358 protein-coding genes, 9 tRNA genes, 1 rRNA gene, 4 pseudogenes, 1 CRISPR repeat array and 3 riboswitches (2 of these 376 only partly in view) are annotated in these 420,000 nt (G+C 49.2%); of the genes and pseudogenes, 67 read left to right on the plus strand and 305 right to left on the minus strand.

What is annotated here, in order from left to right:
• Nucleotides 1-424 carry the 5' portion of a DUF5711 family protein gene (locus tag NQ534_RS07835; RefSeq protein WP_006864405.1) on the minus strand. 845 nt of this gene lie to the left of the window's left edge, so only the first 424 of its 1,269 coding nucleotides appear in the window; the start codon lies at nt 422-424; its stop codon lies off the left edge, out of view.
• Nucleotides 425-546: 122 nt separating this feature from the next.
• The gene (locus tag NQ534_RS07840) at nt 547-1,770 is read right to left on the minus strand and encodes a LysM peptidoglycan-binding domain-containing protein (protein ID WP_040785405.1); all 1,224 of its coding nucleotides are present in this window, start codon (nt 1,768-1,770) and stop codon (nt 547-549) included.
• A 294-nt stretch (nt 1,771-2,064) separates the two neighbouring features.
• Between NQ534_RS07840 and yyaC the strand changes: the two genes are divergently transcribed.
• The gene (gene yyaC, locus NQ534_RS07845) at nt 2,065-2,622 is read left to right on the plus strand and encodes a spore protease YyaC (protein ID WP_006864403.1); all 558 of its coding nucleotides are present in this window, start codon (nt 2,065-2,067) and stop codon (nt 2,620-2,622) included.
• Here yyaC and NQ534_RS07850 read toward each other — a convergent pair.
• The 6 genes from NQ534_RS07850 to NQ534_RS07875 form a co-directional block, all read right to left on the minus strand.
• Nucleotides 2,606-3,544 (minus strand): transketolase family protein, encoded by a 939-nt coding sequence (locus tag NQ534_RS07850; RefSeq protein WP_006864402.1) that lies wholly within the window; start codon nt 3,542-3,544, stop codon nt 2,606-2,608. The two genes, yyaC and NQ534_RS07850, sit on opposite strands and share 17 nt — an antisense overlap.
• The gene (locus NQ534_RS07855; protein ID WP_040785403.1) at nt 3,532-4,371 is read right to left on the minus strand and encodes a transketolase; all 840 of its coding nucleotides are present in this window, start codon (nt 4,369-4,371) and stop codon (nt 3,532-3,534) included. The genes NQ534_RS07850 and NQ534_RS07855 overlap by 13 nt, the downstream gene beginning before the upstream one ends.
• Before the next feature lie 175 nt (nt 4,372-4,546).
• The gene (gene recR, locus NQ534_RS07860) at nt 4,547-5,143 is read right to left on the minus strand and encodes a recombination mediator RecR (RefSeq protein WP_006864400.1); all 597 of its coding nucleotides are present in this window, start codon (nt 5,141-5,143) and stop codon (nt 4,547-4,549) included.
• The gene (locus NQ534_RS07865) at nt 5,143-5,487 is read right to left on the minus strand and encodes a YbaB/EbfC family nucleoid-associated protein (protein ID WP_006864399.1); all 345 of its coding nucleotides are present in this window, start codon (nt 5,485-5,487) and stop codon (nt 5,143-5,145) included. The genes recR and NQ534_RS07865 overlap by 1 nt, the downstream gene beginning before the upstream one ends.
• Nucleotides 5,488-5,584: 97 nt before the next feature.
• On the minus strand, nt 5,585-7,210 hold the full coding sequence (dnaX, locus tag NQ534_RS07870) for a DNA polymerase III subunit gamma/tau (protein ID WP_006864398.1): 1,626 nt from the start codon (nt 7,208-7,210) through the stop codon (nt 5,585-5,587).
• Nucleotides 7,211-7,221: 11 nt separating this feature from the next.
• Nucleotides 7,222-8,295, minus strand: a complete 1,074-nt coding sequence (locus NQ534_RS07875; RefSeq protein WP_006864397.1) for a 6-phosphofructokinase — start codon at nt 8,293-8,295, stop codon at nt 7,222-7,224.
• Between the two features lie 164 nt (nt 8,296-8,459).
• Here NQ534_RS07875 and NQ534_RS07880 point away from each other — a divergent pair.
• A tRNA-Ser gene (locus NQ534_RS07880) sits at nt 8,460-8,545 on the plus strand.
• 168 nt (nt 8,546-8,713) lie between these two features.
• On the opposite strand, the gene NQ534_RS07885 is transcribed toward NQ534_RS07880, so the two are convergent.
• The 4 genes from NQ534_RS07885 to NQ534_RS07900 all read right to left on the minus strand — a co-directional run bounded on the left by NQ534_RS07885 (nt 8,714) and on the right by NQ534_RS07900 (nt 14,779).
• Nucleotides 8,714-10,039 carry an MATE family efflux transporter gene (locus tag NQ534_RS07885; protein ID WP_242655426.1) on the minus strand — a complete coding sequence of 442 codons (1,326 nt, stop codon included), beginning with the start codon at nt 10,037-10,039 and terminating at the stop codon, nt 8,714-8,716.
• A 176-nt stretch (nt 10,040-10,215) separates the two neighbouring features.
• A complete protein-coding gene (gene metG, locus NQ534_RS07890; protein ID WP_040785400.1) occupies nt 10,216-12,177 on the minus strand; it encodes a methionine--tRNA ligase in 1,962 nt (653 codons plus the stop codon).
• A 620-nt stretch (nt 12,178-12,797) separates the two neighbouring features.
• Nucleotides 12,798-13,397, minus strand: coding sequence for a cytidylate kinase-like family protein (locus NQ534_RS07895; protein WP_006864393.1), 600 nt, complete (start codon nt 13,395-13,397; stop codon nt 12,798-12,800).
• 8 nt (nt 13,398-13,405) lie between these two features.
• On the minus strand, nt 13,406-14,779 hold the full coding sequence (locus tag NQ534_RS07900; protein WP_006864392.1) for an MATE family efflux transporter: 1,374 nt from the start codon (nt 14,777-14,779) through the stop codon (nt 13,406-13,408).
• Nucleotides 14,780-15,056: 277 nt separating this feature from the next.
• Here NQ534_RS07900 and NQ534_RS07905 point away from each other — a divergent pair, with 277 nt between their 5' ends.
• The 6 genes from NQ534_RS07905 to NQ534_RS07930 all read left to right on the plus strand — a co-directional run bounded on the left by NQ534_RS07905 (nt 15,057) and on the right by NQ534_RS07930 (nt 20,077).
• Nucleotides 15,057-15,938 (plus strand): LysR family transcriptional regulator, encoded by an 882-nt coding sequence (locus tag NQ534_RS07905; RefSeq protein ID WP_006864391.1) that lies wholly within the window; start codon nt 15,057-15,059, stop codon nt 15,936-15,938.
• A 27-nt stretch (nt 15,939-15,965) separates the two neighbouring features.
• Entirely contained in the window at nt 15,966-16,802 is an 837-nt protein-coding gene (locus tag NQ534_RS07910; protein ID WP_006864390.1) for an alpha/beta hydrolase, read from the plus strand.
• Between the two features lie 251 nt (nt 16,803-17,053).
• Complete coding sequence (locus tag NQ534_RS07915) at nt 17,054-17,509, plus strand: MarR family winged helix-turn-helix transcriptional regulator (RefSeq protein ID WP_006864389.1); 456 nt, start codon at nt 17,054-17,056, stop codon at nt 17,507-17,509.
• 2 nt (nt 17,510-17,511) lie between these two features.
• Nucleotides 17,512-18,843 (plus strand): MATE family efflux transporter, encoded by a 1,332-nt coding sequence (locus tag NQ534_RS07920; protein WP_006864387.1) that lies wholly within the window; start codon nt 17,512-17,514, stop codon nt 18,841-18,843.
• Nucleotides 18,844-19,031: 188 nt separating this feature from the next.
• Nucleotides 19,032-19,388, plus strand: coding sequence for a CidA/LrgA family protein (locus NQ534_RS07925; RefSeq protein WP_040785398.1), 357 nt, complete (start codon nt 19,032-19,034; stop codon nt 19,386-19,388).
• Nucleotides 19,385-20,077: an LrgB family protein gene (locus NQ534_RS07930; protein ID WP_006864385.1), complete on the plus strand. Its 693-nt coding sequence runs from the start codon at nt 19,385-19,387 to the stop codon at nt 20,075-20,077. Before NQ534_RS07925 ends, NQ534_RS07930 begins: the two co-directional genes overlap by 4 nt.
• A gap of 547 nt (nt 20,078-20,624) precedes the next feature.
• On the opposite strand, the gene rpsR is transcribed toward NQ534_RS07930, so the two are convergent.
• The 62 genes from rpsR to NQ534_RS08240 form a co-directional block, all read right to left on the minus strand.
• Entirely contained in the window at nt 20,625-20,888 is a 264-nt protein-coding gene (gene rpsR, locus NQ534_RS07935) for a 30S ribosomal protein S18 (RefSeq protein ID WP_006864384.1), read from the minus strand.
• Between the two features lie 36 nt (nt 20,889-20,924).
• Entirely contained in the window at nt 20,925-21,392 is a 468-nt protein-coding gene (locus NQ534_RS07940; RefSeq protein ID WP_006864383.1) for a single-stranded DNA-binding protein, read from the minus strand.
• A 20-nt stretch (nt 21,393-21,412) separates the two neighbouring features.
• Nucleotides 21,413-21,700: a 30S ribosomal protein S6 gene (gene rpsF / locus NQ534_RS07945; protein ID WP_006864382.1), complete on the minus strand. Its 288-nt coding sequence runs from the start codon at nt 21,698-21,700 to the stop codon at nt 21,413-21,415.
• 100 nt (nt 21,701-21,800) lie between these two features.
• Complete coding sequence (locus NQ534_RS07950; RefSeq protein ID WP_006864381.1) at nt 21,801-21,992, minus strand: DUF951 domain-containing protein; 192 nt, start codon at nt 21,990-21,992, stop codon at nt 21,801-21,803.
• Nucleotides 21,993-22,108: 116 nt separating this feature from the next.
• On the minus strand, nt 22,109-22,834 hold the full coding sequence (locus NQ534_RS07955) for an NAD-dependent protein deacylase (protein WP_006864380.1): 726 nt from the start codon (nt 22,832-22,834) through the stop codon (nt 22,109-22,111).
• Between the two features lie 118 nt (nt 22,835-22,952).
• Nucleotides 22,953-23,873 (minus strand): class B sortase, encoded by a 921-nt coding sequence (gene srtB / locus NQ534_RS07960; protein WP_006864379.1) that lies wholly within the window; start codon nt 23,871-23,873, stop codon nt 22,953-22,955.
• A gap of 5 nt (nt 23,874-23,878) precedes the next feature.
• A complete protein-coding gene (locus tag NQ534_RS07965; protein WP_006864378.1) occupies nt 23,879-25,078 on the minus strand; it encodes a sensor histidine kinase in 1,200 nt (399 codons plus the stop codon).
• Entirely contained in the window at nt 25,068-25,763 is a 696-nt protein-coding gene (gene vanR, locus NQ534_RS07970) for a VanR-ABDEGLN family response regulator transcription factor (RefSeq protein ID WP_006864377.1), read from the minus strand. The genes NQ534_RS07965 and vanR overlap by 11 nt, the downstream gene beginning before the upstream one ends.
• 140 nt (nt 25,764-25,903) lie before the next feature.
• Nucleotides 25,904-27,295 carry an asparagine--tRNA ligase gene (gene asnS / locus NQ534_RS07975; RefSeq protein ID WP_006864376.1) on the minus strand — a complete coding sequence of 464 codons (1,392 nt, stop codon included), beginning with the start codon at nt 27,293-27,295 and terminating at the stop codon, nt 25,904-25,906.
• A 196-nt stretch (nt 27,296-27,491) separates the two neighbouring features.
• Nucleotides 27,492-28,622, minus strand: coding sequence for an aldo/keto reductase (locus NQ534_RS07980; RefSeq protein WP_006864374.1), 1,131 nt, complete (start codon nt 28,620-28,622; stop codon nt 27,492-27,494).
• A gap of 192 nt (nt 28,623-28,814) precedes the next feature.
• Entirely contained in the window at nt 28,815-30,098 is a 1,284-nt protein-coding gene (ltrA, locus tag NQ534_RS07985; protein WP_157200741.1) for a group II intron reverse transcriptase/maturase, read from the minus strand.
• 532 nt (nt 30,099-30,630) lie between these two features.
• On the minus strand, nt 30,631-31,494 hold the full coding sequence (locus NQ534_RS07990) for a hypothetical protein (RefSeq protein WP_006860765.1): 864 nt from the start codon (nt 31,492-31,494) through the stop codon (nt 30,631-30,633).
• A gap of 2 nt (nt 31,495-31,496) precedes the next feature.
• Complete coding sequence (locus NQ534_RS07995; protein WP_006860764.1) at nt 31,497-32,633, minus strand: DNA cytosine methyltransferase; 1,137 nt, start codon at nt 32,631-32,633, stop codon at nt 31,497-31,499.
• A gap of 299 nt (nt 32,634-32,932) precedes the next feature.
• Nucleotides 32,933-33,142 (minus strand): DUF1858 domain-containing protein, encoded by a 210-nt coding sequence (locus tag NQ534_RS08000; protein WP_006860763.1) that lies wholly within the window; start codon nt 33,140-33,142, stop codon nt 32,933-32,935.
• Nucleotides 33,143-33,256: 114 nt separating this feature from the next.
• Nucleotides 33,257-34,198 carry a Gfo/Idh/MocA family protein gene (locus NQ534_RS08005; protein WP_040782058.1) on the minus strand — a complete coding sequence of 314 codons (942 nt, stop codon included), beginning with the start codon at nt 34,196-34,198 and terminating at the stop codon, nt 33,257-33,259.
• Nucleotides 34,199-34,208: 10 nt separating this feature from the next.
• Nucleotides 34,209-35,177, minus strand: a complete 969-nt coding sequence (locus tag NQ534_RS08010; protein WP_006860761.1) for a Gfo/Idh/MocA family protein — start codon at nt 35,175-35,177, stop codon at nt 34,209-34,211.
• Between the two features lie 16 nt (nt 35,178-35,193).
• Nucleotides 35,194-36,021: a carbohydrate ABC transporter permease gene (locus NQ534_RS08015; RefSeq protein WP_040782056.1), complete on the minus strand. Its 828-nt coding sequence runs from the start codon at nt 36,019-36,021 to the stop codon at nt 35,194-35,196.
• A gap of 11 nt (nt 36,022-36,032) precedes the next feature.
• The gene (locus tag NQ534_RS08020; RefSeq protein ID WP_006860759.1) at nt 36,033-36,920 is read right to left on the minus strand and encodes a carbohydrate ABC transporter permease; all 888 of its coding nucleotides are present in this window, start codon (nt 36,918-36,920) and stop codon (nt 36,033-36,035) included.
• 37 nt (nt 36,921-36,957) lie between these two features.
• Nucleotides 36,958-38,223, minus strand: coding sequence for an ABC transporter substrate-binding protein (locus NQ534_RS08025; protein ID WP_006860758.1), 1,266 nt, complete (start codon nt 38,221-38,223; stop codon nt 36,958-36,960).
• Between the two features lie 20 nt (nt 38,224-38,243).
• Nucleotides 38,244-39,431: a mandelate racemase/muconate lactonizing enzyme family protein gene (locus NQ534_RS08030; RefSeq protein WP_006860757.1), complete on the minus strand. Its 1,188-nt coding sequence runs from the start codon at nt 39,429-39,431 to the stop codon at nt 38,244-38,246.
• 260 nt (nt 39,432-39,691) lie between these two features.
• Complete coding sequence (locus tag NQ534_RS08035) at nt 39,692-40,471, minus strand: helix-turn-helix transcriptional regulator (RefSeq protein ID WP_006860755.1); 780 nt, start codon at nt 40,469-40,471, stop codon at nt 39,692-39,694.
• Nucleotides 40,472-40,832: 361 nt separating this feature from the next.
• Nucleotides 40,833-41,069 (minus strand): hypothetical protein, encoded by a 237-nt coding sequence (locus NQ534_RS08040; RefSeq protein ID WP_006860753.1) that lies wholly within the window; start codon nt 41,067-41,069, stop codon nt 40,833-40,835.
• Nucleotides 41,070-41,127: 58 nt separating this feature from the next.
• A complete protein-coding gene (locus tag NQ534_RS08045; RefSeq protein ID WP_006860752.1) occupies nt 41,128-42,390 on the minus strand; it encodes an alpha/beta hydrolase family protein in 1,263 nt (420 codons plus the stop codon).
• A gap of 54 nt (nt 42,391-42,444) precedes the next feature.
• The gene (locus NQ534_RS08050) at nt 42,445-43,308 is read right to left on the minus strand and encodes a DAPG hydrolase family protein (protein WP_006860751.1); all 864 of its coding nucleotides are present in this window, start codon (nt 43,306-43,308) and stop codon (nt 42,445-42,447) included.
• A gap of 34 nt (nt 43,309-43,342) precedes the next feature.
• Entirely contained in the window at nt 43,343-44,146 is an 804-nt protein-coding gene (locus tag NQ534_RS08055; RefSeq protein ID WP_040782053.1) for an SDR family NAD(P)-dependent oxidoreductase, read from the minus strand.
• Between the two features lie 92 nt (nt 44,147-44,238).
• Nucleotides 44,239-45,114: a DAPG hydrolase family protein gene (locus NQ534_RS08060; RefSeq protein WP_006860749.1), complete on the minus strand. Its 876-nt coding sequence runs from the start codon at nt 45,112-45,114 to the stop codon at nt 44,239-44,241.
• Between the two features lie 60 nt (nt 45,115-45,174).
• A complete protein-coding gene (locus tag NQ534_RS08065; RefSeq protein ID WP_006860748.1) occupies nt 45,175-46,596 on the minus strand; it encodes an MATE family efflux transporter in 1,422 nt (473 codons plus the stop codon).
• Nucleotides 46,597-46,625: 29 nt separating this feature from the next.
• Nucleotides 46,626-47,210: a hypothetical protein gene (locus NQ534_RS08070; protein ID WP_006860747.1), complete on the minus strand. Its 585-nt coding sequence runs from the start codon at nt 47,208-47,210 to the stop codon at nt 46,626-46,628.
• 14 nt (nt 47,211-47,224) lie between these two features.
• On the minus strand, nt 47,225-48,181 hold the full coding sequence (locus tag NQ534_RS08075; RefSeq protein ID WP_006860746.1) for an ABC transporter ATP-binding protein: 957 nt from the start codon (nt 48,179-48,181) through the stop codon (nt 47,225-47,227).
• Between the two features lie 3 nt (nt 48,182-48,184).
• Nucleotides 48,185-49,165: an ABC transporter ATP-binding protein gene (locus NQ534_RS08080; RefSeq protein ID WP_006860745.1), complete on the minus strand. Its 981-nt coding sequence runs from the start codon at nt 49,163-49,165 to the stop codon at nt 48,185-48,187.
• 14 nt (nt 49,166-49,179) lie between these two features.
• Nucleotides 49,180-50,196, minus strand: a complete 1,017-nt coding sequence (locus NQ534_RS08085; RefSeq protein WP_006860744.1) for an ABC transporter permease — start codon at nt 50,194-50,196, stop codon at nt 49,180-49,182.
• The gene (locus tag NQ534_RS08090) at nt 50,196-51,152 is read right to left on the minus strand and encodes an ABC transporter permease (protein WP_006860743.1); all 957 of its coding nucleotides are present in this window, start codon (nt 51,150-51,152) and stop codon (nt 50,196-50,198) included. Before NQ534_RS08090 ends, NQ534_RS08085 begins: the two co-directional genes overlap by 1 nt.
• Before the next feature lie 122 nt (nt 51,153-51,274).
• Nucleotides 51,275-52,864: an ABC transporter substrate-binding protein gene (locus NQ534_RS08095; RefSeq protein WP_006860742.1), complete on the minus strand. Its 1,590-nt coding sequence runs from the start codon at nt 52,862-52,864 to the stop codon at nt 51,275-51,277.
• Nucleotides 52,865-53,018: 154 nt separating this feature from the next.
• Entirely contained in the window at nt 53,019-53,843 is an 825-nt protein-coding gene (nifH, locus tag NQ534_RS08100; RefSeq protein WP_006860741.1) for a nitrogenase iron protein, read from the minus strand.
• The gene (locus NQ534_RS08105) at nt 53,840-55,249 is read right to left on the minus strand and encodes a nitrogenase component 1 (protein WP_006860740.1); all 1,410 of its coding nucleotides are present in this window, start codon (nt 55,247-55,249) and stop codon (nt 53,840-53,842) included. The genes nifH and NQ534_RS08105 overlap by 4 nt, the downstream gene beginning before the upstream one ends.
• 16 nt (nt 55,250-55,265) lie before the next feature.
• The gene (locus NQ534_RS08110) at nt 55,266-55,832 is read right to left on the minus strand and encodes a hypothetical protein (RefSeq protein ID WP_040782049.1); all 567 of its coding nucleotides are present in this window, start codon (nt 55,830-55,832) and stop codon (nt 55,266-55,268) included.
• Nucleotides 55,833-56,150: 318 nt separating this feature from the next.
• On the minus strand, nt 56,151-57,566 hold the full coding sequence (locus NQ534_RS08115; protein ID WP_006860735.1) for an alpha/beta hydrolase-fold protein: 1,416 nt from the start codon (nt 57,564-57,566) through the stop codon (nt 56,151-56,153).
• A gap of 210 nt (nt 57,567-57,776) precedes the next feature.
• Entirely contained in the window at nt 57,777-58,664 is an 888-nt protein-coding gene (locus tag NQ534_RS08120) for a LysR family transcriptional regulator (protein ID WP_006860734.1), read from the minus strand.
• Nucleotides 58,665-58,796: 132 nt separating this feature from the next.
• Nucleotides 58,797-59,942 carry an AI-2E family transporter gene (locus NQ534_RS08125; protein WP_006860733.1) on the minus strand — a complete coding sequence of 382 codons (1,146 nt, stop codon included), beginning with the start codon at nt 59,940-59,942 and terminating at the stop codon, nt 58,797-58,799.
• A 30-nt stretch (nt 59,943-59,972) separates the two neighbouring features.
• Nucleotides 59,973-61,439 (minus strand): cation-translocating P-type ATPase, encoded by a 1,467-nt coding sequence (locus NQ534_RS08130; RefSeq protein ID WP_322790995.1) that lies wholly within the window; start codon nt 61,437-61,439, stop codon nt 59,973-59,975.
• The gene (locus NQ534_RS21400; protein ID WP_006860731.1) at nt 61,339-62,151 is read right to left on the minus strand and encodes an HAD-IC family P-type ATPase; all 813 of its coding nucleotides are present in this window, start codon (nt 62,149-62,151) and stop codon (nt 61,339-61,341) included. Before NQ534_RS21400 ends, NQ534_RS08130 begins: the two co-directional genes overlap by 101 nt.
• A gap of 314 nt (nt 62,152-62,465) precedes the next feature.
• Entirely contained in the window at nt 62,466-62,999 is a 534-nt protein-coding gene (locus NQ534_RS08135; protein WP_006860729.1) for an HdeD family acid-resistance protein, read from the minus strand.
• Nucleotides 62,996-64,825 carry an ATP-dependent zinc metalloprotease FtsH gene (gene ftsH / locus NQ534_RS08140; RefSeq protein WP_006860728.1) on the minus strand — a complete coding sequence of 610 codons (1,830 nt, stop codon included), beginning with the start codon at nt 64,823-64,825 and terminating at the stop codon, nt 62,996-62,998. Before ftsH (NQ534_RS08140) ends, NQ534_RS08135 begins: the two co-directional genes overlap by 4 nt.
• On the minus strand, nt 64,822-65,244 hold the full coding sequence (locus NQ534_RS08145) for a hypothetical protein (RefSeq protein ID WP_074679938.1): 423 nt from the start codon (nt 65,242-65,244) through the stop codon (nt 64,822-64,824). Before NQ534_RS08145 ends, ftsH (NQ534_RS08140) begins: the two co-directional genes overlap by 4 nt.
• Before the next feature lie 154 nt (nt 65,245-65,398).
• Nucleotides 65,399-65,929, minus strand: a complete 531-nt coding sequence (locus NQ534_RS08150; RefSeq protein ID WP_006860726.1) for a TetR/AcrR family transcriptional regulator — start codon at nt 65,927-65,929, stop codon at nt 65,399-65,401.
• 117 nt (nt 65,930-66,046) lie between these two features.
• A complete protein-coding gene (locus NQ534_RS21405; protein WP_050778275.1) occupies nt 66,047-67,837 on the minus strand; it encodes an ammonium transporter in 1,791 nt (596 codons plus the stop codon).
• 225 nt (nt 67,838-68,062) lie between these two features.
• Nucleotides 68,063-70,108 carry a DUF2264 domain-containing protein gene (locus tag NQ534_RS08165; RefSeq protein ID WP_006860723.1) on the minus strand — a complete coding sequence of 682 codons (2,046 nt, stop codon included), beginning with the start codon at nt 70,106-70,108 and terminating at the stop codon, nt 68,063-68,065.
• Between the two features lie 10 nt (nt 70,109-70,118).
• The gene (locus tag NQ534_RS08170) at nt 70,119-71,318 is read right to left on the minus strand and encodes a glycoside hydrolase family 88 protein (protein ID WP_006860722.1); all 1,200 of its coding nucleotides are present in this window, start codon (nt 71,316-71,318) and stop codon (nt 70,119-70,121) included.
• An 18-nt stretch (nt 71,319-71,336) separates the two neighbouring features.
• Nucleotides 71,337-73,124: a beta-glucuronidase gene (uidA, locus tag NQ534_RS08175; protein ID WP_040782043.1), complete on the minus strand. Its 1,788-nt coding sequence runs from the start codon at nt 73,122-73,124 to the stop codon at nt 71,337-71,339.
• Between the two features lie 17 nt (nt 73,125-73,141).
• On the minus strand, nt 73,142-73,981 hold the full coding sequence (locus NQ534_RS08180; RefSeq protein WP_006860720.1) for a carbohydrate ABC transporter permease: 840 nt from the start codon (nt 73,979-73,981) through the stop codon (nt 73,142-73,144).
• Nucleotides 73,982-73,984: 3 nt separating this feature from the next.
• Nucleotides 73,985-74,890, minus strand: a complete 906-nt coding sequence (locus tag NQ534_RS08185) for a carbohydrate ABC transporter permease (protein WP_006860719.1) — start codon at nt 74,888-74,890, stop codon at nt 73,985-73,987.
• Nucleotides 74,891-75,032: 142 nt separating this feature from the next.
• Entirely contained in the window at nt 75,033-76,295 is a 1,263-nt protein-coding gene (locus tag NQ534_RS08190) for an ABC transporter substrate-binding protein (protein WP_006860718.1), read from the minus strand.
• A gap of 207 nt (nt 76,296-76,502) precedes the next feature.
• A complete protein-coding gene (locus NQ534_RS08195) occupies nt 76,503-78,263 on the minus strand; it encodes a response regulator transcription factor (protein ID WP_006860717.1) in 1,761 nt (586 codons plus the stop codon).
• Nucleotides 78,256-80,046 (minus strand): sensor histidine kinase, encoded by a 1,791-nt coding sequence (locus NQ534_RS08200; protein ID WP_050778274.1) that lies wholly within the window; start codon nt 80,044-80,046, stop codon nt 78,256-78,258. The genes NQ534_RS08195 and NQ534_RS08200 overlap by 8 nt, the downstream gene beginning before the upstream one ends.
• A 109-nt stretch (nt 80,047-80,155) precedes the next feature.
• Nucleotides 80,156-82,267 (minus strand): glutamine synthetase III family protein, encoded by a 2,112-nt coding sequence (locus NQ534_RS08205; RefSeq protein WP_006860715.1) that lies wholly within the window; start codon nt 82,265-82,267, stop codon nt 80,156-80,158.
• Nucleotides 82,268-82,346: 79 nt separating this feature from the next.
• Entirely contained in the window at nt 82,347-84,077 is a 1,731-nt protein-coding gene (locus NQ534_RS08210; RefSeq protein ID WP_040782036.1) for an AAA family ATPase, read from the minus strand.
• A gap of 369 nt (nt 84,078-84,446) precedes the next feature.
• Nucleotides 84,447-85,376 carry an alpha/beta hydrolase family protein gene (locus NQ534_RS08215; protein WP_242655311.1) on the minus strand — a complete coding sequence of 310 codons (930 nt, stop codon included), beginning with the start codon at nt 85,374-85,376 and terminating at the stop codon, nt 84,447-84,449.
• Nucleotides 85,377-85,409: 33 nt separating this feature from the next.
• On the minus strand, nt 85,410-86,117 hold the full coding sequence (locus NQ534_RS08220) for a RibD family protein (protein WP_006860712.1): 708 nt from the start codon (nt 86,115-86,117) through the stop codon (nt 85,410-85,412).
• A gap of 102 nt (nt 86,118-86,219) precedes the next feature.
• On the minus strand, nt 86,220-86,981 hold the full coding sequence (locus NQ534_RS08225; protein ID WP_006860711.1) for a carboxymuconolactone decarboxylase family protein: 762 nt from the start codon (nt 86,979-86,981) through the stop codon (nt 86,220-86,222).
• Nucleotides 86,982-87,084: 103 nt separating this feature from the next.
• A complete protein-coding gene (locus NQ534_RS08230; RefSeq protein ID WP_006860710.1) occupies nt 87,085-87,558 on the minus strand; it encodes a site-specific integrase in 474 nt (157 codons plus the stop codon).
• Nucleotides 87,555-87,758: a hypothetical protein gene (locus tag NQ534_RS08235; RefSeq protein ID WP_006860709.1), complete on the minus strand. Its 204-nt coding sequence runs from the start codon at nt 87,756-87,758 to the stop codon at nt 87,555-87,557. Before NQ534_RS08235 ends, NQ534_RS08230 begins: the two co-directional genes overlap by 4 nt.
• Before the next feature lie 103 nt (nt 87,759-87,861).
• Nucleotides 87,862-89,091 (minus strand): RNA-binding domain-containing protein, encoded by a 1,230-nt coding sequence (locus tag NQ534_RS08240; protein WP_006860708.1) that lies wholly within the window; start codon nt 89,089-89,091, stop codon nt 87,862-87,864.
• A gap of 495 nt (nt 89,092-89,586) precedes the next feature.
• Between NQ534_RS08240 and NQ534_RS08245 the strand changes: the two genes are divergently transcribed.
• The 3 genes from NQ534_RS08245 (at nt 89,587) to NQ534_RS08255 (ending at nt 90,427) form a co-directional block, all read left to right on the plus strand.
• A complete protein-coding gene (locus NQ534_RS08245; RefSeq protein ID WP_040782033.1) occupies nt 89,587-89,814 on the plus strand; it encodes a helix-turn-helix transcriptional regulator in 228 nt (75 codons plus the stop codon).
• Nucleotides 89,811-90,128 carry a hypothetical protein gene (locus tag NQ534_RS08250; RefSeq protein WP_006860705.1) on the plus strand — a complete coding sequence of 106 codons (318 nt, stop codon included), beginning with the start codon at nt 89,811-89,813 and terminating at the stop codon, nt 90,126-90,128. Before NQ534_RS08245 ends, NQ534_RS08250 begins: the two co-directional genes overlap by 4 nt.
• Before the next feature lie 158 nt (nt 90,129-90,286).
• Nucleotides 90,287-90,427, plus strand: a complete 141-nt coding sequence (locus NQ534_RS08255; RefSeq protein ID WP_006860704.1) for a hypothetical protein — start codon at nt 90,287-90,289, stop codon at nt 90,425-90,427.
• 69 nt (nt 90,428-90,496) lie between these two features.
• On the opposite strand, the gene NQ534_RS08260 is transcribed toward NQ534_RS08255, so the two are convergent.
• The 6 genes from NQ534_RS08260 to ftsH (NQ534_RS08285) form a co-directional block, all read right to left on the minus strand.
• Nucleotides 90,497-92,038 carry a C40 family peptidase gene (locus NQ534_RS08260; RefSeq protein WP_006860703.1) on the minus strand — a complete coding sequence of 514 codons (1,542 nt, stop codon included), beginning with the start codon at nt 92,036-92,038 and terminating at the stop codon, nt 90,497-90,499.
• 209 nt (nt 92,039-92,247) lie between these two features.
• Nucleotides 92,248-94,014: a cobaltochelatase CobT-related protein gene (locus NQ534_RS08265; protein WP_006860702.1), complete on the minus strand. Its 1,767-nt coding sequence runs from the start codon at nt 94,012-94,014 to the stop codon at nt 92,248-92,250.
• 66 nt (nt 94,015-94,080) lie between these two features.
• Nucleotides 94,081-95,028: an AAA family ATPase gene (locus NQ534_RS08270; RefSeq protein ID WP_006860701.1), complete on the minus strand. Its 948-nt coding sequence runs from the start codon at nt 95,026-95,028 to the stop codon at nt 94,081-94,083.
• An 85-nt stretch (nt 95,029-95,113) separates the two neighbouring features.
• Nucleotides 95,114-95,341: a hypothetical protein gene (locus NQ534_RS08275; RefSeq protein WP_006860700.1), complete on the minus strand. Its 228-nt coding sequence runs from the start codon at nt 95,339-95,341 to the stop codon at nt 95,114-95,116.
• A gap of 180 nt (nt 95,342-95,521) precedes the next feature.
• Entirely contained in the window at nt 95,522-96,808 is a 1,287-nt protein-coding gene (locus NQ534_RS08280) for a cation:proton antiporter (RefSeq protein ID WP_040782029.1), read from the minus strand.
• A gap of 338 nt (nt 96,809-97,146) precedes the next feature.
• Nucleotides 97,147-99,201: an ATP-dependent zinc metalloprotease FtsH gene (gene ftsH, locus NQ534_RS08285; RefSeq protein ID WP_081455565.1), complete on the minus strand. Its 2,055-nt coding sequence runs from the start codon at nt 99,199-99,201 to the stop codon at nt 97,147-97,149.
• Nucleotides 99,202-99,572: 371 nt separating this feature from the next.
• Here ftsH (NQ534_RS08285) and NQ534_RS08290 point away from each other — a divergent pair, with 371 nt between their 5' ends.
• Complete coding sequence (locus NQ534_RS08290) at nt 99,573-101,057, plus strand: DUF1846 domain-containing protein (RefSeq protein WP_040782027.1); 1,485 nt, start codon at nt 99,573-99,575, stop codon at nt 101,055-101,057.
• A gap of 202 nt (nt 101,058-101,259) precedes the next feature.
• Nucleotides 101,260-102,867 (plus strand): CTP synthase, encoded by a 1,608-nt coding sequence (gene pyrG, locus NQ534_RS08295; protein ID WP_006860693.1) that lies wholly within the window; start codon nt 101,260-101,262, stop codon nt 102,865-102,867.
• Nucleotides 102,868-103,113: 246 nt separating this feature from the next.
• On the opposite strand, the gene NQ534_RS08300 is transcribed toward pyrG, so the two are convergent.
• A complete protein-coding gene (locus tag NQ534_RS08300; protein WP_006860692.1) occupies nt 103,114-103,782 on the minus strand; it encodes a class I SAM-dependent methyltransferase in 669 nt (222 codons plus the stop codon).
• Nucleotides 103,783-103,931: 149 nt separating this feature from the next.
• Here NQ534_RS08300 and mnmM point away from each other — a divergent pair, with 149 nt between their 5' ends.
• Together mnmM and NQ534_RS08310 are read left to right on the plus strand one after the other, a co-directional pair.
• Nucleotides 103,932-104,504 carry a tRNA 5-(aminomethyl)-2-thiouridylate-methyltransferase MnmM gene (gene mnmM / locus NQ534_RS08305; RefSeq protein ID WP_040782143.1) on the plus strand — a complete coding sequence of 191 codons (573 nt, stop codon included), beginning with the start codon at nt 103,932-103,934 and terminating at the stop codon, nt 104,502-104,504.
• A 159-nt stretch (nt 104,505-104,663) separates the two neighbouring features.
• Nucleotides 104,664-105,119, plus strand: coding sequence for a GNAT family N-acetyltransferase (locus tag NQ534_RS08310; RefSeq protein ID WP_006860690.1), 456 nt, complete (start codon nt 104,664-104,666; stop codon nt 105,117-105,119).
• Nucleotides 105,120-105,174: 55 nt separating this feature from the next.
• Here NQ534_RS08310 and NQ534_RS08315 read toward each other — a convergent pair whose 3' ends face one another.
• The 11 genes from NQ534_RS08315 to NQ534_RS08365 form a co-directional block, all read right to left on the minus strand.
• Nucleotides 105,175-106,053, minus strand: coding sequence for a sensor histidine kinase (locus NQ534_RS08315; protein ID WP_006860689.1), 879 nt, complete (start codon nt 106,051-106,053; stop codon nt 105,175-105,177).
• Nucleotides 106,053-106,880: an ABC transporter permease gene (locus tag NQ534_RS08320; protein WP_006860688.1), complete on the minus strand. Its 828-nt coding sequence runs from the start codon at nt 106,878-106,880 to the stop codon at nt 106,053-106,055. The genes NQ534_RS08315 and NQ534_RS08320 overlap by 1 nt, the downstream gene beginning before the upstream one ends.
• A complete protein-coding gene (locus tag NQ534_RS08325) occupies nt 106,858-107,787 on the minus strand; it encodes an ATP-binding cassette domain-containing protein (RefSeq protein WP_006860687.1) in 930 nt (309 codons plus the stop codon). The genes NQ534_RS08320 and NQ534_RS08325 overlap by 23 nt, the downstream gene beginning before the upstream one ends.
• Before the next feature lie 89 nt (nt 107,788-107,876).
• The gene (locus tag NQ534_RS08330; RefSeq protein ID WP_006860686.1) at nt 107,877-108,698 is read right to left on the minus strand and encodes a response regulator transcription factor; all 822 of its coding nucleotides are present in this window, start codon (nt 108,696-108,698) and stop codon (nt 107,877-107,879) included.
• 443 nt (nt 108,699-109,141) lie between these two features.
• The gene (locus NQ534_RS08335) at nt 109,142-110,485 is read right to left on the minus strand and encodes a polysaccharide deacetylase family protein (protein WP_006860684.1); all 1,344 of its coding nucleotides are present in this window, start codon (nt 110,483-110,485) and stop codon (nt 109,142-109,144) included.
• A 282-nt stretch (nt 110,486-110,767) separates the two neighbouring features.
• Nucleotides 110,768-111,634 carry a DegV family protein gene (locus NQ534_RS08340; RefSeq protein WP_006860683.1) on the minus strand — a complete coding sequence of 289 codons (867 nt, stop codon included), beginning with the start codon at nt 111,632-111,634 and terminating at the stop codon, nt 110,768-110,770.
• 259 nt (nt 111,635-111,893) lie between these two features.
• The gene (locus tag NQ534_RS08345; protein ID WP_006860682.1) at nt 111,894-113,036 is read right to left on the minus strand and encodes a hypothetical protein; all 1,143 of its coding nucleotides are present in this window, start codon (nt 113,034-113,036) and stop codon (nt 111,894-111,896) included.
• A 176-nt stretch (nt 113,037-113,212) separates the two neighbouring features.
• Nucleotides 113,213-113,971: a 4-hydroxy-tetrahydrodipicolinate reductase gene (gene dapB, locus NQ534_RS08350; protein ID WP_040782132.1), complete on the minus strand. Its 759-nt coding sequence runs from the start codon at nt 113,969-113,971 to the stop codon at nt 113,213-113,215.
• Nucleotides 113,972-114,031: 60 nt separating this feature from the next.
• Nucleotides 114,032-114,922, minus strand: coding sequence for a 4-hydroxy-tetrahydrodipicolinate synthase (dapA, locus tag NQ534_RS08355; RefSeq protein WP_006860680.1), 891 nt, complete (start codon nt 114,920-114,922; stop codon nt 114,032-114,034).
• Between the two features lie 159 nt (nt 114,923-115,081).
• Nucleotides 115,082-115,256, minus strand: a riboswitch (Lysine riboswitch).
• A gap of 50 nt (nt 115,257-115,306) precedes the next feature.
• Nucleotides 115,307-116,155, minus strand: a complete 849-nt coding sequence (locus NQ534_RS08360; RefSeq protein WP_242655310.1) for a cob(I)yrinic acid a,c-diamide adenosyltransferase — start codon at nt 116,153-116,155, stop codon at nt 115,307-115,309.
• A 21-nt stretch (nt 116,156-116,176) separates the two neighbouring features.
• A complete protein-coding gene (locus NQ534_RS08365) occupies nt 116,177-116,815 on the minus strand; it encodes a single-stranded DNA-binding protein (protein ID WP_040782126.1) in 639 nt (212 codons plus the stop codon).
• A gap of 437 nt (nt 116,816-117,252) precedes the next feature.
• On the opposite strand from NQ534_RS08365, the gene NQ534_RS08370 reads away from it, so the two are divergent.
• The 4 genes from NQ534_RS08370 (at nt 117,253) to NQ534_RS08385 (ending at nt 122,011) form a co-directional block, all read left to right on the plus strand.
• Entirely contained in the window at nt 117,253-118,491 is a 1,239-nt protein-coding gene (locus NQ534_RS08370; RefSeq protein WP_006860674.1) for an ABC transporter substrate-binding protein, read from the plus strand.
• 67 nt (nt 118,492-118,558) lie between these two features.
• A complete protein-coding gene (locus tag NQ534_RS08375) occupies nt 118,559-119,440 on the plus strand; it encodes a carbohydrate ABC transporter permease (RefSeq protein ID WP_006860673.1) in 882 nt (293 codons plus the stop codon).
• 1 nt (nt 119,441) lies between these two features.
• Complete coding sequence (locus NQ534_RS08380) at nt 119,442-120,266, plus strand: carbohydrate ABC transporter permease (RefSeq protein ID WP_006860672.1); 825 nt, start codon at nt 119,442-119,444, stop codon at nt 120,264-120,266.
• 44 nt (nt 120,267-120,310) lie between these two features.
• Nucleotides 120,311-122,011 carry a DUF4091 domain-containing protein gene (locus NQ534_RS08385; protein WP_006860671.1) on the plus strand — a complete coding sequence of 567 codons (1,701 nt, stop codon included), beginning with the start codon at nt 120,311-120,313 and terminating at the stop codon, nt 122,009-122,011.
• Here the strand turns inward: NQ534_RS08385 and NQ534_RS08390 are convergent.
• The 8 genes from NQ534_RS08390 to NQ534_RS08425 all read right to left on the minus strand — a co-directional run bounded on the left by NQ534_RS08390 (nt 121,974) and on the right by NQ534_RS08425 (nt 131,383).
• Nucleotides 121,974-122,897 (minus strand): helix-turn-helix domain-containing protein, encoded by a 924-nt coding sequence (locus NQ534_RS08390; RefSeq protein WP_040782022.1) that lies wholly within the window; start codon nt 122,895-122,897, stop codon nt 121,974-121,976. The two genes, NQ534_RS08385 and NQ534_RS08390, sit on opposite strands and share 38 nt — an antisense overlap.
• A gap of 150 nt (nt 122,898-123,047) precedes the next feature.
• Nucleotides 123,048-123,323: a hypothetical protein gene (locus NQ534_RS08395; protein ID WP_006860669.1), complete on the minus strand. Its 276-nt coding sequence runs from the start codon at nt 123,321-123,323 to the stop codon at nt 123,048-123,050.
• Nucleotides 123,320-124,342: an ABC transporter ATP-binding protein gene (locus NQ534_RS08400; protein ID WP_006860668.1), complete on the minus strand. Its 1,023-nt coding sequence runs from the start codon at nt 124,340-124,342 to the stop codon at nt 123,320-123,322. Before NQ534_RS08400 ends, NQ534_RS08395 begins: the two co-directional genes overlap by 4 nt.
• On the minus strand, nt 124,339-125,493 hold the full coding sequence (locus NQ534_RS08405; RefSeq protein WP_006860667.1) for an ABC transporter ATP-binding protein: 1,155 nt from the start codon (nt 125,491-125,493) through the stop codon (nt 124,339-124,341). Before NQ534_RS08405 ends, NQ534_RS08400 begins: the two co-directional genes overlap by 4 nt.
• Nucleotides 125,494-125,509: 16 nt before the next feature.
• The gene (locus NQ534_RS08410; RefSeq protein WP_006860666.1) at nt 125,510-127,051 is read right to left on the minus strand and encodes an ABC transporter permease; all 1,542 of its coding nucleotides are present in this window, start codon (nt 127,049-127,051) and stop codon (nt 125,510-125,512) included.
• Between the two features lie 15 nt (nt 127,052-127,066).
• Entirely contained in the window at nt 127,067-128,053 is a 987-nt protein-coding gene (locus NQ534_RS08415) for an ABC transporter permease (RefSeq protein ID WP_006860665.1), read from the minus strand.
• A 413-nt stretch (nt 128,054-128,466) separates the two neighbouring features.
• Nucleotides 128,467-130,779, minus strand: a complete 2,313-nt coding sequence (locus tag NQ534_RS08420) for an ABC transporter substrate-binding protein (protein ID WP_006860664.1) — start codon at nt 130,777-130,779, stop codon at nt 128,467-128,469.
• A 34-nt stretch (nt 130,780-130,813) separates the two neighbouring features.
• Entirely contained in the window at nt 130,814-131,383 is a 570-nt protein-coding gene (locus tag NQ534_RS08425) for a hypothetical protein (RefSeq protein ID WP_143115748.1), read from the minus strand.
• Nucleotides 131,384-131,647: 264 nt separating this feature from the next.
• Here NQ534_RS08425 and typA point away from each other — a divergent pair, with 264 nt between their 5' ends.
• The gene (typA, locus tag NQ534_RS08430) at nt 131,648-133,483 is read left to right on the plus strand and encodes a translational GTPase TypA (protein ID WP_040782019.1); all 1,836 of its coding nucleotides are present in this window, start codon (nt 131,648-131,650) and stop codon (nt 133,481-133,483) included.
• Nucleotides 133,484-133,771: 288 nt separating this feature from the next.
• Here the strand turns inward: typA and NQ534_RS08435 are convergent, their stop codons facing one another.
• The 7 genes from NQ534_RS08435 to NQ534_RS08465 all read right to left on the minus strand — a co-directional run bounded on the left by NQ534_RS08435 (nt 133,772) and on the right by NQ534_RS08465 (nt 144,943).
• On the minus strand, nt 133,772-136,639 hold the full coding sequence (locus tag NQ534_RS08435; protein WP_006860660.1) for a hypothetical protein: 2,868 nt from the start codon (nt 136,637-136,639) through the stop codon (nt 133,772-133,774).
• A 59-nt stretch (nt 136,640-136,698) separates the two neighbouring features.
• Nucleotides 136,699-137,538: a carbohydrate ABC transporter permease gene (locus NQ534_RS08440; protein ID WP_006860659.1), complete on the minus strand. Its 840-nt coding sequence runs from the start codon at nt 137,536-137,538 to the stop codon at nt 136,699-136,701.
• A gap of 2 nt (nt 137,539-137,540) precedes the next feature.
• The gene (locus tag NQ534_RS08445) at nt 137,541-138,446 is read right to left on the minus strand and encodes a carbohydrate ABC transporter permease (protein ID WP_322790990.1); all 906 of its coding nucleotides are present in this window, start codon (nt 138,444-138,446) and stop codon (nt 137,541-137,543) included.
• Nucleotides 138,447-138,547: 101 nt separating this feature from the next.
• Nucleotides 138,548-139,912: an ABC transporter substrate-binding protein gene (locus NQ534_RS08450; protein WP_006860657.1), complete on the minus strand. Its 1,365-nt coding sequence runs from the start codon at nt 139,910-139,912 to the stop codon at nt 138,548-138,550.
• 130 nt (nt 139,913-140,042) lie between these two features.
• Nucleotides 140,043-141,848: a sensor histidine kinase gene (locus NQ534_RS08455; RefSeq protein WP_006860656.1), complete on the minus strand. Its 1,806-nt coding sequence runs from the start codon at nt 141,846-141,848 to the stop codon at nt 140,043-140,045.
• 7 nt (nt 141,849-141,855) lie between these two features.
• Complete coding sequence (locus tag NQ534_RS08460; RefSeq protein ID WP_006860654.1) at nt 141,856-143,409, minus strand: response regulator transcription factor; 1,554 nt, start codon at nt 143,407-143,409, stop codon at nt 141,856-141,858.
• 226 nt (nt 143,410-143,635) lie between these two features.
• Nucleotides 143,636-144,943 (minus strand): AAA family ATPase, encoded by a 1,308-nt coding sequence (locus NQ534_RS08465; RefSeq protein ID WP_081455563.1) that lies wholly within the window; start codon nt 144,941-144,943, stop codon nt 143,636-143,638.
• 454 nt (nt 144,944-145,397) lie between these two features.
• Here NQ534_RS08465 and NQ534_RS08470 point away from each other — a divergent pair, with 454 nt between their 5' ends.
• Entirely contained in the window at nt 145,398-145,766 is a 369-nt protein-coding gene (locus tag NQ534_RS08470; RefSeq protein ID WP_040782013.1) for a hypothetical protein, read from the plus strand.
• 11 nt (nt 145,767-145,777) lie between these two features.
• On the opposite strand, the gene NQ534_RS08475 is transcribed toward NQ534_RS08470, so the two are convergent.
• The 12 genes from NQ534_RS08475 to NQ534_RS08530 form a co-directional block, all read right to left on the minus strand.
• Nucleotides 145,778-147,475, minus strand: coding sequence for a sulfatase family protein (locus tag NQ534_RS08475; RefSeq protein WP_006860651.1), 1,698 nt, complete (start codon nt 147,473-147,475; stop codon nt 145,778-145,780).
• A 4-nt stretch (nt 147,476-147,479) separates the two neighbouring features.
• Nucleotides 147,480-148,979, minus strand: coding sequence for a sulfatase (locus NQ534_RS08480; RefSeq protein WP_006860650.1), 1,500 nt, complete (start codon nt 148,977-148,979; stop codon nt 147,480-147,482).
• A 59-nt stretch (nt 148,980-149,038) separates the two neighbouring features.
• Complete coding sequence (locus tag NQ534_RS08485; RefSeq protein ID WP_006860649.1) at nt 149,039-150,064, minus strand: ABC transporter permease subunit; 1,026 nt, start codon at nt 150,062-150,064, stop codon at nt 149,039-149,041.
• A gap of 23 nt (nt 150,065-150,087) precedes the next feature.
• Nucleotides 150,088-151,341: an S-layer protein gene (locus NQ534_RS08490; RefSeq protein WP_242655308.1), complete on the minus strand. Its 1,254-nt coding sequence runs from the start codon at nt 151,339-151,341 to the stop codon at nt 150,088-150,090.
• Between the two features lie 94 nt (nt 151,342-151,435).
• Nucleotides 151,436-152,437, minus strand: a complete 1,002-nt coding sequence (locus NQ534_RS08495) for an ABC transporter permease (RefSeq protein WP_006860647.1) — start codon at nt 152,435-152,437, stop codon at nt 151,436-151,438.
• 12 nt (nt 152,438-152,449) lie between these two features.
• Nucleotides 152,450-153,958 carry a sugar ABC transporter ATP-binding protein gene (locus tag NQ534_RS08500; protein WP_006860646.1) on the minus strand — a complete coding sequence of 503 codons (1,509 nt, stop codon included), beginning with the start codon at nt 153,956-153,958 and terminating at the stop codon, nt 152,450-152,452.
• 207 nt (nt 153,959-154,165) lie between these two features.
• Nucleotides 154,166-155,737 (minus strand): response regulator transcription factor, encoded by a 1,572-nt coding sequence (locus NQ534_RS08505; protein WP_040782010.1) that lies wholly within the window; start codon nt 155,735-155,737, stop codon nt 154,166-154,168.
• Complete coding sequence (locus tag NQ534_RS08510) at nt 155,715-157,415, minus strand: sensor histidine kinase (RefSeq protein WP_050778272.1); 1,701 nt, start codon at nt 157,413-157,415, stop codon at nt 155,715-155,717. The genes NQ534_RS08505 and NQ534_RS08510 overlap by 23 nt, the downstream gene beginning before the upstream one ends.
• 199 nt (nt 157,416-157,614) lie before the next feature.
• Nucleotides 157,615-158,550: a glycosyltransferase family 2 protein gene (locus NQ534_RS08515; protein ID WP_006860641.1), complete on the minus strand. Its 936-nt coding sequence runs from the start codon at nt 158,548-158,550 to the stop codon at nt 157,615-157,617.
• An 87-nt stretch (nt 158,551-158,637) separates the two neighbouring features.
• Nucleotides 158,638-158,985, minus strand: a complete 348-nt coding sequence (locus NQ534_RS08520) for an EamA family transporter (RefSeq protein WP_006860640.1) — start codon at nt 158,983-158,985, stop codon at nt 158,638-158,640.
• Nucleotides 158,978-159,340 (minus strand): DMT family transporter, encoded by a 363-nt coding sequence (locus NQ534_RS08525; protein WP_006860639.1) that lies wholly within the window; start codon nt 159,338-159,340, stop codon nt 158,978-158,980. Before NQ534_RS08525 ends, NQ534_RS08520 begins: the two co-directional genes overlap by 8 nt.
• Nucleotides 159,333-160,526, minus strand: coding sequence for an ATP-grasp domain-containing protein (locus tag NQ534_RS08530; protein ID WP_040782006.1), 1,194 nt, complete (start codon nt 160,524-160,526; stop codon nt 159,333-159,335). Before NQ534_RS08530 ends, NQ534_RS08525 begins: the two co-directional genes overlap by 8 nt.
• Before the next feature lie 273 nt (nt 160,527-160,799).
• Between NQ534_RS08530 and NQ534_RS08535 the strand changes: the two genes are divergently transcribed.
• A complete protein-coding gene (locus tag NQ534_RS08535) occupies nt 160,800-161,492 on the plus strand; it encodes a WbqC family protein (protein ID WP_006860636.1) in 693 nt (230 codons plus the stop codon).
• 56 nt (nt 161,493-161,548) lie between these two features.
• On the opposite strand, the gene NQ534_RS08540 is transcribed toward NQ534_RS08535, so the two are convergent.
• The 4 genes from NQ534_RS08540 to NQ534_RS08555 form a co-directional block, all read right to left on the minus strand.
• Nucleotides 161,549-162,283: an SIR2 family NAD-dependent protein deacylase gene (locus NQ534_RS08540; protein WP_006860635.1), complete on the minus strand. Its 735-nt coding sequence runs from the start codon at nt 162,281-162,283 to the stop codon at nt 161,549-161,551.
• Nucleotides 162,284-162,375: 92 nt separating this feature from the next.
• The gene (locus NQ534_RS08545; RefSeq protein WP_006860634.1) at nt 162,376-162,600 is read right to left on the minus strand and encodes a hypothetical protein; all 225 of its coding nucleotides are present in this window, start codon (nt 162,598-162,600) and stop codon (nt 162,376-162,378) included.
• A 67-nt stretch (nt 162,601-162,667) separates the two neighbouring features.
• Complete coding sequence (locus NQ534_RS08550; protein ID WP_143115747.1) at nt 162,668-163,303, minus strand: hypothetical protein; 636 nt, start codon at nt 163,301-163,303, stop codon at nt 162,668-162,670.
• A gap of 8 nt (nt 163,304-163,311) precedes the next feature.
• Nucleotides 163,312-163,881: an HD domain-containing protein gene (locus NQ534_RS08555; RefSeq protein ID WP_040782116.1), complete on the minus strand. Its 570-nt coding sequence runs from the start codon at nt 163,879-163,881 to the stop codon at nt 163,312-163,314.
• 244 nt (nt 163,882-164,125) lie between these two features.
• On the opposite strand from NQ534_RS08555, the gene NQ534_RS08560 reads away from it, so the two are divergent.
• The 3 genes and pseudogenes from NQ534_RS08560 (at nt 164,126) to NQ534_RS21875 (ending at nt 165,486) form a co-directional block, all read left to right on the plus strand.
• Complete coding sequence (locus NQ534_RS08560; RefSeq protein ID WP_040782004.1) at nt 164,126-164,677, plus strand: chromate transporter; 552 nt, start codon at nt 164,126-164,128, stop codon at nt 164,675-164,677.
• The gene (locus NQ534_RS08565; RefSeq protein ID WP_006860630.1) at nt 164,674-165,240 is read left to right on the plus strand and encodes a chromate transporter; all 567 of its coding nucleotides are present in this window, start codon (nt 164,674-164,676) and stop codon (nt 165,238-165,240) included. Before NQ534_RS08560 ends, NQ534_RS08565 begins: the two co-directional genes overlap by 4 nt.
• Before the next feature lie 53 nt (nt 165,241-165,293).
• Nucleotides 165,294-165,486, plus strand: a pseudogene (locus NQ534_RS21875) (hypothetical protein).
• Nucleotides 165,487-165,544: 58 nt separating this feature from the next.
• Here the strand turns inward: NQ534_RS21875 and yfcE are convergent.
• From yfcE to NQ534_RS08645, 16 genes are all read right to left on the minus strand, one after another.
• Nucleotides 165,545-166,090, minus strand: a complete 546-nt coding sequence (yfcE, locus tag NQ534_RS08570; protein ID WP_006860629.1) for a phosphodiesterase — start codon at nt 166,088-166,090, stop codon at nt 165,545-165,547.
• A gap of 78 nt (nt 166,091-166,168) precedes the next feature.
• Nucleotides 166,169-166,858: a response regulator transcription factor gene (locus NQ534_RS08575; RefSeq protein ID WP_006860628.1), complete on the minus strand. Its 690-nt coding sequence runs from the start codon at nt 166,856-166,858 to the stop codon at nt 166,169-166,171.
• 28 nt (nt 166,859-166,886) lie between these two features.
• Nucleotides 166,887-168,074 carry a sensor histidine kinase gene (locus NQ534_RS08580; protein ID WP_006860627.1) on the minus strand — a complete coding sequence of 396 codons (1,188 nt, stop codon included), beginning with the start codon at nt 168,072-168,074 and terminating at the stop codon, nt 166,887-166,889.
• A 152-nt stretch (nt 168,075-168,226) separates the two neighbouring features.
• The gene (gene metK / locus NQ534_RS08585; RefSeq protein ID WP_040782001.1) at nt 168,227-169,414 is read right to left on the minus strand and encodes a methionine adenosyltransferase; all 1,188 of its coding nucleotides are present in this window, start codon (nt 169,412-169,414) and stop codon (nt 168,227-168,229) included.
• A 74-nt stretch (nt 169,415-169,488) separates the two neighbouring features.
• Nucleotides 169,489-169,589, minus strand: a riboswitch (SAM riboswitch).
• A gap of 30 nt (nt 169,590-169,619) precedes the next feature.
• Nucleotides 169,620-170,909 (minus strand): UDP-N-acetylglucosamine 1-carboxyvinyltransferase, encoded by a 1,290-nt coding sequence (murA, locus tag NQ534_RS08590; protein WP_006860625.1) that lies wholly within the window; start codon nt 170,907-170,909, stop codon nt 169,620-169,622.
• Between the two features lie 405 nt (nt 170,910-171,314).
• Nucleotides 171,315-171,953, minus strand: a complete 639-nt coding sequence (locus tag NQ534_RS08595; RefSeq protein ID WP_040781997.1) for a flavin reductase family protein — start codon at nt 171,951-171,953, stop codon at nt 171,315-171,317.
• 143 nt (nt 171,954-172,096) lie between these two features.
• Nucleotides 172,097-173,749, minus strand: coding sequence for a putative manganese-dependent inorganic diphosphatase (locus tag NQ534_RS08600; RefSeq protein ID WP_006860621.1), 1,653 nt, complete (start codon nt 173,747-173,749; stop codon nt 172,097-172,099).
• Nucleotides 173,750-174,288: 539 nt separating this feature from the next.
• Complete coding sequence (locus tag NQ534_RS08605; protein WP_006860619.1) at nt 174,289-175,353, minus strand: S1 RNA-binding domain-containing protein; 1,065 nt, start codon at nt 175,351-175,353, stop codon at nt 174,289-174,291.
• 74 nt (nt 175,354-175,427) lie between these two features.
• Nucleotides 175,428-177,575 (minus strand): beta-propeller domain-containing protein, encoded by a 2,148-nt coding sequence (locus tag NQ534_RS08610; protein WP_006860618.1) that lies wholly within the window; start codon nt 177,573-177,575, stop codon nt 175,428-175,430.
• Between the two features lie 16 nt (nt 177,576-177,591).
• Entirely contained in the window at nt 177,592-178,092 is a 501-nt protein-coding gene (locus NQ534_RS08615; protein ID WP_006860617.1) for an RNA polymerase sigma factor, read from the minus strand.
• Nucleotides 178,093-178,159: 67 nt separating this feature from the next.
• Nucleotides 178,160-178,459: a hypothetical protein gene (locus NQ534_RS08620; protein WP_006860616.1), complete on the minus strand. Its 300-nt coding sequence runs from the start codon at nt 178,457-178,459 to the stop codon at nt 178,160-178,162.
• A 22-nt stretch (nt 178,460-178,481) separates the two neighbouring features.
• Nucleotides 178,482-179,786, minus strand: coding sequence for a hypothetical protein (locus tag NQ534_RS08625; protein WP_040781993.1), 1,305 nt, complete (start codon nt 179,784-179,786; stop codon nt 178,482-178,484).
• A 127-nt stretch (nt 179,787-179,913) separates the two neighbouring features.
• On the minus strand, nt 179,914-182,046 hold the full coding sequence (gene glgB / locus NQ534_RS08630; protein ID WP_006860614.1) for a 1,4-alpha-glucan branching protein GlgB: 2,133 nt from the start codon (nt 182,044-182,046) through the stop codon (nt 179,914-179,916).
• Between the two features lie 29 nt (nt 182,047-182,075).
• Nucleotides 182,076-183,446 carry an alpha-amylase family glycosyl hydrolase gene (locus NQ534_RS08635; protein WP_006860613.1) on the minus strand — a complete coding sequence of 457 codons (1,371 nt, stop codon included), beginning with the start codon at nt 183,444-183,446 and terminating at the stop codon, nt 182,076-182,078.
• Between the two features lie 30 nt (nt 183,447-183,476).
• Nucleotides 183,477-184,058: a TetR/AcrR family transcriptional regulator gene (locus NQ534_RS08640; protein ID WP_006860612.1), complete on the minus strand. Its 582-nt coding sequence runs from the start codon at nt 184,056-184,058 to the stop codon at nt 183,477-183,479.
• Between the two features lie 224 nt (nt 184,059-184,282).
• On the minus strand, nt 184,283-186,781 hold the full coding sequence (locus NQ534_RS08645) for a hypothetical protein (RefSeq protein ID WP_143115746.1): 2,499 nt from the start codon (nt 186,779-186,781) through the stop codon (nt 184,283-184,285).
• A 276-nt stretch (nt 186,782-187,057) separates the two neighbouring features.
• Nucleotides 187,058-187,218, plus strand: a riboswitch (cobalamin riboswitch).
• Between the two features lie 123 nt (nt 187,219-187,341).
• On the opposite strand from NQ534_RS08645, the gene NQ534_RS08650 reads away from it, so the two are divergent.
• The 5 genes from NQ534_RS08650 to NQ534_RS08670 all read left to right on the plus strand — a co-directional run bounded on the left by NQ534_RS08650 (nt 187,342) and on the right by NQ534_RS08670 (nt 192,459).
• Nucleotides 187,342-188,913 carry an ABC transporter substrate-binding protein gene (locus tag NQ534_RS08650; RefSeq protein WP_040781989.1) on the plus strand — a complete coding sequence of 524 codons (1,572 nt, stop codon included), beginning with the start codon at nt 187,342-187,344 and terminating at the stop codon, nt 188,911-188,913.
• A gap of 75 nt (nt 188,914-188,988) precedes the next feature.
• The gene (locus NQ534_RS08655) at nt 188,989-189,939 is read left to right on the plus strand and encodes an ABC transporter permease (RefSeq protein WP_006860607.1); all 951 of its coding nucleotides are present in this window, start codon (nt 188,989-188,991) and stop codon (nt 189,937-189,939) included.
• The gene (locus NQ534_RS08660) at nt 189,936-190,751 is read left to right on the plus strand and encodes an ABC transporter permease (protein ID WP_006860606.1); all 816 of its coding nucleotides are present in this window, start codon (nt 189,936-189,938) and stop codon (nt 190,749-190,751) included. The genes NQ534_RS08655 and NQ534_RS08660 overlap by 4 nt, the downstream gene beginning before the upstream one ends.
• A gap of 9 nt (nt 190,752-190,760) precedes the next feature.
• Entirely contained in the window at nt 190,761-191,714 is a 954-nt protein-coding gene (locus NQ534_RS08665) for an ABC transporter ATP-binding protein (RefSeq protein WP_006860605.1), read from the plus strand.
• Nucleotides 191,698-192,459, plus strand: coding sequence for an ABC transporter ATP-binding protein (locus tag NQ534_RS08670; RefSeq protein ID WP_006860604.1), 762 nt, complete (start codon nt 191,698-191,700; stop codon nt 192,457-192,459). The genes NQ534_RS08665 and NQ534_RS08670 overlap by 17 nt, the downstream gene beginning before the upstream one ends.
• Before the next feature lie 64 nt (nt 192,460-192,523).
• Here NQ534_RS08670 and NQ534_RS08675 read toward each other — a convergent pair whose 3' ends face one another.
• The gene (locus tag NQ534_RS08675; protein WP_006860603.1) at nt 192,524-193,072 is read right to left on the minus strand and encodes a spore maturation protein; all 549 of its coding nucleotides are present in this window, start codon (nt 193,070-193,072) and stop codon (nt 192,524-192,526) included.
• 46 nt (nt 193,073-193,118) lie between these two features.
• Nucleotides 193,119-196,574, minus strand: a complete 3,456-nt coding sequence (locus tag NQ534_RS21370) for a SpaA isopeptide-forming pilin-related protein (RefSeq protein WP_143115745.1) — start codon at nt 196,572-196,574, stop codon at nt 193,119-193,121.
• A gap of 323 nt (nt 196,575-196,897) precedes the next feature.
• On the opposite strand from NQ534_RS21370, the gene NQ534_RS08685 reads away from it, so the two are divergent.
• Entirely contained in the window at nt 196,898-197,584 is a 687-nt protein-coding gene (locus tag NQ534_RS08685; RefSeq protein WP_006860600.1) for a phosphatase PAP2 family protein, read from the plus strand.
• A gap of 196 nt (nt 197,585-197,780) precedes the next feature.
• Here NQ534_RS08685 and fba read toward each other — a convergent pair whose 3' ends face one another.
• From fba to NQ534_RS08745, 12 genes are all read right to left on the minus strand, one after another.
• On the minus strand, nt 197,781-198,749 hold the full coding sequence (fba, locus tag NQ534_RS08690) for a class II fructose-1,6-bisphosphate aldolase (RefSeq protein WP_040781987.1): 969 nt from the start codon (nt 198,747-198,749) through the stop codon (nt 197,781-197,783).
• Between the two features lie 111 nt (nt 198,750-198,860).
• Nucleotides 198,861-199,232, minus strand: a complete 372-nt coding sequence (locus tag NQ534_RS08695) for a hypothetical protein (RefSeq protein WP_006860596.1) — start codon at nt 199,230-199,232, stop codon at nt 198,861-198,863.
• The gene (locus NQ534_RS08700; protein ID WP_143115744.1) at nt 199,213-199,566 is read right to left on the minus strand and encodes a hypothetical protein; all 354 of its coding nucleotides are present in this window, start codon (nt 199,564-199,566) and stop codon (nt 199,213-199,215) included. Before NQ534_RS08700 ends, NQ534_RS08695 begins: the two co-directional genes overlap by 20 nt.
• A 317-nt stretch (nt 199,567-199,883) precedes the next feature.
• Nucleotides 199,884-201,686 carry an oligoendopeptidase F gene (gene pepF / locus NQ534_RS08705; RefSeq protein ID WP_006860593.1) on the minus strand — a complete coding sequence of 601 codons (1,803 nt, stop codon included), beginning with the start codon at nt 201,684-201,686 and terminating at the stop codon, nt 199,884-199,886.
• Nucleotides 201,687-201,707: 21 nt separating this feature from the next.
• Nucleotides 201,708-202,736, minus strand: coding sequence for a type II TA system antitoxin MqsA family protein (locus NQ534_RS08710; protein WP_143115743.1), 1,029 nt, complete (start codon nt 202,734-202,736; stop codon nt 201,708-201,710).
• Nucleotides 202,727-203,188 (minus strand): hypothetical protein, encoded by a 462-nt coding sequence (locus tag NQ534_RS08715; RefSeq protein WP_242655307.1) that lies wholly within the window; start codon nt 203,186-203,188, stop codon nt 202,727-202,729. The genes NQ534_RS08710 and NQ534_RS08715 overlap by 10 nt, the downstream gene beginning before the upstream one ends.
• A 75-nt stretch (nt 203,189-203,263) precedes the next feature.
• Nucleotides 203,264-204,859, minus strand: a complete 1,596-nt coding sequence (locus NQ534_RS08720; RefSeq protein ID WP_006860590.1) for a response regulator transcription factor — start codon at nt 204,857-204,859, stop codon at nt 203,264-203,266.
• Nucleotides 204,852-206,666, minus strand: coding sequence for a sensor histidine kinase (locus tag NQ534_RS08725; protein WP_006860589.1), 1,815 nt, complete (start codon nt 206,664-206,666; stop codon nt 204,852-204,854). The genes NQ534_RS08720 and NQ534_RS08725 overlap by 8 nt, the downstream gene beginning before the upstream one ends.
• Nucleotides 206,667-206,786: 120 nt before the next feature.
• Nucleotides 206,787-207,635, minus strand: a complete 849-nt coding sequence (locus tag NQ534_RS08730) for a carbohydrate ABC transporter permease (RefSeq protein WP_006860588.1) — start codon at nt 207,633-207,635, stop codon at nt 206,787-206,789.
• The gene (locus NQ534_RS08735) at nt 207,636-208,532 is read right to left on the minus strand and encodes a carbohydrate ABC transporter permease (protein WP_006860587.1); all 897 of its coding nucleotides are present in this window, start codon (nt 208,530-208,532) and stop codon (nt 207,636-207,638) included. It abuts the gene before it with no gap.
• A gap of 118 nt (nt 208,533-208,650) precedes the next feature.
• Nucleotides 208,651-209,937: an extracellular solute-binding protein gene (locus NQ534_RS08740; protein WP_040781985.1), complete on the minus strand. Its 1,287-nt coding sequence runs from the start codon at nt 209,935-209,937 to the stop codon at nt 208,651-208,653.
• 288 nt (nt 209,938-210,225) lie between these two features.
• Nucleotides 210,226-212,229, minus strand: coding sequence for a right-handed parallel beta-helix repeat-containing protein (locus tag NQ534_RS08745; RefSeq protein ID WP_040782101.1), 2,004 nt, complete (start codon nt 212,227-212,229; stop codon nt 210,226-210,228).
• 174 nt (nt 212,230-212,403) lie between these two features.
• Here NQ534_RS08745 and NQ534_RS08750 point away from each other — a divergent pair, with 174 nt between their 5' ends.
• A complete protein-coding gene (locus tag NQ534_RS08750) occupies nt 212,404-213,186 on the plus strand; it encodes an AraC family transcriptional regulator (protein WP_006860585.1) in 783 nt (260 codons plus the stop codon).
• Between the two features lie 412 nt (nt 213,187-213,598).
• Nucleotides 213,599-214,774 carry a PD-(D/E)XK nuclease family transposase gene (locus tag NQ534_RS08755; protein ID WP_006860581.1) on the plus strand — a complete coding sequence of 392 codons (1,176 nt, stop codon included), beginning with the start codon at nt 213,599-213,601 and terminating at the stop codon, nt 214,772-214,774.
• Nucleotides 214,775-214,963: 189 nt separating this feature from the next.
• On the opposite strand, the gene NQ534_RS08760 is transcribed toward NQ534_RS08755, so the two are convergent.
• The 5 genes from NQ534_RS08760 to NQ534_RS08780 all read right to left on the minus strand — a co-directional run bounded on the left by NQ534_RS08760 (nt 214,964) and on the right by NQ534_RS08780 (nt 220,199).
• Nucleotides 214,964-216,454: a YARHG domain-containing protein gene (locus NQ534_RS08760; RefSeq protein ID WP_006860580.1), complete on the minus strand. Its 1,491-nt coding sequence runs from the start codon at nt 216,452-216,454 to the stop codon at nt 214,964-214,966.
• Between the two features lie 8 nt (nt 216,455-216,462).
• Nucleotides 216,463-218,358 (minus strand): M56 family metallopeptidase, encoded by a 1,896-nt coding sequence (locus NQ534_RS08765; RefSeq protein ID WP_006860579.1) that lies wholly within the window; start codon nt 218,356-218,358, stop codon nt 216,463-216,465.
• Nucleotides 218,359-218,368: 10 nt separating this feature from the next.
• Nucleotides 218,369-218,725, minus strand: coding sequence for a BlaI/MecI/CopY family transcriptional regulator (locus NQ534_RS08770; RefSeq protein ID WP_006860578.1), 357 nt, complete (start codon nt 218,723-218,725; stop codon nt 218,369-218,371).
• A gap of 138 nt (nt 218,726-218,863) precedes the next feature.
• A complete protein-coding gene (locus NQ534_RS08775; RefSeq protein WP_006860577.1) occupies nt 218,864-219,439 on the minus strand; it encodes a M48 family metallopeptidase in 576 nt (191 codons plus the stop codon).
• A gap of 1 nt (nt 219,440) precedes the next feature.
• Nucleotides 219,441-220,199 (minus strand): exodeoxyribonuclease III, encoded by a 759-nt coding sequence (locus tag NQ534_RS08780; RefSeq protein WP_040782092.1) that lies wholly within the window; start codon nt 220,197-220,199, stop codon nt 219,441-219,443.
• Between the two features lie 223 nt (nt 220,200-220,422).
• Here NQ534_RS08780 and NQ534_RS08785 point away from each other — a divergent pair, with 223 nt between their 5' ends.
• On the plus strand, nt 220,423-221,838 hold the full coding sequence (locus NQ534_RS08785; protein ID WP_040781979.1) for a family 4 glycosyl hydrolase: 1,416 nt from the start codon (nt 220,423-220,425) through the stop codon (nt 221,836-221,838).
• Nucleotides 221,839-221,957: 119 nt separating this feature from the next.
• Here NQ534_RS08785 and NQ534_RS08790 read toward each other — a convergent pair whose 3' ends face one another.
• The 8 genes from NQ534_RS08790 to NQ534_RS08825 all read right to left on the minus strand — a co-directional run bounded on the left by NQ534_RS08790 (nt 221,958) and on the right by NQ534_RS08825 (nt 228,838).
• Nucleotides 221,958-222,401: a hypothetical protein gene (locus NQ534_RS08790; protein WP_006860574.1), complete on the minus strand. Its 444-nt coding sequence runs from the start codon at nt 222,399-222,401 to the stop codon at nt 221,958-221,960.
• Complete coding sequence (locus NQ534_RS08795; protein WP_143115742.1) at nt 222,379-222,852, minus strand: DUF3990 domain-containing protein; 474 nt, start codon at nt 222,850-222,852, stop codon at nt 222,379-222,381. Before NQ534_RS08795 ends, NQ534_RS08790 begins: the two co-directional genes overlap by 23 nt.
• Before the next feature lie 332 nt (nt 222,853-223,184).
• Nucleotides 223,185-223,257: transfer RNA gene (locus tag NQ534_RS08800), tRNA-Lys, on the minus strand.
• Nucleotides 223,258-223,543: 286 nt separating this feature from the next.
• The gene (locus tag NQ534_RS08805) at nt 223,544-224,851 is read right to left on the minus strand and encodes a glycoside hydrolase family 27 protein (RefSeq protein WP_006860570.1); all 1,308 of its coding nucleotides are present in this window, start codon (nt 224,849-224,851) and stop codon (nt 223,544-223,546) included.
• A gap of 113 nt (nt 224,852-224,964) precedes the next feature.
• Nucleotides 224,965-225,621, minus strand: a complete 657-nt coding sequence (locus tag NQ534_RS08810; protein ID WP_006860569.1) for a YesL family protein — start codon at nt 225,619-225,621, stop codon at nt 224,965-224,967.
• Between the two features lie 109 nt (nt 225,622-225,730).
• Nucleotides 225,731-226,573 carry a carbohydrate ABC transporter permease gene (locus NQ534_RS08815; protein ID WP_006860568.1) on the minus strand — a complete coding sequence of 281 codons (843 nt, stop codon included), beginning with the start codon at nt 226,571-226,573 and terminating at the stop codon, nt 225,731-225,733.
• Entirely contained in the window at nt 226,573-227,445 is an 873-nt protein-coding gene (locus NQ534_RS08820) for a carbohydrate ABC transporter permease (protein ID WP_006860567.1), read from the minus strand. The genes NQ534_RS08815 and NQ534_RS08820 overlap by 1 nt, the downstream gene beginning before the upstream one ends.
• 106 nt (nt 227,446-227,551) lie before the next feature.
• Entirely contained in the window at nt 227,552-228,838 is a 1,287-nt protein-coding gene (locus NQ534_RS08825) for an ABC transporter substrate-binding protein (protein WP_006860566.1), read from the minus strand.
• Between the two features lie 207 nt (nt 228,839-229,045).
• Here NQ534_RS08825 and NQ534_RS08830 point away from each other — a divergent pair, with 207 nt between their 5' ends.
• On the plus strand, nt 229,046-229,408 hold the full coding sequence (locus NQ534_RS08830; protein WP_006860565.1) for a cupin domain-containing protein: 363 nt from the start codon (nt 229,046-229,048) through the stop codon (nt 229,406-229,408).
• A 1-nt stretch (nt 229,409) separates the two neighbouring features.
• A complete protein-coding gene (locus NQ534_RS08835; RefSeq protein ID WP_143115741.1) occupies nt 229,410-229,883 on the plus strand; it encodes a helix-turn-helix transcriptional regulator in 474 nt (157 codons plus the stop codon).
• 13 nt (nt 229,884-229,896) lie between these two features.
• Here the strand turns inward: NQ534_RS08835 and NQ534_RS08840 are convergent, their stop codons facing one another.
• Nucleotides 229,897-231,360, minus strand: coding sequence for an alpha-glucosidase/alpha-galactosidase (locus tag NQ534_RS08840; protein WP_006860563.1), 1,464 nt, complete (start codon nt 231,358-231,360; stop codon nt 229,897-229,899).
• A 280-nt stretch (nt 231,361-231,640) separates the two neighbouring features.
• On the opposite strand from NQ534_RS08840, the gene NQ534_RS08845 reads away from it, so the two are divergent.
• The gene (locus NQ534_RS08845) at nt 231,641-232,552 is read left to right on the plus strand and encodes an AraC family transcriptional regulator (protein WP_006860561.1); all 912 of its coding nucleotides are present in this window, start codon (nt 231,641-231,643) and stop codon (nt 232,550-232,552) included.
• Nucleotides 232,553-232,669: 117 nt separating this feature from the next.
• A complete protein-coding gene (locus NQ534_RS08850) occupies nt 232,670-234,094 on the plus strand; it encodes a deoxyguanosinetriphosphate triphosphohydrolase (protein WP_006860560.1) in 1,425 nt (474 codons plus the stop codon).
• 74 nt (nt 234,095-234,168) lie between these two features.
• Here NQ534_RS08850 and NQ534_RS08855 read toward each other — a convergent pair whose 3' ends face one another.
• From NQ534_RS08855 to NQ534_RS08870, 4 genes are all read right to left on the minus strand, one after another.
• Nucleotides 234,169-234,744, minus strand: a complete 576-nt coding sequence (locus NQ534_RS08855) for a thymidine kinase (protein ID WP_040782085.1) — start codon at nt 234,742-234,744, stop codon at nt 234,169-234,171.
• A 30-nt stretch (nt 234,745-234,774) separates the two neighbouring features.
• Nucleotides 234,775-237,033 carry an AAA family ATPase gene (locus NQ534_RS08860; RefSeq protein ID WP_006860558.1) on the minus strand — a complete coding sequence of 753 codons (2,259 nt, stop codon included), beginning with the start codon at nt 237,031-237,033 and terminating at the stop codon, nt 234,775-234,777.
• Entirely contained in the window at nt 237,030-238,163 is a 1,134-nt protein-coding gene (locus tag NQ534_RS08865; protein WP_040782083.1) for an exonuclease SbcCD subunit D, read from the minus strand. Before NQ534_RS08865 ends, NQ534_RS08860 begins: the two co-directional genes overlap by 4 nt.
• Nucleotides 238,164-238,362: 199 nt before the next feature.
• Nucleotides 238,363-240,045, minus strand: a complete 1,683-nt coding sequence (locus NQ534_RS08870) for a M3 family oligoendopeptidase (protein WP_006860556.1) — start codon at nt 240,043-240,045, stop codon at nt 238,363-238,365.
• Nucleotides 240,046-240,262: 217 nt separating this feature from the next.
• Here NQ534_RS08870 and NQ534_RS08875 point away from each other — a divergent pair, with 217 nt between their 5' ends.
• From NQ534_RS08875 to NQ534_RS08885, 3 genes are all read left to right on the plus strand, one after another.
• Nucleotides 240,263-240,787, plus strand: coding sequence for a shikimate kinase (locus tag NQ534_RS08875; protein WP_040782081.1), 525 nt, complete (start codon nt 240,263-240,265; stop codon nt 240,785-240,787).
• A 597-nt stretch (nt 240,788-241,384) separates the two neighbouring features.
• The gene (locus NQ534_RS08880) at nt 241,385-241,942 is read left to right on the plus strand and encodes a manganese efflux pump MntP (RefSeq protein ID WP_040781976.1); all 558 of its coding nucleotides are present in this window, start codon (nt 241,385-241,387) and stop codon (nt 241,940-241,942) included.
• Nucleotides 241,943-242,262: 320 nt separating this feature from the next.
• On the plus strand, nt 242,263-242,937 hold the full coding sequence (locus NQ534_RS08885) for a hypothetical protein (RefSeq protein ID WP_050778270.1): 675 nt from the start codon (nt 242,263-242,265) through the stop codon (nt 242,935-242,937).
• Nucleotides 242,938-243,002: 65 nt separating this feature from the next.
• Here NQ534_RS08885 and NQ534_RS08890 read toward each other — a convergent pair whose 3' ends face one another.
• The 11 genes from NQ534_RS08890 to NQ534_RS08940 form a co-directional block, all read right to left on the minus strand.
• Nucleotides 243,003-243,605 carry a TIGR04100 family radical SAM protein gene (locus NQ534_RS08890; RefSeq protein WP_074679935.1) on the minus strand — a complete coding sequence of 201 codons (603 nt, stop codon included), beginning with the start codon at nt 243,603-243,605 and terminating at the stop codon, nt 243,003-243,005.
• Between the two features lie 159 nt (nt 243,606-243,764).
• Nucleotides 243,765-244,595, minus strand: coding sequence for a pyridoxamine kinase (locus NQ534_RS08895; protein ID WP_006860546.1), 831 nt, complete (start codon nt 244,593-244,595; stop codon nt 243,765-243,767).
• A gap of 254 nt (nt 244,596-244,849) precedes the next feature.
• Nucleotides 244,850-246,178, minus strand: coding sequence for a sensor histidine kinase (locus NQ534_RS08900; protein ID WP_006860544.1), 1,329 nt, complete (start codon nt 246,176-246,178; stop codon nt 244,850-244,852).
• Nucleotides 246,175-246,846, minus strand: coding sequence for a response regulator transcription factor (locus tag NQ534_RS08905; protein ID WP_006860543.1), 672 nt, complete (start codon nt 246,844-246,846; stop codon nt 246,175-246,177). The genes NQ534_RS08900 and NQ534_RS08905 overlap by 4 nt, the downstream gene beginning before the upstream one ends.
• A gap of 192 nt (nt 246,847-247,038) precedes the next feature.
• A complete protein-coding gene (locus tag NQ534_RS08910) occupies nt 247,039-248,802 on the minus strand; it encodes a Na/Pi cotransporter family protein (RefSeq protein WP_006860542.1) in 1,764 nt (587 codons plus the stop codon).
• 158 nt (nt 248,803-248,960) lie between these two features.
• Nucleotides 248,961-249,260, minus strand: coding sequence for a thioredoxin (trxA, locus tag NQ534_RS08915; protein ID WP_006860541.1), 300 nt, complete (start codon nt 249,258-249,260; stop codon nt 248,961-248,963).
• Between the two features lie 160 nt (nt 249,261-249,420).
• Nucleotides 249,421-250,485: an acyltransferase family protein gene (locus NQ534_RS08920; protein WP_006860540.1), complete on the minus strand. Its 1,065-nt coding sequence runs from the start codon at nt 250,483-250,485 to the stop codon at nt 249,421-249,423.
• Nucleotides 250,486-250,652: 167 nt separating this feature from the next.
• Nucleotides 250,653-253,175, minus strand: a complete 2,523-nt coding sequence (locus NQ534_RS08925) for a hypothetical protein (protein WP_040781970.1) — start codon at nt 253,173-253,175, stop codon at nt 250,653-250,655.
• A 343-nt stretch (nt 253,176-253,518) separates the two neighbouring features.
• Nucleotides 253,519-253,884, minus strand: a complete 366-nt coding sequence (locus NQ534_RS08930; RefSeq protein ID WP_006860538.1) for a helix-turn-helix domain-containing protein — start codon at nt 253,882-253,884, stop codon at nt 253,519-253,521.
• Between the two features lie 15 nt (nt 253,885-253,899).
• Entirely contained in the window at nt 253,900-254,970 is a 1,071-nt protein-coding gene (locus NQ534_RS08935) for an acyltransferase family protein (protein ID WP_006860536.1), read from the minus strand.
• 173 nt (nt 254,971-255,143) lie between these two features.
• A complete protein-coding gene (locus NQ534_RS08940; protein ID WP_242655306.1) occupies nt 255,144-257,681 on the minus strand; it encodes a hypothetical protein in 2,538 nt (845 codons plus the stop codon).
• 688 nt (nt 257,682-258,369) lie between these two features.
• Here NQ534_RS08940 and NQ534_RS08945 point away from each other — a divergent pair.
• Entirely contained in the window at nt 258,370-258,573 is a 204-nt protein-coding gene (locus NQ534_RS08945; RefSeq protein WP_040781968.1) for a hypothetical protein, read from the plus strand.
• 61 nt (nt 258,574-258,634) lie between these two features.
• Here the strand turns inward: NQ534_RS08945 and NQ534_RS08950 are convergent, their stop codons facing one another.
• The 9 genes from NQ534_RS08950 to NQ534_RS08990 form a co-directional block, all read right to left on the minus strand.
• Nucleotides 258,635-259,009: a helix-turn-helix domain-containing protein gene (locus tag NQ534_RS08950; RefSeq protein WP_006860531.1), complete on the minus strand. Its 375-nt coding sequence runs from the start codon at nt 259,007-259,009 to the stop codon at nt 258,635-258,637.
• A gap of 9 nt (nt 259,010-259,018) precedes the next feature.
• A complete protein-coding gene (locus NQ534_RS08955) occupies nt 259,019-260,089 on the minus strand; it encodes an acyltransferase family protein (RefSeq protein WP_006860530.1) in 1,071 nt (356 codons plus the stop codon).
• Between the two features lie 116 nt (nt 260,090-260,205).
• Nucleotides 260,206-262,647 (minus strand): PspC-like choline-binding domain-containing protein, encoded by a 2,442-nt coding sequence (locus tag NQ534_RS08960; protein WP_040781964.1) that lies wholly within the window; start codon nt 262,645-262,647, stop codon nt 260,206-260,208.
• A gap of 801 nt (nt 262,648-263,448) precedes the next feature.
• Nucleotides 263,449-264,021 (minus strand): hypothetical protein, encoded by a 573-nt coding sequence (locus tag NQ534_RS08965; RefSeq protein WP_006860527.1) that lies wholly within the window; start codon nt 264,019-264,021, stop codon nt 263,449-263,451.
• Between the two features lie 391 nt (nt 264,022-264,412).
• Nucleotides 264,413-265,666 carry an ATP-binding protein gene (locus tag NQ534_RS08970; RefSeq protein WP_006860525.1) on the minus strand — a complete coding sequence of 418 codons (1,254 nt, stop codon included), beginning with the start codon at nt 265,664-265,666 and terminating at the stop codon, nt 264,413-264,415.
• A 253-nt stretch (nt 265,667-265,919) separates the two neighbouring features.
• Nucleotides 265,920-267,605, minus strand: a complete 1,686-nt coding sequence (locus NQ534_RS08975) for an AAA family ATPase (RefSeq protein WP_040781962.1) — start codon at nt 267,603-267,605, stop codon at nt 265,920-265,922.
• Nucleotides 267,606-267,745: 140 nt separating this feature from the next.
• Complete coding sequence (locus NQ534_RS08980; protein ID WP_006860522.1) at nt 267,746-268,939, minus strand: BREX system ATP-binding domain-containing protein; 1,194 nt, start codon at nt 268,937-268,939, stop codon at nt 267,746-267,748.
• Nucleotides 268,932-270,173 (minus strand): BREX system ATP-binding domain-containing protein, encoded by a 1,242-nt coding sequence (locus NQ534_RS08985; protein ID WP_006860521.1) that lies wholly within the window; start codon nt 270,171-270,173, stop codon nt 268,932-268,934. Before NQ534_RS08985 ends, NQ534_RS08980 begins: the two co-directional genes overlap by 8 nt.
• Nucleotides 270,170-270,958, minus strand: a complete 789-nt coding sequence (locus NQ534_RS08990; protein WP_006860520.1) for a hypothetical protein — start codon at nt 270,956-270,958, stop codon at nt 270,170-270,172. The genes NQ534_RS08985 and NQ534_RS08990 overlap by 4 nt, the downstream gene beginning before the upstream one ends.
• A gap of 190 nt (nt 270,959-271,148) precedes the next feature.
• Here NQ534_RS08990 and NQ534_RS08995 point away from each other — a divergent pair, with 190 nt between their 5' ends.
• Nucleotides 271,149-272,780 carry a DEAD/DEAH box helicase gene (locus tag NQ534_RS08995; RefSeq protein ID WP_040781961.1) on the plus strand — a complete coding sequence of 544 codons (1,632 nt, stop codon included), beginning with the start codon at nt 271,149-271,151 and terminating at the stop codon, nt 272,778-272,780.
• A gap of 123 nt (nt 272,781-272,903) precedes the next feature.
• Here NQ534_RS08995 and NQ534_RS09000 read toward each other — a convergent pair whose 3' ends face one another.
• The 38 genes and pseudogenes from NQ534_RS09000 to NQ534_RS09185 form a co-directional block, all read right to left on the minus strand.
• On the minus strand, nt 272,904-273,899 hold the full coding sequence (locus NQ534_RS09000) for a LacI family DNA-binding transcriptional regulator (protein ID WP_242655305.1): 996 nt from the start codon (nt 273,897-273,899) through the stop codon (nt 272,904-272,906).
• Nucleotides 273,900-273,994: 95 nt separating this feature from the next.
• Complete coding sequence (arfA, locus tag NQ534_RS09005) at nt 273,995-275,524, minus strand: arabinosylfuranosidase ArfA (RefSeq protein WP_006860515.1); 1,530 nt, start codon at nt 275,522-275,524, stop codon at nt 273,995-273,997.
• Nucleotides 275,525-275,545: 21 nt separating this feature from the next.
• On the minus strand, nt 275,546-276,382 hold the full coding sequence (locus tag NQ534_RS09010; RefSeq protein ID WP_006860514.1) for a carbohydrate ABC transporter permease: 837 nt from the start codon (nt 276,380-276,382) through the stop codon (nt 275,546-275,548).
• Complete coding sequence (locus tag NQ534_RS09015; RefSeq protein WP_006860513.1) at nt 276,379-277,269, minus strand: carbohydrate ABC transporter permease; 891 nt, start codon at nt 277,267-277,269, stop codon at nt 276,379-276,381. The genes NQ534_RS09010 and NQ534_RS09015 overlap by 4 nt, the downstream gene beginning before the upstream one ends.
• A gap of 61 nt (nt 277,270-277,330) precedes the next feature.
• The gene (locus NQ534_RS09020; RefSeq protein ID WP_006860512.1) at nt 277,331-278,584 is read right to left on the minus strand and encodes an ABC transporter substrate-binding protein; all 1,254 of its coding nucleotides are present in this window, start codon (nt 278,582-278,584) and stop codon (nt 277,331-277,333) included.
• A 497-nt stretch (nt 278,585-279,081) separates the two neighbouring features.
• A CRISPR array of direct repeats spans nt 279,082-280,557; the repeat unit is 32 nt; unit sequence ATTTCAATCCACGCTCCCGCGAGGGGAGCGAC.
• 177 nt (nt 280,558-280,734) lie between these two features.
• Nucleotides 280,735-281,025 (minus strand): CRISPR-associated endonuclease Cas2, encoded by a 291-nt coding sequence (gene cas2, locus NQ534_RS09025; protein WP_040781924.1) that lies wholly within the window; start codon nt 281,023-281,025, stop codon nt 280,735-280,737.
• Between the two features lie 11 nt (nt 281,026-281,036).
• Nucleotides 281,037-282,068, minus strand: coding sequence for a type I-C CRISPR-associated endonuclease Cas1c (gene cas1c, locus NQ534_RS09030; RefSeq protein ID WP_006860507.1), 1,032 nt, complete (start codon nt 282,066-282,068; stop codon nt 281,037-281,039).
• The gene (cas4, locus tag NQ534_RS09035; RefSeq protein ID WP_006860506.1) at nt 282,065-282,727 is read right to left on the minus strand and encodes a CRISPR-associated protein Cas4; all 663 of its coding nucleotides are present in this window, start codon (nt 282,725-282,727) and stop codon (nt 282,065-282,067) included. Before cas4 ends, cas1c begins: the two co-directional genes overlap by 4 nt.
• Nucleotides 282,727-283,617 carry a type I-C CRISPR-associated protein Cas7/Csd2 gene (gene cas7c / locus NQ534_RS09040; protein ID WP_006860505.1) on the minus strand — a complete coding sequence of 297 codons (891 nt, stop codon included), beginning with the start codon at nt 283,615-283,617 and terminating at the stop codon, nt 282,727-282,729. Before cas7c ends, cas4 begins: the two co-directional genes overlap by 1 nt.
• On the minus strand, nt 283,618-285,348 hold the full coding sequence (gene cas8c, locus NQ534_RS09045; RefSeq protein ID WP_006860504.1) for a type I-C CRISPR-associated protein Cas8c/Csd1: 1,731 nt from the start codon (nt 285,346-285,348) through the stop codon (nt 283,618-283,620).
• Complete coding sequence (gene cas5c / locus NQ534_RS09050) at nt 285,345-286,007, minus strand: type I-C CRISPR-associated protein Cas5c (RefSeq protein ID WP_006860503.1); 663 nt, start codon at nt 286,005-286,007, stop codon at nt 285,345-285,347. The genes cas8c and cas5c overlap by 4 nt, the downstream gene beginning before the upstream one ends.
• A gap of 19 nt (nt 286,008-286,026) precedes the next feature.
• Entirely contained in the window at nt 286,027-286,152 is a 126-nt protein-coding gene (locus NQ534_RS09055) for a hypothetical protein (protein WP_006860502.1), read from the minus strand.
• A gap of 228 nt (nt 286,153-286,380) precedes the next feature.
• Nucleotides 286,381-288,528, minus strand: a complete 2,148-nt coding sequence (locus NQ534_RS09060) for a CRISPR-associated helicase/endonuclease Cas3 (RefSeq protein ID WP_006860501.1) — start codon at nt 288,526-288,528, stop codon at nt 286,381-286,383.
• Complete coding sequence (locus NQ534_RS09065; protein WP_006860500.1) at nt 288,525-289,559, minus strand: hypothetical protein; 1,035 nt, start codon at nt 289,557-289,559, stop codon at nt 288,525-288,527. Before NQ534_RS09065 ends, NQ534_RS09060 begins: the two co-directional genes overlap by 4 nt.
• A gap of 306 nt (nt 289,560-289,865) precedes the next feature.
• Nucleotides 289,866-290,324: pseudogene (locus NQ534_RS09070) on the minus strand (nucleoside recognition protein); the annotation flags it as partial.
• Nucleotides 290,325-290,401: 77 nt separating this feature from the next.
• Nucleotides 290,402-292,141, minus strand: a complete 1,740-nt coding sequence (locus NQ534_RS09075) for a DUF8451 domain-containing protein (protein ID WP_040781920.1) — start codon at nt 292,139-292,141, stop codon at nt 290,402-290,404.
• A gap of 158 nt (nt 292,142-292,299) precedes the next feature.
• Entirely contained in the window at nt 292,300-293,046 is a 747-nt protein-coding gene (locus NQ534_RS09080) for a hypothetical protein (RefSeq protein WP_006860497.1), read from the minus strand.
• Nucleotides 293,047-293,114: 68 nt separating this feature from the next.
• Nucleotides 293,115-294,377: a Wadjet anti-phage system protein JetD domain-containing protein gene (locus tag NQ534_RS09085; protein WP_006860496.1), complete on the minus strand. Its 1,263-nt coding sequence runs from the start codon at nt 294,375-294,377 to the stop codon at nt 293,115-293,117.
• Entirely contained in the window at nt 294,352-297,699 is a 3,348-nt protein-coding gene (locus NQ534_RS09090) for an SbcC/MukB-like Walker B domain-containing protein (protein WP_006860495.1), read from the minus strand. The genes NQ534_RS09085 and NQ534_RS09090 overlap by 26 nt, the downstream gene beginning before the upstream one ends.
• A complete protein-coding gene (locus tag NQ534_RS09095; protein WP_006860494.1) occupies nt 297,696-298,346 on the minus strand; it encodes a DUF4194 domain-containing protein in 651 nt (216 codons plus the stop codon). The genes NQ534_RS09090 and NQ534_RS09095 overlap by 4 nt, the downstream gene beginning before the upstream one ends.
• Entirely contained in the window at nt 298,343-299,770 is a 1,428-nt protein-coding gene (locus NQ534_RS09100; RefSeq protein WP_006860493.1) for a Wadjet anti-phage system protein JetA family protein, read from the minus strand. The genes NQ534_RS09095 and NQ534_RS09100 overlap by 4 nt, the downstream gene beginning before the upstream one ends.
• 114 nt (nt 299,771-299,884) lie before the next feature.
• Nucleotides 299,885-301,033 (minus strand): acyltransferase family protein, encoded by a 1,149-nt coding sequence (locus NQ534_RS09105; protein WP_006860491.1) that lies wholly within the window; start codon nt 301,031-301,033, stop codon nt 299,885-299,887.
• Between the two features lie 38 nt (nt 301,034-301,071).
• Nucleotides 301,072-301,914: a 16S rRNA (cytidine(1402)-2'-O)-methyltransferase gene (gene rsmI, locus NQ534_RS09110; RefSeq protein WP_040781917.1), complete on the minus strand. Its 843-nt coding sequence runs from the start codon at nt 301,912-301,914 to the stop codon at nt 301,072-301,074.
• Between the two features lies 1 nt (nt 301,915).
• Nucleotides 301,916-302,038, minus strand: a complete 123-nt coding sequence (locus tag NQ534_RS09115) for a hypothetical protein (RefSeq protein ID WP_260043675.1) — start codon at nt 302,036-302,038, stop codon at nt 301,916-301,918.
• Nucleotides 302,039-302,142: 104 nt separating this feature from the next.
• Nucleotides 302,143-302,880 carry a tRNA1(Val) (adenine(37)-N6)-methyltransferase gene (locus NQ534_RS09120; protein ID WP_006860489.1) on the minus strand — a complete coding sequence of 246 codons (738 nt, stop codon included), beginning with the start codon at nt 302,878-302,880 and terminating at the stop codon, nt 302,143-302,145.
• Nucleotides 302,870-303,805 (minus strand): PSP1 domain-containing protein, encoded by a 936-nt coding sequence (locus NQ534_RS09125; protein WP_040781914.1) that lies wholly within the window; start codon nt 303,803-303,805, stop codon nt 302,870-302,872. Before NQ534_RS09125 ends, NQ534_RS09120 begins: the two co-directional genes overlap by 11 nt.
• A 1-nt stretch (nt 303,806) precedes the next feature.
• A complete protein-coding gene (holB, locus tag NQ534_RS09130) occupies nt 303,807-304,802 on the minus strand; it encodes a DNA polymerase III subunit delta' (protein ID WP_006860487.1) in 996 nt (331 codons plus the stop codon).
• Entirely contained in the window at nt 304,799-305,407 is a 609-nt protein-coding gene (locus tag NQ534_RS09135; RefSeq protein WP_040782060.1) for a nucleoside/nucleotide kinase family protein, read from the minus strand. The genes holB and NQ534_RS09135 overlap by 4 nt, the downstream gene beginning before the upstream one ends.
• 171 nt (nt 305,408-305,578) lie before the next feature.
• Entirely contained in the window at nt 305,579-306,700 is a 1,122-nt protein-coding gene (locus NQ534_RS09140; protein WP_006860388.1) for an ISAs1 family transposase, read from the minus strand.
• Nucleotides 306,701-306,848: 148 nt separating this feature from the next.
• A complete protein-coding gene (locus NQ534_RS09145) occupies nt 306,849-308,105 on the minus strand; it encodes a saccharopine dehydrogenase family protein (protein WP_074680083.1) in 1,257 nt (418 codons plus the stop codon).
• Between the two features lie 107 nt (nt 308,106-308,212).
• Nucleotides 308,213-309,940, minus strand: coding sequence for an ABC transporter substrate-binding protein (locus tag NQ534_RS09150; protein ID WP_006863152.1), 1,728 nt, complete (start codon nt 309,938-309,940; stop codon nt 308,213-308,215).
• Nucleotides 309,940-310,749, minus strand: a complete 810-nt coding sequence (locus NQ534_RS09155; RefSeq protein ID WP_006863151.1) for an ABC transporter permease — start codon at nt 310,747-310,749, stop codon at nt 309,940-309,942. Before NQ534_RS09155 ends, NQ534_RS09150 begins: the two co-directional genes overlap by 1 nt.
• A complete protein-coding gene (locus tag NQ534_RS09160; protein ID WP_006863150.1) occupies nt 310,746-311,543 on the minus strand; it encodes an ABC transporter permease in 798 nt (265 codons plus the stop codon). The genes NQ534_RS09155 and NQ534_RS09160 overlap by 4 nt, the downstream gene beginning before the upstream one ends.
• 11 nt (nt 311,544-311,554) lie before the next feature.
• Nucleotides 311,555-312,994, minus strand: coding sequence for an ABC transporter ATP-binding protein (locus NQ534_RS09165; RefSeq protein ID WP_006863149.1), 1,440 nt, complete (start codon nt 312,992-312,994; stop codon nt 311,555-311,557).
• 237 nt (nt 312,995-313,231) lie between these two features.
• Nucleotides 313,232-313,789, minus strand: coding sequence for a type II toxin-antitoxin system RelB family anti-toxin (gene relB, locus NQ534_RS09170; RefSeq protein WP_006863147.1), 558 nt, complete (start codon nt 313,787-313,789; stop codon nt 313,232-313,234).
• A gap of 273 nt (nt 313,790-314,062) precedes the next feature.
• Complete coding sequence (locus tag NQ534_RS09175; protein WP_006863146.1) at nt 314,063-315,175, minus strand: YibE/F family protein; 1,113 nt, start codon at nt 315,173-315,175, stop codon at nt 314,063-314,065.
• A gap of 14 nt (nt 315,176-315,189) precedes the next feature.
• Nucleotides 315,190-316,782: a purple acid phosphatase family protein gene (locus NQ534_RS09180; RefSeq protein WP_006863145.1), complete on the minus strand. Its 1,593-nt coding sequence runs from the start codon at nt 316,780-316,782 to the stop codon at nt 315,190-315,192.
• A 160-nt stretch (nt 316,783-316,942) separates the two neighbouring features.
• Complete coding sequence (locus NQ534_RS09185; protein ID WP_006863144.1) at nt 316,943-318,544, minus strand: aminotransferase class I/II-fold pyridoxal phosphate-dependent enzyme; 1,602 nt, start codon at nt 318,542-318,544, stop codon at nt 316,943-316,945.
• A gap of 277 nt (nt 318,545-318,821) precedes the next feature.
• On the opposite strand from NQ534_RS09185, the gene NQ534_RS09190 reads away from it, so the two are divergent.
• On the plus strand, nt 318,822-319,601 hold the full coding sequence (locus NQ534_RS09190) for a histidine phosphatase family protein (RefSeq protein ID WP_006863142.1): 780 nt from the start codon (nt 318,822-318,824) through the stop codon (nt 319,599-319,601).
• Nucleotides 319,602-319,971: 370 nt separating this feature from the next.
• Nucleotides 319,972-321,330: an MATE family efflux transporter gene (locus tag NQ534_RS09195; RefSeq protein ID WP_006863141.1), complete on the plus strand. Its 1,359-nt coding sequence runs from the start codon at nt 319,972-319,974 to the stop codon at nt 321,328-321,330.
• 115 nt (nt 321,331-321,445) lie between these two features.
• Here NQ534_RS09195 and NQ534_RS09200 read toward each other — a convergent pair whose 3' ends face one another.
• The 9 genes from NQ534_RS09200 to NQ534_RS09240 all read right to left on the minus strand — a co-directional run bounded on the left by NQ534_RS09200 (nt 321,446) and on the right by NQ534_RS09240 (nt 329,904).
• A complete protein-coding gene (locus NQ534_RS09200) occupies nt 321,446-322,678 on the minus strand; it encodes a YibE/F family protein (protein ID WP_198140202.1) in 1,233 nt (410 codons plus the stop codon).
• Between the two features lie 4 nt (nt 322,679-322,682).
• A complete protein-coding gene (locus NQ534_RS09205; protein WP_006863138.1) occupies nt 322,683-324,185 on the minus strand; it encodes an alkaline phosphatase in 1,503 nt (500 codons plus the stop codon).
• 348 nt (nt 324,186-324,533) lie between these two features.
• Complete coding sequence (locus NQ534_RS09210; RefSeq protein ID WP_050778344.1) at nt 324,534-325,676, minus strand: hypothetical protein; 1,143 nt, start codon at nt 325,674-325,676, stop codon at nt 324,534-324,536.
• Nucleotides 325,645-326,367: an ATP-binding cassette domain-containing protein gene (locus NQ534_RS09215; RefSeq protein WP_006863136.1), complete on the minus strand. Its 723-nt coding sequence runs from the start codon at nt 326,365-326,367 to the stop codon at nt 325,645-325,647. Before NQ534_RS09215 ends, NQ534_RS09210 begins: the two co-directional genes overlap by 32 nt.
• Nucleotides 326,368-326,378: 11 nt before the next feature.
• Entirely contained in the window at nt 326,379-326,543 is a 165-nt protein-coding gene (locus NQ534_RS09220) for a hypothetical protein (protein WP_176944198.1), read from the minus strand.
• A gap of 289 nt (nt 326,544-326,832) precedes the next feature.
• Nucleotides 326,833-328,119 (minus strand): sensor histidine kinase, encoded by a 1,287-nt coding sequence (locus tag NQ534_RS09225; protein WP_006863134.1) that lies wholly within the window; start codon nt 328,117-328,119, stop codon nt 326,833-326,835.
• Nucleotides 328,116-328,835: a LytR/AlgR family response regulator transcription factor gene (locus NQ534_RS09230; protein ID WP_040784312.1), complete on the minus strand. Its 720-nt coding sequence runs from the start codon at nt 328,833-328,835 to the stop codon at nt 328,116-328,118. Before NQ534_RS09230 ends, NQ534_RS09225 begins: the two co-directional genes overlap by 4 nt.
• A 245-nt stretch (nt 328,836-329,080) precedes the next feature.
• Nucleotides 329,081-329,707: a hypothetical protein gene (locus tag NQ534_RS09235; protein WP_006863131.1), complete on the minus strand. Its 627-nt coding sequence runs from the start codon at nt 329,705-329,707 to the stop codon at nt 329,081-329,083.
• Complete coding sequence (locus NQ534_RS09240; protein WP_006863130.1) at nt 329,707-329,904, minus strand: hypothetical protein; 198 nt, start codon at nt 329,902-329,904, stop codon at nt 329,707-329,709. The genes NQ534_RS09235 and NQ534_RS09240 overlap by 1 nt, the downstream gene beginning before the upstream one ends.
• A gap of 247 nt (nt 329,905-330,151) precedes the next feature.
• Between NQ534_RS09240 and NQ534_RS09245 the strand changes: the two genes are divergently transcribed.
• The 4 genes from NQ534_RS09245 to NQ534_RS09260 all read left to right on the plus strand — a co-directional run bounded on the left by NQ534_RS09245 (nt 330,152) and on the right by NQ534_RS09260 (nt 333,083).
• A complete protein-coding gene (locus NQ534_RS09245; protein ID WP_040784309.1) occupies nt 330,152-330,841 on the plus strand; it encodes a response regulator transcription factor in 690 nt (229 codons plus the stop codon).
• Nucleotides 330,838-332,229: a sensor histidine kinase gene (locus tag NQ534_RS09250; RefSeq protein ID WP_006863128.1), complete on the plus strand. Its 1,392-nt coding sequence runs from the start codon at nt 330,838-330,840 to the stop codon at nt 332,227-332,229. Before NQ534_RS09245 ends, NQ534_RS09250 begins: the two co-directional genes overlap by 4 nt.
• Nucleotides 332,230-332,406: 177 nt before the next feature.
• On the plus strand, nt 332,407-332,685 hold the full coding sequence (locus tag NQ534_RS09255) for an AbrB/MazE/SpoVT family DNA-binding domain-containing protein (protein WP_006863126.1): 279 nt from the start codon (nt 332,407-332,409) through the stop codon (nt 332,683-332,685).
• Between the two features lie 5 nt (nt 332,686-332,690).
• Nucleotides 332,691-333,083, plus strand: coding sequence for a putative toxin-antitoxin system toxin component, PIN family (locus NQ534_RS09260; protein ID WP_006863125.1), 393 nt, complete (start codon nt 332,691-332,693; stop codon nt 333,081-333,083).
• Nucleotides 333,084-333,240: 157 nt separating this feature from the next.
• On the opposite strand, the gene NQ534_RS09265 is transcribed toward NQ534_RS09260, so the two are convergent.
• The 12 genes from NQ534_RS09265 to NQ534_RS09320 form a co-directional block, all read right to left on the minus strand.
• Nucleotides 333,241-333,717 carry a YbaK/EbsC family protein gene (locus tag NQ534_RS09265; protein ID WP_006863123.1) on the minus strand — a complete coding sequence of 159 codons (477 nt, stop codon included), beginning with the start codon at nt 333,715-333,717 and terminating at the stop codon, nt 333,241-333,243.
• Nucleotides 333,718-333,941: 224 nt separating this feature from the next.
• Nucleotides 333,942-335,642 (minus strand): bifunctional metallophosphatase/5'-nucleotidase, encoded by a 1,701-nt coding sequence (locus tag NQ534_RS09270; RefSeq protein ID WP_006863121.1) that lies wholly within the window; start codon nt 335,640-335,642, stop codon nt 333,942-333,944.
• 4 nt (nt 335,643-335,646) lie between these two features.
• Complete coding sequence (phnE, locus tag NQ534_RS09275; protein ID WP_006863120.1) at nt 335,647-336,456, minus strand: phosphonate ABC transporter, permease protein PhnE; 810 nt, start codon at nt 336,454-336,456, stop codon at nt 335,647-335,649.
• 10 nt (nt 336,457-336,466) lie between these two features.
• Nucleotides 336,467-337,291, minus strand: a complete 825-nt coding sequence (gene phnE, locus NQ534_RS09280) for a phosphonate ABC transporter, permease protein PhnE (protein WP_006863119.1) — start codon at nt 337,289-337,291, stop codon at nt 336,467-336,469.
• Nucleotides 337,288-338,040, minus strand: coding sequence for a phosphonate ABC transporter ATP-binding protein (gene phnC / locus NQ534_RS09285; protein WP_006863118.1), 753 nt, complete (start codon nt 338,038-338,040; stop codon nt 337,288-337,290). Before phnC ends, phnE (NQ534_RS09280) begins: the two co-directional genes overlap by 4 nt.
• A 16-nt stretch (nt 338,041-338,056) precedes the next feature.
• Nucleotides 338,057-339,091 carry a phosphate/phosphite/phosphonate ABC transporter substrate-binding protein gene (locus NQ534_RS09290; protein ID WP_006863117.1) on the minus strand — a complete coding sequence of 345 codons (1,035 nt, stop codon included), beginning with the start codon at nt 339,089-339,091 and terminating at the stop codon, nt 338,057-338,059.
• Nucleotides 339,092-339,254: 163 nt separating this feature from the next.
• Nucleotides 339,255-340,232 (minus strand): LacI family DNA-binding transcriptional regulator, encoded by a 978-nt coding sequence (locus NQ534_RS09295; RefSeq protein ID WP_006863116.1) that lies wholly within the window; start codon nt 340,230-340,232, stop codon nt 339,255-339,257.
• A 193-nt stretch (nt 340,233-340,425) separates the two neighbouring features.
• Nucleotides 340,426-340,647: a hypothetical protein gene (locus NQ534_RS09300; protein WP_143115804.1), complete on the minus strand. Its 222-nt coding sequence runs from the start codon at nt 340,645-340,647 to the stop codon at nt 340,426-340,428.
• 54 nt (nt 340,648-340,701) lie between these two features.
• A complete protein-coding gene (gene phoU / locus NQ534_RS09305; RefSeq protein WP_040784354.1) occupies nt 340,702-341,355 on the minus strand; it encodes a phosphate signaling complex protein PhoU in 654 nt (217 codons plus the stop codon).
• 231 nt (nt 341,356-341,586) lie between these two features.
• The gene (locus NQ534_RS09310) at nt 341,587-343,248 is read right to left on the minus strand and encodes an RsmB/NOP family class I SAM-dependent RNA methyltransferase (RefSeq protein WP_040784302.1); all 1,662 of its coding nucleotides are present in this window, start codon (nt 343,246-343,248) and stop codon (nt 341,587-341,589) included.
• A gap of 133 nt (nt 343,249-343,381) precedes the next feature.
• On the minus strand, nt 343,382-347,653 hold the full coding sequence (locus NQ534_RS09315; RefSeq protein ID WP_006863111.1) for an ABC transporter permease: 4,272 nt from the start codon (nt 347,651-347,653) through the stop codon (nt 343,382-343,384).
• Between the two features lie 86 nt (nt 347,654-347,739).
• Nucleotides 347,740-348,444: an ABC transporter ATP-binding protein gene (locus tag NQ534_RS09320; protein WP_040784300.1), complete on the minus strand. Its 705-nt coding sequence runs from the start codon at nt 348,442-348,444 to the stop codon at nt 347,740-347,742.
• Between the two features lie 258 nt (nt 348,445-348,702).
• On the opposite strand from NQ534_RS09320, the gene NQ534_RS09325 reads away from it, so the two are divergent.
• Both NQ534_RS09325 and ybaK read left to right on the plus strand, forming a co-directional pair.
• A complete protein-coding gene (locus NQ534_RS09325) occupies nt 348,703-349,116 on the plus strand; it encodes an EamA family transporter (protein ID WP_040784350.1) in 414 nt (137 codons plus the stop codon).
• An 80-nt stretch (nt 349,117-349,196) separates the two neighbouring features.
• A complete protein-coding gene (ybaK, locus tag NQ534_RS09330) occupies nt 349,197-349,670 on the plus strand; it encodes a Cys-tRNA(Pro) deacylase (RefSeq protein ID WP_006863107.1) in 474 nt (157 codons plus the stop codon).
• 268 nt (nt 349,671-349,938) lie between these two features.
• Here ybaK and NQ534_RS09335 read toward each other — a convergent pair whose 3' ends face one another.
• The 5 genes from NQ534_RS09335 to NQ534_RS09355 form a co-directional block, all read right to left on the minus strand.
• Nucleotides 349,939-350,724, minus strand: a complete 786-nt coding sequence (locus tag NQ534_RS09335; RefSeq protein ID WP_040784295.1) for a DUF2705 family protein — start codon at nt 350,722-350,724, stop codon at nt 349,939-349,941.
• A gap of 64 nt (nt 350,725-350,788) precedes the next feature.
• Nucleotides 350,789-351,673 (minus strand): ABC transporter ATP-binding protein, encoded by an 885-nt coding sequence (locus tag NQ534_RS09340; protein ID WP_006863105.1) that lies wholly within the window; start codon nt 351,671-351,673, stop codon nt 350,789-350,791.
• Between the two features lie 157 nt (nt 351,674-351,830).
• Entirely contained in the window at nt 351,831-352,988 is a 1,158-nt protein-coding gene (locus NQ534_RS09345; RefSeq protein WP_006863104.1) for an ABC transporter permease, read from the minus strand.
• On the minus strand, nt 352,975-354,081 hold the full coding sequence (locus NQ534_RS09350) for an ABC transporter permease (protein ID WP_050778343.1): 1,107 nt from the start codon (nt 354,079-354,081) through the stop codon (nt 352,975-352,977). Before NQ534_RS09350 ends, NQ534_RS09345 begins: the two co-directional genes overlap by 14 nt.
• A gap of 10 nt (nt 354,082-354,091) precedes the next feature.
• On the minus strand, nt 354,092-355,024 hold the full coding sequence (locus NQ534_RS09355; protein ID WP_040784292.1) for an ABC transporter ATP-binding protein: 933 nt from the start codon (nt 355,022-355,024) through the stop codon (nt 354,092-354,094).
• Nucleotides 355,025-355,237: 213 nt separating this feature from the next.
• Here NQ534_RS09355 and NQ534_RS09360 point away from each other — a divergent pair, with 213 nt between their 5' ends.
• The 4 genes from NQ534_RS09360 to NQ534_RS09375 all read left to right on the plus strand — a co-directional run bounded on the left by NQ534_RS09360 (nt 355,238) and on the right by NQ534_RS09375 (nt 359,816).
• Nucleotides 355,238-356,518: a sensor histidine kinase gene (locus tag NQ534_RS09360; RefSeq protein WP_006863100.1), complete on the plus strand. Its 1,281-nt coding sequence runs from the start codon at nt 355,238-355,240 to the stop codon at nt 356,516-356,518.
• 15 nt (nt 356,519-356,533) lie between these two features.
• On the plus strand, nt 356,534-357,154 hold the full coding sequence (locus NQ534_RS09365) for a response regulator transcription factor (protein ID WP_006863099.1): 621 nt from the start codon (nt 356,534-356,536) through the stop codon (nt 357,152-357,154).
• Nucleotides 357,155-357,169: 15 nt separating this feature from the next.
• Nucleotides 357,170-359,050 carry an ABC-ATPase domain-containing protein gene (locus NQ534_RS09370; RefSeq protein WP_006863098.1) on the plus strand — a complete coding sequence of 627 codons (1,881 nt, stop codon included), beginning with the start codon at nt 357,170-357,172 and terminating at the stop codon, nt 359,048-359,050.
• A gap of 178 nt (nt 359,051-359,228) precedes the next feature.
• Entirely contained in the window at nt 359,229-359,816 is a 588-nt protein-coding gene (locus tag NQ534_RS09375; RefSeq protein ID WP_040784343.1) for a helix-turn-helix domain-containing protein, read from the plus strand.
• A 188-nt stretch (nt 359,817-360,004) separates the two neighbouring features.
• On the opposite strand, the gene NQ534_RS09380 is transcribed toward NQ534_RS09375, so the two are convergent.
• On the minus strand, nt 360,005-361,177 hold the full coding sequence (locus NQ534_RS09380; RefSeq protein WP_006863096.1) for an SAM-dependent methyltransferase: 1,173 nt from the start codon (nt 361,175-361,177) through the stop codon (nt 360,005-360,007).
• Between the two features lie 257 nt (nt 361,178-361,434).
• On the opposite strand from NQ534_RS09380, the gene NQ534_RS09385 reads away from it, so the two are divergent.
• Nucleotides 361,435-362,664 (plus strand): AI-2E family transporter, encoded by a 1,230-nt coding sequence (locus tag NQ534_RS09385; RefSeq protein WP_006863095.1) that lies wholly within the window; start codon nt 361,435-361,437, stop codon nt 362,662-362,664.
• A 273-nt stretch (nt 362,665-362,937) separates the two neighbouring features.
• Here the strand turns inward: NQ534_RS09385 and trmB are convergent, their stop codons facing one another.
• From trmB to NQ534_RS09420, 7 genes are all read right to left on the minus strand, one after another.
• Entirely contained in the window at nt 362,938-363,639 is a 702-nt protein-coding gene (gene trmB / locus NQ534_RS09390) for a tRNA (guanosine(46)-N7)-methyltransferase TrmB (RefSeq protein WP_081455618.1), read from the minus strand.
• A gap of 673 nt (nt 363,640-364,312) precedes the next feature.
• Nucleotides 364,313-366,424 (minus strand): glutamine synthetase III family protein, encoded by a 2,112-nt coding sequence (locus tag NQ534_RS09395; protein ID WP_040784289.1) that lies wholly within the window; start codon nt 366,422-366,424, stop codon nt 364,313-364,315.
• Between the two features lie 302 nt (nt 366,425-366,726).
• Nucleotides 366,727-367,611 carry a diacylglycerol/lipid kinase family protein gene (locus tag NQ534_RS09400; protein WP_006863090.1) on the minus strand — a complete coding sequence of 295 codons (885 nt, stop codon included), beginning with the start codon at nt 367,609-367,611 and terminating at the stop codon, nt 366,727-366,729.
• A 3-nt stretch (nt 367,612-367,614) separates the two neighbouring features.
• Complete coding sequence (locus tag NQ534_RS09405) at nt 367,615-369,219, minus strand: MBL fold metallo-hydrolase RNA specificity domain-containing protein (protein ID WP_040784286.1); 1,605 nt, start codon at nt 369,217-369,219, stop codon at nt 367,615-367,617.
• A gap of 148 nt (nt 369,220-369,367) precedes the next feature.
• Nucleotides 369,368-370,267 (minus strand): hypothetical protein, encoded by a 900-nt coding sequence (locus NQ534_RS09410; RefSeq protein WP_040784283.1) that lies wholly within the window; start codon nt 370,265-370,267, stop codon nt 369,368-369,370.
• Between the two features lie 377 nt (nt 370,268-370,644).
• Entirely contained in the window at nt 370,645-371,046 is a 402-nt protein-coding gene (locus NQ534_RS09415) for a DUF6147 family protein (RefSeq protein WP_143115802.1), read from the minus strand.
• A 155-nt stretch (nt 371,047-371,201) separates the two neighbouring features.
• Nucleotides 371,202-371,906: a DUF4367 domain-containing protein gene (locus NQ534_RS09420; protein WP_157200745.1), complete on the minus strand. Its 705-nt coding sequence runs from the start codon at nt 371,904-371,906 to the stop codon at nt 371,202-371,204.
• Nucleotides 371,907-372,142: 236 nt separating this feature from the next.
• On the opposite strand from NQ534_RS09420, the gene murG reads away from it, so the two are divergent.
• The gene (murG, locus tag NQ534_RS09425; protein WP_006863084.1) at nt 372,143-373,213 is read left to right on the plus strand and encodes an undecaprenyldiphospho-muramoylpentapeptide beta-N-acetylglucosaminyltransferase; all 1,071 of its coding nucleotides are present in this window, start codon (nt 372,143-372,145) and stop codon (nt 373,211-373,213) included.
• A 21-nt stretch (nt 373,214-373,234) separates the two neighbouring features.
• Here the strand turns inward: murG and NQ534_RS09430 are convergent, their stop codons facing one another.
• Together NQ534_RS09430 and NQ534_RS09435 are read right to left on the minus strand one after the other, a co-directional pair.
• Nucleotides 373,235-373,747 carry an RNA polymerase sigma factor gene (locus NQ534_RS09430; protein ID WP_006863083.1) on the minus strand — a complete coding sequence of 171 codons (513 nt, stop codon included), beginning with the start codon at nt 373,745-373,747 and terminating at the stop codon, nt 373,235-373,237.
• A gap of 8 nt (nt 373,748-373,755) precedes the next feature.
• The gene (locus NQ534_RS09435; RefSeq protein WP_006863082.1) at nt 373,756-374,166 is read right to left on the minus strand and encodes an HIT family protein; all 411 of its coding nucleotides are present in this window, start codon (nt 374,164-374,166) and stop codon (nt 373,756-373,758) included.
• Between the two features lie 92 nt (nt 374,167-374,258).
• Between NQ534_RS09435 and NQ534_RS09440 the strand changes: the two genes are divergently transcribed.
• The gene (locus NQ534_RS09440; protein ID WP_006863081.1) at nt 374,259-374,999 is read left to right on the plus strand and encodes a sensor histidine kinase; all 741 of its coding nucleotides are present in this window, start codon (nt 374,259-374,261) and stop codon (nt 374,997-374,999) included.
• On the opposite strand, the gene NQ534_RS09445 is transcribed toward NQ534_RS09440, so the two are convergent.
• Nucleotides 374,932-375,507, minus strand: a complete 576-nt coding sequence (locus tag NQ534_RS09445) for a rhomboid family intramembrane serine protease (RefSeq protein WP_040784336.1) — start codon at nt 375,505-375,507, stop codon at nt 374,932-374,934. The genes NQ534_RS09440 and NQ534_RS09445 overlap by 68 nt on opposite strands.
• Nucleotides 375,508-375,646: 139 nt before the next feature.
• Between NQ534_RS09445 and fdxA the strand changes: the two genes are divergently transcribed.
• On the plus strand, nt 375,647-375,817 hold the full coding sequence (gene fdxA / locus NQ534_RS09450) for a 4Fe-4S ferredoxin (protein ID WP_006863079.1): 171 nt from the start codon (nt 375,647-375,649) through the stop codon (nt 375,815-375,817).
• A 133-nt stretch (nt 375,818-375,950) separates the two neighbouring features.
• Here the strand turns inward: fdxA and NQ534_RS09455 are convergent, their stop codons facing one another.
• The 11 genes from NQ534_RS09455 to crcB all read right to left on the minus strand — a co-directional run bounded on the left by NQ534_RS09455 (nt 375,951) and on the right by crcB (nt 388,263).
• Nucleotides 375,951-376,523 carry a helix-turn-helix domain-containing protein gene (locus NQ534_RS09455; RefSeq protein ID WP_006863078.1) on the minus strand — a complete coding sequence of 191 codons (573 nt, stop codon included), beginning with the start codon at nt 376,521-376,523 and terminating at the stop codon, nt 375,951-375,953.
• 320 nt (nt 376,524-376,843) lie between these two features.
• Nucleotides 376,844-377,695: a hypothetical protein gene (locus tag NQ534_RS09460; protein ID WP_040784281.1), complete on the minus strand. Its 852-nt coding sequence runs from the start codon at nt 377,693-377,695 to the stop codon at nt 376,844-376,846.
• Between the two features lie 179 nt (nt 377,696-377,874).
• Nucleotides 377,875-380,994 carry an alpha-mannosidase gene (locus NQ534_RS09465; RefSeq protein WP_006863074.1) on the minus strand — a complete coding sequence of 1,040 codons (3,120 nt, stop codon included), beginning with the start codon at nt 380,992-380,994 and terminating at the stop codon, nt 377,875-377,877.
• A gap of 10 nt (nt 380,995-381,004) precedes the next feature.
• Nucleotides 381,005-382,339 carry a glycoside hydrolase family 125 protein gene (locus NQ534_RS09470; protein ID WP_040784333.1) on the minus strand — a complete coding sequence of 445 codons (1,335 nt, stop codon included), beginning with the start codon at nt 382,337-382,339 and terminating at the stop codon, nt 381,005-381,007.
• 106 nt (nt 382,340-382,445) lie between these two features.
• Nucleotides 382,446-383,243 (minus strand): discoidin domain-containing protein, encoded by a 798-nt coding sequence (locus NQ534_RS09475; RefSeq protein ID WP_006863072.1) that lies wholly within the window; start codon nt 383,241-383,243, stop codon nt 382,446-382,448.
• A gap of 142 nt (nt 383,244-383,385) precedes the next feature.
• Entirely contained in the window at nt 383,386-384,834 is a 1,449-nt protein-coding gene (locus tag NQ534_RS09480; RefSeq protein ID WP_006863071.1) for an endo-beta-N-acetylglucosaminidase, read from the minus strand.
• 177 nt (nt 384,835-385,011) lie between these two features.
• Nucleotides 385,012-385,599, minus strand: a complete 588-nt coding sequence (locus NQ534_RS09485; RefSeq protein ID WP_006863070.1) for a class I SAM-dependent methyltransferase — start codon at nt 385,597-385,599, stop codon at nt 385,012-385,014.
• 28 nt (nt 385,600-385,627) lie between these two features.
• Nucleotides 385,628-385,900, minus strand: a complete 273-nt coding sequence (locus NQ534_RS09490; protein ID WP_006863069.1) for a hypothetical protein — start codon at nt 385,898-385,900, stop codon at nt 385,628-385,630.
• A 52-nt stretch (nt 385,901-385,952) separates the two neighbouring features.
• A complete protein-coding gene (locus NQ534_RS09495) occupies nt 385,953-386,942 on the minus strand; it encodes a helix-turn-helix transcriptional regulator (protein WP_040784259.1) in 990 nt (329 codons plus the stop codon).
• Between the two features lie 414 nt (nt 386,943-387,356).
• Nucleotides 387,357-387,794, minus strand: coding sequence for a YunG family protein (locus NQ534_RS09500; protein ID WP_006863066.1), 438 nt, complete (start codon nt 387,792-387,794; stop codon nt 387,357-387,359).
• A 1-nt stretch (nt 387,795) separates the two neighbouring features.
• A complete protein-coding gene (gene crcB / locus NQ534_RS09505) occupies nt 387,796-388,263 on the minus strand; it encodes a fluoride efflux transporter CrcB (protein WP_006863065.1) in 468 nt (155 codons plus the stop codon).
• 374 nt (nt 388,264-388,637) lie between these two features.
• Between crcB and NQ534_RS09510 the strand changes: the two genes are divergently transcribed.
• Complete coding sequence (locus NQ534_RS09510) at nt 388,638-390,209, plus strand: AAA family ATPase (protein ID WP_006863063.1); 1,572 nt, start codon at nt 388,638-388,640, stop codon at nt 390,207-390,209.
• An 83-nt stretch (nt 390,210-390,292) separates the two neighbouring features.
• On the opposite strand, the gene NQ534_RS09515 is transcribed toward NQ534_RS09510, so the two are convergent.
• The 6 genes from NQ534_RS09515 to NQ534_RS09540 all read right to left on the minus strand — a co-directional run bounded on the left by NQ534_RS09515 (nt 390,293) and on the right by NQ534_RS09540 (nt 395,172).
• Nucleotides 390,293-390,835 carry a hypothetical protein gene (locus tag NQ534_RS09515; protein WP_006863062.1) on the minus strand — a complete coding sequence of 181 codons (543 nt, stop codon included), beginning with the start codon at nt 390,833-390,835 and terminating at the stop codon, nt 390,293-390,295.
• An 18-nt stretch (nt 390,836-390,853) separates the two neighbouring features.
• A complete protein-coding gene (locus NQ534_RS09520; protein WP_006863061.1) occupies nt 390,854-391,372 on the minus strand; it encodes a hypothetical protein in 519 nt (172 codons plus the stop codon).
• 9 nt (nt 391,373-391,381) lie between these two features.
• A complete protein-coding gene (locus NQ534_RS09525; protein WP_006863060.1) occupies nt 391,382-393,319 on the minus strand; it encodes a hypothetical protein in 1,938 nt (645 codons plus the stop codon).
• A 9-nt stretch (nt 393,320-393,328) separates the two neighbouring features.
• On the minus strand, nt 393,329-394,042 hold the full coding sequence (locus NQ534_RS09530) for a hypothetical protein (RefSeq protein WP_143115801.1): 714 nt from the start codon (nt 394,040-394,042) through the stop codon (nt 393,329-393,331).
• A 10-nt stretch (nt 394,043-394,052) separates the two neighbouring features.
• The gene (locus tag NQ534_RS09535; protein WP_006863058.1) at nt 394,053-394,502 is read right to left on the minus strand and encodes a hypothetical protein; all 450 of its coding nucleotides are present in this window, start codon (nt 394,500-394,502) and stop codon (nt 394,053-394,055) included.
• Nucleotides 394,503-394,584: 82 nt separating this feature from the next.
• Nucleotides 394,585-395,172 carry a hypothetical protein gene (locus tag NQ534_RS09540; protein WP_006863057.1) on the minus strand — a complete coding sequence of 196 codons (588 nt, stop codon included), beginning with the start codon at nt 395,170-395,172 and terminating at the stop codon, nt 394,585-394,587.
• 164 nt (nt 395,173-395,336) lie between these two features.
• Here NQ534_RS09540 and NQ534_RS09545 point away from each other — a divergent pair, with 164 nt between their 5' ends.
• From NQ534_RS09545 to NQ534_RS21710, 3 genes and pseudogenes are all read left to right on the plus strand, one after another.
• Nucleotides 395,337-396,098 (plus strand): LytR/AlgR family response regulator transcription factor, encoded by a 762-nt coding sequence (locus tag NQ534_RS09545; RefSeq protein ID WP_006863056.1) that lies wholly within the window; start codon nt 395,337-395,339, stop codon nt 396,096-396,098.
• Nucleotides 396,079-397,461 (plus strand): sensor histidine kinase, encoded by a 1,383-nt coding sequence (locus tag NQ534_RS09550; RefSeq protein ID WP_006863055.1) that lies wholly within the window; start codon nt 396,079-396,081, stop codon nt 397,459-397,461. The genes NQ534_RS09545 and NQ534_RS09550 overlap by 20 nt, the downstream gene beginning before the upstream one ends.
• Nucleotides 397,462-397,528: 67 nt before the next feature.
• A pseudogene (locus NQ534_RS21710) lies at nt 397,529-397,732 on the plus strand (PD-(D/E)XK nuclease domain-containing protein); the annotation flags it as partial.
• Between the two features lie 136 nt (nt 397,733-397,868).
• On the opposite strand, the gene NQ534_RS09560 reads toward NQ534_RS21710, so the two are convergent.
• The 10 genes from NQ534_RS09560 to NQ534_RS09605 all read right to left on the minus strand — a co-directional run bounded on the left by NQ534_RS09560 (nt 397,869) and on the right by NQ534_RS09605 (nt 407,625).
• Nucleotides 397,869-399,743, minus strand: a complete 1,875-nt coding sequence (locus tag NQ534_RS09560) for a carbohydrate-binding domain-containing protein (protein ID WP_006863053.1) — start codon at nt 399,741-399,743, stop codon at nt 397,869-397,871.
• Complete coding sequence (locus NQ534_RS09565; RefSeq protein WP_006863052.1) at nt 399,740-400,429, minus strand: DUF4956 domain-containing protein; 690 nt, start codon at nt 400,427-400,429, stop codon at nt 399,740-399,742. Before NQ534_RS09565 ends, NQ534_RS09560 begins: the two co-directional genes overlap by 4 nt.
• Complete coding sequence (locus NQ534_RS09570) at nt 400,413-401,129, minus strand: polyphosphate polymerase domain-containing protein (protein WP_040784253.1); 717 nt, start codon at nt 401,127-401,129, stop codon at nt 400,413-400,415. The genes NQ534_RS09565 and NQ534_RS09570 overlap by 17 nt, the downstream gene beginning before the upstream one ends.
• Nucleotides 401,130-401,524: 395 nt before the next feature.
• Nucleotides 401,525-402,274, minus strand: a complete 750-nt coding sequence (locus NQ534_RS09575) for a ZIP family metal transporter (RefSeq protein WP_006863049.1) — start codon at nt 402,272-402,274, stop codon at nt 401,525-401,527.
• A 123-nt stretch (nt 402,275-402,397) separates the two neighbouring features.
• A complete protein-coding gene (locus NQ534_RS09580) occupies nt 402,398-403,726 on the minus strand; it encodes an ABC transporter permease (protein WP_006863048.1) in 1,329 nt (442 codons plus the stop codon).
• Nucleotide 403,727: 1 nt separating this feature from the next.
• Nucleotides 403,728-405,071 carry an ABC transporter permease gene (locus NQ534_RS09585; protein ID WP_040784248.1) on the minus strand — a complete coding sequence of 448 codons (1,344 nt, stop codon included), beginning with the start codon at nt 405,069-405,071 and terminating at the stop codon, nt 403,728-403,730.
• The gene (locus NQ534_RS09590; RefSeq protein ID WP_006863046.1) at nt 405,028-406,062 is read right to left on the minus strand and encodes an ABC transporter ATP-binding protein; all 1,035 of its coding nucleotides are present in this window, start codon (nt 406,060-406,062) and stop codon (nt 405,028-405,030) included. Before NQ534_RS09590 ends, NQ534_RS09585 begins: the two co-directional genes overlap by 44 nt.
• The gene (locus NQ534_RS09595; protein ID WP_260043733.1) at nt 406,059-406,193 is read right to left on the minus strand and encodes a hypothetical protein; all 135 of its coding nucleotides are present in this window, start codon (nt 406,191-406,193) and stop codon (nt 406,059-406,061) included. The genes NQ534_RS09590 and NQ534_RS09595 overlap by 4 nt, the downstream gene beginning before the upstream one ends.
• Before the next feature lie 75 nt (nt 406,194-406,268).
• The gene (locus tag NQ534_RS09600) at nt 406,269-407,318 is read right to left on the minus strand and encodes a DUF2812 domain-containing protein (protein WP_006863044.1); all 1,050 of its coding nucleotides are present in this window, start codon (nt 407,316-407,318) and stop codon (nt 406,269-406,271) included.
• Nucleotides 407,293-407,625 (minus strand): PadR family transcriptional regulator, encoded by a 333-nt coding sequence (locus tag NQ534_RS09605; RefSeq protein WP_040784242.1) that lies wholly within the window; start codon nt 407,623-407,625, stop codon nt 407,293-407,295. The genes NQ534_RS09600 and NQ534_RS09605 overlap by 26 nt, the downstream gene beginning before the upstream one ends.
• Nucleotides 407,626-407,912: 287 nt before the next feature.
• Here NQ534_RS09605 and NQ534_RS09610 point away from each other — a divergent pair, with 287 nt between their 5' ends.
• From NQ534_RS09610 to NQ534_RS09625, 4 genes and pseudogenes are all read left to right on the plus strand, one after another.
• Nucleotides 407,913-408,587 carry a response regulator transcription factor gene (locus NQ534_RS09610; RefSeq protein ID WP_006863041.1) on the plus strand — a complete coding sequence of 225 codons (675 nt, stop codon included), beginning with the start codon at nt 407,913-407,915 and terminating at the stop codon, nt 408,585-408,587.
• A gap of 34 nt (nt 408,588-408,621) precedes the next feature.
• Complete coding sequence (locus NQ534_RS09615) at nt 408,622-409,521, plus strand: sensor histidine kinase (protein WP_006863040.1); 900 nt, start codon at nt 408,622-408,624, stop codon at nt 409,519-409,521.
• A gap of 152 nt (nt 409,522-409,673) precedes the next feature.
• Nucleotides 409,674-410,330: pseudogene (locus NQ534_RS09620) on the plus strand (ABC transporter ATP-binding protein); the annotation flags it as partial.
• Nucleotides 410,331-410,569: 239 nt separating this feature from the next.
• A complete protein-coding gene (locus NQ534_RS09625; protein WP_006863038.1) occupies nt 410,570-413,071 on the plus strand; it encodes an ABC transporter permease in 2,502 nt (833 codons plus the stop codon).
• A gap of 93 nt (nt 413,072-413,164) precedes the next feature.
• Here the strand turns inward: NQ534_RS09625 and NQ534_RS09630 are convergent, their stop codons facing one another.
• The 12 genes from NQ534_RS09630 to NQ534_RS09685 all read right to left on the minus strand — a co-directional run.
• Nucleotides 413,165-413,287 (minus strand): hypothetical protein, encoded by a 123-nt coding sequence (locus NQ534_RS09630; RefSeq protein WP_006863037.1) that lies wholly within the window; start codon nt 413,285-413,287, stop codon nt 413,165-413,167.
• A gap of 83 nt (nt 413,288-413,370) precedes the next feature.
• Nucleotides 413,371-414,750, minus strand: coding sequence for an MATE family efflux transporter (locus tag NQ534_RS09635; RefSeq protein ID WP_006863036.1), 1,380 nt, complete (start codon nt 414,748-414,750; stop codon nt 413,371-413,373).
• 15 nt (nt 414,751-414,765) lie between these two features.
• The gene (locus tag NQ534_RS09640; protein WP_006863035.1) at nt 414,766-416,823 is read right to left on the minus strand and encodes a beta-galactosidase; all 2,058 of its coding nucleotides are present in this window, start codon (nt 416,821-416,823) and stop codon (nt 414,766-414,768) included.
• Between the two features lie 69 nt (nt 416,824-416,892).
• Nucleotides 416,893-417,969: an acyltransferase gene (locus NQ534_RS09645; RefSeq protein ID WP_074680076.1), complete on the minus strand. Its 1,077-nt coding sequence runs from the start codon at nt 417,967-417,969 to the stop codon at nt 416,893-416,895.
• A gap of 64 nt (nt 417,970-418,033) precedes the next feature.
• Nucleotides 418,034-418,106 (minus strand) — tRNA-Lys (locus NQ534_RS09650).
• Nucleotides 418,107-418,176: 70 nt separating this feature from the next.
• Nucleotides 418,177-418,249 (minus strand) — tRNA-Phe (locus tag NQ534_RS09655).
• A 209-nt stretch (nt 418,250-418,458) separates the two neighbouring features.
• Nucleotides 418,459-418,532: transfer RNA gene (locus tag NQ534_RS09660), tRNA-Met, on the minus strand.
• 20 nt (nt 418,533-418,552) lie between these two features.
• Nucleotides 418,553-418,625, minus strand: a tRNA-Thr gene (locus tag NQ534_RS09665).
• 74 nt (nt 418,626-418,699) lie between these two features.
• Nucleotides 418,700-418,781 (minus strand) — tRNA-Tyr (locus NQ534_RS09670).
• Between the two features lie 21 nt (nt 418,782-418,802).
• Nucleotides 418,803-418,875 (minus strand) — tRNA-Val (locus NQ534_RS09675).
• A gap of 31 nt (nt 418,876-418,906) precedes the next feature.
• Nucleotides 418,907-418,980 (minus strand) — tRNA-Asp (locus tag NQ534_RS09680).
• Nucleotides 418,981-419,062: 82 nt separating this feature from the next.
• Nucleotides 419,063-420,000: ribosomal RNA gene (locus tag NQ534_RS09685) — 23S ribosomal RNA — on the minus strand (it continues 1,946 nt past the right edge of the window).

Here is a 420,000-nt window from a genome sequence, read left to right on the forward strand (position 1 = left end):
AGACGTCCACAACCGGACTCTGCAGGGTAAAGGTGACGTTCCACTGCACGTCGCCGGAATCGTTGACGCACGTCACCCCGTTTGGATTGCATTTGAGCGTCCGGCTGCCGATGCGCACATAGCTGGTGGCAGTATCGTCAGAGCGCTCCACACTTGAGAGCACGCGGTAGTGCCGGAACACTCTGACGCGGCTGTATACAAACGCCCCTCCTACCACCAGCAGCACCACCGCTGCCAGCAGCACTGTCCGCAGATGCACCTTATCCCGGTGCAGCCTCAGCTTTTCGGAGAGACTCATCATCTCGTCGCTCTGCATATCCGCCTGCGCTTTTTCTTTTTTTCTTTCTGTTATCTTCTTTATGGTTTCTTTCCATTTCCCCGCAAAAGAAGGACGGGGAAATTTTATATTTTTTATATTCCACATAAATCGGTACTCCGTTTTAAGCTCTTCATTCGCAGCAGTTCAGCCATGCCATCCTGTTACCCGCTTTCTTTTATGTCTTATGGCTGCTGTGCCATGCGTCCATCGTAACACGATTTTCCCGTTTATGGAAGCAAAATTTTCTGTCCCGGAAGAATCGTGTTTTCATCGTCAATGCCATTCAGGGTGCAGATTTCCGCCACCTTATCCAGACTTCCATAGTACATCTCGCTGATTCCGGCAAGCGTATCGCCCGCCTTCACGGTGTAGGAAGCCCGCGCAACCGCCGTCGTCTGCACCGTCGTGTCCGCATCCTCTGTGCTCTCCGTCTGTGCTTCTGTCTGCGTTATACCCTCTTCCTGCACCGCATTATTGTCCTGCATGATCTGCGCCGCCGGGGAATCCTCTGCTTCCGCGCTGCTTCCTGCTGTCTGCGGCGTGACCGTCTCCGTCAGCAGCTCTGTTTCCTCTGTCTCTTCCGTCTGCCGCCCGGCAGAAATCCCGTTCTGCAGCGCCGCATCATCCTCCATATGTAACATTACCTGCGCCGCCTCCGCGTCCTCCTCCAGATAGCTGCTCTGGCTGTCTACATTACTCGTAAGCCGCGCAAGGTTCTGTTCCACCTCTTTCATTTTGTCGTAATTATACACCATCGTGACGCCGAGCGCCAGCACTGTCACCACCAGAAGTCCTCCCGTCAGATAAACCAGCCGTCCCTTTGCCGGAATGGCAATCTGCGGCATCTTTTTCTTTTCTTTAATGATTTTGCGGAACCGCTTAATGGCGTCATCTTTCACCGGCTCCTCCTTTTCCACTGATTTTCCGCCGCTCTGCGCAATCATGTACTCCTGCATCGCCGGATTTTTGTCGTAATAAATATAAAAACCCGGCTGCATTACCGGTTCATCCCCCTCCATTCTGAAAACAGAGGTTTCCTCCTCCTGGGCGTCCCGCACAATCAGCACCTGGTCCTCGCCCGGAAATTCCTTCTGAAAGATTTCCTTCATTTCCGGCACCTTGCAGACCGGCGATTCCTCCGCCGTCATAAACCAGCCGACAACACTTTTTCCGGCGAAGCAGCGCTGTATTTTTTCCTGCAGCGCCCCTCTCTCCCCCTCATCCATAGAAAGGCTGTCTGCCTCTATGGCGCCGCTCACAAAAATGCAGGGATACTGCTCCGGCTCGTGTACCTCCCCCAGCAGCACAGCTTTTTTCTGTGCATCCTCCGCCGAAATTTTTTCCAGAAAGGTTATCACATAGTCTTCCACATAAACCTTTCTCTCTCCGCCTCCATCGCCAATCTGCCGGATATTTTTCGGCATTTTCCATTCTTTGCTTATTTCTGGCATATTTATACTCACTCCTTTTTGGAACCAGACTAACACATATTTTTTGCAAATTTTAGCGAAACAGAAACCGCGGACAGGCAATTTCTTCGACAAATGATGCGCCGGAAACAGCGGTATAAAATCCGTCCGGCGGGACAGACTAAAAAATGTCCACCGGGCGTTTTGTCGTATGCATGGTAACTGAAAAAAGAGCCATATGCCCGCACAAATGCGGCTACCCGGCCCGTTGCCCGCGGGAATAAACGGGACCGCTGCGCAATACATTAATTTACAGGAATAAAAGGATAACGAGCTATGAAAACAATTTCTTCGAAGGTTCATTACATTAACGGAAAAGAAAAAACTGCCCCGGAGCTGCTTGCTGCGCAGCTGGGACAGTTGATTTCTGTTGTTTGCCCGCCGGGAGTTCCGCCGGTTTTCGTCTGTATCGGGAGCGACCGCGTGACTGGCGACAGCCTCGGCCCGCTGGTGGGCACAAGGCTGCAGTACGCCGATAATTTTACACTGCCCGTCTATGGAACACTGGATTTCCCGATTCATGCCCTGAATCTGAAGGACGCTATGCGTTCTGTAAAATATTTTCATCCGGGCAGTCCGGTCATCGCCGTCGACGCCTCGCTGGGCGCAAGACGCCACCAGCATTATATCACCGTATCCCACGGCAGTCTCTGCCCCGGCTCCGGTGTGGATAAAAAGCTGATGGAGGTCGGCGACATCGCCATCACCGGCATCATCAATACCACCGGCGAATTTTCACAGTTAATCCTCCAGACAACGCGCCTGTCCACTGTGATGTCACTGGCGGAGTGCATTTTCCAGGGGATTCTGCTGGCGGTTACGCCCATTCTTTAATCTTGTTGTAGATGCCTTCCGCATCCAGTCCGTATTTATGAAGCAGGGCAACTGCCGCACCGGACTCGCCGAATTTATCATTCATGCCGATTTTCAGGACCTTCGTCGGCGCATTTGCGCACAGGCAGTCGCATACAGCGCTGCCAAGACCGCCGATAACGGAGTGCTCCTCCACGGTCACTACTTTGCCGGTTTCCTTTGCCGCCGCGATGATCAGCTCCTCGTCCAGCGGTTTGATGGTGTGGATGTTGATAACCTTTGCGTCGATGCCGTCTTTCGCCAGCATGTCCGCTGCTGCCAGGCACTCAGCTACCGGAAGACCGGTCGCAACGATGGTGAGGTCCTTGCCCTCGCGGAGCACAACGCCCTTTCCAAGCTCAAATTTATAGTCCGGGCGGTCGTTGATTACCGGAACTGCCAGACGTCCGAAACGCAGATATACCGGTCCCTCATGCTCTACCGCCGCCTTTACGGCTGCCTTTGCTTCCACATCATCAGACGGGCATACGACAACCATGCCCGGAATCGTTCTCATAAGAGCAATATCCTCGTTGCACTGATGGCTCGCGCCGTCCTCGCCCACAGAAATGCCGGCGTGAGTTGCACCGATCTTTACATTCAGATGCGGATAACCGATGGAATTGCGCACCTGCTCAAAGTTACGTCCTGCTGCAAACATTGCGAAAGAGCTGATAAACGGAATCTTTCCGGTGGTTGCAAGACCTGCCGCCACGCCTGTCATGTTGCACTCTGCGATACCGCAGTCAATGTGACGCTCCGGGAATACTTTCTTAAAGGTACCTGTCTTGGTAGCTGCCGCAAGGTCAGCGTCCAGAACGACTACGTTCGGATTTTCCTTTCCCACCTCTACGAGCGCGTTGCCGTAGCTTTCTCTGGTTGCAATCTTCTTTACATCTGACATAATGCTTCACCTGCCTTTTCTAAGTCTGCCATAGCAATCGCGTACTGCTCGTCGTTCGGAGCCGTGCCGTGCCAGGATACCTGATTTTCCATGAAGGATACGCCTTTTCCTTTTACGGTCTTCATAACGATTGCCGTCGGCATACCCTTTGTGGCCCTCGCCTCGTCGAACGCCGCTTTTAACTGGTCGAAATCGTTGCCGTCCGCCACGTTGATAACGTGGAAATTGAACGCTTCGAATTTTTTGTCAATCGGGTACGGATTACATACATCCTCGATTCTGCCGTCGATCTGCAGACCGTTGTTATCTACGATAACTACCAGGTTGTCCAGCTTTCTGGCACCGGCAAACATCGCCGCCTCCCAGACCTGTCCTTCCTGGATCTCACCGTCGCCGAGCAGCGTATATACGCGGTAGTCCTCATTGCTCATCTTTGCGGAAAGCGCCATGCCGCATGCCGCGGAAATGCCCTGTCCGAGAGAACCGCTGGACATATCTACGCCCGGAATGTACTGCATACTCGGATGCCCCTGCAGGTAGGAGCCCAGCTTACGCAGCGTTTTCAGATCCTCCACCGGGAAATAGCCTCTGTGCGCCAGCGCGGAATAAAGCCCCGGAGCCGTGTGTCCCTTTGAGAGAACGAAACGGTCGCGGTCCGGTTTTTTCGGGTCCTTCGGGTCGATGTTCATTTCTTCAAAATAAAGATATGTAAACACCTCTGCTGCAGACAGGGAACCGCCCGGATGCCCTGCTTTTGCACTGTGAACTGCCGTAACGATGCCTTTACGGATTTCGTTAGCAGTCTTTTGTAACTCTAACTTGTTCATGTTGTCCTCCTGTATTGATTTAATATCCTTAGTGTACCATAAACGGCGCCAAAAGTACATGACTTTGACGCCGTAAGTTTATATTTTTTATGAAGTGCGCAATTTTTGCAACATCAGCAACAAAAGCTCTCGCAGAAGGCGACCTGTAGTCTGCCTGACCGGGTCGATGCAGGAACTACAGCTCCGTCCTGCCCTCCAGCGCGCGCAGAAGCGTGACCTGGTCGATATATTCCAGGTCGCCGCCCACGGGGACGCCGCTTGCAATCCGCGTCACCTTTATGCCGGTCGGTTTTATCAGCTTACTGATGTACATGGCGGTCGTCTCGCCCTCCAGGCTGGAATTGGTCGCAATAATGACTTCATTGACGTCGCCCTGCAGGCGCTGCATGAGCTCCTTCAGGCGGATGTCGTTCGGTCCGATTCCCAGCATCGGGGAGATTGCGCCGTGCAGTACATGGTACACGCCCTCATATTTTCCGGTTTTTTCATACGCCGCCAGATCTCTGGTGTTCTCCACAACCATAATCGTCTTTGCATCCCGTTTCGGATTGCTGCAGATGGGACAGAGCTCGCTGTCCGTCAGCGTAAAGCACTGCTTACAGTAACGGACGTTTTCTTTGGCGTCCAGAATCGCCTGTGCAAGAGCCTTTACCTCCTCCTCTGGACGATTGATGATATGAAACGCCATGCGCTGCGCAGACTTTGCGCCGATTCCGGGAAGCTTGGAAAACTCTTCAATCAGGCGGCTGATCTGTCTGCTGTAATATTCCATCAGAACGAAAAGCCTCCGCCCAGACCACCGGTCAGCTTCGACATAACCGCACTGGATTCCTCTTCCACCTTGCGCAGCGCCTCATTCGTCGCCGCCATGATCAGGTCCTCCAGCATCTCGATATCGTCCGGATCGACCACCTCTTCCTTCAGGCTGACCTTCAAGACTTCACGTTTGCCGGAAATCGTCACCTCCACAGCGCCGCCGCCTGCCGCCGCTGTAAATTCCTTCTCCTCCAGCGCCTTCTGGTTCTCCTCCATCTGCTTCTGCATCTTCTGCGCCTGCTTCATCAGATTGTTCATATTACCGGGCATTCCGCCCGGAAAGCCTCCGCGTTTCGCCATACTTATGTCCTCCTTCTTCCTATATCCGTTATCTTATCCATTTACTAAAAATACGACGTTCCCCGCCCCTCCGGTGCCGTCAATTCACCAGGTACTATTAAAACACATCTACAGGGGAATCGTCTACCTCAATTTCTATATTATGAATCTTTTCCCGCAGTTTTTCATCCACGGACACAGCATAAAGCTTCTGGCTGCCATTTTTCATATCGTCCGCCAGAACCATTTTTATTTCCATCTTTTTGCCGATCTTTGATTCAATAATATTCTCAAGCAGCGTTTTTTTCTCCGCGTCGTGGATATACTTTTCGCCCTGGAAATCCTGGAACACAACGTACAGGCAGCTTTTATCCTCCGACGGGTCGTAGCGCGGCTCCGCCTTCGTCTGCAGCACCATGCCAAATCTTCCGCCCGCCTCGCCGGCAATGCTCTTCCACATGGATACCACTCTCTGCACATCCTCCGGCGCCGCCTTTTGGGGCATCTCCTCCGGAAGCGGGGAATCCGCCTTTGCGGGAGCGCTTATGTGGCCGCCCGCGTCGCCGCCTGCCTGCTGCGTAATTACCACGCCCTCCGCAAGCTGCCGCTCCAGATTGCGGACGCGTTCCAGAATAGACGTATAATCCGTCTCCATCTGCGGACGGCAAAGCTTGATCAGCGCCACCTCCAGCACGATCCGCTTTGACGATTCATAGCGCATACGGTTGGACAGCTCAGAAAAAATACGGATGTAGCGCATCAGCGTATCCTCCCGGACCATGCCCGCCTCTTCCTGCAGAAGCTTTAGATTTTCCGCGGAAACATCCAGCACCTCTTCCATATCGTCTGAGGATTTCAGCAGCAGAAGATTGCGCAGGTACCAGGTAAAGTCAGTGACAAACTGCCCCAGCTCGCGTCCCTGCATGACCAGCTCCTCCAGCTCTTCCATCAGTCCGCGCACATCCTGTTTTAATACCTTGCGCAGGATACGGCTGAACACCTCCGTGTCCACCGCTCCAAGCACATCCAGCGTCTGCTCATAGGTAAGCTTCTGCCCCGGAAAAAAGGCAATACACTGGTCCAGAAGACTTAACGCGTCGCGCAGCGCACCGTCCGCCTTGCGGGCAATGTAGCGCACCGCCTTGTCCTCCGCCTCCAGTTTTTCCGCCGCAAGAAGCTCCTGCAGACGTTCCTCAATGGTCGCCACCGGAATACGCTTAAAGTCGTAGCGCTGGCACCGGGAAAGGATCGTCACCGGGAGCTTATTCGCCTCCGTGGTCGCAAGAATAAAAATAACGTAGGAGGGCGGTTCCTCCAACGTTTTTAAAAGCGCATTAAATGCGCCGATGGAAAGCATATGAACTTCATCAATAATATAAACCTTATAGCGTCCCTCCGTCGGCGAATAAGAAACCTCCTCGCGGATCTCGCGGATATTATCCACGCCGTTGTTGGACGCCGCGTCAATTTCTATGACATTCAGCGAGCTCCCCGCCGCTATCGCGCGGCAGGTCGCACACTCGTTGCACGGACTGCCGTCCACCGGGTGTTCACAGTTTACCGCCTTCGCCATGATTTTGGCAATGGTGGTTTTTCCGGTGCCCCTTGTTCCGCAGAACAGGTAGGCATGTCCGACGCGTCCTGATTTTATCTGATTTTTCAGTGTCTGCACAACTGCGTCCTGCCCCTTCACATCCGCGAAGGTGTCAGGACGGAATTTGCGGTATAATGCAGTGTATGACATGCAATCTACTCCTAGTCACCAAAACTGATACCGATTAATTTTGCTTCTTTTACGATCTGGTCGTCCGGAGAGACGGTTTTCAGCTTGCCCGCCACTTCTCCGAGCGGCACCTTTTTCGTTTTGCCGTTGACAATACCAATCATATAGCCGTAATCGCCGTTCAGGATTGCCTTTGCGCACGCCGCGCCCAGTCTCGTGGAGAGCACACGGTCATACGGACACGGACTGCCGCCGCGCTGGGTATGTCCCGGAACCGTCACGCGCACCTCTGTGCCGGAGCGTTCCTCAATCTCCGCCGCGATTTCGTAGGAAACCGCCGGGTGCTTGTTATCCTTCATGTATTCCTTCAGCTCTTTCTTGCCCATCGCCGCCTTTTCCTTGGAAATGGCGCCTTCCGCAACCGCAATGACGGTAAAGCCCTTGCCCTGCTTCGTTCTGTGGTCGATCGCCTCGATTACCTTGTCGATATCGTAAGGGATTTCCGGAATCAGAATGATATCTGCGCCGCCTGCAATGCCAGCGTACAGACAGAGCTGTCCCACCTTATGTCCCATAATTTCCACGATAAATACACGGTTGTGAGAAGAAGCCGTCGTGTGGATGCAGTCGATAGCCTCCGTGGCAATATTTACCGCACTGTAAAAACCGAAGGTCATATCCGTTCCATAGATATCGTTATCGATGGTCTTCGGCATATGAATGATATTCAGCCCTTCCTCGCGGAGCAGGTTCGCCGTCTTCTGCGTACCGTTTCCGCCGAGAATTACCAGGCAGTCCAGGCGCAGCTTGTAGTAATTCTGTTTCATCGCCTCTACCTTGTCCAGACCCTTTTCGTCCGGTACACGCATCATTTTAAACGGCTGTCTGGACGAACCGATAATCGTGCCGCCCTTTGTCAGGATACCGGAAAAATCCTGTGCTGTCAGCAGGCGGTAATCACCGTAAATAAGACCTTTATAACCATTGAGGAAGCCGTAGACCTCCAGCTCTTCCACATTGGATGATAATCCCTTTACAATGCCGCGCATGGTCGCGTTCAGCGCCTGGCAGTCTCCGCCGCTCGTCAATAATCCAACTCGTAACATAATTCTTACCCTCTTTCCCTTATATAGTGGTCATATATATTTTTACTATACTACATTTTTTTATCTATCTCAATTAATTTTTGTCACGACTTTGCGAAATTTCTTTGACATATGACAAAAACTCTGCTATAATCAGCGTTGCATCCACTTATTGGAGCGCATATGGAGAGTTGTCCGAGTGGTTTAAGGTGCGGCTCTCGAAAAGCCGTGTGGCTAATACCCACCGAGGGTTCGAATCCCTTGCTCTCCGCTTACAAAAACGTCCACCGGACATTTTTATTGCAGCATGGCAAAAAGCCGGGGAAAAATTCAGTTATCTCAGGATGCTGAATTTTTCCCCGGTTCTTTTTTATATATCCGGATACTACATTTTCTCCAGTCTTCTTATATATCCGGATACCACATTTCCCCGGTCTTCTTATGTATCCTGCTGCTCTTCCTTCGCCAGCCTTTTGATTTCCTTCCACCGCTTACTTCTGAAGAACAGAAGCATCGCGCACATTCCAAACAGGAAGCTTGCCGGAAAACATGCCATCATGTATCTTCCGTCAAAGAAGCGTGCAATAAGGTGAGCGCAGGGAATCCTTACCGCCCACAGTGCAAGGATGCTTACAATCATCGGATACCGCACTTCTCCAAGACCATTGGCGAAACAGATAAATCCGTTAAATATGGCATACGCCCAGAAATAGGGCAAAGTTACCCGCAGATAGATGAGTGCCATATCCAGGACCTCAGCATCTGAGGTAAAAAGTCCCAGAATCTCCCGTCCAAAAAACAGGACAATCATTCCCCCTGCAAAACTGAACGCCCCCGAAACCAGCGGTATCTTCAGACTGCTTTTGCAAAGCCGTACATATTTTCCGGCGCCCAGATTCTGTCCGGAAAAGGTGGTGGCGGCCGATGAGAAGGAATTAATCGTTACATTGGCAATGCTGGTTACCTTACTTGCCACGGCACAGGCGGCCATAAAAGCGGCGCCCTGCATATTAATCAGGGATTGCAGCAGCACATGTCCAATAGAATAAATAGAATTAATCAGACCCAGCGGCAGCCCGATCCGTATAATTTCCAGCAGAATCTCTTTTTTCATCCGCCTGGGCAGGATAGTAAACGCAAGCTCCGGATATTTTTTCCGGATATAGAGAATGCTGAACAGCCAGGAAGAAAACATGGCAATGATGGTGGCAAGAGCAGCTCCTGCCACATCCATGCCAAGTCCGGCTACAAAAATAAAATCCAGTACAATATTAATGATACAGGAGATAACCAGAAATAAAAGTGAAGACCGGCTGTCCCCCAGGCCTCTGAGGATTCCGGCATTCATATTATAACCCAGATTTCCCAGTACCCCCAGAAAAATAATTCTCATATAGCGCACAGAAAGCTCCCAGGTGCTCTCCGGCACCTGCATAACCTTCAGAATATCCGCTCCCGCCAGCAATCCCAGAATCGTAACAGGAATGGCGCAAAGATACAGAAACGACACGGCTGTGGAAACCACTTCTTTTAAATTCTCAATATTTCCGTTCCCTGTGTGCTGGGCCGCCAGAATAGAAACCCCGTTTCCCAGTCCCACAAAGACACACAACAGGATTTCCACCGGCTGTGAACTGGTGCCCACCGCAGCAAGCGATACGGAGCTGCAATAATTTCCAATCACAAACGTATCTACCGTATTGTAAAGCTGCTGCAGAATATTTCCCACGCACATCGGAAGTGCGAACAAAAAAATCAGTTTCATGACAGGTCCTTCTGTCATGTCAATCTTTTTTGCCGAGAACATGATTTAGCACTTTCTTTTATATAAATTATTTGAGGTCGCCGTATCAGGCATCCGCCTTTATCATAAATGCACCTCATCGAATGGCATTATACTGCCGCATGGCATAAATTGCAATAAACAAATTGCCAATATTTTCAGCAGATTTCCGCGCCCGACGGCATTTCTTTTTCCGGTACCATCAGTGCCAGCTCTCCGTTTTCATCCTCCGCGCAGAGCAGCATTCCCTCTGAGAGCACGCCCGCCAGCTTCGCAGGTTTTAAGTTCACCAGAACCATCACCTTTTTGCCGACCATTTCCTCAGGGCTGTAGTGCGCCTTGATGCCGGACACGATCTGCTTTACCTGGCTGCCGATCTTCACCTGGCTGCACAAAAGCTTTTTCGATTTTTTCACGGCTTCGCAGGCAATAATCTCACCCACCTGGAACTGCATTTTTCCGAATTCCTCAAAGGTAATCTCTTCCTTCGGCTCGATGTCGATTACTGTTTCTTCCTTCACCGGTTCTTCTGCCTGCTCCGCAACCGGCGGATGAAGCTCTTCTACCTTTTTCATCACTTCGTTGATATCCAGACGCGCGAACAGGATCTCCGGCTTCTCCGTCACCTTTGTGCCGGATTTGTAAAGCCCGTACTGCTCCATTGCCTCCATGCCTCTCTTCTGTGCGTTAAGCTGGGCGAGCACCTTCTCTGCTGTATCCGGCATAAACGGCTCCAGCAGCTCTGCTCCGATGGAAATGCACTCTACCAGATTGTAAAGCACGGTTGCCAGGCGGTCCTGCTTCGTCTCATCCTTTGCCAGCGCCCACGGCATCGTCTCGTCAATGTATTTGTTGCAGCGCTTGAAGAGCACAAAGATATCGCTGATCGCGTCCGCCACGCGCAGCTTTTCCATCTTTTCCGTCACTTTCTTCGGCGTCTCCAGCGCAACTGCTTCCAGCTCCGCATCCACCGGCTCCGTCACACCCTTGTCGGCAACCACGCCGCCAAAATATTTGTTAGACATAGAGATCGTGCGGTTCACCAGGTTGCCGAGTGTATTCGCAAGATCCGAATTCAGACGCTCCACCAGCAGCTCCCAGGTGATCACACCGTCGTTGTCAAACGGCATCTCATGCAGTACAAAGTAACGCACCGCATCCACACCAAAGAAGTCCACCAGTTCATCCGCATACAGCACATTGCCTTTCGATTTGCTCATCTTGCCATCGCCCTGCAGCAGCCACGGATGCCCGAACACCTGCTTCGGCAGCGGAAGATCCAGCGCCATCAAGAAAATCGGCCAGTAAATCGTGTGGAAGCGGATGATGTCCTTTCCGATCAGATGCAGATCCGCCGGCCAGTTTTTCTTAAACTGCTCCGTGCTCTCACCATCGCAGTCATAGCCAATGCCCGTGATGTAGTTGGTGAGCGCATCCAGCCATACGTATACCACATGCTTATCATCAAAATCCACCGGAATGCCCCATTTGAAGGAGGTTCTGGAAACACAGAGGTCCTGCAGGCCCGGAAGCAGGAAGTTGTTCATCATTTCATTTTTTCTGGACACCGGCTGGATAAACTCCGGATGTGTGTTAATATGCTCGATCAGACGGTCGGCATATTTACTCATTCTGAAGAAGTATGCTTCCTCCTTCGCCGGTTTTACCTCGCGTCCGCAGTCAGGACACTTGCCGTCCACAAGCTGCGACTCCGTCCAGAAGGATTCGCACGGCGTACAGTACATTCCTTCATAGGAACCTTTGTAGATATCGCCCTGCTCGTACAGCTTCTTAAAAATCTTCTGCACCTGCTTTTCGTGGTAGTCGTCCGTAGTGCGGATAAATTTATCATAGGACGCATTCACCAGATCCCAGATACGCTTTACCTCGCCTGCCACCTTATCCACATATTCCTTTGGCGTAACGCCTGCCTCGGCTGCCTTCAGCTCAATCTTCTGCCCGTGCTCGTCCGTTCCTGTCTGGAAAAACACATCATAGCCCTGCGCCCTCTTAAAACGCGCAATGGCGTCCGCCAGGATAATCTCATAGGTATTGCCGATGTGCGGTTTGCCCGATGTGTAGGCAATCGCCGTTGTCATATAAAATTTTTTCTTTTCCATAATATCTCCTTTCTCCTTCCGCAAAGACAAAAAAGCCCATCTTCCCTATTCTGAGAAGACAGGCTGTTCACCCGTGTTACCACTTCACTTCGTCCGCACCTCGCAGTGCAGACCTCATCAGGTGCGTACACACCCTGCCGCTATAACAGGCGGTTCCCGTTGCAGCCTTGCTGTGAGCACTTGGCGAGGTATTTTCGAGCCTAGTGCGAACGCACACCCGGACACTTGGTGAGGTCCTTTCGAACCTAGTGTCCGCGGTGTTTCCCTGCTCTGGCACTTGGCGAGGTATTTTCGAGCCTAGTGCGAACGCACACCCGGACACTTGGTGAGGTCCTTTCGAGCCTAGTGTCCGCGGTGTTTCCCTGCTCTGGCACTTGGCGAGGTATTTTTCGCCCCTCTTATTTCACAGTTCGGTGCACCACTCAGAAGCCATTTTCCACCTACCCCTGCACATTCCTCTCAGCGTCCGGCGCCGCCGGAAGTCTTCCCGGATACGGCGCACATGGAATTTCTCTGTAATACAGCAGATACATGTACTCTCTTCGTCTTTGCGTTTTCCTAATAACAAATCTAGCACAAAACCAATACCCTCGTCAAGACAGTTTTTTTCTTAGCTGCGGCTACACCTGCCGAAGCTGCCGGATACATGTCTCCAGATAATCAACGGCACCATCGATTCCAAATCTTCCGCTGTCAATACAGAGGTGATAGCTCTCAGCACTCCCCCATATTTTTTCGGTATAGCAGTTATAATAAGCCGCCCGGTGCTTATCGGTATTCTTAATTCTTTTCTTAGCCTCCTCCAGGCTGATTTGATTCCGCGCGGAAACGCGGTCTGCCCTGCGTTCCCTGTCCGCATGAATAAAAACAGAGAGCACATCCTTCCGCTCACGAAGAACATAATCCGCACAGCGCCCTACGATAACCGCTGACCCGGACTGTCCAATCTTCCGGATTACCTCAAACTGTGCCAGTACGACCCTGAGTGCGAGCGGCAGGTGGTCTGCGCTGCCCGTTCCGCTTCCGGATGCCAGACCCGCCATCCACTTGTCTCTGAGCTGTTCGTCATACCGCATAATCAGCTCTCTGGAGATTCCGCTCTCCTTCGCGGTCTTTTCCAGAATCATCGTATCATAGTATGCGTAGTCCAGCCGTTTTGCCAGCTTTTCACCAATCTCACGTCCGCCGCTTCCATACTGCCGTCCAATCGTAATAATCATATTTTTCCCTATTTCCTTTCTTTAAAAATACGCTTCCAGAGTGCCAGAACAACAATGACCGCCGTAACGCACGCCAGTGTGTCCGAGATAGCCGCTCCCCACAGAACACCGTCCAGCCCAAGAATCGGGGCAAGAATCAGCATAGCCGGAACAAAGTACAGTACCTGCCGTGTCAGAGAGAGAATCGCCGCAACGCCCGCCTTGCCGACAGACTGGAAGAAAATACTGGTTGCCACGCAAATTCCCACCAGAGGAATGGCAAGCAGGAAAATATCGAAGCATTTGACAGCAAAGGTCACATAAAGTTCCGATTCCTGTCCGAACAGTCCGATGATTTCCTCCGGGAACAGGGAGAACAGAATACGCGCTATTGTCAAAATGATTGTATTGACAACCAGAGTGATTTTGTATGTCTTCTTGACTCTCCCATACTGTGAAGCTCCGTAGTTATAGCTCATAACAGGCTGGACACCGGTTGACACACCCATTACAATGGAAGCCGCCAGCCCGTTAATCTTTACGATAATCCCCAGCACAGCAAGCGGAATGTCAGAACCAAATTCCGACGCAGCGCCATAAATGCGCACCAGATTATTTACTATCGTCATGACGATAACACTGGAAATCTGCGTAATAAAGTTGGAAATTCCCAGGGTCGCTACCCGGCGGACAACCTTCCACTGCGGTCTGAAATAACTCTTTTTGAGCTGGATGGTAGTAAAATGAAAACAACACCGGATAAAATACAGCGCTGTCAGGAGCTGTCCGATAATCGTAGCCCAGGCTGCGCCCTCCACTCCCCAGTGGAACACAAAAATAAAAAGCGGGTCTAAAATCAGGTTTGCCACGCAGCCGATAAGCAGACCTGCCATGCTCTGTTTCGGACGGCAGTCGGCACGGATAATATCACCAAAGCCACAGCCGATGGCTGCCACCGGAAATCCCAGAACAATAATGCGTCCATATGCTGTTGCATACGGCAATACATTATCTGTACAGCCAAAGAAACGGCACATGGGCTCCATAAATATTTCCAGCAGGACGGCGCATACGATACCGATCAGTACCGTGACCGTCATCGAATTACAGACTCCGACAGCCGCTTTCTCCGGTTCCTTTTTCCCCAGATGAAGGCTCATGTAGGTCGCCGCACCTGCACCCATCATTACGGTCAGAGCCAGCAGAATCGTCGTCATGGGGCTTATGATATTTGTCCCGGCGTTTCCCAGATAGCCCACGCCCTGTCCGATAAAAACCTGGTCAACCATATTATAGATTGAATTCACGACGAGAGAAATCACACTGGGAATGGAATATTGGAGCATCAGACGTCCAATCCGTTCTGTTCCCAGCGGATTCTCATGTTGTGTTACTGTTTCCATATAGAATTCCTCCTTGCATATAAAAATGTCCGGTGCAAAAGCCCCGCGCCGTTTATGTTTCCGTATACGGTTTTTCTGTAAAATTCATCTCCCGGCATGGCTTTTGTCCCCGAAGAATATTATAAGTCCGGCGAGCAGCACAATCAATGGATGAGTGCTAAATTATTATTCTTAATTTATTATATGCAATAAGTTTTTGTTATAAATCAAAGTTGCAATACACCCATTTGTATGGTATTCTTTTCGTAGAACCATTCAAAAACGGAGGGATAATGCTTTGAACACCTTTCAGCTTTCCTGTTTTTTAGCGGTAGCAAATACCCTGAGCTTCGCCCAGGCTGCAAAGCAGGTAAATATCTCCCAGCCAGCCATCACCAACCAGATCCGGTCGCTGGAGAGCGAGCTCGGCGCGCAGCTCTTTCACCGTACCACTCGGATAGTAGAATTAACGGCAGAGGGACAGGCATTTGTTGAAGACGCCAAAAATATCATCACCATTGCGGAACGGGCACGCCATCGCTTCAGCAGCACAGGACATGATAAGATGGACAGCATATCCATCGCCTGCAGCAGCTTTGCCATGTTCGACCTCCTCCCCGCTATTCTGCAGGAGCTCGCCGCCTGCTGCACAAACCTTCATCCCAGACTGTACACAGTGCCCCACAACCAACTGTTAAAGCTGCTGGAAACCGAAGCGGCGGATGTTCTTTTTGATATGAGCATGGGCGCCGAAGTCACAAAAAAGTTTACCTTCCAGGAGTTAAAGCAAAGCGAGCTGGTCTGCGTCTGTCCGAAAGACCATCCGCTGGCAAAGCAGACAAGTATCTCAAAAACAGATCTGGAAAATGAAACGTTGATTTTCTGCAATCCAATGAATCTTTCCCCGGACATCGCCAGTCTGCAATGGCAGTTTGCCAGAGAAAAAAGCCCGGTCAGCTCCCACTATTGCGATTCCGCAGAGGCCGCCGTTTTATTGACAGCCTCCCGTCTGGGCATTGCCATTCTCCCGGAGCTGGCGGTCACAAAAGACGAACGGGTGGTAAAGGTCCAAATGGAAAACGCGCCGAAGCTGTCTTTCGGACTGTTCTGCCGCTCCCGCCCCGGCTCCGGAACCGTACAGAAATTTATCCAGATCACAAAACAGCATTTTTCAGAATAAAAATATTTTCTATCAGGAGGACACATTATGTTACATAAAAAAATTGCAATCCAGACGGAAGGCTCTCTGCCGGACGCCAGTCTGACCCTGTATCTCTGGGATTATTCAGAGGAAATTCCTATCCGGAAAAGACCGCTGATTCTGATTCTTCCGGGCGGCGGTTATCATTTTCTGTCCGACCGTGAGAGCGAACCGATTGCTCTGCGCTTTATGGCGATGGGATTTCACACGGCTATTCTGCGCTATTCCGTAGCTCCCGCCAGATTTCCGGTTTCCCTGAAGGAAACCGCGCTCGCCGTTTCTTATCTGTACGAACATGCAGACGAGTATCAGATTGACAGCGACAGTATCTTTGTGATGGGATTTTCCGCCGGCGGACATCTCGCCGCCAGCTATGGCGCTTACTGGAACAGCGCCTTCCTCAGCCAGGAAAGCGGCTGCCGGACAGAGACGCTGCGCCCCGCCGGGCTCCTTCTCTGCTATCCTGTTATCTCCAGCGACCCGGCAATCCGCCACGAGGGCAGTATCCGGGAGCTGCTGGGAGACGACTGGCAGGACGAAGAGCTGCTCAGAAAAGTTTCTATTGATAAGCAGGTACATCCGCAGATGCCGCCCGCATTTCTCTGGAACACCATGCAGGACGACACCGTTCCGCCGGAAAACTCTCTGGTACTTGTACAGGCCTATATGAAACAGGGTATCCCCATCGAATACCATCTGTACGAAAAAGGCGGACACGGTCTTTCCCTGGCAAGCGCCCTCACCGACAACATGCAGCACCAGTGCATAGAGGAAAGCTGCCAGAACTGGATCTATCTGGCGGAGAAATGGCTGAACCGCAGTGAATGCAAATTCCTGACCTGAACAGCAACGGCAGAGCACCTGCCGTTCTGTTTTTTCGTATTCTTCTCTTGACAAAAGTCCGAAAGCGGATTATTCTATATTAATCCGCTTTCGGACTTTTTTTAATATCACAGACCAGGCAGCAAATCAAATCCGCATCTGCAGGCACGGCACCTGGCTTCCTGCCTGCGGAGATAACATAAAGTGCGAAACGCGGAAAAACCGACGGGCTCCTTTGCCGGACGCCCCAAATCACGTAGGAGGACGATATCATGGAAGAAAACCACGCATGGCAGATTCTTGCCCAATATAACAGCATTTTCAGGGAAAGCGACCAGATTTACCGCACCGCTGCAAAATCCTTCGGTCTCTCCGACTGCGCTTTCTGGATTCTGTATTCTCTGCGGGAAGCCAGCACGCCGCTGACCCAGAGTGATATCTGCAATCAGATTTATCTGCCAAAGCAGACTGTCAACTCCGCTCTGAAAAAGCTGGAAGCAGACGGAATAATCGTCATGGAGGAAATGACGGACCGCCGCAGCAAGCGCCTTGCGCTCACACAGAAAGGCCAGACCCTTGCCGCCCGGACAGCAGACCGGGTGCTGGCGGCGGAGCACGACGCGTTTCTTGGGTTATCCGCACAGGAACAGGAGGAATTTATCCGCCTCTTCCGCAAATACACAGATATTCTGAAACAAAATATGACTTTCCAAAAGGAGGAGCTATAGCGATGGCAATACAGTTATCCGACCATTTTACCTACAAAAAGCTGCTGCGGTTCTGCACTGCGCCAATCATTATGATGGTTTTCACTTCCATCTACGGCGTGGTTGACGGATTGTTCGTTTCTAATTTTGTCGGAAAGGTTCCTTTCGCGGCAATCAACCTTGTCATGCCGTTTATTATGATTCTCGGCGGCTTTGGTTTTATGATTGGTACAGGCGGCAGCGCGCTCGTGGCAAAAACGCTGGGTGAGGGAAATAAAACGGAAGCAAACCGCTACTTTACCATGATGATTCTGCTGACAATAATCAGCGGCATTGCGCTCTCCGTCATCGGTATTCTTCTCATGCGGCCGATTTCCCGGCTGCTCGGCGCCACTGACGCCATGATGGAAGATTGTGTGACATATGGCAGAGTCGTTCTGCTCTTTAATACCGCCTACATGCTGCAGAATGTGTTTCAGACCTTTTTTACGACTGCAGAAAAGCCGAAGCTCGGTCTTTTCGCCACAGTCGCTGCCGGTGTTACAAATATGGTTCTGGACGCGCTTTTTATCGCCGTCTTTCGCTGGGGCGTTGCAGGGGCGGCGCTTGCCACCGGCATCAGCCAGTGCATCGGCGGGCTTTTGCCGCTGCTTTATTTCCTGCGCCCGAACGGCAGCCTTCTCCGGCTCACAAAAACGAAGCTGGAAGCGCGCGTCCTGTGCAAAGCCTGTGCAAACGGCTCCTCCGAGCTGATGTCAAATATCTCCGGCTCACTGGTAAGTATGCTGTACAATTTCCAGCTAATGCGCTTTGCCGGTGAAAACGGCGTCGCCGCTTACGGGGTTCTGATGTACATCCAGTTTATTTTTATTGCCATTTTCATCGGATACACCATCGGTACCGCGCCCATTATCGGATATCATTACGGCGCCGGAAACCGCGGGGAGCTGAAAAATATGCTCCGCAAAAGCTTTCTGCTGATGGCCGCTGCCGGTATCTGCATGATGCTGGCTGCCAAAATCCTCGCCGCCCCACTGGCAGCTATCTTCGTCGGATACGACCAGGAGCTTCTGGAAATGACACGCCATGCTTTTTCCGTTTTTTCATACTCCTTCATCCTGGCAGGGCTGAATATTTTTACTTCTTCATATTTTACCGCGCTGAACAACGGGGTCGTCTCCGCGATTATCTCCTTCTCGCGTACCCTCGTCTTCCAGACGCTCTCCGTCCTGATTCTGCCAATTTTCCTGGGGCTGGACGGTATCTGGTGGGCAATCACGGTCGCAGAGGTGCTCGCCTTCGTGGTGTCCTTTTTCTTCCTGCGCCGGAAAAAACTCAATCCCGCGCTGGCTTAATAAGGCCCATGCGTTTGCCAGAATATACCTTTGCCGAAAACTAAACCTTGACTTTGCACAGCGGGGACACTATGATAATGCTGATATTACATGATGCCAGGATTGTGAGAATGCGCAGCACCCCGCAATCTGTCGGCATCATAGTTGGGAGCTTTTTTCCCAACATCATTACATTGGAGGAGAGAATTATGAAGTTCTTACGGCAATTCGGTATTATTTTGTTTATTTCGTTTCTGGGAGAGGCGCTGCGTATGCTGATTCCTCTTCCTATTCCGGCAAGCGTTTACGGGCTGATACTCATGCTTGCAGCGTTATGCAGCGGCGTGCTGAAATTAGAACAGGTAAAGGATGCGGCGGATTTTCTGATTGAGATTATGCCTGTCATGTTTATCCCGGCGGCTGTCGGGCTGCTGGATTCCTGGACCGCCCTGCAGCCGGTCTGGGCGCCTGTGCTGATCATCACTGTTTTGACGACCATCCTTGTAATGGCTGTAACCGGTCGCGTCACACAGTTTATTATCCGGAAAGGGGGAAAGAAAAAATGAAGGATTTTCTTGTGGATTCTGTATTTTTCGGCGCTTTCATCAGCCTCGCCGCCTACGAAGCCGGTCTGATGCTGAAAAGAAAATTTAAGCTCGCTATCTTAAACCCCCTGCTGATCGGGACGATTCTGGTGATGCTGGCGCTCGTTCTTCTGGATGTTGAATATAAACACTATAACGAAGGCGCCCGGTACATCAGCTATCTTCTGACGCCTGCTACCGTCTGCCTGGCGGTTCCTCTTTACCAGCAGCTCACTTTGCTGAAAAAGAATCTGAAGGCGGTAGCCGCAGGTATCCTTGCCGGAGTGCTGACAAGCCTGGTAAGCGTCCTTCTCCTGGCAAAGCTTTTTGGTCTGACACATGAACAGTATGTCACACTGCTGCCGAAATCCATCACAACAGCGATCGGTCTTGGCGTTTCACAGGAACTCGGCGGCATCGAAACCATAACGGTCGCTGTTATCATCGTCACAGGAATTCTCGGCAACGTACTGGCAGATTTGCTTTGCAAGGTCTTCCGCATTGAAGAACCAGTTGCAAAGGGGCTTGCCATCGGCACCGCCTCCCACGCTATCGGAACCGCAAAGGCAATGGAGCTCGGACAGGTAGAGGGCGCCATGAGCAGCCTCGCCATCGCCGTCGCCGGTCTTCTGACGGTTGTCGGAGCTTCCATCTTTGCAGAATTTATGTGAAAGTCCGCTGACCATTTCACACTTTTTGCTTTGTAACTCTGCCGGCGCTTAAAATCCGCGAACCGTCGCACAGGAAGTAACATCCCAAACATAAATATAAAATCTGCCGCATAAGGGTACTCCCCTTGCTACGGCAGTTTATTATACCACCCCTTTTCGCAGGTCACGTATTATATTTCCCAGAAGTAACCGCATTTTTTGTGACCATTATATCAAAAGCGAAAACGAGTGGCAACTATTTATACAGCGCTCTGTTCAAAGGATTTTCCCATAGTTGTTACTGCTCAGGTGTTGGACACATCCATAATAAGAAAGCAATATCCAAATCTCATGGAAAGCGTTCCTCTGCATGATTCATTTTTCTACAATCTATGATATAATGCTCAGACGTTCGATTAACGCTCGTTCTTTTCTATTACTTCAAAATCACAATTTCCTATAAGATAAAAAACCTCCAAAAACCGGAAAACCGGTATTTGAAGGCTTTCTTTTTCGCTTGTCCCGCAAGCAGGAAATATTATCTTACCGCCAAAACAGACTACGGTAATTAATCCTGCACGTACGGCATCATTGCCAGATGTCTTGCACGCTTGATTGCTACTGTGAGCGATCTCTGGTGCTTTGCACAGGTTCCTGTGATTCTTCTGGGAAGGATCTTTCCTCTCTCAGAAACATATTTCTTTAATTTTGCAACGTCCTTGTAATCAATTTCGTTGTTTTCTTTGCCGCAGAATACGCAGACTTTCTTTCTTCTGCGTCCGCCTCTTCTCTTCATCGGAGAATCTGCTCTATCGCCTTTTGTATAAGCCATAATCGTTTTCCCTCCTTAAACAATGATAAGGGTGCTCTAGTTAAACGGAAGCTCCTCATCGATACCATCCGGTATATTCATAAAGCCGTCACCAGATGCCGCACTCGGAGCCGGTCTGCCCGGAGCAGGAGCGGAACGCTGATAGCTCTGATAACCGCCGTCTGATGCTCCCTGGGAAGCATTCTTGCTCTCTGCGAATTCCTGGTCTTCCACTACAACATCTGTCGTATATACTTTCACACCATCTTTATTTGTGTAGCTGCCGGTCTGGATACGTCCGGTAACTACTATCTTCAGACCCTGACGGAAATACTTTTCTGCAAATTCAGCGCTTCTGCCAAATGCAACGCATCCGATAAAATCTGCTGTCTGGTCGCTTCCCTCTCTGCGGAATCTGCGGTCTACTGCCAGAGTGTATCTGGCAACTGCCGTTGCATTTTCTCCTGCGGAGTAGCGTACCTCCGGGTCTCTGGTCAAGCGTCCCATTAAAATAACCTTATTCATTCTAATCTCCTCTTAGTTATCTATGCGTCCTGTCTAACACACAAATATCTGAGAACATTTTCCATGATACGAACGTGTCTTTCGAGTTCAATCGGGCATTCTGCGTCTGCCTCAAACTGAATGAAGTAGTAATACCCTTCGCTCATCTTCTGAATCTCGTATGCAAGTTTTTTCTTGCCCCACTCATCCACATTCGTGATGGTTCCGTTGTAACGGGTAATGTATTCTTTTACCTTCTCAACGGTAGCAGTTCTTGCGTCGTCCTCAATCTTTGCGTTGACAACAACGGCCAATTCATACTTGTTCATGCGTTTTGCACCTCCTTATGGACTCTGGCTCCTATACGTAATAGGAACAAGGAATTAAATATATCACGAAACCATATTTTAGCATACGGTTCGTTTTTTTTCAAGCTTTTTTCCGCAATTCTCTCGTGTTTTTTTCGACAAGCCTGCGGGCAACCATAATCTGATGACCGCAGCCTTCGCACTTCAGCCGGAAGTCCGCGCCCACGCGCAGGATCTCCCACTCGCTGCTGCCGCAGGGATGCGGTTTTTTCAGCCGCACAATATCGCCCACCTCATAATTCAGCCGTTCCATGCCTGTGGCTCCTTTCCATGTCCTCACTTTTTCATGCCCCGTCCCGCTCTGCCTAAAGAGCTTCTCCGGACCGGCTTATCCGCATTCTGCCCGGTCTGCAATCTGACCGCACCGCTCTAATCAATATGAATACTTTCAAAGACCTTTCCGATACTGTCGTCAATTACCAGGTCGGCATTTTTATCGCGGGAGGTCGTACTCCTGTTAATCACGACCAGCTTGCTGCCGCGGAAATAGTCAATCAGCCCCGCCGCCGGATAGACCACCAGAGAGGTGCCGCCGATAATCAGCACATCCGCGGACGCAATGTGGCGGATAGACTTCATCATGATGTCATTGTCCAGCCCCTCTTCGTAGAGCACCACGTCCGGCTTGATAATACCGCCGCAGCTGCAGCGCGGAATCCCTTCCGCCGCTTTTATATATTCCGCATCATAAAATTTCCGGCATTTCTGACAGTAATTGCGATGCACACTGCCGTGCAGCTCCAATACCTCTTTGCTTCCCGCCATCTGATGCAGTCCATCGATGTTCTGGGTGATAACAGCGCGCACGTGACCGCTCTTTTCCCACTCTGCCAGGCGGATGTGCGCCATGTTTGGCTTTGCATCCAGCACCAGCATTTTCTTTTTATAAAACCGGTAAAATTCCTCCGTCCGGTTCAGGAAAAACGTGTGGCTGATAATCGTCTCCGGCGGATAATCATATTCCTGGTTATATAAGCCGTCCACACTGCGGAAATCCGGTATCCCACTCTCCGTCGACACCCCGGCGCCGCCGAAAAACACTACATTATTGCTTTCTGCAATCCACTTCTGTAAAGTCTCGCTCTTATCCTGCATGATAAATCCCCCTCTCCTTTTCCCGTCTGTCCTCTTCTTGTTTTTTCTGCTGTCTTCCGCCCTGTCCGCAGCAGCATTTTTTCTGCCTTCCGCCCCGTCCGCAGCAGCATTTTTCTGTTTATTCCTCCGTCTCTTCGTAGCCGCCCGCCTTCGGCACGGACTGATAGGTACGCACACGTTTGCCCTGCACGATAAAGCGCGTCTCGCTGTCGCCGGTGCAGGTGGAAAGCGTAACAACGGTATCTCCGTATTTCACGTCCACGCCGGTGTCGATGTAGGACTGCGATTTTGCGAGGTTAATAAAGTTCATAAAATCCTCTTCCCCGGAAAATACGGTTTTATAGCAGTCGCTGTACGCCCCGACAACGCCGCAGGCAAAGATTTCATATTTATAGATTTTATCCGGCGTGTAGATCCAGAAATACGGGCTCTTATCGTAGGTTTCCTGCTCCCCGTACTGCTTCAGCGTTCCGAACATCGAGCCGTTCTTCATGTTATGACCGTAAACGATGCTGTTCCGGTTGTAAAAATCCGGATTGTTTACATAATCCAGGAATATCGAGCCGGCAAAATTCTCCTGGTTGCGGAAGGTTCTGTGCAGATAATATTCGTTATCCTCACCCTGCACAATCGGATAAGTAATATCCAGCGCTTCCATTTCCAGCCAGCCGATAATATCCCCGTTGATGGCAAGCAGACTGTCGAAATCAATCGGATTTTCCATTTCCTGCAGCTTCTTCGTGCCAGCCGTGGCATCCGTCTCTGTCTCTCCGTCTTCCGCCATCGTCTCGTTTTCCACCATATTTTCGCCGTCGAAGCTCTCCGTCTCCCTGTCAGAATTTACATATCCCTCCAGTTCGCTGTATTCATCCGTCCCTGCCTTGTACGCAAAATAAATCGTCACGAGCTGATATCCCGCATAGCAGAATACCCCCAGCGCAATGATAATCACCAGCGTGCTGATAAAATTCCCGATGCCGCGCTTCCTGCGCCGTTTTTGTCCTGTCCCTCTTCTGTCTCTCTGTCTGTTTCCTGCCATAATTTTTACGCCTGCCTCCCCATTCTGGCTCCGGCTGTATCCCGGTGCCTTGCTGCGTGTCCCCGCTTCTGCGTTCCTTCCGGCACATACGCCGGCAGGGTCACGGTAAATGTCGTATAGTAGCGGTCGCTTACCGCCTCGATCTTCCCGCCGTGCAGCTCTACGATCTGCTTTGCAATCGACAGCCCCAGCCCAGAACCGCCCGTCTGGCTGCTGCGCGCATTGTCCACGCGGTAAAACTTCTCAAAAATCGCCTTCAGCTTCTGCTCCGGAATCTGATGCCCCTGGTTTGTAAAGGTGATGATGATATCATCCTCTTTTCTGCGCGCCTCAATCGCAATCTCCGTATCGCTGTAACTATACGCAATCGCATTGCGCAGCAGATTCTCAAACACGCGCGCCAGCTTGTCCGGGTCGCCGTCCACAATCATATTTTCATCCGCATCCACCCGGCAGGTCATGTATTTTGCCGCCAGCACGGCATAGCTTTCGTCCGCAAGCTGCTCCAGCATTACCGACAGATCAAGCTGCACCTTTTCCAGCACAATATCCTGCAGATTGAACCGGGTAATCTCGAAAAATTCGTTGATCAGCTCGCCCAGCCGGTTCGCTTTCTCCAGCGAAACATGGATATATTTCTGACGGTCCTCCTCCGGCATATTCTTCTGCCCGTCCAGCATCGTCAGATAGGCAATGATGGAGGTGAGCGGTGTTTTTAAGTCATGCGCAAGGTAAACTACCAGATCATTCTTTTTCTGCTCGCTCTCAATCGTTGCCCGTTCTTTGCGCTTCAGCGTCATTTTCAACCCGGTGAGCTTATCGGAAATGGGCTGCAGCTCCGGCGGCAGCTTCACCGGCTCCTCGTTGTCCTCGCGGACATCGTCAATCGCCTTCTCCACACGTCCCAGATATCCCAGAATGTTCTTGATGGCAAGATTGTAAAAAATAAGGAACAGCAGGATAAACCCGATTGCCAGGAACAGGATTTTATTATCCATGAAGATTTTTCCGTAAAGCTCATCCGCCGTATTCCAGTCCAGATGGAGGTTCGTAAAAAACCACATCATTAAATCCGTAAAGACATCCTGGAAGATTCCGTCAATCAAAAAGTGGACAATCCCATAGCCCACAACCAGCGTCAGCGCCGCCACCAGACTGGTTCTGATGAGAATTGTCCTCTTTAGTTTTTTATAGCTATTTTTCAACCTTGTACCCTACTCCCCAGACTGTTTTGATAAACTCTGTTTTTCCCATCGGACCGCCCATTTTCTCGCGAAGATGACGGATGTGCACCATAACTGTGTTGTTGCTCTGTTTGTAATATTTCTCATGCCATACCTGCTCAAAAAGCTGCTCCGAGCTGATTACCTGTCCGCGGTTTTCACAGAGAATCCAGAGAATATCAAATTCAATCGGCGTAAGCGTCAGCTCGCGCTCGTTAAATGTACATTCATGCGTGCTGCGGTTCATCAGCAGCCCGCCAAAATCAATAATATCCTCCTGCGGCTTTCCGCCGTCGTTGTACTTTGTGTAACGGCGGAGCTGCGCTTTCACACGTGCTATCAGCTCCAGCGGATTAAACGGCTTTTCAATATAATCGTCCGCCCCCAGCGTCAGCCCGTTGATTTTGTCCATATATTCTGTCTTTGCCGTCAGCATGATAACCGGAAACGTGTAGGTTTCGCGGATTTTCTGCAGAATCGTAAAGCCGTCGATGTCCGGCAGCATGACGTCCAGAATCGCCAGGTCCGGCTTTTCTTCGTTTACTGCTGCCAGCGCATCTTTTCCGTTGTAGCACTTGACCGCCTCAAAATTTTCGTTTTTCAGGTAAAGTCCGATAACGTCCGCAATCTCACGTTCGTCATCCACAATCAGTATTTTACCGGGCATGGCTGCCCCTCCTTCTGTATATGATGATGTACCTGGCGCCTGTTTTTGCGCTCCCGCACCTGTTTTTATCTGTGCAGGTGCGGGACCTGCAGACAAAATTTCTGAAAAATATAGCGTCCAGTTAATCTGGAAACACCGTATCAGCCCTCGCAGTTTCCGACAGTGCGCGGGAACGGGATGACGTCACGGATGTTGCTTACACCCGTAAGATACATCACGCAGCGCTCAAAGCCAAGGCCGAAGCCCGCATGACGGGTGGAACCGTATTTGCGCAGGTCGAGATAGGCACGGTAATCCTCTTCCTTTAAGCCAAGCTCATGCATACGCTGCAAAAGCTTTTCATAGCTGTCCTCTCTCTGGCTTCCGCCAATGATTTCCCCGATACCCGGAACAAGGCAGTCCATCGCCGCAACGGTCTTTCCGTCGTCATTCAGCTTCATGTAAAACGCCTTGATTTCCTTCGGGTAGTCAGTCACAAATACCGGACGCTTAAACACCTGCTCCGTAAGATACCGCTCATGCTCGGTCTGCAGATCGCAGCCCCAGCTTACCTTATATTCAAATTTATCGTTATTCTTTTCCAGAATTTCAATGGCTTCTGTGTAGGTCACATGACCGAACTGCGAATTTACCACGCTGTTCAGACGCTCCATCAGTCCCTTATCCACAAAGGAATTGAAGAAAGCAAGCTCCTCCGGCGCATTTTCCATGACGTAGCGGATGACGTATTTCAGCATGTCCTCCGCAAGAATCATATCATCCTTTAAATCCGCAAAGGCAATTTCCGGCTCAATCATCCAGAACTCCGCCGCATGGCGTGTCGTGTTGGAATTTTCCGCGCGGAAGGTCGGTCCGAAGGTGTAAATGTTGCGGAATGCCTGCGCATACATTTCTCCATTGAGCTGTCCGCTTACCGTCAGATTCGTCTGCTTTCCGAAAAAGTCTTTCGTGTAATCCACTTTTCCGTCCGCAGTTTTCGGCGGATTTTCCAGATCCAGCGTCGTCACCTGGAACATCTCTCCAGCGCCCTCACAGTCGCTTCCGGTAATGAGCGGCGTGTGTACATACACAAAGTCACGCTCCTGGAAAAATTTATGGATAGCGTATGCCGTCAGCGAGCGCACGCGGAAAGTCGCCTGGAACATATTGGTGCGCGGGCGCAGGTGCGAGATCGTGCGCAGGAATTCCACGCTGTGGCGCTTTTTCTGCAGCGGATAATCCGGCGCGGAGCCGCCCTCCACTGTCACCTCATCCGCCTGAATCTCAAACGGCTGCTTCGCCTGCGGCGTTGCAACCAGCGTTCCCTTTACAATCACTGCCGCACCGACATTCAGCTTACAGATTTCCTGGAAGTTATCCATTTTATCATGAAATACTATCTGCAGGGTCTCAAAAAAGGTACCGTCGTGAAGCACCAGAAAGCCGAAGGTTTTGGAGTCGCGCACGCTTCTCACCCAGCCGCCCACGGTAATCTCCTTATCCAGATATGCCTCTCTGTTTCTGTATATTTCTCTTACTGTTACTAAATCCATGTCTATGTTCTCCTATATCCTTATTAGTAGCTGATACACTCTTGTTTTATTATACTAAAAAGGCGCGGAGGTGTAAAGCCCATTCCGATTTTAAACCGTTTTCCGAATTCCGATTTTAAACCATTTTCCAAAAATAACAGGAAGCGGTATAAAACTCCTTATAATGCCGATGTTTTCGTAATTCCGCCGGACGTCTTTATACCTCAAATACAGAAGCGGCTTCCTCCAGATATTCTGTCACCGGCAGATGCTGCGGGCAGACACCCTCGCACTGTCCGCAATGTACGCAGACAGACGCCGCACCGCCGTCTCCCACGGCATTTTTATAATTTGCCGATGCCTTTTCGCTCTTTCCGTAGAGACGCACCTGGTTCAAGCATTTAAAGATATCCGGTATTTTGATCTGCTGCGGACATCCTTCCACACAATACCGGCAGGCGGTACAGCTGATAGTCGGCACCGAACGGATTACCTTTACGGTCTCCTGCACAGCCTCTTTTTCCACGTCAGAGAGCGGCTCAAAATCATTCATTGTCTGCAGGTTATCCTCCATCTGGCTCTGATCGGACATACCGCTGAGAACTGCCATCACATTATCCAGCGACGCACAGAACCGGATGCCCCAGGAAGCCAGCGACGCCTGCGGTCTGCATTTTTTCAGAATCGCTTCCGGCTTTTCCGGCAGGGATGCCAGCGTGCCGCCCTTCACCGGCTCCATGACAACGACCGGTATACCGTGCTTCACTGCCACCTCATAGCATTTGCGCGACTGGACCTTTTCATCCTCCCAGTCCATGTAATTAATCTGAAGCTGCACAAATTCTACCTCCGGATGCTTATCCAGCAGCTCATCCAGCATCTCTGCGGAATCGTGGAAGGAAAAGCCAAAATGACGAATCAGCCCCTGCTTCTTCATTTCCTGCGCCCAGCTCCAGCAATCATACTGGTCGAAAACCGGAATATTCGATTTTTGCACAGCATGCAGCAGATAATAGTCAAAATAACCTGCGCCGGTGCGTGCAAGCTGCTCGTCAAAAATGCGCTGCACATCCTCCCTGCACTTCAGATTCCATGCCGGAAGCTTCGTCGCCAGCGTAAAGCTCTCCCTCGGATGCCGGTTTACCAGCGCTTCCTTCACTGCCGTCTCCGAGGTGCCCTCATGATACACATATGCCGTGTCAAAATACGTAAAGCCTTTCTCCAGAAACGCATCCACCATCTGACAGACCGCCGGAATATCAATTTTTCCATCCGCCGTCTGCGGCAGGCGCATCAGCCCGAAGCCCAGCTTCTTTTTGGGTCTTATACTTGTCTTTTGCATGTTCATATCCTCCTTTTTGTCGTATGTTCCGGACGGTTTTCCGCCCTGTTTCTGTTTATATTATCATATCCTGAATAGCCGGTTTCGTAAAGCGGTAAATGCCCGCAAAAATCGAGTAGGAGGAATTTCTCTTAAATGAGAAATTCCGACCTCTCACACCACCGTGCGTACCGTTCGGTACACGGCGGTTCAATCAACTTAACAAGTGACACACCTCTCGGTGTAGTAATCCAGCATTGAGACTAATCCAAATGAGGTTAGTCTCTTTGTACTTATAGCTTTCTGTATCCAGCCATTGTGTGCGAGACGAGCGTATTTATCGCCACAATAAGCGATATTGTATGCCGCCCATCTTGGTACATCAAGTTTCATCAGATTCTTTGCTCTGTTCTGGGGAGTTTTCCAGTGTTTCCATATACACATGCGCAATCTATATCTGATGTTTCCGTCCAGTTCTCTACAGAGCGTTTTCATGCTTCCTATCCTGAAGTAGTTTATCCATCCTCTGATGAGTTGGTTGAGTTTCTCCACCTTATAGCTGTTGCTAACGCCCCAGCTACGGCAGGTGAGTTCTTTCATCTTCTTCTTAAATTTCTCAGCTGATTTTGCATGTGGTTTAGCCTTGTATTGGTGTGCCATTGGGTCATAGTAGAATCCGAATCCAAGGTATTTTAACCCTTGTGGTCTGTCTGCTTTGCTCTTGGTCATGTTGACCTTGAGTCCCAGTTTCTCTTCGATGAAACGTGATATATTTCTCATCACCCGCTTTGCAGACATTTCGCTTCCTACCATGATAATGCAGTCATCCGCATATCTTACAAAGTTCAACCCTCGCTTTTCCATTTCCTTATCGAGTTCATTGAGCATGATGTTTGCTAACAGCGGAGAAAGATTTCCTCCTTGTGGTGTTCCCACAACTGATTCCCTGTACTCATCATCTATCATGATTCCGCTTACAAGATATTTCCTTACAATAGAGATAACATCTCCATCTTTGATTGTTCTGCCAATTAAAGTCATTAACTTGTCATGGTTTACTGTGTCAAAGAACTTTTCCAGGTCAATATCTACAATCCAGTCATTTCCGTCATTCATCATGTCGAGTGCCGCAAGGATTGCCTGCTGTGCACATCTGTTTGGTCTAAATCCATAACTGTGGTCATGAAACTGTTCTTCATAGATTGGTGTTAACACTTGTGCTATGGCTTGTTGTACAAATCTGTCTGTTACTGTTGGTACTCCCAGATTTCTGACACCGCCATCCGTCTTTGGTATCTCCACTCTTCGTACTGGCTGAGGCTTATATTTCCTTGTCCTCAGCTGTTCCTTGATGATTTCGCCGTTCTTTGCAAGGTGCTCCTTAAGTTCCGTGTACTTCATTCCGTCCACTCCCTCTGCACCTTTGTTTCGTACGACTTGCAGGTACGCTCTGTTGAGATTATCTCTGGATAATATCTGCTCCATTAGACTACTTGTGTCCATGCGTTCTTTCCTTTCCGTCTCGCTTGATTTGACCATCTTTTCCCCGATTGGTTACGGCGGATGTCTGTCTCTTCTGCAACACGAGACCTACTCAAACTGATTGATTGTTCGCCCCTTCGCTCCATCTCCATTACTGAGACTTCCTCACTACTATGGACTCTGCTGACTTCTCACAGTTCGTTGTTACTAGGCTGATGGAACCTCTGTGAGACCTCCACGCTTAAGGTGCACGCTCTTTCTCTCCATATATCCGCCGCATTTACTCTGCTACTACTAACGTGATAGTTATTAGACTTCGTTGCTTTCTGCCAGCTTATCTCTCGTAGCCTAGCCTTATATGCGATTTCTGTCCGTCGGACCAGAGATTTGCCTACAGCTTCCTTCAGATTCCACCTCACGATGGACACCCTTGCTGTTCAGCTATACATTTTCCACTATCCGGGCATGTTCGGGACTTGCACCCGTTAGAGCGCGCCCATGACGCGCAAACAGAAAAGCAGCACCCCGACCGGCACTGCCTTCCAAAATATATTTAATTTATATATTGGTTCAAAAACTGTATTGCTTTTGTTTTATTGGTACACTTCATCATATATTCATCCCCGCTGCTGTATCTGACAGAAATTTCGTACCTTAAAACAGGTGCCATTGACGCTTCATCATAATCCGCAATAAATTTCACTGCGTCATCGACTGATTCCAGAATCCGGGTAATTCCATGAACCGGTGTAACAACCACCTCCGAAACAGTGGTATCCAGCGCCTCGCACAATGCGTCTGCAAGCTTTTTCAGCCTGTCCTGATATGTTGTAAAGAAATTCTGAAGCAATCTGTTTTTTTGTTCTTCCTTTAACGCACGGAAAGAATCCACGATATTCTGAAGTTCGGATTCGCTCGTATTTTCTTCCCAATGGATAGACAGACCAGTCGACTCAAACAGGCTGCAAATTTCTGAATAACTAAAATAAAGCACGTAAAATCCCTGGGACCTTAATTGTGAAAGCGCATTTTCCGTAAATTCCCCCGCGAGAACAGCCGCATAAAATGGCATATTTTTTGCATATTTTTCAACCAGCGGAAGAATTGCTCCGGCAATTTCCTGCACTTTATTTTTTGAATGCTTTACATATCTTCTCCATGCCATTTCTATAAATGCTTTTGGTATGCCCGCTTCCGTTTCTGAGCCGCCCTTTTCTATAACAATATCAAGCTTATGTTTGTTGCCATTAAGGTCCGTCCCTATGACTTCCCGTCTGTTTCCCCTTGCCGGACGCGGGTGTCTGTAATCCAGATAATATCCTTTCCGTGAAATTACCGGTCTCAGATAATTAATGATTGCTGATTCAAAAAAATCACCGATCGCCTCTCCCAACTGATGCGACGGTGAAGTAGCCATATCTATTTCTCCTTTTCAAACTGTGGTATCATGTTTTCTTTTATATGCTTTGCAAAAGCATATGCCAATAGCGGAGGAACCGCATTTCCCACCTGGTCATCCTGCGTCAGCCATTTTGCTTTTCTTGTAAGATTTCCAAAAAAACAATAATCATCGTCAAAGGACTGCAGCCTTGCAGCTTCTCTGACTGTTAATCCCCGGTTCATAACCGGATGTATCAAATCTGTCCGGAAATTGCAAGTCACAGTTCTCCCCGGAAGCGACAGATCAAGTTTATATGCATTCTGCTTCTTTGTCCTGATTTCCGGCGGGAGGATCGAATTGTTACACCCCTGCGGTATCATTGCATATCGTTCCTGAATTGCTTTGGAATGCCTTGTTGCACGATGATTATAAATAACTCCGGGATTCCGTTCGCCCACGCATTTTTTCTGAAAATCATTGTCATAATGATTTCTCATTTTCATTTTTTCCGCTCCCTCTCCCTGATTCACAACAGGAAGATTGGAAAATGCATCGTTTACCGTAACATATGGGAGCAATTCACGTTTAAACAGATTCATCTGACCCGATTCTTCATTCTTTCCATGCGTTGGCTGCGGAAATGTAATCTTCTTATCAAATCCTCTGATACCAATAAGCACAAACCGGGGACGGGCCTGCGGGACACCATAATCTGCCGCATTTACTAAATTATATTTGCACTGATATCCAATCTTTTCAAATTCCGTTACAATAGCTTTCAGCACTCTTCCGTTCTGCATATTCATAATGCCGTGTACATTTTCAAAAAAAAGAACTCTGGGACGGATATCTGCTGCAATCCTTACATATTCCCGGAACAGTGTATTTCTCGGATCATCTGATAAACGCTGTCCTGCCAGACTGAATCCCTGACAGGGCGGACCTCCGGTTATTACATCAATTTCCGCCGCCGTACAGTTTGCCGCTGCCAGTAATTCAGCAGCAGTCACCTCCCGCACGTCTTTCAGAACAAACGGTACTGTCGGATGATTATATGTAAATGTATGTTTTGCTTCCTCGTCAATATCATTCGCACATACACAGACATAGCCTGCTTTGCGGAACCCCTCCGTAATCCCGCCGGCGCCCGCAAATAAATCAATCGTTTTTAACATATCACCTTATCCTTCTCATTACTTGCCCATATTATAAGGAAGCCCTCCCTGTTTGTCAATAAAATTCAGAAGGTACAAAACACGGTCGTTCCTGTGATTCCATCGTTTTTCGCGCTAAGAGCTACAGAAAAACAGAACAGTGCAGCATCACAGCCCCACTGTTCCAAACATACTTTATAAACCTGTTCTGCCAACGAAAAATCGTTGGCGGGTGTGCCCTCTCCCGCATCTCTTCTGACCCAAAGATGCGTAGCAGCACATTCTCTGCCTTAATAATTCTCCAGAATTTATAATGTTCCCTATTTACCAACGCTCTCAAGGTAAGCATTCAGTCTTGCTACCAGCAGATCTGTCGGAATGCCATGAACCATCGCGGCTTCCTCAAGGGACTCCATCTGTGAGGACGGGCATCCTACGCAGTGCATACCGCTCCCCATCAATACTGCCGCCATATTCGGATCTAACTGAAGAATCTCTCCAATCAGCATTTCTTTCGTAACGTTTGCCATGATCGTAACCTCCTATTGTTCATTATCACTTACTGATAACTCATTATAAGACCAAACGCAGGGAACGTCAAGCAAAAAACACCTCTAGTGCAACAGGTCAGTCTGACTGAACTGTTACTTTCCGCAGCATTTTTCAAAAATATCCAGACACTGCAGTGTCGCGGCGTGCGGCATCAGATTGCTTTCCAGTTTTCCGCTTTTAATGCAATCCACCACTTCCTGTATTTCGAATTCAAATCCATTGTCAATTGGATATGTGAAGGATTCTGCCAGGCGGAACTCCCCGTCATACAGCTCGCACCGCTCACACCTGTGCGTCTGTGTCATCTGGATATATCCGTCAGAACCGTACAATCCGGACGGAGACGGTACTCTGGAATAAGCCGTTGTCTGCAGCGAAGCCCTGCAGGTCTCATACTGTAATAGGATGCTATTGGTCACATCGACCCCCGTTTCTCCCATTACAATATCCGCCCGCACATCTACCAGCTTTTGCGGAATCAGACTATTCACAATTTCAATCGGATACACCGTCAGATCATACAGCGCTCCGCCGCCTAATTCCGGATTAAAAATCCTGTGCTCCGGCTGCGCATGAATTCCCCCGGTATAATTTGCCAGATAAACGGTCCCTATGCGCCCCGTGCGTATCCACTCCCGCGCCTTTTTTATCGTTGGAAGAAATACGGACCACATCGCTTCCATCACAAACACCTTTTTTTCTTTTGCCCTTTTAAAAAGCTCCTCTGCCTCTTTTTTCTTTAATACCATGCTTTTTTCACAAAGCACCGCTTTCCCATATTCAATACACAGCAGACAGTTCTCATAATGAAAATTGCAGGTTGTAGCAACATATACCGCATCAATATCTGCCTGCTCCAGCATTTCCCGATAGCTTCCGTAATACTCCGGCACCTTATTTGCAGCGGCAAAGGTCTTTGCACGCTCCAGGGACTTGCTTGCAACCGCCCGCACTTCCGCTTCTTCCACCCGTCCGGCCGCTTCGCAGAACTTCACAGCGATTCCGCCCGCACCGATAATCCCAAATCGTATCATAGCCATATCCTCACTTTGCACAGCGCAGAATCGCGTCCATAACTCCGGCGTTCCGGATGCTCTCTTCTACAGAAAACGCCGGTTCCCGGTTTTCCAGAACCGCTGCGCAAAATTCCTTTATTTCTTCTTCGTACTGCCTGCACGGTTCCAGAAGATACTCTGTGTCAGAGCCATCATTTAACACCACCTGTATCGGCGTATCCACTCCGTCCTGATCAATAAAGGAATCTCTCACAATGATACTCCCCACTGTGCCATCTATCTCCGTAACCTGGGCAGAATGTGAATCAAACCCGGAATGGACAGATGCCATAACGCCATTGGAATATTGCAGAACCGCACTGAGGCTGAAATCTACTCCCTGCATTTTTGTCTGCAATGCACAGATTTTCTCAGGTGTTTCATTTAAAAGCATTCCTGTCATATTGATCGGATAGCATCCCACATCTCTGATGGAACCGCCGCCCAGTTTCTCATTTACTCTGACATTATTCATATCCTCCAGAACAAACCGGTGAGAAGAATTAATATGCCGGATTTCCCCAATTATTCCCGCATCCACCAGTTCTTTCAGTTTCCTGCTGCGGGAGGAAAACCGATACATAAACGCCTCCATCAGCTTCACGCCATTCTCCCGGCAGGCATCTGCCATCTCCTGTGCATCCTGCTTTGTCAATGCCAGAGGCTTTTCGCAGAGCACATGTTTCCCCGCTGCAGCCGCTTTCAAAACCCACTCTTTATGAAGCGCATTCGGCAGCGGAATATACACCGCATCAACATCCGGATCATTCAGAAGCGCGTCATATGTACCATACAATTTCTGAAACCCAAATGCTTCCTTTGCCTGGGCCAGTTTTTCTTCACTTCTGCTTGCGATCGCATAAGGAACCGCCGTATCCACCCGGAGCATTGCCGGCAGCACCTTTTTCCGGGCAATCCCCGCATAGCCAAGCACGCCCCAGTTTATTACTTTTTCCATAATTCTATTTTCTCCTTTATTCTTTTAATGCACCACCTACGGCACTTGTAATAAACACATCCTGAATTGTCAGAAACAGCAGTAAAATCGGAACCGCCATCATGACAGATGATGCAAGTATCGACGCCCAGTCCGTTTTAAACTCCGAAGAAAACATCTGCAGACCCACAGATATTGTCCGCGAATATTTACTGGTCGTAAACGTCATCGAGTACATAAACTCTTCCCAGGAAATCATAAACGCATACATCGCCGTTGCAAAAATCCCCGGTGCCGAGATCGGCAGAACAATACGGAACAAAATTCCAATTTTACTGCAGCCGTCAATCATCGCCGCCTCCTCCAGCGTTCTCGGAAGAGTACTTATGAATCCGCGGATCATAATAACAGAAAACGGCAGCATACATAAAAGATGTGTAAAAGAAAGCGCCAGTTTGTTATCTACGAGCCCTGTGCTGTTTAACGTGCGGTATAACGGCACCAGCGTTGACGCCTGCGGCACCATATTACACAGCAAAATCAGCAGCATCAGAAAATTTTTTCCCCGGTAATGATGTCTTGCGAAGGAATACCCTGCCGGAACCGCAATCACAATGCACAGAAGCGTTGCCGTTCCCGCGACAATAATGGTATTCAGAAAATATCTCGGAATATCCGTTGTGGTAAGTACCGACACGAAGGCCTGCAGCGTCGGCTCCGCGGGCAAAAGCTGCGGCGGCGAAGTCATTAACTGATCCGGTGTGCGCAAAGAGCAGGAAACCAGCCAGAAAAAAGGAAATAAAAAAATACATGCAAGCACGCACAGGATTCCATATAAACATATTTTTTTTAATGTTCGTCCCATCTTATTTCCTCCTAAACCAGTGTACTCTCTTTTTTCTCTGTTACGACAATATACACTGCAGCAATAGCCATAACGATCAGGAAAAATATGTTTGCCGCAGCAGCCGAATACTCGAAATTAAACTGCTCTATACCTGTCTTGTAAATAAAAATCTGCGCAATTTCTGACGCTCTCGCCGGTCCGCCTCCCGATATGCTGTAAACATACACAAAGGAATTCAGCGACCAGATAACCGATACCAGAATAATAGACCTCATAACCGGAAACAGCAGCGGAATTGTGATAGATGATATCTGCCGGAACCAGTTTGCCCCATCCAGCTTTGCGGCTTCGTATATATCGGCTGAGATCGACTGCAGACCGCTCAGATACATAATCAACACAAACGGCGTAATTTTCCATACATAAACGGCCGCCACACAGATAAGTGCCTGCTTTGGGCTTGACACCCAAAGCTGATACTTATCAATGATTCCTAACTGATATAAAAGATAATTCAAAACACCGTAATCCGCATTGTAAATCCATTTCCAGACGATACACACCACAATAGATGGAATGACCCACGGAACGATAAACAACGTTCTCCAGAATTTCCGGAACCGGATATTGGAATTTAATAATACGGCTATCAGAAGCCCGAATAACATTTCAAACGGCACGGTATACAGCAGCCACACAAACGTATTTTTCAGGTCATTTAAAAACACCTTGTCCTTGAATAATCTCTGATACTGATCCAGCACCGGAAATACTCCATTATTCGTAAAGCTTCTGACAATATTATTGAACATCGGAACTCCAACCAGCCCGATTAAGACAATAAAGGTCGGCGCAAGATAGATAAAAGGATATTCCCTGCTGCTTTTTAATTTTACTTTTCGATTCACTTTTTTCATCCCTTCTCTTCTATGAGCACCGTTCCGGCGCTATGCGTTACAATATTGCATCCAATGCTGCTTTTGCCGTTTCCATAGCCTCCTCCGGAGTCGCGGTTCCGCTCAGCATGGACTGCACTGCATCCAGAATAATCTGCTGCGCTGCAGGTGTATCATCAAGCGGCTGGAAATTCTTTGTGTGACTTAACTGTTCCGCAAAAATCTGGTTTGTCTCATCGCTTAAACATTCTGCTTTTCTTGCTTCCAGATTTGCCGGGAACGCATGCGGGAACCATTCCTGTACTTCCTCCGAAAGAAAATATTCAAGAAACGTCCATGCGTCATCCGGGTTCGGTGCATTCTTCGGCATTGCAACATAATATCCGCCAAGCCCGGCATTCAGAGGACCGTCTTTCCCTGGCCACAGTGCGACTCCGACCTCCAGATCCGGCGCATCATTTTTAATGTTCATAACTGCAGACTGTCCGTCTACATACATTCCAATTTTATTGTTATTGAACAATGTACGCACTTCTGCAGCCCCATTGCTTACAGAGCTCTCCGGCGCAACGTGATATTTTGTCAACAGTTCCGAATAATACGTCGCCGCCTCAATTGCTTCCGGACTATTCAGCATGCTTTCTGACATATCCTCATTTGCAACTTCTCCGCCGGCACTCCAAAGCTCCGGTATAAAACGAAACCAGGTATTTCCCGTAAGATTTCCTACCAAACCATAGCCATACTGGTCAACGTTTCCATCTCCATCCGTATCTTTTGTTAATGCCTGCGCATATTCCAGCACTTCTTCCCAGTTCTGCGGCGGTGCTTCCGGGTCCAGTCCGGCGTCGCGGAAAAGTCCTTTATTATACACAAGACACATTGCTTCTGTGCTCCACGCAAGACCATATACTTCTCCGTCTACCGTTCCAAGCTCAAGCGCCGTCTGGTCAAAATCTTCCAGATTGATCGCATCCGATTTTTCCAGATAAGGGCTGAAAGACTGCAGCAGCCCCTGTTTTGCAAAGCTGTTTGTCCATGCATAGCTCTGCCACATCAGATCGGGTCCTTCCTTTGCCTGGCATGCAACCATTTCTTTTGTTACAAGATCTGCATAGGGAACAATTTCAAACTGAAGGTCAATGTCCGGATGCAGCGCCTCAAACTCCGGCTCCAGTCTGCTCACCGTATCTTCCTCGGTTCCGTCATACCAGATTGTTACCACTCTTTTTTCATCAGACGCAGATACTCCTGCCGCGCTTCCCGCTGCCACTGCTGCCGCCATCACAAGTGTAATACTCTTCTTCCATGTATTTCTTTTCATTTGTAAAGCCCTCCTTTTCTTTAAATCAGAATATTCCTTTCATCATAATCCTTTACCACATACTTTTCCAGTTTCGCCTGATCAATTTCAATGCCAAGCCCCGGTTCTCCTGATGGAATAATATAACCTTCCTCCCAGACAAACGGTTTCTTCATTACCTTATCAAATCCTCCAAAGCTTCCCATTGTCTCAATTGCTTCCTGAATCAGAAAATTCGGGCAGCATGCATCCAACTGAAGCTGTGCCGCAAAATTAACCGGTCCCGCCCAGAAATGCGTCGTTATCTGGCTGTGAAAAGCGTCCGCCATTGCCGCTATGTACCTTGCTTCACGAAGCCCACCGACGCCCGCAACATCAATCTGATAAATATCGCAGCTCTTATCTGTCATCAGCTTTACGTATTCATAGCGGGTCGCCAGTCTTTCTCCGGTAGCGATCGGGATAGTCGTTGCCCGGGACACTTTTTTCAAGATCTCCTGATTCTCGGGCGGTGTCGGTTCCTCAAACCAGAGAGGATCATATTCTTCCAGCATTTTTGCCACGCGGATTGCCCCTGCTGCAGTAAACTGTCCATGTGTTCCAATGATAATATCGACATTTTCTCCCACTGCTTCCCGGATATTTGCAATCGTTCTTTTCGCCCGCAGCATCGCTTCCCGCGACGGCATGTGAACGGCATAGGTATCCAGATAGGGCGCCATCGGGTCCAGCTTAACTGCTGTAAAACCCATGTCCGCATATTCCTTTGCCCGCTTTGCACATGCATCCGGCAGCTGCCAGAAATCTTCGCAGAAAATCCTGTCTTCTTTTTCATAAAGATATGTATACGTGCGGATTCTGTCATTTACTCTGCCGCCCATCAGATTATAGACCGGCTGCCCGGTTTCTTTTCCGATAATATCCCAGAGGGCAATTTCAAATCCGCTGATAAGACCCATAGAAGACAAATCTGTGTGGAGCTTACTGTGGATAGCAAAAATCTTGCCAAACACTTTTTCCATATCGAAAGGATCCGCTCCGATAATGTAATTTTCTGCCATATCCATGACCATCTTTTCCAGTGTAGCAGGATTATATGCATTCCATATGATTTCTCCCCATCCCTCTACACCCGAATCTGTAACCAGTTTCAGCAGGAACCAGTACACACCTCCTTTTGCGTTTGACCTGATTTTTACCGGATAAAAAAATACATCTTTAATCTTCATTTTTTTCCTCGTTGTCACATTTTTCTTATAGCTTCGCCCTTTAAAGTGCACTTTTTAGCATTTTTGCATAAATTACCAGTATTTTCCTCTCTGGTTTTTATCGCTTTTGCTATATGTCAATCATAACAAAAACCCTTTTTCATAAACATAGCATATTATGACAAAGGGATGTACTTTTTTGATCTCTTTTTGCAAAAAAGAAACGGGTATGCTTTTTTGCACATCCGTTTCTTTTTCATAAGCCGCCTGACAAACAGGTCTCATTTTATATTTTTCTTACGATACTCCGACGGAGAGCACCCCGTCAGCTTTTTAAAACTCTTCGAAAAGTAAAAAGGGTCTGTATAAAATAATCCCGCTGATATCTCCTTGATTGTAAGATTCTGGCTCTCCAAAAGCCTTTTTGCCTCCGCAATCCGCAGTTCATTCATATATTGAATCAGATTTTCCCCGGTATCTTTTTTAAATTTCCGGCTCAGATGCTCCGGCGAAATACTGAATCTGTCAGCCACTGCCTTTACAGACAGACGCTGCCGGAAAATATTTTCGCTGATGTATTTCAGTACCTGTTCCGTCAAATCATGCGTATCATCCAGTTGTCTGCGCGTATTCAATATCACTCCGTCTCTCATGTGATATAGAACAGCCTTCAGATAAAGATTAATCAATTCAGCCTTCTCCATTCCGGAAGCCATATATGTCTTATAAATCTGCGAACACAGAAACTGCACTTCTCCGTCATAATCATGCAGCTTTATAATTTTATCCGTAAAAGGATGCTGGTCCTTCATCCCAAACCAGATTACATAGTTATCAAATGTTGCATATTTTGATTCATATAACAAATGAGTAACCATCGGCGGAATCAGAATGAAATCATAAGATTCATACTCAAATACACTCTCGTTCAATCTCATCTTTGTTTTACCACGGGTCATAAAATTCAGCTCATAATGCTTATGCCTGTGCCCCATAACATTTCTGGTAACGTCACTGTAGCGCGATCCCAAAAATTCCGCATTCTGATAATCAAACTCCATATCTGTTTTCCCGTCCCACTCTGTTTATTCCAGTTCTTCTCCTGGCTACATTATACAAAGCCCATAAAACAAAGTCAAACCGATTCTTTACGTCTGCCATTTTCATGACCTCATCGCACAATCAAGCAGGAAAACACATTCTTTTTTTCATGTTAAAACAACAAAAAATCACACCAGCCGGAGCGTGTCACCGGGATTATCATTGTGAGACCGGACACCTCCGATACGGGCGAACCGCACTCCTCCCGGAACTGGTGTGATACAGATATTATAGTACCGCCCATCGGAAAATGCAAGGACGGCTTTCTTTTCTCGCCGGCTTTCTTGCCTTTCTTGCCGGCTTTCTTGCCGGCTCTGCCTTTTATTCCGCCGGCACCAGGTACTCCCGGAGCCGGCTGTAGTCCTCCGCATTGTAGCAGACGATTTCAAACGCCTCAATGTCCGGGTTGCTGAATACCCTGGTCAGCCCGATGTATTGCGTCAGCTTGGATGCCAGATTCAGGACATCCTTCTCATCGGTAATCAGCTCCACTCTTCCTTTGCACTTTCTGATTGCTTTATAGAAACCGTCAATGTTCTGTATCGCTTTCACTCTCATAGATCATCTCTCCTTTTTCGTAAACTGCCGCACGGCCCCGGCGAATCCGCCATGCATCTTAGAATCTTCCGGCGCTGAGCCACTCATCCACAAAATCATGCAGTGTTTTCATGGTGTCCCCGAACTGTCCCGGAAATTTTTCCAGATGTTTTGCCGGGGTAAACTTATGGGTCGCGCCCTCCACAAACGCAATGGTTTTGTCCTCGCTGGCTGCCATGTTATAAATAGTTTCCGACGCCAGGAACTCCCAGCCGGCGGTCATGCCCATGACCAGCAGCGGAGATTTTATGTGCGCCACATTGCCCGGCGGGCAGTTGTAAGTGGATTCCCACTCCACGCCCCATATATGGTCTTCATCGAACCCGTAATCATCCGAAGTGCGCACGGCGTAGGAATTCAGATAAGTCTTTACGGAGAGAAACCTTGCGCCTTCCCAGAAAGAAGGAGTAAGCGAAACCGGATTTTCCGGTCCTCTGAGGCTGCGGATAATCTCCTCTGTTCTGCTTCCATCCGGGTGCAGCAGCAGATACGGCTTCTGCGTATGGGCCATCAGACGGGTATCCTGGGCGTACAGCTTATTATTTAAAAATACCTGCGCACTTCCCGGAATGATAAGCGGTTCGTCGTCTGTATAATTTCCTCCGCCCGCTTCAATCTTCATCAGACGGCTCAGCGCATATTCCAGAATATAAATATTCCGCAGACTCTGCGCCTTCTGAAATTTTCTGATAAACGCATCCGAATAAACAGACCCCTTTTCATCAAACCCGTTCGCCGGATTGAAAAGATTCAGTTCCTCATTGATCAGCATGCCGCTGTTTTCGTCCTCCACCGCCGGGTCAAGGCTGAGAAGCTGCATGACCGCATTTCCCCAGTTGGAATCCAGCAGCATCAGACCGTCCGCGGGCGGCAGCTCTTCACTGTCCGGGTACGGAAATATTTTTTCGGGTCCCCGGAAAACCTGCGGTCCGTTTTCCGCAACCGCCTGATATGCCGACATCAATGTACCGCCGCCGCTGTGCCCCATCAGTACAATCTTCTCTACCTGGGGAAGCGAACGCAGATACTCTACCGCAGCCTTCACACTCCTGGTTTTTTCTATCTGGCTGAAGATAATCCCTTCCTTGCTCATGACATTCGCATTCAGAACCGTATACCCTCTTTTTGCCAGTTCGGGACCTGTCGGCCAGAGCAGATAATCTTCATCCGAATGCATAACCAGTACCGCAATTCTCTGTTTCTCATTTTTCTGTACCGGCTCATATAACACGCCCGGAGAACGCTTTGCCACATTCACAAACGATGTCTTAATTGCTTCCATGTCTGCCTCCTTGCAGTAGTTGTTATTGTTTCGTGCGCTCACAGCCGCAGCCGGTCAGTCCTTATCCACCGGCAGAGCGCTGTAAGCCTCATATAAATCCGGCAGGACCTCATACAGATGCTGGCGCTCGATCGTATTGTGCGTCAGAACATTCTTCAGATAGGTATTATCCACCGGCGTATCCTCATCGCGGATAATCTTTCCGTCCTTCGCGTAAAAGCCCATCCACTCACAGTTGATGCTCTCTCTTCCGCCAAGCGGACACGGACGGCTGAAGCGCAGCACCAGATGATGCCCCGGATGACCTTCAAATTCTTCCCAGCAGGCATCCGCCCGGCAGTTGGCATCCAGCAGCTTCTGGTAGCGTTCTTCGGAAAGCCCGTAATCGCGCAGATCAATATTATGTGAAATTGCCGGGATTCCCTTAGACGGATCTCCTGTCGCGCCAAGGTCCAGCGTTTCCAGTGACCAGACGCCGTCCTTATCGTTTTCTCCGTTTACAAATCTGTGGTCCCAGTGGTCCAGCGGATTCCAGATTTTATAGCGCAGGTTTCCCTGCCCCTGTACCATGCTCTTTGAATGCTGATTATACCATTTTCCGTACCAGCGTCTCCATTTTCCCTGCCAGGTAACCGGCGATACGGAATACTCGATATAAAAGCCATATCCCTCCGGCATCATCGTGTAGCCGTAGCATACCTTCGGATAGCCTTTTATCTGAAGATGATCCAGCCAGTGTTCAATCGGAATGGCGTCCTCCACCGCCATCGGACCGGCATCCAGAATCTGCTGCTGCAGAGGATTCGGCGGATAAAGCTTATAATCCGTGTAAAACCGGGAAGCCGGCATCGCCTTCTCCTCTTCTGTCAGCTCCGGCACCTCATAATATGGCATACCGTCATTATATATCAGTCCCATGCTTCCTCTCCTCCTTCTTTCTATCTGCCCCTGTTTATCCTACAATCAGACCGCCGTTGACGTCTATCCTTGCGCCGTTTACGAAGCTTGCTTCTTCGCTTGCCAGGAAGCAGAACGCCCCCACCACATCCTGCGGAACCATCATGCGGCCCACCGGGATCCGGGCAAGCATTCTGGCGCGTTCCTCGTCGCTCAGCGTGGTTTCCTCCGGAACATCCTCTTCACAGTGCCCGATTAAAATGCAGTTAGAGGTAATTCCCTTCGGTCCGAATTCCCGCGCCATTTCGTAGGTCAGCGCCTCCAGACCGCCGCGCGCCGCCGCAAAGGACGGGTCGAGGAAATAGCCGCCGTTTCTGGCATCCCAGGTGGTAATGTTGATAATTCTGGGCGCTTTGCTCTGCAGCAGATACGGCATCGCATTCTTGGCATTTACAAACGCCGATTCCACGACCTCCATAGAATGACGCCAGATGGTCTTGTCGGTGTGTTCGAAATCATAACGGATATGTCCGCCCTTTGCGTTCACCACCACATCCACGCTGCCGAAGCGCTCGTACACATAATCAATCATATCCTTCATGTGGGTGCGCGTCTCGTAGATTTCCGGAGCTGCTTCCATATTTTCTTCCCATTTCGCCTTCGGGTTCTGGGCGATTCCGATCACATGATCGTGATATTTCGGATTGATTTTTTCTTTAATCGCCTTCTGCGCCTTAGTATGTAATCCGCTCAGCATCGCGACATTCATGCCCGCCTCCAGCGCGGCATTTACAATCGCAGAACCATTATTTCCTGCTCCGCCGGTAATCACCATTGTTCTTCCTTTTAATGTAAACATTCTCTCACTCCTGTTCTGCCAAATTCCTTACCTTCATTTCCTGATATAAATCTGTAACCGTCCTTTCGTCCGCATAAGTCTCCGGCGGCTGCTCAGTCCGCATCCATCGGCTGGTCGTGATACTCCGCATACAGCTCCGGCAGGAAGGTATACAGATGCTCCCACTCAATCAGCGTATGGATAACCACCTTTTTCAGATACGCTTCATCACACTTTGTGCTCGGATCTCTCACCAGCTTTCCGTTTACCGGACGCCAGCCGATCCACTCCCTGCTTCTGGTCTCGATGCCTCCCTGCGGGCACGGACGGGAATAGGCAAGGCACAGATGCGTGCCCGGCTCGTCAAAGGTCTCGTAGGAGCCCTTTCCGGTAAGCTGGCAGCCGGCGTCCTTCAGCTCCTGCAGACGCTCATCTGTCAGCCCGAAATCCTTCAGATCAAACTGGTGACGGATGGTATCATACATGCGGTCGCCGGCTCCCAGGTCAAGGCTCTCCGTGGTATGAATGCCGTCGGAGCCATCCTGCCAGTTTACATAATAATGGTCAAAATGGTCCGCATAATTCCAGATTTTATATCTCAGATTGCCGTGCCCCGGCACCATGCTTTTCGATTTCAGATTTCTCCAGTTGCGGTACCAGCGCTCCATCTCCGCGGTAATGTGCGGCGGTCTCACGCGGTAGGTCGCCACGTAGCCGGAGCCGTCCTCAAACATACAGTACCCAAGCTCCACTTTGTCATATCCATACGGTTTTAAAAGGTCCATGAAGTTTTCCGGACGGATCGCGTCCTCCACCTTCATCGGCTTCTTTATAATCTGCATTTCCAGCGGGGAGGGCATATGCAGCGGATATTTGTAAAAATACTTTGCCAGCGGCATCTTTTCCTCCTCCGGGAACAATTTCTGACGCACCTTTACGATATTATCGTCATCGGTATCGATGATTTCTTTATCAACTTCAATAAACATTCTGACTCTCCTTTCTGTTTCCGGGAACAGTCCTGGCGGACTGCCCTTTTACGTTTACTGTTATGAATGCTGCTCTGCTTTTCTTCTGTGCGAATGCTTATGTACATCTGTTTCCACTTTTCCTTCCTGTGCCAGACGGATGACCTTCAGCCCATAGAAGAACATCGGAATAATCACCACCGCGCTGAGCAGATCCGCCAGCGCCTGCGTCGCCGCCACACCGTTTACGCCCCAGATTCTGGGCGCGATCAGAAGAACCGGATAGAAGCAGTAACCCTGTCTTGCAAAGTTTGCCACCAGCGCCAGCTTTGCATTACCAATCCCGGCAAAGAACATATTTACCTGGGAGCTGAGCGCGTGCATGATCAGACCGAAGCACTGCAGCCGCACACAGAGCATTCCAAGCTCCATCACCTCCATATCCGCCTGACTGTTAAAAATACGGATCAGCGGCGATGCGAAGATGAAAATGATAATCCCCATTACGATGGAGCCGCCGACCGCCATCGCGCAGCCATAGGTGTAGCTGTCCTTTACGCGCTTCCACACCTTCGCGCCCCAGTTGAATCCGACCACCGGCTGATAGCCCTGCCCGAATCCGAGAATAAACGCAAATGGGAATTCCATGATACGGTTCGCCACGGAAAGCGCCGCCAGGGATGCTGTGGAATAGCTTCCCGCCACACGGTTGATGGCAATGGATGCCACCACGGTAAGCACCGAGCGGAAGAAGGAGCTGGAGCCGATTGCCACAACCTCCTTCACATCATTCCACACCAGCGAAAACTTCCGGATGGAGATTTCCACAATCGTCGTTTTCCTCGCATATGGCCAGCACAGAATCACAAAGCTGATGCATTTTGAAATTGCGGTCGCCATAGAAGCGCCCGCCACGCCCAGACCAAATTTGTAAATAAACAGCGGGTCCAGAAAGCAGTTCAGAATGCCGCCAAAGCCGATGCCGATCATCGAATAGGTGGCGCTGCCCTCGCTTCGCAGGCACATGTTTAAAATAAAGCTGCCAATCATAAACGGCGCCGCGTACAGCACATAGGTCCCGTACTGTATGGAATACTCCGCGCACTCCTCCGTTGCGCCCAGCCAGTAAACGATATCGCCGAGCATCAGCTTGCCGAAAATCATAAACAGAATTCCCAGCCCGATGCCGGTAAATATCGACGTCGACAGTATCCGGTTCGCGTGTTCTTCCTTCTTCGCTCCGAGAAGTCTGGAAATGTAGCTGCAGGCGCCCGCTCCGATCAGCGAACCGATTACCGTAATCATACGCTCCAGAGAGCTGTTTACACCCACCGCCGCCGTCGCGTTGGTTCCCAGTGTACTGACAAAATAGGTATCCACCAGATTGTAAATTGTGGTGATCAACTGGGCGGTAATCGTCGGCACCGCCATTTTCGGCAGCAGCGTCATGATGTTTTCATTCAGCATCATCTGCTTTTTTTCTTCTTTAACATTGTTTCTCATGCAATATGCCTCTCTATCCTAGAATTAATTCACATACAGATAAACTTTTTTGATTTATCGTCCCACGCCTTATTTTCCTGTTTTTCATAAGGCAGCGCCCGGTAGAAGAACGTAATTAGAAAAGAACATATCCCCGAAAAGAAGTAAAACAGCGGTACCATCCCCACCCCTGCGGGAAGTCCATTCCGGATTATGATAATAACGCAGGATATTGCCGCGCAGAGCAGAACAACCGCATTCGCGCCTGGCGCAAGCCTCAGGATCATATTCATCTGCTCAAAATTCTGGCTTGTGAGCTTGTCCTTTGAAAAGACAAACTGCAGCACGCCGAACCACTCAAACAGAAACAGCGCCAGTGAAAAACCGGAAAATAATACCGGGAAGGAACGGTAATTCAGCTCGCACCTCTGCAGGGCAGCCAGCGCAAAGAACAGCGTTCCCAGCGCGCACAGCATTGCAAATATCCGCTTATAGCGCTGCTTTTCTGCTTTTTCCAGTCTGAATACATACCATTTTCCAACATATTCATACCGGATACAGAAGCCCCGCTTATTTGCGCACGGTTTTTCATATGCCATATAGTTTTCTTCAAAAGAATCCCGGAATGTCTTCATGTACAACCCCTTCTCTATAACTGGTTAATCTCTTTTGCCTTGTTACAAACTACAACGTGTCCCGGACGGACTTCCTGGCTCTTTACGCCCTGCCTGCATCCCTCATCCGCATATGGACAGCGCGACGCAAAGCGGCAGCCGGGTCCCGGATTAATCGGGGACTTAATCTCGCCCTTCAGAATGATGCGCTCCCTGCGGTTGTGGATATCCGTCGTCGGGATCGCTGAGAGCAGCGCCTTCGTGTAGGGATGCAGCGGATAGGCAAACAGCTCTTTTCTGTCGCACACCTCCACCATCTGTCCGAGATACATCACGCAGATCTGGTTGGAAATATGCTTTACGACCGACATGTCGTGCGTGATAAACAGATACGTAAGCTTCAGATCTCGCTGCAGATCCATCAGAAGATTTAAAATCTGTGCCTGAATCGACACATCCAGCGCGGAGACCGGCTCGTCGCAGACGATGAATTTGGGATTCAGCGCCAACGCTCTGGCAATTCCCACCCTCTGGCGGCGCCCGCCGTCCAGCTCGTGCGGATAAGACATCCGCAGACGCTTCTCGATTCCCACCGTATCCATCAGCTCACGCGTACGGTTTTTAATCTCCTCCTGGCTGAAGCTTCCATCCAGCTTCAGCGGCTCCATAATGATGTCGGATACTGTCTGGCGCGGATCCAGGGAAGAATACGGGTCCTGGAAAATCATCTGGACATCCTTGCGGAACTTCACCATTTCTTTTGGCTTCAGCTTTGTGACATCCCTCCCCTGGAACAGAATTTTTCCGTCCGTGCTTTCATTTAAATGAATCAGTGTCCTGCCAAGCGTCGATTTTCCGCAGCCGGATTCTCCCACCAGCCCTACGGTCTCGCCTTCCTCGATCCTGAAGGTGATATCATCCACAGCATGCACCATTCCGGCGCCGCTCTTAAAGTATTTTTTTAAGTTCTGTGTTTCCACCAATGCCGCCATATATCACCCCTCCTCGTTCGCTTTCCAGCATCTGACCTTATGACCCGGCGTCATTTCAATCATGTGGTTATTAAACTTCTTACATTTTCCGCAGGCATACGGACACCGCTCCAGGAAATCACAGTGTTCGCGGAGCACGGACGGATCCGGCGGCAGCCCCTCAATCGGCGAGAGCCTCTCCACATCCTTATCCAGATCCGGCAGGGCGCCGAAGAGCCCGCAGGTATACGGATGCGTCGGATTATCGTAGATATCCTCCAGCGTTCCCTCCTCAATAATTCTGCCCGCGTAAATAACCGCTACCTTATCGCATACTCCCGCCACAACGCCCAGATCGTGCGTAATCAGTATCATAGCAGTTCCCAGCTTGTCCCGCAGGTCTCTTATTAAATCGAGTACCTGCGCCTGAATCGTCACATCCAACGCAGTCGTCGGCTCATCCGCCAGCAGAAGCTGCGGCGAGCACGCAAGCGCCAGCGCGATTACCACACGCTGCTTCATGCCGCCGGAAAACTGGTGCGGATACTCCTCCGCACGGTCGGCGCCGATGCCGACCATTTCCAGCATTTCAACCGCCCGCTTATTTGCCTCCGCCTTCGAGCAGTTCTGATGCTGCCGGTAGCCTTCTGCAATCTGCGATACAACCGTCTTTACCGGGTTGAGCGCCGTCATCGGGTCCTGGAAAATCATCGAAATGGATTTTCCCCGCAGCGCCTGCAGCTCCTTGTCATCCATATCGGGAATCTGCTTTCCCTCAAACCAGATATCGCCTTCCACGCTCTCCACAGAATTTTCCGGAAGAATACGCAGAATCGATTTTGCAATCGTTGTCTTTCCGGCTCCCGTCTCGCCCACCAGTCCAAGCGTTTCTCCCGCTTTCAGCTCCAGAGAAACATCATTGACTGCGTGGATAATCGAATTTCCCGAATGATATTTCACCGTAAGATGACGGATTCCAAAAAAATTCTCTCTTGTCTTTGCCATTTCCTATCCCTCCATCAGTCTTTAAGATTCGGGTCCAGCGCGTCACGGAAAGCGTCGCCCAACAGGTTGAAGCTCAGTACGGTAAGCACGATGAAGATACCCGGAATAATCACCATATACGGGAAATCACGGATATAGTTTCGTGTTGCCGCCAGCATCTGTCCCCATTCCGGCTTCGGCTCCTGCACGCCAAGTCCCAGGAAGCTTAAGGACGAAGACGCCAGACCGTTCCGGCTGATGCTCATTGCGATCTCTACGATAATCGGAGAAATTGCGTTCGGCACGATATGCCGGGCGATAATCTTCCAGGTCGGACAATTGATGGTCGTTGCCGCTTCAATATACTCCATGTTACGGATGCGCAGGATGTTTGCTCTCATCAGACGGGCAAATCCGGGGATTCCCGTGATACCAAGAGCAAGAATACATTTGTCCACGCCGGTTCCGAATACCGCGCAGAATGCCATTGCCAACACCAGCGACGGGAATGCCTGAAACAGATCCAGGAAACGCATCAGGCAGGAATCCACCACGCCGCCGAAATATCCGGCAACCGCTCCCATAATGATTCCGAGGATTGCGGAAAGCACCGTAGAGAGGATACCGATAACAAGGGTATATCTTGCGCCGTACAGAACCCTGGAGAGAATGTCGCGTCCCAGGTCATCCGTTCCGAATAAGTGGTCGGCGGACGGCCAGGATTTCATTGCCGCAAAATCTGTTGCCGAGTAGTCGTACCGGCAGATATACGGGGACAGCAGCGAAAGAATAATAATCAGAGCGATAAATATCATTCCGAACTGCGCGCCTCTGTTGCGGGAAATGCTTGCCCATATATATTTTGCCGAACCCGGCTTGATGCTGGCGTCGATGTGGCGGCGCTTCTTCGCCTTTTTCCCACGACCGTGCCCGCCGTGTCCATGATGTCCGTCATTGCCGCGATGTCCGTCATCGCCGTGATGTCCGTCATCGCCGTGATGTCCGTCGCCGCCGCGATGTCCGGCTGTTTTGTTTTTTAATTCCTCTGCCATTATTTCACCTTCTTTTTATTTGAGGATACATACTGTGCCTTGATGCGCGGGTCTACAAAAGCGTACAGCAAATCTGTCAGCAGCATGACCAGCGCGAAAGTAAACGCGATAAATATAATTCCGCCGGTACATGCGTTGTAGTCCCGGTTATTGATGCTGTTTACCAGATACTGTCCGATGCCGGGGATGGAAAATACGACCTCGATGATGGTCGCGCCGCCCAGCATGGAGCCAAACCGCATACCAATTACGGTAAGAATCGGAATCAGCGCGTTCGGAAGCGCATGTCCGTAGATAACGTCTCTTTCCGGAAGCCCCTTTGCCCTTGCGGTGGTCACGTAATCCGACTGCACGACCTCCAGCATACTGGCACGTACCTGTCTGGTAAAGCCGGCGAGACCGCCCAGCGAGTTGGCTATCGTCGGCAGGACAAAATATATCAGTGATTTTGCCCCCGAAGACGGGAACCATTTCAGCTTCAGCGAGAAGAGCAGCACCAGCATCAGCGCCGTCCAGAAGCTCGGCATACAGTCAAACAGCAAGGTTATAAACAGCGAGATCCGGTCGCCTGCGGAGTTCGCATGTACCGCTGTATAAATGCCCAGCGGCAGGCCCACCACGACGGTCAGTATAATACTGAAAATCGCTATCTTGGCGGTGTGCGGGAATCGTTTCATCAGCTCCCATTTAATATCTGTGCCGTCAATCAGAGACTTGCCGAAATCAAACTTTGTAAAAATATTCGTTACGTACTCGCCCAGTCTGACCACAAACGGTCTGTCAAGACCAAGCGCTACACGTTTCGCCTCTATCTCCGCCTCGGTATGTACACCCGACCCCAGAGCAAGCTGTGCGGGGTCGCCCGGAACGAAGTTCATCAGAGTAAACATAATAATACCAACCGCGAGCAGCGTCGGAATCATTATCAGCAGTCGCTTTACAACATATCGTGTCATGAACTCATTTCCTTTCGTTTATCGGGGAATGGAAAGGCGGCACTGCACTATGTGAAACTATTCAATAATACAGTGCCGCCCTTATCATTCACTTGATCTTCAAGCAGTTATTTCCGGATTTCCTAACCTTCTACGGATACATAATCCTCTGTGAATGTCATGGCATTCAGCACCGGATTCAGCTTCTGGATGCAGACATCCGTAAGACCGGCTGTTGTAACAATAGACCTTACCTCTGTGTAGCAGCCAACGATATAAGCCTGCTCCATCACATAGTCGTGGAATGCATCCAGATTTTCCTCACTTCTGTCTGCGATTGCCGTTGCGAGAAGCTCCTGCAGTTTTTCATCCTGTACGAAGCACTGGTTGCTGTCGCCGCCGAAGAGGTCGTTCCAGAATGTCGTTGTGAAGTCTACGATAGAGTTTGAATATTCGGGCATATCCCATGCCGTCGGGTCATTCTGGATAGCCTGTCTTGCCGCACGGTCCTGGCTGTCGATAATCATGTTAATATTTGCCTCTGCGAACATTGCCTGCAGTGCAACGTACGGCTGCTGCGGAGCCTGGGAGCTGTTCAGGAAGCTGAATTCCAGCGGGTTGCTCTCATCATAACCTGCCGCTGCCAGATATTCTTTTGCCTTCTCAATGTCGTATGTGAAGTATTCTTCCTCATCCCATGCATCTACATAGTCTGTAGCAAGGTTCGGAGCTACGTCATGGCTCAGAACAACCTCGCCTGCGGAGAGAGACATATTGTATGCATCAAATGCATGAGCAACACCCTGACGTACATTTACATCATCAAAGATGCTTCCTTCGCTGCAGTTGAAGATGAGGTACTGTGTCATACCGTTGAGATATTTTGTTACATTGTAATCTTCATTGTCCTCAAAGCGTCCTACTTCGTCAGAGGAAACCTCAGCCATATCAACTTCGCCGTTCTCAAGAGCGATCGTTCTGGAGGAAGCCTCTGTGATACAGCGGAGCTCGATTTCCTTTACGTTTGTAAACTCAACGTCTGCTCTGTCCTCTGTTTTCCAGTAGTCATCCTTTGCTTCCAGTGTCACGCCGGAGCCGGTAACCATATCGGTTACGATGTAAGCGCCTGTGGTAGCCGGATTGGAGTTAACTTCATCTTCAGAAGCACCTGTGTACCAAGCCTCATTTGCGATGGAGCAGCCGCACAGAACCGCTTCGATAGCACCCTCGCTGGTATCTTTCAGTTTGATGGTCAGTGTGTAGTCGCCGGTTGCTTCTGCGCTGTCATAATACAGGGAAATCTCGGATACGAAGCCCAGCTCAGCCAGGTTGTTGTAGCTGAACACTACGTCGGAAGCGGTAATCGCATTGCCCTGGCTGTCGACGATGTTGTCGAAGAGCTCTACCTCATAAGTTGCATCGTCTACCTTTGTAACAGACTTTGCAGCGTTCATCTGAAGCTCGCCGTTTTCCAGCATAGCGCCTACAAACGGACGGTGACAGAGGTGCGCCCAGATCGTGTTCTCTGTCCAGTCACGCACTGCGGAATCGCTTCCCCACGGTCCGATCGTGAAGGAGTCGTCATCTACCGCTACGACTACCTTGCCCGCCTGGGTTGCCGCTTCTGTCGGAACAGCGGAATCAATCTGTACCTCTGATGCGAATGCGGTAGCGCATGTGCCGAATGCCATTGCGGATGCCATAAGTAACGCCATAATAGTTTTTCTTTTCATCGTTTGTAATCCTCCGTTTTACGTTTTATTTGGTTTTTTCACCTGGTACCTGGATTGTACAAAATAACGGACGCAGAATCAATTCCGTTTGATTTTTGAAAGATTCCATTTTGGAAATTATACAATTTTCGCTTCCTTTGCTCTGTTCTTTTCATCAATTTTCATAATTCATATATTTTTCCAGCAGTACCTCCAGCTCCTCCGGCTGCAGCGGTGTCGGAATACTGTATGTTGTATTTGTCTCTATTTTTTCCGCCAGCGCCCGGTATTCGCACGCCTGTCCGCATTCCGGGTCGTATTCAATAACCGTCATTCGTTTACATTCCGCACGCTGTACGATATTATTTCTCGGCAGGAAATATATAAGCTGCGTGTTCAGCTTCGCTGCAAATTCCTGCACGAGAGCCCGCTCGTTATCCACCAGGCGGGAATTGCAGATTAATCCGCCCAGCTTTGTTTTGCCGGAAGCAGCATACCGCCGGATTCCTTTACAAATATTATTTGCCGCATACAGAGACATCATTTCCCCGGAGCAGACAATATAGATTTCCTGCGCCTTTCCTTCCCGGATAGGCATCGCAAAGCCTCCGCAGACTACATCGCCCAGAACATCATAAAATACATAATCCAGCTCTTCTTCGTAAGCTCCAAGATTCTCCAGCATGTTGATCGCCGTGACGATCCCCCGTCCGGCGCAGCCCACGCCCGGCTCCGGTCCTCCCGATTCTACCGCCCGGATTCCTCCAAATCCCACACTCATCAGGTCTTCTATTGTGATATCTTCCTCTTCCTTCTCCCGCATGGTGTCCAGCACCGTTGCCTTCGCCAAACCGCCCAGGATCAGCCGTGTGGAATCCGCTTTCGGGTCGCATCCGATCAGCATCAGCTTTTTTCCGCGCTCCGCCAGCGCCGCCGCCAGATTCTGGGTTGTGGTCGATTTTCCGATTCCGCCCTTGCCGTAAATTGCTATCTGTCTCATATATTTTCCTCCGTTTTCCTCAACTGTTCATCCAGCCATTTATTCAGGTGTTCTCCAAAAAAGAGCGGAAGCGCCGGGTGCTCCCCGTAGAGCTGGAAGGCCCTGTGCGGAAGATCTATCCACCTGCTGCCCTCCGGCGCAAAACAGCGAAGCAGCGGGTCTGCGATAATCGTATGGAAGCCACCTTCTTTCAAAAGCTTTTCCGCCTCCTGTTCGCTTCTTAAGCGCCCGTCTCCCGGCTGCTCCAGCGACTTCTCCATCATATAAAACGTATATACCCGGACATTTTCCATTCCATAATCGCAAAGCAGCGTTTCCCGGATTGCGTTTCCCATAAACTGCTCGCAAATAATCAGAACCTCCGGTTCCATATTTTCTGCCTGCATGCTGCACTCCGGCTCCTGTTCTGCGACCCGCCTGCTGCATTCCGGCTCCTGTTCTGTGACCCGCCTTCCGCATTCCGGCTCTCCGGACCGTCCGCCGGATTCCGGTTTCTGTCCCGCTGTTCCCTGCTCCGGCTGCCTGCCGCTTTCAAGCGCCTCCAGTACGCGCTCCGTCCAGCTTTTTCCAAAGGGCGCCGCCGCAATATAAGGCGTTCCATATCTGCTTTTTAAATATTTCGCCGCCGCCAGACCGGAAACCGTTACCACAAGATTTACCTGCGCCTCCGCAGCTCTCGCAATATTTTCCGCCCGCTCTGCCCCGCCAAAGTCCGCCGTTACTAAAAAACGTCCACTGGACGTTTTTGTCGTATGCATGGCAACTAAAAAACCTTCACCGGACGTTTTTGTCGTATGCATGGCAACTAAAAAACGTTCACCGGATGTTTTTGTCGTATGCATGGCAGCAGAAAAATCCTGGCTTTCCAGCCAGCCGCGCAGCGCCCCGGCATTTTCCTCCTGCCAGTCCAGCGCCGTCACGCCCAGAATATTAACACTGCCCGGACAGATATTTCCCGGCTTTGTCAGCAGCTTTGCCATAGCAAGCAATGTCTCTGATATCCCCGTATCATATGCTTTATGTCCCGAAAGCTTTACGGCAGCCGCCTTTATCCCGCTGCTCTGCCCGATAGTTTCCGCAATTTCTTCCAGGTCCGTTCCAATCATCGCGGAGCAGGGTCCCGCACTCAGCAGAACAAATTCCGGGGTCAAATCCCTTCTGCCATCTTCAAATGCGTCCAGCACCTTCTGTCTTGTGCCGGATACCACATCCTCCGGACCAATTTCCGTATGCACAACGCGCATCTGCGCCTCCCCGTTCTCCCGGTGTCTCCGCCGGCGCTCTGCACTTGTCCTGTACTCCGAGCAGTCATCAATGATTCCCATTCCGTCCGTTTTATTCAGCACCTCAATAAATCCAAAATTATCCGCCATCGGAGGCGGCAGCTTTTTCCATAATTTTGCCATCTGTTATCACTCCCTCCTACTCTGTCGCATCCGGGTCGTAGCCCGTAAGGTGACATCCCTTATGAAAACGCACCTCTGTTCCCAGCTCCTGCGTCAGCTTTTGTACAAGCGCCTCATAGTCCGTGGACAAAAGCTCAATCTGGCATCCTCCAAACAGGACCAGATGCTGCGGATGCAGCTCTTCGTTGATTTCCCTGGCGGCTTCCTCTATCTGCTCCAGATATCCGCCCGTAATCCAGTCAACCTCCTCCAGCACCAGAAACGTCAGCTTTCCCTCCCGCTGCAGCTCCAGCTTCACCGTTCCCTTGTGCCGGGTGCAGGAGCGCGAACCGATAAAGAGCAGATGCGTCCCCGGCGTTTTTACCAGCGCACGATAGCCCGCTCTCTCCGGTCTTTTTCCCCGGTGTTCTCCACGGCGCTCTCCATGCGGTTCTCCGCGGTGCTCTCCATGCGATTCTCCCCGGTGTTCTTCCCGGTACTCTCCACGGCGCTCTCCACGGTGTTCTCCACGGCGCTCTTCCCAGCGCTCTCCACGGCGCCGCTCATGTCTTCCCCGCTCATATTTTTCCTGTCTGTCTTCCAAAACCTTCTCCTCCTCTCCGATAATCCCCGGATTTTTAGTCAGATTCTGACTAAAACGCACCTGTGTAAAAAATCATCTGGCGATATTTCGCACAGCAAATACATTGCATAAACAAGAAATCCCGAAGATTTTCCTGTGAAACGTTTTACGCTCCGTTCACAGGTAACGCTCCGTGTGCACAAACAAAAACTCCGTGGGATTTTCCTTTGAAACTAAAAAACGTCCACTGGACGTTTTTGTCGTATGCATGGCAACAGCGAAAGCCGCCCGCGCATCCCGCAGGGCAGCTTCCCCATAAATAAAGCTTGCCGTACCAGCTTACTTTGTCTGTGCGAACAGCCACTCCTTCACGCCCGGCAAATCATAGCCAAGTCTCCAGGTCATTCTGTGGCTTCCGTTCAGCGCATTGCCCTCCAGGTCCATGCTTCCGGTGCCTGTCGCAATCTTCAGATAGCAGATATTGGCATCCGAGGAAAGAGCCTCGTCGATGACCGCCGCCTGCTCTTCCGGAGAGGCAATTCCCTCAAAGGTTGCTCTTGCGACAACGCCGCCTTCCTCTTCCCATTTTGCAACATTCTTATCCAGTCTTTCACATGCCGGGTCGTCCTCGGAAACGAGAAGCAGAAGGTTCTGGTCCTTGATATCCTTTACCTGCTCCGGGTCCCACTGTCCCGCCATAATATACGCCGCCGTAAACAGCTCCGGGTCCTTCTCCATCATTACCATAGAAGCCATGCAGCCCATCGACTGACCGGTCGTGTAAACTCTTCCGGTATCAATCGGGTATTTTTCTTCAAGGTCGCGTATCAGATTCATGGTTCCGAACATATAATCCTCATAATATTCCCAGTAATCGTTGATGTATTTATCTGCATAAATCATCGTAACCACGAAGCACGGATTTTCTGCCTGCCACTCTTCGGAGGTCCATACGGTACCGCCGTTGCCCTGCTGCAGGATGTATTCCCAGCTGTCGCCAACCGCGCTTGCATCCGGGATAAAGAGAACCAACGGATAGGTTTCTCCGGATTCCGCATACCCTTCCGGTTTGAAGAAGTTGTAATGCAGAACCGTGTGGCTGTCCGGGTCATTGTAATAATGATTATCATCAAATTTATCCATATCCGGCGTAATTACCGCATCGTTGCCCATGATGCCGCCGTCCCCGGCTGATGTGGAATGCTCCTCCTCGCTTCCCGCAATAACCGTTCCGTCGATTGCCGTGACATCCTGATGCTGGATAACGGTTGCGCTGTCGATTACTGTCATTCCCTGGATTCTGCCGTCTGTCGCATACTTATCGTCAAGAATCGGGCTCTGGATTTCCAAATCGAGTACCACATAATTTCCTTCCGCATTTTCTTCGGTGACTTCGCGCTCACTGTTTGTGTGAACTGCAGTAATCGTTCTGTCCTTCACTTCGTAGGTATCTGTTGAAAGACTGTCCGCCGCAATCGCCGTATTGTACTCGATGATGACATTGGATACCTTCTGTCCGTCGCCGTAAATATGGTTCACCGTATATACCTTGCGGATACCCGGCTCACCATTTGTATCCTCCACCTTTTCCTCCGCAACGAGTACCTGTGCCGCTCTTTCCGGTTCTGTCGCAACGGTTTCCTCTGCGACCTCCGTCTCCGCTGGCGCTGCCTCCTCCGCTGCTACTCCTGCTGCCATCGAGGCAACCATTGCCGCCGAACATAATGCTGCAATCCACTTGTTTCCTGCTTTCATTGTAATGCTCCTTTCCTTTGTGTGTTTTTTGTCACTTTTTCAAGTTGTGCACATTGTAGCAAATATTTTTCTTTTTAATCAATTCGATTGTGCGCTTTGCAATTTCCAATTTGGAAATATCTTTGTGCAAAGAAAAAAAATGCACAAGCTCCGTTCTCCGGTTCCTGTGCATCTCTTTCTATATGTTTTGATTTTATGCAACCTGCAATTCTATTCGTTGATTTTTTCTATTACAAAGTGAAGAAAATCTGTCGCCGCAGAACATGACAGCTTTCTTCTATACATAAGATAAATATAAGAACGCACCGTGGGATATATATCGACCACCGCACAGTGATCACGGACGTCCGAGGGAATGTGAAGCCTGTTTAAGACCGCTATGCCGCTGCCTCCCAGCACATAGCGGACCATCGTGGAAGTAAACTGGGATTCCGCCGCGATATCCGGCTTAAAATGCTTGCTCTCACACAGCTCCAGGAATTTCTGCGTTTCCTCATGCGGAAGGCTGGTGACGCTGGCATGAAGGATAAATTTCTCGCCCGCCAGCTCCTCCAACGTCACATTCTGCCTGTCCGCATATCTGTGATTCAGGGGAAGCACCACCGCCAGATGGTCCGTCTTATAAATCATCTTGTTAAAATTGTTATCCGTCGCCTCATTTTCTCCCAGAAAAGCAAAGTCACATTTTTTGGTTTTCAGAAGCTCAAGGGGCTGATACGTCTCAATGGCACGCATATTTTCCTCCGGATACTTCTTCGTAAAATCCGTAATGAGGTCAATCAGACCATACTGCCCCAGCACCGGCGCATATGCCACCGCAAATTCGTTCTGTGAATCCTCCAATAACTCCTGCAGAGCAACAATCGCATCCTGATGAATCTCCACGATATGCTTTGCGTACGGGTACAGGGTCTTGCCGTACTCATTCACCTTAATCGCCCTTGCCGAGCGGTCAAACAATAAATTCCCAAGCTCCGACTCCAGCTTCTGGATATGCTTCGTAAGCGCAGACTGAGAAACATTCATCGTAAATGCCGTTTCCTGGAAGCTGCTGGTTTCCACCAGAGAGACAAATTCACTCAAAATACTGATGTCCATTTAATTTCCTCCATCCGTCTCTTCTTGGTAAAATATTATAGCATTTATCTTTTAAATTGTCCAGCTTTCGGCATTTTTCACAGCTTTATTTCACTGAATTTCCTGCAGATACTTCATTTTACCCTCCTCTGCCTACTGCATTCTGCGCTCCCGTTTATCGGTCGCTTCCTTCAATAATTTATATGCTGACGCAACCGTAGGAACCCCCAGAAGCATTCCAATCGGACCGCCAAGGCTGCCGCCAATCGTGATTGCCGCCAGCACCCACATGCTCGGCAAATTTACTTTTGCCCCGACTACCCTCGGATATATCAGATTTCCTTCCACCTGCTGCAGTGCTATGAAGAAAATGACAAACACCACCGCCTTGACCGGGCTTTCAGTCAGAATCAAAAAAGCCCCGATAAAAGCGGCAATAAATCCTCCGACGTACGGGATCAGAGCGGTGACGCTCACAAGCGCCCCGACCATCGGCGCGTAAGGCATACGGAGAATCAGCATCCCTATCGTACAGAGTGTGCCCAGAATGATTGCCTCTGTTGTCTGTCCTGCAATAAAAAGATGAAAAACGCCGCCGCAGACAGAAGCCACATGTATAATTCCCGCTCCCACTTTTTCCGGCAGCCAGACACGGATTAATCTGCGCACCTGTCTGCTGAGCTTTTCCTTGTTTGCCAGAATATAAATGGCAAACACAAAGCCGACAATGCCGTTGACCACAGAGGAAACAGCAATGCTGATTGCTCCGCCGGCTTTATTGAGAATGGAATTGCCAAGCTGCTTTAAAACGTTCTCCAAATCTCCCCGCAGACGTATCCAGTCAATATCGATGCGGGAAAGATACTCGCCAAACGGTATTTCCGAAAAGTCGGCGCTGTTCTCCAGTGCCGCCAGCTCATCCAGCAGCTCGACCACCGCAGAGGACACTGCCGCTACTGCATTGACCAGCTCCGGTATCACCAGAACCGCGACGCTGATAAATATCCCCAGTACCAGAATCAGGGAAAGCACGATTGCCAGCGGACGCCTTGCCCGCTCCTTCCGGGGCGTCGGATTCTTTCTGAATAAGTGCCGCTCGATGAAGCACAGCGGAACATTCAGAACCAGCGCTGCGATCATGCCTGCCAGCAGCGGCTCCAGTAAATCAAGCATCCAGGAAACAGCGTAAGCGATTTCTGAAATATAACGGACGCCGAGAAAAATAAGAATACAGGCGGCCACAGTGCCGATAACCCATTTCGAAAGCTGCTTGCGCTGCTCACTGTTATCAAAAAACATATCCTGGCATTTCCTCCTTATCTTCAGTAATTATTCTTTTACCAGTCCGACCGCCTTTGACAGCTCCATCACCAGCAGCGGTACAAAAATCAGACCGGCAGCCTGCAGATACAGCTTCCCCGGAAGCAGAACCAGTCCGAAGGCCGTGCGCAGCGGTGTAAACAGAACCAGACAGACCAGTGCAGCGGAAATCAGCACTGCACGGTTAAGGTTATGGTTGGTAAACACCCCGGTCTTAAACAGGGAATGATGCGAGCGCATATTAAACGCATGGATTACCTGCGAGAACGCCAGCACCATAAACGCCATTGTCTGTCCGCCTGCCACGGACGCGGTCTGCGTCTCTCCCAGCCAGTAAGCAATTAAGGAAAGCGTACCGAACATAATGCCCTGCAATACTACGCGGATTCCAAGCCCGTGCGAAAACAGGCTCTCGTTTTTCGGTCTGGGCTTACGGTTCATGACATCCGGCTCCACCGCCTCCATACCGAGGGCGATCGCGGGCAGGCTGTCCGTCACCAGGTTAATCCATAAAAGCTGCATACTCATCAGCGGCGATTTGTGCCAGAGCAGCATCGCCACAAATACCAGCACCACCTCGCCGATATTGGTTCCAAGCAGAAAGCCTGTTACCTTGCGGATATTGGCATAGATGCCGCGCCCCTCCCGGACAGCCTCCACAATCGTGGCAAAGTTATCGTCCGTCAGCGTCATATCCGCCGCACCCTTGGCAACGTCCGTTCCAGTGATGCCCATCGCGCAGCCGATGTCCGCCGCTTTAAGCGCCGGCGCGTCGTTTACACCGTCACCTGTCATGGAAACAATCTGCCCCTTCCTCTGCCACGCCTTCACAATACGGATTTTGTTTTCCGGCGAAACGCGGGCGTAAACGGCAATCTTCTCCACCTTTTCATCCAGCTCCCACTCCGGCATCGCATCCAGCTCCGGACCGGTGATCGCCAGCTCTCCTTCTTTCTGGATCCCCAGCTCCTTTGCGATTGCCGACGCGGTGGCGATATGGTCGCCGGTAATCATTACCGGGCGGATGCCCGCCTTCCGGCAGACTGCCACAGCCTCCTTCGCCTCCGGTCTTGGCGGGTCTATCATGCCAGCCAGCCCCAGAAACTGAAGTCTGTTTTCCAGCTCCTCGCTCTCAGGTTTTTCCGGAACCCGGTCTATCTCCTTATACGCGATCGCAAGCACGCGCAGCGCGCTTTCACTCATGCTCTCCACAATCTGTCCGGCTCTTTCCAGGTTTCCGCCGACGCAGCGGTCAGAGAGCACATCAAAGGCGCCCTTGACGATCACAATATTTTTCCCGTTCATCCGGTTGACGGTCGTCATCAGCTTCCGGTCGGAATCAAACGGAATTTCCGCCAGTCTCGGATACGCCATATTAAGCTGCTCCTTCGGCATCCCGTTGTTGTAAGCCGCCAGTACGATGGCGGTCTCCGTCGGGTCCCCGATGTGCTGTTCCTTTGTCCCGTGGAATATCACCGAGCCGTCGCTGCAGAGCGTGCCCAGCTCCAGCAGTGTGCGGATTTTCATCCATTCCGGTGGCTGTGACAACAGCAGTTGCCGTACCGTAGGTAATGGAGCAGCCGGAGAACACCATATTCACGCGGTCTCCCAGGGGCGCCTTTTCCTCTATGATAGCCTCCGCATCTTTTTCGGCAGGAACCGACTCTCCGGTAAGGGCGGATTCCTCACTTTTCAGGCTCACGCTATGCAGCAGCCTGGCGTCAGCCGGGACAAAATCCCCCGCCTCCAGCCGGATAATATCGCCGGGCACAAGCTCTGCCGCATTGATCACCGCTTCCTCACCGCCGCGGATTACCCGCGCGTGCGGCGCCGACAGACCCTTCAGCGCTTCCAGTGCTTTTTCCGCCCTGCTCTCCTGAACGACGCCCATAATGGCATTTAAAACCACAATCAGCAGAATCAGGACCGGTTCAAAAAAGCCTTCGGCATCGCCCTCCAGACAGGCGACGACGAAGGAAACTGCTGCTGCCGCCAGCAGAATCAGTATCATGACGTCCTTAAACTGCGCAAAAAACCGCTGCAGATTGGTCTTTTTCTTTTTTTCGCGCAGCTTGTTTTCTCCATACAAAGCGTACTTTTCCGCAGCCTGCTCCTGGCTTAATCCGTGTAGCTGGTCGGAGTTCAGCTCCTGTACTACTTCCTCCCGTGTTTTTGCGTGTGCTGTCAATATAATTCCTCCTTAAAAAGTATATTTTTCTCAGCATACCAGATGCGGGTTTTACTTTCACTGGACATTTTTGCTTTTTGTCAGATTTTTCCCCAGATTGCCCGAAATATTACATTTTGGGACATCCGGTGCAATCTGTCCGGACAAAAATGTGCTTCGCACGTCCCCGCACCCCTCAGGCGCCTCCGGAAAGCATATGTTTGCCACGCCGGTAATATATAAAAGAATCCCGGCAAAGGACTGCTTTCTCTGCCGGGATGCCGCCGGAAAACTATTACTGCCCATACCATTCACAGTAACGCAGAATTTCCGCTTTAATAATATTCGTTTTCGTTTAATGCCGTCACGATGCTGTCAATTCCCTGGATAATCATGTAGATTCCAATCAGGACGCCTGCCGAAAACAGCAGGATTGAGGGCCATATGATCATCATGCATCCCAGAACGATACCGATGATATTCATTACCAGTGAAAAATGGTAATAGCTGCGGTTGATAACATAGCGGACCGTATTAAGATGCGCCACCCTGGATACGCAGTGCGCGATAAACCAGATGGGAATCAGCATGATCAGCACCCACTTTCCCGCGTCCGGGTATACCAGAAGCATGACGCCCGCCATGATACTGAAAATACCGGAAATCAGGGAAACCACCGGACCGAAGCCGGTATAGCGCTCCGCTTTTACATAGTATACGATATCCGAAATACCGGTAATTACTGCAAGCACGCCGTAGAGAATGATAACCCATCTCAGTGTCCTGCCCGGATTGATAAGCATATAAACTCCAAATATCACCAGCAGAATGCCGATAATCAGCTGTAACCAGTCTATCCTTCTTCTCACTTTTCCACACCTCCCGTCCGATTCAGAATTTCCATAAATTCCTCGCCGGTGATGGTTTCTTTTTCATAAAGGAACATCGCCAGTTCATCCAGCTTCTGCCTGTTTTCCAGAAGAATATTGATGGCTTTTTCATGCTGCTTCTTTACAAGCTCCACAACCTTTTTATCTATCTCCTTCTGGGTATCCGCGGAGCAGGACAGAGAGGTGTCGCCGCCCAGGTACTGGTTCGTCACCGTTTCCATCGCGACCATGTCAAACTCCTCGCTCATGCCGTATCTGGTGATCATGGCGCGCGCCAGCTTTGTCGCCTGCTCGATGTCATTGGAAGCGCCGGTGGTAATCTCGCCGAACACGACCTCCTCCGCCGCACGCCCGCCGGTAAAGGTGGCAATCTTATTTTCGATTTCCTGCTTTGTCATCAGGTACTTATCGCCTTCCTCCACCTGCATGGTATATCCGAGCGCACCGGAGGTACGCGGAATAATCGTAATTTTCTGCACCGGAGCGGAATGGCTCTGCATCGCCGCGACAAGCGCGTGACCGATTTCGTGGTACGATACCACTTTCTTTTCGTGGTCTGAGAGCACCGTATTCTTTTTCTGGTATCCGGCGATAACGACCTCGATACTCTCCTCCAGATCCGACTGGTTTACCACCTTGCGCCCGCTGCGCACTGCCCGCAGCGCCGCTTCGTTTACAATATTCGCCAGCTCCGCGCCGGAAGCGCCGGAAGCCATTCTTGCAATGGTATGGAAATCCACATCGTCGGCAAGCTTGATTTTCTTTGCGTGAACCTTGAGGATTTCCTCTCTTCCCTTCAGATCGGGGAGCTCCACCGGAACGCGCCGGTCGAAACGTCCGGGTCTTGTCAGCGCCGGGTCAAGGGATTCCGGACGGTTAGTCGCCGCCAGAATAATAACGCCGTTGTTTCCTTCAAAACCGTCCATCTCCGTGAGGAGCTGGTTCAGCGTCTGTTCTCTTTCATCGTTGCCGCCCAACTGTCCGTCACGCTTTTTGCCGATGGCATCAATCTCATCGATAAAGACGATACAGGGCGCTTTTTCCTTCGCCTGCTTAAACAAATCGCGCACCTTGGAGGCGCCCATACCGACGAACATTTCCACAAATTCCGAACCGGAAATCGAGAAGAACGGCACATTCGCTTCTCCTGCCACCGCCTTTGCCAGCATGGTCTTACCGGTTCCGGGAGGGCCGACAAGCAGAAGTCCCTTGGGCATGGACGCGCCGACTTCCGTATATTTCTGCGGGTTGTGCAGGTAATCCACGATTTCCGTCAGACTCTCCTTTGCTTCGTCCTCACCGGCTACATCCGAAAAATGGATGCCCTCCGTGGACTGCACATAGACCTTCGCGTTGCTCTTGCCCATGCCGAAGCTCATGGCATTCTTGCCGCCCATCTGCGACATGATCTTCTTGGTCATATACTGCCCCAGACCGATAAAGATGACCAGCGGCAGCACAAAGGTAAGCAGAAAGCTCATAAGCGGCGAGGTGGTCTGTTCCATATCCTGGCTGAACTTCGCGCCGGATTCATACAGACGCTGCACCAGCGTCGGGTCGTTCATGGCGCCGGTTTCATACAGCACCGTATTGTCCTTGTCCGTGAAAAGAATCCGGGAGCTGTCCACTTCCACATTTCCGATATTCTTCTCTTCAATCATGCTCATGAAGGTTCCGTAATCCACCTCCGTGATCTGGCGCTGCATCAGCAGCGGCGTGACGATCAGATTAAACAGAAACAGTACGAGCAATACAATTCCATAATAATAAATCAAAGGTTTTTTGGGATTTTTTACTTCTTTCATAATTGTTCCTCCTGCTGGGACATATAGGCGTCCAGGGCCTCCATAGAGACAAGCAGCGCGTGATTTACCGCCTGCATGGCAAAATCCAGTGCGTATTCTGCAAACATTATCTTCTCATCTGCCGGAAAGCTCTCTTCCGGCTCTTTGCCGTCGGCATTCTCCATTCTGGCGACCGCCGTTTTAATCGACTTTTCAATCTCGCCGTAAGATTCGGCAAGCACAGCGACACTGCTGTTTCTTGAATGCCGCAGCCGGTTGCGCAGCTCCGTCTCGCTCTCCGCGCATTCTCTCTGCAGCTCCGCCTTCTCTGCGCGGATTCTGTCGTGGTCCGCCGATTCGCTCATCTGAATGCGGCTCTGCAGCCGGCTGATTTTCTTATCCAGTTCATACATCTTTATAGAAAGTATTTCATATGCCATCCAGCTCATATCCTCCTTCCCGTTTTATACCCTTATTATATCCGCGCCGCCTGCTCCTTTCAACTGGCATTCTTTTCCGTGTGTACTTACAAAAATGCCGGAGTGTAAAAACAAACACTCCGGCATAAGCTTTTTGAATGATAAATCCGTCCGTTCAAGGGGATACCTTTCCCATCATTAACAGATATATTTCGTGAACGATTCTGTCCAGATTTTTCGTATCCTCGTCCGTCCAGTCCTCCAGGATTCCCAAAAGCGCGCTGCAGTGATAGCGCACGATCCACTTCAGCTGGAACCTGCTGCAGTCCTGGTACAGATTTTTATCTTCTATAATCTGTTCAAACATTTTACAGATATGGCGCTTCAGAAGAGCCTCCAGCTCGTCTTTGTAATTGGACGCCATCACCTTTTTCAGACCGCCCCGCGCATTAATCGCCATCAGAAAGAAATAGCGCAGATCCGCTTCCTCGTCGTTTCCTCCGTGCTCCTCCTTCATCAGCTCCTCTGTCTTCCTTTCCAGAATCCAGCGGAAAAGCTCCGGAATATTCTCAAAGTAGTAGTAAAAGGTCTGGCGCGTGATGTGGCATTCCTCCACGATATCCTTTACCGTCAGTTTTTTCACGCCCTTCTCTATCAGAAGTACACGCGCCGCCTCCGCTATTTCTTTTTTCATATCTTCTGCCATTCCCGGTTCCCCCACATGCAGGCTTTCGCCCGGCTCTTAGTGTCGTCTGCTGTTAATGACAGGATTATAACATAATTTCTCCCGCATGAGAAGCATTTTCGAACGTTCTTACCTTCTTTACTCTACATCCTGCAGCGCTGCAAAATCTTCCTCACCTGTGCGGATCTTGACAACCTTATCCACATTGTATACGAAAATCTTACCATCACCGATATGTCCGGTGTAAAGTGCTTTCTTTGCAGATTCAATCACAGATTCCACAGAAATCTGGCTGACTACAACCTCCAGTTTTACCTTCGGAAGCAGGGTAGCATCGACCTCAACACCACGATACATCTCGCCTGCGCCCTTCTGCACACCGCAGCCCATAACCTGTGTAACAGTCATACCGGTTACGCCGAGGTCGTTCATTGCTTTCTTTACCTTCTCGTAGCGTGACAGCTTCGAGATAATAACCACCTTGTAAATGCCGGTCGGCTCCACATCCGGTGCTTTCGCCACCTGTACCGCCGCCGCTTTCTGTACCGGAGAAGCTGCCTCGTAATCCGATGTTCCAAGATTTGTATTTTCGTTTACTTCCATCGTCATGGTGTTTGAAATATCCATGATGGAGAAGCCTGCATATGCAGACGGAAGACCATGCTCGCAGGAATCCAGTCCGACGATTTCCTCTTCCTCTGTTACACGAAGACCAAAGATTGCCTTAATTGCCAGGAACGTAATAGTAATCGTAACTGCCGTCCATGCCGCTGTAGAGAGCATTCCGACAAACTGGATACCAAGCTGCTGGAAGCCGCCGCCATAGAAAAGTCCTTTTCCGGCAATCTGGTTTGCACCAAAGGCAACGCCGTCGCCGAATCCTCTTGCAAATGCCGGAGCTGTATCGGTTGCAAACAGACCAACCGCCAGGGTTCCCCAGATACCGTTCAGGCAGTGTACCGCAACTGCACCTACCGGGTCGTCTATACGAAGCACATTATCCAGAAGCCATACGCCGAATACTACCAGTACACCGGAAACCGCACCGATAATGATAGAACCGGTTGCATCGCATACATCACAGCCAGCGGTGATTGCTACCAGACCTGCCAGGGATGCGTTCAGACACATGGAAACATCCGGCTTGCCATATTTAATCCAGGTGAATATCATACATACGACCGTTGCAATAGCAGGAGCAATCGTGGTCGTTACAAAAATGGATGCCAGCTCATCTACCGTGGTAGCCGCCGCACCGTTGAAACCATACCAGCCGAGCCACAGAATAAACACGCCCAGGCAGCCAATCGGAAGGTTATGACCCGGAAAAGCGTTTACCTTTGTAATCTTTCCTGCTTTATCTCTCGTGAATTTTCCGATACGCGGACCAAGAAGCGCTGCACCGATCAGTGCGCTGATACCGCCTACCATATGGATACAGTTGGAACCTGCAAAATCGTGGAAGCCCATCTGCGCGAGCCAGCCGCCGCCCCAGGTCCAGTGCGCTTCTATCGGGTAGATGACTGCGGAGATAACTGCGGAGTATACGCAGTAGGAAAGGAATTTTGTTCTCTCTGCCATCGCACCGGATACGATCGTTGCGGTCGTCGCACAGAATACCAGGTTGAATACGAAGTTTGACCAGTCAAAATTTGCAAAATCCGTAAAAATGTCCAGTCCCGGTTTTCCAATCAGCCCTGCGACATCCTCTCCCAGGAGCAGTCCGAAGCCAATCACAATAAATACCACCGTACCGATACAGAAGTCCATCAGGTTCTTCATCAGAATGTTGCCTGTGTTTTTTGCTCTGGTAAAGCCAGCCTCCACCATAGCGAACCCTGCCTGCATCCAGAACACCAGAGCTGCGCCAATGAGGAACCAGACGGCAAAGACTTCACCGCTTACCGCACTCATAATTTCATCCATCATAATTTTTCCTCCTCTTTCGCCCAATGAAAAAGGGAGATACTCACCGCTCCTCATCAGTGATTATCTCCCTTGATAATCGGGTAATTAAATGAACTTAAAAAGGCGCCCCTGTTTTCACAGGAACGCCTTCGTTCTTACAACGTCTATTATAATGCTTTCTTTAGATTTGTCAAATGAATTTTATAAATTCTTTATATTTAAGCTTTGAATCAGCCATGCGAAGCACTATATCAGAAGTCTTCCCTCCATCGCGTCAAAGTCCACGGTTTTTCTGCTTCCGTCCACCATCGTCACGCATACAGGTCCGTAGCCTCCGCAGCCCTGCGGGTCCGCACAGGTAAGCTGCCGAACTGAGAAGATTTCCTCCTCCGTAAAGTCCTCATGCGACTCGCGCGTGATAACCTGGCTTACCATGATAAACGGTTCGTAGCCGTACAGCTTTTCCCGGTTCAGCTCTGCCGATACAAACAGGCTCTTCGCCGCGTCGGCGTTCGTCTCCGTGCTGTGCACAAGTTGCAGCCCCTCCCAGGCGGCAAACACGGTCATCGCCATCTGCTTTTCCCGTCCCTGGGAATCGAAGCCCTTCAGCACAATCGCTTTCGCCCCGTCCTTTTCCAGCTCGCGCACCTGCACATTTCCGGTATCCGGAAAGCCGTAGGAGCCCAGCGTCAGCCGGATGCCCTCCCGGTAAAACCGCAGGCGGTCCACCCGGACGATGCCCTCCGCCACCGGAAAATCCGCCAGGTCCACGCCGTGCATCCAGTGCATTTCCACATTGCTGCTGTAATTGAAAAAGCATCTGCGGTAAAGCACGCCGTCCCGGTATCCGCCCCACAGAAGCGCATTCGGGAGCTGTATATTGCCGTTCCTTTTATCCGTCAGTATATACATCTGCGCCTCCCGGCCGCTGCCGGTCATCGCCTCCCACGGATATTTCGTGCTGTAGGAGAGCTTCGCGTAGCAGCAGATTCCGCCCTTATCGCCCGCGGCGCGTATCACCTTGCCGCTGCGCAGCTCCGTTGTGCCGTTTTTCTCATGACCGGCAAAGCACAGTCCGGGACCGTCCAGCGCCGTCTCCCTGGTTTCCCCGCTCTCCAGCTCTGCCCAGAAGCCCTCCCGCTCCTTTTCGGTCCAGAAGGGATGGTCTGCAGGAAGATGCAGGCACAGAAAGGCTTTCGCCATCCACAGCGGGCTTTCCGCACAGCTATAGGTCTGCAGCATGGGCGGGAAGGTGCGGTAAAAGCCCAGCGTCGGCGCTCCCTCGTAGAGCACGTCGTCCCTGCCCAGAAACTGCATCAGCGCGCCGGAGCAGATTCTCCGCGCCAGACCGGCGTCCGCCGCAGGATGCTTCAAGAAGAAGTTTCCCTCAAAAGCGGAAACCGCCGCATTTTTGTACAGACCGCTGCGTCCCCACATATTCACCCAGCCATCCCGGTCGAACATTGCCGGATAATTTTCCATAAACCGGTTGGAATATTCTTCAAATTTTGCCGCAAGATACGGCTCCTTTTCGTATCCGTACCAGAGGCACCACAGCGGCGTATACGTCTGGAACGCCCAGACAGAATAATAATCAAAGCCCTCGCCGTCCCGGTACCACCCGTCCCCGGCATAATACCGGAGTATCATGGAGGCATGGTGGCGCATAATGTCTTCATCGATTTCGCGCCCGTTCACATGAAGGAACGCCATATCCAGCATATTAAAGAGTCGCCAGTTCTGCGGCACAGTCCCCTGGCAGGCGTAACCGGCGATAAAATCCAGTATCCGGTCCTTTTCCTCCTGGCGGTAAGTATCCCAGATGACCTCGCGGCATGTCCACAGACAGATAACAAGCGCACAGGTCTCAACCGTCTGCTGGTAAATATTCAGCGGCTCCCGGTCGCCCTCCAGACGGTACATGTCCTCATAAGACAGCACGTAGTTTTCTTCCCCCGGCGTGCACGCCGCCAGCACCTGCTTTTTATAATATTCCCGCAGCGGGATGCCGCCCGCCTGCGCCTCCGGTTCATTTTTCAGCAGGGGCGCCGCAATGAAAAAGCTGCGCGCCAGCCCCTCAAAAATCTCCGCCTGCTTTTTCCATGCGGGCGTGTGCTCATTCGGATAGGTAATCGTATGCTCAAAGCGCGGCACGAGCACCGGCGCGTCCAGGCTCTCCACATGCGCAAAAATCCCGTCCAGAAGATAGTGCGCCGCCTCCAGCCAGTGTTTCCGCGTAAGCCCCGTAAACGGGCTTGTTTCATAATCCGGGTCTTTCGGTATATATCTCATCGCGCTCTCCTTACCAGTAAATTTTCCAGTCCGGCGTAAGCAGTCTGTGAAGTGCTTCCATATAGAAGTAGTCGCCCCAGATTACGCACTCGTTTACGCCCGCTTCCGTGCAGGTGTTGTACGGGCTTTTCTTCGAATAGGTACCCATCAGCAGCAGACCGTTGCTCTTTTCGGGATCCTTCACGCTGTATTTCACAATCATCTGCCGCAGCAGTTTCCGCGCAGCGGAGGTGTAATAGCGGGCGTCCTCCTCACCCAGATATTTGCTCATCTCCAGCATGCCACACACCGCGATGACCGCCGAGGAGGAATCGCGCGCCTCGTCGTCTCCGTCGCCGAAGCCCAGATCCCAGTACGGGCAAAGATCCTCAGGCAGATGCTCCAGGAAATAGCGGGTGACACGCTTAAAATATCCGATATATTCTTCCCGCTTTGTGTAGCGATAGCCGACCGCCGTACCGTACACGCCCCACGCCTGTCCGCGCGCCCAGGCGGAGCCGTCCTTATAGCCCTGGCAGGTTGCCCCGTGGTCCGGCTTTCCCGTTTCCGGGTCCATGAAAAACGTATGCCAGGTGGAATCGTCCTCTCTTATTACATTGGCAAGCGCCGTGTGGATATGCTTTTCCGCTATATTCCTGTATTTTTCTTCTCCCGTCTCCTCAGATGCCCAGTACAACAGCGGAAGGTTCAGCAGACAGTCGATGATAAAGCGGTAATTATCCTTCGCGCCCATTTCGCCCCATGCCTGGATAAATTCCCCTACCGGCTGGAAACGGCTGATCAGATTATCGGCTGCCAGCAGCGCCGCTTTTTTCGCCTTTTCCATGCCGGTCAGCTTGTATGCTGCCACGCAGGAAAGGCTGTAGAGAAAGCCCATGTCGTGATGGTCCACTTCCACTCTCTTCTCGATTCTCTCCAGGAAGGAATCCACCTGTATCTCGCCCGCCCGTCTCAGGCGTTCCCGCTCTTCCTCCGTCTTTGCATTTTCATACGCCAGCCAGATCTCGCCTGTCCAGAAGCCCGTCGTCCAGTCCACATTCGGGCCCGGCTTATAGAAATTGTCAAAGCTGTTCGCTCCGGGAAACTTCTCCGTAAAGGTGTCCAGATTCCGCTCCACCTGCGCCGCCGCAATATCCATCGCCGCTCTTACTTCATCCATGTCCGCTTCCCGGTAATTCTCCAGATCCGCGATTTTTATCCACTTTTCCATGCTCTTTTTCCGCCTCTCCTATAAGCGGCTCCATCTTTCTTTCAGGAAGTAAGCCGCCTGCTTGGGACGTCTGTCCCTGGTAAAGATACCTTTTTTATTTCCGTCCACACGTTTGATGTTTTCCGCCGTGGCAAAATCCGCAAACACCCATACATGCTCGCCCGTAATATAGGGCAGGGAATCAAATACCTCTCCATACGCGCGCATAAACGCCGTCTGGTACTCCTCCGAAAAAAGCCTGCCGTTTACGTCGTGAAGACCCGCGATCGTATCCGCTCCATACTCTCCCAGCATCACCGGCTTGTCGGGACAGCGCCTGTGGAAGCCCTCCAGCTCCGCCTTCAGCTTTGCCGCCGCTCCCTCAAGATTGCCCTCCGTATCATACCAGCCCCGGTAGCGGTTGAGCATAAGGAAATCGCACAGCTCCGCCACCTGGCATGTCTCCGGCGTGGATCCCTCGTAGGTGACGATCGTAACCGGACGCTTCTGTATATCGTTCTGCCGCGTCACTTCCATCAGCGGCGCAAAGTATTCCCGCGCCCCTTCCTCCTGGCTGGCAGGCTCGTTCGCCACCGACCAGGCGATGACGCACGGATGATTTTTATCGCGCTTTACCAGCTCCTGCATCACGGTTCTGTGATGCTCCGCCGTCTCCAGCGTCTCCCAGGTTCCCTTCGGGTTTCCTCCCAACAGCCCGGTGGCTGTAAATCCCGTGTTCAGACCGACTGCCGGCGCCTCGTCAATCACAAGAATCCCCAGCCTGTCGCAGAGACGCATCATTTCCTCGCTGTTGGGATAGTGGCTTGTCCGGAAGGAATTCGCCCCGATCCATTTCAGCAGTCCCAAATCCTTCACCATCAGAGCAATATCCGTTCCTCTGCCTCTGGTGATGCCCTCCTCGTGCTTGCCGAAGCCCTTCAGATAAACCGGCTTCCCATTAAGGAGAATGCGGCAGTCCCGGATGGCTATCTCACGGAAGCCGAAGCTTTCCGTGTACTCATCGCCCTGCCCGCCATCCGCGCCCGGCAGACGCACCTGCAGCCGGTAGAGATACGGGTCATCCGTGCTCCAGAGCCGCGCGCCCGGCACCCTTCCTTCGCCATTCGCTCCGCTGCCGGAAAAGACGCACGCGCCCTCCGCGTCCAGTACACGGACCTCTGCCTCTCCCGCACCTTCTCCCGCGGATGTGATGTTCCAGCAAAAGCTGCCGTCCATCCTGCCGTACACCTCAATATCTTCAATATAATAGCGCGGCGTCGTATACAGCCACACCGGACGCATAATGCCTGAATAATTAAAGAAATCAAAGTTCGGAAGATTTCTGGTCTGCTCCGGAAGTCCCGGAAACTGCTCCGTCACCACCCTGCCGCAGGGCAGCGTGGAATAGTCTGTCACGTTATTTACATACACCGTCAGAAGATTTTCCCCCATCACCGCGCTCTCTGTGATATCGAAGGAGAACGGGAGGAAGCCGCCCTTGTGACAGCCCAGATGCGCGCCGTTCAGATACACGGACGCCGTGTGGGTAACGCCGCCGAAGCGGAGCACCAGACGCCCCTGCCGCTGCATCGTCTCTGTCACGGTAAAGCTTCTCTGATAGACCATATCGCCCATATGGTCGGCAAATTTCTTCCCCGGATAAATATCATTATACGACGAGGGGACCGGCATGGGAAGACTGTTTTTCAGCAATTTTCCCGCCGCCTGCTCCTCCCGCTCTTTCTGTCCCGGCTCCAGCAGCTTAAACTCCCAGATGCCGCTTAAATCAAAAGCCATTCTGCCTGAGGTCGTTTCCGGATATAACATAATCTCTGTCCTTTCTGTCAGCCCTTTATGCCGCTGCTTGCGATGCCCTGCACAAACTGCTTCTGCCCGATAAGGAATATAATAAATACCGGTATCAGCGCCATCACGGAGACTGCCATAATCAGTCCCCACTCCGTGGAATACTGACCCATAAACATCTTGATACCAAGCTGGATGGTCTTTTTGGATTCCGTGTTGAAGTAAAGCATCGGTCCCATGTAATCGTTCCAGATGGTCACAAAGCTGAAGATAACCAGCGTTGTGGCGGACGCCTTGCTGAGGGGCAGCGCTATCTTCGCAAAAATGCCATATTCCGACATTCCGTCAATTCTTGCCGCCTCCAGCAGCTCGTTGGGAATCGAGATAAACGCCTGGCGCATAAGGAACACGCCGAACGGGATGAACGCCTGCATAAAAATGTAGCCAATATGCGTATCCACCAGATGCATTTTGTTCATCAGCGTATACTGCGGCAGCATGTATACCTGCCACGGAATGGCCATCGTCGCCACGTAAAAGAGAAACAGCACATTTCTGCCCTTAAAGTTACATTTTGCAAAACCGTATGCCGCGAAGCTTGACGTGAGCACCTGGATAATGGTGATGAGCACCGTCAGCTTCAGGGAGTTAAAGGTGAAGGTAAGAAGCGGTATCTTCTCCCATACCTTTGCGTAGTTGCTCCACTGCGGGTCTGCCGGAATCCACTGAATCGGCACGGAAAATACGTCTTTATCAAGCTTCAGCGAGGCAGACAGCATCCAGATAAGCGGTGTCAGCGTGAGCACCGTCAGTCCGATAAGCAGTACATAAACCAGCACGCTTCCTGCCAGATTTTTCTTTTTTGTCACTTTTGCCACCTCCTAATAATTGACCACTTTTTTCTCTGCTTTGAACTGGAATACGGTGAGCAGCGCTACGATTACAAACAGAATCATTGCCGCAGCGGAGGATTTTCCGTAATCCCAGGAAACAAACGCCTGGTTGTAGATGTACTGCGAAAGCATGGTGGATGCGGTTCCCGGTCCGCCCTGCGTCATCAGCCATACCAGGTCGAATACTTTGAAGGAGTTGATGACCAGCATCATGACAACGAAGAAGGTGCTCGGACTAAGCAGCGGCCAGGTGATTTTCCGGAACAGCGTCCAGCCCTTCGCGCCGTCGAGCGCCGCCGCCTCATACAGGCTTTCATCGATGTTCTGCAGCCCCGCCAGATAGATAATCATGAAATAGCCCATGTTTCTCCAGACATTCACAATAATCAGTCCGGGAATTACCCAGTCCGTGGAAGCGAACCAGCGCGGCGGATTAGCGATTCCGATAAATTTCAGAAATTCGTTCACGGGACCGTAATCCGGCTGCAGCATGGCATTCCACACAACAGAAATCGCCACAACAGACGCCACATAGGGGAAGAACAGCGCGCAGCGGAAAAATCCTCTCGCCTTTATCTTCTGATTCAACAGCAGCGCAAGCCCCAGCGACGCCACCATAGAAAACAGCACGGTGAAGATGGAAAAATATGCCGTTTTCCAGATAGACTGTACAAAAATTCTGTCTTTAAATATCTTTATGAAATTGTCAAGCCCCGCAAATTCCATCTCCGTAAAACCATCCCAGTGGGAAAAGCTCAGAAGGAGGGAGAAAATTACCGGAATAAAGGTAAAGATGAAAAACCCGATGAAGTTGGGCAGAATGAAGGAATATCCCACGATATTCTGCCTCAGGGCAAGCGAAAGCCCTTTTTTGTTTCCTTTTGTTTTATTCATTGAATCTCCTTTCCCGTTCTGCGTCAGATTCCAGTGCAAAACAGGGCGGCAGTTACTCCTGCCGCCCTGCCGGTTAATCTATGATGCTCTCGGCATTTTATGAATTTCCTGTTTTTCGTCCGTGACGCCTGACGTCATCCCCTTACTCTCCCTGGATTTCCTGGGAACGTGTTGCCATTTCCGCAAGCACCGTGTCGATATCCGCTTCACCAATCATAATCAGGGAATGCTCTTCACCCAGCATCTGGTTTACTTCTGCGGAGTAAACATTTACCGGTCTGTCTGCAACCACGCTGACGGTCTTCAGCGCTTCTGCCGCACCCTCCGGCATACCTTCCAGAGCCGCCAGAGCTTCCAGTGTACCGTCATCCTGGTAAGCCGGCATCTGTCCGTTCTTTACCAGAATCTCGTTTGCTGTTGTGCACGCATATTTGATAAACTGCCATGCTTCTTCTTTATGAGAAGAGTTTGCATTGATAGCCATCGGTGTTGTGGAACCAACGGTGCTGCCTGCTTCTACGCCATCCGGATGCGGAAGGGTTGCGATTGCCCAGTTTACATCTGTCTCGCCTGCGTTTACTTTCGCAATCATCGTGGAGGAGAACCAGGTTCCCATCGGCAGCGTCGCTACGGTGCCCTGCTGGAACGGAGAAGCATAGGCGATGTTGCCGGTCTTCAGCGTTGCATAATCCATGATGGTTCCCTCTTCCTGCATTCTCAGAGCCATCTCATAATACGGTTTCATGAAGCTGTAGTCCGGTCCGAGAATGGTGTTCGCACCGTCCTGCACTGCCCAGTTCTGCACACATGCCTGCCATGTATGAAGGTATCCGCCGTAAATCTTGTCGTTTCCTTCGCCGCTCGTCAGCGATTTGCACATTTCCTCCCACTCTGTCCAGGTCATGTCGTTGCTCGGATAGTCAACGCCCGCTGCGTCAAAGATGTCCTTATTGTAGTACAGCACATAGTAGTCTGTCTTGAACGGGAGCGCTACCTGCTTGCCGTCCAGATTGAAATCGTCGTATCCCACAAATTTGGAGGTATCGATTCCGTCCGCCTCGATGTAGGAGGTCAGATCCTCAAGCTGTCCCTTGTCCGCATAGGAAGGTGTGCCGTCCGCCTCCTTGATGTATACGATATCGCACTCAGAACCGCCGTTCAGCATGGTGGTAAGCTTTGTCACATAATCTGCCGCCGCAATGTCCACGATATTGATTTTGATGTTCGGATTTTCCGCCTCAAATCCATCCACAACATCCTGGATATACGGGGTGCTTGCAAGGTCCCATACCGGGAAGGTAAGCGTAACCGTATCTTCCGCTGCCGCCATGATTCCTGTTCCGCCAAGTACGCCGGCTGCCATTGCAGCAGACAGTGCCATTGCCATTACCTGTTTCTTTCTCATAACTATATCCTCCTGTGATTTTAGATTTTGCCGATACACTCATTTATGTATCCCTTGTTCTGATGAATCCATTATATAAACCGGACGGGAAAAAAGGAATCAAAAAAGCCGGAGAGTTTTTGTACTTTTTTCTACTCTCCGGCTTTCGGGCTGTTACTTTTTTCATCTGTTTGTACTTTTTTCAGCTCGTGGCTGAACAGAAATATTCTACTCCGCCTCTGTCATGTGCTTCTGATAGCTGGTCGGGGACATGCCGGTGTATTTCCGGAATACCTTCGAAAAGTAATAGGCATTTTCATATCCGAGACGGCAGGCGATTTCCGTCACCATCAGCTCTTTTTCCTCCAGAAGGCGGCAGGCATATTCGATTTTCGTGCTGTTTATGAAATCGATAAAGCTCTGCCCGTACTCCCGCTTAAAGATGGTGGAGAGGTACCCGGCGGAAACGCCCAGATGATCTGCCGCCTCCTGCAGTCCCACATGGGACTCGATATTTTCCAACACATATTGCCGCGCTCCCCTGGCAATCTGGTTTCCGGGATTCTCACCGTTTCCCACGATATCCAGAAGCGTGTTTCTCAACATGTCCAGCCACTGCAGGACCTGCCTGCGCGTATTGATATTTTCAATTTCCGCGGCGCTGCTCACCCGGCTGTAGGAGGAATTTTCCATCATGCCCAGCCCGTTCAGCGCCTCGGTCGCCTCCCGGTTCAGCTCATTTAAAAGCCAGATCGCCTGGCTCTTCTGGTGCTTCGTATTCTGCACGCGCGTCCTGGCGCTGTCAAGCAGCGCCTGTATCCCCTTCGTATTTTTCCGCATAATCTCATGATAAAGCTGCGGTCCGATCCCCTGCAGTCCCAGAGATTCATATCCGCCCGCGCCGTTGTCGGCGTGCTTTCCCACAGACATCACGTTCTCTCCAGTCCGCCCGGCATACAACCTTCCGCTCCCGCCGTGCTCACCGGCATACAGCCTTCCACTCCCGTCGTGCTCACCGGCAGATATCTTTCCGCCTGCGTGCTCACCGCCGTGCTCAGTGGCAATGCCATTTTCTTCATCCTCTCCCAGATAGTACCGTTCCATCAGGGTCTGATATTCCCCGGCGCACTGCTTCAGTCCATCCTCATTCTCATAGAGCCCCGTACAGAATACCCGGCACTCCGCCCTGGTAATATTCTTCACGGTGCTGGTCAGCTTCCGCCCGAAAAACTCCGCCTCCTGCTCCCAGGAGTCTCCCCTTGCATAAACGAACAGGACAAGGCTGTTCACCCCGCCGGTATCCAGAAAAATATAATTCTGCCGGAAAATTTTTTCCGCCGTCTTTTTCGCCAGTTCCCGTATCCACTCCATCGTCTTTGCCTTCTCTTCCTTTTCCGGCGGCTGTCCGCTGCTCATCGCCGCAAAGTCAAACGGAATGTAAAAACAGGCGTACCGGTAAAACACCCCCGCGTCCTTCAGAAATTCCGCATATTTCTCACCCGGCGTGCCCCGGCGGAAGAAAATGGTCTCCTGCAGCGCCTTATTGAGGACGTCCTCCTGCTGCTTTTTCTCAAAATAATCCGCCGCATTCACCACCATCAGCTGATTTCTTTTTTCCCGCTCCTCCTTCGCGTGCTCCAGTTCCTTCTCCAGAGCGGGCGCCTCAAGCTGGCTCTTCACCAGATAGCCCACCGCCCGGTAATGGAGCGCCTGCCGCGCCAGCTCAAATTCCTCCAGATTTGTCAGAATAATAAAAACAATATGCGGAAACTCCTCGCCCACCTTCTTCATCAGCGTGATTCCGTCCATAACCGGCATATTGATATCCGCCAGCACAATATCCGGCTGCAGTCTGCGGATTTTTTCCAGCGCATCCTGCCCGTTTCCCGCAGTCGCCGCAATCACGCAACCGTTTTTCTCCCAGTCTATCAGAAACTTTATCCCGGATAATATCAGCGTCTCGTCGTCCACGAGCATGACCTTATACATCGCTCTCTTCCTTTCCCGTTTCCATTGGTATATGTATGGTAACTCTGGTAAATTTCCCTTCTTCTCCCTCAAAAATCAGACCATAATCCGGACCGTAAATCAGCTTCAGACGCTCGTCCACATTTGTCACGCCGATCCCGCTCATGGAATTTTTGTTCTTCTTCGCTTTCAGGATTTCGCGGATTTCCGTTTCGTCCATGCCCATCCCGTTATCCTCTATGGAAATGTAAAGCGCTCCGCCCTCAGCGCGCGCATACACCCGTATCACGCCGTAGGTTCCGGTCGGCTCAATACCGTGGACAATCGCGTTCTCGATAATCGGCTGCATAGTCATCTTCACGATCAGATAATCCCGATACTCCTCCGGAACCTCACAGATATAATCAAAAACTTCCATATACCGCACCTGCTGCAGGTTTACATAATCCTGCACCAGCGACAGCTCCTCCCGCAGCGTAACCTTATCGCCGCTTCCCTTCGCCATATTCCGCAGCAGATTTTCCAGGCTCATCACCGTATTGGCAATATTATCCGCGTTCTGTATCACTGCCATCCACCGCACAGAATCCAGCGTATTATAAAGGAAATGCGGATTAATCTGCGCCTGCAGGGCGTCCATGCTCAGCTTCTGCTTCTGCTCGTACATTTCCCGCTGCTGCTCGATCAGGTGATTGATGCGCCGCACCAGATGATTAAACTCCCGTCCGATTTCCGCCACCTCGTCCTCACCCTTTTCAATCGTCTCGTCCACAGTGAGCAGCTTCGTCTCCGCCAGATAATTGATATGGCTGCTCAGTCTGCCGAGCGGCTGGGTAATCCTTCTGGAAATCAGCCTGGATACCGCCAGTCCCATGCAGATGACCAGGATCACCGTTGTCAGCAGCACCCAGAATACGTATCGGTTCTCCATTGAATAGATTCCCGCGTCAATCAGCACCGCGACGGACAGGGCGAAGGGCGTAAACTCTGTTTTCTCTTCATAATACCGCGACGTTATGCTTCTATCCTTTATGTGCTCTTCCATTTCCGGCGACGAATACCACGCATCGCCGGCGTCCGTGCTCTGAATCACAATCTCCGCCGCATCAGCATAGGGCGCCAGCAAATCCGTAATCATGCGGTCGCTTACTTCTATATAAAGAAAGCTGTTCTGCTCCATATCGAGCGGGTACAGGTAAGAAAGCTTTCGCTCTCCCTTATCCACTACCGACTCCGTAATCTCTGCAACCGCATTTCTTCCCTTTTCCGCCTTTTCAAACAGCGGGCTTTCCAGAATCTGGTCCGTCAGAACCACACCCGTGCCCGACGTAACCACAATCTTAACGCCGGCTCTGTTAATCAGGAACATATTGTCCACATAACGCTCCACCGGACTTGCGCTCAGCGCGGTAGCCAGCTTTTCCTGCGCGTCCAGCGCATATCTCTTTGCCCGAACACTCTCCAGACTGCTGTTCTTCAGAGCGCCGCGCACCGCCAAACTTCCCTCCGCATACAGCGCCAGCGTGTCCAGATTGTTCTTCGCATCCTCCAGATACGAGTAAATCACGGACAGGTATCCCCGTTCGGTATCGACTTTCTTCATCATAAGCTCATGCCCGAACAGCGCGCCGATGGTCAGATTGGTCACGATGCAGAAAACCACCACCGGTACCAGAATACTCACCAGCACTTTATGCTGAAACCGCGGCTTTCTTTGCGCCGCTTTCTTTTTCTTTTCTGCAACAGTTGCCTCACTCACCCTGCCGTCCCTCGCTTTCCGGAAAATCAGACGTCTTTTATTCATTATAGCTTCTTTTCCGGTGAAAATCATCTTCTTTTTTGTGCATGGCAACAGAAAAAAGCAGACACGCCTTCACGCATCTGCTTCCTCTTAACATTTTTTCAGCCCGGTTCTATACCTCAAACAGCAGATCACCGTAGGACGGCATCGGCCATTCTTCCTTATCAACAATCATTTCAAGCTGATCTACCGGCACGCGCAGCTCTTCCATCGCTTTGGAAACCACCTCATAATAATAAGTTGCCTGTTCCTGGCCCGGCTGCATTTTTGCCGCCTTGTCGGTCACTTCCTCCAACTTTGTCAGAGAGGTCTTTGCTGCAGCAAGCAGACGGCTCGACTGACGCAGCATTTCCAGCGGCACATGAACCTCAACGCCCGCTTCTTTCATGGTATTTACCGTATCAGAGAGATTGCGGTTAAAGCGCAGCACCGCCGGGATAATGTGCTTGCTTGCAATGTCGATCATGGCGCGCGCCTCAATATTCAGCGCCTTCGCATAGCCCTCATATTGTATTTCCACGCGGGAGCGCAGCTCCGCCTCCGTGAACACGCCGAATTTTCCAAACAGTGCGATTGCTTTATCGGTTACGAGCGCCGGGATCGCCTCCACCATCGACTTGATGTTCGGCAGTCCGCGCCGCTCGGCCTCCTCCACCCACTCCTGGGAGTAACCGTTGCCATTAAACACGATCCGATGATGCTCGCTCGCATACTGCTTGATTAAGTCATGAACCGCCATCTGCACATCATCCGCTGCCTCCAGCACATCGCAGGCGTCAGAAAACGCCTCCGCGACAATGGTGTTGATCACCACGTTGCACTCCGCAACGGAATCTCTGGAACCGACCATACGGAACTCAAATTTATTTCCGGTGAACGCAAACGGAGACGTACGGTTGCGGTCCGTGGCATCCTTCGCAAAATCCGGCAGCGTCTTTACGCCGGTGTGCAGGGTACCGCCCTTAATGCTGTGCGTTGCCTCGCCCGTGCTGATAAGCTGCGCCAGCACATCCTCAAGCTGCTCGCCCAGAAATACAGAAATGATTGCAGGCGGCGCTTCGTTCGCACCGAGACGATGGTCGTTTCCCACATCCGCCGCAGACTCGCGCAGAAGATCCGCATGACGGTCCACCGCGCGCAGAATGCAGGTGAGAATCAGCAGAAACTGGATATTCTCATGCGGCGTCTTGCCAGGGTCAAGCAGATTGATGCCGTCGTCCGTCGTCAGCGACCAGTTATTGTGCTTGCCGGAACCGTTTACGCCCGCGAACGGTTTTTCGTGGAGCAGGCACTGCAGCCCGTGCGCCTCCGCCACGCGCTTTAACGTCTCCATGATAATCTGGTTATGGTCCGCCGCCACGTTGCACTCCGCATAAATCGGCGCAAGCTCGTGCTGCGCTGGGGCAACTTCATTGTGCTGCGTCTTTGCGGAAACACCGAGCTTCCAGAGTTCCTCATTCACATCACGCATAAACGATGCGATTCGCGGACGGATAACGCCAAAATAATGATCGTCCAGTTCCTGCCCCTTCGGCGGCATCGCGCCGAACAGCGTGCGTCCGGTAAAGATCAAATCCTTGCGCTTTAAATATTTCTCGCGGTCTACTATAAAATATTCCTGCTCTACGCCGACCGACGGCTTTACCTTCTTTGACGTGGTGTTGCCCATCAGACGGAGCAGGCGAAGCGTCTGCGTCTGGATAGCCTCCATAGAACGCAGCAGCGGCGTCTTCTGGTCGAGCGCCTCACCTGTGTAGGAGCAGAACGCCGTCGGAATGCAGAGGATTGCTCCCCCCTCATCCTGGCGCACGAATGCCGGGGAAGTGCAGTCCCAGGCGGTATAGCCGCGTGCCTCAAAGGTAGCCCGCAGACCGCCGGAGGGAAAGGAGGACGCGTCCGGCTCGCCCTTTATCAGCTCTTTCCCGGAAAACTCCATCTGCACGGAACCATCCTTCGACGGCGCCGTGATAAACGCGTCATGCTTCTCCGCCGTAAATCCCGTCAGCGGCTGGAACCAGTGCGTATAGTGCGTGGCGCCCTTTTCAATCGCCCACTCCTTCATGGCTCCCGCCACCACCTCGGCTATCATCGGGTCCAGCTCTTTTCCATCGTCAATCGTCTTGTGAAGCTCCTTATAAACCTTCTTTGGCAGCTTCTCCTGCATCACCTTGTCGTTAAACACATTTTCGCCGAACAGCTCGGCAGCACTTACATATTCGCTCATATACCCTCCATATCTCTAAACAGCGGGGGCAGAAACACAAAGGATACGGCTCTGCCCTCAGACTATATCAAATAATAGCTCATTCATGGGGAAAATGCAAGAAAGAATAAGGCTGCTCCTCTATCAGCACCCTTTTCCCCTCAAATGCAAATCCCAGGCTGCGGATACATTCGGGGGCGATTCCTCTTTTCACCAGTTCTTCTGCATACCGCTTTTCTTTAATCTGGGCAAGCGCCTCCTGAGCCGTCTCTTCCAGGGATTTTTCTTTTTTCGGATTGCGCACCTTAAACTCCATCAGAATTGCATCCAGCCCTGCTCTCTTCGGAAACAGCACCACATCATATCTGCCAAAGCCGCTTTCCCGGTTGGAATTGATTTCATAGGAATCCGCCAGATCCACCATCAGCCCCAGCACAAAACCATGATAAAAGCGCTCCGGCTCCGTCTTCTTGGAGGGATTCTTTCCGGTATCAAAAAAGCTGAACACCGATACCGCAATGCGGTTCATATATTCATTCATGGCATCCGTGTCCTTTTGCAGAAGACCTCTGATAAAATCGTTGTAATCCGACGAAACGGTTCCAAACCAGTTGTGGATCATCGTCCGGAACATCAGCTTCACTTCCAGATTTGTAAGCGCAAGCGTATAAACCGGCGTCCAGTTATCCGTTCCTTCCCCCTCAATCCGGTAATCCTCCAGTTTCAGATAGCCGCTGGCAAGCAAAAGACTCCAGAGCGCAGTCTCATCCTCTAAAAGACGGTCGTATACAATCTGTTCATCCATCCGCACCTCCAGACTTTCCCCACGCATTAGTCTCTCAAAATCTATTTTCAGCTCCCGGTTTCCCTCCTGAATCTGCTTCGCAATCAGACTGTTGCTGCTGGTATTTGTCCAGTACAGACCGAACTCCCGCCTGTCCAGATAATTTACAATCGACCAGGGATTGTATATATTGCGTACCCTTCCAAAGGTAAATCCATCGTACCACCGCTCCACCTGCTCCATCTGCGCCGACAATCCGTACTCCTTCAGGCTCTCAGCCGTTTCTTCCTTCGTAAATCCAAAACAGTCCGCGTATTCTTCCGAGGTCGTTGTCACCACCTTCAGATTATTCAGATCCGAAAACACGGATTCCCTGCTGACACGGGTGATGCCGGTCATAATTGCGCGCTCCAGATATGGATTTGTCTTAAACGTGGCATTAAACAGACTTCTTGTATAAGCCGCAAGCTCGTTCCAGTATCCGTCCACAAAGGCTTCCTGCATGGGCGTGTCATATTCATCCAGCAGAATAATCACGTTTTTCCCATAATACCGCGCCAGGAAAGAGGACATTCTGTGCACCGCCATAGTAGCCGTCACCTCCGGCATATTCATGGAAATACTCCGGTAGTACGCCTTCTCCTCTTCAGACAGCAAATCCCCCTCCAGTAAAAAGCGGTTTTCATTATATAAATCCGCCAGAAGCTGTCCGATTCTCTGCACGGTCGTCTGATACGTTTTTTCTTTCACGTTGGCAAACGACAGATTAATCACCGGATATGTTCCCTGCAGCTTCCGGTACTTCTCTTCATTCCAGATAAACAGCCCCTGAAAAAGCTCCCCTCTGCGCGCACATTTCCGTGAAAAAAATTTTTCCAGCATGCTCATGGTCAGTGTTTTTCCAAAGCGGCGCGCTCTGGTAATGAGCGTCACGTCATCGTCCCGCTCCCACCACTCTTTTATAAAGCGGGTTTTATCCACATAAAAGTTATTATTTACCCGGATTTTTTCAAAATCCTGCTTTCCTATTCCAATCGTTCTCGGCATAGCCCCATCCTTTCCGGCAGGCGCCTCTCTGCTCCCTTTCCAGTCGCAGTTCCTTATACTCCTCTGCCCCGGCGGTCCTTTTACAGACCGCCCGGCAGGTAAACCTATGTTTATTTTAACACGGTGCATTTTTCCGTGCAACAGCAAACATGTCAGAGCAGCGCGCCGATACTATGGATGCACCATTTTATTTCAGAATTTTCTTACTTATTCTCTGATTCTTCTTCCGCTCCCACCAATTCCAAACGTACTGTCCCGGATTCATTTCTCATTGTCTCGGCCCCTGTTTCTGCATGACCTAATGGAATCACCTCTACAATAGTCTGTTCGTAAATATCGTCATAAAAAATTATTTCATGCTTCTTTCAATCAGTTTTTATGTTCATTCAGATATTCCAGCGTCCATTCTATCGTTTGTCTCGCATCCTCACCATAAAACCCATGTCCTGCTCCCGGTAAAATTTCCAGGCGGGCAGAATCATATATCTCCAACGCCTTTTCTGAATAAGAAAGAGGAACGATGCTGTCTGCATCTCCATGAATCAGTAAAACGTCTTTATCATAGCCTGCGGCTGCTTCATAGATATCATAATCCAGCAAGTGTTCCGCATAAGGGCGCCCTATTGTCATCCACATTGAAAAAAAGGTATCCGGAATATCTTCTACACTCTCAAACCGCTCCTTCATCATATCAACCAGACAAAAAGCAGGATATAAAAGAACCGCTCCTCTGATTTCATCCTTATGAGCTGCAGCTGTAATTGCTGATACAGCACCGCCCTGACTGGTTCCCATCAAAAAAAGATTATCGCGGTCCACATAGTCCAGGCTTTGAATCATAGCCATCACAGCCTCCAGATCAGCCTGTTCCGTAAAAATAGACATTTCCAATGTGGAGCCATCGCTCCGGCTTTCAGGACTGCCGCCACAGAAATCAAAGCAATAAACAACATAGCCTTTCGCGGCCAGAGCTTCTGCATATTGCTCTCCGACCTGATAGTTTCCGCCAAATCCATGTGAGAAGATAACCGCAGGCATCTGTTCAGCAGCTCCCTGTGGGATATAAATAACGCCGTAAATTTGATTGTCATCCCTCCTGGTATAGAGTTCCCCGGTTATATACTCATAAGTAATATCTTCTGTATCAGATGCAGTCGTATCCGTTTTCTCTGACTGCGAAGGCTGCATCATCTGCGGTGCAGCAGATTCCTCTGGTGTTTCACTCCCAGCAGTACATCCGCTAAACAAGACCATACAGAGCAGCAGAATAACAACACTTCCGGTATATATCCAACGCACAGTATCCTCCCCTCCCCGTACCTGCTTTGTTTCTTACTTAACGAGATACGTCAGCCAGACACCACTGTCCCTTAATTGCTCTGCATTTTTCAGTTGAAATTCTACCGGCGCAGTCACGGCAAGCAATTCAGATTTCTCAAAAACGGTAGGAGTAGAAGGATCGCCGTCTGCGGCCGGAGCCAGAATCAGACTGAGTTCATCCACAACACCCTGCTGTATAAATGTCCAGTTGACGGTTCCTCCGCCACAGATCAGAATTGTATTGATCATAAACAGCCGTTTCAACTTCTCCGTGGCAGCTTTGCAGTCCAGGGAAGTATCACCCGCAATGATATAGGAAACGCCCTTTTTCCGAAGATAAGCGCGATATGCCGCCGGTGTTTCTTCTGTCAAAATTTCAATCACATGGGCACCGGGTCTGCCAGGCTTCTGAAAGATTCCGGATTCCCAGCCGATTTCTCCTGCCGTATCCAGTGAAATATAATAAAATCTGAGATTGGTATCCGCAATATAGTCGCCATCCGGCACATCCTGGCAGTCCGGCTCCAAAACAGGCTTCTTGTACTGCGTAAACTCTTTGGTCGTTGTTGTGCCGTACAGCCATGCCTCCGCCCGGTATGCAGAACGGATACGGGCATATTCTTCACTCGCCGCCTGTGCCGCTTTTGTTCCTGCGAAAGCTCCGGCAATTTTACCGTCCAGTGCACTTAAGATATGACATATAATATATGGTCTGTCCATTACATCCTCCTTTACTCTGCGAACCCATTTGGGGTCAAATATTCCCAAATTTCATAGAAAAGACCGTGTCGTATTCCGAAATATTTTCTTATCCTCACAGCCCTATTTCTGGCTTTCCATCCTGGCAGCCACTTCATCGATGATATTCATGGCATTTAAGGTGCGGGGATAGCCGATATAAGGCATACACTGTTCCACTACGCTGTACAGCTTTTCCTTGTCGTTGCCCACGCCGAAGTTTCCTGCAGCATGTCCCCGGAGCTGGTTTTCACAGCCACCCTGAGCCAGAAGGAAACAGAAGGTAATCATTTCCCGCTCCTGGTCATTTAAACCGATACGGGTATAATAGTCGCCAAAGCAATTATCCGCCAGCCAGCGGTTGACATTCCGGCGCAGCGCCGGACCGTCTGTCTGTACCTTTTCCATACCTGGTCCGAACAGAGCAACCTGTTTTGCAAGTCCGGCTTCAAAACGTGTGGATTCGTCTGTTGTACCCTGGGATGCCAAAGGCAGCTTCACGCCGTGAAGCTCCATAATCTCATTTGCGGCAATAAGGAAATCATGCGTCCGCCCGATGCCGAGATAGGCTGTGGCCTGATAAATGACTTCCCTGATTGCAATGGGATCAACCCCTTCATTCAGCGCCGCATGGAGCATATTCCGAAATTCTCCCATGCCCTGACATCCCAGCAGGGCAGAGAGAATACACAATGCCCTTTCTTTTTCTGTCAGCCTGCTTGCACTTACCGTTTCGCATTGGGAAAAATGAGCCGTAATCTCCACCCATTCCGGGTCCGTCTCCTGCAGTCTGCTGTCTGCGCCATCAAATAACTTTGTCAGTTTTTCTAACATTTCGCGATTCATTTTGACACCTCACATTTCTTTCATTTTTGACAAATTGCTTCTATAATTTTCTGAAGTGAAATATTTGATACTACCGATTATATTATCCGATTGTTACAACCGGTCAAGCTTTTTTCAAGATAATCCCGTGAATTTTTTTGAAAAGCAAGGAGGATTCCATGAATTTTTTAGCCAGTTCTCCATCAACCAGTCCAATATTTTTCTTTACAATTTCATCCGTTGAATACTCCATATAATCACGGATTGTCTGAATCAAAGTACCGTTCCTATAAAATGCTTTACACAATTCTTTCTGATAGCCGTTTCCTTTAAACACATACTCATCTGTCAATATACCGGCCTTTCTGCACTCTTTCATGATTGCATTTTGAAAGCCTTCAGCAGTAAATTTCTTACCATCATTCAAGAAAAGCAGATTTTCTATATGTATACGATTTCTATCCGAATATTTCAGAACAAGCCAATGCAAGATGACAGGAACAGGGATACTTCTGGTAGTATCCGGCACCTTCATCCAGCTATGCTCATCTTTATAATACAAAACAGGCACTTTAACGGAAGCAAGTACCTGTTTCATCTATCTTCTCTGTTTTTTATTGTTCTTACGATTTCATTCAGAAGTATTTCTATCTGTATCTTTATCTTTTCATCAAGATCTTTTTCAAAATCCCAATACAATAATCTCTGGTCAGACTCTTTTTGAAATGATTGAACTACATTACCCTTGAAATATTCCGGCAGATAGAGTTTCTGTTTAAGCGGAATCTTTTTCTTCATATGTCTTGTCAAAGTGACCTTTATTTTTCAATCCATTGTCCTAATTTCCGACCGCCGATACGTTCAATAATGCCCTCTTCCTGCATTGCTTTCATAAGACGTTTTACTTTTCGTTCAGAACAGTCAATCTCCAGCGCAATCTGTTGCTGAGTTGCAATAATATCTTTTCTTCCAAAGTGCCATTTAAAGTGCCACTTAAAGTGTCATTTTGTTCTTTTGGCACTTTAGAGCTCAATAAAGGTGTAAATTTTACCATAATATCTTCTAAATGAATTTTATATTCCGGCAAAGGAACACCATGCTTTTTGCAAGCTTCACATATCTTCTCTATCCCACGTCCCCATGTTTCTACATATCCTGCCTGGAAAAATCCATTAGCAATATTAGGATTATAAGGTTGCGAACGGTGGCGTTCCATCAATGTTTCCACTGTCCAGCCTACCGGAAATACACAATCATTACTGATATACACAGCATCTTCATGAATCCGAATCTGTATCGGAACTAATGCTGCATAATTAGAATGAATAATCGCATTATATACCGCCTCCCTGACAGCCGCTTTCGGAAGCGGATATGTTTCAATTCTGGTAACATTGTCATAAGAAATCATTGCCTTCATATACTTCAGGTAAATCAATTCTATAACCCTGTCTGCCTGTATAAATAATGAGCCATGAATCTCGTCTTGATAACGCAGGTCAGAACCTTCTCCAAAATATCCAATTTTGATATACGCACCTGTAACCCATTTTTCCGGATTGCGATGAAACAAAAGAATTGCCGCACGTTTCAGTCTGCCTTGCTCAAAAAGACCAAGGCTGTCCAAAAGCTGTTCATTGCTCATATTTAAATCTTCTTCCGTCATTCGGCCGCTCCGCAGGGCCTCCCGCCTGAAAATATCAAAACTTTCTTTATCCAAATCTTCAACAGTAACTCCATCTACCGGAACGGCATCCCATTTATATCCTGTTTTAGACAATAGAAACTCTGTCAAAGCTGCTCCTCTGAGAAGTTGCTTTGTACTGCCGCTCCGATAATGATATTCTCCTTTGTAATTGACCGGATAGCTGCTCGGATTAACACAGATTTCAATATAATCCTTGTCCTCTTGTGTAAGCAAGTTAACATCCACAATGATACCGAGAATATCCCGAACTTTATTGGGGATATCTTCTAACAGCTTTTTACTATCTGGTATCCCGATAACATTTCCATTGTCATCAGTGCCAATATATATCTTGCCGCCCTGAGCATTTGCAAAACCACAGATCCATTTCAAATACTCATCACGCCAGGATTCTTTCCATTCTATATTTTGTTTTTCTGCCACGAATATCTCCTTCTTATTCCAGTTATATACATATTCAATACAAACGGGTCAAGTCTTATAAACTGATATTATTGTCTAAATCGAATATCTTATATGAAAGGCTAATCCTTTATAAGTATAACTTCTCTTTTATTCTAATATTTTATCTACATCCAAATTGCCATTATAATGCATTATTAATTCTGTCATTTTACAAATCTTTGCAGATAAATTATCTAAAACAATCTTAAATTCATGCATATTCATCTGTTGACTCACCACAAATGAGTATATCAAAATTATTTATACTATCCATAATTTTCCATCCCGTGTATATAATAATTAATAATTATACCAGATTCTTTTTCTTCTTTCTACTACTTGAACTTCATTTTTTACGATAACGATAATGTGCAAAAGTGAAAAGAATCCCGCTGACAACGAGTTTACAAAACACCAAAAATATATTATATTCATGTTTATGTGACAATAAAAAACAAGAAAGGCGGTGTACCAGTGGCAAGTAAAGACAGATACAAGTTTGAAAGTAAAATCCATATTTACCGGGCTACAAAAAGAATGACACAGCAGGAACTTGCCGATTTAGTTGGGGTATCCCGTCAAACCATTATGCAGCTTGAGCGAAACCGCTATAATCCGTCTATGCTGCTGGCATACAGTATTGCAAAGGTTTTTGATGTGACTATCGAGGATTTATTTGATTTTTCGGAGGTAGAAAAATGATTGCTTTAATAAATGAAATCATTAGCAATAGAACGTTGCTTATTGTAGGAGCGTGGTACGGATTGCCGATTACAGTTGCCTTGATTGTATTGTTCCTCATTAAATCATCACGAGATGAAAGAGGGCGTGCTATCATCGGAAAAGCAAGTATTATCGCCATGATTGTTTTTATTCTTCTTGTGAATGGATTTGCAAAACTATCTTCCCACATAACCGTAAACTATATTACAACCGCCTGTTGTATTCAATGGATTTACGATATTGTGCTTACAGTTGAAGTTGTTGCAATTCTAATCTATAAAAAACTTGAATAGCGAAAACCATTCTTGCTTGTCACTGAATCGGCGAGCAAGATTTTTTTATTACTTTTAGTATGAAATAGTTGACATTTAGAACGAAATAAATTATACTGTCCTTGTTGGCAAGGATTTATAATCTAACTTTGGTTTGCCCGCGAAAGGAGGTATAAGTAATGGAGTTGTCTACATTTATTATTTTTGCTGTAATTGTTGCATGTGGTGGCAGCTGCTCACTGGCTGGTACATGGTGGAGTAAAAAGTGGCGGGAAGAACATAAGAAAAAGAAAGAAGATAACCGTCAAAGCAATAAATAGCTAAGCAATAAAAATGCTATGCAATCGGCGAACCTTTTGCATAGCATTTATTATTCATTATATTATGTATTAATCTAAATAGCTCTTTGCCGCTACCGGTGTACGATAGTTGACGTCGGATACGATGATACCGTCTGTGGAGTTGCTCGCATGTACCACCTGACCGTTGCCGATGTACATGGATACATGACCGATGCCGTAGTCGCCGCTTCCTTCGTAGAATAACAGGTCACCCGGCTGGATGCTGCTGAGGTCTACGGAAGTACCGCCCTGTGACTGCTGTCCCGCGGTACGGCTGATGCTGACACCGTTATCCGCCATGACAGACTGTGTAAATCCGGAGCAGTCAGCACCGTTTGTAAGGCTTGTGCCGCCCCATACATACGGATTTCCAACAAACTGGAGCGCGTAATCAACAACCTGCTGTCTCAGAGAGGATGTGCCGTCTGTGGTAACCTGTGAAGCATCCAGACCTGCATCGCTGATTACCTGCTGCGCTGCTGAATCTGCTTCTACCTGTGCCTGGTACGCTGCGTCTGCCGCTGCCTGTGCATCGGCTGCCGCCTGGTCTGCTGCCGCCTGTGCCGCCGCTGCCGCGTCTGCATCGCCGGACCAGTATGCTTCGTCGGCTGCCGCCTGCGCGTCCGCCGCTACCTGGTCGTAATATGCCTGGTCCGCTGCCGCCTGGTCTGCCGCTGCCTGCGCATCATCTGCGTACTGTCCCTGGCTCTCCAGATACTCTATCCACGCCTGGTTCTGTGCTTCCCACTCTGCCTGCTGCTGTGCAAGATAAGCCTCGTACTCCGCCTCCTGCTGTGCAACCGCCGCCAGATAAGCCGCTTCCTGTTCTGCAAGGTAAGCTTCCCATGCTGCATTCTCCGCTTCGATTCTGGCTGCTTCCTCCTCAACGGATTCCGCCTGCGGCAGGTATGTCGCATAGCTTACATAATCTGCACTTACGTAACCTGTGCCGTTCTCCGTGGAAACCTTTGCCCATCCGCCAAGATCTTCTTCCAGATATACAATCTCATTTGCGGTAACCATATCGATAACATCCGCATCCGTAGATGCATCCGCACGCACCATCAGCGCCTCTGCATTTACCTGCGCAACCGGTGTTCCAACCTCTGCAACCACCTGCGCTGCTGCCTCTCCGGTAGTGAGCAGGTACTTTGCCACGTATCCCTGGCAGTTTCCGGACTGAATCAGATACCATTCGCCTTCTTCGCCAAGAATCGTTGCCGCATTGCAGTCATACAGCTTTCCGACGATGTCGGATTCCGTACTCGGCTCCGTGCGGATATTTATGTAAGAATCCTCCCCTGTCTGAGCAACCGCAATCGTATTTACCAGACTCTGCGCTGCTTCTGTCTCTTCTGCCGCAGTCTCCTCTGCCGGAGCTTCCGCCGCATCTGTCTCTTCTATGGTATCAGCCGCCTCTGTCTCCTGCGGCGCTTCTGTCTCTTCTACACTTTCCAGGGAAACAGAACCGATGCCTACAAGTGATTCCCCGGCCGCCATCGCCGCCATACCAGATATACCAACCGTCATGCTTCCCGCCAGGAAACAGGCTGCCGCTTTCATCACATGTTTTTTCATTCCCTTATTCATTGCTTATCTAACCTCCAACTATCTATCCCTCAAGTTATTACGAAATTGTTAAATTTATTACGTTCACATCTTAACATATATTACATTTCATGTCAACACCAGATTAAAATTTTTTTAAGAAATTAAAAATCCGGGGATTCCATATATTATAAATACTGGAATTTCCCGGATTTCATATTCTATTGCTTTATATAATACTTTTGTAATAATTAGACCTGCTCCTCCAGCAGTTTCTGCAGATAGCGGCTGACGATTGCTGAGAAATTCCGGATATCGCGGATATAGGCGAAATCCTTTCCAAAAATCTTCTTTTCCGCGGCAAGGTCCTTTTCTTTTCCGGCAAACACGCCAAGCACATACAGCCCGGCGTTCCGCAGCCTGCGCACCTCCAGAGCCGTATCCTGCACCGCATACTCTCCGCAGTAAATCGCCGGATTGCGGCTGTTCGGGCGGTTTACAATTACATCGTTCGGTCTGCCGTCACTTAAAATAATCAGTATTTTGTTCTCTTCCTCCCGCTGCGCCAGCGAATCCGCCGCCGCCCGGATGGCAAGCCCGTCGCGGTTGTTGGCGGAGGTGGTATAAGAAAAAACCTTCTCATCATCCTTCGCAGGCGCGTCGTATTCCCGGTACCGCTGCATCACCGTATAATCCCAGAAGGTGCAGAACCCCGTCACGCGGTGCGGAATATTTACATTGCTGAGCGCACGGCTGATGATATACGCCTGGAGCGCCACCTGGCTCTGCCGGTCACGCTGAGAACCGCTGGCGTCAATCAGCACGTCCACCACATACTCCGCATTGTTCTGCCGGATTTCCCGGTCAAACAGCTTTCCGCTCTCCGTGCGCCCGACTCTCCACAGGCGGTTCGGCACCACGCGCCCGAACTGCGCCCGGATCACGTCCGCCTCGCTCTGAAGCGTCAGCGCCCTTTTAAGGCTCGCCATCATCACGTCGATATTGCGCTTCACCACGCTTTTGCTGTTGTGCCAGAGCAGCCGGTTGCGGTCCGCCTGCTTCTTTGCGTTCACATACTGGGCATTGACCAGCACCGGATTTTCCAGAATCCCGTCCGTATAATACAGGCTGCAGTCCGCGTGCGCTCCCGTACAGAGCCGCCGCGTCAGGCGCTCCTGCTGCGCTTCGTTTAAGTAAGACCGTCCAAAATTCAGCTCCATATAGCTGTGCATCCGGGCAATCGCTTTTTCATCCAGCACGACTATCTTTCTGCCGTTCCCGCGCTGCTTTTCCGTCTCCTCCTGCAGCTCCTCCAGCGAAGTGACCTGCCGGTTGACATTCTCCAGGAACTGCTCCATCACAGATTCATAAGTGTCCTCATCCAGGAAATCCTGCCAGCCGTCCCGGACAATCTCCTCCAGCTCCGCTGCGAGCACATGCGCAAGGTCGCCGTGCTTACGCACAAAGCTCTTATCGATAAACTGGTTATAAATCCAGTCAATCCTTTGGATAATTTCCATCGTATCCGCCGCCTGCTCCAGCTCATACAGCACGTCCTTTACATCCTGTATGCGTTTTTCATCGCGCCCTTTTCCATTTAAAAAATCGCGGATGAAGGATATTTTCACCCTTCCCATAAACGACTGGTTCATCCGGTGATACTCATGCTCCAGCATCGCCTCAAACGCTTTTTCGCGCACCTGACGCACACCGGGGCGCTCCGCCGCGATTCGCGGATAGGACGCTGCGTCCGCGCAGAGCTGCGCAATGCTCATCAGCGGAGCCTCCTCCGCGCCGTAATAGCGTTTTTTCAGCAGATACATGCCGAGCGCGTCCGCATCAAAATATCGCGCGAAAGCTCCCTGCTTGATGGCATCGTAGAGCGCAAGATATTTATTTTTCGCAAACGCCTCCACATCGGGCTTCACCTTCAGCGAATAATCGCCGCTGACTGTCCACATCATGTTTCTGATGCGGTTTTCAATCTCCACCCGGTATTCTTCTATATCATAATTCATAGCATTCCCCGATATCACATAAGCTGTACGGCAAAGACACCGTTCCTGTTTCAGGCTCCTTCGCCGTCATATCTTCCGCACGCCTTCAAAAACCTCGCTGCTCTCCCAGCCCTCCGGGATACGCGTTTCCAGAATATCCTCAATCATATCGCGCTCAAACACGTCAAAGCTTTTATTTACCATGCCCATGCGCAGTGCTGCCGCCGGGGAAAGACCCGCCCGGATAGTACGGATTGCACCAATCAGACCGCGCAGATCCAGCGGCTTTGTAGAAATTTCATTATGTGACGCCTTCAGCTGCAAATCCATAAAGAAACCGGCAAGCTGCAGCAGCCCTTCTCTTTTTGCATCCGGAAAAATATCTGTCAGAATATCCAGCAGCGTCTCCTCCTTCATCGGCGGCATATCAATCACCATAAAGCGGGAGACCAGCGCTTCATTAAGCTCCTTTGTCCCGGCATAGCCGTAGTTCATGGTGCCGATGAAACGCGCCGCATCGTGCAGCACAATCCGCTCATAGCCCGGCACATCAATCATCCTCCGGTAATCCAGCGCCGCGTGAAGCACAGAGACAGCATCGTTTTTCGCCATATTTATTTCGTCAAAAATGCCGAAGCCCCCGTATACCGCGCAGTCGTACACCGGTCCGCGCCGCAGGCAGACCTCGTTGTTGCGGAAGGTATCCGTGCCGATCAGCGATGCGCTGTCCGTATTAATATTGAAGGAAATATTGTAGACCGGCCGCCCGAAAGCCCAGGCAAGATTTTCCGCCAGCACGTTTTTTCCGGTCGCCTTGGTGCCCGACAGCAGAATATTTTCTCCCTGCAGCAGCGCCGTCGCCGCCATTTCAAAAATTTCCTTTCCGTAAAAGCGGATTTCCGGGCGCATGACTCTTTCACTCACCGCCGCCTCTACCGGATATTTTTCTCTGAATGCCGCGATGTCCTTTAAAAGAGCTTCACTGACGCCCTGCTCACGGTATAATTCCAGAATATCACTCATGTTTTTCTCCATTCTCTGTATAATGCCGGGGAGCACCCCCCAAAACTCGGATGTCTTCGGATTGCTGCGCGCTGCGCATTTCCGCGATTCTGCATCATCAGATTTCTGTAAAAGACATCCTCTGATGAATCCCGGAGGTCATAATGTCATATATGATGGTGCCGTTTTCCAGGACACTTTTTTCATAAGTAACCTCCTTGCCGGCAAATTTCTTCTTCACATATTCTTCTGTGTCCGCAATCTGAATCTCGTCGATAAAAACATCGCGCATCTGATTGTTGGAGCACAGATTAAAAATTTCCCATACAACTTCGTATTCCTTCATGTTCTGTATCCCCCGCCTCCATAACTTTCGTTCTGCAATCCATCCGGCTACGATCCGGACCTACAGGACCTGCCACCGGCAGCTTCCTTCGGATGCATGGCAACAGAAAACCAGCCTCTGCTGCAAGCTGCCTGTCTGTCCGCGTCCGCCCATAACCTTCTGCGCACGGACAGCTCTATGCTACCGCTCGTGACGCTCTCTGCCGGTGTTGACGCGCTTGACGACCTCCGGCTTCACGGAGATTTCGCCCGCCTTTGTGAGTGCAATCTTGGTAAACATCGGTCCGACCAGCTCATAAATCAGAACGGCGAAAAGGGTGATGTTCCGCACAAGAATCCCCTGCTCACCCATCGTCTCCGTCGCTGCAAGCGACATGCCGAGCGCGACGCCCGCCTGCGGCAGCAGCGTAATTCCAAGATATTTCACAATCTTATCGTCACACTTCATCAGCTTCGACCCAGCAGAAGCGCCGATATATTTTCCAAGCGAACGCACCAATACGTAAACGATGCCCACGCCGACAATGGCAACATCTGTGAACACGCTGAATTCCAGCTCCGCACCGCTGAGCACAAAGAACAGGATAAAGACCGGGGCGGTCCACTGGTCCGTCTTGCTCATCAGCTCTTCCGAGAAATTACACATATTGCAGAATACCGTGCCAAGCATCATGCAGACAAGCAGGCTGGAAAAACCGACCGTCATTCCGCCTATGTTCAGCTCCAGCATGGAAATCGCCACCGCGAGCAGCACAAACGTCAGACAGATAGAAAGACGTTTACTGTTCGAGTAGAAAAATTTCTCGCAGAAGGTGAGCACCGCTCCCAGCGCTGCACCCAGTGCAAGTGAAAAAATGATTTCCAGAATCGGAGCCAGCAAAACCGATGCCAGATCAAAATGTCCCATATTGATTGCTCCCGCAATCCCGCTGAATATCGCAAACGCCGCCAGCGCAATAGCATCGTCCAGGGCGACAATCGGCAGAAGAATATCCGTCAGACTTCCCTTTGCCTTATACTGGCGCACAACCATCAGAGTCGCGGCAGGCGCTGTCGCCGTGGCAATCGCGCCCAGCAGAAGCGCCGCCGGAAGCGAAAGCTTATCCCCCAGCACCATATGAAGCAGAATCATCACAATCGTTACAAGAAAGGTGGCTGTCAGCGCCTCAAAAAAGGCAACCACCGTCGCCTGTCTTCCGGTTTTCTTCAACTGGGAAAGCCGGAATTCATTTCCTATGGAAAACGCAATAAAGCCGAGCGCCACCTCTGATATAATCTTGTACTCCACCACATTTTCATTGGAAACAAAGCCCAGCCCCCGGATGCCGAGACGTCCCAGGCAGTACGGTCCTATCAGAATACCGCCCACCAGATAGGCGGTAACAGCCGGAAGCTTTAACTTCTTCACAACACGCGACATTAAAAGACCTGCAAGCAGGCAGACCGACAAAGCAAATAATTGTTCCATACTCTCTCTCCTCATATTCAATCAGTGTAAACGCAGCAGGCAGGAGGATTTCCACTCTTTTGGAGCCAGCATTCCGCAGCGGTCTGCGGCGCATCGTGCTTTCGACATCCAGGCCTGTATGGAGCATCCGGGCCCGTGTGCTGCATCCGTTCCTGTACGCTGCATACGGTCCTTCGTGCCGCATCCGGTCCGAATATCTGCCCCATGAACGGACAGGAAAAAACAGGACACCCTCATGCCATGTACTTTCCAGAACCAAGCATATCAGCTTTTGGTTTGAAATGCAAGACATAAAAGGGCGTCCCTTTCATTACATTATAAATGATTTCAGCAAAAAATTATTCGTCCTGTGCGTTCGTCTCCGGCGTATCCTCCGAAACCGGTCCGGCAAGGCTGATGACGCTGCCATCCGCCGCGCTCTGCTGGTTTTCTGTTTCCAAAGCTTTCGCCTCTGTCTCATCCGGAGCGGAAGTTCCGATTGCCCGCGTTTCGTAAATCGGCGTCACGCCGGCCGCTTTTCTCTCCGCCGCTTCCTTCTCTACCTGATGGAAAATATCCATAAATTCTTTTCCGGTGATCGTCTCCTTCTCGATTAAGAAATCGGCAATCTTATCCAGCGCTTCTCTGTGCTCACGCAGCAGGCGCAGAGCCTCCTGGTAAGCCTCTTTGATAACGCGCATAACTTCTTTGTCTATCTCGGCAGCCGTCTGATCGCTGCAGTTTAAAACATTTCTGCCGTCCAGATACTGGTTTGCCGGTGATTCCAGTCCGACCATTCCGAATTTATCGGACATACCGTACTGGGTAATCATCGCCCGCGCCAGCCTGGTCGCCTGCTCGATATCGTTCGCCGCGCCGGTCGTCACACTGTTAAACACAATTTCTTCCGCCGCGCGTCCGCCCACGCATTCTACGATGCGCGCCTGGATTTCCGCCTTTGAATTTAAGAATTTTTCCTCCTCCGGCACATTCATGACGTAACCAAGCGCACCCATCGTGCGCGGCACGATCGTAATCTTCTGTACCGGCTCAGAATCCTTCTGCAGAGCGCTGACAAGCGCATGTCCCACCTCGTGGTAGGAAACGATGCGGCGCTCCTCCTGGCTGAGAATCTTGTTTTTCTTCTCCTTACCTACCAGAACGACCTCCACTGACTCAAACAAATCCTTCTGGCTGACGGCACTTCTGCCATTCTTTACGGCGAGGATGGCCGCTTCGTTAATCATATTTGCCAGGTCAGAACCAACCGCGCCCGATGTAGCAAGTGCAATCGCCTCCAGATCCACGGTATCATCCATCGACACATTTTTCGCATGAACCTTCAGCACGTCCACACGCCCCTTCAGATCCGGCTTATCGACAACAATACGGCGGTCGAAACGTCCCGGACGCAGAAGCGCCTGGTCCAGAACCTCCGGACGGTTGGTCGCCGCCAGAATCAGAAGACCGGAAGCGGAATCAAAACCATCCATCTCCGCAAGGAGCTGGTTCAAAGTCTGCTCGCGCTCATCATTTCCGCCGAAATGACTGTCACGGCTCTTACCGATGGCATCGATTTCATCAATGAAAATGATACAGGGAGCGTTTTTCTTTGCCTCCTCAAACAGCTCGCGCACACGCGATGCGCCGACGCCGACAAACATTTCCACAAATTCCGAACCGGAAAGCGAAAAGAACGGCGCATGCGCCTCCCCGGCAACCGCCTTTGCAAGCAGCGTTTTACCGGTACCCGGCGGGCCCACAAGCAGCGCGCCCTTCGGCAGCTTGGCGCCGATTTTGGAATACTTTCCGGGATTCTCCAGGAAATCAACGACTTCCTGCAGCGATTCCTTTGCCTCATCCTGTCCGGCAACGTCCTTAAACGTAACGCCGGTCTCCTTCTGCGCATACACACGCGACTTGTTCTTTCCGATGCCCATCACACCGCCGCTGCCGCCCATCTTGCGCATGGCAAACGCCATAATCACCCAGATAAATACCAGCGGAAGCATAAACGTCAGAATACTGTAAATGATATCGGCTGTCATGTCGGGAATTTCCTTATTAAAGTCCACTCCCGCATCCAGAAGCTTTTCCGCAAGCTTCGGGTCATCGACAGCTCCGGTATAATATGTGACGCCGCGCACCTTAGGCGTAATCACATACTGTCCCGACTGTATCTCCACGCTTTTAATCTGGTCGTTCTCCAGCATTTCCATGAACTTATTATAGGTAATTTCCTGCGTCGTCGTGCTTCTCGACAGGGAGTTGAACATTCCTATAATAATCAGGGTAACCACTGTCACAATCAGAAAAATCATAATCGTCTGATTATTTTTCGGCGGCTTATTGCCGTTATTCGGACCGCCGCCCGGACCATTCGGACCCTGACCACGATTCTGGTTATTATCCATTTTTTCCTCCTTGTATATAAAACTCTTCAAAATCTTTTTGTAAATCTCCCCACATAAGTATAAGGATTCTCCACCCAGAAATCAATATTCACTTTCAAAAAAGATTCTGCAATTTCTAAAATCTTTCTAAAAATCCGACAAAAAGAGCTGGAAATGTGGCGCGATATGATATATCATGTTCAAGTAGGCATCAAGCCGTGCGAAGACGGTGACACAACCGACCGGTATGCTTGCATAACCGGGCGGAAGTGGCAGCGGCTTCATAGGGCGCAAGCCCGTGAGCGAAGAAAATCGCAGATTTTCTGAACCTGCACGGCTTCCTCATGGCAGCAGCACACAACTTTACCAGAATATAAAGGATGACAGCGATTATGAACATTGGATTTGACAACAACAAGTACCTGACGATGCAGTCGGAGCACATCCGTCAGCGCATCAGTCAGTTTGGCAACAAGCTTTATCTGGAATTCGGCGGCAAGCTCTATGACGATTACCACGCTTCGCGCGTGCTTCCGGGCTTTGAGCCGGACAGCAAGCTGCGGATGCTGATGCAGCTTGCCGACCAGGCAGAAATCGTCATTGCAATCAGCGCCGTAGATATCGAAAAAAATAAAATCCGCGGCGACCTCGGCATCACATACGATTCCGACGTGCTCCGTCTGATTAACGTATTCGAGGAGCGTGGTCTGTATGTCGGCAGCGTCGTTATCACGCAGTACGCCGGGCAGAGCGGCGCCGATTTATTCCGCAGCCGTCTGCAGAAGCTCGGCATCCGCGTTTACACGCATTACGTCATTCCGGGCTATCCGAGCAACATCCCGTTAATCGTCAGCGACGAGGGCTACGGCAGAAATGATTATATTGAAACCTCCCGTCCCCTTGTGGTCGTGACGGCTCCGGGACCCGGCAGCGGTAAGATGGCGACCTGTCTTTCGCAGCTTTACCATGAGCACAGGCGCGGCATCCGGGCGGGTTACGCCAAGTTCGAAACCTTCCCCATCTGGAATATCCCGCTGAAGCACCCGGTAAACCTCGCTTATGAGGCGGCAACCGCCGATTTAAACGATGTGAACATGATCGACCCGTTCCACCTGGAAGCATACGGAAAAACAGCCGTAAACTACAACCGCGACGTGGAGATTTTCCCCGTGCTGAACGCCATCTTTGAAAAAATTTCCGGCGTCAGCCCCTACAAATCCCCCACTGACATGGGTGTAAACATGGCGGGAAACTGCATCTGCGACGATGAAGTCTGCCAGGAAGCCTCCCGTCAGGAAATCATCCGCCGCTATTACCATGCGCTGAGCGAGCTGGCAAGCGGCTCCAAGCCGGAGGATGAGGCAATTAAAATCGAGCTGATTATGAACCAGGCGGGCATTTCCAAAAACGACCGCCGCGTGGTGGGCGCAGCGCTCGCACGCGCAGAGGAAACGGACGGTCCGGCGGCTGCAATGGAGCTTGCAGATGGAAAGATCGTCACCGGAAAGACCTCGGAGCTGCTCGGCGCTTCCGCGGCGCTTCTGCTGAACGCGCTCAAGGAGCTGGCGGGCATCCCCCACGAGGAGCATGTGATTTCCCCGGTCGCCATAGAGCCTATCCAGCGGCTGAAGACGGCATACCTTGGCAGCAAAAATCCGCGTCTGCACACGGACGAGGTACTGATTGCGCTCTCCATCAGCGCCGCCACCAGCAAAACGGCGCAGCTTGCGCTGGAGCAGATTCCAAAGCTGGCAGGCTGCCAGGTACACACCACCGTCATTTTGTCGGCGGTCGATATCAAAACCTTCAAGCGGCTTTCGGTGCAGCTCACCTCTGAGCCTGTTTACGAAAATAAGCGTCTGTATTCAAAAAATTGATTAGCATAATCGGAACTGCTCATCAAAAACAATGAAAAAAAAGTTTTCATTTATCATAAAATCGGTTATAATGCAATCGGATTTGTTTGTGCACAATGGGGTGCATCTTCCATTCTCAAGGAGATGCACCCTTTTTACATGATGTCCGGGTTAAAGACCATTTGCCCCGACATCTTTAAACGGATTTAAGGAGGAAAGGAACATGTCAGTAAAATACGTATTTGTCACCGGCGGCGTGGTGTCCGGTCTTGGGAAGGGCATTACAGCCGCTTCTCTCGGACGTCTTCTGAAAGCGCGCGGGTACAATGTCACCATGCAGAAATTTGACCCGTACATCAATATCGACCCCGGCACGATGAACCCCATCCAGCACGGCGAGGTTTTTGTAACCGACGACGGAGCCGAGACGGATCTGGACCTTGGACATTACGAGCGCTTTATCGACGAAAGTCTGACCCGTAATTCCAACGTCACCACCGGCAAAATCTACTGGTCGGTTCTGCAAAAAGAGCGCCGCGGAGATTTCGGCGGCGGCACCGTACAGGTGATTCCCCATATCACAAATGAAATCAAAAGCCGCTTTTACCGCAACTACACCTCTGATGAAATGCATATCGCCATCATCGAAGTGGGCGGCACGGTCGGCGACATCGAGAGCCAGCCGTTTCTGGAGGCGATCCGCCAGTTCCAGCACGACGTCGGACGGGAAAATGCGATTCTGATACATGTTTCCCTCATTCCCTATATTAAGGCATCCGGCGAAATGAAAACAAAACCGACCCAGACCAGCGTCAAGCAGCTCCAGGGCATGGGTATCTGGCCGGATATTCTGGTCTGCCGCTCCGAACTTCCGCTGGAAGCGGGCATCAAGGAGAAGATTGCCCTGTTCTGCAATGTTCCGGTTTCCCATGTTCTGCAGAATCTCGATGTAGAATATCTTTATGAAGCCCCGCTCGCTATGGAGGCGGAGCATCTGGCGCAGGTGGCGTGCGAGTGTCTCAACCTGCCCTGCCCTGAGCCAGACCTTGCCGACTGGATTTCTATGGTCGAGGCGCTGCGCCATCCGACGCAGGATGTCACCGTGGCTCTGGTCGGAAAATATACACAGCTTCACGACGCCTACATCAGCGTGGTGGAGGCACTGAAGCACGGCGGTATCGCCAACTCCGCCACCGTCCATATCAAGTGGATTGATTCAGAACTGTTAAACGAAGAAAATACAGAAGAAATGCTCGGCGACGTAAGCGGCATTCTTGTTCCCGGCGGCTTCGGCGACCGCGGCATCGACGGAAAAATTGTTGCCATCCATTATGCGCGCACGCATGGCGTCCCCTTCCTGGGACTGTGCCTCGGTATGCAGCTTGCCATCGTGGAATACGCCCGCAATGTGGCAGGCTTAAAGGATGCCCACAGCATCGAGCTGAATCCCGCCACCACGCATCCGGTCATTGCGCTGATGCCGGACCAGGACGGCGTTGAGGATATCGGCGGAACCCTCCGTCTCGGCTCCTACCCCTGCGTGCTGGATACCAGCACGAAAGCGTATGCGCTGTACGGAACGGAAACCATTCATGAGCGCCACAGACACCGCTACGAGGTAAACAACGACTACCGCAAGATTCTGACCGAAAGTGGTCTGACGCTCTCCGGTCTTTCCCCGGATGGGCGCATCGTGGAAATGATTGAGCTGAAAACGCATCCGTTCTTTGTGGCGACCCAGGCGCATCCGGAACTGAAATCCCGCCCCAACCGCCCGCATCCGCTCTTTAAAGGCTTTATAGCGGCGGCACTGGAAAATTCCGCACAGTAGCGGCGCCACCATTGCTGTGCACATCAGCTCAGACACCTGCCGCGCCGTTGCTGTACTCACCATCTTCAGATACCTGCCGCACCGTTGCTGTACATACCAGCTCAGACATCTGCCGCGCCGTGAAACCAGTCCTGCGCGTCTGAGGCGCGGCGCCACCCTTCCGGAATTACCGGGCAGGCGACACTCCCCTGTCCGGTATATCCCGGTATCTTTTCTAAATCGCTTCCCGGAAATCAGAAAAGCTGTCTATTTTCTTCCTATCAGCATTTTGGAATTTTCAAGCATCATCAAAACGGCACGCTTTTCCGAACCAAAAATCAGCTCAGACGTGCTTACAAGACGCACATCCTGGTATCCCATATCCTTCAGCTTCTGTACAAAGTCCTTCATATCCGTATACATCCTCGGTTTCATAGAATCATGCAGAGCAAAAACGCCGCCCTTTTTCAGAACACGCAGACTCTCCAGAAGCAGCTCATGCTTATCGGAGCCCGTAATATTATGATAAACATAGTTGCTGACGACAGCATCAAAGGTTTCGTCCGGAAATTCCAGCTTATTCGCATCGCCCCGCTGAAATACGCACCTGGAACCGACACCCTCCAACCGGGCATTTTTCTCACAGAGTTCTTTGCTGTAATTATACATGGAGCCCCAGTAATCGACCCCCGTAACCTTTGCCTCCGGCCACGTCTTCGCCGCGCGGATAGCAAGCGCTCCCGAACCACAGCCCACCTCCAGCAGTTTTCCTTTTCCGTCATATTCCAGATAGGAAAGAATCGTCTGGTGCACCCGGTCCATCATCCCGCCTCCTCCAAACGCATACTGCTTCCGAATCCATGCCATCCACAAAAGCAGCGCGGCAAGCGCAACTGTCGCAATCACAATCAAGAGCTTGCCTGAATTTTTCTCCATAACCGTTTAGCCCTTGTTTCTGTTCATTCCGTTCACAACAACCGATCATCTGGCGCATGACAGACAGAGTCCCGGCAGCAGGGATTTTTCCCTTGCCGGTTTCTCCGGGCAGGAGTATAATCCTCTTATTAAACAGACAGGAGCAGCTTATGTCACAAAATCAAAATTATCAGATTACCGCATGGTGCCAGCGCATGATGCGGGAGCATATACACGAGGGTTCCCTCTGCATCGACGCAACGATGGGAAATGGAAATGACACGCAGTTTCTCTGCACCCAGGCGGGCAGAAACGGAAGCGTGCTCGCCTTCGACATCCAGCCCGCCGCGCTGGAACATACAAAGGAGCGCCTTGCACATGCACTTCCCTACTGTAATTATCAATTAATTCTGGATTCCCACGAGCGCCTGGACGCCTACGCGGCGCCGGAGAGCGCCGACTGCATTGCCTTTAACCTCGGCTACCTTCCCGGCGGCGACCATACGCTTGCCACAAAGCCCGGCTCCACCCTCACCGCGCTGGAAAAAAGCCTCTCGCTTCTGAAAAAGGACGGACTTCTCTGCATCTGCATTTACAGCGGCGGCGACACCGGCTTCGCGGAAAGAGACGCCGTGCTCTCCTGGCTGCAGACGCTGGATTCCCGAAAATATCTGGTACTGCTGACGCAGTATTATAACCGCCCGAATAACCCGCCCATCCCAGCATTTGTAATCCGGCTGTAAGACGTGGCGTCCGCCCCGTTAATTTTCCACACCATCCTTTACTCATTGTCCTCTGCGGCAAACTGAGTGCTGACTATTTACTAAGATATCCTGGGTCAAATTCCCAACACGAATTGGGTTGCATCATAGAAATTAGCACATAAAAAGGAGATTACGTAAATGAATATTGAATATAAAACACTTACAAAAAAAGAACTGAATACTTTTATTGACATGAGGATAAAACAACTTCGAGAAGAAGGGGCTAAAGAAGAAATTGATCTGGTTCCCGCATTGAAAGAATATTATACTCGCCATATGGCAGATGGAACATTTGTATCCTGGCTTGCTTTTGATGGAGAAAAAATTGTCGGGACAAGCGGGATGTCATTTGTGGAAAAACCGCCCTATTTTGGATGTCCAAGTGGAAAAATAGGATTGTTATCCAGTATGTTTACTGATCCGGAATATAGAAGAAAAGGTATTGCAAAGGAACTGTTATCCCGTGTTGTAAATGATGCCAGGGAATATGGATGTGGAACGATACAGATTACAGCGTCTGATATGGGTGTTAAATTGTATACAGATTTTGGATTCATACATAATGGTAACTTCATGCAATATCAGCTTTCTTAACAAGGGCAGCCTTTCGGGACGCTTTAACAGTAAACCGGACGAAAACCGGGCGTACCTACAGCTTCACTGTAACACGCAGGCAGCCCTCCGCATAATCCGTGCGGAGGGTTCCTTTCATTTCTTCTGTCAGCGTCTTTGCGATGGAAAGACCAAGTCCGGTCGCTTCTCTGCCGCTCTGCACGGTATAGAAGCGCTCCGACAGATGCTCCGCCTGCAGCCCGTCCAGACCGGAGGCGTGATTTTTAAAAACAATCTCGCCATTCTCATAAAGTGTGACCGCCAAATCGCCGTCGCTGTATTTCGCGGCATTGCTTACAATATTGGACAGCACACGCGCCAGTGCGCGCCCGTCCAGGATGCGTTTTACCGGCTCTTCGGGCATCTGTATCCGCGGCTCTATCCCCTTTTCCTTCAGCGCGCCGTAATAACCGGCAATGCATTCCTCCAGCGCAGCATTTAAGGAAATCTCTTCTTCCCTTCCGGAATCCTCCGCCGCGATCACCGAGTAACGGAACAACTCCTCCATCAGCTCCTTTAAAGCCGCCGCGCGGTTTTCCACAATCAGCAGATATTCCCGCGCAGTTTTCGACATTTCCTCCCGCTTCAGCAGCTCCAGATACCCGCAGATTGCCGTCAGCGGCGTGCGCAAATCGTGTGACATATTTGTAATGGCAGTCTGCAGCTCCTGGTTGCCCTGCCGGAAGCGCAGCTCCTGCCTGCGCAGATTCCGAACCTGCACATCCATCTGCGCCGCCAGCCTCCGCACATACCGGTCCGATGTGGAAACCCGCAGCCCGACATTCGTATCCTGCCGCAGGCGCTCTTCAAATTCCCGGCAGAGCCCGTCCACCGCCCTGTGCAGAAAAATCAGCCTCGCCGCCAGAAGCATTACCATCATTCCCAGAATCATACACACAATATAAAGCACTTTCATCACCTGATATCCTTATTTTTAAAGCACCAGAAGCCCGCAAAATTAATCACCAGAATCCATCCCACGGAAATCGCCGCCATGCGCACCGGATTCACCACCATCCGCTGTGCAATCTCCAGGCATTGCCCGTAAGGAATCAAATCAAGCAGCCAGTAAAATACCTCCCGCAGCGTGCCGCTCAGATAGTTGGGATTCGGTTCCATCATGGCGTCCTGCACGCCGTCAACCGTCATCAGCATCCCCTGTATATACTCCGGCTCCGACAGCCGCGCGATTACCCATGCGCCTGCCGCCAGCACCGCAAAGGCAAGCACCATACAGATAATGGCGGTATACGATTTGCGGTCGCAGAGTATGGCAATCATATGATACAGCGACGCGTAGACAAGCACATTCAGAATGCTCTCCGCCAGCAGGCAGGCGAACATGGCGCCGCTCATTTCCATTTTGTCAAACATCGGTATGCCAAGCGCCGCGATTGTCAGAAATCCCACCGCCAGCATCGCCGCTGCCGCCGCCGCACAGCTAAAAAGCCCTGCAAAATAAATACCGCCGCGCGTCTGACCGGTGATGATTTTGTTGCGGATAGTGCCGTCGCTGTACTCCGTCCCGATAAACAGCGCGCAGATTACCGCCAGCAGAATGCCGGGCGGATGTACGACAGAAAACAGCACGCCATCCAGCGTATACGTTTCCTCCCACTTCACCATGCTCCGGTACTGTGACACACATAGCATAACCATAAACAGCACTTCTGCGAGCAGCATTCCCCAGAAGATTCTGCTTTTTTTCAGTCTTCTCAAATCAGCACGAAAAAGTCTGCTCATTTCTGCCACCTCCCACCAGCCGGATATAATAGCTTTCCAGATTCTCATCGCATTCTGTCATAGAACGGACACTGCAGTTTTCCTCCGCCAGCAGAAGCGTCAGCTCCGTCACGCCGACCTCCCCGTAGATTTCCGCCTGCGTATCGGAGAGAATGGCATATTCAAGCTGCAGCTTATCCAGCACATGCGCCAGAGGCCGTGTATCGCTCACTTCCGTGCGGATGCACTTGCGGCAGGCTCTCTCCAGCTCCTGCGCCGACAGCTCCTTCACCAGATGCCCGTTATCAATAAAGCCGTAATGAGTGGCAAGCCGCGCCAGCTCGTCCAGAATATGGCTGGAAATCAGTACGGTAATCTGCCGCTCGCGGTTCAGCTTTAATATCAGCTCCCGCATTTCGACAATCCCCTGCGGGTCCAGTCCGTTTACCGGCTCATCCAGCAGAAGAAAGTCGGGGTTCCCGGCAAGCGCAATGGCTATGCCGAGCCGCTGGCGCATTCCGAGCGAAAAATTCTTCGCCTTCTTCTTCCCGGTGTTCTCCAGACCAACCAGCCGCAGAAGCTCCCGGATACCGTCAAACGACGGGCGTCCGATAATCGTATACTGCTGCTTTAAATTGTCCTCCGCTGTCATGTCAAGATATACGGACGGCGTCTCCACCACCGCGCCCATTCTTCTGCGCGCCTGGCAGACTGCGCGGTCCGCGCCCGAAATCCCGTAAATGGCATAGCTTCCGTCCGTCGGCTTCTGCAGGCCGCAGATAACCCGTATCAGCGTCGTCTTGCCCGCCCCGTTTTTTCCGACAAGTCCGTAAATCGCGCCCTTCGGCACATGCATGGAAAGATTATCCAGCGCCTTATACTGTCCGTATTTTTTCGAAAGGTTCTCTGTGCTTAACACATATTCCATCTGGGTACCTCCTCTTTCTTCAGATATGGACAGTATAGCGGATAAACGTTAAGAATCCGGTTAAGAAAACCGTAAAGAAATGGTAAAGATTATTCCTGCAATTTAAAACCGATGCCCCACACCGATTCAATGTAATCCTTTCCGCCAGCCTGCATCAGTTTCCTTCTGAGATTACTCACATGCACCTTCAGGGAGCTTTCCGTGCAGTCGGGCGTGTCCGCGCTGATGCAGTCCAGCATCGCAGATTTGGTAAGCACCCTGCCGGGATTTGCCATCAGCAGCTTTAAAATGGCGTATTCCGTCCGCGTCAACCGCACCGCCTGCTCCCCCACGCGCGCCTCCCGCAGGTCACAGTCAAGCGCCAGATTGCCGCACGCCAGATGCGCGCTGCAGCCCGACTGTCCGCCTGCACTCTGATACGCCCTACGCCCCGGCTGCCCGTCTGCGCTCTGATACGCACCATGCCCCGACTGCCCGCCTGCGCTCTGATACGCACCACACCCCGGCTGCCCGCCTGCATTCTGATTCGCACCACAGCCGGGCTGTCCATCTACGCCCTGCTCCCTCTTTCTGAGCTGCACCGCGATACGAGCCAGCAGCTCCCGTACATCAAACGGCTTCGTCAGATAATCCGCCGCGCCATCCAGAAGGACACTGACCTTCTCCTGTATCCCGTTCTTCGCGCTCACCACAATCACCGGAATCCCCTGCGTCTTTGCAAGCACTTCCTCGCCGGAGATTCCCGGAAGCATCAGGTCCAGCAGAATCAGATCCGGGCGCCTCCGCTCCAGAAGCATCAGCGCCTCCGTTCCGGAATATGCGCGGAGCACCCCGTAGCCCGCCTCTTCCAGGAGCCGCTGCAGCATATCGCCTATATACATATCATCATCAATCACTGCTATCGTATACATAAAACTCTCCTAAAGCGTCACTGCTCACTCCGTTCGCAAATCCATATAAAATTCGCTTCGCCAATGGGATTTCATTAAAATCTGCCAAAACCTTCGCCGGGAATCCGGCGTCATATGTCTGACGGCAGACGATAGGCAGATTTTGCAGATTTTGCGAGCATAGCGGCAGCAATTTTGTCCGACCATCTTTTATGGAGGCAAAATTGCTGCCAATAAGCGGCGCAGCAAAATCAAAAAATCAACGTGTCTGCCATCAGACATATGACGCTGGATTCCACAGCAAAGTGTGTCGCCAGATTCCATACCAAAACATAGCGCCAGACTCACAGCAACATATGGCACCACATTCCAACGCAAAATGTATCGCCAAATTCCATACCAAAACATAGCGCCAGACTCACCGCAAAACTTTTTGCGGAAATCACCTGCACCAGCCCTGTATATCACTTAAAACTATAGTAGGTCTTCCCGCTCCTCAGCGTGGTCTTCCCCTTGTATTTTGCGAGCTGGCTGACCGTCACCATCTGGAAGCCCCTCTTTTTGAGCGCCGGAATAATCGTTTCCGCCGCGTCCACCGTCGACCGGTGAATATCGTGCATCAGCACAATGTCGCCGTTTTTCACATTGTTCAGCACAGCGTTGACCGTGTGCTGCGGGCTGCCGGTGTTCGCCCAGTCCCTGGTATCCAGCGACCAGTAAATCGACGGCAATCCCAACGAAGAAAGCACGGAGCTGCTGTTGTGCCCGTCACCGTACGGCAGGCGGAACACCGTGGGATATTTTCCGCACGCATTATAAATATTATTGTTTGTCCGCGTAACCTGCGACCTGCGGCTGCTGTAGGACAGCGTCGTAAACGCCGGATGACTGTAGGAGTGATTTCCCAGCTCGCAGCCCATAGCCACCATCTTTTTGACAGCGCTCTTATAATTCGGCACACTGGAGCCGACCATGAAAAAGGTCGCCTTCGCGCCATTCTTCTGCAGGCAGTTAAGAAGTCTTGTCGTATACGGTCCCGGTCCGTCGTCAAAGGTGAGCGCCACCATCTTCTTATTGGGGTTGACCTCCATCTTTACCTTCACGGTCGGGTCGTAGACGCCATTCGACTTAAAATAATAGCCCTTGTTTCCAATATACTGCGTGCCCGTCACCCGCACGCCGTCCCCGTCCACATAATACTTGTTTTTTCCGACAATCACCCAGCAGGAGGACAGCATCTTTCCATCCTGTCCCACATAGCGGTATTTGCCGTCGCTCTTCACCCAGGTAGCCGTGCGCATCCTGCCGTCTATCTTGCTGAAATAATACTTCGACTTTCCGATGGACACCCAGCCCTTTTTCATAGATGCGTCCGTCGGGCTGAAGTAATACCGGGCATCCCCGATTTTCTGCAGCTTTTTCAGCGCTACGCCGTTCGGCTTCATGTAATACTTTTTGCCGCTCACCGTCAGCCAGCCCGTCTGCATCACACCGTTTTTATCCATGTAATACAGCTTCCCGCGGTATTTCACCCAGCCGCTTACACGATAGCCGCTGCCGTTTACATAATAAACCTTTCCGTCCACGCTGATCCATTTGTTTTTCACAGCTTTGCCGCTGGACGCCAGGCGGAACTTATAACCGCCCGTTCTTTTCACCCATTTTCCCTGCGGCTTTACCGCCTTCCTCACATCCACAAGCTCCGTTTTCACCGCATTCGTCGTTTTTGCCTGCGCCAGAGCCGCCGGTGCGACAAGCGCCAGCACCAGCACGCAAAGGCTTAGAAATAATCTCTTTCGTGTTTTCATACTCTCTCCCTCTGCTCCCGTCAACCCGTTTATTCACTTTTCCCACGCAGCTAACCAAATGCGCGTACTGTCATTTCCCTGCCATCTGACTGCCGCCACAAAACCACTTTTCCCGCGCAGCTAATCATATGTGCATACTGTCATTTCCCTGCCATCTGACTGCCGCCACAAAACCACTTTTCCCGCGCAGCTAATCATATGTGCATACTGCCATTTCCCTGCCATCTGATTGCCGCCACAAAACCACTTTTCCCACGTATCCGTTATTCATGCGGGCTGCTATCAGACTATCTTTCTTGCGCAGCCGATGGCAATCGGACCATATCCGATATGACACGCAACGCTCAGTGAGAGCGGGTCCATATGAATGTCCATTCCCGGAAAGCTCTCCTTAATCTCTGCCAGCCATTCCTGCGCTTCCTCCTCGTTTCCGCCGTATGCCGCCGCCAGCGCGATTTCTCCGTTCGCCACCTCTTTTGCGAAGCGCGTCTCAAAATCCTTATGCATTGCATCCAGCATAATCCGCTTTGCCCTCTGCTTGCCGCGCGCCTTGGAAAAAGCGTCCAGCTTTTCCCCCTGAATCTGCAGCACCGGCTTCAGATTCAAAATAGTGCCCAGAGCTGCTGCCGCCGGAGTAATTCTGCCGCCCTTTTTCAGATATTTCAGAGTCTCCAGCGTAATATAAATACTCGCCTCCAGCTTCATTTTTTCCAGTGTTTCCTTAATCTCCGCCGCGCTCTTTCCGCGCTCGATAAGCAGCAGGGCGTCCTTCACCGACTGACGCTGCGTAATGGAAATCCTCTGATTATCCACCACATACACCTTTCCCTCGTAATCGCGTGCAAGCGCCTGCGCAGATTCGCAGGACGCGGAAAGCCCGCTGGACATCGGGATATGCACCAGCGTTTCATATTCTGTCAGAACCCTGTCCCACAGCTCCCGGACACTGGTCGGGGACGGCTGTGAAGTATTGATATTGGCGTCTCCCTTCAGGCGCTCGTAAAATTCCTCCTGGGTGAGCGTAATACCCTCCAGGTACAGCTCATCGTTAATAAAAAACGGCATCGGCAGCACAAAAATGCCCATCTGCTCCGCTTCCTTCTGTGTAATACCACTGTTGCTGTCTGTAACTACCGCTATTCTCTTCATTTTTCCTTCCTCTCCATATATTTTCCGGACAGCTTTCCTCTTTCCCTTTTTCCGCTGTCCTCTTCCTGTAAAAACGTCCCGTATTTATTCATGACGTTTCTTCTAGTTTAATGCAATTTCTTTAGGAATACAAGAGGGCTGACACTATATTTTGTGCCAGCCCCGTCTTCGTGTACTGTTCACCCTGTTCACAGTAACTTATTTTTCATCATATGCATCTGTTACGCCATGCCATCGCCTGTCACAGCGCCCATATTCATTACACTGTACCGCCGTCGTCTGTCACAACGCCAACATCCGCTCCGCTGCCATCATCTGTCACAGCGCCCGCGTCCGCTCCGCTGCCATCATCCGTTACCGCGCCGCCGTCCGTCACAGCTCCCGCGTCTGCACCTGTACCGTCATCCACCGTCGCGCCGGAGGTATCCGCACTGCCGGTATCACTGGTGCTGCCTGTCGTATCGTATACAGCAACCGCCTGGATGCCCGTCGTGTCTGTTCCGCTTAAAGTACCGGTATACGCAATCGTAACATAGGTACCCGATACAATACCGTTGGCGAGATAGTAGGTAGCCGATGAAGTATCAATCGTCATGGCTACGCCGTCGTCATCCGTAATGGAAATCGTGCTGACGCCGATTTCGTCGATAGTGCCGCTCACGTAGGAATAGTCGCCCGCCGGAGCTCCCGGTGTCACCGCTGTCTCTCCGTTCGCCGTGTTGCTGTCCGTAATGCTGGTTGCCGGTACAAGGTCCGGTCCGTGAATGTCTCCGTTATAATTTACAGTGACATAGTTGTCCTCCTGCATTCCGTTTGTCAGATTGATGTTGGCTTCAGACATGGAGAAATAATAGGAATCGCCATCGTCCGCCAGAACCACGATACGGTCCACGCTCAGCTCCTGAATCGTGCCGCCCAGCGTGCCTGCACCTGCCTCCGGATCCGCCTCTTCCGCTTCCGTCATCAGCTCGCCCTCCGTAACCGGCGTCTCACCCGTTGCCAGGTCCGTCACCATCTGCACAGTAGCGCCGGAGGTATCCGTGCCGCTGATTTTTCCTTTATAAAGAACCGTTACGTTGTTTCCTGCCTGGATGCCGCCGGTAACCTGGATATCCGCCCCGGTAATGGAGAACGTCAGCTCCTTGCCGCGCTCCGTCTGAATTGTCAGGCTGCTGGTATCCGAAGATTTTACAAGCCCCTTCAGCTCCCTGGTCCGGTTCATGCTGTCTTCTTTTTCCGTCTCTGTGGGCGGTTCTGTGACCGGTGCCTCCGTGACTGGCTCCGTGACGATGACCGGTGCCTCCGTCGTTGCCGGTTCTGTCTCCTCCTGCCCGCCTTTACAGCCGGTCAGCATGATTGCCGCCGCAGAAAAAACTGCCAGATACAATATCTTTTTTTTCATAGATTTTCCTCCTATCACTTGTTTATATCCCCTGCGTATATAACTGTCTGTAACTATTCTGTGCCCCCATAGTTACCCTGCAGAATCAATTACGTTTATTCTACCTTTATCTGCCAGTAAAAGTCAATGCATTTCGCAAAACTTTCACACTTAAATGCAAAATTTTTAAGAAAGTGTTAAGAGTTTATTACATCCTGCATATCGTAAAGCCCCGGCGCCCTCCCCGCCAGAAACTTTGCCGCTTCTACCGCGCCCTTTCCAAACACCGTTTTGGAATATGCCCGGTGGCTGAACGTAATCACTTCATCGGGACCCGCAAAGATCACATCGTGGTCTCCCACAATGGTCCCGCCGCGCACCGCCGAAATTCCGATTTCGTGGTCCTCTCTCTGCTGATGAACCTGGCTGCGGTCGTACACATAATGATACTGATTATCCATCGCCTCATTCAGCGCGTCCGCCAGCGCAATCGCCGTACCGCTCGGAGCGTCGCATTTCAGCCGGTGATGCTTTTCCACGATTTCCATGTCAAAACCGGCAGAAGCCAGCACCTTTGCCGCGTCCTGCAGAAGCTTCAGCAGGGTATTGATACCAAGAGACATGTTCGCCGAGCGCAGAACCGCCGTCTCCTGACAGGCCTCATTCACCTTCTCAAGCTGCTCCGCCGTCAGTCCGGTCGTGCAGAGCACCAGCGGAAGCTTCTTCTCTGTGCAGTAGGCAAGCACGCCGTCCGTCGCTTTAAAGGATGAGAAATCAATCATCACATCCGCTTCCACATTGCAGTCCTGCAGGCTGGTGAACACCGGATAGCTGTTCGTGCGGTTATCCAGCATATCGATGCCCGCCACGATTTCCGTGTCCGCATCCTGCTCCACCAGAGTGGAAATCACCTGTCCCATATGGCCGTTACAGCCATGCATAATTATTTTTACCATTTTTTTCTCCTCTATACTCCAGGTATTGTAACATTCCATGCAAACGGAACTGCTGCCGGTTTACGCGAGCGCAATGCCGAAATCCTTCATTGCCGCGATCAGCTTCTGTTTATTTGCTTCTTCCATCTCGCACAGCGGCCCGCGCAGCGGTCCCACCTCAAAGCCCATCAGGTTCAGCGCGGTCTTTACCGGAATCGGGTTTACCTCACAGAACAGCGCATCCACCAGCGGAATCGCTTTCAGCTGGATAGCGCAGCTCTCCTTTGTCTTGCCCTCCAGATAAAGCTTCACCATGTCGTGCGTCTCCTTCGGCGCGATATTGGACAGCACGGAAATTACGCCTTTGCCGCCCAGCGACAGCGCCGGAACCACCTGCCCGTCCTCGCCGGAATACAAATCGATGCAGCCGTCGGCAAGGCTCATCAGCTTCGCCACCTGCGCGATATTTCCGGACGCTTCCTTGATCGCCACGATATTTTCCACGTTCTTTGCCAGCGTCACCGCCGTCTCCGGAAGAATGTTGCAGCCTGTGCGCCCCGGCACATTGTAAAGGATAATCGGCAGCTTCACGGACTCTGCAATGGTTGTGTAATGCTTAATCAGTCCCTTCTGCGTTGCTTTGTTGTAATACGGCGTAACAAGAAGAAGCGCATCCGCCCCCATCTTTTCCGCCTCCTGGGACAGATAGACCGCCGTCTCCGTGCAGTTGGAGCCGGTGCCCGCAATCACAGGGATTCTCTTTGCGACCTTATTAATCGCATAGCGGATAACCTCCAGATGCTCCTCATGCGAGAGCGTGGAAGATTCCCCGGTGGTTCCGCAGATGATGATGGCATCTGTGCTGTTTGCAATCTGATATTCCAGAAGCTCCCCCAGCTTTTCATAATTCACTTCTCCGTTTTCCTTCATCGGCGTGACAATCGCTACGCCGGCCCCTTCAAAAATAGCCATAGTTTATCCTCCTTTAATTTTTTGATGGCGTGTCATAAAATCATGTTCTCATGCAGGCATAAAACACTTTTTTCGGACCACGGCACCATTTTTTGCAGGTTAAAAAATGAGACGGACCACGGGAGTCCGCCTCAAAATCTCCGTAAATAAACCGGTACGTTTTCAGATAGCTCCTCATCAACCTCTGATGACAGTCATATGGCTGTTCGCCCTATGCCCAAGTATACAGCCCCAGGTACTGCACCTTTCGGCGTGTTTCCCTTTCACCAGCCTTCTCCTGTACCCGGATACATCCAGCCGCCTACTCATGAAATACGCAACCTCTATCAAAACTATATTCGATTATTCACATCATATCATTATTGAAAAACCTTGTCAATCAAATTATGATTGCTGTTCACTCCGTTCACAGCAGCCGCATTTCACCATCTGCATGACAGTTACCTCATCGGCAAGGTCCCAGAGCTCCTCGCCTTTGTAAACGCCGGTAAGAATCAGTTCCATGTTCGGATCCTTCAGCTCGATCAGGCTGCGGATTTCTTCGCAGGAAATGATGCCCGCCGTCACCAGACCAAGGACCTCGTCCAGAATCAGCACGTCGCAGCCCTGTGTGGTAAGCACCTTGCGCGCAAAGTTCAGTCCGTTGCGGATATTCTGACATTCCTCCCGCCGTTCCTCCTCGGACAGACTGTCGTAGGAATTTTCCGAGCGCTCAAAGCGGAACAGCTTGATTTCCGGCTCCAGACGGCGCACAAAGCCAATCTCATCGCTCCGGCGCTTTTTTAAAAACTGGATAATCATCACCGTTTTTCCCACGCTTGCCGCCTGGATGGCGCGTCCGAGCGCCGCCGTTGTCTTGCCCTTTCCCTCGCCGCAAAATATATGTGTTAAGCCTTTTTCCATTTCGTACCTCACATCCTCCCGCAGTATCCGGTCTTTCTGCGCGCTGCTGTCTGCTTTTGCGCTTTCGCCTTTCTGCGCGCTGTCACCTGCTTTTGCGCTTTCGCCCTTCTGCGCGCTGTCGCCTGCTTTTGCACTTTCGCCTTTCTGCGCGCTGTCGCCTGCTTTTGCGCTTTCGCCTTTCTGCGCGCTGTCGCCTGCTTTCATGCCTTTTGCGTCCGCCTGCTTTGCGCAGCGCCGCCCGGAATCTGCGGTTCCTCTGTTTACACGTTGCTGCCCGTTTCCTTCACAGTAACGTCTGCATACCTCAAAGCTATGACACCAGTGTACCACACTCCCGTATGAAAAGCAATCTTAACCGAGCCATTCCAGCTTGCTGACAGATACTTCGTATGCGGTGCGCTTTTCCGCAAGGTCGCCCTCCATCTTTTTTACGTACTCGCGGCTCTGGATTCTGCCCCAGATCTGTACGTGACCGCCCACCTCGAAGCTGGAGGTAAAGCGTGCATTTCTGCCCCAGCAGATGCAGGGTATGTAGTCGGATTTACCGTAGGGACGGTTGACCGCCACCAGCATATCGGAAATTTCTCTTCCGAGCGGCGTTTTGCGGTAGACCGGGCTTTTGCAGATATAACCGTCCAGGAAAATCTGGTTGGTCTTTACCTTGTCGGTCTCCTCGCCGGTAAATGCCACCTCCCGCGCAAATACGGAAAGCACCAGCCGGTTTTTCTTTTCCTCGTGACGGTTGTACGAGCGGAACTGGCCTGTCACACGGATGAACTCTCCCCGGTAGTCCTGTGTGACGTCAATCAGCCGCTCGGAAATCATGACCGGTATGCAGTCCGAGGATTCACTCAGGCGCTTTACCCGGACTTCCACCAGATAGAAGCCCTCGCCGAATACCTCGTGGCTGAAGACAAATTCTGAAACAATTTCCCCTATAATAGATACCTGGTTGTTCTCAATAAACCTCTGATGCTGTCCATCCTGCATCGGGCAGGCATAGATGTCGTTTTGCCTATTTTTCTCTGACATAAATTGTACTCCTTTTCTATATGTATTTCGCAGTATAGTTATTCATATTCTAGAATAGCAGATTTTAGAACAAAATGCTTCAGAAAGCGTTCGTCAAGTTTCTACATTTTCCGCCATTTGCTGCTGCCTGCTCCGTTCGCAGTAACATCTGCAAATGCTTACGGGTGACGCAGTCTGCTATTTCAACAGGTCCGGCGGCTCTTGTGCATGATTATTAAAAATATGTGAAATAATCACTTCTTTTTGTGCAAAACCTTAAATTTCGGATGATATTATGTACTTTATGGATGATTCTATGATGCACATATTATGGGAAAATGATATAAATTTACCATAACTGGATTCAACGTGATAGTGTATAAAAGCACACGCGAATAAAAAAGGAGGATTCAATCATGAGGAAAAAGAAACTTTGGGCACTTACACTGACAGCAGCAATGGCAACCGGAATGCTTGCCGCGGTTCCCGTTTCCGCCGAGGAAACATCCGAGCTGACTTTCTGGTTTCCGACCTTCGCATCCGCGGACGGCGAAGTAACGGACGAGGAATTCTGGAATGAAGTACTGGAACCGTTTGAGACGGAACACAGCTGTGAAGTCAACGTTGAGATTATCCCCTGGGATAATTATGAAGAAAAGTATCTGACCGGCACCACCTCTAATGATGGTCCGGATGTCGGCTATATGTATATGGAAATGTTCTATGATTACATCGACAACGGTCTGCTGGTTGATGTAGATGAATATTTTACAGACGAAGAAAAAGAGAATTATCTGTATTATGATTTAGGAAATCTTCTCGGCGGTCAGTATGCGCTTCCGGTTGTCGTAGGCAATCCCCGTATTCTGATTGCAAATATGGATATTTTAAATGAAGCGGGAATTACGGAAGTTCCCACTACCACAGAAGAATTTCTGGCAGCCTGCGCGGCAGTAAAGGAAAGTAACCCCGACGTAGCGCCGTTTATGCAGGACTGGGGCAATACACATTACGGTTCTCTGAATGAAATTTTCTGGCCGTTCTTCTGGGGCAACGGCGGCGAAATCGTGGATGAGGAAGGCAATCTGACGATTGACTCTGAAGCGGGACTTGAAACGGTGGAATTCATTAAGAGCCTGCTGGATGAAGGATATCTGCCGGAAACCTGCACCTCCAACGATGATACCCTTGAGCCCTTCAAAAACGGAGAGGTAGCCATGATTTACTGTGCGTCCAGCAATGCGCTTCAGGCTACGGACATCAACTGGGATTACCGCGCAGTCGTACAGGGTTCCGAGTCCGCCAAAACCTTTGTAGCCGCCGATTCGCTGGTTATGTTTAATTCCTGCGAAAATAAAGAGCTGGCTGCTGAGCTGATGAAATATGTGACGAGCAGTGACGTTATGTCCCAGTTCCATACAAGAGTATCTGAGCAGCCTCCGATTACGGCTGACGATACATACACCGGCGACGAAAGATATGCCACTCTGTTTACAGAGAACGGCGACAATTTTGTCAGCCTTCCGGTATTCAAGGGAGCCGCTTCCATGTATGATATTCTGTTTAAAAACATGCAGTCCATGATGCTGGGTGAGATGGAGCCTCAGGAAGTTCTGACTGAGACCACCACATATTATAATGACAATCTGAAATAGTCAGAATCTTCAAAGCGGAAGGACCTGTCGCCGGGTACTTCCGCCTTTTTTTACAAAGGAGGACAACATGAAAAGAAAAAGGAAAGAAGCGATTCAGGGTATTATTTATGTGCTGCCAAGCTTTATCCTGATTCTCTGTTTTTGTATTATTCCTATTTTTATGTCCGCATATTTCAGTTTTACGGATTATAATGTAATGACAGCGCCCAAATTTACCGGTCTGTCAAACTATAAAAAGCTGTTTACCGACAGCTATGTACAGGCGGCAACAAAAAATACGCTGATGTACGTTTTGATGACGGTGCCGTTCCAGACCATTATTTCTCTTATATTTGCGGCGTTTCTGGCAAGCAAAATGTCAAAAATGAAATACGGACAGTTTCTGCGGAGCGTTATGTTTATTCCGGTTATCGCATCTGCCGTTACCGCCGGAACAATCTGGAGAATTATCTTCAACGCAGACGGAGGTCTTTTAAACAACTTTCTTGGATTGTTCGGTATTGAACCCATCAACTGGCTTGGAAGTACCAAAACGGCGCTTCTGAGCATCTGTATTGTGGCAGTGTGGAAAAATGTCGGATATTTCCTGGTAATTTACTATGCCGGAATCATGGGGATTTCCAAAGACCTTTATGAATCGGCGCGCGTAGACGGCGCAACTGCCGTTCAGCAGTTTACGAAAATCACGCTCCCCATGCTGAAACCGATCACCTATCTGGTGGTGACGCTGGGTATCATCTGGTCCTTCCAGGTATTCGACCTGTCCTACCTGATGACGGGAGGCGGTCCTGGTAAATCGACGGTTACGCTGGTTATGGGTATTTACAATTCGGCATTCAAGCAGTACCGTATGGGTTATGCCTGCGCCCAGGCAATGTTCCTGCTCGTGATTATTGTGATCATCAATATCATTGAAAACAAATTCTTCAAAGAAAAGGAGGCGAAATAGCATGAAAAAGATGCATAAGTGGAATGCCGCTTCCATTATCGGAGTTATCATCCTGACATTATTTGCGGTAATCTGTATCGCTCCTTTTCTTTACATGCTGATTATGTCTTTTACACAGTCTACGACGCTGATGCTTCATTGGAGCGATGTGGACTTTACAGATTTCAGCAACTTCCAGTATGTGATGGGGAAAAACAATTTTTTGCGCTCGCTTCTGAACAGCGTGATTGTTGTTGGTCTCTCCTGCCTGTTTAACTGCATTATAGCTTCTATGGCTGCCTATGGATTTGAAAAAAAGAATTTTCCGGGCAAGGAAATCCTGTTCCGCGTATATCTGATCACACTGATGATTCCGGGACAGGTAACAATGATTCCCGTATTTATTATGATGAATAAAATGAATCTTTTAAATACGTATTTTGCGCTGGTTGTACTGATTCTCAATGCATTTGGCGTATTCCTTATCCGACAGTTTATGGAGAGCGTACCGGACGAGCTTCTGGAAGCAGCGAAGGTGGACGGTTGTCCGGAATACCGCATTTTTATCCAGATTGTGATTCCTCTGATTAAGCCGGTGCTGGTTTCTCTGGTCGTATTTACTTTTGTGACCTCCTGGAATGATTTCCTGTGGCCGCTGGTATCCACATCAGATTCCAGCATGTACACGCTGACTGTAGCGCTGTCTCTTTTAAAAACGCAGTACCAGACCAATTACGGTCTGATTATGGCGGGAGCTACTATATCCTTTATCTTCCCGTTTATTATGTATGTGTGTTTGCAGAAACAGTTTGTGGAAGGTATTGCGCTGAGCGGAATTAAGGGATAACATGTTATTGCCGGAAAACAATACAGACAAGGAGGACAGGATATATGGAACAGTTTCGTTTTAAAACAATAAGCTCTATGGAAAAGGTGTTCCCGGCAAAGGAGCCTTCCGATGAAGGAATGAGCGGGAAGCTGTCTGCTCTGCGGGGAGAGACGGTTTCTTTTCAGATTGCCTATTACTGGGGCGGACGGAGAAAACAGAGAGGATATGTATCGGTTGACGTACCGGAGGGAATCACTGCCCGTGTAAGAACCGTAAATCTGGTTCCCTGCTCCTATCCCTGCCATTTGCGGAGGGACGACGGATATCTGGTAACAAATCCGGGGCTTTATCCCGACCTTCTGACGGAAATAACAGAATTTGGTTTTCCGCTCATTTCCGGTCAGTGGAGAAGCCTGTGGATTGACCTGGAGGTTGGCGAGCTGGCAAAGGCGGGCATGTGCCAGGTAAAAGTGGAACTGGAGGCTTCCATCAAAGGAGAGGCGGAGTCCTTGAATGAAGCGCTGTCTCTGAAAGAAAAAGCGGAAATTTCTCTGGAGGTTCTGAGTGCTGCCCTCCCGGAGCTTCCCATTCCTCATACGGAATGGTTTCACTGCGACTGCCTGGCAAATTATTACCAGGTGGAGGTGTTCAGCGAGGAGCACTGGCAGATTATAGAAAATTTTGTTGCCCATGCGGTAAAGCGCGGCTGTAATACGCTGCTCACACCAGTTTTTACGCCGCCCCTTGACACGGCGGCAGGCGGCGAACGCCGTACTGTGCAGCTGGTAGACATTACCGTAACGGAAAACGGCTACGAATTTGGATACGAACGGTTTGAGCGCTGGGTGGCAATGTGTCAGAGATGCGGTATCAAATACTTTGAAATTTCCCATCTGTTCAGCCAGTGGGGCGCTATCGCGGCTCCGAAGATTATGGGAAAGGTAAACGGTGAAGAGCGCCGTATTTTCGGCTGGGAGACAAAATCCAACAGCCCGGAATATGCGGATTTTCTCCATGCTTTTCTGGATTCCTTCCTGAAAGAGCTGAAGAAGCTTAAAATTGACAAACAGTGCTTTTTCCATATTTCAGATGAACCAGTACCGGAACAGCTTCCGTCTTACCTGGCAGCAAAAAATATCGTAAAGGAGCAGTTGAAAGGCTATCGCATCATCGATGCCCTTTCTGATTATAAATTCTACGAGACGGGCGCGGCAGAAGAACCGATCTGCGCCAATGACCACATCGGTCCGTTTTTAGAGAACCGTCCCAAACGGCTGTGGACCTATTATTGTACTGCACAGGCAGTGGATGTGTCCAATCGCTTTATCGCCCAGCCAGGATTTCGTACCCGCATCCTGGGAATGCAGCTATATAAATTCGAAATCGACGGATTCCTGCAATGGGGATATAATTTTTATAATTCCGAATATTCTCTGTATCCTATCAATCCGTACCAGTGCACTGACGCGGACGGCGCGTTTCCGTCGGGCGACCCGTTCCTGGTTTATCCGGGCAAAGACGGGCAGCCGGAAGATTCCATCCGCTGTATGCTGATGGAAGAAACTATGAATGACCTCAGAGCCATGAAATATCTGGAAAGTCTGACAGACCGCGAAACCGTGCTGTCCTGTCTGGACGAAGCGGAGTACGGCGAGCTGACCTTTGACAAATATCCGCAGAGCATCACTTATCTTACGAAAGTAAGGGAAAACATCAACGCGGCAATTAAGGCAAACGGATTTCCTCCCCATTCTCCTCTTTGAAGTTCTGTATAGAGGTCAGATATTCAGATGGCGACATCCGTGTATATTTCTTAAACTGGAGTGAAAAATACTGGTAGGAGGAATAATCCAGGAGATTCGAAATTTCCGAAAAATTATACCTGGCGTCCCGGATCATCGTCTTGGCTGTTTCGATTTTCAATCTGCAGAAGTATTCGATGACCCCGCAGTTTTTTTCTTTGTGAAACAGCTTCTCCAGCGAAGAGCGTCCGATCATGTTCGCTTTACAGATTTCCGTAACCGTCAGATGCTTATAGACATTCTGCTGGAGATAACGGATAATCTGCTCCAGAAGCTCCTCATTGCTCCGGCGAATCAGCGGATGAGCCGGTTCCTCCTTAAAAACAGGCTGCAAAGGAGCATTGTATCTGCGATAGATGTTCAGCAGCAGAAATTCAAGGGATAACCGGATAATATGCTCGCTGCCAAAATCAGCGTTTTCGTTTCGTCTGAGCTTGCAGATATAAGGATTATTCAGAGGCGTCGTAAAGGTTTTGCGCGCTTCCGTGAGAATCTGTCCGAGATAAAACCGTTCTGTGGCGTTGATGGTGACATGTCTTTTTTCAAAAAATTTCATGCACTGCGCCCTGCACTGAAAAGAAATAACAATCAGATTGGGCGGAGAAATTCCATCCGCCCGCAGAGCGTGAAATTCATTTGGTCTGTGAAATATCATTTCTCCCTTTTTCAGTTTTATTACGGAGGTATCGGCCGTCACGTCGATACTTCCGTTGTCTACGCAGACCAGTTCCCAGAAATCATGCGTTTCTCCTTCAAAAGTAAAGTCCTTCGTATACTCAAAATAGTGTATGGAGAAAATTTCATTTATGGTAAATTCTGTGCGCAAAGTAATGCTCTCATAAGTCATAAAAATCCTCCCAAAAAAGACCAGACCATGTTTAATTGTAAGCAAATATAACATAGCGCGCAGAAAATTATCAAGAAAACAGAAGAGTCTAAAAAAATCTAAAACGGAGCCATCCGCAGATTTTTCTCTGCCGGATGGCTCCGTTGCTTCTCAGCTCCACAGAAACAGCAGAAACGCTGTCACCAGACCAAGACCTATGATAAAGACCATCGCAATCAGCAGCGCCGCTTTCAGCGCACCGAGCGTGTACATGCGCCGCTCTTCTTTTGTGAAGGTATCCTCCCACGGGCGTTCTTCGCGCCCGGATTCCTCCTGCTCTTTTTCAGGGGACGCAAATCTCTTTCTGCCCCCGCCTGGCGAAAGAGCGCTCATATCGGCGATGATGCGCCCGTCATCGTCGTCGTATTGCTTTTTGTTACTTCTCATTTATCGTACAGATGGCACGCCACGAAGTGTCCCGGCTCCATCTCCTTCTGGACGGGCGCCTCTTCCTTGCAGCGGTTCATGCAGTTCGCGCAGCGGGTGTGGAACTTGCAGCCCGACGGCGGATTTGCCGGTGAGGGAATGGATCCCTCCAGCACGATACGGTTCATCTTCGCGGTCGGATCCGGAATCGGAATCGCGGAGAAAAGCGCTTTCGTGTACGGATGCAGAGGATTGCGGAAAATATCTGCCGTCGCACCATACTCCACCAGATTTCCGAGATACATCACGCCGACCGTGTCCGAAATATGCTCGACCACGGAAAGGTCGTGGGAAATAAACAGGTAGGTCAGCGCATACTGCTCCTGCAGATCCTTCAGCAGGTTGATAATCTGCGCCTGGATAGAAACGTCCAGCGCGGAAACCGGCTCGTCGCAGACCACGAACTCCGGATTGAGGGCAAGCGCGCGCGCAATACAGATACGCTGGCGCTGTCCGCCGGAAAACTCATGCGGATAGCGGTCCTTATGGAAGGGCTGAAGTCCGCAGTTGTCCATGATCTTATCAATATAATCGTTGTATTCTTCTTTGGGGACCAGCTTATGCTCACGCACTGCTTCGCCGATGATCTCCCCCACCGGCAAACGCGGGGAAAGACTGGAAAACGGGTCCTGGAAGATAATCTGCATCTTCGTGCGCAGCGCGCGCATTTCCTTCGCCGGAAGGTCGTAGACCTCCTGTCCGTTAAACAGCACCTGTCCGCCCGTTTTTTCTCCGGAGAGGCGCAGAATGGTGCGTCCAGTCGTTGTTTTTCCGCAGCCGGATTCCCCGACCAGTCCCATTGTGGTGCCGCGCTTTAAATTAAAGGTAACGCCGTCCACCGCTTTCACCTGTCCGACCGTTTTGCCCATCATGCCGCCCTTGATCGGAAAATATTTCTTCAAATCATTGACCATAAGGATGTACTGCGGGTCGTAGGTAACCGGCTCTTTCCCGCCGGCAGCTTCTTTATTTAAACTCATTTTGCCTCCCCTCCTTCCTTTCCATAGTAGCGGTAGCAGGATACCTTGTGCGTCTCAGACAGACTGATTTCGCAAGGGTACTCACCGTCGCACTGTGCCACGCACATCTCGCAGCGGTCCTTAAAATAGCAGTAATCCGGCATGTTGATCGGGTTTGGCACCTTGCCCGGAATGGAATACAGCTTATCCACCTGCTTGCCGACCACCGGCTTCGACGCCATCAGACCGATGGTGTACGGATGCGCCGGATGGAAGAAAATATCCTCCGCCGTGCCCTTCTCCACCACGCGTCCGGCGTACATAACCACCACGTAATCCGCCATTTCGGCGATAACGCCCAGGTCGTGCGTGATAAACATAATTGACGAATTAATCTTATCCTTTAAGTTGCGCAGAAGGTCGAGCACCTGCGCCTGGATAGTAACGTCCAGCGCCGTCGTAGGCTCGTCCGCGATAATGATCTTCGGGTTGCAGGCAAGCGCCATTGCAATGCAGACACGCTGGCGCATACCGCCGGAGAGCTCGTGCGGATACATCGTGTAAACGCCCTCGCTGTTTGCGATACCCACCATTTCCAGCAGCTCGATGGTGCGCGCCTTCACCTCTTCTTTACTCTTGCCCTCGCCGTCGTGCAGATTGATGACCTCGTCAAGCTGCGCGCCGATGCGGAACACCGGGTTCAGAGAGGTCATCGGCTCCTGGAAAATCATGGACACATAATTTCCGCGCAGATGCCGGATAACCTCCTCCGGCGCCTTCGCGATATCCACCGCCTTGTCGCCCAGGTTCAGACGAATCTCGCCCTCCACGATCTGCCCCTGCGGACGCTGAAGAAGCTGCATCAGTGAGAGGCTGGTAACGGACTTTCCGCAGCCGGATTCGCCTACCACGCCGACGGTTTTGCCAATCGGCACCTCGAAGCTTACGCCGTCCACGCTTCTGACCGTACCCGCATCCGTAAAGAAATAGGTATGCAGGTTGTCAAATTCCACGGCGTTGTTCGGGTCGTGCATCTTCACGGTATACTCGCTCTCCGGAACGTTTTTGCGCTTGCGCTTTTTTTCCAGTTCATTTGTAATTCTGCGGTTTTCCTTTGAAATCCGCCGGGACTCTCTGGCAGAGAGGTAGCCCTCTGGTTTATTTTTTGCCATTTTGCGCCCTCCTCTCTTATCGTTTCATTCTGGGGTCAAACGCGTCGCGCAGACCGTCGCCCACAAAGTTAAATGCCAGCACCGTCAGCATCAGACAGATACCCGCCGGAATCCAGATAAACCAGTAGGTCGTCAGCACGAAGGAGTTTGAAACATCGTTGATGATATTTCCCCAGGAAGCAAACGGGAATTTTACGCCCAGTCCCAGGAAGGACAGCGTGGACTCCGTGATAATCGTCGAGCCGAGGCTCATCGTGCTGATAACAATAAGCTGCGGGATGACATTCGGTATCAGGTGGCGGAAAATACGTCTGGACACGCTGATGCCGCAGGCTTCCGTCGCCGTCATAAATTCCTGCTCACGCAGGGAGAGAATCTGCCCGCGCACCATACGCGCCGTGCCCGGCCAGCCCAGAATACCCAGAATCAGCATCAGATACAGCATACGTATCTGCGGGTCCACGCGCATACCGTCCATCGCCGCACCGAGGATAATGATGACCGGCATCGAGGGGATGCAGTAAAAAATATCTACGATACGCATTATCAGATTGTCGATCCAGCCGCCGAAATAACCGGCAACGCCGCCCAGAAGGATTCCCAGGACGGTAGAGATAATTACAACGATAAATCCGACGATCAGCGAAACCCTGCCGCCGTACATCAGACGTGTGAGCATATCCATACCGTTTCTGTCGGTGCCGAGCCAGTGCTCCTTCGACGGGAAGGAATAGGTATCAAACACCTGCGTGGAGGTCTCCTGCATAACCGACCAGATTTTTGTCGCAGCGTCGTAGGAAAGCGTGTACTCCGCCGCCTCCCCGCCCTCTTCCGCAAAGGTAAATTCCTCTTCGCCGGTGCCGAGCGCCTCAATCAGGCTCTCGCGGAATTCATTGCTCACATTGACGTTTCCGCTCTTCGACTGGATAACATAGCGGCTGCACACAGCCACGGATTCCCCGTTCTGCGTGACCATACCGTCCTCGCTCACTTCGTAATCCTGTCCGTCCGCCGAAAATTCGCCGCCGCCCTGTGCGAGCGCGAGCAGCGCGCCGTACTGGAATTCCGGCGTAAAGGTCGTGCTGCTGTCCTCGGCGCTCACAATATCAAGATATGCGGCTCCGATGACCTTATCGCCGTCCTTGATGGAGTAAAGACCGTCGCTCTCTTTGATAACATCATAGGTGCCGCCGGTCGCCGTGATGGAATCCTTTTCCTGCTGGATGGCAAGCACGGTCATGGCCTGCGCCACGGTGCCGTAAGCCTCGTCGAGCTGCAGATAACGGAACTCCGTATTTTCGGTAACGCCCACATATTCCTTCTTTATGTTTTCTCTGCGGTAGAAAACCTGGTCCTGTCCATAGGGACTGATAAGTCCGCCGACAAAGGAAAACAGAAACATGGCAATCAGAATCACCATACCGGTTACGGCAAGACGGTTGCGGAAGAAACGCTTTGCAACCATCGCGCCGGGGGAAAGCACTTTTACGCGGCGGTCGTCATTCAGGGAATATTGTTCCTCGCCGCCCGCATTTGTATTCTTTATTTCTTCAGACATGACTGCTCCCCCTTTCTACGAAATGCGCACGCGCGGGTCAACCACCGCGTACATAATATCCGCCAGCAGGTTGCTCGCCAGCGTCAGAATTGCCATAAATGTCAGATAAAACATGGAAAACGGAATATCTCCGGCAATCATCGCCTGATAGGAGGTATAGCCGATTCCCGGAATCGCGAACAGCGTCTCCGTAATCAGTGCGCCGGAAAACAGCCCCGGCAGAGAGTTTCCGATAACCGTTACCAGCGGAATCAGCGTGTTCCGGAAGGCGTGATGATAGATAACCTTCTTTTCACTGAGTCCCTTTGCCCGCGCGGTCCGGATATAGTCCGCACTCAGAACCTCCAGCATATTCGTTCTGGTGTAGCGCATCAGCGAACCGACGCTGACCACCACCAGCGTGATAATCGGAAGGACAAGGTGATATCCCATGTCCAGAATACGTCCGAACGAATCCAGATTGTTATAGTTGCGCCCGGTCAGCCCGACCAGGTCAAACCAGCCCAGCTTTACCGAAAAGACAAGCTTTAACAGACTGGCGAAAAAGAACGTCGGCAGAGAAATACCGGCAAGAGCGAACACGGTAATCGCATAGTCCGCCTTGGAATACTGATTTGTTGCCGCGATGATTCCCAGCGGAATCGCAATCACAAGCTCCAGAATCAGCGCGATCGCACCCATAACAAAGGAAACACCGATTACCTTACGGAACTGCTCCACTACCGGAACCGTGAATTTCCAGCTATCGCCGAAGTTGCCGCGGAGCATTTCGCCGAGCTGCATGAAAAAGCCCGGAATGATGCCGACATCCAGATGATACTGTGCATTTAACTGGTCCAGCCACTCCTGGTAGGTCTTGGAGCCCGGCTGCTGGCTGAGCTGCATCGCCATATTTTCCACATAGGAAGCAGGCAGACAGCGCATCAGCACGTATATGATGAAACATACAAAAAACAAAATAACGACTGAGAGTGCCAGACGCTTCGTAATATATTTGCGCATTCATTTTCCTCCTTCTTGTAAATATTCTGCCATGCCGCGGATTATTCTGACAGATTATCCTTCTGTGAGCCAGCCGTTTTTGTGCTTCGCACGCCCAAAATTAATGCGAACATTCGGAATAAATCCGCGAGTTCCCCTGTTATGGCTAGTCCCAGAGTCTTTCAGCCACCCCTGCGCAGGCACAGTGTGGTTTCTGACTCTTGTCTCCTGACTCATAAAAAATCTGCATATAAGACAGACGTTTGCATCCCATAATCCAAGCGACCGCCTTATATGCAGAATTACCGCATGCATGGCAAACCTACAGGAGCTGCCCCCGGCAGCTCCCTTCGGATGCATGGCAACTAAACGCCCTGCGGCATATTCTGCCGCAGAGCATCCCTTTTTATTCCAGGGATAAGTTTTTCAGCGTCTTATTTGAGTTCAAGTTTCTCAAGGTCGTTGTACCATAACCAGTAGGTGGTGATATCCGGAGTAAGCGTGTCCAGATTAATGCGCTCTGATGAGAAGATGAGGCAGTTCTGGCGCTGGTATACCGGAATCTCGGTTGCCCAGTCTACGATTCTGTCCAGACACTCTTTGTAAATAATCTTACGGTATGCCTGGTCGGTGGACTGACGCGCCGCCATAATCAGCTCGTCAAGCTCCGCATCCTGGATGTCATAGTACATATTGCTGCCGCCCGGATTCTTTCCGCCGTTTGCAATATCAGAGTAGTAAATCTGATACATATCCGGGTCCGGAGTTGCCTGCCATGCCATTGTCCAGAGCTCGGCAGTGCCTGCCTCCAGGTTATTTCCGATGGTAACAGTACCGTCGGACAGGTCAGTAATAATCAGGTTGAAGCCGATGGTTGCCAGTGCATCCTTCGCCATAGAAACAATCATAAAGTTCGGGTGGTCGCCGATGCCGCTTCCCGGAATCATCAGCTCATATTCCAGAGACGCGCCTTCCGGAGCCGCCGTCAGCTTGCCGTCCTCTACCGTGTAGCCCGCTGCTTCAAAGAAGCCAAGAGCCGCCTGCAGAGCTGCAGCATATTTCTCATCCTCTGTCATATCATCCGTATAAATCGGATTGCCGTTTACATCTGTGGAGAAGGCAATCTGATAACCCTCGTCGGTAACGCGCGGTGCTGCCCAGGAGGTATCGGAAATCGGGTAGTTGATTACATTTGCCCACTCGCCATAGTAGGAATCCATCGCCACATCGCGGTAAACCGCCAGAACCGTTGCGATACCCTTACGCAGATTCTTGGAAGCTTCGGAACCCGGCTCGCCGCCGACCGATACGTTCTCCGCGTTCATGCCGATATAGCCGTATCCCAGATTTGACACGGTCTTGATGGTAATCACATCGCCGTCAAAATCTTCGCTGCCGCCGTTTAGCGCCGTAATCTCATCGATTGCGTCAAGGCTGAATGCCGGGCTTGCGATATCAAGCGTGCCTGCGCCTACGCCGCTGATCTTATCTGCTTCCTGTACAAACTGGAAGTTGATATATTCAATCTTCGGTTCTCCCTTGTAGTACAGCGGGTTTGCCTTAACCGTCGCAACACCGTTCTCATAGCTTACGAAGGTGTACGGACCTGCTCCGAGAGGCTGTGTCGTGTGAGACTTCACGCCGGACAGATCACCCTTCGGGAAACCGAACTGGTTGTTGTCATAGTCATATGCTTCTTTGTCGCCATAGTAATGCAGCGGAGCAATAAAGGAGCTTAACTGATAGATTGCCGTTGCATCAACCGTGGATGTCGTAACGGTCATGGTGTAATCGCCGGTCTTCTTGATACCGGTGATGGACGGAGCAGATTCGCCTGTCTCCACACCAATGCTGTACGCATCATAGTCTTCCATTAAATCCGTAAGAATCGTGCCCGCATTTTCTGTATCGGACATTGTAATGTAGTCGCCTTCATAAGCTTCTACCATTGCCGCAAAGAAATCTGCCGCAGTCGCGCCCTCGTCCAGTGTGTAGCCCCAGTTTGCCGCACACGCCGCTACAGAATCGCCCTCCGCGTTGTAGCCGTTTGCGATACAATAGTCTACGATCGACTGTGCGAATGCTTCACCTGCCTGGTTCAGATCTGCCCAGAAAGCCGTCTGTGTTGCTTCATCCCAGTATGTGAAATCGGTATTGTCCTCACCGGCTTCTACCAGCAGGTTAAACAGAGATTCCATACCGCTGCGGTACTCCTCCATACCCTCTATCGGAAGCGCGAAAACCGTGCTGTTTCCATCGTATGTCGGGTCGCAGTATACATAAAACGAGAAGATTACATCGTCAATGGTCATCGGTTCTCCGTCAGACCACACGAGATCATCTCTCAGTGTAATATTATAGTCTACCGTTCCATCCTCATTTTCCACAATATCGCAGTCCGCAATGCTGTAGTAGGTGTAGTCCGTGCCGTTGTATTCACGGGTCTCACCCTCAATTCCCTTCAGTACAACCGCGCCCTCGCGGTCAGAATCCATGAGCATCGGAAACAGGGTTCTGAGAACATCCTCATCCGGAACTGCAGTGTAAAAGAACGGAGAGAATTTTCCTTCCATAGCATCTTCGCCATACACCAGCGTATTAGCCGATGTCTCCGCATCTGCGCCCGCCGCCTCTGTGGCAGCTTCTGAAGCGGCCTCCGTGGTCTCCTCGGCAAATACGCCGGAAACAGAGCCCAGACACATGCCCGCTGTCAGTGTAAGCGCTAACAGTTTCTTTGCATTAAACATACATTATATCCTCCTTTTTGTGTATTTGAAACTATTAGCAATTATAATGGTTTTTGGGCAGATTGTCAATTGGCGATACCTGTAAAAACCAACTTTTGGAGTATTTGCATATCCACGCCGCGCAGACGCAGGCTATCACTTCGAGCACCAGAAACAGCGCCGCCATCCCCGCCGCATTTCCCGCGCCGTTTTGTATAAGATAAAGAAGCTCGCCCAGCACACTTGCTCCGGCAAAGATTGCCGCCAGCCGGGACCTCATGGGAATTTTTTTCACCGCCGCCTCATACTGGTACTCCCGCAGAGGATTTCCCGCTGTCGCCACGGAAAGCAGCGCCACTCCCAGAGCCGCCGCGGACACCACCTGCGCCGCATACGGCAGCAGCACGTAAAAACAGCCCGCCATCCCCGGCGCCGGAATACAGCCGTTTATAATCATCGCCGCCATCAGAACCGCCCAGGCCGCTCCCAGACGGATGACCGCCGTTTTCCACCGGATAACAGTCTCATCAAATGCGTACAGCTTCCCTGTATAGATATATTCTCCCTTTTCATTCTTTTTAAATGCGTCAAGATGCGCGCGGCGTCCTTTTTTCTTCTCTGCCATTGCATTTTCCATCCTTTTCCCGGTTACTGCCCACTCCGTTACAGCAGCCTGTCTGAGACTGGCGTAAGCAGTAATTTTTCTATGTAACAGGGCAGCTTAGCTGAACTGTTATTTTTCTGTAACTGGCTTCACCATATCTCATAATTAAACCCTTGTCAATCGCAAAATTTCTGTTATACTAAAGTAATGAGCTGACGACAAATGCTTTTTCTATCCGTTTGTTTCCCGGCTCGCATCATTTATTTCATGGAAAGAGGGAAAAGTATGAATCAGGAAAAAATCCGTAACATCGCCATCATTGCCCATGTCGACCACGGCAAAACGACACTGGTAGACGACCTGCTGAAGCAGGGCGGCGTATTCCGTGAGAACCAGGCAGTTGCAGAGCGCGTCATGGATTCCAATGATATAGAACGTGAGCGCGGCATTACCATTCTTTCAAAAAATACCGCCGTATATTACAAAGATTACAAGATAAATATTGTCGATACACCGGGACATGCCGATTTCGGCGGCGAGGTGGAACGTGTTCTGAAAATGGTGGACGGCGTTATTCTCGTCGTTGACGCCTTTGAGGGCTCCATGCCGCAGACAAAGTTTGTGCTGCGCAAGGCGCTGGACCTTGACCTTCCGGTAATCGTCTGCATCAACAAAATCGACCGTCCGGAGGCAAGACCCGCCGAGGTCATCGACGAGATTCTGGAGCTGTTCATCGACCTGGATGCCTCCGACGAGCAGCTTGACTGCCCGTTTATCTACGCTTCCGCAAAGGCGGGCTACGCTGTTCTGGATCTGAGCGACGAGCATCGCGACATGACGCCGCTTTTCGAGACTATTATCAACTACATTCCGGCGCCCAAGGGAGACCCGGAGGCCCCGCTGCAGGTACTTATCAGCACTATTGATTACAACGAATACGTCGGACGCATCGGCGTCGGCAAGGTGGACAACGGCTCCATCCGCGTCAACCAGGATGTAGTGCTGGTGAACCATCACGAGCCGGACAAACAGCAAAAGGTAAAAATCAGCAAGCTCTACGAGTTTGACGGACTGAACAAAGTGGACGTCACCGAGGCGGGCACCGGCTCCATCGTTGCTATCTCCGGTATCGCCGACCTGCATATCGGCGACACCCTGTGCTCCCCGGAGCGCGTGGAGGCGATTCCATTCCAGAAGATTTCGGAACCGACCATCGCCATGCATTTTATGGTAAACGACAGCCCGCTCGCCGGGCAGGAGGGCAAATATGTGACCTCCCGCCATCTGCGCGACCGCCTGTTCCGCGAGCTGAACACGGATGTCAGTCTGCGCGTGGAGGAAACCGACGACACCGAATGCTACAAGGTATCCGGACGCGGCGAGCTGCATCTTTCCGTCCTGATTGAAAATATGCGCCGCGAGGGCTACGAATTTGCCGTCAGCAAGGCGGAGGTGCTCTACCGGGAGGATGAGCGCGGCAGGAAGCTGGAGCCGATGGAAATTGCCTATATCGACGTCCCGGAGGAATTTTCCGGCACCGTCATCAACAAGCTCAGCAGCCGCAAGGGCGAGCTGCAGGGCATGAGCCAGGGAAGCGGCGGCTACACCCGCCTGGAGTTCTCCATCCCGGCACGCGGACTTATCGGCTACCGCGGAGAATTTCTCACCGACACCAAGGGCAACGGCGTTATAAACACTACGTATGACGGATACGGTCCTTACAAGGGTGACATCCAGTACCGCAAGCAGGGCTCTCTGATTGCCTTCGAATCCGGCGAATCCGTCACCTACGGCCTGTTCGCCGCCCAGGAGCGCGGCACCCTCTTCATCGGTCCCGGTGAAAAGGTGTACTCCGGCATGGTCATCGGACAGAACGGCAAAACCGACGACATCGAGCTGAACGTCTGCAAGACCAAGCATCTGACAAACACCCGTGCCTCCGGCTCCGACGACGCCCTCAAGCTGACACCGCCCCGCATCCTCAGCCTGGAGCAGGCGCTGGAATTCATCGACACCGACGAGCTCCTGGAGGTCACGCCGAAGAGCCTGCGTATCCGTAAAAAAATACTGGACCCGACCATGAGAAAGAGAGCAGCGTTTAATAAGAAAAATAACGGGTAAAAGCGTATTGATTCCCTTTCAGACAGAAAAAAGAGAACATTCTCTACCATGTCGTAGTGATTGTTCTCTTTTTTTATCAACTAAGAAATTCCATAACGCCACCGACAGAATATTGCATCTCACTAATTGTTTCCAAAGCAAAATCCAAAAGTACGGAACTATCAACATGTTTTTCATTCAGCTTTCTTCCTTTTTGCCATAAGCGCCAGGATTTCATTTGAGTCAGTCAGCTGACGTCCTGGAAGTGTCCGTTTGGGTGTGCGGTCATCCGGTTGTCCGGTTATTTTCTCACACGCCGTGATACATCCGGTCAAATTTCCGTCCGTACTCCTCTTTGTCCAGTATCCGGACAGGCAATACACATTGTCCCCGTATCACACCGTTTACCCGCAAAATAGCGGTAACCGGTTCTGTACATTCCGTACATTCCCCTTCTATATACAATTCAATATCTCCTAAGCTTCCGTCTGCTGTCTGCGGAAACGGATGCGCGGACAGCATAACACTTTTTTCATCTCCCGCCAGTGTATCCGGAAGGCTGATATAAAATCCTGCCACTCCATGCGTTCCCGGTTTTACACTTCCGATTTCGCAGACTGTTTTTCCTTCTGTAAAAACTGGCTGGTAATCCCAGATATAATACTGTTTTTCTTTTGCCAGCCATCCTTTTGGTACCTCCAGCTCAACACTGACTTTTTCCCATTCCTCCGTTTCCATATGTGCTATCACAAAGCGCAGCAAAAAAATGCTGCATTTACCGGCAGACAGCTTTGGCATTACGATACCATACGGTCTGAAAATTATTCCCTGCTCCGCAAATGCAGCGCATTCTGTCTGTACAATCCCACTTTCTTCCGGAACGAACGCTTCTGTGTAAAACTGTTTCCTGATTGTCCTGCCTGCCGGAACCAGAATACATCCTCTTTGAAGCTTTCCCTCCGCCGCGGCACCAGACTGGCGTACCACAAACTTCACTGTAAAATCCACTTTATTGCAATTTTTTACAATAAAAACCGTCTGCGCTTCCTGCTCTTCATAGGTAATATCAAAGCAGAAAACACCCAGCCGCATCCCCGTCAGTTTATATGATGTGAGCAAACCCTGCGGTTTAATGGTAAGCATGCGGTTTGTCCCATCCATGCGCAGTCCGTACCACTGCTCAACGCTCTGCTGTATCCATGCTCCCTGCCCCTGGCTGCAGCGCGTGAGACAACGTTTTTTATTATATGCCCGCGGCCACCAGAAAAGTGAACCGGTCTCATCCAGACGTTCAAAGAGAATCTCCAGCGCATGCAGCATTTCCCGTCTGGTATAGCTTCCACCAAGCCGCAGTGTACAGCCAGTTGCGGAAGGGTTCATTCCAAAATGGAGCTCCCGCAGCGTCTGATATTCCGGGTCATAATTTGTGATAAACAGAGAGCGCGCAAACCGGTGCAGATTGACATACGGTCCATAATCAAATTCATATAATCCATAGAGCGGCGCCAGCACCGTCGCCGTATCTTCCCCTCCATAATACCAGAGTTCCTCCGGAATATAGAATCTGTCTTTATTTTCTTCCAGATTATTTCCACCGGTAATCTGCCTGCCAAACGTTCCGTCTGCTTCCATGCATTCTGCCATATCCGCCGGCATCCTCATAAGGAGCTCCTGCGCTTCCTCATCCTGTTTTCCCACAGCCTTTTGTATAGCACACCAGGATTTCAATGCATAATAACACTGCACATTTGCCCCGTAATCATACTTTTTAAATACAATCAGGTCACTTGCATAATGACTGCTGAACAATGCCCGCTCTTTATGCTTATGCGCCAACATTCCCCGATAAACCGCCTCCAGTCCACTCAGCACGTCCATCCTGTTCTGAAAATATGCCGAATCGCCCGTCAGCTCCAGATATTTTCCGGCAATTAAAAGCGGTGATATAAAGAAAAACATACTATGGTCGCTGTAAAGACTGAACCTCGGACGGTTGCGCTCCAGAAGATACTCCACTGCGCATGGTCCCACCTCCGGTACCGCATACATGACACTGACCACATCCGGCTCAATATCAATTCCCCAGAGTCTGGAAAGCGAATGCGACGGTGCGCCCTGCCAGTTTGTAAGCAGTTGCCCACGCCCGTTAAAAGAAAGACAGTTAAAATTATCCAGAATAAAACGAATATGCATATCGCTGTATTTATGTCCCAGTTCTTCATTCTCCCGAATTCCGGATTCTATCCTGCCCAGCCTGCTTTTCCAGAATGCAGACGTGACATTCATCCATTCCAGCGGCGTATGCTGATACACAATTCCCAGATTCTCATGGATTTCTTCTCTGTGCGGTGCCAGCGCAATAATTGTTGTAAACAGACGGCGCTCTCCCGCCTTCATTTCAAACGGCACATAAATCCGCGGATTTGCAGCCTCTCCCTCCGTCACCGCATCCAGTAACTGGATTGCCGCACATACCTGTGGATGCCAGAGCACTAACAGCTTCTGGTCCCATTCTGCACGGTAGGGATTCTGCGCATAATCCTCAAACCGCTTTCCATAATGTTCAAACTGACTGACAAATTTCTGGTCAAAGGACAGGCGCAATCTTCCTCTCAATGTACAGCCTGCCATATTAACAGCTTCTACACAGAACAATACGGCAGCCGGTCCCGGCAGCGGATGAATCCGTGACTGCGACAGCGCCTCCGGCTCCAGAACCGGCGCAAAAGAAAATATCTTCATTTCCATTTCCGGATATCCCGAAGTTGTTGTCGGCAGAAAATAATCCGTGTATTCCGTAATAGCTTCCCGGTTTGCCGCCGGAAGTAAAAGACCATTTTCCAGCTCAAATTCATACTGAAGCTTTCCCAGCAGCAGAGCTGTGTCATTCTGATAATACTGCCCGATATGTCCTTTAAACTGACCGCCTATATCTTCACCGCCAGACGGCACCGCATAAATCCTTTCATGCGGCGTACAGGCAAAATGAAGACGTCCCATTGTATCCTGTCCAAGCAGAATTCTGCCGTTCGACTGTGTAAAAAGCTGCCGTTCGCTTAAGGACCAGTCCGTTTTTTCTGAGGTATCATCATATGCGGCTTTAAAAAACGGTGAAGTATACGCCTGGCTCCAGAATTCCTCCCACGAATGATATGCTATATTTCCACGTAAATGCATCTATATTATTCCTCCTTTTCCCGGTACCCCATCGGATATACCCGTATACCCAATCAGCGTTACCCCTTTACTCCGGTCATGGTAATTCCTTCTATCAAATATCTCTGTCCTATCATGAACACAAGTACTGCCGGTATCACAACCAGACATGCCGCCGCCATCATAAGCTGCCATTCCGCACGGTAACTGCCGATAAAAAGCTGCAGCCCCAGCGCAACTGTATACTTGTCGTCACTGTTTAAATAAATTAAAGGTCCCAGAAAGTCATTCCAGGTATTCATAAACGCAAACATCCCCACCACCACAAGCGCCGGTTTTGTAAGCGGCAGCATAATCCTGCTGTAAATCTGAAAATGTGTGGCTCCGTCTATATAAGCCGCTTCGTCCATATCCCTTGGAATCGACAGAAAAAACTGACGCAGAAGAAAAATATAAAACGCACCTCCTCCAAGCCATGCCGGAATAATCAGTGGCAGCAGACTGTTTGTGATTCCGATTCTACGGAACATCAGGAAGGTAGGAATAATCGTCACCGCCGTCGGAAGCATCATACTCCCCATAATACAGGCAAAAACAATATTTCTGCCCGCCCAGTCAATCCGCGACAGTCCGTAGGCGCACAGAGAACTGGTTAGTACCGCGCCTGTGACTACAAAAAATACCAGCTTCAGAGAATTAGCGTAATATGTAAGAAACGGCAGCGTCGTAAATACTTCTTTATAATTCTGCCACTGAATTTTCTCCGGCAGCCAGTGAATCGGCACCATAAAAATTTCTACATTCGTCATCAGCGAGCTACGTATCATCCAGAAAAGCGGCATCAGACACAGAACACTTCCTGCCAGAAGCAGCACATAAATAATTACCTTCTGAATTTTCTTTTTCGTTTTTGCCGTCACAATTATTCACCTCCGTAATAGACCCATTTTTTCTGCAGCCAGAACATAATGACCGTCAGAGCCATAATAATTACAAACAATACCCAGGCAATCGCGCAGGCGCTTCCCATCCGCATAAACTGGAACGCCTCACGATATAAATAATATACATAAAACAAGCTGGCATTATTTGGTCCGCCCTGCGTAATTACATATGCCTGCGTAAAAATCTGAAACCCATTGATAATACCCATAACCAGATTATAGAAAATGGTCGGCGTCATCATTGGAATAATTACGTGAAAAAGCTTCGCAAGCCCTCCGCCGCCGTCTATTTCCACCGCCTCTGTAAGCTGACGCGGAACATCCTGGATTCCGGCAAGGAAGATAACCATCGTCGACCCGATTGTCCAGAGGTTTGTAAATACCAGTGTCGGAATCACCGTGGTTTCACTGGAAAGCCACTGGCAGGTCGGCAGACCGACAGCTTTCAGCAGCATATTGGCGAGTCCAAAATCTGAATTAAAAATCCACAGCCAGACTGCCGACATCCCAACAACCGGCACAATCGACGGCAGATAAAAAATTGTCCGGAATATGCCCTTTCCTTTCACCTCAGAATTGAGCAGCATAGCAACTAAAAAGGCGGTAATCAGAGAGGAGGGAACGGACAGTGCCACATATACTACCGTCACAAATAACGATTTATAAAAATACGGATCCGCTCCACTAAACATGTTTTTATAATTGTCAAGACCCACAAAATTACATTTTGAGATTACATTATAATCTGTAAAACTATAAAAAAAGCTGGTGCACATTGGTAAAAAGGCAAAAAAAAGAAACCCAAGGATGCAGGGCAGGCAGAACAGTAGTCCCCACCTGTTCTCTCTCTTTCTTCTTTTCCTGCTTAATGCTGTATATTTCACTTTGCTGCCTCCTTCCGCCCGGTCTGAATCCATCCGGAGCTTTTTCTTTATATGTGCTTCCCCGGAAATCTTTCTTCCGGGGAAGCAGTTCTTTGTCATTCCTAAGACCGTTCACCGTTGTAGGTTCCTTCTACGAGCGCATCTACATTACCTTTAATTGCGTTCATTGCATCCTGCGCCGTTTTGCTGCCGGAAAGCACCTCATCCATAGCCGCGCTTACTAATGTATCTATCTCGTTGAAGTTTTTAACATTAATCTCTGTCGCCACCGTCAGATTATTGATAACCGCATCCACACAAGCCTCCTGGAAACCCTCCGGTCTTGCCGGGAATTCCTCCGATGCCCAGAATTCCAGCTTTTCCGGGTCATCATAATATTCCTTCTGCACCGGCAGCCAGATAGTGCGGAACATCTCCGTAATTTCTTCTGAAGATTCCGGGTCAGTAATCCACTTATAAAGCTTTATAGTCGCATCCAGATGTTCTGTTGATTTAAAAATAATCAGAGAACCTCCATCCAGATACGTTGTATAATTTTCATTAATTGGCAGCACTCCTACACCCCAGTTGCAGCCTGCTTCTGCAAGGTCAAGATGGTTCCAGCTTCCGTCCAGGTACATCGCCGCCTGCCCGGAAGCAATCGCCGATGCCGCGGAGGGCATGGAGTTTGAAGCGATAGAGGTCGGCGCTACATGATAAACATTAATCAAATCCGCAAAATTCTGAAGCACCTCAGACGCCGTATCTTCCGTAAGCCCGAATTCCGTTCCGTCCTCACTTAAATAACCGCCGCCGTTGGAATATACAAATGACATATAGGTGTTCCAGCTCGGTGCAAACATCACCCCGTACTGGACAATATTATTAGAATCAAACTCCGGGTCAGACGCATTCCTTCCCTCACTGTCCAGCGTAAGCTTCTGCGCATTTTCCACAAATTCATCCCATGACCATGCCTCCTCTGTCGTTGTCGGCACCTCAATACCGGCTTCTGCCAGCAGGTCTGCATTGTACATCAGAGACGGGCACACATTTGCCATAATCGGTCCTGCAGATTCTGTTTCCGACCATTTCCACCAGCAGGTATCCAGATAATTGTCCGGATTTAAGTCCGGATCCTCTCCCGCCAGATCATAGAAATTGTAAATCAGTCCTTCTTCACCAAACTGGCATTTCCAGGAAGCCGAGTAGCTGATATCCGGCGTTTCCCCTGCTGCAATCATCGAATTAATCTTGGTCAGGAAGTCATCGCTTGGAATATGAATAGCATTTACTGTAATTTCCGGATACGCTTCCTGGAATGTCTCCAGAGACGCCTCGATAGCCGCCTGTTCCGCACCGCTTCCCCAATATGTAAATGTGATAGTGCAGGGTTCCGTCCCCTCTTCTGCGCCGGCAGTCACCGCGCCCGCTCCAAACATAATTGTACCAATAAGCAGCGCCGCAAGCATTTTTCCATTTTTCATAAAAAGCCCTCTCTTTCTTATTGTGTCTGAAATTTTTCTAAAAATTTACCGTCCGGGAAAAGCTTTTCCATGCACCTATCATAAAAAATTTTCGCTCCGGATTCTACCGCACAAATTTTGGAAAACAGCACTATTTCGGTATTCTAATCATCACGCAGGTGCCTTCGCCAATCTGTGAATGATATTCCACACCATATTCCTGTCCATATAAAATACGAATACGCTGATTTACATTTGCAATTCCAATGGAATCCGGATTACCGTTCATAATATCCTGTATTTTTTCCGCTGTCATTCCACATCCGTTGTCTTCCACATAAAAAACAACTGTATTTTCTTCCTGCTCCGCATGAATTTCCAGAAGCCCCTTTTCCTGCATTTCTTTAAAGCCATGTACAATAACATTCTCAACAAACGGCTGCAAGAACAGCTTCGGTACCTTCAGTTCCATCAGCTCCTGCGGGATATCCAGAATCACATCAAATTTATCTGCAAAACGTATCTGCATAATATAAAGATAACGTTTCAGCCAGGCAATATCATTTCCGAGTAGCTCGTATAATCCCTCATGATGGCTGGTATAGTGCAGCATCCGCGAAAGATTTACCAGCATCTGGCTGGTTGCCTCCAGATTGCCCTCAAGACAGGTCCAGTTAATGATATTGAGCGTATTATAAATAAAATGCGGATTCAACTGGGCATTCAGCGCTTTTACCTCCGTATCCTTCTGTATTAGTTTGACCTCGTAATTCTCATGTATCAGATTTCCAATATCGTTACTCATCTTCTCCAGTTTCTGATAAAAAAAAGCAAATTCATCAGAATCCTCGTATTCTATTTTCTGTGAAAACTCTCCCTGCCCGATTCGGTCAATCGTCCCAATCACCCGGTAAAACTGTTTATTTACCACAGAAGATGCAAACCAGGCAATAAACGCAGATACCAGCATCATCACTGCAAAAGCAACTGCCAGATAACGGATATACCGGCTTTGCAGACTGCCGATAAGACTGGAAACCGGAATTTTCATCACCACAAGCCAATCTGTAATTTTGCTGCGGCTGTAGCTGAGCAGATATTTTTCTCCGTTTTCCCTAATAAAAAAGCCGTCGAAGTCGCTTTCCTCCTCCAGCCCGTCGAGCCAGTCGGCTTGATAGCTTCCGCTCGCCGGATAATTCTCATCTGTGCTATACACAACCGCTCCCTTCGCGTCCAGCACATAGTACTGCGTATCCTTCAGGCTGTCGTTTGTACCATAACTTACGAGAACCTCTTCCATATAATCTGGTTTGAAATTAATCACCAGCACAGGATTTTCTGTATAATCACTAAGCCGCTTCACCTTGCCACTGCTGACATCACTGAGGTTCATCAGCCTTGCTACACTGAACAGCTTGCCATATGGAATCTGCTCATCCCTCAGATTCGTAATTCCATACATTTGCGTATAGCTGTAGGTTGGAAACCATACACATCTTCCCCCGGCTTCGTATGTCTTTTTCGCAATCTCACTATCCATAAAGGACGGATAATAGTTTTCTGTATCGCTCCCGAAACGATAATAAGATGTGAGCAGATGCGCAGAATAAATATCGCTGTACCACGGAATATAATCCCGCAAAATTGCCGCAATATCCTGGCTGGCACGCAGCAGCTCCAGCGAATCAGAGGAATCCAGATTAAGAAAGATATCATAAAGCCTCGTTTCCAGATTCAGTTTTTCTGTCGCCTCCTTCAGGACCTCCAGCTTGCTGTCCAGAATTGCACAGGTTTTCTGCACATTTTCTTCAAAACTGTACAGTGCCTGACTTTCGATTGTATTTTCTGTATTTTTGTAGGTAAAAATGGTAATGGTTCCCAGAATCAGCCCGGTCATCAGAAGCATTGCCAGCAGCATTCTGGTGCGGATTTTCATTTTTCTTATTCTTTTCATCATCTGCCCTCTAATCCTGCGCGCTTAATTTGCGGTATTCTTCCGGCGTATATCCATAAAACTTTTTAAAGGCCCGTATAAAGTAATTTGCATCCCGGTATCCGGTCTTACTTGCAATTTCTTTAATTTTCCAGTCAGTAGAAATGAGAAATTCCTTTGCTTTTTGCATACGCAGCTCCGTCATATAACCGGAAAAGCTTTTTCCAAAGTAATTCTTAAAAACCGTACTGAAATAAGATGCATTAAAGTAATATTTTTCTGCAATCATTTCCATTGTAATTTCGTCCATATAATGCTTTTCCAGATATTCCCGGCAATGCTCCAGTACATCAACACCCCTGATCTCCTTCTGAAAATTAATGTTTTTTCCGATTTCCAAAAGAAAACCGTACACAAAACGCAGCAGCCGTTCCAGTGTCTGCGACTGATAAATCCGCATCAGAGATTCGTCTGTTTTTTGTTTCATTTCCTCACTCATCATCGAATCCAACGCTTTTACAATCTGAAAAAGCAGCAGCATCACCGCCCGGCACAACTTTCCAGGCTCCGGCAGCTTATCCTCCATATTCTTTACAACAGCAGATTTCAGCATCTGAAAAGCTGATATAATATCGTTTTGTTTTATCTTTTCCAGCATTGGATTCAACAAATCCGCTATTTCTTCAATTTCTCCATCCAGACGCCCTCCCAGCAAATCAAAATCACAGTAATCTCCCAGACTATAAAAACGATACTTCCAGACCGTCAGCGCTTCTTCGTATGCCTTCTGCATTTGTTTATACATGTTTTCCTGCACGCTGCTGACATAAAATGCAAAGCCGCATCCTGGAAGCGTCTTCTGTAAAGCCCGCCTCATCGTTTCAAACCAGAAATGATTTTCCTTCTGCGCGCTTAATACCAGAATTGCATATAGATTTTTTTCTCCCGCAGAGAACGAATAGGATGACGCTGATTTTATATAACTCTTTACCGCCATCCGGAATTCCTGCGCATCAAACCCGCCCTCTCCGGCACTGATTTCACATAGCATCAGATAGCCCGGCTGCTCTATCGGAAAAATCTCCCGTATTTTCTCCCTCTTCTCAAACTCTGCATTCCGCACAAACTGCTGCATCAGATATTCCATATAAACGCTTTCTGTCTCCCGCAACTGGCTTTTCATAGTTTCCTGATTCTGATTTCTATTTCTTCGTTCCGTAATCTCTCCCTTCACCTTATCAAGACATTTTTTCACTTCGCCGATATCTACCGGCTTCAGCAGATAATCGGAAACGCCATATTTAATCGCATCCTTCGCATACTGAAATTCCCCATATCCAGAAAGAATAATGACCGCTGTATCCGGAAATTCCCCGCGAATCCGCCATACCAGCTCCATTCCATCCATTCCCGGCATACGGATATCCGTAATTACAATCTCGCACTCCAGCAGACTCATAATTTCCAGTGCCTGTTCTGCACTGTCCGCTTCCAGAAGCATGTCCTCCGGATACATAGTATACAAAAGCCGGATAAGCCCGCTCCGGTGTTTTTTCTCATCGTCCACAATTAATATTCTGAACATCACTTTTGCCTCCTGCTGCTATTTTTCCTTATCCATACTTTCCCCTTATATATCAAATATAACCGAAATAAAACCGCGCGGAAACAGGATTATTTTTTTATTTCTGGATTATAACCAGTATTTCTGTTATACAAAAAATGCCGCGGAAAACCTTGCTATAAAAAAACTGACAGCCTTTCCATAGCTGCCAGCATAGCTTTTTTTCATAATCTATTGCGTAGTACTTCTATTTTACAGGTATTTTCTTTTGTCTTTCGATTATAGGCAATACCAACGCCAAATATCCTGCCCGTTTCATAATCTCTGCCACCTCATCCGCATTACCGGCTAATGTAGCCTTCATCATTTTTTCCGACTCGGCTGCCAGTTGATGCATATAACCAAGAGATGGCTCCTTCAGCAACATCTCGCAAAACTTATCCATCAGCTCCTTATTCGGAATGCTGACATATCCATTGTCGCAGCTCAGAAAACCATATACAACCATTGCAGAAAAAATTTCATCTTTCGTAACCAGTTTCATCGCAGATGCCGCATATTCCCGCACATTTGCCGCCACAGGAATTCCAGACACCATCCGTGCCAGGTCATCACGCACGGCAGCCACGTTATGGTTGACATAATAGTATATCTCATCGTATGGACCGGAGCTTGTCCAATAATTTCCAAGGTTATTATTTGTCAGCGATAATACTACCGAGCGTGGATTATACACTCTTATTCCCGATTTTGTCTGATATCCATCGTACCATTCCCGTATTCCTTCCCGGCTTACCGCCGGAACCGGCTGGTTTTCCAGATACCGCCTGTATAATTCATCTACTTCTGAATCTGTAAATCCAAAATACTCGCTGTACATTGCTTCTGAAGCTGCCGTATACTCAGCAAACATATTCAGCTCAGAACCACTTGAATATTTTGAAATCGGCAGAATTCCAGTCATATATGCCAAAGCCACATAGACTTTATCCTTCAAGAGATTGCTGAGAAAACTGATAAACGCTTTCTTATCTGCATCCGTTATAAAATCTCTGTGAAAAATAAAGTCCCATTCATCAAAAACAAAAATAAAACGTTGGGCTTCATATGCGTCATACACCATCGTCAAAGCATCCCACACAGCGTCGTCCTCACTGATTTCCACTTCCGGGTAGGCTTTTATAATATCCTGCAAAATACGCGATTCTATACGGGCAATATACTGTTCATAGCAGCTGCATCTTCTTGGCAGCTCATTAAACGATATAAAAATCACATCATATTTCCCGCAAAACTTCTTAAAAGAATCCATCTTTGAAATTTTCAAACCGGAAAACAGACTTTTTTCACCATTTACAGAATAGTAAGACGCAATCATATTCGCCATAACAGATTTCCCGAATCTGCGCGGTCTTGTGATGCTGATATAGTTTGTATTTGTTTCTATTCTATCCGACAATTCGTCGAGCATCATAGTTTTATCTACAAAATAAGGGCTGTCAATTTCTTTTCTATAGAAATCAACCGGTCTTTTTGAGTTTAAATAAAATCCCATATCAAAGTACTCTCCTTTCCCCATTGTATTCTCAGCCTATCACAACACCATCGGACAGTCAACCTTCACATAATAAACTGAAATTGGACATTGACAAATATCTTTCCATCTCATATGATAACTTTAGGTTTATCGAGCATCCATGCTGGTATCTGTTTACAGATGCTATGCTGCTTATATTCCAACATCTAAGTCTCCGTGATGGTGTCTGCCTGCAGATGCTTGAATCACGGGGGCTTTTTAGGTCCGTATCGCAGAAAATCGTATATTCTTATCATTCTATGGAGATTACTACGATTCGGACTATCCAGAGAACTCAAAATATTATTATTCTCCTCTGTCCATGCCTGCCAGGCTTCTCAGCCTATCACAACACCACCGGACAGTCAACCACCACGAAACTGTCCTGGATTGTCTCGCCGCCCGCGGGTATGATACGGTTCTCTGCGGTCGCATGCACTTTGAAGGCAGCGACCAGCGTCATGGCTTTACGAAACGGATTGCAGGCGATATCACAAACCCGGAATGCGGAGGTATTCAGAGAGTGGTTTCCGAGATGGGAGATTATTATATGACAACGGGAGAAATGGGTGCCCCGATGGTTATCGGCGGCGGAATGGCTCCCCCGCTTGGATATGACTACTATGTCGTTCAGAACGCTCTTGCGTATCTCCGTGAAAGCCATGAACGCCTGCAGTGTATGGTAGTCGGAACCTATGCACCGCATTTCTCTTACTACAATTATAAAAAAGCTCCCGCAGCTGCGCTCCGCTCCCGTATTGCTGAAGAATATACCCGTCAGTTTTTAAGCAGAAAGAGCTAAACCCAATGTCTCTATTCTTTCTGCGCCATGCCGGCAGCCAACCCTTCACAGTACCTGCGGATTTCAAAGAGGTTTCCCTGGCGGTTCCGTATCATATCCTCCACTTCCGCCCAGTGCTCCGGCGGGCAGATATGCTTCACTGCCTGCCGTATCATTTCCGCGGAATGACGATCGTCCTTTTCAAAGGGCACTACATCGCAGGTTTTCTGATACCAGTCCAGCAGCTTTTCTTTCAAAACAGAAATCTCTGTCTGATACTCCGGTTCGTGAATCCTGTTTTTTCGCTCCTGCGCATCCTTTGTAAAACATTCATTCGCATTCCGCTCTGCTGTATGCTCATGAGTACAGGTTGTTTCGCAGCCGGCATTCAAATCATAAAATTCATCTTCCTCATATATCCTGCGGACATATTTATATTCCTTTGTGCGAATCATCGTCGCCTTTCCATGCGCAACCGGATCGGTCTGAAGCTTCTGGCGCGGATAATATTCTCCCATGATATCAGGTTCCTTTGCATCATCATGGTACTCATCACAGTGAATCTCCTCCGCATTTCTGCCGCCCTCGCAGCAGACGAATTCCCGCACCGGCATTTTGCGGTCACGCAGATTTTCCGACAAATCTTTTCCAAAATGCGTGTGGTCCGGCTTTACGCCTGCCATCGCCATTGCCGTTGCGTAAAAATCTACCAGCTCCACCAGTTCATCACTGATACCTGCATCCACCCTAAAATCCTTCGGCGGCTTTATCAGAAACGGCACCCGTGTCAGGCAGTCCTCCATCATGTTCTGTGCTTTTTCCACGATTCCATAATCGCCCGTGTAATCGCCGTGGTCGCTCAGGAAGAAGATTGCCGTATCATCATAAATTCCCGCCTCCTTCAATCCGCGGCACAGCCGCTCAAACTGCGCATCCACCTTTGCGCACATGCCGTAATACACGGCGCGCAGCTCCCGCCAGTCTTCTTCCGTAAAATCCTGCAGCTGCTGGTTTTCCCGGATTTTTCTATGAAAAAGCGGCTTTCCATCTTCCGGTACCGCCTCCGGAATCCGCGGTTTCACCTTTCTCCGGTCGATTAAAGAATAATACGGCTCCTCTACGCGGTACGGAGGATGCGGAAAAATCAGTCCCAGAAAAATACACATTGGTTTTTCATTCACTGGATTTTTCAGTCTGGCAACCGCCGCATCCACCGCCTCATCATCCGGTGAATAATTTAATCCCCGTTCATCCGTTTTCAGTTCTCCCTTATAATGCGAATAAAAATACTTGCTCCCCGGCTTTCCGCGAAGGTCCGGATTTACCGGTCCCGGCGCGGGCAGTACATCCCCGCCGTAAAAAATTTCTGATGCATGCATGGCAAACAGCTCCTCATCCTGCCCTGCCAGTAAATCATTTCTGGTATTCATCCATACATAATACCCGGCATTTTTCAGTTCACTCAGCAGCGAGCTTTCATGACGGTGCAGCATGTAACGCATTGTCCGGTGTCCATGAACATGCGGATATAAGCCGGTAAAGAAACTGCAGCGGCTGGGCGTACACACCGGATTCTGACAGAAAGCGTAGCGGTAGCTCACCGCATCCTGTGCAGCAAACCTGTCCAGAAACGGTGTAACCGCACCCGGATTTTCACCCATATGTCCAAGGGCGTCCGTGCGCATCTGGTCCGGATTAAAAATTACAATATGAGGTCTTTTCTTTCCCATGCCATCATCCCTCCAGTCCAAAGCGCCGATACAGATACTCCGGCGCTTCGTTCTCCTTCATAAGATTCACCAGCGCCTGCACAAAACGTGCTTCCACTGCTGCGTCCCGGATGGGATGCAGCTGCTTCAAATCCTTTGATAAATCAAACAGGATATCCTCCGTCAGCTTACCCGGATTTCGCGCCGGCATAACCGGAATTTCCATAACCGGACAGCCCTCTGTAAAAGAGAAGCCCTCATGCCGCCTCATTTCCTGCAGCTCCTCAATACTGAACATCCCGACCATATGCGTCGGCATCAACGTATACTCATACACCTTTTCTTCCGGGTTTCTGACAGCGCGCATGTATACGTATCTGCCGTCCGTTATACTGACCGGTCCCCCGTGAACCCCATATATGCCATATTCCCGGACAGCTTCATCACGCCTTATCACCAATTCAAGCGGTTTTCCGGTCATATCTTCCGGAACCGGAATTCCAAAAAAGTCCAGAATCGTCGGTGCAAGGTCTGTCGTCTGTACAAGCGCCTCTCTGTGCTCACCCGCTACGCCGCAACGAGGGTCCCAGATAAACAGCGGCGTATGCGCCACCTCATTATACTCCAGCGTATTGTTTTTCGCCCACCATCCATGTTCGCCGAGCAGAAATCCGTGGTCGGTATTTACAATCAGCATAGTATCCTTCCACATATCGTATTTGTCCATTGCATCCAGCACACGTCCAAGGCTTCTGTCACAGAACTGTGCCAGTGCATAATATTTTTTGCGCATATTCCGGATGACTTCTTCCGTTTCATGCGCTTCGGCATATGGCGGCCAGTCCGGCTCATACGTGCAGTCCGGGTCAAACCACGCCGCCAGATAATTTTCCGGGGCATAGAACGGCTCATGCGGGTCAAACGCCTCAATCTGCAGATACCAGTTATCGCAGTCCACATTTTCCTCAATAAAACGGATTCCGTTATCAAACGTCCGTGTCTGCGAAAACTCCTTTTCCGTCTGCATTCGGCTGCGGCTGGACAGGTTCTGCCAGCCGTTTTTCCTGCGGATATTCTGTAGATGCTCCGGCTGTGACTGCGGGCTGAGCATCGTCGGTGCAAAATAATCCGGCTTTTTATGCGCGTCTCCCACCCAGGCATCCGATTCCTGTCCGCGATATATTTCCCAGCTCGAATAACGCGGATGATAGGTCGCTCCACCGTCCTCCGCATAATGATAGTGGTCTGTCGTCAGATGCGTATAGATCCCCGCCTTTTTCAGAATTTCCGGCATCGAATCATCAAACGGCTCCAGCGGTCCCCAGCTCCTGTGCAGGAAATTCGCTCTTCCCGTATGAAGCTCCCGCCGCGCAGGCATACACGGCAGACTGCACACATAACTGTTATCAAACATAACGCTATGCTTCGACAGACGTTCAAAATTCGGCATCGGGATACCCTCCCCGCCAAAACAGGAAAATAAATCCCGCCGAAGCGAATCATACATTACCATAATTGCACGCATTTTCTGTGTCTCCTTTCCCGTTTAAAAAACGGCAGCGATATGCTCACTGCCGCCTGTTTTTAATTCTGCATATATAATTTCGTCTGCTGCGCCAGCCTTATCCGCTCTTTTTTCTTCTTCAGGTAATCCAGCTTGTCCACATTCATTTTGTAAATCATAAACAGCAGGAACAGCGAATATACAATAATGTTCTGCACACTTCCTTCCATAGAAAGCTTCGAAAGTCCCAGAATCAGCAGACGCACACTGATTGATCCAGATAAAACGCCCAGAATCGGATTTCCGATATATCCGCCGATATAAATTCCCAGAAACAGCGGAAACATATTGCTGAATACGCTGCTGTTGCTGCTCATGCCGAGAACCGGTGTCAGCGAGCCTTTGTATGCTGTGTCAAAAACACCCGCGCACGCTACCAGCGCTCCCGCCAGCACATAGCAGACTACGCAGTTCACAAAAATATTAATTCCCGCATCCGCCGCCAGCTTCTGATTTCCCTGGATAGCCCTTCTTCTGTAGCCAAACGGACTGTATTGAAACAAATACGTCATTACCGCCAGAACCAGAACCGCTACAATCAGAATAAAGGTAACATCCGACAAAATTGCCACGCCCTGTTTTCCGTAAAGCATCAGCCCCTGCTGATTATATGCCCCGAAAGAAAAGCATTCAAAAATCAATGTCATGCCAAGTCCGAGCACCATCGGCAGAATACGCAGATTTACGAACAGCAGACCCACCAGAAGTCCGCACAGCGCTCCGCCAGCCATGCTGAAAATCAATACGCCGATTCCGCCAAGATTTAACTGCAGCGCCAGATTCCCGCCAAATATACACCCCATAAACATCTGGGCTCCCGCAGATAAATCCATGCGTCCCGACAGCAGATTACAATTTAGCGCAAGTGCGAAGCAGTAGCAGGTAAGACCGGTCCGAAGCAGTGTTTTCAAATCTGTGATACTGCTGACAGTCGTTGTCCCGGCAATCGTCATATCTACAATATTCATAACGATAAATACCGCCAGCGGAAGACTGATCAGCTTTATGATATTTTTTACCTGATACTGCAAGGTTCCATGCTTCATGTCCGTCTCCTTTCCCCGCCCTGTTATGCGCCGAGACGCTCCAGAGTCGCTTCATAAGTAATTCCATTGTAAACCTCCTGGATTGCTTCCGCCGTTAAATCCGGATTCATGATTCCCAGGCACTGATTCACCATCTCCTCATCCATTATCCATTTGTCGCCGCCCTGGACATCCCATTCCGCACAGGAGTTAATCTTTTCCAGCGTATCCAGAGACCACATACGGAAGCTCAGTTCTCTCTTACGTCCTTCGCTTTCGTCGTTAAGCTGCGGATAGCCGGTCAGCGCATTATAGACTGCTACAAAGCCCATGCTGCTCACAAGTGAAGTCGATTTCAGCGTCGCCATATCCAGCGAAGAATTTCCGAATTTATCTTCTGTATTAAATGCATTTGTCAGAGATTCCGACATGGACGCAATCGAAGCAACTTTAATGTCCATATCAAAATTTCTTTCTACCTCGTCCACAACTACCGCCGTCTTGGTATATGCCTGTCCCGTATGGATAAGCACACCATAGTTTCCGGTCTGCAGAGCTGCACTGACACCCTCCAGCCATCCCTCCATGCCAGTCGGGCTGCCCGGATAAATATAAATTTTGATGCCCTTATCATTTGCCACCTCCAGCGGCGCGGAAGTCGTTGCAATATTCTCAATGGTATCCTCAAATTCCAGTCCATATCTTTCCTGGAGCGCAGTCAGTGCCGCCATCGCCGTTTCCTTGTGCTGGATATTTCCAGAAAATGCCAGGGAAGATGTAATCATAAAGCCCTCGCTTCCATCTTCTGAGGATATCCCGGTAAGCCACTCTTTAAACAGTGAACCAACATGGGGATTATCTGCGCCAAAGCAGCCCTGGAAGGTCTCGTAGCCGCCCGAAAAAGCACCCTCCACCTCCGGAATATAGGCGGTATTAATCACATACTGCATCCCGTATTCCTCACACACCTGCGCCATCTGGTTAGCATCCTCCGAGCGGTAGGAAATAATTGCATCACAACCCGCATCCGCGCAGCTTTCAATAAAAGTCAGCTCGTCATCCGTGTCCTTGCACTGTTCGGAAAATACAAATTCCACATTATAGCGCGGAGCCAGATAATTTTCGTAATAATCGCGGCGGATTACAACCTCATCTATCGCCTGCGGCTCGCACACGCCGATTTTAAAGGTCTCAAAATCAGCCGGTGTCTGTTCCTCTGCATAAACCGCCGGTGCCAGCGATGCCACCATTGCTGCACTAAGAGTTACTGCTGTTAATTTTTTCATCATTCTGCTCATATTTTCTCTCCTTATCTTTTTCCATGTCCGCCATTCCCGCGGACAGGTATTTTTCTGCTATATCTTATGCCCATCTGATTAATACAGGAACGCTCTATACCTGCTGTCTGGAAGGCAGTGTTGCCGGCCGCTCGGAATTTAAGAATACAAGGGCCAGGAAAATTACGCCTCTCACACCTTGGATTGCCGTGGACGATACATCCGCCATCAAAAGTCCTTTATTCAGCGCTGAAACTGTCAGCGCTCCCAGGAGCCCCGCGTAGGCGTTGGAACGGGCGCCTCCGAAAATAGACATTCCGCCAAGCACAGTTGCGAGCATGACATCCATTCCCATACCGCTTCCCACCTCGGTGCTGACGGAACCGGTACGGATAATCGTAAAAACTGCCGCCACCCCGACGCCGATTCCCGCCATCAAAAAACTAATGTAAGTCGTCGCTTTCGCACTGATTCCGGTCTGCTGCGCACAGTTCGCGTTTCCTCCCACAAACCTGAGCTTTCGTCCCACCGGCGTAAAGTGATAAACAATAATGCACAGCACAAAGTAGCCAATAAATGCCGCATAGCGGAAACCTGCGTTTTCCAGCATTTTGCAGACCGCGTAATCCACTTTAATGGAATTCGGACCAAGAATCTCGCTGACAATCGCACTGTAAAGCTGAATCATCACAATCGCTACCGTAATCGTTTTAATCCGGAATACCACACTCAGCGTACAATTAAAAAGCAGCAGGAGCGTTCCGGCTGTAATACATACCGCAACCATACATACAATACTTTCCGTCGTATTATATGCCAGTGCTCCCAGCGTTGCCGCAAGAGCCATAGCGTTGCCCACTGAAATATCCAGATTGCCGGTTGTATAGATAAATGAAACCGCCGTAGCCATTGTCCCGATAATCAGTGCCTGATTAAAAATGCCTTTCAGAACATTCCCGCCAAAAAAATCTCCGCCAGTAACCGCTCCGAACATCAGTACAATCAGCACCAGCACCGCCACCGAAAAAATCAGAGAAAAGGACGGTTTATTTTTTATAATTGCAACACGCTCTTTTGCGGATAGCCTCGGTATCTCTTTCTTGATTGCCGCCTCCATTTTCTTCACCTCCTATATCATACACTCTATCAGTTCATTCTGGTGATATCCGTCTTTCCGCAAAAACTCACCGTTAACCTTTCCGTCCTTTAATACCAGCAGACGGTCCGACATACCAATCAGCTCCGGCATTTCCTCGCTAATCATAATGATGGATTTTCCCTTCTTTTTCATTTCATAGATGAGCTGGTACATTGCCGCTTTGACGCCGATATCCACACCCCGTGTCGGACAGTCCAGAATCAGAATATCTGCATCATCCGCAATCCACTTGCCGAAGACCACCTTCTGCTTATTGCCGCCCGACAATGCCTTTACCGGCTGCAGCATATTCACACACTTAATCGCCAGAGAATCCACCTGAAGCTGCGCGTATTTCTTCTCCTTTTTAAAAGAAAGGAACAGACCGAAGCTGCGGTTTTTATCAAGACCGGTGCTCTGGATATTCGCCGCTACAGATGCTTCCAGCTCCAGCGATTCCGTATCTCTGTTTTTCGAGACATAGCCCATTTTGTTTCTGAATGCAGTCTTCGCATTTTTAATAACAGTTCCGCTCCCCGGCAGAAGCACCCGGCCGTCAACCACCTCTTCCAGCCCATACAGTGCCTTTCCCAGCTCGTGCATCCCGCATTCCGAAAGCCCGCCGATTCCGAGGATCTCCCCTTTATGCAGCTCCAGGCTGAAGCATAAAAGTGCGTTCATTGTCGTGATACATTCCGCCTTCAGTACCGTTTCACCACTGTATCCATCGTTATCCACACGATAGTAATTTCCTTTGATTTCGCGTCCCACCATCTTGCGCTTGATATCGCCTGCCTCAAAATCCTCCCTCTCAATGTTGTCGATAATGACGCCGTCGCGCAGCACCGTCAGGGTATCGCAGTGCTCCATCAGCTCCTCCAGGTCGTGACTGATAAAAATAACCGCCCTGTTTTCCGCCGCCGCATGATGCATCAGCCGGTACAGCAGCTCGCGCCCGCTTTGTGAAAGCGCTGTTGTCGTTTCATCGACCACAAAAACATCCGGGTCGCTGTACATGGTTCTGGCAATTTCAATCAGCTTCCGTTCCTGCATATCGTACATCCGTGCCGGAAGCGCCGGATTAATGTGCGTCACGCCGATTTTTTCCAGTGCTTTTTTCGCTTCCGCATTCATTTTGGCACGATTCATGACAGGTCCCTTTTTAAACTGTCCGTAATTTCCCAGAAAAATGTTTTCCGCAACAGAGATACTGTCAATAGTTCCCGCTTCCTGCACAATCATGCCGATTCCGCTGCGGGAAGCCTCCAAATTAGACGCAGGCTTCCACGGTTGTCCTTTATAAAACATTTCTCCGCTTGTCGCCTGCTGGATACCGGCAATGATAGAGGAAACCGTTGACTTTCCGGATCCATTTTCCCCAATCAATCCTCTGACTTCGCCTCTGCGGATAGCCATATCCACATGATTCAGCGCCACCGTAACGCCGAAGTTTTTGCACATGTCCTTCACTTCCACAAGGATTTCTCCCTTTTCCCGCATACGCGCTCTTTCCCCCTTTCTTTCCAAAAATGTATATCTTCATTTGATATCCCCATTATAAAAAAAGAGGTGTAAGATTTCTGCACAAATACAGCCGGCATTTTTTCAAAAAACGACTTCTTCAGGTAAAGGTATGACCGGCATTTTTCAAAAAACGCCGGTCATTTTTCGTTTTCAGACTTTCTGCTGGTCGTCTCTGCCGCTTTCTTATCCGCGTTCCTCCTGCGGTGTACGCCCCATTACCTTTTTATATGCCGTGGAAAAATGGCTGAAATTACTGTATCCAACCTTCGCCGCCACAAAGCTGACCGGCATATTCGTTGTCCGCAAAAGAGACTGTGCTGATTTCATCTTCTGTTCTGTAATATATTCCTTCAGCGTCTGTCCCGTCTCCTTTTTAAACAGCCTTGTCAGATAATCGGGATTCAGGTGTACCTGCTCTGCAATCTCATTTCTGGAAATTGCCGAATCCAGATTTGCATCTACATAGGTCATCACATTTTTTATCATTGCTTTTACATCGTTTTCCTCCGGCTCCACCTGCCACTTTATCGTCACAAAGCATATCAGTTTTTTCATATCGTCAATCGACTTCATACCGTTCCGGTAAATCTCCATCTCCTCCATTGTCTGAAAAACATCGCTGATATCACGGTTCTGGCTCTTCAGAACGGTATACAAAAGCTGCATATAATCCTGATAAAAATATAAAAGCGTCTGCTTATCCAATGTTCCCCTGCGCGCCATACTGTCCAGCAGATTTACCGCCTGTTCCTCCACAGTTCTGGGATGCCCGTCTGCGAAAAGTCCTTCCCACTGTCTGGTATGTATCAGCCGGAAAACATGCTCCCGTTTTGGCTTATCTCCGGAGACAAAAAATACCCCCGGCTGCAGAGAAACATTGTCCTCTCGCCTCTCATCCAGTTTTTTCCATTTTTCCGCCATCTCATACAGTCTGCCCGGATTACTGAAATAGCAGGCTATCTGACATTTGAAAAACTGGCGGCAGACCGTGCCCAGAAACATGAGCTGTCTTGTAAGGCTGTCCTCTGTAATTGCTTCTTTATAATACGACTGCAGAAGCAGCAGAAAAACTCCCTCCGAAATCCCCGCCAGTACCGCCTTCTGATTATTGGGCGCAAATATTTCCTGCAAAATGTTGTCCAGCGTCTGTTCCAGAAGATGCGCATCCCATACTTCTTTTCTTCCGTCCCACTTTACAATCTGAAGCATTACCACATAACCGTTTAGTGAAAAATCCGGCAGCACATGCAGTTCTGTGAGATTCTCAATATCACGATAGTTACTGTTTCCCTCTAAATAATGACGTATGGCATTAGCGGCAATGCTGGCTCTCTGTTTACGGAACACCTGTCCCTGGCGCATAATCGTCTCATTGCCTTTCTTTTTCATTACCTCCGCAACCGCTTTTCTTACTACCTCTTCTATCGCCGGATAAAGCGCAGGCTGCACAATATAATCAAAGGCGCCCAGACGAATTCCTTCTCTGGCATAAGAAAACTCCGCATGGCTCGTCAGAAATATGCATAAAAGGTCTATCTCATTTTCTTTCACCCATCTGAAAAGCTGCAGTCCGTTTTCTACCGGCATTTCAATGTCACACAGCATAATATCAATTTCGGTCGTTTTGAGGATTTCCCGCGCCTCCAGTGCATTGTACGCGGTCAGAACCTCATCGACAGACAGATTATCCCATGCAATTCCTTTTTTCAGCCCTTCGCTGACCGATGGCTGGTCATCCACTATCAACAGCCGCATTCTTCTCTCCCCTTTCCACCTGGAACATCACATTTATTCTGGCGCCATGACAATTTGAGAACTGAACGGCAAATTCTTCCCCGTAAATCAGCCGGAATCTGCGGATAACATTGCGCAGTCCCACACCCTTTATCATTGCGGACGCATCCAGATTTTTATTCAGCTCCTGCAGAAGCTCTTCTGAAAAACCGGGACCATTGTCGCTGACAGTAATATCTGCCAGATATGTTTCGTCTATTTCCAGTAGTTTGGCAATAATTTCTATTTTCAGTTTCCCATCGCACGCCATAGCATATTTCATACTGTTCTCCACAAGCGTGAGAATACTGACAGGGGGTACATTTATATTTTTCATGCGTTCATCCATAGAAATATGAATTTCCGCTTTTCCCTTTTCGATACTCTGATGAAGCGCTATGTAGTTTTCGCACATGGAAAGCTCTTTTGCCAGAGCGATTTCATCACTCTTTAAATCGAAGATATACCGCAGATGGACACCAAGGTAAACCACCGCTTTTTGTATCTGCCCCGTTTTCTGCTGCTGTGCCAGCCCCACAATGCTCTTCAGACAATTGAGAAAAAAGTGCGGCTGAATCTGCATCCGCAGGGCGTGCATCTGCGCCCGCTCTTTTTCTATCTGTTCCTCATAGCTTTTAATCTTCAGGCTGGCAATTTGCGCAACCATGCTGTTAAAGCTTTCCTGCACCTTCTGAAACTCCAGGCCCCGCTGTTCCTCCAGCCGCACCTGCAGATTTCCCTCCTGCACCTGGTGCATCGCCCCGATTAATCTGTCAAGCGGCTCAAAAAGAATCGCCTGCCAGTATTTCAGCATTATCCATATCGCCAACAGACCGATTCCTATATAAATATAAGGACTAAGATACAAAAACCGCAGTATTCCATTCTCAAAGAACGGTGATACCAGTGCCATTTTAAAATGCAAAAGCTGTTGCTGGACAATCATATATTTTCTGTTTTCCGAAAAATAATACCCGTTTTCTTTTTCATAATCCAGCTTTATATCAGCGCCGTCTGTAAATTCCTCGTTTGCCAGAATCTGGTTCTTTTGAAAAAATACAATCTCTCCTGCATAAGCATAGCTCAGTTTTGCATTTTTTGCCGCCTGCGTCAAATCATAAATTCCTATTACAGCAGATTCCTCCTGCCTCATAACCCGGCAGAGGAACGTTCTGCTGCCAATTTCTTTTAAAAACCAGCCCAGCGGAAACTCTGCACTCTCCATCATTTCATCCGCCCAGTTCTGGATTTCCTCCTTGATTCTTCCATACCCCACAATGGAATTATACACACTGTCACTTTCGCGCTTTGCTGTGTCATACAACATATAGGCAGCCACATCCGGGTTATTCGAAAGCTCTTCCGCAAAGCTCTCCAGAATCCTTTTCTTTGTTTCCTGTGAGTGCACCTTTTCTGTCATAAAAATTTCCGTTCCGGTAATCTCGTCCCGCAGCGTATTATAATATACCAGCAGACTTGCTCTGTTTGACTTTGCGATCTGTTCTTCTATCTGCCGGATTGCCATACTGGTAACCGTCCCAAGAATAAACAGCAAAATCAGTATTCCCGCTGATATGGAAATCAATATTTTATGTTTTAGAAGAATCCCGGATTCCGGCTGTTTTCTGCTCTTCTGCTGTCCGCGCTTCTGATGTGGCATGTTTGTCTTTCCTCCTTCGTTTTATCATACCATATTTTTTCCGAATGACTTCTTCCTTTTTCCGGAAAGTCGTTTTTTGAAAAACATTATCCGTTTTTTGAAAATCGTCATCCCCTGCGAAGCACTTCGGGGTTTGCCGGAAATCCAGAAAAATTGGCATCAAAAAACAGCCCGGAATTTTCCGGGCTGCCCGCTATCATCATTTTTCTTCTTTTTCTACATTAATGGTATCCCGCACCACATACTGCGGGGTCTGGTTGACGTTCAGAATCAGCTTGCCGATGTATTCGCCGATGATGCCAAGCATAAGGAAGGCGAAGCCGAACAGAATCATCATGACGCACATGGTCGAGGACCAGCCGACCGTGATAGTGGGGTCGAGGATTTTACGAACAAAGACAATGATCGCCCCGATAAAGCCCGCCAGGGAAAAGAGTGTCCCGGTGATAGTGGCGATGCGCAGCGGGATGACCGTGTAATTCATGAACGACATGAACAGACGGAAGGCTTTGCGGAAATTGTAGTTGGACTGCCCTTCCTCCCGCGCAAAATGCTCTATCTCGATGTTGGCGATGTTGGCAGTCGTGCGGTAAAAGAGAATCTGAAGATACAGATTATAGCCGTCGTATTTAATCAGCTCGTCGCGCACATATTTGCGGCAGCACCAGTAATTGCTTGCCTCCAGCCCCTTTGGACGTTCCACCATATGCCACATAATAAATGAGGCAATCCTGCTGGTGAGATTCTTCATGAAACCAAACTTGCGCTTCTTAAAAATGCCAAACACCAGATCGTATCCCTCATTCATTTTTTCAATAAACGCTGGAATCTGCGACGGATGCGTCTGCATGTCGTCGTCCATGCCCATAACATAATCGCCCTCTGCGGCGTGCAGTCCCGCCATGATGGCGTTGTGCTGCCCAAAATTTTTTGCGAGGGCAATCCCCTTCACGTTCGGATATTTTTTCGCAAGCTCCCAGATTTCCTGGCAGGTCTCATCCCGCGAAAAATCATTTACCAGAACAAACTCACATTCCAGCCCTTCTATTTTTTCTATTACCTCCATGCTGGTCTCCACAACCTTTCCGATGGTGTGTGCAGAATTATAGCACGGAATCACAATCGACAGGAGCATCTTCCTTCCTCCTCATTCCTGATTTTCCTTCCGGAGCAAATCTGCCTGTCTGGCAGGTGTCGCGGTAAATCCCACTTTCCGGAACTTTTACAGCAAAAATACAATAATCCCGGCAAAAATCACCAGAAGCCCCAGAATTTTTCTTCTGGAAATTTTTTCCTTCAATATAAAATGTCCCATCACGAATACAAAAAAGTATCCGCTGGACTCAATCACGGTCTGCCACGACAGCGGCATTTTTTTCAGCGCCAGCATCGTCAGAATCGTAGACAGAAACAGAAGCGCGTAACCGGTAATCACGTAACCGTTCAGATATTCCTTTATTTTTGACGGGTAGGTCTTATTTGCCGATATTTTCAGCAGAATCTGCGACACAGACGCCACGAATACCGAGCAGACCATAATCCCCACATGCATCCATACACTGCTATCCATCCGCCGTCACCACCAGATATATTCCAATAAAAATAATCAGGGAACCCAGAATCATGTTCCAGGTAATCTCCTCCTGAAAGAAAAGCGCGCCCCATATCATCCCCCATGCCAGACCGACCGGCTTGTTTGCATAAGCCACCGACAGGGGCAGATAGCGCAGAATCTGCTGCCATATGATTGCGTAAAAAAACATAATCAGCAGCATTCCAAAATAAAACAGAAACCACTCCCTGGAAAAAAACTCCGCATACGCCGCTTTTTTGGAAAACAGCCCGCTGATGGAGCTGAACATCAGACTGATATGCAAAATCACATAAATCCACGGTGATGTTTTTTTCTTTGTATCCTTATGCATCGCCCACCTGCACCTGTATCCTTTCCAGCACCCCGTCAAGGAGCCGGCGGCATGCCTGCGGGGAATTTCCTTTTACAATTACCTGCCCGATGCGGTCCCTGCCGTTTTCCATCCGCCGGACGGTATCTCCCACGGAAATGTTAAACGAAAGCTCCGCCAGATTGCCGCCCGTCTCCGTGCCCGGAACGATTTTTTGTACAACGCCGTCCGCCGGCGCTTCCAGAAGCCGCACCTCGCAGGGAACGCGCGCACTTTTTTCCCGTCCGAAAAGCAGCGCGACCGGCTCGCCGGTACACAGCCGGACAATCGCTTCGTAATAATCGATTCCAAAATGAATGCCCACCTGCTCCGCAATGCAGGTAGCACCCGCACGCGCCGTCGCCTCAATCACATAAACTTCCCCATCTTTTAACATCATGTCAAAATCCAGCGGACAGTTATCCGCGCCAAGCGCCTCTGCCGCACACTCAATCTGCGTCCGTATTTTGTCTTCAAACGCCGCGCCCTCTGTCCACGGGACATAGTGTCCGATGGGGAACGGCGGATTCGCCTGATGAAGGACGTTTCCAAGCGGCAGAAAATACGCCAGCTTCCCGTGCTCCAGCATCGCCTCCACGCCAAACATGGTGCCGGTTAAAAATTCTTCCAGAATACAGTAATCCTTCGCCGTCGCCGCCATCGTCTGCGGGTAACGCGCGAACACCTCTTCCCTGGTATCGCAGCGGAAAATGCCGCGGCTTCCCATCTGGTCCACCGCTTTGATAATCACCGGGAAGCGAAGCTGTCCGCAGGCAGACGCCAGCTCGTCCTCATTATGTATCTGAAAAAACGCCGCCGTCTGTACCCCGGCTTTCACAAACGCCTGCTTCATTTTATACTTGTCGGTGCACAACTGCACCGTCTCCCAGGACGGTCCCGGCAGTCCGAGCTTCGTCGCCGTATAGCCCAGGCTGCGCAGCCCGACATCCATGCAGCAGGTCGCAATCCCGTCTATCTGCAGCGACTGTGCCGCCTGCAGCACCTCTTCCGGCTTTGTAATATCGCAAAAGCAGCTCTCATCCGCAGCCGCAAATCCCGGATAATCTCCGGGAATGCTCGCCGCTATCGTATGGCATCCCAGACGCTGCGCCGCATGAATCAGCGGAACCAGCGAGTAGGACGCTCCCAGAATCATCACTTTTTTCATCGTGTTTTCCCACCTTAATAAAATGAGCGGATTTCGAATGTCTTTCATCGATTTTGAAAGTGCTGAACACATAAAAATCAATGGAAGCTCATCTGTCTCCCGGCTCATTATACCATCGCTGTTTTGAAATCTCAATCTCTTTCTATTGTGCGATGCGGGGATTCTATGTTATACTGATAACCGTTCAGACAGGCTGCCCTGCAAAAGACTTTTTGTCTCAAAAATGTACAGAAAATCCAGGGACGGCATGGCCATCAGAAGGAGGTTATTTTCTTGAAAAAGGTTGCTATTTTACAGTCGAATTATATTCCGTGGAAGGGATATTTCGATATGATTCGCATGGTAGATGAATTTATTTTATACGATGATATGCAGTACACGCGCCGCGACTGGCGCAACCGCAACAAAATCAAAACGCCGGACGGACTGCACTGGCTCACGATTCCGGTGGACAGCAAGGGAAATTTTTATCAGAAAATCAATGAGACGAAGGTTTCCGGGCACGAATGGGTAGATAAGCACTGGCACGCAATCACCTTAAACTATGCGCACGCGCCCTATTTTAAGGAATATGGTCCGCAGATTCACGAAATCTACGAAAAATGCCGCGAAGAGGAATATTTAAGCCGCATCAATTACCTATTTCTCACGGAAATCTGCCGGATGCTCGGCATTCACACAAGAATAAGCTGGTCTTCGGACTATCAGCTTGTTGACGGAAAAACCGAGCGTCTGGTCGGTCTTGTAAAAGACAGCGGCGGCACCGAGTACCTCTCTGGACCGGCAGCCCAGGATTACATCGTCGAGCAGTGCTTTACGGATGCCGGAATCAAACTGACCTGGATGGATTACAGCGATTATCCGGAGTATCCGCAGCTTTTCGGAGAGTTTGAGCACAACGTCTCCATTCTTGATTTGCTATTTAATACGGGCGACCAGGCGCTCCAGTATATGAAGCCGCTCTAATCGCCCGCCTGCCGCGCCCATCCCGACGTCCCAGGCAGAGGCTATGTAAGACGCAGTTACAGAAGCTGCGGCACCAGTTCATTCAGTTTTCCGTGAATCACGTAATCTGCCTTTACGTCCCCGTGATTCTCCCGGTTTGTCAGCAGGATGACCTTGTCTCCTTTGTAGTAGGAGAGATTGTGCTCGCAGAATTCCGGGTCGAGACGTGCGCCCAGCACCAGCAGCACGTCCGCCCTGGATATCTCGTTCGCCATTCTGGTCATCTGGCTGTTGTCCACCATTTCCCCGAAAAGGCGGATACCTGGACGGATGGGAAGCATACAGTCCTCGCAGAGCGGTACCTTCTTCGCATCCTTCAGATATTGCTTTGAGTAGGTCCTTCCGCAGCGCGGGCAGTGGTTGTTGCCGATATTTCCGTGCAGCTCCAGCACATTTTTACAGCCCGCTTCCCGGTTCAGTCCGTAGATTTCTCTCGTAATAACCGCCTTTAAAATTCCCTTTCGTTCCAGCTTTGCCAGCGCCTTATATGCCGGTCCCGGTTTCAGATCCTGCGAGAGGATTTCCTTTTTATAGAAATTGTAAAAAGGCTCCGTGCGGGTATTGTAAAACGCGCTGCTAAACATTTCTTCCGGAGAGTAGCCATATTCCGCCTCAATGTTATACGCCCGTTCCTGGTCCCGGAGGCTCTGGTGTCCGCCGCACTCCCGCTGCATACCGCTCCCCGCAATGGCAACCAGATACCTGCTGTCCTGTACCATTCTCCTCACCATACTCATATTTGCTTCTGCCATTCAAATCCCCCCTTTGCCGCTATCATGGGGTCTGATCGTCCGCCCACGACAGTAATGATATATATTAAATTTATCATTATGCGCATGTTTCGTCAATCATTTTGCAGGAATTTCCACTTAATTTTGTAATTACTTTTTTCTATTTCAAAAAGACTGACATAATCTTCTTCTGTTAGACAATTTTCCTGTTTTTCCGGCACGACCGCTCTGATACAGTCGCCAAACAACATCTGCGGAAAAAACACCGAGCAGGAAATCGTCACCGCCAGCACAGCCAGCGCACGACGCCATTTGTTTTTCAGATTCTTTATCGGCATAGCATCCTCCTGTCAATCAAGGTATTCCAAGTATTAACAGTTTGCAGGAAATTATGCATGGATAAAATCAGATGCTTTTGCAGTCCTCCCGAAAATAATATAAAATCATGCCCCCGTTATCATCATGCATAGTGTCCCACAGTCCATCAAAGGGGAGCCATGTACTGTTCCCGTAGGTGATCGTTTTTACGAAAAGTCTGCCCTCCTTCCAGCAATAGCCCGCAATCAGGAACCAGTGCCACTGATAATCACGCCATTCTCTGGAAACCGGGTTCAGCAGCAGAAACGGCACGATGTACTTCCGGTCAATCTGACCTGTCAGCACAGCCTGCGCGTCCACAAGGGGCTGTCCCGCCGGAAACAATTTCATTCCCAGCCGTTCGTTTTTCATATCTTTCAGATACGCATTCATCCCATCCTCATAGAGAGAAAGCTTCGACACTCCGCTGTATCTTGGCCGGAGGTACGGCTTCATAATCCCCGCGAAACGCCGGTACAGCGCCTTTGTCAGATGATGCACGTCAAAGGGACACAGCCTCTTTTCTCCACAAAAAAGCGTAAAATAAATACAGCTGTCCACCGCAGCCAGCGCCGCACAGCCTCCCAGCCTCATCCAGGGGTCCGTCATCCACTCCTGCGAGCCGCCGATGGCATTCCCAATATGAAAATAAGAAAGTTCCACACAAGTATTAATATGTCCCACCTCCGGTCTTATACTTCTTCCTCAATCTTCTTCCGCGTCCACGCGTCAATGGTCTGCCTGAATGCGCGCAGATATTCCGAAAACTGCACATTTTCCTGACCATAGGTAAGCTGCAGTTCGTATTCCAGCGGAATCCAGGTAGAAATATCCGATTCGTTGTGGGAAATCAGCGCCTCCAGCTTATCCAGCGCCTTATAGGTTTTCGCTTCCTTTGTCTCCAGACGTTCCATTTCCGCCAGAAGCGCCTGCCATTCCTTACGCTGCGGCTCCGGGAAACCATTCACCCACTCCAGGAACAGCGCATCCTCGTTGCGGGTGTCATCGTCGGTTTTATCAAACGTCGGAATGTCTCCGGTGAAGGATTCCCCAAGGTCGTGAATCAGACACATGCGGATGACCTTATTCATATCCACCTCCCGGAATTCCTCCTCCCCGGACAGCAGCATCGCCATCAACGCGATCCGCCAGCTATGGTCGGCAACGCTCTCCGCCCGGTCTTTTTCTGTGTAGCAGTGCCGCGGCGTCACCTTCAGCTTCGCCGCCTGCTGCAGAATCTCCAAAAATTTCTGTGATGTCATAAATAGTTCATCCTTTCCTTCCGAAGCAATCGTCCGTGCTTTACGGACACCTGCATTTTCCATCAGATATATTGTAATCATTATACCATCATTCCCCGAAAAAGGAAGTGCACCCTGCAAAAAAGCCCGTGAAAAAGACTTCAAAAGAGACTTCCCGTCCCTGCCTTTTTATGGTATCATGTTACTGTCTATTTTGTGTGCAACGCCAGGTGCGCTGCACTATATTATTGAGGAGGAACAGAAAATGAAAGAACTGGCAAATTTATTCATGGTTTTTTTCCGGATTGGTGCTTTCACTTTCGGGGGAGGCTATGCCATGCTGCCCATGCTTCAGCGCGAAGTAGTGGAAAAATACCACTGGGCAACCGAGGATGAGCTGATGGATTATTTTGCAATCGGGCAGTGCACGCCCGGTATCATTGCCATTAACACAGCAACCTTTGTCGGCTACAAAAACAGGGGAGTGATTGGCGCGATTGCAGCCACGCTCGGCATGATTACACCGTCCATCATCATTATCACTCTGATTGCCGCGTTTTTGACAAATTTCGCCGACCTCGCGGTCGTAAAGCACGCCTTCAATGGCATCCGCGCCTGCGTCTGCGTTCTGATTTTTAATGCCGTTACCAAGCTGGCAAAAAAATCCGTTGTGGACAACATCTGTCTCGGCATCTGCATCGCAGTTTTGCTTTTGTCACTGTTTACGCCATTATCTCCGGCGCTTATCGTTGTGCTTGCAGGCGCGGCAGGCGTCCTTTTTAAACGTACAGGAATTGCAGGAGGTGCAAAGAAATGACAGGATTGGTTCGTTTGGCATTTGAATTTTTTAAGACCGGACTTTTCGCAATCGGCGGCGGTCTGGCAACGCTCCCCTTCCTCTATGAAATGGGAGCTACTACCGGCTGGTTCACCGCGCAGGATGTGGCGGACATGGTCGCAATTTCCGAGTCCACACCGGGTCCGATGGGTGTCAATATGGCAACCTATGTCGGCTATACCTCCTTCGGACTGCCGGGCGCCATTATCGGGCCGCTGTTTCTGGCGCTGCCGTCCGTGATTATCATTATTCTGATTTCAAAAATATTAATAAAATTCAAAGAATCAAAGCTTGTGCAGGATATTTTTTATGGGCTGCGTCCGGCATCCACCGGTCTGATTATCGCCGCCGGTCTCGGCGTTGCAAAAATCGCCCTGCTCTATCTTGACAAGTTTGAAGCCACGAAAAACATCGCGGATTTGTTTAATTACAAAGCCATCATTCTGGCGGTGGTAATCTATTTCGTTCTGAAGAAAAAAGATTTTCATCCCATTCTCGTGGTGATTGCCTCGGCAGTCATCGGCATTATTTTCCAGTTCTAAAAAACATTTCGGGCGGAAACCAAAAGGTCTCCGCCCGTTTTTTTTGCTCTGCTGTGTGCACACGGCAGAGAATATATATATATGATGCCTACGGATTGTTGCGTGCTTCGCATCTCCGTTTCACTCCGGTCGTTGCCAAACGAGTGCCACTGGCACTCGGCAACCCACAATCCTACCCGCTATTCGCATATCGTGGGATATACATCCCACTTTTATGCTCATATCGGGGCGGATCCCAAGGTCTGAGCCCACTATAGAGCAAGCTCATGTGGGCTCAGACCTTGGGACCCTGGCATCATATACATTATAAAGCCAGCGTGTGATAGATTTTTCCATCCAGACTTTTCCAGAGAAATGTTGCGTCCTCCAGCACCATATAGCTGTGGCAGCTTCCCTCCTTGGGGATGGAGACGGAGCCGGGATTGAGGTAAATATTTCCTTCCCCAAACTCCTCCCAATCCGGTATATGCGTATGTCCGTGAAGCAGGATGTCGCCCGGCTGCAGCGGCGGAAGCGCGTCCAGATGATAGCGGTGTCCGTGTGTGGCGTACACCATCCGGTTTCCGGCAGGGAGCAGACAATAATCCGCCATAATCGGAAATTCCAGAACCATCTGGTCCACCTCCGTATCACAGTTTCCCCGCACACAGTAAATTTTCTGTTTCACATCGTTCAGCATGGAAATCACTTTTTTCGGCGCATACTCCTCAGGCAGGTCGTTGCGCGGTCCGTGGTACAGAATATCTCCCAGAAGGAGCAGTCTGTCCGCCTGCTCCCGCTTTAAAGCCTCCAGCATTTCCCGGCAGTAAAGCGCCGACCCGTGAATGTCCGAAGCAATCATGATTTTCATGTTCTTTTCCTCCCATAATCAGTTTTATCTTATTTCGTCCGGATACAGGCGCCCTGTCGCCGGGCGCTTTGTTTCCTCCTATACTTTAAAGCGGTAGCCCACGCCCCAGATAGTCTCAATGTACTGCGGTTTCGATGTATCAGTCTCCACCTTTTCGCGGATTTTCTTAATATGCACAGTCACCGTAGCAATGTCGCCGATAGATTCCATGTCCCAGATTTCCCGGAACAGCTCTTCCTTCGTAAATACGTGGTTCGGATTTTCCGCCAGGAAGGTGAGCAGGTCGAATTCCTTTGTCGTAAAGTTGCGCTCCTCGCCGTTCACCCACACGCGGCGCGCCGTCTTATCAATCTTGATGCCGCGGATTTCCACGATATCGTTTTCCTTCATATTAGAATGAATCAGCCGCTCGTAACGCGCCAGATGCGCCTTCACACGCGCCACCAGCTCGCTGGGGCTGAACGGTTTTGTCATATAATCATCCGCTCCCAGTCCGAGACCACGGATTTTATCAATGTCATCTTTTTTCGCTGAGACCATCAGCACCGGAATATCCTTGCGCTCACGCACGCGGCGGCAGATTTCAAAGCCGTCCACCTCCGGAAGCATCAGGTCGAGAATCAGCAGATCAATATCCTGCTCCAGCGCTTTCTTCATGCCCACATCCCCGCGCCGCTCCGTTTCCACCTCGAAGCCGCTCAGCTCCAGATAGTCCTTTTCCAGTTCGGCAATGCTCTCTTCATCTTCAATAATAAGAATTCTGCTCATAACTGTCTCCTCCTGCTATTTTAAACGGCTACTCCACCGTTACTTTTCTTAAAACAAAATACATCACTGTGCCTGTGCCGGGCTTGCTGGTCGCCCAGATTTTTCCGCCGTGGTCTTCCACAATCTTTTTCACTATGGAAAGACCGATTCCGCTTCCGCCCATCGAGGAATTGCGCGACGCATCGGTGCGGTAAAAGCGGTCGAAAATATAAGGCAGTTCCTTGGGACCGATACCCCTTCCGTTATCTTCAATCTCAATCTGGACGAAATCTCCCACATCCTTCACACGGATATTGATGCGTCCCTTCGGCTTATCCATATATTTTATAGAATTGCCGATGATATTGTTGATAACGCGCTTCATCTGCTCCGCGTCCGCGATGACCTCCACGTTTTCGTCCACGTAATTAAAATAAGAAAAGTCGATATTTTTCGACTCCAGGTCCAGCCCAACTTCCTCGCAGCAGTCCTCAAAGTAACTGCTCACATTGATTTTGTTGAAGGTATACGGAATGCGGTTTGTATCAATCTTGGAATAAAATGTCAGCTCATTGATAAGCCGGTCCATATCGTTTGCCTTGTTATAAATCGTCCGGATATAGTGGTCCATCTTTTCCGGCGTATCCGCGACGCCATCCATAATGCCCTCCACATATCCCTTAATCGCCGTAATCGGCGTCTTCAGGTCGTGGGAAATATTGCTTATGAGCTCCTTGCTTTCCCTGTCGTACTGGATTTTTTCTTCGTTGGATTCGTAAAGCCTGCGGCGCATTTCCTCAAAATCGCGGCAGAGGTCGCCAATCTCGTCGTCGCTTTCCGCTTCCAGTGTAAAATCCAGATTTCCCTCGGCGATATTGTGCGTCGCCTTCCGCAGCTTCATCAGTGGTACATTGATTCCCGTATATATCCACACAATCAGCAGGCTGGCGGTAAGCACCAGCACCAGCACGGCGGCAATCGCCATATTTTTCAGAAAACTGCGGATTTCCGGCACCATCCGTGCCGCTGCCGGAAGCGTCGTTTTCGCTCCCTCAATCTCCTGCTCCGCACTTCCATCATAGGTTCCTTCCTGCTCGTATTGCTCCAGACGGTTGCCATATTCTTCCAGATACTGAAGCTGACGGTTTCCCGTCGTCAGCATGATGATCAGAAACAACAAAACAGGCACCAGGATAATCGTGCAGAAAGAAATCATCAGTCTTGTCTTTAGTTTCATACAAATGGCTCCTTTATGGCAAAATATCATGTCTAATGAAAGTATACCATAAAGGAGCCGTAATTGCACCTAAACAAACGTCTGCTTTTCTAAACTTTTTATAAATATGATGCCCGGTTTCCAAAGTCATGTGGCATCATATGACCAAACTATCACAAATATGATTTCAGTTCTTCCACCTTATCAAGCTTCTCCCACGGAAGGTCGAGGTCGGTTCTGCCAAAGTGTCCGTAAGCGGCTGTCTGCCGGTAAATCGGGCGTCTGAGGTCGAGCATTTTTATAATGCCTGCCGGACGGAAGTCAAAAACCTTGCGCAGGATTTCCGTGATTTTCTCGTCGGCGATTTTTCCGGTTCCGAATGTATCTACCATGATGGAGGTGGGCTGCGCCACACCGATGGCATAGGAGAGCTGGATTTCACACTTATCCGCAAGACCTGCCGCAACGATGTTCTTCGCAGCGTAGCGTGCCGCGTATGCTGCGGAGCGGTCTACCTTCGTGCAGTCCTTTCCGGAGAAAGCGCCGCCGCCGTGCCGTGCATAACCGCCGTAGGTATCTACGATAATCTTTCTGCCGGTGAGTCCGCTGTCGCCGTGCGGTCCGCCAATAACAAAACGCCCGGTCGGATTGACGAAGAATTTTGTCTCCGCGTCCACCATTTCCTGCGGAAGAACTGTATCAAATACGTATTTTTTAATATCCGCATGAATCTGCTCCTGCGATACCTCCGGGTCGTGCTGCGTGGAAAGTACCACCGCGTCCAGGCGGACCGGTTTGTCATTTTCATCGTATTCCACTGTCACCTGTGTTTTTCCGTCCGGACGGAGATACGGAAGCGTCCCGTTCTTGCGCACCTCTGCCAGCTTCAGCGCCAGCTTGTGGGCAAGCGAAATGGGATACGGCATATATTCCGCGGTCTCATTCGTCGCATAGCCGAACATCATGCCCTGGTCGCCTGCGCCGATCGCCTCAATTTCATCCTCCGACATGGTATTTTCCTTTGCCTCCAGCGCCTTATCAACGCCGAGCGCAATATCCTTCGACTGCTCGTCGATTGCCGTGATGACGCCGCAGGTTTCAGCGTCAAAACCGTACTTTCCTCTTGTGTAGCCAATCTCCCGGACCGTATCGCGCACGATTTTCTGAATATCCACATATGCTTTTGTGGTAATTTCGCCCATCACAAGCACCATACCGGTCGTCGTGGCTGTCTCGCACGCTACGCGGCTCATCGGGTCCTGCTCCAGCAGCGCATCCAGAATTGCGTCTGATATCGCATCGCACATTTTATCCGGATGTCCTTCCGTTACTGATTCTGATGTAAATAGTTTTCTCTCCATCTTATGTCCTCCTTGAATATTGATATAGTAAAAAAGAGGCCCTAAGCGGACCTCTATCTTCCCGATAGTCAATCCTCTTATTGTTCGAATTAATCGCTCAGGCTGGCACCTTCCGTCTATGCGGGGTTGCCGTGGCTTCACAGACCCTCTGTATCTCCACCACTCTGAATAAGAGTATTTTCTTTTTATTTTCTGCGCGGGCCAATTAACCTACACGCAGTTTAAACTTCTGAATTTCTTTTTCTGTTGAGACCTTCTCAATCTCTGCACCGAGACTGCGCAGCTTTTCTTCAAAATGCTCATAGCCGCGCTGGATGTAAACGATATCGTCTACGATGGTAATTCCCTCCGCAGCCAGACCGGCAATCACCAGCGCCGCGCCTGCCCTCAGATCCGGAGCACTTACCCGCGCCCCCGTAAATTTCTCCGTGCCGTAAATAACGGCTGTATTTCCTTCCACTCTGATGTCTGCGCCCATGCGCATCAGCTCGTCCACATATTTGAAACGGTTTTCAAAAATGCTCTCCGTCACCAGACTTGTTCCGTTTGCAAGCGCAAGCGCAACGCCGATCTGCGGCTGCATATCCGTGGGATATCCCGGATACGGCAAAGTCTTTACATTTGTGTTGTTGAGCCGCTTTGTGGCAACCACGCGGACCGCGTCGTCAAATTCCTCCACCTGGCAGCCGATTTCCACCAGCTTCGCTGTGGTAGCCTCCAGATGCTTCGGAATTACATTTTTTACAATGACGTCTCCCTTTGTGACTGCCGCTGCAAACATAAAGGTTCCCGCCTCAATCTGGTCCGGTATGATGGAATATTCTGTCGCATGGAGACGCTCCACGCCCCGTATGCGGATGATGTCTGTACCGGCGCCCTTGATGTTGGCACCCATGCTGTTCAGGAAGTTTGCCACATCTACAACATGCGGCTCCTTCGCAGCGTTTTCAATAACTGTACGTCCCTCTGCCATTGACGCCGCCATCATGATGTTGATGGTCGCCCCTACGGAAACCGTATCCAGATATATGTGATTTCCTCTGAGACATTCCGCCTCGGCAATGATGGAGCCGTGCGAAATACGTGTTTTTGCGCCAAGCGCCTTAAAGCCTTTTAAGTGAAGGTCTATCGGGCGGCTCCCAATATTGCATCCACCCGGAAGCGGAACCTCCGCTCTTTTATATTTTCCAAGCAGTGCTCCCAGCAGATAGTAGGATGCTCTGATTTTCTTAATGTATTCGTAGTCTACACTTACGCTGCCGATGCTGGAGCCGTTTATCTGTACGGTTTTTCCGTGAGCTTCCACCGTTGCGCCGATTCCGCGGATTGCTCCAAGCAGCGCGTGTATGTCCTGCACATCCGGCAGGTTTTCAATTACAACTGTGTCATCTGTCATAATAGCCGCAGCAAGAATGCCAAGTGCCGCATTCTTGGCGCCACCGATTTCTACCTCGCCGACGAGAGGATTCCCGCCTTTGATAATATACTGTTCCATTGGACACCTCTGATATCTTATTTACACTCTTCCCCTGTGTATATCTTTTTTCCCCTTAAAAAACTAAAACAAATCCAGGCAGAGGCTCGGAAAGCCTCCGGCTTTCCTCCCTCGCTTCGCTCGTCAAATGCCCACAAACACAGGAAACTCCTGCAAGCTCGTTCTCTGTGTTTCTGTGTATTTTCTTTTTTTCACGAGCAGAGGCTCGGAAAGCCTTCGGCTTTCCTCCCTCGCTTCGCTCGTCAAATGCCCACAAACACAGATAACTGAGCAAGCTCGTTCTCTGTGTTTCTGTGCATTTTCCTCTGCCCTTAACGAACATTATAACACATTCTTTGGATTTGTAAACAAAAATTAATTTTCTGAAATAATTTTATCAGGATTTGACATGCTTTTGAAACAATATCATGTACCGTTTTTCCCTGTTTTGGCGTTTCCGGCACTATATCTTGTTTTTATTTTTTTCCGTTTTCCAGCAGTTTCTTTTTTTCTGACAGAGCAGCCGAAGGTGCCGAGCAGTTCTCCGACGGCGTGGTATTCGCCGTGGGAATATACCAGCAGCCCGGCGTCGTTCAGGTGGAATTTTCCGTTTTGGTCAAGGTATTTTTCATCAACATGCACCGCCAGCACATCGGCAAGAAACATGTGATGGGAGCCGAGCTCCAGCACCTGCCGGACGCGGCACTCGATATTGACCGGACATTCCCGGATGCCCGGCGCGGCGATATGCTGCGATTTTTCTTCGGTGAAGTGCAGTTCTGCAAATTTGTCCATGTCACGCCCGGACCGCACGCCGCAGAGGTCTGTCTGGCGCGCAAGCTTTTCTGTTGTCAGATTAACCACAAATTCCCCCGTCTCCCGGAGAATGGGATAAGAATACCGCTCCGGGCGCACGGAAATATAAAGCATGGCGGGATTGGTACACACCGTTCCCGTCCATGCCACCGTAATAATATTTGCTTTTTCTCCCGGCTTCTGACAGCTCACCATAACCGCCGGAAGCGGGTAGAGCATATTGCCGGCTTTCCAGATTTGTTTTCCCAAAGTTTTTCCTTTCCCCTGCAGGTCTGCGCTCTGCGTATATCACGCAGCATATTACATGCCGATGCCAGGCGGCACCAGATTTACGCACCTTTATATGCGTCGCCGCAGACAACATGGATCCCCGCGCTTTTGTGTGCACCGCATTACTGCTGCAGCGCAGAGAACAGCGCCGGTATCAGCTGCTTTTTGCGGGATACGATTCCCGGCAGAATGACCGAGCCGTTTTCCACAGTTTTGCCAAAAGCTTCCTTCACCAGCTTTTCCGATCCTTCCCCGAAGCACAGCAGCTCCGTAGATTCATTCAGAATGTCTGTCAGCATGAAAAACAGCATGGTAATCCGCTGGTTCTCAAGCGCCGTTTTCATATAGGCAAGCAGCTTTTCCTTCGCCCCCGCCAGCTCGCCCTCCGTCATGGAAGAAATCTGCGCAACGCCGAAGGTCGTTTCATCCTGCTCAAACTTTTTAAAATCCTGATAAAAAATTTCTTCCGCAGTCTTGCTCTTCAGATTGCTGCCCGCGGCAAACATCGCCGACGCCAGCTTCTGACAGTCGACTCCCGCCTTTTTCGCAAGCGCCTGCGCCGCCGCCTTATCCATCGGGGTGCAGGTGGGCGAACGGAACAGCAGCGTGTCGGAAATAATCGCCGCGCACATCAGTCCGGCAATTTTTTCCGGAATCTCGACCTGCTGCTCCTGGTACATCTGATAAATAATCGTGCACGTGCAGCCGACCGGCTGGTTGCGGAAATAGACTGGCATCATGGTTTCCAGGGAACCGAGCCGGTGATGGTCGATAATCTCCATAATTTCCGCGCTCTCAATATTGTCGACCGCCTGGGAGGGCTCGTTGTGGTCCACCAGAATCAGCCGCCGTTTCTTAATGCCGAGCAGGTTCCGGCGGGAAATCGTTCCTACATAATGCCCGTTTTTATCCAGAATCGGGAAATCGCGGTGCCGCTTGCTCGCCATGATTTCCTTGATATCATCTGTAAAATCATCCTCAGAAAACGCGATAATCTCCCTGTCTTTCATGAAAAAGCGCACCGGCATACTCTGGTTGATCAGATGCGCAACCGCATAGGTATCGTAGGGCGTTGCAATGATGGTGCAGCCCTTCTCCTTCGCAAGAATCTGAATCGTTTTGGTGACGACGGCATCCCCGCAGATAATCAGACAGCCCGCCTTCATTTCGATGGCGCAGAGCTGCGTCTCGTAGCGGTTGCCAAGGATGACCATATCGTGCTCCTCGATATACGATTCCATAACCTCCGGGCTGGAGGCAGCCACGATAACCTTTCCTCTGTCAAAAAACGCCTCCGGGTCGCCCACATACAGGGTGCCGTCCAGTGTTTCCAGAATATTGCTGTACTGTGTACGCGCCTTGGAAAGAATGGCGTTATCCTCGACCGCCATGTAGGAGCGCGCAATATCGCCGATGCTGATCAGTCCCTCCAGCACATTTCCTTCTTTAATAATCGGCAGCGTCGTACCCTTCGTTTCGTTCAGAAGCGTCCATGCCTTTTTCAAGGAAATGTCGCTGGATACGCCCTGTGTCCGGCGAATCTCCATATCTTTCACCCGCGTTTTTACATTCGGCACATAGCCCGGCGCCTCCATATTAAATCTTTCCAGCACGTACTGCGTTTCCGTGCTCACATGACCGGCACGCTTTGCTATGTACTCCCCGGTGCCCGACTGATTTTTCAGATATGCGTAGGCGATTGCCGAGCAGATAGAATCTGTATCGGGATTTTTGTGACCAATTACATATATCTTGTCTTTATCGTTATGTTCCATAAATACCCCCAAAAATTTCTTCTTCTGTTAAATGATAGCAGAAAATGCGGGATTAGTAAAGCAGACATTCCAAAGAGATGAATAAACTAGCAACAGTTCAGACAGGTCTTTGCACTCGCTGCAAAGACCGTAAGAAAATGATACAAGAGTGCAAAAATCCCATCGCGAAGCGATTTTAAATGGATTTTTGCATATAACAGGGCAGCTTGGCTGAACTGTTACATAAACGATTACCTGGCAGACATGCCGTATTCACTGCAGGCATTTGCCGCATGGCTGAGCAGTTGCTCCTGAAATGAGGAGTGCCCCCGGCGTCTGGTACACCGGAGGCAATTATGAAAAAATTTATCTATTAGTCGGAGTTGTTTCTTTAACTGTCTATAGTATAGCAACCAGATATGAACAAATTATGAACGCACCATAAATTTATTGTAATTTTCCCCAATTTTTTTCTTTATATTTCCAACTTTTTGTCGTTTTTAACAGATTGCAGTGATAAAGCCTCCGTCAATTCCTGTTTCACTTTTCTCCGGCATCCCTTACAGCTTCAGCTTTGCAAACAGGGAACCCAGATTGGTGGATACGTCCTCAGACTTCGGCAGCTCGATGGTTTCCTCCTGGATTTCCTCCGCCGCAACGTCCTGCAGCGCTTTCATGCTGAGACTCAGCTTGCCGTCCTTCACCGCAATCACCTTTACTTTTACCTTATCGCCCACCTTCAGCACCGCCGACGGTGATTTGATACGCTTTTCGGAAATCTGCGATACATGGACAAGACCGCTCAGACCATTGCCGAGATTGATAAATGCGCCGTAGGGCTGAAGGGATTCCACCGTGCCCTCTGTCACAAGACCAACCTCCACGTTGGAAATTCTGGCTTTCTTCTCTTCCGCCTCGCGCTCGCGCAGAATCTCTCTTGCAGAAAGTATCAGCTTTTTATCTTCCTCGTTTACGTCGATTACCCGCAGCTCGACTTCTTTTCCAAGCCATTCCTCCAGATTTTCCACGTAATTCAGCGACAACTTTGATGCCGGTACAAATCCGCGGATACCCTCTACATATACAACAACGCCCGCTTTTACCACGCCTGCAACCTTTGTCTTAATGATGGTCTGCTTCTCCATCAGCGTTTTCAGCCTGTCCCATGCAAGCACGTCGTTTGCCTCTTTGCGCGACAGCATAATCTGTCCCTGCCCGCCGTCTCTTCTGACAACCGTAGCGGAAATTTCGTCGCCGATATGAACCTCTTCCTTCACGTTGAAATTCGGGTCATCGGTAAAGTCCTCCACACGGATTACACCCTCTGTATAATATTTCAGATCCAGGGTGACTTCCGTATCCGACACGCCGATTACCGTGCCTGTCAGCACATCCCCCTCGTGAATCTGCTTCAGAGACGCATTCAGCTCCGCCTCGTAATCCGCCATGCTCTCCGCAGGCGCCGCCTTCTCCGCTGCCGGTGCTTCCTTTGCAGCCTCCGTCTCCGCCGCTTTCGCCGGTTCTGCTTCTGCCGCAGATGCAGTCTCCGCCGTCTCTGTCTGTGCGGCTGCTTCTGCAGTCTGCGCCTGTGCAAGTTCTTCCGTTACCTTTACTTCATCTTCCATTATCTTATCCTCCTGCCTTATCTTTATATGGAGTATACCACTTTTGCCCCCGCCTTTTCAACATAAAACTTCTGTTAAAACTCCAGCTTTGCTTTCTGCTCAAATGCGTTCTCCATATCAAAGGCACGGATGCGTTCCCCGTTTATCAGATAAAAGGTATCGCCAATATAGATTCCGCGCACATCATCGTATGCATACCAGTTTGACTGCCGGTTCTCTCCTTCAGAAAGATTATACGTAAGAAGGTTCTGGAATCCGTCCTCATCATAGGAAAATACCAGATAATTATCATCACATACGAAACCGAGCAGATTCTTTTCCGGGTTTACCAGAACCGCCTTATAATTATTCAGCCCGGCGCAGTAGCTGGCATCTTTTATGACATAACGGCTGATTTCCTTCACATCAGACGGGTCGGAAATATCAAACATGGACAGCTTGATGCCGGTGGTCATTCCCGTGCTTTCATCCGCCTCATAGCCGATGCCGAGCAGCCTGTCCTCCCCGTAAAAATGCAGATAAGAGGAGAAGCCCGTCACCTTCAGTGCTCCGATAATCTGCGGATTTTCCGGGTCCGATAAGTCCACGGAAAACAGGGGGTCTGTCTGCTTAAATGTCACAAAGTATCCGGTATCTCCGATAAATCTTGCGGAACGGATGGTTTCTCCCGGAGCAATATCGTCAATTTTTCCCACCAGCTCCATCTGCGCATCATAAACATAAAGTGCATTTATTTCATTGCCGTCGTTCCAGTCTGTCGCCACCACACGCAGGTAACCGTCATACTCGTCCAGCGAGAAGGTATCGTTCAGATAGCCCTTCAGCTCTGCCGCACCTGTTCCGCGGATGTTCCCGTTTTCATAAGAGAATTTCATAATTTTTGTGACATTTCCGGTACCCTCACGCCACTCATTGCAGCAGATGAAAATACTCTGCCCGCTCACGTAGAACTGCTCCGCGCCGGATACCACCGCCTTGTGCGCGACCATTTCCGACGGCTCGCTGACATTTACGGAACCGATTACCAGATAACTGGTGCTCTGCAGCACTTCCGGGATATAGATGTCGGACGCCTCCATTGTCACGCCGTTTACCAGAGGCATAATTCCGCTGTCCTCCTGCGTTTCCCCTATCACCGGCTGAAACCGGGTGAAAAGGTAGACATAATCGCCCACTTTTCTGCTGCTGTGATAATAGCCTTCCTGCTCCACGCTTCCGGTCAGCACCGGATTCTCCGGGTCCGAAATATCATATGTGACTATTCTGGCATAGTCATAATACTCTGTGGAATAAACATCTTCCGATTCTTCCTTCAGGCTGCTTCTGCTGCCGCTTGTCACAAGATTCAGAATATTCCCGCTGATATACATATCGCGCACAGATTCATCGAGCGTCTCCGGCTTGATTGTCTGAACCAGCTCCATCTGCTCCCCGCTGGCTCTGATAATCTTTACCGAGCTGTTCCGCTTCATTATATAAATATATTCCCCGTCTGTTTTTACAATATCGCCCTCGTCCACACCCATTTCCCGCAGGTTGGTCTGCGAAAAATCCATGTCTGCGCCGGATGTGGATGCGGCGCTTCCCAAAGATGCCGCGGTCTCGTTTTCGACCGCTATTTCTCCCGTGTCGTAAGCCGTCTCCAGCTTCATCAGCGACGTATTGTCCGCCTGCTGATACTCCCTCAGCCGGTTGTAGAGCGTCTCCTCACTGTCCACCGGAGCAATCCCCTCCGGCAGCGATGCGTCTGCCGCTTCCGGCGCGCTCTCTGCCTGCCCCACAGCTTCCGTCTCCATGTCCTGCGCCGCGTCCTCTCTGGTCATGCCATCCTCCTGCTGCGCCATAGACTTCTTCTGCTCAGCGGTGTCTGCGGATGCATCGTTCTCCTGCACCACGGCTCCCGTCTCCATGTCCTGCGCCGCGTCTGCCGCTTCCGGCGCGCTCTCTGCCTGCACCGCAGCTTCCGTTTCCGCCTGCAGAACCGCGCTCTCCCGTCCCTCTGTGATACCAAGCTGCCGCCCGGCTGTAAAAATCAGCACGACAGCCGCAGCCTCCGCAAGCAAAATTCCATATCTCCGCACAAATCCACGTAGTCTTTTACCAGTTTTCCCCTTTTTTTCTTCCTCCAGCTTCTTCTGCACATTTTCCGGGCGGAGCGTCTCCGGCACGTCGACGTCCTCCGCCGATTTTTTAATTTGATCTATCATTTTCTTTTCATCCATGATGTTCCCCTCCTCGTCATGCCAACCAGGTTTCCATTTTTTCCAGCGCACGTTTCTGCCGGGAGCGTACCGTATTGTCATTCATCTGCAATATTTCTCCGATTTCCCGGCTGCTGTAGCCGCCGAAAATATGCATTGACAGAATCATGCGCTCCTCATCCGTCAGACGCGCGAACGCCATTTTCACATCCAGCCGCTCCCCGGCGTCTCCGTTTTCCACGCACAGCTCCTCCGGCAGCTCTTCTGTCCTGTCCATGTACCGCTTCAGGCAGCGGCGGCATTTGTTGGAAAGAATCCGGAATATCCAGTTTTTAAAGGATTCTTCTTTCCTCAGCGAGCCAATCTGCGCCCAGGCATCCGTCACGGTATCGCTGACGGCATCCTCCGCATCATGACGGTTTTTCAGCGTATAGAGCGCAAACCGGTATAAATCCTGGTATACGCCGCAATACAGCCGGGCAAATGCCTGCGTATCTCCTCTTTTCGCCTGCTTTACTAATTTCATTTGTTGTTCCATAAACTTCCCTCTTTTTCATGTGGTAAGACTTTGCCGGGTGTAATCCGGACAGCCCGCCAGGCGCGCCTCATGTCCTTTCTCCGGCATCCCGCCAGATGTGCCCCGCGCCCGCTTTCCGGTGCGTCCAATCACCTGCTCCACGTACTCGTTTTCCGGCGCGTCCGGTTACATGCTCCACGCACCCGTTTTCCGGTGCGCCCGGTCGCCTGCTCCACGCACCCATTTTCCGGCGCGCCCGGTCGCCTGCTCCACGCACCCATTTTCCAGTGCGCCCGGTCGCCTGCTCCACGCGCCCGTTTTCCGGCGCGTCCGGTCGGATTATATCTTTACGTATATATAGTGTCAGAATCGCGGCGGTTTGTTGCATAAAAAAATACTTTTTTCAAATTTCACGGACACATTTCATTCAGGAAATGATACCAGTAGCCTTCCGGCTCTGCACATCCGGCGCCCGCCGCGCACATTTCTCCATTTCCAGTCTGTCCCGCCGCGCTTTCCCCGTACATTTTCCAGTTTCCATTCCTCCCAGCCGCGCCCGCCGCATGCATTTCCTCATCCCCGGTCTGTCCCGCCGCCGGCGCATTTTCTGCCGTCTGCCAGATTGCTTCTTTATAATAAGGAAAACCGTACATTCTGGCAAGGTGCTTCTCCTGCATGTCGTGAAAGCATCCCGGCACCGCCAGAACAAAGCGCCCATCCGCATGACAGCCCAGCATCAGGTGATGATACTGCGAATACGCCTGCCGCAGATACGTATTTTTCCCATACTGCCATTCCTCTTTTGGCAGAAAGGAAATATCCTTCGGCGCGATGCGGATACATTGTGTGATTTCTTCATCCGCAAACGGATAAATCCGCGGATAATGCAGCAGAAAATTCTGCCAGCGTTCCGCAAGCGCGCCCGTCCGCCTCCGCACGGCAGATGCTCTTCTGTCCGCATCCTCCACAGCAGACGCTCTTACATTCGCGTTTTCCATCGGATTCCCATTCCTGCTCCCTGCAGGCTGCACAGCCTGTGTCTGCAGCTCCCCGGCTTCCACGGCCGCATCCTGACCCACCTGCTGCCCTGCCTGTGCCAAGTCTCTCCGTGCAGCATCTTCCTGTACATGGTCAGCCCGTTCAACATCTTCCTGTATATGGTCAGCCCGTTCAGCATCTTCCCGCTGTCCCTGCGTGACCGTGTCCGGCTCCGCCCGATTCTCCGGCACTTCTTCCGGCTGCGTTTCCTCCTGTCCATTTTCTGCCGCTGACGGCGCTTCCTCCTTCGCCGCGCCCGCCTGCATTTCCTTTTCCGGGGCAGTATCCGGCTCCCGGTCCGTAAACTGCTCCACCGACACCGGCTCATCATCCCAGATCGTTATGTAATTTTCATTCCCGCCTCTCAGCCAGATTCCGCGCAGCTCCCCGGCAGTATACGCCGAACCGCCGATATGCGCCGCCTGACTGGTTGTCTGGAAATCATATGCATGATTTTTGCAGCCCACGCTGCCGAGCAGGATGCCGTAAACGCTTCCCTGCTTTCTCACAAATCCATATACCTGCAGCTCCCTGCCGTCCCCCGCACCCGGCTGCAGATGCATCCGGAGCCGGAAAACACCGCTGCGTATTTCCACCTTTGCGTAGCCGCAGTTATTCTGCCTCCGTCCTCTCTGATATTCATAAATATAGGATATAAAACGACGATATTCTGACACGTACCTACTCCACGTTTCCGTTTTCATAAGTATATGCCAGAATATCGTTTTCATGTCATATTCAAGTCAGCAGTTTCCCGGATTTCTGATATCCGCCAGACAGCCGGACGCCTGCTCATATCACTTTTTATTTTGTCTTTTTTGTGTGCGTTCCAAACGCCGTGTCCTTATGTTCTGCGCCCTTGCGCCCTGCCGCTCCGGAAGCTGCTGTTTTATGTTCTGCGCCTTTGCGCTCCGTCGCTCCAGAAGCTGCTGCTTTATGTTCCACACCTTTGCGCTCTGCCGCTTTTGTTTCCGTGCTCTTGCGTTCCTCCGGTTTGCGCTCTGCATACTTAAATACCGTAACGCCATAGGGCGGCAAATCGTATTCCAGATAATACGGCTGTCCGTCGCAGTCGCCCTTCACCGCCTTCAGCGTAGCCGGAACTTCGTGTCCGTTTCCTCCGAACCGTGTCTCATCGCCATTCAGAATCAGCTTATAGCTTCCCGACTGCGGAACGCCTACGCGGTATTCCTTTCTCTCCACCGGCGTAAAGCTGATGACAAACAGCAGATTGCTCTTTCTGTCCGCGGAATGACGGATAAAGCTGAAAATGCTCCGGCTGAAATCATCCGCGTTAATCCACTCAAAGCCCTCCCAGGAATGGTCCAGCGTATACATCGCCGGGTCCTCTTTATACAGATGCAGCAATGTTTTTACGTACTCCTTCAGCTGGCTGTGCTTTGCCTCTCCCAGCAGATACCAGTCAAGCTCTCTCGCCTCGCTCCACTCCTGGAACTGCGCAAACTCCTGTCCCATAAAAAGAAGCTTCTTGCCCGGATGCGCAAACATATAGGCGTACCCCGCCCTGAGGTTTGCAAACTTATCGTCGTAAAGTCCCGGCATCTTATTAATCATAGAGCATTTCAGATGCACGACCTCATCGTGAGAGAGCACCAGAATGAACCGCTCCGAAAACGCGTACGTCATGGAAAACGTCATTTTATTGTGATTATAGCTGCGGAAATACGGGTCGAGCTTCATATAATCAAGGAAATCATGCATCCAGCCCATGTTCCACTTCATACTGAATCCAAGTCCGCCCTCCTCCGGCGCCCCTGTCACCTGCGGCCACGCTGTCGACTCCTCGGCAATCATCATCGCACCCGGATTTCTCTTCTGGACGATACTGTTCAGGTGACGGAAAAACTCAATCGCCTCCAGATTTTTGTTTTCCCCGTATTTATTGGGCACCCACTGACCTGCGGAGCGTCCGTAGTCCAGATACAGCATGGAAGCCACGGCGTCCACGCGCAGTCCATCAATGTGGAAATGCTCCACCCAGAAAAGCGCATTGGCAATCAGGAAATTGCGCACCTCATTTTTTCCAAAGTCAAATACTTTGGTGCCCCAGTCCGGATGGTCGCCCTTTCTGGGATCCGCATATTCAAAGAGAGGCTGTCCGTCAAATTCCGCAAGACCGCACGCATCCTTCGGGAAATGCGCCGGTACCCAGTCAAGAATGACCCCTATGCCGTTCTGGTGAAAATAATCCACCATGTACGCGAAGTCCTCCGGCGTCCCGTAGCGCGACGTCGGCGCATAATAGCCCGTCACCTGGTATCCCCAGGAGCCGTCAAACGGGTGCTCGGCAATGCCCATCAGCTCAACATGGGTATAGCCCATGTCCTTCACATAATCTGTGATGCGCTCCGCAAACTCACGATAATTATAGAAGCCCTCCGGATTTTCATCTGTCGGCGCATGCTTCATCCAGGAACCAGGATGCACCTCATAAATCGACATCGGCATCGTATCGAGGTCCTGCTGTCTGCGCTTTTCCTCCCAGCTTTCGTCGTTCCATTCCAGATTGAAAATATCTGCCACCTTCGATGCCGTTCCCGGACGCAGCTCCGCATGGTTTCCAAACGGGTCCGCCTTGTAAAGCCTCCGCCCGTCATGTGTGCAAATCAGATATTTGTACAGGTCTCCCACCTGCATTCCTTCCACAAACAGCTCATAAATGCCAAGCGGCTCCAGACGCTTCATCTCGTAATCCGGCGTCTCTATCCATTCGCAGAAATCACCGGTCAGATACACCTTCGCCGCATGCGGCGCCCACACCGCAAAGTGCACACCCTTTTTCCCGTCGATTACCGCCGGGTGCGCGCCAAGCTTTTTGTAGATATCGTAATGTGTTCCCTGCCCGAACAGATACTGGTCGAGCTCTCCAATGCGGATATCCCACTGATTTGTTTCCTTCTCATTTGCCGTTTTCATACTCTTCTCCTTGCTTTTTCACTTATTTATTATTTGGCAGCCTCTTTATTTCCGACAATATAAATTGCCGCTCTGCCTGGCTGTACCTCCGTACGGATTTTTCCGTTCTCCACCGGCTTTTCCTCCCCGCTCAGATAATCTGTCACAGTCTCTGCCGCAACCGGAACCGGGACCTCCATGTACGCCGGAGCCTCATCGTTGTTTGCTGCCACAATCACCGCCTGGTCGTCCAGAATTCTCGCATACGCATACTGGCGGGTGGTCAGCAGCAGCTCGCGGTACCTTCCGTCCACAAGCACCTCATTTTCCTTTTTCAGCCTGCCCAGCATACGGATATACTCCGTCAGCTCCGGATGCTGATTGTTTTCCAGACACTCCTTCACAAGCAGGCGCGGGCGCATCGGGTCGTCGTTCGGTCCTTCCTTTCTGCCCTCCACACCGAATTCACTTCCATAATAAATGGACGGGATGCCCGGCAGCGTGTACAGCAGCGTATATACCGAAAAAATATGTGACTTATTATTCAGCTTCGACATGATGCGGTCCACATCGTGATTGTCCACGAAGGAATACAGCTTCCTTCCGCGGTAAATGCCGCCGTTCTCATCGAACTCGCGCCGTATGGTATGCGCTATCTCAAAATAGTTGTGGTCGTTGTGCCCCGAATACAGTCCCTTGTGAAGCTCATAATTGGTGACAGAATGCAGCACGTCATCATTTGCCCAGCGCGCGTAATCGCCGTGAATGACCTCTCCCATCAGCCAGAAATCTTCCTTTTCCTGCGCCGTCATCCAACGCATTTCCTTCATAAAATCAAAGTCCAGACAGTCCGCACAGTCCAGCCGGATGCCATCGATGTCAAATTCATGAATCCAGAAGCGGATGACATCAAACAGATAATCCTTTACCGCTCTCTCATAAAGATTCAGATTGACAAGCTCGTAGCAGTTGCGCCACGCTTCGTAGCCGAAACCATCATTATAGTGCGTATTCCAGCCGAAATTAATGCCCTTGTACCAGCAGCAGTACGGGGAGTTTTCCCGGTTTTTCTGAATGTCCCGGAATGCAAAAAATTCTCTTCCCGTATGATTAAACACGCCGTCCACCACGATGCGGATGCCCAGCGCGTGAGCCTTTTTCACAAACTGCTTAAAATCTTCATTGTCTCCCAGACGCCGGTCCACCATGCGGTAATCCCTGGTGTCGTAGCCGTGCGACGTGGATTCAAACAGCGGACCGATATAAATCGCCGTGCAGCCGATGTCCTGCAGATGCGGCAGCCATTCCTCCAGCTCGTCAAAACGATGCGTCACTTCCTCCTGCGTGTTGTATTTCGGCGCGCCCGTCATGCCGAGCGGATACATATGATAAAATACTGCTTTTTCATACCACTTACTCATTTCCGTCAAAACCTCCAGATGTTTTTTATATCACGAATTGATGCCGTGCATAAACTGATGTATCAGACTGCGCTTCGTCTCTTCACTCACTTGAACGCCCAGATCCGACGCCTCTTTCTTTCCCATATACAGAATATAGTGATTAAAAAGTCCCAGAAATCCCAGCGCAAACTGCTCCTGCCTGCCGTTCATGTTTCCCAGAACCGGCGCCGCCTCATCAAAAAGCTGGACGGCAAGACAGTGTATCCGGTTTATATACGGCTGCACCGCGCGATAGCTCTCATTTTCCCTTGCGGAATAGGACAGGGACATCATCAGCAGATATGCCCGGTAATTCGCATTGGCGCAATCCAGCATAACCGTGGCAAAGCCGTACAGAGACTGCTCCACATTCGTGTGGAAATGCGCCACCTGCGAGAGCTTGTCCACAAATCCGCCGAGCTCCTGTTCAAGCAGCGTCTCCAGCAGACCATACTTACTTCCAAAATAGTGATACATGGTCGGCTTTGTGACGCCTGCTCTCTGGCAGATTTCCTGAATGCCGACCGCATCATACCCCCTCTGATAAAACAGGTCCAGGGCACATGCCAAAATCCGTTCTCTGTTATCCATAATCCTGCCTTTCTGATATGCCCTATTCTTTGCGGGTTTATACAGTTCTCTATCTCACTTCTTTCTCAGTATACCGAACGGTATACTATTTGTCAAGCATAAGCAGCAAAAAACCATGCGCCCAATTCCGGGACACATGGTTCTTATCCATTTTACTTTATGATGCCTGCAGATTGCGACGTGCAGCCAGTCTTTCAAGGTTGCGTGCCGCGCACTTCTGGGCATTATTTTATTTTTTTAAAGTTCTTTCCTTTGAGGATTACGCGGTCGTTTTCATCGAAGCGCTTTCCGGAAATGCTGGAGGTCAGCTTGCCGATGCCGAAGCGGTTGGCATGTTTTATCGCCTTATCCATAATTTCCTTAACGTCCAGGACCGCCACCGGCTGTTCCGGAGACTGAATCGCGCCGATACACTCGTACAGCGCATCCACCGCGGATACATCCAGCGAGCATCCATTCTCAAACGCATAGTATTCGCCGAAGTCAACCAGCTCGTCGTTCGTCAGCATCGGAACATTCAGCGTCACGTTGAATTTTTCCGCGAACGCCGGATTGCGCGCCAGTAAATCCTGCAGATATCTGCGCTCGTCCTCCAGGACGATTACCAGACTGTCCGTCTTAAAGTCCATCGCCATAGAAAGCTGCGATACCGCCTCATCGCTCAGGTCGCCCGCTTCCTCTATAATCAGCACGCCGCCCGCCATTTTGCTGACGGTTGCCGCAATGTCTTTTTTATTGAAGTCCTCCGCGTAAATCTTTGCCACCTTCACGCTCGGCTGCCCCTTGCAGCGGCTGATGATTTTGGCAAGCGCAATCGCCAGCGTTGTTCTGCCGTTTCCGGCGTCTCCCACCAGCAGGACATTGCCGCTGGATGAGGTTTTATTGGCAAGCGCACTGCGCATAATCTGGGTGACGGCATCGTTGATCTGCTCATTCATCCCGCTGATATGCGACCAGAAGCCAATCATGGATTTCTCTTTTTCATCAAGCCCGGATCTGTTATAATCCTCCGGTGCGACCGCCGGCATCGGCTGGCTCTGCGGTGCGGCTGTCTGTGCCGTTCTCTGCGATTCCGCCTGGCTCTGCGGCGCGGCTGTCTGTGCCGTTCTCTTCGGTTCCGGCCGGCTCTGCGGCGCAGCTGTCTGTGCAGCTCTCTGCGGTTCCGCCTGGCTCTGCGGCGCGGCTGTCTGTGCCGCTCTCTGCGGCACCGGCTGGCTCTGCGGCGTGGCTGCCTGTGCCGTTCTCTGCGTTTCCGCCTTCTGCATGGCTGCCGCATAGGAACGGATTGGCGTATCGCCGATTTCCTGCCGGATTTTTCTTGAAATATCAATCGTCGGCGCCGTCATCGGGTCGACTTTTTCTGTTTTCTTTTCCGCCTGCGCGGTCGTATCTACAACGGTGCGCACCACCGGTCTCGCCGCCGGCTGCGCGCTCTGGTTCATTGCGGATGCACTCTGCTGTCCGCCTGCCGTCTCCACAACTGTCCGCACTGACGGCTTTTCTGCCGGACGCGCACTCTGCTGCGACGCTGCCCCGCCCGTCTGCGGCATCTGTTCCGGCGTCGTCCCGCTCATCTGCGGCATATCCGCCTTCGCTCTGTTTTCCATCTGCGGCGTCTGTACCGGCGCTGTCTGCGCCTCCGCCTGTACAGCGACATCCCCCGACGGTTCCGTCGTGCCGGTAAGAATATCGTCAATGCTCACCTTCTGCGGCATTTCTTCCTCCTGCTCCGGCTCCTGCAGACCTGCAGCTGCCTCATGCACCAGTGTCGGCGCGCTCTCCAGCTCCTCCGTGGAGGACGCCGGGCGGATACCGGACAGGATTTCACGCATACTGTTGGCAAGCTCGCTCTGCAAATCAATGGTGCTGATATCGTTTACCGGCATTCTCAGCTCCGGCATTTTAAGCTCCGGCGCGGGCTGTTCCGGCTCTGCGGGAATCTCCGGCATGGACGGCGCCTGCACTGCGGCGGCAATCTGCCTTTCCGTATCCATAATAATGCTGTCTGCGATTGCGTCCTTTTCTGACTTCGGCAGCTCCTTCGTGATAACCTCATCCAGCGTCGGAACAGCCTTTTCCACTACCTGCTCCTTCGTCTCCATGTCCACGATCTCGCTCGGATTGTCATAAACCGTCTGCTGCTCCGGCGTGAGCGGCACATACTTCTTTTTCAGCTCCAGCGCCGCCACCACATATTTTCCGTTGTGGAACCACAGCGCCAGGTCGTCACACTCCGCCACACATTTATCAATCATACCTGCCTCGTCGTACAGCTTCGCCAGCTCATACGCCCACTGCTCGGTATACTCCTTGCTCTTCAGCTCCTCCAGAACAGAAATCTGCTCCTCCAGGGAAGAACCGCGTCCTTTATAAATCTCATACTTCAGAATATATTTGCTGTTATCATTCGGAGAGAGGTTTACATACTCCGTGTAGTATTCCACTGCATCGTCAAACTCCTGCGTCTGCACACAGGCTTCCGTCAGACGGTAAAGAATCTGCCTGCTCCCCGGCGAACGGCGGTATGCGCGGTACAAAATTGCCTTGCTGTCTTCCGCTCTGCCGACCGCCTCATATATCTCACTTATCATGCACAGAGTACGTACACTGCGCACGCGCTTCCATTCTATCGTATCTGCAATATTTGCAGCCCCCTCATAATTTTCCTTCTCTACTAATTTATTAATCTCTTCAAGCTTTGCCTGGTATTCAAACTTGTCCACTTTCATACACCTCTTATTTTGTGTTTTCTCCATTATTGCCTGCACAATCTGCAGCTGCAATAATACCTTTTCTTCCCCTCTTTGTAACACCCCAGTGATAAATTTCACATAGTTGTAATAATTCTAGCATAACATACCATGCTTGTCAAAGGAAACACCGGGTTTTTCATGTATGTTTTTTCATATATCAGTAACAATTCCGCCATCCGAAAAATAAGTTTACAAGCTTTCCAGAATATGTTACGATATAATAGATTTATAGCTTTCTGTAAACTATTTAACAAAAACGGAAAAGGTGTAGGGAACGCAAGTGAAAAGCTGCGGCAGCCCGCTCTACTGTGATGATTATGCTCCGGTCAGTATGCCATTGGGAAACTGAGAAGGCGACGGGAGTGAAAGGTCTAAGCCAGGAAACCTGCCTTTTCTAAGGAAATGCGATTCGGTGGGGAAGCAGCGTAACAAGCAGCAAAAAAAGCTGTGTCTTTTTTAATGGGAAGAAAGTTTATCGCTCTTTTTATTCTTCGCCGTGCATTTCGCACACATTTTCAAGGAGGAAAAACATGAAAAACAGAATCACGAAAGCGTTGCTGGCAGTTGCTGTGTCCATTTCCATGCTTTCTGGAAGCAGCATAGCTGTCATGGCGGAGAGCACGGCCGCCATCAATGAAAAGAACGAAACAGATGAAGTGGTAATCGCTACCTACCGGGACGCAATCCAGGGAAGCGGCGACGCTTATTACTGCTGGGAAGGAACCTTCGTCTGGGAAGCTCTGACCGTAAACAACGGCGGCGTAATAGAGCCCTGGCTTGCAGAATCCTGGGAGCACAACGATGATTGTACCGAATGGACTCTGCATCTGCGTCAGGATGCCTACTTTACAGACGGCGTACAGTTTAACGCAGACGTATGCCTGGCAAATATTGACCGCTGGGGCAAGGACCTTACCTCCACCTATACGTCTCTGAGCATTGAAAAGACCTTCCCGAATCTGGATACGCTGGAAAAGGTAGATGATTTTACAATCAAATGCACATTTACGGAGCCTCTTACCACGCTGGAATATAATCTGTCCGATTACGGCAGCCCCATGTTCAGCCCGAACTGCTTTGATGAGGAAACCGGCGTAATCAGCGACTATGCTATCGGCACCGGTCCCTATAAAATCATCGACCACAAAGAAAACGAATATGTTCTTCTGGAAAGAAATGACGACTATTACGGAACGCCGGGAAATGTAAAAACCTTCCGTATCCGCTGCATTCCCGAAGCAGAAACCAGAATTTCCGCACTGAAATCCGGCGAAGTAATGGGACTGGCTGATAACGGCGCTATCACAATGGACGCTGCCCAGGACCTGTGCAATACAGACCCGAACTTTGCAATGGATATTACACCCAGCCATATGGTCGAGTACATCACCTTCAACTGCCAGAATGAATATCTTTCTGATTCCCGGCTACGCAATGCCGTCAGCCTTGCTACAGACAGAGATTCCATTTGTGAGGTTCTCTACGGCGGTCTTCTTGAACCAGCATATTCCTATCTGAGCAATCAGTCTGTATTCCATCTGGATATCCAGGGCGAATATGATATGGAAAAAGCAAAAGAACTTGCCGCCGAGGTACTTGGTGACCAGACGGTAGATATGAACATGATCATCCGTTCCAATACGGCTTCTGATTACAACTGTAAAGCCGTTGCAGAATATATGAAGCAGGTGTACGCGGAAATCGGTCTGAACATCGAAATTGAAATCCTGGATTCCAATATTTACAAAGAGCGTCAGGCTGAGGGAGATTTTGATATGGCTCTGACCGTATCCGGTTTAAACAATGCCGACCCGGCTTCCACCTTTAAAGCATACTTTACCAGCGATGGTACTTCCAACAAACAATATGGTCTGAACTACTACAACCCGGAGATTGATGAGCTGGTAGAAAAAGCCACCACCATCGCAGATGTAGATGAGCGCGGCGAGATTTACGACCAGATTCAGACCATTCTTTACGAGGATATGGCAGTTTGCCCAATCTGCTACCAGGTCAACGTAAATATTCACAACGTTGCCATTGAAAATTACGCCGGAAGAACATTTGGCGTCGGGCTTCCTACCATTTCCTGGACCGAATAATACACGCATATGAAAAAGCTGCGGGGTGCCGCTTTACGGCATCCCGCTCTTTCTTAATATTTTTGAGGAAAAAAGATGACGCTGATCAAATATCTTTTCAAAAAAATCCTTATGCTGATTCCGGTTCTGATAGGAATCAGTATTGTAGCGTTTGCTCTGGGCGTTTCATCCCCCGGCGACCCGGTAGACCAGGTACTGAATCCAACCGGAGACGACACCTACACGCAGGAGCAATATGACGCTATGGCAGAGAAGATGGGACTTGATGAACCTCTGCCGGTCCAATATCTGAACTGGGTCAAAAATTTGTCCAGAGGTGATCTGGGACGTTCCTTTTTTACGCAGAAAAGTATTCTGGAGCAGCTCCAGAAGCGCATCCCTCTGTCAATGCGTCTGGCGCTGTATGCTATGGTGCTGATTACCGTCTTTGGCGTTGGCTTCGGCATATTAATGGCAATGTTTAAAGACAGCCTTCTGGACCATATTCTTGGCGGCATTTGCACAGTGGCATTATCCGTTCCCGGCTTCTGGATCGCTATTGTACTGATTTATATTTTTGCGGAAGAATTAAAAATTCTGCCTACCAGCGGTCTTATGACTCCGGCAGGCTACATTCTCCCTTCTGTAACGCTGGCGCTCCCCAGCATCGGAGTGTGCGCACGGCTGACCAGGAGTGCAATTCTGGATGAAATCGGGCGGCAATACGTGCTGGTGGCTGATGCAAAGGGCTTAAAGCACCGGCAGACAGTTTTTCGTCACGCCTTTGTCAATGCCCTAATTCCGGTAATAACGTATCTGGGAAATCATATGGCAGGCATTCTGGGCGGAGCATCCATCGTTGAAACCATTTTCGCGCTGCCCGGTATCGGAAGCTATGCTATTTCGGCAGTACAGTCCAAGGATTATTATGTTGTCCAGGCGTATGTCCTGTTTTCCGGAAGCGTTTATGTGCTGATGACCATATTAATTGATTTAATCTATATTGCAATTAATCCGAAAATCCGTGCTGGGGAGGAAGTTGGATGAAGCTGAAAACAAAACTTGCAATAGGCATATTGGCGATTATTTTATTTTGCAGTATCTTTGCCCCTGTGATTGCTCCCTATGACCCGCTGGAATCTGATTTATCCGCCGCCATGCAGGGAATTTCCCGCGAGCATCCTCTTGGAACAGACAGCATCGGCCGCGACATTTTAAGCCGCGTTCTGTATGGCGGGCGGCAGTCTATCGTACTGGCTCTGGCAGCCACAGCGCTCTCTATGGCAATCGGCTGCCTCATCGGGCTTCTGGCGGGTTACTACGGCGGCGTGGTGGATGTGATTATTACAGCGGTATCCAACGTGTTTCAGGGACTGCCCGGTCTTATCTTAATGATTGCGATCGCCGGTATTCTGGAGCAGGGCGTCAAAAGTATGCTGATTGCGATCGTTATTAATTCCTGGGTCGGTTTTTCCCGTATTGTCCGGGGAGAGGTGATGAAAATCAAGCAGGAATATTTTATAGACGGTCTGCGCACCGTCGGGGCAAAAGATATGCGGATCCTCTTTTCCCATATCTCTCCCAATCTTTTAGGAACTATCTGCGTTATTTTTGCCACCAGAGTAGCCAGCACCATCATTTCGGTGGCTTCCCTCAGCTATCTGGGACTTGGTCTGCAGCCGCCCACCCCGGACTGGGGCGTAATGATCAGCGATGCCAGACAATACTTCCGGCGCAATCCCCTTCTGGTAATAGCTCCGGGTCTGTGCATTGTCCTGCTGTCACTTTCTGTAAATATGATTGCCGACGGGCTGCGGGATCACTTTGATGTCCGTGACGACCAGATAAAAAATATGTGAGGAACAATTATGAGCAAGGATATAGAAATTCGGAATCTATGTGTTTCATTTCCAGAAAAAAACGGCGTCAGCCAGGTAGTGACAGATGTTCACGCCCTGTTCGGTGAGGGAGTTGTCACCGGACTGATCGGCGAGAGCGGAAGCGGAAAATCCGTGCTGGGTATGTCTATTTTACAGTTGCTGCCCAAAAATGCAGTGGTAGAGGGAAGCTGTATGTACGAAGGGCGCAATCTTTACAATTTAACACAGGAAGAAATGCGGAAAATCCGCGGACAGGAGATAGCCCTGATTCCCCAGAATCCTTCTGAATCGTTAAATCCTATCCGCCGGATCGGAAAGCAGCTTATAGAAGGTGTAACAGCGCACAAAAGTCTTTCCCGGAAAGAAGCCCGGAATCGCAGAGACGCCCTTCTGGTTCGTTTCGGTTTTCCGGAACCGGAAAAAATTAACCGTGCTTACACTTTTCAGCTCAGCGGAGGAATGAACCAGAGAGTAATCTCCGCCCTTGGTCTGATGGAGCAGCCCGAATGGGTGATTGCGGACGAGCCGACGAAAGGGCTGGACGCTATTTTACGCCGACAGGTTTACCGGGTGCTGAAAGAAATTTCAGAGCAGGAAACCAGAGGAATGATTGTGATAACCCATGATATTGCCCTGGCAGGCGCGCTCTGCAAAAGACTGATGGTGCTTTATAAAGGAACCGTCCTGGAACAGGGAGAAACGGCGCAGATTCTGGAAAATCCGGCGCACCCCTATACCCAGGGGCTGATTGCTTCTCTGCCGGAAAAGGGAATGCATCCTATCCGGCGCGCGGACCCTGGAAAGATTTCAGAGACAAAGGGATGCCGGTTCTATCCGCGCTGCCCTTATGGAACAGAAAAATGCAGAAAGACTCTGCCGCCGGAAATACAGCTTCCGGACGGCAGACTGGTGAGGTGCAACCGATATGCTGGAGATATATAAATTATCAAAAAGCTTTCAGAGCGGTATTCTGAAAAAGCAGAAAACCCAGGCAGTCCAGGAGGTTTCCTTTTGTATTCCGGATGGAAAAACCTTCGGGATCGTCGGCAATTCCGGATGCGGAAAATCCACGATCGCCCGGATGCTGCTCTCCCTTATCCGCCCTGACGCCGGAGAAATCCGGATTGATGGAAAAGATATTTTAACCGCCCCAAAACGAAACAGGCAGGCGCTTTCCAGGAAAATTCAAATTATTTTCCAGCATCCGGAAAGCTCCCTTGACCCCAGTAAAAAAATCCGTTACAGCCTTATGGAACCCATGATAATCCACCGGATGTATGATAAAGCCGGGAGAGAAAAAAGGATGAGAGAGCTTTTAGAGCTGGTCGACATACCAGAGACTCTGCTGACTCATTATCCTCATCAAATCAGCGGCGGAGAAGCGCAGCGGATTATGATTGCCCGTGCGCTGACACTGGAACCCGGTATTCTGGTTCTGGATGAACCCACTTCCATGCTGGACGTGTCCATCCAGGCCCAGATGATGACGCTTTTAAAAGAGCTGCAGAAAAAACTGGGGCTCAGCTACCTTTTCATTTCTCATGATATGGATGTGGTAAAATGGTTCTGCGACGAAATTGCTGTTATGAAAGAAGGCACGTTTGTAGAACAGGGCGATGCGGAGCAGATAATAAAAAATCCACAGCATCCATTCACGAAAGAGCTGCTGGAGAACTTCCGTATCTGAATTTTTCCGGAGCGCCGTATCATATCCGGTACTCCTGTCTGCAAAAATAAATAAAAATTTTTTCTTACCCGTGCACGAGGTCCGCAAGAAAAACGCTGGCGGCAATTCCCGCAAAGGTGGCAAGCAAGGCGCCCGCCAGCGTATAGCGCGTTTTCTTCACCTTTGCCGTCATAAAATAAACGCTCATCGTATAAAAAACCGTTTCCGTGCAGCTCATCATGATAGAGGTAATCAGTCCTGTCCGCGAATCCGGTCCGTATTCCTTAAAAATATCCAGCGCAAGCCCGGTCGCCGCGCTGGAGGAAAACAGGCGGACGATGGAAAGCGGCACCAGCTCCGGCGGAAAGCCAAGCCCTGCAATGCCCCTGCCCAGAAGCGAGGAGAGCAAATCAAGAAATCCGGATGCCCGCAGGATTCCGACCGCCGCCATCAGTCCGACCAGTGTGGGCAGAATCGTCACCACCGTCTTCAGCCCATCTGCCGCTCCTTTTACAAATATTTCGTACACATTCTTTTTCATGAGCAGACCATATCCCACAATGATAAAAATAACCAGCGGAATCATAAAAGCGGAAAGAAACATCAATATATTCAAAAAATCACCCGGAGCCATGCTTTTTACAGCATATGCTCCGGGCAATCCGTCTATTCATGCGCGTTTATTTCTTTCTTCTTTTGAAGAACACCGCCGCTGCCAGAAGAACCAGCGCAGCAAGCACTGCTATCACATACGGAATGATCGCCGTGGTATCGCCGGTCTGCACCGGGGCGCTGCCGTTTGCTCCCGCCGCGAGCTCCGCCGCCGCTGCCTGCGAACCGCCATAGCCCGCATATTCCTGCTCGTAGGACTGCTGCAGTTCCTTCGCAGAAACATTTGAATAACCGCCTGCCGGAGCGGTGCTGAAATCGTTTACCACCTCGGCAATCGCGCTGCCGCCCGCTTTCAGAATAATCTGCTCGCCGACAAAATATTTGATATCATATTTCTGGCTGCTTTCGTTTCCGGTAAGCAGATTGCCGTTTGCATCCGTCTCCCCTACATAATAGGTGCCCGCCGGAAGCCCGTCAAAATCGACCGTCATATAAATATCCGAATCTGTCAGTGTCACGGACTTCACGCCCGCTTCCGTAGACCGCTGCGTTTTTGCCGCATCGGTAAACAATGCAAAGTAGAAGGTTCCGTTCATTTTGATTGCTGTTCCCTTGTAGGAAACGCGCTTTGCCACACGGATTTTTCCGCGTGTTCTTCCTGTCTGCATAGTAACGCTCGGCGTAATCTTTCCGTTATCGCTGATTTTAATGGTCGTGGTGCCGACCGATTTTCCGATTACCGTGGAAAAGCTGCCCCGGTTGCCCGGCTCATAGCCCTCCGGCGTGCTCACCTCCACCAGCGTGTACTCCTCGCCGACGTTCAGCTTTCCTTCGCAGAGATAAGCGTTCCCCGTACTCGTCCACTCGTCGACCACATTGCCCGCCGAATCCAGAATCTGCAGCCTTGCGCCCGCAAGCATGTAGCGCAGGTCTTTGCCGCTTTCATCCTTTGCCACGCTGTCAAACGCTTTTCTGGAAATGGAAATCTTCGTCGTCACATTGCTGATTGCCGCGTTTGCCGTGCCGGTCTTTTCGCTTACTGTAAAGCTCACCTGCGTATTCTTCGTGTAATGTCCGCCCGGATATTTTGTCTGGACAAGCGTATAAGTGCCTGGGTCGAGCTCCCCGGTGATTTTTGTCGCCCTGGAGCCGCTTGTAAAGCTCTTCACCGTTTTGCCGCTGCCGTCACGGATTTCCATCGTCGCTCCGGACAGATATTTGCCGGTATCCGACTGGAGCACTGCTCCCGCCTGCACCACCGTCACCCTGTTTTCCGTATAGGCAGTCTGCGTTTTGCCGGTGTTCTGCACCGTAAAGTCACGGCTCGCCAGAGAAATAATATATCCGCTGCGGCGCGTGGTCTGCTTCAGCGTGTAGGTTTTGCCCACCTCCAGCCTGCCGGTCAGCACCGCGCCATTTTTTCCGCTCCAGATGCTCTCTTTGCTTCCCTTCTCCGTTACGCTCATTTCCACACTGTTCTGCGGGAAATCCGTATAAGAACTTTCCTTTCCCGAAGAAGCATCTTTTGCGAGCACCTGCACCTGCACAGGCTGCGTCGCAAATTCTGCCGTGCCCGTATAAGCGCCCGGCGATGCTGCATCCGGTTTTGCCAGCTTTATCGCCGCCGGTGTCTCTGCCAGCGCCACATAACCCGCCGGAACAGAAATCTCCGTCCACCGGTACTCCCCGGAGGTAAGCTGCCCGTCCAGACCGATGGGAAGTCCCTTTACCGTAACTTCCCCGTTCTGCATCGTATACTCTTTGCTCCAGGTCTTTCCGCTCTGCGAAAAGGTCAGCCGGAAGGTACCGCCGTCCGGCAGCTTTCCTCCGCTTTTGTCCGTCAGCTTTGCTTTCACTGTCGTATATACATTCGTAATAACCACGTTCTGGTTATACAGGGTATTTCCCGTCGCCTGGCTTCCCTCCGCCGCATCCTCGCGGATTTCGATGGAGACCGGTCCGTTTTCTGTAATCTGGCTGCCGGTAACGGTGCCGTCTTTATTTGCGCCATTGGTCTGATAAACCGAGGTGTAATCCTGGTTAAGCTCCAGCGTCAGCGCATCTGCGCCATCCGCAAAATGATTTCCTCCGGCATCCACGGTGTAGGTTCCGGCGGCAAGCCCTTCCAGCTTCACCGTCATTCCGGCTTTCCCCGTAATGGTCAGCGTACCGTTTTCGATATTGTAAGAGTTTTTCGGCAGCGGAGCGCCGTTTCCGTCCAGCACCTGCACGCCGTCGAAGCTCTGATTGTTCATTCCGCGGACAGCCACCGCATACTGCGCATCTGCATTTGCGACATCACCGCTGTGCTGCAGACTGATGGTCAGCCAGTGCCCTGCATCCAGGGAGGTCAGCGTGGTCGGCATATTGTTGGTCTCCGTCTCGACCGGCACCGCCGTCTCACTCTCTGTTTCGCTTTCCGTGCCGGATTCGCTCTCTATATCAGTCTGCGCTTCTGTCTCCGGTTCGCTTTCTGTTACGGTCTGCGCTTCTGTTTCCGCTTCGTTCTCTGTTCCGTTCTGCACTTCCGTTCCCGGCTCGCTCTCCGTGTCAGTCTGCATCTCTGTCTCCGGCTCCTGTCCCGTCGCCGCAAAGACAAAGTCGGAAAAGCCATCCGTTTTGAATTTCACGGATGTTACGCCGTCCTGCGCCGGGGTATACGCTGCTTTCGTCTCCAGCAAAGCCGCCTTCCATCCGTCTATCCCGTCTGTACCTCCAGCGGCAAGTTCTTTCTCCGTCATGCTCCGGATGTGGAAAAGCGTAAGCCGCTCCTTCTGGAAATCTGTGCCGGAAAACAGCGGATTTTCAAACGTAACCGTCACCTCCAGCTCTTCCGGAAGCAGACCGGACGCATCCTCAAACTCCTGCAGACTGATTTTCTTTCCCTTTGCTGTTGCAAAGTGGATATCATAAATCTGATATGCCCCGAAATAACTGTCCTGTGATATCTTCTCCACCAGAGCAATATCTTTTTTGTAAGCATCCCCGTCAGCCTTCACGGGCTGTACTTCAAGAACGGCATTCTTAGGCAGCGTGATGCTCTCCGGCACCTTCACCGTAACAGAAATACCGCCTTTTTTCCATGTATATTCGTCCTTTGTTTCCGCCTCTTTTTCCGTCTGTTTCTCCGTCGTTTTTTCTGTCGGCGCTTCGGTCAGCTTTTCCGTCGGTGCCTCGGTTTGCTTCTCTGCAGGTGCTTCCGTTGACGCCTCAGTTGGCTTTTCCACCGGTGCTTCTGTCATCGTCGCCTCGGTCGGCTTTTCTGATGGCGCTTCCGTGGGCGCCTCGGTCGGCTTTTCCGCTGGCGCTTCCGTGGGGGCTTCGGTTGGCTTTTCTGACGGTGCTTCCGTCACCGGCGCCTCGGTCGGCTTTTCTGCCGGTGCTTCGGCCGGCGTCTCTGCCTGTGCCTCCACAGCCTGTTCCATCTGTACCTCCTGCACATTCTCCGCCAGAGCTATATGATTCGAAAACAGCATTGCCGCTCCCAAAAGCATCGCAGCTCCTTTTCTTCCCCATTTTTTCATAATAATCTTCCATCCTCCGTTCCGGATTCTCCCATCATTTATAATACCATTTCTGACAGGCTGATGCGGTTCCTGTCCTTTCCGCACCACTGACAGCATACAGATATCGTCTCTATTTTTTCTCTAAAAATCACGCAGCGCTCTGCATCCGTCTTATTGATTTCCAGTATAGCACAGTTCTTTCTTTTTTAAAACTTCATAAAATATAAATAAGGCTAAATTTTTTCTTAAAATGTCATCATGCCTATTGTTTTCTCCACAAAAACGTGCCATAATGGGCACGTAAATGAGGGTTATGTTTTAATAAAAACGGGGAGATTTCTATGACATTAAAATCCGGAAAAAAACTGTGGAACAAGTACCGGCATTTTGTACCGGTTATTCTTTACCTGCTTTTTTATCTTGCTGTATTTGCTTACGTGGAAAACAGACCGGTGCACAATATGCATATGCTGGTTTCAAAATGGGACCGTCTGATTCCGTTTTGTGAATATTTTATTGTGCCGTATTTCATGTGGTTCGGCTATGTAGCTGCCGCGGTGCTCTATTTCGCTTTTGTCGAAAAAGACCGCAGCCAGTACTGGGCGCTGATTACAAACCTCGGTATCGGGATGACGCTGTTTCTGATAATTTCTCTTGTATATCCGAACGGTCACACGCTCCGTCCTACATACCTGCGCCGCGATAATATTTTCATGGATATGGTGCGTTTCCTGTGGACAATCGACACGCCCACCAATGTGCTGCCAAGCATTCACGTGTTTAACTCTGTGGCGGTTCATATTGCTGTTGCCGGATGTCCTGCGCTGAGAGAAAAGCATCCGCAGATAGTGCGCGGCTCGCTGCTTCTCTGTATTTCCATTGTAGCGGCGACCATGTTCCTCAAACAGCACACTGTTATTGATGTGATTTCGGCACTTGGACTGAATATCGTATGTTACTATTTTATTTACCAGCCTTCCCTCTCCCGCAGAGAGGTTTCCGACCACGTCAGAGGACGGCTCCAGTAAAAGCCGCCCCTCAGAGTGTCCGGGAACAGAAGGTTTTCTCAGAACGTGTGCCGCCAGGCGTATCATAAATAAGGCTCCGGAATTTCTCCCGGAGCCCTTTTTGTTTCTGTCTGTATTTCTGTTTTTGTACTTCTGCACAGTCCGACATTCGTCTGCAGCCGCCAGACATCATCACTGTGTCCGATTCTGTCTTTCTTTAAGCCTTTCCTGCACTTCCAAGTACGTACTGAATCTTGTGAGCAACCATATCCTTTACAGCCTGACGTGCCGGTTTCAGATACTGACGCGGGTCGAAGTGATCCGGATGCTCTGCAAAGTATTTGCGGATATTTCCTGTCATAGCAAGACGGATATCGGAATCGATGTTAATCTTGCAGACAGCCAGCTCTGCTGCGTGACGAAGCTCTTCTTCCGGAATACCAATCGCATCCGGCATATTTCCGCCGTACTGATTTACCATCTTCACGAATTCCTGCGGAACGGAAGAAGAACCATGAAGTACAATCGGGAAGCCCGGAAGACGCTTGATGCACTCTTCCAGAACGTCAAAACGCAGTGGAGGCGGAACAAGAACACCATCCGCGTTGCGTGTGCACTGGGAAGCTTTGAATTTGTATGCGCCGTGGCTTGTACCAATAGCGATTGCCAGAGAGTCGCAGCCTGTCTTATCAACAAACTCTTCAACCTCTTCCGGACGTGTATAGCTCTCGTGTCCTGCCTCTACGCAAACCTCATCCTCTACGCCTGCCAGAGTACCAAGCTCTGCCTCAACTACTACGCCGTGCGCATGAGCGTACTCAACAACCTGCTTTGTGAGTGCGATGTTATCTTCAAAAGATTTGGAGGATGCGTCAATCATAACAGAAGTAAATCCGCCGTCGATACAGCTCTTGCAAAGCTCAAAGGTATCGCCGTGATCCAGATGCAGTGCAATCGGAATCTGCGGGTTTTCCTGAACCGCTGCTTCTACCAGCTTTACCAGATAGGTATGGTTCGCATATGCGCGTGCGCCTTTGGATACCTGAAGGATAACCGGGCTGTTCAGTTCGCCTGCTGCTTCCGTAATACCCTGCACGATTTCCATGTTGTTTACGTTGAAAGCGCCGATAGCGTAGCCGCCATTGTATGCTTTCGCAAACATTTCCTTAGTTGTAACTAATCCCATTTCGTCCATCTCCTTTTTTCTTTTTGAAACCATTGCGATTCCATAAATCCATAGGTCGAGTATAGTATACCACAAACCTTTTTTTTCAGCAATAAATAATTCGCTTTCAATCTATACTTCTTTGCATAGTTGCGCCAGACGGATTGCCTTAAACAGACTGACCCTCCGTTCATCCTCTGACTCCCATATCTCTGCATGATAGATATTTTTCTTATTGCCAACAGGATACGGACACGTTTCTACGCTCCTGCAAGTCCCTGCTCCTATTTTTACTGCTGTATGATAATCGTTTCTCCTCCCGAAACGTTTTCGAAACGTTTCTACTATTTCCTGCTCTGTTCTTTCTCCGTCTCTGTCCACAGAAACGCCTTTTTCATCCATGAATAAAGCTGCCGTAGGCTTTCCGGATATAAATCCATCCGGGTCAGAGATTCTGACAGCACGATACAGCATTTCTGTATTTTCAATTTTCTCCGGATTCATAAAAACACTCCACACTTTCATTTATTCGCTGACTGACATTCTCTGTAAATATCTGCACCTGCGCCAGAGAAAAATCACCGCCAGGAATATACACTTTTTCTGTCTTTCTTTCTCCCACTTCAAAAGCAAGCAGACTTTTGTCCTCCTTTTCATATTGCATCAACAGACTGTTGCGCCCCGTCGGCGCTATCTGCGGCTGTTTTACAAGCGCTCCGATAATCGATTCAAAAAAATGAATAGCGGTATCAGAAAAAGCACTGCCTCCCGTCCCATTCCAGTTATTCTCTAATCGTGTCATTTTCTTTATTTTGTTAAGATTTTCTTCCTTCAGCATATCTATCACCTTATGAGGGTACTTGCCTGCCGCCCTTTTTTTCTGTTTCTGATTAAAATAATGTGTATATGATGATGCAATAAAATCATATTTTATTGTATTTGTGTTCTTCATTGGAATATACAAAACATCTTCCAGAATCCACATCGTTTTTAAATAATCCTTTCATTTCAATTTTATCATTTTTTATTTATATTTGTATCTTATCATATGAAAATCCATTTGTCAAGGCATTATCAGCCAAAAAAGGAAACCGCTTTTAAACGGTTTCCAGTATCTTTTTCTGCCATATTTTCTAAAATTGTTTCTATCAGACATCAGTTATCCAGCTCCCCGGTAAGCTGACAGATCTCGTCTATCATCGCCCCGATAGTATCTATGGTATTGATAAACGGTTCGCTGGTGGTGATATCAACGCCCGCCATCCGGGCAAGGTCCGCCGGGGATTTGGTGCTGCCCGCCGCAAGCACGCGCTTCCAGTCGTCGACCGCGGTCTGTCCTTCTTCTTCGATACGCCTGCATACCTGGGTCGCGATGGTCAGACCGGCGCTGTAGGTGTAGGAATAGAGTCCCATGTAGTAATGCGGCTGGCGCATCCAGGTCAGCTCCGCGCCGTCACAGATTTCCACGGCATCGCCCCAGAATTTTTCCAGCGTCTCCCGCATAATGCGGTTCAGAGTCTCCGCCTGCACGCTCCCGCCCGCGTCAATCAGCCGGTAAACCTCCCGCTGATAGACCGCCTCCAGAAAATGCGTAACAAAATTGTGGTAATACGTCTTGCCGACCATGCAGCCGAGCACCCAGCGGCGGAAACGCTTGTCCGGATTTGTTTTCAGCAGATAATGCGCCATCAGAAGCTCGTTCATGGTTGACGGAGCCTCCACAAAGTAAGTAGAAACATCCACGCCGTACACCGACTGCGCCTCATTGCACGCCTTAAAGTGTCCGGCATGTCCCAGCTCATGCGCCAGCGTAAATACATCCGCCATCTGATTGTGCCAGCTAAGAAGAATAAAGGAGTGCGAACCGTACGGGCTTGAGCAGAAGCCTCCCGTGGATTTTCCCTGGTTCTGCGCAAAATCCACCCAGCGCTCACGATAGGCGGTCCGTATCATTTCCACGTAATCCTCTCCGAGAACCGCCAGACCTTTTTCAATATAGTTCTTTGATTCCTCAATCGTAACGGACGGCACATACGACGGGTCGATGCCCAGCTTTAAATCCGCCGACGTCATCCGCTCCAGACCATACGCCTTCTGCAGAAGCTTTGCATATTTGCGCATATGCGGCGCCAGCCTTTCCATAATAAGGTCAAGCTGGCGGTCGTACATTTCGCGGCTGACCTCCTGCTGAAACAGCAGACTGTCGATTACCGAATCAAAGCCGCGCAGCTTCGCCATAATCTTTTCCGACTGCACCTGCGTCTGGTACGCCGCAGCCGTCACATTTTCATACTGGCGGATTTTCTCTGAAAAAGCCCGGAATGCTGTCCGCCGCACTTCCGTGCGCGGCTCATATTCATAAGAATCCTCAAACAGCGAATAGCCGAGCGGAAATTCTTCCCCTTCTGCCTCGAAAGAATCAAACTTCATATCAGCGAGCTTCGCCATATCATAAATCTGGTAAGGCGCGTTAAACACCGGAGAAAGCGCCGCCAGCACCCGCTCCGTCTCCGGCGTAAGCTGATGCTTCTTTTTGCGCAGCAGTTCACGAAGATAGCTGCCATTCCCCTCTTCCAGTGCCGCCGCCTCCTTTAGGACAGTCTCGTCCTGCATAAGGATTTCACTTTCAATAAAACTGATACGGCTGAATACCTCCGAGAGCAGCATCCCGATTCTCTCATTGCGCTCCTGGTTTTTCACATCATAATAGTCAACCGAAACCGCCAGCTCGCCGTAACTGCCAAGCAGTCCCGCTTTTTCATAAAGCTCCTGCGCTTCCGTCAGACAATCGCTGATTGCCTGCGGCGTGACAAGCTTTCCTTTATAAGTCTCCTCCAGATGGCGTCCGAGCTCCTCCAGCCGCTTTGCGTCCGCCTCCAGCGCTTCCTCCGTATCGTAAATCACCGAAAGATCCCACGTCAGCTCCTCCGGAACGTCCTTTCTCATCACAAGTCCCATCTATAAACACCCCTTTCAGAATTATATCTGCAAATTCTCTGCGTATCTGAATGAAATTATATTTCTGGGCATCGTTTCTATATATGCCTGCTCTTTATGCATAAAAGAGATAATCTCATTCTTACTCATTTTTCCGAGCTTTTCAATAACGGTATCCAGAATCCCCTTATCTTCCCTGGAAAGAAACGGAAATGAGACATCCCCCTTTAACGAAAAATGATATGCATTGGTCTCTCCCATATCTACTTCCTCGCACGGAACATCTTTTAAATCGATAATAGAATTATGTCCCACCGGCACAGCTCCCATTGGCAAAGCCTGATAAACCAGTCCGGTTATCGCAAATCCTCTTTTCTTGTAAGAAAGCGCATCCGCATACCACATCAATTTCATAAGCTTTACTTTATAAAGATTCGTCACATGCGCCGAAGCCGCAAAATAACGCATTACATCTACCGCCTTGTCTAAAGAAAGCTTTGTATTTCCGTGAAACTCCCGATTTCCATAATATTTCGCGTAGCTTGCCTCAATAGCCTTACGTAAATAGGAATCCTGGTTCTCTTCATAGAGAGCCGTAGCGGTATTCAGATATTTATGGCAGGCATCCGCAGACAGATTCCCTTTTGCCTCATCCAGCAACGCCAGAAACCACTCCGGGTCCTGCGCAAGCTTCCTTAATATAGTATCATGTGCCCTGTCCTGCACCTGATGGCTCTCATATCTCGTAATCGTTTTACCACCCCAGCCAAGAAGTGTACTGAGGTCCCTCTGGCTGATACCATACTTTTCACGAATGCCACTGATTTCAGAGGATGTTAAAAGCCCTTCTTTCTTCCTGTAAGCATCTTTAAGGCGCACATCATTATCCTTCATCTGCTGTTCATCCATATACAGCTCTTCTGCCGCGTCGCAGTATAAATAATATGCATCATAATCAATCTTTACATCCTTAAAAACTGCCTGTTCCTCAGCAAGAACTGTTTTCACTTCATGTTCTTCCATACAGCATGTGCATAAACGTTTTTCACTTCTGATAATCTTCATTTCCATGAAAACACCTCCCGATTCTTTCTGTACGGAAACATTTCCGGCACAAACGGTTTTTCTGCAAAGTGAAAAGACATTATAAATGTTGTGGTCGCTCCGTACATTCCCAGGAGCTCTACTCTGATTTTGATATATACATCGTCGCTGCCGTTATAAACTTTTCCAAACTCACGCATTTCACTTCTTTTGGGGAACCGGAAATCCTTCACTGTACGCATATAATCTTCCACGCGAAGCATTAATAATTCTCTCTTTAATGCATCTACAGGATTTTCATCCGGAAACAGGGTATTTACTGTATACTGATTTGTATATTTTTCATTCCGTTTGTCATCTACCCGTCTTTTGACCTGAAATTCTATCTTTGCCCCATTATTAAGTGCAAATTTCAGATTCTGGATATACGCTCTGACCTCCGTCTCACTTTCAATTCGTGCTTTTGTCTCTTCCGACAACTCTATGCTCCTCCATATAAGTATCATTTGATACCTATATCATATATCATATTTTTCACATTGTCAACGACGGATTCATTCCTCCTCTTCCTCGTCCGCTGCTCCCGTGCGGAAACGGCTGCGGAATACAGTCGGGGAAAAGCCGGTGTATTTTTTAAATGCCACCGAAAAATAATTGGTGTCCCGGTAGCCCACCATTGCGGCGATTTTTCCGGTCTTCAGGTTTGTGGACTCCAGCAGCTTCTGCGCCGTCTCGATCCGCCGTCGGACGATATATTCGTTGCAGCCCTCGCCCGTCACCTTCTTGTAGAGCTTCGACAGATAGTTGGGCGTGATATAAAACCGCGCCGCGATGCTTGACACCGACAAATCCTCCTCCAGATGGTCGTCCACGTAGCGGCGCACCTTCGGGATGAGGTCGTTGATCACCTCTTTTTCCTCCCCGAAAAGCTGCTGCAGAAACGTCCGGGTAATCTCGCAGGCATTCTGTCCGTCCACATTCATAATGTGACGCATCAGCTCCTCTAACTGTCCCTGCCGCAGCGAGCCGCCCGTGCTGCTCACATAGGCAAAGCTGACGGCGTTCGCCAGATCAAAGCAGTATTTTCTCACGCTGGTCACAGTGACATTATACGATTCCACCGCCTGGCTGAAGGCATCAAATACCCGCAGCACATATTCCGAATTTCCCACGTTGGAGCACATCGCATTCTTAAATTCCTCGTAGATTTCATGAAAAAGCATACTGCGCTTTCCGGTATGCCCCGACTGCAGCAGCTCTCTCGCCGCGTCGCCCTTCTCCTGGGAAAGGTGCACAGCGTCGTTGTAGGAAATATAAAGCTGCGCAAATCCCTTCACCGAGCTGCCGAGCACAATCTTCGGCGCAGCAATCATTTCATCCTTCATGATGCTGATCAGCTCCTGTATACGCTCATAAATCTCATTCACATACCCGTGATTAAAGAATGCGACCAGAATCCTCCCCGTGCCCTCATCGTCCGCAAAGGTGATGCCCTGTCCCCTTGCGTCCACAAGACCGATACAGATTTCCTTGATGGACATCAGCCAGTAGCTGTCCTCCCGCTCATCGCGCATCCCGGACTGCTGCGGAATTAAAATGGCAATCTGCAGCTCCTGGTTCGGCGAGAGCGAATACTCCCGGTACATCCACTCCAGCTCCGCCTCTTCGGTATCCCGCCGGTGCGCCAGGTGACGCATCAGGCGCTCCAGACGCATCTGCTCCGTATTTCCCCGGACACGCCGCAGCGTATTTTCCATCACCAGGCTTTCCCGCTCCTTCTCAATCGAATCAATCTGGCGTCTTATCGCCTCCGTCAGCACTTCCTCGTCAATCGGCTTTAAATACAAATCCTCCACATGCATCCGGATGCACTCACGCGCATAGTCAAAGCGGTCGTACCCGGTCAGCACGATGATTTTCATATCCTCCTTCAGCCCGTTTGCGCGCTGGATCAGCTCCAGCCCGGTCATTTCCGGCATATTGATGTCCGTGATCAGAATATCCGGCTGCTTCTCCCGGATAATCTCCAGCGCCTCCGGCGCGCTTCCCGCCTGGTACACCTCCGATACCTTCAGCTCTTCCCACGGAAGCCCCTTGCTCATTCCCATCCGGATCATTTTTTCATCATCTACAATTAAAACCTTATACATTTACTCCTCCGAAGCTTCCCGCTTCTTTTCCGGCGTCAGAATCGCCGTCAGAGAGACCGCTGTCCTTCTCCGCCGGCAGCGTAATCGCCGCCGTCACGCCCTGCCAGGCATTGACCTCATAGTGCAGCCCGTATTCCTGTCCGAAAAGAAGCTGTATCCGTTTGTTTACATTTCGCACGCCATAGCCGAAATCCGCCGCGTTCGCCGCCAGATATTCGTTCATCTGCGCTACACGCGCCTCTGTCATGCCGTTGCCGCTGTTCGCCACCCGCAGCACGATATCGCCGTTTCCGCACTCCTCGACCCAGATAAAAATATTGCCGTTTACGCCCTCCCGGCGCTCGATCCCGTGCTCCACCGCATTCTCCACCAGCGGCTGCAGCGTCAGCTTCGGCAGCAGCACCTGCCGGTATTTTTCATCCACATTGATATCCAGGTGAAGCCGGTTATCATAGCGCATGTTCTGGATGAGCACATAATATTCAATATGCTGCAGCTCCTCCGACAGAGGAATGATATTCTTTCCCTTGCTCAGACAGATGCGGTAATACGACGCCAGCGCCTTCACCAGCGTGGAAATCTCCCGGTTGCCGTCCGCCACCGCCTGCCAATGGATGCAGTCCAGCGTATTATACAGAAAATGCGGCTGAATCTGGGACTGCAGCGCATTCAGGCGCGTCTGGGAAAGCTGCTCCTGCTTGACGCGGATTTCCTCCATAGAGGCTTCCAGCTTGTCCATCATCGTATTAAACCCGTCCGCCATCGGCTCAAAATCCTTTCCAAGCGGCTCCGCATTGATGCGCACGTCCATTTTTCCTTCGGACACCCGCGCCATTTCCCGCACGATATCATCCAGCGGCGCGTAAATCCGGGAAAACTGTCTGCCAGCGATTGCCGAAAGCCCGAAAATCACCAGAATCAGCAGCAGGGAAACCACCCAGATGGTGCGCATACTGGTATGATACAGTTTATTAAGAGGCGTCACGCTGAGCAGATAATAATTCCAGCTTCCGATTTTGTAATAGCTGACCAGCTTCCCATCTTTCTGGAAGGAGCCGTTCGTTCCGTCTAAATATGCCGCAATGCCGGAAATCTCCTGCTCTTCCTCCATTTCCTGCCCGGAAATCACATTTCCTTCTGTGTCCACCAGCATCAGCTCAGAATACTCTGTATCCGAAATCTGTTTTTTCACACTGAGGCTCTCCAGAAAAATATTCTGGAAATTAATACAGAGAATCCCGTAGGATTTTCCTACAATCTGGTTGGAATACGCCGGATAGTACACGGAAACCGTATACTGGGAGCCCTTGAAATAATTGTTGCTGTAGGAAAGCCGCATGGCGCCGCTGCCCGGCTGGCTTTCCTGCCAGTCCTTCTCCCAGGAATCCTCAAAATCCGCATAGGAAACGCCGCTTCCGCGGTACAGGTATTCGCCGGAATCCTCTTTCAGCAGCGCGATAAAATTAATATTGTCATTGGAATTATAAATCTGCGTCAGCATTTCTCTTGCCGACTGCTGGTTTTCCACCTGTACCACCCTGTCGCTGTCACCCTCCAGAAAATCCTGCACAGAGTCGTTCATCAGAATTGCCCGGCAGGTATTTTTGTACTGTTCCAGCGACCCGTTATAGCTCGTCGCCAGCAGCTCAAGCTGATTCTGCACCAGCTTTTCCGTATTTACGCGCAGGTTGTTCGCCGATATCCAGGTAGTCAGCAGGAGCACGAGCAAAGAGACCAGTACAATGCTCGCCAGAAAAAATGCCTTCATCCTTTTCGCAAACGTCCATTTATGTACCAGTCTCTTCATTTATAGCTTCTCCTTTGTTGTTTTCCCGCAAAGGCATTCCTGCTCTGTAAGCATCCAGCAGCCGCAGCAGTCCAGCCCGCCGTTATCCTGCTTCTACTTTACCGCAAATCGGAAATTTCATCAACCCTTTACCGCGCCTGCCGTCATACCCTTAATCAGCTTATCCTGCGCAAAGATAAACAGAATCAGCATCGGCAGCAGCGTCAGCACCAGAACCGCCATAATCATCGGCGTATTCATGGAATATCTTCCGCGGAATTCCCAGACCGCCAGCGGCAGCGTGCGGTTTTCCGCGGACTGTGTCAGCGTATAGGCAAAGCTGAATTCATTCCACATATTTACACCGTTGTAAATTGCCAGCGTAGATAAGCCCGGCTTGGAGAGCGGCAGAATCATCTTAAAAAACATCTGGATTTTGTTGCAGCCGTCAATCTCCGCCGACTCTTCAATCTCCTTCGGGATACCCTTCATAAAGCCGGTGAGGATAAATACGGAAATCGGCACGCCCATCGCCACGTACGGTCCAATCAGCGCCCAGATGGAATCGTACAGTCCCATCGAACGGGTCATCTTGAAAATCGGAATCAGGGTTACGTGAACCGGAATCGACATACAGGCAACAATCAGCGCGTAAATCGGTCCGTTCAGCTTAAACTTAAAGCGGGAAAGCGGATAGGATGCGCACGCCGCCACAAGAAGGAGCAGCGTAAGCGAAACCGCCAGCACGATCACACTGTTTATAAAAAATCTTCCGAAATTGCCGGTGATTACCTCGACATAGTTGTCAATATAAAAGCTGTCGGGCAGTGTGAAAACGCCCTTTGTCAGCATTTCAAACTTTTCCTTGAAGGAGTTCAGCACCATGAAGATAAACGGTGTGATGGATACGACCGCCATCGCTATCGCCAGAATAATGGCGATGGTCCAGCTTATCCTGCTTTTGATTTTACTTTTTTTGTATCTGTCCATTTATGCTTCCTCCTTTCCGTTAATCAGCCGCATGGTGACAAGCGCGATTGCCGTAATTAAAATAAACATACCTGCCGCCACTGTGGAGCCGTAGCCCATGTTAAATTCCGAGAACGACAGCTTGTACATGTAGGTCGCCATCAGCTCGGTAGAGCGTCCCGGACCGCCGTTTGTCATAACATAAATCAAATCGAAATACTTCAGAGAACCTACCATAGACATAATCGCCGCATTTTTCAGAGTCGGCATCAGAAGCGGCAGGGCAATCTTCCAGAAATACTGGCCGCGTGTCGCCCCGTCGATTCGCGCCGCCTCAAATACATCCGTAGAAATATTCGTGAAGCCCGCCATCGAATATACCATGTAAAACGGCGTGAACTGCCATGCGATAATGGCGATAATCGTGTAGAGCGCCGTGTCCGGATTACCCAGAAGGTCAATATTTCCTCCGCCGAAGAAATTGGAAATCGCGCTTACAATGCCGCCCTTGGTTGCCAGCGCATAGGTAAACAGAAAGCCGATTGCCACGGAGGAAATCAGCATCGGGATAAACCAGATGACCTTAAAGATATTTCCCTTCTTCCCGACAAAATCCAGGAAGGTTGCCATCGCCAGACCGAGCGGAATCTGGATACAGATGGAAAGTATCATGATAATAATGTTATTTCTGAACGCGTACCAGAAATTTCCGTCCCTGATCAGCGTTGCCCAGTTGGACAGCCCGATAAAGGTCTGGTCCGAAGAAATACCGTTCCATTTATAGAGGCTGGTCTGGAAGGTATTGATAATCGGATAAAACACGAAAACTGCCAGAACAATCAGCACCGGAGCCAGAAAGATTGCCGCTACCCGGTTCGTCTCTCTCTGCTTCTGTACAAGTAATGAATTTTTATTCATAAGGAACCTCCTTCATTACCGGCGGCTCCCGCCGGTTTTTTTAAAAAACAGGATACCCGCTGCAGATATCCTGTTTTTCCTAGAGAGTGATAATAGCCAATTTTTTTGCGGTGATTATTTAGCTTTCCGCGTTGTAAGCCTCCATAGCCTCCTGCATCATTGCCTGCGCCTCTGCCGGTGTCTTTGTCAGACCAAATACCTCCTGCAGACCATCCAGGTGTGCGTTTGCAACTGCGGGCGGAAGATATTGGTCATACCAGAGCTGGATGGAAGATGCATTGCTTACTGCTTCCATGATTGCCTGCGTTACCGGCTCCGTCGCATTTTTCTCAACACCATTTACCGGTTTCATTCTGCCGCGCTCCGCCGCAAATTCCACCATCTCATCGCCTACCAGCAGGGAAGCAAATTCGATTGCCGCGTCAAGTTTTTCGCCTTCGCAGTTGAAGGAGATAAAGTTATCGCCAACCGTACCAACGATAATGGAATCGTCCACATCCGGTGCGCCCTCATATGCCGGGAACTTGAACCAGCCGATGTTTTCATCAAAGAATTCTTCGCTGTCAGACTTAATTGTCTGTGTATACCAGGAACCGATGCAGGTCATCGCCGCCTCGCCTGTGTACAGAAGCTGTCTTGCCTGTCCGTCGTCCTCGCTCAGCGCGTTTACGCCCTCCGGGAAGTAGCCCTTCTGTACCCATTCCTGAATCTTCTCGCCTGCCCAGATGAAGCACTCGTCCTCAAAGGAGCCTTCTCCTGCAACCGCTTTCTCAAACGGTTCCAGCCCGCCGTAGCGTGTCGCAAGGTTCATGAAATACATGGAACCGGTCCACTTTGTGGAGTTCGCCAGCGCAAACGGAACAATGCCGTTTTCTACCAGTGTGTCACAGACCGCTTCCAGCTCTCCGATGGTCGTCGGCACCTCCAGTCCGAGGTCTGCGAAAATCGTCTTGTTGTAGTAGATTCCGGAAATGGAAATGTCATTATACGGAACCGCATAGATCTTGTCGTTGTAGGTAGCCTGCGAAATAGACGCCGGCATCAGCCTTTCCGGAAGGTCCGTGCTGTTAAACTGCTCGGTAATATCCTGTGCAAATCCCGATTCGATGTACTCAATCATCGGACCGCCCGACCAGTGGGAATACATATCCGGGCACTCTCCGGAGCTCATGGCGATAACCAGCTTCTCTTTGTATGCGTCGTTCTGCGTCGGTACATTGACAACCGTATAGCCGCTCTCTGTAGTAGAGTTGAATTTCTCAACCGCCTCGTTGATGATTTCCAGATCATAGCCCTCTGCCTGTACATTCCAGAAGGTGATCTCCTCCGCCGATGCACTCATACCGCATACGGTTGTCGCTGCAAGCGCCGTCCCAAGCAACGCACTGATAAGTCTTTTTTTCATTTGCTTATCCCTCCTATTTGTGTTTTGATGTAAAAATCTTATCATTACAAATATGCATTTTCCATTAAATAAACTATCCAGATTATATAAAAAAGTGGGTTTTGACGAATCGAAACCCACTTTTTTATATATTTTGCACATTTTTAAAGATTTATCCGCCCCACGCTCCTGCAGTATGACGAATCCCTTAAAAAATCTGCTGTATGCTCTTTCTTTCCGTATCAGAATACCCCTGCACGTTCCGTCTGTCCGTATCAGAAAACCTGCTTCGCGTTCCGTCTGTCCGTATCAGAAGACCTGCTGCACGTTCTTTCTGCTCTCGAATGGTCCTGCCAGCGGATGGAGCCTGCGGTGCGCACCGTTGTAGTCGCTGTCAAAGAAAATCGGCGTGCCGTCCGGATTTTCAAATTTCTGCTCCGGCTCGAAGGCTTCTCCGAGAACCTCCGTGGAAACAAACGGCGTCTCAAATTCCGGCAGAAGCTCGTAAAGGTTTGTCTCCAGCATCACCTTGCCGTCCTCTTCCGTGAGCTTCCAGCTTACCGTATGCTCCCTGTCTTCCCGGTAGTTTTCCTCCGTGTCGCAGGGCTGCGCTCCATTGAAGTACACATTTCCGCCCGTATAGACCGGCATATGGTCATAATAGAAATCCTTATGTCCGTGGGCGACAATCGACTGCGGCGTAAACTGCGCGCGGTATGCCTCCTCCGTCGGATAGCCGTCATATGGCTTCGTTCCGCACACAAAGTTGAACTGCTTCTCCTCGCCCGTGCTCTTCACATAAGCAAGCAGGTCCTCACGCACCGGCTGCTGCACAAAAATATTGTTATAGAAACGCGCGTCGCCGTGCAGAATGGTCATAAAGCCCGCCACTTCCGTTCTGTGCGGCACATGGTACGGCGTATAACGGTTGGACGGCAGCACGCCTGCGCCGTTGTCCGTTCCGTCGCCCACCCAGGTAAAGGAACCGGCAATCAGATTGTGCACCATCGCCGTTCCCTGCGTGCTGATACGGCAGGAGCAGTTCGACAGCAGCAGATTGTTGTCCACCAGTGTCGGACCGTGCGAAACCTCGATGAAAATATCCTCCGCCAGGGACAGGGAATTCGTAATCTTTGTTCCCTTCGGCGGCACATTGTCGTGAAACAGGTTCTGCGTCACACGGGTGCCCTGCGCCTGCCAGTCCAGCCACAGACCGCGCGTGCAGTGATGGATATGGTTTCTCCGATAGATCACGTCGATTGCCGCGTGCATTTTGATGCCGCCGATCTCCGCACCCGCAAGGTCCTGCTTATTATTAATATGATGAATGTGGTTGTCCTCAATGATGGAGAACACGCCGCCAAGATGTCCGACAATGCCGGTCTGTCCGCAGTCGTGGATGTTGCAGCGGCGCACAATGTGATGACCGATATTCTCCTTCGTCCAGCCCTCAATCTGCGCCTGGCAGATAGCGTCTCTCTCCGTCTGGGTGCCGTCCTTGTAGTATTTTGTCGTCCACTTGTTTTCGTTGTTCGGCTGCAGATATTTTCCGAGCGAAATACCGGAGCATCTGGAATCGGAAATCTCGCAGTCTTCGATAATCCAGCCCTTCGACCAGTGCGGTCCTACCATGCCCTCCTGGTATGCCGTCGGCGGCGCCCACTGCGTAGCCGCCTGCTTTACTACAAAACCGGAAAGTGTAATATAATTCACGCCGGTCTTATCCGGGTAGAAGCAGTTTCTGCGCACATTGATCTCCACGTTTTCCCTCGTCGGATCCGCGCCCTGGAAGTTTGCGTAAATCACGGTCGTATCGCCGTCCTGCTCAGTATACCAGGTGTATACGGTCCCCTCCGGATCCCAGGAGGAGTTGTCCACCGCCGGATGCAGCACCTTATCCAGCGTAACTGCCTCGTACATTGCCTTTCCGTTTAAATAAACCTCCCCGGTATGTACCGGCTTGATGTCTGTGTTGTACCAGTCGCCCTTTACCAGAACCGTGTACGGGTTGTAGCTGCCGAAAATGCCGTTCGGAATCCGCGCCGTCCAGACGTCGCCCTCATAATTTGCCCAATCCTTCACTTCCTCCGCGCCGGTAATCACTGCTTTTCCAATCTCCTCGGAACGGTATACAATCGGCGCCTCTTCGGTTCCCGCATTCACCGGATTCACGTACTCACGATATACGCCCGGCGCCACGATTACCTCGTCGCCCGCCACGGCAAGCTTTGCCGCCTGCGTGATGGTCTGAAACGGCTTTTCCTTTGAGCCGTCGCCATTTCTTGCTGCCGTTGCTGAAACATAATACTTCATGTCCGTAATTCCCCCTTTTCTTTTGATGACCGGTGCTCCGTCCGGCTGCCGTCTGCGGAAACAGCCGGCATCTTCTTTTTTATACTTGCATCTTAACATGGCACTGCGTATAATGATAGTCAAAACAGCAATATTTTTAGCCAGATATTGCTGTCCAAAAAAGAGGAGGCCATCATGAATCCGTTTTACGAACAGCAGCATCAGACTCTGCGCACCGCCGTCTTAAATACGCTTTCTTTTCCGGAGCATCTGCATGCCCACACGGAATTTTTGTATGTGCAGGCGGGTGAGACGACTGTGTCCGTCGGAGCCGCCTCTTACGATATGAAGCAGGGCGACTGCGCGCTCATTTTTCCCGGACAGGTACACAGCTATCACGCTTCTTCAGATAACCGCATATGGCTGCTGATTTTTGACGCCGGCGTCGCCGCTTCTTTCCAGTACCTGCTGCAGAAATTCCGTCCCGCCTGCCCGTATCTGCCGGCGGGCCAGGTCTCCCCGGATATCGCACTCGCCGTCTGCCGCCTGGATGATATGAACATGGAAGAAAACCCGGCGCTTGCCGCCGCATGGATACAGATTATTCTCGGACACCTCCTGCCGCGGCTGGAACTCATCGAGAAAAAACAGCCAGAAAATGAGGACCTCACCTACCAGCTCATCCGCTATATGGCGGAGCATTTCCAGGAGCCCCTGTCGCTGGATTCCCTGGCAAAGGCGCTCCACGTAAATAAATATTATCTTTCACACATCTTCTCCGATAAGCTTCACATCAGCTTTCCACAGTATCTCGGACACCTGCGGGTGGATTACGCGTGCAACGCCATGCAGCATTCCGATAAATCGCTCACCGTTATCTGGGCGGAGGCAGGCTTTTCCAGCCAGCGCAGCTTCAACCGGATATTCCGCGAAATCCGGGGAATGAGCCCGCTGGCATACCGGAAGATGGTGAGGTAGGAAAAAACTGACAAAGTGTCAGCCAGATTAACCGGCTTCTCAGGTCAACGCAGTTTTACCTGTTATTCCTTCCCTGTTACTATGCTTCTTATGCTTTGCGGCTATTTTATATATAAAATGATGTGTTTAATATTTTACATATAAACTTTATTCGCATTATTGACTTTCTATTTGTTTTATGTTATTATCTTTTTGCATTTCATCCACCAGCATTCTTTTCGGACTTCTCCTCTGAAGTATCTTCCGAACTGACAATTAAATACCCCGCTTTTGCCCGTACCGGACATGCCCCGCGCTCCCCGGTCATCCGGCACAGCCAGAAGCTGCTTTTAAAATAACCATCAGATTTAATAACGGGCTTTCCTATGCGCAGCTGCATAGCCACTGAATATAGAATAAGGAGGAATCGTCTATGAACAACAAATTAGCAATGTATTTTCCGATGCTGAGAACAAGAGAAGAGGCGCTGTCCGAAATAACCGGCAGAAGCGACCTGCAGAATCTCTTCGCATCATGGAAAAAGGAACAGCAGGAAGAATTTCTGGACTTTATTACCGGCGCACGCGGTGTAAAAGTTCTGTACGATTTTATGTTCAAGGAAATCATGAATCCGGAAAGCGCCCCGGAACGTCTGGAGGACCTGCTTTCCTGCCTGCTGGAGCAAAAAATCAAAATCCTGCGCGTGCTGCCGAATGATACCACACGCATAGCGGATGAGTCATCCCTTCTGGTCACAGATATTGTGGCGGAACTGGAAGACGGCAGTGTCGTCAATATTGAAGTGCAGAAAATCGGCTATGCCTTTCCCGGCGAGCGCAGCGCCTGCTATTCAGCAGACCTGCTGCTGCGCCAGTACAGACGCGTGCGCAGCCAGAAGCAGAAAGCCTTCAGCTACCGGGATATCCGTGATGTTTTCACGATTGTATTTTTTGAAAAAAGCCCGGCTGAATTTCATCGGTACCCCGATATTTTCCTGCATCGCTTTACCCAGAAATCCGATACCGGTTTAAAGCTTAACCTGCTGCAGCAATATCTGTTTATTCCGCTTGACATCTTCCGGAAAATCCATCAAAATAAAGACATACAAAGCAAACTGGAGGCATGGCTTGTATTTCTGAGTATGGATGACCCCGAAGAAATCAGCAGGCTTCTGGAAACTTACCCGGAATTCAGGCCACTGTATGCGCACATCTACGATATGTGCCGGAATATGGAGGATGTTATGGGACTATTTTCTGAAGAATTACGCGAACTCGACCGCAACACCGTGCAGTATATGATTGACGAAATGCAGGACAACATCGACCGGAAAAAGGTACTGCTGGAACAGCAGAAGCAGCAACTGGAACAGATAAATCAGCAACTGATCCAGAAAGGGCAGGAGCTTTCCCAACAGGAGCAGCAACTGGAACAGACGAATCAGCAATTAGAAGCCCAGAATCAGCAGCTTGAAGCCCAGAACCTGCAACTGGAACAGACGAATCAACAACTGGAAGCCCAGAACCTGCAGCTTGAAGCCCAGAACCTGCAGCTTGCGCAGAAAGACAGGCAGATTGCCGAGCTGCAGAAGCTGCTGCAAAACAGATAACGCTTCGGTATATACACGCTCTTTGTAATACCTGGCGCTGTAAAAAAGAAACCCGCCCCTCGAAAATCAGCACCGCGCAAGCAACATATTCTTTCTGCATTTTCGTGCGTATCCCCGCGGGGCGGGTTTCAATTTCCTGCATCCACTCATTGAGAAATCTCAAGTGGATTTGAGCCTTTTTCCCTGGCCTTAATACAGCGTCATTACTTCTACTTCATTGATTGCCGGGTTATAAACAATATCCGCCTCCACTCCCGGCTGCAGGGCATCTACATATTCTTCCTGGATTTTACTGGTCACAAAATTCAGTGAAATCTCTGTTCCATCAGCGGTCCGGAGTCCAAAATTATTTCCATCCCGCCAGGTAACCGTTCCATGAACGTATCCCATATCATTGTTCTTGCCAAATATAATTCCATCCGAATCAAACATCCCGCCTTCCTTTTCCACTTTTGCACCGGGACTGCCAAGCGATTCCAGATAAGATTCCGTTTCCCCGGTATTATCCTCCGGATCCTGTTCCGTCCAGTCCGTATCGCCTGGTGCATACTGCCAGTCGCTCAGATATTCCGCACTGATGTAACCGTTCACGCCCTGGTAGCGCACCGGCATCCAGCCATTTGTCATCTGTCCGGTAATTTCCACGCCCGCTCCGCTTAATACAACCGCCAAAATCTTTCCCTCCACAGACGCCTGGTCGCGGAGATTTACCCCGGTAGTCGCATACATTTTTTTCAATGTCTGCCCCGCCGACGCTGTACCCGTTTCCTGCTCCCCGCTCATGCTGGAAAGAATAAACGCAATATTCTCCTGCTCGGTCTGGCTCAGCACACCCGGATTAAAATCGGCAGCTTCCACTGTACCGCTGTACCAGCTCTTCTGATTAAAATAGTCCTGTATACTCTGCGTTTCAAACTTTCTGTGATGTCTCGCATAAATCTCATTTATTGCCATCTGAAGCTGAGTGTTATTCATTCCGTCAAGGTCTGCGGCTGTCAGCTTCCCAAGAAAGCTGTTTTCCAGAATATATGCATCCTCCGCAATACTCCCCATATCCTCTGCGAAGCTGTCCTCATCTATCGCGCCTTCACCGGGCGATGAAATCACCGTGTTATCAATTATCCACTCCATATCATCCTGAAGATTTCTATACTCTTCCAATATAGCAGCATCGCTTTCATATGCCCTCAGGTCCGTCGGCTGCGTCACATAATATACTCCATGCTCCCCGCTTCCAAGCAGCTTGTAATTCGGCAGATAATCCATAAAATCATAATTTTCGCTGCAGTTCAGCCGGAAAATATTTCCCATATAATCGTATCCGTCTTCTCTTCCTTTTTCCCGTGACGCTATCTGGTAAAATGTCACCCCGTCGCCATCCTCTTCATATTCATAGAGTCCATTCCAGTCAGCCGGAATCGTAACCGCTACTTCCTCAAACTGCAGCACGCTTCTTCCCTGTGCGTCCGTCGTTTCCACACAGTCCCAGATATTCTCCGCTGCTGCGCACTGCCCCGCCAGCGCCGCTGCCAGCATCGCAGACCCCAGACCAAAATATATCCTTCTTCCAGTTTTTTTCTCCATCTTTTCGCATCCTTCCTTATAGATTTTCTTCCCCAATATTTTTCCGCCATCCGCAGAATCAAAGCCTTTATCGCGGGCAATACGCATCGATATCATCCCGCCTTCTAATATAACGCGATCAATTCCACATCCCCAAGTGCAGGATTAAAAATCACGTCTGCTTCCAGCCCCGGCTGAAGTGCCTCAACATACACCTCCGGCAATTTACTGGGCGCAAAATTCAGCGCCACCTCCGTTCCGTCCGCCGTCTGAAGACCAAAATTATTTCCATCCCTCCAGGTAATCGTTCCATGTGCGTAATTTACCGGAGCACTTTTACTTTCGTAAACACCATCACTCTGAAACATTTGCGACTGTTGTTTTATCGCGTCTGACGCAAATGACGCCAGATATGATTCCGATTCTCCCGTGCCATCCGTCATCCCGGCTCCGTCTTCTGTCCCTGTATTTCCCGCCGTGCCCGCATTATCTGGCGTATTCATACTGCCCACCGTACCTGTGTTCCCCGGCACAGCTGCATTTCCCGCCGCACCGTTTGCGCCCGTATTTTCTCCTGTTTCCATTACCGCAGGATCATTCGCTTCTGTCTCTGGAGTCTCTATTCTTTCCTCCGTCAGATAATCCGGACTGCTGTAGCCGCTGATTCCCCGGAAACGTACCGGTATCCAGCCATTTGTTTCTGCTCCTGTTATCTCAACCTGTTCTCCGGTACCGATTACCGTCAGAATTTCAGCGTCTGCATCGGCTCCCGCACGTAAATTTACTTCTGCCGCCGCATACATCCGCCTAAAAGCCATATCCGCAGAATCTGTCTGCTCAGGTTCCGTATTCCCCGGCATACTGTTATCATTTTTCTTCCGCAGACTTTCCAGACCTGCCGCCGCTGCCATGCTTTCTGTTTCCGGCGCTTTATTTATACGCTCTGTCTGCGCCGCACCTGCAGCCGGTTTTCCGTCTTCTCCGCTGCTTTCCGGAACAGCTTTTGCAAATGCCATGACCGACATCATCAAAATGCAGACTGCACATAAAAGCCCCTGTGTCCTTGCTTTTTTATATCTCATAATAGACACAATTCTTTCCTGTACAGCATTTTTCCCGAAACCGCTGCAAAACAACGACGTTCGTCTGCAGCTTTCCGCCTGCGATATTAATGCAAGTGCATAATTCTGTCTCTTTTCTGTTCCCAGAAATCTCACCACCGCCTCATCACAGGACAATTCCATATCCCTGTCAAAAAACAGGTACATCACCCACACAAGCGGATTAAACCAGTGCACACAGCAGATTATAAGACAGAAAAGCTTCCGCAGATTATCATGCCGCCGGATATGTACAAGTTCATGCAACATCACACATGATATCTGCTCACTGTCTGCCTGCAGTAATGATTTCGGCAAAATAATCCTGGATTTCCAGATACCGGCAGTAAGGGGCGTAGCGATTTGGTCAAACACCAGAACCGGAACCTTACTGTCAATACATCCCGCTCTTATCCGCGCCCGTTCTCTTTTTGAAACCGGAAGAGCCTGTCTCAGCATACGGCTCTCACGAAAATAGCCACAGCCTGCAACTGCCATACAGATTACCATACCCAGAATCCACAGCAACGGCAAAACAGGCTGCCCGGAAATTTTTCGATTAATGGCAGATGCCGGTGCATATTCCTGTTCCCGCATTTCCATACCAGCACTCGCTCCAGATACCTGTATAAGGTTCGCAGAATCCCTCAGACCTTCTTCAGCAGCCGCATAGATTCCTGCATCAGTTTCATCTCCTGCTATCCCCTCTTCGGTTTTGTCCCATACCTGTTCCTGGAATGGATATGGATGCGGAACATTCACCTTTACCGGGACACTGACCGGTATGACCAGCCGCAGAATCACAACTCCCCAGAGCATAACAAACAGCCACTTCGGAAGATGATGTATAAATAACCCCCGTACTATCAGTATAAATAAAATCAAAATCCCCGCCGATACATTCATAGCCAGCAGCGTCATTCATTTCACCTCATTTCAGCTTTTCTACCATTTCCTTTAACTGCGTAATTTCCTCGTCCGACAATGATGCTCCCGACAAAAATGCGGCAAAAAACTGCTTCTTTGAGCCGTTGAACATTTTATCAATCAACTCCTCTGTTTCGTGACTCTGTACTTCCTGCCTGCTCACCAGCGCATGGCACATAAATTTAGGATTGTAGCGTTCCACTGCCCCCTTTTCTATACACTTTTTGATTACCGTATACGTCGTATTACGATTCCATCCTGTTTCCTCCTGCAAAATTGCTGCAATCTTCGCTGCCGGCAAATCCCCCTCCCGCCAGAGCACTTCCATAATTTTTAATTCTGAATCGAATAATTTTACCATGTATACCTCCCGTAAGCAAAAATGACTATTGCAATAGTTAATTTGTATTTTTATACTATCACAATAGTCATTTCTCGTCAATATAAAATTATCCATTATTAAAAATATCAGAATCCGCCATGTCTCCGGAAAATATCCTTATTGCTCCCTCAGCATTCTGCGCCGCTCCCGGTAATCCGGCAGCTCCTTTTCCACGATTGCCCAGAATCGCGCGGAGTGGTTCATTTCCCTGCGGTGCGCCAGCTCGTGCACCACCACATAATCCAGCGCTTCCGGCGGCATCCGCATCAGCTTCCAGTTAAAATTCAGATTACCTTTGCCGCTGCAGCTTCCCCAGCGCGTTTTCTGCTCCCGGATGGTAATTCTCCCATAGGTAACACCCATGCGCTGCGCAAAATATGCCACCCGCTGCGGAATATACTGTTTTGCTGCTTCGATTCCTTCCGTGCGCTCCTGCTGCGTAATTTCGGGGCGGGCGCTTCTTTTCTGCATGGCTTCCTGTTTTTGCCGTATCCAGCTCTCATGCCTGCGCACAAAATCTTTTATCTGCCGCTCCGGCATCCGCAGCGGTACCCGCACCACCGTCTGCCCGTCCCCCTTCACCTGCAGACACATCGTTTTCCGCCGCGAGCGGATAACGGTGTATTCCGGCAGACCTTCTTCCCGTCTGTCCGGATTTCCGGCAGCGTTTAGCCTAATATTTTCCGCAGACATCCTACACCTCTATCTGCAGCTCTACCGGGCAATGATCGGAGCCTGTGATTTCCGTATGGATTCTGGCGTCAACCAGCCGGTCCTTCAGGCATTCCGATACACAGAAATAATCGATGCGCCATCCTGCGTTCTTCTCCCGCGCACGGAACCGGTAGGACCACCAGGAATAGACGCCCTCCTGCTCCGGATAAAAGTAGCGGTACGTATCAATAAATCCATTTTCCAGAATCTGACTAAACTTCTCGCGCTCCTCATCCGTAAAGCCCGCGTTTTTGCGGTTCGTTTTCGGATTTTTCAAATCAATCTCCTTATGGGCAACGTTTAAATCGCCGCAGAAAATCACCGGCTTGTTTTTCTCCAGCCCCTTCAGATATGCCAGGAACGCCTCCTCCCAAGTCATGCGGTAGGGCAGGCGCGCCAGCTCGTTCTGCGAATTTGGCGTATAAACTGTCACAAGATAATAAGTATCAAATTCCAGGGTAATCACACGCCCCTCCTGGTCATGCTCCTCGATACCGATGCCGTATGATACCGAAAGCGGCTCCTCCTTTGAAAAAACCGCCGTTCCGGAATAGCCCTTCTTTTTCGCATAATTCCAGTATTGATGGTACCCCTCCAGCGGCAGCTCAATCTGTCCTTCCTGCAGTTTGCTCTCCTGGATACAGAAAATATCTGCATCCGCCTCTTTAAAATACTCTAAAAAACCCTTCTGCACACAGGCGCGCAGCCCGTTTACATTCCAGGAAATCATCTTCTTCATCATACACAAACCTCTCTGTCTTTATAATTCTATGAGTTGTCCGAAAATGAACTCACTTTATTATACATGCATCCTGCCGCCGGCACAACCGTAACCATAAAAAGTTTTCCCTATCTGTTATCACATTTTTTTGTTATAATTTTTTTATTAATATGAATATTCGTAACCGTTTTGTCAGGCTGCCCTGTTATGAATGTTCCTGACATCGGAAAAGGAGGTCTCTATGCACTACAATTTATCGGAAAACAAGATGGAGGATTTAAAAATCGCTTATATCGGCGGAGGCTCCCGCGGCTGGGCGAGAACCTTTATGACGGACCTCGCGCTGGAAGCGCAGCTATCCGGCGAGATACGTCTGTATGATATCGACAGGGAAAGCGCCCTGCAGAATGAGAAAATCGGAAATGATTTGCGCACGCGTCCCGACGTGGTCGGAAACTGGCAGTACCGCACCTGCGACAGTCTGCAGGAAGCGCTGACCGGCGCGGATTTTGTCGTAATTTCTATTCTGCCCGGCACCTTCGATGAAATGGAATCAGATGTACATATGCCGGAGCGTCTCGGCGTCTGGCAGTCTGTGGGCGACACTACCGGACCGGGCGGCATTATCCGCGCGCTGCGCACGCTGCCGATGTACCGCACCATCGCGGAAGCAATCCGGACCTTCTCCCCGGATGCCTGGGTAATCAATTATTCGAACCCGATGAGCCTCTGTGTCCGTATGCTGTACCATGTATTTCCGGAAATTAAGGCGTTCGGCTGCTGTCATGAGGTGTTCGGAACGCAGGAGCTGCTGAAGGGGATTCTGGAAAAAGAACTGCATGTGGAAAATGTCCGCCGCGAAGACATCCATGTCAATGTTGTTGGAATCAATCATTTTACCTGGTTTACAGATGCTTCTTTCCGCGGAATTGATTTGTTTCCGGTTTTCGGCGACTATGCCGGGCGCCATTACGAAGAAGGCTTTGAGGATTCTGTCGCAAACTGGATGAATTCCAGCTTTAACTGCACTCACCGCGTCAAGTTTGACCTCTTCCGGCGCTATGAGGCAATCGCAGCCGCCGGTGACCGGCATCTTGCGGAATTTATGCCGGGCGATGAATATCTGAAGAATCCGGAGACGGTTTCCAGCTGGCGTTTTTCGCTGACCCCGGTCTCCTGGAGAAAAGAGGACTGCCGTCAGCGTATGGAAAAAAGCCGTCGTCTGTACAGCGGCGCGGAGAAGCTGGCCCTGACGCCAACCGGCGAAGAGGGCATCCTCCTGATTAAGGCGCTCTGCGGTCTGGGACGGGTAATCTCAAATGTAAATATTCCCAATACCCGGCTGCAGATACCAAACCTTCCCGCAGATACCGTGGTGGAGACAAACGCCGTATTCGACCGCGACAGCATCCGCCCGGTAGCCGCCGGCGAAATGCCAGAAGCCCTGAAGGAGCTGACAATGCCGCATATCCGCAATTATGAACGGGCTCTGCAGGCGGCAGAGCGGCCGGACCTTTCCCTTATTGTGGATGCCTTTATGGAAGACCCGAATATGAAGGGAAAACGCGTCACCCGCCCGCAGGCGGAATCGCTTGCAAAAGACATGATTCGGGCGACACAAAAATATCTGCCAAAGGAATGGACGGCATTTATCTGATAGACGCATTTACGGGGCGCGGGCTTTCGCCTGCGCCGTGCTCACGCCCTATAAATCCGTCACCTCATACGTTTGCCTGCATGCAAGCATGCGCAAACTCTGAGCTGCCGGATTTTTTCCTAGTCAAGCAGATATCCCGCTTTATATGAGCATTCCAGATAACTTGGATTTTGATAATAAACATCTGTTTTAAAATCCGAAATTTTTTCACTGATGAATGACGAAAACACCTGTAGCAGCTCTTCAGCCTCATGCCCCGGCTCTGCACAATCTTCTATAATAATACTGTATAATCTTCCAATATCTGTTTCACTCGGAATGGTATACTTACAATTTGAAATGGTATCAAATTCTCCCTGCGGAATGTTATACTGTTCAATTAATTCGTCACTTACCTGCTCAAAGGAAAGGCAGTGATTTACTTCCGCATCATACAACTGTTTATGAATCCCTTCTATCCCCAGCCTGTCCACTATTACTTTTCTCTTATTTTTTGTTTTGCGCGCAATATATTCAATTAATGAACACACATAAAATAAATCATTTTGCTCCTTCGTCGTCATAAACAACCTTACTCCCTTCAAATTTTAAACAATCCAGGGCCGACAACGTATGAAAGCTAATCTGATGTGTCGGATAACGAAATTCTGCCAGTGCCCAGAACTGCTTTCTGGTTATTTTCCCGCTTAAAAAATCATTCACATAATTCCAGACGGTATCATTTGCCATTGGTCCTTCTACAATATCGTAAGAGTGCGTTTCTCCTTTTCTGCATCTTGCAATAAAATCCAGCCATTCATCTGTCATTTTCTCAAATACTAAAACAGACAGTTTGTCATCTGGTTCATATAAATAAGAATTTATAACAGGTTCTCCTATTCCACGGTTTGCCCACCGTACAGCCTGTTTCCAATTATTTGTGCAGTAAAATCCCCATGAAAAATCTTTCGTATATCTGGTTTTCCTGCCTTCGGGAAATTCTACGACTTCCTTACTGGCATGGTATAAAAGCATCAGCATCCCTCCATGAAATATTCCCTTTCTCAGGGAATTGCATTATATCTGCAGTTAAATTTAGTGTAACACAAATTGCTGCCAAATGAAACAGCTTCATTTTTCTCAAAGCCACGCCAAGTCGTGTTCCTGTTTCCGCAGCAACGAGAAGCACCTCGAATCCGCTTCGCTCCTTCTCGGTCGCGGCAGTCGCCGCTTACAGATAAGAAAAAAATCCTTTCTGAAAACAAGTTTTCTCAAGGATTTTTTTCTTATCTAATCTTCTCGTTGCTTACGCGCAAAAGAAAAGCACCGCCCCCACAGCTCCTTGTCTGCAAAAGCGATACTTTAAGTGCGCGATCAGGGGCTCGAACCCTGGACACCCTGATTAAGAGTCAGGTGCTCTACCAACTGAGCTAATCGCGCTTTTATTCTTTTCTTTCGGTTTCCTACCGAACGAAACCTATTATATTATATTTCTCCTGCAAATGCAAGCCCTTTTTTATCTTTTTTTAAGATTTTTTGTAGGAGATTTTAAATAAATTTGCAAAGGTTCCCGTGAACGAAGAGAACCGTCCCTGGCAATTCGTAACAGAACAGCCAGGAAAAGGTCCTGTCGGACCTTTTCTCACCTGCCGGCAAAACAGGACCCGCCATGCAGCAAACAGCCTGCACAGGCGGCCTGCTGCATGACATGGCTGCTAACTGTTCATCACTTCTGTTCCAGATAATAGAGCTTCGCGTCATGGACGCCGATTTTTGCACAGAGCGCCTTTTCCTGCATTCCCAGATTTTCTCCGCTCCACAAGTCGGTCACATTATATGCTCCGGAAAGATTCAGCCGCTCAAACGGAATGGCAAAGCTGTTTTCCCAGCCCGCTATATTAAAAAGCGCCACATAGCTTCCGCCGTCCGTGCTCTCCGCCTGCCATGCAATAAAATCACTGGTTCTCACTATCTGGCGGGCATTGCGGCTGGTGCGCAGAAGGCGCAGGACCCTGTCGTTTGTCACCAGATCCCTCGTCCACTCATCCATATCCGTCAGCTCGCAGCCAAGCATCATGGGCGAACGGAATATGCTCCACAGCGTAAACATTGTCCGCTGCTCTTCCTGCGTCAGATTCGTCTGCCGCTCTTTCAGACCGTGCTCACAGCCGCGAATAGAAATATGCCCGACCGGAAGCATATCGCAGTCCGGATAACAGCCTTCCGAAACATACGGGCTCCAGTCATTGCAGCGTCCGAACATTTCCATAATATTTTCCCATTTATCCCAGAAATCATTTGTAATCCGCCACATATTGGCATTTTTGCGCAGGTGGGCAGCCTGACTGACCATAGCCGGTCCCGGTGAAAGACTGAGCACAATCGGTCTGCCGCAGCGGTCAATCGCTGTGCGCAGCATCTCTATTTCATCCCCGCCGTATGCCAGCGTACTTTCATCATTGACACGCCCGTATTTTACGCATATATCATCCACCTTGATATAATCAACACCCCAGGAAGCGTACAGCTCCAGCAGAGAATCATAATATTCCTGCGCGCCGGATCTTGCGGCATCCAGTCCGTACATGTCCGTATTCCAGCAGCAGATGGAGGCCGGATGCGCCACATCTCTTGCCCGGACGGACGTTCCCTTTACCGGTGTATTCTGCGCTACCGCCTGTCTGGGAATTCCGCGCATAATATGAATCCCGAATTTCAGCCCTTTTGCGTGAACATAATCTGCGACTGGTCCGAAGCCCTTTCCTCCCGCCGCAGAGGGAAAGCGGTTCTCTGCCGGAATCAGTCTTCCGTACTCGTCCATGCAAAGGTCTGCAAATATATGATAGTGACTGGAATCTGCCGTCGGTTCATACCACTGGATATCGCAGACGATGTATTCCCAGCCATATTCTTTCAGATGCTCCGCCATATAATCCGCGTTCTGAATCAGCTCCTTCTCAGTCACTGACGCGCCGTAGCAGTCCCAGCTGTTCCACCCCATCGGAGGATTCACAGCAAAATCATTTTTATTCATATTCTCATCCTCTCTTAAATTTTTATATATGGAAGTCTAAATCCCCAATTATCATACCTGCGGATTTCTCCGCGTTTCAGGCTCCCGCAGTTCTGACATCATATTAGCTGCACTTACTCCAGATACCAGGGCAAATCTTCCTCTCCCGCATATTTTCCCCGTTCCTTCTCCATATATTTCCGGAAGACCCTCTCTATCAGAAAAGAAGAAACAAATGCATACACGCCCGGCAGAATCACAAGAAGAAACGACCAGAGATAAATCAGCACAAAGCATACAAGCAGCAGCGCCAGAAGTCCAAGCGTGGCAGGCAGATTTCCCACTGCCATGCAGACTGCATACTGAAGCTGCCTGCCGGTCCGCGCCTCAAATCTGGAGATTACCGGAAAAATCCACACCACCGTCAGAAGCCACGGGAACGCCAGCACAATTCCGCCCGCTGCAAGCATATAGGGATTCATTCCATCCCCGCCCGTATACTTCAGGTAAGCCAGATACCCATAAACGGCAATCAGAGCGCCATATCCCCCATACAGAAGAGTCATCAGGATACCCTGCTTCAGATTGCTTTTAAAAGAATGAAAAAAAGACTTCCATACCGTTTCGCGTTTTCTGCGCACCACCTTCACCACGGTGTAGTAAAGTGCCGCGCTGGCAGGACCAATCGTCACGACCGGCACCGAACATACCAGCCAGAGAAATCCCGCAACCAGAACGTCCGCTATCTGATTGGTTTTATCAAAAACCGGAGCATCCAGCGATAGCTTCATACAGCCCCTCCTCTCCTTTTATGCCGCCCGTCTCAGCAGACCGGATATTCTCTTACGTTTCTGTCTGCTCCATTCGCAGTAACTTTCCATGCTGCCGTATAAAAATATATCAGCTCTTAATCGCGCTGTCCATCTGCCCCTGGATAAAATATTTCTGCAGGCACAGATATACCACAATCAGCGGCAGCATTCCGATAACCGCGGTAGCTGCGGCGGCTCCATAGTCATTCGACACCGCGGAAAAGAAGGTCTTAATAACCAGCGTAATTGTCCGCATTTCCGGCTTCTGCAGGAAATAATATGAATAAGTATACTCGTTCCAGACGCCCACACCCTGGAGAATCATCACGGTTACTGTTACCGTCTTCAGCTGGGGCAGAATAATTCTGAAGAAAATCTGCAGGTTCCCCGCCCCGTCAATGGCGGCAGCTTCATCCAGCGACACCGGAATCGACGAAATAAAATTCGTATACAGAAAAATCGACATTGGAAGTCCGAACGCCGAAAGCACCAGCACCATTCCCCAGTACGTCGAAGTCGCATGAAGATTCGACATCGTAGAATATATGCCGACCAGAATAGTAAGCGGCGTAATCATCATAACAGACATAATCAGGCTGCGCACTACCTCATTTACCTTCGACTGATTTCTGGACAGCGCATATCCTGCCATACATCCCAGCACAATCTCCACGATCAGCACCAGTACCGTAATAATCAGGCTGTTTTTCATACCGGTGAAAATCTCCCCGGCGGAAATAACCTTTTCAAAGTTTCCCCAGTAAATCGGATCCGGGAACTGTATTCTGGAGCTCGTATCCGCAAAGTCCTTCAGGGATACATTAATGATGATATAAAACGGGAAAAGGTAAATCAACAACAGAAACAGGCTAATCAGATACTTCCACCAGTCCTTTTTCCGGAATTTCATTCTCTCAGAACCGTTATCCATCAATACTCCACCTCCCTCTTGCGGAAATAAGCATTTACGCACATCGCGATCAGCATAATCAGGACAAATGAAAATACACCTATCGCTGCCGCATAGCCGGCGCGCTCGGCATCAAAATACCGGTTGGCAATGTAGGTCGCCAGCGAGTGCGTCTTTTTGGCAGGACCGCCGTCCGTCAGGGCAATAATTACATCGTAGAGCTTCAATCCGCCAATCAGATTATATGTTACAGAAGACGAGAGCGCCGGAACAAGAAGCGGCAGAATAATATAGCGGAAGCGCTGCCATGCGCTCGCCCCGTCTACCGTCGCCGCCTCAATGTAAGACTGAGACACGCCCTGGATACCTGCCAGGTAAATAACCATGCTGACTCCCACAAACTGCCACGTATTAATAAGTACAATTACCACGATGGCGGAAGTACCGTTGCCCAGCCAGTCATAGCCCTCCATCCCCAGGAATGCCAGAATATCATTTACCACACCTCCGTTATACTGGAAGAAAAAGTACATGATATATCCCATTACCAGACCGGAAACCATTGCCGGCATATAAATAACCGTGCGGATAATGCCTCTTCCCTTAAATTTACTGTTCAGAAACATTGCCAGTGCCAGACCAATCACCTGCTGTAAAAGGGTACATCCAAATCCATAAATCAGCGTATTTCTCAGTGAAGAGAGAAATACCTTATCTTTAAACATGGCAATATAATTGGAAATGCCGATGAATTCCTTGCTCTGGGAATATCCGTTCCATTTGAAAAAAGAAAGGTAGATGGAATTTCCCAGAGGATACGCGATAAACGCCAGCATAATTACTACCGCCGGAACATAAAACCAGTTCAGCTTTTGTTTTCTTTTTGCAGTCATGCGTCCTTTTCACCTCCGATAAAAAACTTCGCACCTGGACGGGTGCCTGACACTCATATCCAAGTGCGAAGTCTGTCGCATCAATCATGCCTCTTTTCTTTTGCCGTTAATTTCCCATCAGGTCGTTGTAGTTATCCGCTACCATCATAACCGCTTCATCCATATCCGCCTCCGGGTCGCCGTCGGAAAGCAGAACCTGTACCGCATCACTCATTACGCTCCACATGCCGCTGGGAAGATATTCGCGGTCAAAGAAGTTGTCGTAAATAAGGTCTCCGTCAAACTGTTCCTGCGCCTCTCTGAACGCGTTTGTCGTGTAAGCCGCCTGGTCCGTTTCATCAAGCTCAATATTTGTCAGAGCCGGGATACCGCCGTCAATCTGCACAATCTTTACCGCAACCTCCGGTCTTGCCAGATAGGAGAGGAACTGCTTGCAGGCATCCTCATGCTCTGTATCCTTCCAGATACCGAAGCAGCTGAAGTTACCTTCGCCGGTGCCGAAGTAAGAAGCTCCATCCGCCTCCTTAGACGGCACGGGCAGAATGCCCAGGTTCGCATTTTCGTTGTAGGCAAGCACAGACGGAATCATTTCTGTGGAATACAGCGTGAATGCGCCTTCATTGTTCGCCATTGCTTTGCAGATATCATCTTTCTTACCGCTTACATAGTCTTCGTTCATGTAACCCTTTGTGTACCAGTCAGCTAACATCTGGAAGCCCTCTCTTCCGTCCGCATCCCAGTCAAAGGTGCCGTCCTGCAGCGTCTCCGCCTTGTTATCCGCCAGATCGCTGTTTGTATACAGTGTCGGCCAGATATCTTCCAGCGAATAGGAATCATAGCCGTCACCCATGCAGATTTCCAGCGGAGTTGCTTCGGTATTATCCGCTACTGCCTGCAGCGCAGCGTCAAAATCGTCCCAGGTACGGATTGCGGAAGCATCCACGCCTGCTTCATCCAGAACATCCTTATTGTAAACGATCGCCGTAACCGCCTGTGTAATCGGCAGAATAAACAGCTCGCCGTCATCATTTGTGATAACATTCTTCAGTCCTTCATCGATGTTCGACACCCACTCCTGGTCACTCAGATCCATCATATATTCGCTGTAACGAATCAGGCTCCAGCCGTGCGTTGTCCACATATCCGGAAGGTCGCCGGAGGACATTCTTGTTTTCATGGCGGATTCGTAATCGTCGCCGCCGTTGTAAATCGTTACACCAATGCCCGTTTCTTCCGTAAAGTCTTTTGTAATCTGTTCAAAGACCGCAAAGTCCTCTGTGGTAAGATTATATGCCACTTCAATAGTTTCCTCGGCAGAAACCCCGCCTGTCATAGACATACACATAGCTGCGCAAAGAACTGCGCCTGTTATCTTCATACTGCTTTTCCGCATAATCTGCTCCTTTCTTTTTTCACAAAATTATTGTAACCGCTTTAACTTTTTTACTATTACAGCATGTGCACCTGCCGCCATTCGTTCGTTAAATGGCACAATTTTTGTCTAAATATTCTGTTGTATTTGACATTATAGCAGGTTCTTTGTTAGAATAATTAATATTCCTGTCAAAATATCACACATTTATTGCTGAGGTTGAAAATTATGCTTTACGAAAATAAAGAGGGTTCTTTTTATATTTACTGCGAAACCAGCCCGCTGCAATATCCGCTCCACCTTCACCAGTATATCGAGCTGGTTCATGTTGTGCGGGGAACACTTGATATGCAGATCGGAACGGAAAAATACCGGATCAACGCCGGCGAGCTGGCTGTCATTTTTCCAAATGTACTTCACGACTACCATACGCTCTCCGGTCCCGAAGAGACGCAGCTTCTTATTATCAACTGCTATATGCGCCTGCTGCCCTGGCACCAGAAGCCGCTGATGAACATGCTCCCTACCCCCCCTCATTCACGCAGGGCAGATTCACGCAGACGTGCTGTACGCAGAGAAGCGCCTGTTTGAAATGAATCTTTCAGAAGATAATACAGCACTGGCAGGGACGCTCATCAGCCTGATGCTCTGTCGTCTGCTGCCAGTGCTCACTCTTACAGAATATCAGAAGCTCCCCACCGGAGAGCTTCCCACAGATATTCTGACCTATATTGCCAATCATTACCGTGAGGACATTTCCCTGTCCTCTGTCGCCGCGCAGTTCGGAACCGGAAAATTTGTTCTTTCCCGGATTTTTTCCAACGTGCTCGGCGTCAGCTTTACCGACTATGTAAATTCCCTGCGGCTTTCCCATGCCCAGCATCTGCTCGCGAGCACAGACCGCAACATCCTGGACATTGCCCTGGAATGCGGCTATCACAACCAGCAGACCTTCAACCGGGTATTCAAAGCCCGTTTTTCCTGCACGCCGAAGGAATTCCGCAAAAGTCACCCCGGACATATCGAAGTACCTTTAGAGTGCTTTTTTACCGGCGAAACCGGGTAGGGGCACTCTCCCCCTACGCCGTTATCACACGCGCCTCCCGCTCTGCTGCGACCTCGGCCGGGGTCTTTTCACGCAGTCTTACCGCGCCATGATAATCTTTCGTCGGAATCAGATTGCCCTTCGCCAGGTTTTCCTTTGCCTGTGCGATTGCTTCTCCGTACTGCGGCAGCCACTGTTCCTGCGCCACCAGCATTTCATCAATCATCTGCCAGACCTCCGGCGGATTGCAGACTGCTCCGGTAAGCGGGTCCATCAGCGCCGCCTGCTTCAGCAGCTCTGCATCGCCGTGAACCGCAGCCTCCACCGCCAGCTTCTGCACCCAGATGGACTGTGAGCACACAGCGGCGCAGCCCAGCGGCAGGTCGCCCACCTTCGGCACACTGATGCCGTTGCCGTCCACGTAGCAGGGCACCTCCACCACCGATTCATACGGAAGATTGGTGATGCAGCCTTCATTCATGACATTAAAATGTCCCCGGTATCTTCTGCCCGTTTCCAGAGATTCGATAATATAGGAGCAGTGCTCATTTCCTCTCTGGCTGCCGTCCAGCTTTTTCGGCTCCTCCTGCAGAATCTTCGGATAGTCCGTCTCAAACCAGTTCCGCTCCTCCCGCGTAACCCGCAGATAGCCGCCCGTCTCTCCGTTGATCCAGTTATCCAGATTAATCCAGTCCTTAATCTCATCCGGACGCTTGCGATACCATGCAACATATTCTGACAGATGCCCGTTGGATTCCGTGGAGTAATAGCCGAAGCGCTTTAAAATATCGATGCGCACCTTTTCCTCCTCACGGAATTTTTCGTGCGCTTCAAAGCCCGGCAGCAGCTTCGGAAGCATGTCCTCCCCGTGATGCTTTACTGCGATGTACCAGGTCTGGTGATTGATGCCGGCGCAGGTGATGTCCAGCTCATCGCGCGGTATGCCCAGCACCTCCGCAATCTGCTGCTCCCCGTGGATTTCTCCGTGGCAGAGACCGATTGTTTGCACCTTTCCGTATTTATTGCACGCCCAGGTCGCCATTGCGTTGGGATTGGAATAATTCAGCATGATGGCTCCCGGCTCCGCCACCTCTCTGATATCTTTGCAGAAATCCAGAAGCGCCGCGATCACACGCTGTCCGTACATAATTCCGCCGGTGCAGAGCGTATCGCCCACGCACTGGTCGACCCCGTATTTCAGCGGAATTTCAATATCCGTCTCAAAGCCCTCCAGACCGCCGATGCGCACGCAGTTTACAATGTAGCGCGCATTCCGGAACGCCTCACGGCGATCCGTCGTTGCCTGTATGGTGATTGGAATGCCGTTCGCATCCAGATCGCGCTGGCACAGTGCGCGTGTTTTTTCCAGATTGTCCGGATTGATGTCCGTAAACGCCACCTCGATATCGTGAAATTCCGGCACGGACATGATGTCCGCAAAAAGTGTCCGGGCAAATACAAGACTGCCCGCCCCAATAAATGCTACCTTAAAGCTCATAAGATTCCCTCCTGTATTTTTTCACAGCGGTCTGCCCCGGCGCCCTGTTCCCTGCAAAAGCAGAGCCGCTGCTTTTTTCTCTTATTATACATAACCGTATCTTTTATGCGTAAGCTTTTATTCGCAGAGCAGAGAAATGTAAGATATTGTCGCATTTAATTTTATGTGGTATAGTAACTGTAAATGATAACTGCCCGGTCATATCGCCCGCCCGATATTGCCAGTCATTGATTTTTCACTGTACCGGAAAACAGAAAGTCCCTGGAAGGAGCAGATATATATGGAAGATATTTTTTCAGAGAAAAAGCTTTATGCGGCAGTGACGGCTTTCTATGCCCTTTCGCTGCCGGAATATCATATGCCGGTGCATTCTCACACAAGCTGCGAGCTGATGTATGTGACAGACGGCGTCTGCACCGTTTTCTGTGACGGTACTGAAATCTCCCTAAAGCAGAATCAGTTTATTTTTATTGATTCGGCAGTCCCGCATCAGCTGGAAATTGCCGCCGGACATCCCTGCTCCATTCTGAATCTGGAATTTACTGTCCATACAGAAAAAACGCCGCTTCCCATGCAGCAGCTTCTGGAGGAAAGCGCCGAATTCCGGAAATTCTGGGCTTCGCGTCCGCCGTTTGCAGTATCGGACGATCAGCGCAGCATGGGATACTCCATGAAGGATCTGCTCTCCCGGCTCCAGAAGCAGCCGGAGCAGCCCGACTTTCTTTTCCGGCTGCTGTTTTACCGGATGCTGCTGGAAATGACCTGGTGCTTCCGCCGCAGGCGCAGCGCCTCCGGACTGGAATATCTGAAAAAGGCCTGCGACTACATAGACCGGCACCTGCTGGAGGAGTTGTCCATCCCCGCCATCGCCGCCTGTGCGGGCGTCAACAAGTCTTACCTGCAGGCTCTTTTTTCCCGGACAATGCACTGCACCATCGGCAGCTACATCAACCAGAAGCGGCTGAACCAGGCGGTTTTCCTGCTGACGAACAGCTCTCTTTCTGTTACCGACGTGGCGTTTGCGTCCGGTTACAACAGCCGCCAGCATTTTGCCCACACGTTTCAGAAGTTTTATGGCATCAGCCCCTCCCATTACCGTCGTCTTCACTCGCGCCAGCTTCTTCCCGACACCGGAAATTCCCGCTACCGGATCGACACGGACGGAGCCCGGCAGGAGCCGATGATTAAATGAACGGACAAAAAATGTCTTTCCCGTTTTTAAAAACCGGCGTGTTTATCTGCCGGACAGCTTATAAAATGAAAATCTTACCGGAAAGGATCTGCGGCGCCGCCGCAGTGGTATTTTTATATGAACTGGACTACTCTGCTTTGTACGGAGCGCATCCGCAGCCATGCGGGAGGTACCGGCTCCGCGGACCTGAGAAGCGAATTTGAAAAGGATTATCACCGTATTATCGGCAGCGCGTCGTTCCGCCGCCTGCAGGATAAAACACAGGTTTTTCCGCTGGACAACAGCGATTTTATCCGTACCCGCCTAACGCACTCGCTGGAAGTCGCCTCCATTGCGCGCTCGCTCGGACAGAATATTTCGCAATATATTATCCGCAACCAGCGTGACAGAAGCTTCGATCTGCAGACGCAGTCGGATGTGTGCAGCATCGTGGAGTGCGCCGGTCTGATTCACGACATCGGCAATCCTCCATTTGGTCATTTCGGTGAGACCACCATCCGCGACTGGTTCCGCGAAAATCTGCCGCGGCTGACATTTGAGGGCAGACCGCTCCCGGAAATTCTGTCCCCGCAGATGCTCGCTGATTTTTACAATTTTGAGGGCAACGCCCAGGCGCTGCGCCTGGTGACAAAGCTGCATTTTCTGGTCGATGAAAACGGTATGAACCTCACCTGCGCCCTGCTCGGCACGATTATCAAGTACCCGGTTTCCTCTCTGGAAGTCAACAAATCGAGCGGAAATATTAAGGATAAGAAGCCCGGCTATTTTTATGCGGACCGCGATATTTTTGAGAAGATTCAGACTGCTACCGGCACAAACGGACGCCGGCATCCCCTGTGCTTTATTCTGGAGGCGGCGGATGATATCGCTTATCTGACTGCCGATATCGAGGATGCTTACCGGAAGGGCTTCATCAGCTACCGGCTGCTTCTGGAGGAGCTCCGCTCCGAAGAGGTGCTGACACGTATGCTGCCGCAGGAGCAGCGCACCTATCTGGAAATGGTCAGCCGCCTGGAGCGCAAGTACGAGAACGGTCTGAAGCGCGGCGTTGCGGACCCGGAGGGCTACGCCGTCTCCAACTGGATCGTAACTGTGCAGGGCTTTCTGATTTCCTGCGCCACCTACGGCTTTACAAAAAACTACCGCGCCATTATGGAGGGCAGCTATCCTGTGGATTTATTCTGCCGCAGTCACGGAAGCGCGCTGCATGACCGCCTCAGCGACATTGCCTGGCGTTATGTTTTTGTGTCGCGCCCGATTTTCAAGACGGAGCTTGCCGCCGCCACCGTCCTGCAGTATCTGCTGGATAAATTTATTCCGGCGGCGATAAACTATGATACCGGCAACCGTCTGACCGATGTACAGGATAAATTGATGACGCTCGTCTCTGAAAATTATAAGTCCGTCTACCGCAGACAGGCGGAGGGCAAATCCCCGCAGGAAAGACTTTATCTGCGGCTTCTGCTCATCACGGACCATATCTGCGGCATGACGGACAGCTATGCGAAACGGCTGTACCAGGAACTGAACGGGATTGACTGAACGGGTCCGGCAGGGGCTGCTTTCTCAATGAAAGCCGCCAGCGATAGCTCCTGCTTTCTCTGAAACGCACGGTGCTACTCCCGTCTTTCCGGTCCCAGATTTCCTTCTTTATAGTGTTTGCGGCAGAGCGCCGTGTAGCTGTCGTTGCCGCCCACGACGACCTGGGCGCCGCTGCGGATGATTTTTCCGTTTTCGTCGAAGCGGGTGTTGCAGGTTGCGCCCTGCCCGCACCAGCAGACGGTTTTCAGCTCTTCTATCACATCCGCCCACGCCAGCAGCCACATGCTGCCCTCAAACAGCTCCCGGCGGAAGTCTGTGCGCAGACCGTAACAGATTACCGGAAGATTCAGGTCGTCCACGATGTGCACGAAAAATTCGATATCCGACTTTTTGCAGAACTGCGCCTCGTCAACAATCACGCAGTCGTAGCAGCTGATTTCCTCGTCGCTCATGACGAGCAGATCCTCCACATAGCTGCATTTCTGCTCCAGCCCCATACGGCTGCGGATGACGCCGGCGTCTCTTGTATCCAGCTTTGGCTTTACCAGCAGCGCCTCTTTTCCGCGCTCGTAATAATTATACGCCACCATCAGAGCGTTCGCCGTCTTGGAGCTTCCCATTGCCCCGTGACGGAAATATAATTTCGCCATTTTCTTTTCCTCACTTTCCACTGATGCAGTTTATTGCAGGACCGTCGCTCTGCTTCCGCTGCCCGGTTCCTTTCTGACCACGATCTGGCTCTCTATCCGCTCCTTCAGCTCCGCCACATGGGAAATGATTCCCACGAGCCGTCTGCCCTCCGTAAGCTCCGCCAGCGCCTTTACCGCCTGGTTCAGCGCTTCTTCGTCCAGAGAACCGAAGCCCTCATCCACAAACATGGTGTCCAGCCGGATTCCGCCTGCCTGCGACTGGATTTCGTCCGACAGACCGAGCGCCAGAGAGAGCGATGCCATAAATGTTTCCCCACCGGAGAGCGTTTTTACGCTCCGCACCGTTCCATTATAATGGTCCGTAACGTCCAGCTCCAGCCCGCTCTGGCTGGTGCGTCTGTCCGCCTCCTCCCGGCGCTTCAGCTCATACTGTCCGCCCGACATTACCATCAGACGCACGTTCGCGCGCTCAATAATTCTCTCAAAATATGTCATCTGGATATAAGTTTCCAGCGTAATCCTGTCCTTCTGGCGCAGCCCGCCATTTGCCGTATCCGCCAGCGCCTTCATCCAGATATATTTCCGCTGTATTTTCTCCAGCGCTTCTGCTTCCCTGGAGATGTTATCCGCCGCCCGCCGGTTTGTCTGCAGCCGCAGACTGCAGCTCTCCCGCCGCTCCTGCACCGCCGCCTTTTTCTCAAGCAGCGTATCCCTGCAATCCGAGAGCGCCTGCATATCATCGGCACCATCCTCCATCCGGTGCTGCGTGAGCGTGGCAAGTAGCGCCCTGTTTTTCTCCAGAATCTTTTCGCTGCTTTCGTATGCATTTCTTGCCTGCTCAAAGCTCTGCTCCATCTGCCGCTTCTTTTCTCTCTTTTTCTGCAGCACTTCCTCCGGAACCAGCTTTTCCTGCTCTTTTGCCAGCGTTTCCTCTGCCGTCTGCACCTGTGCGCGGATTCCCGCCGCCAGATTGCTCTGCCGCACCATGTCCGCCTCCGCCGCGTCCCGGCGCTCCTTCTTTTTGCGCAGCAGCTCTTCCGTCGGCGCATCTGTGGCAAGCGCCGCCGGCTGCGGATGATGCACGGAACCGCAGACCGGACATTTTTCGCCTTCTACCAGCTTCGCCGCCAGCAGTCCCGCCTGCGCGTCCAGAAAGCGGCGCTCCATCTGCTGATATTCCAGGCAAAGCCGGTCTGCCTGCGAAGCGGCGCGCCGATAATCCTCCTGCGTCCGCTGCAGCCTGGCTTTCAGATTCTGATGTGCCTGCTGTGCTTCCTTATAAATGCGCAGCTGACGGCTGTCGTTTTCAATCTCCACCGCCAGCGCCTCGCGGATATCCTTCTTTTCCTGCTCCGCCGCATAAGCCGCTTTTAAAGCGGGCAGGCGCTTTTCCTCGCGCGCAATCGCTTCCTGCGCCGCCTGCATCTGCTGTGCCGCCCGCTGCGCCGCCCGCGCGCTGCCAAGACGCTGGTTTACCTGCTCCAGCTCTTCCTCCGCCTTTTTCATATCCGCCGAAAGTGCCGCCAGCGTTTTCCCGTCTTCCTCAATAAAAGCGGAAAGCTCCTTTAAAAACTCTGCTGTGTTATCCGCGCTCCTGCTCTTTACGGCAATCTCCAGCAGCGCGCGGCACGGATGCTCCTGCGGCACCCTTACGCCGTCCATATATTGCAGGATCCTCTTTACCGCATCCTCGTACTCCGTCTTTTTCGCCAGCGCATCTGTCTTGATCCGCTCCTGCAGAATCTGGTATGCTTTTGTGTGAAAAATTTCTCTGAAGATTTTCCCGCGCTCCTCTGTTTTTGCCATCAGCAGATTCTGGAAATCTCCCTGCGCAATCATGGCGATATTCATAAACTGGTTGCGGTTTAAGCCAATCAGTTCCGTCACCGCCGCGGTCACGTCCTTCACCTTTGTGATGACATGTCCGTCCGGGAAGGTCAGTGCAGCATCCGCCCGCTGCACGGTAAAGCCCTCCCCGCGGTCCTTCGGGCGCATGTATTCCGGATTACGGCATACCCGGTATGTTTTCCCGGAATACGCAAAGGTAAGCTCTGCATACGTCGGCGTCTCCGGAAGCGCATATTTGCTGCGGAACATGGAAGCGTCGCGGAAGCTGCCGCTTGCCTCTCCATAAAGGGCAAATATAATTGCGTCGAAAATTGTCGTTTTTCCGGCTCCGGTATCGCCCGTAATCAGATAAAGTCCCTGGGTCCCCAGCTTTTCGAAGTCAATCTCCGTCTTTCCGGCGTATGGTCCGAATGCCGACATCACTAATTTTAAAGGTCTCATACTGTTTCCCACACCTCTTCAACCAGTCGCTGCACATATTGTTTTTGTTCCTCTGTCATTTCCTGATTATTCTGAAGCCGGTAAAGCTCCTCAAAAAGCTCCAGCGGTGTTTTTGTCTGCACCGCAGCCGCTCCCGTAATCATCCTGTTTTCCCGCGTCCGCCTGTTGTCGTAATCCAGCTTCATCAGATTCGGATATATCGCCCGCAGCTTTGCCGCCGCGCCCGGAATATCCTCCTCATCTGTCAGAGTGATATGCATATAATCTGTGACATTCGTCTGCTCATAATTTTCTTTTAATGTCACTTCTTCATATGTGCCGCGAATCTCCCGCAGCTCGCGAAGCGGCTTTAGTGGAATCGTCTCCACTGTTACATTGCCCTTTTCCTTCAGCTCCACGACCGTCACGGATTTGGTATCGCCCGCTTCCGAAAAAGAATATTTCAGCGGCGTTCCGCAGTAGCGGATGGTTTCCCGCCCCAGCTTCTGCGGACGGTGAATATGTCCGAGTGCCGCGTAATCAAACTGCTCCAGCAGTCCCGCGTCAATATTATCCAGCCCGCCCAGTGATAAATCCTCCGATTCGCTGCGCACCGCGCCGGTAAAAAACTGATGCGCAACCACCACATTCCGCTGCGTGCAATCCGGCTGCAGCTCTTCCAGCACCGCCGCAAACGCCTCCTGATAAGTTTCCGTTTTCTTTTCCGGAAAGAAGCGGTGCACCGCCGCCGGCTTCAGAAAAGGAATCAGATAAATGTTCACATAACCATAAGCATCCTTCTGACGGACCGGCTCTATTTTTCCATGATAAACGGGAGAGATATAAATACCTCCCTGGTCGAAAAGCCCCGCTCCAAATGCCACACGCTCCGCGCTGTCATGATTCCCGCTGATTACATAAAGCAGGATACCAGCCCTGGCTGTCCGCGTAAAAAAATCATCCAGAAGCTGTACGGCTTCCGCCGGGGGCACGGATTTATCGTAAATGTCCCCGGCGGCAAGAATGCCGTCCACCTTCTGTTCCTTTGCAATCCGCAAAATTTCATTCAGGATATATCTCTGGTCCTCCAGCATGGAAAACTCATTCACACGCCTGCCTATGTGGAGGTCCGATATATGAAGAAGTTTCATTTCAGGCTCCTCTGTATTCTCCGGGCCCACGCCCGGAGTCTCTTAATCAGTGAGTTGTATCTGCTGATGAGTCATGCTCACCAGTGAGCTGCATCTGTTGATGAGTCACGCTCACCAGTGAGCTACATCCGTTGATAAGTCACGCTCACCAGTGAGCTGCATCTGTTAGCGAGTCACGCTCACCAGTGAGCTGCATTTATCAATGAGTTGTATCCAGCAGGACATCCAGCTTCTCCACTATTTTCTGGATACAACCATCTTCATACGGCACCTCAAGTCCTACTTCTTTCAGCATTTCACCATAGAATTTGCTTGCAGAGAGACGGCAGAGCTTCAGATAGCTCTCCCAGGCCTCTTCCCGGTTTTCGCTCATCTTGATTTTGTACATAAATGCGCAGGTCTGCGCCAACACATAATCAATATAGTAAAACGGATAGTTAAAAATGTGCTGCTGCTTCTGCCAGAAGCCGCCGCCTCCAAAATATTTGTTGTCCTCATAATCCAGATGCGGCTTGTACACCTTTTCCAGCCTGCTCCATGCCTCTTTCCGCTGCTGCGGCGTCATTTCCGGATTCTCATATACAATATGCTGAAATTCGTCCACCATACAGCCATACGGGATAAAAATAGCAGCATCCTCACCGTGCATTATGCGATAATCCTCTGCACGGTCGCCAAAGAACAGCTCCATCCACTTATCCGCGAAAAATTCCATCGACATGGAGTGTATCTCCGCTGTCTCCATCGTAATATCGCGGTGCTCCTGAATCGGGTCCTTGCCGGAAATATATCCCTGGAAAGCATGTCCGCATTCATGTGTGATAACATCCAGGTCGCCGCTGGTTCCGTTAAAGTTTGCAAAAATAAACGGAGCATTGTAATCCGGCAGATAAGTCATATAGCCGCCCGCGCGCTTTGTTTTGCGTCCAAGCACGTCAAACAGCTCATTTTCCATCATAAAATCGAAGAATTCTTTTGTCTCCTCCGACATTTCCGTATACATCTGCTGTCCCGCCTTTAAAATTTCCTCCGGGCTCATATGCGGTGCCGGATTGCCGTCAGCAAAGTAAACCTGTTCATCAATATAGGAGAGCTTCTCCAGTCCCAGCCGCTGTCTGCGTCTGTCATGCAGCTTCTCCGCAAATGGTACAAAATATTTTTTTATCTGGTCACGGAATTTCTCTACTTCCTCCTGTCCATAGGAGTTGCGCGTCATCCGGTAATAGCCAAGTTCCACATAGTTTTTGTAACCCATCTGTCTCGCCTGCTCTGTACGGTTTTTCACAAGCTGGTCATAAATGCTGTCCAGCTCCTCCTCCACGCTCTCAAAATAAGCGCTGTACTTTTCCCACGCTTTTCTGCGCACCGCACGGTCTGCATGAGAAAGATACGGACGCATCAGGGACAGATTCAGCTCCTCGCCCTCCCATTCAATCTTTGCCGTGGCAATCAATTTGTTGTATTTTGTTTTCAGCTCGTTTTCTTCCTGCATCAGCGGAATCAGCTTTTCGTCAAACGCCTTCATGGAAAGCTCCATATTCCGGAAGGCTACCTTTCCGATTTTTTCTTCCAGATAATCACGATAGGGAGAATTATACAGAAGCTTCTGGTACTCCTGCACCAGGTGCTGCATTTCCGGCTCGATTTTATCGTAATATTCATGCTCCGCCGCATAAAATTCGTCCGTCAGATCTACGTCAAAACGAATATGCGCCAGCGTCATCTGCGTGGAAACATGATTGCTCAGTGCATAAAATTTCTTGTGCACCTCAAACTGCTCCTCCCCGCTCTTCGCCTGTTTCATCTCTTCCATGAGCTGCTGATATTCTCTGCGTACCTCGTCCATTTCCACCCTTTTGTAGGGCATATCCTTAAATTTCATGGTGTTACCTGCTCCTTTCTTTCATCTTCTATAGTTACTGTGAACGCAGTGAACAATAACCTTTTATATAGTATAGCTCAAATCCTGCATTTTCGCACCTTGTTTTTTTGGCGGTTGTCCTGTATACTAAACGCATTACTACTGTTCACTCCGTTCACAGCAACACGCATTATTGCTGCTTAACCATAAATACATTGCAGAAGATAAGGAGGCGGATATGGAAAATATCACGTTAATTGGTATGCCCGGCGCCGGAAAAAGTACCGTCGGTATTGTTCTCGCAAAGGTGCTCGGCTACGATTTTATAGATTCTGATTTATTGATTCAGAAAGAAGAAGGAAAGCTTTTGTGGCAGATTATGCGCGACGAGGGCATCGCCGGCTTTAATCAAATCGAGGAGCGCGTCAACAGTCAGATAAATGTCACACATTCTGTCATTGCAACCGGCGGCAGTGTAATATATGGTCCGAAAGCAATGGAGCATCTGCGCAGCATCAGCACGGTGGTTTATCTGAAAGTGAATTACCGGACGCTGAGACGGCGTCTCGGTGATTTGAATAAGCGCGGCGTTGTCCTGAAGCCCGGTCAATCTCTGTCGGACCTTTACCAGGAACGGACACCTCTCTACGAACAATACGCGCATCGTATTGTTTCTGTTGGCGGAAAAAACGTACAGCAGTCAGTAGAAGAAATCATAAACGCATTAAGTGACAGCAGTGCCGTTGACACGCGCGGTCAGTAGCAGACTGCCGGAAAACCTTGTTGCAAAAACCAGTAACAGGTCTTTGCACTCGCTGCAAAGACCGTAAGGAAATGATACAAGAGTGCAAAAATTCCATCGCAAAGCGATTTTAAATGAATTTTTGCAGGTAACAATTCATCCAGGCTGAATTGTTGCAAAAAGTCGAAACTAACCGTAAAATAAAGCTTGCCAAAGACCTGCCAGCATGATATACTTCTGAGTAATCGCAACAGTTTACTTCTGAAAGCTGTTGCAAAAATCTCCACGAGGGAGTAGTCAGCATAAAGCATATGTGATAACTATCGACAGAATGGTGCCCTGCACCCGGTGTTATCTTAAATGACGAGACTCACGGACAGCAAACGCTGTTCATGAGTCTTTTTTTATCCCGCGTAGCACAGAGCTGAGCTTTAAGATGTCACTTATGCCGTGCAGCACGGAGCCAGGCTTTGAGATGTCACTTATGCCGTGCAGCACGGAGCCGGGCTTTGAGATGTCACTTATGCCGTGCGACAGAATATGATATCCGGCGCACGGGTTTTGCTGACTTTCCTGTTCTGTGGAGTCACATACACATTTTACCAGGGAGGAAATTTTATGAGTTTAGCAGAAGTATTTTTATTAGCAATCGGTCTTTCTATGGACGCCTTTGCCGTTTCCATCTGCAAGGGACTTAGTCTGAAAAAAGTAACGCCAAAGCATATGTGCATTGCCGGGGCATGGTTTGGCGGCTTTCAGGCGTTAATGCCGCTTATCGGCTATTTTCTCGGAAGGTCCTTTGCCGATATGATTACCCGTTTCGACCACTGGATTGCTTTTATCCTGCTGCTCTTTATCGGCGGAAATATGATACGGGAAGCTTTCGGCGAGGAGGAACGTATGGACGGCTCTATGGAAGCAAAAACCATGTTTCTGCTGGCAATCGCCACCAGTATTGACGCGCTGGCAATCGGCGTAACCTTTGCATTCCTCAAAGTATCCATTATTCCCGCCGTCTGTCTGATTGGCGCCACCACCTTTGTCTGTTCCGGCGCCGGTGTCAAAATTGGCAGCGTCTTCGGTGCAAAATATAAAGCAAAAGCGGAAATCGCCGGCGGTATTATTCTGATACTTATCGGTCTGAAAATATTACTGGAGGGCGTGGGGATTCTGTAATCCCCATGCTTTCTTTTTTTCATTTTTTCGCCAGAAAATATTTTCCGTTCTGTCCCCGCACCCTGCCAGTCACTTACGAACGGCTGCTTCCTGAAACAGCTATTAAACAGCTATTTCCGCCGACGCAATCCCTTGCAGGTACTTTCCTTTTTATAAACGTTTTCATTCTTGATATATTCACAAATATTTAGTTGATTTTTTCTTTAATATATATTATACTATAACCATCTTTTAAAATCTTATTTCCATTTTATATTTTCAATAATATCTGTTGAAATCCGTGCAAAAACTGCATATAATAATAGAAAGGAGAACAGACCTTGCAAAGCAGGCTCCAATGGCATCCGGGATTTTTTGCCGCTCTCCAGATTGAATTTGAGGAAGAAAGCGACCTGCTCATTTTTGAAAATGAGCATCCTCTCGGAACAAAGCCACGCACCTGCTTTTATCAGTCCGACACGGAACGGGTTGGACATATCAGCCCGGATGAATTAACCTTAACGTTTGTCTGCAGTCACTATCCGCATAAGCTGCTCCGGCATCTGAAAAGCTCCCGGCATATATCCGTTTCATGCCAGGAGCCCGGTATTTATTATTTATCCGGCGACCCGTTTCCCATGCAGCTCCTGGTCACAGCGCAGCTTTCTCACAGGGAAAACCTGTGGCTCAGCTCTCTGCGGACTAACCTGCGGGCACAGGATAATACGTTTAAAAATTTGGCCCAGTCCTATGAAGCGCACAGTCTTTCAAACAAATACAAGTCCGCAATGGATTTGATTATGCGGGCCAACTGGACAAATATGAAGGAGGGAAAACAACAAATGTGTGATGCGATCCGGGAATTATTTGCGGAAGAATTTGAAGAATATGAACAGCGGATGGCTCAGATGGAGCACAGTATAACAGAAAAAGACCAGCTGCTGGCGGAGCAGCGTGCCGAGATTACACGCCTTAAAAAGCTTCTCGGACAACCTGTCCCCGTTCCTTTCCAGTAATAATGATGCAGCAGACGGGGACAGGCAGATTATTGTGTGAAATGCAGACAATCCCGTCCCCTGTCCTACCCCTCCCAGGGGCGGATGCGGTAAGCTGCGCCTATCTCTTCACAGATTTTCGCGCATTGCTGCTCTTCCTCCGGCGTGAGAGTTGTGCTGACGGTCGTCATCACAACATGCGGAACATATTTTGTGCAATCGCGCGCAAAATCCAGCATTGCCTGGAACGAAATATCACCAAACCTGCTGCGCACCAGTTCATGATACCGCTGCGCATCCGGCGTATTCAGACTGATGGAGACCGTATCAATCAGTCCCTGCAGAAGGTGCGCCGTTTTTTCTCCATGAATCAAATCAGACAGACCGTTCGTATTTATTCTCGTCGGAATAGAATATGTTTTCTTCGCATATTCCGCAACCTTCAAAATCACATCCAGCCGCTCTGTCGGTTCCCCGAATCCGCAAAATACCAGTTCCCGGTAATCCTTCATCTGAAAGTTTTCAAAATCTGCTATTATTTCCTCACAGGTCGGTTCCCGCTCCAGCCACAACGAATCGGATTCTCCCACCCGGTCCCTTGTCTGCCGCAGGCAGAAAGTGCAGGCACAGGGACATTTATTTGTTAAGTTCACATATAGATTCTGATGCACTTTATATAAAATCGTCATTTCTTTCCCTCCATAACTGCATTCTCATGTTTTGCATCAATTTCGAAAATACGTAGTACAGAAAAATCAATAGAGATTCATTTTCCAGGTAACTTATAATATATGCCGTATGGTACTGTATCCGCCAAAGGCAAATCCCATGCGGCAGGACTGTGTACTTCATTTCAGCGTATCCAGGATTTCCTCAAATGCCACACCATCCGTCACCGGAATTTCCAGCTCTATCGATTTCTCAATGCATTTTTTCACGAAATTGGACGCTTTCTTCACAGATACTGCAAAATCCACTCCATTTACCGCATCCGCCGCAATAATGGAAGCAAACAAATCCCCCGTTCCGCACCGCTGCGTACCGACGCGGATCGTCCGCAGAAAATGGTCGCATCCCGATTCATCACATACGTAATTTGCGATATAACCGCCCTGCACGATGCCGGTAATGACGACCCTGGACGGTCCCATCTTTCTTAACTTTGCCACCATTTCGCGGATTTCCTTTTTTTGCCACTTTTCTTTATAAGATGTATCCGTGAGAATACACGCTTCCGTAAGATTAGGCGTCAGTATATCCGCATACTGCACCAGCCTTTTCATGCTGTCACAGAGCTGCGGCGTATAAGTTGCATACGCTTTTCCGTGGTCTCCCATCACCGGGTCAATAATGACCAGCGTCTGCTCCGTACTAAATTCCCGGATAAACCGCTCCACAATGCCAATCTGCTCCTCTGAGCCTAAGAAGCCCGAATAAATCCCCGAAAATTCCAGCCCCAACAGCTTCCAGTTCTTTATATATTCCGGCATTTTTGCCGTGTAGTCGTCAAAAAAATAATGCTCATAACCGGTATGATTGGAAAAAATCGCTGTCGGAAGCGGACAGCACTGCACCTTCAGCTTCGAAATAACAGGAAGGGAGACTGCTATCGAGCATCTCCCAAATCCGGACATATCATTAATCACTGCAATCTTTTTCTGTCGTCCCTTATATCCCATCCACTACCTCCATTTCATGCACATCTGCTTTTTATGCGCCTGCGCCCGATACCGCATCTGCCGCACGACAACATAACCGTATAAATATAATATACCATCTTCTGATATGGTTTAAAGAGCCAGTTATAACAAAATCGACCAGTCCGCTTATTCCTTCCCGCATCCGTTTTCTGCGGCAATTCATAGCATTCCGGTCAATTTCCAGAAACCTTATCCTTTTCACACATCAGAGCAGTTAATCCGCGCTGCTGCAACTATTTGCTCTCCGGGAACACCACCCGCATCCGCGTGCCCACCCCGGTTTTACTCCACAGCCCGATTTCCGCGCCGTGCTTCGCCACGGCATGTTTTACAATCGCCAGTCCAAGACCGGTGCCGCCCGTAGATTTTGATCGACTCTTATCCACCCGATAGAAGCGCTCAAAGATACGCTTCTGGTCTTCCTCCGGGATGCCGATGCCCGTATCCTCCACCGTCAGCACCGCATGATTGCCCTCCATGCCGACCGTCATCACGACACTTCCATCCGGTACATTGTAGCGGATGGCGTTGCTGCAGAGATTATACATAACCTCTTCTATCATTTCCCGGTTTGCCTGGATAAAGCAGGATCCGCCGGCAAGTCGTAAAGTCACATGATGCTTTTCCGCATTCACCTGCATCATATCCACGCATTTCTCCGCAAGCTCATACAAATCTACCGTTTCCTTCACCAGCACATCCTCTGAGCTGTCCAGCTCGGAAAGGCGCAGAATATCGTTAATCAGCATCAGCAGACGATTGGAACTCTTATGAATTTCCGCCGAGAAGCGGACCGTATCCTCTTTTGTGGCGATACCGCTCTCAATCAGCTCCGAATAGCCGGAAATCGCCGTCAGCGGCGTTTTTAATTCATGTGAGACATTGGCAGTAAACTCCTGCCGCATCTGTGAGCTTTTCACAATATCCGAGTGCTGCTTCTGAATCATATCCAGAAACGGTTTCATTTCTTTATAAGCAATCTCGTATTCCTCATCATCCATATGCTGCGCCATGTCCTCAATCGGGGAAATGATACTTTTTGTAAGGAAATGCGCGAGCACAAGGCAGACCAGAAACAGCGCCATTCCCATAAAAAGCAGCACCGGAATCAGCGGCAGAAGAAAGCTCCATACACTGCCCGCCTCCTTGGCAACACGCAGTATCCTGCCGTCATCCAGCCGTATCGCATAATAATATGTATTTTTATCCAGTGTATCCGACCTGCGGACAATCTCCGCCTCGCCGTTTTCCAGTGCACTCTGGATTTCCGGACGCTGTCCGTGATTATCCATCTGACCGATGTCCGCATTGCTGTCAAAAACAACCGTACCGTCCTCATCAATCAGCGTAATGCGCAGCCCCTCCACCGCATCATCCTGCAGCGACGCATCCGACTGTTCATCGAAAATGCCGGAGCTTTTAATGACATGTGCATAAGTTCTGAGACTGCTTATCACCTCTTCCTGGAAAAGGTTGTAGCAGACAAAAACCGAAAGAAACACTGTCAGAATGATCTCCACTGCCGTAATCAGCAGAAACTGCGCATTAATCTTTTTTCTCATTCAATCCGATACCCCACATTCCGCACGGTCTTAATGTACTTTCCGGCAACGCCCAGCTTCTGGCGCAGCGTCTTGATATGCATATCCAGCGTGCGCGATTCTCCTTCAAAATCCACGCCCCAGACACGCTCCATGATGCTCTCCCGCGCCATCACAATACCGGCGTTCTGCAGAAACAGTTTCAGAAGCTCAAACTCCTTGTATGTCAGCTCGCAGGGAACATCCGAAACATATACCATGCGTTTCTCATTGTCCATAAAAATCTCGTGCAGCCGCATCAGCTTTTCTTCTTCCATCTGATTGACACGACGCAACACCGCTTTCACTCTGGAAATCAGCTCCATGACACCAAATGGTTTTGTGATGTAGTCATCCGCCCCGTTGTCCAGACCTTTTACCTTGTCAATCTCCGAGGATTTTGCCGTCACCATCACCACCGGCACCTTTTTTGTCTCCGGGTTGCGGCGCAGCTTCTTTAAAACCTCCACGCCATCGCTGTCCGGAAGCATAATATCCAGGAGCACCAGATCCGGCTTTCTCTCAGAGACCTTGTTCCAAAAAGGTTTTGCGTACTCAAATTCCTCTACCGAGTAGCCGCTGTTTTTGAGAGAATAGCTTTCTATTTCCCGTATATTTTTATCATCTTCCAAGATATAAATCAAGCTCATGCCTCCCACATCCTTTCTTGTAACTGTTTGAGACTTTTCTCCCGCACAATTACCTTCCTTTATAATTTATCACATTTCTCTTTTTATGGCAAAACAATTTTCTGTGATATCGCTCTTTTTTAAGGCAACACATTTTTTCTACGATATATCTCTTTTTTAAGGCAACACATTTTTCTGCGATATATCTCTTTTCTAAGGCAACACATATTTTCTGCGATATTTATCACATTCCTGCTGGAACTCCTTGTTGTCCTCGCGGCGGAGCACATCCGCATAGGCATGCGGATCATACTCGCTCTCATGAGACTGAATCAGATAAACGGCAATGTTCGAGCAGTGGTCTGCCACACGCTCAAAGCTTGTACAGATATCCGAAAGAATAAAGCCCATCTCAATCGTGCAGCTTCCTGCCTTCAGGCGTTCCACATGACGTTTTTTCACCTGGGAATTGATATAATCCATCACTTCCTCCAGAGGCTCCACCTCACGCGCAATCGTCACATCATCCTGCATAAAGCTGTCGAAGGCAAGCCCGGTAATTTCCATTACCGCATTTTTAAATACCTCCAGCTCCTTCTGTCCGATATCCGAAAAACGGATTTTCTTTGTATGCAGCTCTTCCGCCGCCGCCATCACGCCGACAGAGTGATCGGAAATCCGCTCAAAATCCCCGATGCAGTGCAGCATCATGGAAAGCACGCGGCCATCCGAATCCGACAGCTTGCGGCCACTTAGCTTGACAAGATAGTTGCCCAGATTATCCTCGTATTTATCGACCAGGTCCTCCAGCTCGCGCACACGCGCCGCTTTTTTCTCGTCGTAATTATCAAACAGGGACACCGCCATCGAAAATCCTTCCTTCGTAAGCTGCGCCATCTGCTTTGCCGCCTCCCGCGCCTGCTCGCAGGCAAATGCGGGACGCTCCAGGAAACGCTCATCCAGCACCGGCACCTCCAGCTCCTGCAGCTCCCCCGCTTTCTTGCGGTTTCCCACCGTTGCATGTGCCAGCTTCACAAGCTGGTCGCCAAACGGCAGCAGCAGCAATGTCGTAAATACGTTAAAAATACTGTGAATCACCGCAATATTTGCCGGTCCAATCGCGTCCGTCAGAAAATCAAAATGGAAAATTGCGTTGGCGCCGTAAAACAGAACCAGACATACCGCCGTACCGATCAAGTTGAAATACAGATGGATCGCCGCCGCGCGTTTTGCGTTTTTGTTCGCGCCGATTGACGACATGATTGCCGTGATACAGGTACCGATGTTCTGTCCCATGATAATCGGAATCGCCAGCCCGTAGGTAACGCTTCCCGTCATGCAGAGCGCCTGCAGAATTCCGACCGACGCGGAGGAACTCTGAATGATTGCCGTAATCAACGTACCGGCAAGAACGCCCATCAGCGGGTTGGAAAATGCCGTCAGCACATTTCCAAATTCCGGCACGTCCGCCAGCGGCTTTACCGCCGAACTCATGCCATCCATGCCGTACATCAGAATCGCAAAGCCCATCATAATGGTTCCGATATTCTTTTTCTTTTCTTTTTTGGAAAAAAGGATGAATGCCGCTCCGATAAGCGCCAGTACCGGCGAAAAAGAGGTCGGCTTTAAAAGCGACAGCAGAAGATTGTCGCCCTCGATTCCCGTAAGACTCAGTATCCACGACGTCGCCGTGGTACCGATATTTGCACCCATAATCAGTCCGACCGCCTGGTTAAGCTTCATAATGCCGGAATTTACAAATCCGACCACCATAACGGTCGTTGCAGAGGAGGACTGGATAACTGCCGTCACTCCCGCGCCAAGAAGCACTGCTTTCCATCGGCTGTTGGTAAGCTGCTCCAGAATCCGCTCCATCTTACCGCCGGAGGCTCTGGAAAGTCCGTCTCCCATAAGTGACATTCCGTAAAGGAAAAATGCGAGACCGCCTAAAAATGCCAACACATTAAAAATATCCATAAAAATACTCCTTTATCCTACAAGTATGTTCTCCTTAAGCTAACATACCTATGTAAAATCCAGGAGTATTTAATGTAAAATCTGTGTAAATTTAGTCTTCGTTCATAGCAGTTCAGCCAGGCTGCCCTGTTGCCTGCAGAAATCCATTTAAAACCGCTCTACAGCAGCCCCAGCACTCTTTCTTTAGAGACTGAACCGACGGAAGTCTCCTTCAGCTCGCCGTCCTTAAACACCAGCAGTGTCGGAATACTGCTCACGCGGTAGCTCTGCGCCAGCTCAAATTCTTTATCAACATCTACCTTTACAAGCTTCACCTCTGGATGCTCCGCCACGACCTCGTCCAGCACCGGCGCAAACATTTTGCACGGTCCGCACCAGTCTGCCCAGAAATCTACCAGCACCGTTCCCTTTGCGTCCAGCACCTCGCTCTGAAAGGTTTCTTTTGTTGCATTTATCATATTGCTTCCACCTCCTGCTTCACGCCATCACATATAGTCTGCCCGGAAAATCTCTGATATATGTATTTTTATGACGCCGGTTCTGCCATTTATGCCCGCACGCTTTCCACTCTTTTTCTTTATATTATACACATTTTTACAAATATGTCGAGTGAAAAATTTATGTCTTTTGCTTTTTTAACAGCTTATTTAACAAAAAACGGCTGAGCCGGAGCATCGGCTTCTCCACAAAATAATAAGAGCATATTGCCGCCGCCAGCGTAGGCAGGGCACTTATTATAAATGTTTTCGTATATCCCAGGCTAATTCCCCACTGCTGCTGCAGCGAAACCGCAAGCTGCTGGAAGAAAAAGCCGTACAGATAAATTCCATAGGACGGCTCCACCTTCCTTCCCACGTTCTTGAAGACCGGCTCCGGAGCAAATACAAGTGAAAAAATAAAATACGGAAAAATCACGTACAGCAGGATATACTGCAGGGTTCCGGAAGCGGACTGGAATGCCAGAAGTACACACATTGCCACGCATGCAAGCTGTATGTTCAGATACTTACGTACCTCTTCATAGGTAAAGAGGATTCCAATCACATAGCAGACAATTACCTGGTATGCCTGGAACAGGTTCACACCATAAACCACCACCCGGTTCTGCACGCCGATAGTAATAAGAGCCACATTTATTCCGCACACCAGCACAGTAAATCCCGCCATGATGCGAAAGGATATTTTTGAACCATGCTTTACACGCAGCACCGTCAGCAGAACCGGCGTTATCACATAAAGCGCCGCTTCCACCGGCATTGTCCAGAGCGAGCCATTGATGGTGTTTGGGATCGGCACATCCGTAAAAACGCCCGGAAGGGCAAATACCGGAAAGAACCGCAGGTTCCGAAGATAAACCGTATACCAGCTTTCAAAATATCCCTTCACGCCCAGATCAGACAGCAGCGGTCCCGCCACAAACACGACCAGCAGCACCATTACGGCAAGCGGCGGCCACAGGCGGAAAAAACGGCGGATGGCAAAACGCAGCGGGTGCGGATCCGACAGCCAGCTCATCGTAATGAGATAGCCGCTTATCAGAAACAACGTAAAGACCCCAAGCTCGTGCAGGCTGAATCCCCCGAAGCGCGGCGCCGTACCACCAAGGATCAGACCCAGATGACCGGCAAACACAAACCAGGCGGCAATCAGACGGACAATCCCAAAGTTGTTTTCTCTCTTCATGTATTACTTTATCCTTTCTTTACCTGCAAATAAGGTGTTCCAGTTCTTTCATTTCCCGGCAAAAAACAAGTACGGCTGCCAGTTTCCTGGCAGCCGCACCTGTCTTTAAAGCATTGTAGCTTATCAATCAATCAGCTAATCGCATACGGTACGATTAAGCAATCTTATTAAGCCTGTCCATAAACCTGACCTTTTACTACGTTGAACTTAGCGCCATCATAGTTCACTGTTCCAGTGAAATCAGATGCCAGTCTGCCATCGATTACGTAGAACCATGCGCCATCATACAGTACAAGGGTTGTCTTGTCAGTAACCTGACCGCGTACAAGATAATACCATTTCTCGCTTGCCGGATCCTGCCACAGTCCGCTGTATTCGTCAATAATACGTCCGGATGCTACTGCAAATTTTCTTCCGTCAAACTCAACCAGTCCGCCTACGTTGGTATCAATAATACCATTCTGTACGTAGAACGCTTTGCCCTGGTAGGTTGTAAGACCAACATACTGGGTCTGAACCATACCATATGCAAGGAAGTACCACTTGTTGTTGATGAGCTTCGCTCCGTTTACGCCGGTTGCAACAGTGCCGTTCTCTACATAGAACAGGCTTCCGTTGTAATCTACCAGACCCTTGAAGGTAGTATCAATTACGCCATCTTTGTAGTAATTGAACTTGCCATCTTCCAGATGCAGACCGTTCAGCTTCAGTGTATCTTTTCTGTCAAGGTAAGATACAGCGTTGGTGAAGTAATCTGCTGTAAACTGCTTGGAAATAACTTTCTTCTGACCTTTTGCATCAACACCTTCTACCTGTACATCCAGTGTAATGCTGCCTGCCTTCAGCTCTGTTTCTTTCTTAATGCTGGTAATCTTCATTGTCAGAGCCTGTGCTGCTGTGATATCCTGCTTGTTGTTACCGCATGTAGAGCAGTTGTTGTATACCTTAACAGCCAGTGTACCGGAAGCAATCTTCACAAGCTGGTTCGGTGTAATAAACTGACCGTTCAGCTTCAGAGTTTCGCCATTTGTATCTACCAGAACATCTCCAACAAGCTCAACTGTTGTTGTTCCATCAAGAACAGTCTTTGTACCCTGGGAGGTACCGTTGTCGTTGATACCAATCTCATTTGTATGAGCAAGTCTCTTAACTTCTTTCTTTACTCTGTTGCTCAGTTCTTTTCCGCAAAGATCGCACTTGTCAGCGCTGATGATATAACCCTTTTCTTCGCAGGTCGATTCTTTCATCTCTACAACTGCATTCTTTGTGATGGAATAATGGTTGAACATATCTGTCTTTGCAGTATAAACAGTATCTGTCGGCTCTTTGCAGGTTGTGCAGAGCAGAGTTACTGTAGTTGTACCATTCTCTGTGCAGGTAGCTGTCGTTTCAACAGAAACATACTGGCTCTTGTTGTTTGCCTTAAGCCATGTCATCATTCCCTCATAGCTGTCCAGAATACCATCTGTAATATGAGTATCCATGTATCTCTTTACACTCTGGTCAACCTTGTGCGGACCCTGCGGTTTTGCAATCATTTCCTCAGAGTTTCTGTCCATGTTGCAGTTGCGGCATGTTGTATTGATATAATACCGGATATCCTCGTTGCAGGTATTATTAACAACTGTTGTACCGGTTACCGTGCATTTTGCTCTGTCTGCAGAATTTACAAATACAACCTTCTTTACCTCTGAATGATGCGGTGCATCAATCGTAACCGTTTCAATTCTCGGATTATTGATGTTCGTCTGGTAGTAGTAATATACCTGGTAGGAACCTGCTTTCAGACAATCCTTGAAAACGATAAGGTTCGGAGAAGCTTTCAGCATGTCAGCAGTAACATCAGCAAAAGAGTTTTTGCCAAACGCAGCCGCTGTTTTTGCTTCGTCAATGTTTACCGTATTCTTTACTTCGGTTCTGCTAATCTGTTCAGCTTCGATACGTACTCTTTCAAGCTTTGTGTCGTTCTTTCCGCACTTCGTGCACACACCTTCAGAAACTTTGATGTAAAAGCCTTCTTTTGTCGTGTCAATCAACGCCGGCTGGCCGTTTACAAGCTTGGTATTTACCGCATCAACCTCTTCACCATCATACTTGTCGCCTGCAACAAGATACTTGATGAAGCTCCAGGAAGAAACAGAATGTCCTTCCGGCTCGACATCCCATTTGCCTGCCTGCTCAGTCTTACCGCACACTGCACACTTACGCATTTCTACAGTAACGCCCCAAGTTTCACATCCTGCAGCGATAATTACTTCTTTATAAGTCTCGCCCCACTGATGGTCTTTCAGAATGGTTCCCTGAATATCAGCCGATATAACATCCGTCTTACCCTCTGCATATTCTACCGTATAGGTTCTGTTTTCCAGAGAATTGCAAGTTGCCGGCTTTGTTACTACACTGATATTAAGCGGATCTGTCTCTTTTCCATCGCTCCACATAACTTTAACTACGTTGTTCCGAGCATCTTCAACTCTCAGCCCCACATACGTTTTCGTCGCTGCAGGCGGATTTGCAGCTACAGTTTCTTCTGCTACTTCTTCTGCCTGCGCGTCTACTGTTGCTTCCGTAACAGTTTCTGTCGCTGCTTCTGTAACATTTTCTTCTGCAAATGTTACTGCTGACATTGAACTCATAGCCATCATGACAGACATTGCCATAGCTGTGAGTTTCACTTTGTTAAGCTTCATAACCATTTCTCCTTTTCTTTCTTTTTGTTGCAAGCCCCTTATTATTTTGTTGTTCAGGTCCTGCCATGTTGAACCCGTATTCACCTCATTCCACATCCCGAACCAGATTCCCGGCATGCAGAAGAAGCACAGAGAGCAAAACCCTATTCCCTGGAAAATAAGCCTTTGCTTCCATTCAACACTTCTCGTCTACAATTTGAAGTATAATTGAAATTTCTCTATTTGTCAATACGATATTTTAGAAAAATCTCTAATTCTTTTTCGTCATAACATCTAAAAAATAAGGTTTTTCTTTAAATGAATCTTTTTAAAGAGAGAAATGGAGCTGACCGGCTCCCGCCGGTCAGTAATTTAAGAATAAATCGCCGTATTTTTTAATATTTTCATCAAGCGAATTCATACAGAGCTGAATAATGCGGAATCTGTCATACACGGAAGCATTATTGTAGGCTTTAAGCAGAAGTTTCTCTTCTTCTGTTAGAGATATTTCTATTTTATCTTCCTTTCTTTCGTCCGTAAGACACAGCAGATAATCGGTGGATACATCAAAATATAATGCTACTTTTATAATACTCTCCAGACTGGGTTTGCCTTTTCCTTTCTTCCACTGCAGGAGGCTTGCATTTGCAAGTCCTGCCCCTACTTCCACATCCTTGCTGGTAAGATGGCGTTCTTCTTTCAACTGGAAAATACGGTCAACTACGTTCATGTAAATCCCTCCCTGCTATCGTGACTCCATATTTTCCCTTTTCACCTTTTTAATAAGAAAGCGACTGACCTGCAGCATCGGTTTCTCCACCATATAATATGATACCACAGCTGCCGCCAATGTAAACAGGGCACTTATCAGAAACGTCCGGGTATATCCCAGGCTTATCCCATATTGCTGCTGCAGATAAATCACAAGCTGCTGAAAGAAAAAGCCGTAGAGATAAATGCCGTAAGACGGCTCCACTTTCTTTCCCACGTTCTTGAAGACCGGCTCCGGAGTAAATACAAACGAAAAAATAAAATACGGAAAAATCACATACAACAGAATGTACTGTACGGTTCCGGAGGCTGACTGAAACGCCAGCAGTACACACATTGCCACACAGGCAAGCTGTATATTCAGATACTTACGCACTTCTTCGTAAGTGAAAAATATCCCGATCACATAAAAAACAACCACCTGGTATGCCTGGAACAGGTTCACACCATAAACCACCACCCGGTTCTGCACACCAACGGTAATGAGCGCCACATTGATCCCACATACCAGTACAGTAAACGCCGTCATAATGCGGAAGGATATTTTTGAACCGTGCTTTACGCGCAGCACCGTCAGTAGAACCGGTGTAATCACATAAAGCGCCGCTTCCACCGGCATCGTCCAGAGCGAGCCGTTGACAGTATTCGGAATTGGCACATCCATAAAGACGCCAGGAAGGGCAAATACTGGAAAGAACCGCAGATTCCGCAGATAAACCGTATACCAGCTTTCAAAATATCCTTTCACACCCAGATCAGACAGCAGTGGTCCCGCCACAAACACGACCAGCAGCACCATCACGGCGAGCGGCGGCCACAGGCGGAAAAAACGGCGGATGGCAAATCGCAGCGGGTGCGGGTCCGACAGCCAGCTCATTGTGATGAGATAGCCGCTTATCAGAAACAAAGTAAAGACTCCCAGCTCGTGCAGGCTGAAGCCCCCGAAGCGCGGCGCCGTACCGCCAAGGATCAGACCCAGATGACCGGCAAACACAAACCATGCGGCAATCAGACGGACAATCCCAAAGTTGTTTTCTCTCTTCATATAATTACTATATCCTTTCTGTCCGGCATATGAGGTGCTTCAATTCGTCTGCAAAGAGTCAGAGAAGAAGACAGGTGCGGCTGCCAGTTTCCCGGCAGCCGCACCTGTCTTTTTAGCATTGTAGCTTATCAATCAATCAGCCAAATCGCATACGGTACGATTAAGCAGTCTCATTAAGCCTGTCCATAAACCTGACCCTTTACTACGTTGAACTTAGCGCCGTCATAGTTCACTGTTCCAGTGAAATCAGATGCCAGTCTGCCGTCGATTACGTAGAACCATGCGCCATCATACAGTACAAGGGTTGTCTTGTCAGTAACCTGACCGCGTACAAGATAGTACCATTTCTCGCTTGCCGGATCCTGCCACAGTCCGCTGTATTCGTCAATAATACGTCCGGATGCTACCGCAAATTTTCTTCCGTCAAACTCAACCAGTCCGCCTACATTAACATCGATGATACCATTCTGTACATAGAATGCTTTGCCCTGGTAGGTTGTAAGACCAACATACTCGGTCTGAACCATACCATATGCAAGGAAGTACCACTTATTGTTGATGAGCTTCGCGCCATTTACATCTGTTGCAACAGTGCCGTTCTCTACATAGAACAGGCTTCCGTTGTAATCTACCAGACCCTTGAAGGTAGTATCAATTACGCCATCCTTGTAGTAATTGAACTTGCCGTCTTCCAGATGCAGACCGTTCAGCTTCAGTGTATCTTTTCTGTCAAGGTAAGATACAGCGTTGGTAAAGTAGTCTGCTGTAAACTGCTTGGAAATTATCTTCCTCTGGTTCTTTGCATCAATACCTTCAACTGTTACATCCAGTGTAATGCTGCCTGCCTTCAGTTCGGTTTCTTTCTTGATGCTTGCAACCTTAATCTGTACAATCTGGTCGCCTGTGATATCCTGTTTGTTATTGCCGCATGTAGAGCAGTTGTTGTATACCTTAACAACCAGAGTACCGGAAGCCATCTTTACCAGGTCCTGCGGTTTGATATACTGCCCGTTCAAGTTCAATGTTTCTCCATTAACATCTACCAGAACCTCTCCAATAAGTTCTACGGTAGTTGTCTCATCAAGAACATCTTTTGTTCCTTTAGAGGTACCATTATCGTTAATGCCAACTTCATTGGTATGTGCAAGTCTCTTAACTTCTTTCTTTACTCTGTTGCTCAGTTCTTTTCCGCAAAGATTGCACTTGTCAGCGCTGATAATATAACCCTTTTCTTCACAGGTTGATTCTTTCTGTTCTACAACAGCATTCCTTGTGATGGAATAATGGTTGAACATATCTGTCTTTGCAGTGTAAACAGTATCAGTCGGCTTCTTACAGGTTGTGCAGAGCAGAGTTACTGTAGTTGTACCATTCTCTGTGCAGGTAGCTGTTGTTTCAACAGATACATACTGGCTCTTATTATTTGCGCTAAGCCATGTCATCATATCCTCATAGCTGTCCAGAATACCGTCTGTGATATGAGTATCCATATACTTCTTAACGCTCTGGTCAATTTTATGCGGACCCTGCGGCTCTGCAATCATCACATCTGAATTCCTGTCCATATCGCAATTACGGCATGTCGTATTGATATAATACCGGATGTCCTCGTTGCAGGTATTGTTGATAACAGTCGTTCCTTTTACCGTGCATTTGTCTTCATCTGCATCATTTACAAATACAACATTCTTTACTTCCGAATGATGCGGCGCACCAATCGTAACTGTTTCGATTCTCGGATTATTGATGTTCGTCTGATAGTAGTAATATACCTGGTAAGAACCAGCTTTCAGACAATCCTCAAAAACAATGAGATTCGGATCTGCTTTCAACATATCAGCCGTAACCTTATCAAAAGACAACACCTTGAAAGCTCTCGCAGTTGCAGCTTCATCAATGTTTACCGTGTTCATTACTTCTGTTCTGCTGACCTGCTCAGCTTCCATCCGTACTCTTTCTGTCTTTGTCACATTCTTTTCGCACTTCGTGCATTTGCCTTCATACAATTCAATGTAGAAACCTTCCTGCGTCGGGTCGATTAATGCCGGTTTACCATTTACAAGCTTGGTATTTACAGCATCTACCGCTTGATTGCCAATCTTGTCGCCTGTAACGCAGTATTTAATAAACGTCCACGAAGAAACCTTATGTCCCGCCGGTTCAACTTCGATTTCATCGCTTACATATTCTACCGTCTGGCAAGCTGCACATTTGCGAGCTTCTCTGTAAATTCCGTTCTCATCACATGACGGTTCTCTGAGAAAATCCTTATAAGTCTCGCCCCACTGATGGTCTTTCAGAATAGTTCCCGGAACCTCAACTGTTGTAGCAGCAGATAATCCTTCTGCATATTCTACCGTATAGGTTCTCTTTTCCAAAGAAGCACAAGTTGCAGGAGTTACTTTCACTGACTGCTTAAGTGGTGACGTCGTAATTTCTTTTCCATTTTGATTCCATACAACCACAACGGTATCCTTATTAACGTCTGTAACTCTAAGTCCTACATACACCTTTTCCTCCACAGGCGGATTTGCAGCTACAGTTCCTTCTGTTCCCGCATCTTCTGCCTGCGCTTCTGCTGTTGCTTCCGTAACAGTTTCTGTCGCTGCTTCTGTAACATTTTCTTCTGCAAATGTTACTGCTGACATTGAACTCATAGCCATCATGACAGACATTGCCATAGCTGTGAGCTTCACTTTGTTAAGCTTCATAACCATTTCTCCTTTTCTTTCTTTTTGCAGCAGACCCCTTATTATGTTGTTGTTCAGGTCCTGCCATGTTGAATCCGTACTCACTTCATTCTGCATCCCAAACCAGCTTTCCAGGATTCAGAAGAAGCACAGAAAGCAAAATCCTATTCTGGAAAATAAGCCTTTGCTTCCATTCAACACTTCTTGTCTACAATTTGAAGTATAGTTGAAATTACTCTATTTGTCAATAACATATTTTTGAAATTTCTCTTTTTCTTTTTGAGAATATTATTAAAGAATTAAGAATTGCATTTATGCGCTATATTAAAGAAAAAAGAAACTGGCTGGCACCTCTGCCAGTCAATAATTTAAGAACTTTTTCCGATAGAGATTTATCATTTTCTCTCTGCCGTATGAGGTTAAGAAGAAGCTAAGAAACGATAGAGAAGAAAATATATTGACACGGATAAGCCAACTGGATTGTGACCCGGATTTCCATAGCCTCGTTTATGAATTTTCCAGGAACTTTATCCTGGTCGCTTGCAATACATAAAATACGATAGTAGAATAAAATCAGAAAGTTTATAATGAACAGATAAAACTCCACGGAAGAACGCGGCAGGCTGTATTGGAGACAATCCGCATTTGTAAAGACAGGAATGTATTGGTAGAATATCTTCGTGGCCGAGAAAAGGAGGTTATAAATATTATGATGACATTATTTGAACAGGAATATGCCGTTGAACGGTATGGAGATGAGAGGGAAGCAACCGGCGAGATGAAAAAGGCCAGGGAGACTGCCTTTGAGCTTGCTGACATGGGTCTTCCAGTAGAAAAAATTGCAAAGGCGGTGAAAGTCAATCTGGAAACGGTGAAGGGCTGGCTTTCTGGAACGCCGTCTGCCGCGAGATAAAAATAAACAGCAGAAATTTTGCTCCCTTTCCTTAAAAGAAACTGGCTGGCACCTCTGCCAGTCAGTAATTTAAGAACAAATCTCCATATTTCCTTATGTTTTCATCAAGTGAATTCATACAGATCTGGATAATGCGGAACTTGTCGTGAACGGTTGCATTATTGTAAGCTCTGAGCAAAAGCTTCTCTTCTTCTGATAGAGATTTATCAGTTTCTCCTCTGCCATTTTTTTCATCAGAAAGACACAGCAGATAATCGGTGGATACGTTAAAATAAGATGCCACCTTTATGATATTTTCCAGGCTTGGTTTCCCTTTCCCTTTTTTCCACTGGGAAAGACTCGAATTTGCAAGTCCCGCGCCAACCTCCACATCCTTGCTGGTAAGATTGCGTTCTTCCTTTAATTGAAAAATACGGTCAACTACGTTCACAAACATCCCTCCCTACTATTTCGGCTCCGTATTTTCCCTTTTCACCTTTTTAATAAGGAAGTGGCTGACTCGCTGCATCGGTTTCTCCACCAGATAACAGGATACCACAGCCGCTGCCAGTGTGAACAGGGCACTGAGCAAAAACGTTTTCGTATAGCCAAGGCTTATTCCATGCCGCAGCTGCAGAGAAACTACGAGCTGCTGGAAGAAAAAGCCATACAAATAGATTCCATAGGATGGTTCCACTTTCTTCCCTACGTTTTTAAATACCGGTTTCGGAGCAAAAACAAAGGAAAAAATAAAATACGGAAAAATCAGATACAACAGTATATATTGCAGGGTTCCAGAAGCGGACTGGAATGCCAGAAGCACACACATTGCCACGCAGGCAAGCTGTATATTCAGGTACTTTCGTACCTCTTCATAGGTAAAGAGGATTCCAATCACATAACAAACAGTTACCTGGTATGCCTGGAACAGGTTCACGCCGTAAACCACCACTTGATTCTGCACGCCCACAGTCATAAAAACCACATTTATCCCGCACACCAGTATGGTAAATACCGCCATGATACGGAAAGAAATTTTCGACCCATGCTTTACGCGCAGTATCGTCAGCAAAATCGGCGTTATCACATAAAGAGCCGCTTCTACCGGCATCGTCCAGAGCGAGCCGTTGACAGTATTCGGAATCGGCACATCCGTAAAAACACCAGGGAGGGCAAACACTGGAAAGAACCGCAGGTTCCGCAGATAAACCGTATACCAGCTTTCAAAATATCCTTTCACACCCAGATCAGACAGCAGCGGTCCCGCCACAAACACGACCAGCAGCACCATCACGGCGAGCGGCGGCCACAGGCGGAAAAAACGGCGGATGGCAAATCGCAGCGGATGCGGATCCGACAGCCAGCTCATTGTGATGAGATAGCCGCTTATCAGAAACAAAGTAAAGACTCCCAGCTCGTGCAGGCTGAATCCCCCAAAGCGCGGCGCCGTACCGCCAAGAATCAGTCCCAAGTGTCCGGCAAACACAAACCAGGCGGCAATAATGCGGATAATTCCAAAGTTGTTTTCTCTATTCATGTATACAGTATCCTCTCTATCCGCTTCTTATAAAACAGGGGCCGCTGTCAGAGAATCTGATAGCAGCCCCCATCCTTACTCAGTTATCTTTTCCAAAATCAAGTGAATTTAATCACTTATGCTACCGGACCATAGAGCTGACCATTTACTACGTTGAATGTAGCGCCGTCATACTGAACAGTTCCCTTGTAGTCTTTTGCAAGCTTACCATCTCTTACATAGAAAGCTTCGCCATCATAGATTGCAACACCGGTATGCTGATTCTGAACCTGTCCAAGTGCCAGGAAGTACCATGTGCCGTCGCTGTTCTGCCACAGACCGTTTACATCATTGCGAAGACGACCATTTGTGAACAGGAATGTTCCTCCGTTGTACGGAACCAGACCGCTTACATTTGTATCCAGAACACCATTTGTCAGATAGAACCAAGCGCCATCATACAGAGCCAGTCCGTTGAATCCACGCTGAACCTGACCATTAGCCAGATAGTACCATGTACCATTGTACTCATTCAGACCGTTAGCTTTGCTGCAAACAACACCATTTGCTACAAAGAACTCACCGCCGTTGTACTCAGCGATTCCTGCGTAATCTGCCTGGAACTCGCTATCCTTGTAGTAACGAACTACGCCATCAGCATCAAGCTGCAGACCATTAATCGGTTTCTCTTCCGGATTTCTGTCAAAGTAAGCACCCAGATCGCTGTAGTACGGAACAGTAACTGTGTCTGTTACAACTTTATTACCATTTGCAGTTTTATAAGAAGCATTTAAAGTAATCGAACCTGCTGTCTCTTTCGTTTCTTTCTGAAGAGCTGCGATAGTTATTTCCGGAGTTCCTACAACCGTAGCCTCACCGCATCTCTCGCACGCCGTAACTGCATCCACCTGTACACCATAGCTTGTAAGAACGTTCATTGCACCGCCACCTACAAAACCATTAGCACCGACTTTGCTTCCAACTCTCCAGGTTGTACCATCACCAACTACTACGCTGCCTTCAAATCTAATCTGAGCATTCTTATCGCCATCTTTTTCTGTTGTATGGCCAAGTTTAGCAAGCGTTACCTTTCTGGTTGCCATTACCGCATCACAATATTTGCAATGAGTAACAGAATCATAAGAACCATTTGTTGTGCATGTAGCTTCAACTCTGTTCTCCTGTCTTGCTTTTGCTTCAGCGCTGTGATCAAATTTGCCAATGTTTACAGTAACTGTTCCATCTGCAATTTCTTCACCGCATTCTTCACAGATATATGTAATTGTAACAGTTCCACCTTCGTTGCATACAACAGAAGCATTGTACTTCATGCCGCTTCCCGTTGCATTCGCTGCTTCCAGGAAAGCATCGTATGCTTTCTGAGTCGCATAACCAGCATTTCTCTTTGCATTATCCTGAAGAGCTTTTACTGCCGCTTCTGCGGATGCTTTAATCTTATGTGTACCAGCCGGCTCAGCCGTCCGTTCTTCTTCCAGAATTATATTATTTTTGTATGAGCAGGTATCGCTTAAGCACTTAACAGTCCACACATATGTTGCTGACTTATAGCAGGATTTGCTGACAACATCTGTTATATTTCCCTTTGTATCATATATAACCTGAATAAGTTCTTTATCTGCAGCTGTTTTCCCCACTACTGTCGGTGTTCCTTCTGAATGACGCGCCGTAATAGTATAAGTTGCTGTACCAAGGCTATTCCCTTTTGCATCAAAATCTTCTACTGTATATGTAGCATCTTTAGAGCAATTAGTAAGTATAATCTTATCTTCATCTACATAGCGTCCGTCTGTTCCAACTTCGATTTCCTCACCTGCCGCCAGACCAGATTTAATATTTGTTACTTTAACGACCTTGGTTGTAGCACGTTCACCTGTGCTAGCGTAAAGCTTCTCTGTCTTTCTATCGGTCTCAAACCAACCGTCGCACATCGTGCACTGCTTCTCTGTCACCACATAGTATGTACCATTTTTAGCAGTATTTTTGAGGACAGCTTCTCCATTGACTATCTCAACATTGTTACCTGCCACCAGATTTGTCCGGGTAGCTTTCGTCAAATTATGACTTGCCGGTACAGATTCATAGCTGTTTTCATCCACCTCTTTTTCTCCACACCTGGAGCATCTTCTTACCAGCGCTGACTGTCCAGCCTTTCCCAGTGAGCAATCACCATGATCAATGGTCTCTCTTGCCCACTCGCTCCATGCATGCCCAAGCGGTGCGCTTGTCTCATAATTCTGATGATAGGTTGTGCCGTCTATCGCAATAGACCACCGTGTAGCCGCTCCAGTAGTACATGTTGCGGCAACCTGTTCACTTGTAGCCTTCTGCGGCCATGTTTCTGTTGTCTGATCACTATAAGTTACCGTAACCGTTCCATCTTCGCTGATGTCAGCACCAGTAACATATACAGCAGCTGCCAAAGTTTCCGCCGTTTCCTGCGCTTCTTCTGTCACAACGTCAGTCGCTGCTTCCTCAGCGAAAGCTGAGAGGGACATCGTACTCGCAGCCATTACAACAGACATTGCCAAGGCCGCGAGTTTTTTCTTGTTAGTTCTCATAACCAAGTCTCCTTTTCTTTCTTTTTTGTTGCAGACCCTTATTAATTTGTTTTTAAAGTTCTGCCATGCCGGGCTTACTTTTGCCTTGTCCCATGCAGGAAGTTGTCCCATCCCCTCAAAGACGCAAATAGCGCAGAGTATTAACTTTACTTTTAGAAAAAAGCCTCTCTGCCTCTGCCCAACAGTTTTGATTTACACTAACAGTATAATTTGCAAAGTATTTTTTGTCAATACTTATTTTTCTGGAAATTTTGGTTATTTTTGGATGCAATCCGCTTTTTTGCATGGCATCTTTTATTCAAACTTCATATTCATATTCCATCTTTTATATATCACTTTCACATCGTATTTTCTTTCTTATGCGTTCACATATTGTAAATACTACAAATGTAAAAAATAATTTTGACCGACGGTAAGCAATTTTTACAAATTTCTCTTGATACGAAAAAAGGGAAGCTGCCGCCATTTCTGACTGCAACTCCCTTACTTCTCTTTAATATTAAGCAGAATTTGTTCAGAATTTTTCAGTTGTCCCTTCGGATAGACAAGAAACGAATACTGCTTAATGATTTTCCCCTATTATTCGAAGTTTAACGTCGACTACATCAAGAAACGTTTTTCTGATTCCTAATCTCATACTTCTTTCTTCACCCACTCAGACGAAAAACTAAATTTTGTATCATACAAAAAGCTCTGTCACCCAACTGCTGCAACGTCTTTTACAACCGATCACATATGACAGAGCCTTTTATTTGGTTACTTATCTATTCACGCATTCTTGTTCTACAATCACAGCACCGCCTATCCCAAATAGTTTAAGATTGTTTTATTAATACCCATCGGCAAATCATGGCGTAAATAACCTGCTACCAGTTTTTTCACTCCAGATACTGGTGTACTAAATAATGCTTTTATTGAATCTAATTTTTCATTTGATGGAGAATAATAATAAACTTCGACCTTGTCGCCCACTTGAACAATTTCCACTCTAATATCCAGTTTTAGACCCACAATACTTCGTACCGCTTTCGCCTCACATGTAATTATACGTTTAGCATCACCGCCGCCCCTCTCTACATTAACCAACGACAACCCAGAAAAATAATTGCAAACCGCTTCTTGCATTCCTTTCGTATATTCAAAATACGGGTTGACCACATACTCCCTGTATAAAACCGTATTGCTGCCATTACCTACTTGCGACCATCCATCCTCAGCTGCATCATTAAAATAGTTCTCTCCTTCTTTTGCCAAAGTTTTTATTGATTCTTCTGAAGATTTCATAAGAGCACCTGGATGTACTCCAACATCTCTCGCCAGTTCGGCGGCCTTTTCAGCTGCCTGAATAATAACTCCAATCAATAAAGGCGACATAATATTCCACCTCCGCAAGCCAATGAATTTCAAATATTATATAACATTTTTAAATTATTCATAATTATAATGCTTATTTAGTTAAAAGTCAATTATTTTTTAAATTTATCATTAATTTTCAAAAAATTATTAATAAATCGCCTATCAAGAACGTGTCCTGTCCCAGCTGCGTAAATATTATCCGGATGCCGCTTCTTCCCTTCTTTCTTCCACAATGGAAGAACTCGTATATAAAGAGGGGCAGTTATTCTTATCTGATTCAGAAAGAACCGCATTAATAATGATTTAATCTGTAAATATCGTGGTTATGATGGAATCTGCCATATTCAAGAATCCAACATTGAAACCAGCATCATTGTAACGTCTGCATATCAAAACCATTAAAATATTTTTACAGTTCTAAACTATTTTCTTTTAATAAAAAGTCATAAATACTCATGGTTGTAATTCCGTCTTCATCTCTTGTAACATTCACAACATCCTTAACAATGATAATCTTCTTAAAAGAATCGTTTACATTGACAAGAGAAGCCTTTTCCTGAATACGTTTTTCTTCTGTCGGCATACTGAACGCTGATTGAATATAATAGCGTTTACTACCGAGGTTTGCTACAAAATCAATTTCCAACTGATTCTTATACTCTTTCCCATATTCATCTGTTCCACGCTTTTCTACAACACCAACATCTACAGAATAACCTCTGCCTCGCAATTCGTTATAAATGATATTTTCCATTAGATGTGTTTCTTCCACCTGTCTGAATCCTAATCTTGCGTTCCTTAATCCCACATCTTCAAAATAATATTTCAACGGCGTACCGATGTATTTTCTGCCCTTTACATTATAACGATTTGCCTTATTAATAATAAAAGCATCTTCCAAATACTCAATATACTGTCTGATGGTATTCAAACTGATTGTTGACTGAATCACACTTTTAAATGTGGCTTCAATTCTCGGTGGATTTGTCAACGAACCAATAGCAGAAGCCAGAATGTTAACCAAATCTTCTAACTCCTGTTTTTTTTCAATATGGTGTCTCTCAATAATATCCTTCAGATAAGTCTCTTTGAAGAGATTTGTCAAATAGTTAATTTTCTGTTCTTCGGTTTTCATTGTTACGGTAAGCGGAAGACCGCCGTATACAACATATTCTGCCCATCCGCGGTACATATCACCATCATAGGCTTGCATAAATTCCCTAAACGATAATGGATAAATATGAATTTCATCGCCTCTTCCCCTAAATTCAGTAATTACATCTTTGGATAGAAATTTAGAATTACTTCCCGTTACATATATATCTGCATTTCTGATATGGAGCAATGAATTTAAAACCTCCTCAAACTCTCGTAACATCTGCACTTCATCAAGCAAGATATAATATTGCTCATCATCTTCTATCAGGGATTCAATATAATCTAATATTATATCCGGATCGCGATACTTTTTATTTTTACGTTGATCCAGTTCAATCTCAATTATATGGGACGCCGCCACTCCCTGCCCCAACAAATAGTTCTTGAAAATATTAAATATAAGATACGATTTCCCGCATCTTCTGATGCCAGTTACAACCTTTATCATTCCATTATGCATACGGTTAACCAAATCATTCAGATATTTATCCCTCTTGATATCCATAAGCCCCTCCTTTATTAAACATTTTTTACAGTTCCGTCTATTTTATTCAATATAATCATACATCTCTCACGCTCGGAATGCAAATGAATATTTTATACATCTGATATGTTTTTTGGGGGACATAAACACTTTTTATATTTTTTTCGGTAACCGATGAATCCTTTTTAGTGCGCCCGCCGGGCGCACTAAAAAAGGAAGCTGCCGCCATTTCTGACTGCAACTCCCTTGCATATTGACACTTCACGAGAATTTCTTAACCAATCAATACCTTTTTTCCCTCAAACGCAAAGCCATAATGCCGTATCTGCCCTTTCGGAATCCCTGCGGCAACCAACTCTGCATCATAATCTTTTTCCACAATCTGCGTAAGTGCCATCTGGAGGGTATCCTCCAGGGTTTTCTCTCTCCGCGGATTCCTTACTTTAAATTCCAGCACAAACGCCGGTGCCTTCCGCTCCAGAGGTTCCATCACCACATCATACCGTCCAAAACCACTTTCCCGGTTCGAAGTAATGCGGTATTTTCCTGCCAGTTCTACAATCAGCCCAAGCACAAACCCATGATAGAAGCGTTCCGGGTTTGCGTTTGATGACGGATGCTTCCCCGTGTCAAAAGAACTAAAGGTAAACTCTGCAATCTGTTTCATATACTCGTTCATATATTCTATATCTCCCACGAGCAGCGCTTTCAAGAAAGCGTTGTAAGGAACGGAGTCCTCTGAAAACCAGTCTCTGATCAAATCCTCCATCATAAGGCGGACTTCGCGGTTTGTAAGCACCAGATGGTAGGTAAAACGTCCTGTTTCATCACTGAAGATTTTCTCATCCACTTTCAGATAACCACTGGCAAGAAGCATACTCCAGAGTGCGCCCCGTTTTCTGCCAAGCTGGTCAAAAATAATTTCCTCATCAATTTCTGTTTCCAGAGCTTTTCCCGCCAGCAAATCTTCCATAATTTCCTTCGTTTCCGAAGTGCCCTGCTGAATCAACGTACTCACAAGCTTGTTTGCGCTACTGTTCGCCCAGTACGGTTTCAAAACATTTTCCTTAAGAAAACACGTAATAGACCACGGATTATAGATATCTTTGCGGCTTCCGAAGGTAAAGCCGTTATACCACTCTTTTATATCCTTTTTCCGGTTTCCCATTCCGAACAGCTCCAGCGAGCGGAATACTTCTTCTTCTGTAAAACCAAACTGCGTGCAATACTGCTCAGAGGTTGTAGTTACAGCAACCAGATTATTTAAATCCGAAAAGATAGATTCTTTGCTTACTCTTGTAATCCCTGTGATTAATCCCCGTTCCATATAAGGATTTGTTTTAAAAGTAGAATTAAACAAACTCCGCATAAAAGCAACCAACTCGTTCCAATATCCATTGACATAGGCCTCTTGCAGCGGTGTATCATATTCGTCAAGCAGAATCAGTACTTTTTTCCCGTAATATCTGCTCAAATAGTCCGAAAGATACATAAGTGACAGAACTGACACATCTTCAGGCATATCCATACCTACAGAGTCAAAATATGCCAAATCTTTTTCATTTAAGAATTTCTCTGTCCGGACATATGCATGAGTACTGTAAAGCTTTACTAGTGCCTGAATAATTCCTTTTCTCGTTGCTTCATAGGTATTTCCCTTTATATTCGCAAAGCTTAAGAAAATTACCGGATAGGTTCCCTGCAATTCCCGATATTTCTCTTTCTCCCATATGGTCAACCCTTCAAACAAGTCGCTTCTACCAGCATAAACATTTGAAAAAAAGCAGTTCACCATATTCAAGTTCATGGTCTTCCCAAACCGGCGAGGACGGGTAATCAAAGTCACAACATCGCCGCTTTCCCACCACTGACGGATAAAGGATGTTTTGTCCACAAAAAAGTAACCATACTTCCGTATATATTCAAAATCCTGAGCTCCAATCGCAATTTCCGGTTTCATGCTACACCTACCTTTCTTCATGAATGCCGGATGACATCTTTCTATGATTCAATCTTGCCATAAATGCTCCGGTTATTCAGCCCAAGTTATCCGACACCAACCCCTGTTTTCTACATCTAAAACAAATAATAGCTGATGCATCACACAAACTCCTCCAGCGAGGGCACATCCTCCGTAAAGACTTCCTTTCCAAGCTCATTGATGGTTGTTTTCCCAGCTTTTTCGTACTGGTAGAGCTGGTCCAGAAATTCGATTGCCGCCCGGATCTTGGTGCGCAGCAGATAACCGCCAGACTGCGTTGCCTCCGCCAGGGAAGAGACAGAGAGATTTGGATTCCATCCGTAGGCTCTGCCGTGAAAGTCCTGTATTTTACATAATATCTCATTTATTTCGTCTTTTGTGAGCGGCAAAAGCTGCGGCGCACTGACCAGCAGATTTAACACGGTTTTCGCAGGCTCCTGCGCCTCCGGATAAATGGCTTCCAGATTTTCATATTCGTGCTTGCCCTCTATCACATCCTCTACATAGGAGGCGCTGAGCGCAAAGATGCTGAAGGTGCGCTCTGTGCAGCGCTCTGAAAGAAGAAAATCGGCCATGTTACGATAAGCGTTCAGGCGCGCTTTTTTGCCAAGACGCCCCATCAGCTCTGTCTCATCAATCAGGATTGCCCATCCATTGTAGCCCATCTGCGTGAACAGATGGCTCATAAAGGAAAAATAATCATGACAGTGCTTCGTCTTTGTGAAATTGACATTATATTTTGCAGGCTGGCTGAAGATGCGGCGATAAATCTTTTTCAGCGGAGCGTTTGCTATAAAATCTCCCTCCAGATCTGCCTGCAGGAGAAATTTCTCCTCCGGGTCTTCCGTGTTCAGATAAGAGCGGAAAAGATAATACAGCTTATCTGTTTCCAGCTGCTTTGCCGCATAAAAAAGCATTTCGTTGGCAACCGGGCTGTTTGCGGAAATTTTCTCCAGCTCGTGCATAAATCCCGGCTGTCTGCGTTTTGGCAGATAGGTATTCTGTATGATTTTCTGATAAACCAGATAAAGCTTATCCATCGGCGTTTCTTTGCTCAGAGAAAGATAAGAAACCACCATGTTGTTGGAGTGAGCAAGGTTGAACACCGTGTTAAGGAGGTGTGTTTTCCCCTCCCCGTATTTTCCGCTGATAATCATTCCGCCAGATTTCCCGCCGTCGCACACCATATCCAGGCGTCCGCCGATTTCTTTCATGATTTTCGGGCGCGCCTCGGAAAAATACTGTCCTACCGCGCGCGAGGGAATCCCGGAGCGCAGCGCCTCGATAATGTGTCTTGCCTCAAAATCATACATTCTCTTTTTCCTCCTGCATGGCGCTCTGAATGAGCTGTGGAATACCTGTTGCGCCGGTACGCGCCTGCTGCACGATCGCTTCTGCCGTCTCCAGGCTCAGCGGCGCCGCCGGAGCGCTTTTCTGCGCCCGCGCAATGCTCTCTGAAATAGCTACAATCACATCCGGCGTGTATTCCTGCGCCGCCAGACGGTCCAGATCTATCATATCGGCAAAACGGTTGAAGCGCTCTCCCACAATTTCATTCTGGATGCGCATCCACAGCGCCTGGTACGATTTCAGACCGGTGTTTTCCTCGTCCATCAGCTTCCGGTCAAAAGCATAGACAAACATGATATTTTTCATGCTGTCAATATCGTCAATGAGCTGACGGATGCTCTCATAAGTATCCTCGCGCTTCATTTTGGTGTAATGCACCGGTTCCAGACTGGAACGGCTGATAAGAATCTCCAGATCATCGATGGCAATAAACAGTCCGGAATAACCGCCCATCCGAATAATTTCCGCCAGAGAGCGAAGCATATGTCTGGCATTGTAGCGGGTGATGCGGCTCGGATAAAAATCCATCGCTCTGAGCTGTGAGAGCTTAATCGTCCTGTCGCCCTCCAGCCACGCAAGCAGCAGCTCGCGGTTCTGCTCCTCCAGAACCGGATATCCGAGAATACTTCCGGTGAGCATACTGCACGCCAGCGCAAAATTGTTGTCCAGCATGGGATTATCAAGAAAAAGGCTTTTGAGCTGTGCACGGATTTCACGCTTTGTAAGCGCATCCCCCATTCCGTTCTGTGAAAGATAGTCGATAAATTTCATGCCTTCGGGAATCTCGTGTTCATCAAACCCCATTTCCCGAATCAGATGATGACTGGCTGCCTCCAGGCAATCCATAATATCGCACTGATGAAAAATTTCTATGTATATTTCCCGGAAATCATGCATCCAGACATCGCGCGCGGAAAAGCGCACGGTCTTGTAATTCTCCCTGCGCGCAAGCTTTGTCATTAATTGCAGGAAATATGTTTTTCCGCTTCCCTGGCGGCCAGTTACGAATTTAATTTTGCTGCCGCCGTCCCGGATATATTCCTGCAGATATTTTTCTCTCCAGAAATCTGTAAGAAAATTAATCCCACAGGAATTTTCCTCCTGCTCCGAAACGTCCGTTTCCGCCGCCGCATTCTCTCCGGATGTCACATCCTGCTCCGCCATCATCGTCGGATTTTCTCTGTATTCTACGTTCATTCTTCTGCTCCTTCTTTATAGAAGCGGATAGTCGCAAGATACTGCTCCTTCCCGTCCCCGTCCAGAATACGTATCGCTTTGCTCGACTTGCGGCTTGGTCCAAACTGGATTTTTCTGCCGTTTTTCGTCTCCCCGATATCATCTCTGACCGCATACAGCCTCGCCAGGTCGAAGGCATAGCTCTGCTGGTCGTAATCCTTGCGGAAGCGGCTCATCGGCGCCAGGAATTTGTAAAGACTCGTCAGATAAATATCGGATTCCGGGCGCTTATTCAGCTTCAAAACTGCCATGTCATAGGCGTCGGAAAGCTCGCTGGCAAATGTAAGCGCATTAAAAGATGCCTTATTCAGCTTCTCCTGCCCTGCCTTTACGGTATCAACAAAGCTCTGCGGACGCATACACTGCACTTTTTTGCGGTCCAGATAGATATCCTGGTTTTCGGCATCCAGCTTCACGCGGTACGGAAACATCTCATAAACCGGGAATTCCCCACGCACATCCACGCCCTTTTCTTCACAGATTGCCAGCATCTGCTCCGCAAATTCTCCGTTCTCAAAGTATTCTCTGGTGTCAAAGCCGGAAACCGTATCATTTATCTCCTTCAGCGCCGCCGAGAGCAGCTCCGCCGTCTCCGCCATCGCGCCCAGATCGCGCGCAAGACTTTTCACATCCCCGCTTTCCGTCTCTTTTCCCACTGCCTTAAAAAGCTTCTGAAGCTGCGTCAGACGGTCCTTTACCGACTTTTCCTGCGGCTGCAGCGCTGTGTATAATTCCTCGTAGTTCATCTTTGTTCATCCTTTGCAATTTTTATACTTATTTCTTTACGGAAAGTATATCTGAAAAGCCTGTGGTTTTCAATAGATTATTTCAAAAACGGCTATTATATGGTAGAATAAATTTACCGATATGCGGGCGCTGAGTCCCGATGGAACTCGTTTAGCGCCGACCGAAACGGACAAAAGGAGCACGTTACGTATGAAAAAGCAGCTTTATCCCTGGCAGGAGGATTGCCTGAAAAAATGGTTTGCGAACCGCGGGCGGGGCATGGTGCAGGCAGTTACCGGCTCCGGCAAGACGCTGCTCGCCCTGACGGCTGCAGAGCGTCTGCAGGAGAAGGTTCCTCAGGAGCTGCGCGTGAAAATCGTGGTTCCCACCAGCGCGCTGATGCGCCAGTGGGAACGGGCGCTGAAGGAGTTTCTTGCGGATTCATGCGGTACAATGGCACAGGCTCCCGCATCCTCTTCCAGTACGACGGCGCAGACAGACTTTTCCGGATTATCCCGCAGTACGACGGCTCCACCTGACTTCCGCCAGGAAATCGGGCTTCGCGGGGCAGGCTTCAAATCTCCTGCGGATTGCAAATATATGATTTACGTCATTAATTCTGCGCGCTATGAGCTGGCAAGGCAGATTCTCGCGGAGCTCAAAAACGGCTATGCCGTTCTGCTGATTGCAGACGAGTGTCATCGCTACGAAAGCGGGCAGAACCGCCTTATTTTTGAATTTCTTCCATACATAAAGCCTTATGAGGATTGTTTTTTCTCACTGGGACTTTCGGCTACCCTGCCCGGCGGTCAGGCGCTGCAATATCTCTCGTCTGTTCTCGGCCGCCGGATATATAATTACGGCATGAAACAGGCTGCAGCCATGCACACCATATGCAAATACGATATTTATCACATTGCCCTGCCTTTTCTTCCGGAAGAAAAGGACGTATATACAGACATTACCGACCAGATGAACTATCTGTTCTCCGGTCTTCTGCGGACGCATCCCTTCTTAAAGGATATGCCCTTAAAAGAACGGTATGAGTTGCTGCGCACACTTGCCGGCGGAAAAAACCGAAAAACAGCGCAGATGGCATCCACATACATAAATCTCTCTTATAAGCGGAAAAATCTGGTCTGTCTGGCGTCCGCCCGGATTTCCTGCGCCTGCGAGCTGATAAAGTGTTTGCCGCAGGCAGAAAAAATCATTGTTTTCGGCGAACGCATCCGCCAGGCGGAGGAGCTGTATACGCTTCTGCAGAAGCATTTTCCCGGAAAGGTGGGAAGATATCATTCCAGGATGGGACAGCAGGCAAACAGAAATACCCTAAACCGCTTCCGCGACGGCAGCATCCGGATTCTGATTGCCTGCAAAGCAATCGACGAGGGTCTGGATGTGCCGGACGCGGCAACCGGAATCATTCTCTCCGGCACCTCCATGCAGCGACAGCGCATCCAGCGTCTTGGACGAATCCTGCGCAGAGCGGACGGAAAGGAATATGCCTCCCTGTACTATCTGCACCTGGAGGACACCGTTGAGGATACCTGCTTTTTGCCGGATGCAAAGGAAACCCGGTTATTTGAGCTGGAATATCTTCCGGATACGCGGGAATTTTTAAATCAGCCCTACGATAAAGCAGCAGAGAAGCTGCTTTCCGCTATGCAATCCGCTGAAGCCGGTGAAAAAGCGCTCGCCGAGGTACAACGCTGCCTGCGCCTGGGAAGCGTCCGCTCAGACTGGCTGCCCGGCCGCTGCGATGCGGACGTCAGAATAAAGGAAGCAAAATATGTCAGTGACAAAAATTACTGGATATGCATGAAAAAACTCCGGGAGCTGTAAAGACTGTCCCGGAGTTTTCTGTCAGATCTTATTCTTTTTCATTTTTCTCTATGCAGACATCCCCGGCTGTCTTCCTTACAGCCGGGGATTAAATCCTTTCATATAATAATCTTCCCCGCAATATCACACCGTCTCTCCCGGAACAATCTCATGCGGAAGAATGTGACAGGTCACACGCTGTTCATCCTCCTCCTGCTCAATCATCGCCATCAGAAGTTCCACCGCTGTTTCCGCCACCATATCCACCGAATTAGACACGGTAGAGAGCCGCGGCTTTACATAATCCAGAGTGTCAATATTATCAAAACCCGTAATGCCGTAGTCCACCGGTGGTTTCTTTCCTATGCTCTCAAGACGCTTCATAATGTCCAGGGCAAAACCGTCCGAGGTACACACAAAAGCGACCCGTGCGCCGGATTTCGCCAGTTGTTCCGCTTTTTCAAGATAACTCCAGTCCAGAAGATACTCTGCTTCCGCTTCCGGGAACTCATGGAGTGCCTCCTGGAAGCCTTTCAGGCGTTCTTCATGCACATAGACATTTTCCTTTGCCCTTGCATCCATCGGCGGACACACAAAAACCAGCTTCCTGTATCCCTTCTCCAGAACAAGAGCCGTCACTTCCTGCATGGCTTTTTTCTGGTCGATACTCACAAACGGCAGCCCATCCGCAATTTTATTATCTACCGACACGATCGGCATTCCGAGTGTGCTTAAAAATTTCCGGTATTCTTCTCCTTCATTGACAGACGACAGAATAATGCCATCCATATGGTATGCCGCCAGTTTCATAAGCTGGTTCTGCTCCATCTGCCTGTCATTATTGTGAAGAACAATATTGATGCTGTATCCCTGTTTATTTGCTGCCGTGCCAATCGTACTGAGCATCTGTGCAAAATACCGGTTTTTCACATCCAGTACAACAACCCCGATATAATAGGTGCGTCCTTTTACCAGACCCCTGGCAAGTAAATCCGGGCGATAATCATGTTCTCTGGCAACACGCAGAATCCTCTCTTTCGTGTCCGGGCTGATTCGTCCCGTGCCGCTCAGCGCCCGGTTCACAGTTGTCCGCGATACCCCGCACATTTGCGCCAGATCCTTCGTTGTAATTCCTCCCACAATACCTTCCTCCAAACGCTTTGTAAGAAGTATTGTAACACAACTTTCAGAAAAAATCACTCAAAATACGCACTGTTGTAACACCGGACCTTCCGTCACCTGCAAAAGTCCGGCCGGACAGCTATAGAAAGCGCCAGCATCTGGAATGACAATGGCTCCAGTTCCCCCAGTAACCGGTTTTCCCGGACTGAAAAGTTTGATATCTTCTCCGGCTTCACGCATTCATGATTTTCCAGATTCGTCGCATTTTTATCGCTGTGGCAGAGAATAACGGATTCTGTAATTTCTCCTGTTTCAAACCCTTCTACATCAATTTCTACCGGCATTTTTTCCTCTGCACGGTTTACAAAGAACATTGCCAGCACACCTTTTTCAAAATTATAGACAATCAGATGGTCCACGTATGGCACTTCCTGAAAGCCGCCCGCTTCATAGGACGGTCCGTCCAGCCTCGCATCCATCACCACCCCCCGTCCCCATGCAGACAGATATGCAAATGGATAAAAATTCGGCTGTACCCACACGTCTCCGCCACGTTCTGTCATAATGCAGGCGCTGATATTTGTCAGCAGGGACTGGCAGGCTATTTTTACCCGTCCGCTGCTGCGCACCAGACTAAACAGCATACTGGCAAACAGCAGCGCATCCTCCATCGTATAAATCTGCTCGCTGATTGCAGGCGCAATCTGCCAGGGCTGCTGCTCTACACTCTTCTGCACCACCTTATCCGGAACGGACCATACGCCCCACTCGTCAAAGCAGATATTTATTTGCTTTGACAAATGCTTTTGTACAGTAACCATATCACAGATACCGGAAACCGTCTGGATATAACGCTCCATATCCAGAGACTGCGCCAGAAACGCAGCCGTTCCCTTCTCCTGCCCGCCATAATACTGGTGCAGGGAAATGTAATCAGCGCATTCACAGGTATGGGACAGCACCACCCGCTCCCATTCTCCAAAGGTTGCGTTTGTTGACATTGAACTGCCGCACACTACCAGCTCAATAGATGGGTCCAGAAGCTTCATGGCCTTTCCTGTCTCGTATGCAAGCCTGCCGTATTCTTCCGCTGTTTTATGACCAATCTGCCAGTTTCCGTCCATTTCATTGCCCAGACACCATGTCCGGATGCCATAAGGCTCCTTCCTTCCATACCGGCAGCGCATATCACTGTAGTATGTTCCGGCAGGCAGATTGCAATATTCCAGCAGGGAAAGCGCCTCTTCTATTCCCTTTGTTCCCAGATTCACCGCAAAAACCGGTTCCACATGAGCCTTCGCAGCCCAGCGCATAAATTCATCCGTCCCCACTTCATTTGTCTCAATACTTTTCCACGCCAGATCCCGTTTTCTCGGTCTGTCTTTTACCGGTCCGATTCCGTCCATCCAATTATAATTCGAAACAAAATTTCCGCCCGGATAGCGGACAGCCGTCACACCCATTTCCTCCGTTTTCCGGATAACATCCATGCGGAATCCGTCTTTGTCGGCCGTCGCATGTCCGGGTTCGTAAATGCCGGAGTATACCACTCTCCCCATATGCTCCACAAAGGAACCGTAGATCCTGGGGTCCACCTCCGCCCTACGGAACATTTTGTGCACCAGTATTTTTGTCGTCTTCATGCCAATCCTCTCAATCTGTTTTTATTCTTTCATGCCCTGTGTGGCAATTCCTTCCATGAAAAATCTCTGTCCGGACAGGAAAAGCACCAGAAGCGGGGCGATAGAAATTACGGTTGCCGCCAGCGTAGGTCCAAACTTAATAGAATTGCTTCCCACCAGAACCGCCAGACCTGCCGACAGCGTCCGCATGTCCACCGAGCTCGTCAGCATCATCGGATAAAGCAAATCATTCCAGTTATTCATGAAATGATAAATTCCCAGTGTGACCAGAGCCGGCTTTGCAAGCGGCATAATAATGCGCGCATAAATCTGCCGTTCCTTCATACCGTCAATTCTTGCCGCCTCATCCAGTTCCTTCGGTATTCCCGCAAAAAACGAAGTCAGCATATAAATTCCATAAGCGCTTGCCGCCCTCGGCAGAATCAATCCCGCATAGGTATTTAAAATTCCCATCTTAAACTCTTCCAGATAAAGCGGAATCATTACAACCTGGAACGGAATCATCATCGTCAGCAGCATGATTGAAAACAGCAGCTTTCTTCCGCGGAAGTGCATCCTTCCAAAGGCATATGCCGACAGCGAATCAAAAAACAGGCTGATGACGGTAACGCTTCCGGCAAAAATCACTGTATTTCCCAGCATCCGCAGCACCGGAATCGTCTTTAGGACATACTCATACTGGTCTGTCACCCATTTCTCCGGGAAGAAATGCGGCGGCCACTGAATCACTTCCGCATCCGATTTAAAGGAAGATACCAGCATCCAGAGCAGCGGCAGAATGACGATTGCCATAATAAGAATCATGATGATGTAGCCTGCCACATCAAAGAATGCAGGTCTTCTACGACCCTTTTTCACCGCTCGTCACCTCCCTGTCCGAATGCGTATTTCCTCATAATAAATGTAATGACCGCTATAATCAGAAACAGGTATATTGCCACCGCCGACGCGTATCCCAGATCATAGGGCGCTGTCTGGAAGCCCCTGTTATAAATATAGCCCACCAGCGTTTCTGTTTTATTTTGTGGTCCGCCCTGCGTCATAACGTAAATCTGGTCAAACACCTGCAGGGACATAATAAGCGTTGTCACCACACAAAAACCGATTGTTTCCCGGATTCCCGGTATTGTCACATAAAAGAATTTCTGCAGTCCGTTCGCACCGTCCAGCTCTGCGGCCTCATAAAGAGACCCGGACACGCCGAGCGCCGCCGCAGAGAGTACCGTCAGAGTGTACCCGAAATTTTTCCAGACCGTTACCAGAATAACCGTTGGCATCGCCCACTCAGCGCTGGTCAGGAGATTCGGCATACTTATCCCGATTTTACTTAAGAGATAAGAAAGCATTCCATAATTTTTATTCAGAATCATAGACCACATAATACTTACTGCCGTCATTGAGCACACATATGGAATATAAAATGTAGTGCGCAGAAGCTTATGGAACCGGTTGTTTTTCGTCATAAACATCAGCAGAAGCAGAGCCAGCAGAATCTGCAGCGGCACTTCAATCAACGCAAAGCAAACTGTGTTCCAGGTAGCGTTCCACACTCTGTCGTCACCCAGCATCCTGATATAGTTTCCCAGTCCTGCAAAGCTGATATCATTCATGTAAATATCAATGTTCATCAGACTGATTCCTGCGGCACCCGCCAGAGGGATAAACACAAAAATCGTCAGGATGATAAATGATGGCAGCAAAAACAAATATGCTGTATTCTGGCTTTTCGATTTTGTCTTTTTCATCGAATACGCTCCTCGCAAAATTTCCTGTAACAGTTCAGCCAGGCTGCCCTGTTAAATTTTCCTACTGGTTTACAATAATTCCATCCAATGTATCGGATGCCGTCTGCAGACTCGCCGTCACATCTTCTCCTGCCTGGATGGATTCCATCAGAGGCTGCATAACGTCCTTGTCAATCTGACTGCCGATGGAAAGCCCAAGATGCCAGTCACGTCCGATTTCTGACGCTGCAGATACGCTGCTGAGAATTTCATTGTTTTTGATTTCCTCATCCTCCAGTACCGAATAGGACCATACCGGGAAGCCGTTTCTGTTCGACCATTCCTTCAGCGTATCATCTGACAGCCAGTAAGCCATAAATTCATAGACTGCATTCTTTACCGTATCATCCGCGCCTTTTGTCAGCATCCAGGAGCATCCTCCTTCGGGAGAATAAGCGCCGTCAGTACCTGCCGGAATTGCAGTTACACCAAAGTTGACGCCCAGCTCTGTCAGCCCGTTGATATTCCACGGTCCGCTGGTGTACATAGCAAGCTGTCCGGACTGCAGCATCGTATCCGCATCTGCAGCAGTCAGTCCCTCCGGCGAAACACCATCCGTAAGTATCAGCTCCTGCAGCCAGGTCAGTGTATCAATGTTCTCCTGCGAATTAATCAGGTTCTCTGTTCCGTCCGTGCTGATTACATCGCCTCCGTTTGCCCAGAGCCAGCATACATATGAGGTATAATCATACGGAATCCCCAGACCATACTGGTTCTTTGAAGTATCCGTGCAGGCAATCGCCGCTTCTTTCAGTTCTTCCAGCGTAGCAGGCGGATTTTCCGGGTCGAGACCTGCCGCTTCAAAAATGTCCTTATTATAATACAGGTATTGAAGATTATACTGCATGGGTACTCCATATAACGTATCTCCAACATAAGATTTTTCTACTACATTTTCATAGAAACCGCTCTCGTCTATTCCGGTTGTCTCCCAGAAGTCACTGATGTCCTCAATCATACCATTTGACGCGTACTGCTCCAGATATTCAATTCCCATCAGAACAAAAGATGGTCCGGTACCGGTGGATATCGCTGTCGGCAGCTTGGACTGCAGGGTATCACTGTCCATAATATCAATTTCCACCGTAATTCCGTCTGTATTGGTTTCGTTAAAATCGGCAACCAGTTCACGTAAAACGTCTCCGTCAGAGCCCGTAAAATTACACCAGAATGATATCGTAACCGGTTCTGATTCTTCTGCAAAAACGGTTATCCCGCTTCCCATAGATGCTGTCAGGGTCATTGCCATCAATATAGCTGCTACTCGTTTCTTCATACTTCTACCTCCATTTTAATGTACGTTTGTTTTTACTTGTTTTCCTGTTTTGCGTACACGTGTACATTTTTACGCGCAGAACACCTCCTTTTTATTGTGCAATTTGATATTGCGTACACGTGTACTCTATGTTTTTAATTATATATTTCGCACAATTCGATGTCAATCTATTTTTCAAAAAACAACTGCCAAAAATGCTTTTGAATTTTTGTTGAATCTGCACAAATGCTCCCAGACCGTGCATTTCGCATCTGCTACACGCAGAAATCTCCGGAAGCATATACCCTCCCGGAGATTTCTCTCAAAAATATTTATAATAAGTAATTGATATCTGCTTAACCTGCAAACCTAAAATCGCTGTTGTTCGTCGTAAATACCGAAATGGCAAAAAGCGGTGCGCCACACGTCACGGTCACGCCGCCCTCATATGTTTTCCCAATTCAAACCGCACGTAGGAAACAACCGTCCTCAAGACGACCCATCATGTCAACTTAATTATTTCAATCCACGCTCCCGCGAGGGGAGCGACGCGTAGTTTCCGGAGACTGGTCCGGGACGTGGGAATTTCAATCCGCGCTCCCGCGAGGGGAGCGACGCGACAGGAAGCAAAGAGCGCAAGCGACACAGCAATTTCAATCCGCGCTCCCGCGAGGGGAGCGACACCTGTTTGACGACGCGACCGCGGAAGTAAAAACTATTTCAATCCACGCTCCCGCGAGGGGAGCGACATGGGCGTTACCGTTGTAAATCAGTGGACAGAGCATTTCAATCCACGCTCCCGCGAGGGGAGCGACGGCTCAGTACCCTAACCCATTGTGGTGGAGCGCACAATTTCAATCCACGCTCCCGCGAGGGGAGCGACAGATTAATGGACGGTATCTTGATGTACGCATGATTTCAATCCACGCTCCCGCGAGGGGAGCGACAACCGAGCAAGGCTCATATTACTGTGCAAATACATTTCAATCCACGCTCCCGCGAGGGGAGCGACGATGTATCTGTTGGCGTGCGTGTTGCCGCCGCGATTTCAATCCACGCTCCCGCGAGGGGAGCGACACCGCCCGGAAAATCCATATGCCGCCGGTCATGGATTTCAATCCACGCTCCCGCGAGGGGAGCGACCGTCTTGCAACTCTGGCAAACGCCACAGCTGATATTTCAATCCACGCTCCCGCGAGGGGAGCGACCGGGCAATCGCCGGAGCATGTGGTTGTTTTTATATTTCAATCCACGCTCCCGCGAGGGGAGCGACGAAAGTGCTTATTACTTATGGGCAGTGTTGGCAATTTCAATCCACGCTCCCGCGAGGGGAGCGACTTGTCTGCGCCTTATAAATATCAGCGTCTTGTCATTTCAATCCACGCTCCCGCGAGGGGAGCGACAACAAATTCATCAAAGAGCATCCATGTAGCGTCTATTTCAATCCACGCTCCCGCGAGGGGAGCGACATTAATAAGTTGCGCCCCGGTTAAAATTTAAGGGATTTCAATCCACGCTCCCGCGAGGGGAGCGACGATTTACACGTGTGTTAATTACTGCACCTACAACAATTTCAATCCACGCTCCCGCGAGGGGAGCGACCCCACTGTTGTTTCCTCCTTTGCAGTGTTATTAATTTCAATCCACGCTCCCGCGAGGGGAGCGACACAGATGCAGAGGGTGAAGCATCTGGAAGTAATATTTCAATCCACGCTCCCGCGAGGGGAGCGACTGAAACTCTCAAATTATCACCCTCTTAAATACTATTTCAATCCACGCTCCCGCGAGGGGAGCGACAATCACCACTCATTTTCTGTACCTTATATTTTTATTTCAATCCACGCTCCCGCGAGGGGAGCGACTATAGTCACATCATCACGACTTCTAACTATTGTAATTTCAATCCACGCTCCCGCGAGGGGAGCGACCAATGCACCTGTATATGTTCTATCATCTGATGCAATTTCAATCCACGCTCCCGCGAGGGGAGCGACAGCAAATTCGTACATTTTTTTATCATATCTTCACATGATTTCAGCGAATTTGTCCATTTTTCTAAAAATAAATCTTATTCATGGTATATCCAGGCGCCAATCCGCATCTTTTTAGGCTATTTTCCAAGTGCGAATCTCCCTGCATTCTTGTGTGTGCTTCGCATTCGCACAAGCAGGTCATAGAATCAATGTTTCATCCACTTTTATTCCCCGCTCAACACCAATGCTCTCTATTTTTGTCTTATACTGATTTCCAAGATAGTAAAATCTGAGACTATCCACTTCTTTGTCAATAATATCCTCAAGAGTTGCTTTCAGCATCAAGCATTGCGCATTGTCAAGAATGCATTCAAATACTGAATTTTGCACACGCCTTCCATAATTCACACATTGTTTTGCTACTTTTCTCAGTCGTGCTTTTCCATCTGACGTTTCTGTATTTACGTCATATGTGATTAATACCAGCACAAATCCCCACCTCACTTCCAGAGAAACGGTGGATATCCATCCAGGTCGCCTCTCAGATATCTGGCAAGCAGCATCGCCTGGACATATGGAACTATTCCCCATTCCACTTTTTCATTCAAAAAGGGATGCATAAGAGTTTCCTTTTTCTTATTTTGCCATTCAGTCAGCAATATTTTTCTTGTTTCGTCGTCCATTAAAACTGCGCCGTTTTCTTTAGCCTTAAAACCTTTTTCAGTGACCATCCTTTTATTTATCAATGATACAACAAATCGGTCTGCCAGGACAGGTCTCAACTCTTCCACCAGATCCAATGCCAGTGACGCTCTGCCTGGACGTTCTGTGTGAAAGCATCCCACATAAGGGTCTAATCCAACTGTTTCCAATGCAGAAGTAACCATATTTGTCAGCAGCGTATATACGAATGACAGCAATGCATTCACATTATCCATAGGCGGGCGCCTGCTCCGGCCATGAAATGAGAAATCCTTTTTCTGCTGAAGAATCAATTCATCAAACACACCGAAATAAACTTTTGCCGCTTCTCCTTCAAATCCCCGTAATTGCTCAGTCGACTGACAGTCACGCACCAGACTTAACGAATTTTTTAAATTCTCCGATGCTGCTTTCAATTTTTCAACATCCACCTGCATACTGTGATCTCTGGTTGCCCGCTCCAGCACCCATCTGGCATTATAAATCTTTCCTGTAATACAGTTTTTCGCAACCTCCAGGCTTTTCTTTTCATCCAGAAAGCTTCTGTACTGCTGTTCTCTCAGAATCACATTGCCCTTTATTTTTCCGCTTACTCTCGCCAGAAACTTCCCCTGCGGCGTCAGATAACACAGCGAAATATTTCGCTCTGCACAGGCTCCCATCAGCGCAGGGCTTGTCCCTCGATATCCGAACGAGACAATTCCTTCCAGATTATGCAATGGAAGCCTGCCTATCTCACGTTCCTTATCCAATACAACAACATTCTCTCCATCCAAAGACAGATAACTATCTTCTGATGTTACATATAAGGTATTCATCAATTTTTTCATTCCATGTCTCCCAATGCCTGCATAAGATATTTCTCAACAGAAACCGCCTTTCCCATTCCAGGCATACATATATCTTTTAAAGAACATGCGCTGCAGCGTTTATTATATTTCACCTGCGGAGTATATTTTCTGTCATAATATTGATGCATCTCTGTCGTTATAACTGCCACCTGTTTCCTTAGTTCTGCCGTTATCTTAACCGGTTCACGCCTCCTCGTTTCTCCGTAAAAAAGCGCACCTTCTGGAATATCAGCAGAAAACATTTCCTCCAGGCACATAGCCTGTGCTGTCAGTTGCAAAACATCTTCTTCCGACTGCTTTGGTTTTCCTTTTTTATATTCTATCGGATAAATCTCATAAAAGCCTCTGTGTCCATGTAGCTTCACGCCATCACTGCTTTTATGGAATTCTACCACATCACATTCCCCGCTGATTCCAAGCGTCCGCGAAGCAACCGGAAGCGCCCTAGTAATCAATATATCCCTTCTCTTTTCTGCCAGATACGGGTCATGCACCTTCTTATGCATCAGTTCTCCTGCAACAGTATGTACATTTTCCGCCCATTGCTGTTCAATATGAATCAATGCCCACTGACGTCTGCAAAACTGAAAATGCTGGATTCCGGAAAGCATCAGATATTCGTCTTCCTTATATTCCATTATATTTTCCTTTGCATTTCAACGGTATCCGGTATCATTTCTTCATGGATATCCACCACATAATCCTGGTATTTTCTCGGATATACCACCTCATCTTTTCTTCTTACTTCAATCGCATCAAACAACCGGTATGCAGGGCAATCCCCTAATTCTTTGCTGTGCTTAAATACAATCAGCTCCCGGACAGCCATCTTTCCTCTTGCTGCCGAATGATCATGTTCAAACATATTAATAATCGCTTCCCACAACAGCTCCAGGTCATCTTCCGAAAAACCAGTGACTTTTCTCGCCAGATTTGCCGAAATATAGCCTTCCGCCCGGTACAGTGCATACGGAACAATATTTTTCCGCCCCATCTCCGTGCTCTTATTTTCCGCATCTTTTTCCGTGGTAATCGCAACTCTGGTGATTGTCACCTCCTGGCTGATAATCGGGTCAATACTTCTGGCAAAGCCCAATTGCACCGGTCCTCTCACCTGCCCGCAGTTTAAGGAAGCTTTCACAAAAGTAGTCATAACCGCTCCAAAGGTCCGGATATCATAAAAATTCCGGCACATAAAATCTCTGATTTTTATATCTGCTTCCGGGTCCTTCTTTTTCAGCTCCTTCACCGTCTTGTCGTCGACGCCAAGATATTCATATGCCTTATTATCACTCCTGTTAAGCGGAACATCTTCTCTGATATAAATGCCATATCCCGCCTCATCTTCTTTTACCGTTTCCACATAATTTCTGATTTTACGCTTCAGACATACGTCTGTAACCAGTCCAAAACCAGTCTCCGGATCAATTCTTGGCATGTTACCCGCGTCTGGATCTCCATTCGGATTTCCATTTTCCACATCAAATAAAACTACAAACTCATATCTATTTTTAATTACTTCACTCATTTATGCTTCCTCCCTTTTTTCATACCTTTTCTGAACCTGATGATAATATCCAAGGATAAAATGTCCCTGCTCCTCCAGCGTAAGCCTCTTGGGAAAATCTTCTATTTTCCCCATCAACTGTGTCAACAGGTTTTCCAGGTACACTTTTTTTCCAATTTTCTGTCTTTCAATTTTCCGGATATGACTGTTTTTCAGCTTCATCAGAATTGGAAATACCGCCCCCGGAGTTGCGCAGGCAGCATTAAAGTACCGGTCTCTTATTGTTGCATTAACTCCCGGATTTGCCTCCTCCTGCACCGCTTCAAGCACCGCAAACAGCCTTCCCAGCACATACGCCGTGTCGTTTGTTTCCTCATTTAATCCCACAAAATTCTCCTCCTTCTCCAGTTGATGATTTTTTATCAGATATGCCTTAATGATAGCTGCTCTTCCCCATGTAACCTTTCCCTGCTCCGCACGAATCCGTATCAAAGTGCTGCTGTACAGATTTTCCGGATACCTGCTGTCAGATAAAATCGCTCTTAGCAGCGCTCCCGGCAGATTCGGAACCGGTTTTTTGTCCTTCGATTTCTGATTAACAGTCTCATAAAGCATTGCCCCGGTTCCCAGATACTCCCGTTCTTCCCAGGAGGGCTTCACCAGCTCCATTCTCTGATAATGTTTCTGCATATTTTCCAGAAGATTTCCAAAACTGTCTTCGTAATAGAATCGGACAGACAGTCTCGCAGCATTCGGCGCCAGCCCCAGTATATAAAACCTCTGATTTTTATTCAGCTCTATTCCTTCAATATTAATCGCTTTCTGCAATCTGAGGTTTTTAAAAATATTCTTTATTTCTTCCTGATTATCCTTCGGCGGTTCCAGCGACCACCCGAAAACCTCCTGGTAAGCCTCCTCTCCGTCCTCCGCCCAGAATACAACGGTCGTATCTCCAAAACGGAACACGTAATCTCTCTGTGCCAGCAGATAATTCAAAGCTGTCGTATAAGCAAAAGCTGCATACTTCCCCACCGGCGCGTTGTAGCTCTGCTCCTTTCCGTAGGATTCAAACGCCAGACCGTTAAAAGATACCAGCGCCGCACCGCTTGACTGCGCTCCCTGCACGCCTTTAATCGTAGAATGAATCCGGGCAATCTCTGTCTTTTTTCCGGTTACCATACAGATTCCTTCCCGCCCACTGCTTTCACCGTCAAGAAATTCCTTCCACGCCCGGCGTATTTCTTCATCATCCTGCGCATCTTCGTCGTCCATCACAAAAATAAGATTGCCTCCTCCGGTAATCTCTTCCCACATTTCCTGCAAGGCAGGATACTCCTTTGCACGCTGCGGCTCCCACGTCGAAAAGAAGGCTTTTACAGCCGACGCAAATTTCCCCTCCGCCGACTTTAAAATTTCCAGGTGCCTGTTTTTCGCTGCCTCAAAACATTCCAGGACTCTTTTTCCAGTTCCCTGCGCATCTATTCCAAGCAGATATTTCGAATTATCACATAAAAAATTAGCCGATATACCTGAGGACCTCGTTACCATTTCGGGTACCATCTTAACCGCTGGAAGCACTACTTTTTTCTTTCCCACAGTATTTTCTGTTTTCAGAGAGATAATTCCCTTCAGTCTGCCTCCTTCATCCAGATTCAGTGCAAAGGAAACCTTAGCCTGACACCAGCCCTGCTGCGCTATTTTTCCCGCGCTTTGCAATGTCTCATAATAATTTACCAAAGCCTGTAAAATCATCGGACCACCTCGCAATTTTGTACATCAATGATTCCCTTTTTCATAATTGCCCGGAAAAACATCGGCTGAATATTGTTCCTGTCAGAATAATCCATATCATATAACATAAAACCCAGGTCCCGCTCATCTTCATTCTCATAGGCGGTCAAAACCTCTTCTTCTTCGCACAGGCAGAACTTTACCGGAAATTCCCGACACCCAAAATACGGTGTATGAAAACATTCCCCTTTTCTGAGCCTTCGCATAATGATGTCCTTAAATTTCCCCGGATTATCGCTTTCATTGGCCTTTTCTGTCATTTCAAAATGCGCTTCTATGACATATTCCACATTTCTGAGCAGCAGGGAAGCTCTCTGTACAATTTCTGCTTTACTGCTGATGCAGAGCTGCTCTGGCTTGCCATTGTACACTGGAAGTACATTACTTGCCAGAATTTTACTCTTTACTTCATTTCTGCGCACACTGGTAAACTGGATCGGCTTTTTTACATAAATCCGGTCTATGACCCACCGCATCCCCGGATGCCAGTAGATTGCTTCCAGAATCCCCCGCGCCGCAGACGGCGTGATAACATCGTAGGAACACCTCTCCACCTTCATCTCCGGTCTGGTAAACAGTGCGTAATCTCCCCAGACCCTAACCTTAACTCCCTTTGCCATACTTCACCTTCTCCCTGTTTTATAATACAACGCCCTCTTTATAACATGCCGCTATATAATCCCGTGGCTGAAAATCCTGCTTAATCCCCTTCTTTCGTATTTCCGGATATTCTACGATCTGTCTGCTTCCATGATATAATATCATAATTTCTCCTTCAATTTATTTTTCATTTATGGTTATTATAGATACATCATAGCATCTATCATAAAAATGTCAATTAGAACTTTTACTTTTTTCAAACTTTATGGTATAGTGAAAACGTCTTTTGGCTATTTTTTTCACAAAATAGTCACTTGCGGATTGAAATATTTACGGTTATTATGTTATGTCAATGCGAGAGGGGATGCACAACCATGCATCCCCTCTCCTGCTTTACCATATTACAGCCTGTCCATATTCCACACCCAGAGTCAGCCCCATATCCTCCGTATAGGCTTCATTATCTCTCAGTACAAAATAGTCCTGCTTCATATCTTCTGATATTTCTTCCAGCATCCCTGCCGCATACATTTTCTGAAAATCATTTTCATGCAGGTTCACGCAATATTGCCCCATCTTTCTCACCAAGCCTTTCGTAAACCCTTTCTGTCTTAATTCTTCGTAAATCTCCGCAGCTTCTCCTTCTCTGGTTATCAGAATCGTTTTTGTATTTTCTTCAATAATGGTAAATTCTTTACTCACTGTAGCAAATTGAAAATTACTCTTTTTGAATTTATCCATAATTCTCTTTTTGTCGAGATTGTCTCCTTTAAAATGATACAGCATTTTAAAGTATCGGTTAATTGTATCCAGACTGTCCGGATTCCTTTTATCATAAAGAAGACTTTCTGTTATTTCCGTCTGCTGTCTCTGTCCCGGTACATCCTCACGCCCTTCCAGACTGAAAATATATGTGAAGCATGTATCCGCATTCCGTTTTCCTTCCCGGTTGCATCTTCCTGCTGCCTGGATAATGGAATCCACTCCCGTCATCTGCCGGTAAACAGTCTGAAAATCCAGGTCCACTCCGGCTTCAACAAGACTAGTAGATACCACAATGCATCTTTCCTGTTTCTTTAAACGCTCCCTTATTTTATCAAGTATAGCTTTTCTGTGGACAGGATACATCGTTGTGGAAAGGTGATACACGCCTTTCCCTTTTACCTGCTGGTAAATCTTCTGCGCACGCTTTCTGGTATTTAAAATACACAGTGCCTGGTGCTCCGTCTCAAGCCTATGCACCAGCTCATCTTCCGAAATCCGCTCCAGATTATGGATGGATACGCGTTTGAAAAAACGGAACTGTTCTTCCATCCGCGGGCATAATTCTATCGATGCGATATCGATATCCTCTGATAATATATTTTTCAGTGCCGGCTGCGTTGCCGTACACAACACAATACTGCTGCGATAATAACGCAGTAATTGCTCCATCGCCGCTATACAGGGTTTCAGATAATCGTTCGGAAGCATTTGTGCCTCATCAAAAATAATCACACTGTTCGCCATATTATGCAGCTTTCTGCATCTGGATGACTTATTTGAAAAGAGTGATTCAAAAAACTGCACATTGGTTGTAACAATAACCGGTTTATCCCAATTCTCAGCCGCAAGCTGCATAGGTCTTAATTCTTCATCCAATTCATAATCTATATTGCAATGATTTTCCAGTACATTTTCCCTTCCCAGGATTTCAGCAAATACCTTTGCATTCTGCTCGATAATACTTGTATATGGAATCACATAAATGACCCGTTCCATATGATGTTTTTCTGCGTGCTTCAGAGCAAATGCAAGTGACGCAATCGTTTTTCCTCCCCCGGTAGGAACCGTTAATCTGAAAAGCCCCTTATCTGCTTCCCCCATTTCCATACAATGCTTCAGAATTTCTGTTCTTCTTCCATTGACAGTGCTTAAATCTTCCTGTTTAAGCCAGTCTGAAATATGCTTCTCAAGCCTGTCACACAATACTGCAATCGTCTCTCCCTGCTCTCTGACATGCTCTTTACGATTCATAAAGGATTCGGTATCAAGATAATCTGCATCGACAAGACACGAATACAGCATCCGGATAAACATACTGAAGAAAAAATCTATATTCTCTGATTTAACCGGCTGAAACGGAGGATTTCCCAGCATTGGTATCTTAATTTCTTCTGCATACGCTTCAAAATCTTCCAGCTTTTTCCTCATTCTGCCTGTCATTGTCCCGTCCGTACTGATATCCCCGGAACCTCCGGTATCCGGCAGACCGGCATGATGTCCGGCTATGCAGTAGCTTAAAAACTGGTACATTCCCTTCTTCTCCCAGCAGACTTTTGCTCCCGCTGTTGCATGGTCTACTCTTTGTTCACTTCCACGGATTCTTTGCTGAAACTTCCGCGAATACTTCCCAATATCATGCAGAAGCCCGCAGCAGTATCCGGCGTCATAAGCGCCAAAGCTTTCCGCAAATTTCCCGCAAAGGACTGCCGTATTTTCCAGATGTTCTTTTACCGTCTGCTCATCGCCATATTTATTAATGTGAGCCAGATATCTCATATGTTTTCACCCGGACCTTTCTCATCTGCCGCAGCATTTTCCTCTGTTTTCACGGTCATTTTGTTTTTCCTTTTCTCATAGGATCTTATCAGACCCTCCCGCGGTCTGATTTTTTTACTGATTCCATATTCATATACCTTTATCCACAGCTCTTCTTCCTCCATCCAGTCCATTAGCTGCAGCGCACAGTACATTGTAATCTCCCTGCTTGAATTCTGCGCATGCTTAAAGTAAAATTTTATTCCTTCCTCCGGCTCTGCCAGCTCAACAGAAACCATCAGAATTACTGCGCAAAGCTCGTTTATTTCCTCCTCCAGCTCATACCACCGGTTATTATTTTTACTCGTGTCCTTCCATTTTTTCTCCCGGTCGTCTGTCAGCTTTTTTGCTTCTTCTATCGCTATCTGCTTTACATCGCTCGTCTTTAATTCTGAAAGCAGAACCATTTCCTGCATCGTATGCAGAGCTTCCCGGCTGAGACCTCCCGAAACGGCAAGTGAAATCAGACTGGAAATGTTTTCTCTGGTATATCCCGCCGCAAACGTCTTTTTTACCAGAAGTGCAAATAAATCCGGCTGGCTCCATCCAATAGAGCGGAAGGCATCATCCGTCGAAAACAGGTAATAATTGCATGCTTCGCAAATCAGCTTGTACAGCTCCGTGAGAAGCTTCACCGCTCTGTCGTAATTTTCACTTTCCACCAGAATCTTTTCCAGCTCTTTTATAAAATTTTTTACCATAAAGCGCCATTTCGGGCGCTGGCTTTTCGGAATCACGCGGTTCGGCGCAAAATAATTCTGTGCGTAGGCATTCTCAATGAAATCTTCAATCTCTTGTTCCAGTTTTTCAAAACTGACTGCACTTCCTTTTTTCTTTTTTTCCGCTTCTCTTCCTTCCAGGATGTCAATAATAACTGGATCTATTTCTTCCTTCTGGCTTTTCGTCAGCTGTTTGTAGCTTTCAGCAAATGCCTTTTCTACATAGCTTCTGTCTGCTTTTCCCAACAGGCTGCGCAATTCCTGTATTTTCATTATCTGACTCCTCTCTCCTCCAACGCATCTTATTGTTCCTGTTCCCGGCATCTATCCCCGCAATTTTTCGCTATCTATACAGTCCTTATTGTAATAACATGATACAAATAATTAAACAACTAATTCTTCAACTTGAGCAATCCATATTTCAACTCGAAAAATTGATTTACTAAATATGCCGTCCTTTTCTTTGCTTCGTAAGCACATCTTTCAACTGCTATTTTTATTATATTCTTTCAAAATCTATTTGTACACGATAATATTGTAATTTATTTCGTTTGCAATAATACTAAAAAACGGAGAATTTCACACTCTCCGCTTCTTATCCATCATCTTACAAAACACCACCGCCACCGCTGTGCTCACCGCCGTAGCCAGAATTCCCGGTCCGACGATTGCCGTGGGGTTCACACTGCCATACTGTGCCCGATAGGCTATAATATTCACTGGAATAAGCTGCAGCGACGAGATATTCAGTATCAGAAACGTACACATCTCATTGCTGGCAACTCCTGGCGGCATCCCGCCTCTTTCCCACCTGCAGCGACCATTCTTTTTATGTGCTGCACTGCCTTGTGCCACTCCGCTTTGTACCACACTGCTTTGTGCCATATCAGCCGACTTTTTCTCCCATCCGTTATGTATTATATCTGCCTCTGTCTTTCCGGCAGCGTCCCTCCTTCTCTCCTCCTCCAGTTTCTCCAGCTCCTCCATCGCTTTCAGTCCCGCCGGTGTCGCTGCCCAGCCAAGCCCCAGCACATTAGCTGGTGTCAAGTTAGGACTAAAAAACAATTAAACAATCAACACTTCAACTTGAACAATAAATACTTCAACTTGAACAATCATGCTGTCAGTATATAATAAATATGCCGTCCTTTTCTTTGCTTTGTAAGCAAGCCTCTTTTTATCATTCTGTTTAATGCAACAGATGCCCCCTGTAATGACGAAATTGCAGTTATATCAACCACCTGTTGTGAAGTAATCATACCATTTGCTTTAACATAATTATAAATTTTCTGATCTGTTTCATTCAAAATCATCTCTGGTACAGTCATATCTCGTATTGTCATTTGCTCCGGCTGTATTACATATTCATTGTTAATACGATAGGTTGTCCACCGCCCCTTCCTCTCTGGAATCAACATTCCATACTCAACTAAATGATATAAGTGTTTTCCTACTTCAGTCGAATGTTCTCCAAGCACTGTCTGCAAACGGCTATTTGATACTTTTCCCTCAAGATATGCCGTTGCCAGAATAATTTGTTCCTTTGATATCAAATGCTGATAATTAATCCCAAATTTTTCAACTAAATATTCTGTACATTCTTTCGGCATTAACGATACCGTCCACAGTTTTAATTCCACACAATGCAATTCCTGATCATCGTATAGGTCTGGCTGTCTCCATTTCTCTTCACCCCATGCTTTCAGAATTGCTGGAAAACCTGAACCAATATTATCACCCAATCCGATCATCCGAAACATATTTTGAATTTTAGGATTTCTTGCAACAGAATGTCCTCCCTCATATATTGCCTGCACCGGTAATTTCAGATTTCCAGGATTTGAAAAGAAAAATCCATTTTCCTGCTTTACTACCTTTAAAATTCCGGTACTAAAATAGTCCGAATGAATAACCATATTAATCATAGCTTCCCGTATCGCTTTATGGATTGCCGTATCATCCTGACGTACCATCCCTTCCAGACGAAAAGGTCTTTTCACATCACTGACAAGTTTTGGCAATACTCTTTTCACAAAATTATAAAGATTATTTTCCCAGCTTCCATCATAAGTCAAACGATCACTCCAACGGCTTTCTCCTATCAAATTTGTCTGGTCAATATAATCCATACGAATATTATCGAAACGCTCTCTGACAGACAACCCTTTTCCAAACATTAATAAACCGGCTACTGTAAGTCCTTCCTGTTTTGTTATCCGATTAACCGCATACCCACCTAAATTTCTCAAAAATTCTTTATCATCTATTCCATTCCATACATGTTCTGGATTATGCAATTCGTACTCGATTCTGTATGCTTTAAGAGTATTTGGATCAATATCGTCCATTGTAAAGCCTTCCAAAAGAGAACCATCAATTCCAAAATCAGAAGCATCCCTAAGCATTGCTTTTACTTCTTCTTCCGTACAGTGATAATCTCCTTCATGATTTCTCTTATAGCTTCCTTTCAGAGGATTTTCATTTATATATACAGGACGATATCGATAATCTGCTTGCGGAACATCTATCCATATAATATTACATCCATTTATTTGGCAGATTCCAACATTATCGTCTAATAAAAGATTTGTACTAACCTTTTTACTGTTTATTGTATCCCAAAAACTCTTTATCATCTTTCCCGGATTACGCAAATTACAAAAAGTAAATCTTTTTTCTAATTCTGTTTCTTTTAAATGTTCTTCTATCCCAAGCAAAATCACCCCGCCACTGGAATTTGCAAATGACGAATACGTTTCCCAAATTGCGTTTGGAATACCACCTTCTGCTTTTTTACACTCAAGAGTAAGCCGCTCCCCATATTTTAATAAATCTAATATTTCGTTGCTCGTCATCCTATACTCCTTCATTTATACAACTTATATTTCAACAATACTTCAATTTATCTTTCCATATTTCAACTATTATTTCTATTATAATCTTTCAGAATTTATTTGTACACGATAATATTGTAATTTATTTCGTTTGCAGTAATACTAAAAAACGGAGAATTTCACACTCTCCGCTTCTTATCCATCATCTTACAAAACACCACCGCCACCGCTGTGCTCACCGCCGTAGCCAGAATTCCCGGTCCGACGATTGCCGTGGGGTTCACACTGCCATACTGCGCCCGATAGGCTATAATATTCACTGGAATAAGCTGCAGCGACGAGATATTCAGTATCAGAAACGTACACATCTCATTGCTGGCAACTCCTGGCGGCATCCCGCCTCTTTCCCACCTGCAGCGGCCATTCTTTTTATGTGCTGTACTGCCTTGTACCACTCCGCTTTGTACCACACTGCTTTGTGCCATATCAGCCGATTTTTTCTCCCATCCGTTATGTATTATATCTGCCTCTGTCTTTCCGGCAGCGTCCCTTCTTCTCTCCTCCTCCAGTTTCTCCAGCTCCTCCATCGCTTTCAGTCCCGCCGGTGTCGCTGCCCAGCCAAGCCCCAGCACATTCGCAATAATATTCATACTGATTTGCTGATTTGCCGGATGGTCTGACGGAATGCGTGGAAACATGAAACGGATGAAGGGAGCAATCGCTCTGGTCATGCCCGCGACGATGCCGCTCTCCTCCGCTATTTTCATAAGTCCTGTCCAAAGCGACATCACGCCCGCCATTGTAATGCAAAGCGTCACAGCCTCTTTTGCCGAAGACAACGCCGCATCCGCCACCTCCTGCATGGTTCCGTTCATTGCTCCGTATAAAATTCCGACAACAATCATCCCGCCCCACAAAAAATTCATAGCATTCCCCGCGCGCCATACTCTTTATATTCTATGCGTTATCGCCTGCTCCGATGCATCACCTGCCGTCAGTTTTCCCTCTCCAGATAATAACTCACAATTTCCTGTTCCAGCTTTACATTTTCCTTAAGCATATACTCCACAGTATCTTTATAAGCCTCTTTTTCCTGCAATGTTTTCAGCCGCCTCCTGTCGGACGGCTTCAGCTTCTGCAGGCAGGCGGCAAACCGTTCGTCCTGAAGTTGTCCGACAGACATATATTTCATTTTAAACGGTATTTCTGTTATGCGGCAGAGATGTTCGTGAATAAAGAAGCCTCCCGCATCGATATCCCCAAAGTGACTCCAGGAAAGCCCCGGATTATCCCGCCAGACCTTTTTGATAAAGTCCCTCTGATAGCGTGTGGCATAGCCGCCGAGATAAAACACCACCATATTTCCTGCCGGACAGCGCAGATAAGACGTCTTATTTTCCACCGTCAAAAATTCCTGCGCCCCGGTTTCCACCCGCTCTATTTCCGGCACCTCATCTGCAGCAAATTCAATTCCATTCTCCAGCGCGCCAACCTCCAGCACCTGCCCCTTCCGGTAAATGGTACAGTTTCCTTTCATGCACAGGCGCTGCGCCTCCTTCCGGATATGATACTGCTCCAGAATTTCATCCGGCAGTTCTCCTTCGCCGCACGGCTTTTTCAGATAATTGCGCAGCAGACGGCATACTGTATCCATCGTATTTTCTTCAAAATATTTCGAAGAACCATAAATCAGCATGGAAGCTTCCCGGACATATAGCTCCTGCTTATTGTTTTCTACAAATATCAGTGCCTTCAGAACGTCTTCCTTCTGCGCATAATTTTTCGGCAGGCGCCGCTGCTTCAGGTCCTCCTGCATCCTCGCACATTCCATTGCCGCTGCCGGGGAGCATTGCCCATATTTCTCAATAAGGTTCCTTACATATGCTAGCTTTGCTTCCTTTGTCTCATATCCGCAAGTATCATTCAGGTACTGTTCAACCTCTGTTATACGGTCATCGTTTAAATAAACCGCCGCTATCTCATACCCAAACCCCTTCATCTCATACGTGACAAAGCCACGGCGCTCACACGCCCGGACCGCCTCGCCAATCGCTTCTATTATCGCAAAGTCACCATCATTATCACAGTATTTTGTATACAACTGTGACGGTTTTATCTGTGTGCGTCGCTTTATCCGGTTTGTCCCGGCATCCTTTTTACTCTTTCGATATTTCTCCGTCAGCAGCTTCAGAAGCTGCCCCTCATAATCCATCATTTCCCCGCACCTGTCCTCAAATGCTTTCTCCGCCGCTGCCATGCCGCTTCAGACCAGCATACTTCTTATCATCGTGAAACTGTATGATTCCAAGCTGCATATTGTCCGCGCTGACACGAAGCACCGGCAATATTACCTCCGATTCGTTTCCAATCGTCTCGGTCTTATCCGGCGCACAGAAAATCACCTGCAGATTCTGGCTTCTCATAAATTCCAGCATCACTTTTACATTTCCCGGATCCATCTTGGCAAATGGCTCGTCAATAAAAATCAACCGTGTCGAATTCACTTTTTCATTATATATCATAAGCAGTGCGGAAAGCAGAATCAGCAGATACGGTATCTGCACCTCCGCTCCCGAATTATACCCGGTCTGCCTGGACAATTTCGCATGATTAAGAATCTGATTGGTAATCAGTATCTCATACGTCATATAGTTCCGGTAATCAGCAAACCGTTCGATTGCTTCCACATTATTTTTTGCGATAATGCGGTTAATGATATTTTTCATGTCGTTCTCCAGCTCCTGCTCCTCCTCACTGGAATACGAGCTGAACATGCCCAGAACCATCTGCCCGCCGTCCCCGCCGAACTGCTCTCTCTCGTTTAGATACTTGGCATATTCAATAATTCTGGCGTAATCCGACATGTCCTTTACAAAATGCACATCAAACTGATATTTTGCAGAAAACTGCAGACGTGCAAGCTCCTGGTTAATCGCTTTCAAGTCCTCCATTGCCTTGTTACAGGAACGCAGAATCGTTAAAACAAACTCGTTTTTAAAGATACTCTCGTACCGCCTTGTCTGTTCTTCCAGCTTCTGTCGGATTTCCTGCAGGTCATCCATCCAGATTTTCGCTTTGCGCGCTTCATAAACACTGCGGTATTCCAGCCCCATCGGCAACCAGCTCTCCTCCGTTCTTTTTCCATTGTACAGTCCCTGCTGCACCGCAATATCCTTCTCGTATTCCGCAATTTTTTCCCGGACACGTCTCCTGGTAAGCGGCGCGCTCAGACCGCCCGCTCCCTTTTCCCCGTTTGCCAGGTACCGGTCATACGCCTGCGTCGCCTTCTGCACCGCGCTGTACTGCGTAATCTGGTATTCTTCAAACTGTTTCTCATCCTCGGCAAGCTTTTCTTCCCTGCTTCCCAGGCTGCTCTCCAGAATCTGAAGCTGCGATGTCATCTGACTTTTTATATCAAGCTGCCTGGTTCTTTCACGCCGGATTGCCCCCAGCTCATCCTGCAGCTTTCCCCGCAGCTGGTTCATTTCTACAAATTCCCGGTTGTTTTTCTGGGCGTCTTTCAGCTTCTTCAGATTCTCCTCAGACCCTCGCGCCTTATCCGCCGCCGTCTGATACGCCTGGTAAGCATCGTACTGATACCCCGAAAAAAGCTCCAGATTCATTTTCAGGCGCTCCTTCACAGCCCGCTGCGCTTCCTGCCTCTCAAGCAATTCCTTTTTCTGAGCCTTTAGCTGCTCTGTTTCTTTTTCTGCCCGCTGCTGATTCAGCTTAAACGTTTCCTGTCCGAGATAATAATACTGTATACGGTCGAAACGCAGAAAATAACCATCCATAGCAACCGCCACACGTCCTTCCGCGGAAATGGCGTTTTCATAATTTTTTACTTCATCTATCGCGACTGCCCGCATATGCCCAAGCTGATAGTCAAAATACTTACGCGCTACCGGATTCTTTATCGTCAAAAACCGCGCAGCAGAATTATCCAGCGGCGTTACCTGTTTTTTCATTAAAAGCTTTGTGTTAAACAAGTGCGCGTATCTGTTCTTCGAACGGTTCAGCACCTCATCGGCAATATCATAATACTCCGGTTCCACCAGTATGGTATAACGGCGTCTGCCAAGAAACGCTTCCACCGCGTTACGCCAGCGCTCATCCGTCAGACCGATTACGTACTCACAGGCAAACTTCGCCTCCGAAGCTATTTTCCGGCTCGCAAACTCTTTGTTAATTTCTTCTTTCAGCTTTACATAATCCGGAATCTGACTGTAGGCATTTCTGTTTTTCCGGCAGGCTTCCAGAATCTCTATCTGCACTTGAATCTTTTTCTCAATTTCCGCCTTCAGAACTCCAAGCCCGGATAATTCTCCGACCGCCTGCTCATATGCCTCCGTAATCTGCTCCTTCAGCCGCAGGACCGCCTCTTCTTTTTCCGCCGCAGTATACTCTCCCGACGTAAGAGAAGCCAGAATGTGCTTTTTCTTCACCTCCGTACGTTTCTCCATCAGAATGTGCATCATCCCGTTCACCTGCGTCTGAAAGCTGTCCAACCGTTTTTTCTCCGCCATCAGCAGCTTCTTCTCTTTTTCCAGTGCACGAAAAACCTCTTCCTCCTGCCGTATCAGTTTCATACAGTCAAGCTGGTCAAGACTGCTCTCCACTTCACGGAGTCTCTTTTGCTGCTCTTCTTCCCGCCCGGAAAGCGTCTCCAGAAGCTTTTCCGCTTCCTCCTTACGGCTCTGGGAAAGACGTACATCCTGCCGCAGACGTTCCATCTCCTCCCGCAGCTCTCTGATACTCTTGTATACAATTTTTATGTCATCTATCAGCAGCAGATTCTTCTGCGCATCATAACCGTCAAGCAGCTTCAGTATCTCCTCCAGCTCCGCAATTTCCATCTGGATAGCCGTAAATGTGCCATTCAGCCGCTCGATATTTTCCTTCGCTTCAATTAACTTCGTAAAATCCACCGGTCTGTTTTCCAGAACGCTTTCACGTATAAACTGGTCAATTTTTGCGTCCGGGTCGTAAGACATAATTCCCCGCAGCTTGCGCAGATATGTCGCTGTCTGTGAGCCGGTCAGCTTCAGACCGGTCATCTGTGTAAATTTTCCGATACCGGCTTCCTTATTCAGCAATGTAACCCCATATTTCTTCTGGAACCGCCTGGCATCGTACGGTTTCTTTTTCTTGTTCTCCTCATACAGATGCTCTGTTTCCTCCAGTGTGCACCGGTCCATCACATAACGGTAGGACTGGATATTATTGGACACGCCCGTCTCCAGAATCGTTCCGAGCAGAAAACTTTTCTCCAATACATCATCGTAATATTCCAGTACAATATGACTGTATACATTCGGCACTTTATCCGCCGGGCGCATATAGGTCTTTGCCGTCGCGTCCAGAAGCCCGCGCGTATAGGATGACAATGTTCTGCTGCCCCGGTTTTCCGATGATTTATTAAAAACAGTGTCCCCATACGCCGCATACTTTATTGCATCCAGCATAACCGATTTGCCGTTCCCGTTCTTTCCGGCAATCAGCGTAAAAATGCCAACCGGCGCTGTCACATTTGAAAATGCATACCAGTTAATCAGCCGTACCTTTTTTAAAAGTATCATTCGTCGTCCTCCCCAAAATTTTCCGTCTCCGCTTCCGGAGGATTTTCGTTTTCTTCCTCCTCATCCTCTGTATGCAGGTATTCATCCGCCACTGCTTTAAATTGCGGAATATCCCAGCCAAACTGCAGGGATGGATACAGACGGATTTTTGCATCCTCTCCGTTCTCTTCTTCGTCATAATCTATCAGATTATATTTCTTAAACAGCTTAAACGCCGCTTTCAGCTCTGCGCTTACCAACTGCAGCCCAAATGACTTCAGCTTATCGATCAAATCCCCTCTGGTAATAAAAACGCTTTCATCATAACCCAGGTTTTCCAGATAAGTCTCCCATAAAGCCAGCAGAAGGTGGTACTGTATACCCGAAAACGTAACAATGTTTGCGCGTTTCAGCCCTACCGTTTCCGCATCCGCCTCATTTACCGTCAGCATGGCAAGCTCACACTTTTCATCAACCAGAACATCATAACCTATCATCCGCAGATAATCCGAGACATCCTGCCGGTTGGATTCCTTTGCCAGAAACGCATACAGTCTTTCTTCTTTCTCTTTGAGAAGGAATGTAGATTCCAGCAGTCTGCGGATACACCGCTTAAACAGGATAAAATTATCCTCTTTCACTGTGATCTGTAAATTGATATCACTCATACTGTCTGTCCCCTCCGCTCCTTTTTCTTAATCCGTATATTGCTGATGCGCGCAACCTCCGTCTCTGTCATTCCCTCTCCAAATTCCACTTCGTAGGGAAATCCCACGCTACCGGAATAAATGATACTGGCGGCCGCCATCATCGCGTCATCTCTGGTATGAATTGCCATCTCGCTGACCGCCAGCCCGTTTTCCGGAAACGACAGCCCATCCAGATAACCTCTGACCGTTTCCATACTATATCTGTCCGGCGTTTCTTTCAGAAGCTCATCCGTCAGCCGCTGTTTTTCTTCCTGCGAAAGCTCTTCCCGCTCAATCGCCGCATTTTCTGTATTTGGTTTCGCCTTTCTCCTCCGCTCAAAGGATTTCCGGCTCACATAGCCCATACTTCTCAGTTTAAAACATTCCGACAGCCCGTTTAAGAGCTTCTCCCGCTCTTCTTCCTTCATGCTGCGCATCTGCAGAAGCAACCGGTTGAGATACTGCTGGAGATTTGTATGATTACTCAGCACCATCATCATTCTTGTTGAATATAGATTGTAATAGGTATTAATCCTCTTATCAATATAGGACATTTCCTTCTCATATTCCATATTGATAAAGCTGTCCAGCTCCCCAAACTGGCGGTCCACGACTTCGCGCGCCGTAACCGGGTCGACGTTCTTCAGCTCCATATATTCTTCCGCCATGCGGTCATACAGCTCCGACTTTTTTATGCGCATAAGCATCCGGTCGATTCCCGCAATGTATCCCGGAATCAGCCCGCTTCTTTTGATAAAAAAGTAATCGTTAAAAAACCTGTCCAGCATTTCATCCTTCATCAGAAATTGTCCAAACCCGTTCGCGTCCTCAATTTCCATAACAGCATGCATAATCGTCCGGATACTGTCCTTCAGCACCAGCAGCTCATTTTTCAAATCGCATTCATTTTCAACCAGCGGGACACAGATATTAGAATAAGGGCGTATCGCCCTGGCACTGTCTTTTTCAAGAGAGGACTTTAAGATTTCGTACATAGAAAAGATGTGATTCGTAATTGCGCCGCTCGCATCACGGTCAAAAATTTTGTGCAGCGCATCCACCAGCTTTCTGCAATAAGATGATACCGAAGCAATATTATCTCCTGTTCTGCCAATTTCTTTTGGCGTAATCCACCCGCAGCTCCGGAAATAGCGCAGAATAACAGACGCATTCTCCGGTGACGACCGCTGACTGCTGATTTCTTCTCCAATATTCTCCGTTTCGATTGCATACATGCTGTTTTGCAGATATATAATCAGGCAGTTTCTTGCATCCGTCTCATACAGCACCGGAATCTCCTTTGATTTATCAATGAGCTGTTGTATACACGCAAAATAAAGCTCACGATTTCGGCAGCAGAACGGATTAAAAAATTTGTCGCTGATATTTTCAAAAACCGGCATTTGTATCTCCTTTATATTTTTAATAGATTTCCTTCGCTTTCCAATTTATACTCAGTCTGCCATCTCTCCTGCCAGACAGCAATACATTGCTTTTGCTCATTTTGTCTGCGGTTCTCATTTCCATATCCTGTGAAACCGCTCAAATAGCACTGTGATAAATCGCGCTGACAGCAAAACAGCCAGCAACGCGCTCACCACAAGTATAAACAGCAGGCACACCGCCGTAGGCAGTACGGTCTGCATTTTTTCTACGACCGGAACGATTTTCAGCGGGTAGAGAAAAATATAATGCAGAAAATAAACCTGCAGAGTGCGCTCTCCGCACACAGATACCGCCAGCTTTTTCTTTGGGATAACCGCAAGCAGGCAATATATCAGAAACGCAGCCGCCGCATAATGCGCCAGCCGCCAGAATACACCATACGCCGGCTTTGCCAGCAGACCGGTTATGCCCGCGCCGGAAACCGTCCCCGTCATCAGACCGGCTGTCCCGGCTATCCCAGCTGCCGCATCCACCTGCGGATACATATTTGCGAAGTTCTCCGCAACCTGCGCATATGCGTCCCCGCGACCATTCAGAAGCGGACGCAGAGCATATAAAAACTCCGGCTGTATGACTGCCGCCAGCACAAACAGCAGAATCCCGACCGCGCCCACCGCCCGACAGACAGGCTTCGACACCTTATCCGTCAGCTTCCCGGCATCCATGTGCAGTCCCATCCAGAAAAACGGAAAAAATACTATCGTTTTGGAAAGGCACAGAAAATCTCCGATGACACCTGTGTATCCCAGTATACACGCCAGTGCAATATTTGCCGCAAGTATCACAGGCACATTCCATTTTTTCAGAATAACGCGGCATTTTTCCAAAACATAAGCCATCGCATACCAGAGAGCCATACTGAGCATAAACCACGGGATACCACTTTCTGAAAGAAGTTGAAAATCAAACGTGCAACGCAGAAGCATGGACGGCAGCCCCAGAAGCAGCTTACATAAAATATACAGCACCAGAAATTCACCCGTCCTTTTCATCGCACGGCTTTTATCCGAAAGGGCGCTTTTCGCAAACAGACCGCTCACAAATATAAACGCCGGCATATGAAATATATAAATCAATCCGTATAGTCCGCGTGCTGCCACCGCAAGAGACCCGGAAGCGTTTCCTCCCGGCTCTGTATAAAAATCCGCAAGATGCCCGGCAATCACCAGAACAATCAGCAGAAATTTCAGATTATCATATGCATACTCGCGCTGCTTCACACAGACACCCCCTGTTGGATTTTCCTATTTTAACGCTCTTATTTCTCCAGAAGCTCCTGATAAATGTCTCTTTTTGAAACGCCCCTGTCCTTTGCGACCAGCTTCATTGCTTCTTTTTTATCGATTCCCTGTGACAGGTAATGTTCCATATGCTCCTTCACAGACAGTTCTTCCCACTTCTTCTGCTCCTCCGCCCGGATAGCATCGCGGCTTTTCCCTTCGATTACCAGCACACACTCTCCCTTCGGTGCGTGCTCCCGGTAATATTCCAGAGCCTCCGCCACCGTCGTCTGAAACACCGTCTCATGCTTCTTTGTCAGCTCACGGCATACGGAAATTCCGCGTTCTCCCAGAAATTCCGCCAGCTCCTCCAGCGTGCGCACCAGACGGTGCGGCGCTTCGTAGAGAATGATCGTGCGCGTTTCCGTCTCCAGCTCCTTCAGAATTTCCTGACGTTCCTTCTTCTCCGTCGGCAGAAATGCCTCAAAGCAAAATCTGCGCGTGGGCAGCCCGGAAAGTGTCAGCGCCGTCACGCAGGCGCAGGCGCCCGGAAGGGATGTCACCTCCACGCCCGCCTCATAGCACATGCGCACCAGTTCCTCTCCCGGATCGGAAATGCCCGGCGTCCCCGCATCTGTAATCAGTGCAACCGTTTTCCCGCTCTGCATCTGACGGATAAGGTCCTTCCCCTTCTCAATTTTATTGTATTCATGATAGCTCGTCATCGGCGTCTTAATATCAAAATGATTCAGAAGCTTAATACTGTTGCGGGTATCCTCCGCCGCAATCAGATCCGCCTCCTGCAGGGTGCGCAGCACACGCAGCGTCATATCCTCCAGATTCCCGATTGGTGTCGCACATAAATATAATTTCCCCGCCATGTCAGCCTCCCTGTCCGCAGCAGTTTTCTGCCGCTCCAAATTCCTGTCTCCCGCCATTTCCGTGATGCCTGCCGGTCGCCCTTTCCCGCACCATAGCCCCGTGCTTCCCGTCTCCGTTCCGCATTTCGCGCTGCAGCCTTTATTTACGTCTTCCCCGTTTCACTTTTCCGCGCCACAGCCTTTTAACGCCTGCAGCAGTTCCGTTGCCCGTAGCAGCCGCATTATTCTTCAATATCCGTACACTTCATAAATTTCATCTGTATACACGCCCGGCTCTTTGTATACAATCAGCGGCTTTTCCACCGTGATACGGCTTCTGCCGCCCTTCAGACCCTCAATCAGAACCATATTTGGCTCTTTGTCAATGTATGGATACACCAGCTTCATCCGCTTCGGCTCCAGATGATACTTCACCATCACCGTCATAATTTCCGTCAGCCGGAACGGGCGGTGTACCATGTAAAACCTTCCGTTTTCGCGCAGAAGATGCGCCGCCTGGCTGACGACATCCTCCAGTGTGCAGAGAATCTCGTGACGGGCAATCGCTTTTGGAAGCTCCGGATTCACAAGCCCGTGATTTCCCGTCATATAAGGCGGATTTGAAGTAACTACGTCAAAAGAGGCTCTTCCAAATATGGATACAGCCTCTTTTATATCTCCTTCAACTATGGAAATCCTGTCCGATAACCCGTTCAGCTCCACGCTCCGCCGCGCCATATCCGCACTTCTCTTCTGAATCTCCAGTCCGGTAAAATGCTCGCCCGGCGTTTTCGCCTCAAGCAAAATGGGGATGATTCCTGTACCGGTACCAAGATCCAGAACACGCTCCCGCTCCCTCACCCGGACAAAGCCGGAGAGAAGTACAGCATCCATTCCAAAGCAGAAGCCGTCTCTGCTCTGGATAATGCGGTAGCCGTTGCGCTGCAGATCATCTATCCTCTCGCCCTCATAAAGCTCAATCTTCATTTAGCTTGGATTTTCCTTCCTTTTTCTCCATCTTTTCCATTGCTTCCAGCTCGGCAAGCTCCCGGTCCTTATCCTGCCGGTTATCCTTGTCCTTCCTGCGCTCCTTCTTTTTGCGCGGCTTAAACTTCAGCTCGCTCACCGGATACTCGCGCAGCTCCTTCTCATCGTCGGATTCCACCAGCACCTTCACCGTCTGGCGCAGCACATTTACACTCTGCACCTCACCCTTCAGCCCGTCCGCCGTAACTACAGAATCGCCGTTGTTCGGCAGGCGGCTGTTCAGATATTCATAAGTCTCTTCCTCATTTTTCAGACAGCACATCAGTCTGCCGCAAACGCCCGAAATCTTCGAAGGATTCAGAGAAAGGTTCTGCTCCTTCGCCATCTTAATGGAAACCGGCGCAAACTCCGACAGATACGAATGACAGCAGAGCGGTCGTCCGCAGGAACCGATTCCTCCCAGAATCTTTGTCTCATCGCGCACACCAATCTGGCGCAGCTCAATTCTTGTCTTGAAAACAGACGCCAGATCCTTTACCAGCTCGCGGAAATCAATGCGTCCGTCCGCCGTAAAGTAAAACAGTATCTTATTGTTATCAAATGTGTACTCCACATCTATCAGCTTCATTTCCAGCTTATGCTTGCGGATTTTTTCCTGGCATATCGCAAACGCATCCTTCTCGCGGATACGATTGCGGCGCACCTTTTCATCGTCCTCCGCCGTAGCAACCCGCAGCACCGGCTTCAGCGGCTGGACTACCGTATCCTCCGGCACGTCGCGCGTCCCGGTAACGACGCGCCCGTACTCCACGCCGCGCGCAGTTTCGACAATTACATGCTCGCCGCGCTTTATCATCATATTTTTCGGGTCAAAATAATAGATTTTCCCGGCAGTGCGGAATCTGACCCCAACTATCTTTGTCATACTACTCTCCATTCTCTTTTATCAAAAGGAACAACAGTTCCATCGTCAGTTCAAAGTTTACATTTGCCGTCAGACGCGCCTTTGCTTTCTGAAGAGCCTCCAGAATCCGCTCAATGCCCTCATAGGAGCAGCGTCTCGTCTGTTCCTGGATTGCACGCAGGTTTTCACGGAAAATAATCCCGTTCGCATCGTTTGTCGCCTTAAAATACAGCACATCACGATACCAGACAGCAAGGATATCCAAATAATCGCGGATGTCCACCTTAAACTCCGTCACCGCTTTCACCGCCGCCGTAATATCCGCAATGTCCATGTCCTTCAGATGCGTCAGCAGATGAATGGCTGCGCCCTTAATCTCATTGAAATTTTCCGACGTCGCAAGCTGTACCGCTTTTCCGATATTCCCCTGCGCAAATGCAACACAGATATCCGCCTGATAATCCGGAATTTTCACGTGCTCCATAAGATACGTGCGCACCTGGGAATCCGGCACCGGCTTCGTGTTCAGCATCACACAGCGCGACAGAATCGTCTGCAGCAGCGAGGATGCATTCGTGGTAAGAAGCAGCACTACCACATAAGAGGGCGGCTCCTCTATTGTTTTCAGAAGCGCGTTCTGCGCCTGCATCGTCATTTTTTCCGCGTCATCAATAATATATATTTTGTACGGGCTGCTGTACGGACGCACCTGCACATCCTCCACGACCTGTCCGCGGATATCGTCAACGCTGATGCTGTTCGGCTTATCATGTGTGATTTCCATGATATCGGGATGATTCCCGCCATCTGCCAGACGGCATGAGTGACATTTGCCACAGGGCCTTTCCTCATCGCTCTCACAATTCAGCGCTTTGGCAAACGCACGCGCGATTGTCTTTTTTCCGGAACCCTTTTCTCCGTTTAAAATATATGCATGAGACACCTTGCCCGACGCGATTGCATTCTGCAGATGCGCTATCACGTCCTTATGTCCGATTATCTGACGAAATCCTTTCATGCCCTGCTCCCTTCTTTCTGGCACTGGCGGATGAATTCTGCAACCTCCTGCATACATTCCTCCCGGTCATTATCATTGTGAAAACGCCGCGTAATCCCCGCCTTCTGCAGATTTTCCTCTGAAAAATCCACCGCGTCCGCCAGAAATCTTCTGCACATTTCCTCAAACTTACGGTTCTGCGGCTTGCGCTCCCGCTTGAGCGCGCGCTCCAGGCGGTTTCCATCATCCACTTCTATATAAATGGGGACCACCCTATCCTTCCCGTAGTATTCCCTCAATTTCACATAAGACTCCAGCGTCCCGATTGCAATGTAATCGAAATGCTCCAAATCTGTATGCTCATCATCCACCGTGAAATACTTCCAGATACCGTGAACGGTCTGATAAGCGCGCAGCTCTATAATCTTTCCCTGACGCTGCAGCTCCTCCGCTTCAGCATCCGTGACAAAATGATACTCCACGCCGTCGGTTTCCTTCTCACGAATCGGTCTGGTCGTATACATCACCAGATTTCTAAGCCCCAGCTCCGGTCTGCCCGCTATTTCCTTGAATATCGTGTCCTTCCCTGTAGAGCTTTTACCCATAATATAAAATAATTTTCCCATTTCAGCCCTCTTTGCGCTGCCGCTTTCCATGCGCGGCAGCCCCTTTGCTGCTATGCTTCCGTACCTTTTATCATACTATAAAAATGGTGCCCGTGTCAAATAATATCCACACGAACACACGACAAACGCATGAATGATTCCTATCGTCCAATTTCTGTTTTTCTTATTTTTTTAAGATTCCAATACTTCTTCCAAATGCTTGATTGGACGCAATCCAATTACATATCTCTTTTTTCTCATGGATAATTTATGTCTTGACACCTCTGCTGTCTTCAGTATACTTAAACTCCATTTCCTGATAATATTCAGGTTCTGTGCCGCCATCTTATCAATCGTTGTGTTTGCATCTTCCCGGAATGTCACATCCAAATGCCAGTGCATACTCTCTATACTCCAATGACCTCTTACCGCCCGGCTTACTGTTTCTATTTCTTCCTTCAGACTGCTGATAAAATACCGGTATTCTATCAGCCGCTTCCCTTCTTTTTCCAATGTCTTCCGTTCCATTATGATACTTTTCAGACCTTTCCAGGCTTTCTTCTGGCTTAGCCATTTTATTTTTTCCGTCTGGTAATACTCCCTTGTTTCAATCTGTCCATGTGCTTTTTCCTGTGTTTTCTTATAAATTCCCCTTTCCTTTATCTCCTTCCGGAACTCCGGGTCTTCAAAATATTCTCTTACATCCTCATATAATGTTCCCTGGTTTGCTTTTAACGAAAGAACATAATCTGCCCTCTTATTCCTTATCTTTTCTGCTATCGCTGTCTGGGTCCCCATTGCATCTATGGTTACAATCTGCCCTTTTACCTGTATTTTCTCCAGTAACTCAGGAATGGCTGTTATCTCATTGCTCTTTTCCCCGACAGCCTTCTGCCCAAGGCAGTACCCGTCTTCCTTACTCCACGCGGAAACAATATGGCCGGGTTTCTCTCCATTCCTCTTATTGGAACGCATGGTTTTACCATCAATACATATGATTTTTTTCAGCAGTTCCCCTTCGTTCCTGTTTAACCGCTCCTGCCATTTCCCATAAAGCTGCTGCAGGATCTCCGGTGACACCATTCCCATAACCCGCCGCAGGGTATCATGCGATGGCGGACCATTTTTCAGTTCAATGTACTTACGCAAATAATCCTGATAATCCTCAGCAAACAGGGCCATTTCTACCCAGTCATCTGCATTTGCAAGAGTCGCAAACAGCACAATTACCAGGATATCCTTTAACGTATGCCGGACTTTGCTTTGCTGGCGGCTGTCTTCAATATATTCCATCCATTCTAATAATTCCTGCATATCTTCACTCCCCTTTTCTTTTATTTTAACAGAAAAGAGGCGTGTTCACAATTTGTTTACTCATGCGTTTGTCGTGACACGAACACCTGCTCTTTGCGTGCACCTTTTTGTTATTATCTGTTCCGTTCGCAATAACACCGCTTTCTCATTACGCCGGCAGCTCTTTTATCTCATAACGAAAACCGCTCTCCTCCATCAGCTTCAGATACGGCTTCGGTTCGAAGTATTCCGGCGAAAATACCCCGGCGTCCTTCCAGATGCCGCGTCCGATCAGCTCCAGTGCCAGCGCCGCCCCAAAACCGGTCTGGGCAGTCACTGCCTGACAGCCCCAGCGCTTCATGGATTCCTGGTTATCGAAGGGCTGATAAAGAAAATACTCTTTTCGCTCTCCGTTTTTCTTTCCAACACAATGAACTCCCACCAGCATTTTGCCCGTCATCTCACTGCCAATGTCCTTCGGCTGCGGCGCGCACGCCGCCACTACATCGCGGGGCACCACCTGCACGCCGCCCACCTGCACCGGATGAAGGCTGCGAAGTCCCAGTCTGTCCAGAACTTTAAGCGCCGTAATAAGATTTTCATCCAGGCTGATTTTAAAGGTCGCTTTCTTCAGACCATACTGCTTCAGATAACGCGGCAGCGTTACAACCTCCTCATGCTCCACTTTCACCAGTGTGTTGCATCCGACACCTTCCGGCATCTCGAAGGTTTCCTGCCCCGCAAATGCTTTTTCCACAAAAAATCCGCCTTTATCCTCATCATATTCCACATTGGGATTCATCACCTCATCCAGGACAGTCCACACATTAAAACCGAACATGATGTCATCCGGGTCCGCGCCCGGAACGGACAGATTCCCTCCGTCCTTCACATGCACCTCACAAATTTCATCCAGCAGCTCCGTCGCCGCATATTTGGCAAACACATTCACTACACCTGGGTCGATACCGATGCAGATTACCGCCATCTGTCCCTTTCGGCGCCATGCTTCATGACGGTCGAAGTTGTATTTTGTCATCGGTTCCAGATAGCTGTTCTCGATTCCCAGACCGTAAGCCGGCTTCTCCATCGGGACCGACCATGTTCCCATGCTGGCATAATTACAGCCCGTCTCAAATGCCGCATCAAATATTATGTTACTTGCAAAAGGCGGCGCAGCGTCCATCACAAAATCAATATGATGCTCCCGGATAAGCCGCTGCATTTCCTCCCGGTCTGTGGCATTCACCTTTGATACCGCAAAACGCCTCTCATCGCCAAGCATCGCTGCCACTTCCTGCGCCCGTTTTTCATCATAATCGCAAATCAGCACATAAGAGAGCCATGCGCTGTCCGGGTCCCTCCACTGCAGAATTTTTAAAATGCTCTCTCCGACAGCACCCGCTCCAACCAGCATCATTCTCATAGGATAACGCTTCCTCTCTTCCTCATTTTTATGCCGCTTATTTTTCCGGCTGCCCTTTTTCCACTCCGGACAGCCGGTTTTCGGTCTGTTTTTCTCTATTTCCGACATCAATAACTCTGTCTGCGCCTTTTGGATGCAAGCATCGCAATAATTGCTGCAACCGCCAGTATAATCAGCCCCCAGCCCCACACCGGCATATCGTTAATATTAAAGCAGCGCACGCTAATCCACATTTTGTTAATTGCCTCATTTTGTGCATCATCAAAATATACCATTATCGACGACCTTGCGATTGCCTCCTGCGAAGGATACTGGGCAAAAAGCTGCCGCTTCACCTGGTCTGCCGGGGCCGTGATTACATAATCTTCACTGTTTTCATCTTCTGTAAAGAAATATCCGATATTATAATCGGCCACATCCTCCTCATCCTCTTCCGCCCCGTAGCACCAGTCGGCATACTCAAAAATGCGTTCATCCTCTCCGCCGGAAATCACAGAGGTGTAGCCAATATAATACATATTGCGGATGACGTTGTCCGGTCTGGAATTAAAATTAATGAATGCTTCCGCAGCGTGCTGCTTCGCCGCATCGTCTCCGATGCCGCTCTTTAACATCACCCAGCCGTCAAAATAAATATTGGTGGATTCCACCGGCACCGCAAATGCAAGTGTAAAATCATCCTCATCCGCCTGGTCCATCGTATAGACCGCATCGCCGGACCACTGATAGTTCGCCGCAACCTTGCCGGTCACCATATCTGCCTTTCCGGAATCTGTCTCAAAAGAATATGCGTTATTTTTTACGCTCTGCAGATAATCCTGCACCAATGCGATTGTTTCCGGAGAAGTATCATTCATTTCCTGCTCCAGACGTTTCTGATAATCCGCCTCCTGCAAAAATTCCTCTGATGTAAGCAGGTCCGATTTCAGAGCGCCCAGCGCTGCAAAGTAGGAATCCCGCACATTATCCTTAATCGTCACCTGACGATAATAAGCCGGATTATTCAATATTTTCCAGCTCGACGCATCCTCTTCCGTCACAAGCTCCGGATTGTACACGATACCGGTAATTCCCCACATATAGCCTGCCGCGTACTTTGCCCACGCCTCTCCATTAATCTCGTTTGCTTCGAAAATAGAACGGATATAGGGAGATACTCCATTGATATAGTAATTATTTTCATCCGCAGTATCAAAAAATTCATCTGACAGAGGTACAAGCTGATTCTCTGCCATCAGCTTCATTATCATATACTCGGAAGGGCAGACGAGGTCATACACATCCCCCAGAGTAAGCATATTGTAAAGATCCTCATTCGTTCCGAAGGTAGAATACTCCACATTTACTTTAATCCCATAGGTTTCCAGATACCACTCTTCAAAGTCCTCCACCATAGAGTTTACACCTATGATGTCCCCGCTCTCCAGGTCGATTGTTTCCTCCTCATCCCAGTCTCCCAGGTCGATATATTCCTCCCAGTTGCACACCCGCAGCGTGACCTCCGGCACATTGCCGCTCCCGTCTGCGCTGCCGGTTTCCTGCACATCTCCTGCTGCATGTGTTGCATCCTGCTGCAGTTCTCCTTTTGTCCGGGTTTCATCTTCATTCGTGTCACCTGTTGTCCGGGTTACATCCTCCTGTGCGTCACTTGCTGCACGTGTTGCATTTTCCCGTGCGTCACTTGCTGCACGTGTTGCATTTTCCCGTACATCATCTTCCGCATATGCTGCATCCGTCTGCGTATCACTTGCTGCATATGCTGCATTCACCATGCTCCCGCAGAGCAATGTACCGCAAAGAGCCGCCGCGGCGATTCTGTATAAATCTTTTTTCATCACACACCCGCCCTTTCCGATTCTGCTGTTTCCTTCCGCGCCCGCAGATTCATCACCACAACAATCAGGATAACTACCGCAAAGATTACCGTAGACAATGCCCAGAGCGCCGTCTTAATGGTGGTCTGCGACCCTTTTGTTGCGTTCACCACATAGGTGCTGATTGTATCGAAGGTAGCCGGCTTTGTGTAGGTTGCAACAAAATAATCATCCAGAGAAAGCGTAACTGCCAGCGCAAAACCGGATACGATTCCCGGCAGAATCTGTGGAATGACTACCTTCCAGAGTGCTTTCGCCGGAGTTGCCCCCAAATCCAGCGCCGCCTCATAAATGCTGGAATCCATCTGCTTCAGCTTCGGGACGACCGATAAAAATACGAAGGGCGCACACAATGTCACATGACCTGCAAGCAGCGGAATAAAGGTGTCCTTACTCACACCCAGAACCACAACCAGCAGAATGCAGATGGAAAAACCTGTCACCACATCCGCATTGACAACCGGTATCTCATTTACCGTGGAGATTACGGACGATGCCCTTTTCCCGCTGTAAAAAGAACCGATTGCACCCATCGTTCCCAGAAGCGTTGCGATTGCCGCCGCAGAAAATGCCAGCGCTATCGTCCCCAGAATCATATCCCGCAGCTCCGGTGTCGTAAATAATGTCACATAATTTTTCAGAGAAAATCCCCGTATCACACCAATTTGTGTGGCATCCGTAAAGCTGTACACTGCCAGAACAAGAATCGGCAGATACAAAAATATCAGAACAAATGCAATTACTGCAGCTTTCCATGCCTTTTTCATCATAACAGTGCACCCCCTCTCGGATTCTGCTCTTCCTCCATACCTCTGGTCAGCAGCGTAAACAGACAGATAATCGCAAGAAGAATCAGGGCAATCATCGACCCGCCATTCCAGTTATATGCCGCAAAGTAGCTTCCAATGAGACTTCCCATAATGTATGTGCTGTTATACAACATATCCAGTACCACATAATTTGTCATCGCCGGCAAAAATACCATTGCAATGCCACTTACGATACCCGGCACGGACAGCGGCAATGTCACTTTTAAAAATGCTTCCCGCTCATTTGCCCCCAAATCGCGCGCCGCCTCCAGAAGCGATTCGTCAAGCTTTACAATCGTGTTGTATATCGGAAGAATCATAAACGGAAGGAAATCGTAGGTCATACCGATTACCGCGTTAAAGAACGGGTAAAACGCCAGATTATGCTCAATTAACGTCAGAATTTCCTTCAGCGCCGTAATGCGCAGTGAAAAATTAATCCACATCGGCATAATAAAAATCATTACTATCACCGACTTTGCTTTCAGCTTGCTTTTTGCAAGAATATACGCCGTCGGGTATGCAAGCAGCAGACAGACCGCCGTCGTCGTGATGGACACAGCAAAGCTGTAGACAAGCGTTCCCAGCGTGTTCGGGTTTGTGAAAAAGCCTGTCAGATTTGACATGGTAAACTGTCCCTGTCCATTTGTAAACGCATAGTAAATCAGCACCAGCAGCGGTGCGACAACAAAAAGCGCCAGAAAAAGCGCGTAGGGAATTCCCAGACTTTTTCTGGAAAATGTAATTCTGCCCATCGCTTTCCCTCCTATCTCTTCACCGAAAAGGTCATTTTCTCTACCGGCATTATCAATCCTACCTGGTCGTCCATATTCCACAGGTATTCATCATTAACCACAAAATCCTGTCCCATGTCCGTATGTATGACATAGCTGTAGTGGTCGCCCTTATAAATCAGATTGCTGATATAGCCCTGCACCAGTCCTTCTTCCTGCTGGTCCGTCATCCTGATATCATTCGGTCCGATTGCCGCCATCACGCGGATTTTACGCGGATCTATCTCTTCCCCGGAGGCATCCAGCAGCGTTCCGTCTTCTGCGCGCCTGCTTCCTTTAATAATTTTCGTCAGACTGGTATCCAGGATTGTTCCGTTGTATTCCAACCTGTGGCTCTTATTAATATCCACCACAAAAATATTTGTGTGATCTTCTGCAATCATAATATGAATGTTATCCGGGTCTACCCGCATCCCGACCTTATCGCCCGGCTTCGCCGATTTTACCGACTGGATTACCATCTCATTTTTGCCGGAAGCCACCGTAATCTCATAATGCATGCCCTTAAATATCACCGACGTCACCTCGCCCTGGATAATTCCCTCCGCGGGCGCGGTCAGAATCACATCCTCCGGACGCACGACCGCCGTGATGTGCGTTCCTTCCTCCACATCATCCACGCAGTCAAACTCGCCGCCGCAGAAACGCGCCCGCAGATGTCCGGTCATAATGCCGTTGAAAATGTTGCTGTCCCCGATAAAATCCGCCACAAAAGCATTCTTCGGCTCGTTATAAATATCCTCCGGCGTACCAATCTGCTGCGTCTTTCCCTCCGACATTACCACGATCTTATCCGACATGGTAAGCGCCTCTTCCTGGTCATGTGTCACATAAATAAATGTGATGCCAAGCTCCTTGTGCATTGCCTTCAATTCAAGCTGCATTTCCTTGCGCATTTTCAAATCCAGTGCGCCCAGCGGCTCATCCAGAAGCAATATTTCCGGTTCATTTACCACTGCGCGCGCGATTGCAACACGCTGCTGCTGTCCGCCGGAAAGCGTGGATACGCTGCGGTTCTCAAAACCCTCCAGATCCACAAGCTCCAGAACCTTCTTCACTTTCTTTTCAATAACACCTTTCGGCATCTTTTTTTGCTTCAGTCCAAAAGCAATATTGTCAAAAATATTCATATGCGGGAACAGGGCATAGCGCTGAAATACCGTATTTATCGGGCGTTTATGCGGCGGCAAATCCGTGATTGGTTTTCCGTTCAGCAGAATTTCCCCCTCCGATGGAATATCGAAGCCCGCAATCATGCGCAGCGTCGTCGTCTTGCCGCACCCCGACGGCCCCAGAAAGGTCACAAATTCTCCGCGCTTCACCTCCAGATTAAAATCCTCCACCGCGTGAAACCCGTCCTCAAATGTTTTTGTAATATGTTTTAATTCGATGATATTCTCTTTCTGCTCCATAATAACTCCCTCTTAATTTCTGCATATTTTTTCGCTTTCCCATGTGCCCACTGTCCCGCACCGTAAAAGCTCTGCTTTGCCGAGGCACATCCGCCCGATCCGCAAATCCGGTTCAGACACCTGCCCGAACCGTAAAAATTTCGTGTCCGGTCCGTAAAAATTTCATGTCCGGTCCGCAACAATTCCTGTACAGACAGCAGTTCCGTACATCACATTTTGCACCGTTGCCGAAAAGTTTTAAAATGTCGGCGGCGTGCTCACCCAGATGAATTTCGCCGGACGGTTGCCCGGATTTTCTATGTGATGCTTCCGTTTGGCAGGATAATAGAAGCTTTCCCCGGACTTCACATGATAAACCTGGTCCCCCAGATAAACATTCAGTTTCCCGGAAATCACATATCCAAATTCCTCTCCGTCGTGCGGCTTGTCCTCATCCAGGCTCTGATGGGGCTGCATCACCACCAGCAACGGCTCCATCTGATACTTCTGCGCTGTCGGCACAATCCACTGAATACTGTTTCCTCCCTCATCCACCTTTTCAAAGAAGCCTTCCTCCGTGAACACAATCTGTTCTTCCACCGCTTCTTTAAAAAAGTCCGAAGCCGTCGTTCCCAGACATTCAATCAGATCCAGCAGCGTCACGACCGACGGTGATACCTGCCCGCGCTCAAGCTGCGAAATAAATCCTTTTGTCAGCTCTGCCCGGTCCGCCAGCTCCTGCTGCGTCAGTCCTTTCCGGTTACGCAGGTCTCTTATTCTTTTTCCAATCTGAGCATTCACATAATCCTGCTCCATTTTTCCGCTCTCCTTTTTCGCTTTTCCATCCGAATCATTTTCTGTTTTAATATGTTTCTTATGCCGATGTTTTCCCGGTCCGGTGTTTTTCTGATTCTAAACTAAAAATCATTTTTTACTAAACTTACGCTCTGAATCCGATTATACTATTAATAAACTTTTCGTCAACTATTATTATCATTTCATTATGTATTTTTTTCCGTACAATAATGCAAAAAGGGCGTCTCCGCCCTCTCTGCAATCTATATTTATTTTTGCTTCACTTTCTGTTCGTCACATATGTCTGACCAGCAGCCATGCGCTTATAAACGCCACGAACGGTACCGTCAGAATGACGCCCAGCGTGGCGGCAATCCCCTGGATAATTTCAATACCGATATCGTACATATTAAGTACCTGGTAATAGTTATAATTATAACAGTAAATATAAATCAGGGTGTTCAGTGAGCCGCCCGTGAAAGCCAGAATCAGCGTATTGGACATCGTCCCCATCATATCTCTGCCCACATGGATCCCGGAGAGGAACAGTTCCCGCCTCCCCAGTGCCGGATTTTTCTCATGAATCTCGTTAATCGTAGACGCCACCGACATGGCTACGTCCATAACCGCTCCCAGTGCAGAAATCAGAATTCCGGCAAACATCAGCTCTCCGACACGGACATCCGTCATCATTCCAATATAATCCAGATTTTCAACGTCAGATACATTCCATCCCGAAATATGACTTATTTTCCCGAAAATCCAGGCAAATGCGGCTGACACCGCCACGCCTCCCACGGTTCCCAGAATGGCACAGACTGTTTTTGTGGTCATGCCATCAATCAAGTACATAACCACAACGGTGGTAAGAATCACCACCAGCGCCGCACAGACAATCGGCGACCATCCCCGGTACACCAGCGGAAGGAACAGAAACACAATGCATACAAACGTAAATATCAGCCCAAGAGCGGACCGGAATCCCTTCCGTCCGCCCAGAAGCCATAGCACAATGAGGAAAAAAAAGACAATTCCATAAAGAATATTTCCCCTGTCATAATTGTAAACGCTGGCACTTATATGATTCCCGCTTTCGCTGAGTATCGCAATTACCTTCAGACCCACGGTACAGTCCGCCCCATAAAGATAGCTTGCCGTACTGGAGGCTTCAAGAACCTCCCCTTTGTGTATCCCGGAACGGATTCTCAGCTTCACAATCTGCTGTCCCACCCGGCTGCCGCTCTCCGTAAGGTTATCCCGGACGATTTCCGTCACCTGTGCTTTCACGAAAGACCGCCCTTCATTATCCATCAGCTCTGTCCGCTCTATCTGATTCAGCTGGTACAGGAGCACAGCAAACAGCAGGATAAAAATACTGACAATCAGTTGTCTTGTATACCGTTTCACAGGAAGCTTCCTCCTCAGACGCCCTTCGTAATCGTAAAGGTGCTGTCGATTGCTTCATTTGTATCGGAACGGTAAGTCGTAATCGTAAAGCTTGTATCATCAATGCTCACAATCGAATATGTCGGCACATCTTCCTGCCATCTTGCCGCGATATAGCTCTGCATACGCGGAACAAGGTCATAATACTTACTTCCGGATGCGCTGTTAGCAGTCATATACAGAATGCCTTCCGGATTCGTAACCGTTTCTTCATCCTTCGTCTCTTCCAGAACGGCTTCACTGTCCATGATGTCGTTCAGATAATTGAGATATGCCTGTTCAGCAGGGTCTTCCGTATCTTCCCCGATATTTCCCGGTGCAACAGTAATCGGCTCCGGTGTTTCTCCCATATCCAGGTCTTTTTCCAGCTGCTCATCAAATTCATCATCTGTATAAGTGATATCTTTTACTCCGTCTCCGGACAGAAGATAGGAACGGGAATACGCATGGTCATGTCCTGTCAGCACCACATCAATATCATATTCCTCAAAAAACGGAATCAGTGCATAGCGCAGATTTACAATTTCCGGTTCGTTAGAGTGCTCGGCAGAACCGTAGATATCCTGGTGCAGTGTAACAATTCTCCATGTACATTCCGGATTTGCCTCTACTGCCTCCTGGATAAGCAGCTCATGCTCCGCCACATTGGTATCCTGGGTATTTAACATAATAAACAGTGCATTCCCGTATGTAAACCAGTAGTCGCCTCCCACAATGCCATTGGAGCCTTTTTCACTCAGATTCGGAATATTAAAATGATACTGGTAGTTCGGGTTATCCGCATCGTGATTACCTACTGTCGTCGCTACCGGAAGAGAATCCATTGCCTCCGGACTCAGATAGCCTGCATACTCCATTTCACTGACAGTATAGTTTTCCACTTTTGATGCATTCGTCTGGATCTGGTCTCCGGCAGACAGTACAAAGCTGACCTTTCCTTCCGAAACCGCCAGCGCCTGGTTCAGCGTATTTGCCCAGTTGAAGCTGTCGCTCTGAACGGATTCGTACTGCGCCTGCTTAAAGCTGTCCTTCTGGATATCCTCCGGTTCTTTTGCTTTTTCCTCATTGGAAGAACCAATCTGCGGGTCACCTACAAACACAAAGGAAAACGCATCGCCATTTCCGGTCGTAAAGGATTCTGTCTCCTTTCCTTCCGCCTGATAATAATATGTGGTATCTGCCGCAAGCCCCTGCAGTGTTACCTTATTGCTGTTGTAGCCTTCCTGCGCCGCAGACTGTACCACCTCTGCCTCAATCTTATCACTCAGATCCTCTGTTGTCCCGTAAACAAAGGACGGCACCCCATCTTCTGTTCTGGAATACCACGCAAAATTCATTTCTGTCTCATCAGAACCCGGTGACATGGAAAGCTGCGTCCAGTCCTGGCTCAGTGTCTCCCAGACACCTTTCCATTCATCATACGCGCCATCCGCCGCTGCTGCCGTATCCTCCGCCTTTGTGCTTCCGTCCGGAGCCACTTCTGCAGATGTCGGTACTCCCGCCAGACATACCATTGCCGCCGACATTGCCACAGCCATTGTTCTGTTAAAATTTTTCCGCTTTTTCATTACTTTCCCTCCAAAATTCAATTTTCCCCGGCACCCTGTATTCAAATTGCGCCGCATTCCGGCACCGGATTATTCCGTACCGGACACGGTTACTATACAGCAGCCCCGTAAATGCCTCTTGAAGAATATGTAAAATTAAAGAAAAAAACCGGAAAACTTTTTACTGCCTTACACACAAAACCGTTTCTCCCGCATAGTCACTCAGCCCCTGCAGAGACAGCCCCGCCGCCTGGCAATACGACAGATACTGTATCAGCGCCCGGCTGATTTCCTCACCGGGAACAATCAGCGGAATACCAGGCGGATATAAATAAATATACTCCGCACTGATTCTGCCCACACTGTCCGCCAATGGCATACGTTCCTGCCCGCAGGCATCTGCTTCCGCAATCGTCATTATCTGACGGCAGCGCGGGACCGCCGTCTTTTCCCCACAGGCATTTGCTGCATTTTCTTCGAAAACCTCACTTCCATCCAGCTCACGCAGCGCCGCCGCCAGCCGGTCAAATCCCTCCTGTGTATCGGCAAGTGAGGTCAGCGCAATAGCATAGCCGCCCGCTTCCATTTCCAGTTCCAGATGAAAGCGTTCCCTGAGCTGTCCGCTTAACCATTTTCCGCTTTTTCCCTCCGCCCAGAGCACCAGCTTGGATGGGTCCTGCACTGGAAATCTGTTTTTTTCTGATAAACTGCCGCCATTTTTTTCAGATTTCTTCCCATCAGTCTCTGAAAACGCCGCAGAAGCACGTTTTCCGGGCGCTCTGTATAAATGAATATGCCTAAGCTGCTCCGTTTCCAATGCAAACTTTTCCAGTCTGCGGGCATAATCCGCAAACAAGGTATCCGCTTCCTTTTCAAGCAGACTGATACATGCATCCATGCTTGCCATAAGAACATAGGAAGGGCTGCTCGTCTGGTATATGCCAAGGTATTTTTTCACCCGCCCGCTTTCCACCAGCGCTCCATTTCTGTGCAGCAATGCGGTCTGTGTCATGGACGGAAGCGTCTTATGCAGACTGTGTATTACAATGTCTGCCCCCAGTTTAACCGAATTTTCCGGAAAATACGGATGGAAGCCAAAATGCGCGCCGTGCGCCTCGTCAACAATCAGCGGGATACCAAAAGAATGTGTGACCTCTGCAATACGCTGCACATCCGATACAATTCCTTCATACGTCGGTGAGGTAATAAATACCGCCTGGATGTCCCTGTCCTGCTCCAGCGCCCGGCACACATCCTCCGGACAGATGCTGCCACCGGACACCGGAGAGCGTCTCCCCGGCTTTCTGTCCGCCATGCCGATTGCGGACTCCGGAAATTCCCGTTCTGCCTCTCCGGCATCATGCGGATAAAGATAAAGCGTGCGCAACCCGCGAAGCTCCGCCGCATGATATGCCGCTTTATGACAGTTCCGCGCCATCAATATGGTCCCGCCATAAGTCGTGCAGGCGGAAATTGCCGCAAGAATCCCCGCTGTGCTGCCATTCACCAGATAAAAGGTCTCCCCGCTGCCATACAGCCTCGCCACCCGCTGCTGCGCTTCTTTCAGAATCCCCTCCGCGTGATGCAGATTATCAAAACCTTCTATCTCCGTAATATCAATGTCCAGTATCTCCTCCGGCATCCCAAGCCTGCGCTTATGCCCCGGCATGTGAAAGGGATACGCATCGGAACTCCCATATTCTTTTAATTTTTCATAAAGTCTTTCCATTTTTTCATACTCCTCCGGCGTCACACCGGTCCCCTTCAGAATCGTCTCCAGCACAGGCTGTCATTTCCTTCTCTGAGAAGCTTGAAATGTTCCACCATCATACCATGTTATTTCTATTTTGTCAATATTTTATTTATATCTTTTAAAAACATTTCATATTGTATATAGCTTTTATGAATTATACCAGACGAAGCCATCCGTCAACATCACTCTTGCCGTGAAACTGCAACTATGCTAAACTGTCCGTGGACGGGAAAATAATGTAACATTGCCGCCAGATCCTGGCACCCGTCTGCAAATTACGGCAAATATTAAGAGGAGAGACTTTATTATGAAATTACTGATTATCCGTCATGGAGACCCGGATTACGAACACGATACCCTGACAGAGCGCGGCTGGGAGGAAGCAAAAATTCTTGCCACACGCCTTGCCCCAATGGATATTAAAGATATCTATGTTTCTATTCTCGGCAGAGCGCGCGATACCGCTTCCTGCACTTTAAAGGCAATGAACCGCACAGCTACAGCAATATGTGACTGGATGCAGGAATTTCCGGCAATTCCGGAATTTAAGGAAGGAAATCCGCTCCTTTCTGCGTATCCGGACATCCGCCAGCGTGAGGACGGAGTCCTCCGTCCCCCGGTTATATGGGACATTCTGCCCTCCTACTGGACACAGCACGAAGAATACTATCACAAAAACAACTGGAGACAAAGTGAAATCTGTGCTCACAGTAATATGGAACAATGCTACGATTATGTCACAAAGAGTTTTGATGCACTGCTTGCGGAGCACGGCTATGAGCGCTGCGGCAATTTGTACCATGTCACACATGCAAATACCGACACGCTGGCATTTTTCTGCCACTTTGGTCTGGAATGCGTCCTGCTCTCCCACCTGCTGGGGATTTCTCCGTTCCCGCTCTGGCACGGGACAGCCTTTGCACCGACCAGCGTAAGTACCATTTATACAGAAGAGCGCCAGAAGGGCATTGCTTCCTTCCGCGCAGCGCAGCTCGGCGATATCTCCCACCTTTATAAGGCAGGCATGGAGCCTTCATTCTCTGCCCGTTTTTGTGAGACATACGACGACCAGTCGCAGCGCCACTAAAAAACATCCACCGGACGTTTTTGTCGTATGCATGGCAACTAAATCCGGTACGCGATTTCATGTCTGGCTGCGCATCCTGTTGCACGGATCATGTCCTGCTACATGGTCCGTGTCCTGCTGCCTGGTCCGTGTCCTGCCGCCTGGTCCACGCCCTGCTGCATGGTCCGTATCCTGCCGCCTGGTCCGTATCCTGCCGCCTGGTCCGTATCCTGCCGCCTGGTTCACGCCCTGCTGCCTGGTCCGTGTCCTGCCGCCTGGTCCACGCCCTGCTGCATGGTCCGCGTCCCGCTGCGCCGCCTCGTCCAGCGTGTTGTGCCATTATAATACGACGCGCAGCAGACATTTTCTTATTTTTCAGAGGTTTTGCATTATGTTTAAAACTAATAAAAAAGATACCTTTTACAGACAGATTTTTCATCTTACACTGCCGATTGTTCTCCAGAACCTTCTGAGCGCCGCCGTCAGCTCTGCTGATGTGGTGATGCTCAACAGCGTCGGGCAGTCCGCTATCTCAGCCGTCTCGCTGGCATCCCAGTATACCAGCGTATTTTTTATGATTCTGTATGGCCTCGGCACTGGAGTTACCATGCTGAGCGCCCAGTACTGGGGCAAAAAAGATATTCATGCCATTGAATTGATTCAGGGAATCGCACTCCGCTTTGCCATTGCGATTGCGGCGCTTTTTGCTGTCTGTGCACTGACGATTCCGCGGCAGATGATGACACTTTTTACAAATGATGCCGAGCTGATTACGCTTGGCACCTCGTACCTGCGCATTGTCAGCTTCAGCTATTTATTCTGGTGCTTTTGTGAGGTTTACCTTGCTTCGCTGCGCAGCGTAGAGCGGGTAACCATCAGCACGGCACTGAATGCACTGGCGCTCGGTCTGAATGTCTGCCTGAACGCCGTATTTATTTTTGGTCTCTTCGGCGCGCCGGAGCTTGGCGTTGCCGGAGTCGCGCTTGCAACCAGTATCGCACGCGGTGTCGAGCTTCTCTGCTGTCTGATTGTCTCAAAAACATCAGGAGACGTCCGGCTGCGCTTTTCTTACATATTTGTGCGCAACAAAGTGCTGTTTCATGATTTTGTGCATCTTTCCCTGCCAGCCCTCGGAAACGATCTGGTCTGGAGCGTCGCTTTTTCCATGTACTCCGTTATTCTCGGACACCTCGGAAGCGACATGGTAGCCGCCAACTCTATCGTTGTAGTTGTCCGTAACTTTGCTACCGTCTTCTGCTACGGGCTTGCCAGCGTTTCCACCATCTGGCTCGGCAGACAAATCGGAGAAGGAAATATGGAAGCGGCAAAAAAAGACGCCAGCCGCCTTGTCCGGCTGTCTGTCTTTGCCGGAATCCTTGGCGGCATCTTTGTCCTGGTTGCATCGCCGTTTGTGCTGAAATACGCTTCGCTCACAGAACAGGCAATGCATTACTTAAAGTATATGTTGCTTATGAATACCTATTATATTACGGGCACCGCTTTAAATACCACTCTGATTGCCGGTGTCTTCCGTGCCGGCGGAGACAGCCGCTTCGGATTTATCTGTGATGCGATTGATATGTGGGTATATGCGGTTCCACTCGGTTTTATTTCTGCATTTGTGCTGAAGCTGCCGCATCTTGTAGTATATTTCCTGCTCTGTACAGATGAATTTGTAAAATGGCCCTGGGTCATCCGGCACTACCGCAGCTATAAATGGCTGCACAATGTCACAAAAAAATACGAGTAAAACCCAGACGTCCCAAACATAAATAAGAGTACATCCTGCCGCAGATAAACCGGTAAGATGTACTCTTATTGTTTTTCCATTTTTGTTCTGATTCTTTTTCAGCCTGTTCCCCAGGTTATATTTCTGATTGTATTTCTGATTGTATTTCTGTTTGTTTTTCTGTTTGTGTTTCTATTTGTGTTTCCGCTGTCTCTGTTGTTTCCTTCCCTTTTTCTTTCCGTCCCGCCAGCACCAGTCCGCTTGTCAGCGCGGTAAACGGCGCAACCGTTACCAATCCAAAACTGCCGACCAGCGTATCCAGAATTTCCGATGAAATATACTTATAATTTAAGATGTTATCCAGCGGCGTTCCCTGTGCCATAAATACCATCAGAAGCGCAATACTGCCGCCGGAATATGCAAGCAGCAGCGTGGTCGTCATAGTTCCCATCGCAGCTCTGCCAACAGTCATACCAGAGAGAATCGCCTCTTTTTTGCTGATATCCGGCTTTTTCAGAACAACCTCCTGCACTGCGCTGGTAATATCGACCGCCAGGTCCATCACCGCGCCGGATGCCCCGATAAAAATGCTCGCCATAAAAATCTGCGTCAGATTCAGATGCTCGTATCCGCTGTAAATCAAGCTCTCCGAGTTACTCATGATTGCTCCGTGAATGCGAAATGCATTGGTAAAAACAATACCGAGCACGCAGGTTGTCAGGATTCCCAGGAACGAACCCGACACTGCCGCAAAGGAGCGACGGTCAAATCCATATACCAGCGTGATTATCATGATTGTCAGAAACAATATGATGCCCAGTCCAAGAAGCACCGGATTCAGACCATTTAAATATGCGGGAACCAGTATTTTCCATATCGTCAGCACCGTTAAAACAAAGGAAAGAATCGCCCGGATACCGCTCACTCCGGCAAATACAAAAAGTAACAATACAAAGCACCCTGCCAGAATTGCCTCTTTATCAATGCGGTAATGGTCAATCAGATTAACAGAGAGAATTTCTTCTCCCTTATGGCTGATTACTACCAGGACACGGTCGCCCGGCACAAAAATTTTATCCGTCTGCAGGGAACCGGTCAGCATATTGACACCCTCCGCCTCCTGCCCTTTAAACATACCGCCTTCAAATCGTACCACGCAGCTCTGCTCTCCGGATTTAATCAGTCCGGTACTGATGATTTTGCTGTCGTCTACAGAAACCACCTCCGCACTGCAGCGCTCTGTTCCTTTATAGATAACCGCATCCTCATATCCGGTTGGCAGAAATAAAAGAACCGCTATCAGCAGGAGGCTGAATACAACCGGAAGCTGATAGCTGATTCCTTTCTTTTTCTTTGAAAAAAGCTTCACCAGGTTACTCCACACCTGTCAGGGCTGCCATATTATTGTAGATATCCGTGTTGTCGTAGTAGCCCTCAAATAAATCCTGTCCTGCACCCATTGCAAATACCGGAACCGGAAGGCCAGTATGTGCATAAGAGGAGAAGCTGATGCCGGATTTGTTGTTTAAAATATGTGTGATGGTTACAGAAAGCGGCTCGTAGGTTCCGTACAGAAGATACTCTTCCTGTGTCATTTCATCCTTCTTGGAAGAACCGGTTTCCAGTGTTCTGTTATATGCATCCTCCAGCTTTCCATACTCATAATCAGTAAGTACCAGTTTGGAATCCTCAGTCGCATCCGGGTCATCTGCCGTCATCAGTCCGAAGTTCTCTTTAATATCCTTCAGCACATCCTCAAACGGAGTCTGGTTTTCCTTATAACCTGCCACATAATCCGAATCAAACTTTGCGTAGGAAATCTTCTGGTTCGTCAGGTTTGTGAGATATGTATCATAATCTGTACCCGCAAAGCCGATTGTCAGACCGCCGGTTTCGTGGTCGCCTGTTACCAGAATCAGCGTTTCATCCGGATGCTCATTGTAAAATGCTACTGCGCTTTCTACCGCTTCACTTAATGCCTGTGTATCATTGATAGTTGAGCCTGCATCGTTTGCATGACATGCCCAGTCAATCTTTCCGCCTTCTACCATCATGAAGAAGCCTGTCTCGTTATCAAGTACCTCAATGCCCTTGTCCACATAATCTTTAAGCTGCCATTCTCCGTCTGCCGCGTCTACATCATAGGACATTGCATTACCGTCTGCCAGCGTCTCCGCAACGACAATCGCCTTGCCATCCTCAGCCGTCAGAGCCGCTGCTTCCTCCTGCGTCCGGATTACTTTATAGCCTGCATTTTCTGCTACCTGATATGCATCTTCCTTCGGGTCGTCCTCTTTTCCAGTCGGGTCAAGCAGCGCGCCGCCTGCAAAATAGTCGAATCCGCTCTCTGTCAGCTCCATAGAAATATCATAATAGCTGTTTCTGGATGCCTGGTGTGCATAAAATGCCGCCGGAGTTGCATGGTTCAGGTTTACGGTCGTCACAATACCAATCTTATAATCTTTCTGTGCTTTCAGCTTTTCCGCAATCGTCTCAAAAGGAATCGTCATGGTTGTATCCATATTGATGGTTCCGCTGTAGGTCTTGTTTCCTGTCGCGATAGAAGTTGCCGTCGACGCAGAATCCGGTGCAAATGAGGTGCTGTCAAAGGTCTGCGCTGTGCCGACTACCGGAAAATTCATGAAAGAGAGCGCTGATGTCTCAATTCCTCCGTCGCTCGCGGTGGTTCCAAGATAATCTGCAGTCGTCTGAATCTGCGGAAAACTCATACCGTCTCCGATAAACAGGAAAATGTACTTCGGTGCTGCAACCGTTTCCTCTGCTGCTCCCACACCAACCGCCGGGATGCCCGCAATCGTCGGAACTGCCATGCACATTGATAATAACATTGCTGTGATCTGCTTTTTCTTCATCATATCCTCCTAAAATATTGTTTTTGCGCATATACACCGCTCCCTGGAAGCTCAGATATCCTTCGTGTGTCTGTCACATATTGCTGTGTTCTGCGCTCTGTACAATATTATTTTAGTGATATTTTGTAAACTTCAATATCAGCAGACTGTAAATGTCTCGTAAAAAATGTGTAACGCTAATTCCGCAAAAATATAGCAGAGTAAAACATGCCGGCACTCTTCATAAAGTATATCACCGTAAAACATACCGGTACGCTCCAAAAAGTATATCACCGTAAAACATACCGGTACGCTCCAAAAAGCATATCACCGTAAAACATATCGGTACGCTCCAAAAAGCATATCAGCATGTTACTGCGACAGCAGCCCCGCCAGAAGCAGCATAGTAAACGGGACAAGATACTTTCTGGGATGATGCCAAAGGTCACTTTCTGTTTTCCAGCTGCGGATGGGCAGCGCCCATTCCAGAAGAACCGACAGGACAGCACTCTGCAAAGCAAACAAAACAGCCATGCCTGCATCTGCCAAAGTGACCCCGCCGTTCACAAGCTGCCAGCCGCAAAGATAAATACCCGATACAAATCCGTTGACGATAAAAATAAACAGACAGTATCTGCCGAAAAAACGGATGCCCTGGTCTGGAAGAACACGGATTGCCTGCTCCAGATTCGTGTCTGCGGACAGCAGCGTACAGATGGGTGTGTTCAGACAGAGAACTGCAAATCCAAAAGGCAGCATATTCAGACCGTGGATTTCTCCGAATAAATACGGCAGAAAACAGGCAGCCGCGCAAAGCCCCGCCGTATTAATACAATAACTTTTATCCGCCATCAGATACCGCATCAGATATATCGTAAGCCCTCCCGCACGCCCTGTGTATCTGACAGTTTTTTCGACTGCGGAAGTATGAAGAAAATCGCCGGCGTCCACAGAATACAGATACCATATTGCGCCCGCCATACTTACCAGATCCGCGGTCATTATCGCGGCAGTCTGCCGGATACATAAAATTACAGTCAGGATACATACCGTCAGAAAAACGGGCAACATCACTTTTCTTTTCCGGAACATCAGAAAGAAAATCGGCGTGACTGCACACGCCATGCAGCCGCAAAGCAGCGCCGCGCCAATCTCGGTTCCGCGCCAGTCTGCGGCAGCAAAAAACAGCGCCCATACCGGCAACGTTTTCGTAAGCAGTGCATATGCGCCCAGCACTGTTATATAGGAAAAAACCAGACTGCGGTTTTCCAGCGGCAGCATAAGCATCCCCCGCAGGGTTTCCATGTGCCGGGTGCCATTCAGCAGCTGCCACATAATTCCCGCCGTAAACAGGGCTGATGTGAAATAAAGAATAAACGGAGCAATTTTCAACTTCCACTCCCCGGCATAAACAGCGGCGAATACGACAACCGACGCCAGCAGACTGTTCCGGAGACTTTCATATCTGGCGCCGGATAATTGTTTAAACAGGGCTTTCATATTTTTCACAGTCATGCAATACCTCCCGGATGCTTCCGGCGGCAATTTCCCCGCCGGTAAATGTGCGGCTGATTTTTCCGTTCTCCAAAACCAGTACACGGTCTGAAGTCAGACAGATACTCTCAAGTATATGAGACGAAAACAGGATGGTTCCATATTGTTTATATTCTCCCATAAGCTGATACAGAAATTCCGTGCTTTGAAAATCAAGCCCGTTTACCGGTTCGTCCAGCAGGAGCAGTTCCGGATGCAGCGCAAACGCTGTAATCAGATAAACCTTTTTCCGGTTGCCGGTGGACAGCTCCTTCAGTAGAACATCGGTATATTCCTCAAAGTGAAATCCACTTATCAGATAAGTGACATCCGGTGGCTTAATACCGTAGGAAGCCGCCGCATATGCCAGATATTCCCGGAAGGTAAAATAACGGAAAGATGAATCCTCCGCAAAAACAACGTACCTGCTGCGTTTAAACTCCCTGTCGCAAAACCGGAATTCCTTTCCGTTCCATGTTGCACTGTCTGCGTGAAAGCTTCGCAGCAGTCCCGCCATTGTTTTGATAAACGTTGTTTTTCCGGCTCCGTTCATGCCAATCAGTCCGACAACCTCCCCTGCTTCCAGGTCGAGCGAAAGCTGCGAAATCACTGGATGGTCCGCCGTATACCAGACACTTAAATTTCTGAGCGAAAAAATATCTGCTTTATTCATACCACGCCGCCTCACTTTTTGTTTTCCTTTTTCCAGAGCGAATACGCAGAAAACAGAAATACTCCGCCAAGGACAAGGTAAAACAGTGCAAATGGAACATTCATTGTAACAATGCTGAAAATCATGCAGACGATAAACACGATACCAAGTATCAAGCGAAAATAAAAATGTCTCATAAAAATCCTCCTCTTCTTATCAGAATGATGCATTTGTAGTTACACCCCAGCCGGTTCTGCGCTCCCGGAAACTTTTGTTTCACGGAAATGTACGGGGTATTTCCCGTACACAGAAGTATGCAGAACAGTTTCCCGGCACAGAAATATGCGGGGCTATTTTCCTAACGCAGGAACATATGGGGCTATTTCCCAGGCACAGAAAAATCATACTGCAAAAACCTGCCGTCTGCGGCAATGTCCGCAAACGGCAGGTTTTTGTCCGTAAAATATATTAATGCGTCATGGAGATTCATTCTATTTTCACCGGCTGAAAGGATAACGTAACGACAGCTTTAAAAATACCGTCCTGGTACGCTGTGCTGACGGTTCCGTCATAACGCTCTGCGACGGTCTGGACACTTTTCAGTCCCCAGCCGTGAAAATCTTTCTCTGTCTTTGCAGTCTGTAACCTTCCCTCCTTTTGCACCGGCTCTTTTCCATAACTGTTTTCTACCTTTATAATAAGCATCTCGTTGATGCGCCGCACTGTCAGAGCGAGAAAACGCTGCCCATCCGCGGCTGTGTCCGCCGCCTCCAGCGCATTGTCCAGCAGATTCCCCAGAATCGTTGTCAAATCCACGCTGCGGATATTTGTATTGCGCGGAAATTCTATATTCACCTCTGTTTTTATTTTCCTCTGCTCCGCCAGCGCCATTTTACTGCTGATAAGGCAGTCTGTCGCCTTATCGCCCGTCCACACGCTTTGCGAGATTTCCCGGACAGGCGCCCGCAAATCCTCACAATACTGCATTGCCTCTGGAAACTCTCCCTGCTTCAGACACTGGTAAATTGCTTCAATATGATTGTGCAGGTCATGATACAGTTTCGCGTTGGCAGCATAAGTTGCACGCAGCGCCCGATAATCGCGTTCCAGAATTTCCGCCTGCTCCTGTTTCAGACGCGCAATCTCCGCCTCCATATCCCGCTGCCGCGTCAGCCGGTAAAACATCACGGCGCACAACAGCACCATAGAAAGGATAATCCAGGAGCCGGTCCGTTCTTCGTCTATTGGAAGAAGCGTCTGCTCAGATAAAACTATCGCGCCGAGCAGCCCCAGTACAGCCGCTGCGGATACTGGCCTGATAAGCTCCGCCTGTCCGCCGCCGCGTTTTCTCAGCCGGATTGCCGCACCAGCCATCAGCAGACGTGTTATCCAGATTCCGGCAAGATGCTCCGTCATTGCCGTGTCCATAAATTTCCGGGATTGAAACAGCACGCCAAGCCCCGCCGAAAACAAAAAGTCCCACAGACTTACGCCTACCTCATAAAAAAATATCAAAAACAAAAAGAGACGGAGCTGCTCCCGCCGGTAGTGCCATATAATTACCGCTGCAAACAATATTTCAGTGCCAATTACGCCAGCTTCTGGAAACGATGCCACCTGGAGAGCCGTGACAAGACAACCCCCGGCTGCCAGGAGCGGCAAAACTCTCCGCTCCAGCGACACCCCCATCAGCCATGTCACACAAAAAATTCCCGTAACCAGACGCAGCTCATTTGTTAATAAATAAGAAATTATCTGATACCATTCCATCATATGTGCGCTCCCCAGAACTGATTGATCTGCCGCTTCACATCCTGCAGATGTGACCTGCTCACGGGAAGCTGTTCTCCGTTCTTCAGAACCGCCATTCCGCCGCTTATTTTCATAACATGAATAATATTAACGATACAGCCCCTGTCAATAAAAATAAATTCCGGAGCATTTAATTCCTCAAATACCTGCTGCAGGCTTTTTCTTACCTTTGAGATTCCACCGGCAGACACGATACTGGCGTTTTTCCCGTCCCGCTCAATATAAAAAATATCCCGGTATGGTATTTTTTCCAGCCGGCTTAACGTCCGGATGGTATATTCCTGCCCCTCTTCCAGCTCAATCAGCTTCGCCGCGTCCGTCACGGCGGCCGCCAGTCTGGCATCCAGGTCACTCTTTGGTACATACCGAAAAACCGCCAGTTCAAATGCGTCAATAGCATACTCCGTGTGAGATGTCACAAAAATAATTTTAACCTTCGGCAGAAATTCCTTTACTCTCCGCACAATTTCCATGCCATCCATCCCCGGCATTTCGATATCCAACAGAATCAAATCGTAAAAAAAACCATCATCCATTATATCATACAGCAGATTCCGGCTCTGCGTATATGTCTCTATTTCATATGCGATGCCGCAGGAATGCAGACTTTCTCTGACTGCCTGCTCATGTAAGGAAACCGCTTTTTCTTCATCATCACATATTGCAATTTTTACCAAAACAGTCCCTCCCACCAGTTATTCTTTTATAAGGATAATAAAAACCTGCAGACCTGAAATGATCAGCCCCTTGTCTGCTTAAGAGAGATCATATCAAAATATATCTGCAGGTTTCATTATAATTCCCCTCACCCTGAAATACAAGGTGTGAAAAGACTGTTCTCCACGTTCTCCGTTTTCTTGATATCCAAAACACATTTTCTGCCAGACTGACGCTGTAAAGCAGCAAATAGCTGTTTAATTTTTTACACCTCATCCGCAGCTGCAGTCCGGTAATTTTCCATATATTGCGCCAGCGCGGCATCACTCTCTACCGCCTCCTCATAGGCGTCCTGCGCAAACGCAATCAACGTCTGCCCTTCTTCGCTGCTCCGCAGGCTCTCAGCCAGTGCCTGCACCGATGTATCATCCGACACATCAGAAATATACAGACTGCCGTCCTCCCCGGTCTGAAGATATACCCAGGACAGGCTTGGAACCGTCGTGGCAATTCCCGCCAGCGATACCTCATATGCTGCATACACAAAATAGCTGCCCTCCGTTAGTCCCGCCTGCGACCATGTATGCAGATTACTGTATGACATTTCGGCTCCGCTCTTCTCATTATAATAAGTGGACATTACCGTATATATCACATCTTCATCCTGTGAAAATTCCCGGAAGCTGCCCGAAGCGAGGCTTTTCCCGAATAATTCAACTGCCGCAGCTTCTTCATTTCCTGCCTGTACTGCCTCCACGACTGTTCCGGCATCCCCTCCCGCGCTCCGGAAGCGCACATACAAAAGAGCTGCCAGCATAAGCGCAAGCAGCATGAAAATGCGCCATAATAATCTGTTTAATTGTATTGCTCCTGTTTTTTTCCGCCTGTTCATTATTTTATACTGCCCTCCCTGTGTTCATCCCGTATATCCGGCAGTTGTCTGGAAAGACTGTTCCAGCCGAACACTGTCCGGAAAAACTGCCCTGCCGGACACTGCCCGGAAAAACCGCCCTGCCGGACACTGCCCGGAAAAACTGCCCTGCCGGACACTGCCGGAAAACCGCCCTGCCGGACAACGTTACTGCTCATTCCGTTCACAGTAACCGGACAACTGCCTCTGGTTGCATATGTTACAAAAAAATTCTTGAAGAAAAATTGAAAATGTCTTATCTTTTAAGGTTTCACAAAAGATTCACAAAAATAAGATTTTTTCAACCCTCTTTCAATTCGGCTGTGATATGTTATATAATGATTCAAGAGACAAATAGACACAAAAAATATGAGAGGGATTCTTTGTCCCCTGGCTCATTATATTTTTCAATTCAGGAGTATATACATGAATATTTTAATAATTGAGGACGAACTGCATCTGCAGGAAGCGCTCGCGGCTTCTTTAAAAAAAGAAGGTTATCAGACCGACTGCGCTTCCGATGGAATCAGCGGTCTTGAACTTGCACTCAGCGACCGCTATGACGTTATTCTTCTTGATTTGATGCTGCCGGGGCTGGGCGGCTATCAGGTGCTGAAGCAGCTTCGCCGCGAAAAAACAGAATCCGCCGTTATCATTTTATCCGCAAAATCGGAGCTGGAGGACAAAATTGCCGGGCTTGATTTTGGCGCCGATGATTATCTGACCAAACCTTTTCAGATGAAGGAGCTGTTTGCCAGAATCCGCGCTGTCACCAGACGTCACGGGGAGGTCGTCCGGGATGAGCTTGTCTTTCAGGATTTGTATCTGAACATCCGCACCTTCACGCTGTCATCTTCTGCAACATCACATACGCTGACGCTGGGCAGTAAGGAATTTCAGCTCATGGAATACCTTATGCGTAATCCGAAGCAGGTGATTTCAAGAAGCCGTATCACGGAAAAAATCTGGGGATATGATTCTGAAGTTGAATATAACAACGTAGATGTGTATATTTCCTTTTTGCGCAAAAAGCTGAAGCATACCGGCGCGCACGTGGAAATACGCGCTGTCCGCGGCATCGGCTACACTCTCCAGGAAGCGGGTGCAGACCTATGATAAAAAAGCTGGAGCGGAAAATTCAATGGACCATTTTTCTGATTCTCACCGTGACGACGCTGGGCATTTTTCTTGTGATTAATGTCACAAATTACCAGTCGCTTGTTATGCAGGAAGTGAACTATCTCCAAAAGCTGGGAACCATCCTGAAAAAACAGGAGCCGCAGCAGCCGGGCGACGCGCCCGTGCAGAACGGCTCGCCGGAGCCCGATGATGTGCTCCCGCAGAACGACTCGCCGGAGCCCGATGATGTGCCCGCGCAGAATGGTTCACCGGAGCCTGATGATGCGCTCGCGCAGAACGGCTCACCGGAGCCGAAGGAAAGTGACACGCTTCACGGATTTTATCACGGTTATATTGTACGGATTTTCACGGACGGCACGGTAACGGTTTCTATTGATGAGGACAGCGTTGCCTATACGGAAAATGAAATCGCTGCTATTGCAGAAGAGCTAATCCAGTCAGAAGAGCATGAGGGAATGTACGAAAATCTGCGGTTTCTTGTAAAGATACTTCCGGATAAAAAAGAGGTCGTTTTTCTGGAAAGCCAGGCGCAAAGCCGTTTTCTGGCTTCGTTTTTGCGCTCTCTGACATTGTGCCTCTGTCTGATGGTGCTGTTCTTTCTGGCGGCGCGGATGCTCTCGCGCAGAATCGTCCAGCCGGTGGAGGATGCGTTTAACCGGCAGAAACAATTTATATCGGATGCAAGCCATGAGCTGAAGACGCCCATCACCGTAATAAACGCCAATATCGACCTTCTCCGCGCCGAGACCGGAGAAAATAAATGGATGGATTATATCGAAGCGGAAGGGCAGCGCATGAATGCGCTTATCACAAACCTTCTGACGCTCTCCCGCATCAGCTCCGAAACACCCTCCGCCGGGGATACCGCTCATTTCTGCGAATTTGATTTGAGCGGCGCGCTTCTGGGAACAGCACTGTCCTTTGAAAGCATTGCCTTTGAGCGCGGTATCTCCTACGATGTTGAAATTGCCGAAAATCTCCGCTATACCGGCAGCGAGACGGAAATCTGCCAGCTTACCGCTATTTTGCTGGACAACGCCATGAAGTATGCTTCCGCAAACGGCAGTGTCCGGATTGTCCTGCAAAGCTGCGCCGCCTCCGAAGGGCACAGTCTTTTGCCCGGACATCGTCCGCACCGCACGGCGCTTCTTTCTGTTTCCAATACCGGCGCAGAAATTCCGCGGGAGGAACTTGAAAAAATCTTCGACCGGTTTTACCGCACAGATAAATCGAGAAACCGCGCAAGCGGCGGCTTCGGTCTGGGGCTCGCCATTGCAAAATCCATCGCCGAAAAGCACGGCGGTGAAATTCACGTCGTCAGCCGCGACGGATGGACAACCTTTTCTGTAAAACTGCCCCTTTAAGCGGTGCTGCTCATAGTAACTTTCGCAAATCCATTTAAAATTCGCTTCGCGAATGGGGCTTCCAATTATTTATATATAATGCAGGAGAATTTTTCCTTGATAATTCCAAAATATCTGTATATGATAAAAGTAGGGATTTCCTACTTTCCTACTTTTATTGAAATGGAGGTATGAACTATGTCTGAAACAAACGTATTAATCAATGATGCCAGGGTCATGTCCAAAGGACAGATTACCATTCCCAAAAATATAAGAGCAGCTCTCGGCGTTTCTCCCGGCGACCGCGTCACTTTTATCGTTGAAAACGGTTCTGTCCGGGTCATCAATTCTGCCATTTATGCAATGCAGAAATTTCAGGAACAGATGAAAGGCGAGGCAGAAAAAGCCGGGTTTACATCAGAAGAAGATGTCGCCAGATGGATTACCAGTACCCGTCGTGAGGAAAATGCCGACTGAAAATCATGCTCGACACAAACATCATTATTTCTGCGGCACTTTTCCCCAACGGGCGTACCGCACAAGCCTTCTTGAAAGCCCTGCAGCCACCCTGCCAGCCGATTGTCTGCGACTACGTCGTCGATGAACTTCATCGGAAATTCCGTGAAAAGTTCCCACACAGGCTCACAGAGTTAGAGGCTTTCCTCTTCAACGCACTATCTTTCATCCGGCTTGTGCCTACACCGGATGAAAGCGTTGACACGGAACGACTAATCCGTGACCCCAAAGACCGCCCCATCTTAAGGGCAGCACTAAACGCTCACGCTGATCTGTTCCTTACCGGAGATAAGGACTTTCTGGAGTCTTCCATCACAGACCCCCGGATTATTTCTGTCCCGGACTTTCTGGATATTTAACCAGTCCTGTCCCTGCGAAGCCTGCTGGTATCGAAGCCATATGTCTCCAAAACGCCAGCAGCCCGCTGTCCAGGGCATTGTATACGCTTTCATTGTTCTTTCCATGTCCGAAGCAGCAATCCATTTAAAATTCGCTTCGCGAATGGGGCTTCCTTCATTATACAGCTTCCCGCACTTTGCAGACGTCCACCCAGCCGCAACTGTGGGAATACCGCTCCAGCTCCGCAGGCGTCAGTTCGACTGCGCTGTGTGCGTCGCCGCCTGCCGGATATACGATTTCAAAACGCTTCAAAGATACATCCATATATACCGGGACATGCTCTTTGATTGCAAACGGGCAGACCCCGCCCGGCGCATGTCCGATGTACTCCTCCACCAGGTCGCCCGGTATCATCTTTGCTTTCTGATGAAATTGTTCCTTAAACTTTTTGTTATCTACCTTCACATCGCCCGCTGTGACAATCAGAATTGCCTCATCTCCCAGAAGAAAAGACATTGTTTTTGCAATCCTCGCCGGTTCGCAGCCAAGCGCCTGCGCCGCCAGTTCCACGGTGGCGCTTGATTCATGAAAGACCTTTAGCCGGTCTGAAATTCCCTCTTTTTCCAGATATTCCTGCACTCTTTTTAGTGACATTTTTCATCCTCCTCTGCCTAAAGCCTGTTTTATATTATGTGATGCCGGGACAGGGTTGCATATCCCATATGAGACATCTGTGGACTCCGGTATCATCCTTTACATTCCCCGGCAAATAAGTTCCATTGATTTCTCCGTGTTTCACATTTTCAAAATCGCCTGGCATCATCATTTTATCAGAAGCCGCTCTCTGTGTAAAGCAGGAGGATGTCCGGCTTCCGGCTTTATGTCACAGGATTACTTTGCCTTAAGAGAACCGGACTGTTTTTTCGGATATAGTCCGCTATCAGCTCCGGCATTTCCTTATCGCCGCGCCAGAGCACCGGACACTCTGCCAGCGCTTCATAGCCGCCGGTTCCGGTGGCGCGGTAATTGCTTGTAACAAGCCGGTATTTTTTATCGCCAAGCTCTGTTCCATCCGCTTTTTTCAACGTCACGACCCGCTGCCCGACCGGCTTTTCCAGATCAAATCTATATTGCAACCCGGCATAAAAATCGTAATTATAGTGCTCGATTTTTGGCTTTATAAATTCTTCTGAAATCTGTATCCTGCCGTCTTTCAAAGTAAAGTAGGATGCGCAGCGCTCCAGCGCCGCCCGCAGGACTTTTTCGTCCACCTCCAGAACGACCAGCGTGTTGGCGAAAAGATAGGCTCCGCAGATAGCGCGCATCGTTACTTCCCGCTCCAGCCCCACCGGAGTGTTACCCAGACTTGTGCAGGAAAAATCAGCGCCTGTCTCTGCGAGCTGCACCTGGTTGAACAGGTCCGCCAGCTCACTTCCATACAGCGCCGCCTCCAGTTTATTTTCCGCTGGAATTTCTCTGCCCAGAAATCCGACCGGCTCATCCAGCCATTTCTGCGTTTCCCGCTCCAGAGGAAGAAGCCGCTGATAAGGCTGCGCGTCGTGCTCCGCCGCGACCTGCTCCCAGAAAGAGGAGATGTGCCAGTGCGAAGCGCCGCCCTCCGGAAAATCCGCAATGTCCTGCCTGCCCGGACCCGCTTCCATCTTCTCCTCATCTGAGAAAATCTCCCCATCCGTATCGCCTGTCCATGTACCCGGCTTCCGCGCATCCAGTTGGGCATTCCTGTCTCCTCCGCCCGGAAATACCCTGTCCGCTGAAAGCTCCACCCGCACCCTCGCGTAGCATCCCGCGTTAGCAGGGGGCTGCAGCGTGTATGTTCCATACAGCCAGCGTCCGTCCGTTTTCATATGCTGATGACCCGTCAGAAGCAGGTCAAAATCCAGCTCGCGGGCGATTCTGCAGGCGATATTTTCCCCGCCCGCAGTGAGAAGCCGTCCGGTTTCCAGGTCCTCCTCGTAGCCGCCATGATAAATGCAAATGCAGAAATCACACTGTGCGCGCAGTTCGGCACATGCTTTTTGAGCGGCTTCAAACGCATCCGTGATACGCAGGTCAGAAAGATTCTGCGGCTGCTCCCACACGTTTACATAATCCGTAACAATTCCGGTAATGCCAACGCGCAAACCATTTTCCAGGACATGTACCGCCGTTTTTTCGATGCCGAGTTCTCCGCGCAAATCCTCCACATTCGCGCAGAGACACCGCGCGGGATGTGCACACGCCGCATCCTCTCTCTGCATTGCCTGCACGTAGTCCCTCAAGGTCTCATATCCAAAATTAAAATCGTGATTTCCAAGCGTGAAATAATCGCAGCCCGCCGCCCTAAGCGCCTCCGCCACCGGATGATGTGGATATTCCTTCCGGTGCGCGATATAATACTGCAAAAGCGGCGTTCCCTGCAGAGAGTCGCCGCCGTCAAGCACCAGCATATTTTTTTCCTTTTTTATCTGATGCGCCATGTTCAGAATGCCGGAGTTTTCCGCCTCTCCGGACGGATAATCCACAGGAAAGACATGCCCGTGGATATCCGAAGTAAAAATAATTTCCAAAGCCTTCTTCATTTTTCTAACCTCTCGCAAGCTTCACGCGGATTTTTGTAGAAATCCATTCGATAAGCAGAACCAGTACAATCAGCCCCGCAAGAATCGCTCCCGCCTCATTCCAGCGATAGCTGTTCATCGCAAAAATCAGCGGCGCTCCGATTCCGCCCGCGCCCACAAGTCCCAGGACAGTAGCGTCGCGCAGATTAATATCAAAACGGTAAATCGCGGTCGACGCAAAGTTCGGCATAAGCTGCGGCAGAATGCCGTAGCGAATCTTCTGCCAGGTCGTGCAGCCCGCCGCATCCAGCGATTCCAGTACGCGCGTATCGAGGTCCTCTATCGCCTCTATGTACATTTTGCTCACCATGCCGACCGAGCAGAGCGACATCGTAAGAAGCCCGGCAAACGCGCCCGGTCCCGTCACGCGGATAAACATCAGACCATACACAAACGCCGGAATCGTGCGTACCGCCATAATGATGATTCTTCCGATAAACGCCACCGGCTTCGGCGTCAGATTGGAGGCTGACAGAAATGCCAGCGGAATCGAAATAATGGCGCCGACCACCGTGCCGAGAAAAGCGATGCAGATGGTCTCCAGCAGAAGATATGGTACTCCCTCCGTCGTCAGATTAAACAGAAGCTTTGTGTCCGGATGAAAAATCCCCGAAAGAATATTCAGCGCAATTTTTCCGCCGCTTTGTGTGGTTCCGCTCGTCTCGACCCCGGTTGCGCTCCAGATTACCAACGCCACGACCACCACGGCGATTGCCAGCTCAAATATCCAGTTTTTTGGACGGCTTTCATAAGCTTTTTCAATACGTTCCTTCATGCTGCCCTCCTTATACCAGACGTTTGCGCGCCGCGCGGCTGAGTGATTCAATCAGAAATACCGTCACAAACAGCGCAATCAGAATCGTTCCGACGCTCGCATACTCGCGCCAGCCGATTTTCTCATTCAAGATCAGGCCAAGACCGCCCGCTCCCACATACCCCAGAATCGACGCATAGCGCACATTTCCTTCAAAGCAGAACAGGCAGTTGGAGAGATACGACGGCAGCACCTGCGGAACGATTGCGCTGATAAACGCGCGCACCTTCGTCGCGCCCATCGCTTCCATCGCCTCAAACGCGCCCATATCCACAGTCTCAATTTCTTCGTATAATATCTTGCCGATATAGGCGAAGGTAAACACCGCAATCGCCGTGGTTCCGGCGAGGGTTCCCAGCCCGAAAATATAGGTGGCGATCAGAGCCGTCACCAGCGTGGGCAGTGTGCGCACGATGCTTAAGAACAGACGCACCACCATGACCACCGGCTTCGCGCGGATAATATTGGTGGACGCCAGCATGGCGAACGGAATCACCAGCAGAGAGCCAATCACAGAACCGAGCAGCGACATTTTAATCGTATCCAGCAGCGGCTGCATGACCTGGGGCAGATAGCTCATATCCGGCGGACAGAACATCTGCTTCAGAATAACAAAAAACTGATTTATTCTGGTGACGAGCACGGTCATATCAAAGCCGGTGACCTCCACGGAAAGCGCCGTCATTGCCAGCAGCGCCAGAACGACAAGCGGCATACGCGAGCGCTTCTGCTGCACGGTCTTTCCGTTGGGAAGACAGACGGTTTTCGGCGGAAACACCCTGTCGTAGAAACTCATGCGCTCTCCTCCTTCCCGCTCTGATAGATAGCGTCCAGAACCTTCTGGTCCACCTCCTGCGCAGGACCGTCATACACAATCTCACCGGCGCGGATGCCCACCACTCTTGTCGCATACTGCAGTGCAAGGTCGACATGATGGATATTCAGCAGCACCGTAATTTTCATATCACGGTTGATGCGCAGAAAATCATCCATTACCTGCTTCGCCGTCACCGGATCAAGCGACGCCACCGGCTCGTCCGCAAGGATAATCTGCGGATTCTGCGCCAGCGTGCGCGCCAGGGCGACGCGCTGCTGCTGACCGCCGGAAAGCTGGTCGGCACGCACAAACGCCTTGTCCAGAATACCCACTTTGTCCAGCGCCTCCAGCGCTTTTATTTTTTCTTCTTTTTTAAAGATTCCGAATGTTGCACGCCACCAGGGTAGCTCCGGCACAAACGCCGTCAGCACGTTTTTGATGACAGTTGTGCGTGTAATCAGATTGAAGGACTGGAAAATCATGCCGATTTTTCTGCGGAACCGGCGCAGCTCTTTACCCTGCAGGGACATGACGTCCGTGCCGTCCACAACCAGCTCGCCGCCCGTAATGTCATGCATCCGGTTGATGGTGCGAATCAGCGTGGACTTTCCGGCTCCGGAAAGTCCAATAATCGCTACAAATTCGCCCTGGTCAATGGTAAGATTTACATTTTTTAACGCTTCAAACCCGTTTGGATACCGTTTACTAACGTTCTTAAATTCTATCATCGCCGCGGCTCCATTATTATGACGCGCTGTTCAGCTCACGAATCATCTGCTGCGCCTCGCGCTCGGAATCGTAGTCAGAATCCTGCGCCGGCTGATAACCCTGGTGGCTGTAAATCGCAATGACTTCTTTTCCTTCTTCGGTGTTGCCGATGTTGATGAACGCCTCGGAGAGCGCCGCCTTCAGATCCTCATCCATTGTCTTGCTGACGCTGATAGTGTCGTTGTAAATCGCCGGGGTAACGCCGATTACCGCGGTGTCATCCCAGATGCTGTTCTCCATCGCATACTCACTGTTCCATTTGTCCACATAGTCGCGGCGCGCATCTGCATAGGTGCAGAGAACGTCCACCTGCCCGGAAGCCAGACGTGCAAAAGCGCTGCCGTAGGAATCCGCCTGCACCGCGTGCGGAAGCTCCGTGATGTTCTTTTCATAGTTCTGCAGCAGCCACAGGGACGGATAAATGTAACCCGCGGAAGAGGAGGAATTCATAACGCTCCAGTTTGCACTGCTGATATCGTCCCATGTCAGCTCTTCGCCCGCATTTACCTTTGCCGCCAGCTCTTTTCCTTTTTCAGAAGGTCCGGCGATCATCAGCGCACGATAACTTGTTACCTGCTTGTCGCTCGCCTCTGTCGGAGCCTGGTCGTTCCAGTCCTTCGGATTGTCGGAATCGATGGAAAGTCCGTCGCGCGTTGCTGTCAGAAGCACATCACAGCCGTCATCGTAAAGTACATAGGTTCCGCCCGGAATCAGACCGACATCCGCTGTTCCCGCGGAGAGCGCCTCGCCGACCGCCTCATAGCTTGTGCCAACTGTGATGTCCACCTCGCCGATTTCGTAGCCAAGCTTTGCCATTTCTTCTGTCAGAAGCCCTTTGAGCGGCTCCACCGCTGTTATGATTTCTTCCGGCTCTCTGGACGGAACAAACGCGATAGAAAGCTTGTCCACCTGTTTCATTTCTCCCTCAGCGCCGCATATCATAGCGTTTGCGCCCAAAAGAAGACCCGTACATACTGCTCCCGTCAATACCATCGAAACTGCTTTTTTCATGTTCTTTCCTCCTAATCTTTCATGATTTTATAGGTGTCCGGGCAGTTTTTCCGCCCCGCAATGCACGGATGCTCTCAGTCGGCTCCGGCATCGTATATATTATTGAAGGGGATCTTGTTACTGTGAACGAAGTGAACAGTAACGTGATTTCCCCCTGCAACCGCTACGCGGTATCGCCAATGCGCAGATGCGCCGGCACTATCACCGTCACCGCCTGCGTGCGCTTCTGCTCCACTCTGCCAATCAGCATTTCCAGCGCATTTTCCCACACATAATCCGGAAGCATTTCTAGGCAGGTTCCGGTCTGCCATTTGCTCTCCAGCGTCTGGATATCCTGATAAATAATAACGGCGACATCCTTTGGAATACGCAGCCCCAGCTCCGTAAACGCCTCCAGCGCGCCCTCCGCCACTTCATCGCTGCCAAGAAGAATTGCCTCCGCGAGCGTGCCTTCCTCTGCCGCCCGCTTTGCCAGCGCATAGCCGCTTTCCCGGCTGATTTCTCCGACATGGAACAGCTTTTCGTCGTACATATCCCTGCTTTTCAGAATCTTTTTCAGTCCTTCCAGACGGTGCGTACCGATTTTTACCTCTCCGCACTCATAACAACCACCGATATAGCCGATGCTGGCGTACCGCTTGTAATCGGCAAGGTATTCCACCATCATTTCCTGCCCGCGCGCAAAATCTACCTGCACCTGGTCGTTCTCATAAGTGCGCTGGTTGGAATTTACAAACACCACCGCCTGCGTGAGCGAGAGCAGAAACGAAATTTCTTCTTCTCTGAGCAGTCCGAACGCGATGATACCGTCCACCGCCTGCTCCTTTCCGAAGGTAAGGCGCACAAAGGATACTTCGTATTCATTTGTCATAAGCTGCAGCATACATGCCAGCGACGAAAGACGCACATTCGGACGGTCCGGACGGATAATCTGCCAGTCCGCCACACCGATAACAAGCTGCTTTTTCACAGCGGCGTCTTTTCTCTGTCTGGGAGGCACGTAATGCAGCCGGTTGGCCGCGCGGAATATCCTCATCCGGACCTCCTGCGTCACCGAAAGACTGTCGTCACGGCTCAGCACGCGCGACACCGTCGTCAGAGACACTCCGGCAAGCTCCGCTACTTCCTTAATCGTTGCCACAAATCCTTTCCTCCTTTTCCGACATTTTCTTCTACGTATTTATACGATACCAGGATTGCGGGAGCGTGAAACGCGGTGCAATCCGTAAGGCATCCTTCAGCCTTAACTTCATTATAGCAAGTATGCTGGAAAACGCAATAGATTTTACTAAAATTTTACTAAAAAGGTAAATAAAAAAGCCACTGGACGTGCGTTATTCCCGCACGTTCAGCAGCCCCATTCCAACCACTGCAAACCCAAGCAGCAGCCCGCCTGCTGCCAGGGTCAGCGGCTCCGCCGGAAGCACCGGAAGACAACCAAGAAGCGCGCCCGCCGCGGCACCTGCCGTCATCCCGGCAAAGGCGGTAAGCCTTCCCGCCCCGCTTTGAGACATATGATATTTTGTGTGAAACAGCTCATACAATTTTCCTGTCATGTTTTCTTCCTCCTTCCGGAAATCTCTGGCGGCATTTCTGCCCGCCATTTTGTCTTATTCAGCGACATCCGGATGCTCCCCGGTCAGGTAGAAAAGCACCCATTCCGCGATATTGGTTGCATGGTCGCCGATACGCTCCAGATATTTCGCAATCATCAGCACGTCCGCCGCCTGCTCGCCGTTCTGGATATTTTCGTTAATCTGCCGGATAATATCCGTTTTCACCTGTATAAAATAATTGTCTACAACATCGTCCTGCCGGATTACTTCGGACGCTTTCTGCATATCCTCATCGAGATATGCCTCCACGCTCTTATTTACCATCTTCATGGTTTCCTCCGCCATTTTCTGGATCTGGGCAAGGCTGTCCGGATATCCGTTCTTTGCAAGCACCAGTGTAATTTCCGAAATGTCAGCGGCATGGTCGCCGATGCGTTCCATATCCGTAACCATTTTCAGCGCCGCCGAAACCATACGCAGATCGGTCGCTACCGGCTGCTGCGAAAGCAGCAGATTCAGACAGAGCCCTTCTATCTCCCGCTCCATATGGTCAATCTGATTGTCGTAGTTAATCGTATTTTTTGCTTCTTCAATATCTTTATGCATCAGTGCGTCCAGAGCGTCACTGATCGCCTTTTCAATCAGCTCGCCCATTTCCGCAACATACTCATTCAGTTTCTTCAGCTGTTCCTCATAATGATTTCTCATAACCAGCCAGACCTCCCGCATTATTTTGATTCCTGTGCTGTTATTCTAGCAAAGCCTTTGTAAAATCCACTACCACCGGAAAGTAAAATGCAGGTAAAAAACACGCGCTGAGACAAAAAGGAGCTGCGAAAAACGGCATTTCTTTCACGCCATTTCTCACAGCCCTGTATCAGCTTCTCACAATTTTTACAGTAAGGCAAAAAAACCGGACTGAGCCAGTGCCGGTCCCGCCTAATATTTCATCCGCCAGCCGGAATGATACTTATTTTTCAAGACGCCGCCAGCCAGCTTTCCCCACCCAAGAGGATAGCCGTTTACACAGACCAGCCGCCAGCCCCGTCCGCCGCTCTTTGCTATATCATCCACGTCTATGGTTTCTCCCTTCAGGTATCTGATTACCCGCTCATCGCGGTAGTCCAGACTGATTACCGCATTATATTCTGTGCCCTTCAGCGCCATCGCAAAAGACTGACTTGGCTCAAAACGGTCTTTTTTCACCTCTCCCAAATATAGCCCGTTGCGCAGGAAAACAAGCCCTCTGTTTTCTCTGGTCGCCTCCGGCGCGTAATATGCCTGCCCCTTGCGGACTTCCAGTCGCGATACGTCCATCGGCATAGAAACATCCCGCAGAAAATCCATTAGTACCTGCAGCTCTGCTTTTTCCGCAGATGCCGCTTTTGTCCGCGTACTATTCTGCAAAGTTTTCTGCCTGCCGCTCCGCCGTTCTGCCGTCAGCCCGGCTTCCCCGTGTGCCGTTTTTCCGTGCAGCGCCCATCGCTCTGCCATTTCTCCGGCCGCCGCTCTCCTCTCTGCCATCAGCCCGGCTTCTCCGTGCGTCATTTCCCCATCCGCCGGATTTTTTCTGTGAAGCAGCGCCAGGAAATGTCCCTCGCCCTGCATTTTGTGCGGGAAGATGCGCACACATTTTTTTAATTCCGCATATCTATCTTCTGCCAGATCTGGCTCCTCCCCGTGCTGATTCGTGAATCTGCCTGCTGCAGCCCATTTTTTCTCTGCCAAAGCAACCAAAGCGTCCGCTTCCATCAGCCCGTCATCCGCCTCTATCCAGTCTGCCCTTGCCGCAGCCGGGATTCCCGGCGAAAAGCCCTCATACTGCGGAATCTCCAGCAGCTCCATATCATCGCGCTTATCAAGCAGGTATGCAATGACCTGCTCATTTTCCTCCGGAGAAAACGTGCAGGTGGAATACAAAAGCAGACCGCCCGGCGCAAGCATCTGCGCGGCGCGGAGAATGATCTCCTTCTGCTGCTTTGCGCAGGCAAATGATTTTTTAACATCCCACGCCCCCGCTGCCGCCGGGTCCTTGCGGAACATTCCCTCTCCCGAACAGGGTGCGTCCACCAGAATCTTATCAAAAAACTCTGGGAACTGCTCCGCCAGCTTCGCCGGAACCTCATTTGTCACAAACGCATTGGAAATACCAAATACCTCAATATTTTTCAGAAGCGCTTTCGCACGGGAAGCGCTGATATCATTTGCCACCAGCAGTCCCTCCCCGCGAAGCTTTGCGCCCAGCTCTGTCGCCTTTCCTCCCGGCGCCGCGCAGAGATCCAGCACACGGTCGCCCGGATGAACCGGCAGGACAGACGCCGGCGTCATCGCGCTCGGCTCCTGCAGATAATAAAGTCCCGCATAATAAAACGGATGTCTGGCAGGCGCATCCTGCTCTTCATAAAAATAACCGTTTTTCACCCAGGGAATTTTCTTCAGATGAAACGGCGCAAGACGCTCAAATTCCTCCACAGATATCTTCCCCGTATTTACGCGCAGCCCATACTGGCGCGGCTGGTCGTAGGAAGCCAGAAACGCCCCGTACTGGCTGCCGAGCAGCTTTTTCATTTTATCCAGAAATTCCTGCGGAATCCTTCCCATAGCATTCTCCCTTAGTTTCCCATACATATTATCCGGCGGCGCACCCGCAAAGTCCGCCGCCGTTCATTCTCCTGCCGTCTCCCGCCCGGATGCGGCGTGCCGCAGCCTGCAGAACATTCCGACCGCGCCACACTTACTCCACGCTCTTCAGGCTTTCCACCATATCAATCTTTTTGAGCTTAAAGTGCATGATGAAGTTCACAAACGCCGAGAACACAACGGTAAATGCCGCCGAAACCAGAAAGCTTGGCAGGTTTATGTTCCGTCCGAACATGCAGTAATCCACTTCCACCGTAACAATGACAAACCGGTGCAGCACTATTCCCAGCCCGACGCCGACAAAAATACCGATGAGCGTCAGAAGGACATTTTCACGGTATACATAGGCGTCCACCTCGCCGTCATAAAAACCGAGCACCTTGATGGTGGCAAGCTCCCGCTTGCGCTCGTTGATGTTGATGTTGTTCAGATTATAAAGCACCACAAACGCCAGCAGTCCCGCCGAAATAATCAGCACCACAATGACCGAATCCAGCGCCGACAGCATATTGGTGACCTGCTCCATCAGCGTTTCCGTGTAGCTGATACTCAGCGCTGCCTTATACGTCATAAAATCCTCGCCCATCTGCGTGATTGTTTCCGTGTCCTTCTCCACCGAGCGGAAAAGAATCTGGTCGTACTGCGGCTCTTCCCCGTAGCACTTCTCATACAGCGCCGGTGAGATATAAATATAATGGCTGAGGTAATTCTCCGTAACCGCCGCCACCGGCACCTCTACCGTCCCGTAATCGTCGTTCTCTATCGCAACGGTATCGCCCGCCTTCAGGTTCAGCTCCGTGGCAATTTTTTCCGTGATAATCGCGCCCTCATCCGTCAGCTCATATTCCTCGCCGGTGTTGCGGTCGCGGAAATTCACAAATTGCTGGAAGCTCTCTATATCCTCCGGCACCATCAGATACAAATCCCAGTTTTTCTCGCCAATCCGCACGATGTCCTTGCGCATCATCGCCCTTGTGTAATCCTCCACCCGCGTATCCTGCGCAACCGCCGTCTCCAGCGCCTCCTGTTCTTCCTCAGGCTCATCCGTGTCCAGAATCACCATGCCGTCATAAATCTGCAGCTCCCTGTACTGCAGATTCGCGATATCCATAATCGAATCGCGCAGACCGTAGCCCACGATCATCAGCGCCATACAACCGCCGATTCCGAAAATCGTCATAAAGAACCGCTTCTTATAGCGGAAAAGATTGCGCACCGTGGATTTCCAGGAAAAACTTAAATGCTTCCAGAGGAACGGAATTTTCTCCAGCAGCACGCGCTTTCCTTCCTTCGGTGCAGGCGGGCGCATCAACACCGCCGGCGTGTCCGCCAGCGTGCGGTAGCAGGCGGCAAGAGTGGCAAACATCGTGGAAAACAGCGCCGCTCCCGTCGCGATCAGCGCATATTTCATATTATAAGGAAGCACGATATTCGACATATGCTGATACATAATCCTGTATGCCGTTACAATGACATACGGCAAAAACTTTTCTCCAAGCAGTATTCCAAGCACACTGCCTCCAAGTGTCGCAATCAGCGCATACGAAAGATACTTTGCCGCAATCGCCATTTTGCTGTAGCCGAGCGCTTTTAAGGTACCAATCTGTGTGCGCTCCTCCTCCACCATACGCGTCATCGTCGTCAGGCTGATGAGCGCGGCTACCAGGAAAAACAACACCGGAAATACCTGTCCAAGGTTCCGCATACGGTCAGCATTTTCCCCATAGCCAATATTATCCGGCAGGTCACCGCGGTCGCTGACGGTCCACTCCGGCGTTTTTATATCGGCAATTTCTTCTTCCGCATCGGCGATTTTCTGCTCTGCGTCCGCGATTTCTTCCTCAAATTCCTTTTTGCCGTCCTCGTATTCTTTTTTCCCGTCTGCGAGCTCCTGCTCTCCGTCGGCTAACTCTTTTTCCGCATCCGCGATTTCCTTTTTCCCGTCCTCAAGCTCCTGCTTTGCATCTTCTATCTCTTTTTCCGCGTCCGCTATCTGCTGCCTGCCATCCGCGAGCTGTCTCTCACCGTCCTCTATCTGCGCCTGCGAATCAATCAGCGTCTGCTCATTCGCAGCAATGGTCTGCTTTGCACTGGCAATCTGTGCCCTGCCGTCCGCAAGCTGCCTGCGTGCGCTTTTCAGCTTCTGCTCATTTGCCGCTATTTCTTCTTCGCCGGATTCTATCTCTTCCTTTGCCGCATTTAACTGCGGAAGCGTCTCATCGAGCTGCTGCTTTGCCGCGTCAAGCTGCGCGCGGCTCTCAGCAAGCTGCTGTCTGCCCGCCGCAAACCCGCTCTCCGCCTGCGAAATGCCGCTGTCAATCTGCGCGATGCCCGCCTTCACCTGCTCCAGATTGCCGGTCTGCGTGGTAATCTCCGCCTGCAGCGCGGCTACTCCGTCATTTATCTGCGTCAGCCCGGCGTCCGCCTGCGCAATTCCTTCCGTCAGCGGTCCGGCGCCAGCCTGGCACTGCGCCAGATTTGCCTGCACCGCCGAGAGCTCGGACGGTATCGCTTCCAGACGGCTCTGCGCTCCCGCCAGACTGCTCTGCGCCTGGGAAAGCTGCATACTGGCGCTATCCAGGCTGCTCTGCGCGTCTGCGCGCTGGGAAGTCTTACTGTCCAGACTCTGCTGTACGCCGGAAAGCTCCGCTTCCAGAGAAGCAATCTTATCTGTATCCGGCGTTTCCTTTCCCTTTTCTTCCGCAATCTGCGCATTCAGAGAATCACGCCGACCGGTAAGAGACGAAATTTCCCCGTCCAGCGACGCAAGTCTCGTATTCAGCTCACTGATAGACGCATTACTGCTGTCAATCTGGCTGTTCAGAGAGGTGATCTGCTCCTGCAGACTGCTCTTCTCCGCCTGCAGAGCGCTTTCTGTCTGCTGCAGAGAAGAAATCTGACCATTCAGCGTATCAAGCTGGCTCTGCAGGCTGTCCCTCTGCGCCTGTGCTTCCGCCTGCTGCGTCTGCAGCTCAGACAGCTGTGTATTCATCTGCGGCAGCGCCGCCTCCAGGGCAGTCTGGTTCTTCGCAAGCTCCGCCCGCTGCGCCTCCAGCTCCTGCTTCTGTCCGGGCCACGCTGCTTCCTGCGTCTCCAGCTCGGCCAGCCCTGCTGCATACTGCTGCTCGCCCGCCTCATACTGTGCCCTGCCCTCTTCATACTGCGCAAGTCCCGCTTCGTATTCTTCCCTGCCCGCCGCAAGCTGCTTCTTTGCATCGGCGAGCTGCTGCTCTCCGGACGTGATTTCCTTCATGGCTGATTTGTACTGCTTATTAAAGGAAGCCTCCTGGGACGCCAGTTCATTTTTTCCGCTTTGAAGCTGAGCCCAGCCATCCGCAAGCTGCGCTTTTCCGTCCTCCAGCTCCTGCGCCTTCTCTTCCAGCGTCTCTTTGCTGTCCTGAAGCTCTTTTTCCCCGTCCTCTATTTCTTTTTCCCCGTCGGCAAGCTCCTGCCTGGCATCCTCCAGCTCTTTTCTGCCATCCTCCAGTTCCTTTTCTGCATCGGCAATCTCGCTTTCCGCCTCCGCCAGCTCGCTTTCGCCCTCTGCTCTGCCGTCCTCCAGCTCCTGTCTGGCGTCGGCAAGCTTCTGCTCCGCCTCGTCCATAACCTCCTGGTAACGGATCTCACACCGTGCGCCCTCGATTTCCTCCACGCTGTCCATCACCTTCGCGATCAGAGTATCGTAGGCATCGGTGTACGCCGTCAAATCGCGCGCGCCACTCACCTCTATGTAAGCCTGTGTATAAACCTCGTAATCAAAATCCTCCGGCAGAATGTACGCCGCCCCGGAAAGCTCTCCGGTTCCAAGCGTGGTATTTCCGCGGCTGAAAGCTATGTAAAGCGGACTGCTGCCTGCGCCCACAATCGTAAACGTATCCCTCTTCAGCGGCAGCTCATCATCCTCGCTCTCCAGATAAAATGTGATATTATCTCCGATTTCATACCCGCATTCATCCAGAAATTCTATATCGACAAAGCACTCCCCGGCTTTTTCCGGAAGCCTGCCCTCGGTTGCCGTAAGCTGATTCATAGTCGGCGAAATGGATTCCAGGCGCAGTGCGCTCTGTATCTCCTCGCCGCAGAGCACGTCAGTCATATAGCCCGGCTCCACCGCGGCTACCCCGTCCACCTGCGACAACGCCTCTATGTCGTCCTCCGTCAGTCCGAGCGTTCCGATTACCTTTAAATCCATCAGTCTGTGCTCATCAAAATATTCATCGCCGGAATACCGCATATCGGGCGCCGCCGACTGAATCCCCGAATAAAAAGCCACGCCAAGCGCCACAATGAGCAAAATGGAAAGGAAACGGTTGAGGCTTTTGCGGATTTCCATATAAAAATCTTTTCTAAGTGCCCTCTTTTTCATAAAAACTCCCCGCTATCCTGCCGTTTTATCATCACGTCCTGTACCGCAGACAACCGGTGTCTGCAACCGGTACGGACGCTTTTATCTTACCACTCAATATCTGCCACAGACATCGGCGCTTCGTTCATCCGCATCTGCGCAACCTTTCCGTTTTTAATCTGAATCACGCGGTCCGCCATCGGCGCGATCGCCGAGTTGTGCGTGATAACGATCACGGTCATGCCCTTTTCCCGGCACATATCCTGCAATAATTTGAGAATCGCCTTTCCGGTCTGGTAATCCAGCGCGCCGGTCGGCTCATCGCAGAGCAGAAGCTTTGGGTTCTTCGCCAGCGCGCGCGCAATCGACACGCGCTGCTGCTCGCCGCCGGAAAGCTGCGCCGGAAAGTTTTTCAGCCGGTTCCCCAGACCCACTTCCTCCAGCACATCCTGCGCCTTTAACGGGTGCTTGCAAATCTGCAGCGCCAGCTCCACATTCTCCAGCGCGGTAAGATTGGGAATCAGATTATAAAACTGGAACACGAACCCGATATCATCCCGCCGGTAGCCGGTCAGCCTGCGCGGCGAATATTTTGCGATATCCTCGCCGTCCACCAGCACCTGCCCCTTCGTGGCTGTATCCATCCCGCCCAGGATATTCAGCACCGTCGTTTTCCCGGCGCCGCTCGGTCCGACAATCACGACAAATTCTCCTTTGGATATGGAAAACTCTATGCCGTCCACCGCGCGGATTTCCACCTCGCCCATTTTGTAGACCTTCGATACATTTTTCAGTTGTACAAAATTTTCCATACTCCGGTTCCTTTCTGTCTTCCCTGCCGCCGTCCCATCTGCAGCGGTATCTGTCTGCTGTCCGCAAAAAACTGCCATCTGAAAGGCATACGACGGACATATATAATCATTTTATCATACATTCCGTGGAAATTCTCTAAAAAAATGATGAAATTTAAGCTGCTCACATTTAATGCCGGAAAATAATGACAGAAGTGCAGATTGGGTATATAATAGCCATACAGCAAAATGATAACGATTTTTATGGAGGCGAAATTTATGTGGTTATTATTTGCGTTACTGTCTGCTGTTTTTGCCGCGCTTACTTCTATCCTTGCCAAGGTCGGCATTGACGGCGTAAATTCAAATCTTGCAACGGCAATCCGTACCGTCGTGGTGGTCATCATGGCATGGGGAATGGTTTTTCTTACACATGCCCAGGGCGGTCTTGCCACAATCAGCAGAAAAAGCTGGATTTTCCTTATTCTGTCCGGGCTCGCGACAGGCGCTTCCTGGCTCTGCTATTATTACGCCCTGCAGATTGGCGATGCATCCAAGGTTGTCCCCATTGACAAGCTGAGCGTCGTCATCACGCTGATACTCGCTTTTCTGTTTCTGCACGAGGAATTTACCGCAAAATCACTCATCGGCTGCGTACTGATTGGCGCCGGAACGCTCCTGATGGTCGTTTAATGCAACCGTCCCGCCCGGCATCTCATATTTGTTCTGCGCAGATGCCGGCAGGCTTTTTGATATTTTAAGGGGGATATTTTATGGCAAAAGAGGTTAAGACGAATGCCATGCGCATTCTGGAAAAAAATAAGGTTCCGTATGAGCTGCTCACCTACGAATGCGACGAGTTTATTGATGGTCTGCACACGGCGGCGCTGACCGGCGCTCCGGTGGAGGCTTCCTTTAAGACGCTTGTCGCCCAGGGAAAAAGCAGGGCGTACTACGTTTTTGTCCTGCCAATCGCAGAGGAAGTCGATTTAAAGAAAGCGGCAAAAGCGGCTGGCGAAAAATCTATGGAAATGATACATGTAAAGGACATCACGCCCATCACCGGCTACGTGCGCGGCGGCTGCACAGCTATCGGCATGAAAAAGCAGTTTCCGGTATTCCTGCAGGAATGCGCCCAAAATTTCGACCAGATTTATGTGAGCGGCGGAAAAATCGGCGCAACTATAAAGCTTGCCCCGCAGGACTTCGTGAAAGTAACGCGGGCTGAATATGCCGATTTTACATAATTGCTGTTGCGGCAGGTGTGATATGTCATCTCATCTGCAAATGGCTGGATGGCAAAATTAACGGTAACCAACCTAAGTAACAGAAAAACCGGAGAGCCGCCACTCTCCGGTTTTTCGTTTGGAATTCTGTAGACTTTTTACTCACATTTCTTCATGTCATAATTATTATAACACATTTTTCTGCTTTTTCAAGTGTTTTATAAAATTATTTTGTTACAATATTTACATAGTATGCTTGTCTTTTTGTGTTTTTGGAATCTATTTCCTGCTATAATATATCTTTCTTTTTATATTTCCAGAATCCGGCAATAATTCCCACGGCCATATATACTATCCCCAGTGCAACCAGTCCGCCGTCCAGCGCTGCCTGCGGAATAATCTCTGCCCCATCCGCATAAGCATACGGCGTGATATATCTGACAAAACCTGCTTTTTCTGTAATATTTCCTGCTATTCCAAGAAAATACAGTACAAATGCGATTGCCATCCCGATGGTTCCGCCCCCTTTCCGCAGAAACGCGGATACTCCGAAGCAGATACCGGCGATTTCAAGCTGCATGACAAACTGTGCCAGATGATAGAGCGCGAAGGGTTTCCACTGTGGAAATTCCCCGATAACCGGAAACGACGCCAGCGCAAAAAGCAGAACCAGCACATTAAAGCAAAGAAGCAGAACGGCAGCCGCCGCAAGCTTCCAGATGCACACGCTGCTTCTGCTGACCGGATACGTAAGCAGTGTCTCTGCCGTGTGCTGTTCCTCTTCTTTGGAAAGCATCCCGCATCCCAGAATTGCCGCGTAAAACATCCCGCCGATGCCGAGCATAAATCCGGCGTATATCCCATAAAATCCGGTAATCTCGCCATAATCCAGCCTGTCCATGCCAAATATGGAAACAATTCCGCCCAGTCCCTGTATCATTGCCCGTATCGGCTCAAGCTGTGCCTTCAGTTCCGGGAACAGCATCAGACAGAAGACAATCATAATCCCCACCGCAAAGCTCCAGAGCAGCATCGCCTTCCATCCCTGTTTCAATTCGTGTTTCAGCAAAAACATATGCCATCCTCCCTCTCCGGCACCTCCGTCATTACAAAAGCGCCTGCCGGATATTCCATCTTTTTCACACCGATGCAGTATTCTTTGCATCATAAAAATGCAGAAAAACATCCTCCAGCGGCGGCTCCGTGATCGTCAGATCCGTCACCGGCAGCCCCTGAAGAGCCGCGATCAGCTCCTGCGCCGGACCGCTGTACAGAAATGATATGCCATCCCCCGTCTTCTGCGGATTGCGCATCACAATTCCTGCCACTTCCTCCACGCCATGTATCGTCACCCTTTTCATCGCCGAGCTGCAGATGTTTGTCACATCATCGCATACCACCAGGCTGCCGTCCCGTATCACCGCCGCGCGGCTGCAATATTTCTGTATCTCGCTGAGCACATGCGACGACAGAAAAATCGTGGCGCCCTCCCGGTTCTTTTCCTGCAGAAGCGCAAAAAATTCCTTCTGCATCAGCGGGTCAAGCCCGCTGGTCGGCTCATCCAGCACATAAAGCTTTGCCGTGTGCTGAAACGCACATACGATACTCAGCTTTTTCCGGTTTCCCAGAGAAAGCTCCCGCACGCGCTTTTCGGCATCCAGCTTAAGCCGCCCGCAGAGCGCTTCCGCGGCGCTGCGGCAGTCCTGCCGGTAAAAGGAGGCGGCAAACTGCAGAGCCTCCCGCACTCTCATGCCTCCGTAAAAAGCAGGCTCCGACGGCAGATAGCCCACCCGGCGCAGAATCTCTGTCTTTTCCTTCTGTATGGATTTTCCAAACAGCTCCGCCGTCCCGCTATCCGGCTGCAAAAGCCCAAGCATACTGCGGATAGTCGTGCTTTTTCCGGCGCCGTTTGGTCCGATAAATCCAAAAATTTCTCCCTCCTGCACCTGCAGGGACAGATTTTCGATGCCCCGGTGCTTCCCATAGTATTTTGTGAGGTTACAAAGTCTGATTATCTCTGCCATCCCGTCCCGTTCTCCCTTCTGGGTTCATTTTAACCGCATTGACCGTTTTGGGCAAGCCCCCGCTCTGAAATTCTCAAGTAAATTTCCCGGCTCATTACTGAAAATGGAGCCAGCAGAAACGCCGGCGCATTACTGCAGACAGAATCAGCCGCGTTCTTTACTCCCGCTGCCGGGCTTTGCTGACCGCCAGCGTCACGCAGAAGCACGCTGCGGCAAACAAAAGCTGGATTGCAAGCCCCTGCAGGATATTCTGCCGCATTTCTGCGGTCAGATGCTCATAATCTCCCAGAATGCCGTTAATCCTGGAGTACCAGTATGTCGGCGTGAAACCGGCAACCATTTTCACCCCATTGCCAAGCATTTCAATCGGAACAAAGATACCTCCGATAAAGCAGAGTCCCAGAGATACCACATTATTGATACCGTTTAGTGCATTTACCGAGTTTACCACTGTTCCGCAGAGATACGCCAGCGTCATCGCCACTACCATGCAGGCAAGGCTGTTCAGCAGATACCAGAAGCAGTTCGGCGAGGTGAATGCGCCGCCCCGGTACAGAGCCGCCTGCACCGCCACGCAGATCCCCCACACTGCCATTCCCACCAGCAGGAAGGACGCGGTTGCCGCCATATTCTGTCTGAGCAGCGACACTGACGAACAGGTCATGCGGCGCCTTATTTCTTTCTTCTTAAACGTCATGACCACAGAGCTTAAACACATAATAATTCCGGTAAGCATTGCATACGGAAGATAGGCAAAATAATAATTATAGTCCGCCCGCTGCCCGCCGTTTCCGTTAATATCAAGCAGCGTTACCTGTCCTTTCTTTTCCGAAAGTGCCAGCGCCTTTTCACAGGATTCTTCAAAGGAAAATCCGCCCGTCTGGTAAACCCGTATCTGGTTCAGCAGGGAATTGATTTTGGCATCCAGATAAAATCCTGTAGAAGATCCGGGCACCTTTATTGTCTGTACTGCAGCCTCACCGTTTTCAAACGCCGCCTGCGTTCCCTGCGGCACAATCAGCACATAACTGATGTTGCGGTAAAACAGCTCCTCCTGTATGGTCTGCTCATCATCCGCAATCTCCACCAGCTTCTGCTCCCGCTGAATGTAACTTTTTAATGTGTCCCCCAGGGCGCCGCCCTCGCGGTCAATCACCGCCACCGCCAGCTTTACCGCCGCAAAATTCCCCGTCACGCCCGTGTCGCCGAGACTTTTCTGAATCGCCACGGAAATGCCTATAAAAATGCAGACATACATTAGCATGATGCCGATATTGCGTTTTATGATATTTCCATACCCCTTAAATACTCTCATAGCGTTCCCTCCTCAGTGTCAGCCATGCCGCCGCCAGCAGAAGCACAGTGATTGCCGCCAGAAGCAGCAGATTCGTGCGGTACCTCGCCGGGTTGTCGTACACCGACACGCTGTAAAACGCATCCGCAATCAGCGCCGCCGGATTGATGCGGTTTATAACAGGGCAGTGATGCTCCACGATATCCTTCATGTTTCCCATCATCAGCCCGGCAAGAAAACTCATCAGCAAAGAGGAAACCACCAGAATCGCAATCTTAAAGCCCTCCGCCATACGTCTTCCGCCGAGAAACATTCCGTACGCCACTCCGGTCAGACTCCCCAGCACGCAGACCGGCAGCAGAAGTATCCATTTTTTCCCGAAGGAAATGCCAAGTGCATACATATACAGAAGCAGAATGCAGACACAGAAAAACTGTACCGTAAAACATGCCAGCGTCTCCGCCAGAAGCATCTGCAGGCGGTCCGCCGGAGCAGCGCTTCTTCTTGCCGCCAGCGGAGACTGGTCCGCGCGCATATCGATAGCGGCCACCATTCCCAGAAAGCCTCCAAACAGGCAGGTCATTCCGACCAGCGCAAAAAAGTATGCTATATTATCGTCCGTCGTCTCCCCAAGCATGTTCACAGACTGCGTCATTTCCCGGTAATCCGTCATTGCCGCAATCGCCGCCGGAAGCTTCAGCGGATTATTTTTCCCGATATCTGTCAGCATCTGCTCATTTTCCAGATACCCCTCCAGCAGCGCCTCCAGAATGCTCTCATTCATATTGGAAGCGGAAACCGTCAGCTCCGGCTCCTTTCTGCTGTAAAAAATTCCCTTCACCCCGCCGTTTTTCAGCGCTTCCTCCGCCTGCGCGCCCTCCATTTCCGTGAGAACAAGCAGGTCGCCGTCCAGCGCGTCAAGAAATGTCTCAAACGCAGTATTGTTTTCTGAGACAAGCGCTACCGGAATTTTCTGCATCTGCTCAACATCAATTCCGCTGCCAAATGTCACATAAAAAAATGTCGCCATAATCAGCGGAAACAGAATCGACCAGAAAATTTCCTCTTTGCTGCGGATATTCCGTTTCAGACTGCTGATATATAATCGTCCCATATCCATCCCCCTAATCCCTTAGTTCCTTTCCGGTGATTTCCAGAAATACATCGTTTAAGGTCGGCAGCTCCGAAAGCACTCTGCCGAACGCCACCTCCTGCTCCTGCAGGTAATTCAGAAGCCGCACCAGGTTATGCCGGGCACTGGTACATTTCACAGTCAGCATGTTTTTCTCATCATAGTACGTCTCAAACACATGCGGCAGCCCCCTTATCTCCTCCAGCTGCGCTTCCGTCAGAGCGATTCCTTCTATTATAATAGTCTCTCCGGTCTTAATCATGCGCTTCAGTTCCTCGGCCGTCCCCGTCGCAATGCTGCGCCCGTGATCCATAATCATGATGCGGCTGCAGATTTGCTCTACCTCCTCCATATAATGGGAAGTGTAAATAACCGTCGCGCCCTTTCTATTCAGCTCCTGGATACCCTCCAGAATCCGGTTCCGGCTCTGGGGGTCCACCGCCACCGTCGGCTCATCCATAATAATCAGACGCGGCTGGTGCGCAATTCCGCAGGCGATGTTCAGCCTGCGCAGCAGACCTCCGGAAAGCTTTCTCGGAAACATTTTCCGGTAATCCTCCAGCCCGGTGAAGGCAATCGCCTCCTCCGTCAGACGCTTCCGCTCTTCCCGGTTCTTCACATACAGACCACAGAAATAATCGATGTTTTCCAGGACAGTCATCTGCTCAAATACCGCGACATTCTGCGGGACCACCCCGATCTGCCGCTTCAAATCATAGCTGTCGGGATGCATCTCCTCCCCGAATACCGTAATGGTTCCCTTATCATACTTCAGCAGCGCCAGCAGACAGTTGATTGCCGTCGTTTTTCCGGAACCGTTCGGTCCGAGCAGACCAAAAATCTCGCCCTCACGGATGTCCAGATTAAAGTGGTCCAGCGCCACCAGATTTCCATATCGTTTTACCAGATTTTCAATATGTATCATATTTACCTCCCTTTTCCGGCAGATGAAGCTGCACTGCTGTATCACAGCCATAATGGTTCAGATGAAGCTGCATTTCGCCGCAGCGCAGCCGGAGCCGTTATCAGAATCATCTATCTTTATCATACCTGGATCCTGCCGGTTTTAAAAGTGTCCGATGTCAGTAATTAACATGACATTTGTCATTAACGACACCTGCCGGAGCGTAAGAATGTGATGGAACTTTACCGGAAAATGTGCTACACTTTGGGTGCGGACATCCGCAGAAAGGTATCCCATATGAATTATCTGACCGATTGCTGCGTCCTGCTGCTGTACTGCTTCTGCAGCCTGCTTTTTTTACCGCTGGATACTGCCTTTATAGCCGCCTTTTTCCTGGCTGTCAGTATCAGCATGTTTTTATATGTATATCCGGATTTCCGGGTGCGGTGCCTCGTCACTGCCGGATATGCAGCAACGCTGTTTTTATCAGCGCCGCTCATCCGGTTTCTGCCGCTGGTTCTGTACACGTTCTATTTTCCGTGGCAGGAGAAGCCATCCCTGGCGCATCCTTTTCATAAGGAACCTGCCGGGCAGGAAAACGCTCCCTCTGCCGGGCGTCCCCGGTGCGCTGCGGCGGCTTTCGCGGCGGCGTATCTTTCCGGGGTCCCGGTCTGGGCGGCAGCGTATCTTCCCGGAGCGGCAGCTCTTGCCGGGCTCATATTCCAGACGGTTCCTCTCCGCAGACTGCCGCTTTTATTTTTTACCGGCACCGGCTGTCTGCTTTCCATCCTGCTGCGCCGGAAAACGGATTCTTACGAAACGCTGGTCGCCGTCTATCGCAAAACGCGCGACGATGATACGGAGATAAAGCTGCTTTTGCAGGAGAAGAACCAGTCGCTTCTGGAAAAGCAGGATTACGAAATTTATGCCGCGACCCTTAACGAGCGCAACCGCATTGCGCGGGAAATCCACGACAATGTCGGACATATGCTCACCCGTTCCATTCTGATGGTGGGCGCGCTGAAAACCGTCAATAAAAACGACACGCTGTCCGTGCCGCTCTGCCAGCTCGATGAGACGCTGAATCTCGCCATGAACAGCATCCGGGAAAGCGTCCACGACCTGCACGACCGCTCGATAAACCTGGAGGGCTCGCTGCGCACTCTGGCGGATGATTTCACCTTCTGCCCGGTATCCCTGCAATATGATATGTCCGCCGATGTCCCGGCAGATATAAAATACTGTTTTATCGCCGTCGTCAAAGAGGCTCTGGTAAATATTTCCCGGCACAGCAATGCCTCCGCCGCCCGCATTCTGGCGCAGGAGCATCCTGCCTTTTACCGCCTGTCTGTTTCCGACAATGGAACCGGCAACAGTAAAACAGACGCATACGGCGCCGGCGGCATCGGTCTTATAAATATGCAGAGCCGGGTGGCGTCTCTTAAGGGAACGCTGCAGATTTTCCGGAATCGCGGCTTCTGCGTTTTTATTACGATTCCAAAAAACATCACATAAAGGAATAAGCACGAAATGAACATTTTACTGATTGACGACGACGCGCTCGTCACCACCGCCCTGAAAACGATTCTGGAAACAGACGGAGAAATAAAGGTCATCGGAACCGGAAGCAGCGGACGGGAGGCTGTTGCACTGTACGCCCGGCTGCAGCCGGATATTCTTCTGATGGACATCCGCATGAAGGATATGGACGGCATCGACGCCTCCGCGGAAATTCTGCGGCAGTTTCCCCACGCAAAAATCCTGCTTCTGACCACCTTTTCTGACGATGAGTACATCATCCGCGCTCTGAAGACCGGTACCAGAGGCTATCTTCTGAAACAGGATTACGCCAGTATCCTTCCGGCAATCCATGCGGTCTGCAACGGGCAGACCGTTTTCGGCAGCGAGATTATCCACCGGGTTCCGGAGCTTCTCCAGCAGAAAAAGCCCTTTGACTATCAGAAATATGGGATTGGGCAGAAAGAATTTGAAATTATCAAAGCCGTCGCCAACGGATATTCCAACCGCGAAATTGCGGACAAACTGTTTCTGGGGGAAGGTACCGTGCGCAATTATTTAAGCACGATTCTGGACAAGCTGAACCTGCGCGACCGCACGCAGCTTGCCATATTTTATTATCAGCATCTATAAGAAAGGAACATTATTATGAAATCATCAAACGATTTGCGCACTCTGCTGCGCTCTGTCGACCACAAAAGCTACCCGGCATACAAATCTCTTGGCGGAAGCTGGCAGTTCCCGCTGTACACGCTGGTCATCGACCATGTGCAGGGCGACCCGTTTGCGTCGCCGTCTGCCCTGCATGCGGAAATTCCGCTTGCGCGCGCCGGTTTTCCCGGAGAATATTATAAAAAAGATTGTATGCGCATCGCGCTGCAGGACTTTCTCACCCGACAGCTCGCGAAACAATTTGAGGCTTTTAATTTCAAAGCGAAGGGCTCCGGCAAAAGCGGTCTTTTATCCATCAGCCGCTGCGGACAGGAGGTGCTGGAGCGCAGCGCCTGCCAGATAACGGCGGACAGGCTGATTGTGCGCTTCCATGTGGGCTTTCCCGCCTTCGGACGCACCATCAACGCAGGCGAGCTGGAAAAAATCCTGTTTGAGTTTCTGCCCCGCTGCATGGAAAGCAGTCTCTATTTTCAGAAACTGGATAAGCAGAAGGTACAACAGGCTGTATTTCTTGCCGAGGACCAGGAAGAAATCCGCAGCCTTTTAAAGCAGAAGAAACTGGTGGCTTTTCTGGCGGACGGCTCTATTCTTCCGCGCAAAAGCGGTATCTCCGAGCTTCCGATGAAGGACTGCGTGCCGTTTGCCTCGCCGGAATCCATGCGGCAGACGCTTCAGCTCCCGCATCGCGGAAGCATCACCGGCATGGCGATCCCGCAGGGCATCACACTGATTGTGGGAGGCGGCTATCACGGAAAATCCACCCTTCTTGAGGCAATCCAGTCGGGTATTTACAATCACATTGCCGGAGACGGCAGGGAATATGTCATCACAGACGATACCGCCGTAAAGCTGCGCGCCGAGGACGGGCGCTGCGTGCGCAATGTTGACATTTCGCTGTTTATCAATGATTTGCCGAACGGAAAGGACACCACCGTCTTTTCTACGGAGGACGCCAGCGGAAGCACCTCGCAGGCTGCCGCCGTCATGGAAAGCATCGAAGCGGGCGCGCGTCTCTTTCTGATTGATGAAGATACCTCCGCCACCAATTTCATGGTACGCGATGATTTTATGCAGCAGGTAATCAGCCGCAAAAAGGAGCCCATCACGCCCTTTATTGAGCGCGTGGGCGACCTCTATAAAAAGACCGGCGTCTCCACGATTATGGTTGCGGGCAGTTCCGGCGCATTTTTCTATATCGCCGACCATATCCTGCAGATGGACTGCTACCATACCCGCGATATCACCGCTTCCGTAAAAGCGCTCTGCGAGCAGCGCAAAGCGCCGGAAACGCAGGCTCCCCATTTTCCGGAAGCGCTGTGTCTGGATGCTCCCATTTCTGCAGGCGTACGCTCTGGTGATGCGCAGACTGCCGGCACACTGACTGCCCAGACGGCAAATGCCAAAAGCGCCGGTACCCGGATCGCAGGGTCTTCCGGTGCGCAGTCCCCGCAAATCCGCCTCCACCGAATCCTTCCGGCATACCGCCGCACGGAGCATGCGCACCGCGGCGGGCACGGTAATGCGGGACGCGGCGGCGCTTCCGCCGGAAAATACGAGCACATGAAGGTAAAGTCCTCCGGGCTGGAATCCTTCTCGCTTGACAAAGAGACCGTAAACGTGCGCTATCTGGAGCAGCTCACCGACAACGAGCAGGTGACGGCGCTTGCTTACCTGCTGCGCTTCGGTCTGGAGCAGGTATCAGACGGCAAAAAAACTGTGCAGGAAAGCGTACAGCTTATTATGGATACGCTCCGCGAAAAAGGCTGGCAGGCATTCTGCAGCTCCTATGTACCCTGCGGTCTTGCCGTTCCGCGGGCGCAGGAGCTCTTTGCGTGCTTCAACCGTTTCCGTGGATAAATACGTATCTCCGGACGCTGACGGCGCGTTTTCTCCACAATCGGCGGCGCAAAACCGCCGGAGCCCCTGCTGATACACCATGCAAAACAGTTTTGACAGCGCAAAAGCGGCAATGGAAAACACTTTTGATAGAATTTATATGCTCCGTATTATAGAATGCAGCCAGGAGGAATGTGAAATGGAAATCGGCACGCAGATCAAAAAATACAGACTGGCATCGGAAATGTCCCAGGAGGAGCTGGCGGAAAAAATATATGTCACGCGCCAGACTATCTCCAACTGGGAAAACGGCAGAAACTACCCCGATGTAAAAAGTCTCTTACTGCTGAGTTCTCTCTTCAACATTTCTCTGGACATTCTTGTGAAGGGAGATATAGAAGAAATGAAAGAAAAAATTAATGAGGAGGATATCCGGAGGCTGAACAATGATGGAAAAATTTATGCCGTTCTGCTTTTTATAACCGTATTGTCCATAGCCCCGCTGTTTCTGTTCCTGCACATTGCCGGTATTGCCATCTGGGCAGGCATCTATGCCGTTACCATGTTCTATGCACACCGGATTGAGAAGCAGAAAAAAGCCCACGATATCCAAACCTACAAGGAGATTGTCGCGTTTTCGGAAGGGCGCGGTCTGAGCGAGCTGGAAAAACGCTGCGAAAAGGCAAAATATCCTTATCAGAAAGTCATTCTGGTGATTTCAGTCGCTCTTGCCGCTTTTGTAGTTGTCTATCTTATGATGCATTTTCTCGCTCCGCTGGCGGGCTGAAATTACTGCATACCTGCTATGCGGGCGGTTGATATCCCGTGTATCCCGTGCGCTTTGCACACCCGGCAAGGTCGACGTCCCGCATAATATGTGCAACAGCCCGGCCACGCGCGCTGCATGACCGGGCTGTTGCTGATTATACTGCATCCCTTATCTTTGGCAGCTTTTGCATCGCCAGAAGCCGCCCATCAGAACCACCGTGTCATCGGCAGCTCATTATTAATCCCTTTTGTAAACAAAATCTGATGAATATCAATAATTCCGTTGTGGAAGGTTGCGGCGCAGGCGGAGAGGTATAAATCCCACATGCGCACAAAACGCTCGTCAAACATCTGGCGCACCTCGTCGATGTGCTCCCGGAAATTTTTCTCCCAGCAGAGCAGCGTGCGGTTATAATGCAGGCGCAGGTTTTCCACGTCCAGCGTATGGAAATTATCCTCCGCCGCACAAGAGAGCATTTCGCGCAGGCTCGGCACCATGCCGCCCGGAAAGATATATTTCTTAATCCACGCATCGCCCGGATGCTCCTTTAACGCGCTGATAAAATGCAAAAGATACAGTCCGCCATTTTTCAGCACCCTGCTCACGCAGTCATTGAAAAGCTGATAGTTTTCTCTTCCGACATGCTCAACCATTCCCACGCTCACCACGCGGTCAAACTGCCTTCCCAGCCCCGGCAAATCGCGGTAATCCATCAGCTTCACCTCAAGATAATCCTCCAGCCCTTCGTCTTTGATGGTCTGCTGGAATTTCACATACTGTTCGTTGCTCAAGGTAATTCCAAGCCCTTTGATTTTATACTTTTTCGCCGCCTCAATCAGCAGAAATCCCCAACCGCAGCCAATATCCAGAAGTGTCATTCCTTCCTTCAGATAAAGCTTTTGCAGAATATAATCCACCTTGTTTTTCTGCGCCTGATATAAAGAATCGTCCGGATTTTTAAAGTACGCGCAGGAATAGCTCATGGTTTTGTCCAGCCATAAGCTGTAGAAATCATTTCCAATATCGTAATGGCTGCTCACTTCCTGCTTCTGCTGCTTTTTGGTAACGGAAGAATGTATGATTTTCTTCAGCGCTTTCTCATCTGTTGAAAACTTTCCCATCTGCCCCAGAAAGCAGTCCAGCGCTTCATATAAGTTTCCTTCAATCTCCAGGTCTCCATCCATATACGCCTCGCCGAGCGCAATCGATGTGCTGCGCAGTAAATCTGCTACTGGAATTGCTTTTTTGAAGCACACTGTAAATTCCGGCTCCCCAGTGCCAACCATATATTCGCTGTCGCTGAACTTAAGCCGGAAAGGGTGCTCATCAAACCGGTCCAGAAACTGGACCATTGCTTTTTCTTCTGCTTTTTCTAACATTAAGCTCCACCTCCGTCAATAAATTCAAATGAATTCTGTCTTAACCCTATATATTCTAACATTCCCATTTTTTTCATGTCATAGTCAAAACAGACAAACTTTTTTGCCGATAACATAGTCAAAACCAACAATTTTTCGGAAAGCCACAGGCTGCCCTGTTACCCTCTGTTTCTAAATTTTCTGTGAAGATTGACAGAACGTCTTGCAAGTATTTCCAAAACCTTTTATACTGGTTATATGTGGTCTGGAGGTGTTTCATGAAAGATTCATTTGAGGGGAGCCCGGCGCCGGAAAAACCGGTAAGCGACGGGGTTTCGAAGAAGACTGGCGGAAAGCAGAAAAAATTTCTGGCGAACGACCAGTATTTTACGATATGTATTTATGCACTTATTGTGGTGGCTATCAGCGCGCTGATTGTCCGCGTCGTAATGACGCCGCACGCGGTATCAAGCACCGTAAACGACATTGTAAATATTCTGATGCCGTTTCTTCTGGGTACTCTGATTGCGTTTATTCTGAATCCGCTGATTAAATGGCTGATAAAGCTGCTTTCCGGTCCATGCCGGATCAAAAGTCAGAAGGTATGCAAATTTACCGCTATCATCCTTGCCTATCTGCTGGTGCTTGGCGTTATCGTAATCTGTATCCTTTATATTGTTCCGCAGGTCGTTGTCAGTCTCACAGAGATTGTTGCCAATATTCCAAAGCTCTACGAAATGACATATGATTTTTTTGATAATCTGCAGGACCGTTTTCCGAACGCGGATGTTTCCGAGCTTCAGAAAATTGTCGACGATATCCTGCCGGATTTCGTCAATACCCTGAAAAACTTTGTCAGCGGTCTGATTCCTGCAGTTTACAATATGTCCGTTTCCATAGCAAAGGGTCTGGTAAATTTTGTAATTGCCATTATTGTTTCTGTCTATATGCTGACGGACAAAAAGGATTTGAAGCGCTCCATGAAACGGATACTGTACTGCTTTGTACCGGTGGATTATATTCCTAAAACGCTGGAGATTCTTTCCGAATGCAACAGCATCTTCACAAACTTTATTGTGGGAAAAGCGATTGATTCGACCATCATCGGCGTTCTCTGTTTTATACTGATGAGCATTTTCAGTATGCCGTACGCACTGCTTATCAGTGTGATTGTCGGCATTACGAATATGATTCCGTACTTCGGACCGTTTATCGGAGCCGTTCCCGGCGTCATTATCCTGCTCATCATCGACCCGCTGACAGCGCTCGGCTTCGCGGTGCTGATTTTCCTGCTGCAGCAGTTTGACGGTCTGTACCTCGGTCCGAAAATTCTCGGCGATACAGTGGGCTTAAAGCCCCTGTGGATTATCATTTCCATCACCGTCGGCGGAAGCCTGGCAGGCGTGCTCGGCATGTTCCTCAGTGTTCCGGTGGTAGCGGTTCTGCGTTATCTGCTGAATCTGTACCTCGAATACCGGCTGGAAAAACGTCATATAACCCTGCAATGATTGCAGGAATGCACAGCGCGTCGCAATCCGCAAGCGTCATCGTCCAAAGTTTTCGTTCGCAACACCAAATAATCGAGCGGGGGCTATTTCTTCCCCCGCTCTCCCTGTAATATTTTTGAAACCTCCTGGAAGGATTTCCTGGCAGCAGACAGTTGTTTGCTGCCTATTTGTTTGTCGTATAAAAGCAGCCCCAGGCTCCGTCTGATTTTTCCCGTTTTCATATGCAGGTTCCTCTACCGGTTTCTTCTATATATAATATATGCCGCTTTGCGTCTATTGCTCTTTGGGAATTGCCGCGGTATCCCCGGCGTTTTCCACACGCCCGTCTGCTCCCGGCGCAATTATCATTTTGCAGATGGGATTTCCCTTCGCAGAAAATTTTTCTTCATACTCGGTCATCACGTTTCCCTGCGAAAGCTGCTCGTCCCCGTGCAAATCATATGTGAACTGCTTCAGCATCCAGCCCGCCGGTCCGGTTTCCTTCATGGAGAAATCAAATAACCCACGGTTGTCAGTCTTAAACTCCACCATGCCATCCGGTGCCAGAATCTGTTCATACCGCTTTAGGAATTTCCCTGAAGTCAGTCTGCGGTCCGCATGACGTTCCTTCGGCCAGGGGTCCGAGAAATTCAGATAGATTTTCTCCACCTCGCCCTCCCCGAATACCTCCTGCAGCTCCCGCGCATCCATGCAGATAAACAACAGGTTCTCCGGTTTCTCCTCCTGCTTCTCCAGCTTTTCTACTGCCCGAAGAAGCACGCTTGTGTAGCGCTCGATGCCCACGTAATTAATTTCCGGGTGCATCGCCGCAAGCTGTGTCAAAAACTGACCCTTGCCCATCCCCACTTCGATGTGAACGGGATTCGTATTTCCAAAAAGCTTCTGCCAGCTTCCCCGCTGCTCCTTTGGGTTATGCACCACCAGGGCGCTGTCCGCGATTACCGCTTCCGCCCTCGGTATATTTCTAAGTCTCATATATCCTCCTTCCGGACTGCCGTCCGGCTCTGTCACGCTGTACAGCATGGATGTACATCCCCACCACACCACGCGGACCGGATGTGCCGCACTACACCCCCGCCACACCGCGCGGACCGGATGCGTCACACCACATTTCCGCCATGCCGTCCGGCTCAATATGCTGTGTCTCAAAATTTTACATATTTGTTACAATTCTATAATAAATTATGAACTGTGTCAACTGCATGACACTTAAATTTTGTCGGTCCATGTCACATCCACCTGTCCCGGAAGCGCCTCAAAATGTGATTTTTATTAGACCTGTCCAAAACGTTTGTTCTTGAAAAAAACTATGTAAACCACAAAAATGAGGGCAAATCGTGTGGATAATGTGGATAACCTCGTGCATAAGTCCATTTCATTGGATTTCTTATCCAGACGAATGTGGATAACTCTGGATAACTTTTCTTTCGATGTACGTGAAAAAATACACTTTCCGACAATTTTTGTTGATTTTGCCGAGTGACATAATTCTGTAAATATTTTTTTACATAATTTGAGAGACCCCTTGTAACAAGGGGCCTCCCGGATTTAAGGATATATGAACATTGTGTTACAATGAAGTAACCGTTTCAAACGGATTGTGCCTCTGCCTTGCGGCAGTACGGCTTTTTATATCCGGAGACATCTGCTATACTTCAAACAGCAGATCTCCATAGGACGGCATCGGCCATACCTCTTTATCCACGATCATTTCCAGCTTATCTACCGGTGCTCTCAGCTCCGCCATTACCGGAACAACTTCATCGTGGAAATATCTTGCCAGCTTCTCGCCCTCTTCCACAGAATCTGCAGCTTTGTCAGCCTCAATCAGCTTGCCCAGTGCAGCCTTTGCTTCCTCAAGCAAATCGCTTACCTGCTCCAGCAGTTCAACCTGCACCTTTGCTTTTCCGCCTGCTGCCGTCACTGCGTTGATAGTATCCGCAAGGCTCTTCGTATAGCCAATCACAGCCGGAATAATCTGCTTGCCGGCAATATCAATCATGGTCTTCGCCTCAATGTTGATTGCCTTTGCATATGTCTCATACTGGATTTCCGCGCGTGCCTGCAGCTCAACCTCGCTGTATACGCCGAATTTGCCAAACATTTTAATCGATTTATCCGTAACAAGCGCCGGAATCGCATCCACCATAGATTTCAGATTCGGCAGACCTCTTCTTTCCGCCTCTTCTACCCATTCCTCGGAATAGCCGTTGCCGTTGAAAATAATTCTCTGATGCTCTGTTGCATACTTCTTAATCAAATCATGTACGCAGGTATCGAAATCCTCCGCCTTTTCCAGCTCGTCGCACGCATCGGAGAATGCCTCGGCAACAATCGTGTTGAGCACGATGTTCGGAGATGCGATGGAATCTCTGGAACCAACCATACGGAATTCAAATTTATTTCCGGTAAACGCAAACGGTGAAGTTCTGTTTCTGTCTGTCGCGTCGCGTGAAAACTCCGGCAGAGTCTTTACGCCGGTGCTCAGCTTATCTCCCGTTTTGCTGTGCGTTGCACTTCCGGTATTTACAAGCTGCTCAATCACATCCTCCAACTGGTCTCCAAGGAAAATGGAGATAATTGCAGGCGGCGCCTCGTTTGCTCCAAGTCTGTGGTCATTTCCCACATCAGCCGCTGATTCACGCAGCAGATCTGCATGTTCGTCGACTGCCTTCAGAATACAGGTCAGAACCAGCAGGAACTGGATGTTCTCGTGCGGTGTTTTGCCAGGGTCGAGCAGGTTAATACCGTCGTCCGTGGTAATCGACCAGTTATTATGCTTACCGGAACCGTTCACGCCTGCAAACGGTTTCTCATGAAGCAGGCACTGCAGACCATGCTGGCACGCTACCTTTTTCAGTGTCTTCATAATCATCTGGTTATGGTCTACCGCAATGTTTGCCTCCGAGTAGATTGCCGCCAGCTCGTGCTGTGCCGGAGCAACCTCGTTGTGCTGCGTTTTCGCCGTTACGCCCAGCTTCCACAGCTCCTCGTTTACATCCTTCATGAAAGCGGCGATTCTCTGACGAATCGTTCCGAAATAATGGTCATCCAGCTCCTGTCCCTTCGGCGGCATCGCGCCAAACAGGGTACGGCCGGTAAAAATCAGGTCTTTTCTCTTTAAATATTTCTGCTTATCAACCAGGAAATATTCCTGCTCCGGTCCAACCGACGGCGTTACCTTCTTTGAAGTCGTATTGCCGAACAGACGGAGAAGTCTGAGTGACTGCTCATTAATCGCCTGCATGGAGCGCAGCAGCGGTGTCTTTTTATCAAGCGCCTCGCCCGTGTAGGAGCAGAACGCTGTCGGGATACACAGGATCGCGCCTGCCGCATCCTTTCTCACATATGCCGGAGACGTGCAGTCCCAGGCTGTATAGCCTCTCGCTTCAAAGGTCGCGCGCAGACCGCCCGACGGGAAGGAAGATGCATCCGGCTCGCCCTGAATCAGCTCCTTGCCGGAAAATTCCATTAATACGGTACCGTCCTCTCTCGGAGCGGTAATAAAGGAATCATGCTTTTCCGCCGTCACACCGGTAAGCGGCTGGAAAATATGGGTATAATGGGTTGCGCCCTTCTCCACAGCCCAGTTCTTCATCGCTTCCGCAATCACATCCGCGATGGTGGGGTCCAGCGCTTTCCCTTCCAGAATCGTCTTTTTCAGTTCTTTGTAAACCTTCTTCGGCAGACGTTCCTGCATGACTTTGTCGTTGAAAACGTCTTCGCCGAAAATTGCAGCTACATTTGTCACTTCACTCATAATCATATCCTCCTCATTTCCATTAAAGACCTAAGAGAATCTCACGAAGCTTTTTCCTTCGCGGCGTTCGCCAGATACATGCGCACACGCCCGCGCCCGGCTCATTGCCCGCGGGAATAAAAAAAGGCGCTCACATCTTCTGTGAACGCCTTTGTCCCCGATTCGTCTTATTTAGAACACCATAACCTTACTCTACTTCCGCAAAAAAAGCAAGTGTTTTTTTGTAATTTATTTATGGAATTAATAAATGTCTCTTATCAGTTTTTTGAATGGAAGTCATCCGACCGCTTTTTTGACACATATTATACCAGCAGCGTCAACGCCCTCTCCACGCTCTGTATGCAGACCTCCGTGTGCTCTCCGCCGTATTCCCCGTCGCGTGCCCACGGGACCGGCTCTTCCGAGGTCAGCACAATTTCGCGTCCGCGCGTCTGGAAGAAATATTTATCATCCGGCGTCTGCGACATCATTGCGCTTATGATTGCCTGCAGCTCCACAAGGTTTTTGGGCATCCGCACCAGCGTCAGCTCAAACATGCCGTCGTCCAGCTTAACGTCCTTCCCGGTGAGATTTTTGAAACCGCCCACGGATGTGGAATTAGTGACCATCCCGTAAATATAGTCTCCGCTGACCTCCGTCCCGTCGTCCACCTTCGCCGTCATATGATACGACTTGATGCTCGTCAGCTTTTTCGCTCCCTCCAGCACATACGCCATGTGACCGAGCGCATTTTTCAAATCCTGGCTCGTCTCATAAGATACATCGGTAAACAGCCCGAACGCCGCGACATAAACGAAATATCCGCCATTAAACCGCCCGATGTCGCAGGGAAATTCATTGAATTCCGTGATGCGCTTCGCCGCCTCCGTCATAACCTTCGGCAGCTTCAGGCTGTCTGCAAAATCGTTGGTGCTTCCCGCCGGGATATAGCCAACCGGACACTTTATTTCCGATTCCATCATCCCGCTTACCACCTCATCCAGCGTGCCATCCCCGCCGCTGCAGACCACCAGATCATAGAATCTTGCCATCTTTTCTACTTTATGTCTGGCGTCCCCGCGCTGCTGCGATATATAAATCGTTACATCATAACCTGCTTTAATAAAAACATCTGTCACATCCAGAAGATGGTTGCGGATGGTTCCCTTCCCGGATTTGGGATTTATAATCAGCAAAAGTCTCGTCATATGTCATCTCTCCCATTTATCACATAATGCATTTATCTGGTCGGCAAATTTTGCAAGGTCTTTATTCGCGCCGCCCTCATTATGCCGGATAACGGCAAGCAGGCGCTGCCCTGCTGCAAGCAGACGGTCAAATACCGTATTCTGACGGCTTCCGGCTGCGGCCGCCTTCTTCTGCGCCGGTACCGGCTGCGCCACCGTAACGAAACTTCCGGCGGCAAGGTCGTAGACCGTACCGCTGTAGGGCGCCATCGCCTTCATACCGGACGAGCTCTGGACACGCTCCGCAAACGACGTGCACGATGCATCCTCGCCATGTACCACAAATACCTGCTGCGGTCTCTGCTCAAACGCCAGAATCCAGGCAAGCAGCCCTTCCCGGTCCGCATGGCCGCTCACTCCGGCAAGCACGCGGATTTCCGCGCGCACCTCAATTTCCTCGCCGAACAGCTTTACCTGCTTCGCGCCCTCCACGATTGCGCGTCCGAGCGTGCCCACAGACTGATAGCCCACAAAGAGAATGGTACTCTCCGGTCTCCAGAGATTATGTTTTAAGTGATGTTTGATACGTCCCGCATCACACATGCCGCTGGCGGAAATAATCACCTTCGGATTTTCATCAAAGTTGATTGCCTTGGAATCATCGCTTGTCACCGCCGTTTTCAATCCCGGAAAGCTGATGGGATTGACACCCCTGTCAATCAGCGCCGACGCCTCGTCGTCAAAGTCCTCGTGCATCCGCTCCATGAAAATTTTTGTTGCCTCGACAGCCAGCGGGCTGTCTACATAGACCTCAAAGTTATCATGATTTTTTATCCGTTTTTCCTCTTTAATCTGACGGATAAAATACAGCATTTCCTGTGTTCTGCCGACAGCAAACGCCGGTATGACCACGTTTCCGCCGCGGTCGAAAGTTTTCTGGATAATTTCCGTGAGATCTGCAATGTAATCGGGACGCGGTCCGTGGCTGCGGTCCCCGTAGGTCGATTCCATTACCACGTAGTCGGCGTTCTTTATATAGTGCGGGTCGCGGATTATCGGCTGGTGCAGATTCCCGATGTCCCCGGAAAATACGATTTTTTTCTGAATGCCCTCCTCCGAAATCCAGACCTCGATGGATGAGGATCCAAGCAGATGTCCGGCGTCCACAAAGCGGATGGAAATGCCGTCCGCCACCGGAACAATCTCCTCATAGTCGCGCCCGACAAAGCATTTCAGCACGCCCTCCGCGTCCTCCACGGTGTACAGCGGAATATATTCTGCTTTTCCGGAACGTTTCGCTTTGCGGTTGCGCCATTCCGCCTCAAACATCTGGATATGCGCGCTGTCCCGCAGCATAATCCGGCACAGGCGCTCCGTCGCGCAGGTAGCAAAAATCTGTCCGCGAAATCCGTTTTTATAAAGCAGCGGCAGCTTGCCGGAATGGTCGATGTGCGCATGTGTGAGAAACACCATGTCAATATCCGCCGCGGCGACCGGCAGCGGAACATTTTCAAAACTGTTTATCCCCTGCTCCATGCCACAGTCAATCAGTATGTTTTTCCCGCAGGCCTCCAGAAACGTACAGCTTCCGGTAACCTCATGCGTTGCCCCGATAAATGTAAGCTTCAAACTTTGCATCCCCTCTCTGAGTAAATCTGTATTATCTATATAAAAATATGTCAGACCCTGGCATCATAAAAAAACAGGGTATACTTTTTCTTCAGTATACCCCATCTTCCACTGTTATGACAGTACTTTGTGACAGTTTATAAATTTTTCATCTTTTAGCGTAGCAGCCGGATACGCAGAGTCCGGCTTTCGCGCTTACAGATATGAACGTTCCGGACGGTTCCTCACACTCCACCGCCTTCACAACGGCCGCTGCTGTGTCCGCACAGCCGATATAATACCGCTGATGCCCCGGCGTTCCGATGCCGGACAGCTCCCCAGGCTGGGCATCGTCGATATTCCGTGGCAGTCCGATAAAACGGATGTGCTTCCATTCTTCCGCCAGATATTCCTTCAGCTCCGGCAGGGCGTCAGACCCCTCCGACGCTGCAAGCAGCAGATGTCCGTCAACAAAATATGTTTCGTCTCCCCGATTATGCTTCCTGCACTGTGTATAGTCTCTGCAGAGCAGACAGCGCATTTCGCAGTTTAAGTTTGCCGCATCCACTGTCAGATGACATGGCAGCTCCGGCAGGCACCGCTTTACGTTCATCATACATTCCTCCGTCTGCGGCTGTACGCCCCTGCTGCCAAAATAAAGCAGCAGCACACGCGCTTCCTCAGGTCCCGCCGCAAACACTTTTACAGTGAATCCCGCAAAGCATTCTTCATATCTTCCATCTACCTCGCAAAGCTCCGCCTTCTGCAGTACATCCGGCAAAGCTGTCCGGTTTTTGTTCTCCGGCAGCAGAATCTTGTCCACGACTGCCGTCCGGCAGATGTCCTCCGCCCGCTTTATGGTAAGCGGCTTTAAATCTGCAAGTATCAGAAGATGCAGACGCTCCGCTCTTGCCGATGCCGGGCACAATTCCCCGTCCGCGCCCTCACTTCCGGCACTTAAATACAGCATCTGCACGCCATCCTTTCCTTTTTCTGCGCCCATACTTGCGCTGAAGCATACTCCCTCTGACACAGGATGATAAAGAACACGATAATATTTTGCGTTCATTTCCGGTCTCCCCCTTATATTGTAATTAATATACTAAAATTTCCCGGCTCCCCGCCGGCTCTTTCCTGGGCGGCAAGCCGCACAGCCGGTAAAAGGTAATGTAAAATATCATATTTTGTATTTGAATCAGACATTTACCAGTTGCGCGCTGCCGCCAAAAATCACTTAAATCTGCAAACTATAGACCTCTGCCAGTTTGCTTTATCTGCTTTTCTATTCTTTTTCCAGTCGCCTTTGCGGGCATCACATATTAAAAATCTTAAACTCCCGGACGGGCATTATACCTATACATAAAATGTTAAAAATTACAGAATAGAAAAAGGTAAAAATAAAATTTACTGTGTTGCAGTACATGTTACGTGTATGTAGCACTGATGCTAATCGATGTACATGCTGCCGGATACAGTTCCGGCAGTTTCTGTTGTACTGCCTTTTTTCACTATATGAGACCCTCTGGCACGATAATACTGCCCTCTTTTAACAGCCACATCTTTAGAAGTATATACATAATTTGTATTACTTCCAGAACCTTCTTTGTATGTAACCGTCCACCAGTATCCGCCTTCCTTGCTTTCTAAATATATGTCTGCAATCACTGTATCACTTATACGATAGCAGGATGTACTAGCGATTACACGAACCTGTCCCGTACCGACTTCCTGAATCTCACATGAACCTGACGCAAGGTAAGTACCATATGGCTGAATTCCTGTATCTCCAGATTTTATTTGGATTGGTTCCAGTGTTGTGTGTACATCAAACGGAATGCATACCGCCAAAGCAGAATTTCCAAAACAAAAACACATCATTAAGCATACTATCGCTGCAATATGAATTTTCCTCTTTCCTATCCGAAGTCCCTCCCTTCTTTCTCCTTGGTATTTTACACTACATTTATATATACGCAGCACAAAATCCTATGTGACGCAAATATTCAATAAAAATTTATCTTTTCTATTATTTTCGTCAGCTCTTCTTGAGATAACACCCCATAAATAGTATATCGACAATTACCATACACTATCTGAGCAATATAGTCTTTTTCTCCCTCTGGTGTTAAAATTTCTGTGACCGATACATTTCCAAATTTTGATTCTACATCAAAGTTTTTTAAAACTTCCCCATCAAATATCTGTGATTTTTTTACCCGTTCGTTATTTTTTTCCATATCAACTGTTATTATAGTATCGCCATATTCATAAAACATCAATGCATATTCTGATGTATCATTTATAACATAATTATGAAACTGCATGCCTTTGGGCATATACGGAAACCATACTGAATGAATTCCTGTTTTGTCTAAAATATCTGCACATGCGTTCTCTAATTCCACGCCATATTCTCCAACTTCTTCATCATTCTCAACTCGTATTACAATTTCTTTCCCCTGCAGGAAATTCCATGCGTTCAACAGCCGGATGCGGTTTGCTTCGATTGTCATGCCTGCGCCAAACGCAATGACAAGTATCGCCGCCACGATACCTGCCCGGAGCAGCACCTTGCGGCTTTTTTTCCGCTTTGTCCGCCGCTCCCGTTCTTCTCTGCCAAGTCTGAGGGCTTCGCGGTCGTCCTCGGAAAGAAACATTTCCGCGCTTTTTGCATTCCTTTCGTCTTCCTCTGCAATCCGGCGCATCATGTCATCCATCATTTCCGGTGTGAGACGCACATCATCCAGAGAAGCATCCGCATTCAGCTCTGCCTCATATGCATCCGCTTCCTGTGATATCTTCTCCCAGATAAAATCTTCCGTTTTTTTGCCATCCATATCCGGATAATGACTGTTCTTCCTCATACAACCGTGAAGTCCCTTCTTGACTTTTCTCCTCAAGAGTATAAGATAATATTAACCATATTCTTTTTGGAGGATTTTTTATGAAACGTATCGTTTTAACCGGCGGCGGAACCGCCGGTCATGTTACACCCAATATTGCCCTCGTACCGCGTCTGCGCGAACTGGGCTACGATATCCAGTACATAGGTTCCTATGACGGTATCGAAAAAAAACTAATAGAAGAAATGGATATCCCGTATTACGGCATTTCTTCCGGTAAGCTCAGACGATATTTCGACCTGAAAAACTTTTCCGACCCTTTCCGTGTTATCAAAGGATACGCTGAGGCGAGAAGTATTTTGAAAAAGCTGAAACCGGATGTTCTTTTTTCAAAAGGCGGTTTTGTTGCTGTGCCGGTCGTTCTTGCCGCAAAGCACTGCCACATTCCGGTCATCATCCACGAATCCGACATGACGCCGGGACTTGCCAACAAGCTTGCAATTCCCTTTGCCACCAAAGTATGCTGCAATTTTCCGGAAACCCTGCAATATCTTCCGAAGGAAAAAGCAGTGCTCACCGGCTCTCCCATACGCGCAGAGCTGCACGCAGGCAACCGCATTGCCGCACTGGATTTCTGCGGATTTACCGCTGACAAACCGGTTCTGATGGTCATTGGCGGAAGCCTTGGCTCCGTCAACGTAAACAATGCTATCCGCGGCATTCTTCCAGAGCTTTTAAAGACCTTCCAGGTTATTCATCTTTGCGGAAAAGACAAACTTGAGCCTTCTCTGGAAAAAACGGAGGGTTATGTACAATTTGAATACATCAAAAAGGAGCTTGCCGACCTTTTCGCGCTTGCAGACGTTGTCGTCTCCCGCGCGGGAGCAAACGCCATCTGCGAGCTGCTGGAGCTCCGCAAGCCAGCCCTTCTGATTCCGCTTGGTTCAAATGCCAGCCGCGGCGACCAGATTTTAAATGCAGAATCCTTCAAACGCCAGGGCTTCTGTGAGGTACTCACCGAAGACAACCTGAACCCGCAGCTTCTGCTGGAAACAATACAAAAGCTTTATAACTCCAGAGCCGACTACATCCAGGCAATGGAAAAGAGCAGCCAGAGCAGCGCCATTGAAAAAATCACCGGTCTTGCCGAAGAAATTGCAAAACCACACTGATTTTACAAGTATTCATGATTGTCATAAATACTCGCTGCCGTACTTCTCTTTTATGTAATTCTTTGCTCTGTACATTCTTGCGCGAAGCGTTGCTGGCGAAATATCCAGCAGCTTCGCAGTCTCGTCATAACTCATATTCAGAACAAAAATGTAGTATATGACCTCAAACCAGAGTTCATTCGCTTCTTTCAGGTCTTCCAGCAACTGGCAGATAAACATCCTGTCTGCGCACTGCTTCTCCATATCTGCTGTATGTCCGGTTTCTTCCAGTACCTCTGCGGTACTTTCTACTGAAAATTCTCTTCTGGTACTGGCTTTTCTCCAATAGTCAATCAGCAGATTCTTCGCGACATGCAGCAGCCACGCTTTGATTCTGGTTTCATCTACTGTATCCATGACTCTGTAATAATGCAGAAATGTCTGCTGACATATTTCCGCTGCCAGTTCTTTATCTTTTGTCTGAGCCACCACAGATTTCATAACCAATGCGCCGTAACGCTTGTAATTTTCTGTAAATGTCTCGTGTTTCGTCATCTGTGCTTTTATCCTTCAGCAAACAATCTGAGAAGCTCTTCCCTGTCACTGTCTGTCAGTTTACCCGGTTTCCAGCCGATGCCGATTTTATCCTTCTGCCAGCGAGGAATCAGATGGATGTGGAAATGGAATACCGTCTGTCCCGCCGCTTCATGATTATTCTGAAGCACGTTGATTCCGTCGCAGTGAAGCGCCTTCTCCATCTTTTCCGCCATTTTCTTTGCAAGAACAAACGCCTTTCCAGCAAGCTCCTCCGGTATCTCGCAGATATCCGCAAAATGTTTCTTTGGAAGAATCAGCATGTGACCTTTTGCCGCCGGACCAACATCCAGAATTACCCGGAAATCCTCATCCTCATACAATGTCGCTGATGGTATTTCTCCTCCGGCAATTTTACAAAAAATACAATTCTCCGTCATATTTTTTCTCCTTTCACGTATTTATATTATATAAAGAATTTTCGTCCACTAAATCATATCACACATTTTTTATGTAAGAAAGGAGGAATCTCATGCAGTCTCCAGAAGAGTTTCAGACCCTGTTATCTGCTGTTTCCCATGAGATACGCAATCCCGTTACACTTATTAACAGCTACTTACAGTTAATGGCACAAAAGCATCCGGAAGTCTGCAGCTATCCGTACTGGAACACTGTCCAGCAGGAAATGGCGCATCTGAAAGCTCTTCTGGAGGATATCTCTTCCTACCAGAGCGCATACCGTCTGCATCCGGTGCCGACCGGCATGACCGCGTATCTTTCGGAATATACCGCATCACTTATGCCGGTAATTTCACAAAATGCTTCTGTTGCATTTTCCGCGGATATTGCCCCGGACCTTCCCGTATTGTCCATAGATACCGCACGGCTGCGCCAGGTACTGGACAACCTTATACGCAACGCGCTGGAAGCGCTCTCACTGTCTCCGGGACACATAGCATCCGCTGATGAGACGTCCCATCATACAGCCGGTCCGGATGATGCGCCGGCAGGTGACGCCTGTATGCTGTCACTCTCTGCCGCCATGCGCAAAGATTCCCTCTGTATTTCAATATGTGATAATGGCTGCGGCATTGACCCCGCATATCTGGATACCCTGTTCGACCCGTTTGTCACACATAAAACGGACGGTACCGGGCTCGGTCTTGCCATTTCCCGGCAGATTACAGAAGCGCACGGCGGTACCCTTACCTGTCTTTCCTGCGGACAGCCGACGGTGTTCGAAGTACGGCTGCCAGCAGAAATCCGCCGATAAAGCCGCCCAGATGCGCCATATGGTCCACACCCGCGTCCATAAAGCCCTGTGCCAGTGAAAGCACCGCCATCATGCACAGACCCCGGTTGTCAATCCCTTCCACTTTTCCGCGGTTCTTCACCACCAGCCAGACCAGGGCGCCGATTACGGCAAACACCGCTCCGGATGCCCCTGCGGATACCACCTGCCGCTCCATGCCTGTCAGAAATGACAGTACATTTCCTGCCACGCCGCCCGCCAGATATATCACAAGATAGCGGACCGGTCCGCTTCTTTCCTCCAGCATATCCCCGGCAAACCACAAAAGCAGCATATTATAAAACAAATGCTGCCATCCAAAGTGAAGAAACATACATGTAAAGAGCCGGTAATATTCTCCCTTCTGCGTAACATACGGCGGATACATGGCGCCATACGACAGCATCTGCTCCGCATCCAGTGTATCTCCACCCATAATCGTAATAATCAGAAAGACGGCTATGTTAATCAGAACCATCAGAAGATTCATTTTTGTCCTGCTGCGGATATAATTGATTCCTTCTGTCTGCATATTTTATTTTTATCAGCCTTTCCAAAATTTTCACTTGTATATTTGATTTTTATGTATTAGAATAAGCTCATAATAAAGATTAAGGAGGACAAGTATTATGGCATATGTAATTTCTGATGAATGCGTAAGCTGCGGAACATGCGCAGATGCATGTCCGGCAGGCGCTATCAGCGAAGGCGACGGCAAGTATGTAATCGATGCAGACGCATGTCTTGAGTGCGGTACTTGCGAGAGCGAGTGCCCGACAGGTGCTATCTCTGCTGAATAATCCAGAGAATTGCTGAAATTACGCGGGCGTGCAAAGCACGCCCTGTTTTTATGTCCAAAATACAACGATTCTTTTTCCATATATGACCATCCTGCGGTATCTGTCTGCATAACACAAGCCAGAACTATGACGTCTATTTTCTCCGGAGTATGTCCCGGAAACGCCTCTTTTCCTTTGTCGCAGCTACCTTCTGATGTGCCCTTATAATCTCATCCAGACGGCGGAAACGCTCCTCCTCTCGTTTTTCCTGCATATGCAGGAGGTAGTCCGTCTCCTTCGCCATCGATTCCTCCAGCCGCTGCTGAAGCTCCTCGTTATTATCTTTTACGACCTTTTCTACAATTTCCTCTACTAATTCCTTAAATTGCCGGAGCTTTTCCGCATTGCTCTGCATTACCTTCAGAGACGTCTGCTCCGTCGTCATCTGCTCCTGCTGCGCTTTGCGCGCGTCCTCCTCCGGTCTGTAATTTGTACTCTGGAGAACTGCTTTAATTGCCTTTAGCTGCAGTCCTTCCTCCTTCAGTTTCTTTACATTTTGAAAAATTTCAATATTTTCTCGGGTGTAGTATCGGTGCCCCAGCTCTGTCCTGCCGATGGGAATCTCCAGCTCGTCCTCCCAATAGCGGAGAACATGGGCTTCCACAGCGACTATTTTCGCTGCTTCGGAAATCAGATAACGATGCTCCTCTACCATACTTCCCTCCATATTTAATTTTCCTGCACATCCGCGACTTCGTTTTTGCTGCCTTTGCGCTGTGCTTACCAAAAAACTATTTTTCTGGTATATTCGCTGTGCTCGTCAAAAAGCCGCCTTTTCCGGCACATTCGCTGTGCTTACTCGAAAAACTTCGTTTTTCCCGTTCACGGGCATTCGCCCTATAAAAACGAAATCCAGCAAAAAAGTCTGCCAGCAGCCTTTTTTGTTGTCTTTTCGTTTTTGCACAGCTCATTGCTGTCGTGTACATTATACCACATTTATACAGCTTTCGCATAAAAAAATTTCGCAATCTTTAGACATTTTTCTTCTTATAACTGATACTGCAGCAGCAGTTCCTCGCGGTATGCCGGATCAGACGCTGCTTTGGCAAGCTCCGGAATACGGTTTTCTGATATTAATTTAAGGTTCAGTTCCGAAAGTCTCCTCATGCCCTCGGCCCGACCCTCATCTCTTCCCTCATTTTTTCCTTTTATCTCCCGCCTGATCAGCTCATCTGCAAACAATTCATATAATGCTTCACACATAGATATTTCAGCTCCCTTCTCTATCCGGTTTGCCCTGATGAATGCATTCATAAATTTCTGATACAGTGATTCCTCTTTATGTAATGCATACGAATCTGCAAGTTTCTGTAACGGAATCCCCGGTGTCAGCTCATTTGTAAGGCACCGCAGCCACATATATTCATCTGCTGAAAGCTGCGGCAGAACGACAAGCTGTACCGGCATTGGTTCTGTATGTATATCATACATCCCCGGAGCAATTTTTTCAATAGCAAAAGGCAACTTTTTTTGAATATGCTTTATGAGATTACGCGGATAATAATGTGTAACCAGCATTATGAATAATTGATCCAGCACGCTGGAAAACCCAATATGCTCCGGGAGACTGTATGCATACGATAATACCTTGTAATAATTGATAATGCTCATACTTTCACCGGGACCTTTATAATCGATCAGATTATATTGCCTGAAGTTCCGGGCGATTGCAGAATCAATCGGCGGCGCATCCGGTTTCTTTGTGATAAGGCAGTCAATACGTCTGGACTGCCTGTTTAAAACAAACTCCGATTCAAATGTCAGAATATCCCTGTAGGATTCTAACTGAATCTGTAAGCCGGACATGAAAAAATCATGCCAATTAATTGAATCAGACAAATAGTAACCTCCTCATATAACTTTTCTCGTCAATTTCTTCCGGAAAATGTTCAGCAGAACTGCTTTGAATTTTAGATAAAACCATATTATCACAAAGGCTCTTATTTATCAACATATTATATGAAAAGTACATATTGCAAAGAAAGAGCCAGTTTGCACCAGCTCTTTTGAAAAAAAAGTTATAAAGAGATCAAAATTGTCTTGATTTCATAGGCGTGCAATGAAAGTACAACCTCCTTCTCCTGCGACCATTCACCAAGAGGACGCTCACGCAGATCGCACTCTGTCCATTCCCGGAAAGCAAAGCCCGGACGCATCGTCACTTTCTGCGCGGAGCCTGCAAACTCGTGGAAGCGGATAACGAGATATTTTCCATCCTCGGATTTCTTCACTGCGTCCAGCTCCACCTGATCGTTGTCGAAGGTTACGAAGCTTTCCGCTCCAAAGGTGCAGACGCCCTCCGCCGTCTGCATCGGATCGTTCAGCGCATATGCCTCCTGCACCACGTTTCCTTCCACGAAATCTCCGCCATGCGGAAGGAGCGCGTAGGTGAATACGTGCTGTCCCTGATCCTGCAGGTGATCCGGGTGCGTGCCTGCTTTCAGCAGACTGATACGTATCACATTGTCCTTGATGTCATGACCGTACTTGCAATCATTTAAGAGGCTGACGCCATAATTTCTCTCGGACAGATCCGCCCAGCGATGCGCCACGCTCTCAAACCGCGCCTGATCCCAGCTTGTATTCCAGTGGTTCGGACGTCTCACATTGCCATACTGCACATCGTATGTTCCGTAAGTAGAGCGGATGTCTACCGGGAATGCTGCTTTCATGAGCTGATGCTGCTCATGGTAATCCACGAACGTCTTAAAGTCGATTCTTCTGCTGTCGCTGTAGAGCACCATATCCTGTGCGATGAAGGAGCTCATGTAATTCCACTCCATATGAATCTTCATCTGCAGCGCGCCGCACTCCGTTACCTCAAACTTTGTCAGATCGGTGATCTCGCGCATCTTCTGCTGATAAAAAATGTCGATATCCCAGGCGTCGTTGTCGAGCGGCTTATCCTCGAACATCTGCAGCACGTTCGCGCGCTCGCCCTTTGGAAGCACCTCACGCCCGAAGGTCTTGTCAAACAGCCGTGTGATCTGTCCATAGCCGTTCAGGGAAATACTGTAGTACGGCGTCTCAATATCTCTTCCGTTGATGGTAAAGGCTGCCTTCGTCTCCGCCGGAGCCTGCTCCTTAAAGAAAATCGCTGCCGTACCCATCGCCGGGACGTCCTTCACCTCCACGTAGGTGACGTCTCCCGCCTGCTGCGCGGTAAGCTCATTGCCGTCTGCATCGCAGTAAACACCCGCACGGGCATTCGGAATCTCCACAATTCCACCCGCCGTCCATGCGGAAGCGTTAAATACCGTCCAGGCATCCTGCTTCTCCTCCAGCAGATCCGCCAGCGCTCCCCGGCATACGCCCTGCGCAACGCTTTCAATGTATTCGTAATCCTTCCTGGAATCCTCGTATACCTCGTGGATGGAGGAACCCGGAATGATATCGTGGAACTGGTCGGTGAGGATATGCTTCCAGCCCTTCGTCAGCTCCTCCTGTTTTGCCTCTGCAATACTGCCCTTGCTCACAGCGTCCATCGCGGTCAGCCACTCCGCTCTCCGGTAGAGAAGCTCCATTTTGCGGTTCATGCGCTTGTTGTAGCCCTGGCTGGTGTAGGTGCCTCTGTGGTATTCCAGATACAGCTCTCCGTCCCAGGTGTGCACGTACTGGTCCGTTTCCTCCACCGTCTCATGCAGCTTGCGGAAATATTCCGCCGCCGTTGTGATCTTCAGATTCGGCAATCCCGGAATTTTGTCGATCCTTCTGCGGTTCTCCAGCATATCACGGTTTACGCCGCCGCCTCCGTCGCCATAACCGAAGGAGATCAGCAGATCCTTATTCATCTGCTTCTCGCTGTATGCCTCCCAGGTGCCCTTTACCGTCTTCGGCGTCAGCTTGCCGTTGTAGGTGTAAAACCAGGATCCCGGCTCGCTCCACGGATCCGGTGTCGTGATAAAGTGCGTCAGCACTTCGCTGCCGTCGATGCCCTTCCACATAAAAGTGTCGTGCGGCATACGGTTGTACTGATTCCAGCTTATTTTTGTCGTCATAAAGGTATTGATGCCCGCTTTTTTCAGAATCTGAGGCAGCGCCCAGGAATAGCCGAACACATCCGGAAGCCAGAGATATTCCACCTCTTTGCCAAATTCATCCCTGATAAATTTGCTTCCGAGCAGAATCTGTCTGGTGAGCGACTCGCCGCTGGTGAGGTTGCAGTCCGCCTCCACCCACATTGCGCCGTCCGCTTCCCAGCGTCCCTCCGCCACGCGCTCCTTGATCTGCGCGTAAATCTCCGGGAAATCTTCCTTCATATATTCATAGATCTGCGGCTGTGTCTGCAGGAAAATGTATTCCGGGTACTGCTTCATCAGACGAAGTACTGTTGAGAAGGAGCGTGAGCCTTTCTCTCTGGTATGCTTCAGACGCCACAGCCACGCCATGTCGATGTGCGTGTGTCCCACGCAGCTCACGTTCACGGAGCTGTTTTTGTTCATGCCGTCGATTGCTTCGTTTAAGAGAACATCCGCCTCGTGAACGCTCTCGTAGAATGCATCGCTCCCCGGATAGGACCAGTCGATGCAGTGGCACGCCTCGTCGAGCGCCCTGCGCAGATCGTGCTGGATCGGATCAAACTCATTTAACTGTCCAAGCGTCTCCCATACCATCTGCGCCATGTAATAGAAGTCGTCCACCTGCTCATCCAGCCACGCCAGATCTGCGCGCGCAATGCGGTGCTCCTGCTCAGTCGGCACGCCGCCGCCCTCCAGACCGGACCAGAGGCGGAAAGTGACATCCAGCACCTTTCCGCAGTTTGTGTCCTCAAAAAATGCTTCTTTATGATTTACATCCACGCCCTGATACATGCTGCCGTTTAAGTACAGCATGGATTCAAAGCCGGAGTTGTTTCCCGCACCGGTATTTCCAAAGTCAAAAATTCCGACAATCTTTCTGCCCTTCCACTCTGCCGGAACCGGGATTTCCTTATGCATCCACAGGAAACGGTCGCGTCCCTTCCAGGTATCTCCTGTGCGCAGGGTATCCCACCCCTCAAAGGATGTCGGAAGCGCCGGGTTTACCACGCCCCCGGTATCTTCCTTTACTGCAAATTTTTCCAGACGGATAATGTCGCGGTAGCGATACTCCTGCAGTTCCGTAATCCGTCTCTCCAGTTTTCTGTCTGTTAAAAACATAGCTGCCTCCTTATTCTGTCATACCGCATGATACATGCGTTTCTTTTTCTATCTTATATCCGCAATAATCCATCACAAGTTCGCTGAACATCGCATTTGCCCAGGTAAACCATTCCCTTGTATACTTTGTGTCATCGTCTGCGCAGAAGCCCTCATGCATCAGATTTTTACCGCCGTCCGTGGAGACGGCAAGCATGATCATCTGCCTCTTTTTCTCCGCCGTCTGTGCGGTAAGCCCCCGCATACATAATGCAATATGCCAGATATATCCGGCTGGCGTATGCGGGCTGCCGATTCCCGCCGCCTTTTCCCCTTTATAGTAGAAGGGATTCGTCTCGCTTAAAATCATTCGTCTCGTATTTTCCGCCACTTCGCGGCTGCGCCCTCGGTAGCCGAGATAATCCATCGACAAAAGGCTCGGCACGTTGGCGTCGTCCATCAGATTGAATTCGCCAAAGCCGTCCGCCTCGTATGCATACACCTCTCCGAATCCTTCTTTGCGGGTAATGCCGTATTTTTCAATGCCCTCGTAAATTTCTTCCTTCAGCACTGCCGCCTCCCGCGCCATATCCGGAATTTTCAGCACGTCGCGGGCAATCTCCTCAAGATAGCCAAGCACGACTACCGCAAACATATTGGATGGGATCAGATATCCGTAGGTGCAGGCGTCATCGCTTGGGCGGAATCCCGACCAGGTCATCCCGATGCCCTGCTTTGCCAGCGGACCCTTTCCATCCCTGGACAGAGTATCCGTGTAATACGTATTTCTTCTGGTGAAGCGGTAGCCCGACTTTTCCTCGTGGTACTGCTCCGTGCGGAACACCGTGAGAATTTTCCACGCCGCCTCCGCAAAGGAACGGGTGAACTGGTCGGTTCTGCCGGTGTTTTTCCAGATAAGATAAGCAAACTGGATGGGATAACAAAGGGAATCCACCTCATATTTGCGCTCCCAGAGCCAGTCATTCATTTCCGTCTCGTCCTTCTCCCAGCAGTTGCCGTTCGGCTCCGCATTAAAGGCATTTGCATAGGGGTCGATGCAGATGTACGCCGCCTGCCGCTGCGCCGCACCCACCAGAATATCGGCGATTTCTTTGTCCTCCTTTGCCGGAATCAGATAGGGACGCAGGGAGGCTGCCGAGTCACGCAGCCACATGGCAGGAATATCTCCCGTGACAATGTACACCGTATTGTCCTTCATATGATGAACAGCCGTATCCAGCGTATTTGTGTAGCAGTTTTTAAATGTCTCATATACCTGCGGCTCCTGCGCAAATATCTCTTTTACGGTATCCAGTATGTGATTAATTGCTTCCGGAATCTGCCCGTTTTTCCTCTTCTCTGTCATGCCCTTTTCCTTCATCCTTTCCCGGTTTTTTCCTGCGCCGCAGCCCTGCCGTTTCCTGTGAAAAAGCCCTCCCCGGCAGACTGCAGCGCACCCTTGTAATCACATATTACTCAGTCTCAGAAGCCGCGTCAAGTGTGGTTTCGGTGCCGTACACCTCTACCTCATAGATACGTGCTGCCGTGTCGGAACCCTGCGTCGGCTTCACTACCGATAATTTCACATATCTTGCATTTACCGGTGCAAAGGTATCGAGCGTTTCACCCTTCGTGTTCTTTGTGACGGACGCCACCTCGTTAAAGGAAAGACCGTCGCTGCTTACCAGAATGGTGTACGCCTTCGTGTTCATGTCAGCGCTCTCTCCGCCTGCTTCTGCATGGGAAATCTTCACCTGGCTGACTGCCGCTTCCTCACCGAGATCAATCGTCAGCTCATGAGGCGGTGTGCCGGTTGCGCACCATTTTTTTGTTACGTCGCCGTCCACTGCGAAAGGCGGTGCCTCGTTATCATTTACGTAAGCAGTCGCTTCTACTTCCTTGCCCTGGGATAATAGTGTCAGCGCTCCGTCTTTCTCAAGCTCTGCAGAAACAACGATCAGTCCGCTGAAGGTCTTTTCTTCCTCTCCGGAGGAGTTCTTTGCGGTTACTGTCACATCGTAAACGCCCTCGTTTTCATAAATAACGCTTACCGTTTCGCCCTCTGCTGTCTCCTCGCCTGCGCCCGGCATTGACCATGCAACACTCTCGGTATTCTGCGAGCAGCTGCTTGTAAAGGTTACGGTGCTTCCCGGTCCCACCAGCGTCTGGGAGGCAGTCAGCCCCGCCTTCGGCAGGCTGTTGTCTGGCCATTCCATAGATACGGTCACGCCTTCGCCTTCCGTGAGCAGTTCATTCACCGGAATTACCATAAATTCCGATTTTACGCTCTCTACAACTTCCCGACAAACGGGAATTAACCTTTCTTTTTACCAAAATAGGCACAGGCAAATGCAACAAATAATCCCAGTAATATCCATGGAAATGCCGCACTAAAAAAATCAAAAAGCATTTTCAATTCCTCCTTTCAAATCCCGATTTCTCTATTACATAGGCAGAAACGCCGTGCCACTGATCTGCAGAAGTATATTCCATCTCTGCAGACGGATCGCGCTTACTGTTTACCCAGAGGGTGTTTTCATTCTTGTGGAAACCATCCAGCGTGGAAGCGGAGAAATATGCCCAGCTCGGACAATAAATACCGAGGGAAGTATGGCTTGTTCCGTCCTCGTTTGCAAACAGATCCCAGCGGATCGGTGTGTTGTAGCCGTTTGCCTGCACGTCAATGCCCGCATAAAGATCATACGGATCGATAGCAAGCTCTGCTGCCTTTTCTGCAGATGCCTCCAGCAGCTTTTCATCCGCCAGTTCCTCATCTGTCCACCAGAAGTTTAAGAACATTTCATCTGCAACCGCGTTGCCTTCTTCGTCAACCAGATATGCCGCGTTTTTGTCTGTCAGCGCGTTCTGCCAGTCCATCTCGCCGTCCACCGTCATGGAATCATAGTAAACCAGACGCAGATCCGGCGCTTTTTCCTTAAAGTATTTGATGAAGAGCTGCATGGTATCCGCATATTCCTTCGTCAGCGGCTCCTCCTCTGTTCCTTCCGTCTCCTGGTTAATGAACCAGCCGTCAAAGCCATAGGTCTGCGCCGCCTCGATCAGCTTGTCCGCCACCGGGAAGTTTCCGTCCGCATCCTGCGAGAGGAAGGTATCCAGCCACTCCATCTTACCGCCGGCAACGCCCTGCGGGAAGAATACAGTACCAATTACCGGAACGCCGTTCTTGTGTCCTAAATCTGTCACATCCGGGCTTGGCGGAACGATCAGGCCTTCTCCCGAAGAGCCTCCCCAGTACACCAGCTCATCCACATACTGCCAATAGGTAAAAATGTTGCAATTTGCAGAATTAAGACCATGCGGCGCGTTTCCGCTTGTGCTGGAGTTCATGATGGAAATCGCCATCACCTTCGTGTCCGTGTTCTGCGTGCTGTTTACCGGAGTCAGATTTTCCTTATCCACACGCTTTGCCAACGGAACCGTGCTGACATTGTACTCCAGATCCTTATCCTCTTCTGCATTCCACTCAAGAAGCTGCTCCGGGAACCAGTAGGAGGATTCCGGCTGATCGTTCATCACCAGCTCCCTGTTCTGGTTTTCTTCCGTTACCTGGTAGCGGCTCGCTGCGGCGCCGTCCGCGTCAGTTTTCGCTTCTTCTGCCGCTTCAGCTGCTGTCTCTTCCGCCGCTGCCACCGCTTCGGCTGCCGTCTCCGTTTCCGCCGCGGCTTCCGTTTCCCTGGCTTCGGTTTCCACCTGCGCTGCATCGGTTGCTGCCGCCTCCGTCACTGCTTCCGTCGGCGCCCCGGTTTCCTTCTTCGTCTGCTGGCACGCGCTTGTACCCACTGCCACGATCGCTGCCAGACCTGCTACCGAAGCCCTTCTTAACAACTCTTTTCTCTTCATCTCTTTTCCCTTTCTCTGGATTTTTATGTATTCTATGTACCTCTAGTATAAATAAAAATCGCCGGAGAAAAAAAGTGGAAAGGTACTAGAATCGCTGTACAAATTCTAGTGCAACTGAGAATCATTACATTCCAGTTCCTTTTCACCATGTTAAAGTCTGACGAAGCCAGTGTATATTTATCTTTTCCGCAGAATCACGTTCAGCCACCGCTCATTTTCCCGTCCGGCTCTGGCATCCCCGGAAATCCATGTTTTCTCGATTTCCAGCCCATGTACCTGTGCCAGAATTTCTTTAAAGCTCTCCTCTGTGAAATACGTGAAATATCTGCCGACGCGCTCTCCCTCAAAAAAACCATACTTAAACGACGTGTAAATTACCCCGCGCATTTTCAGGGCATTGCACATTTTCTGCAGAACATCCGGCAGCTTCTTCTTTGGAAGATGAAGAATCGATGCGCACGCCCAGATACCATCATATTTTTCTTTCTCATCCAGTTCTTCAAACAGCATCTGCCGCACCGGAATCCCAGTAAATTTTTCCGCAGTCCTGCAGATTTCCCGCGAGCCATCTGTCGCCTCCACGAAAAACCCCTGCTTCAGGAAATATTTCGTATCTCTGCCGGAGCCGCAGCCAAAATCCAGAAGAAACGCGCCCGGCGGCAAAAGCTGCCGGAACTGCTCCTGCGTTTCTGTAAAATCTACCGCGACAGTCCCCGCAATAAAATCGGCAGCATTCTGGTTATAATAATCTATTGTTTTGTTCATATTTTCTTTTTCACTCACAATTCAAAAATCACAATCCATTCCTGTATATTTCACTAATCGCCGCCTGCGCGTGCTCCGATTCTTTTTTCTGAATAATCTGGTTTCTGTCACTTAAAATTGCCAGCATTTCATCTACCAGATCCTCCAGCTTCGGGTCGGTCATCCGATACAGATAACCCAGCATTCTGGTAGCGGTATAATCCGTATTCAAATGTTTGTATGCTATCTCCGCGCAAAATTCTTTCGGATACCCCCTGTCCAGTAAAACATTGTATAATTCCTTCGTTCTATCTGATGCCATTTCCTGTCACACCTATACTTTCTGAAATCAAAGACTCCGCTTCCCCATCTGTTTACTCATACTGACCCAGCAGCCGCGCGAGCGTCTCTTTCATCTGCGCCGCCACGTCAGCCGGAGCCAGAATCTTTACACCTTCGCCCAGTGAAAAAATCCATCCAAAAAACTGGCTGCTGACACGCACCGTCACATTTACCGTGAAATGATTTTCATCCGCCGGAATCATCATAACATCTTTTCCGAACCGGTCTATGATAACTCCGGCAAGATTATTTTCCACCAGCAGCTTTACTTCCCGTTCTCTGCCGCCGAACATTCCGAAGCTTTTCCTGGTATAATCCGCCATGTTCAGCCTGCTTAAATACTCTTTTCCCTCCCGGTCCTCCTCAGACATCTGGATATGAAGCATTTTGTCAACCCGGTAATGCCTGATTTGCTGTACGCCGGCGTCGTATCCCACCAGATAATAGTTTTCATTATCCCAGGAAAGTCCCCAAGGGCTGACATGATACCAGGCGCCGTTATGGCGCAGCTCCATTTCCTTTTTCACGTTCCATTGAAAATACTGGAAACGGATTTTCTTATTTTCCGAAATCGCATTGTGAATCGCGTCCACGGTATAATAAATGCTTTCGTTCATGGTCTTAATCCGCCCGGACACATAGACCTGCCGCTGCAGCTTTCCCGCCTCATACATGCTGACCATCTTTTCCAGCTTCTTAATCAGGGCGTTCGTTTTCCGCTCGGTAATAAACTTTGAGGACTGGATTGCATCGACCAGCAATTTCAGCTCCGGCAGCTCAAATGGACGGCTCACCACATGATAATGATACCGGTTCCCGGACGGCTCGCCCTCCACTTCTATTCCAAGCACTTCCAAATCCCGCAAATCGTTATAGATACTTTTGCGGTCCGCCGTGATTTCATATTCTTCAAGCGCAGCTATGATTTCCGGCATGGTAATATAATGCTCCTCATCCGTCCTCTCCAGCATAATCTGCGCCAGACGGTATAGTTTAAATTTCTGATTGGTTCCCCGCGGCATGATACTTTTCCTCCCCACTGTTAGATAGCGCGGCATGAAACCAGGAAGCATCAGGCACATTTTTCTGCAATCCCGTCAGCATAAAAATACGGCGCATACCGCATCATTTTTGCTAATCCTCCAGCCATTCCATATAATCCGCTTCGCTGGCGAACAGCCGGTATCCTCCGTCCACATATCCCATATAACCGTTTTCCGTATTGTATCCTTTCATGATTCACCGCTCCTTTACTATCTTTTTCTGTTATAGACAGTTTAAAGGATCAGGTGTCCCATAAAAACACCACCTGTGGTCTGAATATAATTTTATTGATGCGTCGGCCGCTCCGACGCCTAACGGGATGTCAACGCCGCTGTTGTTCCCTCCGTTCACAGCCTCTCAGCGCCGCTGCCGTTTTCTCCGTTCACAGCCTCTCAGCGCCCGCTGCACAATTTCTCCAGCTCTCTTTTCAGATATTCGTACCTCAGCCGCTTTTCTTCTTTTGCAAAATGTACCTCCCGGAACTGCTCCGGATTATTTTCGTACACCAGAGCTTCATCGCCAAACTGCTCGCTCGTCAAATCAAACCGGCAGTCTCCCACCACATTATAGCAGTGAAAATTGCCGCCCGGACGCGGCACGCCGTACACCTTTCCGCCGAAAATATCCTGCGCCAGAAATGCCGTAATGGAGCATTGCCCCAGCGTCCTGTTCCCCGGCGTCCAGCTCTGCCGCATTCTTGGCGCGCAGGTATCCGCACACCAGATTTCAGAAAGCGCATCATACAAATCCAGAGGCGTATGTATCCCTCTGTACTGCTCTGTTATCGCTTGAACATCCGCCTGCTCCCAGCCCCAGAATTTATACTTCATCTTACACCCTCCCAAATATATTCTGTGCGGCAGACACCGCCAGCATCCCTGCGCACAGACTTAAAATAACGTATAGAGCCGCTGTCACGGTCTGACCCTTCGCTATCATCTGGTCTGTCTCCAGTGCAAAAGAGGAAAACGTCGTAAAACCTCCGCACAAACCAACTTTCAAAAACAAAATCAGCCTTGGATTCCATGAATTTCTGGTTCCCAGAGCAGCAACCAGACCGATAACAAAGGCTCCCGCCACATTAATGCAGAATGTCTTGACCGGAAATCCATTTTCCGGATTAATCGGAATAAGACCAATCAGATACCTCATTACAGCACCGGCAAAGCCGCCAATTCCCACCACTATGCAATTTATCATCTGTACTCTCTCCCTGTCATATACAATTCTGTCCCCGGATTTGCGTTTTTTATTTACATTATAACCTTTCACCTGTTTTTTCACAACCGGATTTTTCATCCCGCCCCTTCTGTGGCTGCCTCCTGATTACTGTCCACTTCGTCCACAGCAACCTCCGCAAATCCATTTAACATTCGCTTCGCGGATGGAAACTGCTCACACCTGAATCACGTTCTTAAATCTCCTCTATTTTCTTTTTCGCTTCCTCAGAATTTTTACATTTTCCAGCTCAAACTTTCCCGCAAAATCATATGTCGTCGTCAAAATCAAAACGTGCTTTTCCGCCAAAATATCACTCCTGCCAACCATGCAGACAGGAACTCTTATGTGACAAATTGTCGCCAGAAAAGAAATGACTTGTCTGCACTTTCATGCTATAATTGAAACAGCTGGTAATCGTTTAATAGTTGTGATTTCTGAAAGGAATATTTATTATGGGAATGTATCTGAATATTGGAAACGCAGGTTTCCAGTCTGTGCGAAAGGGACTTTATGTTGATAAATCCGGTCTGATTTCGTTTATTAACAATACTCTTGGAACAAAGGATAAATTAACGTGCGTCAGTCGTCCGAGACGGTTTGGAAAATCATTTGCGACACAAATGCTCTGCGCGTACTATGATAAAAGCTGCGATTCAAAAAGCTTATTTTCTGACTTAAAAATTGCAGCAGACCCTATGTTTGGACATTACCTCAATAAATATGATGTAATCTACCTGGATATCACATGGTTTATTTCCACGGAACGGGATATAAACAATACTGTCTCCTATCTTCAAGAACAGGTAACAGAAGAATTATGCAGCGTTTATACTTCTGTCGAAAAAGATTCCTCTCTTCCGCTTGTACTCGCCAGGATTGCAGAAATGACGGGACATCGATTTATTATCATTATCGACGAATGGGACGCATTATTCCGGGAAGCAAAGGATAATACAAATTTGCAGATGGAATATCTTCAGCTTCTCCGCGGATTATTTAAAAGCAGCCTTACGGATAAAATGATAGAAGCCGCCTATATGACAGGCATTCTTCCAATAAAAAAATATGGAACACAATCGGCGCTGACGGATTTCCGGGAATATACCATGCTCCAGCCAAAAAAACTTGCCGAGTACGTGGGATTTACGGAAAACGAGGTAATGCAACTCTGTCAGAAATATGGAATGGATTTTGCAGAAGCAAAGAAATGGTATGACGGTTATTCCTTTAGCCGGCAAAAGTCTGTGTATAGCCCAAACTCCATCGTGCAGGCGATTAATAGCGAAGAATTCAGCGATTACTGGACAGAAACAGAAACGTACGAATCTCTGAAATATTATATTTGTCTGAATCTGGACGGACTCCGGGATGCCATTATCTCTATGTTAGGCGGAGAACGCTGTAAAATCAATACGAGAACATTCCAGAATGATATTTTAAGCATCAACAGTAGAGATGACGTGCTTACCTTACTTGTACATCTTGGATACCTTGCCTATGATTCAGAGAAAAAAGAGGTGTATATTCCAAACCAGGAAGTAGCGGACGAATTTAAAAATGCTGTAGAATACAGCGGATGGGACGGTATTTCTGCTGCTCTCCGTACCTCAGACGAGCTGCTGGAAGCCACACTCCGACAGGATGCAGCGGCAGTTGCAGAAGGAATTGATAAGATTCATTCTGCAAATACCTCTATACTCTCTTACAATAATGAAAATTCTCTTAGCTGCGTAATTACCATTGCTTATTATGCAGCGCAGAAAGATTATACTCTGATTAGAGAACTTCCTTCTGGAAAAGGATTTGCGGACATTGTTTTTCTCCCACAAAAACATACCGATAAGCCCGCCCTTATCATAGAGTTAAAATGGAATCAATCCTGCAAAGGAGCAATTCAACAGATTAAAGAACGAAATTACGCAGGCGCTCTAAGTGAATACACCGGAAATATTCTGTTGGTTGGCATCAGCTACGATAAAAAAATAAAAAAGCATCAATGTATCATAGAACAATTTAAAAAATAATAGTTTCGGACCTTTAAAGGGATATTGCATAAAAAGGACTTCCCGATGCTCTGCCGGAAAGTCCTCTTTTTCAATTATTATTTTTACTGAGCATACTTACTGGAATTTTCCGATAATTTTACCATAAATGTGAGCGTATCCGTATAATCTCCGGAAGTCGTCGGCTTTTCTTCCAGCGCAAAGGTAAGTGTAGTAGAAGCGCCCACTGCCGACCCCTTCTTGAGCTCCAGCAGCGGCGTATTTTCATATACGGTTTTCCACGTTCCCGTCTTGGTAATCCAATACCGTAATTCCTTTCCTAGTGCTTTTCCATTTTCATCCAGTATCATCATAGACCATGTCGAATTCGTCCAGTGTTTTCCCTTGTCTATCTGCACCTGTACATATTCCTGTCCTGCCGGTAATATCGGATTTGCTGCAATGCTCACTTCTCCGGTTCCGGTGCCATCCTCCCCGATTTTTACCGCTTCCGGTATTGTCACTGTATAGCTGCTCGGCATGGAGTACGTCACTGTTGTGCTGCTGGTCTGGTTGTCCTGGTCCACCGTTGCAGCCGACGCCATCATAGAAATACTTCCTGCAGCCACCAATGCCAGTGATAAGGTTTTTAATACATTTTTCTTCATAAAGAACGTCCTCCCTTTTTATTTTACAATTAAGGTTGTTTCCATATCTGCGTTATTCGTCGGCGTCTCATCCGCCATCCGGTAAGGCTGGACATGAAGCACTGCCTCGTATTCGCCCGCTTCCAGTTCACGGTTCAGCGTTACCTTGTTGCAGCTTTCTCCCGGCGGTACCAGTGTCGTACTGAAAATCACTTCATCAGTCTCTTTCAGACGCAATTCGAAGGTGAGATAATACATATCCGCGTTGTCTTCCGGGTTTGTCAGCGATACGTTCGCCTCCGTTTCGCCAGCCGGAAGCGTAATGCTGCCCCAGCCCGGAATTGCAACGCCCCGTTCTTCCGCTTCGCTTTCCGTCTCTATCTCCGCCCCGACGCCGGGATCAATGCCAAGAGAGGTGCTGCTTTCCGCCTCTTCCGTAGAAACGCCTGCACTGGTGCTGTCTGTCTGCCTCTGCCACATTCCTGTCGCTGCAAAGGTAACTCCCGCTGTGAGCAGTACCGCCACAATCAGCAGAATAATTACCGTTTTCTTTTTCATAGAACCTCCCTACTCCGTACTGACGCTGAAAGTCAGAGTATCTGTATAATTGCCCGACGGAACATAGGAATCCGTCCCATTCACCGCAAGAACCAGCGCCTGACTGCCGCTCGCCGTAAAGCTTGCCGCCGCACTGCCCTCTGTCAGAGGCTCCGTCTCTCCCTGCTTTTTCAGAGAGTAAGAAATCGCTGCGCTGCTATCTTCTGTATTTACCAGCCGGAAATCCTTTTCCGAACTGACAGATACGGTAACCGTACCCTTTCCTTCCATGCTGCAATCCAGATTTATCGTACCTCCGTCAGCCGATACCTTCGGCGGAATTTCAATCTGATATTTCAGTGTTTCTTCGCCGGTACTCTTTTTGGTAGCTGTCAGCGTAAACGGATATGCAGGAGCAGCAACTTTAATCTCAACGCCATCATAGTAAGACCATTGCACCCCGGAAGACGGTTCCGGCGTAATACTTACGCTATATAGGTCTACCGCGTCCTCCGTTACTACATAAATATTTCCGCCATTTTTCGCAAAAATACGGTCTCCGATTTTCGTTACAGACGTGCCAGGGTCTGATGAAAGACTGCATCCCACCAGAGTAGCCTCCACCCAGCTTCCTTCCAGATTACCGGAAATAATCGCATTCTTGAAAATATACCAGGCAGCTCCTTTTCCCGGAGAAATTTCGCTGTGCAGCGCTGCTCCATCCATGATATTCATCTCTTTGCTGACAGAACTGCCCGCATAAAGATTTACCGTGCCGCCTAAGGCATTTACTCTGGAAATTTTCCCATAATTATTAAGCACAGCGTTTCCCGAAATCTCCACAAGTGCAGAGGTTCCCGTAAGTTCTCCAGAATTGTTCAGGGCCGCACTGCCGCCAATATTCCAGGTTCCCACGGGGTAAGTAAAATTATTCTCTACTTCCAGTACGGCATTTCCCTCTGCTGTCAGACTTCCTACCATATCTCCATTCTTAATATCCACTTTTCCGCCGCTAGCGTAAAGATTTGTAATGGTTCCCATATCCATGATATGTCCCTGATAAAGATTGCATTTTCCAATGCCCCCTCCGAAGTTTGCCAGGGCATATCCCAAATTTTCCCCTGAGGTGTTCAGATTTACTTCATTAATTCCTTTTGCACCGCTTGCTACATACAGAGAGCTTTGCCCGTTAATATTTATCTGATTAATTGTCCCTGTATTGCCGCCATATATATGAACAGAAGAACTTCCGTTTGCTGTAATTTTCCCTATAGTACCGTGTGGAAAATCTACATACAGCTTTCCTCCATCCACTAATATACTGTCAGCCTGACCACGCGCATAAAATATTCCTCCGGATACCACAAATGCCCAGTCTTGAAATTCAATAATGTCATCTAAAACACAATTTCCTTTAACGGTAATTTCCCGCGTTCCTGTCTGTTCATAATCTTTTCCAGCTTCTCCTGACAGACCTGCAATCGCACTCTTTGTCTGCGCGGCAGCTTTTTTTGGCTTCTCATCGGAAACTTCTGTCTCGGTTTCACCTTCTTCAGACTCTTTCGTCATCGGCTCTGTGTCCGTCTCCGCAGGCGCTTCCGTGCCATCTTCTGTCATTTGTTCTGAAGATATCTCCGCACCGCCTTCCTGCTGCTCCGAAGATGCCTCGGTAGTGTTTTCCGTCGGCTTCTGCGCAGGCGCTTCTGTCACTGCCTCCGTCGGTTTTTCCGCAGGCGCCTCTGTAGCTGGCTCCGCCGGTTTTTCCACCGATGCCTCTGTGGCTGGCTCTATTGATTTTACCGCAGCCGCTTCCGTTACTGCCTCCGTATGTTTCTCTGTAAACAGTTCCTGCGTCTCTTCCTGTGAGAAAACAGACTGCGGAAGCATTGCTGCCAGCAGGCAGATGGACAGCAGCATACTCAGCCGTTTCGCAGAGTTTTTATTTTGTTTTCTGTCTTTTCTGTTCATACTGCCTCCTTAAATACGCCTTCTAAAAGCTGTCAGCTTCCAGATTATTACGCCGGACACCAGAAGAAGCATCAGCCACATTCCTGCACGACTGCCGTCCCCTGTCTTCACAGAAGCAGAAGAGCTGTTTTTCCCTGCTCCGTTCTGACCGGAACCGGAATTCCCCTGCTGCGGTTTTTTCGTACCTGGTTCGGTTTCGGTTTCCGTCTCAGTTTCTGATTCTGTTTCCGTTTCGGTTTCCGTCTCGGTCTCGGTTCCCGTTTCTGTCTGCGGTTCTGTCTCCGTCTCAGTTTCTGATTCTGTCTCGGTTTCCGTTTCGGTTTCGGTTTCCGTCTCGGTTTCTGTCTCGGTTTCTGTTTCTGTCTCTATCGGAATTTCGGCAAATCTTATTGTCACAGTGATATCCTCATATACTCCCGCAAGAGTAATCCGGTTTCCCTCTGACTCTAACCAGTTGTCCGGCTCAGATGTCGCTTTCTCAAATACGTATCCGTTATCTGATATCACTTCCATCGTCAGAGAACCCAGTCTGTCCACCTTATATGTAAAGGTTCCCGTATAGGTACTCCCATTGATCCGGACACTGCCGCCTTCGCCGCAGTCTACTGTAATCGTATGCTCTTCCGGAACCGTCGTCGTGAGAATCGTATCCTGCGCTGCAGCGCCAACCGTACCCAGCAGTACGCACACTGCCGCCAGCAGGCAAATCCAAATTTTTTTCATACGCTCCCCCTTACTTTTCCACATAGCTTACCCGGAAGGTAACCGTATCTGCATAGCTTCCTGCCGCCGCCCGGTTCCAGTCCGCCTCCTCAATCTTCACAGTCAGCGGCACCGCTTCCCCTTCTTTTTCAAAATCTGCCGTCAGAAATCTTTCTTCTCCGGCGCACAGCATGTAGGGCAGCTTCTGTTCTCCATTATCCAGATTGCCGTCGCAGAGCGCCTCCACCCGGACCACATGGTCAATCTCCAGGAGCGCATCCTTCAATATCACAGAACCTATATCCGTCCGGAGCGCTCCATAAGCAATCTCTTTATCCGCCGGAATATTCACCGTATAGTAAGGCTCAATTCTGGCGGAAATAACCATCTTATACTCTTCCGGCAGGTCCGCCGCAGCAATGCTGACACAGGACAGGCTGCTTAAAAATGCCGCTGTCCATAGCACCCGTTTCATTTTCATAACCGCCGTACCTCCATTTGTTTTTGGTTTATAGCCAAATAAATGCACGTATTCTTCCAGTATAGAATACGTTTCTGCCCATTTATGAGAAAGGTACAAGCGAAACGGTAAATGTCAGTGTATCCGTATAATTTCCTGCTGCTGTCGGCTCTCCTACAAGCGTAAATTCCAGCGGATATGTTATATCCTCCGTCGCACTTGCAAACTGGGTATGCGGAATCATAGTAATTCTCCTTAAAGCACTATTTCCCAGACTTACTTCATCTTTCCTCGTATCGCTTATAATTCTTTTTATCGTATACGGAATATATACCTCATACTCTTTGGTTGAAGATTTTCCGGATGCCGCCAGACGGAACCTGGTCGTCGTGCCTGCCGGAACAGAAGAAGTCATATAATTTTCAGATGCTGTCAGAGAAACTGTCAAATAGTTAGCAATGGGAATCAGACTGTCTTTATCCACCGTAATAGTGGCGGTTTTTACTGTTTCCCCGGCTTTAAATTCCACAGACTCCGGAATCGTTACCTGGAAATAACTGTCTACTCCATAAGTGAGTACCGTATTCGCTGTACCTCCATCATCTGTGTCAATCACCGTGTTCGCCATAGCGCCTGTTCCGCACGCAAGCGTCAGCGCCAGCGATAAAATTGCTGCTAATCTTTTCTTCATAGGTATATCCTCCCTGTTTATTTTAGTTCATTTATTTTATATAATATTTTCATAAAAAACAACCGATTCTGCACCAAATGACATCCAAACTGCATGAATATCAAAATCATTTGCATATTTTGTGTTATAATCATAATGGTGTTTTTTACTCGCGAGGTATAGCTATGAACATTGCATTCGTAAATGACAAAATAGAAGAATCTGAAGAGATGCTTCAGATGATTAATGAATATAAACATGAAAAAAACTTATTTTTCACAGTAGACTTCTTTCGAAGCGGTGAGAAATTTCTGGAACATTTTACCGTATCCAAATACGCAATTATTTTCATGGATGTTTATATGGAAGGAATAGACGGCGTGGAAACCTGCCGGCGTATCCGCAGGATCGATTCGAAATGTATCATTATTTTTCTTACTATCAGCGGTGATTTTATGCCTGAAGCGTTTTCCTGTCATGCTTTTGATTATATCCAGAAGCCGCCCTCCAGGGAGCGCATTTATAAAGTCCTGACGGATACTCTGCAGGTACTTCCGCAAACATTCCGGACACTGGAGTTTTCCTTTAACCGGCGCATCATTAAGCTTTTGTACTCTGATATCCTGTGCATCACGGCAAATAAACACAACACAGATATTACAGACCGGAACGGAAATACTTTTTCTCCGCACAAGCCGTTTTCAGATATCATTCTTCCGCTGGAAAAGGACAATCGTTTTCTGCAGATTAACCGCGGTATTCTGGTAAATATGGATTATATTCTGAACTTTGATGAACGGAGCTGCCATCTCATCCGTGATATTTCTCTGCCTGTCCGTGTCCGGGAACGGATACAGATTGAAAAGCAATGGCAGGATTACATGTTTTCCCAGATTCATGCAGACTTTCAGAAAGGAATTTCAACTTATGATACCGACGCTAAATGATTACCTCTCAAAGCTTTTTCAATTTATAGCGCTTGTTCCGGCATCCATCCTGTTTTTTCTCCCGGTAAGAAAACAGCTCCGGTATAATCCCATCCATGTCTGCGCTCTGACAGTCTCCATGTTTGCCGTTGCATCCTTCATCTGCGCCTGGGCTGCAGCGCTTCTCAATCTGACATTAAGCACCTTTTTGCTTCCGCTGCTCCCGGTATTTTTCCTGTTTTACCAGAAAACCGTCAAAACAGACCCTGCACGCAATCTCTGCGTCTTTTTTTCGGTATGCGCGCTGCTTTCCTTCTGTTCAAACTTTTCCTATGCCTTTGACGCATGGCTTCATCCGCTTGGAAAGTCAGCCGGTTTCAGTTATCATGCAAGTCTCTTTTATTGCGGATTATCTATTCTGGCAGTATTCATTGCCGCGTATCCTTATGCCCATTATGGAAGTTATCTGATAGAAAACGTTGAGCTTCCGCAGATCTGGTTTACCTTCCTGCCGGTTCCCATAGCTTTCCTGATATTTAACGTAATTGCGATACCTCACAAATATAGTACGTTGCATACCAATAACGTTTTTCATATGTATATTGCGCTTCTCATATTCATGATGCTGCTGATGTTTTTTATTTATATCCTGTTTTACCGTATTTCTATCGCATTTCTGGAAAATGCCAATAACCGGGAACGCATCCGCTTTTTTGAAATGCAGCAGTCGCAGTATCTCTCCCAGAAATATTATATGGAACAGACGGAAAAGCTGCGTCATGATTTCCGCCAGTCGATGCGCACAATGGAGGGGCTTGCCAGCTCGGAAAACTGGTCTGCTTTAAAAAAGTATCTTTCTGATTATGTGCAGACCGAACCCTCAAATGAAGTAACCGTCTGGTGCCGCAATCTGGCTGTAAATGCGCTGCTAAATTATTATGCGCAATATGCACATCAAAATCAGATTAAGCTGAACTGGAAAATTTCTCTCCCGGAAACACTTTCTGTCTCAGAGCCGGATTTCTGCAGCCTGCTGGGCAATCTGCTGGAAAATGCCATTGCAGGATGTATGACAGTAAATCCTGAAAACCGGCTTCACAATCTGAATATAACCGTGCGGAACCAGGTAAATCTTTATATTGTTTCCGTCAACAATTTTGACGGAAATGTAAAGCAAAAAGGAGACCGGTATCTTTCCACCAAAAAAAGACATCTGGGCACCGGTCTCTCATCCATCACAATGACCGCCGAACAGTATGGCGGCATTGCAAGATTTTCGCATACGGAGTCTGAGTTTTTCGCGGAAGTCATGATGCATATGCCATGCCCGTCCCAGACGTTTTGGAATAACCCTGGCAATGAGCATGGCGGCAAATTTCTTTGATATCCGCAAAGACAGCAGACAGATTTTTGAGGGGGTTAAAGATAACCAAACAGCCTGCCCTCTGTCAGAAATGGGAAAGCTGCTTCGCAGAACCATCAGCTACCACGATTATAAAGAGGATTTTTACCATGCATTTCTTGCCGGAATTTTTACAGGTGCCGGTTATATGGTGGAATCCAACCGGGAACACGGTGAAGGCAGAAGCGATGTTGTCATTCACGATTCTGTCAATGGGAAAGTGGCTGTTTTTGAAATCAAATATTCGAAGTCAATGAGTTCTTTCATCATTCTTTTCCTCGTTCAGACATTGCAAAGGAGCGTTACATCACATACGCCCCCTTTCCTGCTCTCACGAAGTATTCCCTTTTCCTGTATTATGAGTTCCGGCAAATGAGCCTCCCACATAATTATAAATCTATTTCCACTTCCTCATCTCCGGCTGTCAGAACATAGGTGTTTCCCTCCGTTAATTCCGGAGATGTGATTACCACAGACTGGAATGCCTTCTGACACCGCCAGGATACGATTTCCTCCCCGTCGCCAGTTTTCAGAGAAATGATGCTTTCCGCCGGAATACTTTCTGAAAAATTATGCAGAAAATTTCCCTGTGAAGAGCTCTGTGAAAAACCCTGCGCCATGCCGCTGCTGCCTGCCGCTACCAGCGTCCCGCCGGACGCTTCCGCTTCCAGCCCATAGTCCAGCGCACTGTCGCCGCCGCCAACCGGTCCGGCAACCAGTACAGTGCCGCCTTCCATATAAAAATAACCGTTGGAATCCAGACCGTCTCCTTCCGCCTCTACCTGAATATTTCCGCCGCAGATGCGGATATATGCCTCACTGTCAGAATCCATTCCGCCGCGCCCCATGCCTTCCTGCCACTGCATTCCGCCATTTCTTCCGCCGTGCATCCCGCCTCTCGGCATCTCCGACATCGTCCCATTCTCTGGTATCTCCGGCGCAGCTCCTTCTTCCGGTTTTTCCAGCGTTTCACTGTTTTCCGGTATTTCTCCGCTTTCTGGAAACTCGCCATTCTCCGGCATCGTCCCTTCCTCCGGCTTCTCCGGCGCTTCACCGTTTTCCGGTATTTCTTCACTTTCCGGAAACTCGCCATTCTCCGGCATCGTTTCTTCCTCTGGCTTCTCCGACATTTGCATTCTGCCGCCGTCCTGCCGGAATTGTTTTGCAAAAGCTTCTTCTTCCTGTGACTCGGAACCGCCGGACGCATTCATTCCATCATCTGTGGACACTACATCCAGTGTTCCCCCAAAAATCGTAATCCGGTGTCCTTCCAGCCCTTCATAGCTCTGCGGGATATTGATAACCCCGCCGTAAATCACAAGGTCCTTATCGCTGTGAATGCCGTCGTCCTGCACCGTGAGCTCCAGCTCTCCCCCGTTCATCACGATGCTTCCCGTTGCATTTATTCCATCCTCCACCGCCGACGCGGTAATGCTTCCGCCTTCCAGATATACGTTTCCCTGCTGGGTATCATCTTCATTTTTCGCTTTAATTGCATGCTGGTCTGCCTTCAGATTAATTGTACCGTCCGCAATTTTCACTGCATCCTTCCCGGCAAGGCAGTTTTCCACCGCTGTCACATTTAAGTTCCCGCCCGTAATCACGAGATCATCTTTTGACACAATCCCGTGTTTATAGTTTCCGTTTACCGTCAGACTTCCCGTTCCCTGTATCGTCAAATCCGCCTTGCTGAAAATCGCGCCGTCCGCGTCAGCGTGCTCATCACCGGAAGCTTCCGTATCTGCCTGCCCGCCGTCGCTCACCACATTCTCCGAACCGTCGGCAAGTGTGAGGAACACTTTGTCCGCAGATTTTATCCACATTGCCGCATGGTTTTCGCAGTGAATATCCACATTATCCAGCACAAGCTGCACCTTTGCCGTGTCCTCGGCATCCACAATAATCTGTCCGTCGGACAGTGTACCGGAAAGAAGATAGACTCCTTCTTCCGTAATTGTTACGATATGTTCTTCCTGCGAAACCTGGATTCCGCCGGCTGCATTCTCTCCGGACAGCGCTTCCCCGTCCGCCAGGATTTCTTCGTCAGAAAGTACCAGCTCCGTATATTCCCCGTAACCGACGTCCTTATCCCGGTCCGTGAAAGAAATATCCACAACCGATTCCGTCAGCGTAAGCTCCTCCCCCTCACAGATTTCCGGAACCGCTGTAAAGCCATCATCCTCCAGCGCTGCGTATACAGTTGACGGAAACGTCAGCGATGACGCCAGCGCAAATGCTGTCACATATGCAAAATGTTTTCTCATAAAACCTCCTCTGATCCCGTTGACGCGCTGCTGCACATAATTTCCAGATTTCCGTTACGGCAGCGAAGGTCGTCAATCATTTTCTTTTCCTGGCCTGCATCCTTCAAAATAATCTCATACTCCAACTTAAACAGACTTCCCAGGTTACTTGTTTTTACCTGGCACAACCGCCATTTCTTTGTATATACCGCAAATAAATCATCAAATACCTCCGTATAATCCAGAGATTCCGGAATGGTAATCCGCAATAATTTCCGTTCCTCCTTCATCTCTCCGAAGGAGCTCTTCTGCAGAACTATGCATACCATGCCGAGCAATACAACCAGCACAACGCTGATTCCGATATAGCCCATTCCTGCCGCCAGACCCGCCGCCATTGCAAAAAAGATACTTCCTATCTCCCTGGCGCTTCCTGGAATGGAACGGAATCTTACCAAAGAAAACGCTCCCATCGCCGCAATGCCGGTTCCGAGATTTCCATTCACCAGCGTAATCATCACCTGCACCAGCGCAGGCAGCATAGCCAGCGTAACAACAAAATTTTTCCGGTAATTTCCCTGATACATATAAATGCAGGCAACTGCCATGCCAAGTACCAGAGCCGTCAGAAAGCATATCAGAAAGCTCTTTGCAGAAAACGTCATTGTCCCGTTTTCAATCAATACAGATTCAAAAAGCTGTTCCATTTGCTGCCGCCTCCTTCATCTCTTTATACGCCCGTCCGTACTTCGAAAAAGAAACCGGATAAAGCTTCAGTTCATCCAGAATATCCGCCATCCACACCGGCAGGGCGTCCGGCGTCTTAACTTCCATCAGGTAAAAACCTTTCTGAATGATCAGATGACCTTCCCCCTCTTCCTGAAGGTCCAGCCTTGTATTGCGCCAGCAAAGGTTATCATCAAACGTAATGCGAAGCCCGCTGCTATCCCTGGCAGCCAGTGCGATTCGATCATATGCTATGTACATTTTCGGTTCCATATGCCTGTGATACTTTAAGAACCAGTCAATTTCCCGCAGAATCTGCGAATCGCCGGATGGCTTTTTCCCATCATAGAGGTATTCAACTGCCTCCTCAAATGCCATTTCTTCACGCCGCTTATAAACAATCCCGTCATACTTCTTTTTCAATTCGACAAATACATGCCCGCCATTTTTATCCATCCCATAGCTGCGAAGCCGCAGCTTCTCCTTATATACCGGTTTATCCAGCGACTCGCGAATCAACTGGAAATCCGGCGTGTCAAAATAAATATTATAAATTCTGCTCCTGCCGTACCGGTCCATTTCCATATGCTCCGTCAGCGCTTCCCGCATCTGTTTATACTGCGTTTCATCCAGAAGATACTTTATTTCATATCTTTTAAAAATTGTCTGTGCCTGCTCCATGCAATCCTTCCCTCCAAATATCATTTTTACGATATAGTTTTATAAAACAATTCTTGAAGAAAGATTGAAAAGACGCCGCATCCGGTCATTTCACAAAGAATTCACAGCTTCAGAAAAAATAAGGACCGAATGTTTTTAGTAGAATTAAACCTTTTTATTCATTTTAATCCAATTTATTCCTTTTTTATAACAATAAAAGCAGAGAACCTTTTGCTCTCCGCTTTCAATCCATCCTTTATAAAATCAGTCAATACCTCACAAAACCTAAAGATCTCTGCCAGGTTCACCAAAATCTGCATTAATGGCGATATTAGAAGTGTACTATCACAGCTTCGTGCACAGGAGGTATCCTGTGCACGATAGATGGAATCCATGTACCCTTATGCATCCCTTATTTATGATATATAGTAATCCATCAAAATCATCAGAATAAATCCAGCCAGCATGGAATAGGTTGCCAGGCGTTCGTAGCCGTGGCTGTGGGTTTCCGGAATCATTTCATCGCTGACCACATAGATCATGGTTCCGCCTGCGAATGCCAGCGCCGCCGGGAGAATAAAACTGGCGACCGTTACTGCCGCATAGCCGAGCATGGTTCCGATAATTTCTATCACGCCGGTAAAGCAGGCAATGAAAAATACTCTCTTTGCCGGAACGCCTGCAAGAAGCAGCGGCGATACGATTACCATGCCCTCCGGTATATTCTGCAGCGCAATGCCCAGTGCCACCGTAATTGCATTGCCGATGTCCTCACTGCCGAATCCTACTCCGGCAGCAATTCCTTCCGGCAGATTGTGTATGGCAATCGCCATCACAAAAAGCATTACCTTGTTCAGATGAGACTGCCTGTCGGCGTGAGCCTCCTGGTCCAGCCCGGTAATCCGGTGCAGATGCGGCGTCAGCTTATCCGCAAAATTCAGACACACTGCACCGACAAGGATACCCGCACAGGTGACCCAGACATTTCCATATTCCAGCGACGGAATAATCAGCCCGAAAATTGCCGCCGCGAGCATCACTCCTGCTGCAAAGCCCAGCACTCCATCGTTCAGCTCATGCGGAATCTTCCGGAATAAAAATCCCAGAAAAACGCCGATTATCGTAGCGCCTCCTACCCCGATTGCGGATATCATCGCCAACTGCATATGCACATACTCCTGTTCTGAAAATTTTATGGGCGGCTGAAATCACTTTCCCGCACAACCACTTTATATTATCAGCTATTATTTCCGCCGCTTGCCAATGCAAAAAACTATATGCGCAGGTTACTATTTATCATCCTTCAGCATTTCCATCAGTTTTGCCGGTCCCGGCAGATTTCCCTTATAAAGAGACATCATTTTATACAGCTTTCCGGCAAGCAGTGTCACAAGAACCACTGTAAGCAGAACAATTCCAAGAGAACCGATTGCCTGAGGCGTACTCATGCCGCCGAGCAGAATTTTGGTTGGCGCCACAAGAATCGCCGTAAACGGCATCCATACCTGCCAGGTAACCGCATCCCAGGATACATCTGCATTTGTGCCGCCCGAATACATCGTTGCAAAAAAGCTTATGATAAGAATCAGCACAAACAATATATTTGTACTGGAGAGGTCCTCCGGTTTTTCCGCAATCGCGCCGCCGATTGCCGCCAGGGAGCAGTACAGAAGAAGCCCCGCCGCCAGCATCAGAAGTGCCAGTATGACCCCGGATGGGGTAAACATGCCGGAAATACTGCCAAACGCATCAAAAAGCTGCAAAATTGCCATGTCCGACTGTGGATTTATTGCTTTTACAAGCTGCGCACCTGCTGCAAAACCTCCTGCCAGACCTGCCAGCCAGCAAAACAACTGCAGAATCCCGCTCGCCGCTGTCGCAAATACTTTTCCAAGGAGCATTGCGCCCGGCTTCACAGATACCAGAAACAAATCCATCAGCTTTGACGTCTTTTCCATAATAGCACTGTTTGCCGTTCCCTGTCCATACGCAAGAATCATAAAATACAGTATCATGATATTTAAATAGGGAAGAATCATGGAAAAAATCTCCCGCGCCGCCGCATATTCATCCGTTTCGCCCTCCTGTATCTCCGTATCGCGCACAGCAATCTCAATCGGCATGGTGAGCTCGGCAATCTGTGTATATGCCAGCTTCGATTTCTGTATCAGCACATAGCGGAAATACCGTTCAATATATTCTGCATAGGCATCCGCATCCTTCTGCGTCAGCTCCGTGTCCTCCGGAAGAAGCACGGAAAGCTGATAGCTGTCTCCCTGCTTCTCTACCGCCAGAATAACCGCATAGCCGTCAGAGGCTGCCTGCGCAGCCGCCGTATCAACACTGTCCGCCATTTCGTAAGTGACATTTTGAAACTGCTCCGCATCGGCGCTGTTTAAAAAACTGTAATCCGCCAGGTCCTGCTCTTCATCAATCACATAAACCTTTGTGATTTTGCTCTCATAATGCTCTTCTTTTCCAAAATATTCGATTGCCGGCATAATCAGCGCCGGAAGAAGGAAGCACAGTACCGTCACAAGAATCGTTGCATTGCGGTACCCCTTCCCCTTTACATGCTGCATAAAGGTAAATGAAAAAATCGTTCCGATACTTTTCATATCATTGCGCCTCCTTCGTACGTTTTCCGCCAAGCATTGCAATCCATCCGCCCAGCTTCAGACGGCTTCCGCGGTACATCATCAAATCCCGGTATACCTTTGCGCATACATATGCCAGAAGCGCAATCACAGCAAGCTGTATCAGCCACGACAGCACAACCATCCCGATTCCGGCGCTTCCCATAATATAGTATGTGGGCGCGCAGAAGATGGATACCACCGGCAGGAGAATAACTGCCGTATTTACCACTGGCGTATCCACGGCAACTGCTATCACTGCCGCCAGATATCCAATCATTACAAGCATAACCACCGCCATATTTGCCGGCTCTACATCCTCCATTGATGAGCATCCGGTTCCAATCAGCCCGCTGAGCAGAGAAACCAGCAGATACCCCAGCAGTACCGACGCCAGCAGAACCAGAACCGCCAGCGGCGAGAGCCGGAAGCTCTCCGAATTAATTTCCATCGCCGCAAACTGACCGGTAATTACGGATATATCGATAAAGCGTCCGGTAATTACACAGGAGATACCCATTGCGGCTATTAAAACGGCAATCAGACCAAACACATAGGTCATAACGGCAAGAATTTTACCCAGCAGCATGGCAAGCGGTCTCACACTCACCATCAGAAGCTCCGCCAGCTTTGACGCTTTCTCCTCAATTACCTTCTGGATGATATAAGCGGAAACGAAGGTGCAGAGCATAAGTACAATAATGGAATATACCATCTGTACACCGAACCTGGCATCAAAATTATCTTCCCCGCCCTGCAAAAATTCCGATACTGACGAGGTATGCACACTGTACCCTCCGGTAAGAACCGCAATCTGCTGCGGTGTTGCTTCCTGCTGCGCATAGCGCGCCTCATCCAGAAGTGTGGAAAAAGCCTCTGTACACTGTGAAAGCTCCTGCCCGGAAAAATCCCTTATCTCCGCCGTGACAGCCTCTATTTCAAAGCTTACTACATTTCTTTTCAGATGAAGATATACCTCCGTCGGACCAATGTCCTCTACTTTCATCTCCTCCGTCGTTTCCGTAAAAGAAGTATCTGCAAAAGTTTCATTTTTTATCGGTATCTCCGCCAGATTCAGCTCATATCCGGTATCATTTTTCACATAAACATTCGTGATATCAGAAGATGTCGTCTTTTCCCCGCCCATCAGAAGCGCCATCACAGGAATGCTGGCGGCGGCAAACAACAACATAATTATAAGCATAATCATATTTGCCGGTCCCTTCAGCATCTGACTGAGCGTAAAACCATACACCTTCCCTGTCCCGGTAAAATCCTTTCTGCTAATCTTCATGTGCATCACCCACTTTTTCCACAAATATTTCATGCAGCGACGGCTCCCGCAAATCAAAGGTAATAACGCTGACGGAATGGTCGATCAGCAATTTCAGAAAAGCATTTGCCTGCTCCTCACCGGAAACACGAAGCTGATATTCGCACTCCTTTTGCGCAACAAGCGTCAGCCCTGCCTTTTCAATCAATTCGCTCACATCGGTCTCCGTTTTCAGTGAGAGATTGATTCTGCCATAACTCTTTTTAATATCATTCAGATGCCCCTGGAGAACAGTCTTTGAACGGTTTAAAATGATAATATCCGTACAGAATTCCTCCACCGTTGCCATCTGATGGCTGGACATAATCATATATTTTCCCTTCGCTATCTCCTCGCGGATAATGCTCTTGAACAGGTCGGTGTTTACCGGATCCAGACCGGAGAGAGGCTCATCCAGAATCAGAAGGTCCGGATCCGGCAGCAGCGCTGTCATAAACTGTATCTTCTGCTGATTTCCCTTGGAAAGCTGGTCCGCCTTTTTGGGTGCCTGTTTTCTGGCGCGTTTTTTGCTTTCCGGTTTTTCCGCACTTCTTTTCCGGTCAGAGTCCGCTGCACCTTTGTTCTCATCATTACCAGAGAGTGCCTCTTTCCTGCTTGAAGCGCCTCCGTCCGGATAGAGATATTCCTCCACCTCCAGACGTTCTGCCCAGTACCGGATACGCTTCTTTGCCTCCGCTTTCGGGATGCCGCGCAGCGCCGCAAAATAGATAAGCTGGTCCATCAGCGTATATTTTGGATACAGCCCGCGTTCCTCCGCAAGATAGCCGACATTGCAGACGGACGTATCCAGCGGCTTTCCGTTCCAGAGCACCTCGCCGCTGTCCCGTGATAACATATTCAGCATCATACGGATGGACGTTGTCTTTCCGGCGCCATTTGTGCCGAGCAGCGCAAACACACCGGGACGTGCCATTTCAAAGTTCAGATTATCCACAACTGTTTTATCCCCGTATTTTTTTGACAGATTTCTTACAACCAGACTCATATTTTCTCCCTTCCCTTTTCGATATCTTTGAATTTTGCTATTTCTCCGGATTCCATCGTGCTTTCGGCTTCTGCAATACCTCCGGATCCCATCGTGCTTTCGGCTTCTGCAATGCCTCCGGATTTCATCATACCTTCGGCTTCTGCAATGCCTCCAGGTTCCACAACACCCAGTTTAAATAGTTATCCGGAAATGTCAATTCTTCCCTATGTAGAAATATATCCCGTAATAAACCCTAAAATAAAGCCAACTGCAACAAAAAGCACCCAATATAATAACCATGAATATAAAAACATATTTTTTTTACCAAAATCGACCTGCTGTCTGCTCCTGTACAGTATCTGATTATTTGCGTATGCGCAGGCAAATTCCAGTCCGTTCTGCTCCGCTTCCTTTACACTCTCCACCTGCCAGTCGTTATTCTGCTGGTTGATATCTTTTCCATCCCCTATTTTTCTGAGGTGCATGGCGCGCCTTCTCCTGTTTACCGACGTTTTGGAGTCCACGGTATAGTACCAGGTCTCCTGCGGTCCCTTCTCAAAGCTGTAGCACACCGCGCTGCTCCGCATAATATGCCAGCCATCTCTGCCCTGCCTCTGCAGATACCTTGTCAGTCCTCTGGTTGTAAGAAACAGCCGGTATTCCTTTTTTGTATCGCTCTTTTTCCCGTTTGCCCGCAGCCACTCCTGCGCACCCATGCGAAATTCTCTTTCACACATCTGCGCGATACTCTCACACCAGAAACCAAACATCATGATAAGCATACTCCACACGAATCCCAGAACAAGCGGAAATTCACTTCTTACCATAAGTGCCAGAAAAACCATAAAAACATCAAAAATCAATACGCTTTTATAATTTATCTGCGCCGCATGACGATATCTGTCCCGGTACTTCAGCGCATGAACATGCCGCTCCTCCTCCGTATCGTACATTTCGTTAATACCGTCCTCTTCATACGGCTTGCAGAAATAATAATTCATATCCTCATCGTGTGTAATTTCCCGCCAGCCCATCTCCTCCGCCAGCGATACAAACATTTCTTTATCCCGGATATCCTTCAGCAGAGGATATTTCGGAAGGTCAAACCGGTCCACATCATAAACCAGCCGCTGCGGACTTCCCTTTTCAAAGGTATAGACAACGCCGAAATTAATATTTTTTAAAAATAATCCCTGCTGCGCCATTTCCTCCAGCCAGAATTTTTCCCGCATCAGGCTCATGATAAACTTAACCTTGCGAACAGTCTGTCCCATATATTTCCTCCCCGTTTCTGAGCTGTCTGCGCAGGCGGTCCAGCTCCATTTTCAGAATTTCTTCCCCTGTCGATGTCAGGCGATACACTTTTTTACCATTTTCATTTGAAACAACCACAATTAATCCATCCTCTACCAGCCGTCCCAACATCGTATAAAGCGTACCGGTGCCCATATGGATACGGTCTTCCGTAAGCTCACGGACAAACTGCATAATAGCATACCCATGCCGCTCCTCCTTCAGGGCAAGCAGCGTATAATAGGTAGTTTCTGTCATTGGAATATATTTTTTAATAATCTGCTCCAACTCTCTGCCCCCGTCCGTTATCTTTTTGATATGTCGCCTCTTGATATGTCGAGCATCGACATATCGTCTAACGACATAATAACACTTTACTATATATCTGTCAATCAATTTCTCTGTTGACAAATGAATGCATTTTCATATAAAACCATTGTCAATCTTCTGATTTTACTCTATGATATTTTTATGAAAGTCCGTAGCGGCTGGTTTACGATGTGGACCGGTTTGATCTTCCGAAATATTCTCTCAGGAACATCACAGGCGCCAGACCGGTTCCGGAAAGGAATAGAATGGATATAAAAATTGCTGTCATTGAAGACGATAAAAAACTGAACGAAGGCATCTGCCTTTCTCTGAAGGAGCCGGGGCGCATCTTTTTTCCCTGCCGCACACTTGCGCAGGCACGGCAGTGCCTGCAGGAAAACAGTCTCAGCCTGATTCTTCTCGACGTCAATCTTCCGGACGGCAGCGGCATTGATTTTGTCCGGGAAATACGCGCAAAAAGCCGCACGCCCATCATATTGATTACCGTAAACAATATGGAACTTGACATCGTTACCGGGCTGGAGGCGGGCGCCAACGATTACATCACAAAACCGTTCAGCCTGATGGTTCTGCGGGCGCGTGCCGCCGTGCAGCTTCGGGACTGCACAAAAACAGACAGCGGCATTTCCATCGATGAATTTATCTTTGATTTTGATAAAATGCTGTTTTCCAAAAACGGACAGCACATTGAACTGAGCAAAACGGAGCAGCGCCTGCTGCGCATTCTCGTAGAAAACAGAGGCGCCGCCATCCGCCGGAGCTATTTAATCGATACTGTCTGGCAGGGCGACACCGAATATGTAGATGAGCATGCTCTGACAGTCGCCGTCAAGCGGCTGAGAGATAAGCTGGAGGACGACAGCGCGAATCCCGCATATATTAAAACCATATATGGTATCGGATATATGTGGGCAGTTTGAGCGCTGCCCTGTCTGCAGAAAGGAATCATATCACATGCTGATTATTTTATCTCTTATTACTGTGTGTATTATCACCGGCGTTTTCTGGTACATATTATTTTCCCGCCGCGAGCGGCGGCTTCTTGCCCGTCTGCAGAAAATGGTGGATGACGCATCCGCCGGCAGCCTGCAGCGCAGCGAAATCTCCGAGACAAAATTTTCTGCACTGGAGAACAGTCTGAAAAAATTTTTAAATGACAGTCAGCTCTCAGCCGGAAACCGCCTGCAGCAAAAGGAAGTTATCCAGAGCCTTATCTCCGATATTGCCCACCAGACCCTGACGCCAATTTCCAATATCATGCTGTATGCTGACCTTTTAAAGGAGCATACCGCCGGACCATCCGCAGAAATCGACACTATCTGTGAGCAGACAGAGAAGCTGGATTTCCTGATTCAGTCACTCGTTAAATTGTCGCGCATGGAAAACGGCATTATCAGCGTTCATCCAAAGGAAGAACATATCGGGCAGCTTTTCGATGCGCTGCGCCAGGAATTTGAGGCAAAAGCCGTAGAAAAAGAAATTGCTCTTGAAATTATCCCCTCCTCCTTTTCTGCCGTTTTTGATTTCCGGTGGACGCGCGAAGCAGTCGGAAACATTCTGGATAACGCTATTAAATATACCGCACCTGGAGGACATATCCGCATTTCTTCAGAAAAATATTCCTTTTTTACCCGTCTTGATATCGCAGACAACGGTATCGGCATTGCTGAGGAGGAGCTTAACCGTATTTTTTCACGGTTTTACCGCAGTATGGATGCGGAGGACGAGCCAGGCACCGGAATCGGGCTGTATCTTTCCAGAGAAATTCTCCGTATGCAGAAGGGCTATATAAAAGTAAGCTCCCAAAAAGGAGCCGGGTCCGTATTTTCTGTATTTCTGCCAAATGTCTCATAACTGTAACCTTGTAGAAACCTCCCGGAGATATTCCCATGCTAATATATACTCACAAATGAATATCTGACAGAAACCGGTATGACGCAGGTCTGCGCTCTGTTCCGGGTTTTGCCGGATATACAGAATGTCTCATACAATGAGAGGAGGTTCTTATGGATATTTTAAAAACAACACAGCTTACCAAAATTTATGGAAGCGGCGACACGGCTGTTCACGCTCTGGAAAATGTAAATTTAACTGTGGAAAAAGGGGAATTTGCGGCAGTTGTCGGCACCTCCGGCAGCGGAAAATCCACGCTTCTGCATATGATTGGCGGTCTGGACGTTCCCACCTCCGGCAAGGTTTTCGTTGACGGACAGGAACTCGGCGCCATGACCGACGAGCAGCTCACCATTTTCCGCCGCCGCAACATCGGCTTTGTATTTCAGATGTACAATCTTATTCCCATGCTGAATGTCTGGGAAAACATTATTCTTCCGGTAAAACTGGACGGAAAGACGCCGGACAGGGCCTATCTCCAAAAAATTGTGGAAATACTCGGTCTGGACCAGAAGCTCTCCTGCCTGCCGAACGCACTCTCCGGCGGACAGCAGCAGCGCGTCGCCATCGCCCGTGCGCTTGCGGCAAAGCCTGCCCTTCTGCTCGCGGATGAGCCGACCGGAAATCTTGATTCGAGAACAAGCCAGGATGTGCTGGGACTGCTCAAAATTACCGGTGAAGAATTTTTCCAGACCATAATCATGATTACACACAATGAGGAAATTGCGCAGCTCGCCGACCGCATTCTGCGCATTGAGGACGGGCACCTCACCTCCGCCGGTTCTCCGTGCATTGAGGACGGACATCTCACCTCCGGCAGCTCGCCGCGCCCGGAAAAAGACAGGCACACCGACCAGATGAATTTCTCCCTGGAAAATGATGCTTTCGCAACGCAACATCCACCTGCTTCCCGGCACAATGATGCTTTCGCAGCGCAACATCCACCTGCTTCCCGGCACCCGGATTTAACGCCTGTCTCCCCGGACAGCTCTGACAGGAGGTGACGCACATGGTAAAAGTAGAAAACCGCAAAACCTTATGGTTTCTCACAAAACAATTTCTGAAAATAAACCGGGCGCGGAATTTTATCGCCATCCTGGCAATTATTTTAACATCCACGCTTTTTACCACGCTCTTTACGGGTGCAGGCTCCCTGTTTCTCTCGCAGCTTGAAACAAACAAAAAGAAATATATCACAGATTGTCACGCCATCATCCAGCAGCTTTCTTCTGAAGAGGGACAGCGGGCGGAGGCTGTTCTGAAGGATGTTTCCTTCGTGGAAAAATACGGCAAAGATATATTTCTCGGAATTGCCTCCGGAGAAAATTTTCCTTATCTTCTGGAGCTCCATGCAGGCGACGAAAACAGCGCCCGCAATCGTTTTGCCCTGCCCACACAGGGGCGTATGCCGCAGACAAAGGATGAAATCGCCGTAAGCACCACTGTGCTTGACGCCCTGGGAATTCCTCACAAAACCGGTGAAAAAATAACGCTGCCGGTTTCCGTTTCCGATGGCGCGCTGGAAGAAGAAACCTTCACACTCTGCGGCTACTGGAAGGGCGACCTCGTATCGCAGTACCAGTTTGCGTGGGTCTCAGAGGACTATGCACAGGAAAAACTTGCTTCGGATAATATTTCAGGAAATGTCTTCTCCTACGCCGTGTGGTTTAAAAATACCCGGACCATTTCCGAAAACATCCTCACCTTAAATGAGCTGTCCGGATTATCCGAAAGCGGGCGCAGCGGCAACGGCTTTTCCATAAGTCCCGCCTATGAAATCGCTTTCAGCGGGGAGGGTGGAATTTCCGTTTCCTCCATAGCGGCTTTCCTGGTTGTCATCCTTCTGGCGGGATATCTTATTATTTACAATATTTTCAATATCTCCGTAAAAAATGATATCCGCACCTATGGTCTGCTGAAAAATGTCGGTACCACCGGAAAACAGCTAAAGAAAATCGTGCGTATGCAGGCGCTGGTATTATCCGCCGCCGGCATTCCCATCGGGCTGGCGGCAGGTTATATCGCCGGCGTACTGCTAATCCCCGTTCTGACCGCCTCGCTAAACGAAAAAACAGAAACGGTATCCGCCGCCCATCCTCTGATTTTCCTTTTTTCGGCTGCGTTTTCGCTGCTTACGGTCTATCTGTCTGTTCTGCAGGCGTGCCGCATCGCAGCGCGGGTATCGCCTGTGGAGGCGCTGCGTCTGGCGGAAAATCCGCAGACCCGCAGGAAAAATAAAAAGAATTTCTCCGTTTCCTGCATGGGAATGGCGCTGCAGAATATGAGCGGCAACTGGAAAAAGGGCGTTATTGTCATGATGTCCATTGCCATATCGCTTACGACTCTGAATGTCGCAGGTATTCTTATCAGCCGCCACAATTTTAAAGATATCAGCGACCTCTATCTTGCTGCTGATTTTCAGCTCAGCAAGCTGACCAGCACCGCTGATTTCGCCGATTTTCATGCAATTTCGCCCGAAATCCGCCAGACGCTGGATGTCTGCCCCTATGCGCAGGAAACTGGTTACACCTATTTTTCCAGAGAAACGCTTTCCATGCCGGAACACCTGCGCAAAACCTATGAACGCATTACGGATAAATATCTAAAGCAGTGGGGCTATGACTGGGATGAGACCTGGCAGGAAATCAGCGCCTCCAACCAGATTCCCGTACTTTATATGGGAATTTCCAGAGCAGTCTTTGACCAGCTTGACTGGAGAGGCGAGCCCGCCTCCTGGGAAGATTTTCAGAGCGGACAATATGTGATTGTGAATTATCCCTACAATTACTATGTTGATAAAACAGATTATTACTATAAAAAGGGAGACTCCCTGACGATGACTTACCAAAGCGGTGAGGAAAAGACGTATGAGGTGCTGGAGGAAGCAATGCTGCCGTATCTGCTGGACTTTCCTTACACGGAGCTGATTTCTGTAAAGGTCTATGTCCCTGATACCGAATACATCGCCTGCACCGGAGACAATTCTGCCATGCGCGCTATCATAAACGCCATACCGGGACAGGAAAAAAAGGTGCAGCAATATATAGAAGAGCTTATTCTGACGAAGGATGATACCTTCCAGTTTACGTCTGTTCTTGATTTAAAGAAGGACTTTAACCGGTATCTCAGCAAATATTACATCATCGGCGGTCTGCTCGCCTTCGTGCTCGCATTGATCGGCATCATGAATTTTTACAACACCACCGCCACCTCTCTCATCAGCCGGAAAAAAGAGCTGGCTCTTTTAGAGGCGGTCGGCATGACCAAAAAACAGCTTCTGGGAATGCTGGTTTTCGAAGGTCTTTTTTACCTTTGCGGCGCTGTCATCATGGCGGGTATCCTCACTTTCCTGTACAGCAGAAGATTTACAGACAGAGCCATCCCCCTGTATGCCTTTCTCCCCTTCGCGCTGATGATTCCGGTGCTGCTCTTCATCGCCTGGGCAATTCCAAAAGCCCAGTTCCGGAAAATGAACCGGGAAAGTGTAGTGGAACGCATCCGGCAGCAATAACTCCATCATCGCCCGGCAGACGCAGGTAATCTCCATGATATGTGGCACAGATAAGCTCTGCCCGGCATAACACCCCGCCCTTCCGGGCGGGGATTATCTGCCAAACTCCCGTTTTATCACCTCTTCCGCTGCAAGCAGATACGTCACCTGATAGTATTCCTTTTTTCCGTCTTTGATTGCCACAAAATCAATTTTTATTTTGTTCTGACAAAACATTTCTTATTTTTTTCATTTTATTTTGTTGAAACAAAATAAAATTACATTTTTCTATTTTGTTTTGTTATAACAAAACAAGTTTCTCAGAGTTTCTTACATCCCGCTTCCATTTTTTTAAGCTCCGGCAAAACAATACATAACATCGTAATAAAGCATGCCAGCCCTCCAATGATGTTGGACACAGGCTCAGCCATAAATACCCCTTCTGCCCCGAATCCACACACATAAGGAAACAGATACGTCAGCGGAATGACCATAACTACCTTTCTGAAAAGGCTGAAAAACACTGCCTGTTTCTTTTTGTTCAGCGCCTTAAACACGGTCTGTCCGCTGTACTGCAGCGCCTGAAAGATATACGCAAAAAAATACAGATGCAGCGCCGGAATAGCATCCGAAAGTAATGTCTTATCTGAACTGAATATGGAGATAAACATTTCCGGTCTCCATAATATCATAATCCATACAATAAAAGTATAGGGAACCGTGACTGCCATCATAATAGCAATGGCTTTGCGCACATTTGTGGCCCGCCTGGCTCCATAATTATAGCTTATAATAGGTGAGGTTCCTTCCACTACCGCCATGACCGGGGTATCCAGAATCTGGCGCACAGAAGAGACGATTGTCATAATAGACACATAGATTTCCCCGCCGAAAGTCATCAGCACACTGTTGCAGGCAATCTGCACCAGCGAATTGGTGCACTGCATGATAAAGGGAGCTGTCCCAAGACCCACAATATCTCCAGCGAAAGGAAAATAATCCCGAATCCGGGATACTTTCCGAAAATAAATCCTTTGTTCAAGCTTTTTGCCAAAAAGACAGCGGGCCACCACAATTACAGAACAGCCCTGGGATATCACTGTAGCCACTGCCGCTCCGCTGACTCCCATTTCCAGCACAAAAATAAAAAACGGATCCAGTATCAGGTTGAGCACCGCCCCAACGACCACCGACAGCATACCGATTCCCGGAAATCCCTGGGCATTGATAAAAGGATTCATGCCCGTCGTAACCATAGAGAACAGGGTTCCCGTCAGATAAATGCGAAGATAAACTACCGAATAGCCAATAGCATTATCCGAAGCCCCGAACAGACGAAGAAGCGGCTCCGCAAACAGCTCTCCTGCCGCCATGATAACCAGCGCCGTCACCACAAGCAGCCGGAAAGACGTATTCATGATCGTTTCCGCTTTCTCCTTATTTCCTCTTCCCAACTCCATAGAAAAAAGCGGGGAGCCTCCCATGCCAAACATATTCGTAAAGCCGGTAATTAAAATAATAACAGGAAAGCACAGACCTACCGCGCCGAGGGCGCTTGTCCCTTCTCCCGGAATCCTTCCGATATATATTCTGTCCACAATACTGTAAAGCAGACTTAAAACCTGCGCAATCAGCATAGGAAACGCTGTCCTGGCAATATTCTGTGCTATCTTTCCATTTTCAAAATCCACTTGCTTCATATGTGCAATCCTTCTTTACAGAACCTTATATACCGCCGTCTCAAAGGGCTGCAGCGTTACTTCTCCTTTGTGCCGCGTTCCATCATACAAAAGAAGCATCTCTTCTTTGAGATTTATTTTCTGTGCAGTCTGCATATAATTGAGCACAAACAGGTAACGACTGCCGTTTTTGGTTCTCTGCACGATTTCCACCTCTTTGGGAACTTCCAGCAGATCAGCAAACGGACGCAGCACTCCCGCATAGTCAAGCAGCATCTCCATATTTGTTCTGGAGAAGGTGCTTCCAAAATGCAGTGCTTTTCCTTTCCCGTTTTTCTTTTCAATCAGCGCCGCCGCCCCCTTATAATAGCTGTCCGTATAGGAGGCAAGCACGCGCGCACCCTTAAGCGGCCGCATGATATCATGAAACACCGGCATGTCCATTGTCCTGCCATCATCCCACATAGCGCAGACGGGCGGCTCCGCCGGACTGGCAAATGTAAAATCCGTCACATCCGACCCCGTCAGCTCCTGCAGAAGCCCCGGCTGCGGCAGCATCACACATTTTCCATTTTCCTGCTTATAACCGCTGCGGCAGCCGATTATCAGCGTGCCGCCCTGCTCTGTATATTCCCGCAGAAGAGCCGCGCGTTTCTCTGTCATAATAACCGGATGCGGATAAATCAGCAGCGGATATTTTGCCAGGTCCTCCAGCGCGGTATCCTCCTGCAGATAAATCACATTATACGGCGTGTGATATATCTGCGACGCCGCAAAAATCTCTTCCTCACTCGCCTGCTGTACTCTTTTATGCCATACATCCACATTCGTATCCCAGCAGTTATCATAATCGTTTAAGACGCCAAATGCCGCCGTATATTCTGCGCCGCACACCTCATCCAGCATTTCCAGCTTTTTGTAAAAATCCTTTACCTCCGCCAGTTTGCGGTTGTCGCGGTTATCATAGTCGAGAATGCCATGCCAGTAGATTTCCGTTCCCACCGTACAGGTGCGCCAGCGGAAAAAGGAAATATAGTCCGCGCCGTGCGCAACGCTCTGCATCGCCCAGAGGGTAAGCTGTCCCGGACGCGGCGCCGGTCCCTCCATCCTGGTCGTCCAGCCGTTTGCGCCGGACTGCTGCTCCATAATGCCAAAATGCGGGCAGACAGAGCGGGTCTCCGTCAGCTTTTTCGACCAGTGACGGTCATTTAAATCCTTCGAATTCTGCGGGTCGCAGCCCAGCCCGAAGGCAAAGCTCGGATAAGAATCATAGGTATACACATCCAGACACTCATCCATCATCCGGTGATTGTCCAGATTCCAGAAAATACCGTTTGTCGTAATAAAATCTTCATCCTTTTTGTATTTCCGGATAATGTCCGCCTGCATCCGGCAGAAACGGACTGTGCTTTCCGAAATAAAACGGAAATAATCCAGATGCATATGCGGATTATAGCCCTCATTCAGCAACGGCCGCGGCACGAAAATCTGCTCCCACGCCGTATAGGTCTGGTTCCAGAATACTGTTCCCCACGCCTCATTCAGCGCATCCAGTGTGTGATATTTCTCCTTCAGAAATTTCCGGAAAGCAAGCGAATCCGCCTCAGAATAAAATTCGCTGGTTTCGCAGTTCAGCTCATTATCAATCTGCCAGCCGGTAATCGCCGGATGCTTTCCATAGTGCGCAGCAATTTTTTCCACGATCCGCGCTGACAGCTCCAGATATTTTTCAGAATTATAATTATAATGACGTCTGCCGCCGTGCCGGTACAGCACGCCATCCTCTCTGGCGTTTAATACCTCCGGATATTTCTCTGTCAGCCATGCCGGAGGCGTCGCTGTCGGCGTTCCGAAAATAACCTTCATCTCTTCTCTCTGGCACAAATCCAGAAATTCATCAAAAAACGTATAATCAAAAACGCCCTCCTCGCGCTCCACCTTGCTCCACGCAAATTCCGCCACACGTATCACTGAAATACCTGCCGCCTTCATGCGCCGCAAATCCTCCTGCCACAGATCCTTATCCCAGTGCTCCGGGTAATAGCAGGTGCCCATTGTCATATGCTTCCACTGAAATCCCTGTTTTTTCCTCATCCTGTTCCTCCTGTTTTTCTTTTTGCAGAAAAATTCTCCTGTTTTCTTTCCGTAAAGCTTCTGTCGTCTTTATTTTAATGTACAGATCCGTTCCGTGATTTTTCTTACGCCGCAGATATCAAATATTTTTTTCCTTATAAAATCAATCATACTGCACGAAATATAGATGCAGATTGAAATTCCCAGAACCGCCAGCAAAGCAGCCCACCAGGCATCGAAAGCATGTTTCTTGGAAATTCCTTTTATCAGATTTTCCCAGACCATCGGATGCGTATGTATAATATAAACGGAAAACGCAAGCGGCGAAGCTGTCATGATCACCTTTCTCAGCGCTCCGCTTCTGATTTTTACATTTTCAAATATCAGAAACAGGCAGACAGCAGCCAGAAAAATAGTTGGTGTGGTGTACCCGGTAAACATCCTGCCGAATTTCGGTTCCCCATAGATTTTGCGGGTATGGTTTTCCACAACAATCTTAAAAGCCCAGGAAAACGCTGTCAGGGCAAGATACGCTGTCAGATACTGATATTTTTTCCATCTTCTGAAGCTGCAGGTGCGGATACAGGCTCCAAATAAATACAAAACTACCAGCCATACAAAGCTGTAGCCGCCCACCAGAGAAAGAAAATCTGATTGATTCACCTTCGGCAGCGCCGTGCTCACGCAAAACAGCAGAAACATTCCCAGCGCCATGCGCTTCCGCTCTTTTTCATTCAGCGCATTGACCAGCTTATTCAGATAAGGCATCACGATAAACAGCCCGGCATACGCGCTGAAATACCAGTAGGTTCCCCAGGAAACCGGAAATATCGCTTTCCAGAGGCTGTCCTCCATTAAAAGCTGCGGCGCGGTAATCCAGTAAATAAGCGTAATTCCGGCGGAATAAAAAAATACGTTCAGCCAGAGCTCCAGAAGTCTTGCCGGACGGTGCTTACTGGTAATGCCCACATAGCCGGATAAAATACCGTAGCAGTCTACCGCACAATATGCGCAGGTTTCCAGAAACCAGCAGGCATAATAGGTGCCCTCATTTCCCTGCACACGCGCCATTGCTCCTCCGGGCGAAAGAACATGCAGATTTACAATTAAAAACATGCAGACCATACGCAGCAGATCCAGACCGTAATTTCTTTCCTGTCTTATCATATCACATTTCTTCTTTCTTATATCATAAAAAAACACCGATTCAAAGGAATCAGTGCTTTGAACATGAAGCATCGGGGATTCGAACCCCGGACAACTTGATTAAAAGTCAAGTGCTCTACCGACTGAGCTAATGCTCCAGAATATATAATTTTTTGTGATAACGCCAGCGCATAAGACCATGTGTCCGGCTCTTATTTCAATTTAAAATGCCCAGAACCGGAATCGAACCAGTGACACGAGGATTTTCAGTCCTCTGCTCTACCAACTGAGCTATCTGGGCAAGGTAACATATCTATATAATCTTTTCCGCGGGCTCCATATTCAGAAACTCTGCCATATCCGCAGGCTCCAACCTCAAAAGCTCCGCTTTTTCGCTTTCGGATATTCTTCGAATATCCTCTCCGTCTTTTTCATCCAGCCCTCTGCGTGCAAGCACGCGATGTCTGTCTGCAAAATCCAGACGCCTGCTCTCTTCATTACATAAAAAAATTGCGGGGATAGGATTTGAACCTATGACCTTCGGGTTATGAGCCCGACGAGCTTCCAGACTGCTCCACCCCGCGATAATATATAAGGTTTTTAAAGCCGATGATCGGACTCGAACCGATAACCTGCTGATTACAAATCAGCTGCTCTGCCAATTGAGCCACATCGGCATACCAGCAAGGTATGTTCGCTCAACGAAAATCAGCTTCGCTTCATTAAGGTTCGCGAACCGCTTTTCAGCGAATGGATGGAGGTGGATTCGAACCACCGAAGCAATTTGCAGCAGATTTACAGTCTGTCCCCTTTGGCCACTCGGGAATCCATCCATATTCCTTTTTATAAGGAAGTGGGACCTATAGGGCTCGAACCTATGACCCTCTGCTTGTAAGGCAGATGCTCTCCCAGCTGAGCTAAGATCCCATATCTCTTGGTGCATATAAACATATGCCAACGACCCAGATCGGACTCGAACCGACGACCTTCGCCGTGACAGGGCGACGCTCTAACCAACTGAGCCACTGGGCCATTTATGTACCTTCAAAACCGCACAGGAACCACAATCTCTCCATCCTTCTCTCTTACCCGGACCTTCCGCCTTTCGGCTTTCCTGGTCAAGCTTTCGACCTATTAGTGACAGCCAGCTCCGTGCATTGCTGCACTTCCACCCCTGCCCTATCAACCTCGTCGTCTTCAAGGGGTCTTATGTTTTCACTGGGATATCTCATCTTGAGGGGGGCTTCACGCTTAGATGCCTTCAGCGTTTATCCCTTCCCGACTTGGCTGCCCGGCCGTGCCACTGGCGTGACAACCGGTGCACCAGAGGTCAGTCCATCCCGGTCCTCTCGTACTGAGGACAGCTCCTCTCAGATATCCTGCGCCCACGCCGGATAGGGACCGAACTGTCTCACGACGTTCTGAACCCAGCTCGCGTACCGCTTTAATGGGCGAACAGCCCAACCCTTGGGACCTACTACAGCCCCAGGATGCGATGAGCCGACATCGAGGTGCCAAACCACTCCGTCGATGTGAACTCTTGGGAGTGATAAGCCTGTTATCCCCAGGGTAGCTTTTATCCGTTGAGCGATGGCAATCCCACTTTATGCCACCGGATCACTAAGCCCTACTTTCGTACCTGCCCCACCCGTCGGTGTCGCAGTCAAGCTCCCTTCTGCCTTTGCACTCTGCGGATGGTTTCCAACCATCCTGAGGGAACCTTCGGGCGCCTCCGATACCCTTTCGGAGGCGACCGCCCCAGTCAAACTCCCCGCCTGGCATTGTCCCACCGCCGGCTCACGGCGGCTGGTTAGAAGCCCAGTACTGCAGGGGTGGTATCCCAACAGCGGCTCCGCTGCGGCTGGCGCCGCGGCTTCACAGCCTCCCACCTATCCTGTACGTGCAGTACCGGACCCCAGTACCAGACTGGAGTAAAGCTCCATGGGGTCTTTCCGTCCTGGCGCGGGTAACCAGCATCTTCACTGGTACTTCAATTTCACCGGATGCATTGTCGAGACAGCGCCCAAATCATTACGCCTTTCGTGCGGGTCG

It is taken from the genome of Marvinbryantia formatexigens DSM 14469 (assembly GCF_025148285.1).
In the GTDB taxonomy this organism is placed as follows: Bacteria; Bacillota; Clostridia; order Lachnospirales; family Lachnospiraceae; genus Marvinbryantia; species Marvinbryantia formatexigens.

What these genes read in the sequence shown, in the direction of transcription:
- fba (WP_040781987.1), bottom strand. Translation starts at nt 198,749, where the DNA reads ATGGGATTAGTTACAACTAAGGAAATGTTTGCGAAAGCATACAATGGC.
- arfA (WP_006860515.1), bottom strand. Translation starts at nt 275,524, where the DNA reads ATGAAGACGACAAAAATACTGGTGCACAAAATGTTCCGTAGGGCGGAG.
- NQ534_RS09160 (WP_006863150.1), bottom strand. Translation starts at nt 311,543, where the DNA reads ATGGGCAGAATTACATTTTCCAGAAAAAGTCTGGGAATTCCCTACGCG.
- NQ534_RS09335 (WP_040784295.1), bottom strand. Translation starts at nt 350,724, where the DNA reads ATGTTTTTGCTGAAACACGAATTGAAACAGGGATGGAAGGCGATGCTG.
- NQ534_RS08840 (WP_006860563.1), bottom strand. Translation starts at nt 231,360, where the DNA reads ATGAGCTTTAAGGTAGCATTTATTGGGGCGGGCAGTCTTGTATTTGCC.
- NQ534_RS09525 (WP_006863060.1), bottom strand. Translation starts at nt 393,319, where the DNA reads ATGAACAGAAAAGACAGAAAACAAAATAAAAACTCTGCGAAACGGCTG.
- cas5c (WP_006860503.1), bottom strand. Translation starts at nt 286,007, where the DNA reads ATGGCAAAGGGAGTTAAGGTTAGGGTCTGGGGAGATTACGCACTGTTT.
- NQ534_RS07955 (WP_006864380.1), bottom strand. Translation starts at nt 22,834, where the DNA reads ATGCAGGATAAGAGCGAGACTTTACAGAAGTGGATTGCAGAAAGCAAT.
- NQ534_RS08615 (WP_006860617.1), bottom strand. Translation starts at nt 178,092, where the DNA reads ATGGAACAACAAATGAAATTAGTAAAGCAGGCGAAAAGAGGAGATACG.
- pyrG (WP_006860693.1), top strand. Translation starts at nt 101,260, where the DNA reads ATGTCAGTAAAATACGTATTTGTCACCGGCGGCGTGGTGTCCGGTCTT.
- NQ534_RS21405 (WP_050778275.1), bottom strand. Translation starts at nt 67,837, where the DNA reads ATGATGGATGAAATTATGAGTGCGGTAAGCGGTGAAGTCTTTGCCGTC.
- dnaX (WP_006864398.1), bottom strand. Translation starts at nt 7,210, where the DNA reads ATGTCATACACTGCATTATACCGCAAATTCCGTCCTGACACCTTCGCG.
- NQ534_RS08455 (WP_006860656.1), bottom strand. Translation starts at nt 141,848, where the DNA reads ATGATGAAAAGAATAAGAAAAATGAAAATCCGCACCAGAATGCTGCTG.
- NQ534_RS08260 (WP_006860703.1), bottom strand. Translation starts at nt 92,038, where the DNA reads ATGAATAAGGGAATGAAAAAACATGTGATGAAAGCGGCAGCCTGTTTC.
- NQ534_RS08925 (WP_040781970.1), bottom strand. Translation starts at nt 253,175, where the DNA reads ATGAAGCTTAACAAAGTGAAACTCACAGCTATGGCAATGTCTGTCATG.
- NQ534_RS08750 (WP_006860585.1), top strand. Translation starts at nt 212,404, where the DNA reads ATGAATCCGTTTTACGAACAGCAGCATCAGACTCTGCGCACCGCCGTC.
- NQ534_RS08050 (WP_006860751.1), bottom strand. Translation starts at nt 43,308, where the DNA reads ATGGGACTGATATATAATGACGGTATGCCATATTATGAGGTGCCGGAG.
- NQ534_RS08545 (WP_006860634.1), bottom strand. Translation starts at nt 162,600, where the DNA reads ATGCCGATAAAGAATCTGAAAAACAAATGGCGTCGTGCGCTGGCTGTG.
- NQ534_RS09155 (WP_006863151.1), bottom strand. Translation starts at nt 310,749, where the DNA reads ATGATGAAAAAGGCATGGAAAGCTGCAGTAATTGCATTTGTTCTGATA.
- NQ534_RS08270 (WP_006860701.1), bottom strand. Translation starts at nt 95,028, where the DNA reads ATGGAGAAAAACATGAGTGATATTCTGGAATTATACCGTGAGCAGGGC.
- NQ534_RS08780 (WP_040782092.1), bottom strand. Translation starts at nt 220,199, where the DNA reads ATGAAGAAGATGATTTCCTGGAATGTAAACGGGCTGCGCGCCTGTGTG.
- NQ534_RS09205 (WP_006863138.1), bottom strand. Translation starts at nt 324,185, where the DNA reads ATGATGAAGAAAAAGCAGATCACAGCAATGTTATTATCAATGTGCATG.
- NQ534_RS08685 (WP_006860600.1), top strand. Translation starts at nt 196,898, where the DNA reads ATGACATTAAAATCCGGAAAAAAACTGTGGAACAAGTACCGGCATTTT.
- NQ534_RS08725 (WP_006860589.1), bottom strand. Translation starts at nt 206,666, where the DNA reads ATGAAGAGACTGGTACATAAATGGACGTTTGCGAAAAGGATGAAGGCA.
- NQ534_RS08145 (WP_074679938.1), bottom strand. Translation starts at nt 65,244, where the DNA reads ATGGCATATGAAATACTTTCTATAAAGATGTATGAACTGGATAAGAAA.
- NQ534_RS08995 (WP_040781961.1), top strand. Translation starts at nt 271,149, where the DNA reads ATGAAAAAGCAGCTTTATCCCTGGCAGGAGGATTGCCTGAAAAAATGG.
- NQ534_RS08580 (WP_006860627.1), bottom strand. Translation starts at nt 168,074, where the DNA reads ATGAAACTAAAGACAAGACTGATGATTTCTTTCTGCACGATTATCCTG.
- NQ534_RS08190 (WP_006860718.1), bottom strand. Translation starts at nt 76,295, where the DNA reads ATGAGAAAGAAACAGGTAATGGCAATGGCACTGTCTGCTGCAATGGCA.
- NQ534_RS08325 (WP_006860687.1), bottom strand. Translation starts at nt 107,787, where the DNA reads ATGGAATATGTGTTAAGCACAGAGAACCTTTCGAAAAAATACGGACAG.
- NQ534_RS08085 (WP_006860744.1), bottom strand. Translation starts at nt 50,196, where the DNA reads ATGGCAGAGGAATTAAAAAACAAAACAGCCGGACATCGCGGCGGCGAC.
- NQ534_RS08675 (WP_006860603.1), bottom strand. Translation starts at nt 193,072, where the DNA reads ATGGCTCCGGGTGATTTTTTGAATATATTGATGTTTCTTTCCGCTTTT.
- NQ534_RS08105 (WP_006860740.1), bottom strand. Translation starts at nt 55,249, where the DNA reads ATGGCAAAATTATGGAAAAAGCTGCCGCCTCCGATGGCGGATAATTTT.
- NQ534_RS07925 (WP_040785398.1), top strand. Translation starts at nt 19,032, where the DNA reads ATGAAGTTCTTACGGCAATTCGGTATTATTTTGTTTATTTCGTTTCTG.
- NQ534_RS09255 (WP_006863126.1), top strand. Translation starts at nt 332,407, where the DNA reads ATGTCTGAAACAAACGTATTAATCAATGATGCCAGGGTCATGTCCAAA.
- NQ534_RS08890 (WP_074679935.1), bottom strand. Translation starts at nt 243,605, where the DNA reads ATGACGATTTTATATAAAGTGCATCAGAATCTATATGTGAACTTAACA.
- NQ534_RS09490 (WP_006863069.1), bottom strand. Translation starts at nt 385,900, where the DNA reads ATGGCATCAGATAGAACGAAGGAATTATACAATGTTTTACTGGACAGG.
- NQ534_RS08505 (WP_040782010.1), bottom strand. Translation starts at nt 155,737, where the DNA reads ATGCGGCTGTTGATAGTGGATGACCAGCCATCGGTCAGCGAAGGGCTG.
- NQ534_RS07855 (WP_040785403.1), bottom strand. Translation starts at nt 4,371, where the DNA reads ATGAACAAGTTAGAGTTACAAAAGACTGCTAACGAAATCCGTAAAGGC.
- NQ534_RS08560 (WP_040782004.1), top strand. Translation starts at nt 164,126, where the DNA reads ATGAAAGAACTGGCAAATTTATTCATGGTTTTTTTCCGGATTGGTGCT.
- NQ534_RS08070 (WP_006860747.1), bottom strand. Translation starts at nt 47,210, where the DNA reads ATGAAGACATTCCGGGATTCTTTTGAAGAAAACTATATGGCATATGAA.
- rsmI (WP_040781917.1), bottom strand. Translation starts at nt 301,914, where the DNA reads ATGGCGGGGAAATTATATTTATGTGCGACACCAATCGGGAATCTGGAG.
- NQ534_RS09580 (WP_006863048.1), bottom strand. Translation starts at nt 403,726, where the DNA reads ATGAAAAGTATCGGAACGATTTTTTCATTTACCTTTATGCAGCATGTA.
- uidA (WP_040782043.1), bottom strand. Translation starts at nt 73,124, where the DNA reads ATGTTATATCCGGAAACGACCTCAGGCAGAATGGCTTTTGATTTAAGC.
- NQ534_RS09375 (WP_040784343.1), top strand. Translation starts at nt 359,229, where the DNA reads ATGGAAATCGGCACGCAGATCAAAAAATACAGACTGGCATCGGAAATG.
- NQ534_RS08090 (WP_006860743.1), bottom strand. Translation starts at nt 51,152, where the DNA reads ATGACACGATATGTTGTAAAGCGACTGCTGATAATGATTCCGACGCTG.
- NQ534_RS09215 (WP_006863136.1), bottom strand. Translation starts at nt 326,367, where the DNA reads ATGAATAAAGCAGATATTTTTTCGCTCAGAAATTTAAGTGTCTGGTAT.
- NQ534_RS09395 (WP_040784289.1), bottom strand. Translation starts at nt 366,424, where the DNA reads ATGAGTGAAGTGACAAATGTAGCTGCAATTTTCGGCGAAGACGTTTTC.
- NQ534_RS09640 (WP_006863035.1), bottom strand. Translation starts at nt 416,823, where the DNA reads ATGAGGAAAAAACAGGGATTTCAGTGGAAGCATATGACAATGGGCACC.
- NQ534_RS09340 (WP_006863105.1), bottom strand. Translation starts at nt 351,673, where the DNA reads ATGGCAGAGATAATCAGACTTTGTAACCTCACAAAATACTATGGGAAG.
- cas8c (WP_006860504.1), bottom strand. Translation starts at nt 285,348, where the DNA reads ATGATTTTACAGGCTTTGGTAAATTATTATGAGACATTGCAAAGCGCG.
- NQ534_RS09515 (WP_006863062.1), bottom strand. Translation starts at nt 390,835, where the DNA reads ATGAAGAAAAATGTATTAAAAACCTTATCACTGGCATTGGTGGCTGCA.
- NQ534_RS08340 (WP_006860683.1), bottom strand. Translation starts at nt 111,634, where the DNA reads ATGAAGAGAATAGCGGTAGTTACAGACAGCAACAGTGGTATTACACAG.
- NQ534_RS08600 (WP_006860621.1), bottom strand. Translation starts at nt 173,749, where the DNA reads ATGGAACATAACGATAAAGACAAGATATATGTAATTGGTCACAAAAAT.
- NQ534_RS09190 (WP_006863142.1), top strand. Translation starts at nt 318,822, where the DNA reads ATGAAATTACTGATTATCCGTCATGGAGACCCGGATTACGAACACGAT.
- NQ534_RS08945 (WP_040781968.1), top strand. Translation starts at nt 258,370, where the DNA reads ATGATGACATTATTTGAACAGGAATATGCCGTTGAACGGTATGGAGAT.
- NQ534_RS09595 (WP_260043733.1), bottom strand. Translation starts at nt 406,193, where the DNA reads ATGATGAAATCCGGAGGCATTGCAGAAGCCGAAAGCACGATGGGATCC.
- NQ534_RS08540 (WP_006860635.1), bottom strand. Translation starts at nt 162,283, where the DNA reads ATGGCAGAAGCAAATATGAGTATGGTGAGGAGAATGGTACAGGACAGC.
- NQ534_RS08855 (WP_040782085.1), bottom strand. Translation starts at nt 234,744, where the DNA reads ATGGCGAAATTATATTTCCGTCACGGGGCAATGGGAAGCTCCAAGACG.
- NQ534_RS08825 (WP_006860566.1), bottom strand. Translation starts at nt 228,838, where the DNA reads ATGCGGAAAAGCAGTATGAAGATAACAGGCGCAGTTCTTTGCGCAGCT.
- NQ534_RS08765 (WP_006860579.1), bottom strand. Translation starts at nt 218,358, where the DNA reads ATGACGCTGCTGGCTATGAATGTATCGGCGGGGATTTTGATTTTATTT.
- NQ534_RS09300 (WP_143115804.1), bottom strand. Translation starts at nt 340,647, where the DNA reads ATGACAGGAAAATTGTATGAGCTGTTTCACACAAAATATCATATGTCT.
- NQ534_RS08515 (WP_006860641.1), bottom strand. Translation starts at nt 158,550, where the DNA reads ATGCTCCTGTCGATTGTGATTCCGTGCTATAATTCTGCACACACCATC.
- NQ534_RS09345 (WP_006863104.1), bottom strand. Translation starts at nt 352,988, where the DNA reads ATGAGAGTATTTAAGGGGTATGGAAATATCATAAAACGCAATATCGGC.
- NQ534_RS09020 (WP_006860512.1), bottom strand. Translation starts at nt 278,584, where the DNA reads ATGAAGAAACGAGTAGCAGCTATATTGATGGCAATGACCCTGACAGCA.
- NQ534_RS09195 (WP_006863141.1), top strand. Translation starts at nt 319,972, where the DNA reads ATGTTTAAAACTAATAAAAAAGATACCTTTTACAGACAGATTTTTCAT.
- NQ534_RS07850 (WP_006864402.1), bottom strand. Translation starts at nt 3,544, where the DNA reads ATGTCAGATGTAAAGAAGATTGCAACCAGAGAAAGCTACGGCAACGCG.
- NQ534_RS09430 (WP_006863083.1), bottom strand. Translation starts at nt 373,747, where the DNA reads ATGACGAAACACGAGACATTTACAGAAAATTACAAGCGTTACGGCGCA.
- NQ534_RS08460 (WP_006860654.1), bottom strand. Translation starts at nt 143,409, where the DNA reads ATGTTCAGAATATTAATTGTGGACGATGAGAAAAAACACCGGAGCGGG.
- NQ534_RS09455 (WP_006863078.1), bottom strand. Translation starts at nt 376,523, where the DNA reads ATGGAGGGAAGTATGGTAGAGGAGCATCGTTATCTGATTTCCGAAGCA.
- murG (WP_006863084.1), top strand. Translation starts at nt 372,143, where the DNA reads ATGAAACGTATCGTTTTAACCGGCGGCGGAACCGCCGGTCATGTTACA.
- phnE (WP_006863120.1), bottom strand. Translation starts at nt 336,456, where the DNA reads ATGAAGGAACGTATTGAAAAAGCTTATGAAAGCCGTCCAAAAAACTGG.
- NQ534_RS09290 (WP_006863117.1), bottom strand. Translation starts at nt 339,091, where the DNA reads ATGAAAAAAGCAGTTTCGATGGTATTGACGGGAGCAGTATGTACGGGT.
- NQ534_RS08730 (WP_006860588.1), bottom strand. Translation starts at nt 207,635, where the DNA reads ATGGACAGATACAAAAAAAGTAAAATCAAAAGCAGGATAAGCTGGACC.
- cas1c (WP_006860507.1), bottom strand. Translation starts at nt 282,068, where the DNA reads ATGAAAAAATTGATGAATACCTTATATGTAACATCAGAAGATAGTTAT.
- NQ534_RS08420 (WP_006860664.1), bottom strand. Translation starts at nt 130,779, where the DNA reads ATGTTTAATGCAAAGAAACTGTTAGCGCTTACACTGACAGCGGGCATG.
- NQ534_RS08335 (WP_006860684.1), bottom strand. Translation starts at nt 110,485, where the DNA reads ATGAAAACACGAAAGAGATTATTTCTAAGCCTTTGCGTGCTGGTGCTG.
- NQ534_RS08565 (WP_006860630.1), top strand. Translation starts at nt 164,674, where the DNA reads ATGACAGGATTGGTTCGTTTGGCATTTGAATTTTTTAAGACCGGACTT.
- vanR (WP_006864377.1), bottom strand. Translation starts at nt 25,763, where the DNA reads ATGCCCGGTAAAATACTGATTGTGGATGACGAACGTGAGATTGCGGAC.
- NQ534_RS08125 (WP_006860733.1), bottom strand. Translation starts at nt 59,942, where the DNA reads ATGTTTTTTGATAACAGTGAGCAGCGCAAGCAGCTTTCGAAATGGGTT.
- NQ534_RS08005 (WP_040782058.1), bottom strand. Translation starts at nt 34,198, where the DNA reads ATGATACGATTTGGGATTATCGGTGCGGGCGGAATCGCTGTGAAGTTC.
- relB (WP_006863147.1), bottom strand. Translation starts at nt 313,789, where the DNA reads ATGGAGCAGGATTATGTGAATGCTCAGATTGGAAAAAGAATAAGAGAC.
- NQ534_RS08010 (WP_006860761.1), bottom strand. Translation starts at nt 35,177, where the DNA reads ATGGAAAAAGTAATAAACTGGGGCGTGCTTGGCTATGCGGGGATTGCC.
- NQ534_RS08510 (WP_050778272.1), bottom strand. Translation starts at nt 157,415, where the DNA reads ATGCCACATCAGAAGCGCGGACAGCAGAAGAGCAGAAAACAGCCGGAA.
- NQ534_RS08255 (WP_006860704.1), top strand. Translation starts at nt 90,287, where the DNA reads ATGGAGTTGTCTACATTTATTATTTTTGCTGTAATTGTTGCATGTGGT.
- NQ534_RS08400 (WP_006860668.1), bottom strand. Translation starts at nt 124,342, where the DNA reads ATGAGTTTAAATAAAGAAGCTGCCGGCGGGAAAGAGCCGGTTACCTAC.
- metG (WP_040785400.1), bottom strand. Translation starts at nt 12,177, where the DNA reads ATGGAAAAGAAAAAATTTTATATGACAACGGCGATTGCCTACACATCG.
- ybaK (WP_006863107.1), top strand. Translation starts at nt 349,197, where the DNA reads ATGGCAAAAGAGGTTAAGACGAATGCCATGCGCATTCTGGAAAAAAAT.
- NQ534_RS08920 (WP_006860540.1), bottom strand. Translation starts at nt 250,485, where the DNA reads ATGAAGAGAGAAAACAACTTTGGGATTGTCCGTCTGATTGCCGCCTGG.
- NQ534_RS08960 (WP_040781964.1), bottom strand. Translation starts at nt 262,647, where the DNA reads ATGAGAACTAACAAGAAAAAACTCGCGGCCTTGGCAATGTCTGTTGTA.
- glgB (WP_006860614.1), bottom strand. Translation starts at nt 182,046, where the DNA reads ATGAAAACGGCAAATGAGAAGGAAACAAATCAGTGGGATATCCGCATT.
- NQ534_RS08230 (WP_006860710.1), bottom strand. Translation starts at nt 87,558, where the DNA reads ATGAAACAGGTACTTGCTTCCGTTAAAGTGCCTGTTTTGTATTATAAA.
- NQ534_RS08985 (WP_006860521.1), bottom strand. Translation starts at nt 270,173, where the DNA reads ATGAACGTAGAATACAGAGAAAATCCGACGATGATGGCGGAGCAGGAT.
- NQ534_RS08225 (WP_006860711.1), bottom strand. Translation starts at nt 86,981, where the DNA reads ATGAATCGCGAAATGTTAGAAAAACTGACAAAGTTATTTGATGGCGCA.
- NQ534_RS08815 (WP_006860568.1), bottom strand. Translation starts at nt 226,573, where the DNA reads ATGGATAACGGTTCTGAGAGAATGAAATTCCGGAAAAAGGACTGGTGG.
- NQ534_RS08990 (WP_006860520.1), bottom strand. Translation starts at nt 270,958, where the DNA reads ATGAACTACGAGGAATTATACACAGCGCTGCAGCCGCAGGAAAAGTCG.
- NQ534_RS09560 (WP_006863053.1), bottom strand. Translation starts at nt 399,743, where the DNA reads ATGAGAAAACATTTTGCATATGTGACAGCATTTGCGCTGGCGTCATCG.
- NQ534_RS08480 (WP_006860650.1), bottom strand. Translation starts at nt 148,979, where the DNA reads ATGCGTGCAATTATGGTAATGTATGATTCGCTTCGGCGGGATTTATTT.
- NQ534_RS08065 (WP_006860748.1), bottom strand. Translation starts at nt 46,596, where the DNA reads ATGAGAAACAATGTTAAAGAAGAAAAAAAGCAGATGATGCTGAATGAA.
- NQ534_RS09470 (WP_040784333.1), bottom strand. Translation starts at nt 382,339, where the DNA reads ATGACAGAGAAGAGGAAAAACGGGCAGATTCCGGAAGCAATTAATCAC.
- NQ534_RS07865 (WP_006864399.1), bottom strand. Translation starts at nt 5,487, where the DNA reads ATGGCGAAACGCGGAGGCTTTCCGGGCGGAATGCCCGGTAATATGAAC.
- dapB (WP_040782132.1), bottom strand. Translation starts at nt 113,971, where the DNA reads ATGGTAAAAATAATTATGCATGGCTGTAACGGCCATATGGGACAGGTG.
- NQ534_RS08250 (WP_006860705.1), top strand. Translation starts at nt 89,811, where the DNA reads ATGATTGCTTTAATAAATGAAATCATTAGCAATAGAACGTTGCTTATT.
- NQ534_RS08405 (WP_006860667.1), bottom strand. Translation starts at nt 125,493, where the DNA reads ATGGCAAAAAATAAACCAGAGGGCTACCTCTCTGCCAGAGAGTCCCGG.
- NQ534_RS07910 (WP_006864390.1), top strand. Translation starts at nt 15,966, where the DNA reads ATGTTACATAAAAAAATTGCAATCCAGACGGAAGGCTCTCTGCCGGAC.
- NQ534_RS09015 (WP_006860513.1), bottom strand. Translation starts at nt 277,269, where the DNA reads ATGAAAAAGACAAAATCGAAAAGCCAGAATACAGCATATTTGTTTTTG.
- NQ534_RS08640 (WP_006860612.1), bottom strand. Translation starts at nt 184,058, where the DNA reads ATGGATAACAGAGAACGGATTTTGGCATGTGCCCTGGACCTGTTTTAT.
- NQ534_RS09545 (WP_006863056.1), top strand. Translation starts at nt 395,337, where the DNA reads ATGAACATTGCATTCGTAAATGACAAAATAGAAGAATCTGAAGAGATG.
- NQ534_RS08975 (WP_040781962.1), bottom strand. Translation starts at nt 267,605, where the DNA reads ATGAAACCGGAAATTGCGATTGGAGCTCAGGATTTTGAATATATACGG.
- NQ534_RS08290 (WP_040782027.1), top strand. Translation starts at nt 99,573, where the DNA reads ATGAACATTGGATTTGACAACAACAAGTACCTGACGATGCAGTCGGAG.
- NQ534_RS09080 (WP_006860497.1), bottom strand. Translation starts at nt 293,046, where the DNA reads ATGAATTTTTTGTGGGGCGGGATGATTGTTGTCGGAATTTTATACGGA.
- NQ534_RS09615 (WP_006863040.1), top strand. Translation starts at nt 408,622, where the DNA reads ATGCTGATTATTTTATCTCTTATTACTGTGTGTATTATCACCGGCGTT.
- phnE (WP_006863119.1), bottom strand. Translation starts at nt 337,291, where the DNA reads ATGAGTTTCTACGACAGGGTGTTTCCGCCGAAAACCGTCTGTCTTCCC.
- NQ534_RS09645 (WP_074680076.1), bottom strand. Translation starts at nt 417,969, where the DNA reads ATGATAAGACAGGAAAGAAATTACGGTCTGGATCTGCTGCGTATGGTC.
- NQ534_RS07840 (WP_040785405.1), bottom strand. Translation starts at nt 1,770, where the DNA reads ATGCCAGAAATAAGCAAAGAATGGAAAATGCCGAAAAATATCCGGCAG.
- NQ534_RS09495 (WP_040784259.1), bottom strand. Translation starts at nt 386,942, where the DNA reads ATGCCGCGGGGAACCAATCAGAAATTTAAACTATACCGTCTGGCGCAG.
- NQ534_RS08435 (WP_006860660.1), bottom strand. Translation starts at nt 136,639, where the DNA reads ATGCATTTACGTGGAAATATAGCATATCATTCGTGGGAGGAATTCTGG.
- NQ534_RS08200 (WP_050778274.1), bottom strand. Translation starts at nt 80,046, where the DNA reads ATGAATAAAAGACGTCTGATTTTCCGGAAAGCGAGGGACGGCAGGGTG.
- yfcE (WP_006860629.1), bottom strand. Translation starts at nt 166,090, where the DNA reads ATGAAAATCATGATTGCTTCGGACATTCACGGGTCGGCGCTTTACTGC.
- NQ534_RS08035 (WP_006860755.1), bottom strand. Translation starts at nt 40,471, where the DNA reads ATGGAGTTTGATTATCAGAATGCGGAATTTTTGGGATCGCGCTACAGT.
- NQ534_RS09210 (WP_050778344.1), bottom strand. Translation starts at nt 325,676, where the DNA reads ATGACTGTGAAAAATATGAAAGCCCTGTTTAAACAATTATCCGGCGCC.
- NQ534_RS08485 (WP_006860649.1), bottom strand. Translation starts at nt 150,064, where the DNA reads ATGAAGCATGGAACCTTGCAGTATCAGGTAAAAAATATCATAAAGCTG.
- NQ534_RS08955 (WP_006860530.1), bottom strand. Translation starts at nt 260,089, where the DNA reads ATGAATAGAGAAAACAACTTTGGAATTATCCGCATTATTGCCGCCTGG.
- trxA (WP_006860541.1), bottom strand. Translation starts at nt 249,260, where the DNA reads ATGATAAATGCAACAAAAGAAACCTTTCAGAGCGAGGTGCTGGACGCA.
- yyaC (WP_006864403.1), top strand. Translation starts at nt 2,065, where the DNA reads ATGAAAACAATTTCTTCGAAGGTTCATTACATTAACGGAAAAGAAAAA.
- NQ534_RS08965 (WP_006860527.1), bottom strand. Translation starts at nt 264,021, where the DNA reads ATGTCGCCTTTATTGATTGGAGTTATTATTCAGGCAGCTGAAAAGGCC.
- nifH (WP_006860741.1), bottom strand. Translation starts at nt 53,843, where the DNA reads ATGAGACAGATAGCAATTTACGGCAAGGGCGGAATCGGAAAATCGACC.
- NQ534_RS08220 (WP_006860712.1), bottom strand. Translation starts at nt 86,117, where the DNA reads ATGGACAGACCATATATTATATGTCATATCTTAAGTGCACTGGACGGT.
- NQ534_RS08970 (WP_006860525.1), bottom strand. Translation starts at nt 265,666, where the DNA reads ATGGATATCAAGAGGGATAAATATCTGAATGATTTGGTTAACCGTATG.
- NQ534_RS08555 (WP_040782116.1), bottom strand. Translation starts at nt 163,881, where the DNA reads ATGACATCACAGAAATTTTTGGAGATTCTGCAGCAGGCGGCGAAGCTG.
- NQ534_RS08315 (WP_006860689.1), bottom strand. Translation starts at nt 106,053, where the DNA reads ATGAAAGTGCTTTATATTGTGTGTATGATTCTGGGAATGATGGTAATG.
- NQ534_RS09180 (WP_006863145.1), bottom strand. Translation starts at nt 316,782, where the DNA reads ATGAAAAAGCGGAAAAATTTTAACAGAACAATGGCTGTGGCAATGTCG.
- NQ534_RS08015 (WP_040782056.1), bottom strand. Translation starts at nt 36,021, where the DNA reads ATGGGACGAACATTAAAAAAAATATGTTTATATGGAATCCTGTGCGTG.
- NQ534_RS09245 (WP_040784309.1), top strand. Translation starts at nt 330,152, where the DNA reads ATGAATATTTTAATAATTGAGGACGAACTGCATCTGCAGGAAGCGCTC.
- NQ534_RS08075 (WP_006860746.1), bottom strand. Translation starts at nt 48,181, where the DNA reads ATGGCGGCATTGGTGGAAACACAGAACTTAAAAAAATACTTTAAGAGC.
- NQ534_RS08880 (WP_040781976.1), top strand. Translation starts at nt 241,385, where the DNA reads ATGAGTTTAGCAGAAGTATTTTTATTAGCAATCGGTCTTTCTATGGAC.
- NQ534_RS08740 (WP_040781985.1), bottom strand. Translation starts at nt 209,937, where the DNA reads ATGAAAAAAAGACTTATCAGTGCGTTGCTTGGGACGGCGCTTGCAGCG.
- NQ534_RS09120 (WP_006860489.1), bottom strand. Translation starts at nt 302,880, where the DNA reads ATGAAGATTGAGCTTTATGAGGGCGAGAGGATAGATGATCTGCAGCGC.
- NQ534_RS08660 (WP_006860606.1), top strand. Translation starts at nt 189,936, where the DNA reads ATGAAGCTGAAAACAAAACTTGCAATAGGCATATTGGCGATTATTTTA.
- ftsH (WP_081455565.1), bottom strand. Translation starts at nt 99,201, where the DNA reads ATGGATAATAACCAGAATCGTGGTCAGGGTCCGAATGGTCCGGGCGGC.
- NQ534_RS08835 (WP_143115741.1), top strand. Translation starts at nt 229,410, where the DNA reads ATGAATCTTTCAGAAGATAATACAGCACTGGCAGGGACGCTCATCAGC.
- NQ534_RS09365 (WP_006863099.1), top strand. Translation starts at nt 356,534, where the DNA reads ATGAACATTTTACTGATTGACGACGACGCGCTCGTCACCACCGCCCTG.
- NQ534_RS09075 (WP_040781920.1), bottom strand. Translation starts at nt 292,141, where the DNA reads ATGACGAGCAACGAAATATTAGATTTATTAAAATATGGGGAGCGGCTT.
- pepF (WP_006860593.1), bottom strand. Translation starts at nt 201,686, where the DNA reads ATGGGACTTGTGATGAGAAAGGACGTTCCGGAGGAGCTGACGTGGGAT.
- NQ534_RS08720 (WP_006860590.1), bottom strand. Translation starts at nt 204,859, where the DNA reads ATGTATAAGGTTTTAATTGTAGATGATGAAAAAATGATCCGGATGGGA.
- NQ534_RS08755 (WP_006860581.1), top strand. Translation starts at nt 213,599, where the DNA reads ATGAACAACAAATTAGCAATGTATTTTCCGATGCTGAGAACAAGAGAA.
- NQ534_RS08185 (WP_006860719.1), bottom strand. Translation starts at nt 74,890, where the DNA reads ATGAATAAAACAAAAGGAAACAAAAAAGGGCTTTCGCTTGCCCTGAGG.
- NQ534_RS09540 (WP_006863057.1), bottom strand. Translation starts at nt 395,172, where the DNA reads ATGAAGAAAAGATTAGCAGCAATTTTATCGCTGGCGCTGACGCTTGCG.
- NQ534_RS09145 (WP_074680083.1), bottom strand. Translation starts at nt 308,105, where the DNA reads ATGAGAATGATGCTGGTTGGAGCGGGTGCTGTCGGAGAGAGCATTTTA.
- NQ534_RS09240 (WP_006863130.1), bottom strand. Translation starts at nt 329,904, where the DNA reads ATGAGCAGTAACGTTGTCCGGCAGGGCGGTTTTCCGGCAGTGTCCGGC.
- NQ534_RS09115 (WP_260043675.1), bottom strand. Translation starts at nt 302,038, where the DNA reads ATGCGGAACGGAGACGGGAAGCACGGGGCTATGGTGCGGGAAAGGGCG.
- NQ534_RS07915 (WP_006864389.1), top strand. Translation starts at nt 17,054, where the DNA reads ATGGAAGAAAACCACGCATGGCAGATTCTTGCCCAATATAACAGCATT.
- NQ534_RS07875 (WP_006864397.1), bottom strand. Translation starts at nt 8,295, where the DNA reads ATGTTACGAGTTGGATTATTGACGAGCGGCGGAGACTGCCAGGCGCTG.
- NQ534_RS08345 (WP_006860682.1), bottom strand. Translation starts at nt 113,036, where the DNA reads ATGAAAAAAAAGATATTGTATCTGGCAGTTTTTTCTGCGGCGGCAATC.
- NQ534_RS08380 (WP_006860672.1), top strand. Translation starts at nt 119,442, where the DNA reads ATGAAAAAGATGCATAAGTGGAATGCCGCTTCCATTATCGGAGTTATC.
- NQ534_RS08895 (WP_006860546.1), bottom strand. Translation starts at nt 244,595, where the DNA reads ATGGGATATAAGGGACGACAGAAAAAGATTGCAGTGATTAATGATATG.
- NQ534_RS09570 (WP_040784253.1), bottom strand. Translation starts at nt 401,129, where the DNA reads ATGGAGCAGGCACAGACAATTTTTAAAAGATATGAAATAAAGTATCTT.
- rpsF (WP_006864382.1), bottom strand. Translation starts at nt 21,700, where the DNA reads ATGAACAAGTATGAATTGGCCGTTGTTGTCAACGCAAAGATTGAGGAC.
- NQ534_RS08320 (WP_006860688.1), bottom strand. Translation starts at nt 106,880, where the DNA reads ATGAGCAGACTTTTTCGTGCTGATTTGAGAAGACTGAAAAAAAGCAGA.
- NQ534_RS08375 (WP_006860673.1), top strand. Translation starts at nt 118,559, where the DNA reads ATGAAAAGAAAAAGGAAAGAAGCGATTCAGGGTATTATTTATGTGCTG.
- NQ534_RS21370 (WP_143115745.1), bottom strand. Translation starts at nt 196,574, where the DNA reads ATGAAAAAATGGGGAAGAAAAGGAGCTGCGATGCTTTTGGGAGCGGCA.
- rpsR (WP_006864384.1), bottom strand. Translation starts at nt 20,888, where the DNA reads ATGGCTTATACAAAAGGCGATAGAGCAGATTCTCCGATGAAGAGAAGA.
- NQ534_RS08775 (WP_006860577.1), bottom strand. Translation starts at nt 219,439, where the DNA reads ATGTCTGCGGAAAATATTAGGCTAAACGCTGCCGGAAATCCGGACAGA.
- NQ534_RS09520 (WP_006863061.1), bottom strand. Translation starts at nt 391,372, where the DNA reads ATGAAAAAGAAAACGGTAATTATTCTGCTGATTGTGGCGGTACTGCTC.
- NQ534_RS08700 (WP_143115744.1), bottom strand. Translation starts at nt 199,566, where the DNA reads ATGCTGAAGGAAGAAAATCTTAACAAAATAAAGAAAATGACACGATTA.
- typA (WP_040782019.1), top strand. Translation starts at nt 131,648, where the DNA reads ATGAATCAGGAAAAAATCCGTAACATCGCCATCATTGCCCATGTCGAC.
- NQ534_RS08235 (WP_006860709.1), bottom strand. Translation starts at nt 87,758, where the DNA reads ATGAAGAAAAAGATTCCGCTTAAACAGAAACTCTATCTGCCGGAATAT.
- NQ534_RS09370 (WP_006863098.1), top strand. Translation starts at nt 357,170, where the DNA reads ATGAAATCATCAAACGATTTGCGCACTCTGCTGCGCTCTGTCGACCAC.
- NQ534_RS08390 (WP_040782022.1), bottom strand. Translation starts at nt 122,897, where the DNA reads ATGACTTATGAGAGCATTACTTTGCGCACAGAATTTACCATAAATGAA.
- NQ534_RS08940 (WP_242655306.1), bottom strand. Translation starts at nt 257,681, where the DNA reads ATGAAGCTTAACAAAGTGAAGCTCACAGCTATGGCAATGTCTGTCATG.
- NQ534_RS08465 (WP_081455563.1), bottom strand. Translation starts at nt 144,943, where the DNA reads ATGGGATTTTATTTAAACTCAAAAAGACCGGTTGATTTCTATAGAAAA.
- NQ534_RS08860 (WP_006860558.1), bottom strand. Translation starts at nt 237,033, where the DNA reads ATGAGACCTTTAAAATTAGTGATGTCGGCATTCGGACCATACGCCGGA.
- metK (WP_040782001.1), bottom strand. Translation starts at nt 169,414, where the DNA reads ATGGAGAGAAAACTATTTACATCAGAATCAGTAACGGAAGGACATCCG.
- NQ534_RS09480 (WP_006863071.1), bottom strand. Translation starts at nt 384,834, where the DNA reads ATGAAGAGAAAAGAGTTGTTAAGAAGGGCTTCGGTAGCAGGTCTGGCA.
- NQ534_RS09310 (WP_040784302.1), bottom strand. Translation starts at nt 343,248, where the DNA reads ATGGGAAGGATTCCGCAGGAATTTCTGGATAAAATGAAAAAGCTGCTC.
- phnC (WP_006863118.1), bottom strand. Translation starts at nt 338,040, where the DNA reads ATGATAGAATTTAAGAACGTTAGTAAACGGTATCCAAACGGGTTTGAA.
- NQ534_RS09260 (WP_006863125.1), top strand. Translation starts at nt 332,691, where the DNA reads ATGCTCGACACAAACATCATTATTTCTGCGGCACTTTTCCCCAACGGG.
- NQ534_RS08425 (WP_143115748.1), bottom strand. Translation starts at nt 131,383, where the DNA reads ATGGCAGAGAAGAAAAAAGGACGCCGCGCGCATCTTGACGCATTTAAA.
- NQ534_RS08870 (WP_006860556.1), bottom strand. Translation starts at nt 240,045, where the DNA reads ATGAAATTTAAGGATATGCCCTACAAAAGGGTGGAAATGGACGAGGTA.
- NQ534_RS08265 (WP_006860702.1), bottom strand. Translation starts at nt 94,014, where the DNA reads ATGAATTATGATATAGAAGAATACCGGGTGGAGATTGAAAACCGCATC.
- NQ534_RS08905 (WP_006860543.1), bottom strand. Translation starts at nt 246,846, where the DNA reads ATGAGCTTGATTTATATCTTGGAAGATGATAAAAATATACGGGAAATA.
- NQ534_RS09220 (WP_176944198.1), bottom strand. Translation starts at nt 326,543, where the DNA reads ATGAGACATTTTTATTTTCGCTTGATACTTGGTATCGTGTTTATCGTC.
- NQ534_RS09440 (WP_006863081.1), top strand. Translation starts at nt 374,259, where the DNA reads ATGCAGTCTCCAGAAGAGTTTCAGACCCTGTTATCTGCTGTTTCCCAT.
- NQ534_RS09100 (WP_006860493.1), bottom strand. Translation starts at nt 299,770, where the DNA reads ATGCCGGTTTTTGAAAATATCAGCGACAAATTTTTTAATCCGTTCTGC.
- dapA (WP_006860680.1), bottom strand. Translation starts at nt 114,922, where the DNA reads ATGGCTATTTTTGAAGGGGCCGGCGTAGCGATTGTCACGCCGATGAAG.
- NQ534_RS08980 (WP_006860522.1), bottom strand. Translation starts at nt 268,939, where the DNA reads ATGTATGATTTTGAGGCAAGACACATTATCGAGGCGCTGCGCTCCGGG.
- NQ534_RS07950 (WP_006864381.1), bottom strand. Translation starts at nt 21,992, where the DNA reads ATGGAACGGCTGAATTATGAGGTGGGCGATATTGTGCGGCTGAAAAAA.
- NQ534_RS08330 (WP_006860686.1), bottom strand. Translation starts at nt 108,698, where the DNA reads ATGTATACGATAGCAGTGATTGATGATGATATGTATATAGGCGATATG.
- NQ534_RS09410 (WP_040784283.1), bottom strand. Translation starts at nt 370,267, where the DNA reads ATGAACGCAAAATATTATCGTGTTCTTTATCATCCTGTGTCAGAGGGA.
- NQ534_RS09535 (WP_006863058.1), bottom strand. Translation starts at nt 394,502, where the DNA reads ATGAAAATGAAACGGGTGCTATGGACAGCGGCATTTTTAAGCAGCCTG.
- NQ534_RS08450 (WP_006860657.1), bottom strand. Translation starts at nt 139,912, where the DNA reads ATGAAAAATGGAAAAATGCTTGCGGCGCTGCTTATTGGTACAATTATG.
- NQ534_RS09065 (WP_006860500.1), bottom strand. Translation starts at nt 289,559, where the DNA reads ATGAAAATACAGGAATTGCGCAGCCTGTTGGGAAAAGCAGACAGAAGC.
- NQ534_RS09630 (WP_006863037.1), bottom strand. Translation starts at nt 413,287, where the DNA reads ATGTTTTGTCAGAACAAAATAAAAATTGATTTTGTGGCAATCAAAGAC.
- NQ534_RS08950 (WP_006860531.1), bottom strand. Translation starts at nt 259,009, where the DNA reads ATGTTTGTGAACGTAGTTGACCGTATTTTTCAATTAAAGGAAGAACGC.
- NQ534_RS08785 (WP_040781979.1), top strand. Translation starts at nt 220,423, where the DNA reads ATGCACTACAATTTATCGGAAAACAAGATGGAGGATTTAAAAATCGCT.
- NQ534_RS08165 (WP_006860723.1), bottom strand. Translation starts at nt 70,108, where the DNA reads ATGAGATATATACCGAAAGACCCGGATTATGAAACAAGCCCGTTTACG.
- NQ534_RS09235 (WP_006863131.1), bottom strand. Translation starts at nt 329,707, where the DNA reads ATGAACAGGCGGAAAAAAACAGGAGCAATACAATTAAACAGATTATTA.
- NQ534_RS09400 (WP_006863090.1), bottom strand. Translation starts at nt 367,611, where the DNA reads ATGACGAGACTTTTGCTGATTATAAATCCCAAATCCGGGAAGGGAACC.
- NQ534_RS08045 (WP_006860752.1), bottom strand. Translation starts at nt 42,390, where the DNA reads ATGGAAGCAATTAAGACATCGTTTGTGAATGTGGCAAAGCGTTCTCCG.
- NQ534_RS08410 (WP_006860666.1), bottom strand. Translation starts at nt 127,051, where the DNA reads ATGTCTGAAGAAATAAAGAATACAAATGCGGGCGGCGAGGAACAATAT.
- crcB (WP_006863065.1), bottom strand. Translation starts at nt 388,263, where the DNA reads ATGAAAAATCCGGTTGTGAAAAAACAGGTGAAAGGTTATAATGTAAAT.
- NQ534_RS08095 (WP_006860742.1), bottom strand. Translation starts at nt 52,864, where the DNA reads ATGAAAAGAAAAACTATTATGGCGTTACTTATGGCATCCGCAATGGCA.
- NQ534_RS08280 (WP_040782029.1), bottom strand. Translation starts at nt 96,808, where the DNA reads ATGGAACAATTATTTGCTTTGTCGGTCTGCCTGCTTGCAGGTCTTTTA.
- cas7c (WP_006860505.1), bottom strand. Translation starts at nt 283,617, where the DNA reads ATGAGTGAAGTAATTAAAAATAGATATGAGTTTGTAGTTTTATTTGAT.
- NQ534_RS08195 (WP_006860717.1), bottom strand. Translation starts at nt 78,263, where the DNA reads ATGTATAAGGTCATGCTCGTGGACGACGAGACGCTGATATTATCCGGG.
- NQ534_RS08030 (WP_006860757.1), bottom strand. Translation starts at nt 39,431, where the DNA reads ATGAAGATTAAAGATGTATTTTTTTATCCGGTAAAAATCAGGTCAAAC.
- NQ534_RS09090 (WP_006860495.1), bottom strand. Translation starts at nt 297,699, where the DNA reads ATGATACTTTTAAAAAAGGTACGGCTGATTAACTGGTATGCATTTTCA.
- NQ534_RS08810 (WP_006860569.1), bottom strand. Translation starts at nt 225,621, where the DNA reads ATGAAGCTATCGCTGGATGCTCCGGTTTTTGATAAAACCAATCAGATA.
- NQ534_RS08525 (WP_006860639.1), bottom strand. Translation starts at nt 159,340, where the DNA reads ATGCATAAGGATACAAAGAAAAAAACATCACCGTGGATTTATGTGATT.
- NQ534_RS08115 (WP_006860735.1), bottom strand. Translation starts at nt 57,566, where the DNA reads ATGAAAGCAGGAAACAAGTGGATTGCAGCATTATGTTCGGCGGCAATG.
- NQ534_RS08310 (WP_006860690.1), top strand. Translation starts at nt 104,664, where the DNA reads ATGAATATTGAATATAAAACACTTACAAAAAAAGAACTGAATACTTTT.
- NQ534_RS08930 (WP_006860538.1), bottom strand. Translation starts at nt 253,884, where the DNA reads ATGAACGTAGTTGACCGTATTTTCCAGTTGAAAGAAGAACGCCATCTT.
- NQ534_RS08605 (WP_006860619.1), bottom strand. Translation starts at nt 175,353, where the DNA reads ATGGAAGATGAAGTAAAGGTAACGGAAGAACTTGCACAGGCGCAGACT.
- NQ534_RS08610 (WP_006860618.1), bottom strand. Translation starts at nt 177,575, where the DNA reads ATGGATGAAAAGAAAATGATAGATCAAATTAAAAAATCGGCGGAGGAC.
- NQ534_RS08695 (WP_006860596.1), bottom strand. Translation starts at nt 199,232, where the DNA reads ATGAATCCGGAGAAAATTGAAAATACAGAAATGCTGTATCGTGCTGTC.
- NQ534_RS08475 (WP_006860651.1), bottom strand. Translation starts at nt 147,475, where the DNA reads ATGGGAAAGAAAAGACCTCATATTGTAATTTTTAATCCGGACCAGATG.
- NQ534_RS07885 (WP_242655426.1), bottom strand. Translation starts at nt 10,039, where the DNA reads ATGAAACTGATTTTTTTGTTCGCACTTCCGATGTGCGTGGGAAATATT.
- NQ534_RS09475 (WP_006863072.1), bottom strand. Translation starts at nt 383,243, where the DNA reads ATGGTAATTCCGGTGAATGAACTGCTCACGGAAGGCGAAGGCGTGACC.
- murA (WP_006860625.1), bottom strand. Translation starts at nt 170,909, where the DNA reads ATGGAACAGTATATTATCAAAGGCGGGAATCCTCTCGTCGGCGAGGTA.
- NQ534_RS08735 (WP_006860587.1), bottom strand. Translation starts at nt 208,532, where the DNA reads ATGAATAAAAATTCATTACTTGTACAGAAGCAGAGAGAGACGAACCGG.
- NQ534_RS08865 (WP_040782083.1), bottom strand. Translation starts at nt 238,163, where the DNA reads ATGAAACTTCTTCATATATCGGACCTCCACATAGGCAGGCGTGTGAAT.
- NQ534_RS08830 (WP_006860565.1), top strand. Translation starts at nt 229,046, where the DNA reads ATGCTTTACGAAAATAAAGAGGGTTCTTTTTATATTTACTGCGAAACC.
- phoU (WP_040784354.1), bottom strand. Translation starts at nt 341,355, where the DNA reads ATGAGAAATCATTATGAGGAACAGCTGAAGAAACTGAATGAGTATGTT.
- NQ534_RS08415 (WP_006860665.1), bottom strand. Translation starts at nt 128,053, where the DNA reads ATGCGCAAATATATTACGAAGCGTCTGGCACTCTCAGTCGTTATTTTG.
- NQ534_RS08520 (WP_006860640.1), bottom strand. Translation starts at nt 158,985, where the DNA reads ATGGATAGCAGTGTATGGATGCATGTGGGGATTATGGTCTGCTCGGTA.
- NQ534_RS09635 (WP_006863036.1), bottom strand. Translation starts at nt 414,750, where the DNA reads ATGAAGCAAGTGGATTTTGAAAATGGAAAGATAGCACAGAATATTGCC.
- trmB (WP_081455618.1), bottom strand. Translation starts at nt 363,639, where the DNA reads ATGAGACTTAGAAATATACCGAGGGCGGAAGCGGTAATCGCGGACAGC.
- NQ534_RS09380 (WP_006863096.1), bottom strand. Translation starts at nt 361,177, where the DNA reads ATGTTAGAAAAAGCAGAAGAAAAAGCAATGGTCCAGTTTCTGGACCGG.
- NQ534_RS09590 (WP_006863046.1), bottom strand. Translation starts at nt 406,062, where the DNA reads ATGAGTCTGGTTGTAAGAAATCTGTCAAAAAAATACGGGGATAAAACA.
- NQ534_RS09325 (WP_040784350.1), top strand. Translation starts at nt 348,703, where the DNA reads ATGTGGTTATTATTTGCGTTACTGTCTGCTGTTTTTGCCGCGCTTACT.
- NQ534_RS08300 (WP_006860692.1), bottom strand. Translation starts at nt 103,782, where the DNA reads ATGGAGAAAAATTCAGGCAAGCTCTTGATTGTGATTGCGACAGTTGCG.
- ftsH (WP_006860728.1), bottom strand. Translation starts at nt 64,825, where the DNA reads ATGAAAGAAGTAAAAAATCCCAAAAAACCTTTGATTTATTATTATGGA.
- NQ534_RS07990 (WP_006860765.1), bottom strand. Translation starts at nt 31,494, where the DNA reads ATGGCTACTTCACCGTCGCATCAGTTGGGAGAGGCGATCGGTGATTTT.
- NQ534_RS08000 (WP_006860763.1), bottom strand. Translation starts at nt 33,142, where the DNA reads ATGGCAAACGTTACGAAAGAAATGCTGATTGGAGAGATTCTTCAGTTA.
- NQ534_RS09485 (WP_006863070.1), bottom strand. Translation starts at nt 385,599, where the DNA reads ATGAACAAAACAATAGATTATTATAACCAGAATGCTGCCGATTTTATT.
- NQ534_RS09465 (WP_006863074.1), bottom strand. Translation starts at nt 380,994, where the DNA reads ATGTTTTTAACAGACAGAAAACTGGAGAGACGGATTACGGAACTGCAG.
- NQ534_RS09085 (WP_006860496.1), bottom strand. Translation starts at nt 294,377, where the DNA reads ATGGCAGCGGCGGAGAAAGCATTTGAGGACAGGTGCGGGGAAATGATG.
- NQ534_RS08150 (WP_006860726.1), bottom strand. Translation starts at nt 65,929, where the DNA reads ATGGCAGAAGATATGAAAAAAGAAATAGCGGAGGCGGCGCGTGTACTT.
- NQ534_RS08055 (WP_040782053.1), bottom strand. Translation starts at nt 44,146, where the DNA reads ATGTTTACATTAAAAGGAAGAACAATGGTGATTACCGGCGGAGCAGGA.
- NQ534_RS08575 (WP_006860628.1), bottom strand. Translation starts at nt 166,858, where the DNA reads ATGAGCAGAATTCTTATTATTGAAGATGAAGAGAGCATTGCCGAACTG.
- NQ534_RS09585 (WP_040784248.1), bottom strand. Translation starts at nt 405,071, where the DNA reads ATGAAATATTTGTGGAAAAAGTGGGTGATGCACATGAAGATTAGCAGA.
- NQ534_RS08470 (WP_040782013.1), top strand. Translation starts at nt 145,398, where the DNA reads ATGCACTTTGAAGGCAGCGACCAGCGTCATGGCTTTACGAAACGGATT.
- NQ534_RS08795 (WP_143115742.1), bottom strand. Translation starts at nt 222,852, where the DNA reads ATGCTTTTATACCATGCCAGTAAGGAAGTCGTAGAATTTCCCGAAGGC.
- NQ534_RS08205 (WP_006860715.1), bottom strand. Translation starts at nt 82,267, where the DNA reads ATGAGCGAATATGTAAGTGCTGCCGAGCTGTTCGGCGAAAATGTGTTT.
- NQ534_RS08935 (WP_006860536.1), bottom strand. Translation starts at nt 254,970, where the DNA reads ATGAAGAGAGAAAACAACTTTGGGATTGTCCGTCTGATTGCCGCATGG.
- NQ534_RS09225 (WP_006863134.1), bottom strand. Translation starts at nt 328,119, where the DNA reads ATGATGGAATGGTATCAGATAATTTCTTATTTATTAACAAATGAGCTG.
- NQ534_RS08495 (WP_006860647.1), bottom strand. Translation starts at nt 152,437, where the DNA reads ATGGAGGCGGCAATCAAGAAAGAGATACCGAGGCTATCCGCAAAAGAG.
- NQ534_RS09445 (WP_040784336.1), bottom strand. Translation starts at nt 375,507, where the DNA reads ATGAATCTTCTGATGGTTCTGATTAACATAGCCGTCTTTCTGATTATT.
- NQ534_RS07930 (WP_006864385.1), top strand. Translation starts at nt 19,385, where the DNA reads ATGAAGGATTTTCTTGTGGATTCTGTATTTTTCGGCGCTTTCATCAGC.
- NQ534_RS09055 (WP_006860502.1), bottom strand. Translation starts at nt 286,152, where the DNA reads ATGATATTATATCATGGAAGCAGACAGATCGTAGAATATCCGGAAATA.
- NQ534_RS08080 (WP_006860745.1), bottom strand. Translation starts at nt 49,165, where the DNA reads ATGGCAAAGACAAGAGAGAATTTTTTTGGAATCCGTCATCTTACGGTG.
- NQ534_RS08500 (WP_006860646.1), bottom strand. Translation starts at nt 153,958, where the DNA reads ATGCGGGAAAAGGGAGAAATCCTTGTGGAAGTGAAGGACATGTGCAAA.
- NQ534_RS09320 (WP_040784300.1), bottom strand. Translation starts at nt 348,444, where the DNA reads ATGGAAAATTTTGTACAACTGAAAAATGTATCGAAGGTCTACAAAATG.
- NQ534_RS09095 (WP_006860494.1), bottom strand. Translation starts at nt 298,346, where the DNA reads ATGAGTGATATCAATTTACAGATCACAGTGAAAGAGGATAATTTTATC.
- NQ534_RS08670 (WP_006860604.1), top strand. Translation starts at nt 191,698, where the DNA reads ATGCTGGAGATATATAAATTATCAAAAAGCTTTCAGAGCGGTATTCTG.
- NQ534_RS08170 (WP_006860722.1), bottom strand. Translation starts at nt 71,318, where the DNA reads ATGGAAAAGTGGATAAAAATCGCGGATCTGGAGAATTACCGGGAAGCG.
- NQ534_RS08395 (WP_006860669.1), bottom strand. Translation starts at nt 123,323, where the DNA reads ATGAGAAGTAACAAAAAGCAATACGACGACGATGACGGGCGCATCATC.
- NQ534_RS09625 (WP_006863038.1), top strand. Translation starts at nt 410,570, where the DNA reads ATGGTAAAAGTAGAAAACCGCAAAACCTTATGGTTTCTCACAAAACAA.
- mnmM (WP_040782143.1), top strand. Translation starts at nt 103,932, where the DNA reads ATGTCACAAAATCAAAATTATCAGATTACCGCATGGTGCCAGCGCATG.
- NQ534_RS07980 (WP_006864374.1), bottom strand. Translation starts at nt 28,622, where the DNA reads ATGAACATGCAAAAGACAAGTATAAGACCCAAAAAGAAGCTGGGCTTC.
- NQ534_RS08745 (WP_040782101.1), bottom strand. Translation starts at nt 212,229, where the DNA reads ATGAAGTATTATGTTTCAGCAACGGCAGCAAGAAATGGCGACGGCTCA.
- holB (WP_006860487.1), bottom strand. Translation starts at nt 304,802, where the DNA reads ATGAAAGGATTTCGTCAGATAATCGGACATAAGGACGTGATAGCGCAT.
- NQ534_RS08770 (WP_006860578.1), bottom strand. Translation starts at nt 218,725, where the DNA reads ATGGTAAAATTATTCGATTCAGAATTAAAAATTATGGAAGTGCTCTGG.
- NQ534_RS08210 (WP_040782036.1), bottom strand. Translation starts at nt 84,077, where the DNA reads ATGCCGAGAACGATTGGAATAGGAAAGCAGGATTTTGAAAAAATCCGG.
- NQ534_RS09135 (WP_040782060.1), bottom strand. Translation starts at nt 305,407, where the DNA reads ATGGGAAAATTATTTTATATTATGGGTAAAAGCTCTACAGGGAAGGAC.
- NQ534_RS09500 (WP_006863066.1), bottom strand. Translation starts at nt 387,794, where the DNA reads ATGAAGTATAAATTCTGGGGCTGGGAGCAGGCGGATGTTCAAGCGATA.
- NQ534_RS07995 (WP_006860764.1), bottom strand. Translation starts at nt 32,633, where the DNA reads ATGTTAAAAACGATTGATTTATTTGCGGGCGCCGGCGGGATTACGGAG.
- NQ534_RS09350 (WP_050778343.1), bottom strand. Translation starts at nt 354,081, where the DNA reads ATGGGACGATTATATATCAGCAGTCTGAAACGGAATATCCGCAGCAAA.
- NQ534_RS07900 (WP_006864392.1), bottom strand. Translation starts at nt 14,779, where the DNA reads ATGGAAACAGTAACACAACATGAGAATCCGCTGGGAACAGAACGGATT.
- NQ534_RS08665 (WP_006860605.1), top strand. Translation starts at nt 190,761, where the DNA reads ATGAGCAAGGATATAGAAATTCGGAATCTATGTGTTTCATTTCCAGAA.
- srtB (WP_006864379.1), bottom strand. Translation starts at nt 23,873, where the DNA reads ATGGCAGGAAACAGACAGAGAGACAGAAGAGGGACAGGACAAAAACGG.
- cas4 (WP_006860506.1), bottom strand. Translation starts at nt 282,727, where the DNA reads ATGGAATATAAGGAAGACGAATATCTGATGCTTTCCGGAATCCAGCAT.
- NQ534_RS09600 (WP_006863044.1), bottom strand. Translation starts at nt 407,318, where the DNA reads ATGGGACAGACTGTTCGCAAGGTTAAGTTTATCATGAGCCTGATGCGG.
- NQ534_RS07895 (WP_006864393.1), bottom strand. Translation starts at nt 13,397, where the DNA reads ATGATTATTACGATTGGACGGCAGTATGGAAGCGGCGGACGTGAGATT.
- NQ534_RS08910 (WP_006860542.1), bottom strand. Translation starts at nt 248,802, where the DNA reads ATGGATATTTTTAATGTGTTGGCATTTTTAGGCGGTCTCGCATTTTTC.
- NQ534_RS07940 (WP_006864383.1), bottom strand. Translation starts at nt 21,392, where the DNA reads ATGAATAAGGTTATTTTAATGGGACGCTTGACCAGAGACCCGGAGGTA.
- NQ534_RS08850 (WP_006860560.1), top strand. Translation starts at nt 232,670, where the DNA reads ATGAACTGGACTACTCTGCTTTGTACGGAGCGCATCCGCAGCCATGCG.
- NQ534_RS09270 (WP_006863121.1), bottom strand. Translation starts at nt 335,642, where the DNA reads ATGAAGAAGGCTTTGGAAATTATTTTTACTTCGGATATCCACGGGCAT.
- NQ534_RS08760 (WP_006860580.1), bottom strand. Translation starts at nt 216,454, where the DNA reads ATGATATCGATGCGTATTGCCCGCGATAAAGGCTTTGATTCTGCGGAT.
- NQ534_RS08875 (WP_040782081.1), top strand. Translation starts at nt 240,263, where the DNA reads ATGGAAAATATCACGTTAATTGGTATGCCCGGCGCCGGAAAAAGTACC.
- NQ534_RS09265 (WP_006863123.1), bottom strand. Translation starts at nt 333,717, where the DNA reads ATGTCACTAAAAAGAGTGCAGGAATATCTGGAAAAAGAGGGAATTTCA.
- NQ534_RS09250 (WP_006863128.1), top strand. Translation starts at nt 330,838, where the DNA reads ATGATAAAAAAGCTGGAGCGGAAAATTCAATGGACCATTTTTCTGATT.
- NQ534_RS08650 (WP_040781989.1), top strand. Translation starts at nt 187,342, where the DNA reads ATGAAAAACAGAATCACGAAAGCGTTGCTGGCAGTTGCTGTGTCCATT.
- NQ534_RS08530 (WP_040782006.1), bottom strand. Translation starts at nt 160,526, where the DNA reads ATGAAAAAAGTGATGATTCTGGGAGCGTCCTACTCGCTGGTTCCGCTG.
- NQ534_RS07920 (WP_006864387.1), top strand. Translation starts at nt 17,512, where the DNA reads ATGGCAATACAGTTATCCGACCATTTTACCTACAAAAAGCTGCTGCGG.
- NQ534_RS08040 (WP_006860753.1), bottom strand. Translation starts at nt 41,069, where the DNA reads ATGAGAGTGAAAGCGATACAGAACATTGACGGTTTCTATAAAGCAATC.
- NQ534_RS08025 (WP_006860758.1), bottom strand. Translation starts at nt 38,223, where the DNA reads ATGAAAAGAAATACATGGAAGAAGAGTATTACACTTGTGATGGCGGCA.
- NQ534_RS09150 (WP_006863152.1), bottom strand. Translation starts at nt 309,940, where the DNA reads ATGAAAAAAGATTTATACAGAATCGCCGCGGCGGCTCTTTGCGGTACA.
- NQ534_RS09575 (WP_006863049.1), bottom strand. Translation starts at nt 402,274, where the DNA reads ATGCAGTTGGCGATGATATCCGCAATCGGGGTAGGAGGCGCTACGATA.
- NQ534_RS08365 (WP_040782126.1), bottom strand. Translation starts at nt 116,815, where the DNA reads ATGCAGGATGGACAGCATCAGAGGTTTATTGAGAACAACCAGGTATCT.
- NQ534_RS09385 (WP_006863095.1), top strand. Translation starts at nt 361,435, where the DNA reads ATGAAAGATTCATTTGAGGGGAGCCCGGCGCCGGAAAAACCGGTAAGC.
- NQ534_RS08845 (WP_006860561.1), top strand. Translation starts at nt 231,641, where the DNA reads ATGGAAGATATTTTTTCAGAGAAAAAGCTTTATGCGGCAGTGACGGCT.
- recR (WP_006864400.1), bottom strand. Translation starts at nt 5,143, where the DNA reads ATGGAATATTACAGCAGACAGATCAGCCGCCTGATTGAAGAGTTTTCC.
- NQ534_RS08635 (WP_006860613.1), bottom strand. Translation starts at nt 183,446, where the DNA reads ATGAGTAAGTGGTATGAAAAAGCAGTATTTTATCATATGTATCCGCTC.
- NQ534_RS08620 (WP_006860616.1), bottom strand. Translation starts at nt 178,459, where the DNA reads ATGCAACAAACCGCCGCGATTCTGACACTATATATACGTAAAGATATA.
- NQ534_RS09165 (WP_006863149.1), bottom strand. Translation starts at nt 312,994, where the DNA reads ATGGAGCAGAAAGAGAATATCATCGAATTAAAACATATTACAAAAACA.
- asnS (WP_006864376.1), bottom strand. Translation starts at nt 27,295, where the DNA reads ATGGATTTAGTAACAGTAAGAGAAATATACAGAAACAGAGAGGCATAT.
- NQ534_RS08900 (WP_006860544.1), bottom strand. Translation starts at nt 246,178, where the DNA reads ATGAGAAAAAAGATTAATGCGCAGTTTCTGCTGATTACGGCAGTGGAG.
- ltrA (WP_157200741.1), bottom strand. Translation starts at nt 30,098, where the DNA reads ATGGACACAAGTAGTCTAATGGAGCAGATATTATCCAGAGATAATCTC.
- NQ534_RS09315 (WP_006863111.1), bottom strand. Translation starts at nt 347,653, where the DNA reads ATGAAAAAGAGGGCACTTAGAAAAGATTTTTATATGGAAATCCGCAAA.
- NQ534_RS08710 (WP_143115743.1), bottom strand. Translation starts at nt 202,736, where the DNA reads ATGGAAATGAAGATTATCAGAAGTGAAAAACGTTTATGCACATGCTGT.
- NQ534_RS08370 (WP_006860674.1), top strand. Translation starts at nt 117,253, where the DNA reads ATGAGGAAAAAGAAACTTTGGGCACTTACACTGACAGCAGCAATGGCA.
- NQ534_RS09420 (WP_157200745.1), bottom strand. Translation starts at nt 371,906, where the DNA reads ATGATGCGCCGGATTGCAGAGGAAGACGAAAGGAATGCAAAAAGCGCG.
- NQ534_RS08655 (WP_006860607.1), top strand. Translation starts at nt 188,989, where the DNA reads ATGACGCTGATCAAATATCTTTTCAAAAAAATCCTTATGCTGATTCCG.
- NQ534_RS09125 (WP_040781914.1), bottom strand. Translation starts at nt 303,805, where the DNA reads ATGACAAAGATAGTTGGGGTCAGATTCCGCACTGCCGGGAAAATCTAT.
- NQ534_RS08805 (WP_006860570.1), bottom strand. Translation starts at nt 224,851, where the DNA reads ATGAATAAAAATGATTTTGCTGTGAATCCTCCGATGGGGTGGAACAGC.
- NQ534_RS09510 (WP_006863063.1), top strand. Translation starts at nt 388,638, where the DNA reads ATGGGAATGTATCTGAATATTGGAAACGCAGGTTTCCAGTCTGTGCGA.
- NQ534_RS09355 (WP_040784292.1), bottom strand. Translation starts at nt 355,024, where the DNA reads ATGATACATATTGAAAATCTGGTAAAACGATATGGAAATCTGGTGGCG.
- NQ534_RS09550 (WP_006863055.1), top strand. Translation starts at nt 396,079, where the DNA reads ATGATACCGACGCTAAATGATTACCTCTCAAAGCTTTTTCAATTTATA.
- NQ534_RS09565 (WP_006863052.1), bottom strand. Translation starts at nt 400,429, where the DNA reads ATGGAACAGCTTTTTGAATCTGTATTGATTGAAAACGGGACAATGACG.
- NQ534_RS09610 (WP_006863041.1), top strand. Translation starts at nt 407,913, where the DNA reads ATGGATATAAAAATTGCTGTCATTGAAGACGATAAAAAACTGAACGAA.
- NQ534_RS08820 (WP_006860567.1), bottom strand. Translation starts at nt 227,445, where the DNA reads ATGACTGCAAAAAGAAAACAAAAGCTGAACTGGTTTTATGTTCCGGCG.
- fdxA (WP_006863079.1), top strand. Translation starts at nt 375,647, where the DNA reads ATGGCATATGTAATTTCTGATGAATGCGTAAGCTGCGGAACATGCGCA.
- NQ534_RS09530 (WP_143115801.1), bottom strand. Translation starts at nt 394,042, where the DNA reads ATGAAAAAAATTTGGATTTGCCTGCTGGCGGCAGTGTGCGTACTGCTG.
- NQ534_RS08790 (WP_006860574.1), bottom strand. Translation starts at nt 222,401, where the DNA reads ATGACGACGAAGGAGCAAAATGATTTATTTTATGTGTGTTCATTAATT.
- NQ534_RS08490 (WP_242655308.1), bottom strand. Translation starts at nt 151,341, where the DNA reads ATGAGCAGAATGATGAAAAAATTAACAGCAGTAACTCTTAGTGCAGCA.
- NQ534_RS08020 (WP_006860759.1), bottom strand. Translation starts at nt 36,920, where the DNA reads ATGAAAAAAGTGAATCGAAAAGTAAAATTAAAAAGCAGCAGGGAATAT.
- NQ534_RS09360 (WP_006863100.1), top strand. Translation starts at nt 355,238, where the DNA reads ATGGAACTTTACCGGAAAATGTGCTACACTTTGGGTGCGGACATCCGC.
- NQ534_RS08275 (WP_006860700.1), bottom strand. Translation starts at nt 95,341, where the DNA reads ATGAAGGAATACGAAGTTGTATGGGAAATTTTTAATCTGTGCTCCAAC.
- NQ534_RS09435 (WP_006863082.1), bottom strand. Translation starts at nt 374,166, where the DNA reads ATGACGGAGAATTGTATTTTTTGTAAAATTGCCGGAGGAGAAATACCA.
- NQ534_RS09140 (WP_006860388.1), bottom strand. Translation starts at nt 306,700, where the DNA reads ATGCAGGAATTATTAGAATGGATGGAATATATTGAAGACAGCCGCCAG.
- NQ534_RS08060 (WP_006860749.1), bottom strand. Translation starts at nt 45,114, where the DNA reads ATGTTTATTGAAGTTGATAAAGAAATCATCGATACCGATGACGATAAT.
- NQ534_RS08120 (WP_006860734.1), bottom strand. Translation starts at nt 58,664, where the DNA reads ATGGACATCAGTATTTTGAGTGAATTTGTCTCTCTGGTGGAAACCAGC.
- NQ534_RS08385 (WP_006860671.1), top strand. Translation starts at nt 120,311, where the DNA reads ATGGAACAGTTTCGTTTTAAAACAATAAGCTCTATGGAAAAGGTGTTC.
- NQ534_RS09060 (WP_006860501.1), bottom strand. Translation starts at nt 288,528, where the DNA reads ATGAGATATCTGGCTCACATTAATAAATATGGCGATGAGCAGACGGTA.